Origin of the sequence: Mesorhizobium sp. NBSH29, assembly GCF_015500055.1 — a bacterium.
GTDB lineage: Bacteria > Pseudomonadota > Alphaproteobacteria > Rhizobiales > Rhizobiaceae > Neomesorhizobium.
The window spans coordinates 3051867-3510236 of record NZ_CP045492.1 but is presented as its reverse complement, the minus strand read 5'-3'; the positions used below and the strand labels follow the sequence as shown (position 1 = coordinate 3510236).

Genomic DNA, 458370 nt, shown 5'->3' with positions numbered 1-458370 from the left:
ACGCTTTATGTGACGTCGTTCACCAAGATTACTGTGCCCGGTTTGCGGATAGGCTACCTTTTGGCACCCGACCGCTACGCGGCAGCGGTAGCCAATCGGCATCTCGTGTCGAACTGGATGGCAACGCCGATGGTGGCCGAGATTGCCAGCAAATGGGTGGTCGATGGCACCGCGATGGAACTGGTGCGCTGGCAGCGTTCGGCGCTGCGGCGGCGGCAGGAAATCGCTGCCGAAGTGCTCGACGGGATCGATTATCGTGCCCACCGCGACGGGTTGCATCTCTGGCTCCAACTGCCTGGCAACCGGGCAGAAGAGACTTTTGTCGCCCAGGCGCATTTGCGCGGTGTAGCGATTGCGCCCGGCACATCTTTCCGGGTTTCTGAGGAACAATGGCATCCGTCGGTCCGCATTTCGCTGGGGTCGACAACGGAGGCGGAGCTTCGCACCGGGCTGGGAGTGGTTGCCAAGCTGCTGCTCGGTGACCCTGAGCATCTGTTGCTTGCAATCTAGGCGTCAATTGCCCTGATTTTAACTTCAATTAGAAATATTGTCATGATATTATTTTAGCAATTGACATGATTTGAAGGTTTCCCCATCGTTAGGGACAGATCGCTCCCCAACGGAGATCCCTTTGTCCGCGCCCATCATCAAGATCGATTCCATTTCCAAGAGCTTCGGCACCTTCAAGGTGCTGGACGGGTTGTCGATGCAGGTTATGGCGCGCGAGAAGCTGGCGCTGATCGGTCCTTCGGGTTCCGGCAAGACGACAATCCTGCGGATCCTGATGACGCTTGAGCGGATCGATGACGGCCACATCCAGATCGACGGCGAGCAGCTTTATCACATGGAGAGGAACGGTCAGCTGCTGGCGGCCGACGAGCGCCATCTGACGCGGATGCGCCAGAAGATCGGCATGGTGTTTCAGCTGTTTAACCTGTTTCCGCACAAGAGCGTTATCGACAATGTGACACTGGCACCGATGCTGACGCAAGGCACGCCGCGCCCGGCTGCCGAGAAGCGGGCAATGGAACTGCTCGACATGGTCGGCATGGCCGACAAGGCCAAGGCGATGCCGGCGCAGCTTTCGGGCGGCCAGAAGCAGCGGGTGGCGATTGCACGGGCGTTAGCGCTGCAGCCGAAAATCATGCTGTTCGACGAGGTTACCTCGGCGCTTGATCCCGAACTGGTCGAGGAAGTTCTGAACGTCTTGTGGCGGCTCTGCGAGGAGACAGACATGACTATGCTGCTGGTTACGCATGAGATGGGTTTTGCCCATGATTTTGCTGACCGCATCCTGTTTTTCGACCGCGGCAAGATCGTGGAGGAAGGCAAGCCGGACGAGATTTTCAAAAACCCCAAGCAGGAGCGTACGCAAAGCTTCCTGAAGAAGATCATCGCGGCCGGACATCGTGTCTGACCGTCTTGCGGAGGCAAAAGCTTCCTCGAACTTAAAAAGAAAACAAGGAGTGGGAACTATGAAGAAACTTGGCATATGGGCTGGCGTCGCCGGCATCACGCTTTCGGCGGTGCTGGCCGCCACCGGCCCGGGCTCTGCTGAAGAAGGCAAGCTGGACGGGTTGAAGAAGCAGGGCTTTGCCCGCGTTGCTATCGCCAATGAGCCGCCATTCACGGCGGTTGCTGCCGACGGCAAGGTTTCGGGTGCAGCGCCTGATGTGGCGCGCGAGATCTTCAAGCGTCTCGGCGTCGAGGACATCGTCGCTTCAATCTCGGAATATGGCGCGATGATTCCCGGCCTTCAGGCAGGTCGCTTTGACGTTGTTACCGCCGGCCTGTTCATGAAGCCGGAACGCTGTGCTGCCGTCGTCTATTCCGAGCCGGTGCTGTGCGATGCCGAGGCAATGCTGGTCAAGAAAGGCAATCCAAAAGGCTTCAAGAGCTATGAGGATGTTGCCAAGGACGACAGCGCCAAAATCGGCGCGCCGGGCGGCGGCACGGAAGAAAAATTGGCGCTCACTGCCGGCGTGCCGCGTGACCGCGTGGTCGTGGTGCCGGATGGCCAAAGCGGCGTGAAGATGCTTCAGGACGGTCGCATCGATGCCTACTCGCTGCCGGTTCTTTCGATCAACGATCTGGTCAAGAAAGCCAATGATCCGAACCTTGAGGTCGTCGCCCCGGTGATGGGTGCGCCAGTCTATTGCGACGGCGCTGCCTTCAAAAAGGGCGATGAAGCGTTGCGCGATGCCTTCGATGTGGAGCTGGCGAAGATGAAGGAATCTGGCGAATTCGCCAAGATCATCGAGCCCTATGGCTTTTCGGCCGCCGCAGCGATTTCTACGTCGCGCGACAAGCTCTGCGCTGCGCAATAGCTTAGTAACGCTGCAGGGTCGCTGCACAATCTTCCTCCCCGCTATGCTGGGGAGGGCTGCAACCTTGCACCCCCGGTGATCGCGTAGGAACAGTTCATTCATGACCGAATGGTCCGGCTATTTTGGCCTGATAATGCAGGGCGCCCTGGTCACCGTGCAACTCACGGTGATGGGGTCGGCGCTAGCCTTGGTGATGGCCTTCATCGCCGGGTTGGGGCGGCTGTCGCGTTTCTTTGCTGTCAGGGCGCTGGCCACCGCCTATATCGAGTTCTTTCGCGGTACATCGATTTTCGTACAATTGTTCTGGGCCTATTTCGTGCTGCCTTTTGTTGGTGTCACGTTGACGCCGCTACAGGCAGGCGTTCTGGCTCTGGGACTGAATGTCGGCGCCTACGGTGCCGAGGTTGTGCGCGGGGCCATCCAGTCGATCGGCCGCGAACAGTATGAGGCGTGTACCGCGCTTAACCTCGGGCGCTGGCACTCGATGCGCCATGTGGTCCTGCCGCAGGCGCTTTTGGTTATGCTTCCGACCTTTGGCAACAACGCTATCGAGCTTTTGAAGGCCACTGCGGTCGTGTCGCTGATCTCGCTTACCGACCTGACCTTCCAGGCGCAGGTGGTTCGGGCGCAGACCGGCAACACGCTGGTGCCCTTCACCACTATCCTGATCCTCTATTTCATGCTCGCAATGCTTATTTCATGGGGTGTTCGTTCGCTTGAACGCCGAATGGCGCGCGGCCTTGACGGAGTGCGCGCCTGATGGAGTGGGATTGGGCGTTTGTCTGGGAGATCATGCCTACCCTGATCGAGGGGGTGAAGATCACCATCCTCGCGACCCTGCTTGGCTCGGTGCTGGCGGCGGTGGTGGGGCTGGGCATCGCACTGGCGCGTCGGTCACCCAACAAGCTTTTGTCGCGCACGGTCGGGTTTGCGGCAGAGTTCATCAGGGGCACGCCGCTTCTTGTGCAGCTCTATTTTATTTTCTACGTGCTGCCAGATTTCGGCATTCTGCTACCGCCGCTGGTTGCTGGTGTCATCGGGGTTGGGCTCCATTACGGCACCTACACAGCGGAAGTTTACCGCGCTGGAATCGACAATGTGCCGCGCGGGCAGTGGGAGGCGGCCAAGGCCTGCAATCTCAGCGCCACGCAAAGCTGGGTCCACATCATCATTCCGCAGGCGATTCCACCGATGATTCCCGCGCTGGCCAACTATTTCATTGCCATGTTCAAGGAAACGCCGCTGCTTTCGGCCATCACCGTCCTGGAACTGATGAACCAGGCCAAAATTGTGGCTAACTCCTCCTATCGTTACATCGAACCGATCACCATGGTCGGCGTATTCTTCCTGACTATCAGCCTGTTTGCTGTCGTTCTCCTGCGCTGGCTGGAGCATCGTTACGGCAAGGTCGAGGTCGAGAGGTAGTACCGCATGAAAACTTTGCCTGAAATCCGGTTGAGACAGGATCGCCCCGCGCTTGACAAGCGCCCGATGGCCAGGCGCATCGGGCTGATCATCCTGGCGACAGACCACACGTCCGAGCCCGATTTCCGACGGATGGTGGCGAGCGAGCGGATCGGCGTCTATGTCGCGCGCATTCCCTATGCCAACCCGACGACGCCAGACAATCTGCGTAAGATGCAGCCGTCGCTTGCAGCCGCAGCCGCGCTGATCCTGCCCGACGAACCGCTGGATGCGATCTGCTATTCCTGCACTTCGGCTTCAGTGGCCATCGGCGATGATGCAATCGAAGCGGCCATCCAATCCGGCAAGCCCGGGGTGCCTGTCGTCACACCGCCTGCCGCAGCGGTGCGCGGGCTGCGCGCGTTTGGTGCCAGGCGGATCAGTATCCTGACGCCCTACACGGTCGATACCAGCCGGCCGATGGCAGAGTATTTTATTGAGCGCGGGTTCGAGATCGCCAGCTTCACCTGCCTCGGATTTGAGGATGACCGGGAGATGGCGCGGATTACACCTGCGGCGCTGGTCGACCTGGCGCGCGAGGTGACCGACGATCAGGCGGATGCGTTGTTTGTCTCGTGCACGGCGCTGCGGTCTGCACTCGGCGTTGCCGACATGGAAAACGCCATCGGCAAGCCGGTCATCACCAGCAATCAGGCAACCGCCTGGACTTGTCTCAGGCTTTGCGGCGATGAGGCTTCCTATTCCGAATTGGGCCGTCTGATGACGCTGCCACTGGGCGTGTGATGGACGGTAATGGCGTTGGTTGAAATCCATCATATCCGCGCGGCTCGCGACCGCATTGCAGGCAAGATCGAGCAAACTGCGATGGAGCTTTCGACGAGTCTTTCCAGCCGCTTGGATACTCCTGTTTATCTTAAGCTTGAGCATAGGCAGATCACCGGCAGCTTCAAGCTGCGCGGCGCATCGAATGCTGTTTCCTTGCTCGATGCGGCCCAGAAGGCGCGTGGTGTGGTTGCTGCATCAACGGGCAATCACGGTCGGGCGCTTGCCTATGCAGCAAAGCTTGAAGGCATCCGCGCAATCATTTGCATGTCGCGGCTGGTGCCGGAAAACAAGCTGCTCGAAATCCGCAACCTGGGAGCCGATGTACGCATCATCGGCAACAGCCAGGATGATGCGCAGCGTGAGGTGGACCGGCTGGTGGCGGAGGAGGGCATGGTGATGCTGCCGCCTTTCGATCATGCAGATATCATCGCCGGGCAGGGCACGCTTGGGCTCGAGATTATTGAGCAGGTGCCCGATGCAGCCTGTGTGCTGGTGCCGCTTTCAGGCGGTGGTCTGGCGACGGGCGTAGCTGCGGCGGTCAAAGGCGTCAGCCCGGATGCAAAAGTAATCGGTGTGTCGATGACACGCGGTGCGGCAATGAAAGCGAGCCTTGATGCGGGCCGTCCGGTTCTGGTTGAAGAATTGGAAACGCTGGCGGATTCGCTGGGTGGCGGCATCGGCCTTGAGAACCGTTTTACCTTTGCCCTTTGCCGCGACCTTCTTGACGGAGTCGTGCTCCTTTCGGAGGACGAAATCGCGGCTGGCATTTCCCATGCCTATCGCGAGGAGCGCGAGATTGTCGAGGGGGCGGGTGCGGTCGGTATTGCCGCGCTGCTTGCGGCCAGGATCAAGCCAATAGGGCCAACGGTTCTGATCCTGTCAGGCCGCAACATTGATATGGGGCTGCACAGCCGGATCGTTTGTGCCGATCAGGAGCGTGCCGCATGAGCCGGATGACCATTCTGACCGAAGCCGATCTGCGCGCGGTGGTCTCGCTCGATCTCGATGCTGTCGCATGCGTGGAAAATGCCTTTCGCGCGCTCGCAACGTTGCCGGTGGCCATGCCGCCGATCCTGCGGCTCGATATTCCTGAGCATCGCGGCGAGGTAGACGTCAAGACAGCCTATGTTCCGGGTATTGATTGCTTGGCGATCAAGATCAGCCCGGGCTTTTTCGACAACCCCAAGCTCGGCCTGCCCAGCGTCAACGGCATGATGGTGCTTCTTTCGGCTCACACCGGTCTGGTCGAGGCGTTGTTGCTCGACAACGGTTATCTGACGGATATCCGTACGGCTGCCGCTGGTGCGGTAGCGGCCAAACATCTTGCGCGCTCAGACAGTTCGATCGCTGCAATCTTCGGCGCTGGTGTTCAGGCCTGCCTGCAGCTTGAAGGACTGATGCTGGTGCGGCCCATCCGCGAAGCCCGAATCTGGGCGCGCGATGCGGTCAGGGCGGAAGCCGCAGCCAGCGTGCTGCGCGACCGGCTCGGCATCATGGTGCGCGCCGAGGCTGATGCAGCAAAAGCGGTTGCGGGCGCCGATATCATCGTTACGACCACGCCCGCCATCAAACCGTTGATTGAGGCTGGATTTTTGAGTGCGGGCCAACACATCACCGCCATGGGCTCGGACGCTGAACACAAGAATGAAATCGCACCAGCGGTGCTTGCCATGGCTGATCTCTATGTTGCCGACCGCGCCAGCCAGACGCGGGTACTGGGCGAATTGCATCACGCGATAGCGGCAGGGGCCATGTCTGCCGATGGCGCGGTCACCGAACTGGGACACGTCATCACCGGCCAAACGTTCGGCCGGCGCGCTGCCAGTGACATCACGCTTGCCGATCTTACCGGCACTGGCGTGCAAGATACGGCGATTGCGACGCTTGCCCGCGACCGGGCGCTGACAGTCGGCGCTGGAACTCAATTCGAAACCTGACAGATGGCCATGCGGCCCAATGAGCGAGGATCAAAAAAATGATGCCGAACCTGAAATTTTCCCGTGAGGAATATGCCGAACGGCTGGCCAAAACAAGGCATGCGATGGAGGCCAAGGGGGTCGACCTCCTGATCATCAGCGATCCGTCCAACATGGCCTGGCTGACTGGCTATGATGGATGGTCCTTCTATGTACATCAGGCAGTCATCGTCCCGCCCTCGGGCGAGCCGGTATGGTATGGTCGCGGGCAGGATGCCAACGGCGCCAAGCGCACCGCCTATCTCGCGCATGAAAACATCGTCGGCTACGCCGACCAATATGTGCAGTCGACAGAGCGCCACCCGATGGACTTCTTGTCGAACGTGCTGGCGGAGCGTGGCTGGGATAAGCTCACCATGGGCGTGGAGATGGACAATTACTATTTCTCTGCAGCCGCCTTCGCGGCGCTGCAAAAGCACCTGCCCAATGCCCGCTTTGTCGATGTCACGGCGCTCGTCAACTGGCAGCGCGCAATCAAGAGCCCAACCGAGATTGGATATATGCGCAATGCTGCCCGTATCGTTGAGGCAATGCACCAGCGCATCGTCGACAAGATAGAAGTGGGCATGCGTAAATGCGATCTGGTTGCCGAGATCTATGATGCCGGCACGCGTGGCGTCGATGGCATTGGCGGCGACTATCCGGCCATCGTACCGCTGTTGCCATCTGGCGCTGATGCGTCGGCCCCACATTTGACCTGGGACGACCAACCGATGAAGCGGGGCGAGGGCACCTTCTTCGAGATTGCAGGCTGCTACAACCGCTATCACTGCCCGCTGTCACGCACCGTCTTTCTGGGTAAGCCAACGCAGGAATTCCTGGATGCCGAAAAGGCTACTCTCGAGGGCATGGAGGCGGGTCTGGAAGCGGCAAAGCCGGGCAATACATGCGAGGACATCGCCAATGCTTTCTTCGGGGTGCTCAAGCGCTATGGCATCGTCAAAGACAACCGCACCGGCTATTCGATCGGGCTCAGCTATCCGCCGGACTGGGGTGAGCGCACGATGAGCCTGCGCCCCGGCGACCGCACTGAACTCAAACCCGGCATGACGTTCCACTTCATGACCGGCCTATGGCTGGAGACGATGGGATTGGAAATCACTGAGTCCATCCTCATCACCGGAACTGGCGTCGAGTGTCTGGCCAATGTGCCGCGCAAGCTATTCGTCAAGGACTGAGCCGATGTCCAGCCAGCGTCCATCACCGATCACGCCGACCGTCGATTTTGACCGCGACGGAACCCAGCACGGATTTTTGCGACTGCCCTACAGCCGGGATGATTCTGCCTGGGGCTCGGTGATGGTTCCGATCTGCGTGATCCGCAATGGCAGCGGGCCGACCGCGCTTTTGACCGGCGGCAATCACGGCGATGAATATGAGGGGCCGCTGGCGCTTTATGATCTCGCGCGTACGCTTGACGTGGAAGATGTCGGCGGCACGGTCATCATCGTGCCGGCGATGAACTATCCTGCGTTTCGCGCCGGTACGCGCACCTCTCCGATTGACCGGGGCAATCTCAACCGCAGTTTCCCCGGCCGCCCGGACGGCACGGTCACCGAAAAGATCGCTGACTTCTTCCAGCGCGACTTGTTACCGCGCTGCGACATCGCGCTCGATTTCCATTCGGGCGGCAGGACGCTCGATTTCGTGCCCTTTGCCGCCGCCCATATCCGGCCCGACAAGGCGCTTGAAGCTCAGGGTTTTGCGGCGGTCGAGGCGTTTTCGGCGCCGTGGTCGATGAAGATGCTGGAGATCGACGCGGTCGGGATGTACGACACCGCCGCCGAGGATATGGGCAAGCTGTTTGTCACCACCGAGCTGGGCGGCGGCGGCACGTCGCGCGCCGATACGGTGCGGATCGCGCGGCGCGGCGTCCTTAACGTGCTGCGCTACACGGGCGTCGTGGCAGGCGCTGTCGATGCCTTGCCGACACGATGGCTCGACATGCCATCAGGCGACTGTTTTTCTTTTGCTGAAGATGACGGAATGATTGAAACTATGGTCGATCTTGGCGACAGCGTCGAAAAGGGGGACATCGTCGCCCGCGTCCATTCAGTCGGGCGCACCGGCACTGCACCGCAAGAGATCAGGGCCAAGTTGTCAGGCCTCTTGGCCGCACGACATTTTCCAGGCCTGGTCAAGGCAGGCGACTGCGCTGCGGTGGTGGCGGTTGTTGTTAACTAGGCATTCCTCATAGTTTTCCCGCGCACAAAACGGGATAAGCGCCGCGAACAATTTTCACTGCGTCGCCAAGGTGGAGTTTTGTCGAATCGCAAAGAAAAATAACTCTTGAGCTTCCAGCCACTAGAAGCTTATCCTCTACCCAAACCCACTAGGAGACAGGTGATGAACATCGGAACCGCCTCGGAAAAATCCGGCCTGCCGCCCAAAACGATTCGCTATTACGAGGAGATCGGCTTGTTAAAGGCGGACCGGGCAGGGAATGGATACCGCGATTATTCGATATCGGACGTGCATCGGCTGCGTTTTTTGCAGCGGTCACGCAGCCTTGGATTTTCGGTTGAGGAGTGCCGCCAGCTCCTGTCGCTCTATGGCGACAAGGAAAGGGAAAGCGCGGACGTAAAGGCCATGGCACAAACGAAGCTGGCAGAAATCGACCGCAAGATCGGCGATCTCGTGAGCCTGCGCGACTTGCTGAGCCACCTCGTCCAAAATTGCCACGGTGACGAGCGCCCGGATTGCCCCATCATCGATGGCCTTGCGGGAAGCGCCGGGGTTCAATGAGGCTTCTGATCGCTTTCGTATTCCTGTCGACCTTGTGTGCTGCCGTATTCGCGGCCTCCCACATCCCCGCCAACGGTATTGTCGGGAAACGCCAGAATGCGATGAAACAAATGGCCCGGGCCGTCAAAACGATCGCGGATATGTTCGAAGGCAGGTTGGTTTACGACGCAGCGGAGTTCAAGTCCGCCGCCGAAACCGTCCGCCGTCAATCTGGAGAAACCCTAGTCAAGGGGTTCCCCGCTGGTTCGCTTGGAGACCCTTCCGACGCAAAGGCCGACATCGACACATCCCGTGCCGAATTCATCGCGCTTGCTAAACATCTCGAAAAGTTCGCTTCGGCCCTGTCCGTCGCTGCCGACAGCGCCCCGGACGGCATAACAAAAAGCATGAGGATGGGGCCAGGGATGATGATGGACGGCAGTATCCTTGGAAAAAAGCGAGCGGCCAAGTCTGTGGCTGATGTTTCCACGCTTCCGGCCGAACACGTCTTTCACCTGATGCTGCAGGACTGCGCAAGCTGCCACGCCAGGTTTCGCAACAAGGCGAAGTAAGATATTTGTGAAGCCGTAATCGATCCTGATATCATTCGCGTCCTGAATGCCACGGGTAAATCTGGAGATGACAAGATGAGACAGTTCGTGGGCATGATAACCGCGAGCCTGATCGTGGGCTTGGTGATTGCAACCGGTTCGGCGGTTGGAGGCGAGGCTGTCTCCGTCTCCCGGATCAAGGAACAAACCCACATTCACGGACTGGCAGTCGACAGACAGGATACAGAAAAGCTTCTGATTGCCACACACCATGGACTGTTCCGGACCGGACCGGACGGGAAGGCGGAGCTCATCTCGCCGGTGCAGGACTTCATGGGATTCACCCCGGACCCATCCGATCCAAGCTCGCTATATGCCAGCGGCCACCCTGCAGGCGGCGGCAACCTTGGCTTTATCGCTTCCACCGACAACGGCGTTACCTGGCATCAGATTTCGCCGGGAGCAAACGGGCCTGTCGATTTCCACCAAATGACTGTTGGTGCCGTAAATCCGAAGGTTGTCTACGGCGCCTATGGCGCGCTCCAGATCAGCCGGGACGCGGGAAAGACATGGTCGGTCGTGGGTCCCCTGCCGGAAAAGCTGATCGATCTCGCGGTATCGGCAAAGAACGCCGACACGATTTTCGCCGCCACGGAAGCAGGTCTATCCATCAGTCGCGACGGAGGCCAAAGCTGGGAGACGGTGATCAATGGCACGCCGGTCAGTCTCGTCGAGGTGGCGGCCGATGGTTCTGTATATGCCTTTGTGCTGGGACGTGGCCTTGTCCGATCTGCGGAACCGGAAATGGATTTCAAGACAATCTCCGATGCATGGGGCGATCGTATCCTGCTGCATCTTGCGGTCGACCCCTCCGATAAGAACAGAATGTTCGCTGCTACACATCAAGGCGACATCCTCGCCAGCGTCGACGGCGGAGCCAAATGGGATGAACTCGGCCGCTGACAACCGGCTTGAGCCTGCAACGTTCCAGCAGTACGGCACTGGTGATCCACACCGGCTAGACCGCCGCGTCAGCATTGGCTAGCACAACGTTATGTCCGCTCTCGCCGCCTTCTTTGTACGTCCTGCTCCGCACGTAGCGCCGGAGCTCATTGGCGCCACGCTGATGGTCAACGGGGTTGGCGGTGTCATTGTCGAGACGGAGGCTTACCAGTCGGATGATCCGGCTGCGCACTCCTTTCGCGGTCCGACGCCGCGCAACAAGGCAATGTTCGGGCCGCCGGCGCACGCCTATGTCTACCGTTCCTACGGTATCCACTGGTGCCTCAATTTTGTCTGCATGCCGGGCAGCGCAGTGCTGATCCGTGCGGTGGCGCCGACAGTCGGGCTGGAGGATATGGTGGCGCGGCGCGGTTCGGCGGCACCCCGCGCCCTTTGTTCGGGGCCGGGGCGGCTGACACAGGCAATGGGCGTTGACCTTTCCATGGATGGCGCGCCGTTGGATGCGCCGCCCTTTGCGCTCACCCTAGCCGTCGACACAAAACCGCTGCTCACCGGTCCACGTATTGGCATCAGCAAGGCGGTCGAGTTGCCATGGCGGTTCGGGCTGGCGGGATCAGAATTTCTCTCGCGTCGGTTTTGATCCTGGGTTGCTAAAAAAGAAAAAAGAATGGCACGTCGGTTCAGGCGGTTTGCAACGTCCTTGTAGAACAATGGCAGTGCAACCGTGCCTGCCCGGGTTTCCGCAAGAGGGGTTTTCAACATGCATCAGGACCATTCCTATCGCTGGGTGATTGTGTTTGCCGGCGGACTAATGGGCTGCGTGGCGATCGGATCGATGTTTTCTCTGGCGATTTTCATGAAGCCGATGGTCGAGGATACGGGCTGGTCGCATGCCGGCATCGCCAGCGCAATGACGCTCAACTTTCTGGTCATGGGGATTGCCGGCTTTTTCTGGGGACCACTGGCTTTTTATCGCGTCCGCCTTGATAGGCATCGGTGCTGCGGCCATCGCGCTTGCTTTCCCGCCGTTCCCGCGTGAACGCGCGGCACTGCAGGCGATGTGAGGGGCGGCGTGCAGCGCGCTGGTTACTGCGCCGTCCAGCCGCCGTCGACGGAGAGCGTGGTGCCGGTCATCTGTTTTGCCGCATCGGAGCAGAGGAAGACGGCAACGCCGGCAACTTCTTCAACGGTGACGAATTCCTTGGTCGGCTGGGCGGCCAGAAGCACGTCGTGCTTAACCTGTTCCTCGGTCATGTTGCGCGCCTTCATCGTGTCGGGTATCTGGCGTTCGACCAGCGGTGTCCAGACATAGCCCGGCGCGATCGCGTTGACGGTGACGCCAAAGGTGGCTGCTTCAAGCGCCACGGTCTTGGTCAGGCCGGTCATGCCATGCTTGGCTGCCACATAGGCCGATTTGAACGGCGAGGCGACCAGCGCATGCGCCGATGAAGTATTGATGATGCGGCCCCAGCCGCGCTCCTTCATGCCGGGCAGCGCCGCTTTGATGGAATAGAAAGCGGCCATCAGGTTGATGCGGATGATGGCTTCCCACTTGTCGTCGGGAAAGCTTTCAATCGGCGAGACGTGCTGGATGCCGGCATTGTTGACCAGTACATCGACGCTGCCAAATGCCTGCTCGGCCTCGACAACCATGGCGGTCACTTCTTCGCCATTCATCATGTTGGCATCGGAAAATCGGCATTTTACGCCGAATTCGGTTTCAATAGCCCGGCGCTCGGCTTCCATTTCCTCTGGCGTGCTCAGACCGTTCAGGGTGATGTTGGCACCCTCGGCTGCGAAGGCGCGCGCGATGGCCAGCCCGATGCCGCTGGTGGAGCCGGTGACGACTGCGTTCTTGGAGGACAGGATACCCATTGCAATCTCGCGCAGGTTGGAAGACCCGGTCCTTTTGCAGCGCACACTATCATCGTGTCAAATCCCAGGACCGCGGCATTGCAATCCTGCGACGGCCGATTGTCCTTGCCTCAGTGGTCGCGGGCGAGGCACCAGGGCGGTTCCCCGCCGCCGACGTCAGCCCGCTTGCGCCACCGGCGTGCGGTTGCCGTTCAGCCATTGCCATGTGGCAACAATCACGACAGCACTCAGCCCGATCAGAGTGGTATAAAGCTCAGGTGCCACCAGCAGCATCGCCGCGAGAATGAGGATGGTGCGCCCGATCCAGCCAATATGTCCGAACATCCAGGCAGAAAACGCTGCCGACAAAGCGGTAATGCCAACCACGGTTCCGCCGGTGGCCAGCACAAAGCTTGCCCACGAAAAGTCCTTCACTACCAGGAGCATGGAGGGGGAGAACACGAATACGAAGGGTACCAGGATCTTGCCGATGCCGAGCCTGAAGGCGGTGTTGCCGGCCTTGAACGGGTTGGCATTGGCGATGCCTGCCGCTGCGTAGGCAGCGAGTGCTACGGGTGGCGTGATGTCGGCCAGCACGCCGTAGTAGAAGACGAAGAAATGCGCCACCAGCGGCTCGACGCCGAGCAGCACCAGAATGGGTGCAGCGACCGTGACCATGATCAGATAGTTGGCTGTGGTCGGGATGCCGCAGCCCATGAGGATGCAGACCAGAGCGGTCAGGATCAGCGTGAACAGCAGCGTCAGATTGGCCATCGACATTACGTCGAAGGGAATGAAGGGCTGGATCGACGAAGCCCAGGTGGCGGCTGTCGATGTGACGATATAGGAGACCTTGAAGCTGACTCCGGTCAGCGTCACCACACCAATGACGATACCCACTGTTGCAGCCGCCGCGCCGACGGCGAGCGCATATTTGGCGCCGGTGACGAAGGCATCGAAAATGTCACGCGGCATCAGCCGGTTGCGCGGGTTCAAAACGCCGATCACCATGCAGGCGGTGATGCCCCAGAAAGCTGCCAGATAGGGCGTGTTACCGTTGAGCAGCACGGCGATCAGGATGAACAAGGGTGCCAGTACCGGCCAGTCCTGCTTCAACACCTGCCAGGCTTTGGGCAGCTCTTCGGGGCTCAGGCCGCGCAGGCCCTGACGCTTAGCTTCGAAATGCACCTGCATCAGAACGCCGAAAAAGTGCATCGAGGCCGGCACCATCGCGGCCAGCAGAATGTCGGTATAGGGAATGCCCAGAAACTCGACCATCAGGAAGGCGGCGGCGCCCATCACTGGCGGGGTGATCTGGCCGCCGGTGCTGGCAGCGGCCTCGACGGCGGCTGCGAAATGGCGTGGATAGCCGATACGCACCATAGCCGGGATCGTCAGCGAACCGGTGGTGACCGTATTGGCAATCGAGGAACCAGAGATCGAGCCGAGCAGTGCAGAAGACAGCACCGAGACCTTGGCTGGTCCGCCCGAATAACGGCCGGCGACTGCCGATGCAAGGTCGATAAACAGTTTACCTAGCCCCATCCGGGTGGCGAGCACACCGAACAGGACGAAATGGAACACGTAGGTCGCGACGACGCCGACCGGCAGGCCGTAAATGCCCTGGCTGGTCAAATAGAGATGGTTGACCACGGTCGGCCAGCTGGCGCCCGGATGAACCAGCAGTCCCGGCGCATGGCGACCAAAGACGGCGTAGACCATGACTAGAATAGCAATGATCGGCAGCGGCCAGCCCATAGAGCGGCGCGTCGCTTCAAGCAGCACGACAATCATGACCGTGCCCATTACCACATCGATGGCCAGCGGATTGCCGATGCGGAACGCCAGGTCGTGGAAGACATAAGGAACGTAGAGGGCCGCGGCGGCGGCGGCGATGGCAAAAATCCAGTCGGGCAGAGGGATGCCGCCCGGTCGCCAAAGGCTTGATTTGTAAAGCTTGCTCTGGCCTGAAGGAGTCGCAGCAAAGACGAGGAAGATCAACGCCAGCACGAAGGCCATGTGGACGCCGCGATGGGTGACCTCGCGCAGCAGGCCGAAGCCTGCGGTGTAATAGTGAAAAAGCGACAGCGAAAACAGAAGGATGGCGGTAAGCCAAGCGGTTGCAGGCTGCAGCGGCCGGAAACGCACCTCCGGATCGAACTTCTCCTCGAGCGCTTTGATCTGCTCGACGCTTTTTCCGGTGGTGTCCTGGCTCATGTCCTTATCGTCCCCAAAAACACAAAAGACCGGGCACTAGGCGCCCGGCCTTTCTGGTATCCGCGAGCGGACTACTTCAGTTCGCCGGCTTCCTTATAGAAGCGCTCTGCACCCGGATGCAGCGGAATGCCAATGCCGTCAAGTGCGGTCTCGAGCGTAATTGACTTGCCTTTTGCATGGCCAGCATCGAGCAGCGCGCGCGAGTTCTTGTTCCACAGCGCCTTGGTGATTTCGTAGACGAGATCATCCTTCTGGTCGGCGCTGGTGATCCACTGTGCGCCAACGCTCACCGTTTCGGTGTCGGCGTCAACGCCCTTGTAGGTGCCGGCCGGAACGACATGTTTGGAGAAGAACTTGTACTTGCCCAGCATGTCTGAAGCTTCGGGGCCAGCAACCGGTACAAGCGTGATTGCAAGTGAGGTGGCCAGTTCAGTGATGGCGCCGGCCGGGTAGCCGCCAACGAAGAAGAAGGCATCCATATTTCCGTCGCGCATCAGGTCCGCTGCCTGGTTAGGTTTTAGGAATTCTGCTTCGACATCGCTTTCCGAGAGGCCGTAGGCTTCAAGGATCAGTCGGGCATCGACCAGGGTGCCGGAACCCGGCTCGTCGAGTGACACTTTTTTGCCCTTCAGATCGGCCACCGACTTGATGCCGGCGTCCGCACGGGCCACGAGATGGATCGATTCGGGATAAAGATTGGCGATGGCGCGAACCTTTTCCACAGCGCCCTTTTCAGCAAAAATGCCGGTGCCGCTGTGGGCCCAGAAGGCGACGTCGGACTGCGAGAAGCCGGATTCGAGCGAGCCGCCGGCAATGCCGTTGACATTGGCGACCGATCCGTTGGAGGCAACAGCTGTTGCGACCAGACCCGGCGCACCGCAGCTGCCGCCTTCATCGCAGGCACGCGAGCCGGGCGGGTTGGAAATCGCGTTGGCTATCAGGCCGCCGATCGGAAAATAGGTTCCGGCGGTGCCCCCGGTGGCGATGCGGAAGAACTGCATGTCCTGTGCGCTCGAAATGCCGACGGCGAGCGCGCCGACCAGTGCTGCGGCAGCGCCAATGCGCGCCAGTTTCTGAAAAATCATACTTTTTGCCTCCGTGACGTCGTTGTGAACCGATATCCAACCGCATCACCGGGAGAGAGTCCACCCCGCACTCTGGTAGTCCAGCGCGATTGATAGGGCCAGTGCCAGTGACAGCACCATCGTTCTCCCCCAGTTCGTGGCGACGAGAACCTTAGAACCGGAGATTGGCGCCGGCGCGCTTGAGCAGCCCGTAGAAGATTGCGGTAGCACCGATGCCAATCAGCATGGCGATCAGGAACCCGCTGGCGGCATGAGCGAGCGGCAGTCCGCCGGTGTTCATGCCGAAAATACCTGCAATGAGGGTGCCGGGCAAAAGGAGGGCGCTGATCAACGCCAGGGCGCGCAGGCTGCGGTTGGATTCATCGGCGAGTTCGGCGGCCACCTCTTCCTGCAGGAGACGGGCGCGGTCGTTTACCGTCACGACCTCCTGATCGAGACGGTTCAGCCTTAGGGCAATTCTTTCGAGTGCCTGATGGCCATTTTTGCCCAGCGCCCAACCGGCGCGATCCTCTTCCTTGAAGAGCTCGGCCAGCGCGCCGATGGGCCGGTGCAGCGACACGGCAAGGCGGCGCACATCCTTGAGGTTAGCGCGTTCATCGCTCAGGCGCTCAGTCACCAGATGATCCTCGACCTCGTCCAGCACTATTGTCGCGGTGGCGAGCCGCTGGCCGGTGTTTCGACAAAAGGCTGCCACAATGATTTCCAGCAACCCAAAGGCGTTGGTGGGTGGGGTGCTCGCGCCTTTTGCGACTGCCGTGTGGACTTCTTCCACCGCCTGCAACGGGTGCCGCCGCCCGGTGACCAGCAAATGCTCCGACACTGAGAAATGCAGCCGTCCTATTCTGGTCGACTGGCGCGCCAGCTCTCCATGCAGATCGGCCATCACCCCATGTACGACACCGTCTTCATGGGCCAGCGCCAGGCTTGAAACGTGACCTTCAAAGACCATTCGCGCGCACGGTGGAAGCGCACAGATTTTGTTGATCCAGCCTGGCGTGCGCTGGTCGAGCAGATCGACATGCAGCCACACCCAGCCATGTTGCGCTGCGAGCGCATCCGGGATTGCGCTGGCAGCCAAGCTTTCGGCACGGCTGCTGTCCGGATGAAGCCGGTAGGCAAAGACAAGACCCGGCGCCTGGTTGGCGGCGGCAAGCAATGGCAGGTGCGAGATGTCTTGCATGGAAACCGTGCGCAGGGTTGAGGGTCGAAAAGCTTAGACGACGATAGGAAATCTAGATGAAGATGATGTGACGCGGCGCAATCAGTGTGCTTATGCGAACCGACCCGCCACATGCGCCTTGGCGCTTGCAATCGCGTCGGTCAGGTCGCGACCGCCGGCGAGATTGGCTGCAATGGCGCTCGCCAGCATGCAGCCGGTGCCGCGCATGGTTTTATCGTGCCGCGCGGCGGTGAAAGGCAGGGGCGATTGGCCGGAGCGGAAAAGGATATCGATGGCGCGGGTGCCGATCGCATGGCCACCCTTGACGAGGACTGCCGGGGCAGCGGCAAGCAGGATTGCGGCCTGGTGTTGGACAAGCGCGGGAACATCGGGGAGGTGTTCGGATGTGGCGGGGGCGTCGATCGTCCCCCACTCCGTCAGTCTACGCGCGCCACCTCTCCCCAGATCGACGGGGGAGAGGAAGGACATTGCGCCAACCTCCCCGTTATGCCTCGCCCCTACGCAGTGGGGGAGAGGTGGCACCGCGAAGCGGTGCCGAAGTGGGGGCTCCTGGCCAGCCGCTGCCGCCCCGACAATCGCTTCCGCCAAAAGCGTTAGTTCCGGCAGGTTGGGTGTTACCACTGTGCATTTTGGCATCAGATCCGCGCACAGAGCCGCCACCCCATCCACGGCCAGCAGGGCGCTGCCGGAAGTCGTCACCAGAACCGGATCGAGCACGGCAGGCACATGAGGATTGTCCGCGAGCACGCGGGCTAGCGCAGCCACGTTCTCGCCGTTGCCCAGCATGCCGATCTTGATCGCGCGCACCCGGTTGGAGGCCAGAGCCGCGCGTATCTGCGCTTCCACCAGATCGGCAGGCGTGAGGTCGACACGCGCCACACCCTCATGCGTTTGCACGGTCAGCGCCGTGACGGCGAGGCAGGCGCGCACGCCATGCTGCGCCAGCGTTTCGATGTCGCGCGCAATGCCCGCGCCGCCGGAGGAATCCGAGCCAGCGACTACCAGTACGAAAGGTCCGTTTTCGGGCATGATCAGCGTCGGTGCTCTGCGGCGAGCGCCAGCCATTGTCGCGTGCGCGCTTCCGGGTTGGCGTTGAGCGTGATGTCAGTGACCACCGCAGCACTGTCGGCGCCGGCTTCCAGCACGCCCTGCGCGCGCTCCGGCGTCAGCCCGCCAATGGCGACGAGCGGGATTTTTCTGCCGATACGTAATTTCCATTCACCGATCCGGTCGAGGCCCTGGGGGTCCCATTTCAATTGCTTCAGGATGGTCGGGTAGATGGGGCCAAGCGCTATATAGTCCGGCGCAGCTGCCAGCGCGGCGTCCAGTTCGGCATGGTCATGCGTGCTGATGCCGAGTTGCAGGCCGGCGTTTCTGATCGCACCGAGATCGGCACCCGCGAGGTCCTCCTGGCCCAGATGCACTGCCGTACATTTTTCCTCGATGGCGAGCTGCCAGTAATCATTGATAAACAGCTGGCAGCCATAGGCGGCACAGATGATGCGGGCGCGGCGGATCTCAAAGCGCAGTGCATCTTGCTCCATATCCTTGATGCGTAATTGTACGAGTTTGACCCCAAGCGGCACGAGCCGTTCCAGCCAGTTGGCGCTGTCGACGATGAGGTAAAACGGGTCGAGCCTCATGAGAACATTGCCCGACCGATAATTGGTGTAGATGGCACTGCCATGTCGCGCGGTTCCAGAATGCCGGCGCCTGCCGCCGCATGTCCGGCGCGGATGGCAGCGGCAAAGGCGCCGGCCATCGCTACCGGATCACCGGCGCGCGCGACGGCGGAGTTGAGCAGCACTGCGTCATAACCAAGTTCCATCACGCAAGCCGCATGTGACGGGCGGCCAAGTCCGGCATCCACTACCAGCGGCGTAACGGGAAAATGCCCGCGCATGGAACGCAGCCCATGCAGGTTGAGCGGCCCGAGCGCTGAGCCGATGGGCGCGCACCAGGGCATCAGCACGCCGCAACCGGCTTCCAGCAGCCGTTCGGCGACGCCCAGATCCTCAGTGGTATAGGGAAAGACCTTGAAGCCATCGGCACACAATGCGCGCGCGGCGTCCACCAACGCGAAAACATCGGGCTGCAGGGTGTCGTGATTGCCGATCACTTCGAGCTTGATCCAGTCGGTGCCAAATACCTCGCGCGCCATGTTGGCGGTGGTAATGGCTTCGCGCGCAGTATGGCAGCCGGCTGTGTTGGGCAGGAGTTTTACGCCGAGCTCGCGCACCAGCTCAAAGAAACGCCCGCCCGATTTGCCGCCCATTGTTTCGCGGCGCAGCGAGACAGTCAGCAGCGACGGTTTTGCCGCCCGCACCGCGTCAGCCAAGATGGTCGGCGAGGGATATTGCGCGGTACCGAGGAAGAGCCGAGAAGCCAGCGTCTCGCCATAGATTTCCAGCATGTTCACCCTCCCTGCCTCGGCGACAGGATCTCGATCCGGTCGCCGTCCTCAAGCCGACATGCGGCCCGCACGTCCGTCGGCACCAGGATGCCATTTCTAGCAGTGGCCAGCCACGCACCTTCAAACTCCAGCTCCGCCAGTAGAGCCGCAAGCGTGGTGGCACTGGCAGTGGTTTGATTTCCATTGACGATGATGTTCATGCTGCTTTCTCCTGTCGTGCACCTGTGACAAGCTGAGCCACGCGCTGCGCCATTGCAGGAGCCAGCAGAAAACCGTGGCGGTAGAGGCCGTTGAGGGCGAATTCGCTGCCTGCCTGCGTTACGCGCGGAAGATTGTCGGGGTAGGCGGGGCGCACGCCGGCGCCGGTTTCCAGAAGTTCGGCTTCAGCAAAGGCCGGGTGCAACGCATAGGTGGCGTTGAGTAATTCCATCACTGAGCGTGCGGTGGCTGGGCCATCATGATCGGTCTCGATCATGGTCGCGCCCACCATGAAGCAATGGTCGGCGCGTGGCACGATATAGAGCGGAAAGCGCGGGTGGAGCAGCCGCACGGGCCGCGACAGGCAGATATCGCGTGCGCGCAGTATCAGCATTTCTCCGCGTACGCCGCGCAGCAGTTTATCGGCGGCGGTGCGGGCCATCCCGGTGCAATCGATGATATGGTCAAAGTTTTGATTGTCCGGCTCGATATCATGAAATGTCACTCCCGCATCGGCGCAACGCTGCCTGAGTTCCGAAAGCGCCAGACGTGGATCGAGATGCGCCTCGCGGTGAAACAAAAGCCCGCAGGAAAACCGACCCTCAAGCGCCGGTTCCAGTGCCGCGATGCGTTCGGCATCGCATCGCTCGAAGCCTTCAGTGCGGGCGGCGAAGCGGTCCAGTTCGGCCCGGTCGCGGGCTGGGGTCACCACCAGCGTGCCGGTGGTGCAGACATGGCCAGGCAGCGTGGCTTGCCACCATCCGATCGCGCCTCCGGCCAGCGCAACGAGGTCGTGACCAGCACTCTCACTCTCGCAGTAGGGCGCCAGCATGCCGCCGGCAAACCACGAAGCACAGTGGCCGCCGGGCTTTGCCACCAGGCTCACCTCAATGCCGCGCGCAGTGAGTTCCCAAGCCGTTGCGAGGCCGGCAACGCCGGCACCGCGGATCAGCGCTTTCATGCCTTGTCACCGCCTGCTAGCGCCTTCAGCTCTGCCGGCTGCATATAGAGATCGCCGCCAGTTCTGAATTTTTGCGCCATGGCTTCCATCCCTTCCTTCTGTGCTTCGGCGCGGATTTCGTGTGAAATTTTCATCGAGCAGAATTTCGGGCCGCACATGGAGCAGAAATGCGCTGTCTTGTGCGCTTCCTTTGGCAGCGTCTCGTCATGATAGGAACGCGCTGTTTCGGGATCGAGCGACAGGTTGAACTGGTCTTCCCAGCGGAACTCGAAACGCGCGCGCGACAGTGCATCATCACGCAGACGCGCGGCCGGGTGCCCTTTGGCGAGATCGGCTGCATGGGCTGCAATCTTGTAGGTGATGACGCCTATTTTCACATCATTGCGGTCGGGCAGGCCGAGATGCTCTTTCGGCGTCACATAACAAAGCATCGCCGTACCGAACCAGCCGATCATGGCCGCGCCAATGCCGCTCGTAATGTGGTCGTAGCCCGGCGCGATGTCTGTCGTGAGGGGCCCCAAAGTGTAAAATGGGGCCTCGCCACAGACGGCGAGCTGTTTGTCCATGTTTTCCTTGATCTTGTGCATCGGCACATGGCCGGGGCCTTCGATCATCACTTGGCAGTCTTTTGCCCAAGCGATCTGTGTCAGTTCGCCCAGTGTTTCCAGTTCCGCAAACTGCGCGGCGTCATTGGCATCGGCAAGCGATCCGGGCCGCAGGCCATCGCCGAGCGAAAACGACACATCATAGGCACGGGCAATGTCGCAAATTTCATCGAAATGCTCGTAGAGGAAGCTCTCTCTATGGTGATGCAAGCACCATTTCGCCATGATCGAGCCACCGCGTGAGACAATGCCGGTGACCCGGTTCACAGTCAGCGGAATGTAATGCAGCCGCACGCCTGCATGGATGGTGAAATAATCGACGCCCTGTTCGGCCTGCTCGATCAGCGTGTCGCGGTAGACCTCCCAATTGAGGTCTTCGGCAATGCCATTGACTTTTTCCAGCGCCTGATAGAGCGGTACGGTGCCAATCGGTACCGGTGAATTGCGGATGATCCATTCGCGAATATTGTGGATGTTGCGGCCGGTTGAGAGGTCCATGACCGTATCTGCGCCCCAGCGGGTCGCCCAGACCATCTTTTCCACTTCCTCGGCCATGGATGAGGTGACGGCTGAATTGCCGATATTGGCGTTTATCTTGACCAGGAAATTGCGACCGATAATCATCGGCTCGCTTTCGGGGTGGTTGATGTTGGCCGGAATGATGGCTCGGCCGCGCGCGATTTCCTCACGCACGAATTCGGCCGTCACGAAATCAGGAATTGCTGCACCAAAGCTTTCGCCATCGCGTGTCGCCGCATTCCTGGCCTCCTCGCGGCCAAGGTTTTCGCGGATCGCGACAAATTCCATTTCTGGCGTGATGATACCGGCGCGGGCATAGGCAATCTGCGTCACCGCCTTGCCGCCTGTGGCTTTCAAAGGCTGGTGGGTCAAAGGAAAATAGGGTGTCAGCCTGTCGCCTGAGACAAAGCCATTGTCAGCCGGAGCAATGGCGCGGCCCGCATAGGTTTCGACGTCAGCACGCTTCTTGATCCAGTCTTCGCGTGGGCGGGGCAATCCGTGTTCGATGCCCAGCAATGTTGCGGGCTCGGTATAGGGGCCTGATGCATCATAAACGATGACAGGCGGTTCGCCGGCGGTGGGGTGCACCGAAATTTCGCGCATGGGAACGCGAATATCAGGGTGAATTATTCCCGGTCTGTAGACTTTACGGGAAGCTGGCAAAGGGCCAGTGGTAACTTTCGGGGCAACAGCATCCATGGGTATGAGCCTCCTCTGCTCGCAATCGCAAATGGAGACCCAGTTCCGCAGCCGTGAGAAGGAAAGCGCTGATTGTAGCGCAACGGAAACCCGTTGCATGTCGAGCCAGATAGCCCGCGCCAGCGCTTGCACCGTCCCTACGCCAGTATGAACTGGATCAGGTTCAACGGGTCACTGCGCTGCGAAAGCGAGCAGAATCTCAGCCCCTTGTCGGGACCCCCCTGGTGAATACGTGAGAGTTGCGCCCTATAGGGATGCTTTGTCAAGCCGGCAGGTGCCGGCGCGTTATCAGCGCGCGGGCATGTGTTCGGCGAATTGTGTTTGCTGTCGCAATCCCGTTGCCACCACCGAGACCCGGAACTTCCCCTCCAGCGCGCTGTCGAAGATGGAGCCGACGATGATGTCGGCGTCGTCGTCCACTTCTTCGCGGATGCGGGTGGCTGCTTCGTCTACTTCGAAGAGGGTCATGTCCTTACCGCCAGAGATCGAGATCAGGACGCCCTTGGCGCCCATCATCGAGGCTTCGTCGAGAAGTGGGTTGGCGATTGCGGCTTCTGCAGCTTTTTTGGCGCGGCCTTCGCCGGATGCTTCGCCGGTGCCCATCATGGCGCGGCCCATGTCGCGCATGACGGATTTGACGTCGGCGAAATCGAGGTTGATCAGGCCTTCCTTGACGATCAGATCGGTGATGCAGCCGACGCCTGAGTAGAGCACGCGGTCAGCCATGGCGAAAGCATCAGCAAAGGTGGTCTTTGCGTCGGCAATGCGGAACAGGTTCTGGTTGGGGATAACGATGACTGTGTCTGCGCATTCGCGCAGGCGTTCAACGCCTTCCTCGGCAGCGCGCATGCGGCGTGTGCCTTCGAAGGTGAAGGGTTTTGTCACCACAGCAACGGTCAGGATACCTGCCTTGCGGGCGGCTGCAGCCACAATCGGGGCAGCACCCGTGCCGGTGCCGCCGCCCATGCCGGCGGTGACGAAGCACATATGGGTGCCGGCCAGGTGGTCCATGATCTCGTCGATGGATTCTTCTGCGGCTGCGCGGCCAATCTCGGGCAGTGAGCCGGCGCCGAGGCCTTGTGTCACATTGGAGCCCAGTTGAATAAGGCGCGTCGCCTTGGACATGGTCAGCGCCTGCGCATCGGTGTTGGCAACAATGAATTCGGTGCCCTGCAAGCCCTCCGTGATCATGTTGTTGACGGCATTGCCGCCACCGCCGCCAACGCCGATCACGGCAATTTTTGGCTTCATCTCTGAGATATCTGGCCGTGTGGGAGCGGTCATATCCGTTTCTCTTTCGTTGGCGGGTGACCCGCAGCATAGCATAACAGCCGCCCGGCGAATCGCCGGATGGGATTTGCCCGAAAGAATCAGGTTGCGGGACGGGAAGCAAGGTTTGGGGGTGCGGTGAATGGTGAATAGAATGGTGAATGGTGAAATGGAATGAGGGTTGACGTGTCGATATCAACTCCGACCATTCACCATTCACCATTCACCATTCACCGCACAGCTATTCGCTTTGCCGGAAATTCCGCACCCGCTCGAACATCACCGCGAAGATGATTGCACCACCGATGAAGGCGCCCTGCCAGAAGGCGTTGATGCCGAGCAGGCCAAGGCTGTTGCGGATGATCTCGATCAAGGCTGCGCCTACCAGAGCGCCAAAGGCGGTACCAATGCCGCCGGCCAGATTGGCGCCTCCGATGACGGCCGCGGCAATCACCTGCAATTCCATGCCCGCGCCGATATTGGTGGTGACGGCACCCAGCCAGCCGGTCTGGATGATGCCGGCAATCCCGGCTGACAGTGCCGAGATCATATAGACGGCGACCTTGATTGGGCGCACTGGCACTCCGGTCAGTGTAGCGGCGTGCTCATTGCCGCCGATGGCATAGATGTGGCGACCGAATTTCGTCCAGCGCAGCACGAAGCCGGTGATCAGCGCCAGTACCACCATGTAGATCACCGGATTGGCAATGCCGAAAAACCAGGCGCCGCCGCCCAGCGCCAGAAGTTGTGTATGGTCCGGCCCGAACTCAAACACCACCGTGTTGTTGGACGCTACCATGGCCAGGCTGCGGGCAATCGACAACATGCCAAGCGTCACCACAAAGGGCGGGAAGCCGAGATAGGCGATCAGAATACCGTTGAAAGCTCCGACGATCAGCGCGGTGATCAGGGCAGCCGCGATGCCGATCTCGATCGAATAGCCGGCATGCATCACCACCGCCAAAATCATCGAACAGAGGCACAGTACCGAGCCGACCGACAGGTCGATGCCGCCGGTGATGATCACCATCGTCATGCCGAGCGCCACGATGGCGACGAAGGTGACATTGCGGGTGATGTTGTAGAGATTTTTCGCGGTTGCGAAAGAGTCTGTCGCAACGGAGAGGAAGAGGCAGGCGGCAAGGATGGCGATCACCACCCAGAAGGTCTGGCTGCCGACAACGCCGGAAAGCCAGCTCTGCTGCTTGCGGTCGATGGTCTGTTGCAGCGTGACGGTCATGGGCGGTTGTTCCTGGTTAGAGAGTGCCGACATGATCACACCCGCTCGATTGCGCCGGTGATGAGGCCAGTGACCTCCTCCGGTGAGGTTTGCGCCACCTTGCGGTCGGCCACTTTCTTGCCGCGACGCAGTACGATGACGCGGTCGGCGACGGTGAAGACATCGGGCATACGGTGGCTGATTAGCACTATGGCGATGCCCTGGTCGCGCAGCAGGCGGATGAGGTTCAACACCTCGGCGACCTGGCGCACCGAGATCGCGGCGGTCGGCTCGTCCATTAGCACAATTTTTGCGTCGGCCAGTCTGGTACGGGCAATCGCCACCGCCTGGCGCTGGCCGCCCGACATTTGCTTGACCAGATCGCGCGGCCGGGTCTCCGACTTCAGTTCCTGGAATAGTTCGCCGGCGCGGCGATACATGGCGGCATAATCGAGCACCTTGAACGGGCCAAACCCCATCTTCATCTCGCGGCCGAGGAAGACATTGGCGGCAGCCGTCAGATTGTTGCACAGCGCCAAATCCTGATGGACAATTTCGATGCCGTGCTGGCGCGCCTCGACCGGCTTGTGCAGCACCAGCTCCTTGCCATCCATTTTCATCGAGCCTTCGCTGGGGCGGAAGTTACCGGCGATCATTTTCACCAGCGTCGATTTTCCGGCGCCGTTGTCACCCATCAGTCCGACGACTTCGCCCGGCTCTATCGCCAGCGAAACCCCGCTCAGCGCATGGATGGCACCGAAATGCTTGGAAATGTTGATCAGTTCAAGAACTGCCACCTGTGGGTGCCTCCCGCTCCATCCGACGCCAGGGGCTGCCCGCGTTTCGCGGCCCCCCCCGATGCGCTCCTCCCAGAGACGCCTGCGCATTAAGACAAACCCGTGGACCAGCGTCAATAAAGTAAGCTTCAAAAATCTGTTTTGTCAGACAAATACTTGACGGGAAAACTTCTGGGCTATTAGGTAGGGGAGAGAGTGCTGTGCGGGTGCGTGCGGCATGTCATGTTGCCTGCGATAGCATGCGCCGTGCGACATTCATGAGCTTTCCGGCTGGGCATGAGCAGGTGTTCGCTGCTCCTGTCGGGCCGGTCTGGTGGTGGGCACGGTCCGTGGCTGCCTGTTCAACGGGAGGACTGAATGAGGAAAGTTGCATTGTTGTTGGCCACGGCGGCCCTGGCATTCGGTGCCGGACCCGCACTGGCAAAAAAGCAGCTGGTTATTGTGGTGAAGGGTCTGGACAATCCATTCTTCGAAGCGATCAACCAAGGCTGCCAGAAATGGAACAAGGAAAACGCCGATTCCGAGTATGAATGTTTCTATACCGGACCGGCCTCGACTTCGGACGAAGCTGGCGAGGCACAGATTGTGCAGGATATGCTGGGCAAGGCAGACACAGTCGCCATGGCCATCTCGCCATCCAACGCCAAACTGATCGCGCAGACGATCAAGACGGCAAACGCAACCGTGCCCATCATGACGCTCGATGCTGACCTTGCCGTGGAAGATTCCGGCCTGCGCAAGACTTATCTTGGCACCGACAATTATCTGATGGGCTTCAAGATCGGTGAATACATCAAGGCCAAGAAGCCCGATGGCGGCACGGTGTGCACCATTCAGGGCAATCCGGGAGCAGACAACATCCTGCGCCGCGCTCAGGGAACCCGTGATGCCCTGAGCGGACAGAAGGACATCAAGGAGTTGAAAGGCGAAGGCGGCTGGACCGAGGTTGCCGGTTGCCCGGTATTCACGAATGATGACGGCGCCAAGGGCGTGCAGGCCATGACCGATATATTGGCCGCAAACCCCGACCTTGACGCATTTGCTATCGAAGGTGGCTGGCCGCTGTTTGGCGCACCACAGCCATACCGCGACCTGTTCAAGCCATTGGCGGACCGTATTGCCAGTGGCGACTTCGTTGTCTCGGCTGCCGATACAATCGGCGACGAAGTGGCGATCGCCAAGGAAGGTCTTGTCACCGCGCTCGTTGGCCAGCGGCCGTTCGAGATGGGGTATAAAGCTCCATCGGTGATGATCGACCTGGTGGAAGGCAAGCCGGTCGAAGATCCTGTTTTTACCGGACTTGACGAATGCACCAAGGATACGGTTGATACCTGCATCCAGAAATAATCGGAAGGGGCGCGCAGCGCGGCTGCGCGCCCCTTCTCAACAATGACGAGGCCGGAATGACAAAGCGAGGAGGAGCGTGAAGACGCCTCTCGGGCTGCAGGAAACCGCGCAGGCGATCGAGCGCAGCAAGGACCTGAAAACATTTCGCGCCACCGGCATCAGCGTGCATGCTTCGCTTGCCAACGAGATCGGCCTGAGAATCGTGCGTGGCGATTATCCGCCCGGCACCATCCTGCCCAATGAAGCCAAGTGGTCGGAGACCTTCGATGTCAGCCGCTCTGCGGTGCGCGAGGCAATCAAAATGCTGATGGCCAAAAGCCTTTTGGCATCGCGGCCAAAAATCGGCAGCTGGGTCGAGCCGCGCGAGCGCTGGAACCTGCTCGATCGTGACGTTCTTTCCTGGTATGCCATGTCGCCCGACCGCGCCGGCTTTCTGCGTACCGTGCAGGAGTTTCGCCATATCATCGAGCCGGAGGCGACCGCGCTTGCCGCCATGCGTCGCAGCTCCGCGCAGATGGAGGAGATTAGTCAGCATTGCCGCGACATGAAGAACGCGCAGTCGTTGATCGAGCGGACACATGCCGATACGCGTTTTCACCTCACCATCCTGCAGGCTTCGGGCAATGATCTTTTGATGCCGCTCGGCGCCTTGATTTCCTCGGCGCTGGAGCACCTGTTTTCGTTCACCAGCCGTGATGAAGTGGGACTGGGGAATGCTCAGAAGCTGCATGAAAACATCGAACGCAACATTCGTTTGCAAAAGCCGGAGGCGGCGAGGATGGCGGTGCGCAAGCTGCTCGCCAATACAGACAAGATCATCGGTTGAACGATTTGGGCAGGCCAGACGTTGCGGGTGACGCCGGGGTTCGGTTGTGAACCGCGATCAAGCAAACAGGCAAAGGCCCATGAAGCAGTTTCGCATCGCGACCATTCCCGGAGACGGTATCGGCAAGGAGGTTGTCGCCGCAGGTGTCGAGGTTCTGCAGTCGGTGGCGCGGCGCGATGGCGGATTTGCGCTTGTCTTTGATCTCTTCGACTGGGGCTCGGATTACTACAGGGCGCATGGCGTCATGATGCCAGCGGACGGGCTGGCGCAGATCAAAAGTCATGATGCCATCCTGTTTGGTGCGGTAGGTGCGCCTGATGTTCCCGACCACGTCACGCTGTGGGGGCTGAGGCTTGCCATCTGCCAGTCGTTTGACCAATACGCTAATGTGCGCCCGACCCGTGTATTGCCAGGCATCAGCAGCCCATTGAAAAATGTCGGTGAAGGTGATCTCGACTGGGTTATCGTGCGCGAGAATTCGGAAGGCGAATATGCCGGGCAGGGCGGTCGCACCCATCGCGGAATGGCCGACGAAGTGGCAACTGAGGTTGCTATTTTCACGCGCAGCGGTGTGACGCGGATCATGCGCTTTGCCTTCGCTCTAGCGCAGTCGCGCCCGCGCAAAAAGCTGACTGTTGTGACCAAATCCAATGCGCAGCGCCATGGCATGGTGCTGTGGGACGAGATCGCCGCCGAGATGGCCGCCGAGTTTCCAGATGTGACGCATGACAAGATGCTGGTCGATGCGATGACTGTGCGCATGACCCTGCAGCCGCCCTCGCTTGATACCATTGTCGCGACCAATCTCCATGCCGATATTCTTTCAGATCTCGCAGCCGCGCTTGCCGGCTCGATCGGTATCGCGCCGACTGCCAACCTCAATCCGGAGGGAGCATTCCCGTCGATGTTCGAACCGATCCATGGTTCGGCCTTCGATATCACGGGCAAGGGCATCGCTAATCCGGTGGGAACGTTCTGGAGCGCCAGCATGATGCTTGCGCATCTGGGCGAGGGCCAGGCTGCGGACCGGCTGATGCGCGCCATTGAGCGAGTGACGCGCGACAGCACCTTTCACACGCCCGACCTCGGCGGCAGCGCCACGACCCGAAGCGTAACCGACGCGGTTCTGACAGCCATCGACGGTGCCAACGACTAAGACCTTGAAACATCAGGAGACCAATGCAATGGGTAAGAGAATCATGTTCACCGGCGGCAGCGGCAAGGCCGGGCGCCATGTCGTTCAGTACCTGGTCGACCAGGGCCACCAAGTGCTCAACCTCGACACCAAACCGCTAGACAATCCGAAGGTGCGCACGCTGATCACAGACATCACCGACAGCGGGCAGGTTTTTAATGCTCTGTCGAGCTATATGGGGCTGCATGAATTCGACCCGTCGCTGCGCCCGCAACCAGTCGATGCGGTGGTGCACTACGCCGCCGTGCCGCGCATTATGATCACGCCCGACAACGAGCTTTTCCGCGTCAATACGATGGGCACCTACAATGTCATCGAGGCAGCGGTGAAGCTTGGGATCAAGAAGATCGTCATTGCGTCGAGCGAAACGACCTATGGCCTGGTGTTCGCCAACGAGCCGCGAAACCCGGCCTATCTACCGCTTGACGAAGAGTACGATGTCGACCCGATGGATAGCTATGCGCTGTCGAAAGTGGTCAACGAGAAGACCGCGCGCGCCTTTGCGCTGCGCAGCGGTTTTGACATCTATGCGCTGAGGATCGGCAATGTCATCGAGCCGCATGAATATGAGACGATGGTGCCCAAGTGGAAAGCCGATCCGGAATTTCGCAAGCGTATCACCTGGAGCTATGTCGACGCGCGCGACCTAGGCCAGATCACCGATCTTGCGCTGAAGATGGATGGCCTCGGCTTCCAGGTCTTCAATGCAGCCAATGACGATACATCCTCAGACCTGCCCAGCCGCGACCTGATCGAGCGGTTTTATCCGGGAGTGCCAGTGAAGGGGGAACTCGGCGAATTCGAAGGGCTCTACTCGAACCGCAAAATTCGCGACGTGCTGGGGTTCAAGTCGCAGCACGGCTGGCGGGGGTAGGCTGGTCAGTTCTTCCCTACGCCAGTCAGGCAAATAAGGGTTACGAGTTTTCCTGAGTCAGATGCTGTATCGGCGACAAGCATTGCCCTGATAGCCCGCGCCCACAGCTTGGTGCGTTTGCTACATAAGGCCGCGAAAGTGGGAAGAGGTGCCGAACGTAGCGGGCGGAGAGGGGGTTAATGGTCTTACGCCAGCAGCGCTGGACGTTTTTCGACGCAATGACGCCTACATCGCAGCAGGTACGCTAGTTTCCCTCTCCCCATGCTCCACTTGAAGTTTCAATAATTGACGCCGAGCCATTCCCAGCTGGACATGCCCCCCGCCCATGCGAAAGCTACGCCCAAAAAAACTCACTCCAATTGAAGTCTGCATAGCAGCGAATAGTGGTCCCAACCCGCCCAGACTCAAGAAAATCAAAGCGACACCGTTCAGATATGACGCCCTCAACTTAATTGTTGCGGGTTCCTACGTCAGCCATTTCGCTATCTCTTGGACGCGCATTCTGAGGTCTGAGGTACGTTTAACCATAGCTGCGGCGCGTTGCCACTGTCAGTTTTCTCGCCTCGAATTGACTTTTGTCAGCGTCAGTGAATAATGTCGAGTACGGGGAGAAAAATATGGCCCTCAAGGCCTCCGAACAGATCATTCACAAAGCGGCGTGGCTTTATTACACGCATGGTCTGCGCCAGGACGAGGTGGCGCGGCAGCTCAATATTTCGCGGGCTTCGGTGGCGATGTATCTTCGCAAGGCGCGTGAGACGGGCATCGTCAATATCTCCACTTCTACGCAATTGTTCAGCTCGGATGTGCTGGCCCGCCAGGTCGAGGATTCCTACGGGCTGTCGGCTGTATGGGTGGTCAAGCAGGAACGGGCGGCGGGTGATCCGGTAGCCGAGGTGCCGGCGGTGGCGGCCAGCGTTTTTGTCGACATGGTGGGGCGAGGCCAGCGCGTCGGTATCGCCTGGGGCCGCACCGTCTATGCCATTGCCGATGTCATGGCCTTTGCCGATCTGCAGGATGTCACCGTTGTGCAGCTATGCGGCAATCTTGGCGCGCCCTATTCCTACCGGCCCGACCAGTGCACGATGGAGATCGCTCGTCGGCTTAATGCCAAGGGATTGAATTTTTACGCACCGCTGGTGCTGACCACCGAGGCGTTGGCACGCGACCTTCGCAACGAACCGGTGATCCGCGAGCAGTTGGCTAGCGTCGCCGGCTGCGATCTGGCGCTGTTTTCGGTCGGCACGGTCGATGAGGACAGCCACGTGGTGAAATGCGGGGCGTTGTCGCCGGCCGACATCCACATGCTGCGCGGGCAGGGGGCTGCCGGCGTCATTGCCGGGTTGATGATCGACGCCAGGGGCGAACTGCTCGACTGCAGCTACAACCGCCGCGCCATTTCGGCTGATCTTGGCTCGCTGCGCGCCATTCCGCGCCGGCTGATGGTGGTGCAGGAAGATGCCAAGCTCGACCCGCTATGCGCCGCACTTGCTGGCGGGCTGTGCACCCATCTGGTGATCACTCAGGCGCTGGCCGAAGGGCTGGTCGAAGCAGCCGCGCGGAAGCCCCAAAGCTCTGCGCCTCCGAGCCAGCCCTGAACGGACCGGGTTTCCAACTCGCATCTCTCGAAAACCGCAAAAAACTCTGGACGCTTGCCTCATGAAAAATCTCTGGAACGATCAAGACGCCGAAGCCATGGTGGCACACTATGCCGAAAAGGGAGTTAATCGCGATCTGGCGCTGCGCGTCTACACCACGCGACTGCTTGGCGGCGAGCCACGGCTGGTGCTGCATGGCGGCGGCAACACCTCGTGCAAGAGCACTGTGACCGATCTTCTCGGCGACGTATGGGAGGTTCTGTGCGTCAAGGGCAGCGGCTGGGACATGGCGGTGATCGAGCCCGCCGGCCTACCGGCGGTAAAACTCGCGACGCTTTTAAAGGCGCGCAACCTCGGTGCGCTGGAAGATGAGGACATGGTGGCGCTACAGCGCGCCAATTTGATCGACCCATCCTCGCCCAACCCGTCGGTGGAAACGCTTTTGCATGCATTCCTGCCGCACAAATTTGTCGATCACACCCACTCCACCGCCATTCTTGCCATCGTCGACCAAGGCGATGAGAGCGAGGCGCTGTCGAAGAAGGTGTTCGGCGCGAAGATGGGCTTTGTGCACTACATCAAGCCAGGTTTTGACCTCGCCAAAGCGGCTGCAGATGTCTACGATTCTGATCCGACGGTGGACGGTCTCATACTGGACAAGCATGGCATCTTCACCTTTGCCGAGGACGCCAAAACAGCCTACGACCTGATGATCCACTACGTCACCATGGCCGAGGATTATGTAGCCCAGCACGGCAAGTACCCGTTGGCGCCGGCATCAGTCTCCGTCACCCCGGTCAAGCCGAACGATATCGCGTCGATGCTGCGCGGCGCTGTAGCTGTGAACAAGGGCGAGGGCCGTTTCGATCGCATGGTCAGTGACTTCCGTACCTCTGACGCGATCCTCGAATTCGTCAATGCTGCAGCGCTTGCGGATTTTGCCGCCGGCGGTGTCTCGACGCCGGATTTGTCGATCCGCATCAAGACCGGCCCGATGGTACTGCCGGCACCGGACGCGGCAAAGCTCGGCGACTACAAACAAGAGATCGTCAAGCAGGTCACCAGATATGCCGCCGAATACCAGGCCTATTTCGAAACCAACGACACGCTGGATGACGTCAGCCGCACCATGCTAGACCCAATGCCGCGCCTGTCGCTGGTGCCGGGGCTTGGCATTTTCGGTCATGGCCGCACGCTGAAAGACGCAAAGATAGCGTCCGATGTCGGCGAGATGTGGATGGAGGCGGTCAAGGGCGCAGCCGCCATCGGAACCTTCCGCCCGCTGGCAAAGTCCGACCTTTTTCCGCTCGAATACTGGTCGCTGGAACAGGCGAAACTCGCCTCCAACAAGCCCAAGGCGCTGACCGGACAGGTCATGCTGGTCACCGGCGGCGCCGGTGCCATAGGTGCTGCAACTGCAAAGGCTTTTGCCCGCGAAGGTGCGCATGTGGTGGTGTTTGATATCGACGCAGGCAAGGCGGCGGCGACAGCGAAAGCCGCCGGCAACAATTCCATCGGCGTCTGCGGCGACATCACCAATCCTACTGATGTGCGTGCCGCCTTTGATGCGGCGGTGGCAGCCTTTGGCGGCGTCGATATCGTCGTCTCCAATGCGGGTGCGGCCTGGGAAGGGGCCATCGGCACACTCGACGATGCAATTTTGCGCAAGAGCTTCGAGCTCAACTTTTTTGCCCACCAGTCGGTCGCGCAAAATGCCGTGCGCATTTTCCGCGAGCAGGGCACCGGCGGTGTGCTTCTGTTCAACGCCTCCAAGCAGGCGGTAAACCCCGGTGCAAAGTTCGGCGCCTATGGCCTGCCCAAGGCGGCAACGCTGTTTTTGTCGCGCCAATATGCGCTCGAATACGGCCCCGAGGGCATCCGCTCAAACGCCGTCAATGCCGATCGTATCCGCTCTGGTCTGTTGACCGACGCGATGATCGCCAGCCGTTCGGGCGCCCGCGGCGTTTCGGAAAAGGACTATATGTCAGGCAATCTTCTTGGCCAGGAAGTCACCGCCGAAGACGTCGCCCAAGCATTTCTGCACCAGACGCTGGCAGAGCGGACAACCGCCGATGTGACGACGGTCGACGGCGGCAATATCGCGGCGGCGCTCAGGTAGGGCGACCGAATGATCAGGGAGCGTCGGGGACCAGTTTTGCGGCGCTTTCCTGTGCGTGCTTGCGGTGGCTGATTGTTGCGAGCAGCAGTGCCAGAAAAATGCCGCCGGCCGCAGCTATAAAGGTTATCGTGAATGCGTCTGCGACGGCCTGCGGCGGAGCTGTGGTGATCTGAGCTGGTGCCATTGTCGCAGCGAACAGCATCGGCATCATCGAGGCACCTGCCATGAAACCGAGATTACGCGACAAGCCGAGCAGCCCGGACACCAGACCACGTTGGTCAGCGGCGGTTGAGGCCATGACAACCGTATTGTTGGCTGCCAGAAACAGCTGGAAACCGGGGGTCAGTAGGATAAGCGCCACCACATAGCCGGCAGTGCCAAAAAGTCTTGGAAACATGGCCAGGCAGATCAGGCCGACGAACGTGAGCGCAAGGCCAGCCAATACAATGCGACGCGCGCCGAAACGATCCGTCAGTCGCCCTGCCGGCACGCCGGCAAGCGCTGACATGGCTGGCCCCACGGCCATGACAAGTCCGACCTGCCAATCGTAGAGGTTCAGGCCGAAGGACAGGAAGAATGGGCCCACGGCGAGCGTCGACATCATGACCGTGGCGACAAGCACGCTGAGGCCGAGCGGTATCGTTGCCGCCGCACCGCGCAGCATCGCCATGGGCACCAAAGGCGATGCCGTCCGGGTCTCCACAATGACGAGGCAGGCAAGTGTGGCCGCCGAAAACAGCAACAGCAGGCCGGCGCTCCAGCCCGCACTGCCACCGGATGTTGCCAATGCCAGTGAGGTCAGGCACAGCGCCAGAAGCAGAGCGCCGGGCCAATCCATGGAAGGAGACTTTTGTCGGTCGCGGTCCGGATCTGGCGGGACTGTACACACAGCGAGGCACAAGACGACAGCACCGAGACCCGCCAGCGGAATGAAGGTTGCGCGCCAGCCTATGGCCGCAATGATGAACCCGCCAACGGACGGGCCAAGCGAAGTGCCGATGGCAGACATTGTGGCGAGCAGCCCCATGGCCGATCCTAAACGGTTTTTTGCCACGGCACCACGCGCCATGGAAACCGGCAGCGCGATCAGGATGGCCCCGCCTATGCCTTGCAGTATGCGGCTGGCAATCAGCGCCATCAGGGTGGGAGACGCTGCCGAAAGTACCGAGGCGAGGGTGAATATGGCCAGACCCGCCACCAGCGTGCGCTTATGTCCGAACAGATCACCAAGCCGCCCTGCAATCACGATGGTGACTGTCACCGAGACCAAATAGCCGAGAACAACCCACTGCACTGCAGAGACAGACGCGGAGAAGCCGGTGGCGAGGGAGGGGAGAGCCACTGAAACGACGCTGATGCCCAGCGATGCAAGCACTGTAGCTGCCGCCAGCGTGGCTAATACGGGTGGTCTGCGGATCGTTCGGCGGAGCGTGATCATGCGGGTACCTCTTGTCGTCAGGTTCAGTCGAGGCTACGTTGCCACTTCAAGCCAACTTGAGGTCAAGATGAATCTTCTCGATATCGGAGTTCTGGCGGAAAAAAGCGGCGTGCCGGCATCGACGCTGCGCTATTATGAAGAGATCGGGCTGATTGAATCGCTTGGCCGACATGGGCTGCGCCGCCAGTTCGGCTTTGAAGCGCTGACCCAACTGGCGTTGATATCGCTTGGCAAAACGGCCGGCTTTTCGCTTGAAGAAATCAAGAGCGCCTTTGGCAAGCATGGCGCACCCGCGCTGCCGCGCGCCGCGCTACTTCAGAGGGCCGACGCAATCGCGGTCCAGATACGCCAGCTGAAAACGCTGCACGATGCTCTTGTTCATGTTGCCGAGTGCCCGGCGCCGTCACATATGGAATGCCCGAAATTCAGGCGGCTGCTCAGCCTTGCGCCTCACCCGCGTGATCATCAGAAACGGCGGCGCACGCCGGGATCGTGATGGGCTACACGTTCGCGAATCGCGGCCCCCATTCTGGTCGATATTTGGCTGGATACAGCGCGAAGACCGCACAGAGGCTAATCCATTCCTGCCTTGATCAACCCCTCCCGCAGGTGCTCCTGATCGGCTTTCTCGGAATAATGAACGGCCGCAAGAAAGGTCTCGGTATTGAAGGTGGGGTCAGCGACGCGGATGGCGGCGACATGCGCATCGGCTGCTGTCTGGTCACCCAGGCAGGCGTGGCAGATTGCAACGAACGTCCGTGAGATCACATCCATGGTGGGGAGGCTCATGAAGGCCTTGATCGCCAGGGCGTAATCCTTGGCAGTGAAATGCGCCTTGCCAAGATGGCTCCAGAAGCGCGGGGGATGGTGCGGGTTCAACCGCATCGCCTTTTCGATCCATTTGACGCCCTCTGCGGGGACACCCAGCCAGGTGAACAACTCGCCCATCTGGACCACGACCAGATCGTAATTCGGATTGAGGGCCAGCGCGCGCTCCTGATGGTATCGCGCGCGTTCAAACTCCGTGCGCATGATGTGGACGGCGGCCAGGATGCGGTGCACGTCGGCGTCGTTGTCGTCGAGGTTCAGGGCCCGTTCCAAATCCGCTTCAACGATTGCGAATGTTTCTTCCTTTTCATCACACCACCCATAGCCCCATGCCTGTCCCATGATGCAGCCGCGCCAGGCATAGGCGTGCGCATATTCTGGGTCCAGCGTTATAGCCTGGCAGATCAGGTTCTGGGCTTTCGCATTGTCCTCCCGGTTGCTGCGGTGATGTAGCACCTTGGCCACCAGCACGCATTCATATGCGGCAAGGCTCGCTGGCTTCTTTCGGGATAATTGATCATTCTGTGCTGCTTCCAGACGTCCCGGCAGTGTCGCAACGATGGCCGACGTCATTTCGTCCTGCAGCGCGAAGATATCATCGAGCTTGCGGTCGTAGCGCTCGGCCCAGATGTGGGTATCGCTGGATGTATCGATCAGCTGCACCGTCACGCGCAAGCGATCGCCAGATTTGCGGACGCTTCCTTCAACGATGTACTGGGCGCCGAGTTTTTTAGCCACGTCAGTGATGCTAACGGCCTGGCCCTTGTAGACGAAGGTCGAGTTGCGGGAGATGACGAACAGTTCGTGGCGGCGGCTGAGTTCGGTCAGGATGTCCTCGGTCAGACCGTCGACAAAAAATTCCTGCTCGGCGTCACCGCTCATATTGGTGAACGGCAGGACCGCAATGGTCGGCTTTGCCACTGACTGTATCTGCGTCGCGCCGCCCGCTGGTGCGACTGCGCGTGCCAGCTCGTCGATGACAGCACGGTATACTTTAAGTGGCCGGCTAATGTTCTTCAGCTGTTTTTCGCCCAGATCATCGAAGTCGATTTCGACGCGCCCGCTCACCTGATCATGCACCGATGCAGTCACGCAGATGCCACCGCTTTCTGCCAGTTGTTCAATGCGCACGGCAATGTTCACGCCATCGCCAAAAATGTCGTCGTCCTCGATGATGATGTCACCCAAATTGATACCGATACGAAACTGGATGCGGGACTCTTCAGGGACGTCGGAATTGCGCCGCCGCATCCGACGCTGAACCTCGACCGCGCAGTTGACAGCGTCGACGACGCTTTGAAACTCCACCAGCATGCCATCGCCCGTGGTCTTGATGATCCTGCCGTTGTTCTTGGCGATGGTGGGGTCGATCAGTTCTATGCGGTGGGCCCTCAGGCGCGCGAGGATACCCTGCTCGTCGCGTTCCATCAGTCGACTGTAGCCAACCATGTCGGCGGCCAGAACAGCTGCCAGCCTGCGATTCGTGCGTTCACCGTCGAACAGAACCGGGAACATATCGTATGATATCCCTTTGTTTAGTTCGTGCTGATAAACATTATGCGCCTGCTGGGCAGTGATGACCAGCGGCTTTCAAGAGCGGGGCGTTTGGCTCGATCGCCGTCGTGGTGCGCCGACGCAGCCTTGGGGACGGCCTCATGAAAGCGACAAAACAAAAAAAATGCCCGGCAGCGATGCCGGGCCTCAATTTGATCGGTGGTCTTCTTCTTATTTGTTCGGGTTCGGCATCCAGGCGGGCATGACGACGTCAGCATGGGCGAACTGCGGCAGCTTCGCCGAAAGGTCTTCCATGTTCTTGATGTCGTTGTCGTTCAGCTCTTTCTGGGTGATCAGGGTTGGCGGCACGATGACGCTCTTGCCCGGATCCTCACCGGCGATCATCATGGCCAGTGCGCGAACCGAAACCTGACCGACAACGGCCGGGTTGGTAGCGGCGGTTGCGGCCCAGGCGCTGTTTGGCTCGCGCATGGCAGCGATGTCAGAGGTCGAGATGTCGGCCGAATAGATCTTTACGCTTTCCGACATGCCGGCTTCGTCGACGGCGATCTTCACGCCCTTGGCGAATTCGTCATAGGGAGCAAACATCACGGTGATGTCGGGGTTGGCGGTGATTACCGAGCGGGCCTGGTTGGCGACCGAGTTGGCAATCGGATTATCCAGCGTGCCGAACATCGCCTTTTCCTCGATGCCGGCATACTTCTTCTTGAACCCGACCCAGGTCTCGTTCCGGCGGTCGAGCGGGGCGATGCCCGCGACATAGACGTAGCCTGCCTTCCAGCTTTCGCCATTGTCCTTGATCGCCTGTTCGAGTGCCAAGCGGGCAAGATCGCGGTCGGACTGTTCGATCTGCGGAATCTTGTCGTTCTCGACATTGACGTCGAAGGCGACGACCTTGATGCCGGCGTCTACCGCGCGCTGGGCGGCTTCCTTCATGCTTTCGGTCAAGCCGTGCTGGATGATGATGCCGTTGACGCCAAGCGCGATTGCCTGATCGACCATGTCGGCCTGAAGTGCGGCGTCCTGGCGGCTGTCGAGCACGCGCAGATCAACACCGAGTGCCTTGGCCTGGCTTTCCACGCCCGAGAGATAAGCCTGGAAGAAGTCGCCGGTGGACAGATAGCGCACCAGCGCAATCTTCACATTGCCAGGATTGTCGAGCGGGGCGGGTGCTGTCTGCGCAAAGGCGGGAACCTGCATCAGCGCGGTGGCACCGATCAGGCCTGCGGCCCATCTGCCGAGGGTTCTGCGGGTCATTGTCATAGTCGTATTTCCTCCACTTGTTGATATTTTTTGTACTTAACGGCGGCCGGTGTTCGATAGGGCAAAGGTGAACACCAGCGCGACGACGAGAACGATGCCCTTGACGAAATCCTGCGTGTAATAGGGCGCGTTCATCATGGTGAGGCCCTGCAGCAGGATGCCGACAAACAGCGCTCCCACGGCAGTGCCGAATGCATTGGGCTTGGCAGCGCCCAGAACGGCAAAGCCGATCAGGGCTGCGGCTACCGCATCGAGAAGAAGGTTGTTGCCAGACGCGATGTCGCCGCGTCCGAGCCGGGCGGCCAGCAGAATGCCGCCGATCGAGGCAAAAATGCCTGAAATCACATAGGCCCAAATCTTGTATGCCTTGACCGGCGCGCCAGCGAGCTCTGCGGCCCGTTCATTGGAACCGACGGCATACATCATGCGGCCAAAACGGGTGTATTCGAGGAAGAACCAAATCACCAGCGCCAGCACCAGAAGAACCACGACCGAGACAGGAATGAGATTTGGGATAAAGAAATCAAAGCGGTGGCGGCCAAGCGACAGGAAAGCAGGGCTGAACGTGCCGGACGCGACAGTACCGTCGGGCATGGTCATGCCGGTGGCAATCGAACGTCCCTCCGTCGGGATACGCTGCAGGCCGATCAGCAGGAACATCATGCCAAGCGTAGCCAGAAGGTCGGGCACGCGCATATAGACTATCAGGAAACCGTTGATCAGGCCGACGATGATCCCGATCAGAAGGCAGGCCAGCACGGCCACCAGCGCATTTTGTTCCAGCACTACCATCACATAGGCAGACGCCATCATGGCTGTGGTGGCGACGGAGCCGATGGACAGGTCAAAACCGCCAACCACGAGCGTAGCTGTGACGCCGAGCGCCAGAACGCCGGTGATGGCCACGGACTGGAAGATAAAGACGGCACTTTGGGGCGAGGCAAATCCATCGGCAAAGGCGGTGAAATAGGCTACCAGCCCGGACAGCAGCAAAAGAAAGCCGTAGCGCACGGCGAAGTCACGCAATGTCATGCTTGGTCCGATATCCCGTTGTTGGCCAGCGCTCATGCCGCACCCTTGAGGAGCTGTCCGGCGATCTGCGACAGAAGGCGATCCATGTCGAGCGCGCCGTCATTTTTGTGTTCGCCCACCAGCGTGTGTTCCGACATCACCAGAATGCGGTCGGCAGTTTCCAGTGCCTCGTCGAGTTCGGTGACGAAGATCAGCGTCGCGCGGCCTGCAGCACTGGCGCGCAGTTTGGTGGCGATGTCGCGTCGTGCCGCAATGTCGACGCCCTGGAACGGTTCGTCGAGTACGAACAACCGCGCCGGCTCAGCCATCCAGCGGGCCACCATCACCTTTTGCTGGTTACCGCCCGAGAGCGTTGACATCTCGTCCCGCTCGCTGCGGCTGACGATGGCAAGATCATTGATTTGCTGGCGAGCGCGTGCCTTTTCCGCACTACGCTGCGTGACAGCCAGGCGCGAGATGGAGCGCAAAAAGGGCAGGCTGATATTTTCGTAGATGTTGAAATCGGGCACAATGCCATTGTCGGCGCGGTCCTTGGCGACCAGGAATACGCCGTTGCGGATGGCTTCGCGCGTCGAGGGCGGGGCATAGGGGTTTCCGTCCAGCACCATGGTACCGGACGCTGGTCTGCGCACGCCAAACAGTGTTTCGGCCAGAGCCGTCTTGCCGACGCCTACCAGCCCGGTGATGGCCACGACCTCGCCCTCACCGAGAGTGAGAGAAAGAGGTTTTGCATTGGCCTTGAGGCGCAGACCGTCGGCGGCAAACACCGTTTTTCCGGTGGCGCGTGCTGCCACCTGGCCCAAGCTCACCGTGCGCCCAAGCATGGCATTGACCGCGCCTTCATAGTCGAGCGGCGGCTGGTCGAAGGTGGCCGCGATGGCGCCATCGCGCAGCGAAACGATGCGGTCGGCCAGCCGGCGGATATCCGACATGCGGTGCGAGATATAGAGAATGGCGACGCCATCGGCCTTCAACCGATCGAGCAAAGCAAACAGCCGGTCGGCTTCAGCGCTAGAAAGCGAAGAGGTCGGTTCGTCGAGCACCAGCACTTTGGGCTCATGCGCCATGGCGCGCGCAATCGCCACCATCTGGCGGTCGGCCAGCGACAGGTCGGATATCTGGGCGCCCAGATCAAGGCTCAGCCCCATGCGGGCGGCCACTTCGGCGGCCTGCCTGCGCACGCGGCGCGGATTGAAGAATGTCGCCGCGCCAGATCCATTGAGCCGGTCGAGCGTCAGGTTGGTTGCCACGTCGAGCGCTGCAACCACGCCGTCATTGATGTTCTGATGGACAGTAACCACGCCGGCGCTGATCGCTTCGGCGGGCTTGTGGGGGGCGAAGCGGCTCCCATCCAGCGTCATCTGCCCGGCATCCAGCCGGTAGACGCCGCACATGGCCTTGACCAGCGTCGACTTGCCGGCCCCATTAGCACCCATCAGCACGGTGATCTGGCCCGCATGTAGGTCGAGATCGACGCCGCGCAGCACCTCGATCAAGCCAAAGGATTTCCTCAGGCCCGCGATGCGAAACACAGCTTCCTCACCCATGCATGCTGTCCTCCCTATCAGGATGCTATGGAGCGTTTCGGCAAATGTCAACTTGATTGACATTTGCCAGAACGGGGGCTAGGCCTTGCGATGAGCAGGGCCGGGATCGACCTGTTCAACTCGGGAGGGACAAGAGGGTCCAATGGCTGACAAACCGTCATTTGAAGCACTTTCCGCCGAAACTTTGCCGCTGCGGCTGGGGCGCACCGATGCGCTGACCGCGCGTATCGGCAGTGACACAGCATCCTGGAAAGTCCGCGAGGTTGGGGACGGCAACCTCAACCTTGTCTTCATCGTCGACGGTCCAGACGGTTCGGCCATAGTCAAGCAGGCGCTGCCCTATGTGCGCCTCGTCGGCGACAGTTGGCCGCTACCGCTCAAACGCTCCTTCTTCGAATATCATGCGCTCACCCGCCAGCGCGCGCGGGCTGGCAACATCGTTCCGGAAATCTTTCATTTCGATGAGGGGCAGGCGCTCATCATCATGGAGTTTCTCACCCCGCACATTATCCTGCGCCGCGCGCTGATCGAGGGCAGGCGGCCGAAAAACATCGGTCGGGATCTCGGGCTGTTTCTGGCAACCACCCTGTTTCGCGGTTCTGACTTGTCTATGGGTGCGCGCGCCCGCAAGGAAGACATGGCGCTGTTTGCCGACAATGCCGAGCTTTGCGACATCACCGAGAACCTGGTTTTCACCGACCCCTATTTTGATGCGGCGATGAACCGGCATACCTCGCCGCAGCTTGACGGGATTGTTGCCACACTGCGCGCAGACCGCAACCTCAAGGTTGAGGCTCAGCGCCTGAAGCACATCTTCGCCAGCTCAGCCGAAACGCTGCTGCATGGCGATCTCCACACCGGCTCCATCATGGTGACTGATGACGAGACCCGTGTCATCGATCCTGAGTTCGCCTTCTACGGCCCTATGGCGTTTGATGTCGGCATGCTGCTCGCCAATTTCTGGATGGCCTTTTTTGCGCAAGCCGGACACGAAAAGGCGGGCGACCGCTCAGTGCTGCGCGATGAATTGCTCGACACCGTAACGGAAATCTGGGCCGTCTTCCGCACCGAGTTTTCGCGCCTTTGGCACAGCGAGCGCACCGGCATGCTCTATGACCGTCGCCTGTTCGAAGATCAGGGCGATGCTCTGGGAAGCGCCCAGGCGCTCGACTGCCTGCTTCACCAGATCTATGTCGACATGTTGGGCTTTGCCGGCATCGAGATCCACCGCCGCATTCTCGGGCTGGCTCACAATGCCGATTTTGAGGACATCGCGGACGAGAATCTGCGCGCCCGCTGCGAAGCACGCGCGCTGAAGTTCGGTCGCCATCTGGCTGTCAACCGGAACCGGCTGGTCAGTCTTCAGGAAATCCACACTCTTGCCGTACGGCTGGAAAGGGACGAAATCTCGTGAACGTTGGGGACCGCCATTTTCGCACCATCTGGCTGGCCGATGATGGCCGCTCAGTCGACCTGATCGACCAGCGCTGGCTGCCGCACGATTTTCGCATTGTCTCCGTCGGCAGCATCGATGGAATTGCCACTGCCATTCGGGACATGTGGGTGCGCGGCGCACCGCTGATCGGCGTCACCGCCGCCTATGGGATGGCGATCCAGACTGTCACCGACGCATCGGACGTGGCGTTGCGCGCTGCATGGGAGACACTCCACGAAACGCGACCCACCGCGATCAATCTGCGCTGGGCGCTCAACGCCATGATGGAGACGCTGCTTCCCCTGCCGGTCGACCAGCGCCGCGCCGCCGCCTATCAGCGTGCTGCCGAAATTGCCGACGAGGATGTCAAACTGAACCGCAACATCGGCAAGCACGGGCTCGAAATCATCAAGCGCATCGCCGCAACCAAGAAGCTAGGCGAGCCGGTGAACATCCTTACCCATTGTAATGCCGGCTGGCTTGCTACCGTCGATTACGGCACCGCCACCGCGCCCATTTATCTGGCCGCACAAGCCGGCATTGCGGTCCACGTCTATGTCGACGAGACCCGTCCGCGCAACCAGGGTGCCCAGCTCACCGCCTGGGAGATGGCGGGCCACGGCGTACCGCACACGCTGATCGTCGACAATGCCGGCGGCCATCTCATGCAGCGTGGCGCTATCGACATGGTCATTGTCGGCACCGACCGCACCACCGCCAACGGCGATGTCTGCAACAAGATCGGTACCTATCTGAAAGCACTCGCCGCGCACGACAATGGCGTTCCTTTTTATGTCGGCCTGCCATCGCCCACCATCGACTGGACCGTCCATGACGGCCTGACCGAAATCCCGATCGAAGAACGCTCGGGCGATGAAGTCTCGCTCGTTTGGGGCAAGACCGCCTCCGGCGAGATCACACAAGTGCGGATTTCGCCGGATAGCTCACCGGCCGCCAATCCTGCTTTTGACGTGACGCCAGCCCGGTTGGTAACCGGGCTGATCACCGAGCGGGGCGTGGCCGAAGCTTCGGCAGCGGGATTGCTGGCGCTGTTTCCGGAGCGGGGGTAGGGCTGTCTAGCGCAAGCCCTACCGCAACGCTTCGTCAGCAGCCGCTCGGATCGCAGCAATGTTGGCGCGGTAGCTGTTGATCGTACCGCCCTTGAACACCGCTGAACCAGCGACCAGTACATTGGCGCCGGCGGCGACGACCAATGGCGCGGTCTCGGGCGTCACGCCGCCATCGATCTCGATGTCGATCGGCCGTGCGCCGATCATCGCCTTGATGCGGCGCACCTTGTCGACCATGGCGGGGATAAAGGCCTGCCCACCAAAACCGGGATTGACGGTCATCACCAATACCAGGTCGAGCCGGTCCAGAACATATTCGATGACCGATTCCGGCGTCGATGGATTGAGCGATACACCGGCCTTTTTGCCGAGGTCTTTTATCGCCTGAAGCGAACGGTCGAGATGCGGTCCGGCCTCCGCATGGACGGTGATAATGTCACAGCCGGCGTCCGCGAATGCCGCAAGATACTGGTCCGTAGGTGAGATCATCAGATGGCAATCAAACACCTTGTCGGTGCGGTTGCGGATCGATTTAATTAAAGCCGGCCCGAAGGTGATGTTGGGAACGAAATGCCCATCCATCACATCGAGATGGATCCAGTCTGCCCCCGCGGCTACGACGGCCTCGACCTCGTCGCCGACCTTGGAGAAATCGGATGCCAGGATCGATGGGGCGATCAGTGTCTTCATCATCTGCATCATGCGGTTTGGTCCCGATTTTTGCCCTCCAATGCCGCACCAGGGCCAAACCGTCAAATGATCAGGTTCAACCGAGCCAAAAATTCTGTATGAAAACGGCAAAGACATGCTGCGGGGGTAAAGAATGACCAAAATGCTGGCCTGCGTGAGCGAGGCCCAGGGGGCACAAGCGGCGCTTGAGGCCGGTGCCGACAGGATCGAATTGCGCGCCGCGGACCATTTTGCCGCGCTGCCTCTCGATATCGTGCGCCAAACCTCGGGTCTGATCGCAGGGCGCGCTGAAACAGCATGCGCCTGCGGCGCGCCCGAGATGGCACCTGATACGGTGGCCAACGCCGCTCGCGCTCTGGGCGAAGCCGGCGCGACGAGCATCGCCGTCGGCTTTTTCGCCAGCGCTAACCGCGCCGCGCTGACAAAATCGCTTGCGTCGCTCGCCACGGACACCCCGCTCACCGCAGTTCTTTTCGCAGATCGGTCGCCCGATATGGAAGGCCTCGACGCCATAGCCACAGCCGGTTTTCGCGCTGTCGCACTGGATTTGTCCAGTACCGACAAAGGCCGAGTGATGGACTATTATTCCCCGGTGCAGATCGGCGAATTTTTTGCCCGCGCCAAGGCTCTAGGGCTGCAGGTCGGCGTCAGCGGTGGACTGGAAGCGCCCGACGTGTCGCGGCTGCTGCATTTTGCCCCGGATTTCCTTGGCTTCCACCTCGACTTCGCGACCATGCGCTCTCTCGTTCCGACCAATGGTCAACCCGTCTCTGCAAAACACAGTACGTCGGGCACCGATAAGATTTTTGTCCGTGACTTTGTTCTGCCCGTTCAGATCGGCGCCTACAGTTTTGAGCGTGGCCGCACCCAGCAAGTACGGTTCGACGTCGTCGCCGAGATAGAACGTGACGGGCAAAAGCCTGAGGACATGCGCCATGTCGTGTCCTACGATCTTATCATGGACGGCATCCGCGCCATCGTCGAAAGCGGCCATGTCCAGCTCAGCGAGGCGCTGGCCGAAGCAATCGCCGACCGCGTGCTGGCACACCCGCGGGTGGTGCGCGTGATGGTGAGAGTAGAAAAGCTGGAGCTTGGCGCCGGCGGTGTCGGCGTCGAAATTGAACGCGGCGCGGCGCGCCAGAACTGATGGAGGACACATGACAGAGCGCAAGAAAGAGCGAATATACACTGAGGGCGAAATCGCTATGAGGTTGAAAACCCTGCCCGACTGGAGCTTTGCCGACGGTCATATCTGTCGGACCTATGCGACCCGGGGCTGGAAGGCGACGCTGATGGTGGTCAATACAATCGGCCATCTCGCCGAAGCTGCCTGGCACCATCCCGACCTTGCCCTCAGCTATGGCAGCGTCACTGTCAAACTGATGAACCACGACGCCGAAGGCATCACCGACAAAGATTTCGAACTCGCCGGAAAGATCGAGGATGTTGTGACGTGGCAACCAGGCGCGGAGGAAGCGAGTGCACTGACTGGGCCTCCGGAGAATAAGCGGATACTAATCAAAATTTCACAGCCCTAGTTGCCACCGAGTACGCCCTAGGGTTGATAAATTATATAAAATTAATTCTTCTATATAGATCGTTTTCATAATAACTAATCAGATGATTTTCTTAATGAGTGGTTATTATGACACCCTTAAGTTGGAATTTTTGGACAGTGTATCGCCGATATCGACTGCAATAATATTGGATGGCTTTTCGCCGTTCTATCAGGCGCTATCATTGGCAAGGCCTCGTGGAAGTGGGGCATTCATTGGGCGTCCAGGGAGCAGATAAGCGGAAATTATATGCCGGTATACTCATAAGTATATTTTATAATATATTTTAATTTCTTAGAGGGTTCTGTATTAATGAATGCACCTGGCAGCCACGGCATCGGATATAATGGAAATCTGTTCGATGGCTCCGGCTATTACCATTTGGGTAACGGCTTCCGAGCTTACAATCCTGCGTTGATGCGATTTCATAGCCCTGATTCCTTGAGCCCCTTTGGTAAGGGTGGCTTAAACGCCTACGCCTATTGCATGGATGACCCAGTTAACCGGGTGGACCCGAGCGGCGGAGTTCCAATTTTTTCCGCCGTTTTTAAAGCTTTAAATAGGTTAGCCGGAAGTCTCATCGGCCGTTCTGTTGCCCCCTCTCTCGCCCGTCGGGGGTCTACACTCTCGACGAGTTCTGTCGCGTCAGGAGGAGAGATCTATCCACATGTTGGCTTAACCTCTCCCAACAATACGCGTACTACCGAGTTTATCGCCGTGAGAAGAATCGAGGCATATCATGCTGATTTTAAACGCATTCATCCCACCAGTGAGAGCGGAAGGCAACCGTCCTCGCTGTCCACGCTATCTGCCAGAAAAATTGTTCAAAAGGATATACGACAGCTAGAAGAGCTCGCTTTGGATCCGAGAGTTCGCAGAGATATCATAATCGAGCATACGAGGAACTTCCTGGAAAAATTCGATCAAAGCAATCAGCAGACGATGATCATTAGAAGAGCTGTTGTTGGTCGAGATCAGAGTTTTCGCAGGACGGCGTTTCTGCCCGAACTCAAGGAGATAATCGACGATGTCAGAAGGCCTGGCGTCAGGGGAGCTGTTTCAAATAGTCGATGAGCTTGCTCTCCTCGTCCACCTTCAGTCCCATTGACGCTTCCAGGCCCGCAGTGTGGCAGCTAAAAGTGTATCAACGGGGACACTATGGCCGATTCCATCTTTTTGACCGCCGGCACCGCGACCGCTGAAATTGCCATTGCCGGCGCCGAGCCGGTGGCCTGGTCTGCCGCCGGCATGGATCTTATGTGGCTGCCAGACCCAGCGCTGTGGCATCAGGTCAACCCGATCCTGTTTCCCATTGTCGGACGGGCCCATCACGGCCTGCTCCATGTGGACAACACAGCCTATCCGATGCCGATCCACGGTTTTGCCAATGGAAAATCGTTTCGCCCGTTGGAGGTGACCGCCGACACGGCCCGGCTGGTGCTGGCCGACGATAGCGAGACATATGAAAACTTCCCCTTCGCCTTTGAGCTTGAGGTGTTTTACCGGCTGACGGTCGATTCGCTCGACACTCATTTCACAGTCCGCAATCCCGACGCAGAAAAGCCATTGCCTTATGCGCTGGGCACCCATCCGGGATTTCGCTGGCCTTTTGCGGGCGACAGCCGCCAGGGCTTTCGCATCATGTTTGACAAGGCCGAAAAAGGCGATGTTCCGGCAGTCACGCCAGACGGTCTGTTCTCCCGCACAATGCGGCGCGCGGTGCCGTTCGAGGGCACGGAGCTTGCCGTCTCCGATGCGCTGTTTGCACATGAGGCGTTGTGCTTCTTCAATGCCGAGAGCCAATCCTTCCGCTTTGTAGGGCCAGACGGCACGTCAATCGCGATAGAAGTCGAAAACTTTCCCCACCTCGCCATTTGGAGCCTGCCCGGGGCACCCTTCGTGTGCTTGGAGGCATGGACCGGCCATGGCGACCCGGAAGGCTTTGACGGCGACATTTTTGAGAAGCCATCCATGCTGGTGCTGGCACCGGGCGAAGAAGCGCGACACCGGGTCAGGATGGTAGTGGGGTAGCGTCCGGCACCGTTTACGCCGCGTGTTGGCTCTCATCCAATGGCGCTGCAGCCACAGTCGGTACCCTGATCCCCGCATCGGCCACAATCGCGCGGGCCATGTCGTCGGCGACGACAGCGGGTGACAGGCCGGATCTTTCCGACACATCGAAAATCTGCGCCAGCCGCTCGGGAATCTTCCGCACCCGCATTTCCACAGCTGCAGCACTTTCCTGCAGGTTTTCGGCTACGACGTTGATGATGCCGCCAGCATTCACAAGATAGTCGGGAGCGTAGAGAATGCCGCGCTCAGCCAGGCGTTTTGCGTCTTGCGGGGTCGCAAGCTGGTTGTTGGCGCCGCCGCAAATGATTTTTGTGTTGAACCTGGCAATCGAGGCTTCGTTCAGCACGGCGCCCAGCGCGCAAGGCGCCAACACATCGGCCTCCACCGAAAGCAAAGCCTCAGGCGCAACAACCTGCGCTCCGAACAGTTCAGTACATTTTTCGGTGCGCGTCATTGCACCGTCAGCGACTATTAGCTTTGCGCCGGCCTCATGCAACAGGCGCGCCAGTCCCATGCCGACATTGCCGACACCCTGAATCGCAACCGTGCGGCCTTCGAGCGTCGTGCCCAGTATCCGCTCCACGGCGTGCTGCATGGAGAGAAAAATACCGAGCGCGGTCCATGGCGAGGGGTCACCACCAGCCGCTGCGCCATCTGACGGGAGGCCGGCGACGTGACGGGTCATAGTGCGCACCGCCTGCATGTCCGACACCGTGGTACCCACATCCTCGGCGGTAAGGTAGCTGCCGCCCAGGCTGTCTACAGCGCGGCCATAGGCGGCAAAAAGTGCGGTGCGGTCGAACTCGTCGCTTGGGCGCATGATCACTGCCTTGCCGCCACCGAAGGGCAGGCCTGCCAGCGCGTTCTTGTAGGTCATGCCGGCGGCCAGACGCAGGGCATCGCGCGTGGCGCTCTCGCGGTCATCATAGGGCCAGAAGCGGGTGCCGCCGGCTGCCGGCCCAAGGGCGGTTGAATGAACGACGATGATGGCGCGCAGACCGGTTTGTGGGTCGTTGAAAAAGCTCAGCTTCTCGGGCGGTAGTGTGGTGGAAAATGCGGCCGTCATTCAATCCTCCCAGATCAGACCTGCCATATGGTACGCTTGGGTTTGAAAAAAATTCTGCCTATTATATTGCTTTGTTGCAAAATATAAGAATAGATATACCCGTATTCTGAAAAATCAGGTCTGATTTATGCAACAAGAGCTCGACCCTCTGGACCGCCGCATTCTGCAGGCTCTGCAGGAGGATGCCTCGCGTTCCACAGCCGAGATCGCGGAAATGGTGGGCATGTCGCAGTCGCCCTGCTGGCGGCGCATCCAGCGCCTTAAGGATGAAGGTTTCATCCGCAGCCAGGTAGCAATTGTCGACCGCCGCAAGGTCGGGCTCAATGCGCAGGTTTTCGTGCTGGTAAAACTCACCATGCATGGCCGCCAGAATCTCGATGAATTCTCGGACCAAATCCGCGCCTTTGACGAGGTGCTGGAGTGTCATGTCCTGATGGGCGGATATGATTTCCTTATCAGGGTAGTTGCTGCCGATATCGATGCCTATCATACTTTTTTCTTCGACAAGCTCAGCCGTCTTCCTGGTGTGCAGGAGGTGAATTCGGTGATTTCTCTGTCGGAGATCAAATCCACAACGGCACTGCCGCTCTAACTCTTGGTTTCTATGCAATTCCAGACGGAAAGCCGCATCGAACTTTCACCGGAATTGCTCTGGCTGGCACACATGCTTTGGGAGGAGCTTGCTTGAACATGAACCCGGACTGGTGTTGTCTGCCCTGGCGGCAGACCCTGCAGCAGGGGCTTCTGCTGACATATCTGAACGCCGGAAGGGCAGGCGCATGAGCGACAATACTCCGCTGAAATTCCACGTCCCCGAGCCTGCCGTGCGGCCGGGCGACAAGCCAGATTTTTCCAACGTCCCGATCCCCAAGGCAGGCTCTGTGCGCCGTCCCGACGTGGATGCTGACCCTGAATCGATCCGTGATCTTGCTTATTCCATCATCCGGGTTCTGAACCGCGATGGCGAGGCGGTCGGACCCTGGGCCGGCACGCTCACCGATGAAGAACTGGTGGAAGGTTTGCGTCACATGATGACGCTGCGCACTTTCGATGCGCGCATGCAGTTGGCGCAGCGCCAGGGCAAGATTTCCTTCTACATGCAGCATATGGGCGAGGAAGCGGTCAGTTGCGCCTTCCGCAAGGCGCTGTTGCCCGGCGACATGAACTTTCCGACCTATCGGCAGGCCGGTCTTTTGATCGCCGATGACTATCCGATGGCTGAGATGATGAACCTCAATTATGCCAATGAGCTGGACCCGCTCAAGGGCCGCCAGCTGCCGGTGCTCTATTCGTCCAAGGAGCATGGATTTTTCACCATCTCCGGCAATCTGGCGACGCAGTTCGTGCAGGCTGTCGGCTGGGCGATGGCGTCTGCCATCAAGGGCAACACGAAGATTGCCGCCGGCTGGATCGGCGACGGCTCGACTGCCGAAAGCGACTTTCACGCGGCGCTGGTGTTTGCCTCCACCTACAAGGCGCCTGTGGTGTTGAATATCGTCAACAACCAGTGGGCCATTTCCACCTTCCAGGGCATTGCGCGTGGCGGGTCGGGTACCTTTGCGGCGCGTGGGCTTGGCTTCGGCGTGCCGTCGCTCAGGGTCGACGGCAATGATTACCTGGCGGTTCATGCAGTCGCCAAATGGGCGGTCGAGCGGGCGCGCAAAAACCTCGGACCAACGCTGATCGAGCATGTGACCTACCGGGTCGGTGCCCACTCCACCTCTGACGATCCGTCTGCCTACAGGCCCAAGACCGAATCTGAAGTCTGGCCGCTTGGCGACCCGGTCATGCGGCTGAAAACCCATCTCATATTGCGCGGTCTTTGGTCGGAAGAGCGCCATAAGCAGGCCGAGGCCGAGGCGCTGGACATGGTGATCGCTGCCCAGAAGGAAGCCGAAAAGCACGGCACGCTGCATAATGGCGGAAAACCGTCGGTGCGCGATATGTTTGAAGGCGTCTATGAAGAAATGCCGCCGCATCTGAAGCGGCAACGCCAGAAGGCGGGGGTCTGAACCATGCCCAGAATGACCATGATCGAGGCTGTTCGCGACGCCATGGACGTCAAGATGGGGCTGGACGAGGATGTCGTCGTGTTCGGCGAGGATGTCGGCTATTTTGGCGGAGTCTTTCGCTGCACCCACGGGCTGCAGCAAAAATATGGAAAAAACCGCTGCTTTGATGCGCCGATCAGCGAGCTTGGCATTGTCGGTACCGCCATCGGCATGGCGGCCTATGGTTTAAAGCCCTGCGTGGAAATCCAGTTCGCGGATTATGTCTATCCAGCCTATGACCAGATCGTGTCGGAGGCTGCGCGGCTGCGCTATCGCTCCAATGGCGGGTTCACCTGTCCGATCGTCATCCGCATGCCTTCGGGCGGCGGCATTTATGGCGGCCAGACCCACAGCCAGAGCCCCGAGGCTCTATTTACCCATGTGGCAGGCCTGAAAGTCGTGGTGCCGTCCAATCCCTATGATGCCAAGGGGTTATTGATCTCGTCCATCGAAGATCCCGATCCGGTGATTTTCCTGGAGCCCAAGCGGCTCTACAACGGCCCGTTCGACGGACATCACGACCGGCCCGTCACCCCTTGGTCCAAACACCCATTGGGCGAGGTGCCGGCAGGCCACTTTACAGTGCCGCTGGGCGAGGCGATCATTCGCCGGCCCGGTTCGGCGCTTACTATCCTGGCCTATGGAACCATGGTTTATGTGGCGCAGGCAGCGGTCGAGGAAACCGGCATCGACGCCGAGATCATCGATCTGCGCACGCTGTTGCCGCTCGATCTCGATACAATTCTGGCATCGGTCAGAAAGACCGGGCGCTGCGTGGTGGTGCATGAAGCAACGCTGACATCGGGCTTCGGTGCAGAGCTTGCCGCGCTTGTGCAGGAGCATTGCTTCTATCATCTGGAAGCACCGGTGGCGCGGGTCACCGGCTGGGATACGCCCTATCCGCATGCGCAGGAATGGGCTTACTTCCCCGGGCCAGACCGTGTCGGTCGGGCGCTTCTTGAAACGATGGAAGGCTAACGCGGTGGGCGAACATACAATCAAGATGCCGGATGTCGGCGAGGGCGTGGCCGAGGCTGAGCTGGTCGAATGGCAGGTGAAGATCGGCGACCTGATCCGCGAGGATACAGTTCTGGCCGCCGTCATGACCGACAAGGCGACGGTGGAAATTCCCTCGCCGGTGGATGGCGAGATTATCTGGCTGGGCGGCGAGATCGGCGATGTCATTGCTGTCGGCTCGCCACTGATCAAGCTGAAGGTCGCCGGCGATGCCGCTGCTAAGGCCGAACCGGCCTCGGCAAAAACTTCCGCTCCGGCCAAGGCTGAAGATAAGTCTGAAAAGAAGGCTGAAGCGCCTGCCAGTCCTGCACCCAAACCGGCACCGGCGGCGGTGGCGGCACAGCCTGCTTCTTCAGCCAAACCGGCGCTGCGCTCAGCCCTTGGCGCGCCCCGCCCGCAGGGCGAAAAGCCGCTTGCTGCGCCTGCGGTGCGGCATGAAGCGCGCGAGGCCGGAGTTGATCTGCGCCAGGTGCCGGGTACCGGCCCGGCCGGTCGCATCACGCATGATGATATCGCTGCCTTTATCGCGCGCGGTCCGCAGCCCGGTCGCGGCAGCGGGTTGCAGCCCGACAATACGGTCAACGAGATCAAGGTTATTGGCCTGAGGCGCAAAATCGCCGAGCGGATGGCGGTCTCTGCGTCGCGTGTCGCCCACATCACCTATGTCGAGGAAGTGGATGTTACCGCGCTAGAGGAATTGCGCGCTGCGCTCAACAAGGACAAGCGCACCAACCGGCCAAGGCTGACGCTTTTGCCCTTCATCATGCGTGCTATGGTCAAGGCGATTGCCGAACAGCCGGCGATGAATGCGCGGTATGATGATGATGCGGGCGTCATCCACCAATATGGTGGTGTGCATATCGGCATTGCTGCGCAGACTGCTACTGGTCTTGTTGTGCCGGTAGTGCGCCATGCCGAGGCGCGCGACCTCTGGGATTGCGCCTCCGAGGTGAACCGGCTGGGAGATGCGGCCAAGGCCGGCACGGCCAGCCGCGAGGAGCTTTCGGGCTCGACCATCAGCATTACTTCGCTTGGCGCCATGGGCGGTGTCGTTACAACACCAATGGTCAACTATCCGGAAGTCGCCATTGTCGGCGTCAACAAGATGATGGTGCGCCCGGTGTGGGATGGGACGCAGTTCATCCCGCGCAAGATGATGAACCTGTCGTCCAGTTTTGACCACCGACTGATCGACGGTTGGGATGCGGCGATCTTTATCCAGCGGATCAAGTCGCTAATTGAAACGCCTGCCCTGATTTTCATTGAAGGTTGAGCTGATGAAAGAGATTTCCTGCAAGCTGCTGGTGATCGGGGCCGGGCCGGGCGGCTATATCTGTGCTATCCGCGCAGGGCAGCTGGGCGTCGACACGGTGATCGTCGAACAACGCAAGGTCGGCGGTACATGCCTCAACATCGGCTGCATCCCTTCCAAGGCGCTGATCCATGCGGCGGAAGAGTTCGAGCGGGCGAAGCTGATGGCATCGGGCAAGAGCCCGCTGGGGATCTCGCTGACATCGCCTGAACTTGATCTTGCCAAGACAATCGGCTGGAAGGACGGCATTGTCGGACGGCTGACGAATGGCGTCGCCGGTCTGTTGAAGAAGGCCGGCGTGAAAACCGTGCTTGGCACTGCTAAATTTCGCGACGGAAAGACCATTGAGGTCGAGACAGAGACCGGGCTTCAGGTCATCCGCGCCGAGAATGTGGTGATCGCTACAGGCTCGGCAGCAGTCGCACTGCCCTCGCTGCCCTTCGGCGGTGCGGTGATTTCATCGACAGAAGCGCTGGCGCTTTCCGAAGTGCCGAACAAACTCGCGGTTGTCGGCGGCGGGTACATCGGGCTGGAGCTTGGCATTGCCTTTGCAAAGATGGGCGCCGAGGTCACCGTGGTGGAAGCGGCCGAGCGCATCCTGCCGCTTTACGATGCCGAACTGACGCGACACGTCGCCAAGCGGATGACTGAGCTGGGCATGACCGTTTTGACCGGCGCCAAGGCCAAAGGTTTTGACGAGAAATCGGGTTCTCTTTCGGTAGAGACAGGCGAGGGCGGCGAGAAGAAGATCAAGGCTGACACAGTGCTGGTCACTGTTGGTCGCCGTCCTGTCACCGACGGTTTCGGTATCGACGAGATCGCGCTCGATATGGCTGGGCGGTTCATCCACATCGACGACCAGTGCCGCACCTCGATGCGCGGCATCTTTGCCATTGGCGACGTCACCGGAGAACCCATGCTGGCTCACCGCGCCATGGCGCAGGGCGAGATGGTTGCCGAGATCGTCGCCGGTCACAAACGCGCTTTCGACAAGGCGGCAATCGCTGCAGTCTGCTTTACCGATCCAGAAATCGTCTCGGTCGGACTATCGCCTGAGGAGGCGCGCCAGACGGGCCGCGAGGTCAAGATCGGCCAGTTCCCGTTCAGCGCCAATGGCCGAGCGATGACCATGCTGGGAGAGCAGGGTTTTGTGCGTGTCGTGGCGCGGGCTGACAATTATCTGGTGCTCGGCATCCAGGCGGTCGGGCAGGGGGTGTCAGAACTGTCGGCGGCTTTTGCGCTCGCTCTCGAGATGGGCGCGCGGCTGGAAGATATTGCCGGGACTATCCACGCCCATCCGACCCAGAGTGAAGCGTTCCAGGAAGCGGCATTGAAAGCGATGGGACGCGCCTTGCACATCTGATCCCGACGAGGGGTCTATCGCCCCAAACAAGGGTCCCATCGCGCCAAACCGGGACAACGGACTTAAAACGGCCCCGTTCGCCGCAGAATCGCGCCAAACAGAGAATGTTTGGCATCAAACTTCGTCGAATAGGCCGCCCTCGCGTGAGGAATTGCGGCTGATCGAAGCTTCCTCCTCGTCGTCGGGGAGCGCCTCGTCGCTCTCCTGATAGGGGTTGTCGTCGGCATCAATTGCCTCTTCTGCCTCCTCTTCCTCGATCTCTTCGACGCGGGTCGAAACGTCTTCATTTTCAACGTCGAGGGAGACTTCTTCGGTCAGTTTCTCAACGTCCTGGGTGTTTTCGGGGTCGCGTTCGCGGTTGTCGTTCATGGCTCATTCCTTTCATGTTGTGAGCACAACGGATGAACCGGGAACGGGTTGCTGGCGTGATCGAATTCTGCTGCTGGCGCAGCCGCAGGCATTTGAAAAGTTTAGGCTTTATGCCGTGAGGCAATATCGGAGGACGGCGCCGGAATGGCTGAAGGACAGCACGTGGAAGGCGGTTTCAGTGACATTGACGGCCGCTATGCCTGGACCCGGCTCGCCATTTCCGTCGCGCTGTCGACCATTGGCGGCGTTGGTATGTGGGCGGTTGTCGTGGTGATGCCATCGGTGCAGGCTGAGTTCGGTGCCGACCGCGCCGGCGCTTCCTTTGCCTATACCGCAACGATGTTGGGATTTGCGCTCGGCAACGTTGCTCTGGGCCGCGCGATAGACCGAAACGGTTTCCTCATTCCGGCGCTCATCTCCGCCGCAGTTCTTGGAGCCGGCTTCATTCTCGCGGCGCTTTCGACGTCGATTTTGATGTTCTCGCTGGTGCAAGGGATCCTCATCGGGGTTGGTTCTTCAGCGACGTTTGGACCTCTGATTGCCGAAATATCTCAATGGTTTAATCGTCGACGCGGAATAGCGGTGGCGACAGCTGCATCAGGGAATTATCTGGCCGGAGCGCTGTGGCCGTTGGCCATGCCACCAGTCATTTTAAGCGAAGGCTGGCGCTTTACCTATGTCGGCATCGGCATCATTTGCATCGCCACCATGCTGCCGCTCATCCTGTTGCTCAGACGTCGCCCACCTCTTGCCGCTTTTGCCGCAACCGGCTCGAAAGCAATTCTCACCCATCCGATAGGAATGCCGCCCGGCGTCCTGCAAGGGCTGCTGATCGTGGCGGGTGTTAGTTGTTGCGTCGCCATGTCTATGCCGCAGGTGCATATCGTCGCCTATTGCGTCGATCTCGGCTACGGCATGGCGCGCGGGGCGGAAATGCTGATGCTAATGCTGGCCGCCGGCATCGTGAGCCGGTTGGCGTCGGGGTTCCTGGCCGACCGGATCGGCGGCATTCGCACATTACTCATAGGCTCTGTACTGCAAGGTCTTGCGCTGCTTCTGTTTATTCCGTTTGACGGACTGGTATCGCTCTATGCGGTGTCGCTGGTGTTTGGTCTGTCACAGGGCGGCATCGTCCCCTGCTACGCGATCATCGTGCGCGAATATATGCCGGCGGCAGAGGCCAGCCAGCGTGTCGGTATGGTGATCATGGCAACCGTCATGGGTATGGCGCTGGGTGGTTTTCTGTCGGGCTGGATCTACGATCTCACGGGCTCCTACGCGATGGCGTTTTTCAACGGTATCTGCTGGAACCTGCTCAACATCTTGATCATGCTGTTTCTGCTTATGCGCTCAAGACGCGCTCTGGCTGTGCACAGTGAGCCCCGCGCTGCCATCTAAGGCACTGAGTCCGATGCGTCATGCAAGGTTTTGATTTTACGATATATATCATTCCACGAAGATGCTTACGCTGGCGGCGCGGCCGGCGGCATCTACAACCGTGAGGGTGGAATAGCCGGCGCCATCGGGCTGCCAAGTTGCGGTGCGGGTGCGATGCAGACCGGCGATTGCCTTACCGTTTGCCAGCCAGCGGAACGGTGCCCGGCCGCCCTGCAGTTTCATGGCTAGAGGCGCTGCCGTGCCTTCGGCAAGATCGATGTGGGCTCCGGCGGGCGGGAAAATTATCTGCGGCGGGGGTTCGGAAGGTGCGTTGGGAGCCGCGGTCAACCCGTCAGCACCAGGTGCAAAGCGAGCAAGTGTTACCGGCAAGTCGGCACGTCTGGCACGGATGGCACCGGCAGGCGGGCGCCGCATCGGCTGGAGCGCAAGGCCGGAGCGGGCGAAGGCCTCGAACAGGATCGGAGCCGCTGCGACATAGCCCGCGAGGCCGGCAACCGCGCCGCCATCGGCGCGCCCGACCCACACGCCCAACACATGGCGACCGTCGAAGCCGATCGACCAAGCGTCTCGGTAGCCATAGCTGGTGCCGGTCTTGTAGGCGATTCCGCGCTGAGTGGCGCCATGCGGTGGTTTGACCCCTGACAGAATGTCGGCGATTTGCCACGCTGCCTGTGGCTCGAGAACGTCAGTGCTTGCAGTGGAGGGCTCGATCAATTCTGTGCCGTCGCGCAACAAATGCGCGCGGCCGCCATCGGCGAGACCAGTGTAAAGCTGCACCAGATCGCGGAGGCTGAGGCCAACGCCGCCGAGCCCGATCGCCAGACCAGGCGATTCTCCGGGTGGCAGTTGTGGCATCACACCGGCGCGGCGAAAGCGGGCAGCAAGCCGGGCCGGGCCGACCGCGTCTAGCAGCGTGATGGCCGGCACATTGAGCGACATCTGCAATGCCTGACGAACGGAGACATCGCCTTGATATCGCATGTCAAAATTGCGTGGACGGTAACCGGAAAAATCAGAGGGCCGATCTTCAACAAGCGTCTCCTGCGCTACCAGACCCTGCTCCATTGCCAACCCGTAAATGAAGGGCTTCAGGGTTGATCCTGGCGAGCGGACGATACGCGTCATATCGATCCATCCGGCGCGGCCTGTGCTGAAGAAATCGGCTGATCCGACTGATCCGAGAATTTCACCGGTGCGGGCGTCTGCCATCACCATTGCGACTGACAATTTTGGCCCCAGGCGCGTGGCGGCGTTCAGCGCGACTGCTTCCAAGCCGCTCTGCACAGGACGGCTGATGGTCAGCCGGTGGGCCGTTGCGGAGGGCGCGTTGCGTAGGGCAGTCTCTGCCAGGTGGGGGGCGTAAGCGGGTAGCGCCAGACGCCTCTCAGGGATGGCTTCGGCGGCAGCACGTGCTGCCTCACGTTCGCTCAAAAGACCAGCACTCACCATGCGGTTCAGCACGCGATCGCGTGCGGCCCTCGCTCCTTCGACATTCCGGTCCGGGCGACGGCGCTCAGGTAGCTGGGGCAGCGCTACGAGCAGAGCGGTTTCGGACACGCTGAGCCGCTTCGGTTCTTTGCCGAAATAGGCGAGAGCGGCGGCGCGTACCCCTTCGAGGTTGCCGCCATAGGGTGCAAGCGTCAGGTAGCGCGTCAGTATTTCGTCCTTGGTAAGACGGCGTTCAAGCTGGAGCGCGCGAAAGATCTGGCGAAATTTTGCTCCAAGCGAGCGGGCGTCTCGCGGTTCCATCAGTCGGGCAAGCTGCATGGAAACTGTCGAGCCGCCTGAGACGATGCGGCCGTTGGAAACAAGCTGCCAGCCGGCGCGCAGGATAGCGAAGGCATCAACGCCTCGGTGCTGACGAAACCGTTTGTCCTCGTAGGTAATCAACATTTCTATCAGCTTTGGGTCGACAGAAGCGAGGTCGGTCCGCAGCCTCCAGCGCCCTTGAGGCGTGGCAAAGGCGCGGAGCAACAGCCCGTCGCGGTCGAGCACCTCGGTGGACGCTTCGAGCCGCGCGGGCAAAGGAGGCGGAAAGGCACGGTCAGCCCATAAAAACCCCGCCGTAGCCAGAATCGCGCCAACCGTGAGGGAGATCGTGGCGGTGGCCGTTATGCGAAGCATTCTGCGGCTCACGGAGCCTTGACCTCCATCATGCCGGTTGCTGTGCGGGCGGAAAATTGTGGCCGGTACATGTCTTCAACTGTGGCTGCCGGATGCGTGTAGACGCCAGGTGTCACCGCGCGCACGACATAAGCCATCGTTGCGATACGCTCGTCGCCCTGCACCCGATCAAAGGCTGCGACGAAACGGTCATCTCGGAACTCGAGATGGGCTGCTTCAGTTGGCGGAAGCCAGTCAAAACTAGACAGTTCGGCGCTTGATACCAGCCCCGGATTGTCGATCTCGAAACCAGCTGGAAGAAGATCGGTCACCAGCACACGCGATGGCCAGTTGTTGTTCTCGACGATCTTCAGAACGACCACGTAGCGCTGGTTCTGCGTGACCTCGGTCACGTTGGCCTCGGTGCCGTCGAGATTGTAGTAGGCGCGCACGATACTGAAGCCGTCGCCGCCAGCGGACAATGGTTGAACAGGAAAGGCTACGGCGGTCACTACGGCATCCACTGGGGTAGCGCTGCGGTTCACAACTGTGATCGGAGTTGTTTGGAGCGCTTCACCAGTGACGCGTTCGGCGTAATTTCCAGTGCGTATTGTTCCATTAATCTCGAGGCTTAGTGCTGAACTATCCTTGATGCCGCGTGCTGCAAGCAGCATCCATGCTTCGTCTTGGGTCGTGGTGAAGCGCGCTGTTCTGCGGGCGCCGCTGACAAATTCCACCATCGCTGGCATGGCCGCAGGCAACGGCTTGCTTTCGGCTGCGAGAGCCAGCATGGCAGCGCCGTCGCGCAGCGGCGATGCATAGTCACCACGGGCGTAATTGAAGACCGGGCTTGTTTGCGCCAACCGCAGGGCCGCCGCAAACGTTGCGTCGGCTCGCTGGTTATCGCCGTAAAGAGCGAGACCTGCCGCAAGCTGAGCTACTGCCATCGGGCTCGTAAATTCGTGCAGCTGTGTGTCAGAATAATAGCGCAGGTCACCGATGGAGGCCTTCTTGTTGCGGGCGAGGACATAGAGCGCATAGGCAATTTCGTTGCCGCGACCGGCGATGTCGATGTCGTAGCCCAAAGTGTTTTGCAAATTGTCGAGGGCCTGTACCATGGCTGCCGTCGGTACATCATATGACTGTTCGCGAGCGCGGGTCAGGAAGTCGGTGACGTAGGAGTCCAGCCACAGGTCACCTGATCCCGGCGACCACAGGCCAAAGCTGCCGGCCGAGGATTGGAAGTTCAGAACCTTGTAAATGGCATCCTGCACACGTTTATGCAGGTTGATGTTATCTCCATTCAGCCCCGCGGCGCGTGACAGTTCGCTGACGTAGAGGAGCGGCAGGGCCCGGCTGGCTGTCTGTTCGGCACAGCCATACGGATAGCGATCAAGCGTCATCAGAAGCGACGGGATGTCGAATGCGGCTGAGGGAGAAACACCGACGCTGACCGACGCCCCATCGAGCAGGCTCGCTGCCAGAAGCTCGCGATCGACCGACAATGTCCCGCCGTTTGCTGCAAGGCTCACGACCTGGCGGGTCGTGACAGGGAGTGTTCCCGGGCGAATGGGAAGCGAAAGCGCCTGCGTTACCGTCATGCCATCTGCGTGCGTGAGAGCAACCTCAATGGTGCCGGAACCGGTGCCGGATGCCTGCAAGGGCACGAACACTGTATGTCGCGCGCCGGCGGCAAGCGTGACTTTATCCGGTACGCTTTGGCCTGTGGCCAACAGATTACCATTGGTGGCGAGAGTAAGTGCATAATCGCCTGCAGGACCATCGGTGTTGGCGATATCAAGGCGCAAATGCGCGGTATCACCCGGCGCGAGGAAGCGTGGCAGGCCGGCAATCACGACCACCGGGTCTCGCACGATCACGTCTGCCGTGGCATGGCCGACCGCTTCTCTGCTCCAAGCAACGCTCATCACGCGCACGGTACCGTTGAACTGCGGCAGGTCGAAATCGATCGTTGCCTTGCCCTCGGCGTCAAGCTTGACGGGGCCCGCGAAGAAGGACACCAGCGTCTCGGTCGGAGGGCTGCCCTGAGCGCTCATCTCGGCGCCATCACCGCCGGTGCGGATTTTACCCAATGCACCCAGCGAGCCGTCGATCAGGAGGCCATAGAGGTCCCGCATTTCCAGCCCTAGCTGGCGCTGGCCGAAGAACCATTTCTCAGGATCGGGGGGCGTGTAGCTGGTGAGATTCAAGATTCCGACATCCACTGCGGCGAGCATGACATAGGTATCGCCTGTAGCGCCGGTTACACTAACCGGGATCGACAGCGTCTGGCGCGGGAGCGTCTTTTCCGGCAGATCGAGCGAGACTGAAAGCTTTTTGCTCTCAGGATCGATGGTCATCCATTTGACGCCGATGGCACGGGCCGGCATGCGCGTTTCCTCTGCATCACCGGGCCGGAAGAGCGTTGCTGTAATATAGGCACCCGCACCCCAATCGGCGCCGACCGGAATGTCGATGGTGGCGCCCTCATTAGAAATGCTGGCCGTTTGGGTGGCCAGAAGCCTGTCTGAGCCGATAGCGATCAGAAGTTCGCCGGAAAAATGCGGAGATATTTTCAGGTGTGCGGTCTCACCGACGTGGTATGTCTCTTTGTCGAGCGCAATCTCAAGGCCGTCGGGTGTTTCCGTCGACGTGGCTTCGACATACCAGCCTGCATCGAACTCGACGCTTGTTGCTGGTCCACCGGCCTCAGAAGATTCTACAGTCAGGCGGTAGCGGCCCCAGTCCACGGAAGCTGCAATGTCTGCGGTCGTATCAGCTTTTATGTCGATAACGCCGTTGGCCACGGCCTCTGTCGAGGTGACCGGTTCATAGCTCCAAGCGTTGCTGTTGCGATACCATTGATAATTGCGTTGGACCTTTACCAGCGACCAGGCAAGCTTCTCCATCGACGTGCGGCTGCCCGATGGATCGATTGCTATCACCTTGAAGGCAGCGTGGCCTCCTTGAGGTACCTGGCCGCTTTCGAATTGCGGATCGAGGCCGATCATTGGGCCGGATGGGCGGACTTCGATATCGATCTTGCGCTCGACTGCGCGGCCCGAGCCTTCGCGCATGCGCACCGCTACCTCTGCGTTGAGCAGTCTTGTGGTCGAGGGAACTTGGGTGAGGCTCACCGGAAAGGTTGCCTTGCCGTCGTCGCCGATATCTGGAAGTTGTTCGAGTGGTATGCGGGTGGCTTCACCATCTCCCTCGTCTGTAAGGCCAAAGGCATAACCCTTGAAGCGGTCCCATTGGGTGACAGTTGAGATGTTGACCTCGCCCTCTAACGATAGGCCAGCGGCAGGGGCACCATAGAGGAAGCGACCGTCGACGGTGACGTCGGCGGTTTCCGCAGTTGCAATTTCCCGCTTGTCGCTCGACAGGTCGAATTCGATGCGGTCCGGGACAAAATCTTCGACAAGGAAACTCACTTCGCTCGCCGCCGTCTGCTTGGGGTCGGTGTGGACGGCCACACGCCAGGTGCCGCGCATTGCATTGGCAGCCAGCGGCAGGTCAACTGTGTGGCCTCCGAGGGCTGCGCCATCGCTCATCATCCGACGTTCCTCAACGCCATCCGGGCGATAAAAGATGAAGGTGAGCGGCAACGACTCGATCGCTTGAGCTGAGGCATCGCGGGCGAGGGCTGCGACGTGAACGGTCTCGTTGACGCGGTAGATGCCTCGCTCAGTATAAGCATAAACATCCAACGCGCCGGGCGCAGGGCGACCTTCGACGCCGCGATCGGTCAGATCAAAGCCTGAGCGGGTCATGTCGAGGAAGACGAAATCGGCCTCGCCGTTGCGGGCTAGAACGGCTGCCGGTACTTGTCCCCCACTGCCGCGTGTGAGGCCTGGGGTAAAGGTTGCGCGGCCTTCGGCGTCCGTGGTTGCCGTGCCCAGAATTTCGTTGTTCTTGGCAAGCAAGGTCAGTTCCACGCCGGCAATGGCTTTTGCGCTTGCCAGCGAGCGGACAAAGACGTTGAGACCGTCCTGGCCAGTATAGGTGGCCAGCCCGAGATCTGAAACGACAAGCCATTGGGTGGCCCGGGTTTCCCAGGAACTGCGGTTGTCGACAAGTGGCTCGGCAGTGAGCACGTAAACTCCGGGCCTGCGCTGCGGCAGCGCTTCGTCAATGGGAAAGCTGGTGGTGACCTCCCTGTTCAGCTCTTTGGCGACGGCCAGTTCACCCTCCCAGACAGGCTCGCCCATTTCGTCGGAGATCGTCTGTACGTCATAATTGTCGAGCTGACGCAGGAATTGGGAACCGGAGATGAGCTGCGCCAATGCGCGGTCGCCCACGCGGAAGAGTTTTATCGCTGTTGCATCCATATTGATGGTAACGACTGGTATTCCACGCCGCGCCTTTGAAGGCAGCACGAAAGCATCGCCCGTAAAGCGGACCGCCGGGGCGCGGTCTCGGACATAGATGCTGAGTTGCAAGGGGGCAGCCAGAACTTCGCCGATGGCGGCCGGCAGGCCGACGCGGAACGCGATGCTGTAACGCTCGCCGTGCTCCAGTCCCTCGACGCAGATCTGCCGGTCCTTGGCAGAAACGCCTTTCGCTGCCCGACCATCGACAGTGACAAACTGGGCATAGTCGGTGCCGGTTTTTACGAGTTCTTCGGAGAATTGTGCACAGACGCGAGGGCTATCAATGTCCGCGTCGACTGAGTGATCGACAATACGGAAACCTTTTCGCGCCTTGAGGTCACTGTATTGGGCGATAATTCTGGGAGAATTCTCAAGCGCCAGACTTGCCTCATAGGATGACAGGGCTAGACGGGTGAACTCACGGCGGTCGAGCGCCTTGGCAAGCAGCCCGAGAGCCTCGGCGCGGACACCAGTGGTACGGGACGCCTGATATCCGATAAAGGCCGCGGATGTGGCTGTCCGCTTCAAGGTCGCGGTTTCCTCACTGTTGCTGGGTTGAACGTCGAACGAAGCATTGGCAAGTTCAAGCCAAAGTCCGCCATCGTCGGGCGCGATCGCTACTGCTGCTCCAAATTTGTCCACTGCGGTGCGTGGATCGTTTGAAAGGGAAGCGAACGTGCCTTCCTCGACCAGCTGGGCGAGGCCGTTCTCCTGCGTGGCTAGCCCAAATGCCTGCGTGCGAAACTGCGTTGCTTCATCGGCAACCCAAGCTGGCAGGAATGTCAGTTCCGGTGGTGCGCCGATGTCCGGATCACCGTTTGGCGTCACCAACTTGCCTGCTACCGCGCCGGGGAATAGTTTGAGCTGGTTGAAGTCGGATTTGAGGAAGCACCATTTCGCGTTCGTGTTGTAGGTAAAGGCACGACAGGCAGGATCGCGAAGACAAGCCGCCTTGCACTGTTCAAGCGATAAATCCTGTTCCGTGCGGAGGTCAAATCCGAAATAGTCGCTGCCATCTGTGGTAACGATCGTTCGCAATCCCTCGGCGGCTAACGCGGGATGATGGAGCGCAAAAAGTGCGACAAAAAATAGTGTAAATGACCGAACTGCGCGCAATGACATGTCGTCCTCCGAGACGCTGCTGTCGTCCGCTGACAATGAGCTAACTTTGGGGCAAGCTTGTCAATATGGGCAGCATGGAATGCTATGCTTTCAAGCTCTTTTCCGGACTCTTTTGATGCCCAATCTGAAGATAAATACAGTATATTTCCGAATCGATGATTGTGGTGCGAAGGTCCTATTTTAAATCTTACCGTGCACGGGAAGCCTTTGCGCGCGGGTTGGAGAATTTTTTTCTGCAATTTTTGATTGTGGAAAAGATTTGGCGGAATCCAGCGCGCAGTAGCGATTTTGCGTCAATGCTGTCGCTATTACGCAGACCGCCATCGTATCAAAGTTGCACATTCAACGCCGTATTGAGCATCCCGTCCGCTTTGACATCGCGGACCGGATGCTCAATGCTAATCGGCGGAAAGCCAAAATAATGGGAGTTACACCATGAACTTATTCAAGAGTAACGGGGATCGAGTCCCCGATCATATTTTGCGCATGGCTGAAGACGCCAAAGCGGGTGGCGTGGATCGCCGCGAGTTTCTTGCAATGGCCTCGGTGTTCGGCGCCTCGACAGCTATGGCTTACGGTATGCTCGGTCTTGCCGCGCCGACTGAAGCGCTGGCACAGGAGCCCAAGAAGGGCGGCGTGCTGAAAGTAGCGATGTTTATCAAGGATCCGAAAGATCCGCGCACCGCTGACTGGTCCGAGATCGCCAATGCAGAACGCCAGACGCTGGAGCCGCTGGTTAAGTACACTAAAGATTACACGTTCAAGCCCTATCTGCTCGAGAGCTGGGACGTAAACGACGACGCCACCGAATACACGCTGCATTTGCGTCCGGGCGTTACCTGGACGAACGGCGATGCCTTCACCGCTGACGATGTGATCTTCAACTTCACCCGCTGGTGTGACAAGAGCGCGGAAGGCAATTCAATGCCAGGCCGTATGGGCACGTTGGTTGATGAGGCTACCGGCAAGCTGAAGGAAGGCGCAATCACCAAGGTCGATGATATGACCGTCAAGCTAACGCTCACCAAGTCGGACATCGCGTTGATCCCGAACCTTTGCGATTATCCGGCATTGGTCGTGCACCGCTCGTTCGACGAGACTGGTGCGAACTTCGTGAAAAACCCGATCGGCACCGGACCCTTCGAGTTGGTTTCCTATGATGTCGGCCAGAAGGTCGTTTACAAACGCCGTACTGACGGCAAATGGTGGGATGGCGAGGCCTATCTCGATGGCGTCGAGTTCATCGATTATGGCACCGATCCATCAGCCATGGTTTCGGCGTTCGAATCCGGCGAAGTGCACACCAACCACGAGACCTCGGCGGACTATGTGTCGATCCTTGAAGGTGTTGGCGCCACGACGTCAGAAGTTGTCACAGCTTCAACCATCGTTGCCCGTACCAATGTTGCCAACAAACCATACGAAGACCAGAAGGTGCGCAACGCGCTGCAGCTTGCGGTGGACAACTCGGTGGTTCTGCAACTCGGCTACGGCAATGCCGGTACGACAGCTGAAAACCATCACGTCTGCCCTATTCATCCCGAATATGCAGAGCTGCCGAAGATTGCTCGTGATCCGGAGAAGGCCAAGGCGCTGATGGCAGAAGCCGGTCAAGCCGATTTCGAGCATGAACTCATCACAGTCGATGAGGATTGGCACAAGAACACCGGCGATGCCATCGCAGCGCAGTTGCGCGACGCAGGAATCAAGGTGAAGCGTACAGTATTGCCGGGCTCCACGTTCTGGAATGACTGGACGAAATATCCCTACTCGATGACCAACTGGAACATGCGTCCCCTCGGCATCCAGGTTCTCGCCATTGCATATCGTACCGGCGAAGCGTGGAATGAGGCAGCGTATTCCAATCCAGACTTCGATGCCAAGGTGGGCGAAGCGCTTTCGATATCCGATCCTGAAAAGCGCAAAACCCTGATGGCCGACATCGAGAAGATGCTTCAGGATTCAGGCATCCTGATCCAGCCTTACTGGCGCAAGCTCTACAACAGCTCGATGCCTTCCGTGAAAAACCACGGGATGCACCCGACATTCGAGCATGATTACGGAAAAGTCTGGCTCGACGCCTGATCTCATCGGCATCGGCGGGAGGGGCGTTTAGCCCCTTCCGCATTGATACGGGTTGCCGGGATTAGCTCCCGGACGCTACCCCAACCCGCATGGCAGGGGGCGCAATGCTAGCTTTCATTACCCGACGACTGGGGACCATGGCGTTGACCATGCTGTGCCTAACGATGGTCGTGTTCTTCATGATCAACCTTGAGCCCAATCTCAAGAAGCTGGCGATCAGCCAGCTCGACATGCGCAGTCCGGCCGAGCAAATCGAAAGCTGGCTGGTCAAGAATGGCTATCGACAGAATTTCTTTGTGCGCTACGGCCAGTGGCTTGGTGTCGTGCAAAAACAGCCGAATGTGGACCCTGCCACCGGTGCTTTAGTGCAGCGGTTCAGCTTTTGTGATGAACCGGCAAAACCTTATTATGGCGGCATCCTGCAGGGGGATTTCGGATGTTCGACCAAGTTCAAGACCAAGGTTGGGCACAAGCTATTTCCGGCGCTCAGCGCGACCGGGATTTTGATGTTTTGGGTAATGATCACTATGGTGCCGATCTCTCTCCTGATCGGCATCCTGGCCGGAATGCGAGAGGGTTCGCGAACCGACCGCGTACTCTCGGTCGCATCCATCACCACTACCGCGACGCCCGAATATGTTTCAGGCATCATTTTCACCGTAATATTTGCCACATGGCTTGGATGGCTCAATGGTTCAGCGGCAAGCGCCACCAGCCAAGGGATCAGCTTCTCCAACTTTACGCTGCCGGTAATGACCATGGCCGTCTACGGCATCGGCTACATCGCACGTATGACGCGCGCCTCGATGGTGGAGGTGATGACGCAGCAATATATTCGCACCGCACGGTTAAAGGGGCTGAATTTCGGCAGTGTTGTCGTCAAGCACGCTTTGCGAAACGCGCTCATCGCGCCGTTCACCGTCATCATGCTGCAGTTTCCATGGCTGCTTACAGGTGTGGTGATTGTCGAGACGATGTTCCGATATCAGGGCTTCGGCTACACGCTGGTGGAAGCGGCCGGAAACAACGACATCGACCTGTTGCTCGGATGCTCGTTGGTTTCGGTTTTCGTGGTGCTTTCCACCCAGCTCATTTCAGACGTAGGATATGCGTATCTCAATCCGCGCATCAGGGTTCAGTAGGGGGAATACCGGATGCAACTCGAATTTGTCGGGCCGTTTCAGATTTTCCTGGGCGTGCTTATCCGGTTCTGGCCGGTGTGGATCTGTCTTGCCATCGTTCTCGGTGCGAGCGTTACCTACAAGAAGAAGCTTGGGCTCTACGGGCAACTGTTCGACAGCGGGGTCGGTATCGCGGGTGTGACCCTTTGCCTGTTCTGGCTTTTCACCGCGATCTTTGCCGGAACTATCTCGCCTTTTAATCCGCTCGGTCAGATAGCAATCATGAAGGACGCTTTGCCCGGGGCCGTCGAGCCGGGCTCGCAACAGCTCTATCTTTTTGGCGGCGACAAACTCTCTCGCGACGTGTTCAGCCGCATGGTGTTTGGCTCTAAGATTGTGCTGATCATTGCGCCGGCGGCAACCGCTTTTGCGCTGATGGTAGGCATTACGCTTGGGCTTCCAGCCGGCTATTACGGCGGGCGTATCGACAGTTTTCTGTCTTTTCTTGCAAATCTGGTTCTGGCGTTCCCGGTAATCCTGCTGTTCTACCTGCTGGTGACGCCGGGCATCATGGATACGCCAATTCCCTACACTTTGGCGGGGATTTTCTTCCTATTTCCAATCATCTTTTTTTCAGCGCTCTTCTTCACACGTTACAAAAACAGACCTAACCGGCTTTACCCGCTTCTGGGGACCACTCTTCTGATCGGTGGCTGGGTGTATGCCGGGCTGGTTTTCAATGCCGATCCGCTCGGCTTTATCGCCATTACGCCCAATCAGCTCAACATTTTTGTGGCGGTGGTGTTTGCTTCAAGCCCGGGTGTGTTCCGGATCGTGCGCGGGCTGGTGATGGATATCAAGACGAGGGATTATGTAGCGGCAGCGCAGACCCGTGGGGAAACGCCCTGGTATATAATGCTGTGGGAGATCCTTCCCAATGCGCGCGGCCCGCTTATTGTGGATGCCTGTTTGCGCATTGGCTACACTACCATCCTGCTTGGCACTCTCGGCTATTTTGGTCTCGGGCTTGCGCCTGAAAGCCCGGACTGGGGGACCGCCATCAAGGATGCCAGCCGTCTGCTGCGCTCCTTCATCCATCCAGCGCTGCCACCGACAGTGGCACTCATGTCGTTTGTGCTCGGCCTCAATCTTCTGGCTGATGCGCTGCGCGAACAGTCTATGAAAGACTAAAACCAAAGGCGATCTGATGAACGAAGCCGTGAAAGCCACGCACATCGAAGCCGGCGCACAACCCATTCTGGAGATTGAGAACCTCTCGATTTCCTTCTTCACGCGCAAGGGCGAGATCCCCGCAGTGATGGATTTTTCCTGTTCGGTAATGCCGGGCGAGGCGATGGGAATTGTGGGTGAGTCCGGCTGCGGTAAGTCAACGGTGTCGCTCGGGATCATGCGAGATCTCTCCAATGTCGGTAAGATCGTCGGCGGGCGCATCAAGTTCCAGGGCAAGGACATGGGTGACCTGTCTGAAGAGGAACTGCGCGCCATCCGTGGCAACAAGATTGCAATGATCTATCAGGAACCGATGGCCAGCCTGAACCCGGCGCTGAAGATCGGCCAACAACTGATGGAAGTGCCGCTGATCCACGAGAAAGTTTCCAAGGAGGAAGCCTACAAACGCTCGCTGGAGATGGTACGCTCGGTACGGCTGCCAGACCCTGAACGGATGATGCGGTCCTATCCGCACCAGCTTTCCGGTGGTCAGCAACAGCGGATCGTCATTGCAATGGCGTTGCTTTCGAAGCCTGCCTTGCTGCTGCTCGATGAGCCGACAACGGCGCTAGACGTGACAGTTGAAGCCGGTATCGTCGAACTCGTGAAGGGGCTTGGCAAAGAGTTCGGTACTTCGATGATTTTCGTGTCGCACAATCTCGGGTTGATACTCGAGACATGCGACCGCATCACTGTGATGTATTCCGGCGAGGCGGTCGAGACGGGTTCGGTCAAGGACGTATTCGATCGGATGCGCCACCCCTATACGCAGGGATTGTTCCGTTCCATCCCGTTGCCGGGTGCTGACAAGAACTCGCGGCCCCTGATTTCTATACCAGGGCAATTGCCTCTGCCACATGAGCGGCCAAAGGGTTGCAATTTCGGGCCACGCTGCCAGCACTTTGTTGCCGGCTTGTGTGACGCGGGCGAGATACCGATGATCCCGGTTCCGGGCCATGAAAATCACCAGAGCCGTTGTGTACGCTTTGAGGAGATTGATTGGGAAGCGCTGCCACCAGGAGCGACGGAAAGGAAGGCGCCGCTCAAGCCTGGCAAAACTGTGCTGAAGGTCGACGATCTGCGCAAATATTACAAGGTTTCGGCAAACGAGATTTTTGGCGGTCGCGAAGGGCGCGTGGTTAAAGCCAACGAGACCATCAGTTTTGAGGCGCGCGAGTCCGAGACGGTTGCCATTGTGGGAGAATCCGGCTGCGGGAAATCGACGTTGGCCAAGGTGTTGCTCGGACTGGAGACCGCATCATCCGGGCAGGTGACACTGGATGGGTCTGAAATCCAGTCTACAGCCATCGAAAACCGCGATGTGAACACAGTTTCGTCGATCCAGATGGTTTTCCAAAACCCATTCGACACGCTGAACCCCAGCCACTCGGTCGGCTCGCAGATTATTCGCACGCTGGAAAAATTCAAGGTTGGGAACTCGGTGGCCGAGCGGCAGCAGAAGATGCTGGAATTGCTTGATCTAGTGAAGCTGCCGCGGGCGTTTGCGACACGCAAACCGCGCCAGCTTTCGGGTGGTCAGAAACAACGCATCGGCGTGGCTCGCGCGTTCGCCGGGCATGCCAAGGTAGTGGTGGCCGACGAACCGGTCTCTGCGCTTGATGTCTCAGTTCAGGCGGCGGTGACCGAACTGCTGATGGATATCCAGCGCGAATCCAAGATGACGATGCTGTTCATCAGCCATGACCTTTCGATCGTGCGCTATATCGCGGACCGGGTGGTGGTGATGTATCTGGGCTATATTGTCGAACAGGGGACGACCGACCAAATTTTTGCACCGCCCTATCATCCCTATACCGAGGCGCTGCTTTCTGCGATCCCGATTGCGGACACGAGTGTGATCAAGAAGCATATCGTGCTGGAAGGTGATATTCCGTCAGCCATGAACCCGCCCAGCGGGTGCCCCTTCCAGACCCGCTGTCGGTGGAAGAAGTTTGTGCCCGACAATCTGTGCGAGACACAGGTTCCACCGCTGAAGGAGCTTGGCGGCGGCCACCAGAGCCTGTGCTGGCTCAGCGACGAGCAATTGGCTGCTATGGAGCCGGTGATCTCGTTTGCCGATCCCAAAGGTGGATCGGATCTGGTGCCGGAGGACGCTCGCTAGTCGCGATTCATGGAACCCTTTTGATCGCCGATGGTTGCCTTCTTTCAGCAATCTGGATGCAGAAGGAAAAGCCCGTGAGCAATGATGACCGCGACAGACTTTACGAGATAATCGACGATGTTAGCATCGCGATGCTTACCACCCTCGAGAAAGATGGTTCGCTGCACACGCGGCCGATGGCAAACCAGAAAGCCGACAAGCACGGCGCGATCTGGTTCTTCACTGAGAAGAACGGAACGGTCGCCAAGAATGTTGAGAACAACGCGAAACTCAGCCTTGGCTATGCTGGCAGCGGCGCTTACGCAGTAGTGGCCGGCAAAGGGCGCATGGTCGAAGACAAGGCGATGATCGAGCGGCTGTGGAGCGAAGCGGTTTTAGCCTGGTTCCCGGAAGGCAAGGATGACCCCAATCTGGCTTTGTTGCGCGTTGACCCGGATCTCGGCGAGTATTGGTCATTCCCTTCTGCACCGGTTAGCCGCGTGGTTGGGTATGTGAAGGCAAAACTCACCGGGGAAAAGGCCGACGATATGGGCGTCAACAAGAGCATGTCGCTCTAAATCACTTGCGCCCGCAACTTTGCATCTGGGTTTGATAATTCCGGGCCATCTCATCGGTGGCGCGGGCATATTTCTTCAGGCTTGCAGGCCAGCTGCGCTTGAAGCCGCCCCATCCCAGATAATAGGCTCCGTAAAGGCGATAGGTATCGGTGGCGGCGACGCCGTGATTGCGCACTGTCTTGGCGTGGTACCAGCCAACAAAGTCAACCGCGTCGGCGAAATTGGTGCGGCGGGCGGCAAAACTGCCAGTCTCGCGTTGATATTGCGACCAGGTACCGTTTAGCGCCTGCGAATAGCCAAGAGCTGTCGACTGGTGTTTCCAGGGGATGAAGCCAAGAAGTTTCGTGCGCGGGGGCCGGGCGTTGGACTTGAACCCCGATTCCTTGCGCACCGTTGCCATGAGAACATGGACTGGAATTCCATGTTTTCGTTCGGCACGCTTGGCAGCGCTGTACCAATTGTTGAGAAAGCCATCCCGCTGGTCAAAAACGGAGCAGACATTGTTTATGCGGCTCGGTGGCGTGGCGCACGCGGCCAAACCGAGCAGAAGGGAAATTGTTAAAACTCGACTAAAAACTGAACTGAACATTCCTGCGATATAGCGGCTAAGAGTCAAAAGACTCTTTCTCTCGCTGTTAATCTCTGTGGCGCAATTGTGCACATTGAGATGATACCGTGGGTCGCGCAGAGCGGTGACCTGCTATCGATGGAAGTCACCTTGTGATACAGAATCCGATATTTCTGGCAGGCCGCTGAATTGATGACACATTTCGCAGCTGACGCTCATCCGTTCATCCGGGCCAATCTTACTCTGACGCCGATCCGCGGCGTACCGGAGGTGTCGATTTACACCGCGCATCCGGGCAGCGGGCTGGCACGGCTGGGTGGTGATGCCGCGCCGTATTGGGCTTACCCTTGGGCAGGGGGCGCAGCACTTGCTCGCCATGTTCTGGACAACCCAAAGGGTGTTGAGCGCAGGCGCGTGCTTGATCTTGGGGCGGGATCTGGGATGGTGGGTATCGCGGCAATGAAAGCCGGGGCGCATTCAGTTCTGGCAGCTGAGATCGATCCACTGGGACGTGCAGCCCTTGGCCTCAATGCCGCGGCCAATGGCGTTACCGTATCGGTAGCTGAACATGATGTGCTTGAGGGACCACTGCCCGATGTCCATACCGTGCTGGGCGGTGATGTCTTTTACAGTCGCGCGGTTGCAGGTCGTGTGTCGCGGTTTTTGGAACTGTGCGTGGACAGCGGTATCACGGTTCTGGTCGGCGATCCCGGGCGCGCACCGCTGCCGCTCAAGCGCCTTGTTCCACTGGCGGAATATGCTGTTCCCGATTTTGGCGATGGTGCCTCTGCACCCTTGCGAAAGGGTACAGTTTTCGGCTGGACGGCACAGCGGACCCGCAAAATTTGACCGATTGATAAAAAATTCAGCTGTGCTAGCGTTGGTTAAAATGAAAGCAATGGGGGATTTTGGATGGCCGAAGGTCAGTTCAAGCAAGGTATAGCGGAAGCGCGCCTTCCTGCGGCGCAATATGCACAAAATTTCTCCGACCTGCACCCGCCGCTTGATGCGCATGAGGCGCTGGTGGAAAGCGACCGCTGCTATTTTTGCTACGATGCGCCCTGCATGCAAGCCTGTCCGACATCCATCGACATACCACTGTTCATCCGTCAGATTTCAACGGGCAATCCGATTGGTTCGGCCAAAACGATTTTTGACCAGAACATTCTGGGCGGCATGTGCGCCCGGGTCTGCCCCACCGAGACGCTGTGCGAGGAAGTATGCGTTCGCGAGATAGCCGAGGGCAAGCCGGTGCAGATCGGCCGTCTGCAGCGCTATTCAACCGATATTGCAATGGTGCAGCACAAACAGTTTTACGACCGTGCGGCGGAGACCGGCAAAAAGGTTGCGGTGGTGGGTGCGGGGCCGGCAGGACTTGCAGCAGCACATAGACTGGCGCGTTACGGGCACGCTGTGACGGTCTTTGAGGCGCGTGAAAAGTCCGGTGGACTGAACGAATATGGAATCGCGGCCTATAAGGCGACTGACGCGTTTGCGCAGGCGGAAGTGGACTATGTCACTGCCATCGGCGGGATCGCCATCGTCAACAACAAGGCGCTTGGGCGCGACTATCAGTTGTCGGAACTGACGACATCCTATCACGCGGTGTTTCTAGGCATGGGCCTGTCTGGCGTGAACGCGCTGCGGGCCGAAGGCGAGGATGCGGTCGGCGTGGACAATGCGGTCGGATTCATTGCCGAACTGCGCCAGGCAGACGATCTGTCGCAATTGCCGATAGGGCGGCGTGTGGTCGTCATTGGCGGCGGCATGACTGCCATCGATGCCGGCGTTCAGGCAAAGCTTCTGGGCGCGGAAGAAGTTACGATCTGCTATCGGCGGGGCAAGGAAGCGATGAATGCCTCCTGCTTCGAGCAGTACCTGGCCGCAGCAAAAGGTGTCAGCATCCGTCATTGGCTACAGCCGAGGCGGGTGATCGTTGAGGGTGGTCGAGCAGCCGGAATTGAGCTCGAATATACCGCTGAGACGGAAGGCAGGTTGGCCGGCACCGGCGAAACGCTAACGATTGCTGCCGACCAGATATTCAGGGCCATTGGCCAGAACTTTGAGCCTGCGGCACTCGACGGCAGCGGGGCTTTGGTCGCGATGGAGGGCGGACGTATCCGCGTTGATGGCGAAGGAAAAACGTCTCTGGCTAACGTGTGGGCCGGCGGCGACTGTATTTTCGGCGGCGATGATCTGACCGTGTCAGCCGTCGCGCAGGGGCGGGATGCTGCCGAGAGCATGCATCGAACTCTGGTTGGATAAGGCTGCGGCACGAACCCATAAATTGTCACGCGCCTAGGAGAACGACCCATGGCAGACATTCGCAACGATTTCGTTGGCATCAAATCGCCGAACCCATTCTGGCTTGCTTCGGCGCCGCCGACGGACAAGGCCTATAACGTCGTCAGGGCCTTCAAGGCCGGCTGGGGCGGTGTCGTTTGGAAGACGCTTGGCGAGGAGGGTCCGCCGGTAGTCAACGTCAACGGCCCGCGCTATGGTGCAATCTGGGGCGCAGACCGGCGGCTTCTCGGGCTCAACAATATCGAGCTGATCACCGACCGCGACCTCTACCAAAACCTCGTCGAAATCAAACAGGTGAAGAAGGACTGGCCTGACCGGGCCATTGTCGTTTCGCTGATGGTGCCCTGCGAGGAACAGGCGTGGAAGGCTATTTTGCCTTTGGTTGAAGAAACGGCCGCCGATGGCATTGAGCTCAATTTCGGCTGTCCGCACGGCATGAGCGAACGCGGTATGGGCGCTGCCGTTGGCCAGGTGCCCGAATACATCGAGATGGTGGTGCGCTGGTGTAAGGCCAATACCCGCATGCCGGTGATCACCAAGCTGACGCCGAACATTGCTGATATCCGCAAACCCGCGAGGGCAGCGATGTCGGGGGGCACGGATGCCGTCTCCCTGATCAACACAATCAACTCGATCACTGCTGTCAATCTGGATACCTTCTCGCCCGAACCGTCGATCGACGGCAAGGGAAGCCATGGCGGCTATTGCGGTCCCGCGGTGAAGCCTATCGCGCTCAATATGGTGGCCGAGATAGCGCGCGATCCTGAAACACGTGGCCTGCCGATCTCAGGCATTGGTGGCATTACCACTTGGCGGGATGCGGCTGAATTTATGGCGCTCGGCGCTGGCAATGTTCAGGTGTGCACCGCAGCCATGACCTATGGCTTCAAGATCGTCGAGGAGATGATCGAGGGGCTGAAGAATTGGATGGACGCCAAGGGTCATGGCACGCTTGCCGATGTGGTAGGCCGCGCGACGCCCAATGTTACGGACTGGCAGTATCTCAACCTCAATTACATCGCCAAGGCCCAAATCGACCAGGATCTGTGCATCAAATGCGGGCGCTGCCACATTGCATGTGAGGATACCTCGCATCAGGCGATTACCAGCATGGTCGATGGAAAGCGCCATTTCGAGGTGATCGAGGCGGAATGCGTTGGCTGCAATCTCTGCGTGAATGTGTGCCCGGTGGAAAACTGCATCACCATGGAGCCGCTGGCAGCCGGAGCGATGGATGAGCGGACCGGCCAAACAGTGTCGCCCGTCTACGCCAACTGGACGCAGCACCCCAACAATCCAATGGCGCGGCCGGCTGCAGAATAGGCTTCCTGGATGATTACATTCTGCTTGCGCTGGGTCACCGCGCGGGCAGGCGCGTTTTGCTTGCTCGCCAAGATTGCGAGGAAATAGACCGCCCCGATCAAGCGGAGGAAACCATGATGGAAAAAGTACAGGGTATTGGCGGATTTTTCTTCCGCTCCACTCGTCCATCTGGGCTGGCCAAATGGTATTTTGATCATCTCGGCGTCGACCCCGTCCCCGCAGATTACTGCATGAAGGTGTGGGAGCAGGAGGCGGGACCGACCGTGTTTGCACCATTCCCCGATAACAGCAATTATTTCGGCAATGCCACGCAGCAATGGATGATCAATTTTCGCGTGGGCAATCTTGATGCGATAGTCACCCAAGCTGCGATCCGCTGAAATTACGGTGGAGGTGGATGCGTAGATCTATCCCAACGGGCGGTTTGCAAGATTGGCCGATCCCGTGGGCAACCCGGTGCAATTGTGGGAACCGGCCTATGCTACCTTGGCATCAAACCGTTCATGAACAGGCTTTCCAGAAAGCGGGCGGCATCCTCGAAGCGACCATCGCTTCCGCGGTCGGGGCCGAGGACGGCGCGGACCTGGGTGTCGAAATCGGCGTAGTGCTGGGTGGTTGCCCATATCGAGAAGATCAGATGATGGGGATCGGTTTGGGTGATTTTCCCTGTGCGCATCCAGCCGCGGATGATCGACGCTTTTTCGTCGACCAGAGTTTTCAGTTCGCCCTCGATCAAGGGCATAATGCGCGGAGCGCCTTGCAGAATCTCGTTGGCAAACAGGCGGCTTTCGCGCGGGTAGTCGCGCGCCATCTCGAGTTTGCGGCGGATGTAGCTGCGTAGCTCGGTCATGGGATCTCCCACATCGTCGAGTTCACGCAACGGCGCAAGCCAAGTGTCAAGAAGGCGTTGCATCAGCGCCTCATGGATGTCTTCTTTGCGGCGAAAATAGTAGAGGAGATTGGGCTTGGACATGCCTGCCGCATCGGCAATCTGGTCGATGGTGGCACCCCGGAACCCGTTTGCAGAAAAGATTTCCAGCGCCGCTTCAAGTATGATGTAGCGCTTTTCGCTCTGGATACGGGTGCGGGGTCGCGCAGGAGTGTCCATGTTCATCGCCACCCGTTGAATTTACTGGGAGAGGCCTTGATCTGGACCAATTGTCTGGACCAGTTTTTGTTCGCCTGTGGAAGGCGCTTTTCATGCGTCATTTCCCCTACAATTCCCTTGACCGTCCAACTGGCGGTGTTAACGTTTGTCCAACCGGTCAAAAATTTGCGTAGCACGATTGTGCGCCAAAGACCAAGCGTTGGCCGCACCATAAAAAGATGCAAGGGGAAGCTTGGTTATGTCAAACAGATTGAAAGTTACGCCAAACGATCTATCCGCTTTCTGGATGCCGTTTACTGCAAACCGGCAATTCAAAAAGTCGCCGCGTATGTTCGTGGCCGCCAAGGATATGCATTATACGACGACGGATGGGCGGAAGGTGCTCGACGGCACAGCCGGCCTCTGGTGTGTCAATGCGGGGCATTGCAGACCAAAAATCACCGAGGCAATCCACGCCCAAGCTTCCGAGCTCGATTACGCCCCGGCGTTCCAGATGGGGCACCCGATTGCGTTCGAATTTGCCAACCGGCTGGTCGACATGGCACCCGACGGGTTTGACCATGTGGTTTTCACCAACTCTGGTTCGGAATCCGTCGATACTGCACTCAAGATCGCACTCGCCTTTCAGCGCGTACGCGGCGAGGGTTCGCGCTTCCGGTTGATCGGACGCGAGCGCGGTTATCACGGCGTGAATTTCGGCGGTATTTCTGTGGGCGGCATTGTTTCGAACCGTAAGATGTTTGGCACGCTTTTGACCGGTGTCGATCATATGCCGCATACGCACGATATCGCCAAGAATGCTTTTACCCGCGGCGAGCCCGAGCTTGGCGGCGACCTGGCGACAGAGCTGGAGCGCATCGTCACGCTGCATGATGCTTCAACTATTGCGGCTGTTATTGTGGAGCCGGTCGCCGGTTCCACTGGTGTTCTGATTCCGCCAAAGGGCTATCTGACGAAGCTGCGTGAGATATGCACGAAGCATGGCATATTGCTTATTTTTGACGAGGTGATAACAGGTTTTGGCCGGTTGGGAACGCCGTTTGCAGCCGATTACTTTGGCGTAACGCCAGATATCATGGTGACTGCGAAAGGGGTCACGAACGGTGTCATTCCCATGGGCGCGGTTTTTGTTAAGAAAGAAATTCACGACGCCTTCATGACCGGGCCTGAGCACCTGATCGAGTTCATGCATGGATATACGTATTCCGGAAATCCGATCGCCTGCGCTGCCGGTATCGCCACGCTTGATACCTACAAGGAAGAGGGGCTTTTGACCCGCGGCGCAGAGCTTTCACCTTATTGGGAAGATGCGCTGCATTCGTTGAAGGGAGAGCCACATGTCATCGATGTCCGCAACATTGGTCTTGTCGGTGCGATCGAGCTTGAGCCGGTTGCCGGCGAGCCGACGAAAAGGGCGTTTTCTGCGTTTGTAAAAGCGTTCGATCGCGGCGCATTGATACGGACGACAGGTGATATTATTGCGCTGTCGCCGCCGCTGATCATCTCCAAGGGGCAGATCGACGAACTGATCGACCATGTGCGCGCCGTGCTTCGGGCGGTGGATTGATCAATGGCCCGGCCGCAAGCATCGGGCGAGGTGATGATCGATGATGCCAGGGTTCGGGTGACGCGATGGGACTTTGAGCCTGGTGCGGAAACCGGCTGGCATCGGCATGGCATGGACTATGTGGTGATGACGGTGACACCCTGCGCCTTCTTGCTCGAGGAGCCGGGAGGGGCAAGCCGGAAGGTGGAGCTTGAAGCCGGCATCGCATATCGACGCGAGACAGGCGTAGAACATAATGTCGTCAATGGCGGGTTGGCGCCGATGGCGTTCATCGAAGTTGAACTGAAGGAATGAGCATGGCAGCACCCGGGGAAAATCTGCGCATCAATGCCGACCGGCTATGGGACAGCCTGATGGAAATGGCGCAGATCGGCCCCGGAGTTGCCGGCGGCAACAATCGCCAGACGCTGACCGATGTTGATAGCGAGGGCCGGCACCTGTTCAAGCGATGGTGCGAGGAGGCGGGGCTGGCAATGGGCGTTGACCAGATGGGCACCATGTTTGCCCGGCGTGAGGGAAGCGATCCTGAGGCACTACCGGTCTATGTCGGTTCGCATCTCGATACGCAGCCGACGGGCGGAAAATATGATGGCGTGCTTGGCGTTCTGGGCGGGCTGGAAATTATTCGTTCGCTCAACGATCTCGATATCAAAACCAAACATCCGATCGTGGTGACCAACTGGACGAATGAAGAAGGGACGCGCTTTGCGCCGGCGATGCTGGCGTCGGGCGTTTTTGCCGGCGTTCACGAACAGGAGTGGGCCTATCAGCGCAAGGATGCCGCAGGCAAAACCTTCGGCGAGGAACTTGAGCGTATCGGGTGGAAGGGCGAGGAGCAGGTCGGCTCGCGCAAGATGCACGCCTTCTTTGAGCTGCATATCGAACAGGGGCCCATACTCGAGGATGAGTGTATCGATATCGGCGTGGTCACCCACGGCCAAGGGCTGAAATGGCTGGAGGTAACGCTGACCGGCAAGGAGAGCCACACAGGTTCGACCCCGATGCCTAAGCGCCGCAATGCAGGGCTTGGTATGGCCCGGGTCATCGAGCTCGTCCACGAGATTGCGATGGATTACCAGCCGGAAGCGGTAGGCGCGGTCGGCCATATGGAAGCCCATCCGAACTCCCGCAACATCATCGCCGGACGCACAGTATTCACCGTCGACATCCGCTCGCCCAACAAGGCGGTGCTGGATGAGATGGACGAGCGTATTCGTGCCGGTATCGAGACTGTGTGTGAGGCGCTCGATATTTCGTTCGGTATCGAACTGGTCGGACATTTTGATCCGGTCACGTTCGATGAGGGCTGCGTCAGAGCGGTGCGCGAGGCAGCTGAGCGGCTTGGTTATTCGCATCGCGACATCGTCTCAGGGGCAGGCCACGACGCGTGCTGGATAAACCGCGTGGCGCCAACCGCCATGGTGATGTGCCCTTGCATCGACGGCCTCTCGCACAATGAGGCGGAAGAAATTTTCAAGGATTGGGCGGCTGCAGGTGCAGACGTCCTGTTTCACGCGGTGGTGGAAACGGCAGGGATCGTGGATTAGCCAAACATCATTGCCAAACGACGCTCGTCAGAAGCGCGAAGAGCAGAGGGAACTGGATATATGTCAAAAGTCATCAAGAACGGGACAGTCGTCACTGCCGACCGTACGTGGAAGGCCGATGTTCTGATCGAAGGCGGCAAAGTTTTGGCCATCGGCCAAGACCTTGTGGGCGACGAAGCGTTTGATGCGATCGGCTGCTACGTGATGCCAGGCGGGATCGACCCTCACACGCATCTGGAAATGCCGTTCATGGGCACGTATTCGGCCGATGATTTTGAAAGCGGTACGCGCGCCGCCCTTTCTGGCGGCACCACGATGGTGGTGGATTTCTGCTTGCCGGCCCCGCAGCAATCCCTGCTGGAAGCGCTGACGATGTGGGACAACAAGACTTCCAAGGCGGCCTGTGACTATTCGTTCCACATGGCGATCACCTGGTGGAATGAACAGGTGTTCAACGAGATGGCCGAGGTGGTTGACCGCGGCATCACCTCGTTCAAGCATTTCATGGCCTACAAAGGCGCGTTAATGGTGGATGACGACGAGATGTATTCGTCATTCCAGCGCTGCGCGGAGCTTGGTGCTCTGCCGCTGGTGCATGCCGAGAACGGTGACGTGGTAGCGCAGTTGTCGCAAAAGCTGCTCGCGGCCGGAAACAATGGACCCGAGGCGCATGCCTATTCCCGTCCTCCCGAAGTGGAGGGCGAGGCCACTAACCGCGCTATCATGATCGCCGATATGGCGGGCTCCCCACTTTATGTTGTGCACACGTCCTGCGAGCAGGCGCACGAGGCTATCCGCCGAGCGCGGCAAAAGGGCATGCGTGTCTATGGCGAGCCGCTGGTACAGCATCTGGTTCTCGATGAGACGGAATATTTCAACACCGATTGGGATCACGCAGCACGACGGGTGATGAGCCCGCCTTTCCGCAACAAGCAGCATCAAGATTCCCTGTGGGCGGGGTTGCAGGCCGGATCTCTCCAGGTGGTGGCGACGGATCATTGCGCCTTTACCACCAAGCAGAAACGCAATGGTGTCGGCGACTTTACCAAGATCCCCAACGGCACCGGTGGCCTCGAGGACCGGATGCCGGTGCTTTGGACGTATGGCGTGAACACGGGACGGCTGACCATGAATGAGTTCGTTGCCGTGACGTCGACCAACATTGCCAAGATACTCAACATGTACCCGCAAAAGGGCGCGATCGTGGAAGGAGCCGACGCCGATATCGTGGTGTGGGATCCGAAGCGGAAAAAGAAGATTACTGCAAAGGGCCAGCAATCAGCGATCGACTACAATGTTTTCGAAGGTATCGAGGTGATGGGCGTGCCGCGCTTCGTCTTCACACGGGGCGAACTGGCCGTGCGGGACGGTGATGTTCAGGCGACGCCCGGACACGGAAAATTCGTGGCGCGCGAGCCGAACGGGGTTATCAATCAGGCGCTTTCAACCTGGAAGGAAATCACCGCGCCGCGCCGGATCGAGCGTAGCGGCATTCCGGCAAGCGGGGTTTGAGTGGACTTTCGGATTGCGCTCTCGCTTGTCGCCTCTCTTGCCTTGCCCGCGAGTGCGCAACCGCTGATGCTCGACGGCGTTTGGGGCAACGAAGCAGGCTGCGTGTTCGCGAGAGGGGGCAACAGAAGCGACGACAGCCGTGTGGTGCTGAAGGCCGGCGGTTTCGAGACCTATGCGACGCTGTGCGAGTGGGTACAGGTTGCGAACGCACCAGACGGAACGCAGGTTGTAACCGGACTATGTGCCCACGAGGGTGAGGATTTTCGAACAGCGGACGTCTATATCGTCGAGCGCGACGTGGCTGACCCGTCAACGGTCAGAATTCGAAGCCGAAGCGGCGAACTTTTGGGCGAGGTCCACAAATGTCCGTGACGGTCGTACAAGCGAGCAAGCTAGGCCTGACGTTTGAGACCGGAGACGGCCCGGTTCAGGCGCTATCGGATGTCGACCTCATCATTGGCAAAGGCGAGTTCGTGTCCTTCATTGGTCCTTCAGGTTGTGGCAAGACAACGTTTTTGCGCGTCATCGCCGATCTTGAGCAGCCGACGAGCGGGACGATCTCGGTCAATGGGTTGACGCCGCAGGAGGCGCGCGAAAATCGCGCCTATGGCTATGTGTTCCAGGCGGCGGCGCTGTTTCCGTGGCGCACGATCGAACGCAATGTCGGGTTGCCGCTCGAGATCATGGGGTTGTCAAAGGCTGAGCAGCGCGAGAGGGTGCAGCGCACGCTCGAACTGGTCAATCTTTCGGGTTTCGAGAAAAAATATCCGTGGCAGCTTTCCGGCGGCATGCAGCAGCGGGCCTCGATTGCGCGGGCGCTGGCGTTTGATGCCGATCTTCTGTTGATGGACGAGCCGTTCGGCGCACTCGATGAGATCGTGCGCGACCATCTCAATGAGCAGTTGCTCGAACTGTGGAAGCGGACCGGCAAGACGGTCTGCTTTGTCACCCATTCGATCCCCGAGGCGGTTTATCTGTCGACCCGCATCGTGGTGATGTCGCCGCGGCCGGGCCGGGTCACCGATGTGATCGAATCCACGCTGCCGCGCGAACGCCCGCTCGATATCCGCGAGAGCCCGGAATTCCTCGCCATCGCAGCACGGGTGCGCGAGGGCCTACGGGCAGGACAAAGCTATGAGGATTGAGGTGTTTCATCCTCCTCTTCCTCGCCCCCGTGAAGCGAGGGAGAGGTGGCCCGCGAAGCGGATCGGAGGGGGGGCTGGCACGGGCGTTTTTGAGAGGATTACCCCGTTCAGCTTCGCTGCGCTCGGCACATCTCCCCGTCTTGCCGGGCGAGGAAAGAACGGGTGTGCGGGATGATTTCGCTGCGCGACACGCTGATTCCTGTTGCTACGATCCTCGCCGCGCTGGTCGTCGTCTGGTATGCAGCCTCGGTCTGGATGAATGCGCCTTTTCAGCGGGATCTCGACAGACGCTCCGGCGAGACACCGGGTTTTTCGGAGTTCATCGGCAAGACGCTGTCGCAGCCCAAACCGACTTTACCGGCACCGCATCAGGTGGGGCAAAATTTCTTTGAGAACACGGTGCTGCGCAAGGTGACCAGCCAACGCAGCCTTGTCTATCACGGTTGGGTGACGCTTTCGACGACGCTGCTCGGCTTTGCCATGGGGACTGCGCTCGGCATCGCGCTTGCGGTGGGCATTGTCCATATCAGCGCGCTCGATCGCAGCCTGATGCCTTGGATTATTGTTTCGCAGACCATTCCGATCATCGCGCTGGCGCCGATGGTGATCCTGATTTTTGGACCGCTCAACACACCCGCGATTGTCACCAAGGCGATCATCTCGACCTATCTGGCATTCTTCCCGGTGGCGGTGGGCATGGTGAAGGGCTTGCGCTCGCCCGAGCTCACGCATCTTGATCTCATGCACACCTATCATGCCAGCCAGTACCAGACTTTTTGGAAGCTGAGGGTGCCCGCATCGCTGCCATTTCTGTTTGCCTCCATGAAAGTGGCGGTGGCGGCGAGTCTGGTGGGCGCCATCGTGGCCGAACTGCCGACCGGGGCGGTAGCGGGGATAGGTGCAAAGCTGTTAATCAGCTCGTACCATTCGCAGTCGATTGAAATCTGGGCCGCGCTCGTTGCCGGGTCGATCGTGGCTCTGGTGCTGGTCGGGCTTGTGGGTGCGGTAGGAGCGCTGGCGACGCGTTATCTAGGAGGGCGTCCCGTATGATGGCGATGTTCCGGTGCGTTTCCTGGCAGGCTGCGATTGCACTGGTGCTGGCAGTGCTCGCTGCGACGATGCTGCCGCTCTCGATCGGCGCGGGGTTCGGGGCCGGGCGGACCGGCGCAGTGTTGGCTTTGACGATCCTGGCAGCGCTGGTTTCCGCTCTTGCATCGCAACGAATGACACAGATCATCGCTTTGCTTGCTGGTGCGCATGGCGTGGCCTGGTTGCTCCTCTCAAGCATTTCCGGCCATGAGGGTAGTGCGTCCTTTGGCTATTTCGCGCTGCTCATGGCGGCCTGGCTGCTGGCCTGGCGCATGGTTGTGCTGCTGAGCGCTGTCAGGCCTGCTTCAACAATTGCAACGCTACTGGTGCGCCTCGCCATCCCGCTTGCTTTCGGCGTCTGGATTTTGATCCTGTGGGAGGGATTGGTGCGCGGGCTCGGGGTCTCGCAGATCATTTTGCCGGCTCCGAGCGCCATTGGCATGCGTATGGGTGATGCTGCGCCGGTGCTGGCGGCGGATATGTACCAGACCATCGTGAAGTCGGCGCTGACGGGCTATGTGCTCGGCTGCTCGGCTGGTTTTCTGGTCGCAATCCTTGCCGACCGATTTTCGTTTTTCAGGCGCGGCATGTTGCCGATAGGTTCGATGATGTCGGCGTTGCCCATCGTGGGCGTGGCGCCGATCATGGTGACATGGTTCGGGCCTGATTGGCCGTCCAAGGCCGGCGTCGTGGTGGTAATGACGTTTTTTCCAATGCTGGTGAACACGGTCTCCGGCCTCGCCGCTTCGAGCGCTATGGAACGGGACCTCATGCGCACCTATGCTTCGGGCTACGGGCAGACGTTGCTAAAGCTCAGGTTGCCAGCAGCAGCGCCCTTCATCTTCAATGCACTTAAGATAAACTCCACGCTGGCACTTATCGGGGCCATCGTGGCCGAGTTTTTCACCACACCGGTGGTGGGTATGGGCTTTCGTATCTCCACAGAAATCGGCCTGCTCAGGGTCGACATGGCGTGGGCTGAAATTGCCGTTGCGGCAGTTGCCGGTTCGGTCTTGTATGGTGTCATCGCGCTCATCGAGCGAGGTGTCACATTCTGGCATCCGTCCGTCCGTGGTGGAGGGACGCAATGACGAAGACAACAAAAAGGGGAATGACAATGATGAAGGCACTTACACTCTCACTGCTTGCCGGCGCGATGACACTCGCGGCTGGGCAGGCCATGGCTGCAGAAAAGGTGACATTGCAGCTCAAGTGGGTCACGCAGGCGCAGTTTGCCGGCTATTACGTGGCCAAGGACAAGGGATTTTACGAGGAGGAGGGGCTCGATGTGGAAATCAAGCCGGGCGGACCCGACATCGCGCCAGAACAGGTGATCGCCGGCGGCGGTGCAGACGTAATCGTTGACTGGATGGGCGGAGCATTGGCGGCGCGCGAAAAGGGTGTAAGCCTCGTCAATATCGCACAGCCCTTTAAGAAGGCTGGGATGGAATTGGTCTGCCCAAAAGACGGGCCTGTGAAAACCGAAGCCGACTTTAAGGGCAAGACACTCGGCGTCTGGTTCTTCGGCAATGAGTATCCGTTCTATGCCTGGATGAACAAGCTTGGCATGTCTACCGATGGAGGCGCAGATGGCGTGACCGTTCTGAAGCAGAGCTTTGATGTTCAGCCGCTGATCCAGAAGCAGGCCGATTGCATATCGGTCATGACCTACAATGAATATTGGCAGTTGATCGATGCCGGCTTCAAAGCTGAAGACCTGACCGTGTTCAACTATTCGGAGATGGGCAACGACCTTCTCGAGGACGGCATTTACGCCATGGAAGACAAGCTCAAGGACCCGGCCTACGAAGAAAAGATGGTCAAGTTCGTGCGCGCTTCGATGAAGGGCTGGAAATATGCCGTCGACAATTCGGATGAGGCGGCCGGCATTGTCATGGACAATGGCGGCCAGGACGAGAACCACCAGAAGCGCATGATGGGCGAAGTGGCCAAGCTGATTGACAACGCCGATGGCAAACTGGTGGAAGCCGCTTATGAGCGGACCGCCAAGGCGCTGCTTGACCAAAAGATCATCACCAAGGCACCCACAGGTGCCTGGACGTCATCGATCACCGACAAGGCTGTGCAGTAGTCAGCACACATAGCATCAACAGGGCGCTCTCTCCGGTCGGAAAGAGCGCCCTTCCTTATAGTGCGTTCATCGTCAGCAGCTCATAGCCCGCGACTTGTTCGCCGTCCTGATTGTCGATGCGGACCTGCCAGCGCACTTCGCCATAGTCTTCATTGCGCGGGGTTTTGGCCATCGCGGTCAGTTCCACACAGATGCTGTCACCCGGCGAGACGGGTTTCATGAAGCGCAATCCATCAAGGCCGGAATTGGCAAGCACCGGACCGGGTGCCGGATCGACGAACAGGCCGGCGGCAAAGGCGATGAGCAGATAGCCATGGGCGACGCGGCCGGGGAAGAACGGGTTGGCGCGGGCTGCTTCCTCGTCCATATGCGCGTAGAACGTATCGCCGGTGAAGTTGGCGAAATGCGCGATGTCTTCCAGGGTGATCTGGCGCGAGGCGGTTTTGAGCGTGTGGCCGATTTCCAGTTCTGAAAAGCTTAAACGGAATGGGTGGCGGGCTTCAGTGCTTGTCTTGGCACCGGCCACATAGCGGCCAGTTACGCCGGCAATAATGTCTGGGCTGCCTTGAATGGCGGTGCGCTGCATATAGTGCAGCACGCCGCGAATGCCGCCCATTTCTTCGCCGCCACCGGCGCGGCCGGGGCCGCCATGGATCATGTGCGGCAGGGGCGAGCCGTGGCCGGTTGCTTCCTTGCCGGTGTCGCGGTTGGCGAAATAGAGGCGGCCATGCCATGCGCCGGCTTCAAGCACCGCCTGGCGGGCGACTTTGGGATCATGCGTGAAAATGGAGGCAACCAACGAGCCTTCGCCGCGATTGGCAAGGGCGAGCGCATGGTCGAGATCGCGGTAGCCCATGACGGTCGAGACAGGGCCAAAGGCTTCGACCGAGTGCACGTCATCTGCGCCATCAGGCTCGGCGCAATCAAACAGCATGGGCGGTACGAAAGCGCCAAGCGTGGCATCGGCATTGTTGAGCGCAAAATTTTGCGGATCACCAAAGACGCGGCGCGCCTGTCGGCCAATGATCTCAGCCTTCTCAAGCACATCGCGGCGCTGGGCCTGACTGGCGAGCGCGCCCATGCGGGTCGCCTCGTTGCGCGGGTCGCCAATGGTGGTTTTTTCCAGCCGTGCAATGAGCGCATCAATAACCGCCTGCTTGTGGGCATCCGGTACGATGATGCGCCGGATGGCGGTGCATTTCTGCCCGGCCTTGGCGGTGATTTCGCGGTGAACTTCACGCAGGAAAATATCAAATTCGGGCGTATCAGGTGCCGCATCGGGGCCAAGGATCGTGGCGTTGAGCGAATCCTGCTCGGCAATGAAACGGACCGAGTTTTCTGCAATGCGCGGATTGGCCCGCAGCATGGCGGCGGTTGTGGCAGAGCCGGTAAAGGAAACGATGTCTTGCGCGGTTAGCCGCTCCAGAAGATCGCCGGTCGGGCCGGCGATGAACTGCACAGAACCCTGCGGCAACAAGCCGGATTCCACGATCATGCGGAAGCAGGCCTGCGCGACCCAGGCGGTTGAAGAGGCCGGTTTGATGATGGCGGGCACACCGGCCAGAAAGGCGGGTGCCAGCTTTTCCAACATGCCCCAGACGGGAAAGTTGAACGCGTTGATGTGGATGGCTACCCCGCGCAGCGAGGTGGCGACATGCTGGCCGACAAAACTGCCGCTGCGCGACAATTGTTCGAGCGCGCCTTCGGTCAACAAAACATCATCGGGCAGTTCGCGCCTGCCTTTTGAGGCGTAGACGAACAGGGTGGCGATGCCGCCATCAATGTCGATCATCGCATCAGATTTGGTGGTGCCGGTATCATAGGAGAGTTCGTAAAGCGGCTCGCGGCGCTCATTGAGATAGGTCGCCAATGCTTTCAGTATGCGGGCACGGTCGTGGAAAGTGAGTGCGCGCAGAGCGCTGCCGCCAACGTTTCTGGCATGGTCTGACATTGCCGAAAAATCGAGACCCGATGACCCGATGCGGGCAATAGCCTCGCCGGTGACAGCGCTTTTAAGCTCGGAAATCGTGCCGGCGGGCGCAACCCATTTTCCGGCGGCAAAACTATCGAGAGTAATGAGGCTCATGGGGCAACCTTTGCCGGCAGGGCAGAAAAACCGCGAAAGCGCACGCGGCCTGTGCGCTGCGGGCTGCCAATGATGGTGAAATTTGGGAAACGTTCTAAAAAGCGGGAGACGGCAATGCGGCCTTCCATGCGCGCAAGCGAAAAGCCGACACAGAGATGCGGGCCGCCGGCAAAGGCCAGATGCTTGTTGGGTTTGCGCGACAGGTCGAGCGTATCAGGGTTGGTGAACTGGCGCCGATCGCGGTTGGCAGCTCCGATGCACAGATGAATGCGCGTGCCGGCCTTGATTGTCTGCCCATCAAATTCAGCGTCTTCAACTGCCATGCGGTTGCCCAGCTGGTTGGGGCTCTGGAAACGCAGAAACTCATCAACAGCACTGTCGATAAGGGCCGGGTTCTGTATCAGTCGTGCTTTTTCATCCGGCCACTCGGCCAACTCATAGATCGCATTGCCAATCAGGTTTGTGGTTGTCTCATGGCCGGCATTGAGGATGAAGATGCAGTTTTGCAGAAGCTCCGTCTCGGTGAGCAGCTCGCCATCATTGCCATTGATCAGGCGCGTCAGAACATCCGTCTGCGGATCGCCGGGATTGGCTTTGCGCTTGGCGGCAAGTTCACCCAGATAGGCCTTGAAGGCGATGACGGCATCATTGCCCTTTTGCAATTGTTCAGGGGTCAGAACCGGTTCCAGCGCGCCCAAAATGGCCAGCGACCAGTCGCGCAAGGGGCCGCGCTCCTCATGCGGCATGTCAAACAGATTGCCAATGATTTCGATCGGTATGGCGGAGGCGAAATCCTCGACCAGATCGACATCGCCCTTGGCAGCCAGATTGTCGAGCAGATGATCCACCAGCGTGACCAGACCCGGCTCCATCGCCGCCAAAGCGCGCGGTGTCATGGCACCGACCATGATTTTGCGCACGCGGGTGTGCAGCGGTGGATCATTAAAAACGAGGCTGGTCGTATGGTGTTCATAGAGCGGGCTTTTGCCGAATTTCGGAAGAAACTCGACCGTCTTGTCAGATGAGAAGCCCTTTGTGTCACGGTAGACACGGTCGAGATCTGCAAAGCGCGACAGCATCACCGAGCCATCGCTAAAGCGCTTGATGGGCGCATGCTCCAGAAGCGCGTGATAGACTGGAAAAGGGTCTTGCGCGAAATCCGGCGACAGGGCCGTAATCTCGAAATCGCGGGCGCGTTGAACGGGGTCTGTCATACTGTCCTCGGGCGATTGTCGATAATGCGCTGGGCCTTGCCCTGGCTGCGCGCCACCTGGTCTGGTTCGGTCACATCCACCACGACGGTGACACCAACCACATCCTTGATACGCTCGCACAGAGCGCGGCCACACATAGCGCGGGCATCAGCACTGGCATGGGCAGCATCTGCCTCGACATGAACGGTCATGCAATCCATGCGGCCCTCGCGCCATAGCTCGATCTGGAAATGCGGGGCGAGGCCTTTGACGGCCAGTATCTGTTCCTCGATCTGGGTCGGGAAGACATTGACCCCGCGCAGGATCATCATATCATCCGAGCGGCCGGTGATCTTTTCCATGCGGCGCATGGAACGTGCGGTGCCGGGCAAAAGGCGCGTCAGATCGCGGGTGCGGTAGCGGATAATGGGCAGTGCTTCCTTGGTCAGCGAGGTGAAAACCAGTTCGCCCATTTGACCATCGGCCACCGGTTCGCCGCTGATCGGGTCGATGATTTCGGGATAGAAATGGTCTTCCCAAATGTGCAGGCCATCCTTGGTTTCCACGCACTCATTGGCGACACCTGGCCCCATGACTTCCGAGAGGCCGTAAATATCGACCGCGTGCATGTCGAACGCCTGTTCGATTTCGGCGCGCATGGCGTTGGTCCACGGCTCTGCGCCAAAAATGCCAAGCTGAAGTGGGCTTTCGCGCGGGTCGCGGCCCTGTGCGCGGTATTCATCCAGAATGGAAAGCATGTAAGAAGGCGTGACCATGATGGTGCTTGCGCCAAAATCCTCAATCAGCGTGACCTGCCGCGTTGTCATGCCGCCAGATGCCGGCACGACTGTGCAGCCTAGCCGCTCCGCCCCATAATGCGCGCCAAGCCCGCCGGTGAAGAGGCCGTAGCCATAGGCGATGTGGACGATATCGCCGGGCCTTGTGCCGGCCGCACGCATGGAGCGCGCCATGCAATCGGCCCATGTGTCGAGATCGCTCTGCGTATAGCCGACGACCGTGGGTTTGCCGGTGGTGCCGGACGAGGCATGAACGCGCAGGACTTTTTCGCGCGGAACAGCAAACATGCCGAAGGGATAATTGTCGCGCAAATCCGTTTTGACGGTGAAGGGAAAGCGGCGCAAATCTGCCAGAGATTTCAAATCATCGGGGTGCACGCCTGCCGCATCAAAGCTTTTGCGGTAATGCGGCACATTTTCATAGGCGTGATTGAGCGACCATTTCATGCGTTGCAATTGCAAAGCTGCAATCTCGTCACGCGAGGCAATTTCGATCGGGTCAAGGTCTTGGGCGCGCGGCGTCAGATCCTTCATACGGTTCCTCCCTGTGCAGCATCTTCAAAATGCACGCCCTTGATGATGCGTGATGCGCCGCGAAACTCCGCAATTTTGCGGCCCTCCTGATCGCGTATTGTCACGTCGTAAAGTCCCGAGCGCCCACTGCGCGAGATCTCGGATGCGGTTGCTCTCAACAGGTCGCCAAGCTTGGCGGGCGCCAGATAAGTAATCGTATTGTGCTGCGCTACCGCGCATTGATTGTAGGAATTGCAGGCAAAGGCAAAAGCAGAATCGGCCAGCGTGAAGATAAACCCGCCATGGCATATGCCGTGGCCATTGGTGTGGTGGGGCGCTACCGTCATGGACATTCTGGCCGTGCCGGGGCCAACAGCATCCAGCACCGCGCCCAGCCATTTGGTGGCGGCATCCTTCTCCCACATCGCCTTCGCGCTTTGTTGCGCGATCTCCTCCGGCGTCATGTTTTATCCCTCCGGGCTTACCTAGCTTGCATCAAAATCCAGCACCAGCCTGTTGCTGGTCGGGCGTGCCTGACAGGCCAGCGTGAAGCCGGCTTCTGTCTCCCATTTTTCCAGCGAATAATTGACCGCCATTTCGGCAGACCCTTCCATTACGCGGCAGCGGCAGGTGCAGCACATGCCGCCAGCGCAGGAGAATGGCAGGTCTATGCCGGCAGAATTTGCGGCATCAAGGATGGAGTTTTGCGCATCGCCCATGGTGAAGTTACGGCGCACGCCATCCAGAACGACTTCGATTTCTGCCCCCTGTTCAACGGCTTGCTGCACGGCTTTTGAGGGCGCGCGGCGCAAGGCGGGTTCGCCTGTCGGGGTAAAACGCTCAAAACGGATTTTTGTCTCGTCAATGCCAAGGCTGCGCAAGGTGGCGGACACATCGTCGATCATTTCGCCTGGACCGCACAGAAATATGCCATCTGCGGCAGCAGGATCAATCAGCCCTTTTTGCGCCATTGCGGCAATGCGCGCGCCGTCTATACGGCCATTGAGCAGATCGACATCCTGCTTCTCGCGCGACAGGACATGGACAAGTGTGAAGCGGCCAAGATGGCGGTCTTTCAGATCCTGCAAATCTTCGCGGAACATAATGTTTTCAGTGGCGCGGTTGCCATAGATCAGCGTGACCGAATTGCGCCCATTGCGGGCCAGCACGCTGGCGGCAATGGCAAGCATGGGGGTGATGCCGGACCCTGCGGCGATGAGCAGGAAATCCTGCGTCTCACCAGCACCCAGCCGCGGCGTGAAACGACCTTCCGGCGGCATGACGCGCAGCCGGTCGCCAATGGCCAAACGGTCATTGACGAAGCAGGAAAAGCGGCCATCATCGACCTTCTTGATGCCGACTTTCAGCAAGGTGTCGTCAGGTGTTGAGCAGATGGAATAAGAGCGCCGGATCTCCTCGCCATCAACACTTGCGGCCAGTGTGAGATATTGGCCGGGATTGAAAGCGAAGGCGGCTTTCAAATCATCAGGAATGGCAAAGCCGAGTATGGCGCTGTCTGATGTCTGACGCTCAATTTGTTCGACGGTGAGATCGTGGAAGCGTGGGCTCATGGGACGCGCCTCAGATACATTTGAAATAATCGAAGGGTTCAGCGCATTTCAGGCAGCGATACAGCGCCTTACATGCGGTGGAACCGAATTCGGAAATACGCGCGGTTTCTGATGCGCCGCATTGCGGGCATTCCACCAGCGTTTCGCCAAACAGAGCACGCACGGAATTCGAGGCCTTAGCAGGCGGTGCAATGCCATAGGCTTTCAGCTTTTGGCGGCCCTCATCGGTAATCCAGTCCGTGGTCCATGCCGGTGCCATCTGGCGCTCGATGCGCGGTTCAAAACCCGCCTCGCGCAAGGCCATTTCAACGGCAAGCTCAATGGCCAGAACGGCGGGGCAACCGGAATAAGTGGGCGTTATTCTGGCAACAGCAATGCCGTCGATCATTTCAACCGAACGCAAGATGCCCAGATCCTCGACCGTTAAAGCCGGGATTTCAGGATCTGGAACGCTGGCTGCAATGCGGTAGGCGCGCATTGCCATGAAATCGGGCTGCACCCGTGCGGCGGCGCTCACCATTCTGCGCCCGGATATGCGCGCTGCATATATTGCAGCTCGGTCAGCAGAAAGCCCATATGTTCGCCGTGCTGGCCGGTGCGACCGCCGGTATGTGCAAAGGGTGCGGCAGGCGCGTCGAGAAGCGCTTGCGAAAACACGCTTTGCAGCGTGTGCTCAAATTGAGGGCGCAGACTTTGCGGATCAGGCGCGACGCCTTCAGCGATCATTGCATCCAGCACCGCGTCACGCTCGAAAAGTTCTTCGACATAGGGTGCCAGAATTTCTGCGGCTGCCTTGAGGCGGGCTGCACTTTCTGGCGTGCCATCGCCCAGCCGGATAACCCATTCGCCAGTGTGGCGAATGTGATAGGCGACTTCCTTTTCGGCCTTGGCGGCAATGGCTGCAAGCGTTGCATCATGGCTTTTGGCAAGGGCTGCCCAGAGCGGTTGCATGAAGGCCGCAAAATAGAACTGGCGCAGCATTGTGTGGGCAAAATCGCCATTCGGGCGCTCGACCATCAGGCAGTTGAGATATTCGCGTTCGCGACGCAAAAACGCCAGATCATCTTCGCTGCGGCCCGTGCCTTCCAGCTCTGCCGCATAGGCATAAAGCGTGCGCGCATGGCCGATAAGATCCAGCGCCATATTGGGCATGGCCAGATCTTCCTCCAGCATCGGGGCATGGCCGCACCATTCGGATAGCCGGTGGCCGAGAATAAGATTGTCGTCGGCCAAGCGCAGCAGGAAGGTGATCTTTGCGTCAGCCATCACATATGCCCCACTTCGTCGGGGATGTCGTAAAAGGTGGGGTGGCGATAGACCTTGGAGAGAGAAGGCTCGAAATTCTCTTCCTTCTGGCCGGGGTCGGATGCGGTGATGGCGGCAGATGGCACCACCCAGATGGAAGTGCCTTCGCCGCGCCTTGTATAGACATCACGCGCGGCATTCAGCGCCATCACTTCATCTGCGGCATGAACAGAGCCGCAATGCTTATGGGCCAAGCCATTGCGCGGACGGATAAAGACTTCCCAGAGCGGAATAAGGTTTTCAGTCATGTGATTTACTCCGCAGCGATGCGGGCGGCCTCGGTGCGCGCCCGGCGTTTTTCGGCGTAAGCAAGCGCTGCTTCGCGCACCCATTTGCCGTCATCCCACGCCTTGCGGCGGGCTTCGATACGTTCGCGGTTCATCGGTCCGCCGCCCTTGACGACTTTCCAGAATTCGTCCCAGTCAATCGCGCCGAAATCATAGACGCCCTTGTCCGCATTCCACTTCAGGTCCGGGTCGGGCAGGGTCAGGCCGATCAATTCTGCCTGCGGCACGGTCGCATCCACGAATTTCTGGCGCAGCTCATCATTGGTGAAGCGCTTGATTTTCCACTTCATGGATTGGTCGCCATGCTGGCTGTCACCATCGGGCGGGCCAAACATCATCAGCGAAGGCCACCACCAGCGGTTCAGCGCATCCTGCGCCATGTCCTTCTGGTCTGGGGTGCCGCGCGCCAGCGTCATCATGATCTCGTATCCCTGGCGCTGGTGGAAGCTTTCTTCCTTGCACACCCGCACCATTGCGCGGGCATAGGGACCGTAGGAACAGCGGCAGAGCGGGATCTGGTTCATGATGGCCGCACCATCGACAAGCCAGCCGACCGCGCCAATATCGGCCCATGTCAGGGTCGGGTAATTGAAAATGGAGGAGTATTTCGCCTTGCCGGCCAACAGCTCCTCGGTCATCTGCTCACGCGACACACCGAGCGTTTCAGCCGCCGAATAAAGGTACAGCCCGTGGCCGCCTTCATCCTGCACCTTGGCCAGAAGCGCTGCCTTGCGACGCAGTGAGGGGGCGCGGGTGATCCAGTTTCCTTCCGGCAACATGCCGACAATTTCAGAATGGGCGTGCTGGCCAATCTGGCGGATCAGCGTGCGGCGATAGCCTTCCGGCATCGGATCATTCGGCTCGATTTTTTCTTCGGCATCAATGCGTGCCTGAAACGCAGCAAGAAAGGCTTCATCCTCGCTGGTTTCGGTTTTTGCGCCGATAAGGCCCTGGCTGTACATCGCGCGTCCTCCCTGACTTCATGATGCTGGCATGTGCCGATTTTCAATCTGTAACAAAAAATGCGAAGCTGGGCAATGTTTTGTAACATAAATATATGGAATGTGGATGCCCAGCGCCTCGTGGTTCGACAGGCGCTATGCGATGCCGCCAAAGCGGGCGTTGAATTTTTGGGGTGATTGAAGGGCGGGCAGACCGGCATTGTTGATCCAGTGTTCGCTGGCCACGGACAGATTGGCATAGATTGCTCGGGTTATTTGGCGGGCCTGTTGCCCCGGCCAGTTGTTGGGTAAAAGAGCTTCTGGCAGGCCGGGATCGTGCAACACGATGCGCCGCCAATCATGAATGAGGAGAATGCGCGCGGTAAGCGCATCAAGGCCCAAAAGAGGTGCGTGCTGTAACGCATCGTGAAATGGTTTCATCGACGCATTGAAGCCGGCATAGGCTTGTGCTGTTTCTTCAAGGTTCCAAAAAGCGGCGACGTTTTTTGGAAGGTTTTCAGTTTGGCTGTTCATCACCAGCATTGTGTCTAACGGACTGCCGGAGAGGGATGGCTGTGCGCTTTGCGGGCGCAGAAAAGTGCCCGTGTTACATTCTACAAATCCAAGCCGCTCCATTTCTGCTTTTTGAGGGGCAGTCAGATTTTGGCCGGGCGGGGTGATTGCCACTGACCAATATCCATCCCAAGCTGGTGGGCTGGCTGCATAAATGCGCTGTGTGGCGAGGTCGAAGGCGTGTCTGCCATGCTGGTCCAGCGCATAGAGGCTGTTGCGGCCTTCTTTTTCGCGGCGTACCCAGCGGTCTGCGGCAAGGCGCGACATGGCGGTGCGCAGCGCACCGGGCTCAATGCCCATATGGCCCGTGATTTCTTGCAGCGTGGCGAGCGGCACCTGCCCACCGCGCGGCACGATGGCATCGCCGAAAATGGTGATGACCAATGACCAGACCCGCAGCCGCCCGCGCTCATGCAGGCGTTGGGTAAGCCTTGACAGTGCAAGGGTGGGAGATTGCGTCACCGCGTCTCGCATATGTGGGTTAGCGTGGCGCTCTTGATTATTTCGCCAGTCATGTTGGGCCGCCTCTATGTGATTGTCAGCTTTTACAGCAGTTTAAGCCGCCGTCAAAACTGTCTTGAGGGGACAGGAATGATCTGGCGCCAAGCATTTCCACTGGCTGTAAGCGCGCATTTGGCGGCAGATGGCAGGATAATAGGCCATTTCTATTGTGGATAAAAAATATCCACGATAAGGATTGCTCACGATAGGAGTTCGATATGAAGTTGAGTGAGGGGGTTGAGGCGGCGATCCATGCGGCGCTGACGCTTGCGGGGTTGGAGAGGGAGGCGACCATGCCGGCTTCAGCGTTGGCCGGGCAGTTTGGGCAATCGCCGAGCTATCTTCTGAAGCATCTCAACGCATTAACGGTTGCGGGCATTTTGCAATCACTGCCGGGGCCGGCTGGTGGTTACCGGCTGGCGCGGCTGCCGGAAGCGATTTCACTTCTGGATATTGTGCTTGCGGTGGAGGGGCCACGACCGGCGTTTCGCTGCGCTGAAATTCGTCAGCGTGGACCTGCGGCACTTCCAGTCTCGGTGTTTGCCAAACCCTGCGTGATCAATGCTGCAATGCTGCGGGCCGAAAAGGCGTATCGCGCCGCGTTGGCGCACGAGACGTTGGACGGATTGATGGACGCCCATACGGTCCAAACCGATCCGCGTGCGGTGGCGGCTGGCTGTGCCTTTGTCCTGCAGAACCAGCGTGCGCAGAAAAAATCCAAAACTGTTTGAAAGGGTGACTTTTCACGACAGCCATTCAACGGCACGGCACAGACTGTGTGAGGCCAATGCTAATAATTACAGGAAATCAAAGCGATGCTAGCCAATTTTGCCAATGAGATTCAATTTGTGGGGCGGCTTCTTTTAGGCGGTGCCTTTGTCGTTGCGGGTTCACGGAATGCCATGAACGCTGGTTTTTTGACGGGGCTGATGGCAGCAAAGAATGTACCCATGCCGCGCACCGCATTGTGGGTTGGTATATTTTTTCAGCTGCTGGGCGCGATAGGGCTGGTGTTTGGCCCCTACACGATGTGGGCGGGGCTGGCCTTGATCCTATTCATCATCACGGCCACGGTGATATTCCACAATTTTTACGGCCTGCAGGGGCCGGAGCGGGTAGCTGAGATCAATGCCGTGATTTCCAACACAGCGCTTGTGGGCGGACTTTTGGTGATTGTTGCCACTGCTATGTGATGCAATATTTGACCCGGCTTCCGTCTCTGCGGATGCCGGGTCTGCAGGTGCCTTGGGGCGCGCCGCTTTTAGCGCTTCTCCCTTATGTCAGTCAGCGTGCGGGTGGGGGTGATGGCCTCTGGGTCGAGGCGGATTTCGATGATGGATGGCTTGCCGCTTTTGCGGGCGCGTTCAAAGGCGGGGGCGAATTCTTCGGTGGTTTCCACCGTTTCACCGTGGCCGCCATAGGCGCGGGCAAGGGCTGCGAAGTCCGGGTTTTTGAGGTCCGTGGCGACGACACGGCCTGGATAATCCCGCTCCTGATGCATTCGGATTGTGCCATAGGTGCCGTTATTGACGAGGATCACAATGATCGGCAGATCATATTGCACGGCAGTGGCGAATTCCTGGCCGTTCATCATGAAGCAGCCATCGCCGGCGAAGGCGATGACTTCGCGCTCTGGAAACAGGGCCTTGGCGGCCACAGCGCCCGGCGTGCCATAGCCCATCGAGCCAGATGTGGGGGCGGCCTGCGTGGCGAATTTGCGGAAGCGATGGAAGCGGTGCACCCATGTGGCATAATTGCCTGCGCCATTGGTGAGAATGGCATCTTCTGGAAGGACTTCTTCCAGATGTTCCATGATCGGGCCCATTTGCACGGCACCGGGGCCGGTGCGCGGCGGGGTTGACCATGCGCGGTAGGAAGCGTGCAGGCGCTCGGTCTCATCCGCCCAATCTGGAATGGCGGCAGGGGTGAGCTTGGCGAATGCCTTGCTGAAGGCTTCCGGCGAAGCGTTGATGGCAAGTTCCGGGCGGTAGACGCGGCCAAGTTCGCCTGCATCTGCATGGACATGCACAAGGGTCTGGTCGGGATAGGGGCTCTTCATCAATGTATAGTCCGACGACGGCATTTCACCCATGCGCCCGCCAATCAGCAGCACCAGATCTGCCTGCTTTATATAGGCAGCGAGTGTTGGGTTGGGGCCGATGCCGACATCGCCAGCATAGCACGGGTGGAGATGGTCAAACAGCATCTGCCGGCGGAAAGAACAGCCAACCGGCAGGGCCCATGCTTCCGTTGCCTTTTCGATGCGCGATTTTGCATCTGCGCTCCAGCGTGAGCCGCCGAGAATGACAAAGGGGCGTTTTGCGCCGGCCAGCAATTCGGCAAGGCGGTGCATTTCATGTTCACCGGGCGTGGTTTCGACTTGTGTGTAGGGCAGGGCTTCCGGTGCTTCCACCATATCCACCAGCATGTCTTCAGGCAGCGATATGATGACAGGGCCGGGGCGGCCCGAGGTGGCGATTGCGAAGGCGCGGGTGACGAGTTCCGGTATGCGCTTGGCATCGTCGATTTCGACCACCCATTTGGCCATCGAACCGAAGAAGGCCTTATAATCTACCTCCTGAAACGCTTCGCGCTCCTTGGCGTGGCCGGCAACCTGACCGATGAACATGATCAGCGGTGTGGAATCCTGCATGGCGATGTGGATGCCGGCAGAGGCATTGGTTGCGCCGGGGCCACGGGTGACAAAGCAAATGCCGGGCTGGCCGGTGAGGCGACCATGGCTGTCGGCCATCATCGCTGCGCCGCCTTCCTGACGGCAGACAATGGTGCGGATCTGGTTCGAATCATGCAGTGCATCAAGCACGGCAAGGTAGGATTCGCCCGGCACGCAATAGATGCGGTCAACGCCATTTGCTTCGAGTGCGTCAACAATCAGTTTGCCGCCAGATTTTTTCACTTTTTCTGCTCCAGTTCGGATAGGACTTCTTCGGTATGTTCGCCCAATCGCGGCGAGGGGCGCTCATATACCGCCGGCGTTTTCGACATAATGATGGGCGAGCGCACCGAAGGGAGGGCGTTTCCATGGCCGTCATCGAGGTCCATGCGCATGTCGCGAGCGATTGTTTGCGGATCGTTGAACATTTCCCCAATAGTGTTGATGGGGCTTGCCGGTACACTTAGTTTTTCCAGATCGGTCAGAAGCGTGGCCTTGTCGTACTCGGCCAGGCGCGCGACGATGATTTCGCGCAGTTTTGTCCGATTGGTCACGCGGGCTGAATTGGTAGCGAAGTTGGGATCGCCGGGAAGTTCGTTCAGATCTACAACATGGCAGAAGCGCTGGAACTGGCCGTCGTTGCCGATGGCAAGAATGATGTGGCCGTCGCTCACGGGCACAACCTCATAGGGGGCAATGTTCATATGGGCGTTACCCATCTGGATCGGTGAATTGCCCGACACCAGGTAATTGAGGTTCTGGTTTCCAAGCACCGAAACCTGCGAGTCAAACAATGCCATGTCGATATGCTGGCCTTCACCGGTCGCTTCCGCATGACGCAAGGCAGCTTGAATGGCGATGGTCGAATATAGGCCTGTGAAGATGTCGGAGACAGCTATACCTGCCTTTTGCGGTTCCTCGCCAGGCGCGCCGGTGATCGACATCATGCCGGACATCGCCTGGATGATGAAATCATAACCAGCTCGCGGCGCGTAAGGTCCGGTCTGACCAAAACCGGTGATGGAGCAATAGACAAGGCGCGGATTGTCGGCTTTCAGGCTGTCATAATCGAGGCCGTATTTCTTTAGTCCGCCAAACTTGAAGTTCTCGATCAACACATCAGCAGTAGCGATGAGTTTTTTGAGGGTAGCAGCGCCTTCTTCCGTGGCAAAGTCGATCAGCACCGATCGTTTGCCTCGGTTGCAGGAGTGATAATAGGCAGCCGAAAGGTTCTCACCGTCCTTGTCGAACACGAAGGGTGGTCCCCAGCGGCGTGTATCATCGCCATAGGGGCTTTCGACCTTGATGACATCAGCGCCTAGGTCTGCAAGCAACTGTCCCGCCCAAGGGCCGGCCAGAATGCGGGCAAGTTCGATGACACGGATACCTTTAAGCGGAGGATTGGACATTTTATTTCGCACCGGTTCTGGCGTTGGCTTAAAACGTGCCTAGCAAATCCGCCATGGCACTGTCACGCTGCTTGCATCGGGCCACAGGTTAAAGGCTTGCAAACAGGCCCAAAGGCGCGCGCCCTATGCACCCACCTGCCGGCCAGCCCATTCGATGAAATCACGGGTGACAACGTCCCGGTTCACCTCGTTGAGAGACTCGTGACGGGTCGACGGGTAAATGGTTGAATTCATTTCTGAAAAGCCCATTTCCGAAAGTCGATTGGCAAGCCTTTTCACTGCCTTGCCGTGAAAGGTAGCAGGGTCATCGCCACCGCCGACCAGATGGAAAGGGAAGGTTTTTCGAACCTGGCTAAAATCGATATCGTCAGCGCCTGCGAAGATGAAGTCGAAAAGGTCGCGCCAGAGCGAGACAGAGGCATTCCATCCGCAGAGAGGGTCGGAGATATATTTTTGGACTTCAGCTGCGTCATGGGAGAGCCAGTCGAACGGTGTTGTGTGGTTGGGGATTTTGCGCGCCCAGTCCTGAAAAGTGAGCTTGGGCATCAGCCGAGATGGTACATCCGAGCCGAGCCGGAATCGTTCCCAGGCAAGGATAGCAAGAGCTGCGCGACCGGCCAGGCCTGCGGTGAAATTGGCGTTCCAGATTGCCGCAGCGTGAAGGCGGCTGGAATGCTTCAGCACGTAATTCAGCGCGATCAGGCCTCCCATCGAATGGCCGAAGATAATAACGGGAAGGCCGGGGTTTTCTTCAGCGATGAGATCGTGGACTGCCTCTACATCGGCTATCACTTTGGACATGCCATCCTGCGCGGCAAACCTCCGTTGGGGTGCGTCCGGGGCTTTGGTTCGACCGTGCCCGCGATGGTCGTGCGCGTAGACGTGGAAGCCGGCGCTGGTCAACGCATCTGTGAAGCGCGCGTAGCGGGCAGCGTGCTCTGCGAGGCCATGGTTGATCTGCACCACACCGCGCGCTGTGCCTGCTGCACGGCTTGTGTAGAGGCAAAGGTTCGCGCCCGTGGGTGATGGGTAGGCCCGGTGCGTGTCGAATGGCATTCTTGGTCCGCTTCTTGCGCACAGAGTGTGGGATGGCGTCCTAGGCGTCAAGCGCGTGTCTTGTGGCGCGGCACATGCGCCGTCTCGCCAAAACGCATTGCCGTTGGCGCGGCCTTCGCTTACATAACGGCCAACCCTCCTTCAAACATTGACGGGATAAGCGCGCGTGGCACGCCAATTCATCTATCATATGACCGGTCTCAACAAGGCCTATGGCACCAAGAAGGTGCTGGAAAACGTACATCTGTCCTTCTATCCGGATGCCAAGATCGGCATTTTGGGGCCGAACGGCTCGGGTAAATCCACGATCCTCAAGATCATGGCTGGCCTCGACAAGGAATGGAGCGGCGAAGCCTGGCTAGCTGATGGCGCGACCGTCGGCTATCTGGCGCAGGAGCCTGACCTTGACGAAACCAAGACGGTTTTCGAAAACGTCATGGACGGCGTGTCCAAGAAAACAGCCATCATCGAGCGCTATAATGAGCTGATGATGAACTATTCTGACGAGACGGCTGATGAATCGGCCCAGCTTCAGGATGAAATGGACCGGCTGAACCTTTGGGATCTCGAACAGCAGGTCGAGATGGCAATGGAGGCACTTGCGTGCCCGCCCAAGGATTCGGAAGTGACCAAGCTTTCGGGTGGTGAGCGCCGCCGTGTGGCCCTGTGCCAGCTTTTGCTGCGCCAGCCTGATTTGCTGCTGCTCGATGAGCCAACCAACCATTTGGACGCTGAGACGACCGGCTGGCTGGAAAAGCATCTGCGCGCCTATCCCGGTGCCGTGATGCTGATTACCCATGATCGCTACTTCCTTGACAATGTCACAGGCTGGATTCTTGAGCTCGATCGTGGTCGCAGCATTCCTTACGAGGGCAATTACACCGCCTATCTGGAAGCCAAGGCCAAGCGCCTGAAGCAGGAAGGCCGCGAGGACGATTCGCGCCAGCGTGCCATCAGCCGCGAACGCGACTGGATTCAATCCAGCCCGAAAGCACGGCAGACCAAATCCAAGGCGCGTATTCAGGCGTTTGAGGATCTTCTGGATGCAGCTGACAAGCGCCGCCCAAGTGACACGCAGATCGTCATTCCGCATGGCGAACGGCTTGGCAATGTCGTTATCGAAGTAGAACAGTTGACCAAGGGATATGGCGACCGCGTTCTGATTGAAAACCTTGATTTCAAACTGCCACCAGGTGGCATTGTCGGTATTATCGGGCCGAATGGTGCGGGTAAAACCACGCTGTTTCGCATGATCACCGGTCAGGAAACGCCCGATGGTGGGTCTCTTCGTGTCGGTGAGACAGTCAAGCTTGGCTATGTTGACCAGAGCCGCGACCAGCTCGACCCCAGCAAGACCGTGTGGGAAGAAATTTCAGGCGGTGCGGAAATTGTGAAGCTTGGCAAGCATGAAGCCAATACGCGCGCTTATTGCTCGTCTTTCAACTTCCGTGGCGGCGACCAGCAGCAGAAGGTTGGCAATCTGTCAGGTGGTCAACGCAACCGTGTTCACTTGGCCAAGATGCTGAAGACCGGTGGCAATGTGCTGCTCCTCGATGAGCCGACCAACGATCTGGATACCGAAACACTGGCAGCGCTTGAAGATGCGCTGGAAAGCTTCGCCGGTTGCGCCGTTATCATCTCCCATGATCGTATGTTCCTCGATCGGTTGGCGACGCATATTCTGGCCTTTGAAGGCGATAGCCATGTGGAATGGTTTGAGGGCAACTTCCAAGACTATGAAGCAGACAAGATTCGCCGTCTGGGTGCCGATGCAATCAACCCGCATCGCATGACATATAAAAGGCTTACGCGGTAGAGTACACGCGTCCCGCCTTTGCTGCACTGCATCAAGACCTTTGCAACCGGGAATAAAACGGCCTAAACCCGCTTGGTGGAACGGGCCTTGGCGAGTCCGTGGTGCTGCGCGCTTGATAGCGCAGCAGGCAGCAGGGCAGCATGAACATGAAGCGTGTCATCATCAGCGGGGTTGCCGTTGAAATTCCGCAAGCCTCCATCACCAATGACGAACTGGTTGAGAGCTTCAATCTGTGGGTGGATGCGGAAAATCCGCGACGGGCTGAGCAGGGGCTCGAACCGCTGGCGAAATCCGATGCGGCCTTCATCGAATACGCGTCTGGCGTCAAAAATCGCCATGTCATCGAGCGCGAGGGTATTCTAGACCCGACCCGGATGTCGCCACGCATTCCCGTGCGTCCGGACGATGTGATTTCGGTAGAAGCAGAATTCGGAGTTGCCTCGGCAAAGAAAGCGCTGGATCACGCCGGACTGCGACCCGGCGATATCGATCTGGTGATCTGCGCGGCGTCGCACCATCAGCGCCCATATCCAGCCATTGCCATCGAAATGCAGCATGCGCTCGGCACAAAAGGCGCTGGCTTCGACATGGGACTCGGCTGTTCTTCTGCCGCTGCAGGGCTACATGTGGCAGCGGCGTTGGTGCGTGCTGGCGCGCACCGCCGGGTGTTGGTGGTGACGCCGGAAATCATCACCGGCCATCTCAATTTCCGCGATCGACAGACGCATTTCATCTTTGGCGATGCTTCCACGACTATGGTTGTTGAAGCACTGGAAGAGGGAGAGACGCGGGCCGGCCGTTTCGAAGTGCTGGACACACGCAGCTGGACGCAATTCTCCAACAATATCCGCACCAATCTGGGCTACCTGTCGCGCAACGCGCAAGAGGATCCGTACATGATCGACATGGACGGTAATATGATCCGCCAGGTCGGCAACAAGGTGTTTAAGGAAGTCACGGTAGCCGGCCACCGCTTCATCGTTGATTTTTTGGGCGAGCACGGGCTGAGACCTGACGACATCCGGCGTTTCTGGTTGCATCAAGCCAATGCACGGATGAATGCGATGATCCTGAAGCTTTCTTTCGGACGCGAGATCGGCCATGACCGCGCACCCATGGTGCTGGAGCGATTGGGCAACACGGCTGCCGCTGGTGCCATCGTTGCGCTGTCGGAAAACCACGCCGACATGAAGGCCGGCGATTTTGGGCTACTCTGCGCTTTCGGTGCCGGTTATTCCATTGGCGGTGCGCTTCTCAAAATGATGTGACGTGCACGATCCATCGGCGCGGCTGATACGGCGTTCAGCCGATTTCAATGGCTTTTCATTCTGGAAATGGCATGTTCGGCAACCATCTATGGAAGTGAAGCATGCTCGATCTCTTTGCGAAGGACACTGTAATCCATCCGGGCAGAAAGCTTGCTGCCACGGTAGCCGGAGTGTTCCTTGCTTCAGGCGATGACTTTGTCACTCAACCGGTTGAAAGTTTGTCGCTCAGCTTCGAGGGGATTTCCGGGGACTTTCATGGTGGTTACACGCGTCGCTCGGGTGGGCGCGAGCCGTGGTATCCGCGCGGCACCGAGATGCGCAATGAGCGCCAGCTTTCCATCGTTGCGGCGGACGAGCTTGAAGCGGTAGCGGATCGCATGGGAATTGCGAAAATTATGCCGGAATGGATAGGTGCGAATCTCGTTCTGGAGGGAGTTGCAAATCTGTCGATGTTGCCGGCTGGCTCCCTGCTGTTCTTCAAGGATGGCGTGACGTTAAAAGTGGACGCGCAGAATGGTCCCTGCCGCTTGTCCGGCCGGTCTATTGCCGAACATGCCGGCATGGCCGACATCGAACTTGGATCGCTGCTGTTTCCAAAGGCTGCCAAGCGCCTGCGCGGCCTCGTCGCGTGGGTGGAAAAACCGGGCACCATCCGCGACGGCGAAGCGGTTTCCGTCAAAGTGCCGGAGCAGTGGATTTACCGTCCTTAGCGGGCGCCGCTGCTATTCCTCGTCTTCGTCAGGATCAAGCAGCCGGGTGGCCCGCCATCTGGTCAGCGTCCGGTTAATTTCGCCTACAACGAAAAAGCGGGCCGAGTCGCGATCGTAGCCTTCGCCCAAAAGGGACTCATACTGGCTGTGTTGATGGCGCACATGGGCAATGGTCGCCAGCCAAACCGCAATGCCCGGCGGCAGTGTCTTCATGTGTTTGGCACTGGCGTCGGTACGAATACATTCTGTGTCAGAATAGGGCGCCATGGGTAAAAGGGCCGTTAGCGCCTTAGCGATAGCACGCTTCCGCCCAGTATTGGCGATCATGAGGTTGGCGCCGACGATGCGGACGTTCCGAAATCAGGGCTTGCGCCTGCGGCATTTTGTTGTTCGGAAGCGACATGCCTCTTGCACGCCATATCCGCATCACATAAAGATATGTTTATATCTGCTGGAGACATTCGATGGCACTTTACCCACACGCGACGCTCGACACCATGGTTGATACCCTAAAGGCTGCCGCCGAATCCAGTCGGCTGCGTATTCTGGCGCTTCTGTCGCGGGGGGATCTTACGGTCTCTGACCTCACAGAAATTCTGAACCAGTCGCAGCCTCGTGTGTCGCGTCACCTCAAACTGTTGCTGGAGGCCGGGCTTATCGGGCGCTACCAAGAGGGATCGTGGGCATATTTCCGGCTGTCCGATGCGGACACAGAGCGCGATTTTGTCAACGGGCTGGTCTCGCGCGTCCACCTCAGCGACCCACAGGTAGAGCGCGATCTGGAGCGGCTTTCAGCGGTAAAGCGCCGCCGGCAGGAGCGTGCGCGCGAATATTTTAGTGCCAATGCCACGAGTTGGGATCAGATCAGGTCGTTGCACGTTTCTGACTCAGCCGTTGAAGCCGCGCTTAAGCGCTTGGTCGGCAAGAAACCTTTCCAGACCATGTTGGACCTTGGTACTGGAACGGGACGTCTGCTGGAGCTTTTTGCGCCGCTCTACCGTCGTGGTGTGGGCATTGATCTCTCACGTGAGATGCTGACGGTGGCTCGTGCCAATCTCGACCGGGCTGGAATCGCCAATGCACAGGTGCGCCAGGGCGATATTTATGCGCCGCCGGTGGAGCGCGACACCTACGATCTGGTGACGATGCATCAGGTACTGCACTATCTTGACGATCCGCAGCTTGCGGTTGGGGAGGCAGCACGGTTGCTGCGTCCTTCGGGCCGTTTGGTCATTGTCGACTTCGCGCCGCACGGGCTCGAGTTCCTGCGCGACGAGCATGCCCATCTCAGGCTGGGCTTTTCCGACCGGCAGGTGAGCGAATGGTTTGCAGATGCCGGGCTGGAGCTTGAGGCGAGCGAAGAATTCGAGCCGCGCAACTCGACTGGCGCAAAGCTCACAGTAAAATTGTGGATCGCTCGCGACCAGCGCTTGCTGATTGCTGATCCTTCTCCCGCCTCACCATTTTTGAGAGAAACCGCGTGATGACACAGCTTTCCCGCCGCTCCGATATAGGTGATAAAATACAGGTTTCGTTCGAATTCTTCCCGCCGAAATCCGACGAAATGGAAGCGCGGTTGTGGGAAACGGTGACCCGGCTGGAGCCGCTTAGCCCCAGCTTTGTCTCAGTTACCTCCGGCGCCGGTGGGTCGACGCGGGAACGCACGGCGCGCACTGTCGGTCGCATACTCAAGGAAACATCTCTGGTGCCGGCCGCGCATCTAACCTGCGTGGACGCATCGCGTGGAACCGTCGACCAGGTGATCGGAGAATTTGCCGCGATGGGTGTGTCGCGCTTCGTTGCGTTACGGGGTGATCCTGCCGAGGGAGTTGGTGCAAGATACTGTCCGCATCCAGAAGGCTATGCCAATGGCGCCGAGCTCTGCGGGGCGCTTCGTGAGGCTGGTGAATTCGATGTTTCCGTTTCGGCGTATCCTGAGAAGCATCCCGAAAGCCCGGACTTTGCGACCGATATCGACATGCTGAAACGCAAGGTCGACAATGGCGCGACGAGGGCTATCACGCAGTTCTTTTTCGACAACGATCTTTACGAACGGTATGTCGAACGGGTGCGGCGCGCGGGGATTTACATCCCGATTGTTCCAGGTGTGTTGCCGGTGCACAACTTCACTCAGGTCGCCAATTTTTCAGCGCGCGCCGGAGCGCACATTCCAGGCTGGGTTGCTGAACGGTTCGAGGGCCTTGCAAAGGACCCGCAGACCCATGCGCTGGTTGCTGCAGCCGTCGCGGCTGAACAGGTCATGGATCTCGTCGAGCGCGGCGTGGGCGACTTTCATTTCTACACAATGAACCGGGCTGATCTTGCTTACGCGATTTGCCACATGATCGGCATTCGCCCGTCAACGACGCAGGGCAGCATAGCCGGCGAAGCGTCTGCTGCGGCCTGACATGAAGAAGGCCGGGCATGCCCGGCCTTCTGAATTTTTTGTGATCTCAGCTGAGCTGCGGTCTTTCCGCCTAGGCTCAGGGAAGAACGCCCATGATAAGGGCTGCGATGAATGCAAAAGCTGCGCATATCATCAACGCGTTGATTGGCCGTGTCAGTCCCATGGCATAGCCTCCTCGAGTGCGCATCAAGCCCTGAATCTAGGATCATTTCGGCAACACGCAAGAAGAAATTGTGTTGCGATGCGGCGCGAATGTGAAAAATCCGACCTATTTACGGCGCTTAAGTGTTGGTTTCGCAGCGGAAATCGGTTGCCAATCGGCTGTGGATAATAGTCGATCGCGTGGTCTCATCCCGCTAATGCAGCCCGACTGAGAGGCAGCACCCGAACCGTCGATGACCACCAGGCCAACACCAATCAATGCCATGCTTGCCGACTCAAAGAGTGAAGGCGTTCGCCGAGAAAGACAGCGCCCCTGAAGGATGGCACTGACCCGGACCACCAGCATGATCACTAAGCATTGGTGGCGCCAGCGGAGGCCAGGATACGAAAACAAAGGATATAGGCAAGGGCGGTCGATATCAGTGATAGTGCTGCAACCGCTTCCCCAATTGGTAAGCGAGCGAATTGAAGTTCGGTCGGAGCCACGACTGGCACCATCATCAAGATTGAGGCGGTTAACTGCCTGGTCGAGGCGACCACGGCATCCACACCTCGAAAACGCTTGGCCGCCTCTGCCCGATTGGCATAAGGAAGCCGTCAATTTGAGTGCCACCCGTTTCAGTACGGAGGAAGTGGTGAAACCGGTATTCACCGTTCGCGTTCATGTTATACGGTTCGGCGCGCAGCGAGGTTAGTCCATGCAACGATTCGACAATGCCACCGACGCAGCGCTGGCGCTTCGTCCCGACGAGCCTGTCTATTGCTTCCGGCCGGAGGTGCTGAAGGAAGATTGCCGGCAGTTCATGGGCATGTTTCCGGGCAAGACCGCCTATGCAGTGAAGACCAATGGCGAGTTGCTGGTTTTGCGCGCGCTTGCTGAGGCTGGTGTGACGGCATTCGATGTGGCGTCTCCGGCCGAATTTGCGGCGGTGCGGGAAGTCGCGCCAGATGCGGAGATGCTTTATATGCACCCGGTCAAAGCGCAATCTGATATCAGGCTGGCGCTGGAGACCTATGGCATTCGCGTGATTGCGATTGATCATGAGGACGAGATCACCAAGCTGACGCGGGTGGTGCGCGCGCTTGATATTGACCCGGGTTCGATGACGGTTTTCGTGCGTATCCAGACCAAGGGGTCTGCCGCTTACGAGCTTTCCAAGAAATTTGGGGCGGCCCCTGCACATGCGGTGGATCTTGCAAAGCGGTTGAACCGGACCGGCTACAAGGTCGGCATTGCATTCCATGTCGGCAGCCAGATCGAAGACCCTGATACCTATGAGCGGGCGCTGGCCTCTGCGGACTGGATACGCAACCGGCTTTCCATGCCATTGGCTGGACTTGATGTTGGCGGCGGGTTTCCGGCTGAATATGGCTATGACCCCAACCGTAAGAAGCCGCAAATGCCTTCCATCGAGGAGATCATGTCGCGGCTGAGGGGTGACATCAAGGAATATCAATTCGACGATATGCCGCTTGTGGCCGAGCCTGGACGGGTGATTGTTGCCAAGGCGTTTTCGCTGATTGTGCGGGTGCTTCTGCGCAAGGGCCGCCGTCTCTACATCAATGATGGGATCTGGGCATCCTTGTCGGATTCCTGGACAGGCAAGATCACGCTGCCGGCGCGGTTTATTCCTGATCCCGCCATCCGCACGCGCAATGGCGAGGAAAAAAACATTGTGCCATTCAAAGTGTGCGGTGCGACCTGTGACAGCGTGGATATTCTTTCACGGCCGTTCTGGCTGCCTGAAACGGTAGATACGGGCGATTGGATCGAGATCGGCCATATTGGCGCATACTCGCTGTCGCTGCGCACGCGGTTTAATGGATTTTATCCCGACACATTTGTGGAAGTGACCACACCCTTCAGCGAAGGCAAAGCCCCTGAGGGCTTTGCCAGTTTGGAAACGATGGCTGATTGAGGGTGGCGCTAGTCTCAACCTGTTTAAAGATTGGATAAAAGCGCCGGGGTTGGCCAGCCGTCAACCGGGAGGCCGAGGCGGTCTTGTTCGGTGCGGACGGCTTCGCGGGTGCCGACGCCGAGGATGCCGTCGATCTTGCCGACATCGTAGCCTCTTGCCTGTAGCTTGGTTTGCAGGAGCTTCATGGGTTCAAGGTCGAGGCCGGGTTCTGGGTTGCGCTTGTCGAAGGCTGGTTCACCCGCGATGCGGGCGGCCAGATGTGCGGCCGTGAGCGTGTAGATGAGCGACTGGTTCCACTCCAGATAGACATCATAATTGTGGTAGCTGAGGAAGGCCGGGCCCTTGTGGCCCATTGGCAGGACAAGACCGGCGTTCAGGCCGCTATCGGCTAGTTTCTTGCCATTGCGGTCTGTCACACCCCATTTTGACCATTGCGATACGGGAAGCTTTTTGGAGCGACCGGTTTCGTGCCAGGGGAGTTTATTGGGGATGCGCACTTCCTGAAGCCAAGGCTCGCCCGACTTCCAGCCTTTTGACTGGATTTTGCGGGCGGTGGTCAAAAGAGCATCGGGGGCGCTGTTGCGAACGTCGATGATGCCGTCGCCATCACCATCCACGCCAAGCGCCAGCACGTCGCTGGGGAGCATCTGGGTCTGGCCAACTTCGCCGGCCCAAGCGCCAGTGGCGTCTGCGGGCAGATCACCATGATCAATCAATTGCAGCATGGGCAGAACCTGGGGGCGGAAAAGTTCTGGGCGGCGGCAATCATGGGCGAGGGTAACGAGGGCTGAAAGGCTTGGAAAATCACCCTGGAAGGTGCCAAAGTCGCTCTCCAACGCCCAGAAGGCGGCCAGAACCGGGCCGGGTACGCCGAATTCGCTTTCAGCGCGGGAAAAGACGCGGGAGAGTTCATTCAGTTTTTCACGGCCCTTGTTCACGCGCTGCTGACTGATGAGCTTGCCGGAGAATTCATTGAAGGTTTGCGAGAAAAAGGATTGCGAGCGGTCGCGCTGGAGCACGCGCTCTTGCAGCGTTGAACCGGCAAGGGCATTGAGGCCGCGCTGCCCAATACCCGCTTGGCGGGCTTCTTCGGCGATGATGCTTTTCCAGCTGGCGAAATCTCCCCCACATTGCTGCGCCAAAGCTGGCGTTGCGGTTGAGAGGGTGAGTGCCAATGCCAAAAGACGCAAAGTCATGGTTTAATCCTAGCCTGATCCAGCATCGGCGCCGTGCCGATAAGAACGTGAAAATGTCAGTCGCTGATATTGTGTGCCCTTGGACGATGCCTGTGTCCAAAAGCAGGCATTGCGTCTTTTAAAGCGTATTTGTCTTCAACCATTTTTGCCACGCCGTTTGGGAGCCGTTGAATACATTAATGTCTGCATTGCCCTTGATGCCGGGCACGACGCCTGTGCCCGTATACTGCCAGAACGAGAACGGGTGGCTGCCATAGCGTGTTGTTGGATGGCCTGCGACAGAGCGCAGCCAATATTCATAACCGGTGAAGGTGGACAGTTCATTGTCTGCAAAGAAATCCACCGAGGTGTAGATGACAGGCTTCTTGCCATAGTGCTTTTCGACGATGCGCAGGAAGGTTGCCATCTCGCTGCGAACTGTTGCTGGCGGTGGGCGAAGCTTACAGGAAGGGGATTCAGGGTTCCATTCCATGTCGAGCACGGGTGGAAGCGAACCACGCTCGCGCGGGACATTGGCGATGAACCATGCCGCCTGTTCGGATGCTGGACGGCAGAAATAATAGAAATGATAGGCAGCGCGCGGAATGCCGGCCGCGCGGGTGCCGCGCCAATGGGTGTCGAACAGATCATCAACACGGTCGCCGCCTTCCGTGGCTTTGATAAAGGCGAAGGAAATGCCGCTGGCCCGTGCCTTCGACCAGTCAACCGAGGTCTGGTATTTTGAGACATCTGTGCCATGCACGGCATAGCGCCATGGCTTCTCATTGGTCCAATCATGTGGATCATTGTCGTTGAAGCGGGGATAGGCGACGATGCCGCGCGTTGAAACAGTGACATCGGTGCGGCTGGAGACGGGCGCGAGATCATCAACGCTGGTACAGGCGCCAAGAAGACTCAAGAGAACGAAGGCCGCGACACGGCGCATGGTAACTTTCCCCCCAACCTGGGCTCCGGACTCTGCTAGCATAACATTCCTTGTTGGCGCGTGCGACTGCAGCAGCAGTGCCGCCCTTTTTGCGGTCAATAAGACGTCGATATCAGTGATGGGTCAACATGGTTGATTTTGTATTTAAGGCGCAGCCTTGACATGCGCGATCTGTGAAATGGACGAGGAAGATGCGGTTTTTCGGCAAAATTGTTTTGGGTGTTGCGGCCATTATTGCGCTTGGCGTGGCAGCGCTGGCGGGGTGGCTTTATATGCAGCCGCCTGCATTGATCCGTGTCGGATCAGGCTATGCGGCCAAGATAGTGTGTTCCAATTTCTTCTTGGCCGATCGTCAGCCCGATGAGGTTCTGCGGGCGGATGTGCAGGCGCCTGGACATTGGCTGCTTGGGTATATGTCTGTTGAAGTGGATGCGGCGCAAAAGACGGCGACGGCCGGACTACTTGGCGTATTTGGCAAAAGCGTTGCAGTGGCGCGCGAGGGACTGGGCTGCGCAGTTGTGCCTGATGGCGACATTGCGCGCGCAAGTGCTATGGGTCTGCCGGTTCGCGACGTCAAAGTTTCAGATGCGTTGTGGCCAGAGGGCGCGCTGGTGCAGCCATCACAGGCACCCGAAATAACCGAAATACTCAATGATGAGGCGATGATGGGCCAGGGCATGCGCGCGGTGACCGTGGTGCATAATGGCCGCATCATTGGTGAGCGTTATGCCAATGGCTTTGCGCCTGACACGCCCTTGCTTGGCTGGTCGATGAGCAAGACCGTCAATGCGGCGATTATCGGCACGCTGATCCGCGATGGCAAATTGGCGCTCGACCAGAAAAGCCTGTTTGCGCAATGGGCGGGGGATCCACGCAAGGATATCAGCGTTGCTGATCTTATGGCCATGTCCAGCGGTCTGGAGTTCAATGAGGATTATGGCGACGTGACCGATGTGACGCGGATGCTGTATCTCGAGCCGGATATGGCTGGGTTTGCTGCGTCAAAGCCACTTGCTCATCCTGTCGGGTCGGTGTGGAGCTATTCGAGCGGGACAAGCAATCTGTTGTCGCGTGTGTGGCAAGGGGCCATTGGCGATGCGGATGCCGCACTTGCACTGCCGCGCGCGGCGCTGTTTGAGCCGCTGGGCATGACCAGTGCCGTTCTGGAGACTGATGCGCGCGGAACGCTGGCAGGCTCTTCCTATGTTTATGCAAGCGCGCATGATTGGGCGCGTTTCGGGCAGTTTCTGCTTGATGGCGGAGTGTGGGAGGGCAAGCAGATCCTGCCTGCGGGTTTCGTGGACTGGATGCGCGAGCCCGCGCCAGCCTCACAGGGAGAATATGGTCGTGGTCAGCTTTGGCTGCATGGTTCGGATTCAGGGGCCGCGCCCGGAGAAAATCCGGATCACGGGTTTGATCTGCCTGCCGATACGTTTTGGCTGCTCGGCCATGATGGCCAGTCAGTGGCGATCATTCCCTCCAAGAAGCTCGTGGTGGTTCGTATGGGGCTTACGCCTTCGAACCTTCAATACAGGGCGCAAGGCTTGGTATCTGCTTTGGCGAAAGCTGTAGAATAGTTTTAGCGTTTTCGGACAATCGCGTGCACGGCGTAACCGCGATAAAGCGTTTCAAATGAAAGGCTTGCGTGGTGTGTCTGGCAGGCTGATTCAAGTGCTTGATGCAGTGAGTCACGCGGGGCGACGTGGAATTTTTCAAGCCATGCGCGCAAAGCTGATCGAAACCAATTGGGCAGCTTTTCCTGGCTGCCAAAATCTACAATGTGCAACGAGCCGCCGGGCTTCAACGCGTCAAGCGCGGCGGTTATTGCCTGCTCCCAGCCGGGTATCATTGATAATGAATAGGAGATGAAAATGCGGTCGAGGCTGTCTTGCGCAAAGAGGCGCTTGGGGTTGAATGCGGTGGCATCGCCCTGTGCAAGTTCAACGCCACACAGGCCTTCGCGCGCGAGCGCACTGCAAGCGGTGGCGAGCATCGCGTTGGAAATATCGAGACCGTAAAAGCGGGCGGAAGGGTAGCTGCGGGCTGCCAGAATGAGATTGCGGCCTGTGCCGCAGCCAAGCTCCAGAACCGTGTCGCCATCCTTCGCGTCGAGCCCTGCAATCATGCGGTCGCGGCCAAGCAGATAATATTTGCGCGTCAGATCATAGAAGTGCCGTTGATGGCGGTAGACGCCATCCATCAATGCAGCATGGCCTGAACGATTTTCGACGGTGCTCATGAAGTTCTCTTCACATAAAGGTGGAAGCCGCCATAGATGGCCGAGCGGTCGCGTGCGGAGTAATCCAGCGATTGTTCATCGCGATATTCCCACTGGTTCAGCAGTGCCGGGGAGACGCGGCCGGGCAAAAGGCTGGGCTCTGCTGCGGTGCGGAAGATGACGCGCGCGCCGGGTGCTGCGGTGCGGGTGATTTCGGTCCACAAAGCGTTGAGCTGCGTATCGTTCATCCAATCCTGCGCATCCAAAAGTATATAGCGATCCACACTGGTTGCAGGCTTGGTGGCGAGAAGATCTGTGAAATTGGCGTGATGGATTGAGACGCGCTCGGCATTTTTGCGCAGGAGCGCGTGATTTTCGGGCTCTAGATAAGCGGGCAACTTTGCCTCGCCGGGCTGCGGGTAGCGCCGTGCAAAAGCCTGCCAAGCGAAATAATTGTCTCTGAGCGGGAAGTGGCAGGCCAATTTTTCGACGCGCACGGAGAGGACTTGCGCCATGGTGCCATCGCCGGAGGTGATGAGGCTGTCATATTGCGCTGGTGGAATGCCAAGGCCGAAAAGCGACGCCTTCTTGGACGTTGCCCAACGTAGCATTTTGCGGTCGAACAAAGGCGCCAGATATTCTTCGAAGAAGTGGCGCTGGTCGCGCAATGTGCGCGCTTCCATGATGCGGGCCGGATCAACACCGTACATTTTTGAAACGCGATGGCCTGTGGCGATGAAGAAGCCGAGCAGGCCGGTGCGGTAAAAGTTCTTTTCGAAGACGCTTATGCGCCGCTTGCCCCGCCAGTTGCGGCTTTCCCAGTAATTGCGGGTGGCGGGATCAAGGCCGGGCGCGATGAAACGATCATAGGCAACGGTGTTTTGTGCATCGCCATTGCCACCAAAGAAGCGAAACAGATCGGTGTGCGATGGCAGATTGCGCATGGCCGAGAGCTTCATGCGGTTCAGTGCAATGTGGGCTGTGTTCAAATCAACCGCGTCAATGCTGGCTGGAGATCGGGTGAGATAGGCCAGAGCGTTGCAGCCGCCCGAGGCGATGGTGACGATGCGGTGACCTTCGGACAGCTCCATTGCCTCCATATCGATATCAGGATCTTCCCAGATCTGCGGATAGACAAGGCCGGAAAATAGCAACGCAAACAGCCTCTCCGAAATGCCGGCCTTCGACAAAGCACGGTTTTGATACACCGCATTGGCGATCTTTTTTGTGCGTGAAAAACCGAGTTCCGAAGAAAGGTCGGTCATGGCTGGCGATTCCCCGTTTCCATATGAGGAAGCGGGTAACGTAGCGCCATGACAAGCGGGTGACAGTTGGTTGACGAAAGAGCTATAGGCGCCGTTACTCCTTCACGGCGCCTGTCATCGACGAGACGTAGTGCTCGACAAAGAAGGAATAGAGGATGACCACCGGTAGCGAGCCAATCAACGCGCCGGCCATCAGGGCCCCCCATTCATAGACATCCGAGCGTACAAGCTCTGTCAGAACGCCGACTGGGACAGTCTTGTTTTCGGACGACTGGATGAAGGTGAGCGCATAGATGAACTCGTTCCAAGACAAAGTGAAAGCGAAGATGCCGGCGGAGATGAGACCCGGCACGGAAAGAGGCAATACGATCTTGGTCAAGATTTGCCAGCGGGTGGCGCCGTCAATCAAAGCGCACTCTTCCAGCTCGAAGGGAATCGAGCGGAAATAGCCCATCAAAAGCCAGGTGCAGAAGGGTATGAGAAAGGTTGGATAGGTGAGAATGAGCGCGAACGATGTGTCGTAGAGACCCAGCTTGAAGACCATCACGGACAGGGGAATGAACAGGATAGAGGGTGGGACCAAATAGGCGAGGAAGATCGCCAGACCTACCTGACGCGAGCCCGAGAAGCGCAGCCTTTCGATTGCGTAGGCTGCAAAAACGCTTGCAGTCAGGGACAGGAAGGTCGCTGCGGTGGAGATGATGACTGTGTTGAGCAGCCAGCCGGGATATGAGGTTTCAAACAGAAGATATTTGATGTGTTCGAGGGTGGGTTTCGCCACCCAGAACGGGCTGTACTGATCGTAATTTGTCATTTCATTATTGGGCTTAACGGCCGTGATCGCCATCCAATAGAATGGAAAGAGCAGCACGAACACGAAGATGGCCAGCGGAATGTAGACGGTGACGACGCGGCGCGGCAGGCTTTGCAGATAGCCCATGCCGCCATCATCGCCTTCGGTGCGTTTTTCGGGTGCGGTGACAGCCATGTCAATCTCCTCCGCCCTGCTGCCATTTGCGCCTTTGCAGGCCAAAATAGCTGAATAAAATTGCCGATAGAAGGAAAGGGATCATCGCCACAGCGATTGCAGCACCTTCGCCCAACTGGCCGCCAGAAATGCCGCGCTGGAATGACAGCGTGGCCATCAGGTGGGTAGCGTTCACCGGTCCGCCGCGGGTCAGCACATAGATGAGCTGGAAGTCCGTGAAAGTGAACAATACTGAGAAGGTCATCGTGATGGCGATGATCGGTGTTAAAAGCGGCAGCGTGACATAGCGGAATAATTGCCAGCGTGATGCGCCATCCAGCGTCGCAGCCTCGTAGAGCGATTGCGGAATGGTTTGCAGGCCAGCCAAAAGCGTTATGGCGACGAATGGAATGCCGCGCCACACATTGGCTGCGATGACAGATGCACGCGCATTTTCAGGATCGCCCAAAAAATTGATGCGGTTTTCGATGAGGCCCATCTGCTGCAGCGCCCAAGACAGGATCGAAAACTGCGCATCATATATCCACCAGAAGGCAATGGCCGACAGCACGGTTGGCACCACCCATGGCAAAAGCACGATGGCGCGAAAAAAGGATTTGAAGGGGAGGTTCTCGTTAAGGATCAATGCCAGCCAGAGGCCGAGCGCGAATTTAAGGATCGAAGCGCTGACAGTGTAGAGGAGCGTATTGAAGACGGAGAGCCAGAAGACCGCATCATCCCATAGATAGCCGTAATTTTCGAGACCGATGAACACACCTGGACGCCCGATGCGGGTGTCGGTGAAGCCCAGCCAAACGCCCAAGCCAAGCGGATAGGTGAGAAAAACCAGCAGGATGATGGCAGCTGGCAGCATGAAGCCGCCGCCGAGAAAATTGCGGTTCTCGGTCAGCGTTGCCCATGTTGACGGGCGGTTCGATGGTGCCGTGATGGGGGCCATGGGCTGGCTCCTGCTGGAGTTGCCTAAATATCAGGAAGACCGGGCGGAACGGAGTCCGCCCGGGTTTTCGTTAGACGCGGTAGTATCGGTTTGCGCGCTTTTCGGCTTCTTCCATGGCCTCTTGCGGGGTTGCCTGTCCTGTTACGGCCTTAGCGTACATGTCCACGAGGACATAGTCGGCCATGGTCGCTGCGGATGCATAGCCGAGAGGTCCGGCAAAGCCGTTGGGGCGCAGGTTCTCCGAAGCCTTTGCGTAGGGCGCATTATTCGGATCAGCTGTCCATACAGGATTGTTGTCATAGGCCTTGAGCGTCTGGCAGCAATAACCCGCAGACTTGGTAATCCACTCCTGCATCTGCGCTTCCTCGAACATGAATTGCAGGTAGGCTTTTGCCGCATTGGGATACGGCGTGTAGTCGAAAATAACAGCTGAGGTAACCTGGTAGAGCTCGACCGCCTTGCCCACCGGACCGATGGGCAGGTTGGTGGTGCGGATGTCTTTCGCGATCTCGGTCAGCTTGGGATCATTGTCCTTGTTGATCTTGGCTGTGTTGTAAGCCGAGATGCCGTTGGCAATGACGCCCAGTTCGCCGGCCAGGAAGGCGCGGTTGTTGTTGACGTCGAGCCAGCTTTCGGTACCCGGAATGAACGTCTTGTAGAGTTCCTGCGCATATTCGATGGATTTGAGCGTTTCAGGGCTGTTGATGCTGACCTTGCCTGCCTCGTCGACCATCTGGCCGCCATGGCTCCACAAAAGCCAGTGGGCGTAATTGTTGCCGTCGCCGACGCCGTGTCCATGGGTGAAACCGGCTGAATGGCCTTTTCCTTGCAATGCCTTGCATAGCGCGAGGAAGCCTTCTGTGTCCTTCGGGAATTCTTCGAAGCCGGCTTCCTTGACCCAGCTTTCCCGGTACACGATCGCATTGCCGATAGTGGCCAGCGGCAAACCGACGAATTTTCCGTCGCGCGTGGCGTAGCTCTTCGGACCCTCATGCCAGCCGCCATATTTGCCACCGAGATATTCGCCAAGCTCGGTCACATCGTGCAGCTTGTCAGGATATTGATGGGGATCATCGAACCAGACGAGCATGAGATCAGGACCCGAGCCAACATTTGCAGCGACAGCTGCCTTGGGACGGATGTCTTCCCAGCTTTCCTTATCGACGCGGACTTCTACTCCGGTGGCTTCAGTGAAGCGCTTGGTATTGGCGAGCCACTGGTTCTCATCCCCTTGCACGAAGGGTGACCAGCGCAAGAGGCGCAACTTGGCGCCTTCTTCTGGCGTATATTTCAGCTCGCTTTGTGCATAGGCGGGAGTGCCGAGATAGCGGCCTCCAAGGGTGCCCACCGCGGCTGCGGCTGCTGTGGTGCGGATCAGGTCTCGTCTGGTAAATTTCATGGTATTCCTCCCTGTTGAAATGAACTCCAAACCGACTGCGTGCTCCTCCTACAGCCGCTTGCCTGTTTTGCCGTCGAAGAGGTGCAAAAGAGCAGGATCGACGGAAAGATTGACACGTTCGCCGGGTCTAAATGCGTGGCGCTCGCGGAAATTTGCGACAATATCGTCCCCGCCTTCAGTGCGGGCGATGATCTGGATTTCAGAGCCTGTGGGCTCGACCACAGCGATTTTCGCTGCAAAGCCGTCGGGGGAAAGCCGGATATGTTCAGGGCGCATTCCGACAACGACATTCTGGCCCGCACTTGTTGCGACGCGGCCGTCCAGCGGCACGGAAATGCCGCCAGCTCCCTTGAATGCCGCGCTTCCGTCGGTGGCAATCGTGCCACGCAGCAGGTTCATCGACGGCGAGCCGATGAAGGCGGCGACAAACAAATTGTCAGGGCGGTCGTAGAGTTCGAGCGGCGGGCCAACCTGCTCGACGATGCCGTCATGCATGACGACGATTTTGTCGGCCATCGTCATGGCTTCGATCTGGTCATGGGTGACATAAATCGTGGTTGTCTTAAGCCTCTGGTGCAGTTCCTTGATCTCGGCGCGCATCTGAACACGCAGCTTGGCGTCGAGGTTGGAAAGCGGTTCGTCGAACAGAAAGACTTGTGGATCGCGGACAATGGCACGGCCCATGGCCACGCGCTGGCGCTGGCCCCCTGAGAGTTGGCGCGGATAGCGCTCAAGCAGTGGCGTAAGGCCTAGAATTTCGGCGGCACGCTGTACGCGTTCAGAGCTTTCGGCAAGGGGCGCATTTTTCAATTTCATAGAAAATGCCATGTTTTCGGCGACCGTCATATGCGGATAGAGCGCATAGTTTTGGAACACCATGGCGATGTCGCGCTCCTTTGGAGCGACATTGTTGACGACGCGGTTAGCAATGGAGATTTCGCCGCCCGAAATGCTCTCGAGCCCGGCGATCATGCGCAACAGCGTCGATTTCCCACAGCCCGATGGGCCGACTAGGGTTACGAACTCGCCATCCTCAATGTCGATGTCGACGCCGTGTAGAATTTCTACCGAGCCGAACGACTTGTAGACATCGCGAATTGCGACAGACGCCATCGGATTCCTCCCGGACGTGTGAGTGACGACGCCCTTGCAGGAATGCGCCTCAAAGTTACGTGACTCTGGCTCCTCCCAGCATCACGTAACGGAAGGTAGCGTTCAGGAAATCATGTGTAAAGCGCTTGTGCGCGCATTGCAGCTTCAGGCGGATGCCTTGGCACCACAGGCAGATGCAAATTCCTTATTGATAATATATCTGTTATATAATAATACTGCTAACTATGGATCAGTATGAACTTGATAATGCGTTTTCTGCACTCTCTGACCCAACCCGGCGGGCGATCCTTGCTAGGTTGGCGCTCGGCGAGGCAACGGTAATGGAACTGGCAGAGCCTTTTTCCATGTCACAGCCAGCCGTGTCACGGCATCTTAAAGTGCTGGAAGGCGCAGGGCTTATTGCGCGGCGGGTGGAGGGCACGAAGCGTCCTTGTCGGCTGGTGCCGGAGGCTGTGCGCAAGATTGATCAATGGCTCGATATGCTGCGCGACGCGATGAGCCAGAATTACAACCGGCTGGATGATGTGCTGGCCGACATGGAAAATAAGTAGAGAGGAAATCAATGTCCAAGCTTGTTTTGAAGACAGAGGGCGACACGCATGTGGTTGCCACCCGCCGTTTTGCGGCTTCACCAGAGATGGTGTTTCGCGCGCATACCGAACCAAAGCTTATCCAGAAGTGGATGCTTGGCCCGGATGGGTGGAAAATGCCAGTGTGCATCATTGAGCCAAGGGCGGGCGGTGCGATACGCTATGAGTGGACCGACGGGCAGGGCGGCGGGTTTCATCTTACAGGCACGTTTATAGCTGTTGAGCCGTTTAGCCGCCTTGTGCATGTCGAGCGGATGCATCTGCCTGACCCGACACCCGACAATCATGTGGAGACAACATTTGTGCCTGATGGCGATGGCACGCTGATGACGATGCGCATGACCTTGCCCGATGAAGCCACGCGCACAGCGATGCTGGCAAGCGGTATGGAACATGGCATGGAGGCCAGCTATGCGCGGCTTGATGGGCTGCACGCTTAAGTCAGCGGTTGGTGAGCCTGTCGAACCACGAGGCGCTTGGCATTAAGCCTGCCTGCTGTGTGCATCCTCAAAACAAAAGGGCGTCGCGAATGTACGACGCCCTTTGTTCAGGTGATGTCCTCGTCTTACGCCTTCCCAAACCCACCTGCGGTTGGGGTGGTGACAATCACCGCTTCACCGGCTTTTAGCACTGTCTGGTCGCAGGCTTTCAGGGTTTCGACTTCTCCGCTCAGGCGGCGCACTTTGGTGGAGCCGACTTCGCCGTCACTGCCGCCATTCAGGCCCTTTGGGGGGCGGTTGCGGTGCGAGGAGAGGATGGCGCATTCCATTGTTTCGAGGAAGCGCATGGTGCGGCGCGTGCCGTTGCCGGCGTTCCATTTTCCCTTGCCGCCGGAATTTTCGCGGATGTGGAAATCTTCCAGCAGTACGGGGAAACGCAGTTCCAGAATTTCCGGGTCGGTGAGGCGCGAATTGGTCATGTGAGTGTGCACGCCCGATGTGCCGCCAAAGCCGCGACCATTATTCATCTGGCCGGCGGGTGAGCCGGAGCAGATGGTTTCGTAATATTGATATTCATTGTTGCCGAAGGTCAGATTGTTCATCGTGCCCTGGGCATTGGCGAGCGCGCCCATTGCGCCGAACATGGCGTTGGTGACGTGCTGGGAGGTTTCCACATTGCCTGCAACAACTGCCGCTGGATAGGAAGGCCGCAACATGCAGCCATCTGGAATGATGATGTTGATGGGGCGCAGGCAACCCGCATTCATGGGGATATTGTCTTCGACCATGACGCGGAACGCATAGAGCACGGCGGCGCGGGCCACAGGCTCTGGTGCGTTGAAGTTGTTTTTCATCACAGGCGAGGTGCCGGTGAAATCAACCGTCGCTTCACGCTTCTGGCGATCAACGCTGATTTTGACCTTTATCGTCTGGCCGGTGTCAGTCGGGTATTCATATTCCGACACATCGGGCAGGCGCTCCAGCACGCGGCGCACGCTTTCAGCGGCATTGTCCTGGACATGGCCCATATAGGCGTTGACGACATCAAGGCCGAAATGGACGACCATTTTGCGCAGTTCAGCCACGCCTTTTTCGTTGGCCGCAATCTGGGCTTTCAAATCGGCGATATTCTGGTGCGGGTTGCGGGCCGGATAGGCATGGTCGGTCAACAGATGCTCAAGCTCTGCTTCACGGAAATGACCGCGCTCGATGATGCGGAAATTGTCGAAGAGCACGCCTTCTTCATCCACTGTGGTGGCAAGTGGGGTCATGGAGCCGGGCGCTGTGCCGCCAACATCGGCATGGTGGCCGCGTGAGGCTGCATAGAACAGGATCTTTTCGCCGGCATCATCGAATACGGGCGTGACCACCGTAATGTCGGGCAGATGCGTGCCGCCATTATAGGGGGCGTTGAGTGCGAACACATCGCCGGGGTGGATGTCGCCTTCATTGAGGCGGATGATCGTCTCAACGGAGCGATCCATCGAGCCTAGGTGAACGGGCATATGTGGGGCGTTGGCAACCAGCGCACCATCCTTGTCGAAGACGGCGCAGGAGAAATCGAGCCGCTCCTTAATGTTGACCGAATAGGCGGTGTTCTGAAGCGTGACGCCCATCTGTTCGGCGATCGACATGAAGAGGTTGTTGAAGACCTCCAGCATGACAGGATCTGCTGCGGTGCCGAGAGCCGCCTGACGGCGCTTCTTCTCGACGCGGCGCATCAACACGTGGTCTTTCGAGGTGATCTCGGCCTGCCAGCCGGGTTCGACCACGATGGTCTGGTGGCGCTCGATGATGAGTGCCGGGCCGGAGACCTTGTGGCCGGGCTTCATGGTTTCGCGGCGGAAGGTGCCGGCTTCATGCCACGCGCCCTCACAATAGAGCTTTCGCGTCTGGCCTGAAACAGGCGAGGCGGTGTCCAGCTCTGCATCGCTTTCCAAGCGGCCACGGTCGCGGCTGTCGGCACCTTCAACACCGACGGCTTCGATGACCATCGGCTTGTTGTCGTAGATGAAACCGAACTGCGCCTTGTGGGCCGCTTCGAAATCTGTGCGTACGCGGGCAATGTCGCTGCCCTCCAGATTGACCGGAATGGAGGTGTCGGTGCCATCATAGCGGATCTGCAGGACAGGGCGGCAAGCCACGTCGCTTTCAACAATGCCTTGCTCAGCCAATTCGCCAAGCACAGCCTTGCGCAGATCTGCGATCATCGCATCCATGGCGCCGACAGAGGCATCTGAGAGCGGCAGCATCAGCGCCTGCTGGCGCGAGGCAAAGACCGATGACAGGCCGATACCATAGGCCGACAGCAGGCCGGAGAAGGGGTGAATAAGCACAGCTTCCATGCCCAGCGCATCGGCTACGAGGCAGGCGTGCTGACCGCCCGCACCGCCAAAGCAGTTGAGCAGATATTCGGTGACATCATAGCCGCGCTGGACCGAGATCTTCTTGATCGCATTGGCCATGTTTTCCACCGCGATGGTGACAAAGCCTTCCGCGACTGATTCCGGGCTGCGGCCATCACCGATCTCGGCAGCCATGGCCGAAAAGCGCTTGTGCACGGCGTCGGTGTCGAGCGGTTGGTCCTGGTTGGGACCGAAGATCGAGGGGAAGAAATCAGGCTGCAATTTGCCCAGCATGACGTTTGCATCCGTCACGGCGAGGGGGCCGCCACGGCGGTAGCAGGCCGGGCCGGGGTTTGCGCCAGCTGAGTCTGGACCAGCCTGAAAGCGTCCGGCCTCAAAATGCAGGATCGAGCCGCCACCGGCAGCAACCGTGTGAATGCGCATCATTGGCGCGCGCACGCGCACGCCAGCAACTTCGGTGTCGAACGCACGTTCATATTCACCGTCAAAATGGGCAACGTCGGTGGAGGTTCCGCCCATATCAAAGCCGATGACTTTTTCGAAGCCTGCCAGTTTTGCTGTCTCGACCATGCCGACAACGCCGCCGGCAGGGCCGGAAAGAAGGGCATCCTTGCCCTGGAACTTTTCGGCAGCGGTGAGGCCGCCGGACGACATCATGAACATCAGGCGCGGGGCGTTTTCGTCGGTTGAGACACCGGCATCTATGCCAAGCTCTCCGGCGACGCGGGCGACATAACGCGCGAGAATGGGGGAGAGATAGGCATCGACAACGGCGGTGTCGCCGCGGCCAACCAGTTTTACCAATGGGGAAACTTCGTGGCTGACGGAAACCTGTGCAAAGCCGGTTTTACGGCAAAGGGCTGCTGCGGCCTGCTCGTGCTCAGGATATTTCCAGGCGTGCATGAAGACGATGGCGACAGCATCAATGCCGTCTTTCTTTGCAGCTTCGATGGCTTCGCGTGAGGCTTCGAGATCAAGTTCGGTCTCAAGCGTGCCGTCGGCGCGCACACGCTCCTCAACCTCGATGACGCGCTCATAAAGCTGCTCGGGGAGGATGATTTCCTTGGCGAAAATATCTGGACGCGCCTGATAGGCGATGCGTAGCGCATCGCGGAAGCCCTTGGTGATGAGAAGCGCCACGCGGTCGCCCTTGCGCTCCAAAAGCGCATTGGTGGCAACGGTGGTGCCCATCTTGATGTCGCCGATAAGGCCGGCTGCAATGGGGGCGCCTGCTTCAAGCCCGAGCAGATCGCGAATGCCCTGAATGGCGGCGTCCTTATAGGCCTCGGGGTTTTCCGACAGGAGTTTGCGCGGATGCAGGTTGCCATCCGGCGCCCTGCCTATAATGTCGGTAAATGTGCCGCCACGATCAATCCAGAAATCCCATTTATTGGCAGCCATTTTGTCGTCCTCCCATTGGATGTGCAAAACTTATTGACGATTTATAGATAAACTGTCAACGTCGATTTGACCGTAGGTAAGGCGTGCTGCGGATCAAAAATCAAGGGAACCACGCCACTCAGAAGGGGAGAATGATGAGCCATTATGCTTCAATAACGGCAGGGGCGCTGGCCGCTGGCCTATTCGCAACCGGCACCGGTTTCGCCGCATCCTGGGACATGCCCACACCCTATCCGGACGGAAATTTTCATACCAAAAACATCACCGAATTTGCAGCTGACATTGCGAAAAAGACCAGTGACAGCCTCAAGATCACCGTTCATTCGAACCAGTCGCTGATCAAGCATCCAGATATCAAGACATCGGTGCGCGATGGCATTGTTCCCATTGGCGAGACGCTGGTTTCACGCCTTGAGAATGAAAGCCCGATCTTTGGCGTGGATTCGGTGCCATTTTTGGCTTCCAGCTATGAGCTTTCCAAGAAGCTCTATGATGCGCAGCGCCCTTATCTGGAAAAGCTTCTGGCTGATCAGGGTTTGCAGCTTCTGTTTTCGGTGCCTTGGCCGCCCCAGGGCATTTATGTGAAGAAGGAAATCAATGCGATTTCTGATCTCGAAGGCCTGAAATTCCGCGCCTATAATGTTGGCACAGAACGTGTTGCCAGCTTGGCGAAGATGGTTCCAACGCAGATTGAAGCCTCCGACGTGCCGACCGCTTTCGCGACAGGCCGGGTTGAAGCAATGATCACGTCACCTTCGACTGGTGCTGATTCCAAGGCATGGGATTTCGTTACCCATTACTATGACACGCAGGCTTGGTTGCCGCGTAATATGGTGATCGTCAACAAGGCTGCTTTCGACAAGCTGAGCGACGCTGAAAAGGCTGCTGTGACAGAGGCTGCTGCAGCCGCTGAAACGCGTGGCTGGGAAATGTCCAAGGTGGAAACTGAGGAAAAGACAAAGATCCTCAAAGACAATGGCGTGGCAATCGTGACACCTTCTGACGAGCTAAAGGCTGGATTCGGCGAAATCGGTGCAACGATTACCGATGAATGGAAAGCCAAGGCTGGTGCCGATGGCGAAGCGCTGCTCGAAACTTTCCGCAAGTAATCTTGGCTGGAAGTGCCGGGCGACAGAAGTTGCCCGGCAATGCAACCGCCAGGAGGCCTTATGCGAAACACGCTTGATACAATTTACCGCCTCTCGGGTGGTGCGGCTGCAGTTTCCCTTTTTTGTATTTTCGCGCTGGTCTGTATGCAGGTGGGCGCGCGTCTTCTTGATGGGGTCATGCGTTTTCTGGGCATGACGCCGTTGGGGCTGATCGTGCCTTCTATTGCGGAAATTTCCGGGTTCCTTCTGGCTTCGGCCAGTTTTCTGGCGCTTGCCTATACGCTTTCTATCGGCAGCCATATTCGTGTCGGGCTGTTTGTCGAGCGTTTGGCGTCTGGGCCACGGCGCATCGTGGAGGGGCTTGTCGGGCTGCTTGCAACCGGAATCGCGATCTATGCATGTGTTGCGATGGGCGGGTTGGCATTCAAGAGCTGGACTTACAATGATGTGTCATTCGGCTTCGTGCCGGTGCCACTATGGTTGCCGCAAGCGGTGATGACGCTTGGTCTGGCGATCCTTGCAATCGCAATTGTTGATCTTACGGTGCGCAATTGGCGAACGGGCAATTTTACCAAATATGAGACGGAAGCTTGATTATGGGGATTTTTGAGCTCTCCGCGCTTCTTGTCATTGTCTTGCTGGGCGCATTGGCGCTCGGGCTATGGGTGGCGTTTTCGCTTAGTCTGGTTGCGCTGGTTGCGCTGGCAACAACGTCGATCCCGACCGGCCAGGTTCTGGCGACGTCGTTCTGGAGCGCATCAACTTCATGGGATTTGACGGCGCTGCCGATGTTTATCTGGATGGGTGAAATTCTGTTCCGGTCACGGCTGTCGCAGGACATGTTTACCGGTATTTCGCCGTTTGTACGGCGACTGCCTGGGCGATTGGCGCATGTGAATGTGCTGGGCTGCGCGGTGTTTGCGGCAGTGTCTGGTTCTTCTGCTGCCACCACTGCGACAATCGGCAAGATCTCGCTGCCTGAACTGCAAAAGCGCGGCTATGATGACCGGCTGGCGATTGGCAGCTTGGCCGGGTCGGGCACGCTTGGTCTGCTAATTCCGCCTTCGATCATACTTATTGTCTATGGCGCGGCGGTGGAGGAATCCATTGCGCGCCTGTTCGTGGCGGGCATTATACCCGGCCTCATGCTTGCGGCTCTGTTTATGGGCTATGTCATGGTGTGGGCAGCGCTGAACCCCGACAAGATGCCAGCGCGTGAAGAGCGGGTGCCGCTGCGTGAAAAAATGCATGCTGCGCGCAGCCTGTTGCCTGTCGGATTGCTGATTGCTGGTGTCATCGGCTCTATATATGGAGGCTTTGCATCCCCCACTGAAGCGGCTGTTGTTGGCGTGGCGCTCAGCCTCGTTCTGGCGCGCGCGCAAGGTGCGTTAAGCGTTGCGACCTTCCGCGAAGGTCTGATGGCGGCGACTGCAACCTCCTGCATGATTGCTTTCATTCTGGCAGGCGCTGCTGTCTTGACCACGGCGATGGGTTTTGTCGGCTTGCCGCGCCAATTGGCCGAATGGATTGGCGGGCTAGGATTGCCGCCCATGGCGCTTTTGGCGGCGTTGACGCTGTTGTTTGTGGCGCTGGGCTGCTTTCTGGACGGGATCTCGATGATTGTGCTGACAACGGCGGTCATCATGCCATTGGTTTCAGCGGCTGGTTTTGATCTGGTCTGGTTTGGCATTTATCTCGTCATTGTTGTGGAAATGGCGCAGATCACGCCACCCGTGGGCTTCAACCTGTTCGTGATCCAAGGGCTGACGGGACGCAATCTTTTCGATATTGCACGCGCTACTATGCCCTATTTCCTTCTTCTGCTTGTCATGGTTGTGCTGCTGGCACTATTTCCCGATATCGCATTGTGGTTGCCGCGGACGATGTTTGCTGCTGCTTGAGGAGAGTTGACATGGGCGACGGATCGCCATTCGGGCCAATCGTCTCTTCGGCGCATCTTGCCGATGGCGCGTTGCCATCTCTGTCGGAACTTGAGTTCGGCATGATCCTGGCCGGTCACGCTTTCGAGCGCTGGATGGTCCGGTGCATGACGGCTGCGGGAGAGCCGGGGCTGGCACCAATGGATGTGCTGGTGCTTCACTTTACAACCCATCGTGGGCGGGGAAAAAGGCTGTCCGACCTTTGCATGGTGCTCGGGGTGGAAGACACCCATGTTGTCAATTACGCAATCAAGAAGCTCGAAAAGCGCGGGTTGGTGATGACGACACGGCAGGGCAAGGAAAAGTTGATTGGCGCCACTACCAAAGGTGTCGCCACCTGCATGCGCTACCGCGAGATTCGCGAGACCGTCTTGGTAGAATCCGTACGTGGGGTCGGTTTAGATCCCAAGGCGACCTCCCAGGTTGCCGCCACGCTGCGCGCGCTGTCGGGCCACTACGACCAGGCGGCCCGTACCGCGGCCTCGCTCTAGAGCGGCGGTATGCTGGCGCCTTTGACGCTGATCGCCCAGCACGGGAAGCTGGTGCTGATCCTTGGTTTAATCGCTGGGGTGGCGCTGCCGGACGTGGCGCTGGCCATGCGGCCTTGGATCGGGATGATGGTGGCCGGGCTGTTGTTTCTGGCTGCGTTGCGGGTCGGGCCACGTGATGCGGTTGGGGCGCTTGGCGATGTTGGGCTGTCGCTTTCGCTGGTCGCGTTGTTTCAACTAGCCTTGCCGACTGCTGCCATACTGATGTTTGGCGCTATGGGCGGAACGGGTTGGCCTGTCGCCATCTTTCTGGTGCTGATGCTGGCAGCATCTCCGGTGTCGGGAAGCCCAAACCTGACGATCATGTGCGGAGGAGATCCAGCTCCGGCGCTGCGCCAGTTGGTGGTGGGGACGGCGCTGCTCCCATTCACGGTTATTCCGGTTTTCTGGTTGACGCCGGCATTTGGCGACCCGAGGGCGGTTTTGGGCGCTGCCGGTTCGCTAATGCTTTTGATTGCAGGAGCAGCGGGGTTGGCATTCCTCATTCGTGGATGGCTCTTGCCGCGGCCCTCCGATGAAGTTTTGCGTGCCGTCGATGGCGCCGCAGCATTGGCGATGGGGGTTGTCGTCATAGGGCTGATGTCGGCTGTGGGACCTGAGTTGCGCGCCGACCCGATGCGGGTGTTGCTGGTGCTGGGACTCGTTTCTGCGGTGAATTTCTTTCTGCAGGCTACAAGTGCTGTTGCAGCCCTCGCGGTGAGCGATCGCGCACCGGCAACGGCCATCGGCATCGTGGCCGGCAATCGCAACATCGCGCTCTTTCTCACAGTGCTGCCATCTGAGATCGTCGATCCGTTGCTGCTTCTGATCGGGTGCTACCAGATCCCGATGTATGTGACTCCGGCGGTCATGGGCAGATTCTATACGCGTAGCCGGCGAAGCTTGGGCAGCCGATAAAAGTTCGACCCTGTAGCTTAACCTTTTGTTTGGGCCACTCGCATGAATTGCACAAAACTGAAAAACAACTGATATGTTGCGATTCGGTGGAGGGCGAAGCATACGAGGGAATGTCATGACCAAACTGCTTTTCGCCGCACTTGCAGCCTATTCTCTTCTGGCGCTCGCCGCTTGCGACGACGCTTCCAAGAAAGTTGAAGCGCCACCGGTAACCGAACAGCCGGCAACTACAACGACTACGACCACGGTCGCGCCGAAAGCAGTGGTTATCGAGCCTAAAGTTGAGGAACGTGCCCCGATCGCGGCGACCGATCCCGCTGCGATGGCGCGGGATGGTCTGGAAGCGCTAAAATCACAGGCTGCTACGATGAATGAAGCTCAGAAGGGCCAAGCCGTGATTGATGCGCGCATGGCTGCCGAAAACGCGGCGAAAACGGGTGGCCAGAGTGATGCGTTGATCCGCCAGGCGGGTGAGGCCGCCGAAATGGCTGCCAAGCAGGCTCTCGGCGTACAATAGAGTTTCCTCGGGTTGCAGCGTCGGTTGCCGGCGCTGCGACACTCCCATATCAAACCTTGGAATCGGAGATGAGCCCATGTCAGGCTGCTGTCTTGCCGAAGGATTGTTCGTATACTGTGCCACCCCACCACCGGGCAGGTCGCCATCCTCATGGATTATCGCTAAGACGTCAGCCATGTCGATTTGGGACCGTATAGGCGATTTTATCGCTCGCATGTCAGCGTCAGCGCGCGGCGGTGCGCTTGATATTTCCGAGGCGCTGAAGACGGCCTTTGCAGGTGATCCGGAGTTGCGGCGACGGGTTGCCTTTTCCGTCGCGATGATCGCGCTTTCGGCGAAGATGGCCAAGGCCGATGGCGTCGTCACTCAGGACGAGATACGGGCTTTTCAGGAAATCTTCCAGATACCGCATGAGGAAACGCGCAATGTCGCGCGTCTCTACAATCTGGCGCAGGCCGACGTTGCGGGATTTGAATCCTATGCCGCGCGCATGGCTGCCCTTTGTGGGTCAGGTCGCGAAAATTGTGGGATACTGGAAGATATTCTCGACGGTCTGTTCCACATCGCCAAGGCGGATGGGGTCCTGCATGAACGCGAGGGCGCATTTCTGCGCCGCATCGCCGAAATTTTTCGCGTCAGCGAGGCGCATTACCAATTTATCCGCGCGCGACACCTGGATCTTGGCGAGGCCGATCCGTTTGCGGTACTGGGCATCGGGCACGATCTGCCATTCGAGGAGGTCAAAAAACACTATCGCAAGCTCGTTGCAAGCAACCATCCCGACCGGCTGATCGCGCGCGGCCTTCCACAGGAATTCATCGCTATTGCCACCAATCGATTGGCCGCCATCAACTCGGCCTATGAAATGATCGAAAAAGGAGCCCGAGCATGACCTTTGAACCAGATCACAACGGAGTTTCCATTCATCCGTCGCCAAATATCGGCGCACGTCGCGCGGGTGCGGTGATCGACATTCTGGTGATGCACTATACTGGAATGGAGACCGGGGATGCGGCGCTGGAATTGCTGGCGGACCCCGGTAGCCAGGTTTCGGCGCATTATGTTGTCCATGTCGATGGCAATATCGTGCAGATGGTTCCCGAGTCAGCGCGGGCGTGGCATGCGGGCAAAGGGTCCTGGCGCGGAAATACTGATGTGAACACAACGTCCATCGGTATCGAAGTCGTCAATCCAGGTCACTACCTCCTCGATTATCCGGACTTTCCCGCGGGCCAGATCGATGCGGTTATGAGTCTATGCCGGGGAATTCTTGGTCGACATCGTATATCGCCGCGCAATGTTATCGCTCATTCAGACCTAGCACCGGGACGAAAAGTGGATCCCGGCGAAAAATTTCCGTGGGACGTTTTGGCGAAAGCCGGGATCGGCCAATGGGTTGATCCAGCAGTACTTGACGGAGGTCCGGCCGAGGCAGATGGCACGGCTAAGGGTGTAAGTGCGAAGCAAGTTCAGGAAATGCTCGCGGAGTATGGCTATGGCATTGGATTAACAGGTGTATTCGATAGTCAAATGAAGACGGTTGTACGTGAATTCCAGCGCCATTTCCGAAGAGACAGGGTAGATGGAGTTGCCGATTGGTCGACTGTTGATACGCTCACTCGGCTGCTCGCTTCCGCACCGGAACGGGTCTCTTAAGTAGCTTTGCCACGATCTTAAAATTACCGCGTGTAACTCAAAGTGAGTTGCCGCGCCTTTCTTGGCCCAAAGTCAGGCGTCACATGGCCTCTCGTGCAGATGTCGGGCAGCCTTAGGCGTGCTCGTTGTCCAAGAAAAACCGTCTCCGGAAAATATCGGGGACCGATCATGAGACCTGAATTAGATGATGAAACTGACTTTAGCGGCGGCGGCCTTCGCTGCCGGCATGATGACTTTTGGCGTACACGCCAAAGAAGCACCAAAAGACGCAGCAAAAACTGCCACTTGCCCTTATCTGTTCGGCTGCGATTCCAAGGTGAAGGCAGCAGACAAGAAGACCGGCAAGAAAGCGGTAGCCAACGCACAGAAGAAAACGAGCAGCGTTTCCCAGAAGCCTAAACCCGCGCTTAAGGCAAAGGCGCGCAAAACTGTGACAAGCAAGTCCGCGAAGGCAGCAGCGAAGCCGGCCTCCAATGCTGCCAAAGTGCGCAAAAATGGCAAGTCAAAAGCGGTTGTCTCCAAAGCCCGTAGAGGCGCCAAGGTAGCAACTAAGGGGAGCCGGGGGGCTGGCAAACAGTATTCCGAGATCGTTTCACGCTACGCTTCTTCGTATGGCGTTCCAGCATCTCTCGCTCACGCGGTGATCAAAGTCGAGAGTTCCTACCGCGCGGATGCGCGTGGCGCGGCGGGTGAGATCGGCCTGATGCAGATCAAGCCTGCTACTGCCCGCATGTTGGGTTACAGTGGTTCGGTGAGTGGTCTGTTTAACCCCGAAACCAACATCAAATTTGGCGTTAAATATCTAGCGCAGGCCCACAAACTTAGCGGGGGAACCACCTGCGGTACCATACTGAAGTACAATGCCGGCCATGGTGCGAAACGCATGAATCCGATTTCTGCGGCTTATTGCTCCAAGGTGAAGCAACAGCTCAACAGGTAAAACGGTGCCATGATGGATCTCTGCGAAGCGGGACTGGAATGCGAATTCCGGTTCCGCTTCGCGTTGAATAGGTCTTTGCTTTTATTTTGATTGCATTTTGTAGGCTGAGCACCTTTATACGCGGCTGTCAGCTGGCCGGGCGGCCGCACCAGTAAATGCCGAAAGGCTGCGGGTGAGGAAAGTCCGGGCTCCATGGAAACACGGTGCCGGTTAATTGCCGGCGGGGGCGACCCCAGGGAAAGTGCCACAGAAAGCAAACCGCCCACCGGACTTTCGGGTTCGGTGAGGTAAGGGTGAAAGGGTGGGGTAAGAGCCCACCGCGCGACTGGTAACAGGAGCGGCACGGTAAACCCCACCGGGAGCAAAACCGAATAGGGATGGAACGAAGGGCAACCTTCAGGGCCGTTTCCGGTCTTCCGTCCGGGTTGGTTGCGTGAGGCCGATAGCAATATTGGTCCAAGATGAATGGCCGCCACGTTCTGACGCTTGCGTCAGGGCCATACAAAACCCGGCTTACAGGCCAGCTGGCAATTTCTCTATCTGACCACGACCGATAATTTTGTGACTTAGCCTGTGATCACAGGCTCCATCCGTTGACTTGGATGAAAGGCAAGATGTAACATTCATGAATCGCGGGATACAAATGTTCCGTGAGGAGGAATGGGTCGTGGGGGACCCCTGGGGAGGAATTCATGGACAATCTGTTGTCCGGCCTAAAAGCGGCCGTTGACGCGATGGGACCGACAGTCCTGTTGCCAATCGTTATCTTTATCATTGCGCTGGTACTTGGAGCGAAAGCCGGACGGGCGTTTCGCGCCGCCGTCACCATCGGTGTTGCGTTCATCGGCATTAGGCCGTGTGGACGAATTTGATCAAGCATAGGCCTGCTGCGAAGCTTACGATTGAGCGGAAATTTCGTGCTGTCTTTTCGCATCGCAGGGCGACGCGTTTGAAGCGCTTGAGCCGCCCGAAGCCTTGTTCGATACGGGCGCGCGCCTTGTAGAGCGTCTGGGCGAAGAAGGCTGGCCTGTTTTTCTCGTTGGCCTTGTGAGGGATCACCGGGGCGATGCCGCGTGTCCGCGCGGCTGCACGATTGGCCTTGCTGGAATAGCCTTTGTCGCCCAGCGCGGCACGTGGGGTGATGTCCGGCCCTATGTCGAGCAGGGTCTCAAAGCGGGTTGTGTCGGCAACTTGGCCACCGGTCAGATCGAACGCAATGATGTCGCCCGAATTGTCCGCCTTGGCGTGGATTTTCGTTGTGAACCCGCCGCGCGAGCGGCCGAGCGCCTGGCCTTGCTGCCCCCCTTTGCGCCCGCTGCCGAGACATGGGCGCGCACAATGGTGGAATCGAACATCTGGATCAGATGGGCCGATGCGCTCATCTCGGCCAACGTGTCGAAGAAGGCTTCGAACACGCCGGCTTTGCTCAGCCGGTCAAAGCGCTTCCACACTGAGTTCCAGTGGCCAAAGCGTTCCGGCAGCGCACGCCAGCGCACATTCTCCACCGTGAAGAAGTGCATGGCTTCCAGAAAAAGCCGGTCGTCCGCAGCCTTGCGGCCTCGCCGTGGCAGGCAAGCGCGGAAAACCTCCAGCGTGTTCGCCCAATCCGTTTCCGTCATCCTCGTGGACATCGCCGACCTCCAAATCAGTCGACAATCCATGAATCAGACTGGATTGGTCAGCGGAACCCCAAAAGCTATACCTGAGTCAATTCGTCCACACGGCCTAATCTCGTGCTGGGACTGATGTTGACGTCAATTGGTGAGGTCGCGCAGGCGATTGTCACCAACACAGGCATTCAGCGGGACATTGTTGATGTCGGCTGGCCTTCGGCAGCGGCTATCGCATTCGGATCGTCTGTAGGCTTGTGGGTCATTCCCATTGCTATCGCGGTCAATATTGCGCTGTTGCTGCTGCGGCTGACGCGCACGCTCAATGTCGACGTTTGGAATTTCTGGCACTTCGCCTTCATCGGCTCGCTTGCGGTCGCGGCGACGAACAGCCTGGTTTACGGGCTTGTTGTAGCAGCCCTGATGGTTGCGCTGTCACTTCTGTTTGCCGATTGGTCGGCACGCGCAGTGCAGAAATTCTATGGCATTCCAGGAATTTCCGTGCCGCATCTGGCGTCGGCGCAAATTCTCCCGATTGCCATCGTGCTGAACTGGATCATGGACCGTATTCCGGGCATCAACAAGATCGAGATCGACACCGAAACGCTTGAACGGCGGTTCGGTGTGTTTGGCGAACCCGTGATACTTGGGTTGGTCATAGGTCTCGTACTCGGTCTGATTGCCTTCTACAATGTCGGTGATTTTGGCATGGTGCTTACGAAAGTGCTGCAGACCGGCATCACTCTGGCCGCCGTCATGCTTTTGCTGCCACGCATGGTGAAGATCCTCATGGAGGGACTATTGCCGGTTTCCGAGGCTGCACAGGAGTTTGTGCGCAAGCGCACCGGTGACCGCGAACTGCTGGTTGGCCTGGACTCGGCCATTCTGATTGGCCACCCGGCAGCGATTTCGTCCTCGCTGATCCTAGTTCCTATCGCCATCATCCTGTCGATCATCCTGCCTGGTAACCGGGTCATCCTGTTTGCCGATCTTGCGGTCATTCCGTTCATTGTCGCGATGACGGCACCGCTGCTGAAAGGAAATGTCTTTCGAATGGTGGTGGTTGGAACGATCACGCTCGCCGTTGGCTTTTATGTCGCCAATGCTCTGGCGCCGCTGTTTACCGCTGCCGCCCAGTCCTCTGGGTTCCAGATGCCGGCCAATGCTGTACAGATCACCAGTGTCGTCGACGGCTTCCTTTGGATCCCCTTCGTCGTCATCTCTCTGATCAAGAGTCTTGGGGCGATCGGGCTCGTCGTGCTGGCTGCGATCATCGCTGCTGCCTTCTGGGCTTATCGCCGCAACACATTGGCATGGGAGCGGGCTGCCGGGGCTGAGGACGACACCGACGATCAGCGTGCTTAGGAGCGGATGAATGGCGAAAGCCTTGATGCAATTTCTCGACCCCGAGGCGATCTGCCTCGGGGTCGAGGCTATTGACGACAGCGCCGTCATCCGACTTCTGGGCAACAGGTTGCTCGATCTCGGCTATGTCAAAGAGAGTTTTACAGAAGCAGTTCTGGCCCGTGAGGCATCGATGCCTACTGGGCTGCCCCTTGGAACCGAACACAATGTTGCTGTGCCACACACCGATCCCGTGCATGTCATAAAACCGGGTCTGGCGCTTGCAACGCTTGCCACACCGGTGTCGTTCTCAAACATGGAAGATCCCGACGATAAGCTTCAAGTCGGCGTGGTCATTGTCATGGCACTCAACGACAAGGATCGGCAAATCGATATGCTTCAAGAGATTATCGGCGCCATCCAGACTCCGGGCGTTCTCGCTGCGTTGCGCAATGCGCGTTCGATTGAAGACGTGGCGCTGGTGCTGGGTTAAGCTCAGTCTATATTTTACGGAGAAGAAAATGGCTCAACAGAAAACTGTGCTTTTTGCCTGCGGTACAGGAATTGCCACCTCTACCGTTGTTTCTCACGCTGTGCAGGAGGCCATGCGCGAGCGCGGCATTCGGTTTGAGGCGCGTCAATGCAAGGCAACCGAAGTGCTGGGCCAAGTGGCCGATGTCGACCTGATCGTGTCGACGACCCAGTTACCAAAGGATCTTGGGAAGCCGGCAATCGTCACGCTGGCGTTTCTGACTGGGATCGGCAAGGCTGATGTGCTCGACAAGATAGAGGCGGTGCTCCGCGGCTGAGGCAGCGGTAACTTATCCTTTGGCCGGGGGTTGCAAAACTATCGCGCCGCGCCACATGAAATGTGGTGCTGTCAGAGGGACAAATGATGACGAAACTTTTTTTCACCCTGATTTTTGGCGCCGGGCTGACAATTCTCGCCGGCTGCCAGACAACAGGCATGAAATCAGAATTTAGCCCCAAATATTGCAAGGACCGGCCGTTCGACGCAGGAATCTGCGACCAGCGTACCGACTTTCGGCTGTTCGACTATGTCGTCGGCGAGCGTTGAACCTCTACTGGCTCTCACCCGCATCACACAAATCGGTCGCCTTTAGGAACCCATCTACCTGACAGGCTATTGATTTTGCGCGCTCCTGCAGTGGCTAACGCTTCATTAGGCTTAATGCACCATAAAGGATTGTTGGCTGGCGGTCCGCGTTGAGGCGTGGATTCAACGGTCGTGTTAAGCCTGTTCCCGTTGACGCCCATTTTGACCCATGATATCCCATAAGCCTATTCAGAACTTCGTTTTCGTTTCGGGTGGTGCGTTCACCGGGTCGGCAGTTGTCGATGTGGTTGAGTGGCTGCGCTTTGGCCAGCGTGACGGCACGGTGAATGCGCGGTCGGGGCCTCGCTTTGGCACAAAATGCATAGGGGTGGCGGCGCAAGCGGTCGCAGCAGATCATGGACCGATTTCTGTCAAATGCGGTGAACCGGATCGATGCCAAGGGGCGCGTCTCCGTGCCAGCGCATTTTCGTCAGGTTGTCCAGAAGCGCGGTTATTCGGAATTCTACGCGTTGCGGGCGCTGGACATTCCGGCGCTGGACGTCGGTGGGCTCGATTTGCTCGACCGCTACGAACAGCGGATTTCGCAGGAAGACCCGTTTCTCCAGACAGCCGACGACATGTCGTTTTTCATTCATGGAGATGGTGCGTTTCTGAAGCTCGATCAGGATGGGCGGATTACGGTGACCGATTTCCTGCGCGACCATACCGGTATTACCAACGAAATCGCCTTTGTGGGGCGTGGCAATTTTTTCCAGATATGGGAGCCGGAGCGATTGAAGACCTATGGAGCCGAAGCACGGGCACGGCTGCTCGAGGTCCGGCAGGCGGCAATGGCACGGCGCGGCGTAGTGCCGGAGTGATGACTGAACACGTGGCCATTGCCCCCCACATTCCGGTTATGCTGCCCGAGGTTCTGGAAGCATTGCGACCGCTTGATGGGCGAACAATAGTTGACGGGACATTTGGGGCAGGGGGTTATACGCGCGCCCTTCTTGCTGAGGGTGCACGCGTCATTGCCATCGATCGGGACCCCGATGCGATTGCGGCGGGTAGAACGCTGGAGTTAGAAGCCGGCGGCAGTTTGCGCCTGGTGCATGCACCTTTCTCGAAGCTTGATGACTATGCCGAGGGTGCTGATGGAGTGGTGCTCGACATTGGTGTTTCCTCCATGCAAATCGACCAGGCTGAGCGCGGCTTTTCGTTTCGTGCAGATGGACCGCTGGATATGCGTATGGGTCAAAGCGGGACCACCGCTGCCGATGTGATCAATCGGTTCAAGGCGAGTGACCTGACCCGCATTTTTGGGTTTCTGGGTGAGGAGCGGCAGGCTGGCCGGATTGGTCGCATGATCGAAAAGCGTGCGGCCGAAAGGCCGTTTGAACGTACACGCGACCTTGCGGAGGCGATTGAGGCACTGGTTGGCCGCAATCCGAAGATCAAGATCCATCCGGCAACGCGTGCGTTTCAGGCGCTGCGTATTTTCGTCAACGATGAGTTGGGTCAGCTCGCGGCCGCCCTGTTTGCTGCCGAACGCACGCTCAAGCCTGGCGGCAGGCTTGCGGTGGTGACTTTTCATTCACTCGAGGATCGCATCGTCAAGCGGTTCCTTGCAGATCGCTCCGGGACAACAGGCGGCTCACGTCATATGCCTGAGGTTACCGTGCAGCGCGCGACGTTTGAAAAACCGGCGAAGGCGCGGCCCGCATCTGAGGCTGAAGCGGAGCGCAATCCGCGCTCCCGTTCGGCCAAGCTGAGGGTTGCGACCCGTACGGACGAACCACCACGCACCGCCGACGCGTCAATTTTTGGGTTCCCGAAGCTGCCAGATATTCAGCAGCCGGGAGAGAGGTAAAAAATGTTGTTCCGTTCAAGCGACATGGTTCTGATCGCGGTCATGGTTTCGGTCGCGGCCTTCACCTACAAAATCAAGCATGAGGCGGAAGCGCGCCGTGACGAGGTGCGCAAGATCGAAGCACAGATTAAGCTTGAGCAGGAGACGATCACAATCCTCAAGGCCGATTGGAGTCTGCTGACACAGCCTTCGCGGCTGCAGCGGCTGGCCGGGGTTTATGAGGGTCAGCTCCACCTCAAACCCGTTGAGGCCAAGCAGTTTGTTGGCTTTGACCAATTGCCGCAACGTCAGCTGACCATAGAAGACCTTACCGGTCCACACGCCGTGGACGCAGACCCGACGACCACGGCAGGAGTAAAACCATGATCGGTCGCTGGCGCAATAAGGTGGTGCAGCAATCAGCCGACGCTTCGATCGTGGTTGATGGCGCCCGCAAAGGCGGCGGACGCGCTCGCACCCGAGTGCTGATGACCATGACCGCGTTTTTTAGTTTCTACGCAGCGATTGGCGGAAGACTCGTCTATCTCGGCCTACAGGACCCTGAAGCATTCAATGGTCCCGTCAGCCGGGTCACCGCGTCACGGCCCGATATCGTCGACCGCAATGGTGATGTGCTGGCAACAGATATCAAGACGGCTTCGCTGTTTGCTGAGCCGCGCCGTATTGTGGATGCGGATGAAGCGATTGAAAAGATCGCGACGGTGCTGCCTGATCTCGACTTTGAGCAGACCTATAACAAACTGAAGAGTGGAGCAGGTTTTGTGTGGCTCAAGCGTCAACTGTCGCCGCGCCAGCAAAATGACATCATGGCTCTGGGCATTCCCGGAATCGGCTTCCGTACCGAGAAGCGACGCTTCTATCCCGGCGGACCGACAGCTTCGCACATTCTTGGGTTGGTCAATATCGACAATCAGGGCATTGCTGGTATAGAAAAATATATCGACGAACAGGGCTTGGCCGACCTCCAGGCGTCAGGTCTGGCAGTTGCAGCTGATCTGAAGCCGTTCCAACTATCGCTCGATAATCGCGTTCAGCACATCGTGCGTGATGAACTGGTGCAGGCAATGGAAAAGTACCGCGCCATTGCCGCAGGTGCGGTTGTGCTCAACGCCAAGACTGGTGAAGTGGTCGCGATGGCTTCTCTGCCAGATTTTGATCCCAACAATCCCTACAATGCGCTCGAAAAAGACAGGCTGAACCGGATGTCAGCGGGTACCTATGAAATGGGTTCCACCATCAAGAGCTTCACCACCGCGATGGCACTGGATTCTGGCAAGGTGAATATGAACAGCACCTTCGATGCACGCAATCCGATCCGCATCGGACGCCAGACGATCAACGATTTCCACGGAAAGCGGCGGATTTTGACGGTTCCGGAAGTCTTTATCTATTCCTCCAATATCGGCTCAGCCGGGGAGGCTGATGTCGTTGGAATCGAAGGACATCGCGAATTCCTTCACCGTATAGGTTTGCTGGAGCGCATGGAGACGGAGTTGCCAGAGGTTGCACGCCCAAGCGAGCCAAAAGTCTGGAAGAAGGTCCATTCGATCACGATCTCCTTTGGTCACGGTATGGCGACAACCCCGCTCCAGACAGCGGTCGGTGCGGCGGCGCTGATGAATGGCGGCAAACTGTTGCCGCCAACATTCCTTCCCCGCACGGAGGCCGAGGCGGGTGGCGTCGGTCATCAGGTGATCAAGTCCAAAACCAGCGCGGATATGCGCTATCTCTATCGCCTTAATGCCGAAAAAGGCTCAGGCAAACGCGCTGAGGTCCCGGGCTATCGGGTTGGCGGGAAGACCGGAACTGCTGAAAAAGTGGTAAACGGGCGTTATTCCAAGGATGTCCGGTTCAACGCATTTCTTGCAGCATTTCCAATGGACGACCCGCAATATATCGTGCTTGCCATCGTCGACGAACCGAAGCCGGAAAAACCCGGGATGGCCGCGACCTCCGGTCTCAATGCTGCGCCCATTGTTGCTAATATAATCCGCCGTTCTGCTGCTCTTCTTGGCGTCAAGCCTGATTTCGGTCATGAAACAACGGCAACTCTTGCATCCTACGAATCAACTGCGCCGGTGGCTGCAGACGATTGAGACAGCCACGAAACGACTGGAATTCGATGAAACTCGGGGATTTTTCGGAAGTACTGCCGGTCGAACGCGAAGAACTCGGCTCAGTTGCAGTTTCTGCTATTGCGTCGGATTCGCGACAGGTGACCGAGGGAACACTATTTTTTGCCCTGCCGGGAAGCCGTGCTGACGGGGCAACCTATGCAGCCGCTGCCGTACAACGTGGTGCTGTCGCCATAGTTGCCGCCAAAGGTGCATTGCGCGAGGCTTTGTCCATCCCGGTAATAGAAGTGGATGATCCACGCCGCGCGCTGGCCTTGAGTGCAGCCCGGTTTTTCGGAAGTCAGCCCAAGTCCATGGTGGCGGTAACGGGCACAAGCGGCAAAACATCGGTCGCTGCCTTTACGCGACAGATCTGGGAATGGGCAGGAAGCCCTGCCGCCAGTATTGGGACAACCGGCGTCATGGCGCCGGGTCGCAATGAATACGGGTCGTTGACAACACCGGATCCTATTGCGCTTCACCGCCTGCTCGCTGAACTTGCCGAGGAAGGCGTGAGCCACGCGGCGATGGAAGCGTCCAGCCATGGGCTCGACCAGAGACGCCTGGATGGTGTGAAGCTTGCCGCAGGCGGATTTACCAATCTTGGCCGCGACCACATGGATTACCATCCAACAATCGAGCACTACCACGCCTCGAAGCTACGCCTGTTCGACACGCTTCTTGAAAAGGGCGCGCCGGCGGTTATCTTTGCCGATGATCCGTGGTCGGAACCGACCATCGAAGCCGCTAAAGACGCAGGCCTGAATGTAATGACAGTGGGCCGAAAAGGCTCATTTCTGCGGCTCAAGCGGGTTGAACATGAGCGGTTCCGCCAGCGCGCCGAAATCGAAGCTGAAGGGTTGATCCATGAGATTGTCCTGCCGCTCGCCGGAGATTTCCAAATTTACAATGCGCTTGTGGCCGCAGGTCTGGCTATTGCCACGGGCGTACCGGTAACGACTGCGCTGGTGGCCCTCGAAAAGCTGAAAGGTGCTTCCGGGCGGTTGGAGCTCGTCGGTTCGACAGCCCAGGGCGCGCCTGTTTACGTTGATTACGCCCACAAGCCGGACGCGCTCGAAAATGTGCTGACATCAGTTCGGCCCTTCACGACGGGTCGCGTGATCGTTGTGTTTGGCTGCGGCGGAGACCGCGATCGCGGCAAACGTCCGATCATGGGCGAGATTGCGGTGCGACTTGCGGATGTCGTGATCGTAACGGACGACAATCCGCGCAGCGAGGATCCCACGGATGTACGCGCAGCCATCATTGCGGCCGCACCGGGCGCTATCGAGATTGGCGACCGCCGAGAGGCGATCCGACATGCGGTCTCTCTCCTTCATCCAGGCGACACGTTGATTGTTGCCGGCAAGGGGCATGAAGAAGGCCAGACGATTGGCGCTGAGACGCTGCCTTTTTCGGATCACTACGAAGTGCGGTTGGCGCTTGAGGAACTTTCGTGATGAGCGCCCTTTGGAGTGCAAACGAGCTTGTCGCGGCAACCGGCGGAAGGCCGTTCGGCCCGGCTGGACCAAACGTTACCGGTATCTCCATCGACACGCGGACTCTGAAGCCGGGCGACGCCTTCTTTGCCATCAAGGGTGACCAATTCGATGGCCATGACTACGCCACCGCTGCGATCAAGGCGGGGGCATCGCTGTTGGTCGTGGCCGAGGGTAAACTGCCTGCGCTCGGCCGGCTGAAAGCGTCGATGATTGTCGTTTCAGATGTGCTGGAAGCGCTGGGCCGTGCTGGTGCAGCAGCACGCGCGCGCACCCGCGCCAAGGTGATCGCGGTCACAGGTTCGGCCGGAAAGACCATCACCAAGGAAGCTCTGCGTCATGTCCTGTCGTCCGTAGGCACTGTGCACGCGGCGGACAAATCCTTTAACAATCACTGGGGCGTGCCGCTGACACTGGCGCGGACACCACAGGATTGCGACTTTGCAATTTTCGAGATTGGCATGAACCATCCGGGCGAGATTCGCCCGCTGGTGAAGCTTGTGCGTCCGCATATCGCCATCATAACTCTGATCGCAGAGGCGCATCTCGGCTTTTTTGACAGCCTCGACGAGATCGCTCGTGCGAAGGCAGAGATTTTCGAAGGAATCGAGCCGGACGGATACGCCATTCTCAACCGCGACGATCCGCGAACGCGCCTGCTTGGCAAGCTCGCACGGGAGGCGAATGTGCCGCATGTGGTCGGGTTTGGTGAGAACCCGAAGGCGCATTTCAAGCTTATCGATTGCAACCTAAGCGGAGATAGCTCCGCCATTACCGCCAAGATCGGTGGGCGGGAGGTTCGCGCCATTATCGGGGCACCGGGTCGGCACGTGGTACAAAACACGCTTGCCGTGTTGGGCGCCGCCTATCTGGCCGGCGCAAACCTCGACAAAGTGGCGACCGCGCTGGCAACATTGTCCGCCGAAAAGGGCCGGGGCAAACGCCACTTGCTGCCTCATTCCGAAGGCGTCGTTGCGTTGATCGACGAGAGTTACAACGCCAATCCGACCTCTGTGCGCGCTGCCCTGAATTTGCTCGGCAGCACGCCGGTCAACGGGTCAGGCCGGCGGATCGCCGTTTTGGGCGATATGCTTGAACTGGGTACTCAGTCAGCAAAGTTGCACGCAGCGATTGCCGGCGACATCGCGTCCGCTGGGGTCGATATGGTATATCTAGCTGGACCCGAGATGGGAGCCTTGGCAGGCGCGTTGCCTGAAGGCTTTCCGGTCGTGCATCGCCAGACAACCGCCGAACTGTCCGGCTTGCTCACGGCTGAGGTTCGACCTGGTGACGCGATTATGCTCAAATCATCCCTGCGGATGGGTTTTGCTAGGCTTGTTGATGCTTTGATCGATCATTTTCCGGCGCAGGCCACACCATCGAAGCGCGTTTAGCGCGCAGCCGGGGGATTTAAGATGTTTATGTTTCTTGTTGATTTTGCTGACCATATCTCAGCGTTCAACGTCTTCCGTTATATCACATTTCGTACCGGCGGTGCGCTTATCACCTCGGCGCTGATCGTATTCTTGTTCGGGCCGATGATTATCGATTCACTGCGCATCCGACAGGGACGTGGCCAGCCAATCCGCGCTGACGGGCCGCAGACGCATTTCAAAAAGGCCGGTACACCGACCATGGGCGGGCTGATGATGCTGTGCGGCATCATTGGCGCGTCATTGTTGTGGGCCAATCTGTCGAGCGTTTATGTCTGGGTCGTGTTGATCGTGACACTCAGCTTTGGCCTGATTGGATTTTACGACGACTACCTGAAGGTGACGAAACAGTCCCACCTCGGCGTATCGGGCAAGGCGCGGCTGGCAGTTGAGTTCCTTGTCGCAAGCATTGCCGCTTATTTGATCATGCGCGCCGGCCAGGCACCTTTTTCGTCATCATTGACCTTTCCCTTCGTCAAGGACTTCCTTGTCAATCTCGGCTGGTTCTTTATCCCGTTTGCAGCGTTTGTCATCGTTGGTGCTGGCAACGCCGTCAATCTTACCGATGGTCTTGATGGGCTTGCGATCGTGCCGATCATGGTCGCTGCTGCTTCGTTCGGGGTGATCGCCTACCTTTCGGGAAACGCGTTGTTTGCCGAATATCTGCAGATCCATTTTGTACCCGGAACTGGCGAATTGGCCGTCATCCTGGGTTCCGTTATCGGGGCGGGTTTAGGATTCCTCTGGTTCAATGCGCCGCCTGCGGCCATATTCATGGGTGATACTGGTTCGCTGGCGCTGGGTGGCCTGATAGGCAGCATCGCGGTGGCAACCAAGCATGAGATCGTCATGGGAATCATTGGTGGGCTGTTTGTCGTAGAAGCCTTATCCGTGATCATCCAGGTCGGTGTGTTCAAGATGACAGGCAAGCGCGTTTTCCTGATGGCGCCGATACATCATCACTTCGAAAAACTGGGCTGGACCGAGAGCCAGGTGGTGATCCGCTTCTGGATCATTGCGGTCATTCTGGCGCTGGTTGGCCTGTCCAGTCTCAAGTTGCGCTAGGTGGAGGATGATTGCAGCGCGAGCATTTAGCGAAAAGAAGGTAGCGCTCTTTGGGCTTGGCGGCTCGGGGCAAGCAACAGCGCTTGCCCTCAAAGAGGGTGGCGCGGTTGTGACCGCTTGGGATGATAATCCCGCCAGCGTCGCTACAGCGGTCGAACGCGGCATTCCGGTTACCGATCTCAGGACCATCGATTGGAGCGCTCAAGCGTCTTTTGTCATTTCGCCCGGCGTGCCGCTGACCCACCCAAAACCGCACTGGACGGTCGATCTTGCGCACAACGCGGGAGTGGAAATCATTGGTGACATCGAGCTTTTTGCGCGCGAACGCCAGTGTGTTGCGCCGACTGCGCCGTTGATCGCCATCACAGGGACAAACGGCAAATCCACCACCACCGCCCTTACGGCTCACATTCTTGCTAGTTCTGGACGCGATACACAGATGGGCGGAAATATCGGTCGCGCGGTGATGACACTGAACGCTCCGCAGCCCAAACGACACTATGTAATCGAATGTTCGTCCTACCAGATCGACATTGCGCCCTCGATCAATCCTACTGCGGGTATCCTCCTCAACCTGACCCCTGACCATCTCGACCGTCACGGCACCATGCAGCACTATGCTTCGATTAAGGAACGAATGGTGGCCAACAGTGACACCGCCATCATAGGCATTGATGATGTGTTCTGCGCGCAGATCGCTGACCGGCTGGAGCGAGCGGGCAAGCGCGTCATCCGCATTTCCAAGCGGCTCCCTTTGAAGGACGGAATGTTTGCTGACGGACTTGTGCTCATGCAGGCGGATCACAACCGTTTCGTCCGCGTCGCCACGCTGGAAGGTATCGGCTCCCTGCGCGGCCAGCACAATGCGCAAAACGCGCTTGCCGCCGTTGCCGCCTGTCTGGAGGTCGGTTTGAGCGCAAACGAGATCCAGTCAGGGCTTGATAGCTTTCCGGGTCTTGCGCACCGCATGGAGCAGATTGCGAACAAGGATCATGTTCTTTACGTCAACGATTCCAAAGCGACCAATGCCGATGCGGCAGCGCCCGCGCTCTCGAGCTTCGGGCGGATCTACTGGATTGCTGGCGGCCTTCCAAAAGAGGGTGGCATCGAACCATTGCGCAGCTATTTTCCGCGTGTTGCCAAAGCCTATCTTATTGGGGAGGCCGCGCCAGCGTTTGCAGCGACGCTCGGCGAAACGATCCCTTATGAAATTTCCGGCACACTCGATGCTGCGGTCGCCCATGCGGCAGCCGATGCTGCGTTGGATGGAAGCGGTGAGGCGGTAGTTTTGCTATCCCCGGCTTGCGCAAGCTTCGATCAGTACAAGAATTTCGAGGTGCGGGGAGACGCTTTCCGGGCCGCAGTGAATGCAATCGACGGCGTTAAACCGGTCGGAGGGACACAAATATGATCAGCCGTGTCGACAAGAGCCCTGTTGCCAAATGGTGGTGGACGATCGATCGGTGGTTTCTGGCAGCGTTCCTGTCGCTGATGGGTCTTGGCATCGTCCTGTCATTCGCGGCCAGTCCAGCGGTTGCCCAACGCATTGGAGTCGACAGCTTTCATTTCGCTACCCGACAAATCGTTTTCACAGTCCCGGCGCTGATCGTGATGCTGGCGGTATCATTTCTACATGCCCGCGAAATACGGCGGCTTTCGCTTTTCATCCTGTGTGGTTCTCTTTTTCTTATGGTTCTGGCGCTCTATATCGGCGTCGAGGTCAAGGGCGCTCGCCGCTGGGTGTCATTCTTTGGGGTCTCAATCCAGCCTTCGGAATTTCTAAAACCATCGTTCGTCATTGTCTGTGCCTGGCTGTTTGCCGAGCACCGCCGTCAGCCAGACATTCCTGGCAATCTCTTCGCTATGATCCTTCTCGGTATTGTGGTGGCGCTGCTGGTTTCGCAGCCGGATCTCGGCCAGACCATGCTGGTGCTCGGCACCTGGGGCGCGATGTTTTTTATGGCTGGCATGCCGTGGTTTTGGATTTTGGCGCTGGGGGCGGTGGGTGCTGCCGGTGCGGTGGGCGCCTACACGATATTCCCCCATGTGGCCGGACGTATTGACCGGTTCGTTACGGGCGAGGGCGATACCTTTCAGGTAGACATGGGCCGCGACGCGGTTATCAATGGCGGCTGGTTCGGGGTGGGTCCGGGCGAGGGGACCGTCAAGCGTTTGATCCCCGACAGTCATGCCGATTTCGTCTTTGCAGTCGCGGCAGAGGAATTCGGGATTGTGTTATGTTTTGCCATTATGCTGCTCTTTGCATTCATCGTGCTGCGTGGTCTCAACATCGCGTTGAAGGAGCAGGACGATTTCACCCGATACGGCGTTGCAGGGCTGGTTATCGTGTTCGGCTTTCAATCGATCATCAATATGGGCGTGAACCTGCAATTGATGCCGGCCAAGGGGATGACACTGCCATTCATTTCCTACGGTGGCTCGTCACTGATCGCGATTGCCATCTCTATGGGAATGGTCCTGGCGCTGACGCGCAAGCGGCCTGAGCGCCGAAAGCTTCCAGGCGTCATGAGTTTTGCCCAGCGTGCGGTCGCTGCCGAGTAAATATGGCAAAGCGCACCATCCTGCTTGCTGCCGGAGGCACCGGTGGCCATCTCTTTCCGGCCGAGGCGTTGGCGCACGAACTCATTGCGCGTGGCTGGGCTGTACATCTGGCGACCGACAGCCGCGCAGAGCGTTTTGCTGTGAATTTTCCAGGCGCTGTTATCCATCCGATATCGGCGGCGACTATCGGCTCGCGCAATCCGCTTGCGATGGCAAAGGCATTTTGGACGATCTGGAAGGGCGTGCGTCAGTCTTCCGCCCTCATCCGTCGCGAACTGCCTGCCGCTGTTGTTGGCTTCGGCGGTTATCCAACCTTGCCACCGCTTTATGCCGCCACGCGGCGCGGTGTACCGACACTGGTTCACGAGCAGAACGCTGTGATGGGCCGTGCCAACAAGGCGCTGGCGCGACGAGTCAGTGCGATTGCCGGAGGCTTTTTGCGTGTTTCCGGTCCATATGCAGACAAGATCGTGCTCACCGGAAACCCGGTGCGTCCTTCGGTTATCGATGCAGCCAAAACTGCTTTCCATCCTCCATTGGCCGATAGGCCATTTCATTTGCTGGTATTTGGCGGGAGCCAGGGTGCGCAGTTTTTTTCAGATGCTCTGCCGCCGGCTATTGCGAGTCTTTCGAAAGAGATGCGGGCACGCCTTCGGGTAACGCAGCAGGCGCGTCCAGATGATGAGCAGCAGGTGCGTGACGCTTATGCGGCGCTCGGCGTGACTGCCGAAGTGTCTGCATTTTTTGGCGATATGGCTGAGCGAATTGCCAATTCACACTTGGTGATCTCACGTTCGGGCGCCTCGACGGTGTCGGAGATCGCGGTGATCGGGAGGCCTGCGCTTCTTGTGCCCTATCCACATGCCCTCGACCATGATCAGGCTGCAAACGCCGCGCAACTGGCCGAGTGTGGTGGGGTTGAACTGCATCCGCAATCCACGCTCACTCCCGAGCGTCTCGCAATGCTGATCAGCGGGCTGATGGCAGATCCTGACCGGCTCGCAGCGATGGCAGCGGCGTCGAAATCGGCGGGCAAGGCAGGCGCCACACAGTTGCTCGCTGACCTGACAGAGGCTATTGCGTCTGGAAAAACCGTATCAGAATTCAGGAAGGATGCGAGCCCATGAAGATGCCGCAGACGATTGGCCTTGTGCATTTCATCGGCATTGGCGGTATTGGCATGAGCGGTATTGCCGAAGTGCTGCACAATCTCGGTTACAAGGTTCAGGGTTCAGACCAGTCTGAAAGTGCGAATGTGCAGCGGCTGCGTGACAAAGGTATCGAGTGCTTTGTAGGTCACAAGGCCGAAAATCTTGGTGACGCGGAAGTTGTGGTGGTCTCGACGGCCATCAAGAAAACCAATCCCGAATATGTCGCCGCCAAGGAAAAGGTGCTGCCTATTGTGCGGCGCGCGGAAATGTTGGCCGAGCTGATGCGGTTTCGCCAGGCTGTTGCTATTGGCGGCACCCATGGCAAGACAACGACCACCTCCATGGTGGCCGCACTGCTTGATGCCGGTGGGCTCGACCCGACAGTCATTAATGGCGGCATCATCAACGCCTATGGCACCAATGCACGCATGGGCGAGGGCGAGTGGATGGTGGTAGAGGCAGATGAAAGCGATGGCACTTTCCTCAAGCTTCCCGCAGAGATCGCAGTCATCACCAATATCGACCCGGAGCATCTCGACCACTATGGCTCCTTCGATAAGGTTCGCGAAGCCTTTCGGCAGTTTGTCGAGAACGTGCCGTTTTATGGTTTTGGAGTGATGTGCACGGACCATCCTGAGGTGCAGGCGCTGGTTTCGCGCATCGAGGATCGCCGGGTCATTACTTATGGCGAGAATGCGCAGGCGGATGTGCAGTTTTCGAATATTCGAACGCAAGGGGCAGCCTCACTGTTTGATGTGGCAATCCGCGAGCGGAAGACCGGCGACGAAATCAGGATATTTGATTTGCGACTGCCGATGCCTGGCCGGCACAATGTGTCGAATGCCACCGCTGCTATTGCTGTTGCCCACGAACTTGGCATGAGTGGTGAGGATATTAAGAAAGGGTTATCGTCCTTTGGTGGTGTCAAACGGCGGTTCACGCCAACGGGCACCTGGAACGGCGTCCAAATTTTTGATGACTACGGACATCACCCCGTCGAAATCAAGGCGGTGCTGAGGGCAGCGCGAGAATCGACCGCTGGGCGTGTCATCGCAATAGCTCAACCGCATCGTTTTACCCGACTGCATGATCTATTTGATGACTTCTCCGCATGCTTCAACGATGCCGATACAGTGATGATTGCGCCGGTCTACACCGCTGGTGAAGAACCTATCGAGGGCGTCACATCGGAGGTTCTCGCAGAACGTATCCGCGCCGGCGGGCACCGTGACGCCCGCTACATCGACGGCCCGGATGCTATTGCACCAGCCATTCGTGATCTCGCCAAGTCAGGCGATTTCGTCGTGTTCCTCGGTGCTGGCACGATCACCCAATGGGCCTATGCACTGCCAAAGGATCTTGGCGGGGAGCCGGCATGACGCGCGGCGCAAAACTACTCGCTTCTCTCGGGGGCAGCCTTGCGGGGCTGCGCGGAAAAATCGTGCCCGATGCCGAAATGGAAAAGATCACATGGTTTAGGGCAGGTGGTACAGCCGATGTGTTGTTCCAGCCGGCTGATGAAGACGACCTCGCAGCATTCCTGAAAGCGGTGCCCGACGACATCCCGCTTACCGTTGTCGGTATTGGTTCCAACCTTCTCGTGCGAGAGGGTGGAATCTCCGGTTTTGTGGTGCGCCTTTCAGCCAAAGGATTTGGTGAAGCGCAGGCAGTCTCGCCAACACAGATACGCGCCGGTGCTGCAACGCCTGACAAGCGGGTCGCAGCGACTGCGCTGGAGGCCGGCATTGGTGGCTTCCACTTTTACCACGGCATTCCAGGTGGCATCGGCGGTGCGCTGCGGATGAATGCGGGGGCAAACGGCGTCGAGACGCGCGAACGTGTCCTCGAGGTGCGCGCGCTAGATCGAAAAGGCAACCTGCACACGTTAACCAACGCCGATATGGGCTACGACTACCGCCATTCGGCGGCCGCACCTGACCTTATTTTCACGTCAGCTTTGCTTGAGGGGTTTGCTGAGGACAAAGAATCCATCAAAGCGGCGATGGATGCGGTTCAGAATCACCGCGAAACTGTGCAGCCAATCCGCGAAAAGACGGGTGGATCAACCTTCAAGAATCCTGAAGGTTCGTCTGCCTGGAAAGAAATTGATAAGGCCGGTTGTCGCGGATTGATGATCGGCGGGGCGCAGATGTCGCCGATGCACTGCAATTTCATGATCAATACCGGTACCGCAACCGGTTATGAGCTTGAATATCTCGGCGAGACGGTGCGGGCACGCGTCCTCGAAAAGTCCGGTATCCGCCTGCATTGGGAAATCAAGCGCATAGGCGCCTTCAAGCCAGAGCGCGCCGTCGAAGAATTTCTGGGGCAGTTGCTCTAGCAAAGCGAAATATTTTTGAATTCTGTTGCTTCAGCGAGGCTGAAACCATGTGGCCGCAGAGTCATGCATCTTCTTAAAATCAAAAAGTGAATCAACCTTGCCTGTCAGCCCTTGTCAGGGAATCAACTCTCTGATTCTTTAGGATATCAGCGTTTCCTGATTTGAGTCGCATTTGTGTCCACGGTGTTCGGTCTGGGGGTCGACCGGCCGGAGGACTCGGACTCGTTTGACGGAAGACTGCATGGACGTGCTGAGAGGATATGGGGAAGATGACCAAGAAACACGTAGCGGTCTTGTTTGGCGGGTTCTCGTCAGAGCGGCCGGTTTCGCTGTCGTCAGGAAATTCCTGTGCAGATGCTTTGGAGGCGGAGGGCTACCGGGTTACTCGGGTCGATGTTGATCGCAACATTGGCCAGGTATTAGCCGAGTTGAAGCCGGATGTGGTTTTTAACGCGCTGCACGGCCCCTTTGGCGAGGATGGTACGGTGCAGGGTATCCTAGAATACCTTGGTCTCCCATATACACATTCGGGTGTGCTTTCCTCAGCGCTTGCGATGAACAAGCAGCAAGCCAAGAGAGTCGCTAAATCGGTTGGTATTCCTGTTGCCGAAGCAAAAGTGATGAGCCGCTTCGATATTGGTAGCAAGCATCCCCTGAAGCCGCCTTATGTGGTCAAGCCTGTTGCCGAAGGTTCGAGCTTCGGTGTGGTGATGGTTAAGGAGGATCAGGCGCATCCGCCGCAAATCATAGGCTCTGATGCGTGGCGCTACGGAGATGTCGTGATGGTCGAGCGTTATGTTTATGGCCGTGAGTTCACCTGCGCAGTGATGGGCGATGTGGCTCTTGGCATCGCTGAGATCATCCCAGTTGGTCATGCATTCTACGATTATGATTCAAAATACGTTGCGGGGGGCTCAAAACACGAATGCCCGGCAAAAATTTCACCAAATATTTACCAAAAAATACAGACACTAGCACTTAAGGCGCACCAAGCTATGGGCTGTCGGGGGGTCTCCCGATCTGACTTCCGCTACGACGACCGCCATTCTGAAAATGGCGAGATTATCTGGCTCGAAGTCAATACGCAGCCCGGCATGACGCCGACATCGTTGGTCCCTGAGATTGCGATGGCGGCGGGACATTCGTTTGGTGCGCTGTTGAGCTGGATGGTGGAGGACGCTTCTTGTTTGCGTTGAGGTTTGGACAGGTCAGCACAAAGAGTGGCGCCAGGCAGCTTCCTGCCTGGCTGTCGGACGGATTTGTGCTGCCGCGCTGGTTGCGCAAGCCTGCCCGTGCTCTGTCGCGTGCCTATGAGGGCGATTATGCCGTGCCGCCGTTTGCGGCGACCGGATTATCGGCGCTCTGCATAGGTGCGTTTTCGATCTATGGCGCATTCCTCGGCGGACACATGCCGCAAGTGATTCAGGCGGTTGCCGCGCGCACCGGGTTTGCAGTCGACCAGGTTCGGATCGTTGGACATCGCCAGACTTCGGAAATCGATGTGTTGCAGGAGCTGGGGCTGGATGGTTGGACCTCGCTAATCGGGTTTGATGCCGAGCACGCACGTCAGCGCGTGGCAACCTTGCCCTGGGTGCAGACGGCCGCGATCCGCAAAGTTTATCCCGACGAAATTGAAATCAGCATCGACGAGCGCAGACCGTTCGCCGTCTGGCAGCATGGCAGCGAACTCGTCGTCATCGAAGAGAATGGCAATGTGATTGCACCCTTTGCTTCTTCACGCGATGCTGAATTGCCATTGGTTATCGGCCTTGGTGCTTCGGAAGACGCCGCCGGATTTGTCAAGCTGATGCAGGGCTATCCAGCGCTTGCGTCCCGGTCGCGTGGGTATATCCGCGTTGGCGAGCGACGCTGGGACGTCAGGCTTGACAACGGCGTGACAATCAAACTGCCTGAGCGCGGCGAACGCGAGGCTATCGAACAGATACTGGCCATGGACGAGCAGGACGCCGTCTTGTCGAGCGATATCGTGGCAATCGACATGCGCTTTGATGACCGGCTCGTTGTTCAACTGACACCAGAGGCCCTTGAGCGTCGCAATGCGTCGCTTGATAGCAAGGGCAAGCCCAAAAAGACGGAGCGGCGCATATGAGCTGGCTCGGGGTTGGCGGCGATGCAGCCGCGCGGCGCTCCGGCATCGTCACCGTGCTTGATGTTGGGTCGAGCAAGGTGTGCTGCATCGTGGCACGCATGAAACCTGCCGAGCCAAGCCAGCAGCTGCGTGGACGCACCCACAAGGCGCAGGTAATCGGTATTGGCCACCAGAAATCCCAAGGAGTCAAATCCGGTGTGATCGTAGATCTCGATCGTGCCGAACAGGCAATCAGGCTGGCGGTCGACGCGGCCGAACGGATGGCCGGGCTGACGGTGGACTCGCTGATTGTCAACATCAGTGCCGGGCGCCTGAAAAGCGAGAATTTTTGTGCGACCGTCAATCTTGGTGGGCACGAAGCCGACGAGGCAGATATCAGACGCGTGTTGGGTGCCGGGGCTAAACAAGCGCTGAAAGCTGAACGCGAAGTTGTTCACTCCCTTCCAACCGGCTACTCTCTTGATGCCGAGCGCGGCGTGCGTGATCCGCGCGGGATGGTCGGCGACATGCTTGGCGTCGACATGCATGTGCTGACTGGTGATGCGGCACCGCTGCGTAACCTCGAGCTTTGCATCAACCGCTCGCATCTTTCGGTCGAGCGCATGGTGGCGACGCCTTATGCCAGCGGGCTTGCAGCTCTTGTTGATGATGAACTGGAGATGGGCGCAGCCTGCATCGACATGGGTGGCGGTACCACCACCATATCGGTTTTTGCCGATGGCAAGTTTGCTTATGCCGATGCCATTGCGGTGGGCGGCAATCATGTGACGCTCGATCTGGCCAAGGGTCTCTCGACGCGGCTGGACGATGCCGAGCGCCTGAAAGTTATGCATGGATCGGCGCTGCCCGGTAGCGCTGACGACCGCGATGTCGTCTCGATCCAACCGATGGGCACTGATGATGGCGAAGTGGCGATGCAGATCCCGCGCTCGGTGATGACGCGCATTATCCGCGCCCGTATCGAGGAAACACTGGAGTTGCTGCGCGACCGGCTGAACCAGTCTGGCTATGGCAATGCGGTCGGCAAGCGGGTCGTTTTGACAGGTGGTGCCAGTCAGTTGGCGGGTCTACCCGAAGCCGCGCGGCGTATTCTTGGGCGCAATGTGCGCATTGGACGCCCGTTGGGTGTCGGCGGCTTGCCAGAAGCTGCCAAGGGGCCAGCGTTTGCGACGTCGGTCGGGCTATTGATTTACCCCCAGGTTGCCGGGCTGGAGAACATCCAGGCGCGTGGCGGAATGCGCATGAAGATGACTGGTACCGGTGGCACGTTCCATCGGATGGGCCAGTGGTTGCGTGACAGTTTCTAGTACCAGTTCGGGGAAATCCCCCAAGACATACGCCGCGGGGCGAGGCGGCAGGAAAGGCAAAGGACCAGGACAATGACGATCAATCTGCAAAAGCCGGACATTACCGAGCTCAAGCCGCGGATCACCGTATTTGGTGTCGGCGGCGGCGGCGGCAACGCTGTCAACAACATGATCACGGCGGGTTTGCGTGGTGTCGAGTTTGTCGTTGCCAATACCGACGCGCAGGCGCTAACGATTTCGAAGGCTGAACGTCTCATACAGCTTGGCGCGCACGTCACAGAAGGCCTGGGTGCCGGGTCGCAGCCGGAAGTCGGCCGTGCAGCTGCTGAAGAATGTATCGATGAAATCATCGACCACCTGTCGAACACCCATATGTGCTTCGTAACTGCGGGCATGGGCGGAGGCACCGGCACCGGTGCGGCTCCGGTGGTTGCGCGTGCGGCCCGTGAAAAGGGCATTTTGACGGTTGGTGTTGTGACCAAGCCGTTCCACTTCGAAGGCCAGCGCCGGATGAAGACGGCGGACCTCGGTATCGAGGAGCTGCAGAAGAACGTTGATACGCTGATCGTCATTCCGAACCAGAATCTGTTCCGCATTGCTAATGACAAGACCACCTTTGCTGATGCCTTCGCGATGGCCGACCAGGTGCTCTATTCCGGCGTTGCCTGCATCACCGACCTGATGGTCAAGGAAGGTCTGATCAATCTTGACTTCGCCGACGTTCGTTCGGTGATGCGCGAGATGGGCAAAGCCATGATGGGGACTGGCGAGGCGTCCGGAGAGGGTCGTGCAATGGCCGCTGCCGAGGCTGCGATTGCCAATCCGCTGCTCGACGAAACTTCGATGAAGGGCGCGCGCGGCCTGTTGATTTCTATCACCGGCGGTCGCGACCTGACACTGTTCGAAGTTGACGAAGCGGCAACGCGTATTCGCGAGGAAGTCGACCAGGAAGCCAACATCATTCTGGGCGCCACCTTCGATGAAAATCTTGAAGGCGTTATCCGCGTGTCGGTTGTTGCTACCGGCATCGACAAATCGGCGCTGGAAATGTCTGCTTCGCCGCTGACCATTCGTCCCGCCGCAAAGCAGCCACAGACCCAGCCACAACCGGCGCCTCGAGCTGTAGAGATACGCTCGGCACCAGAGCCTATCCGTCCGATTCGCGCCGCCGATCCAGTTGCCGATGCCATTCGCGCCGCAGAGCATAACGCAGCCGAATTGGCACAAGCGCGTCCGGCAGCGCAGCCGGTCGACGACGGCTTCCGTCCACAAAGCAAGCTGTTCCAGCCGGTGCCCGGTGCGGAACCGGTACAGCAGGTACCGCAAATGCGGGAACCAGCGCCGCAAATGCGTGAACCGCAGCTCGCTCCCGTTGCACGGATGCCGCGCGTCGAGGAGTTTCAGCAGGTCGTCAAGGCTGAACTGGAAGCAGTTCACCGCCCTGTCACGAACCATGAGGACCGTGGTCCGATGGGTCTGCTCAAGCGCCTGACCAATGGCCTGGCTTCGCGCCGTGAAGAAGAACCCGCACGTCTGCAGCCAGCACAGCCGCGTGAGCCAAAACTGCGCCAGCCGGCACCGGAAGCGCGCCGCGTCGCCACGCAGGACCCGCAGCTCTATGCTCCGCGTCGCGGCCAGCTCGACGATCAGGGACGGATCACGCCGCAGCCCAGGGCGGTGCAGGAGGACGATCAGCTGGAGATTCCGGCATTCCTTCGCCGGCAGGCCAACTGATCCGTTAACGGTTCGTAACATTCTTTAACAGGCGGGAGTTCCAACTCCCGCCTGCTTTCACTTTAAATGCAGTCGTTTCAAAGGCTTGTTCGTGCGAATAGTTCAAACGCAGGTGATTTCACGGGTTAAAAAACCGTGATTTGGAGACTCGCCCGGTCCCGCCTATCTTCGCGCCAGCTAATTTCGTCCTGAGCGGTTCTCCGTGAGACGAGAACGCGACTGTGGGCAGGCAGCATAGCGGCCATTCAAGGTGCCGTATGGGGATTATTTTGCACGATTACCAAACGACCATTAAATCGCGTTTCAGCCTGTCGGGCATTGGCGTTCACAGTGGTAAACCCGTGAGCGTGCATTTTAATCCGGCGGATGCTGATACGGGGATTGTGTTCCATTGCCTCAGTGTTGATGGTCCGGACAATGAAATTCCGGCGCTAGTTTCCGAAGTTGGTGGTACCGATCTGAGTACTATTCTTGGCGATCCTTCCAAACACCATGTCGCCACCGTGGAACATCTCATGGCTACGGTGTTTGCGCTTGGGATCGACAATGTTGCAATTGACATTGATGGATCGGAGGTTCCCATCCTCGACGGCAGCGCGGCGATGTTCGTAGCGGCTTTCGATCAGGCGGGCATTGACGTTTTGGCATCGAAGCGCCGGTTTATCCGGATCGTAAAGCCAGTCAGGGTGGAGAATGGCGCATCCTGGGCTGAGTTTCGGCCTTATGATGGTACGCGCTTCGAGGTGGAAATCGATTTCGAGAGCCCGGCCATTGGGCGCCAGTCATTTGCGGGCGAACTGAGCGCCGATCTGTTTCGCAATGAGATTTGCCGGGCGCGCACCTTTGGCTTCATGAAAGACGTGGAACGGCTGTGGGCTGCAGGTTATGCGCTTGGTTCCTCGCTCGAGAATTCGCTGGTCATCGGCGATGATCACCGCATTATCAATATGGACGGTCTGCGCTACCCGGATGAATTCGTGCGCCACAAGACGCTTGATGCCATGGGCGATCTGGCGCTTGCCGGGGCACGCTTTATCGGATGCTTCCGGTCGTATCGAGGCGGCCACCGGTTGAATGCCTCGGCATTGCGAGCTGTGCTTTGCGATACCGCGAACTTCGAGATTGTTGAGACGACCCGGAGCAGGCGGGGCAGGGCTGCGGAGATGACCGCTATAGGTATGCCTACCTACGCGCCCTGGATGATCTGATTCGAAGCCTTTTCAGGTAGTTGTCCCTCCTTCGAGCGAAGAGCGTGGGAATGTGACCATCGGACCCGTTAAAGGTGAAGGCGGTGTCGTTGCGCCACAAAAATGCGCCATTGAGGCGGCATAGCGTTGCCGATGACGGGCAGTTGTGATTAATGGCTCGCCCAAGCCTTCCTTTTCTACGACGCCAGAAGGGCGAACATTGATCATGTTTTTTGTACGAGCAGCGCAGTCGGCGCGACGGTCCGGGATCGCCTTGGCACTTCTTCCGGTTATCGGTGCGCCTCTACTCCTTTCGGCATGTGCATCGGATCAGGATGTAGATCTCGCGACCTATGTTGAGCAGACGGATCCTGCGGACGTGCTCTACAATCAGGGCCTGGCAAACATGAACGCTGGGCGGCTTGGCGAGGCCAGCAAGAAGTTTAAATCGATCGACCGGCAGCACCCCTATTCGGAATATGGTCGCAAGGCGCTAGTGATGGGTGCCTTCGCCGATTACAGGCAGGGCAATTACGACGACGCCATCAACGCCGGCAAGCGCTACGTCCAGCTTTACCCGACCGATTCTGACGCTGCGTATGCGCAGTATATTGTTGGGCTGAGCTATTTCCGGCAGATCCGCGATGTGACGCAGGATCAGAAAGAATCGCGCCGAGCCATTGAGGCAATGCAGGAAGTGGTCGAGCGCTGGCCCGATTCCTCCTATGTCGAGGATGCCAAAGCCAAAATAAGGTTTGCCCGCGACCAGTTGGCCGGCAAGGAGATGCAGATCGGCCGCTACTATCTGGAACGACGCGAATATATCGCTTCGGTGAAACGGTTCCGCTATGTGGTGGAGAACTATTCCAACACACGCCATGTCGAGGAGGCGCTTTCGCGCCTGACGGAAGCCTATTATGCGATGGGGTTGACCTCAGAAGCGCAGACGGCAGCAGCAGTGCTTGGGCATAATTATCCAGACAGCCAATGGTACAAGGATTCCTACAAGCTCCTACAGACCGGTGGGCTTGAGCCGCGCGACAACTCCGGCTCGTGGATTTCCAAGGCCGGGAAGCTGATCACCGGCGCCTGATGTAGGCATCAATGCTTTCCCAACTGTCGATCCGCGATATTGTACTGATCGAACGGCTGGACATCAATTTTTCCGCCGGGCTCTCGGTGCTGACCGGCGAAACGGGTGCCGGCAAATCGATCCTGCTGGATGCCCTGTCGCTGGCGCTTGGCGCGCGCGGCGACGCGTCGCTGGTACGCCATGGCGCCAGCCAAGGGCAGGTGACGGCGGTGTTCGACGTTCCTGGCAGTCACGCCGTGCGTGTTATTTTGCGCGACAACGCGATCGACGATGATGGCGATGTCATTTTGAGGCGCGTGCAGACGACTGACGGACGCACCCGGGTTTTCGTCAACGATCAGCCGACCAGCGTGGCACTAATGCGTGAGATCGGGCGCGCGTTAGTGGAAATCCATGGACAGCATGATGACCGCGCGTTGGTCGACGCGGCCGCGCATCGCGACCTTCTGGACGCCTTCGGCGGCCATGGCGGAGACGTGCGGGCTACTGCTGAGGCATGGAAGATCTATCGAAGCGCGGATCAGGAACTGGCGCGCCACAAAGCCCGCGTCGAGGCTGCCGCGCGAGAGGCAGATTTTTTGCGCGCTTCTGTTGCCGAGCTTTCGCATCTTGACCCGCAGCCAGGCGAGGAAACCGAGCTTTCCGAGCAGCGCTCTACTATGATGAGGGCGGAAAAAGTCGCCGCCGATATTCAGGACGCGCAAGATATCCTCTCCGGCCCCAATGCACCGTCGCCGCTATTGGCGAGCCTTTTGCGCCGCCTTCAACGCAAGGCTAGCGAAGCGCCGGGCTTTCTTGAGGATGTGGTGAAGTCGCTTGACGATGCTCTTGTGTCGCTAGATGCCGCGCAATCGGGTGTCGAGGCGGCCCTGAGGGCGACTGAATTCGATCCGCGGAAGCTGGAGAGTTCGGAAGAGCGATTGTTTGCGCTGCGCGCTGCTGGACGCAAGCATTCGGTAAGCGTCGATGATCTGGCTGAGCTGCGTGACAAGATGGCAGCGGATCTGGCCGACCTCGATGCGGGGGAGGAACGCCTCCTGGCACTGGAAAAGCAAGCGGTGGCGGCGCGTGCGACCTATGATGCAGCAGCCGCAGCCCTCTCGGAAGAACGCAAGACCGCGTCTTTTCACCTGCAGCGCGCGGTGATGGCCGAATTGCCGGCGCTCAAACTTGAGCGAGCCGAGTTCATCGTTGAGCTCACCAGCGAATGGCAAAACCGCACGCAGCACGGGATTGATGAAGTCGAATACTGGGTTCGTACCAATCCCGGGACGCGAGCGGGTCCGATGATGAAGGTCGCGTCGGGCGGTGAGCTTTCGCGTTTTCTGCTCGCGCTCAAAGTGGCGCTAGCTGATCGCGGCTCGGCGCCAACGCTGGTGTTTGACGAGATAGATACCGGTGTTGGTGGTGCGGTTGCGGATGCCATCGGGCAACGGCTGGCTCGGCTGTCGGAAGGCGTTCAGGTTCTATCAGTAACACATGCGCCACAGGTGGCCGCCCGCGCGCATACGCATTACCTTATCTCCAAAACGGGTTGCGCTGAAAGTGTCTCGACCGGCATTGCCGCGATGGACCGCAGCGCCCGTCAGGAGGAAATAGCACGGATGTTGGCTGGCGCTACGATTACAGACGAAGCGCGCGCGGCAGCCGAGCGGTTGCTGGCTGAAAACGCGCACGCGTCGTGATGTGCTTTGCAGCCGATTTATTCTAGCCTGTCAAAAATGCGGATATGCCGACCATGCCCTCCCGTTCCTCCAAGCCTGTTGACAAACTGACAACTGATGAGGCGCAGGCTTCGCTAGCTGAACTTGCGGCTGAGATCGTCGCGCATGATCGCCGCTACCATAGCGAAGACAAGCCAATCATCAGCGATGGTGACTACGATGCGTTACGGGTCCGCAACGCCGAGATCGAGGCAAAGTTTCCCGAGTTAGTACGGGCGGACTCGCCCTCGCGTTCGGTGGGCGCCGCGCCGTCGGGCACGTTCAGCCAAGTTCAGCACGCAAAGCCGATGCTGTCGCTCGACAATGCGTTTGCCGATGCGGACGTCGCCGATTTTGTCGCAAGCGTGCGTCGTTTCCTCGCCTGGCCTGCTGACCAGCCGCTGGTCTTTACGGCGGAACCAAAGATCGACGGGTTGTCGATGTCGTTGCGGTACGAGAACCGCAAGCTGGTGACAGCGGCCACGCGGGGAGATGGCTCGACCGGCGAAAATGTCACCGCTAACATCCGCACCATCGGCGAGATACCCGAACGCCTGCCAGACGATGCGCCAGACATCGTGGAGGTACGCGGTGAGGTTTACATGCGCCGCGATGATTTTTTTGCGCTCAACCAGCGCATGGCAGAAACCGGACAGAATTTCGCCAATCCGCGCAATTCTGCTGCCGGCAGCCTTCGCCAGAAAGATTCCGCGGTCACCAAGTCGCGGCCGCTGAAATTCTTTGCCTATGCCTGGGGTGAAACGAGTGAACCGCTTGGTGAGACCCAATTTGATGTGGTTCAGCTTTTTCGGCGATGGGGCTTTCCGGTCAATGAGCACATGGTGCGCTGTACGACGGTGGCTGAGATCCTGACACATTATCACGCAATCGACGCAGAGCGGGCGGCGTTGCCCTACGATATCGATGGTGCGGTCTATAAGGTTGACCAGCTTGGACTGCAGGAGCGGCTGGGCTTTCGCGCGCGCAGCCCACGCTGGGCGATAGCCCATAAGTTCGCTGCCGAGAAAGCGATCACGACATTGAACGGGATCGATATTCAGGTGGGTCGCACAGGTGCGCTAACGCCTGTCGCGAGACTGGAACCTGTGACCGTTGGCGGCGTGGTTGTTACAAACGCCACCCTCCATAACGAAGACTACATCAAGGGCCTCGGCAATAAGGGAGAACCGATCCGCGCCGAGGGGCATGATATCCGTATCGGGGATAAGGTGATTATACAGCGGGCAGGTGATGTCATCCCGCAAATTCTCGATGTCGTGATGGAAAAACGACCAGCCGATGCTGAACCCTATCGCTTCCCTAACCGGTGTCCGGTCTGTGACAGCCATGCTGTACGCGAGGAGGGTGAGGCAGTCCGCCGCTGCACTGGCGGCCTGGTCTGCCCGGCGCAGGCAGTCGAGCGGATCCGCCATTTTGTGTCGCGTAATGCGCTCGATATTGAAGGGTTGGGCGAGAAACAGATCGAGTTCTTTTTCCGCCATGACAATCCGGCGCTGAGGATACGCACACCTGCGGATATATTTACTTTGCAGACGCGCCAGTCGGGATCTCTGACGAAGCTGGAACATATTGACGGGTTTGGTGCAGTCTCGGTGCGAAAGTTGTTCGCGGCCATTGATGACCGCCGTCAGGTGCAGTTTTCCCGCTTTCTCTTCGCGCTCGGTATCCGCCACATCGGTGAAACCATTGCCAGACGTCTGGCCCGCCATTTTCTCTCCTTCGCGGCCATGCGAAAGGTGAGCCAAGATGCGAGAATGCCGGTTAGCAAAAGCGATCCGGGCAATAGTGCCTGGCAGGAGATTGTCGGTATCAACGGTATCGGCGCGATCGTTGCCGAAGCGCTAGTCGATTTCTTTGTCGAGGGACACAATAGCGACGCGCTTGACGCGCTATTGGCTGAGGTAACGCCTGTGGACGAAGAACCGGTTGCCGCAGTGTCGTCGCCGGTGGCGGGAAAAACGGTGGTCTTTACCGGCTCACTCGAAAAAATGTCACGCGACGAGGCCAAGGCTATGGCCGAGCGGCTGGGTGCCAAGGTTGCCGGTTCGGTATCGAAAAAGACCGATCTGGTGGTCGCCGGGCCAGGTGCCGGTTCCAAGATGAAACAGGCGAGCGATCTGGGCATTGAGGTGATCGATGAGGAACAATGGTTTGAACTCGTCGGGCAGGGGAGGTGAGTGCTGAACGTTTCGATCACTTCCGCTGACGCACCGCTCAATTCAATTCACATGACAGCATCAGCGCTACTTTCTAAGAACCAGTGGTTCAAGGAGATCGAATGTCTGTCCAATCCGAGTTTGAAGATACGCGCAATATCTGGCTGAGTGACTTCCGATCAGGAATGCGGGGATGTTTGCCGCTGATCGTCGCCGTCCTTCCCTTCGGCTTTCTGTTCGGTGCGTTGGCGGTAGCCAATGGATTCAGTGTTTTCGAAGCAACTTTGATGAGCGGTGCCATCTATGGAGGCGCCAGCCAGATGGTGGGGATTGAATTGTTCGGCCAAAAGATCGCGCCGTGGGTGGTGGTGCTTTCCATTTTTGCCGTCAATTTCCGCCATGTGCTTTACTCGGCAGCGCTCGGGCGCAAAATCAAGAGTTGGACGCTAGCACAGCAGGCGGTGGCATTTTTTCTGCTAACTGACCCGCAATATGCACAATCGGAGCGTCGAGACGAGTTAGGTCTACTGACCTTCGCCTGGTATCTCGGCTTTGGCTTGCCTGTATGGCTCGCATGGGTTGCTGAAGCGTGGATTGGCGCCCATTTCGCGCGGCTGGTTCCTGACCCCAACTCGCTTGGACTTGGTTTCCTCCTGCCGATCTATTTCCTCGGTCTGGTAATGGGATTTCGCAAGCGGCCATTCTGGCTGCCGGTGGTCCTCGCAAGCGCGGTCGCATCGATCCTTGCGTACCAGTTCGTCGGTTCTCCCTGGCATGTGTCGATCGGCGCAGCCGCTGGCGTGTTTTTGGCTGCGTTCGCCGCGCCTGTTAAGTCTGTGGGGGAAACACAGCTATGAGCACGGTTCTATGGATCACTATTGCAGGAGCGGTCGTTACGTATCTGGCGCGGATAGGCGGGCATCTGGTGCTCTCGCGGTTCGAGCGCATACATCCGCGCGTCGAGGCGGGCCTTGATGCGGTGCCTGCTGCCGTGTTGACGACCTTGGTGGCACCGGCCGTGCTGTCGGGCAACCCGGTAGGATTGACTGCGCTCCTTGTCGCCGGACTGGTGGCGCTGCGCTTTGGTCTCATGACGATGTTTCTCGCCGGCGTTGCCGTTCTGATCGCCGGGCGATATCTTTTTTAATGATCAGAGCGGCGCTGTCGCCGCTTCCAGCCAGGCCAGTTCCGCCCCGCCCAGCATCGGCGTGATCTCATCGGCCACGCGGGCATGATAATCGTTCAACCAGGCGCGTTCCTCTTCGTTGATAAGAACGGTCACGATCAACCGTCTGTCGATCGGCACCAGTGTCAGCGTCTCGAACCGGTGCATGGCGATGTCGCCGCCCCCAATTAACTCGGCCGGCGTCACAACGATCAGGTTTTCGAGGCGGATACCGTATTCACCCTCTTTGTAGTAGCCGGGCTCGTTGGACAGGATCATGCCCTCGAGAAGCTTCTCGGTTCCGGTTTTTGCAATGCGCTGGGGTCCCTCATGGACTGATAGATAGGATCCCACCCCATGGCCGGTTCCATGGGCAAAATCGCAGCCTGATTTCCAATGTGCGACGCGGGCAAAGGCATCGATATCCATGCCGCGGGTGCCTGCAGGAAAGCGCAGGGTCGAGATGGCGATCAGGCCCTTTAGCACCATGGTAAAACGTTGGCGCATCTCATCGCTGGGGCGGCCTACTGCCATGGTACGGGTGATATCGGTGGTTCCGTCCTGATATTGCGCGCCAGAATCGAGCAGAAACAGCGTGCCATCCTCGATCTTCCGATTGGTTTGTTGCGAAACGCGATAATGCATGATCGCGCCGTTTGGTCCGGCGCCGGCGATGGTGTCGAAGGAGACGTCACGTAACGGCATTTGCGCTTCTTCACCAACCGAGGCGCGGCTCTTCTCCAGTCGGGTTACCACCGAAATCTCGTCAAGCGAGCCGGCAGGCTGTTGGTCCAACCAGGCGAGTAGTTTGATCACGGCCACCGCGTCGCGGCGGTGGGCTGATCGGGCACCGGCAAGTTCGGCGTTGTTCTTGGTGGCGCGGGGCAGGCGGGCTGGATCAGTCGCGGAAACAACTGTTCCCCCGTTATCTTCTACCACCATGCGCAGGCGCTCGGCCGCAAGTGCGGGGTCTAGGGCCACGCGCCCGCCCGCCTTCGCAATCGCCACAAGTGCGTCGTCGAGCTCCGAAGGTGCGTGGAGGTCGGCCAATTGAGTCAGATAGGCTTCGGTCTCACGTCCAAGCTTGCGCTTGTCCATAAACAGGCGGTGCAATCCTTCAGCGGCGAGGATAGCAAAGCCAAGTGCCAGGGGCGTGTGCGGCACGTCGTTACCACGAATGTTGAAGGCCCAAGCGATGGATGACGGGTCAGTGATAACGGCATGGGTCGCGCCATCGAGGGTGATGGACGAGGCAAGCTGTACCAACTTGTCCTTGGCCAGTTGGCCTGCCAGCGCGTTGGGATGGATTGCCACGGGAGCAAGCGGAGGGCTGGGCTGGTTTGTCCATAAAATGTCGATCGGATTGCGTTCCAGCGCAACCAACGTCGCACCGACTTTCTCGCAGGCCTCTCTTAGCGCCTTCACATCACCGACCGTGTGCAGCCATGGGTCAAAACCGATGCGAGCACCCTTGCCAAGATTTTCGCTGATCCAGGCCGCTGGCGGATTGTCGATCAGGCTTTCAACGGAAAACAGCCGCATGTCCACTTCGCTGCGCACCTGCAACTGGTAGCGGCCATCGACAAAAATGAGAGCGCGCTCGCGCATAATCAGGGCAGCCCCGGCAGAGCCGGTGAAACCGGTGAGCCAACGCAGCCGCTCTGATCGGGCGGCGACGTATTCACCCTGATGCTCGTCGGAGCGGGGCACGAGGAAGCCATCCAGGCCGTTCTCGGTCAGCCAAACGCGCAAGTCAGCCACCCGGCGTGGGCCGGCGTCCGCATCGCTTTTCACGTCAAAGGTCTGAAACATTAGTGCTTTTCCTTATGGCGCGACGATTCTCAAGCGCTGCGACGGTACAGCATAGTTCGGGAAACCGAAACGGGCTCTATGGGCCAGAATGAGTTGAATCAATGCGCCATTTTTATGCTGCAGTGCAAAATGAGATGGGTGCCATGCAACATCGAGACTGGTTGAATAGGTCAGCACCCCTTACCTTCATGGCTGTGGAGGACATCGCAATTTCCACCGGAGAGATGCAATGGCTACCAAAGTTCGTGGATTTTTCGCAGGCGCCTTTCAGGCGTTCGTCACATCGCGTGAAAAGCAGGCGCAGCGTTACGTTAACGGCGCTCTTCTGATGCTCGACGATGAGACGCTGAAGGCCAATGGCTACAGCCGCTCGGAGCTCAGCAAACGACCCAACGCCTATCTGATCTAAGTTTTGCGTTAGTTTAGCGTGTCGAAAGGCAGCCTTCGTGGGCTGCCTTTTTTGTTTCAGCGCTTCAGATGCAGCGTCACCCAGCCCTCGCGGGCAAGCGTGGCCACATGCCTGAATTTCTGGCCGTTGTAGGCAGCCAGCACAGCGTTGCGCTGTCGCTCAAGAATACCCGACAGGATCAGTGATCCACCTGGGGTGAGATAGGTTGCCATCTCGGGGGCCAGCCGCATTAGCGGACGGGCCAGGATGTTTGCCACGATCATGTCAAATGGCGCCCATTTTGCAAAAACCGGGTGGTGGAAGCCGGTCGCGGTTTTCGTCTCTACGAAAGCGCCCGCATGGTTCAGCCGGACGTTGGCCACCGCTACTTTTGTCGCCACGGGGTCGATGTCGGTGGCAAGCACTGGGATGCGCGCCATCTTGGCCAACCCGATAGCCAGTACGGCGCTGCCAGTGCCCAGATCAAGCGCATTTCGGGGACGTTCGCGCCCCGCTACGCGCCAGATCATGTCGAGGCAGCCCGACGTGGTGCCGTGGTGACCGGTACCGAAGGCAAGCCCAGCTTCGATTTCGATGGGAAGGTCACCAATGCGCCGCTTGGCACGGTCATGTGAGCCATGGACGAAAAAGCGACCGGCGCGTACTGGTTTCAACCCCTCCAGTGAGGCTGCAACCCAGTCTGTGTCGGGCAATTTCTCGCGGGTAAGCGGGTCTGACAGGATCGTATCGCCCAAAATCCTGGTGATACGATCTTCAACGACATCAAGGTTGCCATCAGCATAGAGCTCGACCTCATCGATATCGGCTTCCTCGTTGATCTCACGGATAGCGAGCGGAAAACCGTCGTCTTCAAATTCGGTCTCCAACAAGACAAAGAGGCGCGTCGCATCGGCGCGTGAGGCGCGGCAGTAGAAACGGGTCTGAGTCGTGTCAGTCATTGCGATGCGCCCGTCAGTTTTTCGTATTCAGCCGCTTCAGCTTGGCGATCGCGTTGTCGGGGTTTTCGCCATAGGCGATGGTACCGGCAAAATCACCTCCGTTGCCCAGCAATAGGACTGAGGCGGTGTGATCCATTGTGTAATCCTCACCCTCAAGCGGAATCTTCTTGGAATAGATGCCAAAAGATTTAGCCATCGCTGCGACTTTTTCAGGGTCGCCGGTAATGCCGGTGATGCGGTTGGAAACGTTGGAGACGTAGTTTTTCATGAGGTCTACAGTATCGCGCTCAGGGTCGACGGTGACAAAATAGGCGCGAATATTCTTGCCGTCATTGCCCAGCGTTTTGAGCCAACCGTCGAGTTCGAAAAGCGTCGTCGGACAAATCTCGGGACAATGTGTGAAGCCGAAAAACAGCGCTGTCGGCTGGCTGCGGAACGCTGCTTCAGTAATCTTTTCGCCGCTCTGGTCCACCAGTTCAAACGGCGCACCGTAAGGCTGCCCTTTGCCGTGGGTCTGGCTGTACCACTGGTAGGTCAAAAACCCGATGCCGGCCGCCATGAGAACAATTATGCCGATAAGAATGGAGCGCATCATGGGAAAATCCGGTGTTGAAACGGAAAGGGGCAGTGCTCGTCTAAAAGCACCAGGACAGGCCAGTCTCGGCCATGCTGAGAAACATCGCTGCGCCGTTTTCAATCCAAGCGGCGAACACGACGCCGGTTGCCGCGCCCAACGTTAGAAGGGTTACTGCAAGGAGGGCGGCGCGGGATCCAATGGGTTGCGACGTTTTCATTCTGCTCACAATAGCGCGTTTGGCCGGCGCTGGGGAAGACGCGATGTTGCCGCGCCTCGTTCATATTCGAGGCCTGCGCTTGCATATCAAACACACTGCCCCATTTGAGCCGGAACGAATTCTTTTCGCCCAGGAGACCTCCCATGTTCCGACTTTATGCATTCGCCACCTGTACGCTTCTAGCAGCGGCCTCAATAGTGGTGCCCGCCGCTGCCGAACGGGTTGGTGAAGTCGGCGTTGACTGGTTTGGCAACGACATCATCGTTGAGGCTGTTAAGGACCCGGAGGTGGAGGGCGTGACCTGCCATCTCTCCTATTTTGAGCGCGGAGTGATCGACCGTTTGCAGAAGGGTAACTGGTTCGAGGATCCGTCCAATACCGCGATTTCCTGCCAGCAGACTGGGCCTATCAAGATCGGTGAAATCGATCTTGGGGAAGGCGGAGAGGAAGTTTTTAAGCAGGGCATCAGCCTGTTCTGGAAAAAGCAGGTGGTGAACCGCATTTATGACAAAGCCAACAATACGCTGGTCTACCTGTCGCACTCGCGCCAAGTGCAGGACGGTTCGGCCAAGATGGCTATCTCCACAGTGCCGCTTTACGGCCAGCAGGTCGAATGGGTAAGTGGCAAACCTGAATAGGTTGTGTCGCCTGCAGCCGCTTGCCCGGCTGGTGCTTGCGGCGTAAAGCGCGACGATGGATGAAAATCTTCGCTTCACTGCGCCAGCGCCGCGCATCCACCCGACAGCGGAGCTGAAAGGCTGCCAGCTTGGGCGCTATACGGCAATTGGCGAGCGTGTGGTGCTGCGCGAGGTGGTTGTTGGCGATTTTTCCTATTTCGAGCGCCATGCTGAGGCGATCTACTCGACAATAGGTAAGTTTTGTTCAATCGCGTCCAATACGCGGATCAATGCGCTGGAACATCCAATTGAACGCGTTTCAGGGCACAAGCTCACCTATCGTCCTAATGAATATTTCCGCTACCTCGGTGTTGATCAGGAGTTTCGGGCGCGTCGGCGTGGCAAACAGGTTTGCATTGGACACGATGTCTGGATTGGCCATGGCGCCGTGGTGATGCCAGGAATTCGCATCGGCAACGGTGCGGTAATCGGCGCCAACTCGGTGGTAACGCGCGATGTGGGTGCCTATGAGATTGTTGCTGGTGTGCCGACGAAGAAACTGCGCTTGCGGTTTGCGCCAGAGATTGTTGCACGCCTTCAAGTGCTGCAATGGTGGGATTGGTCGCTCGACATGCTGTTTAAAGCTATTCCGGACATGCAAAAGCTGCCGATTGAAGTTTTTCTCGACAGTTGGGAAGGAAAAATGAAGACCCTTCCGCCAGAGGGGTGACACGGGCGGAAGGGCCTGGGACCGCAGCTTGGGCTGTGGGCCGGAAAGGGGTGGTTGCCGGCAAGAGGGACATTATCCGAGAGGTCGAAACAATGCGCGAAGATCGACTTCAATTGCTGGTTGCGCTGGGCTGAACTGGCCTGCGGAACCGAAAGCGTCTTTGGTGATTATGGGTGAACGGTCGTATCGGGACTTCACGCATGTTCGAAAAATTCTTCACATCGGTTGCCAATAAGGTTTCCCGCGCCACGGGACGGCCGATGGCCTTTATCGTCTGCGTGGTGATCATCGTGATTTGGGCTATCAGCGGCCCAGTATTTGGCTTTTCGGACACCTGGCAGCTAATCATCAACACCGGCACGACCATCATAACTTTCCTGATGGTATTTCTGATTCAGAACACGCAGAATCGAGACGGGGCCGCGATTCAGACCAAGGTCGACGAATTGCTGCGGGTTAGCCGTGGAGACAATCTGTTTATTGGCATCGAGCATCTGACCGAGAGCGAAGTAGAGACGTTTCGGGCTAAATGCGAAACTGCGGCTCAGGACGCTGACGCACGAAAAGAAGGTCGCGCCAAGACAGCGAAGACCGGAAAGGCGAATGGCCGAAAAATCGCCCCGAAACGGAAAACTGCGGTCAAACGAAAGACAGCCGCAAAGGCGTGAGCGCGGAGGTTCGGCTCACGCCTTTTTCAAGAACTCGGTTTTTAATACAAGGCCCTTTACCTTGTCGGTGCGGCCCTCGATCTGGCCCTCGTTTCCGGTCAGGTGGATGCCGCGAATGACCGTTCCCCGCTTGAGCACGGTCGATGAGCCTCTTAGTTTCAGGTCCTTGATAATATGAACAGTGTCCCCATCGGCGAGCAGGGTTCCGTTTGAATCTCTGACGTCCATGAAAAGTCCTTTTGCGCTAATTGGCGTGCGAAAATGAGTTAGCTAATCAAGCGAAAAACGCCTTCAGGCAGGAATAACAAATCCGTCCAGCACCTTCTTCTGGCCGGCCTTGTCAAAATTGATTGTCAGTTTGTTTCCCTCGACTGACGACACATTTCCATTGCCGAATTTCTGGTGAAAGACGCGGTCGCCAACCGTGAAGGCTGATGGGCTGTCGGATACGGATTTGGCGACGAGTTCGCCATCGATCATGCGGCCTTTCACCGAGCCGCGGCCGGCGCCATAGCCTGAATCGGCTTCGCCATAGCCGATTCGCTCGACCGCGTGGCCGGAGCGCGTGCCCCAGTTGCGGTCCGTCGCTTCGGTGCGATTTTGCTGGGCCCGCTGCCAGCCCGGCGTGGAATAGGTGTTGGAAAAAGACTTATCGGTGTCGGCCCCGACATTGTCGAAGCGTGATGCGCCGTAAGGATTCTGACGCCCCGCCCGGCCAGAAGAATATGAGCCGCCATATCCGCCGTAGGAATTGTTGCTTTCAGAAACCTCGACATGCGCTTCGGGCAGTTCATCGAGGAAACGCGACGGTATCGTCGATTGCCAAAGGCCATGGATACGCCGGTTCGAGACGAACCAGAGGTGCAGATTTTTCTTGGCGCGGGTCAGGCCGACATAAGCGAGACGGCGCTCTTCCTCGAGCCCCGAGCGACCGCCTTCATCCAGCGCGCGCTGATGGGGAAACAGGCCTTCCTCCCATCCCGGCAAGAATACGGTCTCGAACTCGAGTCCTTTTGCCGAGTGCAGCGTCATGATGTTGACGGCGTCGAGCTCAGCGTTCTGCTCGGCGTCCATCACCAACGCGATATGTTCGAGGAAGGAGCGCAGGCTCTCATATTCCTCCATCGAGCGTAGGAGCTCTTTGAGGTTCTCCAGCCGCCCTGGCGCTTCGGCCGAGCGGTCGTTCTTCCACATATCGGTGTAGCCGCTTTCTTCCAGGATTGTTTCGGCAAGCTCGGTGTGGGGTGTAGTTTCAAGTGCTTTTTGCCACCGCTCGAAATTGGCAACCACCTGGCGCAGTGCGGCGCGCGGTTTTGGCTTCATCTCGTCGCTTTCGGCAAGCGCGGTAGCTGCTTCCAGCATCGGCACGCGCATAGAGCGAGCGGTGTTGTGGATCTGGCGAATCGTGGCTTCGCCCAGCCCGCGCTTGGGCACATTGACGATGCGCTCGAAGGCAAGATCATCCGCACTCTGCGCCACGACGCGGAAGAAGGCGAGTGCATCGCGAATTTCCAACCGTTCGTAAAAGCGCGGGCCACCGATCACGCGGTAGTTCAGACCAAGCGTCACAAAGCGATCTTCAAATTCGCGCATCTGGAAAGACGCGCGCACCAGAATTGCCATGTCATTGAGTTTGTGGCCGCGGCGCTCGGCAGCCTCAATTTCCTCGCCGACGGCGCGGGCTTCTTCCTCGGAATCCCAAGCTGCGTGGACATGCACCTTGTTGTCATCGTCAGCGGCAAGTTCTGTGAACAGGGTTTTGCCGAACCGGCCCTCATTGTGGGCGATCAGATGTGAGGCAGCGCCCAGAATATGTGCGGTCGACCGGTAATTGCGCTCAAGGCGAATGATCGCGGCGCCAGGGAAATCCTTGTCGAAGCGCAGAATATTGTCCACCTCCGCACCGCGCCAGCCATAGATCGACTGGTCGTCATCGCCGACGCAACAGATGTTGACTTGGTGTTGGCTCACGGGCCGTCCCGCCGCCTGCGGCGGCTGGCCCTCCGCGGGGGCGGCTTGGCCGGCCGACGTCCGGTTAGGCTTGCGTTCATCGGCCGTAACGTCACGGCTGCTTTCGGAGGCTTTGGGTCGCTGCGACAGAAGCCGCAGCCACATATATTGGGCGGTGTTGGTGTCCTGATATTCGTCGACAAGGATGTATTTGAACCGGCGGTGATATTCGGCCAGCACGTCGTGGTGTTTACGGAGGATACGGATCGGGTGGCATAGAAGATCGCCGAAGTCGCAGGCGTTCAGCGTCAGGAGCCTGTCCTGATAGGCGCGGTAGAGTTCGCGACCTTTGCCGTTGGCGAAAGCACGCGCGTCGCCTTCGGGGATTTCGTCAGGGCCGAGCCCCTTGTTCTTCCAGCCATCTACCATGTTGGCAAAGGTGCGGGGTGCCCAGCGCTTGTCGTCCAAGCCTTCGGCTTGGATCAGTTGCTTGATAAGACGGATGACATCGTCTGTGTCGAGGATGGTAAAGCTCGACTTCAGGCCGGCAAGCTCGGCGTGACGTCGTAAAAGTTTGACGCCAATCGAGTGGAACGTACCGAGCCAGGGCATGCCCTCGACCGCTTCACCAACCAGTACGCCGATGCGGCTCTTCATCTCTCGAGCAGCTTTGTTGGTAAATGTGACCGCCAAAATCTGACTCGGATAGGCGCGGCCCGTCGCTAGGATGTGGGCGATGCGGGTGGTGAGCACACGCGTCTTGCCGGTGCCCGCGCCGGCCAGCACCAGAACCGGGCCCTCTGTGGTTTCCACGGCAAGTCGCTGCTCGGGATTCAACCCTTTGAGATAGTCTGGCGGACCACCCTGGCGCGCGGCCATTGCACGCGCAGCAATGCCGCCGCCGGACGAGGCAGGGGCGGGGGATTGGCGCGGCGTGGAAGCCGTCTCGCCGAAAAACGGCATATCGTCGTCGGGAAAGCCTGACATCAGACGGGAATGTAGTGATTCGCATCTGAAAGACCAGAAAAAGCGGTGTGTAAATCACGAACGGCTGCAATGTACTACGATGTTCGCGCACAGACTGTGTTGCCCTTGCCGGTTGCGGCCCTAAGTGATCGCTTATCAATCAATCAAGACAACGTTTGACAGCTTCGATTGGTGGTCCGAAGCTGCCACCCGCGAGATTCGCCCGATTTTTTGAAGGGCGGTGATTTTCAATCGTTGAAGGCAGCCTCCACGGGCGTGGGGCAGCTCTAAAGGAGATGGATCATGGCAGTCGCACTCACTGCGTTGGTATTTGTCGTTTTCGGTCTGGCGCTTGGCGGCGGCGGCGCTTGGCTCATCGTGCTCGGCGGCAGTTGGTACTACGCGATTGCCGGGCTCGCTTTTCTTTTGACCGCCATTCTACTTTTCCAGCGACGATCCCTGGCGTTGTGGGTCTATGTCGCTCTTCTCGTCGGAACTCTGTTATGGGCACTTTCGGAAGTCGGACTGGACTGGTGGGCGCTCGGCGCGCGTGGCGGGATTGTCGTGCTGGGAGGGCTTTGGCTGCTCACCCCGTGGGTGCGTCGGCGCCTTGATGACGCTAGCGGTATGGCCGGACTTGGCCTGGCCCTTGGAGTGATCGCAGCAATCGTGGTCGCCGGCATTTCGATGACCGGTGACCCCTACGATGTTGCGGGCAGACTGCCTACCGAAAAAATCGCCGCCAATGCCGATCTGGGCGGCGAAGTGCCGGACGGCGAATGGCACTTTTATGGCCGCACTCCCTATGGCCAGCGTTACTCACCGCTGGATGAGATTACACCAGAGAATGTTTCGAAGCTTGAACTAGCCTGGACTTACCAGACCGGCGATGTGAAGCTGCCAACCGATGTGACCGAGACCACCTATCAGGTGACGCCGCTGAAAATCGGCAATTCACTTTATCTGTGCACGCCACACAATCTGGCCATTGTGATCGATGCGACGACGGGCAAAGAGCGCTGGCGTTTCGATCCGAATGTCGGGGTTCAGACACAGCGCCAGCATCAGACATGTCGCGGCGTCGCTTACTATCAAAGCAAGAGCGCGGCTGCCGGCCTGTCCTGCGCCAAGCGGGTCTATCTGCCGACCTCTGATGCACGGCTGATCGGGCTAGACGCGGACACCGGGAAGGAATGCCCTACTTTTGGCACGGCCGGAACGGTCGATCTCAACGCCAACATGCCCTACACGCCGGCAGGCTACTATTACTCCACCTCAGCGCCGCTGATCGCGGGCGGACTGATTATTGTCGGCGGTGCGGTCAACGACAATTTTTCCAACCAATCACCCTCGGGTGTTATCCGCGCTTACGATGCGGAGACGGGTGCTTTGGTGTGGAATTGGGATTCGGGCAATCCCGAGCGGACAACGCCGCTTGGTCCAGACGAAACCTATTCGGCCAACTCTCCCAATATGTGGTCCACGCCAAGTGCCGATGAAAAACTTGGGCTGCTCTACGTTCCACTCGGCAACCAGACGCCGGATCAGCTTGGCATCGACCGTAGCGAAAACGTGGAGATTTTTTCGTCTTCCATTACGGCTCTGGATCTTCGGACCGGGCAAATGCGCTGGGTGCGCCAGACCGTGCACCATGATCTTTGGGATATGGACGTGCCGGCACAGCCGAGTCTCGTCGACATTACAACTGCTAATGGCCTGGTTCCGGCGCTGGTGGGACCCACCAAGCAGGGCGACATCTATGTGCTTGATCGGCGCAGTGGTGAGCCGATCATTCCAGTCAGCGAAGTGCCGGCGCCCGGCGGCGCAATTCCGGAGGACTTTACTGCTCCGACCCAGCCGATCTCGGACCTGACATTCTCGCCACCACCGCTGAAGAGCAAGGACATGTGGGGCATCACGCTGTTTGATCAGCTTGCCTGCCGCATCGCGTTTCACAGACTGCGCTACGAGGGCCGCTACACCCCGCCGTCGTTGGAAGGAACGCTGGTCTACCCCGGGAATTTTGGCGTGTTCAACTGGGGTAGTGTGGCCGTTGATCCGGTGCGGCAGGTAATGTTTGGCATGCCAACCTATCTGGCGTTTACGTCACGACTGGTTCCCCGTGATCAGGTTCCGCCGCCAAACGACGCCAAAGCAAGCGAACAAGGGCTCAACCGAAATGAAGGTTCGCCTTACGCGGTGTTCATGGGGCCATTCCTTTCGCCGCTAGGTGTTCCCTGCCAGCAGCCTCCATGGGGGTATGTTGCGGGTGCGGATCTGCGCACTGGCAAGATCGCCTATAAACATCGTAACGGCACCATCTATGACATGACGCCGCTGCCCCTTCCGCTGAAGGTCGGCGTGCCGGGGATCGGTGGGCCGATCATCACCGCGGGTGGGGTCGCCTTCCTGGCGGCAACGGTTGATGACTATCTACGCGCCTATGATGTAACCAGCGGGACGCAGCTCTGGCAAACTCGGCTGCCTGCCGGCGGCCAGTCGACACCAATGACCTACACGGTGGAAGATGGACGGCAATTCGTGGTGATGGTCGCGGGGGGGCATGGGTCGGTTGGCACTAAGCCTGGCGACTACGTGCTGGCTTATACTCTGCCCAAATAGCGGAGCACATAAATCTTGAATGACGTATGATTTGACGCTATATTCTGTCAAACTATGCGTCTTCAGGAGAATGCAATGGCTCTCGTTGAATATTCCGACAAGGGGTTTTTTGCTCCGCGAAAGATCGCCGAAATGTTGCGTACCACCAGCGAGGAGGTGGCGCGCACCGTTGGACTTGGCAAGGACGCAGTTCAGCGGAAGGACCGGGTACAATCGGACAAGACACAGCGACGCCTGCGGGAAATGGTCGAGGTTCTCAACAAGGTCGAACCGCGCTTTGGATCCAATCTGATGGCCTATGCGTGGTATCGGTCTGAGCCGCTGGCCGGTTTTTCCGGCCAGACTGCAATGCAACTGGTGCGTAGTGGGCGTGGTGACGAGGTGCTCGACTATATCGATGCGGTGGACGCGGGTATCCACAGCTGACCGTGGCAGGCATTCGCTACAAGGGTTTTTTATATCGCGCGCTCAATCCGCTTTTTGCGTTTGAGCCATTATCGGGCAAAGGGGCGGCGCTGTATGGCGGGCGCTTCAATCCAAAGGGTATGCCAGCGCTTTATGGTACTTTGTCGGTGATGACGGCTTTGCGGGAAGCCAATCAGGTCGGAAGTCTGCAGCCAACGACATTGGTCAGCTATGATGCTGACATCCATGCTGTCTTCGACGCCCGCGATCAGCAGGCGTTGGCTGAACGCGCGATGGACATGATGGCGCTCTCCCGGGCAGACTGGCGCGACCAGATGCAAGCGCGCGGAGAGGCAGACACCCAAATGTTTGCGCGCCGGCTGATTGCGGAGAGATACACGGCAATGCTGGTTCCAAGCTTTGCCGTGGGAGCAGGCTCCGATGATCTCAACATGGTGCTCTGGACGTGGGGCCGGGCGGATGCCCGGCTCGCAGTCATTGACGATGAGCGCCGCCTCTCGCGTTGAGATCTTCTCGTTTGGCCCAGGCCTTGCCGATCACCGCTCGCCAGCGGATCAGATCAAAAGGGATTGGATCATTGTTGTTTGCAACATCAAGAATCTCATTGTTGAGGTTCTTGAGAGTTCTCCAGAAATCATAATCTGTAATGGTCTGGTCGAACGCCAGCTCTTCTGACGTTTGATGAATGTCTAGTCTCATTATTCTGGTCCGGTCGCTAGTTGATTCGGCCCACTCCATGCGGGCATCTTTTAAGGATGCCCTGGTTGTGATCAATGACACCTTGTGTCTCATGCACGGCCAAGGGCTGTTAAGGTTAACAGGGGGTTAACCGGCTTCAGGAGGACGGCTTGCGTTTTATGCCGATCGAACGTCCGGCCCGCTCAGGGGTTGGCAGGTTTGCGTGCGTCTGCGCCATCTGCGCGACTTTTTCGGCAACGTCGTTCGGGAAGGGCGCTACTTTTGGGCCTTCCATATCGATATGCAGCGTTAGCGATTCAGATGTTGCGGCGAGCCAGCCGTCAGAGTGGCGGATCTCCTGATAGGCATGCAAACGCTTCTCGTCGTGGTCTAGCAGCTGAAACGTCCCGGTCACTGTGTGGCCCAGATGAAGTTCGCGGACGTAGCAGACGTGGATCTCGGCGGTGTAGACCGTGAGCCTGCGGGACTTTACATAGTCCGGGCCCATGCCCATCAGTTCGAACGCCTCGTCGGAGCATCGGTCGAACAGCACGTTGTAATAGGCCATGTTGAGATGGCCGTTATAGTCGATCCAGTCCTTTTGGATATCCATCGGCCGGGAGACGAAGGGCGTGGTCGAAATCATGCGGGTTCCTTGGCGGCTGGGTTGGATCGGAATTCCTGTGCGCCACCACACTGGACAATGTGGATGGATCAAGCACATTACCGAAGCATAAAGTGACAAGCCGCCGCAAGGCTGGTCCATAGGCGGAGGAAAGTATGGCTCTGAGCGACCTGAAACCTGTTGAGCGCAACGAGAGCGGTATTGCCACAGTGCTCGGAGTTTTGAAGCAGCAGCTTGGCGAGCGGTTCCAGACAGGTCGGGCAATCCGCGACCAGCATGCCCATACCACAACCTATATTCCCACCCAGGCGCCGGATGGTGTCGCCTTTGTGCAGTCTAGTGAGGAAGTGCAGCAGGTCGTTCGCGCTTGCTCAGCACATCAGGTTCCGTTAGTGGCGTTCGGAACTGGAACGTCGCTCGAAGGGCATGTCAACGCGCCGGCTGGTGGGATTTCCATCGACATGATGGGCATGGACAAGGTTCTCGCCGTCAACCCGGAGGACCTCGATTGCACCATCGAGCCCGGTGTGACGCGCGAAGCGCTGAATACCCATCTGCGTGATACTGGCCTGTTTTTTCCCATCGACCCCGGAGCCAATGCGAGCCTCGGCGGTATGGCGGCGACGCGCGCTTCGGGCACCAATGCGGTGCGCTATGGCACCATGCGCGAAAATGTTCTCTCGCTTTCGGCCGTGATGGCGGATGGAAGGCTTATCCGCACGGCGCGGCGCGCCAAGAAAACTTCGGCAGGCTACGACCTGACCCGGTTGCTAGTCGGCTCCGAGGGGACCCTTGGCATCATCACCGGACTTACACTCAAGCTTTACGGCATACCCCAGGCAATCTCGGGTGGGGTATGCCCTTTTCCCAGTGTCGAGGCTGCCTGCAACGCTGTAATCGCGACCATCCAGATGGGCATTCCGGTGGCCAGGATCGAATTGGTCAATGCCTTGCAGATGCGCGCAATGAAAAATTACTCGAAGCTCGACTATCCCGAGACGCCCTGCCTGTTCGTAGAGTTCCACGGCACCGAAGCGGGCGTGAGGGAACAGGCCGAGAGTTTTGGCGAGATCGCTGCGGAGTTTGCGGGCGGACCATTCCAGTGGACCAGTGTTGCCGAAGAGCGGACGAAATTGTGGAAGGCGCGCCACGATGCCTATTGGGCGTCGCTGACCCTGCGGCCGGGCGCCAAGGGGCTTTCGACGGACGTATGCGTACCGATTTCCCGGCTGGCCGAATGCATTGCCGAAACCGAGGCGGATATTGCGGACATGGGACTGATTGCGCCGATTGTTGGCCATGTCGGCGACGGTAATTTCCATACACTGGTGCTGATTGATACCGACAGCAAGGATGAGATTGCGCGCGCCGAAGAATTTGTTGCGCGTCTTAATTTGCGGGCCATCGGCATGGATGGCACCTGCACCGGTGAACACGGTATCGGCCAGGGCAAGATTGCATTCCTTGACAGCGAACTCGGCGACAGCGTCGACTTCATGCGCACCATTAAGAAGGCGCTCGACCCGCTCAATATTCTGAATCCGGGCAAAATTTTGCCGAGCAGAGCCCTGTCGTGAGGCGCAGAGAAGTGCGGCTTTCGTGAAAACGCTGTTCCTCGATGGTGATAAGTTTAACGATATTGCCTCTTTTTACGATGAGGTAAATCGCGTTTTCATGTCCAATGAAGACTGGTTGATCAGTGTAAGCCTCGATGCGCTGAATGATCTGCTTTATAGCGGGCATGGAGCGATCACGAGTAAGGAGCGTATCAGGCTAGTATGGAGCAAATTTGAGAAGAGCAGAGCCGATCTCGGGCACGATGCCACACAGCGCTTCTACATTGAAAAACTGAAGCAACCCGAACGCTACGATCCCGATCGGATCAAGGGCGATCTCAGGGCATTGGAAGCCGGAACCGGCGCAATTTATTTTGACTTTGTTGTGGAGATCATCGGCGATCATGCAAATATCGAGATGGTCGCCGACTAGACGTGCCACTTTCTCGACATGCTGATCAGACTACATTAGTCATCCCTTGACCGTTGGGAACTGGAGAAGGCGCTGGCGCGGGTTTTCGTCATTGTCGGTGGACTGCTTGTTCTGGTGCTATCTGCAGCGCTGGTTGGGCCGCATTTTGTCGACTGGACCTCATATCGCGCTCAGTTCGAGCGTGAGTCGAGTGCGCTGCTGGGGCGGCGCGTTACGGTCGAGGGCGGCGTCACGGCGCGGCTTCTGCCGTTTCCCTCGCTGACCTTTTCCGATGTGGTGGTGGATGGCGCCAGCGAAAGCGAGCCCTCGGTTACAGCTGAAACATTTTCCATGGATGCCGAACTGGCACCCTTTCTACGCGGCGAGGTACTAATCTTTGATATGCGGCTGGTGCGGCCGCGGGTCGTGGTCAACATTGCTGAAGATGGAACGGTGGATTGGACGACTCGGCCGAGTTCACCGTTCAGCGCCTCCCAGATTTCGCTCGAAAAACTCACCATCACCGAAGGCGCGGTGGTGCTGACTGACGGTGCGAGCAAGCGGGTTTTCGAGCTGAACGATGTCAATGCGGTCGCCTCGGCGCGGTCATTCGCCGGGCCATGGCGGGCAGACGGAACGCTCAACGCCGACGGCATCCGGACAGCAGTTTCCATCGCCACCGGCAAGCCGGGAGACGACGGAAAATTGCGGCTCAAGCTCAAACTCGATCCGTTGTCGCTGCCGGTGTCGATAGAGGCGGACGGCGATCTGAGCCTCGATGAGAACCGCGGGATGGTCTATGGAGGTACGTTCAGGCTTGCCGCTGGAGACAATGGTGACACGCGCTTGCGCAGTAGTGACGGGGAAACGTTTCGCGTTGCCGAAGATGGTCGCACCAGGACCAACGTTGCCCCGAACCGGATGAGCGGGACATTCGCGATCGACCACACTCGGCTGGCGGTGGAAGAATTCCGTTTCGAAACAGGGCCGCTTGACGATCCGTACACCGCCGAGGGCAGGGCGTTCATCGATATTGGTGCCGAACCGCGCTTTTCCATCGAGGCCAATGGGGCGCAGGTGCGGTTTGCTGATGTGCAAGACCAGAACAACGGGCTGCGGCTCGGGGTTCGCATGGCCGCTCTCCAGGCTCTCTTGGCAAATGTTCCGAGACCGGCAATTCCGGGCACCGTTTCGGTGAACCTGCCAGCGTTGGTGGCGGGCGATACGACCATCCGCGACATCACCCTTTCTGCCGAGCCAACGCCGCAGGGTTGGAAGGTCGCCTCTATTGCCGCCACCCTGCCAGGGCGCACACGCCTGGAGGGCGAAGGGCTGCTTTCCACAGGCGATGCATTCGGCTTCACAGGTTCGCTGCTTCTGGCTGTGGCTCAACCGTCAGGCTTTGCGGCATGGCTCACGCCTGACGTCGACGAGGCCATTCGGCGGATGCCAGCGGCCGGATTTCGTGCACAGGTAGCGCTGACCCCGGAGCGGCAGCGCTTCAGCGATCTGGAGCTGGTTTTGGGGCAGGCCAAATTCCGGGGTGAAATTGACAGTCAACAGCCGCGTGACGCGCTACCGTTTCTGCGCGCCCGTCTTGAAGGGGGAGCACTTGACGTTGACGGATTGGCGGCGATGGCCGCGCTTTTCATCAGCGAAAAGGGGGCCAACCGGCTTGCTGGGCGCGATTTTGACCTTGATCTCAAGGCTGGCCCCATTTCAGCCTTCGGGCTCACAGCCGAGAGCATCGACACAGCATTGCGCATGCGGCAGGGGACCCTTGAAATCGATCGGTTATCGGTTGGGGGGCTGGAAGGAGCAACGCTAAACGTAACGGCTAGTGTCAAAGGCTTTCCGCAAAATCCGGAAGGCAACGCAGACGTTTCCGTTTTGGCCGCCGATCTGGCACCGCTCCTCGCCGTGGTTGCGGATCGTTATCCCGACAGTTTCGTTGCACCCGCGCTGGCGCAGCGCGCGGCGATGTATCCCGGGCTGTTTGAAGATACCCGGCTGAAAGTCGTTGCCAGTGTCGCATCCAACGGCGATGGCACTCATGGAGTGGCGCTCAGCGCCAGTGGCAACACAGGGGGCAGCGTGGTGACTTTGACCGCGTCCGGGAATGGACTGCCAAGCGCGCCCGGAAAGGCCAAAGTATCGCTTTCCTATTCGGCAACCAACAACAATGCCGAGGCTTTGCTCGCGCTTTACGGGATTCCGGCGCTGCCTCTGGGCATGATCGGCAGTGGCGAAATGACCGTGTCCGCGATGGGCACGCCGCGCGGCGGAATGGAGACTACCGCAACGCTGAACGGCGCGGATATGAAAGCTGACTTCTCCGGCACTGTTACGGCCAGCAACACGGCGGTGACAGCAACGGGTCCGGTAAACATCAAGGCGGCTGACATCGAGCCGTGGCTTATGACAGCTGGCGTTGGTCTGCCTGGAATGGGGATGGGTCTGCCGGTAGCGCTGTCTGCGACTGCGGATTTCGGGCGTGGCAGCCTGGTATTTTCAGACCTGACAGGAACCGTGGCCGGGATTGAGGCCAGCGGATCGATCACAACTGAGATCAAGCGCGACCTGCCGCATCTTACCGGAACTCTCAAGCTTGGAGCACTCGATTTCGGTGCGCCGGTGGCAATGGTGCTTGGGTCAGCATCGCTCGAAGGTGGCGACGTGTGGCCAAAAACCCCATTCCAGCAAAGGTCGTCGTTGCCTTTCACCGCAGAAATGGATCTTGAAGCGGCAAGCGTTCTGGCCGGGCCGTTCGGCGATGCTGCAAACGCGCATGGGAAGTTGCGCCTCGACCTTGAGGGGTTGCGAGTGTCCGAACTGTCCGCCGAATTTGCCGGTGGCGTGGTCGGCGGATTCGGCGAGTTGAAAAATACGAATGGAACCGGGCTGCTTTCGGCGCAGCTCAAGCTGGATGGTGTGGACGTCGGGCAATTGCTTCCGCAGACAGGGCTCGCGGCTCGCGCCACAATCACGTCTGTAGTTTCGGCAAGTGGCAAATCAGTGGAAGGCATGGTCGCTGCTCTCTCGGGCTCAGGAACGGTATCGACAGAAAGGCTAGTGATTGCCAGGGTGAACCCCGATGCCATAACCCCGCTTCTGGCCGCTGCCGATGCCGCAGGTCGCGAGATCGATGCCGATCGAACCGCAGATTTCGCGCCGGAGATCATTTTGTCGGGTGAGTTTGACACAGGTCGCGCAGACCTGGCGTTCACCATTGCAGGTGGTGTGTTGCGTGCGCCGCCGCTGGTGCTGCGAAGCCGGGATGCAACGCTAAACGCAAATTTGCGCGCAGATTTTAATCTCGGTGCGATCACAGCGGACGGGACGATTGCCTACGATCCGGGCGATGAGAAACTTGTTGGCTCCGATCCCGTTGTTCTGTTTGTTGTCGAAGGGCCGACCGCTGAACTAGAAAAACAGCTGAAAACAGATCCTTTGGCACAGTTTTTAACGCAACGTGCCCTTGAAAAAGAGCAGGCCCGCGTTGAGGCGATGCAGGCCATCCTCCTGGAAAAGCAGAGGCTGCGGCGCGAGGTACGCTATTTTGCTGCGCTGGAAGATGCACGCGAGCGTGCGATTGCTGAAGCCAACCGCAAAGCAGAGGAAGAGGCTCGCCGCCAGGCAGATGAAGAGGCTCGCTTCAAAGCCGAGGAGGCAGCAAAAAAAGCTGCCGAAGCCGAGGCGCTGCGCAAGGCAGCCGATGCGGCAATGGCCGCAAAGAAGGCTGCAGATGCCGAAACCGCCGCCAGGAAGGCCAGCGAAGCAGACGCCGCTAAAAAGGCAGCAGAGGCATTTAAACGTGATGAGGCCGAACGGGCGCAGCGGGAGGCCGAGCGCGTCGCTCCAACGCCGGCACCCGAACGCGCCATTCCCAAGCCTACTGATGGCGCCGCCGACAAGCCATCAACTCCGTTCCTGTTAGACAATATTCTAAGATCGCTGACCAAATAAGTTCGCGCGTCAGCGCTGTTTTGCCCACTCAAGAACAAAAAGCCGTAGCGATGACGAGAGGTTAGCCTCGCGCGGGCGCGCCGCGTCGACTTCTGCGATGAGTGCGGCAAGGGTCACGTGGCGCTTATCGGCAATGACGACAAGATCATCGTGGAACTGCTTTTCCAACGAAAAAGAGGTTCGATGGCCGCGGATCGAGACTGAGTGCTTGCGCACCAGGCTCATCGTCCGCCGCGCCCGCTATCGGCCTTGTTCCGCTCTATCCGATGGGAGTCGAGACGCGTGCGCGCGGCGTCAGCGGTCTGGGTATCGCGTTGTTTTTCTGCCTTGGTGCGGCCATGCAGCGCGCGGTTTTGTTCGGCCGCCTGATCCTTTGCGCCGCGCGCTTTTAGTTTGCGCAACTGACGAAGGTTGACGATTTCAGCCACTTCTATTTCTTGCGGAAAGCGTCGAGCGATACCACATCGGCACCCTTGGCGGGCGCTTCATCGCCGTCTTCGGGCTCGGGCGCGACCTTTTTTGCGTCGGATTTGCGTCGTTCCGGCTTGGTGCCGGCAGCTGATTTTGAAACGATTGCCGGCTTGGCCGGCGTATTCTCATCCACCACTGCAGCGGTTTCTTCCTGCCTGACCTGGAATTCCAGCTCAAAATTGGCGGACGGATCGTAGAAGCCAACGACAGCCGAGAAGGGGATTTCCAGCTTCTCGGGCACATCGGAAAATGAGAGGCCTATCTCGAACCCTGTTTCGGTGACCTTGAGGTCCCAATACTGGAATTGCACGACAATAGTCATCTGCTCGGGATATCGCTCGCGCAGGCGGCTCGACACACGCACACCCGGTGCGCCGGTCATGAATGTGATGAAGAAATGATGGTTGCCAGGTAGGCCAGTGCGAGCGACCTCCGCCAGCACCTTGCGCATGACGCCGCGCAAAGCTTCCTGGGCAAGGATATCGTAACGGATGTGGTCTTCAGCCATGGCTGGTGGCGGCCTCGTGAATCGAAGCCTTACGTGTAATCAAGCTTGCAGGCTGCGTAAACCGCCTAGTAGCGTGTTCCGGGTCTGGCGTGTCGTCTCAAACCGCGTTCTGGGTCGCCGCGGGTAGGGCGACTACCTCGCGTTTGCCGAAAGCCTGAAGAAACATGACGACAGCGCCTTCGGCAGCGTCTTTAAGCTGGTCATGAGAGAGTTGCTCTCCGAGTAGCATCGGCAATTGCAGATCGGCATGGATAAGCGCGAGAAATTGCCGGGCAGCTCGATCCGGATCGCTTATTTCCAGATGGCCTGAAAAGGCCAGCCGTGCAAAGCGAGCGGCGAGCGCTGACCAGATCCTGGCGGGGCCCTCTTGCTTCCAGTGTTCGAAAAGCTGGGGATGGCGTGCGCCCTCTGTCTGGATCAGTCGGCGCAGGAATTTCCCGTCACGGTCACATAGGCAGCTCTCGTTCAGGCGCATGGCAAAAGCAATCAGGTCAGCACGTAGGTCGACCGGATGGTCCGGGAATGTGCCTAAGACCGCAAAAGTTCGGGCATTGCAGCGTGATGTGATCTCGTTTACCACCGCTGCGAGCAGGTTTTCCTTGTCGCCGTGATGGTTGTATACGGTTTGGCGCGAAACACCCGCCTCGGCTGCTATCAGGTCGATGTTGGCGCCAGCAAACCCTTCCATGCAAAAGACATGGGCTGCAGCATCCAATATGCCTTCGCGCTTGCCTGAATGGGTGCGCTGGGTCTGGTCAAAACGAGGTCTTGAAATTTCTCTCATATAAAAAAGAAGATAGTGGCGCTTGACGAATTAGACAAGTCTGTCTAATTTTTTGGATGAGATGCCAAGGCGAGTCTTTTTTGGGAGGTGCGCTTGCCTCGGTAGTACACAGATAGGCGCCCGGCGTGGCGCACCATCCGAAAGATCAGATTATGACATCCCGCTACCTCCACCTGGCCCTTGTGCTCGGTCTGTTGTCGGCCATTGGCCCGTTTGCCATCGATATGTACCTGCCTGCACTGCCGACGATTGGTGCAGATCTCAATGCGGCGGAGTTTCCGGTGCAGATGAGCCTGTTGGTGTTTTTCCTATCTATGGGGCTTGGACAGATCGTCATCGGGCCGCTTTCCGATATGTTCGGGCGCAAGCCGCCTCTTTATTTCGGCCTTGCCGTGTTCGCGGTAGGCAGCGTGGGTGCAGCGCTTGCGCCCACTGTAGAGTGGCTGATCGCTTTCCGCTTCCTCCAAGGCATAGGGGCCTGCCCGGGCATGGTGGTGCCGCGAGCCATTGTGCGCGATCTGCATACTGGTAATGAGGCTGCGCGGTTGATGTCGATGTTGATGCTGGTATTTTCGATCTCTCCGATCCTTGCGCCGCTTACCGGGAGCGTCATTATCGACGCCTATGGCTGGCGCGCGGTGTTCTGGGTGGTAACTATTGCAGCGGCGATTGCCGCTGTGCTTCTGGCCACTTCGTTGAAGGAAACCCGGCCTGTAGCGCTGCGCGTCAACAGTTCGCTTGGAGCGACGATGGCCGGCTATCGCTTTTTGTTGAAGGATAAGAACTTTCTCGGGCTGGTGCTGATTGGCGGGTTCGGTATTTCGAGCTTCTTCGTCTATCTGTCGAATTCCTCTTTCATCCTGATCGACCATTATGGCGTGACGCCATCAGTCTACAGCCTGTATTTCTCCGTGAATGCGGTGGCGTTTTTCGCTATGTCGCAGATGACTGGGATGCTGGCTGACCGTTTCGGGCTGCGCCGCGTGGTGCGATCGGCGGTGACGGGTTATGCGACCATCATGATAATCCTTCTCGCAGTCATGGTCTCCGGGTTCCAGTCGCTGACCGTGCTGGCCGTCCTGCTTTTCTTCGGCTACGGTTTTCTTGGCCTAGTCATTCCCACCACGTCCGTTCTGGCGATGGAAGATCACGGCGAAATCGCCGGCACGGCATCTGCCTTGATGGGCACGTTGCATTTTGCCGCCGGCATTGCCGCGATGACCATTTCGGGCCTCTTTTTCACGGGAAAGCCACTGCCCATGGTGATCGCAATCGCTACATGTGCAGTCATTGCATTCGCTTTGACACAACTGACGCTCGGGAGATCGCGGGACGTGGCCGAAGCTGCAGAGTAGATTTTTCCACAAAGTCTTCAGAGAAGGCCTTTCGCGAAAACGCGGGAGGCCTTTTTTTGTGTGCGGAGAGATACAAGAGAAGTGGAGGCTTCTGTTGCCAGGTGCCTCCGAACCCCGCCTAGAAGTGCGAACCACTAGGGCTTGAATTGAAGCTATCGCACCGCATTAAGCGGCGAGACGTGCTTCCGCATAGTTGTCATTTGCAACTACAAGTTTAGCCCGATAACGGTGGTACAATGCCGAGCAAAAGTCCGATCTTTACACCCTCGTCGATCCTATTTCGCCCCCAGCAACAACGGTCCGGTCAGGACCGATCTTGGTGGAGGCGCCGGGTACCGCCCCCGGGTCCGAAAAGCTTATTACATCGGCAGTTTATCGCCATAGTCAGCAAGCTGACGAACCGAATATAGGGATGGAATGCGGAAATTGGAAGGGCGAATTGTTAACCGAGCAGGATGCCTGCGGTTGTAGCCGGGCTTGACTTAGAGACACTCAGCCTTGAAGTTCCCGCTGGTGAGGAGCCCCGGAGAATCATTGAGGCTTCTCAAGGCGCTGCGGTGTCACCGCTTTTTACATATATTTTTCGAGGGGAATACCATGGCCGACTATTTTGCAGACGTGAAGAAATACGATTCCGGTGCCGACGCCGATGTGGTCGCCAAAATCGTCAAGCATCTTGGCATTGCGCTACGAAACCGCGACTCTTCGCTGGTGTCGTGCAGCGATCCTAAGGAATTGGCGCGCGTACGCGATAGCTGGGCTGGCAAGAAGCTCGGAGTAGATGCCGGCAAAGCCGATCCGGTGATCGAAAGGGTCTGCAAGGAAATGTCGGGAGACAACACCAAGAGCCGGGTGACTTTCTATTATCTTGTGGCAAAACATCTCGGCTTGCTCGGCTCGCTTTAAGCCGCTCGTCATAACCCGGCGGTGCGTTTTTGAGTGAACGCCCGCTGGCACGGCGGTTATGAATTTAGCAGTCGTGTTGCACTGCAGGCGCCTTGAACTTTCCCAAAAGCTGGGAAGAGTGGTTGCCGTCTCTGGCTCTGCCGGAAGCACTCTTCTAAGGTCAGCGCTGAACGAATCGGCCCGGAGCCCATGCGCCAGTATCTTGATCTTCTTTCCCATGTTCTCGAATACGGCACCGACCGGGGCGACCGCACCGGAACCGGCACGCGTTCTGTTTTCGGGTACCAAATGCGATTTAACCTGTCTGACGGTTTTCCCGTCACTACCACAAAGAAGCTGCACCTGAAGTCGATTGTCCATGAATTGCTGTGGTTCCTGGCCGGCGACACAAACATCAAGTATTTGAAAGACCATGGCGTCTCGATCTGGGATGAATGGGCTGACGAGAACGGCGATCTTGGTCCGGTCTATGGCAAACAGTGGCGCTCTTGGCCGTCGCGTGATGGCGGCGAGATCGACCAGATTTCCAATCTTTTGAATCAGTTGCACAAGAATCCTCTCTCTCGCCGATTGATCGTTTCAGCCTGGAATCCGGCGGAGGTGGAGGCCATGGCGCTGCCACCCTGTCACTGTCTGTTCCAGTTTTACGTCGCCGATGGTCGCCTCTCGTGCCAGCTCTATCAGCGCTCCGCTGACATTTTCTTGGGTGTGCCGTTCAACATCGCCTCCTATGCGCTTCTGACGATGATGGTGGCGCAGGTGACAGGGCTAGAGCCAGGAGATTTCGTGCATACGCTGGGGGATGCGCATCTCTATTCAAACCATTTCGAGCAGGCGCGTGAACAGCTGTCGCGCACGCCAAAGGCGCTCCCGACGCTTTGGATCAACCCGGATGTCGAGGATCTGTTTGCATTTAGGTTCGACGATTTCCGGATGGAGAACTATGTCGCCGACGCGACCATCCGGGCTCCGATCGCGGTATGAAAATCGCGATCTATGTGGCGATTGCCGAGGATGGCGTGATCGGCAAGGATGGCGGGATGCCTTGGCGGCTGTCTAGCGATCTCAAACGCTTCAAGGCCGATACGATGGGCAAGTCGATTGTCATGGGCCGCAAGACCTGGGAAAGCTTCCCTAAAAGGCCGCTGCCTGGGCGCACCAACATTGTCATCACCCGCAACCGTGATTTCTCGGAAGATGGCGCGGAAATCGTCGGTTCCCTTGATGATGCACTCACCCTGGCTCGAGCCCGCGGGCGCTGTATGCCTAGCGCCGATGAAATCTGCATCATCGGTGGGGGCGAGATCTACCGGCAGGCACTCCCGCTCGCAGACGTACTTCATGTCACGCACGTTGTAGCCGATGTCGACGGCGATACGCGGTTCCCACCCATTGACCCTGATATCTGGACGGTTGTGAGCTCTCAGTCGTATCCTGCTACTGAAAAAGATACGCATGAGACGCATTACACAATCTACGCGCGTAAAGATTGCGTGCACTAAACTTGGGCATATTGTCGCCTGTTCCGCAGGGAAACCGGTCAAATCTGCCTACGATGCGTTGAAAGCAGTGTGCGCCGCTCTTATAGAGGTAGCATCAGAAGCGCTTGTCGAGGCATATGCTCGGCGTGTGCGTGAGACGAAAGGAATTTTATGCCCTGGAATAATCAGAGCGGTGGCGGTGGCGGTGGTGGCCCATGGGGCGCCGGCGGCGGCGGCAATGGCGGCGGACCCTGGGGGCAGGGGCCACGGGGTCCGGGAGGTCCACAAGGATCACCGCCCGATCTTGAAGATCTCATCCGCCGCGGCCAGGACCGGCTGAAGCGCGCGCTTCCCGGTGGCGGGGGCGGTGGGGTCAACCCGGCGATGCTGGCGCTTATCGGCGTTGTGCTTGCGGTATTTTGGGTTTTCCAGGCCGTCTATACGGTTCAGCCAGATGAGCTTGCGGTTGAGTTGCGCTTCGGTAAGCCGAAGGAAGAGCTTTCGCAGCCGGGGCTGCATTTCCACTTCTGGCCGATCGAGACTGTCGAAAAGGCAAATACCGCAGAAAAGCTGGTCAATATCGGCGGTGGCACACGCGACGCCAATTCAAGCGGGCTGATGCTCTCGGGTGACCAGAACATCGTCAACGTGCAGTTTTCGGTGGCTTACCAAGTCAGCGACCCGCAGGCTTACCTCTTCAACGTTGCCGGTGCCGACGACATGCTGCGGCAGGTCGCCGAAAGCGCGATGCGTGAAGCTGTCGGCAAACGCCCGGCACAGGATATTTTCCGTGATGACCGTCAGGGCATTGCCGACGCCGTACGTGGTATCATCCAGAACTCGCTTGATGAGTATGGATCGGGCCTTTCGGTGAACGCGATTTCCATCGAGGATGCTTCGCCGCCGCGCGAAGTGGCGGATGCGTTTTCTGAAGTGCAACGCGCTGAGCAGGACGAAGACAAATTCGTAGAGGACGCCAACCGCTATTCCAACAAGCAGCTTGGCCAGGCGCGCGGTAACGCCGCGCAGATCCGCGAAGAAGCGGCTGCCTACAAGAGCCGGGTGGTTCAGGAAGCAGAAGGTGAGGCACAGCGTTTCATCTCGGTCTATGACGAATACGCCAAGGCTCCGGATGTGACCCGGAACCGACTTTTCATCGAAACGATGGAAAAGGTGCTCAAGGGTTCCAACAAGGTGATCATGGAGCAGGGCAGCGGCCAGGGTGTCGTGCCATACCTGCCGCTGAATGAATTGCAGAAGCGTGCGCCCGCCGCCGCCCCAAGCGGAGGAACAAATTAATGGCAAACCGCCTTCCCATCTTCGCGGTCATAGCGGCCGTAATCCTGATGCTGCTTTATTCGGCTATCTTTGTGGTCAACGCGAAGCAGCAGGCCATTGTCCTGCGCTTCGGTGAGATCGTCGACGTGAAGACCGAGCCTGGCATCTATTTCAAGGCACCGTTCGGCTTTCTGGATGCCGACAATGTGCAAATGATTGACAAGCGTGTCCTGCGTTTCGACCTTGACGATATCCGCGTGCAGGTCTCGGGCGGCAAGTTCTATGATGTGGATGCATTTATGGCGTACCGCATTTCCGATGCTCGCCGTTTCCGTCAGGCCGTCTCGGGCGATATCAGCCTTGCCGAGGCGCGGCTCCGTACCCGTTTTGATGCAGCGCTGCGCCGTGTCTACGGTCTGCGTGGTTTTGAATCGGCACTGTCAGAAGAGCGTGCGTCGATGATGCGCGAGGTGCGTGACCAGTTGCGCCCGGATGCAACCTCGCTCGGTCTCGAGATAGAGGATGTGCGTATTCGCCGTACCGACCTGACGCAGGATGTTTCACAGCAAACGTTCGAGCGTATGAGTGCGGAGCGTCTTGCCGAGGCCGAGAGGCTACGCGCCCGCGGTCGTGAAGCAGCACAGCGTATCCAGGCACGTGCTGACCGCGAAGTCGTGGAAACTGTTGCCGAAGCACGCAAGGAATCCGAAATCCTTCGCGGTGAGGGTGAAGCCGAGCGCAACGCCGCGTTCGCCAATGCTTTCCAGCGCGACCCGGAATTCTTTGAGTTCTATCGCTCGATGAACGCCTATACCGAGGCATTGCAGGACACGGGCACGACGATGGTTCTGTCGCCGGATTCGGAGTTCTTCCGGTTCTTCCGGAGCGCCAAAGGCGGTGCTGCTCCGACACCAACTCCGGCTACCGCGCAATAGTCGCGGGTGAGTGACTTTCTGGTTGCAGCAGGTCTGGTCCTCGTTTTCGAGGGCCTGATCTATTGCGGCTTTCCCGGAGTTGCCAAGCGCCTGGCCGCCGACGTGACCACAACGCCCGAGCAGGCGTTGCGTGTTGGCGGTCTGGTTGCAATCGTGCTTGGGGTGGGCGTGGTGTGGCTGGTGCGTAGATAGTGTTTTTTGTTTGCAGCGCATAGCCAGCGCCGCAAACAGGCCCTATTTGTTGCCAACATGGCACATGTCGCTCAGGCGGCGCGTGCGCAACGCTGACCATTGCCGGAGGCTTCTTCCCATGAACCTGCTTTTTATCCGTTCTGGCATGGTCGAGCTGCTTCGCTCGACGACCTGCTCACTTGTGCTTGCAGGCCTTGCCGTTAGCATGTCACCGCAGCCGTCATTGGCGCAGACCGCCGCGCCGGCAAAGCCTCCAGCTGTCACCCTGCCATCGGCGGGACCTGCATCGGTTGCCGATTTGGCAGCTGGCCTACTGGATTCGGTGGTGAACATTTCCACGTCGCAGACCATAAAGGGTGGCGAGGGGCCTGGCGCAGTGCCGATGCCGCAACTGCCTGAAGGCTCGCCGTTCCAGGACTTCTTTGATGATTTCTTCAAGGACAAGGGTGGTCAAGGCGAAGGCGGGGGTAACGGCGGTTCGCAAAAGGTCCAGTCGCTGGGATCGGGGTTTGTCGTCGACGCTGAAAAGGGCATCGTGATCACCAACAATCACGTGATTGCCGATGCCGACGAAATCGAAATTAATTTTGCCGATGGCGGCAAGCTGAAGGCCGAACTCGTCGGCAAGGACACAAAGACTGATATCGCCGTTTTGAAAGTCGATCCGACGAAGCGCAAGCTCAAGGCGGTGAAATTCGGTGATTCCAATGCCATGCGTATCGGCGATTGGGTGATGGCAATCGGCAACCCATTCGGGCTCGGTGGCACCGTTACCGTTGGTATCATTTCGGCCCGCAACCGCGACATCAATTCCGGTCCTTACGATGATTTCATTCAGACTGATGCAGCGATCAACCGTGGCAATTCCGGCGGACCATTGTTCAACATGCATGGCGAGGTCGTCGGCATAAACACCGCGATTATCTCGCCATCCGGCGGCTCGATTGGAATAGGCTTCTCTATTCCCTCACAACTTGCGGCTGGCGTGGTCGACCAACTCTCCGAATTTGGCGAGACGCGGCGGGGATGGCTGGGCGTGCGCATTCAGCCGGTGACAGATGAAATTGCCGAAAGCCTCGGCATGGCCACCGCCAAAGGTGCGCTGGTGGCCGGCGTCATCAAGGGCGGGCCGGTTGACAACGGATCGGTTCAGGCGGGCGACGTTATCATCAAATTCGATGGAAAAGATGTAAAGGATGTGCGTGATTTACCGCGCGTTGTTGCGGAGAGCCCGGTCGGAAAGGCTGTTGATGTAATGATCGTGCGCAAAGGCGAGGAAAAGACGGTCAAGGTCACACTAGGCCGGCTCGAGGACGGCGAAAAGACGATGGCCGATAGCGAAGGCGCCAAGCTTGATGACGGCACAGCGCCGGATGAGCAGGGCGCAGTTTCGACAGCGAACGTGCTGGGCATGACGATTGCCGAACTTGATGATGCTGCACGCAAGCAGTTCGGCATCTCCGATGATGTGTCGGGTGTGGTCGTGACGGAAGTTGCCAAGGATTCGCCAGCCGCCGAGCGCGGCATTCAAGCCGGTGAGGTCATTACAGAAATTGCCCAAGAATCGGTTGCCTCGCCGAAGGATGTGATGGACCAAATTGGCAAGGCAAAGGAGCAGGGGCGCAAGAATGCGCTGTTGATGCTGGCGTCGAAAACAGGTGAGTTGCGATTTCTAACGCTACGCATGGACTGAGTCCGCAAAGATATGCAGGTTATTGGATTACAACGATAATTTTTTCGGTACGAAGACGCCGGTTGGTTAGGCGATGAACTCTGAGTGGCGATAGCCCTGCAGATAGAGCAGTGCTGTCAGGTCGCCGTGATCAATGCGTGCCCTTGCTTCACAGGCGACGAAAGGCTTGGCGTGCAGTGCCACGCCCATCCCGGCCAAATGAATCATGTCGAGATCATTAGCCCCGTCACCGACGGCTATAGCGTCACCGACGTTTAATCCGTGATCGGCGGCAATGGCATGAAGAGCAGTGGCCTTTGCAACGCGATCGAGGATCGGTTCGGTGACGCTTCCCTCGAACCTTCCGTTGGCCTCCACCAAATGATTGGCGCGGTTCTCGTCGAACCCAAGCATTGCAGCAATCGGTGCGGCGAACACATCGAAGCCACCGGAAACCAGTGCTGTCCATGCGCCATGTTTGCGCATGGTTCCGACGAGTTCGCGGCCACCTGAGCGCAACTTTATCCGGGTGGCTAGGATGCGGCTCACCACCGTCGCATCCAACCCCTTGAGCAACGCAACGCGCTGCCGCAGTGCCGGCTCGAATTCGATCTCACCATTCATTGACCGCCGGGTGATTTCTGCGACCTCACCCTTGATGCCGACCTCGTCGGCCAGTTCGTCGATACACTCCTGCTCGATCATGGTGGAATCCATATCGGCGATGAGGATTTTTTTCCGACGAGTCGCTGCTTGCTGCACCACGATGTCGACGGGCAGGTCGCCGATTGCGGCCCGCAAAGCGGTCTCGGTCGCGTGTGGTTCGGCATTGGCGGGAAGCTGAAGGTCACACGCAACATTTTCTGCCAGCCAGTCGATTGCGCTTGCGCCTGTGGCGATGGCCGCTTTATGCGCAAGGTCAGGCAAGACCATACGGTCAGCCGGATGGGATATAAGCGTTGCGATGAGCGACATGGCAAAATCCGCGGAAGGCGAGCCCGAAGGGCTGGTGAAAGACGCGATCCTGATAGCCGGACCAACTGCCAGCGGCAAGTCAGCGCTGGCATTGGCTATCGCCCGGTTGACGGGCGGTACCATTATCAACACCGATTCTATGCAGGTTTACGGCATTCTCAATGTATTGTCGGCGAGGCCGGGGCCGGCTGAATTGCTGGCCGCGCCGCATCATCTTTATGGTCATATTGATCCGGGTGAACTCTATTCCACCGGACGCTGGGTAGCCGATGTCAGGCGGTTGCGTGGCGAAGGCGTCTTTGACGCGAACCGCCCGATCTTCGTGGGCGGCACTGGGCTTTATTTCCGAGCGCTTGCAGGCGGCCTTTCGGAGATGCCCGAAATCCCTAATACAATCCGCGATCGATGGCGCTACCGACTGACCGAAGAGGGGCCTGGAAAGCTCTACCAGATTCTGATGAGCGAGGACTCAAGGGCTGCGATGACGCTGAGCGCGGGTGACAGCCAGCGCGTTTTGCGTGCGCTCGAAGTGCTGCAGGCCTCAGGCCGTTCCATCTTGGACTGGCAGGCCGAAAAGGGGCTCCCTCTGGTTGATCACACAACAGCTCGATGTCTTGTCCTTGAACCGGATAGGGCGGTGTTGACTGAGAGGATTAACGCGCGTTTTGATCGGATGCTGGATGCTGGCGGGTTGGCGGAAGTGGAAGCTCTGACGGCACTAAATCTTGATCCGGCATTGCCTGCGATGAAGGCTATTGGTGTGCGTGAGCTGCAATCTGCAATTGCGGGGGCTATGCCCTTCGATGAGGCAATCGAGCGTGGGAAAATTTCGACCAGACAATATGCCAAGCGCCAGTCGACATGGTTTCGGAACCAATTGGGGCCGGATTGGACTAGGATCGCGTCAAACGGGCCTATAAACGCACCAAAATTGGCAGCGAATTTTTTCAGTTGAAATTGCAAGATTTTAGACACCAAGCTCGTGCGCAGGTTGCTGCAATTAACTTCGCGTAAGGTGTGAGCGTGGCATAAACAAGTCACATTGTACGGCGGGTCCTTATGCGTTTCCATAAATCGGAATCAGCGTTTTTCGTGTTTATCTCCGTGATTTTCGCGGCGGGGGCATTGATTATGCATTCCTATGGGGTGCTGCACGAATTGCGAAGCTTCGCTGCGCAAATCAACGTCATCGAAAAGGCGACCTATCTTTCCCGGCTACTATTTGCATGTGGAGTTCTGATTGCTACCGCATTGTTTTTCGGAGTATTTTTCATCTATCCACTGCTGAGGACGCAGGTGAAGGAAGAAGGCAAGCTGCGGGCAATGACCGAATCGCTCAGTGCCCGGTCAGAGACATTTGAGCAGGCCGCGCTGACTGACGCTCTGACGGGCATGCAGAACCGGCGGTATTTCGACGATGCATTGCGGGAATACATCGAGGAGTTTCGCCGCATCGACAAGCCGATCGGCCTGATGATTCTCGACCTCGACCACTTTAAGCAGGTCAACGATACGCATGGACATGATGTCGGTGATGAGGTGCTGAGAGCCGTGGCAAGCTGCCTACGAGACATGACGCGCTATCATGACGTTGTAGCGCGTCTTGGCGGCGAGGAATTCGCCGTGGTGGCGCCCAATATGGACGAGGACATGTTGATGAAGCTTGCCGAGCGAATTCGCAAGGCGATTGCTAGCATGGCCGTTCTTACGGGCAATGTACGTTTGAAGATCACCACAAGCGTTGGTCTTGCCGTATGGGACCAGCGGGAGGATGCCGATGAATTTTACCGGCGTGCCGACAGGCGTCTGTATCAGGCAAAACGCCTCGGTCGTAACCGCGTCTGCGCCTGACCTTTTATTACTTAGAAAACATTAATCCGAGTTGATCAACCAAGCCGACGCGTGTTGATTGCTGCGCTTGCTCCAAGGCGATGACGCGCACCATTGGGGCGCGTTCACCGGGTGGAAATCGAGATCACGGATCGAATTTCATCGATCGTTGCGGCGCCCTGACATCATTTCGCCAAACCCCGGCTTGCGATAGGTTGCCTCGCCAGCTTGTGAGACCGGGCTTACCAATTCGCCGATGCCCACCGTCTGCGGTTGCGGTCGGGGCACGTTGCGCAACCGCTCGACAATACCCGCCAGATCAATGTCGTCGCCATCACCGATACTGCTACCGGAGTCGACTTTCTGGACACCGGGAATTTGTGACTGCGGCAGCCTCTCGAATTTCAGCCGCATGGTTGTTGCAACGCCTTCGCCAAACGCGATTGCCTCGCGTTGGCCCATAGACGACAGGAACGACAGCGTAGACGCCGACGAATCGGCGATGGCCGAGCGAATGATCGCCTGGTCCTGATGGTTAGACAGGCGCATGGAAAAGATAGTCGAACATTGCGACAGGATTGTCGGATCAAGTTCGCCAGGTCGCTGGGTAACAACGCCAAGATAGCAGCCATATTTGCGTCCTTCTTTGGCGATGCGCGAAAGCGCGTGGCGCGTTGGCGCAAAACCAAGGCGCGAATCTGCGGGCATGTAGCGATGGGCTTCCTCACAAAGAACGAGGAGCTTGAGTTTGCCGTTGCTCCACAGTGCAAGATCGAAAGCCAGCCGCGCAAGAACCGAGCAGACCGCGTTCACCACCTCGGATGGCAGCCCTGCCATTTCAAAACAGGTGATCGGGCGGCCATGATGTGGCACACGGAAAATTTTGCCAACCGTCTCGTGGATGGTGTCCTCGATCAGCCGCGAGTTGAACATGAAGCGGTAGCGAGGATCAGCAAGCACGGCTTCGAGGCGTGTCTTGAGTGACCGGCAGGTTGGGCGGTCACCCTTTGAGTCAAGCAGGCCCATCCGTTCGTCGATCTGCTTGATAAGATCGGCCATCCGGTAGGGGACAGGCGTGTCTGCCGTAACGGAATCGCCACCACGACGCAGTTGCTGATTGGCGTTCGGGTTCCGGTAAAGGTTTTTGGCCAGCGGAATGAGGTCGCGCAGCATGTCGACTTCCTCAGCCACCGTTTCACGGCCCCGAAACAGGACTTCTGCAAATTCCTCCAGCCGGAACATCCAGAACGGAAGGTCGAGCGAGGCTGTGTCGATTCGCACACAATGGTCCGGAAAGGCGGTGGAGAACTCATTGTGCGGGTCAAGTATCAGTACCCGCAGATCCGGTTGCGATTCGATCGCCTTGCGCAGCAGCAGCGAGACGGCGGTCGACTTGCCTACGCCAGTTGTCCCGACCACAGCGAAATGGCGGGTCAGAGTGTCTTCAATGGCGATATTCGCGTGGATAGTTTCATCCTGCGACAGCTGCCCGATGGTAACCGCGGGCCGGCCTGCCAGATCGTAGACGGCGGCAAGGTCGCGGGAGCGAATGCGATGAGAAACAGCGCCAACGTAGGGGTAAGTCGTGATACCTCGGTCAAATACGGGCTTGCCGGTAATTCGGTCATCGCGTACTTCGCCGACCAGCTCGACGCTCACCTCAATCGGGTTTCGGCCATCTTCGCACCAGATGGAGTCGGGCTTACTGACTTCATAGACCAGACCGACGGTGCGGGCTTCCGGCAAGCTGATGGAAACCAGCTTACCGACAGTCCACATGCCGGTGACGATCCCATCTGCGGTGTCGGCAAATGCAGCTATGCGGGCTCTCGCGCCGTCGCATTGAACCACGTGGCCGAGAATACGGCTGTCGTTCTGCGCGGCATCGCGACGCTCCTGCAAAGTCTCTTCTCCGCGGCCGGCTTCACGCTCGACATACATTCTTACTTCCCCAGTTCCCCGAGGTGATCCTATGCGGCGCATATTAAGGCGGCGTATTGCAGCATGGTTGAGCGGAAGTTAACGGCTCGCCAATCTGATCTTGGCAAAACGCAAAGATCTGATATTTTAGCGAAATGTCCAACATAGAAGAAGTGGCCACTGGAATCGCGGAACGAGTGCGGCAATTGCGGAGCCTGCGTGGTTGGGCTCTGGCGGAACTGGCAGATCGATCCGGCGTGTCGCGTGCCATGCTGAGCGCTATTGAGCGCGGTGAGACAAGCCCGACGGCAGTGCTTCTGGTCAAGATCGCGACTGCCTTCGAGATGACGCTGTCCTCCCTGATTGCGCAGGCCGAAGGCAACGGCGGGGAGTTGGTCGGCGCAGACGCCCAGCCGCGTTGGTACGATCCGAAAACCGGTTATATCCGGCGACATGTCTCGCCGCCAACCGACATGCCGCTGGAACTGGTGCAGGTGGAGTTGCCGGCGGGCAAATCCGTAAGCCTGCCAGCTTCCTCCTATCTCTTTATCCGCCAGCAAATATGGCTGATGTCAGGATTACTCGACTTCACTGAGGGCACGAATGTCCATCACATGCATGAGGGTGACTGCCTGGCACTTGGTTCTCCATCCGACACTGTGTTTCACGCGCCGGGTCCGGACCCCGCGGTCTATCTTGTGGCGTTGGTAAAGGGTCTTCGATGAGCACTATTGAAATCAGGCCGGTTCAGATCTCGGCAGAAAATCTGGATATGCTGACGCGCATGCTGGTTGATGTGGTGGCGCTGGGTGGTTCGGTTAGCTTCATGCACCCGTTAGCCAATAAAGACGCGGCAGAATTCTGGGAAAAATGGCTGCAGGCTGCCGCACGCGATGAGAGCGTGGTGCTCGGCGCCTTTGACGGCCCGGTGCTGGTGTCCACCGTGACGCTGCTGCTCGATATGGCACCTAACCAGCCGCACCGGGCCGAGATTGCCAAGATGATGACACTTGCCGAATATCGGGGCAGGGGCATTGCCAAACGCCTGATGGTTGAAGCGGAAAGGATTGCGCGCGGTCGGGCGCGAATGCTTCTGGTGCTTGATACTGCAGCGGATGAAGGGGCGGCCGGCCTGTATGAAAAACTAGGCTTCACGCTTGCAGGAGAGATCCCTGATTTTGCCCTGAAACCGCATGGTGGGCTCAGCGGGACGCTCATTTATTGGAAGCGCCTTACAAGCATATAAACTTGTGCGCCAAAGCCAGTTGACGACCGGAAATGTCCGCACTAATGTCGCCGGCATGACGCAAAAACTCATTCTCGTGGTAGGAAGGCGTGTGGGCAAGGCGGTGTAACCGCCGGGCGGAAGCTCCCATGCGCAAGACACAGGCTCCCTCGGGGGCCTTTTTTATTGCCTGCAACTCGAATTTGACGACAAGAACCGCCGGACGGCGACAACAACGGAACAGACCGATGAGCAACCGACAGGATAATACCGGGCCGCGCGAGATGAGCGGCGCGGAGATGGTGGTGCAGGCGCTTAAAGACAATGGTGTACTACACCTCTTCGGCTATCCTGGCGGTGCGGTGCTGCCGATCTATGACGAGATTTTCCAGCAGGACGCGGTCCAACACATTCTGGTGCGGCACGAGCAGGGGGCCGGCCACGCTGCAGAGGGTTATGCGCGTTCAACCGGCAAGCCAGGCGTTATGCTGGTCACATCCGGCCCCGGCGCCACCAATGCCGTGACCCCACTCCAGGACGCCCTGATGGATTCGATTCCGCTGGTCTGCCTCACTGGTCAGGTGCCGACGCCACTGATCGGCTCCGATGCCTTTCAGGAATGCGATACGGTTGGCATCACGCGACCCTGCACCAAGCACAACTGGCTGGTGAAGGATGTCAACGAACTGGCGGCGATCATCCATGAGGCGTTTCATGTCGCCACGACCGGCAGACCAGGGCCGGTCGTCGTCGACATTCCGAAAGACGTACAGTTTGCCAAGGGCATTTACACGCCGCCGCCATCTCAAGGTCGCGCAAGCTACCAGCCGAAAGTTCAGGGCGACCTGGAAAAGATCAAGGCAGCAGTTTCTTTGATGGCGAGTGCCAAGCAACCGATTATTTATTCAGGCGGCGGCGTCATAAATGCGGGACCGGAAGCCAGCCATTTGCTGCGCGAATTGGTTGAACTCACCGGCTTTCCGATCACCTCCACTTTGATGGGACTCGGGGCCTATCCCGCCAGTGGAAAGAACTGGATGGGGATGCTGGGCATGCACGGTACCTATGAGGCCAATATGGCGATGCATGATTGCGACGTCATGCTGTGCGTCGGTGCCCGCTTTGACGACCGCATCACGGGCCGCCTTAACGCATTCTCGCCGAACTCTAAAAAGATCCATATCGATATCGACGCCTCTTCGATCAACAAGAATGTTCATACCGAAGTGCCAATCATCGGTGATTGCGGGCGCGTTCTGGAAGATATGGTCAGGTTATGGCGCGCGACGGCCAAAACCGACAAGAAGGCGCTGCATCCATGGTGGGAGCAGATTGAAAAGTGGCGCGCGCGGGATTCGCTTGCTTACAAGAGCAACGCCGATGTCATCATGCCGCAATTTGCCATTCAGCGGCTCTATGAGGCGTCTAAGGCTCACGATACCTATATCACCACCGAAGTCGGTCAGCACCAGATGTGGGCGGCCCAGCACTTTGGTTTTGAGGCACCCAACCGCTGGATGACGTCTGGTGGGCTCGGCACCATGGGCTATGGTCTGCCTGCGGCTCTGGGAGTGCAGATTGCGCATCCGAACGCGCTAGTAATCGACATTGCCGGCGATGCGTCCGTGCAGATGACCATGCAGGAGATGTCGACAGCGGTGCAATACAATGCGCCGATCAAGATTTTCATCCTCAACAACCAGTATATGGGCATGGTGCGCCAGTGGCAGCAATTGCTGCATGGCAACCGGCTGTCGCACTCCTACACCGAGGCGATGCCCGATTTCGTCAAGCTGGCCGAGGCCTATGGCGGCCATGGCATCCGCTGCGAGAAGCCCGGCGATCTTGACGATGCAATCGCCGAAATGATCGCGGTGAAGAAGCCGGTGCTCTTCGATTGCCGCGTCGCCAATCTTGCCAATTGCTTCCCGATGATCCCTTCGGGCAAGGCGCATAACGAGATGCTGTTGCCGGATGAGGCCACCGATGAAGCTGTCGCCAACGCCATCGACGCCAAGGGCCGGGAACTGGTTTAGGAACAATTACCTCAAAAGATCGGTAGCAACATGAGCGCACATCTTCAGCCGACCGGTTCGGCATATTTCATCGCCAAGGAAACGGCTCTGCCGGAAAATCACACCCTGTCGGTTCTGGTCGACAACGAACCGGGGGTTCTGGCGCGGGTGATCGGGCTGTTTTCGGGACGCGGCTACAATATTGAGAGCCTCACGGTTTCGGAAACCGAACACGAAAAACACCTCTCACGCATCACCATCGTGACGCGCGGCACGCCGCATGTGCTGGAGCAGATCAAGCATCAACTGGAGCGCATCGTGCCCGTTCACCGTGTGGTCGACCTCTCTGTTCGGGCAGCCGAACTCGGACAGGAGCGTCCGCTGGCGCGCGAGCTGGCTTTGGTCAAGGTAGCGGGTACCGGCGAGACCCGCGTCGAGGCGCTGCGGCTGGCAGACGCGTTCCGCGCGAGCGTGATAGACGCCAATACCGAGCATTTCATCTTTGAAATTACAGGCAAGGTGTCAAAGATCGAGCAGTTCATCGCGATCATGAAGCCACTGGGGCTTGTGGAAGTATGCCGCACTGGGGTGGCCGCACTGAACCGCGGTCCGCAGGGGATGTAATGGCGGCTCGCGGTGGCAGATTTGTCACCGCGACAAGTTCGGTTAGGACTTTTCGATAGGGCAGGTTTATTGACCTATCGAGCGCCGCGTTAATCTGCCTTTTGTGGTCTCAAACCGGCTTGCACGAGAGGCTCCATGAGCGCTGACACGTTCCTTGCTTTGCTAGTTTACGCGTTCGTTTCGTCGATTACGCCGGGGCCCAACAATTTCATGTTGCTCGCGTCAGGTGTGAACTTCGGGTTTGTGCGCACCATTCCTCATATGCTGGGCATTGCCAGCGGTTTTTTCAGCCTCCTGCTGGGGGTTGGCCTCGGGCTCGGCACGCTCTTGCTGGCTTTCCCACAGTTGCATCTCGCCCTGAAAATTGGCGGAGGAGCTTATCTTCTCTATCTGGCCTGGAAGATAGCCACGTCGCGTACGCTCGGGCGCGCGGGCGATGTTGGTGCGCACCCTATGACATTTGTTCAGGCTGCGGCCTTTCAGTGGATCAATCCGAAAGCCTGGGTCATGGCTGTCAGCGCGATAGCTATCTACACGAATGCTCAACAGCCCTTCCTGTCTGTGATGTTGATTTCATCCGCCTTTGCGTTGGTCAATTTCCCAAGCGTCTCGGTGTGGGCCGGGTTCGGTATGGCGCTGCGCGGCTTCCTAGCCGACCCTGTGCGGCTGAAATGGTTCAACATCGCCATGGGAATTCTGTTGGCTGCCACGCTTTGGCCGATGCTGGCCTAAGCTGGCGAGGGCGACTGCGGCTTGCCGCTAACCTGGGCAGGTTCTAATCTTCGCTTATGATGCACGATCATCACGACCACGACAACGAGCTCGACCCGATGACCGCACGGGTGAGGGCTCTGGAAACGATACTGACCCAGAAAGGCCTGATCAATTCTGCTGCTATTGATGCGATAGTCGATACCTATGAGACCAAGGTCGGCCCGCGCAATGGTGCACGCGTGGTTGCGAGGAGTTGGGTGGACAGCACTTTTGCCGACTGGCTGAGCAACGACGCGACGGCCGCCATCGCCGCGTTGGGATACAGCGGCCGGCAGGGCGAGCATATGCAAGCGGTGTTCAATACGAAGGACACGCACAATATCGTCGTTTGCACCCTTTGCTCATGCTATCCTTGGTCGGTGCTTGGGCTGCCTCCGGTCTGGTATAAATCGCCACCCTACCGGGCCAAGGCGGTGATCGATCCGCGCGGCGTGCTTGGCGACTTTGGCGTTGTACTGCCGAAAAAAATGGCGATCCGCGTTTGGGATTCTACTGCTGAGTTGCGCTACCTCGTCGTGCCGCGGCGACCTCCCGGCACTGATGGCTGGAATGAGGAGCGGCTCGCCGACCTCGTTACCCGTGATGCGATGATCGGAACGGGGCTTGCGCTGGCCCCGGAGGCGGCGTGAACGGCCCGCACGATCTTGGTGGACAGATGGGGTTTGGACCTGTTGCTCCGGAAATCAACGAGCCCTATTTTCACGCCGATTGGGAAAAACGGGCACTCGGTGTGACCATCGCAGCCGGTGCAATGGGGGCGTGGACGATTGATGAAAGCCGCCACGCACGCGAATGCCTGCATCCGGCTGACTATTATAGCTCGAGCTACTACGAGATCTGGATCAAGGCGCTGGAAGCTCTTTTGCTGCGGCATGGATTTGTGTCTACTGATGACTTTGATGCCGGGGCTGCAATGACGCCCGCGGCTACGCCCAAACGTGTGCTTGAAGCTGCCAATGTCGCAGCCATGCTGGCGCGCGGCGCGCCTTGCGACAGGCTGATCGACGCGTCGCCGAAATTTAGCGCAGGTGACATGGTTCGGACGCTCAACTTCAACCCGGAAGGTCACACGAGGCTGCCGCGCTATGCGCGCGGCAAGATCGGCAAGGTGGACGCCGTGCGCCAGAGTTTTGTACTTCCTGATACCAACGCACATGGCCGCGGAGAAATGCCGCAACACGTCTATACGGTCGTGTTTGACGCGGAAACGATATGGGGTGAAGGCGCCGATCCGATGTTGAGCGTTTCCATTGATGCATGGGAGACCTACCTTGAGCGCGCCTGAAGAGCTCTTGCCCGGTGGGCGCGCTTTTGAAGAGCCTTGGCAGGCCGAGGCATTTGCGCTGGTGATTGCCTTGTACGAACGGGGCGTTTTCTCATGGGGCGAATGGGCTGAGACGCTTTCGGCGAAACTGCACGCCAAAGATGTGCTTGACGATGGCAGCGACTATTACCAGCACTGGCTCGGAGCGCTGGAGGCGTTGCTGGTGCAAAAGGGGGTGGTGCAGCCGCCTGAAATTAACCTGCTTGCCGCCGCCTGGCAGCGTGCCGCGCAAGCGACCCCGCACGGCAAGCCTATTCTGCTCGAGAACGATCCGGGTTCTTGATGCAGGCAGGTTTGGGTGATTAACCAGCCAGGCTGGCGGCGATCAGTCTATCGGCATTTTTTGCAACAGACCCCGCTGGTCCCCCAGCACGAAAAAGCTGACCGCTGATGTAAGCGCCTTCGATCAGAAGCAACAACCCGTCTCCCAGCGTGTCGGAATCCCCAGCGCCCATGGCTGATGCCATGGCGCGCAGGCGGCGGCGGAGTTCAATCTTATTATTTTCAGACACGAGGCGTGCCGGATTGTCAGGCTCGACATATTCGACAGCAGCGTTGGTCATACCGCAGCCGCGATAATCCGGAGCCACTGCACGGATGCCGACGCGGGTCAAGAAAGCCGCGATTTGACGGCGAGGGTGACCTGGATGCGCCTCGACCGCAGCATTGAAGTTGGCCCAGAACTCTTCCTCGTATTGTCGCAGATACGAGGCTGCCAGTTCGTCCTTGGAGGGAAAGGTGCGGTAGAGGCTGGGTTTTGTGACGCCGGCCCGCCGGACAATTTCATCAACACCAATGGCGCGGATGCCCTTCCGGTAAAAAAGGTCGCGGGCCACCTTCAAGATGCGATCTGCGGCGCGCGGAGAGGCTTTCATCGCCTGTTCTGGACCAGTGGATTTCGCTGATGTCATGGCAGGGGCTCTTGACAATGTTACTGACCGGTACGTACCTAGATCGCACCTTGCGGCATCGCCGTAAATTCAGATCTGATTTTCAACGGGATTCCGGTTCGCCGCGATCTCATTAAGATACGGACCGGTCGGTTACATGACAAGTGCAATTGTTCGCCCGCGTGGCCAGCGCTACGCTTTCGTGGTGGTTGGCATCATATTCATCTGCTTGCTGATTGCAGCCGGGCTACGATCCTCGATGGCGGTGATGATGCAGCCTTTGGAAGATGCCTTTGGCTGGCGGCGCGACACCATTTCGCTTGCGGCAGCCATCGGCATTTTCATCTACGGGCTGGTCGGGCCGTTTGCTGCCGCATTGATGGAGCGCATCGGGCTCCGGCGCACCCTGCTTGCCGCACTGGTCATCATGTCCGCATCCACTGCGCTTAGCTTGTTGATGACAAAGCCGTGGCACTTGATCGCCACGTGGGGTGTCTTGTCAGGTATAGGCTCGGGGGCCGTCGCCACGGTGCTCGGCGCGACTGTGGTCAACCGCTGGTTCAAAACCAACCGCGGGCTGATGATGGGGCTGATTTCGGCCAGTGCCGCGACGGGTCTTCTGGTGTTTTTGCCGCTGCTTGCATGGCTGGCGGGGCAGGGCGGGTGGAAGCCTGTCGCCATTGCCGTGTCAATCGCTTGTGCTGCACTATTTCCGCTTGTCTGGTTGCTGGTGCCGGAGCGGCCTTCGTCGGTTGGCCTTTATCGCTATGGCGCTGATGGACCGGAACCCCAGGCGTCTGCAGTGCCCGGCAACTTTCTGACAGTGACGCTGACGACGCTCGCGACTGCCGCCCGCACACGTGTGTTCTGGTATCTCTTTGCGACGTTTTTCATCTGCGGCTTCACAACCAATGGGCTGGTCGGAACGCATCTGATTTCGTTTTGCGGCGATATGGGCATAGCGGAAGTTCAGGCGGCGGGACTTTTGGCTTTGATGGGTGTTTTCGATCTCGTCGGGACGACGCTTTCAGGCTGGCTGACTGACCGCTACGATCCGCGCAAGCTGTTGGGAGTTTATTACGCGATCCGCGGAGTTGCGCTCATCTATTTGCCGCTTTCGGGGTTTTCGGCACTTAGCCTGACTCTGTTTGCGGTGCTCTACGGCCTTGACTGGCTGGCAACTATCCCGCCAACGCTCAGGCTTTCCAACGAGGCGTTCGGCGACCGCAGCGGACCGCTGGTGTTCGGCTGGATCGTTGCCGGTCACCAATTGGGCGCGGCGATGGCGGCGTTCTTTGGCGGCGTCATGCGAGAGATGCAGGGAAATTACGAACTGGCCTTCCAGATCGCCGGGATGACTGCAATTGCCGCCGGCGCGCTGTCTATGCTGATTGGGCCGACAAGCACGCCACACCGGCTGTTTCGTGATGCACAGCCTGCGTGAGTTGGGTTGATGCGAGCTTGCCCTGACACGTCGAATCCTGTCACTGGTTCGGAATGGAGCTTTCGCCACAACAGGACAATGCGCTGCAGGCGGTGGCCCGCTGGCTAAAGGCCGGCGCGCCGCAGGTTTTTCGGCTGTTCGGCTATGCGGGAACCGGCAAGACAACGCTTGCCAAGTATTTTGCCGAGCATGTTGACGGGCAGGTCCAGTTTGCCGCTTTCACCGGCAAGGCTGCGCAGGTTCTGCGCTCTAAAGGCGCTATCAACGCGCGTACCATCCATTCGCTAATCTACCGGCCGCGCGGCGAGGAAAGTGTCGCCGACGAGATCACCGGTAAGACATCGATGTCGCCGACATTCTCACTCAACCGGCAGAGCCCTATATCGCGCGCCAAACTGGTGATCATCGATGAATGCTCGATGGTGGACGAACAACTGGGCCGCGACCTGTTGACGTTTGGTACGCCCATTCTCGTGCTTGGCGATCCGGCGCAGCTGCCGCCGATTTCGGGCGGTGGGTTTTTTACCGAACACGAGCCCGATTTTTTGCTGACCGAAATTCATCGCCAGGCGCGTGACAATCCAATTCTGCGGCTGGCGCTCGATGTGCGGGAGGGGCGCGAGTTTATGCGTGGCGATTTCGGCACCGCGCAGGTGATCGGCAAGGAGGACGTCACGCAGGAGCTTGTGCTCAAGGCAGACCAGGTTCTGGTCGGCACCAATCGGACGCGGCGGCGCTACAATATGCGGTTGCGGGAGCTGAAAGGGTTTTCCGCGGACTATCCACAAGCCGGCGACAAGCTCGTGTGCCTTCGCAATGATCCCTCCAAGGGCTTGCTCAACGGCTCGCTGTGGAAAGTGATGACAGCGTCGCGCGAAACGGTCAAACCTGGCATCAACCTGTTGGTCTCGCCCGAAGAAGACGATCCCGATCGCGGGGTGGCAAAAATCAAGCTGATGAAGGCGGCATTCGAGGCGCCCGACGCTGATATTCCCTGGCAGCAGAAGAAGCGCTTTGACGATTTCGACTATGGCTATGCGCTGACCGTACACAAGGCACAGGGCTCGCAGTGGAACGATATCGTCCTTTTCGACGAAAGCTGGGCGTTCAAAGATACGCGCCAGCGCTGGCTCTATACGGCGATTACCCGGGCTGCGGAGCGACTGACCATCGTGCGCTGACTTCATTGCCGATCACGGCATCACCTCAAACAACAGCGCCGTGGCGTCGTCCGACACCTTGAAACGCGGATAGCGCTGGCCGTCAGGGTCTTCTGACTTTTCAATCGTGCGCAATTGCGCCATCAGCGCCTTCAGACCGCATGTATGGGCCGCTTCGACCAGTCCTTTGGGATCATATCGGTTATAAAGGTCGCAGAGCGCGGCAAAACCGTCGGTGCACAACAATCCGATAGCAGGCAGTTTTGCTGGCAGTTGTTCGCAGACGAGATGTTTTGCTGCTGCAGGCTCCGTGCCAAGGGTCCAGACGCTTCCGCCCTCGCTGTTGTAGCAGCCTCTGTGGCGGCGCAGCTCGTCGCGCACGGTGGGGTCGTTGGCAAGCGACTGTATCGCGGCAAGCCCGCCTGCATGAGCGATTGCCTTGCGGGCATTCTCGCTTTCGCGGGCCTGGCTACCCTTCAACGCGGTTGTCTCGATCATACGACCTTGCACATCCGCAAGAAACAGCCGGCAATCTCCAAGGCCATAGGTTACGAGCCCTCCGCTCTCCACCCTCACCAGCTGAAAACTGGCGACGGGCAGGTTCCAGGCGGCAATGGGCAAGCCACCTCCCGTCTCGTGTATTACGGTCGCAGCCTGCTTGTTCAACGTGCGCACCAAATCGGCCATGGCGCGAGCTGGAGTGATTTTCTGCTCGAAAAAGGTTTTGGCCAGGCGTGCCAGCCATGCCGCATCGGAACCCTCAAGGCCGACAATGGGCTTGGTGCCGAGTCCGGTCGCGCCATCGATGACGAAGGCAGAGCAGCGGTTGCCACCTGCAGCGTCTTCGTTGACGCGCTGCGGATCTCCGGCCTCCGAAACCATATCGATAATGCGCAGAAATGGTGAGGCGTTCATTTGGGGAATCGAATCTTCATGAGGGCCTTTTGGATGCCTCCTGTGTCGGCCATGTGACCGGCGCCCTATCCCAATGCGAAGGATTCGCGGCTTCTGTCAAAGATGTGAACGCTAATATACGTTCTATCTAGAGCAGCAGCGGCGCGCTGGAACAACAAACAAGGCTGGCCGTTCCAGGTAAATCGACTATACCTGCCTCAGCTAAAAGTTTTTCCTCAGGACCCATTTCATGCCCGCAAGATTGTCGGTCAATCTCAACGCAGTCGCCATGCTCCGCAATCGGCGCGACCTGCCTTGGCCAAGCGTTGAGGGGTTGGGGCGGGTGGCGCTTACCGCGGGTGCGCACGGGCTGACTGTCCATCCGCGTCCTGATGAGCGCCATACGCGGATGAGCGACCTGCCGGTGTTGCGTGCACTGATCGACGATGAGTTTCCTGGTGCGGAGTTTAACATCGAGGGCTATCCGACCGCCGAATTTCTGGAACTTGTGGAAAAGATCGAGCCAGAACAGGTTACGCTAGTGCCTGATGACCCATCGCAGGCAACTTCAGACCATGGCTGGGATTTTGTCGCACATCGCGACTTTCTGGCGCGAACCGTGCAGCGTTTGAAGAAAAACGGCTTTCGCGTTTCGCTATTTGCAGATGCTGATCCCGCTGGCGTCGCAGCTGCGGCGGCGACGGGTGCTGACCGGATCGAACTGTACACGGGACCTTACGGCTCCTGTCACGATGATTCAGCTAGCGGTTCCAACGAATTGGAAAGGTTAGGGAAAACCGCCGAGGCTGCATTTTCTGCCGGGCTCGAGGTCAACGCAGGCCATGATCTGACTGTTGCTAACCTGCCGGCGCTCATGCGACGTCTGCCACGACTTGCCGAGGTCTCGATCGGCCACGGGTTGACAGCGGACGCGCTGGAATATGGGATGGCGGGCGCCGTCGGAAGATTTTTGAAAGCAAGCGGGTGGTGATCCGCTCCGGGTCCCCTAAGTAACAACACCATTGCTTTTGCACTGCAACAGGACTATCGCAGCCCGCCAGTTCCGGATGGAGTAGCTATCAATGGCATATGCCAAAGCGGGCGGGCGCGCCGAACCAGGCGCGCAACCGGTCGACCATGATGCGCCACGCCGCCAGAAGATGCCCATACTCATGCTCGGTGCGCTGGGCGTGGTGTTTGGCGATATCGGCACCAGTCCCATCTACGCATTTCGCGAGGCACTCCACGCCTCATCGGGCGCAGGGCTTGCAACGCGCGAGGACGTGCTCGGCGTGTTGTCGCTGATAGTCTGGGCGCTGACGGTCATCGTCACGGTTAAATATGTGATCTTCGTTCTGCGCGCCGACAATCGGGGTGAGGGCGGCACGCTGTCCCTCATGGCGCTCGCAAGGAGCGCCTATCCGCGCGCCTCCGGTGCCATCCTGGCCATTGGAATTTGCGGCGCGGCGCTGTTTTTCGGTGACGCCATCATCACGCCCGCCATCTCGGTGCTTTCGGCAGTGGAGGGACTCAATGTCGTTACGCCGGCGTTTGCGCCTTATGTCGTGCCGATTACGCTGGTGATCCTGGCCGTGCTCTTTTCGGTGCAGCGGTTTGGCACCGGACGGGTCGCCAATGTCTTCGGCCCGATCACCGCGGTATGGTTTCTGGCGATCGGTGGAGCCGGGCTGTACCACATCTCCGATGACCCGAGTGTGCTGCTGGCAGTCAATCCCTACTACGCGGTGGCTTATCTCACCACGCAGCATGAGGTAGCTTTCATCACGGTCGGCGCGGTATTTCTGGCGGTGACGGGTGCAGAGGCGCTTTATGTCGATCTCGGACACTTTGGCCGTCGCCCGATCGTGGCGGCATGGCTGGCGATCGTATTTCCAAGCCTTTTGCTCAACTATTTTGGCCAAGGGGCCTTCGTCATGGCGCGGGGCGGCACGCCTCGCAACCCGTTCTTTGAAATGCTGCCTGAATGGTCGCTTTTGCCGATGGTCATTCTGGCAACTGCCGCAACCGTGATTGCCAGCCAAGCGGTGATCTCGGGTGCATATTCGCTGACGCGGCAGGCGGTACAGCTTTCGATCTTGCCGCGCTTCGAGATCCAGCACACGTCGGAAATGCAGTCAGGTCAGATCTACATGCCGCGCGTGAACATGCTTCTTGCCATTGGTGTGATGGTGCTGGTTATCAGTTTTGGAGAATCCTCGGCGCTTGCGTCAGCTTACGGCATTTCGGTGACAGGTGAGATGCTGGTGACAACTATCTTGTTGTTTGTGGTCATGCGCTGGCGCTGGAAGTGGACGCTTGCTGCTGCGTTGGCGCTGGCTATTCTGTTCGGCATCATCGACACCGGCTTCTTCCTCGCTAATGCGGTCAAGATCGCCGACGGGGGCTGGGTGTCAATCGGCGTTGCGGCAATCATGGCGCTGATCATGGCGACCTGGGTGCGCGGCAGCAGGATGTTGTTTGAAAAGACCCGCAAGAACGAGATCCCGCTCGATTTTCTGACCGAGCAATTGCAGAAGAAGCCTCCGCAGCTGGTGCCGGGTACGGCCGTTTTTCTGACCAGTGATCCCAACAGCGCGCCGACCGCTCTGATGCACAGTCTCAAGCACTACAAAGTGCTGCACGAGCACAATGTCATTCTGTCAGTGGTGACGGCACAGGAGCCCACAGTGCCTGAATCAGAACGGGTGAAGATGGACCCGATAAACGACCTGTTCATGCGGGTGACGATGAATTTCGGCTACATGGAACAGCCGAATATTCCGAAGGCGATGGCCATCTGCCGCAAGCAGGGCTGGAAATTTGATATCATGACGACATCGTTCTTCCTGTCGCGGCGCTCGTTGAAGGCGTCGCCAAATTCCGGCATGCCGTTGTGGCAGGACCGAATGTTCATCGGGCTTGCGCGCACCGCCGCCGACGCGACTGAATATTTCCAGATCCCGACCGGTCGCGTCATCGAGGTCGGTACTCAGGTGACCGTGTAGCAGGTTCCGCTTGGTCAGCCCCTAAAAGCCGCAGGATCAGAAAAATTTGATGCTCGCTGCTTGCATCGACGACAAAGCTGCGGCATAAACCGAACCGTAACGTACGGTACGGTTTTCTGTTGATGGTTTCCGCTTCTTTTACAATGAACCCGGCACCAACGCCGCGGCAGCAGGACGTGCTGGATGCGTCGTTGCAACTGTTGGTGGACAAGGGCGAGGCTCTGACCATGACAGCGGTGGCGCGACGCGCTAGCTGTTCGAAAGAAACTCTCTACAAATGGTTTGGCGACCGCGACGGGCTGCTGACCGCAACTGTGCGATGGCAGGCGCTGAAAGTGCATGTGCCGCCTGTGGAGCGTGCTTCGCTTGACCGGCGCGCGCTGACTGCCAGCCTGGAGCAGTTTGCCATCAACTGGTTGACCGTCATCACCAGTGAGACGTCGATTGCGCTCAACCGAGTGGCCGTGGCGCATGCAGGGTCTGACAAGAAGGGGCTCGGAGCCATTGTTCTCGAGAACGGCCGGCTTGAGATGGGACGCCGGCTGAAGCCTGTGCTCGAAGCGGGGCGCGATGCCGGTTTGCTCGCGTTCGATGATCCTGAGACAGCCTTTCGTACCTTTTTCGGCCTTGTCGGGCGCGATGTTCAGGTGCGCCTGCTGCTTGGGGAACGGCTCGACATGGCGGCTCCTGTTGTCGCCGCAGATGCCGCACGCGCTGCGACACAATTTCTGCAGCTGTATGGGACAGCTCAGCATATCCAAGAACCAGAAAACCACCCAGGAAGGAAAAACCATGCGCGTTTATTATGATCGGGATGCCGACCTCAACCTTATCAAGGGCAAGAAGGTCGCCATTATCGGCTATGGCAGCCAGGGCAGGGCGCATGCGCTCAACCTGAAGGAGTCCGGCGTCAAGGAAATCGCTGTCGGCCTGAAGGCCGGCTCGGCCACCGCCAAGAAGGTGGAAGCTGATGGACTTAAAGTGATGACGGTTGCCGAGGTCGCCAAATGGGCCGACCTGATGATGATGGCGACACCTGACGAATTGCAGGCCGACATCTACAAGGACGAGATCGCGCCAAACATCCGCGACGGTGCGGCAATTGCATTCGCGCATGGCCTCAACGTACATTTCGGACTGATCGAGCCAAAGTCGACTGTCGACGTTGTGATGATCGCGCCAAAGGGCCCTGGCCATACAGTGCGCGGCGAATATCAGAAAGGCGGCGGCGTGCCGTGTCTGGTTGCCGTCAACCAGGACCCATCGGGCAACGCACTTGACCTAGCGCTTTCCTATGCGTGTGGTGTCGGGGGCGGTCGTTCTGGCATCATCGAGACCAATTTCCGTGAAGAATGCGAGACGGATCTGTTCGGCGAGCAGGTCGTTTTGTGCGGCGGTCTGGTCGAACTCATCCGCGCCGGTTTTGAGACGTTGGTCGAGGCCGGTTACGCGCCGGAAATGGCCTATTTCGAATGCCTCCACGAAGTGAAGCTGATCGTCGACCTCATCTATGAAGGCGGCATCGCCAACATGAATTACTCGATCTCCAACACCGCAGAATGGGGCGAATATGTTTCGGGCCCACGCATCATCACTGCCGAGACCAAGGCCGAGATGAAGCGGGTTCTCAACGACATCCAGACCGGCAAGTTCACCTCCGAGTGGATGCAGGAGTACCGCGCCGGCATGTCGCGTTTCAAAGGCATCCGCCGCAACAACGACAGCCACCAGATCGAAGAAGTCGGCGAGAAACTCCGCGGCATGATGCCGTGGATCGCCAAGAACAAGTTGGTGGACAAAGCCAAGAACTGATTCTTTCTCTATTCGGAAAGGCCGGAGCAAACGCTCCGGCTTTTTTCGCTCCATTTAACTAGGTCAGTAGTCCTGACCTAACCATTCAGGATTTGCCTTTATGCTTGCCTGGGAAAAGATTTTCGCCGACCGCTCGACACGGATGCGCGCTTCGGAGATACGCGAGCTTCTGAAGCTGCTTGACCAGCCCGACATTATTTCCTTCGCCGGCGGCATTCCTGATCCGACGCTGTTTCCTGATGCGGCTTTCCGCGAGGCCTACCAAACCATACTCAGTGGGCCGGAAACGGGCGCTGCGCTGCAATATTCGGTCAGCGAAGGATACAAGCCGCTGCGCGAGTGGCTGGTTGGGGAAATGGTGAAGATTGGCGTCGTTTGTGATGTAGACAACATCTTCATCACGTCCGGCTCCCAGCAGGCGCTGGATTATCTGGGCAAGCTGTTTCTGTCCCCCGGCGATACCGCGCTGGTGTCCTGGCCGACCTATCTTGGCGCACTTCAGGCCTTTAACGCCTATGAGCCTGTCTATGACAGGCTGGGTGGAAACCGAACCCCTAAATCCTATCTGGAGGCGGCAGGGAAGGCCGGCAGTCGGGTAAAATTTGCCTACACCTCTGCTGATTTTGCCAATCCAACCGGCAATACCCTTTCGCTTCTTGATCGTGAGAACGTGCTCGGCCTTGCCGATGAACTGGACATTGCTGTTTTGGAAGATGCCGCATACCAATCGCTGCGCTATGATGGTGAAGCCATTGCGCCGATGCTAGCGCTGGATTGCGCGCGCAAGGGCGGGATTGAGAACACGCGAACCATCTATTGTGGCAGCTTTTCCAAAACACTGGCACCCGGACTGCGCGTCGGCTTTGTGTGTGCGGCAAAGCCGGTAATCCATAAACTGGTGTTGATGAAGCAGGCGGCCGACCTACACTCGCCAACGATCAACCAGATGGCGGTCAATCTCGTTGCACGCGGCGGCTTTGACGCTCAGGTGGCCAAGGTCCGTGCCGCCTATGCAAAGCGCCGCGACGCCATGCTGGCGGCGCTAGAGCGTTCCATGCCGGAAGGCACGCAGTGGACAAGGCCGGAAGGTGGCATGTTCATTTTCGTGACGCTGCCTGAGGGAATTGACTGCGCGGAGCTGCTGACGAGTTCCGTTGCCAGCGAGAAGGTGGCCTTCGTGCCTGGCCGCGCCTTCTTTGCCGATGGTTCGGGTTCCAATACATTGAGGCTCAGCTATTCCTGCGCCACTGAAGAGATGATCGGGGATGGGATCGCGCGGCTCGGGCGTTTAGTCGCGAAGCAACTGTCCCGGACAGGCAATCAGACCGCCGGCTGACCCAGGGTCTTCAGCCGTAGTGCCATGCAGGTTTCGGCTCGGTGCCGTCGAATGCGACGCCGACCAAATTACCTTTGCGCCAGCGCACCGAAGCGCGGTAGGCGATGCCGTCAATCGGAACATAGAGCAGAAATTGCTGCGGCACCGGACTTTCCGGTGCAACGGTCAGTTCTGCGCCTTCAGCATGCATGTTGCGTATGGTGCAGTTCACTTCTGAATTGTTGATGCCTGTCAAGATGGTGGCGCCCTTCAGTACGCGTTTCCTGCGTTCGCGTGTTGCCCTCGGTTTTGAGAGATCAGTCATGCCTAATTTGCCCAACGCCTTTTCTGACCGATCTACCTCTAGCTGTTTCGCGATAGCGGGTAAACTACGGCACGAGGCTTTCGTGATACGTAGAGCTTGACATGCAGGTATCTACCTGCATAATGAAATTATGAAAATGACGGAATCGGAACAGACAGACAGGGTGTTCAAGGCGCTCGGCGATCCGACCCGAAGGAATCTGCTCGACCGTTTGAGCGAGCGTAACGGGCAGACGCTGGGAGAGCTTTGCGAGCATCTTAGTATGGCCCGACAATCCGCAACCCAGCACCTTGGCATTCTCGAAGACGCCAACCTTTTGAGCACGATTAAAAAGGGCCGCGAAAAGCTGCACTTTATCAATCCGGTACCGCTCTACGAAGTCTATGAACGGTGGATCCGAAAATTCGAGCACCAACGGCTGACCCTGCTGCACGACCTGAAAACCGAGCTCGAAGGAGGGCATAATGACCGCTGAGAAGACCAGTTTTGTCTACGTTACCTATATTGTTTCTACCCCTGAAAAAGTGTTTGAGGCGATTACCCGCCCGGATGTCGCGCGACGGTATTGGGGTCATGAAAATGTATCCGATTGGCGTCCTGGATCGACTTGGGAACATGTGAGAACCAATGAAGATCGGACGGTCGAACTGACGGGCAAGGTCATTGAATTCGCACCACCCTTGCGACTTGTTATGAGTTGGGCATCTGCTTCGCGCAAGGACGAACCGGACGCATATAGCCGGGTGACCTTCAGTATCGAAGAATATGACGAGATGGTGAAGTTGACCGTGACGCATGATGAGCTGGAAGCCGGCGGCGCTATGACGAGCGGCATCCAGGAGGGCTGGCCGATCGTGCTTTCAAGTCTCAAGTCGCTGCTTGAGACAGGGCAGGGAGTTGATGTCTTCGCGAAGCCGAAAGCTGCGTGAGCAGGCCACATAAGGAGCAGTGTTATGTCAAAAACCTACCGTGGCGGGTGCGCTTGTGGAGCTATCCGTTATAAGACCGACAGCGCCCCCATTTTTCAAAATCACTGCCATTGCGGCGACTGTCGCAAGCGCAGCGGTACGGGGCATGGATCCTATTTGACGTTCGCAAAACGCGACGGGGTGACAGTTGCCGGTAAAGCCAAGATATGGAGCGTGACTGGCGACAGTGGCAACGACAAGCTACATGCGTTTTGCCCGACCTGTGGGGCGCCAGTTTACCTGAACTTTGTGGCTATGCCGGAGCTGATCGCGATACACGCAGGAAGTCTGGACAATTCCGGCCAGTTCGAACCTCATGCCGTAACCTACGCCGCTCTGGCGCTCGACTGGGACAAACAAAACCCCCAGCTCACGCATTTTCAACGCATGCCGCAGGAATGAACTTCACAGTAAGAAGAGGCGTCCGGAACGGGCGCCTCTTTTCCATCAGAGTATGGGCTGTGCGCAATCAGCTATAGGGAGACCAGCACTGGCGACGGGTGTGTTGCGTTGGCTTATAGGTGTTGTCCCAAGCGCGATAGGTGCGGTAGCGGCTCTGACACCAGCGGATATGAGCATTCGTAGCCCGGTGGACACGGCGCGCGGGGGCGTAGCGGCGGGGCTCGTAATAGCGATAACTTGGTGCTGAGTAGTTGAAATAGATTCCAGAGCCATAGCTGGGACCATAATAATCCGGACGGTAATGGTGCCGGCGATAGTGGCGCGCCCGATCCCAGCCACGATCGACATGATGTCGGCGCGTCGGCCTTGCTTCGTGGCGGCGCCATTCGCGTGAGCGATCCCAGTCTTCTGCCGGTCGACTGCGATATCCCTCAAACTGAATGCCGGGGCGATAGCAGTTACCACCGCTGCGCATGCAGTCACTAAAGCGGCCATCGCCCTGAACGTGAATCGTCTGGCTGGTTTTGTCAGCCGGATTGAACGTCAGCGAGGCTGGACTGGCAAACGCACCGGCGGTTGCCACGCTCGTGATGGTGAGGGCCATCAGCCCAGTGCGTACGCGGAAAACCAAATGGCAAAGCATTGCACTTCTCCGAAGATCAAAATTGACATGCCCCACGCCGCATTTTGGATCGGTGAACCAGACTGTGCCTTTTTTCCTGAACGGCGGATGAACGAGAATGTTCCTTTCTGCATGTTTTAAACGGGGTTGCCTTCAAGGTAACAGCGGGGCAAAGGTCGAAGTTATGTCGCTGCGCCTTGCCACGTTCAATGTCGAAAACCTGATGAACCGGTTTGATTTTTCCGGATTCCGCAACCAATTGCATCAGGACCGCAGCCTAGCGTTGTTCGAGATCAAGGACGAGGCAGAATATCGCATTCTCGAGCAGGCACGTGCGATCTCTCACACAGACGACACGCGCCAACTCACCGCATTATCTATCGCGGCGGCGAGGGCCGATATTCTATGCCTGCAGGAAGTCGACAATATCCAGGCCTTGAACGCCTTTGAATATGGCTACCTGTTCAAGATGGTCGGGGCGGGCTACCGCCATAAGTATCTGTCCAGCGGCAATGACAGCCGCGGTATCGATGTCGCGATCATGATGCGCGAGGAGACGCAGGATGGTCAACCGATCGAATTCGTTCGGATGACCAGCCACGCCCATTGGACCTATGAGCAGCTGGGCCTTCACACGCCCGAGCTGGAAGCAACCGGCAACAACGCCAATGAGCGCATCTTCCGACGTGATTGTCTTGAGGTTGATCTTAAGATCGGCAGCGTGCCGCTGACGCTTTATCTGGTTCATTTCAAGTCAATGGGATCGCCCCGCAATGGGGTGCCCGGCCGTGAAGCGACTATGCCAATCCGCATTGCCGAGGCGAAAGCCGTGCGCCAGATCCTCGAGGAGCGCTTTGGCAAGGACAAGGCTGCGATGAAGAACTTCGTCATCTGTGGTGATTTCAATGATTACCGGCAGCGCGTGGTCATCGGTGGCGACGCTCATTCCGGATACCGGTTCGAAGTGGCTAATGAGACCTTGTCCTGTCTGGACGTGTTATTGGCCGACGGGTGGTGCGAAAACGTTGTCGAACGGCGGCCCGAGATTGACCGCTGGACGCTCTATCACACGCGCGGACCCCAAGAACGGCACCTTTGCCAACTTGATTATCTTCTGGTCTCTCAAGGTCTTGCGCGGCGCAATTCCAACGCGGTGCCGGATATCATCCGCAACGGACAGCCGTTTCGCACCATCTTTCCGCCCGGCCAGGAGGTTGAGCGCTTTCCACGCACCGGGTGGGACAGACCCAAAGCGTCGGATCATTGTCCGGTTTCCATCACGCTTGATCTGGTCTGAGGTTTCTGACCGGTGGCGTTTGATCTTCCAAAGAAAGTGGTCTTTCCGGTCGAAACTGTCGACGTGAGGCTTGACCCGGGACCTCACCCATTTGAGACAGCGCATGGGGCCGAGATCGACCAGAACTGGCTGCACGAAAAGGCAGCCAATCCGACGATTTTTGACGGTCAGGTGGTACTTCTGGCCGGTCTCGGCCGGAGCGGACGGAGCCTTACCGGGTGTTGCCATGCCATCCGCTTCGCCACTTTTCTTTACTGGCGCCGGAAGAGCGACCATGTTGGCACCGGCCATGCATACGCGCACGCTGCGCTGGTGACGCGGGACAATGCGCTCGTGGCAATTCGCATGGCAAAGACTACCTCCAATCCCGGACAAGTGTATTTCGCCGCCGGCTCGTTTGAACCCGGCGATTTTCATGATGGGCAGGTGGACCTGCACCACAACATGGCGCGTGAGGTGCGCGAGGAAACCGGGATCAATATTAACGGGCTTCGGCGTGACCGACTTGACCATGCCTTTTCCGACAACATCGGCACCGTGCTGTTTCGCCGTTACTATCTGGCTGAAGATGCCGAGACGGTTGCCGCGCGGGTCAGAGCGTTTGTGGCCGGCGATCCGGAACCGGAGATCGAGGAGCCGGTGATCATCCGCCGTCCGGACGATCTTCCTCAGGGATTGAAGGCGCATATGAGCGCTATCATCGATTGGCACTTCCTGGAGTCGCCGCCCTTTCCCTGACGTCGCTTCTGCACTTGTCGATCCACGCGTGTGGACGATTGCGCAGATTAGACAGACCGTGGAGCTTGTCGCTTTTTAGCGGGAGCGTAGAATGACCGGCCGAAACTACCTCGTCTATGATGTCTTCACCGAAACGGTGCTCGCCGGCAATCCACTGGCTATCGTGCTTGATGCCCAAGGCCTCGACACAACGGCCATGCAGAGCATTGCGCGCGAGTTCAATCTGTCTGAAACCGTGTTCGTGCTACCGCCGGAAGAGCCGTCGCACCGCGCGCGAATCCGTATTTTCACGCCGGCGCTGGAACTGCCGTTTGCCGGACATCCGACGGTGGGAACAGCGATTGCGCTTGCCGCACGTGACGGGACCGAGACCTTCGTGCTGGAGGAAAATATAGGGCCAGTTTACTGCACCGTTTCGCAGGGGGATGCCGGCTCATCGGCGATCTTCACCCTCCCGCGTCTGGCGGAGCGTGTATTTTTTGACCCGATGCTGGAAAGAATTGCAGACGCGCTCGGGCTCTCTGTGGGCGACATAGGCTTTGACAACCATCGCCTCGGCGTCTGGTCGGCTGGTGTTCCTTACATGACCGTTCCGGTGCGCGGCTTGGAGGTCGCAGGCAGGGCGCGGATGGATGTCCATGCGTGGCCCAAACTTGCCCCTCACTTCAACGGGATGATCGCAGCGCCTTATGTCTATTGCCGTGAAAGCGTCAACGGCGCGGACTTTCACGCGCGCATGTTCGCTGGTTTTGACGGGATTGAGGAAGATCCGGCAACCGGCTCTGCGGTCGCGGCTTTGACCGGCGCGATCAACACTTATGACCAACTGGCCGAGGGAACGGTGCAGCTTTCTATCGAACAGGGCGTCGAGATGGGACGCCCGTCATGGATCAGACTTGAACTCGATATCGCGGCTGGCAACATCAAGGCGGCACGGATTGGTGGCGGGGCGGTTAGGGTTGCAGCGGGTGTTCTTTTTGCCTGATCCTTAAAGCAGGTAGGCAAAGCGTATAAAACCGTCGATGACGATCCTCGTCAGCCCGGTCTTGGGAGGCGTTCTTGCGAATGGCTTCTGCTGCGCCGCGGGTCATCGTGGGAAACCCGTTTCGAGAGTACGCTGGCGAGCGTTTTGATGCCAGGCAGCGAATGTGGCTCCAATCCACGATACGGATGCCGGCATGCATGGTGCCGGAACGGGCGTTGGCCGGCAGAGTGCAGGCGAGTAAATCCAAGCCCCTGCCGCAAAGCGGCATGCTGCTGCGCTGAAATGCGATAGTGCTGCGACTATCAGCCCAAGCAAATCCCCGCGAATGCAATAGCGCTTCGGGACTCGCAGGTCATATTGTTTATTCTGTTTTTGCGCTGTTCGGTTGGATATTCGCGGCGCAACCATCTTCGGCTGCAGCGCAACAGCGCGCGACGAGACTGAGCAGACAAACGGGAAAAAGATCCCCAGCTTACAACGAGGACGTCCGTAGTATAGAATTCAATCGTTCAACATTTTTAACTGCTGTCGTTCGATCATCGCTTCTAAACCCTTGCGATATCCAGAAGCAACAGGTAACTTAATCGATCGTACCATCAGGAGAAGGTTATAGATATATCTCCTTTTTATTCTCCTTATTTTTGCTCTGATAGACGAATTACGGAATAATCGATCAAATTTATCGATTAGTATTATTTTTTCATGTTCGAGTAATTTTTTCTGTAATATTAGGTCGTCTTTTGCCTGAGATATTGTAGATATCTTATTTTCTGTTTCGTGCGCAAGGTGTTCAAATTTCCCGAAGTGCTTCTTTAGGTCAATAACGTATCTTGAAGCCGATGCAATGACGGCTGAGGTGGTTGCCGGGCCTTCTTCGATCGCCGATTCATAGAGGCTGATCCACCGATTTACCGCAGTCCGGACATCAAGTTCCGAACGCACTCTTTGCGTAACCCGTTCAACATCAGGCCGATTTATGCGTGCGATCTCACTCAACAGCATGTCAACGGTCACGTCTCTCTGATTAAGAAGGCCAAAGCCAAAATTGCCGAGCTTATAGCGGTCAAATTGTTCGTCATCGACCCAGCCAGCCAAGCCATTCGGGTCAGCGAGAACGACAGCGCATCCCATTGCCATGCCCTCTATGGCGCAGCGCCCAAGGCCGAATACCAATCCGTATTGGGAATAAAGTTCTTCGGTGGACGAAACACTGCTTCCCATCCCAAGCCCGAATGCGTCCAAAGAAATATTTTGGGAGCGGCACGCCTCCTCAATGCGCTGATAAACGACACTTCCACGCTGCCAAGAATTTCCGATGATCAACGCTCGACGTAGTGGGGTAGGTCTGGGCTCGAAATATTTAAAGCGTGTCGGGTCGACAAAGTTGCAGATGATCGAGATACGGTTTGACGGCACCCCCGAGGTAACAAAATATTCTCGCGTCAATTCGCTTGTGGCCACAAATTGGCGCACATTTGCCAATGCGAGTGGTCGCTCCTGCCAAGGCGCCCAGCCATGGCAGGCTTGCACCACTGGCACCGTAGGGAAGTGCAAGCCAGCCGCTGCTGCATCCATGTGATGATGGGCATGGATAACATCTGGAGTGTCCGTCAGTTGAGAGAGTTCATCGATCGTTGGAACGCCAATGTTGCGGAGCATGTCTGAAACAAGGCCCAGAGTGCTGCTGTACGCAACCACCTTGTGGCCTCGTTTTTTGAGCTCGAGCGCTATATCAAAAACATAAAGCTCGCTGCCAGCCCTAAGCCCCAATGTATTATTGGTGATGAGAATTCGCACGCAGATCCATCATGTTTCGTCGCGTTCGCGATGCTGACCAGACATATGTTCTCCCTCTCGAGAGAAATCCTTCGTTCAATGTGACCGTATGTCAAGCATTTATCCAGAGGGTTTTTAGTCGATCTGAGCACAGTGATGCGAGGTTCGCGGGTGACCATCTGATTGGCTTAATTAGACAAGCATGTTCAAACCGCTCTGGCCGACAATTGAAAGCCCCTACAACGACCGTTGCAGAACACGTGGGGAACGCTGCGATTGCGGAAAAACCGTACGTGCAACGGGTCAATCCCGCCGCACTGTCCGCGTCCGTTCGAGCGAGTTCTCCGCGATGTCCTTTAAGATTGTGGTGGGTGCGACAGGGATCGAACCTGTGACCCGCTGATTAAGAGTCAGCTGCTCTACCAACTGAGCTACGCACCCACTGTCCGCGCGAGGCGGATGCGGGCATATAGCCATAGGCTCCGGGCGTGTCCAGCCCCAAACCCCGGCTATTGCCAGATCGGAAGAATTTGTTTTCCGGCTATGGTCAACGTGCCCGGGCGGAGCGCGAAAAAGTCAGGCTGCTGTCTCGACAGACACATGGCTAAGGCGGCGTACTTCTTCGTCGTTCAGCAGGCCGCCGGCGCGCAGAAGGCCTGCAAAGCGGCCGTTGCTCAGGGCCAGTTCGCGGAATGCGCCGCTCTCGATGACGCGGCCATTGTCCATGAAAATTATCCGGTCAGCGTCGCGCACTGTCGTGAGGCGGTGGGCGATGATGAACGTGGTGCGGTTTTTGCGCAGCCCGTCTATGGCGTCCTTGACGCGGGCCTCTGTCTCGACGTCGAGCGCGCTGGTAGCCTCGTCAAGCACGAGTATAGGAGCGTCCTTAAGAACAGCGCGGGCAATGGCGATCCGCTGGCGCTCGCCACCGGAGAGTTGGCCGCCGCGCTCGCCCACAACAGTGTTATAGCCGTCGCTTTTGGACAGGATGAAGTCCTGCGCTGCGGCGGCCTTGGCGGCAGCATGCACCTCGTCATAGGTCGCTGTCTCCCGGCCAACGCGAATGTTGTCCTCAATCGAGCGGTTAAACAGACCAGCGTCCTGGAACACGCTGGCAATCGCCTGGCGCAACGATTTGCGGCTGACACTGCGCGTATCAATGCCGTCGATCAGGATGCGGCCCCTGTCGGGATCGTAGACGCGTTGAAGCAGGTTGATCAGCGTGGTCTTGCCGGCACCGGTCGGGCCAACAATAGCGATGGTTTCGCCGGCATTCACCTCGAAGGATATTCCCTGCACGCCATTCCCGCATTTGGGGAAGGTAAAGCCAACGTCCTCAAAGCGGACGCGTCCGCTTACTGCCGGCAGGTCTGGTTGTAAGTCGGGTTCAGTACGCGCCGCATAGGCATCTTCCAACGCGTAGAAATCGGCGAGCTTGGAGCGGGCTTCGAACACCTGGTTGAAGAAGGCGGAAATTTGGTCGAGGCGGCTGATGAGGAGCGTCGCAAAGCCGATGAAGGCAATAATCTGGCCAATCCGGAGTTCACCCTTCGACACCAGCCAGGCACCGATGATCAATACCACCATCATCGATATGGTTGACGACAGGCGGTGTAGTGCAGATGCCAGTGCCCACCAGTCAAGCACAGGATACTGGGCGCGGATCAGCTGTTGGGTGTAGTCTTGCAGCGCCTTCGTCTCGTGCTGGATACGGTTATAGCTCTGCAAGACCGACACGTTCCCGATTGAATCGGAGACGTGGGAAAACACCTGATGGTGGTGGCGTTCGACAGCGGATTGGCCTTCCTTGGTCTTGCGCATGACGACGCGCCCGATCGCTACATAGGCGATGCCAAGGCACAACAACACCGCTGACATTCGAAGATCGAGCGAGATCGCAGTCGGGATCAGCAGGACAAGCGCCACGGCGGTCGACAGATGCTGGCGCATAAATTCCAGCCACAAGCCGAACATAGTTTCGACCGCGCGCAGCAGGGTGTGAAGCGCGTGGGAAGTGCCGCGCTGGTGATGCCAAGACAGTGGCATGGTGATGACGCGTTCAAAAGATTCAGTTAGCACGACTGCACGGCGCTCATGTGCCAACCGGTCAGCACCGCGTGCGACCAGCACGAAGGCGACGATGTTGAAGGCGCCAAGGCCGGCCCACAGTGCCAACATTGGCACAAGGTTGGAGCGCTCGGAAATGGAATCGATGATGCTGCCGAACAAAATGGGCTCGGCGATCGAGATCATGGCAAGAACGACATTTGCCAAGCAGATGAACGCGACTCGCCTTCTTGCGGGAGCAAGATAGCGCAGCGCTTTTATGTAGACTTGTATCAATGACACGATACTTACCCCGCGGACCGACAAAATTGTGCAGTGCGATAGGGGGCAGAATTATCGACTGGCTTTGCAATTTACAATGGTACCGGCAGCCGCATGTGCCCTGTTTTTGGACAAGATTTTACCGTGGCGGTAATGTGTTGTGATCGCGTAACGGACTGACAAATATAGATAAAATGGCGAGACTTTGACGAAACAAAGTCACCCGAGTGGCCAGCGCATTAGGTATCGCAGCGGCGCTGGCGCACTAAGAGTCAAGCAGTCTTGCTTGATGATGGGGATGAAATATTAAAGGTGTCGCCGCTGATCTTTTTCCCGTTGACCTCTATTGAGGTTGTTTTGTTATTCTTCCGGGAGACCTTCACGTTATATTTAGCGCCGTTTTGTTTGATCTTGACAGTATAGCTATCCCAATGGCTTGGCATATGCGGTGTGATCCTCAGGCTGTTGCCTTCTTTGTGGATGCCCAGGATGCCTTCTGTTGCAGCACGGTAGAGCCATCCGGCAGATCCGGTATACCAGGTCCAGCCGCCGCGGCCGCCCTTATCGTCACCTGAATAAATGTCTGCAGCTACGACATAGGGCTCAACCCTGTATTTTTCGGCTGCACTTGCATCTCGGGCATGATTGATCGGGTTGAGCATTTCAAAGCAGCGCCATGCATCGTCGACCCTGCCCATTTCGGCGAGTGCGATGACAAACCATGTCGCCGCATGGGTGTATTGCCCGCCATTTTCACGCACGCCGGCAGGATAGCTCTTGATATAGCCGGGCTCCTTTTCGGTGTTGGCGAAGGGGGGGGTAAACAGCTTCACGATCTGCTGCTCGCTGTCGACAAGAAGTTCCATTGCTGAGTTCATGGCGGTCTGCGACCGGGCAGGGTCGCCTTGGCCGGAAAGAACGCTCCATGACTGCGCGAGAGAATCAATCTGGCACTCGTCTGACAGATGCGAGCCGAGAGGTGAGCCGTCGTCGAAACTCCCACGACGATACCATTCACCGTCCCACGCGTGCGCTTCGAGCGCTTTCTTCAGTGACTTGGCGTGTTTGCGCCAAGCCTTTGCACGGCGGGTATCGCCACGCTTCTCGGCGAGCGGTACACAATCATCCAGCGTTTTGAGCAGGAACCAGCCCAGCCACACGCTTTCGCCGCGCCCTTCACCGCCGACGCGGTTCATGCCGTCATTCCAGTCGCCTCCGAGGATCAGTGGCAGCCCGTCAGGGCTGCTGCGGACTATCGCCAGATCAAGCGCGCGCGCCATATGTTCGTAGAGCGGTGCGGTCTCTTGGGATTGTTTGGGCGTATAGAAAGCGTCGTGTTGGCCAGGTTTTAACGCTTCGCCTTCGATGAACGCCAAGTCTTCATCCAGGATCGAGGTATCCCCGGTGACCTTGATATAATACGCGGTTCCGTATCCGAGCCAGACGACGTCGTCGGAGATAAGAGTGCGCACACCGGCACCGGTGCGTGGCAGCCACCAATGCTGAACGTCGCCTTCCGGAAACTGCCGACCGGCGGCATTGAGTATCTGCGCATGAGCAAGCTTTGGCTCATGCAGCAGCAAGGATAGCGTATCTTGCAACTGGTCACGAAAGCCAAACGCGCCGCTCGCCTGATAGAAGGCTGAGCGCGCGCGGATACGGCAGGTCAGACTCTGATAGGGCAGCCAGTGATTGACAATGGCGTTGAAAGCCGGGTCGGGCGTCTCGACCTGCAATGTATCGAGGAAGCCGCGCCATTCACGGTCGATCTCGACCAGCCGAGAGTCAAAGTCCTTCGCGCTATGGGTCGCGATAAGGGACGAGACTTCTTCGTCCGATGCAGCGTCGCCCAACATCCACAGCATGGTGACTTCGCCACCGGCCGGAATGTCAACATCGCGGGCTAGTGCTGCACAGGGGTCGACGCCTGCATCCACACGGTTGGACAGAGCGGCACCAGCAATCACGGTTTCTGGCATTTGCACGCTGCCTCTGGCGCCGACAAACTCATGCCGGTCGGCCGTGACGCTGTCTGCAGGCTTGTCGCTGGCGAGAAAGGCGACGCGGTCGGCGTAGTCGACGTTGTAGCTGTTGCGCGCCAGAAGCGCCCCGGTCGCCTTGTCCTGTGAGGGGACGATATAAGGTGCGGTGCGGGCACGGTTCGTTCCCAGCACCCATTCTGCATAGGCATAAACGCGCAGCACCTGCGGCACGCGACTCCGATTGCGCAAGACCAGTCGCTGGATCTTGATCGGATCGACCGGGTCGACAACTTGCGTCAACTCCATCGACAGATCACCCCGTTTGGCGCTGAATTTGGAAAAGCCCTGTCCGTGGCGCGCTTCATAGGTGATCGCCGGGTCGTATGCCACTGCAGCAAAGGGCGAGAAGGATGCCCCTGTCTGGCGGTCGTGGATATAGATGGCTTCACCCGGCCGGTTGGTGACCGGATCGTTCGACCACGGGGTGAGCTGGAAGTCACGGCTGTTGCGGCTCCAGCTGAACGATGCGCCTTCGGCCGATGTGTGAAAGCCAAACGCCGTGTTGGCGATGACGTTGATCCACGGCTGAGGGGTGGCACGCGTTTCGCCCAGTTTGACCACATAGTCGCGACCGTCGCGGTCGAAACCGCCAAACCCGTTCCAGAACAACAGGTTTTCTGGATCGACTTTGGCGACGGCGCTGCCGCTTTTGCTGCCAGCAATAGCTGGTTGTTGTTTTGGTACGCTGGCGGATTCCGCCAGAGCAGCAAGGGATGCATCGCGGGTTGCCAATGCGGTGGCCTCGGCGCGTTCCAACTGGTCGAAAATGGTCCCGTTGCGGGTGTGAAAGACGATATGAGCCGCCCCGATCAGGGTGCGGTAGGAGGTGTCGTCCATCAAGTCTCGGCGTACGGCGAAGATATGCTGGCGAGGTCCCAGTTCACGACCGCGCAGGCGACCATTTTCACAGTGGAATTCAATCGCCTGCTGAAGATCCTGTACGTAGGACGACGACTGCTCGTTGAGGATGACCAGATCAGCAAGCAGGCCGCGGGAGCGCATATATTCCTGGAAGCGCAGCGCCTGTGCCACGATCTCCAGATCGGCCTGATCGCCGATGCGCAGGACAAAGATCGGATAATCGCCTGAAATCGACATCGGCCATAGCGTCGATTGCGACCCCATGCCGGCAGCGATCGTATCGGCCTGGGCGCGTACGGATGGGTCGGGATAGAGCAGGTAGCGCGCAAGCTTCTGCACATTGGCGGCCTGGGTGAGGGTGAGGCCGATATGACGGGTCTGAACCTGTGAGGCTGTCCAGGACAGCATTGCCTGACGCGAAAAGGCCTCGCGGTGGTCGAGGCGACTGATGGTGTCATCTACCTCTTCGCGGTTGGCGCCGACGACGGTCCAGAAGGTGAGTGTGACCTTTTTGCGCGATGGCACGCGGATTTTCCGACGGATGGATGCTACTGGATCGAGCACAAAGCCATCGCTGCCCCCGAGCTTCGCACCGGGATCAAATGCCGCTGCACTGGCAATGGTGCGGCCGCGGCCAATGAAGGCGCGGCGGTCCGTTTCGGCTTCCACTTCCCGCCCAAAGCCCGAGCCACCGCTGACAAAATGGCCATACGCGATATCGGGGTCGTTATGGTCACGTTTGCGGCGGGTCGCAAAGATAGCGCGCCGATCCTTTGAAATTTCCGTCTTCACGAACATTTTGGAGAAGGCTGGATGGGCGCTGTCGGTAATTTCGGGTGCGATCGACAGTTCGGCAAACGATGTCACCTCAATGACGCGGTCGGTCGGTCCTTCATTGGAAATCACGATGCGGCGACCTTCGCCGTTGCCTTCGGCGATGACGATGCACTCTACCTCGCTGCGCAGCGTGCCGACTGTTTTTACAAATGTTGCTTTGTCGTCCGCAAAAATCGTCTCCAGAGTTTCGCCCGGCGCTTGTTTGGGCTCGGCGGTTGCTGACCACCAGTCGCCGGTTTCCCTATCTCTGATGAACAGATAGCTGCCGAGCCGGTCTTCCGTCGGGTCCGGGTGCCAGCGCGTGACGGCAAGATCGTTCCAGCGGCTGTAGCCGGATCCGGTCGCCGTCACCATCACGGAGTAGTGTCCGTTAGACATCACGTTGGTGGAGCGCAGCGCCCTGAGAGGGTTGAGGATTATGCGGGTATCTGGGCTGATCTCCGTCACCTCGACTTTGGTGCGCTCGGAGGCTTCCGACTTGATAAGCATCACAGGGATGTCGCGCGGTGCCTTTTCCTGCAACAGCAGTTCTGCGGCCTCGATTACCGGGTCGCTGTGGAAGCGGTCGCGCATGCGGCCTTCAAAAACGGCATTGGCAATCGCCACGATAGACATGCCCTGATGATGGGCCATGTAGTTGTAGACGATGGCGCGGCGGTCGCCATCGGGCACACGCTGCGGCGTGAAATCGACGGCATCATAGTACCCGTAGCGACCGAGCGCACCGATGAGGCGCAGCTGTTGAAGGTTGTCGACAGCCTGACGCGGCATGAATTGTGCCGCCAGCACTGTGGCGTAGGGCGCGATAACCATGTTCTGGGCAAGGCCGCGCTTAAGGCCGAGGCCGGGCACACCGAAGTTGGTGTATTGATACGTCATTTCGCGGTCACGACCGTTGTAGGCCGCTTCCGAAATGCCCCACGGAATGTTCCGCGAGCGCGCATACTGGATCTGACGCTGGATGATGAGATGGTTGGTCTGATTAAGTATCCCGCCCTGCGGTTCCTTCATCACCAGGGGCGGCATCAGATACTCGAACATTGAGCCGGCCCAGGACATCAGAGCGCCGCGGAAACCAATTTCGACCAACGGGCGGCCAAGCCGGAACCAATGCTCGGTCTGGATATCGCCCTTGGCGATGGCAAACAGGCTGGTCAGGCGGGCCTCAGAAGCGAGTAGATCGTAGCAGCTTTCGTCAAGCTGCTGCTCGGTCACCCGGTAGCCAATGGACAGAAGCTTGCGATCTTCCCTCAGCAGGAACGAGAAGTTCATCTCGAAAGCATATTTGCGGGCGCGTTCGCGTAACGCTTCAAGGGTCTTGCGAAAGGCGGCAAGTGTTGGCTGGTCGCTGTGAGAATCCTGCACATGGGCCTCGCAGGTGGCTTCCAGCCGCGCCGCCCAGCCGGCAAGCTCTTCGCTGCGCGGCATGCCGATTTCTGAATGGATGGTGTCTGCAAGTTTTTTCAACTCGGCTGCGATCACGGCGAGGTTGATGGTGCGGATCGAGGCCAGTTCCGGCTCGTTCTTGATGGTTTCCACCGCACGGCGCATGCCGCCAGCACGGTCGCGCAGACGCTTGCGCAAGGGGCGCAACTGACGGCGGTCGTCAGGTACGGAATCGAGGCTTTCCTCAAGGATCGACAGGGTATCCAGCAGTCCGTCAAAATCGCCTTGCAGGTGAACCGCAGGGGATTCAGCCCATTTCTGGCAGGCTGCCGCAACTGCGATCAAATGTCCGGCAAGATTGCCGCTATCGACGCTTGAAATATAAAGCGGCAAAAGCGGCTTCAGCGTTGTCGTTTCATACCAGTTGTAGAGATGGCCGCGGTGCCGTTCCATGCGCTCTATGGTGGCCATGGTAGCGTCGATCCGGCTGATGGCATCGGCAAGGCTGATCCAGCCAAAATCGCGGGCTGAAACCACCGAAAGCAGATAGACGCCGATATTGGTGGGCGAGGTGCGCGGTGCGACGACCGGGACTGGAGTCTCCTGAAAGTTATCGGGCGGCAGCATGTTGTGCTCGGCCGTAACGAAGGTTTCGAAATAGTGCCAGGTACGCCGTGCGATGGAGCGCAGCCGCCAGCGGTCGCTGTCGGCGATTTCCAGCCGGTCCTCGGTTTCGGCGGAGCGGCTGACCAGCCATGCAAAGGCCGGCGAAAGTATCCAGAAGGCTGAAAAGATCAGGCCCAGAAAGAAGCCGGAAGAATCGTTCAGAAGGGAAGGGACCGGCCCAAGAACACCTATCACCACAGCGCCATACATGGTGGCGTAGTGGGAGCCAACGCCAGTGCCGCGGCTCTTGCCCGCCTGCGAGGCAGTTTTCCATTCGAGCAGGTTCTTGCGGCTGATCAGCATACGGTAAAGAGTGCGAACAATTGCATCACCCATCGACCACGCATTGTCGGCGATCAGAACGATTTTCAGCGCTACCTGCGCGGTGCCGAAAGCGATGTCGCGGAACAGCGCGTTGAGATGGCCGCGCACGGTGGTTTCGCGGCTGCTCGGGAGCAACGAATCGACCACGTCGAAGGTGAGGGCGATGAACATGCTGAGGATTAACAACGCCTGCCATTGAACAGCGGCGCTAAATGGCAATAGGCCCCATCCGGCGATGGAAGCCAGCACCCAGGCAATCGGGGTAAGTGAGCGACGCAGATTGTCGACCATCTTCCAGCGCGACAGGGCAGGAACACCTGACCTGGGTTTGAAAATGAACGGTAAAAGCTGCCAGTCGCCGCGAGCCCAGCGATGGTGGCGCGACGCGTCGACTGTGTAGTGGGTTGGATAGTCTTCGACGACCTCGACGTCGGTAACCAAGGCGGAACGTGCCCACGAGCCTTCTAGCAGGTCATGGCTCAGCACCGTGTTTTCGGCGATGCGCCCAGCAAGAGCGGCTTCCATCGCGTCGATATGATAGAGACCTTTGCCGGTGAAAGTTCCATCGCCAAAAACGTCCTGATACAGGTCAGAGACAGCAAACACGTAAGGATCAAGGCCGCGGTTGGCCGAGAACGCGCGCTGAAAGAAGGACGCGTCATCACCGGTGGTCAACGACGCGGTGACGCGCGGCTGCAAGATGCCATAGCCGGCGATTACCCGCCCGCTTTTCGGATCTGTAATCGGGTGGTTGAGCGGGTGTGCGAGCTTGCCCACCAGCCGGGTGACCGCGTCGCGGGTGGTGCGCGTGTCGGCGTCGAGCGTCATCACGTAGACCACATTGTCCGGCAGCGGCGCGTCAAGCGGAAGGAAAGTCGTGTCCGGGTCGCCGCGCAACAGTCGGTTCAACTCATGCAACTTGCCGCGCTTGCGCTCCCATCCCATCCAGCAGCCCTCTGCCTCATTGTAAAGGCGACGCCTGTGCAGCACATGGAAACGTGGTGTCCCATCCATCGGATACAGCGCATTCAGCTTACCAACTTCAGCACGCGCAAAGTCGAGCAATTGCAGGTCTGACGGCTTTTGTTCCACATCGCTGTCGGCCCAGTCTGAGAGCAAGGCAAACCGGACATCGCCCTTGCCGTTGGCCAGGTAGTGAACCTCGAGATTGCGCAAATTCTCTTCTATATCCTCGCGTGACCCGATCAGCGCGGGGACCACGACCAGAGTGCGCTCGCTGCTTGAAAGCCCGGCCTTGTACTCATAGCCAACCAGGCGGGTCGGCTTGAGGAACAAAAGCACCATGGTGTTGAAAAGACCCAGCGTCGCGTCGGCTGCCGGAAGCGCAAATGCGATCAGCATGGCGGTCACGGCAAAGGGTGACAGGTTAAGCGCAAACAGGGCCGCCCCGGTTACCCAGAGGAAGAGAGAAGTCAACAGGAAGCAAGGTACGGCAATGCCGGCCCAACCGGCGTGCTGGAAAGATCGGTTGATGCGGCGGCCAAAGCTCGGGCGATAGCCGATAGCTGTTTCCAGCTCCTCCCGGCGCGGACCCACCAACCAGAAGCCGACGTCATCGGCTGGCCGGGTCTCGATCACGTTGGAGGTGGCATCATTGTCGGTGGCCAGTTTCAGCGCGCGCTCGGTGACGTCATACTCGGGCAGCTTCGACCGACGGGCGAGATCCTCGATGGCGGTACGGTAATGATCGCGCGATTGAAAATCGAGGGCGGCAAAATCCGTGTTTTCGCGCAAGAGTGCATCGACACGGCTGATGCCTTCGAACCATTCGGTCCAGTCAACATCGTTGATCTTGCGCAGTCCGCGGATAATGTTGCCGGTGGTGACGTTTCCATTTGACAGCGTACGGTGTTCGGCAATGATGATCTCTTCGGCATCCGAGCCCGATTTTTCGAGCTCGCTTTCGAGCCAGACCAAAGCCTTACCAGCGTTTTGCGAGCCGTCGCGCAATCGGTAGAGCAATTGCGTGGCAAATGTTGTGTCGCGCGCGAAGGAAGCATAGGAGGCCAGAACGGCTTCGCCTTCATCGTCCGTAGCAGCGGCCAGAACCTGATCGGCAACAGCGTTAGCACTTCCCCGCAGTTCGCGCGCACGGTTGACGCGCAGCGCCAGGCGGCGAAGATTCTCGATCAGCACAAAGCGCAACAGCGAAGGCAGGGCCCATAATTCGCCGATGCGTAGCGGATCGACCGACTGGTATCCTTCTACGACATGGGCGAACATATCGTCCGAAACCATGCTGTCGGCGTGGGCGACGTAAAACCATGCAAGCGCCAGCGCGCGTGGCACCTGTCGGCCACCAATATTGATCGTCGGCAGTTCGGAATAGAAGCGGCGCGGCAGGTCGCGGCGGATCTGGTAGATGGTTTCCTCGACCAGATAGTGGTTGTCCAGCAGCCACTGGGCAGCCGGGGTTATCGGCTCGCCGCGCGACTGGGCTTCATTGGTCAGGCGGTAGACTTCAAGAATTTTTGCAGAGTTTTCGCGATTGCGGGTCTGGAAATCGAAAGTCTCTAGGCCGTGGAATGTATCCAGTTCACCGCGTGCCAGGCTTTCACCGAGCTTTCTGAGTTTATCATCCGGAAGAAAAGTGGATCGAATCGGGAGTTCGGCGTTGGCAGGAAGCGGGTGAATGCCTTTGCCCAGTTTGGAGGGGTCACTTCGGAGATTCATTCAATACCAATCCATCCAACAAAAAGGGTTCCGCATCGTCGCCGACGAGACCCTGTTTAAATCGTTTTGGGCGCCCGTTGGTTGCATCTTATCGTGACGATCATGCAATTTCTGTTTCGCGTCGCAACAAAAGATTGGTGCGACGCAACGGAACCTTTGCACATACAGGGAGTTAATGGAATATCGGGCAGCGTGTGTCTGCTACCCTACTCGCCACATTGCAGGAGTTGTCATGCACCGGAAAGTTCGGAAAGCCATCATCCCTGCCGCCGGCTTTGGCACCCGCATGCTGCCGGCCACGAAAAGCATCCCTAAGGAACTTCTGACCATCGTCGATCGACCAATCCTCGACCATATCGTGGCTGAGGCGTTTGCATCCGGGATCGAACATGTAGTTATTGTCACCGGCCGGATGAAAGGCGCGATCGAAGATCATTTTGATCATGCTTTCGAACTTGACGTCTCACTGCGCAAGAGCGGTAAGAATGCCATCGCCGACCGTCTGGCGGGAGACACGCCCGGCGTGGGTTCCATTTCGTTCATCCGGCAACAGGAAGCCAAGGGGCTTGGCCATGCGATCTGGTCGGCCCGCCACATCATCGGCGACGAACCTTTCGCGGTGCTGTTGCCCGACATGCTGATGGTCTCAGAGAGACCCTGCCTTGACAGCATGATGGAGATCTATCGGGCCCAGGGTGGTAACGTTCTGGCCGTCGAGAGATGCAAGCCGGAAGAGGCGCAAAAATTCGGCATTGTTTCATTCAAGCCCACCGCCAGCGGACCGCTGGTCAATGGGCTGATTGAAAAGCCGAAGCCTGGAACCGCGCCGACCAACTTCTTCATTTCTGGTCGCTACATCTTGCAGCCTGAAGTCTTTGGGCTACTGGAAGACCAGAAGCCGGGTGTCGGTGGTGAAATACAACTGACTGATGCGCTTGTCTCGCTTATGAGAATGCAGGAAATCAGACCGTTCGAATTTGTGGGTGACACATTCGACTGCGGTTCGCCGGTCGGTTTCGTCGCTGCCAATCTGCATATGGCCATGCAGCGCGCTGATATTGCCGAGGCGCTTGGGCCACTGATCGAACGTCTGGCTGATGCTGCCAATCCTGGCCGTGGCACCCGCGCCGCCTAGTCGAGAGCCAATGCCAGCTCAAATAGCGTCGCCCTTGTGCGGCGCTTTTTGTTTGGCAGGAGGTTTTACGGCTGCACGCTTTTCGAGTTGCGCCCAGAACCGCCCCCGTCATGCTGGCGGCGTTGATTCCGCCAAGGAAAGTGGGGCCGCATGGAAAACATCTCAAATAAGGCCGCACGGCGCATTGTGCTGGCGGCTCAAGGGTTTGGCGAACCAGAGCTCGACGGCGACGTGACACGCCGTCACCTGAAAAAGGCGATCGCGCGGCTCGGTCTGTTCCAGATCGATTCCGTCAATGTAATTGTACGGGCTCACTACATGCCGATGTTTTCACGGCTTGGCCCTTATCCACGCGTGCTCATCGATGATGCCGCGGTAGGTCGCAAACGACTGCTGTTTGAATATTGGGCGCATGAAGCCTCATTGCTGCCAGTTGAAACCTATCCCCTGATGCGCTGGCGCATGGAGCGGGCAGCGCAGGGCGACCGGATCTATACCGGGTTGGCGAAATTCGGTCGTGAGCAGGCCTCGTTCATCGAAGACGTTTTTGAGGAGTTACGGAGGCGCGGGCCGGTTGCAGCATCCGATTTCGAAAATGAAAAGGGGGCAGGTGGGTGGTGGGGATGGAGTCATACCAAGACCGCGCTAGAATTTTTGTTCTGGTCGGGGCGCATCACCACCGCGGAGCGTCGGCCAAGCTTCGAGCGCCTATATGACCTGCCCGAGCGGGTGCTGCCCAAGGACGTTCTGGCCATCCCGACACCGGAACCGGCGGAAGCCAAGCGACAGCTTTTGAAGATCGCCGCTCGCTCGCTTGGCGTCGCTACCGCCGGTGACCTCCGCGACTATTTTCGCATGGCGCCCGACGACACCTATCCGCATGTGCAAGAATTGATCGAGGCTGGAGAACTGGTGCCTGTCCGGGTGAAGGGGTGGGCGGATGAGGCCTATATCGCCCCGAATGTGCGGCGACCGCGCAAGATCACGGCGCGGGCCTTGCTTGCGCCCTTCGACCCGCTGATCTGGAGGCGGCCGCGCACCGAGCGGTTGTTCGATTTTCACTATCGAATCGAGATCTATACGCCAGCGGAAAAGCGTCAGTTCGGTTATTATGTGCTGCCGTTTCTGGTCGACGAGGCGTTGGTCGGACGCGTCTGCCTCAAAGCCGACCGTCAGGTTGGAACGCTACGCGTTAACGCAGCCTGGCATGAAAACCATGCGCTACCCGGACCGACCGCGGAAGCGTTGCTGGCCGCGTTGAAAAGCATGGCGGGCTGGCTTAATCTGGCAGCGGTTTCGCTGGAAGCCCATGGGAATCTAGCCCCAGCGCTGCGTGTTGCGGCGGGGGCTGATACAGTTGCGCTGTGATCAACTGAGCCAGTCGGCCAGTTTCGCCTTGCGGATATCAGCGAGCAGCCGCACGAACCCTTCTGACTGATATTCTGCGGTGAGGCGGCCCTTTTCGGCTGTGGCGGCGCTCGCCTCGCCAACCACGCCATGCGGATTGATATCGCTCGCGATCCAGGCAAAGCCATGCGGGCCAGTGGGGCGCAGCAGGTCGAACTCCTGTTCGGCGCGGCTAAAACTTGAGCCGAAGTCCTGCACGGCATCCATGTCGACCAGATCGGGCCGGAAGTGCAGCATCAGCGAGGTTTCGACATCGCCGCCATGGATGCCGAGCCGCAGCTCGCTTTCCGAATAAAGTCCATCGGGATAGCCAAAGCGCTGCCAGCTGGTTTTCACCGACAGCATGGAAAAGAGCACGCGCAATTCGCGCGATACGATGCCCATAATTTCTTCATTGCCGCCGTGGGAATTGAGAAAGACAATTTTGCGCAGGCCAGCCCGCGCGACAGACGCGCCAAGCTCTGTCCACGCGTCGATCAGCGTGGCGGGCGGCACCGTCAGCGTGCCAGGCGCATAAAAATGTTCGTTGGATTTCCCGACGGCCTGGATGGGAAGAAAGCGCACATCGAGATCCTCCGGCAGGCGTGGGAACAGGGTATCAAGCATGCCCGCCATGATCGCCGCGTCGGTCGAGACAGGCAGATGCGGACCGTGCTGCTCAATGGCGGCCAGAGGAATAACGGCTATCGTGGCCTCGGGGTCGAGCTGGGCGAATTCCGTGGCGCGGAAATCACCCCACCATACGCGCTTGTTTGTATCACTTCTTGCCACGATGCATTTTCCGTTGTTTGCGTCCATCATGCCTAGCGTGCCCTGCTTTGCTTGTCATCAGGGGCGGGTTGTCCGGTAAGTTTGTCCGCGCAGGGTGCAGGAATCAGGTTATCGATCTGCCTTGCGGTGAGGAACTGGGGGGATGCTGTTTCATGCGGGTGTTGGTCGTCTTTTGCCATCCGGTGCCGGAAAGCTTTTGCGCTGCCTTACGTGAGGGCGCGATGGCTGCCCTCTCACAGGCCGGACACGCTGTAGAACAGATCGATCTCTACGCGGACAATTTTAACCCGGTTCTCGGTGTGGAGGAGCGTCGGCACTACAATGAGGGTCCGCCTGCCGATCCGGCGCTGAAACCCTATGCCGAGATTCTCGGCCGGGCCGAGGCGCTGGTGTTCATCTACCCCACCTGGTGGTACGGTCTGCCAGCAATGCTTAAAGGTTTTTTTGACCGCGTCTGGGCTGCCGATGTGGCGTTTCGCCTGCCGACTGATGGCGGGCGCATCATCTCGCTGATCGGACATATCAGAAAGATTGCCGTCATCACCACCTGCGGCGCGCCCTGGTGGTTTTCTTTCATTGTGGGCCAGCCTGGGCGCAAGACCATCTTGCGCGGGATGCGGGCACTGTGCGCCCCGCGATGCCAGACGCGCTATCTGGCGCACTATAACATGGACCGGTCGACACCGGAAAGCCGGGAGTCCTACCTGGCAAAGGTGAAAACGACGATGCGGCGCTTTTAGGCTATACTTTCACCCGTTCCGATTTCGGGTCGTACATTGGCATAAGCGATCCTTCAGCGGCAAAACGCTGGCCGGCGATCTCGATCTCATAGCGCGAGGCCAACAGGTCGGCTGGTGTCTCGTCGGGGCAGGGGACGTATCCCAGCCCGATGGCTGCTCCCAGATGGTGGCCGTAATTGCCGCTGGTTATTGTGCCGACTATTTTTCCATCGCGCAGGATCGCTTCGTTGTGAAAGAGGAGCGGCACGGGGTCTTGCAGCCGGAATTGAACCAGCCGGCGGGCCAGACCTTCGTCCTGTCTGCGCAACACTGCGTCGCGGCCAATGAAATCGCCCTTATGTGTTTTCACTACAAAGCCGAGGCCGGCTTCCAGCACATGGTCCTCGTCGGTGATGTCGTGGCCGAAATGGCGAAACGCCTTTTCGATGCGGCAGGAATCCAGCGTGTGCAGGCCGCAGAGTTTCAGCCCAGCCTCCGCGCCGGCTTTCTCCAAGGCCTCGAATACATGGGCGGTCTGGTCTGTCGAGACGTATAGTTCCCAGCCCAGCTCGCCTACATAGGTCACCCGGTGGGCGCGGGCGAGGCCCATGCCGATCTCGATCTCCTGCCACGTGCCAAAGGGAAAGGCGTCGTTCGAAAAGTCGTTCGGGCTGGCTTTGGTGATCACGTCGCGCGCGCGCGGTCCCATCAGGCACAGCACGCTTTCCGCAGCGGTGATGTCTGTGATCACGGCAAAAGATTCGCCCACATGCTTTCTGAGCCAGGCCAGGTCGCGCTGCAGAGTAGCGCCGGGTACCACTAGCAAGAAGCATGTCTGCGAGAGGCGAGAGACGGTAAGGTCGCTTTCTATTCCGCCTCTGGCGTTCAACATCTGGGTGTAGACGATGCGGCCCGCAGGCACATCGATGTCGTTGGCACAGAGGCGCTGCAGGAAGGCGCAAGCATCGCGGCCCTCGACGCGGATTTTTCCAAACGAGGTCATGTCGAACAGGCCGACATTGGTGCGAACGGCCACATGTTCGTTGCGCTGGTTGTCAAACCAGTTCTGGCGCTGCCAGGTATAGCGGTACTCGCGCTCCTGCCCTTCCGTGGCGAACCAGTTGGCGCGCTCCCATCCGGCGACCTCTCCGAATACCGCGCCGCGTGCTTTCAGATGTTCGTGCAAAGGCGAGCGGCGGATATTGCGGGCTGTCTCCATCTGACGGTAGGGGAAATGGTCGGCGTAGAGAAGTCCGAGGGTTTCACTGACGCGCTCCTTCAGGTAGCGGCGGTTCTTCTGGAACGGCTGGGCGCGGCGGATATCAACCTCCCCCAGGTCAAACGGCGGCTCGCCATCATTGATCCATTGCGCCAGCGCCATGCCGGCGCCACCTGACGAGACGATGCCGATCGAATTGTAGCCGGCGGCGACGAAATAGCCGCCAATCTCGGGCGCTTCGCCGAGATAATAGCGGTCGTCGGGGGTAAAACTTTCGGGCCCGTTGAAGAATGTGTGAATGCCGGCGGTGGCCAGCATCGGCATTCGGTTGACCCCCATTTCGAGGATCGGCTCGAAATGATCCATGTCCTCGGGCAACTGGTCAAAGCAAAAATTTTCCGAAATGCCGTCCATGCCCCACGGCTTTGCCACCGGTTCGAAAGCACCCAGCATCATCTTGCCGGCATCTTCCTTGTAGTAAGCGCATTCGTCGGGCACGCGCAGCACGGGCAGCCGGCCAAGCCCGGCAATCGGCTCGGTGACGAGATAAAAGTGCTCGCAGGCGTGCAGCGGCACGGTGACGCCGGACTGGTTGGCCAGTTCGCGCGCCCACATGCCGGCGCAGTTCACCACGATATCGGCTTCGATGGTGCCATCTTCGCCATTGCGTGACCAGGAAACACCGCTGACGTGGCCCCTCTTGGTGTGAACCTTCGTCACCTTGACGTTTTCGGCGATCATTGCGCCGGCCTGCCGGGCGCCCTTGGCGAGAGCCATGGCGATGTTAGCCGGGTCGCATTGACCGTCGAGGGGTAGGTGCACAGCACCCACAACATCGTCAATGTTCAGATGGGGGTACATCTGCTTGACTTCGGCAGGTGAAATCTCGCGTACATCGACATCGAAAGCGCGTGCCAGCGAAGCCTGACGGTAGATCTCGTGCTTTCGCTCTTCGGTCAGAGCGACGGTGATGGAACCGACTTGGCGCATGCCGGTGGCAACGCCAGTCTCGGCTTCAAGTTTGACGTAAAGATCGGCTGAGTATTTGGCCAACCGTGTCATGTTTTGCGAGGCGCGCAGTTGACCGATCAGGCCGGCAGCATGCCAGGTGGTCCCGGAAGTCAGTTGCTTGCGCTCCAGGAGCACGATGTCCTTCCAGCCCAGTTTCGCCAGATGGTAGGCGACGGAACACCCCGAAATACCGCCGCCAATAATGACAGCACGGGCCTTGGCCGGAAGGATTTGGTTCATGCAGACCTGCTTTTCGTGGCGTCGCCGTAGCTCGCGACAAAGCGCTTGAGACGTGACGCGGCTTCTTTCAGGATGTTCTCAGGCTGGGTGAGGCTGATACGGATATGGCCGGCGGCGGCTTCGCCGAAACTTGCCCCCGGCATGACCGCCACTTTTTCGCTTTCCAGAAGCGCCCAAGCGAATTTTTCGCAGTCAGGTTCCACTGCCCTTATATCGAGCATCACATACATGCCGCCTTCTGAGCCGCGCACGATGACATTGTTGAGGCCGTGCATCTCGTCTAGCCACACCGTGCGGCGGGCGGCATAGCGAGCCGCGATTTCGGCGATGCCATAGCCGTTCTCTAGTGCTTCTGTGGCCGCGCGCGAGGCAAAATCGGGCAGGCCGTAGGTGGTGACGAGATTGAGGCTGATCAGCTGGGTGATCAGGTCCTCCGGGCCCGTCAACCAGCCAATACGCCAGCCGGTCATGCCGTGGCTTTTCGACATGGAGTTGATGACGAGCGTGCGCTCGGCCATGCCGGGCAGCGCGCGTGGCGAAATATGCTCGCCGCCGCCCAGTGTCCAATAGACCTCGTCCGACAGCAGCCACAGATCGTGTTCGCGGCAGATTGTGGCCAATCCTTCCAGGCATTTGCGCGAATAGACAGCGCCGGTCGGGTTGTTGGGCGTGTTGATGAGGATCGCCCGTGTGTTGGGCTGCAGGGCGCGCCGGACGGTTTCAGCACGCGGCTGGAACCCATCTTCGGCCGCCGTTTCAACGACAGTGAAGCCGGCGCCTGCTGCGCGGAAAGTGCCTGGGTAGGTGGCATAGTAAGGCGCGATCACAATGGCATGGCCGCCCGGATCAAGCACTGCCTGCACGGCAGCATAGAGCGCTGCCTGTCCGCCCGGTGTGGCGATCACGTTGTTATGAGCGGTCATCACGCCTGTGGCGCGGGTCGAGATTTTGGCCATCGCCTCGCGCAGTTTTGGAATGCCCGGAAGCTGCGTGTAGTGATGATAGCCGCCGCGAACGGCGGTGACGCAGGCTTCCACAGTTTCAGAGGGTGTGTCGAAGTCATGGTCGCCCACCGACAGCATGATGATGGGCTCGCCCGCCTGCTTGCGTGTCATGGCGGCGAAATGTACTTCCCAACCGTCTTTGCCGGACGGAGTAATACCTGAAATGCGTGATGATGGGCGCGGCATGATGTCGGTTCCTGGTTTGAGCCTTACCCTAGCCGCGCAGTCGATGGTTTTCAGGGTCCCACAGAGGTTTGTCCTCTTGAACCACAGCTGGCTTCATTTCGCCGAAAATTTCCACCTCGACTGCCGTTCCGGGCACGGCCAGATCGGCGCGGATCATGCCGAGCGCAATCGATTTGTCCACCCGGTAGCCAAATCCTCCTGACGTCGTCTCGCCCACAATCGTGCCGCCATGCCAGATCGACGACATATAGGGCGCGTCATGGTCGCCCGCGTCTACCACCAGCGTGATGAAGCGCTTGGTCACGCCCCGTTGCTTTTCGCTGAGAAGCGCTGCCTTGCCGAGAAACTCCGGCTTCTCCCATTTAACGAAGCGTTCCAGCCCGCCTTGGAGCACCGTGTAGTCTGTCGACAAATCCTGTTTCCAACCGCGGTAGCCTTTTTCCAGCCGCAGTGCATTCAACGCGAACATGCCGAAGGGTGTTAACCCGTGCATTTTCCCCGCCTGCCAGACCGCGTCGAAAACCGGAGCGGTGTCAGCCGTCTTCGTGTGAATTTCCCAACCGAGTTCGCCGGCAAAAGAGACCCGGACCAGTTGGCACCAGTAGCCGGCAATTATGGCAGACTGGTGGGTCAGCCATGGCGCGGTGAGGTCAGAATCGGTCACTTCCGCTAGTATTTTGCGTGCATTGGGGCCGCAAAGGATCTGGCAGGAGAAATCGTTGGTGACGTTTTTCAACGTGATTTGTGTCTGTTGTGGCAAGTGCTTGAACAGCCAGTCGAGGTCGTGGAGCTCCGCAACAGAGGCGGTGATGAGGAAGAAAAAATTTTCATCCAGCGCCATGATCGACATTTCGGTCACGATGCGGCCCTTCTCATCAGCAAAATAACCAAGGCCGATGCGGCCGGGCTTTGGAACGACGCCGGTGATCAACGTTGTCAGCCAGTCGCGGGCGCCAGCACCCTCGACGCGGATGCGGGCAAATCCGGGCAGGTCGAGAATGCCGGCTGCATCGCGCACGGCAAGGCATTCCTTGCGCACGCGTTTTTCCCATGGGCCGGATCGGGCAAAAGTTTGCGTCGCAGCTTCCGAAGTATCGTCGCCGGGAGCAGCAAACCAGGTGGCGCGCTCCCAGCCGTTATATGCGTTGAACTGCGCGCCGCGTGCTTTCATGCGCTCATGGAGCGGAGATTGCTTGCGGTCCCGACCTGCCGGCCAGGCGTGATGAGGAAAATGGATTGAATATTCGTGTCCGTAGACTTCCTTCCCTTTAGCCACCGCATAGTCTGGCGCTGAAGCAAAGGCCGAAAAACGGCGCGGATCACAGGACCACATGTCCCATTCGGTGGCGCCTTCGGTTATCCATTCCGCCAAAACCTTACCGGCGCCGCCGGCCTGGGCGATGCCGAAAGTGAAGACGCAGGCCTCAAACGCATTAGGCACACCTGGCATCGGACCGATCAGCGGATTGCCGTCCGGTGTATAGGGGATCGGGCCGTTGATCACCTTTGACAGGCCGGCTGTGCCGAGGATCGGCACGCGCGCGATCGCATCGTTCAGGTAGTATTCCAGCCGTTCGAGATCGTCGGGAAAGAGCTGGAACGAAAAATCATCCGGCATCTGATCGTCCGGACTTGCCCAGTGCGCGCGGCAATTGCGCTCATAGGGGCCAAGGTTCATGCCGTTCTTTTCTTGACGCAGGTAATAAGAGGTGTCGACATCGCGCAGCAGCGGCAGTTTTTTGCCCTGTTCGCGCGACCAGGCTGCCAGCTCCGGGATCTCGTCGAACAGAATGTACTGGTGGCTCATCACCATCATCGGGATGTCGCGCCCGAACATGCGACCGACCTCGGCAGCGCGGTAGCCGGCGGCGTTGACGACGATCTCGCAGCGGATCTCGCCCTGTGGCGTGGCCACCACCCATTGATCGCCTTCGCGCGCCACGCCGGTGACAGGGCAGAAGCGAATAATCTTTGCGCCCATGTCACGCGCGCCTTTGGCCAAAGCCTGGGTCAGCTGTGCGGGGTCGATGTCGCCGTCGCTCGGGTCGTAGAGCGCGCCTTGCAGCTCATGTGTTTCGATGAACGGGTAGCGGGCGCGTATGTCGTCGACGCCGACCAACTCCATGGCCATGCCCTGGTAGTGTCCCATGCCGCGCGCGCGATTGAATTCCTGCATGCGCTCTTTCGTGTGGGCAAGACGCAGTGATCCTGTGACGTGGTAGTTCATCGGATAACCGACTTCGTCGCCCAGACCGCGATAGAGCTCGGTCGAATAGCGTTGCAGATTCATCAGTGACCAGGACGACGAGAACGTTGGCACATTGCCAGCCGCGTGCCACGTCGAGCCCGAGGTCAGCTCGTTCTTTTCCAGAAGCACGCAATCGGTCCAGCCTGCCTTGGCAAGGTGATACAGCGCCGAGGCGCCCACCGCGCCGCCGCCGATAATCACCACCCGTGCTGTTGTCGGAAAATCCGCCATGGTTTTCAGTCCGAAATTCCAGTTCAGTAGACCGGTGGGGAGACCACCCAGATGATGATGGCCGGCTCGCTGCCGGGGTTTTTCCAGCGGAACGGCTTTGCTGCGAAACGAAAACTGTCGCCCGCGGCCAGCCGGTGCCAGCTGCCGTCGATCTCGATGTCAAAGCGGCCCGATACCAGGTAGCCGGCTTCCTCGGTCTGGCGCAGTGTGCGCTTCTCCAGCGCGGCGCCGGGCGCGAATTCGGAGCGCAGCACCTCGAAGCTGCCGCCAAGGTCGGGCGACAGAAGTTGTTCGGTCAGCCCGGTGGCGCTGCTGCCCAGTGCTCTGCGGCTGTCCGCGCGCACCACCACCCCGCGTTCAGCCTCGCTCGCCGGCTCATGGCCGAAGAACAGGCTGAGCGGCACGCCGAAAATTCGGGCGAAAGTGCTGAGTTCTGCAATGGACGGAGTTGAAAGGCCGCGCTCGACCTGGCTCATCCAGCCCACTGAGCGGCCTAGCTGCAGCGCCAGTTCGGCCAATGTCAGTCCGCGCACCTTGCGCAGCGCGCGCAGATCATGCGCCAGAAGCGCGTCGCTTCCCGTTGCGTCGCGGGTATTGCTCACTTGCGCGCCGAGGTGCGGAGGCATTGCCTTCTCATGAAAAAATCAACGATAATTTCACGAGACATTAGTTTCTGTCCGATTTCAAGTGCAAACGGTGCTGGACCAAGAATTGCTTGCGGCATCGGGCCGGCTGGTGCAAAGCCAGCAAAACCAAAGCGGCGGGTGGTAATGCCCGTAGGATAAACGGAAGGGCAGTAATGCTGTCACGTGACAAGCAGACTGGCGAGATCGACCGGCAGACCATCGTGGATGAGGCCATCGTGTCGCGCCGGTCGGTGCGCGCTTTCCTGCCCGACCCTGTGGCTGACGAGACCTTGCGCGACATCTTGACGGTCGCAGCGCGGGCGCCATCCGGCACCAACATGCAGCCCTGGCGCACTTATGTAGTCAAGGGTGCGGTAAAGCAGAAAATCACTGACGCGGTTCTGAATTCAGGCGTGCGGGCGGAGAAGGTGGTCTGGGACGAATATGTCTACTACCCAACCCAGTTTTTCGAGCCCTATCTGTCGCGCCGCCGCGCCAACGGGTTCGGTTTATACAGCGCGCTGGGCATCGGTCGGCGCGAGGTTGACCGGATGCGGGCGCAGCATGACCGCAATTTCCTGTTCTTCGATGCGCCGGTGGGCATGATCTTCACCATCGACCGGCGATTGAACCAAGGCTCTTGGATCGACTACGGCATGTTCTTGCAAAACATCATGGTAGCGGCGCGCGGTCGTGGCCTGCATACCTGCCCGCAGGCGGCATTTGCTCCTTATCACCGCCAGATCCGGCCATTGCTCAACATTCCCGACAACGAGATCGTCGTCTGCGGAATGGCCATCGGCCATGAGGACAGATCCAAGCCCGAGAACGGGTTTCACACGGACCGTGCACCGCTCGAGGAATGGGTGACGTTCTGCGAATAGGGTTTTGGCCAGGATGAGCAAGACATGGCTGCTAGTTCACGAAACCTCGTAGCCGACCTCTTCGCTGGCGTGGCACAGCTCGGTCCAAAAGGAGCGGGCGAAGGAGCGGAAGACTGTGAGGTCGAACTGGCTCTGGCCGGTGCGCTGGATCTGCGCGAAAATATCGTGATGTGACGTCGCCCGCCCGGCACCAAGGGGAAACGCCTGGAGTGCAAAATCAATGGCGAAGAATTTTGCCAGCACCCATTCGGCCTTCGCGCCGCTGATGCGCAGCATGGTGCGGCCATGCGAAAGATCGATCACGGTACCAATCTCAGCGGTGATGGCAGCAGAGAGTGACGCTGCCAGACCTTCATTTTGATCCGAAATCAAAAAGCGCCCCGGTGCAATGCCAAATGCGGTTTTGGCGTCGGTCGCCTTTCCACCGCCCGCGCCATCCGGCAGTGCCAGTCCAGTGACTGTCTTGATTGCAGTAATTAGCTTCTTTGCGGTGCCCGGCCAGGCGGCTGCCTCTACGATCGAGCCGGGCTGGAGTTCGCTCAGCGCGACGCCAATACCGGCTTTTGTATTGCCATGGATGCCTGGCTTCCACACCGGCCCCAGCGGGGACAGAACCTCAACCATGCATACGCTTCCCTTCGGGGTCGAAGAAGTGGTGGCTGACAATCTTCACCGGGCCGTAGCGATCGCGCAACGGGTCGGAGGTGAAGGCTCGCCTGCCGTGCAGCTCTTTGCCGCCCTTAACCAGTGCCAGACCGATATGTTTTCCCAAGGCGGGCGAATAGCAGACCGCGGTGATGTGGCCTATGGAATTGCGCGGTTTTTGCGGGTCAGCCTGCTCGACGATATGAGCGCCACCGTTCAGCGGGCGGTTGTCGAGCGCGATGATACCGACGAGGCGCACGCGGTCCTCGCTGGCCAATCCTTCGCGGTCCATCATCATCGCGCCGATGAACGGCTTTTTCTTCGACAGCATCCAGTCAAGATGAAGGTCGCGCGCGGTGGTGCGACCGTCGATCTCCGCACCTGTCACGTGGCCCTTTTCGATGCGCAACGTGCCCAACGCTTCCAGTCCGTAGGGAACGAGGCCAAACGGTGCTCCAGCGCTCATCAACACGTCCCAGATATGAGTGCCGTGGCCGGCACCACAATAGACCTCGAACGCCATTTCTCCCGAGAATGACAGACGGCAGATCATTACTGGCACCTCGGCAATCACGCCATGGACAATACCCATGAAGGGCAGGGCATCATTGTCGACCTTTGCTCCGGTAACGACGGAGGCAAGGATCTCGCGTGCCTTCGGCCCGCCAATGGCGGCGGCGGCCCATTGGTCGGTAACCGAGGTGACATGCACCTTGAGGTCGGGCCAGACGACGTCCAGAAAGTATTCCAGATGCTGCATCACCTTGCCGGCGTTGGCTGTGGTAGTGGTCATCAGGAAGTCGTTGTCGCCGAGCCGCCAGGTGGTGCCATCATCCATGGCGACACCATCCTCGCGCAGCATCAGGCCGTAGCGCGCCTTGCCGACGGCAAGCGTTGAAAACATGTTGGTATAGACGCGGTCGAGAAATGCCGCCGCGTCGGGCCCTTTGACTGCAATCTTGCCGAGTGTCGAGACGTCGACGATGCCGGCGCGCGCACGTGTGGCTTTTGCCTCGCGGACATAGGCCTGCTCGACGGTTTCGCCCGGCGCGCCATAGATCATCGGCCGGTACCACAGACCGACCGTGTACAGGGTTGCGCCGTTTTCGAGGTGCCAGTCATGCATCGGCGTGAGCCGTTCGGGCTTCAGAAGCGAATGGCGCTCGGCGGCCAGGCTGCCGAGCGAGACCGGTGAGAAGGGCGCGCGAAATCGCGTGGTGCCAACATCGGGGATCGGTTTGCCCAGCGCATCGGCCATGATGGCGAGGCCCGGCACATTTGAGGTCTTGCCCTGGTCGGTGGCCATACCCAGCGTCGTGTATCGCTTCAGGTGCTCCACCGAGACAAACCCTTCCTGATGGGCAAGACGCACATCGTCGGCGGTCACGTCATGCTGGTGGTCGACAAAAGCCTTGCCCTCGGCGCGGATCTCGAACACTGCGGCGGGCGTGCAGTCCAGCGGTTCATCCGAGACCATTGGAATGTCCCCGGCGCCGTCGTCCGTAGCTGCATCACGGCCAGCAAGGTCGCCTTCTGCCAGAGCCGCTGCGGTCGAGAACGTGCCATTGAAGGCTCCGGCGCCGACCCAGTTCTGTGTGGGCTCAGGCGGTAGGAAAGCCTGGCGTTCGGCGTCCCATTGCGGTTTGATGCCGGCCTGGCTGGCCAGATTGATGAGGGGCGACCAGCCGCCGGACATGATCAGGCAATCGGCGGCTAGATTGCGCGGATCGCCAGAAAGCGTTCCATTTGCTACTTCAAAACCCTGGACCTTGATACCCGAGAGCGCTTTGCCACCTTCGGTATCAACAACCGCATGGCCGGGCAGAAATTCTCCGCCGGCTTGTTTTGCTGCGGCCCGCGCAGCACCTGAAATGTCGGAGCGGACATCAATGATCGCGCTGATCTCAACGCCTGCATTGCGCAACGCCACGGCTGCGCCATAGGCTGCGTCATTGTTGGTGAAAAGTGCTATCTTATTGCCGGGTATCACGCCGAATTCCTCGGCATAGCGCTGCGCCGCGCTGGCGAGCATAACGCCTGGACGGTCGTTGCCGGGAAACACAAGCGGACGTTCCAGCGCGCCGGTGGCGAGCACTACCTTATCAGACCGGATGGTCCAGTGGCGGTGGCGTGGCTCCCCCTTGCCGGGAGCGGATTTATGGTCGGTGACGCGCTCCAATGCGGCCAGTGTATTGCTATCATAATAGCCCCAGACGCTGGTGCGCGGCAAAACCGTCACGTTCGGTTTTTCTCGAAGAGAATCCACCATGCCGGCCGCCCATTCGGTTGCGGGCCTGCCGTCGATGGTCTCTCCCGACCAGTTGGCCGAGCCACCCAAAGTCCCATCGAGCTCGGCCAGAATAATGCGCTTACCGCTGTCCGCCGCAGCGTTTGCGGCCATCAATCCTGCGGGACCGGAGCCGACCACTAACACGTCGCAGAAGGCATTCATGCGTTCGTAGCGGGCCGGGTCCCTGTCATAACCGGCGCGGCCAAGACCGGCTGCGCGGCGGATAAAGTACTCGCAGAACATCCAGAATCGGGTACCTTTCAACGGCCCGATAACCGGACCCATGAAAGTCTTGTAATAGAATCCGGCGCCGAGCAGTTTTCCGGCCAGTTGGATGACCGCACCTATGTCGAAAGACAGCGACGGAAACCGGTTCTGGCTAAGAGCCGTCAGGCCGTCATAGATTTCCAGCATTGTGGCCGGAATATTAGGCTCGCGGATGGTGCCGGTCAGAACCGTCACCAGCGCGTTGGGCTCGTCGATCCCGGCGGTGAGCGCGCCGCGAGGCCGGTGATATTTGAACGAACGGCCGAAGAAAGTCACGCCATTGGCCAGAAGTGCCGAGGTCAGCGTGTCGCCAGGATGGCCCGTAAAACTCTTGCCGTCGAAGGTGAAGCGGATAGCCCGGCTGCGGTCGATGCGGTTGCCGCTCTGGTCGGGACGGCGCGCGCTCATGCTGCGCTCCCGCGTTTTCCTACCGGCGCAACCGGCTGGCGGACATAGCTGACAGAGGACATGGTGTGTGTCAGCGTCGAACGCGTCACCGCAAGGTGCTGGCGACAGCCGCCCGAATGTTGCCAGATCTCCTGATGGTCACCGGCGGCGTTGATGCGGTCATAGACATAGGCGTTCCATTCGGCCTGATCGGTCGATGCGGGGTCGGGCCGGGTACGGTTTCCATCACCCTGGTAGGTGAATTCGGACAAGTCGCGCGGGCCGCAATAGGGGCAGGGGATCAGCATCTGAAAAACCCGTCAGTGCAGGCGAGGGGTGGAACCCTGGCCCTTTTCGTCGATGAGGATACCGCGGTTGAACCGGTCCAGCGTGTAGCTCGCGTTAATCGCGTGGGGTTGGTCCTTGGCAATCGTATAGGCAAACGACCATCCGGAGGCGGGCGTTGCCTTGAAGCCGCCATAACACCAGCCGCAGTTGAGATACATGCCCGGCAGCGGGCCAGTGGTGATGATCGGCGAGCCGTCCATCGACATGTCCATCACGCCACCCCAGGAGCGCAACAGCCGCACCCGCGCCAGCGCGGGGAACATGGCGCACATTTCGCTCATCACCTCTTCCACGATCGGAAGATTTCCGCGCTGGGCATAGGTGTTGTAGCCGTCGATATCACCGCCGAATACTAGCCCCCCCTTGTCGGATTGAGACATATAGAGATGGCCGGCGCCGAATGTGACGACACAATCGACAAAGGGTTTCAGCGATTCGGAGACGAAGGCCTGCAGCACATGGCTTTCGATAGGCAGGCGGTCGATGCCCGCAAGATTCATTACGCGGCCAGTCGAGCCAGCGACAGCGACAGCCACTTTTTTGGCGCGGATTTCTCCGCGTGTGGTGGTGACGCCGACGATCTGGTCGTCATCACGCAGGAAGCCGGTGACCTCACAGTTTTCGACAATATCAACACCGCGCCTGTCGGCGCCGCGCGCATAGCCCCAGGCGACAGCATCATGGCGGGCGGTCCCGGCCTTGGGCTGCAACAGGCCGCCAACAACTGGGAAGCGGGCGGAGGTCGAGACATCGATACCTGGTACCTTTTTGGCGATCTCGGTCGGCGACAGCCATTCGGCATCGCCGCCGCTATGGCGCATGGCATTGCCGCGTCGAATGTAGTCGTCGGCCTGCGCAGGCGAATGGGCGAGGTTCAAGATACCGCGCTGCGAGAACATGACGTTGTAGTTCAGGTCGTGGGAGAGGTTTTCCCACAGCCGCATCGAATGCTCGTAGAAGCGGATCGATTCGGGGATCAGATAGTTGGAGCGCACGATGGTGGTGTTGCGGCCGACATTGCCCGAACCGACCCAGCCCTTTTCGAGCACGGCAACATTGGTGATGCCGTGTTCTTTGGCCAGGTAATAGGCAGTCGCGAGCCCGTGGCCGCCACCGCCAATAACGATAACGTCATAGCTCGGTTTCGGGTCGGGTTTGCGCCATGCCGGCTGCCAGTCAGGCTTGGCCGAAAACGCGTTTTTGAGCAGCCGTAAGGCCGAATATTCAACCATAAATACCATGATCCATCTTGGGCGTCGTGGCAGACTATAGATCATCGACGAACGCGCAAAGCCAGGATTGCGCCACCGCCTTTCAACTGGCCGACTTCCGCCATTTGCCACAGCGCCTGCTGATCTTTATCAAATGGCCATCGTTTCCCGCCAATTTTCTCCGATGAGCCGTGTTTAACCCATGCTTCCAGCCCTTTTCCGGACCATCGTCGCAGTTCTGCTGATTCTGTTGGCAGCACCTGCCGTTGGGCAGGACGCGATGGGACAGAGCGTGGCCACAAACGTGGTGATCCAGCAGCAGTCGGTGATTGAGGGACTTTCGGCGAAGGTCGATGTGCTCGAAAAGCAGATCGCGGACGAAGCCGACAATGACGCCAAGCTGGTCGACATTAGGCTGCTTCTTGAGGCGGTTGGCCGCGAGGTATTGGCCAGTGGTCAGGCGTTCAGGCCACGCCTTTCGGAAATTAACTCCAGGCTGGATCATTTTGGACCCGTACCTGCCAAGGACCAGCCGCCAGAGCCGGAACTGGTGCAGCAGGAGCGGCAGAAGTTGGTTTCCGAAAAGGCAGAGATCAATGCGGTGCTGGGCATTGCCGAGAACGTCTCAATCCGGATAAACGTACTGGTTACGCGCATAGCCGAGATGCGGCGCGAACTATTCGCCCGCCTTCTGACCAAACGCTATGTTGTGGATTCAAAGCTCGCCCGTGAAGTGATCGATGCGTTTGGCGACGCGACCGATGACCTGTATCGCACTACCGCCTCATGGCTGCGCTTCGTGGTGCAATTTAAGCTCCATTCGATGCTGGCTGCGACATTCTTCGGTGTTTTGGCCGCAGCAGTGTTGCTGATCGGTGGACGGCGTCTTTTCGGGGGCATGTTCGATGCTGACCCCAACGCTGAAGCACCGTCCTATCTAAGCCGGCTATCGCGGGCATTCTGGTCAACGCTGATGCCAACGGCGGCAGTCGCTGCGTTCCTCTCCACGGTCTATTTGCTCTACGATTATTTTAAGGTGCTGCGCGGCGATATCGGCACGATGATGACATCGTTATTCATCGTCATAGGGCTGGTTTTCTTTGTCTACCGACTGGCTAGTGCTGTTCTGTCACCGCGTCGCCCCAGATGGCGCCTGATTGCCGTTGAGACGGGGGCTGCAAGGCTGCTGCTGTGGCTAGTCACGGCTACCGCGTTTTTCACAGGCGTCGATTTCTTTCTGTCCACGGTTTACCAGGTTCTTGGTGCGCCGCTGGCGCTGACGGTCGGCGAAAGCCTGATCACCACGGTGTTGACCGGCTTGCCAATCGTTCTGATCGGTTTCGTCAAACCGTTTGCGGATGAAAACGGCGTCGCAAAGCCTTGGCATCCGCTGCTGCGTTTCGCGCTGTTTTTCCTCGGCGGGCTTACCATTATCGCTGCGCTGCTCGGCTATATCGGGTTTGCGCGTTTCCTTGCCGCACAGATCGTTATTACCGGTGCGGTGCTGGCAACCATGTACATCGGCTTCCTTTCGGCCCGAGCGATTTCGGATGAGGGTGCGTTTGCGCACACCGTGTTTGGTCAGCGCCTGTCGCGCGCCTTTGGGTTGGATGAGACCGCACTCGATCAGGTCGGGCTTATGGTGTCGATCGCCATCAACCTTTTGATCATGGTCATCGGCCTGCCGCTGATCCTGTTCCTTTGGGGATTCCAGCCGGGGGACATCACCGCCTGGATCTATCGATTTGCCACTGAGATCAAGATTGGTTCGGTGTCGTTTTCGTTGACCGGCATTTTGACCGGCATTTTGGTCTTCATCTTCGGTTTTTTCGTCACCCGCTGGTTTCAGGGTTGGCTTGACGGGTCGGTGATGGCGCGGGGTCGGGTCGATGCCGGCGTGCGCAATTCTATCCGCACTGTCATCGGTTATATTGGGCTTGCGCTGGCTGCACTGGTCGGCATTTCGGCTGCAGGCATCGACCTTTCCAATTTGGCTCTAATCGCCGGTGGTCTGTCGCTCGGTATTGGTTTTGGCCTGCAGAATGTCGTTTCGAATTTTGTGTCAGGTCTGATCCTGCTCGCCGAGCGTCCGTTCAAGGCAGGCGACTGGATTGTTGCCGGGCCGGTGACCGGTACCGTTAAAAAGATCAGTGTTCGTGCTACTGAGATTGAAACGTTTCAACGCCAGACTGTCATTCTTCCCAACTCTGAACTGATCAATGCGGCGGTCGGCAACTGGACGCACAAGAACAAACTTGGCCGCATAGAAATCCCGATTGGCGTCGGCTACGGGTCCGACCCACGGAAAGTGCACGCGTTGCTTCTTGAGATTGCGCGCAATCACCCCCTCATTCTGAAAACGCCTGAACCGTTCGTGCTGTTTGCGGCTTTCGGCGCTTCGTCGCTCGATTTCGAGGTGCGCGTTTTTCTGGGCGATGTCACCAATGGTGTGATTGTCCAGAACGACATTCGCTTCGCCATTTTCGAAACCTTCGCAAAGGAAGGGATTGAGATTCCGTTCCCGCAGCATGACCTTAACATCAAGGGCGCAAAGGTCGAAGAACTGTTGCCCAAGAAGGCCAGGGCCGCAGCAAAGGAAACCGCGCCAAGTGCCCCAGAGGCCCAGAGAAAGCGAGAGGCCCAGCGAAAGCGCCGCACCAAGCCCGACCCGGACCAAGCCTGAACGCGTTCAGTTGGCGTTCAGCTTCGCTCCTCTATAAGGTGACATCAAGAAGGCGCAATACGCCCTTTAAGGCAACAGAGGCGGTGGAAAGCCACCGGAAAATGCTATGAAGAAATTTGGTCTCGCTCTTGCCGCGCTGCTGGTTTTCGGCGGTCACGCTTTTGCTGCCAGCGCCGTAAACACGGATGGCGAGGCGCGCACGTTGATCGTCACCGAAAACGGCAGCCAGAGCGAATTGGCGATTGCCGCTGGTGAAACGATCGAGTTCTGCGCCACGGGTTGCTTCGTGACCATGCCCAATGGCGACCGCGAGGCGCTGACGGGTGCCGAGATCATCGAGATCTCCGGCGGGGCCGCCAAAATCAAGTGAGACTGCCCCTTTGACTGCCGTTCGAGGCCGCGCCGAAATGCGCGGCCTTTGCGTCTCAGGCAAGGGTTGGTTAACGATAATGACCAATCCGCGCGCCTGAAGTTCTCAAATCTGTCCCGCCTTAACTCTCCAGCCTGCAATTCGCCGCTATACCGAAAGGTAGGGGCAAAGCGCTGAGGGCGCTGGCGGAAGTATGGCAGGCGGATGGATGGACGCGCGACCGAACAATCAGACAGTACCGCTGGCGGTCGATCTCGACGGGACACTGATCGCCAGTGATCTCTTGTGGGAAGGTGTCTTTCTCCTTCTGCGCCACAATCCGCTCCTGCTTTTCATGATCCCGATTTGGCTCATATCCGGCCCGGCGCGGTTGAAACAGGAAATTGCCGCCCGTGTCGATATCGATCCGGCAGGGCTTCCCTACCGCGCTGAAGTGCTGGGGTGGCTGCGCGAGGAGCATAGCGCCGGTCGCCAGCTCGTTCTTGCCACCGGGACGCCGCTGAAATTTGCCAATGAGATTGCCGCACATCTGGGTATCTTCGATTCCGTGCTCGCAACGGAGGGCACCCATAACCTGACGTCCGGTCGCAAGCGCGCCGCACTCGTGAACGCCTATGGCGACAGCGGCTTCGATTATGTTGGCAACAGCAGACACGACCTTAAGGTCTTTGACGCCGCGCGTCAGTCAATCGTCGTCGCACCAGATAGGCTGGCAGCGCGTTGGCAATCCGCACATGGGGCAAAGCTTATCGAGACGCCCACACCGACCGCCAAGACTGTTGTGAAAATGCTGCGGGTGCATCAGTGGCTTAAAAACGCATTGATTGCGGTCCCGATGATCCTGTCTCACGAGTTTTTCAACACCGGGATGGCACTAGCCTGCATTCTCGCTTTCGTTTCGTTCAGCGCTGCGGCGTCGGCGATCTATATTATCAATGACTTCTTCGACCTGGCGCTCGACCGGGCGCATCCGACTAAGCGTCACCGGCCTTTTGCCAGCGGGCTTCTGTCGATGCGGTTTGGTGTGGTTGTGGCAGGGCTTTTACTTGCGCTCAGCCTTTCGCTCACCGTCTTCCTGCCCATTGAGTTCCTCGGCGTGCTCTGCGCATATCTGGCGATCACCACGGTCTATTCTTTCTCGCTCAAGCGGATGTTGCTGGTGGATGTGCTGACGCTTGCCGGTCTTTATACGATCCGCATTCTGGCTGGCGCGGCGGCAACGGGCGTCGACGTGTCGTTCTGGCTGCTCGCATTTGCCATTTTCTTCTTCCTCTCGCTGGCGCTGGTAAAACGCTATGTAGAGTTGCGCCTGTCGACACTGCCGGCGGGCGAACGGATTGCCGGGCGTGGCTACCGCGCGGAGGATCAGGAGATTGTCGCGCAGGCGGGCCTGGCATCGGCCTTTTCATCAGCGCTGGTTCTGGCGCTTTTCATCCAGAGCGATGCCGTGCGCGAACTCTATACAAAGCCTTGGCTGATCTGGCCGCTTGGACCTATCGTACTCTATCTGACTATGCGAATCTGGATTCTGGCGCGCCGTGACGAGATGAATGACGATCCTGTCGTCTTTATCATCAGCGATTGGCGTAGCCAACTCGTGGTGGCCATAGGCGCTGTGCTGCTTGTCGTTGCGGGCGTTTGAGCGTGCCGCGTTACGAAAGTTTTGGCCGGACAAACCCGCCTGCAGCGCGGGCGGTCCACGCTCCATGGGCGATTGCGCTTCTTGAAGGTGGCAAGGCCGGGGAGGGATCGCTGCTCGCCTATGGCAATGGCCGCTCCTATGGTGACAGTTGCCAGAACAGCCTTGGCGCGGTGATCGACATGCGGTCCATGAACCGCATCATCTCGTTCGATCCGGAAACAGGCATTCTGGAAGCGGAAGCAGGTGTTCTGCTCACAGACATCATCGCCCACGCCGCACCGTACGGGTTTTTCCCATACGTGGTACCGGGCACCCAGTATGTGACGCTGGGCGGCGCGATTGCCAACGATGTGCATGGCAAGAACCATCACCGGCGCGGCACTTTTGGCTGCCATGTTGTGGGATTTTCGCTGCTGCGTTCCGATGGGAGCGTTCATCGCTGTACGCGCGATGCTGAATCTGCTCTGTTTGCCGCTACCATCGGTGGCATGGGAATGACGGGATTGATGCTAGCGGCGTCGATCAGGCTGATGCCGGTAACGTCGCTGGACATCGCCGAGCGTGTCATGCCGTTCCAAAATCTTCAGGAATTTGTTGATCAGGCCGAGGTTGCCGATGCCGAAAACGAATATGCGGTTGCTTGGATCGACCAGCTAGCAACGGGGCTCCATGCCGGGCGCGGTCTTTTGCTGACAGGCAACCATGCCGACGCAGGCGATGCGCGGCACAGGACCACGCGGCTCGGCGTGCCTTTCCAGCCGCCAATCAATATCCTCAATCGGCCTTTTCTCAAGACATTCAACGCGGCATATCGGTGGTCCAAGGGCCGAACGCGCGAGAAGACCAGCGATTATGGCGGCTTCTTCTTTCCGCTCGACGGGGTGCGCGACTGGAACCGGCTCTATGGTCCGCGCGGTCTGTACCAGCATCAATCGGTCGTTCCTGAAGACGCCGCCCGCGTAACGCTACCACTGTTACTCGACGCTGCCATCGCGGCGGGGCAGGGGTCGTTCCTCACCGTGCTGAAGCGTTTCGGTGCCGTCCGGTCGCCCGGTCTGCTGTCGTTCCCACGGCCCGGCTATACGCTGACGCTGGACTTTCCCAACCGTGGCACATCGACAATTAAGCTGCTCGAACGGCTTGACGCAATCACTCTCGATGCCGGTGGGGCGATCAATCCCTACAAGGATGCGCGGCTTGGTGCACAGGCGTTTGCTGCATCATTTCCGAACTGGCGCGAACTCGAGGCGCTGCGCGATCCGGTCTTCATCTCCGACTTCTGGCGTCGCACCGCTTTGCAGCTTAACGGCTATGCGGATCAGGCTGCGGCTGCTGCGGGGTAGATCAGGTTTTATCGGTTCATGGTGAATGAATTACACATCACCAATTCACTAAATTTGTTGCTTCTGTTTCACCAAATATTTTCATCCTTGTACTAGAAGCGACACAGGGGCGGGTGCTTGCATGAAATATCTCTGGTTTATTCTCTTTACGGTTATGACTAACGCTGCGGCGCAGTTGATGCTGAAGCACGGCATGATGTCGCTTGCGCCGCTCTCCTTCGAGGGCACGAACCCGCTTATTAAAGTGCTCCAGATCGTGTTCAGCCCATGGGTGTTTCTGGGACTGTGCACCTTTGTCATCTCGATGGCGTCACATCTTTTCGTGCTGTCGAAGGTGGAGCTTTCTTTTGCCTATCCGTTCCTCAGCCTCGCCTATGTGGCGGTGGCGGTGTTTGCCTATTTCGTTTTTCGCGAAGACCTCAATGTCTGGCGGGTCGCTGGCATCGGCTTCATCTGCCTGGGCACAATCCTGATCGCGCAGGGCGGCAGCGGCCATGAAGTGGTCGAAGATGCCCAGCCAAATGTTCGTACAAGTGAGTTGGTACCATGAGACATGTCATTTTCGGCGGCGACGGCTTTGTCGGTCGCCATCTTGCACCAAAACTGATTGCCGATGGTGAACAGGTGATCGTCGCCGACATCGTCAAGAGCGATCTACCGCACTATGGCAAGGCGAAATTCGTGCACTGCGATGTCACCGATCCAGCGTCAGTTGCGGCTGTTGGAATGAAGAAAACCGATATGGTCTATAATCTGTCGGCTAAAATGCTGTCGCCGCTGCAGGTCCGTGCCAAACGTCACGACTTCTTCTATCCGGTCAACTATCACGGCACTGTCCACATCATTGAGGCCATGGATAAGGTCGGCGCCAGGAAGCTCGTCCATTTTACCACCGATATGATCTATGGGCACACGGTCACGACGCCGATGACCGAGGATCACCCGGTTTCGCCGCTCGGCGAATATGGCCAGTCCAAGCAGGATACTGAAGTGGTGGCGCAGCAATGGCGCGAGCGTGGCATGAACATTACACTGTGCCGCCCGCGTCTCATCATCGGGCCCGGCCGTCTCGGCATTCTGGAGAAACTGTTCAAGCTGATCGACAGGAACCTGCCGGTGCCGATGATCGGATCTGGCAAGAACCCGTATCAGTTCATTTCCGTGTTCGATTGTGCAGAAGCGGCACGTCTTGCCTGGAAGGCCGGCGTGCCTAACGAGGCCTATAATCTCGGCTCGCTCAATCCTCCGCCGGTGAAGAAGCTGTTGGGAGATCTCATAAACCATGCCGGTTCGAAATCGATCCTGATCCCGACGCCGGGATGGGCGGTCAAGCGCACGCTTGACCTGCTGGACCGGATGAACATGCCTTTGATGGACCCCGAGCAATATCTGATCGCCGACGAGGAGTGCGTTCTCGATGTTTCCAAGGGCAAGCGGGATCTCGGCTGGGTGCCGCAATATCGCGATGAGGACATGCTGATCGCTGCATACAAGGAATACCGCGCCAATAAGGATGGTCACGTCGTGGCTGCCGCAAACCACGTTCCGGCCGAATAGGGGATTTTTGAGAGATGACCGTCATGAGCAAGCCTAAAGCTGTCGCCGCGCGCCCGCATGTTGATGCGCCGACGCTGGTTCCCAATGCCATCCGCAAACCCGATTTGTTGAGTGTCGAGGACGCGAAGTCACTCGACGTCGCACGCATGACCGATCTGTTCAAGGCGCATGTGAACCCCGGCCAATTGCACTTCATGAAGCTTCTGGGCTTTCACAAGGTGAAGGTAGAGAGCGCTGAAGGCATGTATTATACAGACCAGAACGGCCGGAAGATTCTCGATTTCTTCGGTGGCTTCGGCTCGCTGGCGTTCGGCCACAACCATCCGCGCATCCTTGCCGCACGGCAGAAATTCCAAGAGGAAAAGCGTCACGAGATCGCGATTGCCTTCATGTCGCAATACGCGACCGCGCTGGCCAAGAACCTGGCCGCCTGCTCGCCGGGGGATCTCGATATGGTGTTCTTGGGCTCTTCGGGCTCTGAAGCAATGGAAGCGGCGATCAAGGTTGCCGAGCGCGCTGCCGGTCCGAAGCGGCCCAAGGTTGTTTATGCCGAAAACTCCTTCCACGGGAAGACCAAGGGGGTTCTCAACATCACCGACGGCCAGCTCTATCGCGGCGAGTTCAAGCTCGCCGGCAATACGGTGCGGGTGCCGTTTGGTGACATTGATGCCATCGAAAGCGCTTTCCGCTCGGACCCCGAAATCGGCGTCATCGTTCTGGAAACTATCCAGGGCGGCGGCGGTATCGTACAGGCACCGACTGAATTCTGGAAGAAGCTGCGCGCGCTGTGCGATCAGTACGGCGTCCTCTGGGTCGCCGATGAGGTTCAGTGCGGCTATGGCCGTTCAGGCCGGTTCTATGCCTTTGAACATCATGATGTCGTGCCAGACGTTACCGCGTTGGCCAAGTCGCTCGGCGCCGGCAAGGCGGCCGTGGGTGCCATGATCGCCAGTCGCGATGTCTACATGAAGGCCTATGGCACGCCGAAGACGGCGATGATCCACGCCATGGCAACCTTTGGTGGTATTGGCGAGGCGTGCGTCACCGCCATCGAGGGGCTAAACACGCTCTATGACGAGCACCTGATTGACAATGCCGCGGTGACTGGGGAATATCTGCTCGATCGGCTGAAGGACGTTCAGGCGAAATATCCAAAAATCATCAAGGATGTGCGTGGCCAGGGCTTTATGGTCGGGCTTGAATTCCATGACTTCAGCCGGACGCTGCCAATGGTGCTGCGCCCCGTCGTCGGCATGCTGGACGACAAGCTCAAGGGTTCCCTGTCGGGTTTTGTCGGTGCCCAGCTCCTGCGCGATCACAATGTGCTCGTGGCGTTCACTGAATACAATCGTAACGTTATACGGCTGGAGCCGCCGCTGATCTGCCAGAAAGAGCATGTCGACCAGTTCATCGATGCCCTGGACAAGCTTTTGGCCCGGGGCATCGTGTCCATCGTCAAGGATTTCGTGAAAAGCCAAGTTAGCTGACACCAATCCGGGGAGGGGACTATGAGGGGATCAAAGCGCTCGATCGTTGATTGGGCTGCCGATACGCGTCTGAGTAAGTGCCTTGCCGCCTGGGTGGCGAGCCGTAGGGTTTTGGACCGGCTCGCGATAAGCCTGCTGGTGGCAACGACGCTTCTTGTCGCTGCCTACAGCTGGCTCCGGCCCGACTACAATTGGGACATGCTGGCCTACGTCGCCACCGCGCTGGAAGACCGTGTCACTGATCCGGTCGAACTGCACGATCGCACTTGGGATGAGATCAGGAAGGGTGCGCTCGAAGGTGATCTTTACCGCCTCCAATACGGTTACCCCTACAACCGGCATCAGTGGGAACATCCGGTCGACTTCCAGTCGCAACTGTCAATGTACCGGGTCAAGGTCGCCTATATCGAACTGCTCAGGGTGATCGAGCCGATTTTCGGGCTCGATCGCGGTGCGATGCTGCTTTCGATTCTGCCGGCTATCGCTTTTGGTGGGCTCTCCCTGTTCTGGCTGTGGCGGGAAAATGCGCTGCAGGGTGCGTTCTTTCTGGTGCCTATGCTGGTGATGGCAGATTATCTGCACATGACAACTGCCGTGACGCCCGACATGCTTGCTGCCGTGATGGCAGTTGGTGCCATCTATCTCTTGTCAAAGGAGCGGGACATTCTTGCCTGCCTGCTACTGTTTGCTGCCGTTCTCGTCCGGCCTGATACGCTGATCCTCACTCTGGCGCTCACCATCACCGCATTCTTGTACGCCTGGCGCAGGTTGCCACTCCTCATCACGTTCATCGCTTCTTTCGTCGTGTGCATGCTCATCGAAAAGCAGGCGGGCCATCCGGGTTGGTGGGCACATTTCTATTTTTCCACGGTCAAGATCCAGAACTCCATGGCGGGTTTCCAACCGGATTTTTCGCTCATGGCCTTTGTGCGAGGTTACATACGCGGAGTAACGGTGGCGCTACTCGACAATCACTGGCCTGTACTGCTCGTATTCGGCGCTGCCACTTGGGGGCTTTTGGTGCGTTTCGGAAAGGGGCAAGTAGGCCGCTACAACGCGCTCGTCTTTGCAATGTTCATTGGAATGCTGGGCAAATTTGCCAGTTTCCCGCTGCCCGATGACCGCTTCTATTTCGTTTTCATAGCTGGCATGTCGACCCTGTTGATTGTCATGTGGAAGCCACGGCTGGATAAAACCGGCGCACGGCTCAAACCCGCCGCGATGTAAGCGCCGTCGCGCGGTCTTTTGACAATGTCGCAAACAGGCTGCGACGGCGGTGCGCCATCGCCTTATAGTCTGCCCGCAATTCGATTCCGGAGTAGCAGGCATGGCAGAGTTTCCGAAACAGGCAAAGGTCGTCATCATCGGCCTTGGCGGCATTGTGGGCGCGTCTATAGCCCACCATCTCATCGAACGCGGCTGGGACGATATTGTTGGCATCGACAAGTCCGGTATTCCCACCGACATCGGCTCGACGGCGCATGCCTCGGATTTCTGCTACACCACCAGTCACGACTTCCTGTCCTGCTGGACGACGCTTTATTCCATCGATTTCTTCGAAAAAATGGGCCATTACGCTCGCGTTGGAGGGTTGGAAGTGGCGCGTGTCGGCGATAACGCGCGCATGGATGAGATCCGCCGCAAGGTGTCGTCTGGAAAAGCGTTCGGTACTCGCGCCCGGCTGATTGAACCGGCCGAGATCAAGGAGAAGTTTCCGCTCATCGAAGAGTCGATGGTGCAGGGAGGGTTGTGGGACCCGGATGCGGGCCTTGTCATTCCGAGGTCGCAGACGGTTGCCGGCAAGCTTGTCGACCAAGCAGAAAAAACCGGCAAGCTCAAGGCTTTTGCAAACACTTCGGCGACATCGCTCATCATTGAGGGCGGACGCATCAGAGGGGTGGTCACCGAGCGCGGGACCATTATGTCTGACTATGTCGTTGTTTGCGCCGGCATCTGGGGCCGGCTGATCGCGGAGATGGCGGGGGAGGATCTTCCCGTCATGCCGATCGACCACCCGCTGACATTTTTCGGTCCCTACAATGAGTTTGCCGGCACCGGCAAGGAGATTGGCTGGCCGCTGATGCGCGACCAGGGCAATTCGGCTTATATGCGCGACACCGGCGATCCGAAAACCGCTGAAGGCGGACAGATCGAGTGGGGCTACTACGAGGAAACCAACCCGCGTCTCTGCCATCCGCGCGAAATTCTTCAGAAGCACGAGGCGCGGCTGTCGCCCTCGCAGCGCGATCTCGACATGGAACAGATCATGGAGCCGCTGGAGCGGGCCATGGAACTGACGCCGATCCTCGGCGAGCTTGGCTACAATGAAAGCCACTCTTTTAACGGGTTGTTACAGGTCACTTCAGATGGCGGGCCTTCTATGGGCGAAAGCCAGAAGGTGCGAGGCCTCTGGTATGCGGTGGCCATCTGGGTCAAGGACGGGCCCGGCATGGGCAAGCTGATCGCCGACTGGATGACGGACGGCCGTACCGAAATCGACCATCATCAAATTGACTATGCCCGGTTTAATCCTCACCAGTTGCAGGAACATGTCATTCACGACCGCTGCACAGAAACGGCGATGAAGGTCTACAATCCGGCCGTCCATCCCCGCGAACCCTTCTCCAAGGCGCGCAACATCCGCCGCTCGCCCTTCTACGAGCGAGAGAAAGAACTTGGCGGCTATTTCATGGAGCTTGGTGGATGGGAGCGGGCACATGGCTACGCTTCCAACGAACATCTTCTGAAGAAATACGCAGACCGTATACCGGTTCGGACAAACGAATGGGACAATCGCCATTTCTGGCGCGTCTCCAATGCCGAGCACCTAGCCATGAGCGAGGATTGCGGGATGGTCAATCTCTCGCATTTCGCCATGATTGATGTCGAGGGGCCCGACCATGTCGCGCTGATGGAGTGGATTTGCGCGGCAAAGATTGGCGGTGACGCCAATATCGGCAAGGGCATCTACACCCACTTCCTCGATGCGGAAGGCATGGTTCGGGCCGATCTGACCGTCATCCGCATGGAAGACCGCTGCCGCGTGGTCGACGGTGCCGATGCCGGGCCGCGCGATTTCCACCTTATGCGCCGTGTGGCGCAGGATAAGGGTTTTAATGTTACAATCACCGATGTCAGCGAGAAATTCGTCACCATCGGTGTCTGGGGTCCACATGCGCGGGAGACCCTGCAAAAGGTGGTTGAAGAACCTGAAACGCTGATGCCGGAAAATTTCCCGTTCGCCGCCATCAAGCCGGTCCGGATCGCCGGCAAGGATATTTCGGCCTTCCGCATCTCCTATGTCGGCGAGCAGGGCTGGGAATTCCACATGCGCTACGAGGACGGGCTGGCCGTTTGGGATGCGCTGCAGGGAGCCGGCATCATGGCGTTCGGCGTCGAGACCTATGCCAATACACGGCGAATGGAGAAGAGCCTCAGGCTGCAAAACGCCGATTTGTTGACCGAATACAATCTGCTCGAGGCAGACCTTGCTCGCCCGAAGGTGAAGGAGGCTGACTTCTGCGGTAAGGAAAAGCATGTGGAATACAGAGAGCGGGCAAACCAGCCCGCCATGCTGTGTACGCTGATGATGACCGACAATCACGACCAAGACGGCGTGGCGCGCTATCCTGTGGGAAACATGCCAGTGCTCGATCCGGATACTGGCGAGACGCTGGTGGATGAACTCGGGCGCCGCTCCTTCACCACTTCGGTGGCGTTCGGGCCGACCATCGGGAAGAACATCGCGCTGGCCTATCTGCCATGGAATTTCTGCCAGGTTGGGCGCAAGCTCGAGGTCGAGTATTTCGCCCAGAAGTTCCCGATCGAGGTGGCGGCTGTAGGCTATAAGCCGCTCTACGATCCGGAGAACCTCAAGCCGCGCAGCTGAGCCGTTCTCCATGCACGCGCTCGGCGCAAAGCCGGGCATGTTGGCTGGACTTGCTCCGAAGGAGTGCAAAAACGTGACTGGACGGGGGCAGATTGCGCTTGTGTGGCGGCGGTTCGGGCGTAGGCTCTGGCCATGTATGCCTTGCGCAATGCAGCACATGCCCTTGGAACGGTGTTAGCCGTTTTCCTGCCAGAGGCATATGGGCAGGCAGCCGGCGCAGTTGATGTCGCGCTGGTGCTGGCTGTGGATGTCTCGCTTTCGATGTCGCCCGGCGAACTCGATATCCAGCGGCAAGGTTATGCCGCTGCACTCACCGATGACAAAGTTTTGCGGGCCATTGCTGATGGCATCAATGGTCGCGTTGCCGTGACCTATTTCGAATGGGCCGGCGCTACCACCCAGCGCGTTATCGTGCCGTGGACAGTGATTGCCAACCGGACGGATGCCGAAGCCGTTGCTGAAAAGCTGTCGGCCATGCCACATGGTAGTGCGCGGCGCACCTCGATCTCTGGCGCGCTGGAATTCGGTGCGGATCTGTTTGCCGAAATTCCGTTTCGCGCGCTAAAGCGGGTGATAGATATTTCCGGTGACGGCCCCAACAATCAGGGCGTGCTGGTCACTGAAATGCGCGACAGGGTGGCCGCGCAGGGTATCACCATCAACGGATTGCCATTGATGACCTCAGGCGGCATGTCCTCGATCTATGATGTTTCTCAACTTGACAAATATTACGCTGACTGCGTCATCGGCGGACTGGGGGCGTTCGTTGTTCCGGTCAATGACTGGTCGCAATTTCCTGAAGCGATCCGACGCAAGCTGGTACTGGAACTGGCTGGAGAAATGCCGATGCCGCCCGTGATCAAGGTGCAATACACTCCGCCTTATGATTGCCTTGCCGGCGAAAAACTTTGGCAACGCCGCGGCTGGACGTTTGATGGCTCTCGGTGAGAGACGCTTGGCGGCTTGGTGTTTCGTTCGAAATAGCGGAGCCAAAGCCTTGGCATCCAACGGTCGCAGCCGATCGAAGCGGTCGACGGCCCAGTCTCCCCATCCAGCTCTCTAGCCACATCTCCTCTTGACTCAAATCTTCCGAAAGGTAAGCTTCTCTAGAAATACCGGCTCTGTCTGCCGGGTGGCAATCGTGCCTCGCTAGTTCCGGCCCTCTGGCCTGGCAACTCGCGGGGCATTTGTGTTTTGGGCATTTGGGTGTGAAGCAAAAGATCGAGGTTGGCGTTCTTTATTCGCGATCGGGCAGTTATCAGCTCGTTTCCGATTCGTGCCTTTCAGGCGCGATGCGCGCGATTGCTGACATTAATGCCGATCCATCTCATCCTCTTGAACTAGCGGTGGTGGCGCGCGATCCGCAAAGCAACGCCGACCGCTACGGTGAAATGTGCGCGCAAATTTTCAGAACCAGCACAGCACGCCATATTTTCGGCTGCGTGACTTCCTGGAGCCGCAAGGAAACCATCCCTGTCCTGGAAAAGGCAGGCGGAATGCTTTGGTATGCCTGTCCCTATGAGGGCTACGAAGCCAATGAGCATGTTGTCTACATGCATGCCTGTCCCAACCAACATCTGGTTCCGCTGCTCGTGCATGTTGCGCCGCAGTTTGGCGCCAACGGGTTCCTTCTCGGCTCAAACTATATCTGGGGTTGGGAAACCAATCGCGTGGCGCGGGACCTAATTGCCGATGCTGGCGGCCAAGTGCTGGGAGAGCGTTATTTGCGTATCGGCGACACCGATGTGTCGCGACTCATCGAAGAAATACGCGCAACGCGTCCGAGCTTCATACTCAACAATCTGATCGGGACTTCGTCCTATGCGTTCCTGTCGGCCTATCGCGACTTGTCGAACGAGGACCCCGCGTTTCGTCCCAAACGGTGTCCCGTCCTGTCCTGTAATCTTACAGAGTGCGAACTGCCGGCGATCGGCGCAGCCGGTAACGGACACCTGTCAGTCGGCCCCTATTTCGCGCCGCGTCCCGCAGCTTTTGGCTCCTCGTTCGAAGCGTCAGCCTATGCCTCGGTGCAGGTTATGGCGGATGTGCTATCGCGTGATCCAGAAGCGGGACCGGCGGAATTTTCAAAGGCCTTTGCTTCCCGCCGCTTTGCTACCGGTCTCGGTCCGATCACCATTGATCCCCGCACCCAACATGCAACATTGCCAGTGGTTATCGGTCGTATTGCAGACGGGGCGTTTGACGTGGTCAGTCGTATGGAGGAGGTTGAGCCTGATCCTTATCTGTCTCGCTATGACCGGGCGGCTGTATTCGGGCGACCCAAGTTAAAGGTCGTGTCATGAGCCGCGCCTCCCGCATTCCCATTCTCGGCGGTGCAACGGCGCTGGTACTGCATCGGCCCCATTTGACGGTGGCGACGCTATCTCGACAGCTTGCTGCCATCGGCCTGATAGTGAGCGATTGCTGGCCCGAACTTCCACCCAACGCTTTTGTCGCAGACTTCGTCTTTTTCGACGTCGATCTCGGCTTCGACCAGCAGTTTCCTTGGCAACCTGGTGAGGCCCCGATGCCGACAATAGCATTGATCGGCTCGGAAGCACCGGGCCGTATCGAGTGGGCTCTGTGGCACAAAGCCGACGCCCAGATGATCAAGCCGGTTGGCAAGGCTGGCGTTTATTCCGCCCTCTTGATCGCCCGCCAGACATTTGAGGCGCGTCGGGCGCAGGCCGCCCAGATCGCCGCCCTGCAAGCGCGAGTGGCCGAGCGGCAAACGATAGTCCGCGCGGTTGCAGTACTGGTGGCGCAAGGGGTCGATGACGAACGCGCCTATCATCAATTGCGGTCACTTGCCATGAACTGGAACGTTGCCATCGAGCAGGCGGCGCAACGTGTTGTTGCCATGGCGGGAGAGGATAGGAATGACCGTGCGAACCGCGTCTGAGGCCGTGGCGGTCTCCCCGATGTCGAGCGCCGTCCGGGCCGGGGTGTGGCGTAAGCTGTTGCAGCGCAAGATCGCGATGGGCGGGATCGTCATCATCTTCATCGTGGTTGCGGGGGCGATCTTTGCACCTTGGCTTTCAGCCTATGATCCGAACGATCAGATGTTTGACGCGTTGACACTCGAAGGTGCACCGCTGCCGCCAAGCGCACAATTCTGGCTCGGCACGGACCTTCTCGGTCGCGATCTCTTCTCCCGCATTCTCTATGGTGCACGCACATCGCTGATCATCGGTGTTGTTGCCAATGGCGCAGCCTTGTTGATTGGCACGCTGGTGGGCGTCACCGCAGGTTATTTCCGCGGCTGGATTGGCGGTGCGCTGATGCGGTTTACCGACTTGATGATGGCTTTTCCGGCGTTGCTTTTGGCGATTTGCCTCGCCGCCGTTTTCCAACCCAGCCTGTGGATCGTTGCGCTGGTGATAGCCCTGGTGAATTGGGTACAGACCGCGCGCATCATCTTCACCGAAACGAGCTCTCTGGCGGAGCGCGAATTCATTGATGCAGAACGCACGATCGGCGCCTCGACGCCGCGCATCCTGTTGCGGCATATCCTGCCGCATCTGCTGCCGACAATCATCGTGTGGGGCACGCTTGGTATCTCCACCACAGTGCTGCTGGAGGCAACGCTGTCCTATCTCGGCATTGGGGTGCAGCCACCGACCGCTTCATGGGGCAATATCATCTTCGAAAACCAGACCTACTTTCAGGCAGCCCCTTGGCTGGTGTTCTTCCCGGGTGCCGCCATTTTGGCGCTGGCACTGGCATTCAATCTGGTCGGCGACGCTTTGCGTGACATTCTCGATCCAACACAGCGGGGCCGCACATGATAGCTTATGTCGCGCGCCGGCTGGTTCAGGCCTTTTTCCTTTTGATAGGCGTCTCTCTCATCACCTTCGTCATTCTATATCTGCTGCCCGCAGATCCGGTTCGACAGATTGCCGGGCGCAGTGCGACGGCGGCGACCGTCGAGAGCATCCGTCAGCAACTGGGGCTCGATCAGCCATTTGTCATTCAATACTGGCGCTATCTCACAAACCTTCTCAGCGGCGATCTTGGGCGCTCTTATCTTCAGCGGTCCGAAGTCAGTGAGCTGATTGCCGCACGGCTACCCGCCAGCCTACTCCTCATGGTCGGGGCTATCAGCTGTGAAGTTATCGTCGGTGTCAGTATGGGGTTGATCGCGGCGGTGCGGCGAGGCGGCGCCACCGACCAAACGCTGATGGTGGCTTCCTTCATTGGCGTTTCTGCACCCCAATTCGTGGTGGGTCTGTTGCTGCTTTACGTTTTTGCAGTCCGGCTCGGATGGTTTCCCATTGGTGGCTACGGCACGTGGCGTCATCTTGTGTTGCCATCGCTGACGCTAGGACTGCTTGGCGCCGGCTGGTACGCGCGCATGATGCGCTCCTCGATGATCGACGTGTTGCGGCAGGATTACATTCGTACTGCCCGGGCAAAAGGGCTTGGCGGTTCCAAGATACTCTTGCGCCATGCCTTGCCCAACGCGGTTCTGCCCGTCATTGCCATGATTGGCATAGACATAGGGCTCTTCATGGGCGGCATCGTGGTTGTCGAGAGCGTCTTCGGCTGGCCGGGTATTGGTCAGCTTGCGTGGCAGGCGATCCAGCGCGTCGACATCCCCATCATCATGGGCGTCACCATTGTATCGGCATGCGCCATCATCCTTGGCAACCTGCTCGCCGATATCGTCACGCCGTTCATCGACCCGCGCATCAAACTTCGCTGACACTCAAACAAAACCAAGAAAGGGAACACTCCAAATGAAACGATATCTTGCCTCAACCGTCGCGGCGTCTGCCTTGGCACTCATGCTGGCCCTGCCGGCTTCCGCCCAGGAGGAAAAGCTCGATCCCAATGCCAAGCCGGGGGGCGAAATCGTCGTCACCTACAAGGATGACGTGGCAACCCTTGACTCGGCCATCGGCTATGACTGGCAAAACTGGTCCATGATCAAAAGCCTCTATGATGGCTTGATGGACTACGAACCCGGCACAACCATCCTGAAGTCCGATCTCGCAGAGAGCTATGAGATTTCACCGGATGGCAAAACGTTCACGTTCAAGCTTCGCAAGGGCGTCAAGTTCCACAATGGCCGCGAAATGACAGCCGACGACGTGAAGTATACGCTCGACCGTGTCACCAATCCAAAGACGCAGAGCCCGGGAGCGGGCTTCTTCGCCTCGATAATGGGCTATGACGATGTCGCAGGCGGCAAGGCTGAGAGCCTGTCCGGGATCACAGTTGTCGACCCATCTACGGTCAAGATCGAGCTATCGCGCCCGGACGCGACGTTCCTCCATGTCATGGCGATCAATTTCAGCCACATCGTCCCGAAAGAAGCTGTTGACCAATTTGGTGCGGATTTCGGCAAGAACCCCGTAGGCACCGGCGCCTATAAAATGGCGGAATGGACGCTTGGCCAGCGTCTCGTTTTCGAACGCAATGCGGACTATTGGCACAAGGGACTGCCTTACCTGGACAAGATCACTTTCGAGATAGGTCAGGAGCCGATAGTCGCTCTGCTGCGCTTGCAGAAGGGCGAGATTGATGTTCCTGGAGATGGCATTCCGCCAGCCAAATTCCAGGAAGTCATGAATGATCCCGAGCAGAAGGCGCGGGTGGTGGTTGGTGGCCAGTTGCACACTGGTTATGTCACGATGAACACCACGATGCCGCCCTTCGATAACGTCAAGGTGCGCCAGGCTGTCAACATGGCGATCAACAAGGATCGCATCGTCCAGCTGATTAACAACCGCGCGGTGCCGGCAAACCAGCCGTTGCCACCCTCCATGCCGGGATACGATACTGCCTACAAAGGCTATGCCTTTGATGTGGAGAAGGCCAAAGCGTTGCTCGCAGAAGCTGGACATCCAGACGGCTTCGAGACTGAGCTATTTGCCATGAACACGGACCCCAATCCGCGTATCGCGCAGGCCATCCAGCAGGATCTTGCGGCCGTGGGCATCAAGGCCGGCATCAAGGCCCTGGCACAGGCCAATGTCATTGCCGCCGGTGGCGACAAGGCCGGAGCTCCCATGATCTGGTCCGGCGGCATGGCTTGGATAGCCGACTTCCCCGATCCTTCAAACTTCTACGGCCCGATCCTGGGTTGCGGCGGTGCGGTACCGGGCGGTTGGAACTGGTCATGGTATTGCAACGCCGACCTCGACAAAAAAGCGGCTGAAGCTGATGCCATCGTCGATCCTGCGAAAGCAGAAGACCGCAGCAAGATGTGGAGCGAAATCTATGGTCAGGTTATGGAAGACGCACCGTGGGCGCCTGTGTTCAACGAGCAGCGTTTTACCATGCGTTCGCCCCGCATGGCGGGTGACGACAAGCTCTATGTCGATCCCGTCCACATCCCGATCAACTATGACTATGTGTATGTGAACGATGTGCAATAACTGCGACTACACCATTCACGGGCGCCATCATCATTTCGGCTGGGACAATTCTTTTGTCCCGGCCGAGAAGGTGGCGCCCGGCGCGACCCTCGAGTTTGAATGCCTGGATTCGTCGGGTGGCCAACTCAAGGCATCCAGCACTGTAGACGATGTGCCTTTGCTTGATTTTGCCACGATCAATCCGGTTACCGGTCCGATCTTTGTCGAAGGGGCAATGCCTGGCGACGCGCTTAAAATCACCATCAACGAATTCAAACCGTCCGGCTTCGGCTGGACCGCCAACATTCCAGGCTTCGGGCTGTTGGCCGACGATTTCAAGGAACCTGCTCTCAACATCTGGAAGTACGATCCGGCGACCTTGAAGCCGGCATTGTTCGGCAAGAATGGCAGGGTTCCGCTCAAGCCTTTCGCCGGAACCATCGGAAATGCCCCCGCAGATCTGGGTTTGCACTCTGTCGTTCCGCCAAGGCGCATGGGCGGCAATCTCGATATCCGCGATCTAGCCGCAGGTACGGTGCTGTATTTGCCTGTCGAAGTTGCAGGGGCGCTGTTTTCCGTTGGAGATACCCACGCCGCGCAAGGAGATGGCGAGGTGTGTGGCACAGCGATTGAAAGCCCCATGAACGTTGTGGTTACCCTAGATCTGGTCAAGGACGCGCGATTGAAAATGCCGCGCTTTACGACGCCAGGTCCAGTTACGAGCCACCTCGACAGAAAGGGTTACGAGGTTACGACAGGCATTGGCACCGATCTCATGGATGGAGCCAGGGCGGCGGTATCCCAAATGGTTGACCTATTGGCCGGTCGCTACAATATGGACGCTGTCGACGCCTATATGCTGTGTTCAGTCTGCGGCGATCTGAGGATCAGCGAGATTGTCGACATGCCAAATTGGGTGGTTTCGTTCTATTTCCCGCGCTGTGTGTTTGAATGACCGCCAAAACGTCGACTGAGCCGGTCCTGACAGTCTCTGACCTTACCGTATCCATTCGCGGGGAGGCGACTGATTCAGCTGTCGTGAGTGATTTTAGTTTCTCCCTGCATCGGGGCGAGACGCTGTGCATCGCCGGTGAGTCCGGGTCGGGCAAGTCGGTCACCTCGCTTGCGATCATGGGTCTGCTGCCGCAACCGGCCGCGCGCATTACCAGCGGATCGATCAGGCTCGGCGACCGCGATCTGACGCATCTGCCGGAGCGGCAAATGCGCGAGATTCGCGGCAACCAAATTGCCATGATTTTCCAGGAGCCGATGACATCGCTCAACCCGGTGCTTACCATCGGGCGGCAGTTGGTAGAGGCGATCGAGACGCATGCCGCACTTTCAGGCACCGCAGCGCGCGCCGTTGCTGTAGAGGCCTTGAAGGCTGTACGCATCCCGGACCCTGAAGCGCGGATGAAGCGATATCCGCATGAACTATCCGGCGGCATGCGCCAGCGCGTCATGATCGCCATGGCGCTGGCGCTCAAGCCAGACGTGCTGATTGCCGACGAACCGACCACGGCCCTCGACGTGACAGTTCAAGGCGAGGTGCTGGAACTGTTGCGCGATCTCCAGGCAACACACGGCACTGCAGTCATCCTCATCACACACGACATGGGCGTTGTGGCCGAGATGGCGGATCGCGTCATCATCATGCGCCATGGCAGAAATATCGAAGAAGGAACGACACGCGATATTTTTGAGCGGCCACAGGCTGAGTATACGCGTGAATTGCTGGCCGCCGTTCCCAAGATGGGAGCCGGTCGGCTGGGTGCGCAGACATCGCCTGTCCTGCCCCGGACGGCAGAAGTGTCACAGGCACTTCACCCCGTTGTCCGCATCCGCGACCTGCATGTTCATTTTGATCTACGTGGCGGCTTTTTTGGCCGCGTCGACCGACGCGTTCACGCGGTGGAAGGCATCGGGTTTGACATCGCTGCACACGAAACGGTGTCGCTTGTGGGAGAATCCGGTTGTGGGAAGTCCACCACGGCGAAGGCGATTGCAGGTCTGGTTCCGTTCGCCGGCGAGATCAGCATCAATGGGCGTAACGTCGTGGGTCTGGATAGAGCAGGGCACCTGGCCATCAAGCGCGATGTCCAGATGATCTTTCAGGATCCCTACGCTTCGCTTGATCCGCGGATGCGCGTGGGCGAATTGGTTGAGGAGCCGCTGCTTGTCCACGGGATCGGCTCGGCTGCAAAACGGAGGGAACAGGCGGCCTATCTGTTTGAACGCGTCGGTTTGTCTGCTGACCAGATGGAGCGCTATCCGCACGAATTCTCCGGAGGGCAGCGCCAGCGCATCTGTATTGCGCGCGCCCTGACATTGAAGCCAAAGCTGATTATTGCCGATGAGAGCGTGTCGGCACTCGATGTTTCGGTGCAGGCGCGTGTGCTCACCCTTCTCAAGGAACTGCAAAAAGAATTTGGTCTCTCCTACCTTTTCATTTCACACGATATGGCCGTGGTGGAAAATATCTCTGACCGGGTGGCAGTGATGTATCTGGGTCAGATTGTCGAGATGGGCACGCGCGACCAGGTTTTTTCCAACCCCCAACACGCCTATACGCGTCGACTGATTGACGCCGTCCCAAACCCAGACCCACGTAATCGCCGGACCGGCTTCACACGGCTCGACGCCGAGATCCCTAGTCCAGTGCACGCTCTCGGTAATCCTCCAGAAAAGCGCGTGCTGAACGATGTGGGCGAGGGGCATCTGGTAGCGGCAGGCTAAGGTATCCAGTCGGCCTAGCGGCTACAAATCTCGAAGCCATCGAAAAGTACCGCCAGGCAGATTTCTGCCTGGCGGTAACGCATCGCTAGTTTTTCACGGTGTCTTCAAGAAAGAACCGGCCGAGAGGATTCTGATAGAAATTCTCGATATTTTTGCGCGACACATTTATGAAGGGGCTGTAGTAAAGATCGATCCAGTTGACATCATCCTTAGCCATTTTCTGGATATCGATGTACATCTGCTCGCGCTTTTCTGAATCCATTTCGATGCGCGCAGCCGATACCAGATCTTTCACTTTGTCGTTCTGATAATGGGTCATGTAGTTGTTGTTGGTATCGTGTCCGAGAACAAAAGTTGTCTTCTGATCGGGATCGAGAATGTCGTTGGTCCAGTAGTTGACGCCAATGTCATAGTCACCTGCCACCAGCATGTCCCACTCCTGGCTTGGGTCGACTTTCTGCAGATTAACGGTCACGCCAGCTTTCGAAAGCTGTTGCTGCAAGAGAACAGCGGTCTGCTCAACGACTTCGTCGCCAGCGCGGACCAGGTAGTTCAACGTCAGGTCTGACGCACCCGCGTCTGCCAGCATCTGCTTGGCTTTTTCGGGATCGTAGGGGCGCTGCAGATTGTCAGCATAATAATAAAGCGCACCCTTAGGGACATAGGAATTGGCGATTTCACCAAGTCCGAACGTCACTGTATCGATTACCGCTTTCTTGTCGATCGCCAGATCCAGCGCCTGGCGGACTTCTTTTTTCGCGAGTGCGCCATTCTTGTGGTTGATCAACAGATGATCTTCACGAGTTGAGGGGTCTAGGTGAACGGTGAGGTTCGGGTCTTTTTGCAGTTCGGCAACCCGGGAGAACGGCACGAAGATTGCGGTGTCGAGTTGACCCGCCTGGACATTCAGCATGCGCGTATTGTCGTCCGGCACCGAAATCCATTCCACGCCGTCGAGGCTGACACGGTCTGCCTGCCAGAAACTGGGGTTTTTCTCCAGGATGACACGGTCGCCGCGCCGCCATTCCTTGACGACAAATGCGCCGGATGACACCGGCTTCTCCGCATGAGCTTCCTGTCCCACTGTCTCAAGTGCCTTCTTCGACAAGACCGAAACGCCTGGAAACGCGAGTGTCGACAAGAACGGAGCAGAGGGTGTCGTGAGCTTAACCGTAAGCGTCCTGGCATCCGTCGCCTCGGCCGTTTCGATCACCTTATACGTGTCGCTCCACAGTGAACCTTTGTCATCTCGCGTTCGCAGCAATGAGTAGGCTGCGTCTTCGGCCGTAAGCGGCGAGCCGTCGGAGAACTTGGCATCGCGCAGCTTCAGAACATAGGTCAGACCATCTTCACTTACTGTCCAGCTTTCGGCCAGGCCCGGCTCAAGTTTGGTCCCTGTCTTGTCGACCCGGATCAGAACATCATAAAGATTAGCGTAGACCCACAGATCTATATTCTGGGCGGTCATGATCGGGTCGAAGGTGGTGGAATCTTCGCGCCGGCCGATTGTCAATACGCCCGCAGCCTCCGCGATGCTGGCTCCCAGCGTGACGCTTGCCATCAACGTGGCAAATCCGATTCTCAACATGTTCTTTCTCATCTCAAGGTTCCCTTTTTGTTGTGGTTATAGTTGGTGCTTCATCGATGCACGGCTTCGGAATGTACGGATTGTCCGCCGAACTGAATTGTCGGTAGGAGTGGCCGGTCGGGATCAATGTGCGGAATGGCGGCTATCAGCGATGCCGTGTAAGCATGCTTCGGTCGCGCGAATACTTCGGCAGAAAAACCTTCCTCGACGATCTCGCCCCGGTACAAGACGATTACGCGCTCGCACAGGTTTCGCACGATCGCCAGGTCATGGGCTATGAAGATCAAAGTCAGCGCCATCTTCTGTTTAAGGTCCCGGAACAGTTCGATGATCTGCGCCTGGATCGTGACATCGAGTGCTGCAACGCATTCATCTGCGATGATCAGCCGGGGGTCTACGGCCAGCGCACGTGCAATGCCGGCGCGCTGGCATTGACCGCCGCTCATGCTTCGCGGTTTGCGGGCTAGAAATTCCCGGTCGAGGCCAACCAGTTCAAGCAACTGCTCACAGCGTTCGCTGATCTGTTCGGTCTGGACCTTACCCTGAACTTTCAGGACCTCGGCCAGCATGTCGCCGATTGTCAGTCTGGGGTTGAGGGCATTGTAGGGATCTTGGAACACCATTGCAGTCTGTTGCCTTAACGTCCGTAGCGCCTCGGGCTGGCTTGCGGTGATATCCTCACCATTGTAGCGAATGCGGCCTGACGATGCAGGCGTGAGCCCCAGCATGGTGCGCGCCAGAGTGCTCTTGCCACTGCCGGATTCGCCGACGATGCCGACGGTTTCGCCCGGCATAACGCGCAAACTGATACCATTTACCGCGCCAACCGATTTGTCCTTCTTGAAAATTCCGCCTTTGGAAAACCGTACAAATAAATCATCGATCTCAAAGATCGGCAGGGTTTTGTCGCCTTGCGTTGCGGCAGCAGCCACACCTTCCGATTGATTATCATCCTCGGGTATTGACGGATGGCTGGCGATCAACTCGGCCGTGTAAACGTGTTGCGGTTTGGTGAGAAGCGACCGCTTCGGTCCCTGCTCGACAAGCTGGCCATTGCGCATCACCGCGATCCGATCGCACACTTGAGCGACAACGCCCAGATCATGGGTGATAAGAATGATGGACAGTCCCCGCTTGTCGCGCATGTCTGCGAGCAGGCGCAGGATTTGTGCCTGGATAGTCACGTCCAGTGCAGTCGTGGGTTCGTCTGCGATAAGGATTTTCGGATTACAGGAAATTGCGGCACCGATCATCGCGCGTTGCCGCATGCCGCCGGAAAATTCATGCGGGAACTTGTCATATTGGGTGGTCGGATCGGGGAACCCGACCAGATCCAGGATCTCCGTAGCTGCTGCGCGCGCCGTTTTCACATCAGTGTTCTGGTGAAAACGGATGCCCTCCGCGATCTGGTCACCAATGCGCATAACGGGATCGAGATGGCTAGTCGGGTTTTGAAAGATCATACCGATCTCGCCGCCGCGCACCCGAAGCATTTCCGCCTCCGACGCGGTTGTAAGTTCCTGTTGTCCAAGTTTGATGGATCCGCCGGTAATATGCAGTTTTTTGGAGGGCAGGAGACCTACAATCGAGCGACAAAGCAGGCTTTTACCTGAACCGCTCTCGCCGACGAGCCCAAGAATTTCGCCTTCACCCAAATCGAGCGAGATGGAATCGAGCAGCCGGTGTGGAGCACCATCAGTGTCTAGATCGAGGGTCAACTCGGTGACTGAGAGCAGGGGGGCGTTCATTCATGAACCCCCAGGAGGTCGCCCAACCCATCTCCAATCAAGCTGAAGGCAAAGGCAAGAACGACGATCGAAAGCCCCGGAAACAAAGTGATCCACCATGCTGTGGTAATGAAAGGTTGGCCTTCCGCCACCATCACCCCCCATTCTGCCAAGGGTGGTTGTACGCCAAGGCCGAGATAGCTGATCGCCGCGCCGTTGAGCAGCACGAGGACGGCGTCCGACATGGCAAATACCAGCGATCCGGCCACCGCATTGGGCAGCAGGTGCCGGAACATGATGCGGGTGCGGCTGAACCCCAGGCTGGTGGCTGCTACGGCATAATCGCTGTTCTTGATCACTAGGATCTGGGCCCTGATAAGCCGCGCATAGGACACCCATCCCACCAGCGCCATGGCGATGTAAAAGCTTGCCAGGCCCGGTCCCAGAATAGCAATGATGGACAGCATCAGGACGAGGAAGGGAAATGCCAGAATGATGTCGACGATGCGCATGAAAATCACATCGACGATCCCACCGAAGAACCCGGCTAGCGTGCCAAGAAGCGTTCCGATTACAAGCGGGAAGATGACGCCGATAACAGCGATCTGCAGGTCGATCCTGGTCCCCCAAATGACCCGGGAGAAAATGTCACGGCCGAAATTATCGGTTCCAAAGGGATGTAGCAGCGAGGGTGGCTGCAGCCGAACCAGTGCATCCTGCGCGATAGGGTCGTATGGGGCGATCCAGGGTGCGGTAATTGCCATAACAAGAAAAAGCGCAAGCAGCGTGGCACCCGCCACCAGTGCGACGCGACGCCCCGCTAAGCGTTGCCACCCGGCAAACTGGGTGAAGACACTGGACGGGCTCATAGCTTTACCCTCGGGTCGAGTGCAACGGTAGCAATATCCGCGAGGAAATTGATCAACACGGTTGCGCAGGCAAGCACCATGGCGATGCCTTGGACAACCATGTAATCGCGCGAAAAAATGGCCCGCACCAGCAGTTGGCCCATGCCGGGAAGCGCGAAGACGGTCTCAATCACCACCGTTCCGCCAATGAGCCAGCCGATGTTGACGGCCAAAAGATTAACGGTGGGAACCAGTGAGTTGGGCACCACATGCCGCCAGAAAACAATGCTTTCTGGCATTCCGCGGGCGCGTGCTGCTGTCGCAACATCAGAACGCAACGCCTCGACCATAGCCGCCCTTAGACTGCGGGCCAGAACTGTCGACAGGGACAGAGCAATCGTTAGGCTGGGCAACACCAGATGTGCCGCCTTTTCCCCAAAAGTATTTCCATATCCGGAAACCGGTAGGACCCCGAGCTTGACGCTGAACAAGATGATCAGCATCAGGCCGAGCCAGAATGGTGGGAAGCCGATGCCGAAGGTGGATGTGACACGGATGAGATGGTCGGCCCATCGCCCTTGGTTGCGCGCGGCAATCGCCGCCATCGGTACCGCGATCAGGATTGATAGCAACACGCTGCAAAGCACCAGCGCCAATGTCGGTTCGATACGGGTGGCAATGAGCTTGAGAACATCGATCTTGTAAAGGATTGAACGCCCCATCTCGCCGTTCCACAGGTTTTTGATGAAGTAGAAATACTGCACCCACATGGGCTCGTTCAGACCGTACTGCTCACGGATACGTTCCAGCGCGTCGGGCGTCGCGCGCGTTCCCAGCAGTACACGCGCCGGGTCACCTGGAATCAATCGTACCAGAACGAAGGTGATCACGCTGATGCCAAAGAGCACAGGCAAAAACTGCAGCGGCCTGAAGAGGACGAACCTATATCGGTGCATTGTTTTCCGGGACCTGCCGTGACCGTGGGTCCATCAAGCGGCCTTGTGGCGCGCGAGGAACGCTTTCAAGATAGGGTAATATGTACCCGGATTTTCGTAGAATGGCATGTGGCTGGCGTTCGCAATGACGTGAAGCTCGGCCTTGGGTATGGCAAGCTTCATTCGAAGCCCGCAGGCGGGGGTCAACTCGTCGTGCTCACCATGCGTGATCAGGACCGGTACCTGAATTTTCGGCAGATCCCCAATACGGTTCCAGTCTTTCAGGTTGCCGGTATAAAGAAACTCATTTGGTCCCTGCATGGTTGTGTAGGGGCCCATGTTCCAGTCGGTGAGCGAGCGAACAACTGGTGCCGGCCATTCGGCCATGCGGCACACGTGGCGATAGTTGAGTATCGTGATCGCTGCCATGTATTCGGGGTGGTCCAGCGTTCCCTGAGCCTCATGCTTTTGCATCATGGCCACCGTTTCCGGTCCGAGCGCAGCGCGCAAACGCTCAAGCTCGATGATGAGATGCGGCATGTCTGCGACAGTATCTTCCAGGATCAGCGTTTGCAGATGTTCCGGGTAAGCCAGCGCATAGTCGATTGCGAGCCATCCTCCCCAGGAATGGCCGAGCATGTGGACCTTTCCAAGTCCGAGAGCTTTTCGAACAGTTTCAGTCTCCTCGACATAGCGGCTGATGGTCCACAGCGCGGCGTCTGTAGGGCGGTCGGAGGCTCCTGTACCAAGTTGGTCGAAAGCCACCACGCGGTACCCTTCGTCCACCATGCAGGAATGAGCCTCCCGCAGATAATCGCAGGGTAGGCCAGGTCCACCGTTAAGGCAAAAGACCGTCTCGCTACCCGCGCCAAAGCTATAGGCAATGATTTTGTGGCCGTTGACATCAACTTCGATGCGTTCGTCGGCTTGAATTTCACGCCACACTGGCAACTCCAACTGCTAAGCACTTGAGCATGCCGGCATATTAACGCACGGTGTTGGCTATGTTAGCTATAAGAAGTGATAGGGTGCCAGTAAGCGACCTTCAGGAGTACGGCCATGATGGAATCAATCGACACCATCAGAGACTGTTTTGCAGGGCAGGAAACTCTGGATGCATGCGTCGATCAGGCCTTCAGCCTTTTGGGCGCGCTGGGCTTTGAAGGGCTCGTCTACGACTACACTCCCGTTCCATTCGATCTCGATGGCTCCATCATGGTTCCGTCGTTGCTGACGTCGCGAAATATGGCTGACGACATGAACGAATATTGGTGCGAGCGGGGCTATGGCAGGATCGATCCGATTCAAAAAGCTGCGGCTCGTACTTCGGTGCCCTTCTTCTGGAAATTTGATAAATCAGCGGATACGCAAATCCGGGAATTCCTCACGGAGGATTCCGAGCCCGTCGTTCACTACATGCGCCAGCGCGATCGTACAAATGGCGTGACGATACCGATCCATTTGCCGGGAGGCGGGTACGCGACCCTCAATGGCATTGGCTTTCGTCGCGAAGTCGAATTTGCCCGGGACGCGCGCCACATGGCGGATTTTGGTTTCCTGGCTCATATCTTTCACGAATGCGCCTTTGAGCACTTCGACCAGTCGGCATTGCGGCCCAACGTTACGCCGCTGACTGAACGGGAACGCGAATGTTTGCGCTTTTCCTCGCACGGTCTTTCGGCCAAAGAAATATCACGGATCATCGACCGTTCAGTCCCGACCGTGGTCATGCATTTGGCCGCGGCGACGCGCAAACTTGGCGCAAAGAACCGCACCCAAGCTGTGGTGCGGGCAACGCATTATCGCATGCTCGACGGTTGAACGACCATTTCACCCTATGATTTTTGATAGGGTGCAGGGTGTTTTAATGCATCCTATGCTGACGGACATCTTCTTTGGTGGGAGGTCCGTGGTGAATATGGTAGAAGGCTTTGTCCCGTTTAGGGACTATCGGACGTGGTACCGCGTCACTGGGTCGCTGGAATCGACAAACAAGCTGCCTCTCATTGTTGTTCATGGTGGCCCTGGCTGTACACATGACTATGTCGAGTCGTTTAAGGCAATCTCGGACCTGGATGGTCGTGCAGTGATACACTACGACCAGTTGGGCAACGGTAAGTCGACCCACCTACCGGATAAGGGGCCGGACTTCTGGACCGTTGCTCTCTTTCTCGAAGAGCTGGATGCTGTGCTGAAGCATCTCGGGATCAGCAAACGCTACGCGCTCCTTGGGCAGTCTTGGGGGGGCATGCTAGGAGCCGAGCATGCTGTGCGCCGACCGACTGGGTTGAAGGCGCTGGTCATCGCAAACTCGCCTGCAAACATGCGTACCTGGGTTGCGGAAGCCAATCGGTTGCGGCGCGAACTGCCGCAAGACGCGCAGGACACACTGACTCGGCATGAAAACGCGGGAACGATCAGCGATCCAGAATATGTGACCGCGTCAAGAGTGTTTTACGACCGGCATGTGTGCCGCGTCGTTCCATGGCCGCCCGAAGTGGCCCGAACCTTCGCCGCAATTGATGAAGACAATACCGTCTATCGCAATATGAACGGCCCGACCGAGTTTCATGTCATCGGAACTTTGAAGGATTGGACCATAGAAGATCGCCTGCATCGCATCGATGTACCCTCCCTGATGATCTCCGGCCGCTTCGACGAAGCAACGCCGCTCGCGGTAAAACCATACGTTTCCCATATCCCGGATGTGCGATGGGTGGTGTTCGAGCACTCCAGCCACATGCCGCATGTCGAGGAAAAGGACCTTTGCATGAGCACCGTGTCCGAGTTCCTTAGCGTCCACGACTGATCGCCCGGTAAGTGAAGGACAAGTGATGAACTGGAAGACCGCCTATCGCTCGTTTTACTACGCCAACGCTGACGAACCGGATGACATTCACCTTGATCCATCGAGCACAGCGCTTCTCGTCATAGATGTTCAAAACACCTATCTCAGCCCGAAGGATACCGCGGAAGAAAACCAACGCTGGAAGCCGTTTTTCGACCGTATGCGTCATACGGTCATTCCTAACATCGCCAATTTAATTGCCGAGTGCCGGCAGCGGAAAGTCGAAGTGATTCACGCGCGCATCGCTTGCAGTACGCGTGACGGAAGAGACCGTTCGCTCAGCCAGAAAAAGCCGGGTTTCAACTATCTGCTGCTGCCCAAGGACAGCACGGAAAGTCAAATTGTCGACGAACTTGCGCCTGGGCCGGATGAGATTACAGTGCTGAAAGCCACTGACAGCGCGCTCACTGGAACAAATCTGCGCCTGGTGCTGCACAATATGGGCATCAAGAATGTCATCTGCGTCGGTATTTTCACGGACCAGTGCGTGTCGTCGACCGTCCGCAGCCTGGCGGATGAGAGCTTTGGCGTTCTGGTTGTCGACGAGTGCTGCGCAGCGGCAGCCATGGATCTGCATGAGCGCGAACTCGATATCATCAACATGATCTATTGCCACGTTGTCAGCCAGTCCGACGTGCTGTCCTTTCTGGACTGACACGCGACGCCACCAATCGTATGGACGCTTATTAGCACCGGGCGGCGACCGCGTTGCCGTGAGAAAACGCGGTCGCCTGAAAGAATCAGGCTGCCAGCAACAGCCTACGGTCCAGACGTTCCTGTTGTGGCGAGCGGGCGTAGAGTTCGCGGTAGCATTTGGAAAAATGGGAGGCCGAGACAAAGCCGCAGGCGACTGCAACCTCCACCACCGGCAACGACGACTGGATGAGCAGATGGCGGGCTCGGTCAAGCCGGATTTCCAGATAATAACGCGCTGGCGAGCGGCCCATCTCGGTGCGGAACAGCCGCTCGATCTGGCGTCTGGACAGGCCTACTCCATCTGCGATCTCGATGAGCGATAGCGGCTCGGAGAGATTTGCTTCCATCAGTTCGATGATGGTCAGCACCTTTGCATTCTGCACGCCAAGCCGGGCGCGTAGAGGCAGGCGCTGGCGGTCGGTGGGGCTCCGCACGCGGTCGGTCAGCATCTGCTCGCAGACGCGGTTGACGAGGTTTTCGTCAAAATCATCGCCCATAAGTTTTAGCATCATGTCCAGCGCGGCGGTGCCACCAGCGCAGGTATATATGTTCTGATCAACTTCGAAGAGATCAGCAAAAACATTGGCCTTGGGGAAGGCTTCCGCAAAGCCTGGCAGGTTTTCCCAGTGGATGGCGCAGCGCTTGTTGGATAACAGGCCGGCCGATGCCAGCAGGTAGGCGCCGGTGCACAGGCCACCGATTGCCACGCCGCGATTATATTCCTCGCGTAGCCAGGCGAAGGTGGACTTGTTGCTGTATTTCTCGACGTTAATGCCGCTGCAAACTACAACCATGGAAGGGCGTTCGGGCCCCGCCATCTTCTTGCGCTCTTCTTCCAGTGAGGTGTTGACGGCGCATTCGACGCCCGTAGAGGCCTGAACCGGCTTTCCGTCGAGGCTGGCCAGCCGCCACTTGTAAGCCTCGTAACCGAGCATTCGGTTCGCAATCCGCAAGGGGTCGACTGCGGTCGCAAACGCAACCATCGTGAAGTCGGGAACGAGATAGAAAACAAGCGATCGCTTGACCGTATGCTTGATGACGTCCACGGAGCCCACCCACGGTAATGTCGCGGACAGAATGTCGCGATCAGCAAAGCGTCATGCGAATTTTAGTTGGAGTCAATGGGGTTTGGCGTGTCGCGGCTAAAATGTTGCGAGACCGCTAATTAGCGCCATTGCGACATCACTAAACACTCCGCCAGCAATCGCTTCGCCGACAGATTTCAGGCGGACTGCTTTGCAGCATGACTCCGTTGGTCAGTTGATCAGGAAACCCAGGCGCGCGGCTGCTGCTGCACCGGTCTGGCCCGGCATCGTGCGGCCCAGGCGCTGGCGCTCAAGCGCGGTTGTGATGTTGCTGTCGCGGCGGCCGAACAAGCGGGTAAACAGTTTCATGACACGTCTCCATGCAGTCAGGTTACACGGGGTGCCTTCGCTAGAAGGAGTGGGGCAGCTCGTTGATCAGTGATATAGTGATATTGTAGCGCCCACAAAGCGGTAAATGCGAAGCGCTTCATATGGAAATGCGACATCGTCGCTTTTGCCAGTTGTTGTAGACAAGTGAAAAAAATATCTATTATACAACGGTTTATTGCTCATGGTTGGCCGCTATGCGCCTGGCTCATATGCGTCATGTTACCAACGCAGGGCGCCACCGTTGGCGCAGAAGTCAAAATGTGTCGCTGACCGGGATCTGGCGCGTAGTGCAGCTTGGTTGCCAGCCGATATCCTTCTGAATCTCGGGCGGCAGAGAACTCACAATGCGCATGGTGCGGGCACGGTCACGGGCTGAGCGCCACTCCGCGGCGAAATCTTTGAAGTTTGAATAGAGGGACATCATGTGCTCCTTCCAAGGTCATTGCTCGGCTAGGTTTCATTCTGATATTGACTATGCGTTAGGTGTGCTGTTCAATCAAACGAATTGAAATCATATGTTCGTTCAGAAAAATTGATAAGCTAAGCCGATGACTGCACCCCTTAATCACCCGCTTCCGCTGCTGGATCTGGATGTTTTGCGCACCTTTGTGGCGATTGCCGAAACCGGCAGTTTCACCACGGCGGCCAACGCGGTGTTTCGTACGCCCTCGGCCGTTTCGATGCAGATCAAGAAGCTGGAGGATATTCTGGGTCGTTCCGTTTTCGCGCGTGACGCCCGTTCCGTTTCGCTCACTACAGATGGCGAGATGCTACTCGGCTATGCGAGGCGCATGCTGGCGGTGAACCGCGAGGCGGTATCGAAATTTATCATCCCCGACATCACTGGTGTAGTACGGCTTGGTTCGCCGGATGATTTTGGCGAGCGGGTGTTGCCCAATGTGTTGAAGCGGTTTGCGCAATCTCATCCTTCCATTGCGGTTGATGTCGTCATCGACCAGAGCAGCAATCTGCGGCGGCGGATGGATGACCGGGCGCTCGACATCACGCTTTTGACGAACTCCACCCGAGCGACAGCTGCCGGCGCCGAAATCCTGTTGACTGAGCCGATCGTCTGGGCCAGCGCCAAGGGCGGTAGCGCATATATGCGCGAGCCACTGCCTGTTTCCGTGTGGGAGGAGGGCTGTTCCTGGCGGGCTTGTGCGCTCGAGGCCCTTGGTCGAGATGGGCGCAACTATCGCATCGCCTATATGAGCGCGCACACTGCCGGCCAGCGGGCCGCCATCATGGCGGATCTTGCGATTGCACCGCTGCCGAAATCCTTCATCACGGGCGACATGGTCGAACTTGGGGCAAAGGACGGATTGCCATCAATCGGTAACTACAGCTTGGCGATGCTGGTCGCGCCCGACGCGCAAGCGCCGGTGAAAGCGGCTGCGGACCACATTCGGGCGACATTCGCAGCATTTAAGAGCAGCGGGAAGTTCTAGCGGGCAGGTCCTCGGGGCGCTGCGCATGCGCGGTGACCACTTCTGGCCACTGTGCATGGACAACTCCCATCAACTCGTTAGTCCCGGCTTCGGCGGGCAGCACGTTCTTCTCGTGAGCGGCGGCGTGGAGTGTTGTCGCTGGATATGCCATCCGCGCTGACGCTCTTGCGCGGCGGCAGGGCTACGGCCGCCGAAAGCTTCGGGAACGGATCAACCTTGTTTGGCAAAGCCATGGCGTCGATGAAGAGCTGCTGGAAATGCGGCTCGAGCGCGGTCTCGATTTTTTCGATCTTGCCGACCTGAGTTTCGATCTCGCGGCGGTGGTCGCGGTTGAGCAGCGCCATCAGCGCCCCGGTGCCGGCCGCATTGCCGATTGCCTTGACCTCCGATAGCTCACAGTCAGGGATCAGCCCCAGAACCATCGCGTATTTAGGATCGATGAAGGAGCCGAACGCGCCGGCGAAGCGGATCGTGTCGACGGTCTCGACGCCCTGCTTTTCCATCAACAGCTTGACGCCGGCATAAAGAGCCGCCTTGGCAAGCTGGATAGCGCGGACATCGTTCTGGGTGACCGTGATGCGGGGTTCACCATCACGCAGCAAATAGGAGAAGGTTCGACCGTTCTGGACAATGCGCGGACTTTTGGCGGATAGCGAGCCGTCAACCACGCCGTCTTCGGAAATAATGCCTGACAGATACATTTCAGCGACCACTTCGATGATCGCAGAGCCGCAGATTCCGGTAACGCCGGTTGCTGCGACAGCCGCATCAAAACCTTCTTCATCCGACCAGACTTCTGAGCCGATGACGCGGTATTTTGGCTCCAGGGTCAACGGATCGATGCGCACGCGTTCAATGGCGCCGGGTGCAGCGCGCTGGCCGCCGGAGATTTCGGCGCCCTCGAAGGCAGGGCCGGTAGGCGAAGATGCGGCAACCACGCGGGTGCGGTTGCCCAGCACGATCTCGGCATTTGTGCCGACATCGACCAAAAGCATCATCTTGTCCTGACGGTATGGGCCTTCCGAAAGGGTTGCGCCGGCTGCATCGGCGCCGACATGGCCGGCGATGCAGGGGAGTAAGTAGACGCGTGCGCCCCGGTTTATATCTAGGTCGATTTCGCTGGCCCAGGTGTGAACCGCACCGGAGACAGCAAGCGCGAAAGGCGCCTGGCCCAACTCGGTCGGGTCGATGCCGAGGAAAAGATGGTGCATGATCGGGTTGCAGACAAATACCGCATCCAAAATGTCGTGACGATCAACGCCCGCTTCCTCGCAGACCTTTTCGGTCAGATCGTTGACCGCTTCGCGCACCGCTTTGGTCATCGCCTCGCGGCCGTCCGGGTTCATCATCACATAGGAGACGCGGCTCATCAGATCCTCGCCGAACCGGATTTGGGGGTTGGATGTCCCCGATGTCGCAAGGATGCGGCCTGACAGCAGCGACACAAGATGCATGGCGATCGTGGTCGAGCCGATATCACAGGCGATGCCATAGGCTTCGTTCTTCAACCCGGGCGATAGTGAAATGATGGTTGGACGCGACGAATTGAGGTCGCGGTGGATGGCGGCGGTAACAGCCCAGTTTCCCTTGCGCAGAATACCTTGCACCTGGGGCATCAGATGCTGCGAGACCAGAAGATCCTTCCAGCCCCAATCCGTTTCCAGCATCACCTTCAAACGGTCTAGGTCCCCCAGCGGCTTGTGCATGTCGGGTTCGTCGACCTCAACATAGCAGAGCTGAACCGCCGGATTGCGCTCGATGACGCGGTCGCTCGCTGCCTTTCGTATCGTCTGCGCGTTTACCACCGTATCCTGAGGTACGTCGATGACGAGGTCGCCCAGAATAGTGGCGGAGCAGGAGAGGCGTCGGCCTTCGATAAGGCTGCGGACCTCGGCGTAGCGCTTTTCCTTGGGTCCGACCGGAGAGATGTGGTCGTTCGACGAGATAATCTTGTGTTTGGCAAAATTGCCTTCCTGCACCACCACCTGGCAACGGCCACAGGTGGCGCGGCCACCACACACGCTCTCGACATAGACGCCGAGCTGGCGCGCCGCATCCAGCACGGGCGTTCCGACGGGAAAACGCCCGCGCTTGCCCGAAGGCATGAACAGGACGAGGGGATCAGACGGATTGACGGGTGCGTTCATGCTAATCTTCTTGCCAGGTAGTGTTAGCCGCGGCCCATACGCGCTTCGCGGCCGCCGCGGCGGCGTCCGCCGGAGGCACCGCCTTCGCCGGGTGCATTAACGGCGACGGGAGCAGGCGCTGCATGTTCGCCGGGCTTGAAGTCCTTATAGGTCTTGATCCAGTTCATGCAGTCCCGGTCAGTGCCGTTTAGGACGTTAGCGGCGCGCACGGCTTCCATTTCCTGCGGGCGCACCGGGTTCATGATGGCGCTGGTCATGCCTGCACCGATCACCATCGGGATGAAGCCGGCGTTGATGCCGTGGCGGTGTGGTAGTCCGAACGAGACGTTGGACAGGCCGCAGGTGGTGTTGACTTTCAGTTCCTCGCGCAGGCGGCGCAGCAGCGCAAACACCTGGCGGCCTGCATCGCCAAGCGCGCCGATCGGCATCACCAGCGGGTCGACGACCACGTCATGGGCGGGAATGCCGAAATCGGCGCAGCGTTCGACGATCTTCTTGGCCACGGCAAAACGCACATCCGGGTCCATCGAGATGCCGGTCTCGTCGTTGGAGATGGCGACGACGGGGACGTTGTATTTCTTGATCAGCGGGAGGATCGCTTCGAGCTTTTCTTCCTCGCCGGTGACCGAATTGACCAGCGGACGGCCCTTGGCGACTTTCAGCGCAGCCTCGATTGCAGCGGTGACCGAACTGTCAATAGACAGCGGAAGATCGACCAGGTTCTGAACGATCTCCAGTGTCTGAACGAGCAAAGCGGGCTCGGTTGCGTTGGGGTCGACGGTGGTGACGCCCGCATTGACGTCTAGCATAGTGGCGCCGCAGGCAGCCTGTTCCAGCGCGTCCCTGATGACGGTTTCGAAATTGCCAGCCATCATTTCAGCCGCAAGTTTTTTGCGCCCGGTCGGATTGATGCGCTCGCCGATGACGCAGAAAGGCTGATCAAAGCCGATGACAATCTCTCGCGACGCGGACGCGACAATGGTACGGGTCATAAATCTCTCCTAAGATATAAAGACATCTTTATATCGTTTTTCGTTTCAAGCAAGCGGCGACCGAGTTTCCAGCTTAGTGGCGGGCCTCGTCCACCATCTCTACCTGGGTCTCAGTGATATCGTCGTGCAGAATGTGCTCAAGCCGTTCGGCCACCAGCAGATCGTCGGCGCGGGGTTCCTTGCGCCAGGGCCGGCGGCCCTTTAGCACGCCTGATTCATGGACGATCTCGGCGACATATTCTTCCTGTCGGTAGGCCATCACATGGATGCCTGAAACGCCTGGGATTTCTTTGACCTCATTGATGATGTCAATGGCAAGCTGCTTGCCTTCCTTCTTCTGGTCCTGTGCGCCTTCCAGACGCTTGATGATCGAGTCCGGAATGTGGATGCCCGGCACGTTCGAGCGTATCCATTTGGCAGTCTTGGCCGAGGCTAGAGGTCCGACACCGCACAGCACGAAGCATTGTTCGGTGTAACCGAGGTCGCGGACCTTTTGCATGTACTCGCGGAACATCGGCACGTCGAAGCAGTACTGGCTCTGGACGAATTGCGCGCCGGCAGCGATTTTCTTGCCAAGCCGGTAGGGCCGGAAATCGTAGGGTGGTGCGAAAGGATTGATCGCGGCACCCAGAAATAGCTGCGGCGGGGTGGTCAGCTTGCGTCCGGACAAAAACTTTCCCTGGTCGCGCATGATGCGGACGGTTTCCAGAAGCGACATGCAGTCGAGGTCGAAGACCGGCTTAGCGCCGGGCTGGTCGCCGGCCTGAACGCCGTCGCCGGTCAGGCACAGCATGTTGGCCACGCCCATGGCCGCGCCACCCAGAACATCGCCCTGGATGGCGATGCGGTTTTTGTCGCGGCAAGCGATCTGCATGATCGGTGCATAGCCCATGCGGGTCAAAAGCGCGCAGATGCCCACCGACGACATGTGGCAGTTGGCGCCGGAGGCATCTACAGCGTTGATGGCATCGACCCAGCCGTCGAACACCTTTGCACGATTGTAGACGTCTTCAGGGTCGGCACTGTCGGGCGGGTTCAGCTCGGTGGTGACGGCAAATTCGCCGCGACGCAAAATGCGCTCCAGCCTGCCACGCGAGGAGTGGCCGGGCAGCGGCTCAAGCGGCAGGTCGATGCCGGCAGGGTTTTCGTCGCGCTGGTGGCCGATCATGGCTGCACACTTTCGGCTTCACGGGCTGCGGCTGCCTGCGCGGTGACGCGCAGCCATGCCGAGGTTTCGCGAAGCGATTGATCGACCGGCTTCTGTATATCGAGAATGCGGTCGCCATGTTGCATCAGGCGTGAGCCCTCCCACGCCTTTACCCAGACGCAAGGCATGTCGGGCTCCACCTCGCAATTGCCGTTGGCCCGGACGCCGCCGCAAGGGCCGTTGCGTAACTGCTTGGGGCAGTTCATCGGGCAGGACATGCCGGTCGAGGACAGAACGCATTGGCCGCACATGCGGCAGTCGAACATGAATCCCTTGACGCTCTTTTCAATGAACTTCACGGGCGCTTCAACGCGGCCATAGCCGATGCCTTTCCACACCGGGTGGAGCAACAGGAACACATCAGCGAACCTTGCGTAGAACCATTCCAGCAATCGGGCATGGCGTACCGCCCACAGGCGCACAGCGAACGAGCGCTGGACCCGCCGCTGCGGCGACATGTCAGCCGGTTTGTAGGCAGACTTCGGTGCCGTTTGCTTGACTATGGTGGCTTGCGTGGTGGTGCCATCCGTCGTTGGAGGCACTGCCTGCGGCAGGTTGCTGGCCGCGCCAGCTGCAGTCGTTGAAGCGGGCGCAGTTTTAGGCATTGTCGGCCTTTCCCCCCGCCTTCACCAAAGCAACGAGCCGTTCGCGGGTGAACGCGCTGTCGATTTCGGCGAGCGCTTTTTCGGCTTCGGCCTCAAGATCCTCGCCAACGGGAGTCGGATCTCCCTTGCGCCATTCGGCCAGGTAAGCGTCCGAGTCGCCCGCGCCGGTGCGCATAGCGGCCATGTCGATCGCCTCGGTGAAACGCAGTGGCAGTTCGCGCTTGGCGTTCTGACGACCCCTTTTGACGATGATCTGGGCTGGAATGTCGCGCCAGTAGACGACGATAAGGTCGGCCATGAAATCGTGCTCCTATGTGTCCGAGCATTGCCGGAACGGCATGCCTACCGCTTGTTATTGGACGACGCGGGCGCATTCAAATGCGACGCTTCAAAAAGAGCGTTGTATTGCAGCTAGAGGCCTGCCGGTCACATATGGAGGAAGTTGGAACTCCACAGGAAGCCTATCAAGGCGGTGGCCGAGCCAAATACGGCCACGATCACCACCAGCGCAACGACGCCGACAATGGCTCCGATCGCCAGCAAAATGCCGTCCCGCTCGATCAAGGCGAGGCTCATCAGACCCGTCGAGAATGCCGGTAGCCAATTGCCGAGCGGGATTGGCAATGTCACGACAATTGCCATGAAGAGGCACAAGAAGCCGACGAAGCGGTCGCCCTGGCGGCGCCAGAAGGGCCAGTAGCGGGGGCGGATCATCTTTTCGAGGCTGACAAGCCGCGGGATCACGCGGTCCATGACCGAGCGAAAGGTTTCCGGCGACAGGGATTTGTCCATGATGAAGCGCGGCAGCCATGCCCGCTTGGAGCCATACATCATCTGCGCCGACACCATCACCAGCGGCAATCCAAGGATAGCCGAGGATGGCGGTGGCAGCGGGATCATGTTGAGGAGGGCAAAGAATACGACAAGGGCGGCAAACGAGCGGTCGCCAAGCTGGTCGCGAATGTAGGAGATCGAGACTGGGCCGTCGGCGTCGCGCGCCATCTGCGCGAACAGCTGCGAAAGACGGCGAGGCCGGCGCCTGACCGGCGGGCCGTCGATCTGGCCGTCCTCGAAACCCCGCATTTCCTGTCTCATTCGTTTCCTGTTCGGCGACCAGCCGTTGGCGTACCGAACTGCATTGTGTGACGAATCCGGTTAACCCTTGATGATCCAGCCTTTAGCCGCGACCTGTGAACAGCGCATGACTGCTTACGTATCTAGCGACGGAACTCCAGGATATCGAGCTTCGATTCGTATCGGGGTGCAGGAAATTCGATTTTCCAGGTGCTCTTGCCGGTCCGCATGGCATAGCCGACCTGGTCGGAGTCCACACCGCTGCCATAGGGTTTTGGGGTATCTCCAGCGACAAAAAAGCTGCCCAGATAGGTGGAGCGCGTATCGCTTTCAGTGAAAAAGCGACCCTTGGTTCGCTGCGAACCGGTCGTTTTTTCCAGGAGCCAGCCCGAGCCATCATCGCTGACACGGCATTTGAACCAGCCATAGATGACCAGTGGACTGATGCCGCCAACCTTGATGGTGCGGCATCGCCAGTTTCCGGAAAGATTGAATTCCTGAAACGCCAGCGGCTTCGCTTCCGTCACGGCGGCGAGCGTCGCAAGATCGGCCTTGCTCGCTCCTGCCTTGGCTTCAGATAATGCCGCGCTGCGGGTTTCATTGAATTTGCCGATGCGGGCTTGATCTTCCTTTGTGATCAGGCTGAGGATGGTGCCCGTCGCATGTGCCGGCAGGGCAATGCCGAGCAATAAGGTCGTGGCAATCAGCGCGGGTCCAAATCTCATTCTTCACTCTCCATTCAGGACACCGCTCATGGTGTGCGATTCAGGCCCTTTGATGGAGATAAAGGGGAACGGGCTGCATGAGCAAGGGCCAACGGCAAATCGCCGTAGCCGGTGGCGCGCCTCTCGTAGGTCAAGCCCAGCAGGCGCGCAGCATCCTCGGCAACCCTGTCGAGTTCGGGATCATCGGTCTGAGCCAGATAGATCAGCCGTTCGTAATTGCCGAAATAGTCATGGATCAGCGCCGGATGCCGGTCCAAGCCAAGCGGCTTCATGAAGAACGCATCAAACTGACGGCAGAGGAAATCGGTCATGTAAAACGACATCATGTCGTCTTCGGCGACCTTCGCATAGGCTTGCATACCCTGATAGAACGCGAAGCAATGCGGGCCCTCCATGCGCTCGACGCCGTGTTTTTCGCACACCCGGTCAAGCAGGCCGCCGGTGCCGCAATCGGCATAACCGACAAAAATGGTCTGAAAACCCTCAACCTTTGCCTTGATGATGGCGGCGTCCATTGCAGGCGCGATGCGGTCGGGATGAAAATGAAAATCGGCCGGCAAGCAGGTCAGTTCCAGATGGTCGAGCTTGAGCTGTGCTTTGGCTGCGAGGATTTCACGCGCAATCATGCCGCAGGCGATGACGAGCACCTGCTCTGGATCTTTAGTTCTGCTTTCTGGTGTCGCAGTCATGGAACCAATCCCGGTTCAATGCGTTTCAGCTGTCTAGATCCCACTATAGGAATGATGGAGGCCACCGTCCAATGTCACGATCACGAGCCCTGACAGCAGTTCTTCTTTGCGCTCTGGCGCTCTCCGCATGTGCCAATACCGTCCGAGGTGTTGGCAAGGACGTTAGACAGACCGGTGAGGCAGTCCAGGAAACCGTCCAATAAAGCGCGGTCCTCTCCGAAAATCGGCCGCTCTTATCGAGCGGCCGTTTTTTTTATGTCTAACGTCCTAAGCTGAAGCTGAAGCGAGCCGATTGTGCTTGCGCTTCATATATTCCTTGGCCGTTTCAACGGCCACGGCGGCGTCACGGCAATAGGCGTCGGCACCCACGGCCTTGCCAAATTCCTCATTGAGCGGCGCGCCGCCAACCAGCACGACGTAGTCGTCGCGAATTCCTTTTTCCTTCATCGTGTCGATAACAACCTTCATGTAGGGCATGGTGGTCGTGAGAAGTGCCGACATCCCGATGATGTCGGGACTGTGTTCCTCGATCGCTGCGAGATATTTTTCGACCGGATTGTTGATGCCAAGGTCGATCACATCAAAGCCGGCACCTTCCATCATCATGCCGACGAGGTTCTTGCCGATGTCGTGGATGTCGCCCTTGACGGTACCGATGACCATCTTGCCCTGCTTGGGCGCGCCTGTCGCAATCAAAAGCGGGCGAAGGATAAACATGCCGGCCTTCATCGCATTGGCTGAAAGCAGCACTTCTGGCACGAACAGGATGCCGTCACGAAAGTCTTCGCCGACGATGCGCATGCCTTCGACCAGCGCTTCAGTCAGGACCTTGTAAGGAGCCCAGCCGCGGCCGAGAAGGATATTGGTACCTTCCTCGATCTCTTCCTTCAAACCATCATAGAGATCGTCGTGCATCTGCTGCACCAGTTCGTCGTCGGAAAGCTCGGAAAGGATGATCTCGTCTTCGGCCATGTCGTCGCTCCTGCTGTTCGCGTCATAGAAGGCCCCGTGACGCGAAACTACGGTTCCTATCTATTCTGTGCGATACCGGTTTCCATAGCTGATTTGCGACTTCCTGCAAAAGGAAAGCGACCGGCGAAATGTGTGATTTGCTTGTCGATTTTGCGACATGCCTTGGCGCTGCCGGGCCGTTTCGGTTATGGGCGGTCACTACGATCCGGCGATAGTGATGCGGGCGCGGCCCTTTTGAGTTAGAACAGGCTAAGGATGAGTTTGATGGAAGACAACCCTCAGGCGGGGCAGGAAGCCTCCAATGCACGGCGCGGGCGTGCTGCGAGCGGCGGGGCAGCGGCCCGACGGGCGGCGCGAACCGGTGGCGGTCCGGGCATTCAGCAGACCTATATCAACCGCAAGATCAACGTCTACGAGGTTCTCGACGAAGAGGGGCTAGCGCTGATCGAGAAGAACGCAGACACGGTACTGGAAGAAATCGGCATTGAGTTTCGCGATGACGCCGAGGCACTTGCGCTGTTCAAGGCAGCAGGGGCGGATATTCGCGGCGAGCGCGTGCACTTTCCGCGCGGGCTACCGCGGTCGCTTCTGAAGACCGCGCCGTCGACCTACACTCAGCATGCTCGTAATCCCGAGCGGTCGGTCGAGATCGGTGGTAAGGCGACCGTGTTTGCGCCGGTCTATGGCCCTCCCTTCGTGCGCGATCTCGACGGAAACCGCCGTTATGCGACCATTGAGGATTTCCGCAATTTCGTGAAGCTGGCCTATATGGCGCCATCGATCCACCATTCGGGTGGAACGGTGTGCGAGCCTGTCGACGTGCCTGTTAACAAGCGGCATCTCGACATGGTCTATGCCCATATTAAATATTCCGACAAGCCGTTTATGGGGTCGGTGACGGCGCCTGAGCGTGCCGAAGACACGGTCGAGATGGCGAAGCTTGTCTTCGGTGCGGACTTTGTCGACCAGAACACGGTGTTAACCAGCCTGATAAACGCCAACTCACCAATGGTGTTTGACGAAACCATGTTGGGCGCGCTGAAGGTCTACGCGCGCAACAACCAGGCCTGCATCGTGACGCCCTTCATTCTTGCTGGCGCGATGAGCCCCGTTACCGTTGCCGGAACGCTCACACAGGTTCTGGCCGAAGTGCTGGCCGGTGCTTCGCTGACACAGCTCATCCGGCCCGGCGCGCCGGTCCTGTTCGGTACCTTTGCATCGTCAATTTCGATGCAGTCGGGTGCGCCGACCTTTGGCACGCCGGAACCATCGTTGGTGTCGTATGGCGCAGCGCAGCTGGCGCGGCGCGTGGGGCTGCCATTTCGTACCGGAGGGTCGCTGTGCGCATCGAAGGTGCCAGATGCGCAGGCCGCTTATGAAAGCGCCAATACGCTTAATTCAACGCTGCTTGCCGGCGCTAATTTCGTGCTGCATTCAGCCGGGTGGCTCGAAGGCGGGCTCGCGTCCTGCTACGAAAAATTCATGATGGACATCGACCAGCTCGGCATGGCGCAGAAGCTTGCCGAGGGTGTTGACCTTTCCGAAAACGGTCAGGCAATGGACGCCATCCGACAAGTCGGACCGGGCAGCCATTATCTCGGCTGCGATCATACCCAGGCAAACTTTCAGTCTGCCTTCTATCGTTCGTCGATCGCTGACAACAATTCCTATGAACAGTGGCTTGCCGAGGGCGAGAAGACCGCCCCACAGCGCGCCAATGATCTGGCGCGGCGCTGGCTGGAGACCTATGAGGCGCCGCCGCTCGACAGTTCCATCGATGAGGCGTTGCAAGACTTCATCGCCCGCAAGAAGGCGTCGATGCCCGACGCCTTCACCTGAAAGGAGCCCGATTCAGGCGGGGCTAAAGTCGCCGACATCATCCATAAGGAAGTCTGGCGCAGCGCATTCCGCAAGCCGGAGGGAAAATGATGCGCGCCGCTGCGCTCGATGCGGTGTCGGAGTCCCTGAATACCAGCGGCATGATCCTCCGCGGCGGGTTCAATTTCGGAACTAACGAGGACGCGCCAGCAGGCCCCAAGGGAAGGCGGGCCGCGTCGGTGCTGCTGGTGGGACAGGCGGGTGCGCCACCTTGGCCACATTTCCAGCGCTGGCGGGCGGGTCAGCCGATTGACCTTGCTGATCCGCTCGATAGCTTTTCCAGGCACGTGATCGGCACGGTGGCGGCAAAAGTTTCAGCGCGTGCGGTATCGCCGTCCGACCGTCCATTCTTGCCATTCCAGAGCTGGGCTATGCGTGCCGAAGGTTTGCATCCGTCACCGCTCGGAATTCTGATGCATCCGAAGTACGGACTTTGGCATGCCTATCGCGGTGCGCTTCTGTTTGATCATGAGATCGCGATTCAAACGCCTCAGGATGTGATTCACCTTTGCGACCTATGTGTCGGAAAACCTTGCATGAAAGCTTGTCCGGTCGATGCGCACACCGGTACCGGGTTCGCCTATCACTCATGCATTGATCACGTCCGAGGCCCTACTGGCGCGCCGTGCCGTGACGGCGGTTGCCTGGATCGGAACGCTTGCCCCCATGGAACGCACTATCGCTATCCTGCAGAGGTCCAAGCATTTCACATGGCAGCTTTTCTGGGCTGAAGCGACAAGAGGTGACCAAGGCAGGCTTTGAAACAAGGGGAGTATCTAGTTAGTGCGCAAAAAGCCCTTATAGATCCAGCCGCGCTGTTTTTTGTAGACGATCTCACACCAGGATTTGCAGCCGACGACGTCAACGCTTGCATTGGCCGGTACGACGCCGATCACCTTGGCTTTGTCGGTGCCGCTGGCGCGCATGTTGACGGCGGTTTTTATGCGGCCGGGGCGAGTGTCTTCGGCCTCGGCAATTGCTGGCTCTTCCACGACTTTGGCAGATGGTTCGGTGGCATCAGAGGCTGGAAGTTCCTTGCGCGGCGCAGCGGTTGGCAGTGGTACAGGAACGTTCGGTGAAATCACTGCGGCGGTTACCACAGTATCTTTATTGTCCGACGTAGCTTGTGCCGGTTCGGCATCGAGCGCCAACAGCATTGAGTCCGTGGCACGTTCAATACGGTTTGCATTCAACGGATTTTTAGCGGCAGGTTCGGAGGTTGTCGTGTCAGTGGCTCCGCTCTGGAACACCGCTGGTGAGGGTGTATTTGCGGGTTCCACGGCCGGCGTACCTTGAATAATCACCGGCTTGGGTGGTGACACCGCCGCAACAATTTCAGTTGGCTCTGCGGGGCTGGTGGCTACCATGGGCTCGGCTTCAGTGCCCGATCCCGCGGTCTTATTCACCACGAAAGCTCCCAGCACGCCAACCGCAAGAAGCACCACGACGCCAAATCCAGCTGCTGCCCGTGGGTCACCAGCCGCATGAAGCGGGCTTTTGACAGTCAGTTGCAGGGGCTGGCTTTCGGGCGCATGCCAACGCTGGTGCCTCCGTTCTGCAGTTGTCTCGATTTTACCGCCGTTTAGGCTCTGCACATGAAACTCCACGCTGTCACATCCCGGCCAAAACATCCCCCAACGCTGGCTGGCGATGTGCTCCTTGCGCGGAAACAACCGGGTTGCCCAGCCGTGTTTCCCTCATGCGCAACTTGGGAGCCGAATATGGCGATGGCGTGACGGTTCGTCATCTCTCCCCTGTATGCAAGGGTTCAGGGGTTGTGTTGTCTTTTGGTGGCAAACTTCGGTTGTATTTTAGCCATTCCGGGAATGAGATTGCAGTTTTTTGTGTGTACAACTTCCGGCAATGCTGTTTTCCAAGGGGACTTATCAATGCTTATCTCAGGCTTAACATCCGGATTGAAGCCGGTCGTCAACGGTTCTGGCGGGGTGATATCTGACATAGTCGGCGGACTGCTGCCAGGCTTGTCCAAGCCGAACGTGCCGCCTGTCTTGCTGCCAACGCTACCGGGCAGTGGCGTTCAGCCAGGCGATGGTGATGTGACTGATCCGGGCGAGGGAACCGGCACTCCACCTGGCGGTTCGACTGGACAGACGGGCAGTTCTACGCCACGGCCTCCGCTCAAACCAGAACCGGCGAACGGCAATGTTGCATTTGCCGACGACGTCGAGCCGGGAAAGGTTGATATCAATCAAGCCCGCGAGGCGGCAATGGCAACATTACGTAAGGAACGATTTCGATTGATGCTGGAAGAGATTGCCAATCCGCGCACTGCCGAGGTTCTCGCCCTGATGCGGCCAGAAAAAACCAGTGAAGGTTTGAAGGCTGCATCTGCCGAATACGCCGAGAATGGCGCATCGCCGGAAGCGGCCAACCGGCCGGCAAAACTTGCTTCGGCCCTTGGCGCCGACAGCAAGTAGGTTTTACACTGGCGACTTTAGACGCGTGACCGGCGCCGCTCGCGGCGTTGGTCGCTGGTCTCGGTGGTGTTTTCGACCGCCTGCTTGTTGCGCAATGGGCCGATACGCTCGACGATATTTTCAATTGTCGGGCGCTGCTGTTTCTCGTGGCTGTCGAGTGCCACCCGCATTGCGGCCAGATGCGTAAACGACGTGCCGCAACAGCCGCCGATGATCTTTGCGCCACTATCGATGGCAAGCCGCACATAATCCGCCATCAATTCCGGTGTTCCAGAATAGTGGATCTCGGTACCGTGGAATTGCGGAATGCCACAATTCCCCTTCACGATCACGGTTGCTTCAGGCTTGGCTTCAGTCATGTCGAGCAGCGAGGCGAGGATATCGGACGCTCCGACACCGCAATTGGCGCCGACACCAATCGGCTTTTGCGCGATGCCGTCGACAACACCGTGAATGTCCTTCGGCAAAAGTCCCATCATCGTGCGGCCAGCTGTGTCGAAGGAGCCGGTGTAGGTGTATGGCAAGCCAACGCGGATCGCTGCTTCTGCCGCGGCACGGATTTCGTCGGGCGCCGACATGGTTTCGATCCAGGCGACTTCTGCGCCGCCGGCCTTCAGGCCCTCGATCTGTTCGGCGAAGGCTTCCACCGCCTCCTCATAGGTCAGCGCGCCAAGCGGCACCAGAAGCTCGCCGGTTGGGCCGACTGAGCCTGCGACGATCACCTTGCGGTCAGCCTTTTTGGCGACCGCGCCGGCGAGCTCTGCGGCGAGCTTGTTCAGTTCATGCACGCGATCCTGCGCGTGGTGCAGTTTCAGCCGATGGCGTGTGCCGCCGAAGGAATTGGTGAGAATGATGTCGGCGCCGGAATCAACGAAATTCTGGTGCAGGGCGGTGATGGTGTCTGGCGCGGTCACATTCAGAAGCTCCGGTGCCTCACCAGCCTCTAGGCCCATAGCAAACAGGTTTGTACCGGTCGCGCCATCGGCGAGCAGCACGCCTTTTTCGGCAATCAGGGCGGCAATCGGGTCGGCAGTCATGAAGCGCGCTTTCAAATAGTGGAACGAGACAAAGATATAAAGAAATCGTTATGTCGCGTCAATCGAAGGCAGGGCCCGTCATAGGGGAGGTCGACAGATCGCGGGCGAAGGCCGCCGCCTCATGGGCGTTGATCTCGGCGGCGCGGATCAGGTTGTCGAAGTGGCGGGTCAGTGTTCGCACCGGTTCGGTAGCATTCAGCACGAGGTACATGCCACCGACATAAATCGCGGCACGTATCGGCCCAAAGATCGTGTAAGGGATCGAGTAGCGCAAGCGGCCGTCGTACAGATAGAGCCGGAAGGTGGGATAAAGGTCGTCAAGCAATTGCGCCATGTGGGCCAGCTGCGCGCGCCGTGCCTCGACCGGGAAGTCCGACCAAACGCCCAATCCGCGCGCGAAAATCTCCAGCGTATGGCGGGGCATGCAGACTTCCATATCCGTCTCAGGGCGGCGGTTGTAATCGATGCGATACTGCGTTTCGCCGGCCTGTGAAGCGCGGCTGCGCTTGGTGATAGCCGCCTCATAGTCGATCAAAGCATCGGTGCGTAACAGGTCTGGAATGCCCGCCGGCACGTAGCGGATCTTCGTGCCGGCGGCCTCTGCATGCCATCTTGCCAGCAGAGTTGCGTCAAAACCGCCATCGCCTTCTTCGATCTCCAGGCTGGCGCGTAGCTCGCCAGTCAGGCCTTCGTCCTGGCTCAGCCCCAAGAGCCAGTCGAGCGAGACCTTGTGTTCAGATGCGATGTTGAGCAGCGTTTCGGCGCGCGGTAGCCGGGTTGAGGCGCCTGCCAGCAGCTGTGACAGTGCCGATCGGTCGATACCGACCGATGCCGCAAAGGCAGACTGGTTGACGCCGGAGCGGGCAACGAGAATTTTGAGACGCTCTCGGAAAAGTGTGGAGAGGTCGCGCTTGTCCATCAGTCTGTCCTCGTCGAACTTGAGCATATTGTTTACTAAGTGCAACAAACGGTGCGTAAGATGCAAACAATAAACATTTTATGCGCATTGTCGCGTTGAATCATATGCCTTCTACTGACAGCATTATGTCAGGAGCTGCTTCGACTCCCCGGTTTGAGGGAACCTTTCATACGCATGCCATCGTCACATGTAAGTGCGCAAAAATCTGTTCGTCCGAAAAAAGCCTTCCTTATTGAATGGCCAACTGTTGCCTTGACCGCTGCATGTTATGGCGTTTGGGCGGCTGCGGGGTTCTGGCTGTGGCCGGTTGCACCGCTTGCAGCGCTTGGTGTCATGGTTTTGTGCGTTGCATTGCATTCTTCGCTTTGTCACGAAGTGCTGCATGGGCATCCCACCCGTAATGCGTTGATCAATGAGGCCTTCGTCTTTTTGCCGATCGGTGTGGTTTGGCCCTATCGTCGTTTCAAAACGCTGCATTTGCGCCATCATGCGGATGAACGGCTGACGGATCCGCTCGACGATCCTGAAAGTTATTACCGGGCTCTGTGGCAGCATGAGGCGTTGCCGCGCTGGATGGTGAGGCTTCTGGCGATCAACAATACGATGGTCGGGCGTTTTTTCCTTGGCCCATGGCTGTCGGTCGCGGGCTTTGTTATTGATGACGCGGGGATGCTGATTAGCAACCGCAGCATTCGCCAAGCTTGGCTATTGCATTTGGCGGGGCTGGTCGTGGTGCTTCCGGTGGTGATTTATGGGTTCGGCATCCCGCTGTGGATCTATGTGCTTGGTCCGGTCTGGTTTGGCCAGTCGATCATTGCTATCCGCACCTTTGCCGAACACCAGTGGTCGGAGCGGCCCGAAGGGCGCACGATCATTGTCGAGCGCACGCCTTTGTCGCTGCTGTTCCTCAACAACAATCTGCATTTCGTTCACCACAAGACCCCGACCACGGCCTGGTATCTGTTGCCGCAGATATTTGCCGCTCGGCGGTCCGAATGGGTTCGTATGAACAATGGCTATGTGTTTTCCAATTATTGGCAGCTGATCAAATGCTATGCATTCCGCGCCAAGGAGCCGGTGGTTCACCCGGTTCTGCGCCGGGCGCCCGAGCCCGGCCGGGCCTTCCAGCCGCGCGTGCGGGCGCGCAATGTCGCCGGCCTCGGCACAGCGCCTGTGCCGGCAAAACCTGCCAAGGAATAGCTCGCTTGCCTTTGGTGGATGTTGTGCCAGACAGGGTGATATGACCTCACTGATTGCCGCCTTGCCGATGTATGACTGGCCCGAAGTTCGCGCCGAAACGGACGCGCAATGGGCACGGCTTCGCGATGCGCTTCGCGACGTCGGCGTCGATGCACCTGACGCACTCACCCGCGATGTTGCCGACCTACAGGCGCTCTGGCGCAATCCACAGCTTCTGCTCTCGCAAACCTGCTGGGGGCCGATGGAGCTTGGTCTTGCCGATCATGTCCAGCTTGTCGGCCAGCCCAGCTATGACGGAATCGAGGGCGGGCAGGGGATTTTCTACTCCAGCGCGCTGGTGATGCGGCGGGGCGAGGGCGCATTGCAGACTCCCACCGGCCAGCCAATCCTGCCGCTTGACCTCATGGCAGGCAAACGCCTCGCCTTCAACAGCCCCGATTCCATGTCGGGCATTATCGGTCTGGCGCGCGATCTCGCCGCCGCTGTAAAAAACCTCGACCTTTTTTCCGCCCGTATCGAAACCGGCGGTCACCGCGCCTCGGTTATCGCCGTGGCCGAAGGTCACGCCGACATCGCAGCCATCGACTGCCGCAGCTGGAGTCTGGCGAAGAAGTTCGAGCCCGCCGCGGCAGGACTGCAGGCGGTAGGCTGGACTGCTGCGCGCAAGGGTCTGCCGTATATTGCCAGCCAGGCCATGTCGGTGGACACGGTTGAAGTCTTGCGCAGCGTTATGGAATCGCAGCTAAATTAGGACAGCGACGCTTGTGGGTAGTGCAACAGCGGCTCATTTGCGAGTGGTCGTCTTGAGGCGAACACGCATTCCTCCCCCTGTCGGGAGCTCGACGTCGAAAGCACCGGTCTTTTTCATCAGATCACTCAGGCTTCGAGAGCCGAACGTCCGAGGATCGAAGTCTGACGTGAAATTGGCGAGCCTGTTACCGACCATGCCAAGCAACACCCAGCCGTCTTCACTATCCATCTCTTCGATAACCTTCCGGATAACAGGCACAGCAGCTCTCGGCGGCATCAGCGGCGTGGTGGCTTCTTGAGGGGCAGCAGCACTGGACGCCTGAGCGGGTAGCAGGTTTTCCGTGTAAATGAACCGGCGGCAGGCCTGGCGGAAGCTCTCGGGCGTCTTCTGCTCGCCAAAGCCGTAGACGTCGATGCCCTGTTCGCGGATTCGCGAAGCAAGTCTTGTGAAGTCGCTATCGGAAGAGACCAGACAGAAGCCGTCGAGCCGACCGGCGTGCAGCAGGTCCATGGCATCGATTACCAGAGTGATATCGGCGGCGTTCTTGCCCTTGATGTAGGCAAACTGTTGTTGGGGAATGATGGCGTGCCTCGACAGCGTGTTTTCCCACGCCTTTGAATGGGGGCTTGAAAAATCACCGTAGATCCGCCGCACGCTGGCTTCGCCGATCTTGGCGATTTCCTCGAACAGGCCATCGGCGATCTTGGCCGAGGCGTTGTCAGCGTCAATCAGGACGGCAAGACGCGGTGAACGTGGTTCGGTAGGCAATTGGTCTTCCTCCAGTGTTTTTGGCGGGTGTCAATCTCAGTTCCGGCACCCTAACACAGAGGCACACTTACCCCCGCATCTTGCCGCCCTCTGGGTCGAAAGGTGGCTGCACATTGATTTTCGCCGGGCAGCGGCGGCCCAGAATTTCGATCTCGAACAGACCGTCGCTTTCGTTCTCGGCAAGGGCTGCTGGCACATAGCCTTGCGCCATCGACTTTTCGACGTAATGCGCATAGCCGCCGGAGGTGACCCAGCCCACCACGCGCCAGTCGCCATCGACGATGCCGCGCACGGCGGAGGAATCGTTTGAAGCGGATGAGAAGGTGACTTCGTTGCCTGAGACATCAAAGCGCGGCGCGCCATAACCATGTGGTTTTTCGACCGTGCCGTAATCGGTGGAGACTTTGGCCCAGATGGGTTCGTCGCCCATCACATCGGCATTGTCGGCCTCGACTATGAACGACACGCGGCGCAGCTTTGGGCCGGCTTCCAGCTCTTTGGCGGCTGCTTCGCGGCCAATGAAGTCGTTCTTTTCCATCTTGACGAAGCGGTCCATGCCACCTTCGAAGGGTCCATAGATAGGGCGGAGTTCGCGGAACCATGTCGGAAAATTTTTTTCCAGCCGCATGGAAAGAAGCGCGCGCATGCCGAAATCGACGATGCCGAACTCTTCGCCAGCCTCTTTGATCGCCTGATAGACAAGCCGCTGATAGGCGGGCGCCATCCACAATTCATAGCCGAGATCACCGGTATAGGTAATGCGGTTGACCATGCAGGGCGCGCCGCCGACTGCCATCTCGCGGAAATCCATGAAGCGGAAGGCGGTTGAGGACACGTCAGTATCAACGAGCTTTTGCAACAGTTTTTGGCTGTTGGGGCCGGCGATGGACAGGCCTACCAGCGTTTGGTCGAAGCGGTGAAGGCGCACTGAGCCATCTTTGGGTAGGTGCTTTTCAAACCAGCGCATATGGTATTTCTGCGCGGCAGATGAGCCCCAGATCATGAATTTTTCAGCGTCTGTTTTTGCTATGGTGAAGTCGCCGATCAGCTTGCCGAATTCATTCAACATCGGGGTCAGTACGATGCGGCCCTGTTTGGGCATGCGGTTCGTCATCAGGCGGTTGAGGAAGTCTTCCGCAGCTGGGCCTGAGACTTCATATTTGGCGAAGTTGGCGATTTCGGTCACGCCGACACTGTTTCGCGTGGCGCGGACTTCATTGCCGACATGCTCGAAATCGTTGGAGCGGTGGAAGGAGACGATATCTTTTGGCTCGGTGCCTTTGGGGGCAAACCAGAGCGGCGTTTCCAGGCCCCAGCTGTCGCCCATCACCGCATTGTTTGCGCGCATTGTGTCGTAAAGCGGGGTGGTCTGTGCGGGGCGGGCGGCCGGGAGTTCCTCGTTGGGGAAGCGGATCGAAAAGCGGCGCGAGTAATTTTCACGCACCTTGGCGTTGGTGTAGCGCAGGCCTGCCCATTCGCCAAAGCGGGTAACATCCATGCCCCATACGTCGAAACCCGGATCGCCGTGCACCATCCAGTTGGACAGCGCCAAACCAACACCGCCGCCTTGGCTGAAGCCCGCCATGACCGCGCAGGCGCACCAGAAATTGGTCAGTCCCTGCACCGGGCCTACCAAAGGATTGCCGTCGGGCGCGAAGGTGAAGGGTCCGTTGATGATCTGCTTGATGCCGGCCTTCTCGATGCCAGGAAAATGGCGGAAGCCGACTTCTAAAGAGGGCGCAATGCGATCCAGATCTGGAGCTAAAAGCTCATGGCCGAAATCCCCCGGTGTGTTGACCGGTGACCAGGGTTTTGCAGCCTTTTCATAGGTGCCGAGCAGCACGCCATTGCGTTCTTGGCGCGTGTAGATCTCGCCTTTGAAGTCGATGACGCCAATCATCTCACGGCCGGTCGATTTGTTGAATTCTTCCACTTCCGGCATTGGCTCGGTCAGAAGATACATGTGTTCCATCGCCAGCAAGGGCAGTTCCACACCCACCATGCGCCCGATCTCACGCGCCCACAGGCCTCCGCAATTGACCACATGTTCGGCGCGAACGGTGCCTTGTTCGGTGACCACATTCCATGTGCCATCGGCATCCTGCGTCAGTTCCTTGACCGGATTGCGCAGAACGATTTCTGCGCCCAGTTTCTTGGCCGCCTTGGCATAGGCGTGGGTGGTGCCGGAAGGATCAAGATGCCCTTCGACCGGGTCCCACATGGCGCCAACGAAATGGCTTTCATCCATAAGCGGGAACATCGCCTTGGCTTCGGAGGGCGTGATCAGTTCCGTTTCCATGCCAAGGTAACGGCCTTTGGCGTGCGACAGGCGCAGGAAATCCATGCGCTCTGGCGTATCGGCCAGCATCACGCCACCTGTCAGATGCAGCCCGCAGGACTGGCCGGAAAGCTCCTCCAGCTCACGGTAGAGCTGCACGGTATAGGCCTGGAGTTTTGCGACATTCGGGTCGCCATTCAGGGTATGGAAGCCGCCCGCTGCATGCCAGGATGAGCCGGAAGTCAGCTCTGATCGCTCGATCAGCATGATGTCCTTCCAGCCCGCTTTGGCCAGATGGAAAAGCACCGAGCAACCCACAACGCCGCCACCAATAACGACCGCTTTAACATTAGTTTTCATGAGGATAGGCCCGTGATGTGAGAATATGATTCAATTTTCTAAATTAGAAATCTGTCGGTGCGCCGCCTTCAGCCGTGCGGCGGGCAACGAAGTCGTTGATTTCTTCGCGAATGGCAGGGTCGATCGCTGGTTCCTCGTAGGTGGCGAGGCGCTCTTTCCAGACGCGGTTGGCGCGGTCGATTGCAGTCGGGCTTCCAGCTTCTGCCCAGCTTTCGAAATTGCGCCAATCTGAAATGATGGGCGAGTAGAATGCTGTCTTGTAACGATCTTGCGTGTGTTGGGTGCCGAAAAAATGGCCGCCAGGACCGACGCTCTCAATCGCATCGAAGCCGAGCGCATCGTCCGATAGATCGAGCGGGGTGAGGAATTCCGCCACCATTTGCAGCATGTCGATATCCAGAATGGTTTTCTCGAAGGAGCAGCGCAAGCCGCCTTCCAGCCAGCCTGCAGCGTGCATCATCAAATTGCCGCCGCCCTGTATTGCGCCCCAAAGCGAGAAGGCGCTTTCATAGGCGGCCTGCGCATCTACGGTGTTGGCCGCGCAGGTATTCGATGTGCGGTAGGGAATGTTGTAGCGCCGCGCCAACTGACCGCCGACAAGCTGGGCTTTCATATATTCAGGTGTGCCGAAAGCTGGCGCGCCGGATTTCATGTCGACATTGGAGGTGAAGCCGCCATAGGCCACTGGCGTGCCTTTTCGAACCATTTGCGCGAAAGCGATGCCTGAGAGTGCTTCGGCATTCTGCTGCACCAGCGCGCCGGCGATGGTGACGGGGGCCATCGCACCGGAAAGCGTGAAGGGTGTAATGACCACCGGCTGGCCCATCGACGCCATCTGGATGATGCCTTCCATCATAGGCACATCCAATTTGAGCGGGGAGTTGGTGTTGATGATGGTGAACACTGAGGGTTCGGCAATCATCTGCTCATGGCTGATGCCGCGGGCGATGCGCGTTAGCTCGATGCCATCGACATTGCGTTCTTTGCCCAGCGAATAGATGTGGAAGACCTTATCGGTCAGGAGTGCAAGATCGCGGATACATTCGAGATGGCGCACGGAGGGGTGAATGTCGATCGGTTCCACAGGATAGCCGCCGGTGCAGTTCAAAATATTGTGCATCTGCGCCAAGCGCAGGAAGTTGCGATAGTCGTTCTGGTTTCCAGGGCGTCGCCCGCCATCCATATCCGAACAATTGGGGGCCGATGCCATCATGGAGATGATGAGGTTGTTGCCACCAAACTCCACATTATGCGCTGGGTTGCGGGCGTGCATGGTGAATTGCGATGGCGCGTGAGACACGAGTTCCAGAAGCATGTCACTATCAAAGCGCACGCGCTCGGTGCCTTCGCGCACGTCGGCGCCGTGTTCCTTCATGATCTGGCGCGCGCCATCATGCAGCACATCGACGCCGATCTCACGCAAGACGCGCAGCGAAGCGCGGTGGATTGATTCCAACTCATCGTCAGACACAAATCTGGTTGGCTGAAGCGGGTTTTTCAATTGCCGGAAAGCAGGCTGGTCAAAAGCTGAGGCACCACCAGCGCGTTTTCCAGCGCGGCCACCGCCGCGCCGTGCGCGGTCTTGCGTGGTTGCGGCGTCGGCCGTGTCTGCAACTGCGGTCATACTTGCCTCTTGATGATCCGAAATCTACCCGCATCATGGACCGGCAGACGCATGATGGTTGCGGATGCGACGACAACAAGCGCGAGGGATGCGACATGGCTGGATATGATGTTGCCGTGGTGGGCCTTGGGGCCATGGGCGCTGCAGCGCTTTATCACCTGGCTCGGCGCGGTGTGCGCGTCATGGGGCTCGAACAGTTTTCGCCCGGCCACGACAAGGGCTCGTCGCATGGCGAAAGCCGGGCCATCCGGCTCGGCTACTCCGAGCATCCCTCGTATGTTCCGCTGGTACGCAGCGCCTTTGAGAACTGGCATTCCCTGGAGCGCGATACGGGTGAAACGGTTCTCGTTAACACTGGAATTCTGGAAGCCGGCGTGCCCGGAAGCCCGATGGTCAAGGGCTCGGTCGATGCTTGCGTCGAACACGGTCTGGCTTTTGAGATGCTGGACGCGACTGAGGTTAGGCGACGTTTCCCGGGCGTGGTACTGCCTTTTGATCACACTGCCATCTGGCAAGGCGAGGGCGGTTTTCTCAAACCCGAACGCGCCAACGCGCTTCATCTCAAGCTGGCAACCGAGGCGGGCGCAGAAGTACGCACCCATACAAAAGTACTGGCGCTCGAACCTGGAAGCGCCAGTGTAAAACTCAGGCTCGGCGATGGCAGCGTGATCGAGACGGGATCGGTGATTGTCGCCGCCGGTGCATGGGCTAGTGATCTGGTGCCTGAGTTAAAGGATCTTCTTTTCATACAGCGGATGGTGTTGTGCTGGTACGAAACGCGTGCACCGGAACTTTTTGGGCTCGGCACGCTGCCCGTCTTTGCTATCGATAGCGGCGAGGACATTGTTTACGGGTTCCCGGATTTCGCCGGTACCGGTTTCAAATGCGCCTCGCATTATGGCAGCGGCGTCCTTGCCCATGCCGATGTCGCCCGCCAGGATGCCGGCCCCGACGATGAAGCGCGCACGCGCCGCTTCATCGAGCGCTATCTGCCGCAAGCCGCCGGCCGGCTCAGGGCGATGAAAACCTGCCTCTACACGATGACGAAGGACGAGGATTTTGTCATCGATCTGCTGCCCTCAGATCCACGCATCGTCGTTGCCTCGCCCTGTTCGGGCCACGGCTACAAATTCGCCAGTGTTATCGGCGCGGTGCTGGCCGATCTGTCGACGACGGGCAACACCGACCATGATATCAGCCGTTTCAGGATGGCACGGTTCAGCACTTGAACTCTGGGCTGCACGGCATAGGATCAACGGCCATGGCACTGTATCCTACAGAGGCATTCAGAATCGACCGTGAGTGCTTTGCAGGCTCTCAGCCTTCCGCGCGCACGCTTCACGCTGAACTGCTGCGCCTTTGCGCGCGCATCGGCTATTCGCCGCCTTCCTCTGTCTGACCGTCGCGCCGGCGCATGCCGCCGGATTGATTCAGGAAAGGGAACCAAGTCCATGACATATCAGAACTATTCGCTGGCGCAGTTGCAAGAGATCGATGCCGCGCATCATCTTCACCCGTTTACCGACCACAAGGAACTTCGGGCGTCTGGGTCGCGCATTATCACCCGCGCCGAGGGCGCCTATATCTATGACAGCGAGGGCACCGCCATTCTTGATGCGATGGCCGGGCTTTGGTGCGTGGCTGTCGGCTATGGCCGCGATGAACTGGCAGATGCCGCCGCTGCGCAAATGAAGGAACTGCCTTATTACAATTCATTCTTTCGTTGCTCGACGCCCAGCCCGGTGCTGCTGGCTAAAAAATTGGCCGAGATTGCGCCCAAAAACATCAATCAGGTTTTCTTTGGTTCGTCAGGGTCGGAGGCAAACGACACGGCGCTGCGGCTGGTCCGCCATTTCTGGGCGCTGGAGGGCAAGCCGGAAAAAAACCGCATCATCTCGCGCACCATGGCCTATCATGGCTCCACCATTGCCGGCACGTCGCTGGGCGGCATGGACGGGATGCACAACCAGCTTTATGGCGCGGTGCCCAACATCGTCCATGTCATGATGCCTTATGCCTTCGAGCTGGCACTGCCTGGCGAGAGCGATCACGATTTTGGATTGAGGGCGGCAAAGGCCATCGAGGATGCCATTGTCGAGGCCGGGCCGGAAAATGTCGCCGCTTTCATCGGTGAACCGATCCAGGGCGCGGGTGGTGTAAAAATCCCGCCTGCCAGCTACTGGCCGGAGGTTCAGCGCATCTGCCGCAAATATGATGTGCTGTTGATGCTCGACGAGGTTATCACCGGTTATGGCCGTACCGGCGCATGGTTTGCCGCTCAGTCGATGGGCATTGAGGCCGATACCATCACCACCGCCAAGGCGCTCACCTCCGGATATCAGCCACTGTCGGCCCTGCTGGTGGGCGACCGGATTGCCGCGACGTTGACCGAAAAAGGCGGTGAGTTTTATCACGGCTACACCTATTCAGGTCATCCGGTGGCCTGTGCGGTGGCGCTGAAAAACCTTGAGATCCTTGAACGTGAAGGTTTGATCGACCGTGTCAAATCCGACACCGGGCCGTATTTTGCCGAACAACTTCTGGCGCGGGTCGCACCGCACGGTCTGGTTGGCGAGGTGCGGACGTTCGGGTTGATGGGCGCAGTCGAGATCGTCAGCGACAAGAAAAGCCGGCAACGCTTTGCCGAACCGGGGTCGGCTGCAGTCATCATCCGTGACCATGCCATTGCCATCGGGTTAATGCTGCGTGCCACCGGCGACACGATGATCATGTCGCCGCCGTTGGTCTGGACCCGGGAGCATATAGATCTGGCTGTCGAGCGGCTGCTTCTGGCACTCGATCTTGCAGAGAACGATCTGCGCGGCTGAAACCACTGTCGCAAGTGACCGACAAAGCCGTGCTACCCTGTGGATTGGAACGTTGTGTTCATCACCACGTTCCACCTGCGGCTAAAGAGGAGTTTTCCATGACCATTCGAAAAAGCCGCAAGGCTTCGCGTGCCGGCTCCGACCTAGCCGCCAACCTGATGCTGGCACCGATGGTGGCTGCCATGCGCCTGCCGCTGATGGCTGCCGACACAAGCGGGATGGGAAAGGAAACGCAGCGCGCCATCCAAGAAAAGAGCGACGCCTTCGCAGAAGGGATCGTGGCGGCCCAGATGTCGCTGATCGACTCGGCGGGCAGTTTCTGGACTGACGCGCTGTCGGGAAAGGTGCCGGCGCTGTGGAGCGGGGAGGCTGTCGAGCGTTCATTGCGTGCCGCGCTTGTGCCTGCCGGCAAGCGCGTAAAAGCGAATTATCGGCGGTTGTCACCGAAGGGGTGAAAGCAGTTCAAACGGCAAAAACCGCGCCCTGAAAGGGAACGCGGCTTTGCCAACCGATACGCATGGCACTTCGCAACAATACTGGCGAAGGATACTGCTCCGGTACGCGAGACCTGATCCGGAGCGGTGGCGGCTTTTGATCGCCGCCATGCATTCGTTTTACCCCGACATCGTTACCGGGCGGTTATCGAGAGCTTAAGCAAACCTAAATTTGCGCGTTTTTCGACCGTCCGCGAACAAAAAAGCTTCGGTAAGCAGCTTACGCAGCGTCACCTCTCAGAAAATTCACGATGCCTGAGAAATCCGTGTCGGCGCCGCCTTGTTCGTTGAACTGGGCGTAAAGTTCTGCGGCATGAGCGCCAAGTGGTGTTGATGCTCCTGCGCTGCGGGCGGCTTCTTGCGACAGGTTCAGGTCTTTCAGCATCAGCGCGCCGGCAAAGCCTGGCTTATAGTTGCGGTTTGCGGGTGATGCCGGGACCGGGCCGGGTACCGGGCAATAGGTTGTTAGCGACCAGCATTGGCCGGAAGCCGTCGAGGCAACATCAAACAGCGCTTGATGTGAAAGGCCGAGTTTTTCGGCCAGCACGAATGCCTCGCTGACCCCGATCATCGAAATGCCGAGGATCATGTTGTTGCAAATCTTTGCTGCTTGACCGGCCCCGACATCACCGCAATGGACGACACGACCTGCCATCGGCTTCAACACCGGCTCGGCCATCGCGAAAGCCTCCACCTTGCCGCCGGCCATGAAGGTGAGCGTGCCCGCACTTGCGCCCCCCGTTCCGCCCGAAACAGGCGCATCGACTGACATCAGGCCGTGCCGTGCGGCAGTCTCATGGGCCTCCCGGGCTGAGTCCACATCAATGGTCGAGCAATCGATCATCAGCACGCCGCTGCCGGCTTTCGGTGCGATCTCATGATAGACGGAGAGCACATGTTTGCCGGCGGGCAACATCGTGATGATGATGGCGGCGCCTTCAATGGCTTTGATTGCGCTTTCAGCCACCGTCACGCCGTTTTCGGTCGCCGTCGCGAGATTGTCGGCCAAAAGATCAAAACCCCGCACTTCATGTCCGGCCTTGACCAGATTGGCGGCCATGGGATTGCCCATATTGCCGAGGCCGATGAAAGCGATTTTTTTGGTCATGAGATTTTCCTCCGGGAAAAAAACGTCAGCGTCCAATCAGGGCGCGAGCGATGATGACGCGCATGATCTCATTGGTGCCCTCCAGAATCTGGTGGACGCGCAGGTCGCGCACCAGTTTTTCGACGCCATAATCGTGCAGATAGCCATAACCGCCATGCACCTGCAGTGCATTGTTGGCGACCGTAAAGCCTGTATCCGTAACAAATCGCTTTGCCATAGCCGACCATTTGCCGGCATCAGGTGCCTTCCGGTCGAGTTTTGCAGCAGCGGTATAAAGCAGCATTCTCGCTGCCTGGAGTTCGGTTTCCATATCAGCCAGCTTGAACTGGAGCGCCTGGAACTGGTCGATGGCCTTGCCGAATGCCTTGCGTTCGCTGGCATAACCAAGCGCCTTGTCGAGCGCCGATTGCGCGCCGCCAAGTGAGCAGGCTGCAATGTTGAGCCTGCCGCCATCGAGCCCTGACATGGCGATGCGAAAGCCAGCACCTTCGCCCGAGAGCATGTTTGCAGCCGGAACCTTGCAATCTTCAAAGATCACCTGGCGGGTGGACTGCATATGCCAGCCCATCTTGTTCTCCAACGGACCGAATGACAGGCCTGGCGCATCCTTTGGGATGACGATGGTGGAAATGCCACCGGCACCGTCGCCGCCGGTGCGCACCATGGTGACGTAGACATCAGAATCGCCCGCGCCGGAGATGAACTGCTTGGTGCCGTTCAAGACATAATCATCACCTGACCGTGTGGCGCGGGTTTTTAGCGCTGCCGCGTCCGACCCTGATCCTGGCTCGGTCAGGCAATAGCTGCCAAGCCACTCCATCGACGTCATTTTGGGCAAAAAGCGCTGGCGCTGCTCTTCATCACCAAATGTGTCGATCATCCAGGCTGTCATGTTGTGGATCGAGATAAAGGACGCGAAGGCCGGGCAGGCCTGCGAAAGCGCCTCGAACACCAGCACGGCATCCAGCCGCCCCAACCCCGAGCCACCAACATCGTCGCGGGTATAAATGCCGCCGAGCCCAAGCGCACCGGTCTCTCGAATCACATCGCCTGGGAAATGGCGCTCAATGTCCCATTGCAGCGCATGCGGGGCGACACGGTCCTCGGCAAAGGCTTTGGCCATGTCCTGGATGGCACGCTGGTCGCTGTTCAGCTCAAACTGCCCGGTGTCATTGTCTACAACGGCGTCCATCGTGTCCTCCATGACGTATTTGACCTATGCGCGCGGCGCAATCTAGACCAATGATGCCGCCGTGCAAGCTAGCGCCCTGTAGAGCGGCTGTGCACCATTTGATGAACGGATGCCAGGTGACTGCAAATTTCGAAGAACTCAGGCACGCCTTTCGCAGCTTTCTGCTGCAGACTCCATCGAGCCCGGTGCGCAGTTTCATGGCCGATATCGACTGGGAAATGAAGGAGCGGCGGTTGCACTCGCGCCCACTGGCTTGCCTGAAACATTTGCCGCGTGCGGTGGACAGCGCAGCCGGATCGGCGCGCGAACTGGCGCAGCGCCTTGCCTGCCAGGCAGCAGCGCTCGCCTGGGGGCAGACTTATACGGCACAGGATTTCGGCCCGGATTTTCTCGACAAGTACGGCTGGACGGAGCTTTTCGGCACGCGCGGCCATTTTCGCAATGATCGCATTGCCGGCGGGTTTCTGCTGTTGGGTCCGGGCGTCGTTTACCCGGATCACCACCATGTCGCGGAGGAGATTTACATTCCGCTGACCGGCGGCACTGAGTGGCGCATGGACGATGGCGATTTTGTTCCACGTGCTGGCGGCGAGGTTATCCACCATCGCTCCAACGCCAACCACGCCATGCGCACTGGCGCAGCGCCGCTTCTGGCGCTCTATCTTTGGCGTGGCGGCGATCTCGCGCAGCGTTCGGTGATCGATGTCGGGCGGGAGGCGGGCTAAGCCATGGCCAAAGCGATCATGCTTCAGGGCACCGGCTCCGATGTCGGCAAGACGATGCTTGTTGCGGGGCTTTGCCGTGCCGCGTTGAGGCGTGGGCTCCGGGTAAAACCATTTAAGCCGCAAAACATGTCTAACAATGCAGCTGTCGCCGATATTCCAGGCGAAACCGGAGGCGGCGAGATCGGGCGGGCGCAGTGGCTGCAGGCGATCGCCTGCGGGGTTGCGCCCTCCATCCATATGAACCCTGTGCTGCTGAAGCCGCAAAGCGAGATCGGTGCGCAAGTAGTGGTTCAGGGGAAGGTCTTTGGCCAGGCCAAGGCGCGCGATTATCAGGCGCTAAAACCGAAACTGATGGATGCGGTGCTCGATTCTTGGGAAAAACTCGGCGCCGATTGCGATCTGGTGATTGTCGAGGGTGCCGGCTCGCCGGCAGAGATCAATTTGCGCAGCCGTGACATTGCCAATATGGGCTTCGCCACGCGCGCCGATGTGCCGGTGGTGCTGGTTGGCGATATCGACCGGGGAGGGGTAATTGCCTCGATTGCAGGCACCCATCTGATCTTGCCGGAAGCCGACCGCGCCATGGTCGTGGGTTATCTCATCAACAAGTTTCGCGGTGATGTCTCGCTGTTTGATGACGGCATATTGGCCATCGATAAGTTCACTGGCTGGCGCTGCTTTGGCGTCGTGCCGTGGCTGAAGGCGGCGGCGATGTTGCCGTCTGAGGATTCGGTGGTGCTGGAACGGCTTGCCGTCGGCGAAAGCCGGGCGCTCAAAGTGGCAGTGCCGATGCTCGGCCGCATCGCCAATTTCGACGATCTCGATCCGCTTAAAGCAGAGCCGCAGGTGGAGGTGGTGTTCGTGCCTCCCGGGAAGCAGCTGCCTGCTGATGCCGGGCTGGTCATCATCCCAGGATCCAAGTCGACCATCTCGGACCTTTTGCAATTTCGCGAAAATGGCTGGGACAGAGACCTTGCCGACCACCGCCGCCGAGGCGGCCACATTGTCGGTCTGTGCGGCGGTTATCAGATGCTCGGGCGCGTGGTTCGCGATCCGCATGGCATCGAGGGGCTGGCCATCGAAGTGCCTGGCCTCGGTCTGCTCGACGTTGATACGGTGATGGAGCGGGAAAAATCCGTACGTAATGTCGCTGCCCATTCGGTCGCCTTCGGCACACCGGTCGAAGGCTACGAGATACATCTTGGCATGACTACCGGCCCGGACTGCCTTCGTCCCGTGGTGCGCTCAGGCGGCGTGGATGACGGAGCCATGTCTGCCGATGGCAAGGTTTTCGGGACCTATCTGCACGGCTACTTTAACGCCGATGCCACCCGCACCCACTTTCTCGAAACCCTCGGCATCACCGGCGGCGGCATCGACTACCGTGCCGAAGTCGAACGCGCGCTGGATGCCATCGCCGAGCAACTGGAACGACATCTCGATTGCGACGCGTTGTTTGCGCTCGCGCGGTAGTTGAGAGGCTATGCTTTGAATCCGCCGCCAAACCAAGCCACGATATTCGGCATGTCTTTTTCAAACCCACCCGGGATGAACACGTTGAACAAACCGGCGCGTTTTTTGCCCGGATTGTCGAAGTCATGGGTTACGCCAGCGGGTATGCGCATAAAGCTGCCGGGCTTGGCGTCATGCCAGGTTTCGCCGACCAGCACGCGCGGGGTGCCGGCTATGACGAAGAAGATCTCGTCGTTGGCATCGTGCCTGTGTGCGCCCGGGCCGGCAGCGCCCGGGTCCAACCACCATTCCGAGACCGAATAGCTGTCACCGGTTTCCACGCCATCGGCCTTGAAAATCGTCTGCATGGCGCCGCAATCATAGTGACTCCCGGCACCCGGTTTGAGGATCATGGGGCGGTTGCGCTCGGCCTTAGCCATCTTTTTCATGCGCTTTTGGATAGTAGGTGCCGAACGACCAGATGTTGCCTTCGGGATCGCGACAGATGAATTCGCGGCTGCCATAATCGCGGTCGGTTGGCGGTTCCTCGATGGTCGCGCCGGCGGCCACTGCGCGGGCATGGACTGCATCGACATTGGCGACCGCGACATAGATCGCCTTGCCACCGGGCTGACCCGGCGAGCCGACGATCTTGCAGAACGCATCGTCGCGGTCCGAGCCCAGCATGATCATGGAAGAGCCGAACGAGAGTTGCGCGTGGTCAACCCGGCCGCCCTCGCCATAGCGGGCGTGCACGATGAATCCGAAGGCCTGCTGCAACCAGTCAATCATCCTTCCAGCGTCCGCATAGCGCATGGTGGGAAAAATCCGCGGTGGTTCGATTGTGGCGTCTGCCATGACAGTGCTCCTGCGTTGTTGGGTGGCAGGCGCATCTAGCCAGACGCAGACGCGCTGGTCTTGAAGAAATGTTACGTGGCGACAGACGCCGTGGCTGTCATGCGATGCGCCCAGGCGCCAGGCGTCTCGCCTGCCAGTTCGCCGAATTCTCGTACGAGATGTGCCTGATCGGCGTAGCCGCAATCGGCGGCTATCTCGGCCCAGCGGCCACCGCGCCCGGCCAGTTCTCTTGCCTTGCCGAAACGGGCTATGCGCGCGACAGTTTTTGGCGAGAGCCCGATCTCATCGCGGAATTTTTCGACCATCAGCCGGCGGCTCCAGCCGATCTCTTCGGCGAGCGTTCCGATCCGCACACGGCCGTAGGTCTCAGTCAATCGAGCGTAGGCCCATTGCGCGGGTGTTTCCGATTGGTCGGAGACTGACAGACGGGCGGTGATAAAGTTTTCCACGAGATCGAACCGGATTTGCCAGTCTGGTTCGTTTGCCAGTTGCTCTCGCAGACGTATCGTCTGTTGTCCAAACAGATCGTCGAGCGGTACCATACTGTCAGCCAGTGCATGCATTGGCAGGCCGAAAAAATCCCGGGCGCCAGCCGGGGAAAAGTTCACCTGCACACATTCGCAGCTGCCGAGGAATCAATGACTACGGGACCTGCATACAGCCCTGCCGCAAAACTCGGCTGGTGGTCCTTCGCGCTTGGCTGGCGACCTAAAGCGATGGAAAAGGGATCGCCCACGCTGATGATGAACGGCACCACCAGCGCCGCCACCTCTATTTGACGGAAATGTCCGTACAGATGTTCGCGGTAGCCGGCGATATCGAGCACGCACCCACGCAGTGCAGCGATGGGTGCACGGCGCAGAATCGTGAATCCGCCCCCAACGATGGGGCCAACTGGTTGCACAGGGGCATCGCTCAAGGTAGCCATCGCCGCATCTTACCGAACGCGGCGATGGCCTCAAGCGGTGTCTACAAGCCTTTCATCAGGCAGCCGGCAGCGAGGACCACATAGGCAATAGCCATGATCCAGAAAGCAGCCAGCGGAATAGCCAAGACGCCGAGGCCTGCTAACAGGCCAATAACGGCAATGACGAGCGAAATGATAAAAATAATCTGCTTCGGCGCATTCAGTTTCATGGTCGACCCTCGCGCGAATGATTCGCAACCGTAACTATACGCTCAAATTCTCAGCAGCGCGCGGAGCGGATGCGCAGGGTCTGACAGCAGTTTGATCGCCAGCGCCACGCAGACGATCACCAGAAGCGGCTTGATCAGCTTTGCACCGCTTTTCATTGCCAGTCCGGCGCCAACCCGGGCTCCGATGAATTGGCACACACCCATCATCAGGCCAATCTTCCAGGAAATGACACTGGCAAAGGCAAAAAAGCCGAGTGCGCCCAGATTGGAAGCGAAGTTCAATAATTTGGTATGGGCGGTCGCTTTCAACACGCCGTAGCCGGCCAGGGAGACGAAGGCGAGCATATAGAAGGATCCGGCCCCTGGGCCGAACATACCATCATAAAATCCGATTGCCGGGACCACCAGCAATCCAAACAGGAAGGGTGAAAGCCGCTCGGTGCGATCAATATCGTCGACATTTGGCTTCAAGGCAAAATACAGCGCAATGGCGACCAGCAGCAAAGGCAACGCAATTTTCAGCGCTTCGCCGGGCAGCACCGTTGCCACCAGCGCGCCAACAACAGAGCCGATCAGTGCAAGGACTGCTGAAGGTAATTGCTTCCTCAGGTCGACATGGCCCTTGGAGGCGTAGGCGATGGTTGCGGACGCCGATCCGAAAACGCCCTGCAACTTGTTTGTGGCTAGAGCCTCTACGGGCGCGAATCCGGTCAGAAGCAGCGCCGGCACGGTGATCAGCCCACCACCGCCGGCGATCGAGTCGACAAAGCCCGCAGCAAAGGCTGCAAGCGCCAGCAGGGTCAGGAGGTCGGTGGATGGGTCTATCATGGCATCGATGCGCGGTGTGGCTGTGGGCAGTCGCTTCGACCACGCAGGGGTCGCTTGCGCAAGGCGCATTTGACGCTACGGTCGGTTGGACTAACAAACAGTGGGGAATTTCTGGTGTTCAAGACGTTGCTTGCCGACCTTCGAGCGGTCATCGAAGGCGATCCGGGTGTGCGCAAGGTGGCCGATGACCCGGCCATATCCGCCGAACTGCTGCTTCTGTTCCGCATGATCCTGGCCGACGGCAAGGTGGAGACGAGCGAGATGGACGTCTTTCGACGCATTTGCCGCGATTCGTTTGGTATTGAAGAGAGCAGTCTTGATGCCGTTATCGAATATCTGCGCGACTTTGGCTACGAGACCAATGGCAAGCAGGCTATTGCCGTGTTTCGTAGCCTCGAGCCGGAGCGCCGCAAAAGTCTGGTCCTTCACATGACCGAAATCGCCAAGGCCGATACCGAATTGGCGGACCAGGAGATCAAAATCCTGAAGCGCGCATTCGAAATGCTGGAGATTGATCCGCAGGAATTGGTGGAACGGTCGGAAGGTTGAACTTAGCCAGAAAGCCGTCTTGCGATGGCCCGGCGCAGATCCGGTGCGGCCGCCACGAGCGCTCGGGCGGCATCGGACTGGGGATTGTCGAGAACTGCTGATGTATCGCCGCGCTCGACGATTTGGCCAGCGTCCATCACCATCACCTGGTCGGTGATGGCGCGCGCCACTGTCAGGTCGTGGGTGATGAACAGGTAGGCGACGCCCAGCCGGCTATTTAGGTCGGCGAAAAGGTCAAGGATCTGGGCACGGATCGAAACATCAAGGGCCGAGACAGGCTCATCGGCCACCACCAGCTTGGGCCGAGTGATGATGGCGCGTGCGATCGACAGGCGCTGGCGCTGGCCGCCGGAAAATTCGTGCGGATATTTTTCCATGTCGCGCGGATCGAGACCTACTTCCGCCAATGCGGCGGCCACGCGGTCGCGTTTTTCGCGCATGGTCGGCTTTTCGTCGAGCAGATGCAGCGGTTCGGCCACCAGCCGTTCGACGCGATGGCGCGGGTTGAACGAGCCATATGGGTCCTGAAACACCACCTGCATGTTGCGTCGGGAGGCGCGCAACTCTGTCTGGTCCTTGCCGATCAGGGTTTGGCCGCGAAAGCGGATATCGCCTTCCGTGGGCCGGTCCAGTGCAAGGATCATGCGGGCAAGGGTGGACTTTCCACATCCCGACGCGCCGACCAGCGCGACCGACTGGCCAGGCACCATGTTAAACGACACGGCATCCACAGCCTTGAAAGGCTTGGCCCGACCAAATAGGCCGGTGCGCCTACCCGGATAGATCCGCGACACACTCTCGAGCGTCAGCAGCGGGGAAGGGGCGGGCTGCCCTGCAACCGGCGCTGCATTTGGCTTCCGTAGCGGCACGTGGGTGGAGGCCTGCGCCAATTGGCGCGTGTAGGGATGGACTTGCGCCAGAAGCGTGCGCGCGGTCTCGCCGGTTTCCATGATCGCGCCGTCGCGCATTACGGCGATGCGGTCAGCCATCGAGGCCACAACCGCCAGATCATGCGAGATCAACAGTAGTCCCATGCGGTTCTCATCGACGAGATCGCGCAGAAGCTCAAGAATCTGCTTTTGCAACACGACGTCTAGCGCCGTGGTCGGCTCGTCGGCGATCAGCAGCTTTGGCTTTAGCGCACAGGCGATGGCGATCACCACGCGCTGGCGCTGACCGCCCGAGAGCTGGTGGGGATAGCTGGAGAGCGGAAATTTATCGTCGGGCAGGCCAACGCGATCAAGGATTTTTCGGGCGCGGGTCTCGGCGTCGGCTCTGGTAGCGCCGGTGTGCAAGCGAATACCTTCAGCGACCTGTTCGCCGATCGTCTTCACCGGGTTCAGCGCTGCCATCGGTTCCTGAAAAACCATGCCGATATCATCGCCGCGCAGCCGGCACATCTGGTCTTCGCTGGCGCCCAGAATGTCGATGCTGTCGAAGCTGATGTGGCCGTTGGCGCGTGCGGCCTGCGGCAGTAGCTGCATCACCGCAAGTGCCGTCATCGATTTGCCGGAGCCGGATTCACCCACCAGCCCCAGCACCTCGCCGCGCTCGATAGTAAGGTCTATACCCTTCAGGATGACAGTGCTGTCAATGGCCAAGGACAGGTTTTCGATCTCGAGCAAGCTCACCGCTGGCGCCTCAGTTTGGGGTCGAGCACATCGCTCAGGCCGTCGCCCAGAAGGTTCAGCGCCAGCACGGTGAAGACGATGGCAAAACCCGGAAAAATCGCCATATAGGGCGCCACCGCCATACGCGTTTGAGCCTCAAACAGCATGCGCCCCCAACTGGGCATCGGTGGCTGGGCGCCAAGGCCCAGATAGGAAAGCCCAGCCTCAGCCAGAATGCCCAGCGCGAACTGGATCGTGCCCTGCACCAGAAGCATGTTGGTGATATTGGGAATGATGTGCTCGACAGTGATCAAGAAATTGCCCTTGCCGGAGGCACGGGCGGCCAGAATGTATTCGCGCGGCCATAGCGACAGCGCGCCGGCGCGGGCAACGCGGGCAAAAACCGGAATGTTAAAAATGCCGATGGCGATGATGGCATTGACCGCGCCTGGGCCAAAGATCGCGGTGATCATCACAGCCGACAAAAGAGCAGGAAAGGCAAATACAAGATCGTTGAAGCGCATCAGGATTTCGTCAACAAAACCGCCGCGTGCGGCTGCCCAGCAGCCGAGCGGCACGCCGATGCCCATGCCAATGCCGACCGCCACCAGCGCCACCGCGATAGAATTGCGGGCGCCGACCATGATCATCGATAGTATATCGCGACCGAAATGATCGGTGCCAAACAGATGCTGCGCGGAAGGCGGCTGCATACGGTCGGCAACGATCAACTTGGTCACATCGTAGGGCGTCCAGACAAACGATATCAGAGCCATCGCAGCGATGATGGCAATGATGACAAAACCGGTGACAAAGGACCGGTTGGCAAAAGCTTTTGCCACGAGGCTGCCAAATGTTTCACTGGCAAGAGTGTCCGTGGTCATCGGGCCACCCTCAGGCGTGGGTCAACGATAGCGTAGGAAAGGTCGACCAGTAGATTGACCGTCACGACTGCCACCACTAGCAGCATCACCACGCTTTCCACCACGATGATGTCGCGCTGGGCGATTGCCTGTAGCACCAGCCTGCCGAGGCCGGGTAAGTAAAACACGTTTTCAATGATGATGGTGCCAGCGAGCAGGAAGGAAAATTGCAGGCCCAAAATGGTCACCACCGGGATCAGAGCATTGCGCAAAGCATGGCGCCATAGCACGCGGCTCCGTGTCAGGCCTTTGGCACGGGCTGTGCGGATATAGTCTTCGCCCAGCACGTCAAGCAGGCCCGAACGGGTCACGCGCGCTAGGATCGCAGCCTGCGGCAGCGCCAGCGCGATGGCCGGCAGCATCAGGGCCTTGAGAGCCGGCCACACACCGGCGTCCCAACCGGGAAAGCCGCCCGCCGGAACCAGCCGCAGCCAGACGGCAAACACATAAATCAACAGCAACGCGAACCAGAAATTCGGCACCGCTACGCCGAATTGCGCTATTCCCATGGCGACGGTGTCAGACGTGCTGCCGCGCCGCGAGGCGGCAAACAGGCCGACCGGAATGGCGATGGCAGTCGATAACGTAAGCGCCATCAAGGCAAGCGGCAGAGAAACGACAACACGCTCCGCCACTAGGTCAATCACCGGAACGGAATAGGTGTAGGATTGACCGAAATCGAGGTGTAGCATGTTTCCAACCCAGTTGAAGTAGCGCACCAGCATGGGCTGATCGAGGCCCATCTCGCTCTGCAGCGCGCGTACAGCATCTTCCGTGGCGTTCATGCCTAGCATCAGCCGGGCAGGGTCTCCGGGCAGGATTTCCAGGACGCCAAACACCACCAGCGAGGCAACGACGAGCGTTGCGAGGCCGATCAAAAGGCGTTTGGCGAGATAGGCGAGCATGAATTCAGCGCCGGCAAACCCTCCCCGGACAGGGGAGGGTTTTATGGCACTATTGCGCCCATTTAACCTTCGTCACGTCATTGGCCTGGATCGGCGAGTTTTCCCACAGACCTTCCAGCTTGGCATCCCAGATGCCGGTCTTGGGCAGTTCAAACAGGAACACTGCCGGAACGTCGGTGGCGAGGATCTTCTGGGCTTCACCCAGAAGCGCATTTCGCTTGGCGTCGTCGTTCTCAACTGCGAGATCGGCGATCACCTTGTTGAAGGCGGGGTTTTCATACTGGAAATAGTAGCCGGAACGGCCGTAAATATCGATGTCATTGGCCTCGGTGTGAGAGACAATGGTGGCGTCGAAATCCTTTTCAGTAAACACCTTGCTCAGCCAGTCTGCCCATTCTACGGGGATGATCTCAAGATCGATTCCGATCTCGCGCAATTGCGAGGCGATGATCTCGCCGCCGTCGCGCGCATAGGCTGGCGGCGGCAGTTTCAGCGTCGCCTTGAAGCCGTTCTCGAGTCCGGCCGCCTTCAAATATTCCTTCGCCTTGGCCACATCGTGCGGATAGGTTTCGGTCAGGTCGATATAGGCCGGACTGGTCGGCGACATATGCGAGCCAATCGGCAATCCGCGGCCTGAGGATGCGCCATCGATGATCGCCTTGCGGTCGATGGCGGAGGCGATTGCCTGGCGCACTTCCAGCTTGTCGAAAGGCGGCTTCTTGTTGTTGAACGACAACAGTGTCTCGCCTTCGGTCGTACCGATGACAACCTTGAGGCGCGGGTCTGCCTCGATTTGCGGTAGCGCGTCACCGACCTGAGCGTTGGGGAAGGCCTGTACGTCACCAGAGAGCAGCGCCGGCACGGCTGAAGCTGCATCAGGGATGATGCGGAACTCGACCTTGTCGAGCGCGACCGGATCACCCCAATAGCCATCAGTCTTCACCAGCTTGATCGAAGAGCCCTTGGCCCAGCTGTCAAACTTGAACGGACCGGTGCCGATAGGCTTTTCCTTGTTGGTGTCTGCACTCTCGGGCGCCACGATCACTGCATCGCCAATTCCCATATTGTAGAGGAACAGGCCCTCTGGATGGCTGAGCGTGATTTTGACGGTGGTGGGATCGATCACTTCGACGGTGTCGATCGCTGCGAATATTTGTTTCTGCGCGTTGGTCGAATCCTCCGCGCGGGCGCGGTTCAGCGAGAATTTCACGTCATCGGCGTTGAAATCACTGCCATCGTGGAATTTTACGCCGCTTCTGAGCTTGAATGTGTAGATTTTTCCGTCATCCGAAGCGGTCCAGCTTTCGGCCAGGCCGGGCATCACTTCGCCCTTCGAGCCAATGCGGGTCAGACCCTCGAACAGATTTGCGTAGACAATTTCATCGATGGCTGCAGCTGCACCGCCGGTCGGATCGAGATGAGGAGGCTCCAGCACTACGCCAACCACCAGGTCCGTGCGAGCGGCAAAGGCGGCGGTGCCAGAGGCCAGCGCAAGCGCCAGTGCAGCGGCAACGGATTTCCAAATTTTCATCGATCTTCTCCCGGTCATGAACCCCGTCGCGATCAAAGCCTGATTTTGGCCGTGAGTAAATCAAGTTTGTTGCAGTGCCGCACAAGACGGGCGGTTTTCTCTAAGCACGGTTGCCGCGCAGCAGGGCATCGAGGCTGATCGCCATCACTTTGGCCGATTCCATCATGTCGGTGATGCCGACCCATTCGTCGGGGCGGTGGGCCAGATCGAGGATGCCCGGACCGTAAGCTATGCAATCATGAAGATGGCCGATGCGCGCTATGTGCTTCTGATCATAAGTGCCAGGCGAAATGACGTAGTCGGGTTCGCGGCCAAAGATTTCGCGGATGCCTTTCGCGATTGCTTCCACCACCGGGGAATCGCGCTCGGTCATAAGGGGCAACACTTCCATCAGGTCGCGAATCGTATAGCGAAATTTCGGGCGCTCTCGGGCGAGGCGATCAAGGATTGCGGTTACCTCGCGCTTCACCTCATCAATATTCTCTTCCAGGAGGAAGCGGCGGTCGATGGTCAGCCGGCACCAGTCCGGTACATTAGGCGAGGGCAGTCCGGGGCGAAAATCCTCTGTCTGGCCGCCATGGACGGAATTGATATTCATGGTCGAGCGGCGCGCCCCTTCCGGCACCACTGGCATGCGTGTCTCCTTGCGGTCGAGCGCGGGAAACAGGTCTTCCTCAAAGGCGTGCATGACCGCGCCCATATGACGAACGGCGCAGTCGCCCAGAAAAGGCATCGAGCCATGCGCGATCTCGCCTTTGGTCTCGATTTCGGCCCACCAGACCCCGCGATGGCCAAGGCATATGCGGTCCTTGTTGAGCGGCTCAGGAATGATGACATGGTCGACGCGCGGTTTTGAGAAATAGCCTTTTGAGGCTAGGTAGGCGACGCCGCCGAAGCCGCCGGACTCCTCATCGACCGTTCCGGAAATCTCGATTGCACCGGGAAAATCGGGATAGACTTCGATAAATGCCTCAACCGCGATGATGGAGGCGGCAAGGCCGCCCTTCATATCGCAGGCACCGCGGCCAAACACCTTGCCATCACGCACCAGTCCGGCAAACGGATCCATGGTCCAGCCTTCGCCGGCTTCCACGACATCAATATGCGAGTTGAAGTGGACTGTGGCGCCCGGCGACCGGCCCTCGAACCGGGCCACCACATTGGTGCGCGGATAGCGGTCGCTGTCGCCCGGCGTTCCTTCGCCGCGAATGAATTCCGTCGAAAAGCCGTGCTTTTTCAGCCGTTTGCCGATGAATTCGGCGCATGGCGTGTAGGCTTCGCCCGGCGGGTTGATGGTCGGGAAGCTGATGAGATCCGAGGTCAGTGTGACGAGGTCGTCGGTTCGGTCTTCGATGGCGCGAGCGAGATTTTCATTCATTTTGTGAATTGAGCAGTGAACCATATCGCTTGGCAAGACGACAGAGTTGTGTCCGCAGCATTGTTGCAAATATGCAACAATCACAACGAAGTGTTTTGCTGGAGAATACGGATGCAGGAAAATCTTAAATTCTTAGTGTAATGTGAAAGCCTGCCACCAAGAAAAAAATGATGATCAGGTATCACGGCAGTTTGGGGGTTTGTACAATGAAGAATTCAGCGTTTAAAATCGCGGCGGTTATTGCATTTCTGTTTGGTGGCTTGGGCCAAAGTATGGCGGCTGAAATCGTCGCGCGAATTGATGTTAGCAGGCAGGTCATGACGGTCAGTCAACAAGGTCGTGTTCTTCACACATGGCCCGTCTCTACGGGACGAAAGGGGTTTTCTACTCCGCGTGGCACCTATCGCCCGACCCGCATGCACAAGATGTGGCATTCGCGCAAATATGACATGTCGCCGATGCCTTATTCGGTGTTCTTTCGCGGCGGCTATGCCATCCATGGTACAGGTTATGTGAAGCAACTGGGGCGTCCCGCCTCGCATGGATGCGTCAGACTGGCTACCGGAAACGCCCAGCGTTTCTATTCGCTGGTCAAGCAAGCCGGCTCGAAAAACACTCGTATTGTGCTTGTGAACTGATCCGCCCGGTCTGTTCGTACATCTGGACTACAGGAGAGCTGGCCGGTGCGTCGTAAATTGACGTTGCTGGCCATTTCTTTTCGTGTGGCGCCCCGATAGGACTTTCGTCAGGGAGCCATGCTGATGAAATTCGACTCGCAGGCCGCGCTTTCGCAGCCGATAGCCGACGAAGTGCGCAAGACCACGTGCTACATGTGTGCGTGCCGATGCGGCATTGATGTGCACATCAAGGATGGCAAAATCCGCTACATTGAGGGTAACCGCGACCATCCTGTGAATAAGGGGGTGCTGTGTGCCAAGGGTTCGGCTGGCATCATGCAGCATTATGCACCGGCACGGCTGCGCGCGCCGCTCAAGCGGGTGGGACCGCGTGGCTCTGGAGAATTTCAAGAAATCTCGTGGGACGAGGCGCTGGAAATGGCCACTGGCTGGCTGGGCAAGGTGCGCGAAGACGATCCCAAGAAGCTTGCTTTCTTCACAGGGCGCGACCAGTCGCAATCGCTCACAGGTTTTTGGGCGCAGCAATTCGGTACGCCCAATTATGCTGCCCATGGCGGCTTTTGCTCGGTCAATATGGCTGCCGCCGGCATTATGACCATTGGTGGTGCGTTCTGGGAGTTCGGTGCGCCCGACTGGGAGCGGACAAAGCTCTTCATCATGTTTGGCGTGGCGGAGGACCATGATTCCAATCCGCTGAAGATCGGTATATCGAAGGTCAAGAAAAACGGTGCGCGGTTTGTTTCGGTCAATCCGGTGCGCACTGGCTATTCGGCTATTGCCGACAACTGGATCGGCATCCGCCCCGGCACCGATGGTTTGTTGATCCTCGCCGTTGTGCACGAACTGCTTAAAGCGCGCAAAATTGATGTCGATTACCTGATGCGCTATTCGAATGCGCCCTGGCTGGTCATTGATGCGCCGGGCAGTGCAGACCATGGGCTTTTCGCGCGCGACGCTGACGGCACGCCGCTTGTGTTCGAAACTGTCACCGAGCGCCCGGTGCCAAGCGGAATGAAAGGTGCGCGGCCAGCGCTTTCTGGCCGCTATGAGTTGGAAGATGGCCGGTATGCGACGCCTTCCTTTGCGCTTCTGGCGGAAAAGTATCTGGACCCCAAATACGCGCCGGAAGCGGTTGCTGGTGAGACGGGTATTTCTGCCGACACCATCCGCGGGCTGGCAAGCGAGATTGCACGCGTTGCCTTTGATGAGGCTATCACCATCGACCAGCCTTGGACCGACATGCATGGCGAGCACCATGAGAGCTATGTTGGCCGGCCCGTGTCTTTCCACGCCATGCGTGGGCTGTCGGCGCATTCGAACGGGTTCCAGACGACACGCGCGCTGCACATGCTGCAGGTTCTGATTGGGGCGGTTGATTGTCCGGGCGGTTTCCGCTTTGAGCCGCCCTATCCCAAGCCCGTCGAGGCGCATCCAACACCGCATGGCCGGGCCGAGCACTTTGGCTCCAACACGCCGCTGTCTGGCCCGCATCTGGGTTTCCCGCGCGGGCCTGAAGATATGCTGATCGACGCGAACGGAAAGCCCTCGCGCATCGACAAGGCATTCTCCTGGGATGCGCCATTCGCCGTGCATGGCGCCATGCACATGGTCATTGCGAACGCCCATGCGGGTGATCCGTACCCGGTTGATGTCCTGTTCCTCTATATGGCCAACATGGCTTGGAACTCGTCGATGAACACGGCTGGCGTCATCAAGATGCTGGAGGACAAGGACCCGGAAACCGGAGACTACCGAATTCCAAAAATCATCTATTCAGATGCCTATGCGTCGGAAATGGTGGCCTATGCCGACCTTGTGCTGCCAGACACGACCTATCTGGAGCGGCATGACTGCATCTCTATGCTTGACCGACCAATTTCCGAGCCGGATGCTGTGCAGGATGCGATCCGCTGGCCGGTGGTGGAGCCGGACCGCGATGTGCGCGGGTTTCAGAGCGTGCTGCTTGATCTTGCGGGGCGGCTGCGCCTCAACGGGTTCGTCGATCATCGCGGACAGGCGCTTTACAAGGATTATGCCGATTACATCGTGCGCCATGAGCGGCGTCCGGGCATTGGGCCACTGGCCGGCTTTCGCGGTGCTGACGGTACGCGCGTGGGCCGGGGTGCTGCCAATCCCGACCAATTGAAGCGCTATATCGAGAACGGTTCTTTCTTCTCGGCGCATATCCCTCTTGAGGCGCAGTTTTTCAAACACGCCAACCGCGATTATCAAGACTTCGCGGTCAAGATGGGCTTTTTCGACAAGCCGCAGCCGGTCACGTTTCAGCTCTATCAAGAGGCATTGCAAAAGTTCCGGCTTTCGGCTGAAGGCGTGCGCGAGCCGGTTGCGCCTGAAACGCATCGCGAGCGGATCGCACAAACCTTTTCGCCACTGCCGGAATGGTATCGCCCGTTCGAAGAAGCAGCGATTGACCGCAATGAGTTTCCATTGCACGCGATTACGCAGCGACCCATGGCGATGTATCATTCATGGGGTTCGATGAATGCCTGGCTGCGTCAGATCCACACCTACAATCCGCTTTACGTTCCGGGTCCGGTCTGTGATCAACATGGGCTAAAGGATGGCGATTGGATCTGGGTCATTTCGCATCATGGCCGTATCAAGGTCGAGGTGGCGCGGAGTGATGCGGTCAACCGCGATACAATCTGGACATGGAACGCCATTGGCAAACGCAAGGGTGCGTGGGCGCTCGATACGGATGCGCCCGAAGCCAAAAAAGGCTTTCTCATGAATCACTTGATCCATGAACTTCTTCCACCAAAGAAGGACGGCATGCGCTGGTCGAATTCTGATCCGATTACCGGGCAGGCGGCTTGGTATGATTTGCGGGTGCGCATTGAGAAGGCTGAGTCTGAGCCGCGTATCAGCCAGCCGCAATTTCCAGCTGTGGCAGAACCGGGAGAGACCGCGCCGCATCCCGACGAATTGCGCTATGGGCAGGAGTGGACGAAATGACATTGCTACCCTCGCTGCCTACGCCGAAGAAACTTGGCCTCGTCATTGATCTGGATGTCTGTGTCGGCTGCCATGCCTGTGTCGTTTCGTGCAAGGAATGGAACACAGGCGGATATGGATCAGCCCTGTCAGACCAGCAGCCATACGGTGCCGAAGTTTCTGGTGCCTGGCTGAACCGCGTCCATGGTTTTGAAGTTCTGCCTGAAGGCGGTGAACTCGTCGGCGAAGCTGGCGATGCGCGCATTGTCCACTTTCCCAAGTCCTGCTTGCATTGTGAGGATGCGCCCTGTGTCACCGTCTGCCCCACAGGTGCGTCCTACAAGCGTGCCGATGATGGCATCGTGCTGGTTGATGAGGATTTGTGCATTGGATGCGGGCTCTGTGCCTGGGCGTGCCCCTATGGCGCCCGCGAGATGGACCTTGCTGCAGGCGTGATGAAAAAGTGCACTCTGTGCGTGGACCGAATTTACAATGATACGTTAGAGCCCATCGACCGCGAACCGTCCTGTGTGCGCACCTGTCCCGCCAATGCCCGCCACTTTGGTGATCTCGCGGATTCGCAGTCTGCCGTTTCGATCATGGTGGCTGAGCGTGGTGGATATGATCTGATGCCAGAGCAGGGCACGCGTCCGGTCAATAAATATCTGCCGCCGCGCCCGCGCACGAGCCTTGCCGCAACCGGGCATGCCTCGGTGCTTGCAGAAAACACCGAGGGCGCCAAAGGCTTTTTCGCCTGGCTCGATGGCGCGCTGGACCGGATCTGAGTTATTTTGACGGTGAACTGAACCATGCATCCAGCTCTTTCCATCATTGCATTTACAACGCTTTCCGGGCTCGGTTACGGGCTTGCGGCCGTGCTCGGCCTCGGCCTGCTTGACCCGCAGGCGCTGGCGACCAAAGCCGCCCATCTTCTGGCGCTGGCTATGATAGGCGGCGGGCTGTTGTCGTCTACGCTGCATCTGGGCAATCCGCAGCGCGCATGGCGGGCATTCTCGCAATGGCGTTCCAGCTGGCTGTCGCGCGAGGGTGTGATGGCGGTGATTACATTCGTACCATTGTTGCTGGCGGCATGGGCAAGCGTGATCGAGGGCCGCTATCTGGCCCCGGCCGGCCTTTTGGGAGCTGTACTTACCGGTGTCACGGTCTATTGCACTGCGATGATCTACGCATCTCTCAAATCCATTGATGCGTGGCACACGAAGCTGACACCAGTCTGCTATTTGCTCTTTGCTGCGTCCGGTGGGTTCTTGCTTGCGTCTTTTTTCGCCATATTGGGCGAAGGTGCGGTGGGAGTGTTGCTTTCCGGTGCGCTTGTTTTCACCATGGCTGCATGGATCGCAAAAATCTGCTGGCGGCGGCGTATGGAGACGCTCGTGCCAACTTCGACTCCGGAATCGGCAACCGGCCTTGGCCATATCGGCACGGTGCGTCTGTTCGAGCGACCGCATATGACCGATAATTACCTGACCCGCGAGATGGGTTTTCGTGTCGCGCGCAAGCACGCCATGAAACTGCGTCGCATTTCTTTGCTGCTGGGTGGTTTGGTGCCGGGAGCTGTGGTTTTCATCCTGCTGATCATCGCGCTGGCTGGCGCTACAGCACATGTTTGGGGGATGGTTGCCATGGGTCTTGCCGTTCTGTCGCATGTGATCGGCATTCTCACCGAGCGCTGGCTGTTCTTTGCGGAAGCCCGCCACGCGGTGATGAATTATTACGGCGGATAATCAGCTTTTGGGTTTGCGTCGTGCCTTCGGCGGCGAAAGCTTCCAACGCTTGTGAAACCACATCCACTGACCGGGGTCCTGGCGTACCCAATCTTCGACGATGTCGGTTAGCTGTTGTGCGGTCGCTGTCACATCAATCTCGCCGCCAGCGTCGCGCGGGAGGTCCAGCTTATCGTCAAGAATCAGGCGGAAGCGGTTGCCGGGCAGGCGGATGCAGCGGGCTGGGTAGACGTCGCAATCATATTGTCGAGCCAGTTTTGGCACCAGCGGGCTGGTTTCGCATTCGCGGCCAAAGAAGTTTGTGCGAATGCCGTGCATGAACTTTTGATCCACGAGCACGCCGATATTGCCCTTTGCTTCCAGAAGGCGTGCCAGTGCCAATGCTGCGCCTGCACGCGAGGGCAATAGCCCACCCATGGTGGAGCTGCGTGTTGAGAAGACATATTTGGCGATATAGGGATTGTTGGGCGGGCGAAACATCGCGGTGACCGCCAGCCCGAAGGTTGCGCCGGCAACCGGCAATAACTCGAAATTGCCGAGATGCGCCGTGAAGATGATATGCGGCCTGTCGGTTTCTGCGGCCAGCCGCTTGAATGTCTCTATGCCGGACACTTCAATGCGGCCCGGAGTTTCAGCTTCCGGGTCGAGATCGAACAATTGGTCAAGGAACACATATTCAACGGCTAGCCGCGCCATGTTGCCCCACATATCGGAGGCGAGTGCTTCAATCTCGGATTCGGGCTTTTCCGGATAGGCATGGCGCAGATTGTCGAGTGCCACACGGTGACGGCCAACCAATGGCCCTACACGGCGCGCCGCACGGTCGGCAAAGTTCAAAGCCCTGTCTGCTGGAAGGAGACGCAGCAGCATGAGTGCGCCAAGCGCAAATTGTGCCACAAGCCAATAGTTCAGCTGCTTCAGCGCACCAAGCACCCGAATGATTATGGGGCGCAGAAGGCTTGGCCTGTGGTCAGCCATCAATTGACGCGCAGGATGATCTTGCCGAACACGTCGCGGCCTTCCATGCGCTTCAAGGCTGTGTCGATACCGGCGAAATCGACTTCCGTGTCGATGACAGGTGAGACAATGCCGGCGGCCATTTTCTGCATGGCGTCGGCCATGTTTTCCATGCGGCAGCCGAAGGAACCCAGAATTTTGAGTTGTTGCTGGAAAAGGTGCATCAGGTTCATCTGCGTTGAAACGCCTGACGTGGAACCGCAGGTGACGAGCCTTCCACCACGCTTCATGCAGAGCATGGAGCCCGCCCAAGTGTCGGCGCCGACATGTTCAAACACGACATCGACGCCCTTCTTTTTCGTAAGCTTGCGCACCACGCCTTCAAAACGATCCACGCGGTAATTGATCACGTGGTCTGCACCCAATGCCTTGGCCCGCTCGATCTTTTCGTCGGAGCCGACTGTGGTGATGACTGTGCACCCCATGCGCTTGGCCAGCTGGATGGCTGCACTGCCAATGCCCGAGCCACCGGCATGGACGAGTACGGTTTCGCCGGGCTGCAGCTTCGCGTTGTCAAACAGCATGTGTTCGACAGTGCCAAAAGTAACAGGTGCGACCGCTGCCGCAACATCGCTGACACCGGGAGGGGCGGGCACCAGCAGACGGGCTGGCAAGTTGATCTTTTCTTGCGCGAAACCGTCGAGATGGAAGCCGTGGACGCCCGACACATGTTCACACAGATTGTCGCGCTTTTCGCGGCAGGGGCGGCAAAGACCGCAGGTGCGCGCGCCATAGATGGAAACCAGCTGGCCGGGCATCAGGCCGACAACGCCAGTGCCCACTGCATCCACTTCGCCGGATGCCTCAGCGCCGATCACCAGCGGCATCTTGCGCTTTGCAAAGGCCATGCCGCGCCAACCCCACACATCAATGTGGTTCAACGCGACCGCCTTGATACGCAAGGTTACCTCGCCATGTGCGGGTGGGGGAGGTGGCGCGAGATCCACGATCTCGAGCTTGCGATCCTCAACGAGTTGCAGTGCGCGCATTTTTATCCCTGAACAGAGCAATTGTCCGGTGGTTAGACCGGTTCCCGCGCCATGACAAGGCAGGCGTTCTGGCCACCAAAACCGAAGGAATTGGACAATACGGTTCGCACGGAAGCTTCGCGCTTCACATTGGGCACCACATCCAGCTCGATTGCGGGGTCGGGATTGTCGTAGTTGATGGTCGGCGGGATGACGCCATGGCGCATGGTCATCAGCGAGAATGCAGCCTCGATCGCGCCCGCGGCAGACAGCGTGTGGCCGATCATCGATTTGTTCGAGGACACAGGAATGGAACGGATGCGCTCACCAAAGACTGTCGAGAGCGAGAGATGCTCCATTTTGTCGTTTTCCGGCGTCGAGGTGCCGTGCGCGTTCACGTAGTCGATCTGGCGGTCCGACAAGCCGGCATCGGCAAGGGCTGCACGCACGGCAGCAATTGCCGGCGAACCATCCGGCTTAGAGCGGGTGCGGTGGAAATCATCGGCGCGCTCGCCGCAGCCGCGCATGATGCCAAGGATTTCGGCGCCGCGAGCCACTGCGCTTTCGAGCGATTCCAGGATCAGCGCACCAGACCCTTCGGCCAGCACAAAGCCGTCCCGATCTTTGGAGAAGGGCTTTGAAGCCTTTGTCGGGTTGTCGTTGCTGGTCGACAGCGCCGACAGGAGCGAAAAGCGGATCAGCGCCTCGGCGGTGGCCGAGCCATCGGCGCCAACGGCAATGGCGCGCTCGCAATCGCCGCGCTGGATGGCTTCGACGCCGAGTTGGATGGCGGTGGCCCCGGATGCGCAGGCTGTCGACAGTGTCACCGGCATGCCCTGCGTGCCAAAGCGATCGGCCAAGCGGTCGGCGATGGCGCCGAACTGCGTGCTTTCAAAAATGGTGCGCTCGGTCAGGCCGCGCCCGACCGAAAGCAACCGTTGCGCGCCGGCAGGCTCGGCGGCTGAATTGTAAAGTGAGAAGCGATCATGCCAATCCATCTCGACAGGTGGCGAGGCAAGGAAGAGCGGGCCGGAAAAATGGCCGTTGGCAAGGCCTGACTCACCCAGCGCTTCGCGGATCGCCGTCTCGGCCAGTTCATAGGTCAGCGCGGCTGCGCCCTTGTCGCTTGAGGCTAGAAAATCGACCGTGCCGGCAATGCGGGTGTTCATATGGTCGATGGGAAAGCGCGTGAGCGGGTGGATGCCCGAACGACCGGCGGTCAGTGCCGTCCAATTGTCCTGTTTACCTACGCCCAGCGAGGTGACGACACCGATGCCGGTGACGGCAACAACCGGGCGGTTGAGATGGTCTGTGGTTTTTGCCATGACCGGCTGTTCCTTAAATGGACTAGGCGCGCGAAACGCGGGCGGCACCCTCGAAGCGATGATACCCGATTGCGGTGGCCAATACTGCCTCTGGCTCGCCCTCGAATGCTGCTTCACCCGTGCTGAACGGCGGGTAGCCGGATTTGTTGAAGATCGCCAGCGCCGCAAGCGCGATGGCGAACGGGAACTGCGCTTCTTTCAAATGGCCGGTCGCAGTGGACACACCGCGCAAGGCGATGTCGCCGACCGAAGCAAGCGCTGCTGCTTCCGCAGCCGTCGCGCTGTGTGCGCCTGAAGCGCCAGATACTGTGAGAAGCCTGCCGTCCGTCCGGCCTGTCGCGCTGACGAGATCGGCGATCGATTGCGCCAGTTTATCGTCGGCACGGCTGGCCCGCGAAGATGCGACAGCGCCTAGCTGCGCATAGGGCTTGCGGTCGCGCTGTTGCGCGTGCTCACGCGATTCCAGCACCAGAAAGGCAGCGCCGGAACCGGTTACGACCCCACCACCTTCAGTGTCGGCGCGGTCCCAGACCGGTTTCCACGGCGCACGATGCAGATAGCCGCCAAGCTCATAGGCCAGTAGCATGTCGAAATGTTCGGTCTGGAAAGCCCCTCCGACCAGCGCATGGGTCGACTGTCCGGCACGGATGCGTGCGGCAGCCGTTTCAACGGCGGCGATGCCGGCCCCTTCCTCGCCCATGAAAGTGCGCGAGGAACCGGTGACCTTGTGGACGATCGAGATGTTGCCGGCCAGCAGATTTGAAAGCTGTGCGAGGAACAGCGTTGGGCGCAGTTCTGTCGAGAGCTTTTCGTTGAGAAGCACGTCGCGGTCGTTGCGAGTGACCGAGGCATCGAGGATGGCCTGGTCGACCGCCTCGTCACGCTCGCCGCCGCCAGCGGCCACAATCATATCCATGGTCGAGCACAGCGCCTCGTCATCCTTGGCGCCGGCATCGGCAAGCGCTAGGCCTGCCGTATAGGTGCCCAACCGCTGCCAGGTTTCCATCTGCCTTTGATCGCCGCGCTTGGCGATCTGCTGGCTCCAGTCGATCTCGGGCAGCGGATGGATGGTGTAGGGCGCGTAACGTTCTGCCTCTGTCACCGGCATCACGCCGGGCCGCGACAGCGCCTGCCAATGTGCGTCGACTCCTTCGCCCAGCGAGGAGACGAGACCGATACCGGTGATGACGACGTCGCGGGGGCTCATTGTTTTCCGATTGTTGCGGTCAAGCCGAGGCCTTGGCCGCCACCAGCGCGTCAATTTTGGCGCAAAGGTTCTTCATGACAAAGTATTCTTCCGTCGAGACGGTACCGTCATTGACCTCCTGGGTCCACTTTTCCAGTGGTACCTTGATGCCGAATTCCTTGTCGATGGCAAATACGATGTCGAGGAAATCGAGGCTGTCGATGCCCAGATCGTCAATCGTGTGGCTTTCCGGCGTGATCTGGTCGACATCGATCTCGCTGGTGTCGGCAATAATATGGGCAACTTTTTCAAAAGTGGTGGACACGGGCGATTCCCTGTTGGGTCAATTCAAATCATGGAGTTGTCGGCTCTCTAATCGTTTTTGCACGGCAGGAAAAGGCCGAAATAGTTTTGGTTGCGTCCGGGGCATCCGCGGAGATCAGGCACTTCCAAGTGGCGTCAATTGAAAATGATGCGCCCCGCCACGCCAAAGCTGCCATCTTCCCTCGCCTTCACGATCACCGCTTCGCCCTCGCGCGGGGTGATGTCGGTCAGCGCGGAGATGGTCTCCAGCTGTGCTACGAGGATCAGGTTTCCGGTGCCCTGATGGCTGCGGATGAGCTCGCTGATCGCGTCGACCCAGGCCATGCGCGCTTCTGCCTCGCTTTCTGGCGGCGGTGGATCGAGCAGATTGGACGTCTCTACCTTGCGGTCGTCGAAGGCGATCTGAGCTGTTTCGTGAGCGATGCAGTGTTGGCTGGCCAGCACGCGGTCCGTGGGTGCTGCGCGCACGTCAAACAACGCGCCGATCTTCCGGGCCTGCTGCTTTCCCCGGTCGTTTAGATTGCGCTGGGTGGAGCACTTGGTGATGTCAAAGTTGGCCGGCTGGCCCGTGCCCGGTGCCATCGCCGCTCGGAGCAGGACGACATGCCCCCCGTCGCGCAACAGCGCCCAGGCGGCGTCGGTGGCATAGGCGGGTGAGATCGTGAGGAGCGCCATCAGCGCTACGGCCAGTCGATAGATTTGCAATGGTCATCCTCCGTCCCGGATATAGGGACTGGAAAGGCGATTGAAAGACAAGCCGTCCCGCCATTCCCGTGTGTGACGCAACGAAAGGGCAATTGCGCTTCTGTGATGTGTTGCATATCAGAGGTTCAATGTCGCCGCTTACCGAAACTGTCCTGTTTGTGTTTGGTCTGATCGCGCTCGGTTATCTTTCAGGGCTGACGGGTTACCTTTCCACGCAGACCGGCGATTCGCTGTCGGCCTTTGCGGTTGGCGTGGCGCTGCCGTTGCTGCTCTTTCGTACGATGATTCATGCCGATTTCCACGGGGCTGCACCCTGGGCGCTGTGGGCGACATATTTCACTTCTGTCATTGTTGCCTGGACAGCCGGGCATCTCGTCATCACGCGCGCATTCGGACGGGATGGGCAGGCGGGAGTCGTGGGCGGCGTGGCGACGTCTTTCTCCAACCTTTTGCTGCTCGGTGCGCCGTTCATGCTCGGTGTGTTCGGGCAGGAGGGTTTTGGCATACTGTCGCTGATCATTGCCATTCATCTGCCCTCAATGATGATGGCCTCGATTATTCTGTTCGAGGTGTTCGGCCGTCACAAGAACGACCCGACGCCGCCATTGACAATGGCACGTGATTTCTTGCGCAGAATAGGCACAAATCCGCTGATCATCGGCGTTTTCTTCGGGCTTGTGTGGCGTTTCAGCGGGTTGTCGCTGCCGCCGCTGGCCACCCGGCTGGTTGATTCGCTGGCCGGCATTGCTGGGCCTTTGGCGCTGTTTGCTATGGGGCTAGGGCTGCGCAAATTCGGCATTTCAGGCCATGTTGCGCCTGCGGCCGTGCTCTCTGCGCTCAAACTGTTCCTGATGCCTGCCGTCGCGCTGTTGATGGCTTGGCTGCTTGGCCTGCCGCCGCTTTCGGCCAAGGTTGCTGTGGCTGCCGCGGCGCTGCCATCTGGAGTAAATTCATATCTGATCGCCACCCAGTTCGGCACCGGGCAAGCGCTGGCTTCCAACCAGATGACGATTGCTACCGTCTTTGCCGTGGTCACAACAGCTTTCTGGCTTATGGTGGTACAGGCGATCTTCGGATAGCGGGGCCCGATAGCGGTTGCCCACGGGGCATGCGGTGCGTTAAGAGCTTGCCCGCAGCGTGCTCGGTCCTAACTGCCTGACGTGCGCCATCAGAAATTCCATCACCAGGCGCCCGTCGTGAGTGCCGCAGGGAGGCAAAAATGCTCCAGAAATCCAGCCCGTTCATGAAACAGGCCAACCTCATCAACGGCGAATGGGTGCAGGCCGATTCCGGCGCCACCCTTGACGTGATCAATCCAGCCAACGGCCAGAAGATCGGCACGGTGCCGAAATCCGGCGCTGCCGAGACACGCCGCGCTATCGAGGCAGCTGACGCGGCCTTCAAGCTGTGGCGCAAGACCTCGGTGCTGGAACGCCACAAGCTTTTGCGCAAGCTGCACGATGCCATCATGGACAACCAGCAAAGCCTGGCTGAACTCCTCACCATGGAGCAGGGCAAGTCGCTGTTCGAGGCCAAGGGCGAAGTTGGCGCTTCGGCTGCCTATGTGCTGTGGTTTGCCGAAGAAGGCCGCCGCACCTATGGCGATGTCGTACCATCGCCGTGGGCCGACCGTCGGATCATGGTCACCAAGGAGCCGGTGGGCGTCATCGCTGCCATCACGCCATGGAATTTTCCCTCCTCGATGCTGGCGCGCAAGATTGCGCCCGCACTTGCTGCTGGCTGCACCGCCGTGGTCAAGCCTGCCGCACAGACACCCTATTCAGGCCTTGCCTGGGGTGCGCTCTGCGAGGAAGTCGGCTTCCCGAAGGGCGCGGTAAACATCGTCACCGGTGCTGCAAGCGAGATCGGCGACGAAATCTGTTCCAACCCGCTGGTGAGGAAAATCACCTTTACGGGTTCAACGGAAGTCGGAAAAATCCTGATCCAGAAGTCGGCTGCGACGGTCAAGAAAGTATCGATGGAGCTCGGCGGCAATGCCCCCTTCATCGTCTTTGACGATGCTGATATCGACCGCGCCGTGCAGGGCGCCATGCTGGCGAAATATCGCAACTCCGGCCAGACCTGCGTGTGCACCAACCGCTTCTTTGTGCAGGCAAAAGTTTATGACAGCTTTGTCGAGAAGCTGGCTGCCGCAACACTCAAGCTGAAGATCGGCTCAGGTATGGACGAAGGCACGGAACAGGGCCCGCTGATCGACGAAAAGGCCGTCGAAAAAGTTGAGGAGTTGATCGAGGACGCACGCGCCAAGGGTGGCAAGATCATCACCGGCGGCAAGCGCCATGCGCTGGGCGGCTCGTTCTATGAGCCGACGGTGATTTCCGAAGCCACGCCCGACATGCGCTTCATGAAGGAAGAGATCTTTGGGCCTGTTGCTCCGGTCTTCCGCTTCGAGACCGAAGAGGAAGTTGTGCAGCTTGCCAATGACACTGAATTTGGTCTCGCCTGCTACTTCTACACGGGCAATCTTGGTCGCGCCTACCGCGTGATGGAAGGCCTGAAATACGGCATGGTCGGCATCAACGAGGGTCTGATCACGACGCCCGAGGCACCATTTGGCGGCGTCAAGGAATCGGGCCTCGGCAAGGAAGGCGGACATCAGGGCATCGAGGATTATCTCGACACCAAATATGTCTGCATCGGCGGCCTCGGCCTCTAGTTTAGGATAAGCGTCATGGGCGGCGACGCGCATCCTTTTGGTACCATGGCGGATGGTGGGGAGGTGCAAATCTTCCCACTGGAAGCCGGAGGGCTATCCGCGCGCATCATGACCTATGGCGCTGCAGTGCAGGATTTGAGGCTCGCCGGCCACGATGCGCCGCTGGTGCTCGGCTTCGATGCGTTCGAAGCCTATCCGATGCATTCGCCCTTTTTCGGGGCGATTGCCGGGCGCTACGCCAACCGTATTGCCAACGGTCGCTTTGCCCTCTCAGGGGTAGACCATCAGGTCGACACCAACGAAAACGGCCGGCATCATCTGCACGGCGGCTCTTGCGGATTTTCTGCAAAAGCGTGGCAGGCAGCCGCTCATGGCCGCGATTTCGTGTCGCTGACGCACCATTCTCCCGATGGGGATATGGGTTTTGCGGGCGCGCTCGACGTCACCTGTACCTACCGGCTTAAAATCCCGGGAACGCTGTCGGTCGAACTGACGGCGACAACGGACCAGCCGACCTTGTGCAACCTGGCCCATCATTCCTATTTCAATCTCGATGATGGGGGCAGCGGCGATGTGCGCGACCACCGGATTTCGATCGCGGCACACGCCTATCTGCCGATTGATGACGACATGATCCCGACTGGCGTGGTGCTGCCGGTTGATGGCACCACGTTTGATTTTCGTACTGCGCGGCCGATCCGCATGGCCGATGCCTGCGGGGCGCAGGTGCTTTACGACCACAATTTCTGCATCGCCGATGCGCGTGGCCCTCTCCGCCCCATGGCACGGCTGGAGGGTGCGCGTTCCGGTGTGACGATGGACGTGTTGTCGACAGAGCCCGGCCTGCAATTCTATGCCGGCCACGGCACTGCCCGCACGGTTCCCGGCCTGGGCGGACGCTCCTACGGTGCCTATGCAGGCCTCTGCCTCGAACCGCAATTCTGGCCAGATTCACCGAACCGCCCATACTTCCCGCAAGCCATCCTCTGGCCCGGTGCGATTTACCGGCAGACGACGGAATACCGGTTTTCGAAACGCTGACTGTTCTCCCCCTGCGGCAGCTGGGGCGGGGGCTACCCATCAAAAGCCTTGCGGATCACCTCGAACGGAGCTAGCGCGCCGCGGACCTGGACGACGGCGCCGGCGACGCGGTGGGCGCGACGGGCGGCCTCTGGGGGCGCCAGGCCGAGCAAGCGGGCAGCAAGGTAGGCACCGTTGAACGAATCACCGGCCCCGGTGGTGTCGAGCGGTATGGCGACATGGGTTGCCGGAACAGAGTCTACTGTTTCGGAATGCGAGACCAGAGCGGGAAGTTCGCCATTTTTGACTATGATCTCGGCCACGCCTGAATTTTCAAGTCGCGTTGCTGTAGTTGCCGGGTCGGCATCGCCATACAGCATTTCCTCGTCCGGAAAGGTTGGCAATGCGATGTCGGTGACCGCCAGCGCTTCGGTGATCGCGGCTTGTGCCGTGGCGGCGTCGGGCCACAACCTTGGGCGATAATTAGGGTCAAAGGCGATGCGGCAGCCTTTTGCGCGGGCAGCCGCAAGGGCGGCCATAAGTGTGGCGCGCGCGGGCGCATCCAGAATTGCCAAAGTGATTCCGGAAAAGTAGACAAGTGACCGATCTGCAAGACTTTTAGCCAGTTGGTCTGGTGCGCTTGCCAGTTGGCGAGCGGCGGCATCCGAGCGCCAATAAGTGAAGGAGCGCTCATGGCCGGTCAGGGTTATGGCGTAAAGGCCGGGGCGGGCGCCGGGGAGTACCGGGCTGTCGGCGATGCCAATCTTATGCTCACTGAAGAACGCAATCTGTTGTTGTGAGAAGGGGTCGTCGCCGAAGGCCGAGACAAAATCGACTTGGTGGCCGGGCAATAGTGCGCGGATGGCCCAGAGCGTGTTGAAGGTATCGCCGGCAAAGCCCAAGCCCCATTGGCCACCCGGTTGGTTCGACAGTTCCAGCATGCATTCGCCGACCGTTGCTATTGCCTGCATTACGCGGGGTCCCTCCCTCATTTTCGTTGAAGCCCTTATACTTTCCCGGGCAAGGTGGCTATGACAATGCGACGCAAACAGGTTCATTTTCACGGGGATCGCAGCATGAAAAACGCCACCAACTGGATCGTAATGCTGGCCGCGCTTGTCATCCTTGTACTGGCGTTTGCCGCGCGTGACATGTTTGCGCCGGCATCGCTGCAGGCGGAACCCGATCTGGCGCGCGAAAAAGCCAGCTTGGCAGGCCTTTATCGTGTCACTATTGCGCCCGAGGCAGAGCCTGTTGCGGTTGGCATGATGCATAGCTGGGTGGTGACCGTCATGGATGAGGGTGGCAAGCCGGTCCCCGATGCATCACTCACGCTCACCGGCGGAATGCCGGCGCATGGCCATGGCCTGCCTACCAGCCCGCAAATGACGGCGGCACTGGGCGAAGGGCGCTACCGCATTGAGGGCGTAAAATTCAACATGGGCGGCGCCTGGATGCTCGATCTGGCTATCGTCGCGCCGCCGGGCGAGGACAGTGTCTCCTTCAACCTGCAGCTCTGATGGTGGCGATGCGCGGTTCTTTTCTCTCTGAGGCAGCGATGCTCTTGGGCCTGGTGCTCGCCGGCTGCGCACCCCAGGAGTTCAGTGAAACGGAGCAAAAAGTCATCTCGTCGTTGAGCCTCGCCAGTCTGCCGCCGCTGCCTGCAGACACGTCCAATCATGTGGCGGACGATCCGGACGCGGCAGCGCTGGGCGCAACCCTGTTTTTCGATCAGCGACTCAGCGGCAACGGTACGGTTTCGTGCTCCACCTGCCACCAGATCGACAACCAGTTTCAGGACAGTGTGGCACTCGGGCGCGGTGTTGGCACCACCAACCGGCGCACCATGCCGCTGGCCGGTGCGGCCTGGTCGCCCTGGCTTTTCTGGGATGGTCGGCGCGACAGTTTGTGGTCCCAAGCGCTGGTGCCGCTGGAAAATCCGGTCGAGCATGGCGGCACCCGCGCCGGCTATGCTCTTTTCATCGCGCGAAACTTTGCCAACCGCTACACATCCGTATTCGGTCCGCTGCCTGATCTGTCGGGCGTACCGGAACACGCCAGCCCGCTTGGCAACCCTGGACAGAGAGACGCATGGCGGGCGATGAGCCCTCGTCAACAGCAGGCTGTCAACAGTGTCTTTGCCAACATCGGCAAGATGATCGCGGCGTTCGAGCGCGAGATCGTGCCGACGGAAACCCGCTTTGACCGCTTTGCCGCAGCCCTCGAGGCCGGCGCAAAACCGTCTGGCGATGCAGCACTCAGCGCTGAAGAAAAGCTTGGTCTCAAGCTGTTCATCGGCAAGGCCCAATGCGCGACCTGCCACAATGGGCCGCGCTTCACCGACGATCACTTTCATAACACCGGCGTGGCAGCGGTAGCCGGCCTGCCGGAGGATCTTGGCCGAGAAACCGGCGTCTCGGAGGTTTTGGCCGACCCGTTTAACTGTACCGGTCCGTTCAGCGATGCCGGCCCGGACGACTGTGGGGAGCTGCGCTTTGCTGTCACATCCGGTGCCGAACTCAGGCGCGCCTACAAAACCCCATCGCTGCGCGGCGCTGCAACGCGCGCGCCCTATATGCATGCCGGACAGATTAAGGCGCTGGAACAGGTAATCGACCACTACGCCGATGCACCTGTCAGCAGCGACGGCGTGTCGGACCTCAACCCGCTGACACTCTCGCTGCGCGAGAGGGAGGCATTGGCGGCATTTTTGAAGGCGCTGAATTAGACTGGGCACAGGAAAGAAAAATGTGAAACGCATCTGGAGGATACTGGCACTGGTTGGGCTGTTGTCTTTTCTCGCCCACACTTCTTGGGCAGCCAACACGCCTTGCAGCGGGAGCAAAGGTGGGGTTGCCCGCTGCCAGGGCAGCACCTTTATCTGCAATGACGGATCAGTGAGCGCGAGCAAGAAACATTGCAGCGGCGGCGGCGAAGCGCGCGGTATTATTGGGCAGGGTGGGTCGGGGATGGCGCCTGCCCGCGCAGGAGATTGCTCCTGCCGTGGAGGGCAATACTGTACCGGGCCGAGAGGCGGCAAATATTGCCTGGCCGACAATGGCCGGAAAAGCTATCTCAAAAAATAAGAAGCAGCTCAGATCCCCGTAGACGCGGCAGTATTACGCCCCGTCGCCTACCTGTCTTTTACCGTTTCCATCGCCACAAAGGTTGAGGTCTGCGCCACATGGGGCAGGGCGGAGATGCGCTCGCCCAAAACGCGGCGGTAGGAGGCGATGTCGCGGGTGCGCACCTTCAACAGATAGTCAAAGCTCGCTGCCATCATGTGGCACTGCTCAATCTCGGGCACGCCCGCTACCGCGCGGTTGAACTCACTCAGCGCCGCCAGGCGGGTATCGGACAGTTTGACCTGGACAAAAGCGACATGGCCTTCGCCCATGCGCTCGCGGTCGATGACGGCGGCGTAGCCGCGGATATAGCCGTCTTTTTCTAGCCGGCGCACGCGCGCCTGTACCGGCGTCTTCGATAGGCCAACCCGGTTTGCCAGCTCAGCCATCGACAAGCGACCATCGCGTTCCAGCGCGGATAAGATGTTCTTGTCTAGGCGGTCCAATTGGACTTCTGTCATCGCTAATATAGTCCAGGATATCTTTGTCTGTCCTCATATTAGGCTATTTGCCTCGCAAAATCTAGTTTTTTAGACCGATTGGTGTAATTGCGCTGTGATACACTCGCGCGCGCCCAGACCATTGCATTCCTTCTCTAGTTGCACAGGAACCGCCATGCCACCCAAGTCCCTTGATCCGATCCGTCGACAGATGCGTGAAAACACGCTGCCTGATGAAGACAAGGCGCTGGCGCGGCTCATTCAGACGGCGGGGCTTTCTGGAACCGAGCGCAAGGCGATTGCGGCGCGCGCCGCAGATCTGGTGCGGGCGGTGCGGGCCTCATCGGAATCTCGGCTGATGGAGGTGTTCCTCTCGGCATACGGTCTTTCCACCAAGGAGGGCGTGGCGCTGATGTGTCTGGCTGAGGCGCTGTTGCGCGTGCCGGATTCCGAGACGATAGACGAGTTGATCCGCGACAAGATCGCGCCGCATGACTGGTCGGCTCATTCCGGTGGCTCGAGCTCGGTCTTCGTCAACGCGTCCACCTGGGCGCTGATGCTGACCGGCAAGGTGCTCGACGATCACGAGAGTGGCATCGAGGGCACGCTGCGCTCGATGGTTCGCCGGCTTGGCGAACCGGTCATTCGCACGGCGGTGGCGGCGGCGATGCGCGAAATGGGCGAACAATTCGTGCTCGGGCGCACCATCGACGAGGCTGTCAAGCGCGGCAAATCCTATATCCAGAAGGGCTATCTGTATTCCTACGACATGCTCGGCGAGGCGGCGCGCACTGAAGCCGACGCGCTGCGCTACCTCAAGGCCTATGCGGATGCCATTGGGGCGTTGAAGAAGTTCTCGACTGGCGATGATATTCGCAAGAACCCGGGCATCTCAGTCAAGCTGTCGGCTATCCACCCCCGCTATGAACTGGCGCAGCGCGAAGCCATGCTGCCGGTGATGAACGAGCGGCTTTATGGCCTGTGTCTGGCCGCGCGCGATGCGCGCATGGGCCTCAACATCGACGCCGAGGAGGCCGACAGGCTGGATCTTTCGCTCGATATCATCGAGGCAGTGCTGTCACGCCCGGAACTGGAGGGATGGGACGGTTTTGGCGTGGTGGTGCAGGCTTATGGGCCTCGCTGCGGCTTTGCCATCGATTGGCTCCATGCGCTGGCCGAAAAACTCGACCGGCGAATCATGGTGCGGCTTGTCAAAGGGGCTTACTGGGACACTGAGATCAAACGGGCGCAGGTGCTCGGGCTGTCGGGTTATCCGGTATTCACCCGCAAGGCCAACACCGACGTTTCTTACATTGCCAACGCACAAAAGCTGCTGGGCATGACCGACCGCATCTATCCGCAGTTTGCAACGCATAATGCTCACACGGTTGCCGCGGTGCTGGCGATGGCAAAGGACCGCGACACGTTTGAGTTCCAGCGCCTGCACGGCATGGGCGAGGCGCTTCACGAGGCCGTGCGCGAGGCCGAAGGGACCCGCTGCCGCATCTATGCGCCGGTCGGCACCCATTCGGATCTTCTCGCCTATCTGGTTCGGCGGCTCCTGGAAAACGGCGCCAATTCCTCCTTCGTTCACCAACTCACCGACGCAAAGGTGGCGCCGGAGGATATCGCGCGCGATCCGTTCGCCATCGTGGAGAGCCAGGGGGTTGCTGCCAACCCCAACATCCCCGCACCCGACGCAATTTTTGGCGCGCGCAAAAACTCGATGGGCTGGGACATCACCGATCCGCTGGTGCTGGCCGAGATTCAGAAGGCGCGAGACGCGTTTTCGAGACCCAATCAATGGACAGCAAAGCCGATGACGCGCGCTGCCGGTTACGGGTCGGTGCGCAAGATCGTCAATCCGGCGCGTCCGGACGATCATGTCGGCACCGTGCACGAGGCTAAGGCGGGACAGGTGCCGGTGGCAGTCAAGGCGGCGCTTGAAGCGCAGATAGCCTGGGCTCAAAAGCCTGCCGCCACGCGGGCAGCGATACTGCTGCGTGCCGCGGATCTTTATGAGGCCCACGCGGTCGAGTTTTTTGCACTTGCAACCCGCGAGGCAGGCAAAACGTTGGCTGACGGCGTTGCCGAGGTGCGTGAGGCTGTCGACTTCCTGCGTTATTACGCAGCCGAGGCAGAAAACACCGACACCACCGCCACGCAGGCGCGGGGCGTCATTGTCTGCATTTCACCGTGGAATTTTCCGCTTGCCATCTTTACCGGCCAGATCGCGGCGGCACTGGTGACCGGCAACAGCGTGATCGCCAAGCCGGCCGAACAGACGCCGCTGATTGCCGCGCGCGCCGTAGCTTTGCTGCGCGAGGCCGGAATTCCCGATGATGTGCTTCAGCTTTTGCCAGGCGATGGCGAAGCGGTCGGCGGTCCTCTGACGGCTGATCCGCGCATTGCCGGCGTTTGCTTTACCGGCTCGACCGAGGTGGCAAAGCTGATCGAAAAGCAGCTCGCCACGACCGCCGCGCCGGACGCCATGTTGATTGCCGAGACCGGTGGGCTTAATGCCATGGTGGTTGATTCCACCGCACTGCCTGAACAGGCGGTGCGCGACATCCTTGCCTCTGCCTTCCAAAGCGCCGGCCAGCGCTGCTCGGCGCTGCGCATCCTCTATGTCCAGAAGGACGTTGAGGAAAAGATGCTGGAAATGCTGACTGGTGCGCTTGAAACACTTACCGTTGGCGATCCGTGGTCGATCGCTACCGATGTCGGCCCCGTCATCGACGCTGATGCGCAGACGGCGATCGATAATTACACCTCGATTCGGTCGTTTCAGGGCAAGCTCATAGCCAAACGCGATGTGCCGGCCGATGGCATCTTTGCCGCGCCCCACATTCTTCGCGTGGTAGGTATCGAGGACATGGACCGCGAGGTGTTTGGTCCCGTTCTGCACGTCGCCACGTTCGAGGCTGATGAGATCGATGATGTCATCGCACGGATCAACAGGAAAGGCTTCGGCCTCACCTTTGGCCTGCATACGCGCATCGAAGCCCGGGTGCAGACGATTGTCGACGGCATCCATACGGGCAATGTCTATGTCAACCGCAACCAGATCGGCGCCGTAGTCGGCGCCCAGCCGTTTGGCGGCGAGGGGCTTTCGGGCACCGGACCAAAGGCTGGCGGGCCACATTATCTACGTCGTTTCCGGCGTACAACGCCTGTTGCAACGCCGGTTGCTGCGGCCAATGCGGTCGCTTCGAGCGTGCTGACTGATCATTTGCCGGAATCCGATCTGGGTGGCTGGCCGAAGCGTGGCGACCGGATCGCGATCTTGAGAAAGCATCTGCGCGGCAAGGGTGCGGCCGCGATCGCCGCCGCTGCAGCTGTTGATTTCGGCCCGTTTGATCTGCCCGGGCCAACGGGCGAAGCGAACACGCTGTGGCTTGTCCCTCGCGGACGCGCGCTGTGTCTCGGTCCTGACAGCAACGCATTGCTGGCTCAGTCAATCCAGGCGCTGGCTGCCGGCAACGCCGTTCTGGCTGTTGCGCCCGGTGCGCCAGCGATCCTCGCTTCGCTCACCGGAAAAGGCCTGCCGATCGCGGCTCTGGACGGGATCGTGGATGATGCTGATCTGAAGGCGCTGGATATTAATGTTGTGGCAAGCGCTGCGGATGAAGCAGTGCAGCGCCGTGTTCGCGCCGCGCTTGCCGGTCGTTCGGGTGCGATTGTCACGTTTGTCGCGGAGGTTCTCTATCCGGCCGCTTACGTGCATGAGCGTGCTGTCTGCGTGGATACGACAGCTGCCGGCGGCAATGCGAGCTTGCTGGCAGCAGTTTGAATGCGGCTCAGGCAGCCGGTCGGCGGTCTGGCAGGAGGTCGATGCCGAGCAGGGCGCGGACATCGGGCCGGGCCTTGACCAGATCGTCTATGGAGTGGCGTTCCAGTACTGCGAAGAAGGCGTTGAGCGCCTCGCGCAGTGCGCTGTTCAATGAGCAGCTGTCGACCAACGGGCATTCGGTGGCATCGTTTTCGAAACATTCGGCCATGGCGAAATTTTCCTCTGTCACCCGAACGATATCAAAGAGAGTGACTTGATCGGCCGGGCGCCCCAGGCGAACACCGCCATTGCGGCCACGTACAGTTTCCACCAGCCCGTGCTCAACCAGAGGCTGAAGGATCTTGAACAGAAACAGTTCGGACACGCTGTAGGAGGCGGCGATTTCAGGAATCCGGCTCAGCTGCCCCGGGTTTGCGGCGCAATACATCATGATGCGGATCGCATAATTCGTCTGGCGTGTCAGTCGCATGTCGAAGTCCCTGGGAAGGCGAGGCTGTAGTTTAGAACTGTTCCAGCGAGCATGGCTAAGTTGAATGCAAAAGTAAACTTTATTGCTGAGACGCAGTGCCTTGTTGGCGGAAATCCCCGACAAAAATCATCGGCCAGCGCTTGCCGGTGATGTAGAATTTTTTCGATTGCGGGTCGCGTGCAATACCGTTCAGCACGTTTTCGGGGCTGTCGGCGATCTGGGCCAGCTCTTCCGCGCTTAACTGGCTGCGCAGGTGTGCCATGTCCGAAACGGCTTCTACGCAGCCGCTTTGGGGGTCGACGCGGATAATCCAGTCGGAGGTAAAGATGTTGCCGTACAGCTTGCCATCGACGTATTCGAGCTCATTCATCCAGACCGGTGAAACGCCCGCGGCGGTTCGTAATTCGATCTCGCGGGTGATTTCAAAGGTTTTGGGGTCGGCAAAGCGCAACTGGCCTTCTCCATCGGTAAACAACAAATGCTCGCCATCGCTCGCAAGGCCCCAGCCAGTGTATGGGTTCGGCATCTGGCGCAACAAATTGCCTTCAAGGTCATACACGAAGACGATATTTTCCTGCCATGTGAGCTGGAACACTTCACCGTTCAGGATCGTCAGGCCTTCACCGAACACCGTGTCGCCGAGATTAGCGAGGGCTGTTACCGTGCCATCCAGGTCGATCATGTTGATGCGCGTGTCGCCCAAGGCTCGACCGGTGCTTTCGTAGAGTTTTCCGTCGTGAAACTCGAGCCCTTGAGTCAGGCCGCGTTCTGAACGGTCGATTTTCTTGTCGACCACGAAATCCAGTTGTTCTGGCACCGGGCATTCCCGCGCTGCCGCAGGAGGGGCGGACAGCGGAAGGGAGAGGACGATGACGAAGGCCGAATGGCATAAGCGCATCAGCGTTTCATGGCACGACTGTGTGGCGGTCGCAACGCATTCGTATCGACAAAAAGAAGTGCGGGTTGGCACTTTACGCATACGTAAACTCTTGTTTTTTGTATTGCAGTGCACAATATTCAGCATGCGGGCCTTTCATGACTCGCGGGGAGGGGTATTTGAAGGAGCGCGCCATGCGCACGGCCCAGCCTTTTACGGGTACTACCCGACAGCTACGCCCGTCTGACCTTCCGCGGTTTCGCGAGCATCTTCTGCGTCTTGACGCTGCGAGCCGTCGCGATCGTTTCAATGGTGTGATCAACGATGCATGTGTCGCGGCCTATGCCGCGCGCTGCTTCGCCGATGGCACCACGGTGATTGGTTATGTCGAAAACGGTCGGGTGCTGGGTGCTGCCGAGCTCCATGAGCGTCCCGACGACAAAATGCCGACCGGCGAGATTGCCTTCAGCGTGGAGCGGGAGCTGCAGCATCGAGGCATCGGCAGTCGCTTGTTCGAACGCCTCATCGTCAACGCGCTCGGGCTGGGGTACATTCGTCTCTTCGTCACCACGCACCGAGACAACAGCGCGATGAAGTCGCTGGCTCGGAAATTTGGCGCCGACATGGTGTTCGAGCAGGGCGAGACTATGGGCATCATCGACCTTGCACCTTTCATCGTGTCCTTCTCGCTGGAATTTGCCACTGCCAAGGCTGCTTCGCTTTCTGACGTGGCGTGATTTCAGCCATTTTTGTTCGTTAGGTGCCGGAGGCGGGGTTTGCCTGCAGGAATGGATTGAACATGGCAGATGTTTCACCCCATGCGCTCGCGCACACGGTAAGCGACGCTGAGAAGCGCAAGGCGCTTGGCCGGATCAAAATGGTCGCCGGGCTGACGCTGGTGCTGTGCCTCGTCGTTCTCGCTATCGGCAAGTCACTTGAGCCACACAATGCGTTTGCCGGCTTTGTCGCCGCCTTTGCAGAGGCAGCAGCTATTGGGGGCATTGCCGACTGGTATGCGGTCGTAGCGCTGTTTCGGCGACCGCTCGGCCTGCCGATCCCGCATACCGCCATCATTCCAGCCAATCAGGCACGCATCGCCGAAAATCTCGGCAGTTTCATCGAAACTAATTTTCTGGCGAGAGAGACGGTTGCCGGAAAGCTGCGCGAGGTCGATTTCGCGCGGCTCGTCGCAGACTGGCTTTCGGAGCGTCGCCGAGCCGATGTGCTGGCCGGTTTTGTGGTGAGGCTGGTGCCGCAGATGCTGGCAGCTGTGGCGCAGCCTGGCTTGCGCGGCCTGGTCGAAAAACAGATCAGCGAACAACTTTCTCGCGTCGAGATTGCGCCGCTCGCTGCCGATCTCTTGTCCACGGTCACAGCCAACCGCGGCCATCAGAAGCTGCTCGACGAGATGACCAAGATCATTGGGCGCATCCTCCAGGATGAGGAGACGCTCAACACTATTCGTCTGAAAATTCGGGACGAGCTGCCGTCGCTGTTCAACCTGTTTCGCGCCGACGCCTATCTGTTGAAGCGTATCGTTGCCTCGGCGGGAACGCTGATGGACGACATTCGCGCCGACAACGACCATCCCATGCGCGCCGAATTCGACCGCTTTGTCGACAATTTCATCACCAAGCTCAGGACCTCACGCGACTATCAGCGGCGTGCCGAAAGGCTGAAGCGCGACCTGCTTGCCGGTCCGCACATGCGGGTTCTGGGCGAGAGCATCTGGGCTGGCCTTGCCGATTTTCTCGAGCGTGATGCGCGGGCTGAAAACTCTGTCTTGCGTGCACATCTGACCGGCATGTTCCAGAGTGCCGGCGCGCAGCTCGCGCAAGACGCCGCACTGAGACGCGAAATGAACGCCGGCTTTGCCATCGCGCTCGCCACTTTCGTCGAAAGCCAGAAGAGCGGCGTCTCATCCTTCATCGCCGACCAGGTCAAGGGCTGGGACCTCGGCCAGCTGACCGACCTCATCGAGCTCAATGTTGGCCGCGACCTCCAATATATCCGCTTCAATGGCATGATCATCGGCGGGCTTGCAGGGCTCGTGTTGCACAGTGTGGAGATGGCGTTTTTCAGGTAGCGCGGTTGGCGGAGGCGCTATTCAATCCATTGGCGTCCTCACTCCGCATCCGGCTGGTTCGCCGGGGCTGAGGTTTGAAACGCCTCCACTTCCAAGCAGGCCGCGTTGATGCGGGCTATTGTCGGGTAGGGGGTCATGTCGACGCCAAAACGCTGGTTGTTGGCGACCTGGGCGACGACACAGATATCAGCCAGGCCCGGCTGTTCGCCATGGCAGAAGGTTCCGGTCTCTGAACTGGATGCCAGAATCTTCTCAAGCGGTTCGAAGGTTTCATTCACCCAATGGCGGAACCAGTTGGTGATGTCGTCGTCGCCGGCGCCGTAAAGTGTGCGCAGCGCTGTCAGGACACGCAGATTGTTCACCGGGTGGATGTCGCAGGCGATCATCTGCGCCAGCATTCTCACCCGCGCGCGGCCCAGCGCATCGGTTGGCAGCAGCGGTGGTTGCGGCGCCACGTCGTCCAGAAATTCGATGATCGCCAACGATTGCGCGATCATCGTGCCATCGGTCCACACCAGCGCCGGCACCAGCCCCTGTGGATTGACCGCCAGATAATTTTGCTCGCGGTGGCTGCCATGGCGCAGATGGTGGGCGACATAGGTGTAATCCAGTCGCTTCATCGCCAGCGCAATCCGCACCCGATAGGAGGTCGATGAGCGGAAATAATTGTGCAGAACGATTTTGTCCTGATGCGCGGTCATGAGCAATCTCCGCTGTCGACTGCAACGTGGCCGATGCAGACGGCACTTCCTGCCACGGCCACCGATGGCAATTTGGGCGGGGCAATCACGACTTTCTGGCTCATCTGTCTCTCGCTCAATTCGAAAAAAATCAATCTGCCGGCCTGTCGCCGATCCAGTAGCGCGGGCCGCTGCCTCTGCTGCTGGCGCGGTCCTGCGGGTTGGTGAGTTTGCAGCGGTCCAGCGACAGGCAGCCGCAGCCGATGCATTCGCCCAAGCCGGCGCGCAGGCGTTGCAGTTCGGCGATCTTCTGGTCTATGCGTGCTGTCCAGGTGGCAGAAAGTTTTTCCCAGTCGCGTCCGCTTGGCGCCCTGTCTGGCGGCAGTTTTGCCAGTTCTGCGGCAATTTCCTCCAGCGACAGCCCGACTTTCTGGGCAAATACGATGAAGGCAACGCGGCGCAATGCTGCCCGCGGGTAACGCCGGTGGCCGGAACGGGCGCGCTCGGAGATCAACAGGCCGCGCTCTTCATAGAAGCGCAGGGCCGACGTTGCGATGCCGCTGCGCCGCGCCACATCGCCGATGGTGAACATGGTGATCATGGCCGCGAAAAGATCACAGCCACCGCTTGACTTCAAGTGCGGTTGAACAGTTACACGCATCATCGCAACCGGCTCCTGCACCGGTTCCAGTTTAACGCTCCCAAGCAGGGAACTGGCGCAGGGGCCGCCCAGGCTTCGTAGCCCGCACTTTTCACGCGGGCTGCGAGGCCGTTGCATTTTGCAAGAGGAGAGATGTTGCCGCGTTCAGTTGCATGCAGCGCGGCGCGTTTGGACCGGAAGAACAGGGATGGGCACCGCTCCTGCGCCCAGCGCATCGGCACGCACGCGCCAGCCTCACCACGCCCGCTCGAAAGCGTCTGGTCATGATGGGTCGAGGCGCGGCAGGTTTTTGGAACAAACCGCAGCGTGGGAAGCGGGGCGCGACAGTCAGCACCGCAGGCAGTAGGGGGTAAAATGGCGCCTTCCAAAGCGCCCCGCCGATGTTTTTTGATCCTTCCGCCTCCAAGTCTGAGGACTCTTATCCCGGCGACATGCCGGAGGTTTCCTTGCCGGCGCAAACGGCATACGGCGCCTAGTCCACGCTTTCTTTCAAAAAGCAGGAACAAGAGGCTCTGGTCGGACTCCCGGCTTCCACAGCCACGTTAGCTGCTTTTCCCGAGCATCGACCTTTCCCCGCAAGCCACCGTCATGACCGGCGTTCCCCGAGAAAGGCTGCGAGGATTATGCTGGCGGCGGAGAGGGGGTGGATAGATTTGGGATATTGGGTTTTTGGTCTGGCAGCGGTTTTCGATTCTGCGCCTTCGATATGGGCTCTTGGCAACCCCTCTCCGTCTTGGGCTTCGCCCAAGCCACCTCTCCCCGCGGGCGGGGCGAGGAAATGGCTAATCGCGAGCGGTATTTCCTCGCCCCCGTGAAATGGGGGAGAGGTGCCGAGCGCAGCGAGGCGGAGAGGGGGTTGGCGCTCGGCGGCGTTGCGAAAGTGCCGATCTTGGCAAACCCCTCTCCGTCTTGGGCTCCGCCCAAGCCACCTCTCCCCGCAAGCGGGGCGAGGAAATGGCTAATCGCGATCGGTATTTCCTCGCCCCCATGAAATGGGGGAGAGGTGCCGAGCGCAGCGAGGCGGAGAGGGGGTGGGCGCTCGGCGGCGTTGCGAAAGTGCCGATCTTGGCAAACCCCTCTCCGTCTTGGGCTCCGCCCAAGCCACCTCTCCCCGCAAGCGGGGCGAGGAAATGGCTAATCGCGATCGGTATTTCCTCGCCCCCATGAAATGGGGGAGAGGTGCCGAGCGCAGCGAGGCGGAGAGGGGGTCACCCACGTGGCGATGCAAACACAAACCGCAGATCATCCGCCACAACGTCCTCATGGAGTCTGCCTTCAAGCGCCGCCAGAATTGTCTCGCACAGGCTTGCCCGGTGCTTCAGTGCGTCGACATTCCAGAAGCGAAGGACAGAAAAGCCTTTGCCGCGCATGAATTCGTCGCGGTTGCGGTCATAGGAGCTTTCTGCGTGCTGGCTGCCATCCAGTTCCACCACCAGCTTCGCGCTGCGGCAGGCGAAGTCGGCGAAATAGGGACCGATGGGCATTTGGCGGACGAATTTGTAGCCGCTGAGCCTTTTGGCTTTCAGCTCATTCCACACCAGCGCTTCGGCCATGTTCTCGCCATGGCGCAGCACGCGGGCGCGAGCGATTTTTGTGGGTGAACGGCGGCTTGGAACCCGTCTTGTCATGCGATTGTTGTAAACGCAAAACCCCTCTCCGTCCTGGGCTTTGCCCAATCCACCTCTCCCCACTTCCGTGGGGCGAGGAAATGGCCAATCGCGAACGCTGTTTCCTCGCCCCCCATGAAATGGGGGAGAGGTGCCGAGCGCAGCGAGGCGGAGAGGGGGTGCTATTTCGGCATCGCTGCGGCGGGGGCAGCTTGGAAACGCTTCGGTTTGTGGGGCGAGTGCAAAACCCCTCTCCGTCTTGGACTTTGCCCAATCCACCTCTCCCCACTTTCGTGGGGCGAGGAAATGGCCAATCGCAAACGCTGTTTCCTCGCCCCCATGGAGATGGGGGAGAGGTGCCGAGCGCAGCGAGGCGGAGAGGGGGTGCTATTTCGGCATCGCTGCGGCGGGGGCAGCTTGGAAACGCTTCGGTTTGTGGAGCGAGTGCAAAACCCCTCTCCGTCCTGGGCTTTGCCCAATCCACCTCTCCCCACTTTCGTGGGGGGAGGAAATGGCCAATCGCGAACGCTGTTTCCTCGCCCCATCCCCATGGAGATGGGGGCGAGTTACCTCGCCCCAATTCCTCAGCTACACCCGCTCGTTGATCCACACGTGTCGCACTTTTCACACGTCCCGTTCCGCACCATCGTAAAGTTCTGGCACTCGGCGCAGGAATTGCCGGTGTAGCCTTGCATAAGCGATTTTACGCGCCGGTCGTTGGCGAGTTTTTTGGCTTCTGCGGCTTCGAGGGCGGCTGTGTCGGTGAAGAGGGCGTTGGCCGAGGCAGCGTTTGCTGCTTCCTCTAAGGCGATTTCTTCTGCCAGTTCCTTGGCCCGTTCCTCATATTCACGCTTGTAGGCAACGGGCTGGTCGGATGCCTTGGGGGCCATCGCCAGCACATTGGAGCCGGAGAAGGCGGGCTGGGTGCGGGCAGAGGATTTCGGGTCGCTGCCGGCGGTCTTGCCGGAGACGACTTTTAGCGTCGAGCCGCGTGTCAGGCCTTTGGAGACAGCGTCGGTCTTGCCCTCCGAAATGCCACGGCCAAGGGCGGTGTTGGAAAAGTCCGACTGGTCGACATGGGCCAGATCATTGCGGTCGAGATAGGAGATCGCCAATTCGCGGAAGATGTAATCGAGAATGGAGGTCGCGCTCTTGATCGCGTCATTGCCCTGCACCATGCCGGCTGGCTCGAACTTGGTGAAGGTGAAGGCGTGCACATATTCTTCCAGCGGCACGCCATATTGCAGTCCGAGCGAAATGGCGATGGCGAAATTGTTGAGCAGGCCGCGCAGCGTGGCGCCTTCCTTGTTCATGTCGATGAAGATCTCGCCAAGGCGGCCATCATCATATTCGCCGGTGCGCAGGAAGATGGTGTTGCCACCGATTTTGGCCTTTTGCGTATAGCCCTTGCGGCGGCCGGGCAGTTTTTCCTGCTCACGCGAGACGCGCTCGATGATGCGCTCGACAATCTTTTCGGTGATCTGCACGGCGCGCTGGGCGGCCGGCATGGCGATCAGTTCTTCCATCGCATCCTCATCATCCTCATCGACAAGCAGTGAGGAGTTGAGCGGCTGCGACAGCTTTGAACCATCGCGGTAAAGCGCATTGGCTTTCAATGCCAGCTTCCACGACAGCATATAGGCCTGCTTGCAATCCTCGACGGTTGCCTCATTTGGCATGTTGATCGTCTTGGAAATAGCACCCGAAATGAAGGGCTGGGCCGCCGCCATCATGCGGATATGGCTTTCCACGGAAAGATAACGCTTGCCGATCTTGCCGCAGGCATTGGCGCAATCGAAGACGGGCAGATGCTCGTCCTTTAGGAAGGGCGCGCCTTCCAGCGTCATCGCTCCGCACACATGCACATTGGCCGCTTCAATGTCTTTCTTGGCAAAGCCAAGGGCCGGCAAAATCTCGAAGCTCGGGTCAGCAAGCTGCGCGTCGGTGAAGCCAAAGGTTTCCTTCACCCAGTCAGCACCCAGCGTCCACTGGTTGAACACGAATTTGATGTCGAAGGCGCTTTTCAGCGCGCCGTTGACCAGCTCGATCTTCTCGTCGGTAAAGCCCTTTGCCTTCAGCGAACCGGGGTTGATGGCCGGCGCCTGGTTCAAATTGCCGTGGCCGACTGCATATGCCTCGATCTCGGCCAACTGGCTTTCGGAATAGCCAAGGGTGCGAAGCGCTTCTGGCACAGCGCGGTTGATGATCTTGAAATAGCCGCCGCCGGCCAGCTTCTTGAACTTTACCAGCGCAAAGTCTGGCTCGATGCCGGTCGTGTCGCAATCCATCACCAGACCAATGGTGCCGGTGGGCGCAATGACGGTTGCCTGCGCATTGCGGTAGCCATGCTTTTCGCCAAGCTCAATGGCGCGGTCCCATGCCTTGCGGGCGTGGTCCACCAAGGCCTGTTCAGGCACATCGCTGGCAACCAGTGGCACAGGGTTTACCGCCAGGCTCTCATAGCCTTCGCTTTCGCCGTAAGCGGCGCGGCGGTGGTTGCGCATCACGCGCAGCATGTTGGCGGCGTTGCGCTCATAATCAGAAAACGCACCAAGTTCGCCCGCCATTTCAGCCGATGTCGCATAGGCAACGCCGGTCATGATGGAGGTGAGCGCTGCACAGATGCCGCGGCCCTCGGTGGAATCATAGGGAATGCCGGAGGTCATCAAAAGCCCGCCAATATTGGCATAGCCAAGGCCGAGCGTGCGGTATTCATAAGACTGTTTGGCAATTTCCTTCGAGGGGAACTGCGCCATCATGACCGAGATTTCGAGCACGATGGTCCACAGGCGCACCGTGTGCTCATAGCGCTCGATGTCGAACAGTCCGCCATCCTTGTGGCGATAGGTCAGCAAATTGATGGAGGCCAGATTGCAGGCCGTGTCGTCGAGGAACATATATTCCGAGCACGGGTTGGAGGCGCGGATAGGGCCTGCCGCTGGCGAGGTGTGCCAGTCATTCATCGTGGTATTGTAGTGCAGGCCCGGATCAGCCGACGCCCAAGCGGCATAGCCAATCTTTTCCCACAGATCGCGCGCCTTCAACGTCTTCATTACCTTGCCGTCCTTGCGGGCGGTCAGGTGCCAGTCGCCATCATTTTCGACAGCGCGCAAGAAGTCGTCCTTCAGCGAAACGGAATTGTTGGAGTTCTGGCCAGACACGGTCAGATAGGCTTCTGAATCCCAATCCGTGTCATAGGTCTTGAACTCAATGTCCGTGTAGCCCTGCTTGGCGAACTGGATGATGCGGTAGATGTAGTTTTCAGGCACCGCATTCTTCTTGGCAGCCTTGATCTCGCGCTTGAGTGCGGGGTTTTTCGCCGGGTCAAAACAATCATCATCGGGGCCGTCGCAATTCACGCAGGCTTTCAACACGGCTGTCATGTGCTGGCGCACAATCTTGGAGCCGGTCACGAGTGCCGCAACCTTCTGCTCTTCCTTCACCTTCCAGTCGATATAAGCTTCGATATCAGGATGGTCGGCGTCCACCACCACCATTTTGGCAGCGCGGCGCGTTGTGCCACCGGATTTGATAGCGCCGGCCGCACGGTCACCGATTTTCAAGAAACTCATCAGACCGGAAGATCTGCCGCCGCCCGAAAGCTTTTCGCCTTCGCCGCGCAGCAGCGAAAAGTTGGAACCGGTGCCCGAACCATATTTGAACAGCCGCGCTTCACGCACCCAAAGGTCCATGATGCCGCCTTCATTGACCAGATCATCCGCCACGCCCTGAATAAAGCAGGCATGGGGCTGCGGGTGCTCGTAGGATGACTTTGATTTGGTCAATTTGCCGGTGAAAGGGTCAACATAAAAATGCCCCTGGCCGGGACCATCAATGCCGTAAGCCCAGTGCAGGCCGGTGTTGAACCATTGCGGGGAGTTCGGCGCAACGCGCTGCGTGGCCAGCATGTAGCAAAGCTCATCGCGGAAAGCGCGCGCATCCTCTTCGCTTTTGAAGTAGCCGCCCTTCCAGCCCCAATAGGTCCATGTGCCAGCCAGGCGGTCAAATACCTGGCGCGCATCGATCTCGGAACCAAAGCGCTCGCCTTCCGGCAGCTTCTCAAGTTCGGCTTCATCCGCCACCGAGCGCCACAGGAAGGAAGGAACGCTGGTTTCCTCAACCTTCCTCAGCCGCGCCGGTACGCCAGCCTTGCGGAAATACTTTTGCGCCAGAACATCGGTGGCCACTTGGCTGAATTGTGCCGGCACTTCAATGTCGGCCAGACGGAACACGATTGAACCATCCGGGTTCTTGATTTCCGAAAGTGCCTTGCGGAACTCGATCTCCGCATAAGCGGATTGGCCGTCTTTTGTGAAGCGCCGTGCGATCTGCATGTGTCCGTCCTCAGTCCCTATATATAGCGCCTTTGCCGTGAGACTCCGAGTCTCTTCGCAAGGCTGCACAATGTCCCGCTTCCGGCCCGTCCCCGCGACGGCCGGCCTACTCGCGCAATCGATTGGGAAATGCCGGAGCAGCGGTGTTGAAACCGGTGCACTCCATGGCCTTCCCGCGCTTTGCGGCCACTCACTCTACCCGTGATGGTGATTTTCTCTCGTGGAGAAATGTCACTCTATCTGGTATTTCATCCTAGCTGTAAACACTAAATATAGCGTTAACAGCTTATTTATCCAGTCCCTGAAACGTTGCGTCTGACGCTATTTTGAACGCAGAAAAACCGTCGTCCACACCAGCATTCAGCCGGACGGGAAGCGCTAGGTCGCACGCATAATCGGGAAAAAGACCGGCCCGGGAAACTCCCCCAGCCACGCCCTCAACAGGAGCGCATGATCCATAAAAGGCGACTCGGCATCAGCCGTCAAGGATTCGTTTGTTTAGCTTTTGTGACCCCAACATCTTGTGTGTCACATATGTGGATAACGGGGAGAACGGCCCGGAGAAATGCTGGATTTCGACTTTTTGCGCGTCGGATACAACGTATCCGAAGAGGTGGGGATTTATCTCCCGGAATGCGCGCAATAAACAGCGAATCGCTTTCTGCAACCCTGACTCACGAAACTTTAAGAGGGATCGTTTACGTAGAGGAAGGGTATGAGGGGTCTGTTCACGATGCCGGTGTCAAACATGCGTTTCAGCACCAGAGCCAGGGTGGCGCTGATCTTTGCCGTGGTTATCCTCGCGGTTGAGACCCTGGTGACCCTCTATTACGCCCAGCTCGGCTGGGGGCGGCTGCGTTCTGAAATGATGATTTCGGGCACGATCACCACCATCGTCTGCCTGCCGGTCGCCACCTATGTGATGAAGCAGTACGAAAAGCTACAGCAGATGGCCGCCGAGCTGGCGCATCTGGCGTCAGTCGACCGGATGACGGACCTGCTCAACCGGCAGACGTTTCTGGAGCGGCTGGACACGCTGGTGACTGGCACCTCACCGACCGCCAGTGCCGGCGTCTTTGCCTATATCGATGCTGATTATTTCAAAGCGCTGAATGACCGCTTCGGCCACGCCATCGGCGACCGAGTTATTGTCTTGCTGGCAACGCAAATAAAGGAAGCAGCGCGCGATGGCGACCTGACCGCCCGGCTCGGCGGCGAGGAGTTCGCGATGTTCATGCGCGGTGCCAATCTGACACGGGCAACCATGGTCGCAGACAGGCTGCGTCGTGACGTTGAACTGTCAGGAATCAGGCTTGGGGTGGTCGGGCTCTCTTTGTCGGTGTCGATCGGGCTTGCCGTCCACAAACCAGGCACCGCAGCACTCGCGACCATGCAGGAAGCTGATCGCAATATGTATGCCGCCAAGGATGGTGGTCGCAATGCGGTTGTATCAGAGCTGCGCCGCAACCGCGTGGCTTAAAGGTGCGCCGGACCGGGACAGGCTTTTGCCCAGTTTTGCACTTTTTCGCGCTAAACTTGGCTCCCGTCGCGCTATTTCAGCCTCGCATCGCGTAGAAAATCAGCGCTGCAAGGCCAGCTGAGGCCGGAACGGTGGTCAGCCAGGCGGTAACGATGGTGGTCACGTGGGCGCGCCTTACCAGTCTGCGGCGAATGATTTCCTGCTGCGATCCTTTTTTGCCACCGGCCTGCGGATCGGGATCCAAGGCAGGCGCCATTCGCTCCGCAGCCCGCCGCGCTGCAGGGCGCGACGCCGACCATTCGCGGTAAAAACCCACTCCGAAAACAGCGCCTACGGCAATGTGCGTGGTGCTGACCGGCATGCCAAACGCCGATGCGCCCATGACAGTGAAGGAGGTTGCCGCTGCAATGCAAAAGGCTCGCAAAGGGTTAAGCTTTGTGATTTCGGCGCCGACCATCCGGATCAGCCGTGGACCAAAAAGCATGAGCCCGACAGAGATGCCAAGCGCCCCAATCAGGATGACCCAGAACGGCACCGAGACGCGCTCGGCGACGGCTCCTGTGTCGGCTGCATGGAAAATGCCGGCGAGTGGTCCAACAGCGTTTGCGACATCGTTTGCGCCGTGGGCAAAAGAGAGCAAAGCTGCTGAAATCAAAAGAGGAATCGTGAACAGAAGTTTTAACGACTGGTTGCGGTTTTCAAGTCCAACCGCCTGGCCTTTGACGATGCCGTGGAAGATTATCCAGGCAGCAACGAAAACGACCAATCCGACAATCAAGAGCTGGACACGGTCAAGATGGAGCAGGTCATGGCCGCTCAGCGTGTTGGCCAAATAGGTGGAAAAAGCGCCAAGCATCGCGGCGATCAAGAGCGGCACCACGCGTATGGCGGACGTTATTTTATCCGTTCGCTCAGTGATGCTTGTTTCGATGAAGACGAGCAGAAGGGCAGCAATAAAACCGCCCAGGAAAGGCGAAAGCATCCAGCTTGCGGTGATCGCACCCATCGACGCCCAGTTGACCGCAGAAAGACCCGCAGCCGCAATACCGGCACCCATCACGCCGCCGACAATCGCATGCGTGGTCGAGACGGGCGCGCGGATATAGGAGGACAGGTGAATCCATAATGCTGAGGCAATCAAAGCTGCAAGCATCACCCTGATGAAGGTGCCGGGATCCGTGATGGCGTCTGGAAAGATGATGCCACTTGCAACAGTTTCAACGACTTGGCCGCCGGCGAGCAGGGCGCCCGCGGTCTCAGCGACCGCTGCCATCACCAATGCGCCGCCCATGGTGATGGCGCGCGCACCGACGGCTGGTCCGACATTGTTGGCGACATCGTTGGCACCGATGTTGAGCGCCATGTAGCCGGCGATCACCGCAGCAGCCACGATGACAGCGGCCCGCGGCTCATCGAACACATAGAGCGAGGCAAAGATCGCGGCCGATGCCAGAAAAAGCAGCGCAAGTCCGGGTGCCACGAGGCGTCGCGACAAAAAGCCGGCGGCCTCCTCGACGCTAGCAAAGCGGTCGAGGTCCTTGTCCAGAACGCGTTTGGGAATCTTGTGGCTGCTGTTTTCGCTCATATTCCTGTCTGCTGCCTTTGGCGCAGATTAGTGCAGGGACAACGCAGTTTCATGTCATCTGCCGGCCACGCCGGGCAGCAGTAGCCCAACGGGGCCTCAAGCCGTAAACTGGTGGGATGCGGCGAAGCGGGTAATCAACTCGCCAAGATCCACTTCAGCTACTGAGCGGGCAGCATCGTCAGGCGAAAACCACTTTCGGGTTCGCTCTTCCTTTTCCGGCCAATTGGTAACAGTCTTGGAAATTTTCATCGGAAAAACAAGCACTTCGCAGCGCTGTTCCATCCCGGTGGCCAGAACCTTGCCGTAGAAATAGCTGCCGAAATGGGTTTGGGCGATGTTGCCCACCAAGCCTGCTTCCTCACCTGCCTCGCGGGCGGCGGTGTCATAAAGCTGCTCGCGCCCTTCCGGCCAGCCTTTTGGCAGCACCCAACGACCGGTGTCGCGGCTGGTGATCATCATGATCTTAGTCTGGCCACTGACACGCTTCCACGGAAGTGCCGCCACCTGCAGCCGACAGGGCTTGCCGCCGAACAGGATGCGGACCCTTTCAGCAATGCGGTTGCGCGTTGTGTGGCTGACCATAATGGCTTTTATCGTTCTCTTTGATTCGTTTGCCGTCTTACAAAACGGGCTTCTTAATCTAGGAGGTTTTCAAGTAAAAACAACGCATTGATTATGCTATTTGCAAACGAAATTGATTAAAATACGGTTTGATGGTGAAAAAATGGAACGCCGAAAACCGGGTTCAACTGGCGAGCTGTCAACCAGCACTTGTAGCTCAAACGGTATCACCCCTTGCTGTGTTCGGCGATGGGTTTTTGATAGGTGAAGCCCATGTCCCATGGGAAATAAATCCAGGTATCCTGGGATACCTCGGTCACAAAAGTGTCGACCAGTGGACGGCCCTTGGGTTTTGCATACACAGCCGCAAAATGCGCCTTGGGCATCATTGCCCGGACAATCGCCGCCGTCTTGCCCGTGTCGGTCAGGTCATCAATGATCAGCACTTCGCTACCCTCATTTTCAAGCAGCGCGGGCGAGACCTCTTTGAGCACTTCCAGCTGACCCTGCTCCACATACTCGTGATAGGAAGCCACACAGACGGTCTCGATCAGCCTGATGCCTAGCTCACGCGAGATGATGGCCGCCGGAACCAATCCGCCGCGGGTGATGCACACGATCGCTTTCCAGTTGCCGTTGACGCTGGCCAGCCGCCAGGCAAGCGCCCGAGCGTCGCGGTGAAACTGGTCCCAGGAGACCGGAAAAGCTTTTTCTGGCAATGACATATAGGCGCACTCCAATGCGCGCTCTCAGGCGCGCGGGCAATCGTGACGGAATGCGTGCGCAATTAGCGGCAAAGGCACTGTTTTGGCAAGGGCGGTTTCGCTCGGGCGTCAGGCGGTTGCCTTCAGCGAAGCCACCATCGCGGTGATTTCTGCAACCGCTGCATCGAGGGCATCTTGCGTGCGGGCGCGGGCGACCAGTTCAGTCCAGAAATTTCCGTCGAGATATTTCGGGTAAGAACCAATGATGGTGTCGGGATGCGCTTTCTGGATCTCTCCGAGCGGGCCGCCGATCACGCCCTCGCCAAAAGGACATTCGACCGTGGCGGAAAGCAGTTTTGTTCCCGTCTTCAGTGTCGGCACGACATTGTCGAGCATAGCCTGAAAAATAGCCGGTACGCCGGCCATCACATGCACATTGCCGATGCGAAAGCCGGGCGCCAAGGAGACAGGGTTGTCGATATGGTCGGCGCCCACCGGCATCCGCGCCATGCGCTTGCGGGCCTCGGTAAACTCGAGATCGCGGTTCATATAGTTCTGCTCCAGCATCCGGTAAGCCTTCGGATCATATTCGCAGGCCACGCCAAAGGCTTTCGAGATAGAATCGGCGGTGATGTCATCATGCGTGGGTCCAATGCCACCGGTGGTGAACACATAGGTGTAGCGCGCACGCAGTGCATTGACCGCGGAGGCGATGTCATTTTCATCGTCCGAAACAATTCGCACTTCCTTGAGGTCGATGCCGATGGCCGCCATGATGTCGGCAAGGTGGCCGATGTTGCGGTCCTTGGTGCGGCCAGACAGAATCTCGTCGCCGATGATGAGCATTGCTGCGGTGACGATTTCTGCGGTCATATCAACTCTCCGGTAAGGCGCTGATCTAACGCGCCGGGCTCACCCCGGCAATGGCTGATCGTCTGGATGAATGATGGGAAGCCGGCGCAGTGCTTCGGCTGCATGGTCGATGAAAGCGCGCACCTTACGCGGCATAAGTGGATCGCCTGAAGAGACAAGCTGAACGGGGTAGGGGGGTGGGGTAAAGTCGTCGAGTACGGTGGCCAACGTGCCGGCAGCGATGTCGTCGGCAGCCTGATAGGAAAGCACGCCAGCAATGCCACGTCCGGCGCGGGCGGCAATGAGCTGCGATTCTACATCGTTGACGAGAAGTCGGGGCGTGAGCCGCACCGATTTTTTTCCGGCAAACCGCCATTCGCGCGGGCCACCCTGGAGCGAATTGAAGATGATCTCATGATGGGCGAGGTCGGCTGGACGCTGCGGTATGCCACGGGCAGCAAGATAGTCCGGGCTGGCAACAACAATATGGCTCAACATACCAACCGTGCGGACGCGCAAAGACGAGTCCGGCAAGGGCCCAATGCGCACCGCAACATCGATCCGCTCCTCCATCAGATCGAGATTGCGATCATGCAGCACCAAGTCGACTTGAATTGACGGATAGGCATCGAGAAAGGTGGAGATCAAAGGTGCGATATAACGGCGGCCAAATTGCACCGGTGCTGTGACGCGCACCAGGCCACTAAGGGGCGTACTCGAATCTCCGGCAAGCGCACCTTCATAATCAATCAGGACCTGACGTGCCTTTTCGGCCAAAGCCATGCCCGCTTCTGTCGCTGACAGGCGTCTTGTGGTGCGCGCCACGAGACGCGCACCGGCGCGTGCCTCCAGTTCGTTTAATGCACGGGTGACCTGTGGCGGTGAACGCCTTAGCCTTCGCGCAGCGGCCACCAAACTGCCGCTGTCGATGATTGCCAGAAAGATGGTCAGTTCGTCGAGACGGTCCATTCAATTCTTCCAGATTATGGAATTCTGATTTCTCTAAATATCAGATTGGCAGCGATTGGGACAAGGATAGACTGCGGGCACCCAAAACGAGAGGATGTTTTCATGAGCCAGTCCGGCATAGTGCTTCACGGCGTAGAATTGTCAGGTCATACGCATCGCGTCCAACTGATGCTGCGTATGCTTGAGTTGCCATTTTCTTTTTCAGAAGCCGGTGCCGATGTGCGCAGCTCCGAGACATTTCGCAAACTCAATCCGATGGGACAGATCCCGGTTCTGGAAGATGGCAATATCGTTTTGCCCGACAGCAACGCCATCATGGTCTATCTGGTCAAGCGCTATGCGCCGGGCAGCCACTGGCTGCCGGATGACGCGGTTGCAGCAGCCAATGTGCAGCGCTGGCTTTCAATTTCGGCTGGCGAGATACGGTTCGGTCCCGGCCTCGCTCGTGTGATGAAAGTGTTTGGGGCAGGGGGCGATATCGACACCTGTCACGCCCTGGCAGCGCGTGTGCTAACGATGATGGAAAGCCATCTGGCAGACCGCATCTGGCTGGCGACGGGCGACGCCACCATCGCTGACCTTGCCTGCTACAGTTACGTGGCGCACGCGCCAGAAGGTGGCATCTCCCTTGAGCCGTATCCCGCGGTACGCGCATGGCTGAAGCGGGTGGAAGCGTTGCCGCACTTCAAAGTGCTGCCGGCTGCGCCGCGCGCTGCGTGATCTCCATGGATCGCGTGTTACCCTATCACGCGGATGAACTCGAGGCGCAGGCGCTGGCTGGCGGCGGATCGGGTGGGGGCGCTATCCGCGGTTTCATGCCCGACCAGCACCGCGAATTCTTTGCGATGCTGCCCTATGTTTTTGCGGCGGCTGCGGATGATGAGGGTTGGCCGCATGCGACCGTGCTGACGGGCGAGCCAGGCTTCATCCGCTCGCCCGACGCAGCAACGTTGGATGTCGGGGCGCTGCCCGGACCAGCCGATCCTTTGCTAGCGGGCTTTGCTGTCGGAAGGCCCATCGGGCTGTTGGGCATCGACCTTGCAACCCGACGCCGGAACCGCGTCAACGGTTTTGTCGAGCGGACCAGCGCCAGCGGGTTTGCGCTTGCGATCAACCAGAGCTTTGGCAATTGCCCAAAATACATTCAGGTGCGCAGCGTTCGGCGTGGTCTTGCTCAGCCGGGCAAGGTTGAGGAACTGGCGGTGCTCGACGCTGATGCGCGGGCGCTGATTGCCGCCTCCGATACGTTTTTCGTCGCCTCGCGCTCGCGCGATGTCGCCGAAGCGCCGGGCGGGCTTGACGTCTCGCATCGTGGTGGCCGACCGGGTTTTGTGGGTGTCGAAGGCGACGTGCTGACCGTGCCGGATTTTTCCGGCAACCGCTATTACAACACGCTGGGCAATCTGCTCGGTGATCCGCGCGCGGGGCTGTTGTTCATCGATTTCGAGCGTGGCGATATGCTGCAGCTGCAGGGCACGGTCGAGATCGACTGGACGGCCAACCCGGCCCTGCGCGGTGCTGAACGGAGCTGGCGCTTTCAGGTTCGGCGCGGCTGGAGACGGCGTGGCGCTTTGGGGCTGCGCTGGAGACTTGTCGAGGCCTCGCCTTTTACGCTTGCCACCGGTTTGTGGGATGCTGATACCGTTTCAGGGTCCACTTTGGCAAGGTAGGGTCGGGCTTACCCATGTGAGCCACATGCACGGCGGCTGCGTTATTGCGGCCACCGCAAAGTGCTGCGATGCGGGTAGAAATGCTGGCGTTTTTTGCGGCTCAGTTCGCAGGCTGTGTCTTGATGCGGTGCCCGTCAGCGTCGAAGAAATGCATCTGGTCCGGCGCGACGCGCAGCCGCAGCATCTCGCCGGCGCGTATCTTGTGCTGGCCGGAAAGAACAGCCAGCAATTCCTGTCCGCTCGGCGTTTTGGTGTGAACCACGGTTTCAGAGCCGAGCGCCTCGACCAGCGTGACTTCGCTCGACACGCCTTCATCGCCCTCGGTGGCGAGCCCGATGTGATGGGGCCTGAGCCCCACTGTGAGGGTGTCGCCGGTGCTTGCGTTGAGACCGTTTACGGTAACAGGGTCCGAACCACCGAGCGCGACCGCCAGACCTCCTGCTTTTCCTTCGGTGACCTTTGCCTGAACCAGGTTCATGCGCGGGGCGCCGATGAAGCCGGCCACGAACAGATTCTGGGGCCGGTTATAGAGATCGAGCGGTGTGCCGACCTGCTCGATCCGGCCAGCCCGCAACACGACGATACGGTCGGCCAGTGTCATCGCCTCGATCTGATCGTGCGTGACGTAAACCATGGTGGTGCCGAGGCGCTCATGCAGGGCGGCAAGCTCAGCGCGGGTGGAGATGCGCAGTTCGGCATCGAGATTGGACAGCGGTTCGTCGAGCAGGAAGGCGGTCGGGTTGCGGACGATGGCACGACCGATGGCCACACGCTGGCGCTGGCCACCTGACAGCTGGCCGGGGCGACGGCCGAGATAATCCGAGATCTCCAGCATACGGGCGGCCTCGCCGATGCGCTTGTCGATCTCGGCGCGGGCCATGCGGGCGTTTTCGAGGCCAAAGGCAAGGTTCTGGCGCACCGTCATGTGCGGGTAGAGCGCATAGGACTGAAACACCATGGCAAGGCCACGATCTGCGGCTGCGACCTTTGTAACGTCCTTGCCGTCGATCTGGATAGTACCGTCGGTTGGCCGGTCGAGGCCGGCGATCAGACGCAGCAGCGTGGACTTGCCACAGCCGGAGGGGCCGACGAAGACGATCAGCTCGCCATCCTCGATGTCGAGATCGATGCCGTGCAGGACTTTTACCTTGCCGAAGGCGCGGGTGATTCCGGAGAGGGTGATGCGGCTCATGACGCTCCTACTTCAGGCCTGATCCGGCAATGCCGGTGGTGATGAAACGCTGCAGGAAGACAAACACCAGCACGACCGGGATCATGGTCACCACCGTCATGGCGAGGATGAAGTGCCATTGCACGTTGAGTTCACCGGCATAGGTGGCGAGCCCCACCTGCAGCGTATAGACCTCCTTGCGCGACAGAACGATCAGTGGCCACAGGAAGTCGTTCCAGCGCCAGACCACCGAAAAGATGGCAAGCACCGCCAGCGCCGGGGCAGTGAGCGGCAACACGATGCGCCAATAAATCTGCCATTCCGACGCCTTGTCCATCCGCGCCGCGTCGAGCAGTTCGTCGGGGATGGTGAGCATGTATTGGCGCAGCATGAAGACGCCGGTCGGTGTGGCGACGGTGGGCAGGATAACGCCCCACAGCGAGTTGAACAGGCCCATTGCCGAGATGACGGAATACAGCGGCACAAGGATCACTGACAGCGGCACCATCAGCGTGGCGACGATGAGGAACATCACCGCCGACCGGCCTGTGAAATTGTATTTTGACAGGGCGAAGGCGGCCATCGAATTGGTGAGCAGCGTGATCAGCGTGGCGACGACGGTGACGAACACCGAATTGCGCAGATAGAGCGGGAAGTCGAAGGCGGTGAACGGCTTTGTATAATTTTCGGTGTCAAAGGAGACGCTGCGCACCGGCGTGCGGTCCTGGATGTTGACCTTGACGATCTCGCCCGGATTTTTCGGATCGACCATCTGGCCCATGATGCCGATGCGGCGCACTTCGGCGAGTACGCGTTCCTCGCCGGTCTCCTTATCGGTGACGCGGTAGAGCGGCAGCGGCTTGTCATACCCTTGGACCACTGTCTCGGCGGTCACATAGGGCAGGATGGAGGGCGGAAACTCGGCTAGTGCGGCCGGTGTCTTGAACGAGGAATTTACCAGCCACAAAGCCGGCCCGAGCATCAGCACAAAGCCGCCGACCAACCAGAAATAGGTGAAGACATCGGTCCAGTGCAAGCCAGTGCCGCCACGTCTGCGAAGCAGAAATTCGAATGCGCGGCTCATCGCTTGTCCTTCGTCTCGTTGCGCCGGGCAAGGCCGAGCTGGAGCAGCGTCAGCACCACAAGCACCGTGCCCATGAGGATAGAGGCGGCCGCCGCCAGGCCCGGATTGCGCAGCAGCGAGGCAAATCCAATCTCGTAGATGTATTGGGTGAGGAACAGCGTGCTGGTGCCCGGGCCGCCGCCGGTCAGCACATAGACCTCGTCGAAAATCTGGACGGAGCGGATGAGAGTCAGCACCAGCACGACCAGCAGGTTGGGTGCCAGAAGCGGCAGTGTGATGCGCCAGAACACGCGCGCCGGGCGCGTGCCATCCATCTCAGCGGCCTCGTAGAGATCCTTGGGGATCGCCTGCAGGCCGGCCAGCAGGATCAGCGCGTAAAAGCCGACATGGGCCCAGACAGAGACGCCGATGGCGGCCGCAAAGGCCCAGTTGCGCTCGACCAGCCAATTGACCGGGTCAAAGCCGAGTTCAAAGATCATGTAGTTGAGCAGTCCCTGCCGTTGCAAGATCCAGCGCCAGATCAGGCCGACGACCACCGGAGACAACAGCACCGGGAAGAAGAAGACTGCGCGCCAGAAGCTGCGGGCCCGCAGGTCGCGATTGAGTACCAGAGCGGTGATCAGCGCAACGCCGATCATCAGCGCGACCTGGAGGACGACAAAGATGGTGGTGTTGCGCACAGCCGTCCAGAACATGTCTTCAGTGCAGCTGCGCGGATCGAGATAATTGGAGCAGTCAAACAGACGCTGATACTGCTCTGCACCCACATAGGTGCGGTCGGACAGGAACAGCGCGCCGCCGCCGGTCATCGAATAGGCGAAGTTGATGACCAGCGGAAAGAGCACAAAAATGCCGAAGATCAGCATATTGGGTGCGAGGAAGAACACCGCCATGCCGTTATAGCCGGTCAGCCTCTGCCAGGCGCGCAGCGGGACGTCGATGATGCGCGCCAGCCAGCTGAAGGGCACTGCCAAAGCAGTGCCCACAGCCGAGGCGAGGGAGGATGTGCCGGCCATGAGGGTATTCGAGCCTATTTCGACGCTTCGGCGACCTTGGCCTTGATGTCCTCATCCATCCGGGCATAGGCTTCGTCGAGCTTGAGTTCGCCTGCCATCACCTGACTGATACGTGTGACAAGAGCGCCGTAATAGGCGGTGCCCCACTTCCACGCCGGCAGTGCTGAAGCGTTGGGTGCGACTTCACCGGCTGCCTTGACGAACGCTTCCAGAGCCGCCTTTACGTTTGGATCATCGGTCTTGAAGTCGATGGGCTTGGACAGCACACCCTTGTGGCCGGGCAGGAACAGCGTGCGCTCGGTGAACTCGCGCACAATGTCTTCCTGGGCAAGGTAATCCATGACCTTGGCAACTTCCTCAGGGTTCTTGGTGTATTTGATCGCGACCAGTGCTGCACCGCCCGGCAGGCCGCTGCAGGCGTCGGTTCCACAGGGCGAGCCGGTGGCGACCCAGTCAAAGGCATCGCCGATCTTGGTCGACAGGTTGGCCACCTGCCAGCTGCCGGAATAGTAATAGGCAAGCTGGGCGTTGATAAAGTCTTCGGCGCCGGCGCGATAGGTTGTGCCTGACGCGGATACCCAGGTCTCCTTGTTCATCCGGCCGTTTTCTGTCCAAGCCACGAGCTTTTCAGCGAATGCTTTGGTGCCGGCGTCGATCGGGGCTGGCAGGCGGTCGGCGCCGATGTAGTTGGCGCCATAGGAAATGTTGGGACCCGAAACGCGGTGGCCCGAACGGTCGATGGCGATGGCCGCGTTGAGCTGCTGGCTGTCCTGCACCTTGCCGGCAGCCTCGACCCAATCATCCCAGGTCGCCTTGTCATCCGGCATATCCACGCCGGCTTGCTCAAACAGCGTCTTATTGGCAAAGCCGCCGGTCAACGTGATCTGCGTCATGAAACCGGGAATGGCGGACGAGCCGTCCGGGCGCATCCAGTCAAAATGGGCGCCGAAATTTTCCTGCCAGTAATCGACGTTGGACAGATGCGGCGTCAGATCGAGCCAATGACCGGCCAGTTCCTTGATGTTGGTGACGCGTGCGATGTCGGGGCCGCGGCCGGCTTCCAGTTCAATCGGCAGCTGCTCCTGAATAACCTTGTAGGCGACATTGTCGAGAACGACATTGATGCCCGGATTGTCCTTCATGAAGCGGTCGAGCAGGTCCTTGATGACCTCACCCTCGACGCCGTCCGAATACCACATCACGCGCACATCGCCGGCTAGCGCCGATGTCGACATCAGCCCCGTTGCCAGAGCCAGCATTATTCCCTTTGAAAATTTCATTCCCGTTCTCCTCCTTGGTGCGGCTCCCGTTGACCGCGTGAATGTTCGGGCTCCTCCCAGGCACCGGAAATCGACCGGCGCCTACAATCAGATCATGAAATCGGCTTCTCCCTCGACTGTCCATTGAGAGGGGTCTACGAGGCGTCCCTCGGCCTCGACGCGGCCGTCAGGGTGAAAGCGAACGACGCCGTATTCGGGATCGTCGATTATCCAGATGGCGCCGTCGCGCTTTAGGGAAAGACCTGCAAAACGGCTGGCAAACGCTTCGAGGTCACCACCGCGGGCTTCTTGGCCAAGGCGTACAATCCATGTTGCCTTGTGGCCGGCGACGCGCAGCTCGTTGCCCGCGGTAGGCCCGCTCTGCACAAGCGTGAGATCGGCGTCCGCTTTCAAAAGCACCTGGCCGCTGTCGGCCTGCGCCAGAGCTACCTGACCAGAAACGCGGCTGGCGTCGAACGCCTCGCGCGGGAACCATGCATGGGTAAAGCCGGGCTGTTCGGGCGCGCAGTCGAATTCGAGAACGGCAAGACCCCGATAGTGATGCAAGCGCGGCAGGGTGCCCGAGCCGCCCCAATAGGATGGACGGCCATAGCCCGAATGGATGGTTTCGCCCGGATGGTTGATCCATATCTGGGCATCCGGGTTCTGGCCAAGCCTCAGATGCAGAACGGTTTCCTGATAGCCCCACTCGTTCCAGCGGTAATGGGCGGCGGTGCCAAGGGCGTAGTCGCGGGTTTTATAATGGTAGAGTTTTGCGATCCGGTCCTGGCCCTGCGCGAACCGCCACTCATGGGCGCCGTCGCGGTCAAACGCGGCGAGTCCGGCCAGATTGTCAGGCACCGCAAGACCGAAATCGCGCAGACAAAGCGCCAACTGTGGTAGCGCGTGGAACCGTTTGCCGAAATTACCGGTGCCCCACAGCATGCGCGCGATGCCCGAAAGTTCAAGCGAGCGTGGTGCGCGAAGCGTGTGCTCATAAGAACGTCCCTGCGCGCCAGTCAGCGCACCATGGTGGGCGGAGCGGGCGACAACCTCGAGAAGCCGAAGGATGGCCTTGCCCGCGCGCAGGCGCACATCGGTATCGGGCGCGAGTGCGTAGAGCGCGGTAAGCCCCTTAAGGTCGATCGGGAAGTAAGGAGCCGAGTTGAACTCGGCCATCTCCCATGCCTCAAAGTGGTCGAGCCAGGCGCGGACGCGCGTCAGGCCGATGGATGACTGGTCGCTGCCCTTGCGGCCCGAGCGCGCAAAGGTCTGGTCGACAAGGAGATGACCGGACAGATAGGCGGCGGTGTGGAACAAGAGTGCGTGGTTTTCCGAGAAATACCATTGCACGTCATTGCCCGGTTCATCCATCCAGTAGCGGTAGCCGAGGATGGCCTGGTCAATGCGGTCGCGCAGGGCAGGCTCGATGGCATCACCATGGCGGGTGCGGCACCACAGAAGCGGCACAAGGATGAAATCGGCGCAGTCGTGGCAATCTTCAACCGCCGGCAAGGCTGCGGCAATCATGGCCTCGGTCTCGGCGCCGGAACGGTCGGTGGCGAGCCGCGCCAGCGCGCGCACGGTGTCGCGCTCGGCGTGGTTCGAAACTTCGTCCAAAGCTTCGGTGATGCGTTCCGCGAGCGAGGAGGGCGCGGTGCCCTGGCGTTCCAAATGGCAGATCTCGACGCCGAAGACGCGGCGTGCCGTGAAACCGGCGTGGGACATAGATACTGCGAAGTGGCGGAAATCGGCTGGCAGAGCGGCGGTGTCGGCAAGAGGAAGACGGGTGGCACCGGCGGCCACTTCGAGCTTGAGCACCAGAGGCGGCTCGATCGACATGAAGTCGCCCTCGACGGTCACCAGTACATCCACCGGGCAGGGCAGCGGTGCGCTTGTCACCAATGCAACTACGCCGCTGCCATAAGCGGTTTTTTCGAAATGCATGGCCTCCATGCTCGCTTCCATGGCGGCGGCAGCTGTGCCGTCGATCGGCAACGGAAGCGCGTGGATGGCGTCCGGGCCTTCCAGATAATCCAGCTGGAAGTAGTAGCGGGCATCACGCTCGGCGAGATCGTCGAACCAGATGGTGATTTCATTGCTCCCGGCGTGGAGCAACACGGTCACATCGGTGGAGGATTCGAGGTTGCGTCCGTAGGGGGCCATCCAGCCTGCTTCGACGCCGTTGACGAAGACGACCGCGCCACCGCACGTGCGCAGCCGCAGCGTGGCTTCGCCGGCATGGGCCGCATCGATGGCGGTCTGGGCCCAGGTGCCGATGGTGGTGGGCCGAAACCAGAAGCCGGAAAGGTCGACGCGCGGCGAGGCAAAGGGCAGCCAGGTGCGGTGGGCCGAGAAGCTGCCGACAGGATCGGGTCGCTTGCCGCGTCGCTCGGCAATGAACCGGGTGCGACACGGATATTCATGCGGAATGAAATTCTTGTGCTTGGTCAGGAAGAAGAACGGGTCCATCTCACCCTGCATGGGCTGGTCGGCCACATCGTAGCGGGCTTCGACGGTCTGACCGAGATGCCAGTAGCTGATCGGCGAGCCGAAGGCCAAAGGACGGCGCAGGACTAGATCGTTCATGGGGTGAACCGCAATGTTCATCGAAGTGTCTCGACCGGCACGGGGGTGACGTCGTTGTATGCTTGGTTTTCACCGGTCATGCCCCAGACAAAAGCGTAGGGCCCGGTGCCGCTGCCCATATGGATCGACCATGCCGGCGAGATGACGCAGTCGCCATTGGCGACCATCAGATGGCGGGTGCTGTCGGGCCGGCCCATCAGGTGGACCACACGGTCCTGATCGTCCATGTCGAAATAGCAGTAAGCCTCCATGCGCCGCTCATGCAGATGGGGCGGCATGGTGTTCCAGACGCTGCCGGGCGCCAGATCGGTGATGCCCATCAAAAGCAGGCAGGAGGGCGCGACTTCAGGATGGATGTACATTTTCAGCCGCCGCTTGTTGGCGCGCTTTTCTTCGCCGAGGTCGAGCGGTTTTGCTTCCTGGCTGGTGATCAGGCGGTGGGGAATGTCGGCGCCGGCGGGCACGGAGTTCATGTAGAAGCGGGCTGGATTCTTGGCGTCGTCGCTGGTGAGGCTGACCGACAGTGCGCCGCGACCGATGTAGAGGATATCGCGGTTGGCCAGTTTGAACGTCTTGCCGTCGACAATGATCGACCCGGCGCCGCCGAGATTGGCAATGCCCATTTCGCGGGCGGTGAAAAAGTGCTCGGTGCCGACATCAGCGCCGTCGCCGAATTCGAGCGGGGTGTCGGTTGGGACTGCGCCTCCGAGGATCATGCGGTCGGTGTGGGTGTAGCAGAATTCGAGAAAGCCCGGCACGAACAGCTGTTCGACCAGAAACTCGGCACGCAGCCGGTCGGTGTCAAATCCTGGAATATCGCCGGGCCCGGCGCCGTAGAGTATTCGCATCAGGCGGCCTCCTCGATCTGGTCTGCGTGGATCATGCCTTCGGTGAGGCACAGGATGGCGAGTGCCTGTCCGTAGCCGGTCGGCTGGATCGGGATGTCGCGGTAAAACTGCAAATCATGGCCCATGCGGGTGCCGTAGGACACGTTGCCGAGAAACCCTTGTGACCCGATATTGGCGCGGACGGCGGCGAGTGCCCGTTGCCCTGCACTGGCGCATTGCTTGGGCCCGATGCCAAGGCGCGCTGCCTTCATCAGGCCGTAGCCGAAGCCGGCGGTGGCTGACATTTCTTCATAGGATTGCGGATCGTCGAGTAGCGTGTGCCAGGCGCCTGATGGGGCCTGGAGCTTCAGCAGTGCCTCAACCTGCGCCTCGAAGACGCCGAGCAGGAAGTCGCGCACCGGCGCATCAATTTCGGCAAGCTCGATCAGGTCGAGAATGCCGACTGTGATCCAGGCGTTGCCGCGCGCCCATAGAGCGCGGGCGAAATTGTGCCGGCCCTCGAAGGTCCAGCCATGGAACCAGAGCCCGGTATGGGGGTCGCCCAGATATCGCGTGTGGACGAGGAATTGGCGCACTGCTTCGTCGACGCAATCGCGCCTTCCGGCAGTCTGTCCGTAGCTGGCAAGGAACAGCGCTGCCATGAACAGCGTGTCGTCCCACAGTTCGTCGTCGTTGATCCTGTCTGAGACATTGTGCTGGAAGCCGCCTTCCGGCGTGCGCGGCATTTTCTGCATCATGCGGTCGGCCCAAGCCGAAAGTGGCGCTTCCCATCGCGTGTCGCGGGTCTCTCGCCACAACAGAGAGAGCGCCAGCATGGGAGCGGTGGTGTTTACATTCATGGGCGGCAGGCCCGCAGACAGGCGGCGCTCATACCAGTCTTCGACGGTGTGGCGCAGGCTGTCGTCGCCGGTATGCTGCCACAGGCGCACCAGGCCGTAGAGGCCGACACCTTGCGGCCATTCCCACGAATCGAAGCTGATATAGTCGCCCGCCGTACCGTCAAGATTGGGCTCGTCATAGCGGCCATCATGGCGCAGGCGCGTCATGCCCTCGACGAGGTGCATGATTTCCAGACGCAGTTTTTCCGACGATGACGGCACGGTTCCTCCCCAGATGTGCAACCTCATGCCTACCGTTCCACACTGCAAAAACTTGCGCAATATGAAAATTTTTTGCATAGATTGGGAAAGGGAGATGCGCGCGCCATGGCAGTTGAGGGCAAACGGGGCAGGCCGAGCAGGCGGGTGCGGCTGGAAGATATTGCGGCGCGCTGCGGCGTTTCGGTCAGCACGGCATCGCGGGCCTTGGCCGGCGGCAAGGGAGTGCGTGGGGAGTTGCGCGAACGTTTGCTGGAGGCGGCCAAGACGCTCAACTATTCGATCCCGGCGTCGGTGATGGGGCGCAAGGTCATCCTTGCTGCCTCGAGCGCCGCCATGGTCGATTATGTGCGCAGCCAGTTCACCTTCTATGTTCTGGAGGGTCTCAACGAGCGCGCGCGCGCCCTCGACGTTGAACTGGTGACGCTGGCGGTGGCAGGACCGGAGGAAGCGCGCGCGCCGATCAATGCCGCGCTCAGCGATCCGGCGACCGTTGGCTGCCTGTTCCTGACCATGGATGATGAGACCGTTCTGTCGCTGGCGAGCGGTTTCGACAAGCCTTTCGTGCTGGTCAACGGCGATGATCCGGCCATGCGCCACTCGAGCGTGACGCCATGCAACCGCTCGGCCGCACATCTGGCGACCGACCACCTGCTTGATATGGGCCATGAGCGGGTTCTGTTTCTGATGCGGCGCGGGCGGCGCACCATCGAGCGGCGTTTCGAGGGGTGGCAGGATGCGCTGCGTGGCCGTGGCATCGATCCCGCAGGCGATCTTGTCCTGGAAGTCTCCGACTGGCTGCCCGAGCTTGCCGCCGAGGCGGTGGCTGCGCGCATCCGTGACAAGGGGCTTGATTTCACCGGCATCGTCGCGGCTGGCGACAGCCTTGCGGTGGGTGCGATGATGGGGGTCGACCGTGCCGGGTTCAGCGTGCCGGGCGATGTCTCGGTGGTCGGCATGGACGACCTGCCGCAGGCCGCATTTGCCAATCCGCCGCTGACCACGATGCATATTCCCATGCGCGAGATCGGGGCGGCGGCGCTGAACCTGCTTCTGGACGACCTGGGTGGAATGGACGTTCCGGCGCGGCGGGTGGAGTTCGCCTGCCACATCGTGCTGCGGCAATCGACGGGACCGGTGAGAGCTTGAAAACGATGTGTGGCAGCCTGCGGAGTTTTCCGAAGGCCTGGTGGGAAGTCGCGTGGCGTCAGCCCGCAAAACCATCGAACCGACCGTAGCCGCCGCGCGAAAAAACCAGCGGCTCGCCGTCACGCAGGGCTGCCTCCACCACACGTGCCACGACGATCAGGTGGTCTCCTCCATCGTGGCCGGCGATGCGTGCACATTCGAAGCGCGACAGGCAGTCTGGCAGCACTGGCACGCCATTTTCACTCCAGGTGAAGTCGAGGCCGGAAAATGCGTCCCCGGCGCGGGCAAAGCGGCGGCTGAGATCGAGCTGGTCGGCATCGAGAATGTGGACAGCAAAGTTCTTGCAGTCGGCAAAGGCGTCGTAGCGACTGGAATTGCGGCCTATCGACCACAGCACGACCGGCGGGTCGAGCGAGACAGCAGAAAAGCTGTTGGCGGTGATGCCGACTGGGCCGTCCTCGGTCGCCGTGGTGACGATGGTGACGCCGGTGGCAAAGCGGCCGAGCGCATCGCGAAAGGTGCGGGTGCTGTCTGGGCCCGGAACGAAGCTCTGCATGGCGGTGGGCTGATCGTTGAAATGGTACATTTTTACCCTGTCTCCGATTAATGCCGCGAGCCTGAGCCGAGCGGAGTTGCCGGCGTTTCCGCCGGCACCCGCCCATAGATTTTTGGCAACGAACAGGTTTTCAGGTGTGGCAGGACGCGGCTGCCAAACGATATGCATTCGTCGAGATGCGGGTAGCCGGAGAAGATGAAGGCGCGGATGCCCATCTTCTGGTACGCCTCGATCTCGGACAGAACCTGATCGGCTGACCCGACCAAAGCGGCGCCGCAGCCCGAGCGGGCGCGGCCAATCCCGGTCCATAGGTGGGGCTCGATAAAGCCATCGGCGTCAGCAACGTCGCGGTTTGTCGCCTGGTGGGAAACGCCGAGCGAGGTCGCGTCCAGCGCCCGGGCGCGGATGGCTCGGCCTTGCTCGTCGTCGAGCTTCGAGACCAGTTCGCGGGCGTATTCGCGGGCTTCCTTTTCGGTGTCACGAACGATCATGTGTACGCGCAGACCGTAGTCGAGCGTGCGGCCATGTGCGGCGGCGCGCTCATGCACCGCCTTCATGCGGCCCGCCAGCGCTTCCTTCGTCTCGGGCCACATCAAATAGACGTCACAATGCTGGCCGCACAGTTCCAGCGCATCGGGAGAGTAGCCGCCGAAGTAGAGCAGTGGGCCGCCATTTTGCTGGTAGGGCTTTGCCGGCTCAGCCGACACGTTGGCGAACCGGTAGACTTCGCCCTGATAATTGATTTCGTCGCACGTCCAGGCCTGCTTGAGGATCTCGACCACCTCGCGCGAACGCTGGTAGCGGAAGGCGCTGTCGGCGGTTTCTCCGGGAAAATCCGACGAGATGATGTTGAGGGTCAGCCGCCCCTTAAGCATATGATCAAGCGTCGCAAGCGTGCGGGCCAGCATGATGGGCTGCATCTCGCCGCAGCGGATTGCAGCCAGCAGATTGATGCGGCTGGTGATGGGTGCGGCGCCGGCGACAAAAGACAGCGTGTCCTGGCCAACCTGATAGGAGGAGGGACACAAGATATTTCCGAACCCTTGCTCCTCGGCGATTTTCAGGATTTCCGAGCAATGTTCCCAACTTGAGCGCAGGACCCCATCCGGGACGCCCAGATAGCGGTAATCGTCGGAGCAGAGCGCGGCGAACCAGGCAATTTCGGCGGCGTCCAGATCGGCGGAGGTTACAGGGACGATGGTCATTTCGTGGGAATTCCTGCACTGCAACTTTATGCTTGAGTATCACCGGATTTGTTGTAGATCAATAGTGTATCAATTTGCACTGAGTCACCTGTGATGGCCCGAACCCTTGCCTTGCCGATGCACCAGCAGGTCTGCGAAATGCTGATCCGCGAGATTGCTGCCGGTCGCCGCGCTGATGGCGAGAAGCTGCCGCCCGAGCGCGAAATGGCGCAATCGCTTGGCATTGCGGTCGGCACGCTGCGCAAGGCGCTGGGTGAGCTCGAGGCCAAGGGACTTCTGGAGCGGGTACAGGGGTCGGGGAACTATGTGCGGCACCGGCCCGAGGTGGACAGTGTCTATGCGCTGTTTCGGCTCGAACTGATCGAGGGAGGCGGCCTGCCGACAGCAAAGGTGATTTCCGTCGCGCGGATGGCAAAGCCGGTCGATCTGCCTGAATTCGGCCAGCACCAGGAAGGGCATCGCATCCGCCGTCTGCGCCATCTGGGCGGCAGACCCGCTGCCGTCGAAGAAATCTGGCTCGATGCCAGCCATGTCGACCAGCTGAGCGCTAAGGACCTGTCGGATTCGCTGTATCTCTACTATCGAAAAGTTCTGCGCCTATGGATAGCGCGGGCGGAAGATCGGCTCGGTGTCGCGACCGTGCCAGGCTGGGCGCCGGACGCGTTCGGGCTTGCTGCCGGGGCATCGGCCGGTTTCATCGAGCGGATCGGCTGGACGCAGGATGGCGCCAGCATCGAATTTTCCCGCACCTGGTTTGACCATACCGTCGCGCGCTATGTCGCGCGGCTTCGATAGGAGAGGGCATGGCCCGGCATATCTCATATGGCGTTATCGGTTGCGGCATGATGGGGCAGGAGCATCTGCGCAATATCGCCCTGTTACCCGACACCAGCATTGCCGCCATTTTCGAGCCAGACGTAATGATGCGTGACGCGGCGCGCCAGCTTGCGCCCCATGCGGTGTTTGTCGACACCGTGGAAGCGCTTCTGGCCGTGCCCGGTCTCGACTGTCTTTTGATCGCCAGCCCCAACCAGTTTCATGTCGACCAGCTGCGCCTCGTTGCCGCGACTCGTCCGCTGCCGGTGCTGGTGGAAAAACCGATCGCGATCAGCGACGCTGGGTTGCACGCGGTGCGGCAGCTCGCCGGCGACTATCCGGCGCCGCTGTGGGTAGCGATGGAATATCGCTACATGCCACCGGTGGCGCGTTTTATTGAACAGGTGGCAGGCGTGACCGGAGGGATCACCATGCTGACCATCCGCGAGCACCGCTATCCGTTCCTGACTAAGGTCAGCGCCTGGAACCGGTTCAACAGCCAATCCGGGGGGACGTTCGTTGAAAAATGCTGCCACTTTTTCGATCTGATGCGGCTGATCCTGAAATCTGAACCGACACGAGTCATGGCATCGGCAGGGCAGGCCGTGAATCATCTGGATGAGGTCCATGGTGGGCGAACGCCTGACATCTGGGACCACGGCTATGTGCTGGTCGATTTTGCCAGCGGTGCGCGCGCCATGCTTGAACTTTGCATGTTTGCTGAAGGCGGTCGTTATCAGGAGGAAATTTCGGCTGTGGGTGCGCAAGGCAAGATCGAGTGCCTCGTGCCCGGACCGACGCGCTTCTGGCCGGTTGACCGGGGGCCGCAACCGACCGCGCAGGTGATTATGAGCCCACGCCCGCCGCATACCGGCAGCGCTCTCGAGATCCCGGTTGACCCAGATCTTCTGGCGGTAGGCGACCACAACGGGTCGACCTTTTACCAACACAAGCGGTTTGTTGCTGCAGTGCGCGGCGAGGGGCCTGTCGAGGTGACTGTGGACGATGGAATCGCCGCAGTGGCCATCGGCATGGCAGCGCAGCGCTCTGCGCGTGAGGGTATCGCCGTCATTTTATGAAACCGAGAGGCGGGCAACGGTTGGCACGACGAATTTTTCACGCTGGACGGGCAATTGTCCCCTATAAGGGCGCAAAGCGATCCAACCGGGGACTAAAATGAGCGAAAACGGTGTGCCGACGAGCATGTTTGGCCAGGTGCAGCCTTATGCGGGCGATCCCATCTTCAAGCTGGTCGATCAATTCCATGCTGACCCGCATCCGGACAAGATCAATCTGTGCATTGGCGTTTTCACCGGCGAGGATGGCAAGATCCCGGTGCTGGATTCGGTGCGGACCGCGCATGAGAGAGTGGGCTTCGGGCAGCGGCCCTATCTGCCGATGGAAGGCGATGCGCGTTTTCGCGACGCCACGCAGCGCCTGGCATTTGGCGAGGACCATCCAGCCCTTGGCGACAAACGCATCGCCACCATGCAGAGCCTTGGTGGCAGCGGAGCCCTTGGCATCGCCGCTGACTTCCTGGCCAAACACGCGCCGGGCCGGACTGTCTATGTCAGCGATCCAACCTGGGAAAACCATCATGGGCTTTTTCAACGTGCCGGTTTTACGACCACCTCCTACCGCTACTGGAATGCCACCGAGCGCGCCCTCGACGTCGCGGGTATGCTCGAGGATTTGAGGGCTGCACCCGAAGGTTCCATCGTGATCATCCAGCCTGTCTGCCACAATCCAACCGGGCTCGATCTCGATGAGGCGTCGCAAAAGGCCGTTTCCGAGGTGGTGCGGGAGCGGCGCCATATCGTCATGTTCGATATGGCGTATCAGGGGTTTGGAACTGGTGTCGATGCGGATGCCGCGTTTGTCAGGCGCCACTCCGCACTCTATCCCGGTTGCTTGGTGGCGACCTCGTTCTCCAAGAACTTTTCGCTTTATGGCGAACGCTGCGGGGCGCTGCACGTGGTGTGCGAGACCGCGAGCGAGGCATCCAATGTGCTGGGACAACTGCGGCTGGCGATTCGGCGCAGCTATTCCTCTCCATCGTTTACGGCGGGCAGCCTGGTCGGTTCTGTGCTCGACGATGCGGCGCTGAACCATCAATGGCGCGGCGAAGTGGATGCCATGCGCGCGCGCCTTGAAGACATGCGGGCAGGGCTTGTCGAACGCATCGAGGCCCAGGCAGGCAATGTCGACGTCTCGTTCCTCAGCCGCCAGCGCGGCATGTTCGCATATACCGGGATCAGGGTCGAAGACATCAGGGCGGTGCGCGAGGATGGCCTTTACCTCCTGGATTCGGGACGCATCTCGGTCGCCGGCTTGACGACCAGGAATCTTGATCGTGTGGCCACCGCACTGGCGCATTGTTTTCGCAGCTCGCCATCCTGAGACGCTTCATGCGGGCCGAATGACCCAAAAACAGTACTTGCCTGAGGGCTTTGGTTCCTTCAGCTGGCTGCATGACAGTGCAGACGCTCGACCTGGTCCGATACGATCTTCGCCCTCTGGAGCTTACTGATTCGGGCTATCTCGCACGATGGCTTTCAGACCCTAAACTTTCAGCGGCGCTGGCGATCCCGGCTCGACCGCACAGCCGCGACGACGCTGCGCGGTACATCCTGTCACTGGGCCAGGGTGCGATGCTGACCAGCGGGATTGTCGAGCGCATGACCGGCCATCTGGTTGCTCTGACGGCCAATTATCATGATCCCCGACACCGCACTGTTCACTACAATCTGGTGATCGGCGAAGCCGGCTCGCGCGGTCCTACGGCGCATGTTGCCATGACGATGCTGGTGTTCGACTGGCTCTTTCAGGATTACGGGATCGAGAAGATTGCTGTCCGCACCCAGGCAACCCGGCGGCGCCTAGCGGAACTCATGGAAGATCTTGGCATCCGCCGCGAAGGTATTCTCGTTGGCGAGACTGTTTCGGCAGATGGTCAGTCGCGGATCGACCAGTTCGCACATGGCATACTGGCTGCCGAATGGCCCAACGCGCGGGCCAACGCCGAAGCCTTCCTGAGGGAGACTGCACGGTGAGCGTCACGTTAACTTCCCAAAATTTCATCCAGCGCAGCATCAGTCCAGCCGATGATCTGCTGCCGCTCCAGCGATGGCTGGCTGACGCCGAACTGATGGCAGCGCTGAACCTTCCGGTACGCCATTTGAAGTTGGAGGATCTGGCTCGTTACGTTGCCGGCTTCGACAACAAATCTTCTTTCATACTGGGTTTCTGCGAGCGCGGGAACGACACGCTTCTGGGGTATCGCCTGATCGAGCTGAATCGCTTTCACCGGCGGGCAAGTATGCATATTCTGATCGCTGAAGAGCGTTATCGCAGCCGACGTGTGACCGACGAGACGTCCGTTGCATTCTACGATTGGATGTTTGGCACGATGGGCGTCAACAAAGTTGTCGGCGAGATTGTCGAGGGAAACCAGAGGGCGATCCGGCGTGCTGAAGCATTCGGATATGTCTACGAGGCGACGTTGCGCCAGGAATTGTTATCAGCCGATCAGTCCCGTTTTTTCAACCAGATGCGGTTCGCTCTTTTTGCAGACAGCTGGCCGCAAGTGCGCAGCGCTGCAGTGGAACGACTGGCGAACCAACTCACCTGATCTCGCAGTGCTTCGATCTTCCCGCAGCGCCGTCCCGTCATAAAAAAACGCCGACGCTTTCGCGCCGGCGTGAGGCAACAGTGCCGCTTACGCGGTCAGAACTTGTAGGTTAGTGACAACGCACCGGCGTGGCTGGTTACATCCTTGCCGAAACTACCGTCATAGCTCAGCTTGGCCGACAGTGCCGCGTTGAAGTCCATGCCCATGCCCAGTCCCAGTCCAAAACGGTCGCGTCCACCAGCCTGAACCGTGGTTGCGAACTCGGCGCCGGCGACGGGGGCAATCACAGCATTGCTGATGTCGCTGTTGCTGCTCAGGCGGCGTTCGTAGCGCAATTCGATCTCCGGGTGGAGCACCAGTGCGCCAACCACATAACGCGTCGCGAAGCGCATGCCGACATCGCCGTAGGATTGGCTGACCGAATCTTCGGCGACCGTCAGGTTGAGGATGCCGGCGCCGGTTTCGGTAAATCCATCGCGTGTGGCGTTTGCCCCACGCAGGCGGGCCACCGGACCGACGCTGGTGCCTTCCGCAAGACCGAAGCGAGGCGCCAGATCATAGAACGCCTCAACATGGCCTGAAAGTGCGTTCCCGTCCGTGTCGCCGAGCGCAACCGCGCCAGAGACATTGCGCCAGAGATTGTAGGAGCCGTTCGAATAGGCCAGGGCACCGGCAAGGTGGAGTGCATCAATCTGATATCCGGCATAGATGCCGACATGTGCGGAATTGATGCGGGCGCCGCCATTGATGACATCGACAGTTGAACGGGTATAGCCGCCGGCCAGGCCGATGACCCCTTTGCCTTCGCCGGACATGCGGTATTCGATGCCGCCTGCAATGCCGCCAACGGTGTTGTCGTAGCCGCGCACGCCGTCCCGTTCGTCAACCGAAGCGTCGAGGCCGAGGGCGCCGACCCAGACAGCAAGTCCGCCGAGCTCCGTTATCGGAGCGGGGGAATGGAAGTCCGCGCCATAGACCCGGTGAACAGCAGGGAAGGTTTCGGACCGTGTCACCGGCGCATCGTAGCCGAGAGGCGTGCCGATGGAAGCCGTGGTTGTTGTTGATCCGCCAGACATCCGTCCGGCCAGCATCTGAGAGAACTGGAGGCTGCTGTCGCCGGCGCCGAAGGCAGCCGCGAGAGCATTCTCCTTGTCGGAGAACCCGGGAGTGCCTGCACCTGGCTGGTTGGGTTGGTTGACAGGCGCCTTGATCAAACCAAGCTTGACCGTGTTACCATCATAGCTGTCGACAAAGTCGATGTCCTGGAGATTGTCGGACAGGCTGGCGAATTTGCCGGTAACGCCGCCTTCGGCTTCGATCACTGTGTAGGTCTGGCTGGCGTAGCTGCCGGGCGTAGCGATGATGTTCATCGTTGCGCCGTCAATCATGGCTGTGCCGCCGACGCTGAGCAGATCGGAATTGCCGGTGTCGTCCACGCGGGTCTCAAAGATCGCGCCTTCCATGAACGTGGCGCTGTCGCGAACCGAAAGCGTTCCGAAGGCGGAAGCATCCGCATTGCCGGGCGCCAGACGTGCGCCTGACAAGATGGTGGCTGAACCGATGGTGCCGGTACCACCGAGTTTTGCGCCAGAGGCGACGTTGAATGCGGTGGATGCCATTTCAGCGTTTGCAAAGAGGTTTCCGCCGAGTACCGAGAAGTTGCCTATTTCGGTGTTGGAGCCTGACAGGAAGAAGGTGCCGCCTTCGCGCTTTTCGAAAATGTCGAACCCGCGGAATTGCTCGGCATCAGAGTAGACGCCGTCACCGTCGAGCAGACTGACATCAAAGGACCCATCGTTTTCGCCGCCGAGAACGAAGGTATCGCGCTTGCCGGTAAGGTCGGGGCCGGCATCTGGATCCGGCTCGCGATCAAACAGAGTGTCGGCATAAACGTCACCCACGATGTTGGCGGTGGCCTCGTAGATGAATGTGTCGGCCCCATCGTTCAACTGGATTGCTGTTGGCCGTGAAGACAGGTCGCGCTCACCTTGAACAGTTCCGGCGATCCGGATTGTTGTATCCAGTGCGACTTGCCCGCCAATGAAAACGGCCTGGCCTGATGCCGCGGTGATACTGCCGCTAGCACCGACGGTGATGTTGGCGCGTTGACGCGCTGGTTCAAGCGGGGGTGCGTCAAACGCAGTCCGGCTTTCCATCAAGTTGCCGCCAACGATATAGATGCCGCGATGGGCCGCAGAGATCTCTCCCTGGACGCTGATGTTGGCGACAAGATCGTCGCCCCCGTTTTCCTGGAACCTCAAGTGGATGGCATCTTGAGCCGAATTGATGCTTCCGGTTTCCGATACGGTGATGGTAGCGCGGTCCCCAACTTCGATGCTGGGACTGGTGAGGAATACCCCATCACCCGGCTTGCCGATGAAAAAGCCGCCTTCGGTGGTAACAGCGCCATCGATCTGCAGGTTCGCATCTGTTCCCGCCCGGATTCCCGACCCCATCGTGGTGATTGATCCCCCTTCGCGCAGCAGGAGATGCAGGCGGTCGCCGGCGCTTACGCCGCTCTTCTTGCCTGAGGTAAACACGTTTCCAAGCTCAAGATCGGCGTCGTCGCCAACCAAAATGACCGGACTCTCCGACTCGCTTACGGATTCAATCCTGCTCTCGTTTGCAGCATGGATGACCGCAAAGTCGCCCAACCGGATCGCGGTCCCCTTGTTCGAAGCGGTGATGCCGCCGTCGCCACTGACGTTAATGGTCATTCCATCGTCAGTGTAATCCTGCGGTGAAAACTCGGTGATCGGCCCGGAACAATTGACGACCTGTCCGACGGGGTCTGCGCATGCCGCCAGGGCCGGGCTGGTCATCGCCATCGGCGCCATCAGTGCGAGCACACCGATTGACGCCCCGCTCAACAATCCGGATTTGAAACGATGCATGACCCACCCATTTTTCGCGGGCGTGTCCCCGCCCGGCATATGCCTTACGTACCGTCAGAGACGGCCGATATCCTCTCCGTACTGGGGAAGCAGGCGGTGGTCTATCAGCGCTAACTGATTATTCTTGGGTTGTTTTCCAGTTCAGGCACCGGCAGTTGCGGGGACCCGAAGCATTGCTCGAATGCAGCATCGATGATCGCCAGCTTCTCAGCCTGGATCAGCAGGAACTGGTGTCGGAACTGGTTGGATATCCAAAGGCGCGAGCGTCCGCGCTGGCCTTCCCAACCCAGGCTTCCGGCAGCCTCCGCCTCCCTGATCTTGCGCGCGGCATGGGTCCGCGACAGGCTGAGCCCCTCGGCGATTCGCGACACCGAGGTGAGACCTGTGATTGCTCGTTCCTGCGTCGCATCTTCTTGCTCAACCGAGGCGATCAACCTTTCCATGATCAGAAAGCCGTTGTTGAGCCACATGAACTGGGAGAAGTCTTGCGTCGGCTCACGAATGGGATGCGAACTCAGGAGGCCTACGGCAATCAGCGGCTGGATTGTTTGCAATCCATCCGGTGCTTGAGCGTACAGTGTCCCACGGTCCGCGCCGTCAAGTGCATCGAGTGTTGCAAGGTGAATGCGCATCCACACATCAATGGCACCGATCGTCACGGGAGTTGGTTCGTAGAGGCGCAGACGGCGGTCTGTGGCAGAAGGACGGGTGCGGATCACCCCGTATTGATGCATCTCAACCAAAAAAGCGGCAGCGGTGTTGGCGCTCGCGACTGAATGGGCCTCCACTTCCTGGGCAAACCGGGCCGGGTTGAGCGCTTCCCGGTCCTCACCGTCCCTGTTGCGCCAGTGGAGCGTCAGCCCGATATGGGCCATCAGCCAGCGCTGCTGCGTGGCAAAGATCGACGCAAGGCGGGGCATGCGCCCATTCACTTCGAGAAAATCTCGCGACTGAGCGGTGATGCGGTCGAGGAAAGCCGGATTGGCTGTCAGGTCGCTTTGGGCAAGGGGCATGTATGGGTGGCACTTCGACTGGTGGAACCAGCACGATAACTGCGACGGGTGGAGGCGTGTTCCCACGCTCCAACCCGACGACTGTTCCGCAAGGTAAGGGCGTGCACCTATAGGGAGGATGCTGTCCGGTGCAAGGGACTATGCCTTGTTGTAAAATCGGGCTGCAACTTTCACGTGGCCAGATTGCGCGATCGAACAACGAGCTTTCCAGTGCCTCCCACAATATCCACCATTTGGCCACGTGTGTCTGGGCACCAAGAGCTTCAAAGAGTTCTACGCATTGTTTGACTTTAAACTCCACACATGCGGCAACTTCGCTGATTTGGGTTCTACCGTCTTCGGGCCCGTGGGACGATTGCTCAGCATATGCGCTGGCGTTTTGCACTTTGACTACCAGCGGCAGCGCCAAGCCCTTGCCCCACGGCACAGATATCTGTGTCTATTCAGTCACATTGCCCACCAATCGCCGATTTTTTCTTAAATTGCAGACTCACTTCGCTACAGGACAATTCCGGTGCAGCGCTGTCCAAGACGCCTTTTTGGCGAAGTGCCATATCTCCCCGACAAATCGAATGTCACGCGTCGAATCGGGGACAGTTTATGCATTGCAACAATTTCAAGGGCCACAATGACTCAGCTTCAATGGGGCTCAAACCTGAATTGACTGCGCCGCGTCGCTTGATGCTATCTATTTCTGTTCTCGCATTTGTGAGCGCTCTGACGCTGCCGAGAGCAGCAATAGCAGCGAGCGTTGGCTGGAATGGTGGGACGTCAAGTGACTGGTTTACTAGTTCAAACTGGACACCCGCGACGATCCCCGGCGGGGCAGACATCGCTTTCGTGGGCACTGTAGCAGTAAATTCTGCAGTTATTAATGCTGGCAATGCCTTCGCCGCGACTACTTATGTCGGGTACCAGACTGGCCTCACAGGCATATTGAATATTTCAAATAACAGCAGTCTGACGAGTAGCAACGGCGTCATATTGGGTTTCAATTCGGGCTCGGCGGGCACTATTACAGTGGATGGCGTTGGCTCATTGCTAAGTAACGGTACAAATACCACTGTTGGCTACGGCGGAAACGGCACTCTCGCCATTCTTAATGGTGCTGTCATTACCAATGTAGCAGGCAATGTTGGCGCGCTTGTCGGTTCTAATGGTGCGGTAATTGTCGATGGCGCAGGGTCCGCGTGGAACAATGCCGGCGACCTAACGATCGGCAATGACGGCGCTGGTGCACTTGCCATTTCGGGTGGCGGCTCTGTTAGCGCATTGCATAGTTGGATCGGGAAAAATGCCGGGTCAGACGGTGATGTCAGCGTTGCGGGAGCTGGTTCAACATGGACAAATACGAACGGCTTGATTATCGGCGATGCAGGAGCTGGCTTACTCGACATTTCTGCTGGCGGCGCGGTCAGTGACACGATCGGCATCCTAGGTGCCACGACCGGTGTTGTTGGAACAGTCAAAGTCAATGGCGCCGGGTCCTCGTGGACAAATAGCGGTGCTCTGAGCGTTGGTCAGTCGGGTAATGGCAATCTTTACGTCGGCAGCGGTGGCGCGGTCAGCAGTAACGGCGCAACTTTCGGTAATGCCACTGGATCTAACGGTTTCGGCCAAGTTGCGGGATTGGGCTCAACATTCACAAATACCGGCGCGTTGGTCGTAGCCAAATATGGCACCAGCACGTTGAACGTGCAAAGTGGAGGTGCTGTTAGTTCCAACACCACGAGTATTGGCGAAAACGCAGGTGGCGTTGGCATTGTCAATGTTAATGGTGCGGGATCCACTTGGACCAGTAGCGCTGACGTTTTTGTGGGTTTTAACGGTTCCGGTACGTTAAATGTCGCCAACTCGGGCGTTGTCACCAGCACCACCGGGGGGCTTTTCGCCGCATACTATTCTGGATCAACGGGCGACATAATTGTTGGTTCTGGCGGTACACTGACGTCGAGTAGTCAAGTCGAAATTGGACATGGCGGCACCGGCAGCTTGACTGTTTCAGGTGGTGGTTCCGTTCAAGACGTCGATGGAATACTTGGCAGTTCCGGAAATGGCGTTGGAACAGCAACTATAACTGGCGCTGGTTCATCTTGGGTCAATTCGGGTGGGCTTACTGTTGGTAATCTCGGCACCGGCTCCCTGAACATCACCAGCGGTGGCGCGGTCAGCAGTAACGGCGCAACTTTCGGTAATGCCACTGGATCTAACGGTTTCGGCCAAGTTGCGGGATTGGGCTCAACATTCACAAATACCGGCGCGTTGGTCGTAGCCAAATATGGCACCAGCACGTTGAACGTGCAAAGTGGAGGTGCTGTTAGTTCCAACACCACGAGTATTGGCGAAAACGCAGGTGGCGTTGGCATTGTCAATGTTAATGGTGCGGGATCCACTTGGACCAGTAGCGCTGACGTTTTTGTGGGTTTTAACGGTTCCGGTACGTTAAATGTCGCCAACTCGGGCGTTGTCACCAGCACCACCGGGGGGCTTTTCGTCGCATACTATTCTGGATCAACGGGCGACATAATTGTTGGTTCTGGCGGTACACTGACGTCGAGTAGTCAAGTCGAAATTGGACATGGCGGCACCGGCAGCTTGACTGTTTCAGGTGGTGGTTCCGTTCAAGACGTCGATGGAATACTTGGCAGTTCCGGAAATGGCGTTGGAACAGCAACTATAACTGGCGCTGGTTCATCTTGGGTCAATTCGGGTGGGCTTACTGTTGGTAATCTCGGCACCGGCTCCCTGAACATCACCAGCGGTGGCGCGGTCAGCAATTTTGACGGCTATTTGGGTCGCGCTGTAGGCTCATCCGGCATGGCGACGATCGATGGAGCGGGGTCCTCTTGGACGAACGCGGGCGATCTCAACGTTGGCAATCAAGGTACTGGAACGCTTAACATCACCAATGGCGGCGCAGTTAGCAATGCGACGGGCATTTTAGCGCAATATAATAACTCAACAGGCACAGTCACAGTTGATGGCGCAGGTTCAACATGGACGAACAGTGGCTATATCTCAATTGGCGAACGCGGAATCGGAACGTTAAGTGTTCTTAACGGCGGTGCGGTCAGCAATAATTTTGCCGTCATGGGTAACAATGCCGGTGCCACTGGTGCGGCGCTAATCGATGGCGCAGGTTCCACTTGGAATATGACCAGTGCCTTAGAGGTCGGCGTGTTTGGAACAGGCACATTGACGGTTAGCAATGGCGGCTCAGTTGTCAGCAATACGTTTGGAGATTTGGGCCTATTCGCGGGGTCAACGGGAACTGCGACGATCGATGGTGCGGGATCCACTTGGACGAATGCGGGCGATCTCAGCGTTGGCAGTCGAGGTGCCGGTACGCTGAACATCACCAGCGGCGGCGCTGTCAGCAATGCGACGGGCGTTTTGGCGCAATATAATAACTCTACAGGCACAGTCACAGTTGATGGCGCAGGTTCAACATGGACGAACAGTGGCAGTATCTCAATTGGCGAACGCGGAATCGGAACGTTAAGTGTTCTTAACGGCGGTGCGGTCAGCAATGATGTTGCTGTCATGGGTAACAATGCCGGTGCCACTGGTGCGGCGCTAATCGATGGCGCAGGTTCCACTTGGAATATGACCAGTGCCTTAGAGGTCGGCGTGCTTGGAACAGGCACATTGACGGTTAGCAATGGCGGCTCAGTTGTCAGCAATACGTTTGGAGATTTGGGCCTATTCGCGGGGTCAACGGGAACTGCGACGATCGATGGTGCGGGATCCACTTGGACGAATGCGGGCGATCTCAGCGTTGGCAGTCGAGGTGCCGGTACGCTGAACATCACCAGCGGTGGCGCGGTCAGCAATTTTGACGGCTATTTGGGTCGCGCTGTAGGCTCATCCGGCATGGCGACGATCGATGGAGCGGGGTCGTATTGGACAAGCTCCCACGATCTTGTGGTCGGCAACGCCGGCGCCGGCACGTTGAACATCACAAATGGCGGCGGCGTGAGCAGCGTTAATGGTCAGATTGGCGGCCTCGCAGGCGGCGTTGGTCATGCAAGCGTTGATGGTGTGGGTTCTACCTGGGACAATGTTTCATTTGCGGTCGGCTATTATGGCACCGGTACGCTGGACATCATCAATGGCGGCAAAGTGACTGCCAGCACGTGGGCTAGCTTGGCTTCTTATGCAGGTGCCAACGGTGTAATGAAGGTTGATGGCGCTGGTTCGAGCTTCACCGGATTGAGTTGGTTTGACGTCGGTGAATATGGTTCCGGGACGCTGGTTATCAGCAATGGCGGTGTGGTCAGCGATACCGATGGGTATGTCGGCGATCTGATTGGCTCAACCGGCACAGCAACGGTTGATGGGGCTGGTTCAATCTGGACAAATAGTGTCGATCTTTATGTCGGCAATTATGATCAGAGCACGGGAACCCTCAATGTTTCCAATGGTGGCACGGTTTCGGCGGTTGGCAATGTAAGGGTTGCCGAACAAGTGGGTTCGACTGGTGTGATCAATATTGGTGGCGCGGCGAGTGCGGCGCCGCTTGCGGCGGGTAATATGACCGCCACTGGTTTGGTGTTTGGAGCGGGCACTGGCACGCTCAATTTCAATCACACCGAAGCTGCATATGACTTTGCATCACCCATTACAGGTGCAGGCAAGATCAATCAGGTGGCGGGTGTCACTCGGCTGACGGGCAACTCGGCTGGTTTTTCCGGATCGACTAATGTCAGCGGTGGACGTTTGGCAGTCAATGGATCGCTGGCTAATTCCAACATCGATGTCATAGGCGGCATTTTGGGCGGCAGCGGGACGGTGGGCGCAGTGACCATCCACTCCGGTGGTACATTTGCACCCGGCAATTCCATCGGCACTTTGACGGTCGCTGGCAATCTGGTTCAGGCCGCAGGCTCAAGTTATGATGTTGAAATAAATATGGCTGGCGCTTCGGATTTGATCGACGTCACCGGGACAGCAACAATTGCTGCCGGCGCAAATTTGAATGTTGTTCGGCTTGATGCTGGGCCTTATGTGCTTGGGACGCAGTATACAATATTGCAAGCAGCAGGCGGCGTGGTGGGAACCTACACCATCCCTGTTAGCCTGCTATCCGGTCTGGAAGCCAGTTATGATGCAACGCATGCATATTTGAATGTGGTTCCAGCCGCTACATTTTCGTCGATTGGTATAACGCCCAATCAGAAAGCGGCGGGTAATGCCGCTGAAGCCTTGGGCGCTGGCAATCCCATTTTTGATGGTATTCTCAATAGCGCCACCGTTGCTGACGTTCAGTTTGCATTCGACCAGATTTCTGGCGAGATCCATGCGTCGGCCCAAACGGCGCTTATCGAAGACAGTAAGTTTTTGCGTGAGGCGGCTATCGACCGGCTACGTGTGGCATTTAGCGATGACGAGGCGGGCCAAGATGATGTTCAAGCCATCTGGGGCCGGGCATATGGTGCATTAGGCCGTGTGGACGAATTGACTCAGGTATAGCTTTTGGGGTTCCGCTGACCAATCCAGTCTGATTCATGGATTGTCGACTGATTTGGAGGTCGGCGATGTCCACGAGGATGACGGAAACGGATTGGGCGAACACGCTGGAGGTTTTCCGCGCTTGCCTGCCACGGCGAGGCCGCAAGGCTGCGGACGACCGGCTTTTTCTGGAAGCCATGCACTTCTTCACGGTGGAGAATGTGCGCTGGCGTGCGCTGCCGGAACGCTTTGGCCACTGGAACTCAGTGTGGAAGCGCTTTGACCGGCTGAGCAAAGCCGGCGTGTTCGAAGCCTTCTTCGACACGTTGGCCGAGATGAGCGCATCGGCCCATCTGATCCAGATGTTCGATTCCACCATTGTGCGCGCCCATGTCTCGGCAGCGGGCGCAAAGGGGGGCAGCAAGGCCAGGCGCTCGGCCGCTCGCGCGGCGGGTTCACAACGAAAATCCACGCCAAGGCGGACAATTCGGGCGACATCATTGCGTTCGATCTGACCGGTGGCCAAGTTGCCGACACAACCCGCTTTGAGACCCTGCTCGACATAGGGCCGGACATCACCCCACGTGCCGCGCTGGGCGACAAAGGCTATTCCAGCAAGGCCAATCGTGCAGCCGCGCGGACACGCGGCATCGCCCCGGTGATCCCTCACAAGGCCAACGAGAAAAACAGGCCAGCCTTCTTCGCCCAGACGCTCTACAAGGCGCGCGCCCGTATCGAACAAGGCTTCGGGCGGCTCAAGCGCTTCAAACGCGTCGCCCTGCGATGCGAAAAGACAGCACGAAATTTCCGCTCAATCGTAAGCTTCGCAGCAGGCCTATGCTTGATCAAATTCGTCCACACGGCCTAGGTCATTGGGGTAGCGACGGCAATGCTGCAAGCATGGCCCGAAATACAGGTGGGCTGTTGATAGGTGCTGATACACTAGTGGGAAATTCAGCGAGGGTCGGTGTCGTGGCTGGCTATGGCCATTCTAACTTTGACGTCGGCGATCGCAATTCTGCTGGTAACAGTGCGGACTACCACTTGGGAATTTACAGTGGCGGAGCGGTCGGTGACTTTTCTGTGCGCACTGGAGTTGCCTATACTTGGCATACAATCTCCACCAACCGTACCGCAGCGTTCCCCGGATTTTCTAACAATTTGGAGTCAGATTACCGGGCCGGCACAACGCAGGCATTTGGTGAACTGGCTTATCGTTTGCAACAGGATGGAATCACATTTGAACCCTTTGCCAATCTTGCCTACGTCAATCTGACTACAGACGGGTTTACAGAGACAGGTGGGCCGGCAGCTTTGTCGAGTTCTGGTGGCACAAATAGCGCGGCGTTCACAACGCTGGGTCTACGGGCGACGACCAAATTTAACTTGCAAAACGGTGTCGAAGCTTCAGCGCATGGCATTGTTGGCTGGCGTCAGTTGATCGGTCAGACAGCGCCAATGTCTACTCACTCATTTGCGGGTGGAACTGACTTTACGATTGCCGGAGTGCCTTTGGCACCCAGTGCCGCTCTGGTGGAAGCCGGGATTGATTTCAGGCTTCAACCATCAACAAATTTAAGTTTCAGATATGGTGGTGAATTCGGCAGCGGTTTCATCGATCAAAGTATCAAGGCAACTCTATCTGTCAAACTCCAATGATCTCGCTCTTCATAGAACACAGCGTATTAAACAAAATGAAAGTCCAGCGATGAACATTCCAAAACGTCTGCTTTTTGGCGTTGGCGCAATAATGACGTTGGCTTTGGGAACCGTGTTTGTTGTCAATGCTGCGACTGGTTTGTCGATCAACCTAACAAATTCGCCCAAAAAGACTGCGCCTATCGGCGCAGCCGCACCATCTACAAAGTTAGCTCAGGCATCAATAACGCCGCCAACGCTGCCAGGAGGTGCCTCGTCCTTGCAGGAATCCTATCAGGATTGGCAAGTTATATGTGCCCAGAAAGTAGAGAAAAATCGCTGCACACTGTCACAACAACAGATTGATACCAAGACTAATCAACGGGTCTTGGCTGTGGAGTTTGAAGCCCACAATGATCAGTTCCAGGGAATTATGGTTCTGCCGTTCGGACTGGCCCTAGCGTCCGGTGTGACGTCAGCGGTTGATGATGAGGTGAGTGGCGCCGCGATTGGGTTCCGCACTTGCTTGCCTGCTGGATGCATCGTGCCCATCAGCTTTGACGCCAGCAGTTTGACGGCGCTCAGAAAAGGCACAAACCTAAAAATAAAAGCGACCAGTGACGGCGGGCAGGAGACTGTATTTACTGTGTCGTTGAAGGGTTTCTCCGCGGCTTACGATCGGCTTTCAGCTCTCGCGCAGTAGAGTTCGAACGATACATGATCTGAGGAAAGGTGGAGCCAACGGGCTCCGCTTTGCTTCGACAAACTAGCCTCACAGAGTATTATTGGGGCTCTCACGCATAATTTGTTGGTGAAGCGCTAACGGGCCGCTGTTGGGGTGCATCCGAAGCGTCGTCTGAATGTGCGGTTGAAATGGGAGATGTCACTGTATCCGCACATAAGCGCTATGTCCCCGATCCTGAATGAAGCTTCTCCAGCCAGCAACACACGTGCGTGTTGCAACCGACGTTCTTGCACGTGTTCGCCAAAACTGAAACCAGTCTCAATCAACAGGGCGTGCACATATCTTGGTGATACGCCAATCGTCATTGCGGCAACTTCTGCGGAAATGGCAGGATCGGTAAAGTGTTGTGAAATATAGCCGAGGACCGCGGCAAGTCGAGCAGAGCGCAATCCGCCGCCTCCATCGGTATAGGAATCTGCGCGCTTCATACCTGCAGCTATGCCAACAAGGTCGATAAACGTGTCGCTGATATGCGTGTTGAGTTGGGCGGTCTCAAATTTTGTGCCCGTAATAAGTTGATGGTAACGCCCGAGCATCACCAGCGCTTCGCTCTCCGGGGCGATTGCTATGCCGGCCTTGTCCTCGGTACCGCGGAATTCCGCGTCTAATGCACCGAACGGAAATATCACATGGTCCCAAGTTGTGATGCCGGCACCGAGCATCTGAAGCGGTTGGCTACTCGAAATCAAAACCGCAGCTCCCGGTTCTAAAACAAACTCGCGACCGCCCTGTGTCCCGGTGATCCGTCCAAGGCCTCTATTGATGAAAAGATTGTGCCCATGACGAGCGTCTTCGCCAATATTCTGGTTTGTGCGTTCAGCCATGTTCACGGTGCTTGACATCTTGCCCAGAACTACCGACCCGGCAGCCAGCGCTGTCAATTCGGCGTGGAAAGGCAAATCTTCTGATATTTTGTAGTTTACGCAGGCAATTTCAGCGTTATGAATTTCGCGCCAGAGATTGAATCGCTCGCGATCTGAGATGTCTCGCGCCATGTTGTCGGACGAAAATACAGTTAATGCAGGCACTTAAGTCCTCGCTAAAGATCAAATAGTCGTTCTTGTATTGCTAAAGTCATCGCAGTTTCTTTTGTAGAGACTTCTATCGCGTAGTCACCACAATAGCGCGTAAATTCTATTCGACTCTGTGATCTAAATGGCGATTGCTCGCTTATCACCCGCCGTCGCGGTGGTGGTGATTTGAGCTCAACACAAGCCGGACGCAGGAAGTCGTGTGCGACCTTCGCATGTAGCGAACCGCTTGCGCTATCAACTCAACAGCCCCCAGAGTTGCAGACACCTTTGTTCCCTAAAATCCCAGATTTGCGGAAGAAATCAAGATTGATGCGGTGAACTAGGCTGTACCCCGTCAGGACCTAAGTCATCATTATGATGTTGTAATTTAGGGAGTGTTTTGGTCTCGTCACGAACAGGAACGATCGAAGATGAGAACGAAGCAAATGAATGCCACGAAGCCCGCTGAGCGGGTTGTAAAGGACGTACGCCGGGCAACCCGTAAGCATTATTCCGCCGGACAAGAGCCGCATTGTTCTGGATGGCTTGTGCGGTGACGTGCGGGAAGCATATTTTCCCTTGCGGCGAACTTGCGCTCTCCAGGTCCCTGCTTAGTACGAACAATTGTTGCCATCCGCACAGTCCTTTCAATCTGGGCAAAATCCGTGCACATAAAGATCAAACGAGGTACAAAACCGTGCAGTTTGGTCAAAATTTGGCGCACTCTGTTCTTGATATGATCTATCTGAAAGATAACATAGAGCATTGAAAAACAAAGAGAAAATATTCGCCATTGCGCCCATGATGGATTGGACGGACAGGCATTGCCGGTTCTTTCATCGCCAGCTGACGCGTAAGGCGCTGCTTTATACGGAGATGGTGGTTGCCGATGCGGTGATCCACGGGTCGCGGGAGCGGCTGTTGGGGTTTGATGCGCAGGAGCATCCGGTGGCGTTGCAATTGGGCGGGTCTGATCCGGCCAAGCTGGTGGAGGCGGCGCGGATTTGTGCTGATTTCGGCTATGACGAGATCAACCTCAATGTCGGCTGTCCGTCGGACCGGGTTCAGTCTGGCACATTTGGCGCGTGTTTGATGAAGCAGCCGGAGCTGGTTGCCGAATGCGTTGCGGCGATGAAGGCGGTGGTGGATGTGCCGGTGACGGTGAAATGCCGGCTTGGTGTGGATGATCAGGACCCAGAACAAGCGCTTGATGCGCTGGCGCAAGCGGTGTGGCGGGCCGGCACGGATGGCCTTTGGGTGCACGCGCGCAAGGCGTGGCTTGCAGGTCTGTCGCCCAAGGAAAATCGCGATATTCCGCCACTTGATTATGGCCGTGTGCAGCGGCTGAAGGCTGCAAACCCGGCGCGCTTTATCGGCATCAATGGCGGCATCCAGACCATTGAGACGGCGCGTGAACAGATTGCGCACGGTCTTGATGGGGTGATGCTGGGGCGCGCTGCCTATCACACACCCGGCGTGCTTTCAGGTGCCGATGCGCTGATTTCCGGCGGTGAAAGCGCGCCGATAGTTTTTGCCGAACTGATTGACACGATGGCTGGCTATGCAGCGCGCCATATCGAAAATGGCGGCAAGCTTGGCCATGTCACCCGCCATATGGTGGGGCTGTTCCACGGCCTGCCCGGCGCGCGGCGCTTTCGGCAGATATTGTCAACCGATGCAACGCGGGCAGGGGCCGGGCCAGAGGTCTTGCGCGATGCGTTTGCGGCGGTTGATTTTGAACAGGCCACCGAGGCTGCGGCCTGAATTTTTGAGCAATGTGAAGCGCGCGTGCACCCCTTTGAGAGGGCTGCACGCGCGCTTGTTATTTAAACGCCGATCTTGCCGCCGCCTTGTTTGGTGATGACGACAACTGCTGGGCGTGGTGGCATGTTGTCTTTGAAATCTGGCCAGCGGGTGGACGGGTCGTTGAAGGTGGAGACGCGGCCGAATTCTGGCCATGCTTCACCATCATCACCTGGATGCTGGATGGCGACGAAGGCGCTTTGGACATCTGGTGCGAACATGGGGCCGCACAGTTCGCCGCCGGCAGGACAGCGGTAGAAGTGTTTGGAGGTTCCGCGGCCTTCGCCTTCCGTTTCCAGTCCCCACAGACCATCGGCACGGCCAGTGTCTTCTGCGCTGTTGCCATCGGTGGAGATCCACAAGCGGCCTTCGGCATCGACGGCGCAATTGTCTGGCATTCCGAACCAGCCATCCTTGGTGGTGGCCGATGAGAAGGTGGCACCGACTTCTGCGATGGAAGGATCACCGCATTTCACGAGGATTTCCCATGTGAAGGTATCGGCGGCATGGTCCTTGTTGGGTGCTGTCATTTCAACAATGTGACCGAACAGGTTTTCAGGGCGCGGATTGGCCTTGTCGACCTGCTCTGGCTTGCGGCGGCTGTTATTGGTCAGCATGACATAGACTTTTCCGGTTTCCGGATTGGCCTCGACATCTTCTGGACGGTCCATCTTGGTCGCGCCGGTGGTGTCTGCGGCAAGCCGCGTGCGGATGAGCACATCGCCTTGGCTGTCAAAACCGTTTTCAGCCGTGAGTTGGCCTTCGCCGTGGATCAGCGGCATCCAGGTGACGGTGCCATCATCATTATATTTGGCAACCGAAAGCGTGCCCTTGTCGAGCAGGTCCATATTGGCCGCACGATCATCCGGGTTGTATTTTCCCTCGGTGACGAAGCGATAGACATAATCGAAGCGCTCATCATCACCGCAATAGACGACGACGCGGCCATCTGTGTTGACCAGCATGGCGGCACCTTCGTGCTTGAAGCGGCCAAGTGCAGTGCGCTTTTTAGGCACTGAGTTTGGATCGGTCGGGTCAATCTCGACAACCCAGCCGAAGCGGTTTGCTTCGTTCGGTTCCTTGATAATGTCGAAACGGTCATGATATTTGGCCCAGGCATATTGTGCGCCCGGTGCGCCGAGGCGCTTGAAATTGGCGTAGTTGGGGTGGGCTTCGCCCATTTCGCCCATGAAATAGCCGTTGAAATTTTCCTCGCAGGAAATCCACGTGCCCCATGGTGTCATGCCGCCCGCGCAATTGTTGATCATGCCCTTGACCTTTGTGCCGGATGGATCGGCATTGGTCTGCATCAGCGCGTGTCCGGCGGCGGGGCCGGTGATTTCCATTTCCGTCTCAGCGGTGATGCGGCGGTTGAGCGGGGAGTCCTTCTTGTAGGTCCATTTGCCGTTTTCGCGCAGAACCTCAACGACGGCACCACCATGGGCCATCATTTCGATTGCCACCAGTTCCGGTGTCATGGCGGCGAAGGCAACTTCCTTGCTTTCCTGACGCGCCATTTCAGGGAACATCAGTTCCTCATTGGTGTATTCATGGTTGACGGCCAAAAGGCCGTGGTCGGACTTGCCGTCTATCGGAAAGAAGCCAAGATAATCATTGTTGTAGCCGAACTGTTTTGCCTGCGCTTCGGCTGTCTGGTTGAGCGGGTCAAATTCAGGTGCGTCGGCAAAAAGCGGGTCGCCCCAACGGATCAGCACATCGGCATCATAACCGGCAGCGACATGGTGATCAGCATCAACGCCGGCGGTGACTTCATCAAACACAAAGCGGGTGGTGCCTTGGGCGTGCGCCTGTTCAGATGCCAGCATGGCAAGCGGACTGACGGTTGCGGTGATGGCGGCGACGGCGAGAGAACCGCGCAGCAAATCGCGGCGCGAGAACCGGCGCGCGATGATTTCACCCATCGTGTCGGCTGTGGAATTGTTGGAGCCGGTGTCCTCGGAGAGTTCGGCGCGGATAGATCGCGTCAGCTTGTCGGTTTCGTGATCGTGGGTCATGGAAGCTCCTGTCCGGTCCTATGGAGCGGGACACTTCGCATGGTCACATTACAGTTCTTTGACGGTCGCTGGAATGAGGTGATGACGGTCCAGCAGATACCGTGCTGGCGCTTTACATCCCCGCATCGCGGCGATAGCGGAGGTCCTTCATCAGAGGAGATCTCGCATGCCGGACATGTCGATGGGTGGAAGCGAGATTGCCATGTTTGTCATGGGCATTGCTGCAGCGGGCGTTGTCGCGGGCTTGCTGGCGGGTGTATTCGGCATTGGCGGTGGAGCCGTCCTGGTGCCTGTTTTCTATCAGGTGTTCGGCCTGCTCGGAGTAGACGAGGCCGTGCGCATGCATCTGTCGGTCGGTTCGTCTTTGGCGATCATCGTCCCAACCTCGATCCGCTCCTTCACCAGCCACAAGGCCCGGGGCGCGGTGGATATGGATCTGCTCAAATCCTTTCTCGTTTCGATCCCGGTAGGCGTGGTTCTGGCAGCCATTGCTACGGCCTCTATTTCAAGCGCTGGCCTGCGCATTGTGTTTACCGTGGTGACCGTTCTGGTGGGTATCAAACTGCTCTTCGGTCGCGACCACTGGCGGCTGGGCAGCGAAATTCCCGGCAATCCGTGGCGGTCGGTCGTCGGAACAGGGATCGGGTTTTTCTCGACCTTGATGGGCATTGGCGGCGGCATCATGAACAATACCTTCATGACGCTCTATGGACGTCCCATGCACCAGGCTGTGGCGACGTCAGCCGGTGTCGGTGTGATGATCGCGGTGCCGGGCGCTGTCGGATACATCATCGCCGGTTGGAATAACACTTTGCTGCCGTTTGCCTCCACCGGTTTCGTCAACTGGGTCGCAGTTGCGCTGGTCATTCCCATAGCGCTTGTCGTCACGCCCTACGGGGTAAGGATCGCGCACGCTTTGTCGAAACGGCAGCTTGAAATCGGCTTCGGGCTTTTTTGTCTGCTGGTCGCATTGCGGTTCTTCGCCAGCCTGATGGGCTGACGCTCGGCGTTAGCAGATTTTGCTTGCCAATAGATAAGTGCAGGCTTATCTATTTGGCATGATTGAACCCCAGATCTGGCGCGCATTGGCCGACCCAACCCGACGCGCGGTGTTTGAAGCACTCGCCAGTGGCGAAAAAACTGTTGGCGAACTGACCGCTGGTTTTGACATCTCGCAGCCCGCAGTCTCGCAGCATCTGGCGGTGTTGAAAGAGGCGCGGCTGGTGAGCGAGCGCCGCCATGGCCGCAACGCGTTTTACACCATTCATCCCGGCGGCCTGCAGCCGCTGGCCGAGTGGATCGACCGGTATCGAACCGACTTCTGGCCGGAGAAGATCGAAAAGCTGAAAACCGTTTTGAAGGGGATGGATCAATGAGCGACGAGAAGCGGGGGGCCGGTGCGTCGGGCGACACTCTGGAATTTGAGGTTGATCTCGCCGAGCCAGCAGAAAAAGTGTGGCGTGCCATCACTCAGCCGGAAATCATGGCCGAATGGCTGGGACGCACGCTTGGGCCCGTGGAGCAGGGCGCGCGGTTCACCCTTTCGGACAAGCAAACCACCATCGATTGCGAGGTGCTGGCGGTCGATGTCGGGCGGTCGGTGCGCTATGCTTGGCATGATGATGCGGGCGTTGCTTCTATTGTCTCCTTTGAACTCCAGCCTGATGCGACCGGTGGCAGTAGACTGCGCATCAGGCACGGCGACTTCAAGCGGACCGAGATGCGGCTATCGGCTGCCAATTCCAATATGGCGATAGCGCATTTGCGCGCCGCATGAACGGGAGAGCTTTTTTGATGAACACTCTTGTACCGATGGTGATCGAACAATCGAGCCGGGGCGAGCGCTCGTTCGACATTTTTTCGCGTCTGCTGCGCGAGCGGATCATTTTTCTCAATGGCGAGATCAACGACACGGTTTCAGCACTCGTGTGCGCTCAGCTGCTGGCGCTGGAATCAGACCATCCGGGCAAGGAAATCGCGCTCTATATCAATTCTCCGGGTGGCATGGTGACCAGCGGCTTCGCCATCTATGACACGATGCAATATATTTCATGTCCGGTCTCGACGGTGTGCATGGGCACAGCGCGCTCAATGGCGTCTTTCCTTTTGATGGCAGGCGAGCCGGGATTGCGGATTGCACTGCCCAACTCCGACGTGGTGCTGCACCAGCCATTGGGTGGGTTTCAGGGGCAGGCGTCCGACATCGAACGCCATGCCGACAATGTGGCCAGAACCAAGCGGCGGATGATTGCACTCTATGCGCACCACTGTGGGCGCGCGCCCGAAGATGTGGAGCGTGTTCTGGACCGCGACTACTTCATGAGTGCCGAGGAAGCGCGTGACTGGGGGATTGTCGACCACATTTTCGAGCGCCGTTCTGCGACGATGCCGCTTGCTCTGGACAGCAGTGCTGCACCGCGGATCGGCGTGTCGTAGCTACGAAATTCCTGATGGACCGCTGCTCACGCGCCGTCAGTCACGCAGGATCATCCGGTCGCCGCGTACGTCATATCCGGAAAGGGTACCAAGGAAATTCATGCCGAGCAGTGACTGTTCGAGCGCGTGGGCCTCAGCGACTAGCACTGGTACGCGGCGCCGGACTATGGAGCCGACTGCGACTTCATCGGCGATGGCACGCGCTGCACGGCCGGTGCCATTGGCGGTGGATACAGAAACGCTGAAGCTTAGCCTGTTTGGATCAATTCCGGCTCGGCGGGCGTCGTTTAGCGTCAACACGGTTGTCGTTGCGCCGGTATCGACCATGAAATCAACCGACGTTGTGTCGACCTTCGCCCGTACCCCAAAATGGCCGCTTGGCAGCTTTTCAAGTTCGACCGTTTGTTTGCCGTTAGAATCCGTCAACGATAGTGGGCTGCCGGGAACAAGACCAACCGTGATTCGGCTTGCGACGTCTTGCAGTTCGTATCGGTATTGATACCCGGCGATGAAAACAAGGATGAGGAGCGCCCGCAGGGCAAGGCTGCGCAGCACTGTGCCGAAGCGTTGCCCGGAAGACAGGATGCCAACCGCAACGAAGGCACTCCACAGTGCAATATAGGCAGTTCGGCCGATCTCCTCGCCGGAGATACCGATGATGTCTGTTCCGGTCAGCATGATTGTCGCCAAAGCTACTGCGGCTATGGCAAATACGAACCAGAACAATGACTTCATGCCGAATCTTCTTGGGACCGTTCCCGCGCCATTCGGCTGCGACGTGTCTCGCGGCGGGGGCGACGCTCAACGGTTTCAAGTCTTGCGGGCAGGGTGGCCATGATGGCGCTGCGCTGGTGGGGGGCCATGCTCATCCAGTCCGAGATTTCGTTGCCCGTGCGTCCGCAGCCGAAACAATAGCCGGTTTTCATATCGATGGAGCATACAAGGATGCAGGGCGATTCGATGGCCGTCATTGCCGTTCCCGGATGGTCTCATCCACATGGTGCACCGCAATTGGCAATGCAAGTTCTTTCGAAACCGGCGCACTATGTCGTGCGTCTGCCATCAAAAACTCAACAGCGGGTGCTTGTCTGCGCATCATTGCGCATTTATGCGCACGGATGGACTTTTTTCACTCACCTTGATTTGGCGGACAGATGACCACCAGCGGCCTTCCATTTGACGATTTTCGCACCTTGCTCGCAGGGGTCGAGGGCCCCGATCAGGGGGCTGCTGCACGGGTGCGCGCGCTCTACGCCGCAACAGGTAAGCCAAAAGGCTCACTTGGCCGTCTAGAAGACATCGCCGAATGGCTGGCTGAGTGGACGGGCAGGGCGCCGCCGGTCATCAACAAGCCGCTGGTGGCCATTTTTGCCGGTAACCATGGCGTGGCCGCCAACAACGTGATTTCACCACGGGCTGCGGCCTCGACCGCGCAGGTGGTGGAGCTCACGGCAGCAGGTGGAGCAGCAATCAACCAGTTCTGCATTGCGTCCAACCTTGGGCTCAAGGTTTTTGACCTAGCGCTTGACCTGCCAACGGCAGACATCACGCAGGATGCGGCGCTTGATGAGAAAAGCTGCGCGGCGACCATGGCTTTCGGGATGGAGGCGGTTGCAGACAATATTGATCTTTTGTGCATCGGCGATCTTGGCGTGGGCAACACGACAGTCGCTGCGGCGTTGTTTGCTGCCTTGTTCGGCGGTTCGGGCGCAGATTGGGTAGGGTCTGGCTCAGGCGCAGACGACCCAATGATGGCACGCAAGGCTGGCGTCGTGGACAAGGCGCTGGCTCTGCATGGATCGCATCTGAAAGATCCGCTTGAGGCGCTGCGGCGAGTCGGCGGGCGCGAATTCGCTGCCATTGCCGGCGCTATCCTTGCGGCGCGGTTGCAAAAAGTGCCGGTGGTGCTGGACGGGTTTGCGTCAACGGCCGCTGCTGCGGTTCTCCATGCGTTGAACCCGCATGCACTCGACCATTGCGTCCTGGCGCATCTTTCTGTCGAGAATGGACACAAGCGGGCGGCAGAGAGGCTGGGTCTGCGCCCGATCCTTGATCTCAAGCTTCACCATGGCGAGGGTACAGGCGCCGCGCTCGCCGCCGGTATCGTAAAGGCTGCGGCATTGTCTCTGTCGGGAATGGCGGCCGCGATACGTTAGCTGGCTCCGGCCGCGCCAACTTGCGGTGCAGATCGGTCACGTCCGTTCATGTGACCGCAAGAATGGCAGACGTCTGTGGCGCCCACAGTTGCACTGCAAGTGTTATCAGGATGCGAAGCGGCGGGCGGGCGGCTGATCCTGCTGGCGATGAATGGCCGGAAGTGATTCCATGACGCGCGAGGCAGGGAATATCGCGATCGCCTCTGTGCCTTCGCGCAGCTTGGAGTGAAGTTCGAACTCGCCGCCATGCATCGCCATCATGCCTTGGACAATGGGCAGCCCGAGGCCGGTACCCTGCTCGGCGCTTTTGATGGCAATCGAGCCCTGCCCAAAGGCTGACAGGACGATTGGGATCTCGTCTTCCGGGATACCTGGGCCGTTGTCCTTGACGGAGATATACTGGCCGCCACCGACCGTCCAACCCACCTTGACGATGATCTCCCCGCCACTACCAGTGAATTTGACTGCGTTCGACAAGAGGTTGAGCGTGATCTGGCGCACAGAACGCTCATCGGCATAGAGGCGTGGCATATCGCTCTCATATTGCTGGACGATGCGGATGTCCTTGTTGCGCGATTTCAACTCCATCAGGCGGCAGCACTCTTCCACCACATAGACGATCGTGACCGGCTCTTCATTCAGCGTATATCGGCCGGCCTCGATGCGCGAGAGATCGAGAATTTCATTGATGACGTCGAGCAGATGCTGACCGGACCCATGGATGTCGCGGGCGTAATCGCGATAGGTGTCGTTTTGCATCGGGCCGAGCACTTCGCTGGCCATGACTTCGGAAAAGCCCAAAATAGCATTCAGTGGCGTGCGCAACTCATGGCTCATGGATGCCAGAAAGCGTGACTTGGCCAAATTGGCCTCCTCGGCGCGGCCGCGGGCTTCGTCCGACATGGATTTCGCGGTTTCGAGCTCGGCAATCAGGCCATCCACTTCGCGCCGAAAAGATAGCAGCATGACTGCGGACCGGTTCATATTACTCGATACGTAAGAAAAGAAGGGCAGAGCCAGAACCAGCAGACCTGCCATCACACTTTGCACCGGCATCCACAGATGGGCGCCCAGCGATGCATAGATGGCCACAGGAAGCGCGAAAGTGACGATCAGCGCGCCGCGCAGCGATGAACTGATGAGGGCGCTGGCGGCGATGGCCAGAAGGAGGACAACGGCCTTGAACACCGGCAGGTAGTCCGGGTCACAGGCGATGCAGCTGAGCGAGGCGAAATAAGCCCAGCCCAGGCCGCTGACAAAGTGGCTCACGAAGAAAATATTACGAACGCGTTTTGACTTGATATCTGACGGATTTTTACGGTCGATATTGCGGGCCACAAATGCCACTGCGGTGTAGCACGTGACAGTGACCAGCGCCCAGATCAGAATGTTGGCTTCCATGCCAAAATAGAGACCGGCACCCGCGATGAGCAGTACTAAGAGTGGTATCGCGGTGGCGCTGCTGACCATTGCGCGCGCATGCAGTTTCAAAAGCTCGCGGTCAAATTCCGGGTTGCCGGCTCTTTGCGAAAGACGGTCGCGCGTTTTGCGGACCGCGCGCGACACCTCGCTGTTGCGATGGGTCTTTCGGCGGTCCACAATAAACTTATCGGCCGTGGTCGATTGCTGGAACGGCATGAACGTTTCTGTTGTGGCGCGTATCGATACAAGCCCAGGTTAGTGGCGAATGATTAAGAGACCCTTTTGCGCATGAGCTCATCCTGGAATGGCAGAGCGCGGACCAACCGGTCGCGCCGGCCACGCAGCCTGTGGCGCCAAATACTTGATTATGGCGTCGCCGCAGCCATTCTGTTCCTTCTGGTGGTGGTTTCAGCACGCGTTGATATTGCCGATACGCGGCAGACTGCTGGGCAGGCCGTAATCAACGACGGCGATTCCCTTACGCTCGGCAAGGAACGGGTGCGTCTGCGCGGCATCGATGCGCCGGAATACAATCAGACCTGCACAAAAGACGGGACATCCTATCTGTGCGGACGGCTTTCGCGTGAGGCGCTGGTGCGGTTGATCGCGCGCCGACCGGTGGTCTGCAAGGGTGGCGACCATGACAGGTACGGGCGCATCCTTGGTCGATGCAGTGCGGGAGATACTGATCTCAATCGTTTGCAGGTGGAAGCGGGCTGGGCTGTCGCTTATGGTGACTATGAGGATGAGGAAAAAGCTGCCCGTGAAGCCAAGCGCGGCCTGTGGGCGGGATCGTTCGACCGTCCGCGGCGGTGGCGCGACAGCCATGGAGCTTTAGTGGAAGGAGAGCACCAGTCGGTGCGATCGCTTTGGGACTGGTTGAAGACATTTGTCGGGTCGTTATGACCGGTGACATGCAGACTAGGAGAATTGGATGAAGCTATTTGATGGTGGCCGGGCTCCCAACCCGCGAAGGGTTCGGGTCTTTCTGGCGGAAAAGGGCATTGAGGTCCCGCTTGTCCCAGTTGATATGGGCACTTTCGGCCACAAGGATGCAGAGCTGACCCAACGCAATCCGCTGCAAAGATTGCCTATTCTGGAGCTTGATGATGGGACGGTGCTGACTGAGTCCGTCGCGATCTGCCGCTACTTTGAAGCGCTTCACCCCGCCCCGCCCATGTTTGGGGAAGGCGCGCTGGGCAGCGCTGTCGTTGAAATGTGGAACCGGCGGATGGAATTGCATCTGTTGATGCCGGTAGCGCAGGCCTTTCGCCATATCCACCCTGCGATGAAAGAATGGGAGGTGCCCCAAATTGCCGAATGGGGCGAGGCCAACAAGCCAAAAGCTTTGGAATTTCTGGCGTTTTTTGACCGCGAACTGGCATCTCGCGAGTTTGCTGCAGGTGACGCATATTCTATCGCTGACATCACCGCCATGATCGCGATCGACTTCATGAAGCCAGCCCGGATCACGCTGCCTGATGGGCTCAGCAATGTCGGGCGTTGGTATTCTGACGTCAAAGCGCGCCCGAGTGCAGACGCTTAGGCTGGGTACACAATCGACGGCGCTGGCCGCACTCACCGATGAAGCGCGGGATTGCCGCATATGCGCGGAGCGCCCGATTGGCCAGCCTTTGCCACATCCGCCTCGACCGGTGGTCGTGGCATCGACGAAAGCGAGAATCCTGATTGCAGGGCAGGCGCCCGGTACCAGGGTTCATGCGTCTGGCATTCCCTTCGACGATGCCTCGGGCGACCGGTTGCGAGACTGGCTGGGCGTTTCGCGCGTGCAATTTTACGACCCGGACGTTTTTGCCATTTTGCCCATGGGATTTTGCTTTCCAGGGCAGGATGCCAAAGGAGGTGACCTGCCGCCGCGGCGCGAATGCGCACCGGCTTGGCGGGCGCGTTTCATGGCGCTGATGCCGCAGATTGATCTTGTGCTGACGATTGGGCTCTACGCGCAGCGCTGGCACCTTGGGACGCTTCGAAAGCCATCGCTGACCGCGACAATTGAGGATTGGCGCGCCATCTATGCGCAAACGACACCGCATTCTATCGTCCTGCCGCATCCTTCATGGCGCAATACTGGGTGGTTGAAACGTCACCCTTGGTTCGAAGATGATCTGCTACCGTTTCTACGCGCGGAAATTGGCGCGCGGGCAGGACAAATCCGGCCGCTTTGATCTATGCAGATTGATCTCCTGTTTAGAATTTCTTTCTTGCAGAGCGCCCCTATCACGGTCATTGTAGTATTCAATTCTACTTGGAGCCGATTATGGACCGCCTTGACCGAAAAATTTTGCGCCTCTTGCAAGAGGATTCCACGCTAGCTGTGGCAGATATCGCCAAGAAGGTAGGTCTGTCGACGACACCGTGCTGGCGGCGCATTCAAAAGCTGGAGGAAGAGGGCGTTGTCATGCGCCGCGTGGCGCTGCTCGACCCGGAAAAGATCAACACCCGTGTCACGGTTTTCGTCTCAATCCGCACGAATTCGCACAGCCATGAGTGGCTGCGGCGCTTTTCAGAGGTTATCCAGGAATTCCCAGAAGTGATTGAATTTTATCGGATGAGCGGCGATGTGGACTACCTGTTGCGCGTGGTCGTGCCGGATATCGCTGCCTATGACGCATTCTACAAGCGGATGATTGCCAAGATTGAAATCCGCGATGTGTCGTCGGCTTTTGCGATGGAGCGGATCAAATACACCACGCAGTTGCCCCTCGACTACTTGGTCTTGGACAAGGAAAGTGGTTCGTCTGCCAGCAATTAGGACGTTGGCCTATTTGCGCTCGAGGCGGGCGAGCAGCGAGGATGTATCCCAGCGCCTGCCGCCCATCGCCTGCACGTCCTTGTAGAACTGGTCGACAAGTGCCGTGACGGGAAGACTTGCACCGTTACGATCAGCTTCCTCGAGGCAGATGCCCAAGTCTTTTCGCATCCAGTCCACGGCGAAGCCGAAATCATATTTGCTGGCATCCATAGTCCTGTGGCGGTTTTCCATCTGCCAGGAGCCGGCAGCTCCCTTGGAGATAACATCGACCACTTTTTCAATGTCCAGGCCGGCCTGCTTGCCGAAATGAATGCCTTCAGCCAGGCCCTGAACCAGGCCGGCGATACAGATCTGGTTGACCATTTTGGTTAGCTGCCCGCTGCCGGCCGGCCCCATGAGGCCAACCATTCGGGCATACGCATCGATGACTGGTTTAGCGCGCTCGAAGGTTTCGGTCTCGCCGCCCACCATCACGGTCAGGATGCCGTTTTCAGCGCCCGCCTGGCCACCGGATACCGGGGCATCCAGGAAACCGAAGCCGCCTTTGGTCGCGGCGACCGCAAGCTCCCGGGCCACCTCAGCGGAGGCCGTCGTGTTGTCGATGAAGATCGCGCCCGTGCTCATTGAAGCGAATGCGCCGTCCTTGCCGATGGTAATCTGGCGCAGATCGTCGTCATTGCCGACGCATGCGAACACAAAGTCCTGGCCTTTTGCAGCCTCTGCTGGCGTGGCAGCGTGCTGCCCGCCATGTTCTTCGACCCATTTTTGAGCCTTTTCAGCCGTGCGGTTGTAAACGGTAAGATCGTGGCCACCCTTGTTTTTCAAGTGTGCAGCCATCGGGTACCCCATCACGCCAAGGCCGAGAAACGCTACTTTTGCCATTTTTTCCTCATCGATGGTTTTTGCGCTACGTTCAGCGCACCAGGTGGCGGGTAATGATGCGCTCGATCCAGTCGATCGTATGCCGCAGCATTTCAACGATCGTCAGATAGAGAATTGCCGCCCAAAGGTAGGTCTGGAAATCGAAGCTGCGCGAATAGGCGCGACGCGTTTCGCCCATCAGGTCGAACACGGTGATGATGGCGACGATGGCCGATCCCTTGATCATCAGGATGATTTCATTGCCGTAAGGACGCAGACCTACAATTAGCGCCTGGGGCAGGATGATCTTTCGGAGAGTGATCCACTTGGACACTCCAAGTGAGGCGGCGCCCTCCCATTGTCCGCGCTCGACGCTCTCGATCGCGCCCCGCAGTATTTCGGCCTGATAGGCGGCAGTGTTGAGCGAAAAGGCGAAGATGGCGCAGTACCAAGCTTCACGGAAAAAGATCCATAGCCCGACAGATTCAAGTGCAGGGCGGAACGACCCGAGGCCGTAATAAATCAGAAATGTCTGCGCCAGAAGCGGGGTGCCGCGAAAGAAGTAAACATAGGCGTAGGCAAGCGCCGCGAGAAATCGGTTGGACGACATGCGGGCATACGCGATCGGTACCGACAGGACGGCACCGATGACTATTGAAATGGACACCAGCGTCAGGGTGACCCCAAGGCCGCTGATATATTGTGGCGCATAGCGCGTGAACAGATCGGGGTTCCAGGCGCGGACCATATAGGCAAGCAGACCGAGGCCGATCAGAAACCAAAGGCCCAGAATAATATGCCCGGCGATGCGCGGGCCGGTCCACTCACGGGCTGGCTCAGGCGGTTTCGTTACGGCTAGACTGGATGCCAGATCACTCATCGCACGGCATCCCGCTTGCCCACCCACCGTTCGATGAAGCCGATGCCGATGGAGGAAATGATCGCCAGCGCCAGATAGATCAGGCACGCGACACCAAAGAACAGGAAGGCATGTTTGGTCACGCGCGCGGCAACGCCAGCCTGACGCACAATGTCGGAAAGGCCGATGGCAGAAACCAATGCTGTGTCTTTCAGCAGGATAAGCCACAGATTGCTGAGACCGGGCAGGGCGATACGTATGAGTTGCGGTAGGATCACCAGCCGCATGGTTTTGGGGCTCGACAGGCCGACAGCCATCGCACCTTCATACTGCCCGCGCGGAATGGCGCGGAAAGCGGACAGGAAAACCTCGCTGGCATAGGATGAAAAAACGAGCCCTAGCGCGATCATGCCGGCGACAAAGCTGCTGATCTCGACTGTAGCGCTGGGATTGAAGAAGTGGATGAGCTGCTGCAAGCCGACCTGCGCCCCAAAGTAAATGAGGAACAGGGTCAGAAGCTCGGGAAGGCCGCGAAAAATGGTGGTGTATATATTTCCCGCAATACGCAAGGAAGGCTCTTCGGCCTTCTTGGCGAGAGCGATCAGAAATCCTGCGAAAAGCCCGAAGGGCAGGGTGCATACCGCCAGCGAGACGGTGACAAAGACCCCGCTCGCAATATCGTCGAGCCAGCCTTCTGGTCCCCAGCTTAAAAGCGTCCAAACGCCTGCCATCGATCCGTTCAAATCCCCACGTACCATATCAAACCCGAAAGGTGCCGGCAGCTCCTCTAGCTGCCGGCACCTTTCAAGACTCAGGAATCAGAACCGTAAACGTCAAACGTAAAGTACTTGTCGTTGATTTCTTTGTATTTTCCGTTAGCACGGATTGCTTTTATAGCGGCCGAGAACTTGTCTGCCAGCTCGGTCTCGCCCTTGCGGACGGCGATGCCGGCGCCGGGGCCGTGGATTTCAACGACCGGCGTAATCGTACCGACGATCTTGCAGCAAGCGCCCTCCGGAGTCTTCAGCCATTCGTCAATGACGGATATGTCGTCATTGGCTGCATCGATTCGGCCAGCGGCCAGATCGAGCTGATATTCCTGGCTTGACGGGTAACCCTTAAGGGTCGAATCGGTGAATGTCTTTTCGGAAAAATTATAGTGCGTGGTCGACGTTGCGACGCCGATGGTCTTGCCGGCCAGATCTTCCTTGGTGATACCCTTGATGGTGGTATCTTTCGGGGCCACGATTGCCGGCGGCGTGTTGTAATATTTCTCCGAGAAGTCGACCTTTAGCTTGCGCTCGTCGGTGATCGACATGGACGCGATGATAGCATCGAATTTGTTTGCCTGAAGCGCCGGAATGATGCCGTCCCAATCCTGCGTGATGAACTCGCACTTGGCTTTCATTTCCTCGCAAAGAGCTTTGGCAATGTCGATGTCGAAGCCTTCGAGTTTGCCGTCGGCGGTCAGATTGTTAAAGGGCGGATAGGCGCCTTCGGTGCCGATCTTCAGGGTTAGATCCTGTGCCTGTGCTGCTCCCAGCGACAGAGCAAATGCGGCCACAGATGCAGCCAGTGTGAAACGCTTCATAATACGCATAATGTTCCTCTCATTTTTGATCCCCGCTCCGGTACAGACCGCACTGGAGCTTGGGGTGACGCGTATGGTGGTCACCCGCTGAACCGATATTCCCATTGTTTTTCAGCAAAATGCAATCGCAAACCACTTCACTGGCCGTTGTCCATGCCGGGTCTGTGGCGACAACGCGTGCGAAATGACATTCAGCGAGCGTTGTTCAGGCCTGTTTGCTGCTCGATGAAATCGGCGATCGTACCGATGTCGTCAAGGTTGAAAGCTGGCACAGTTTCGCCGGTGACCAAATAGTCGGCAGCGATTGCCACAATCGCTGGATCCGTGGCGGACAATGGCGCGCGGTCCTTTGCGTCGCGACGGCGCGCCTCGATTTTGGGATGGGCCTCACGCTTGTAGCCTTCCACAAGCACAATGTCGCAATCACTCATGCGTACCAGGATGTTGTCGAGAGATGGTTCGGCCTCGCCCTCGAGTTCATGCATGAGCGCCCAGCGTCTTCCCGATACGATTGCGACTTCACGTGCGCCGGCCGCGCGATGACGAAAACTGTCGGTGCCCGGTTGGTCGATGTCGAAATGATGGTGTGCGTGTTTGACGGTTGCAACGCTCCAGCCGCGCGCCTTCAATTCAACGACCAGCCGCTCGGTCAGCGTCGTCTTGCCGGAATTTTTCCAGCCGGTGATGCCGAAGATTCGTTTGGTCATTGCTCTTCCAAAAAAGTGTGGGCGAGGAATAAATCGTCGGGCGTGTTGATGTTGAAAAAAGGGTCGGCTTCGTCAGTGCCTGTCGTCGAAAAATCGGCCACAACAAAGCCAGCCATTTCGATAAAGGCCATGACCTTGCGCCTGTCCTGTTGTGCAAGATGATCCCGCAGCGCTCTTTGGAGTGTGAGCGGCCAAAGGCCGATGACAGGATGGATGCGCTCGCGGGACTGGGCAATCGAAATGCGAGTATCGTTAGGCATCAATACCGTGCTGAGTTTCGCGGCCAGATCGCGGGGGATAAAAGGGGTATCACCAGCCACAGTCAGCACGTGGGAAGCCCCTGTTTCGTGTGCCCATTCCATGGCAGCGAGAATTCCTGCCAGCGGACCAGCGAAACCCTCCAGCGGATCGGAGAGAATGGGAAGTCCAAAGGACGCATACCGAGCAGGGTCACCATTGGCATTGATGGCGAGTGGTGTCGCCTGGAGCGCGAGGCGCTCGATGATGTGGGCGATCAGCGAGCGGCCGGCCAGCAGAGCTAATGGTTTATCGGTGCCGCCCATGCGCCTGGAACGACCGCCTGCCAGGATAACCGCCGGGAACTTCTCCGTCATGCAACCTCTCCCACCTCACGTGACACCCGGATCACGTAGAGGGTGGATATCACGCCCATTACGGAAGAAGACAACATCACCCATAACAGCGGGTAAGGGCCGCTTTCGATCGTCAGGAGGGTGGCTGCAACCACGGATAGCGCTGCGCCGCCGCCGATCTGCATCGCACCGCCGAGACCGGAGGCAGAGCCTGCGAGATGAGGCTTTACGCTGACGATACCGGCATTGGCGTTAGGCAGCGTGATGCCATTGCCGACACCTGTGAAGAAAGCCGGGCCGAATAGAGCCAGCGCGTGGTAGAAGCCCGAGGCGAAAAGCCCTATCGCCAGCACCATGCCAGTAGCGGCGATCACATTGCCGATGAGCATCATGCGGTTGATGCCGAGGCGACCTGACATGCGGCCGGAAAACAGGTTCCCCAACATATAGCCGACGGAAATGATGCCGAAATAAAGACCGTATTCAGAAGGTTTGAGGCCAAGAATTTCTGAAGATACAAATGGCCCACCGCCGATAAAGGCGAAAAACGCACCTGAAGTGAATGCGGCAGTCGACACATATCCCCAGAACCGACGGGAGGCGACAAGTTCGGGGTAGGATCGAAACTGACCGGCGAAACTCGACGACGGCGTCTGGTTAGTCTCGCCAAGGTCGAAATAGATAAGGGCGAGCGCGATACATCCGAAGGCCAGCGTGAGCAGGAAGGTCGACTGCCAGCCAAAGTTTTCATCCAGGAAACCGCCGATCATCGGGGCGACCATGGGAACCAGCGCGGTTCCCATGGTGACATAGCCGATCTTGCTGGCCGCCTGATCGGCTGGCACCGTATCGCGCACTACGGCACGCCCGAGCACCATGCCGGCAGCTGAGAAGGCTTGCAGAAGCCGGCATGCAAGCAGCGCCTCAATGGAGGGCGCAAATACTGCCGCTAATGTGCCAACCAGAAAAATGGAGACGCAGACCAGCATGACCGGGCGACGGCCAAAACGGTCTGATGCCGGGCCGATGAACAACTGGAGAACCGCGGTAGCGATCAGATAAAGAGAGACTGCGAGCTGTACGACGGCATAGTCGGTGTGAAAATATCGCGCCATACCCGGCATCGACGGCAAAAATACATTCATCGACATGGCCGCGACTGCAGTTGCGAAAACGAGTGTCAGAATGTGAGGTTCTGTCTTTCGATCCAGAAAAACCGATGCCATGAAAAGTTGCAGCCCCATGCAGTGCACGCTTCAGGATGTCTAGGACAGGTTCGAGTCTGTGTCACGCCGATGCGTTCGCGACCCCAAATTCAGACGCCCTCGGGCGCCATGGGCGAGCGCGTCGCGGTGGCAGCCGGTTTGCGACGGGAGACGATACGTTCGCGATAGAGCGTATAAAGTCCAGAGGCGACCACGATCGCGGCGCCACAGATCATGGCCTGATCCGGCACATCACCGAAGATCAGGAAGCCGAGCAGGATTGCCCAAAGCAGTGAGGTATAGCGGAATGGTGCGATGAAGGAGATTTCTCCCTCGCGCATGCCCATGATGATGAACTGGTAACCGATCACCAGAAGAACGGCGGCGGCCGCAAGTGAGCCCGTCTCGGGAAGGGTCATGGCTGTCCAGCCGCCCATCGGGACCGTGAGCAGCAAACCGGAAACTGCCACTGCGCCGGCGGTGAGGGTGGATACCAGAAGTGTTGGGATTTCGGGAGACAACTGCCTCGTGGCAAGGTCTCTCACCATACACGCCAGCACGCTGCAGAGGACCACCAGCGAATAGACGCTGAACCCCTCAAATCCAGGCCTGACGATAATCATCACGCCCACGAAGCCAACTGCAATGGCCAGCCAGCGCCGCCAGCCGACCCGCTCGGCGAAGATGAGGGCAGCGCCCATGGTGACAGCCAGCGGCAGTGCCTGCAGCACCGCAGAGACATTGGCGAGCGGGAGTTTTGCAAGCGCGATCAGAAACAACACGGTCGCGACAACTTCTGCAGCGACACGAATGGCGACCAGCCTGTTCAGCACCAGTGCCGGCCGCGCAAAAGCGCCACGGTGGGCTGCGATAAGACCGATGAGTAGGGTTGCAAACAATCCACGCACGAGCATCACCTGACCGGTGTTCATATCGCCGGTCATGGTTTTGGTAATTGCGTCGTTTGCGGTGAAGCCAGCCATGGCAATAGCCATGAAGAGCGAGCCGCGAAGGTTTGGTGAAAGAGGCAAGGACATGATTACCGCGCGGGACAGCTACTTCCCCGGATGTAGCATCCGCCTTCAGACCAGCAACCTGTTTTCCAGTGGGCCAGCGTGTCGATGGCCACCAGCCTTATTGCGGCGTGAGCACCTCGGTGCCGTTGCCGTCCTTGCCAGTGATCGTCCACAGGCCGTCCAGCGTGCCGTCCTCCGTCACCTGATAGACCACAAGGCCGACCTCCTCGCCGAGTACATAGGCGGCAGCGAAGGCATCGCCATTGCGCGAGCAGATACCATCTGATGTGGTTCCGCCAGTTTCCCAATGGATCACGCAGGTCGTGTCGCTCGTCAGCACGATTTCGGCCGTGCCTTCGTAGCTGGAGCCGTCAGCATTTGTGCCGGCAACATCATATTTTCCGCCGAAAGAGGCGGCCGCTGCCGGGACGGCCAGCATGCCTGCAAGGAGTAAAGACGAGAGCAACTTGACCATGAGAATCCCTCCATTTGTCAGCGGATGCTAATGGAGGAATTTGCCTTCGTATATGGGGTATTTCAGCCGCCGGTGACGCTCATGTGGCGGGCAACTGCGGGCTTTTTGGAGTTTCGGTCGATGATGAAATCATGACCTTTGGGCTTGCGGCCGATGGCTTCGTCGATGGCGTTCGCCAAGAGTTCATTGCCTTCGGACTGGCGCAGCGGCGCGCGCAGATCTGCGGCATCATCCTGCCCAAGACACATATAGAGCGTGCCGGTGCAGGTAAGGCGCACGCGGTTGCAGCTTTCGCAGAAATTATGGGTCATGGGCGTGATGAAGCCCAGCCGTCCGCCCGTTTCGCTGACCGTAACGTAGCGGGCGGGGCCGCCGGTCTTGAAGGGAATATCGCTCAAAGTGAATTGCTGTTCGAGCTGCGCACGCAAAAGCGACAGCGGCAGATATTGATCGGTGCGGTCTTCGTCGATCTCGCCCATTGGCATGGTTTCGATAATTGTCATATCCATGCCGCGCCCATGCGCCCAACGCATCATTTCGGGCAGTTCATGGTCGTTGAAATCTTTCAGCGCGACAGCGTTGATCTTGATCTGCAAGCCAGCCTTCTGGGCAGCATCAATGCCTTCCATCACTTTTGGCAGATTGCCCCAGCGGGTGATGGCGTGGAATTTATCCGGGTCAAGCGTGTCCATCGACACATTGATGCGCTTGACGCCGCAATCGGCCAGTTCTGCGGCAAAGCGCGACAGTTGCGACCCATTGGTGGTGAGGGTCAGTTCTTCCAGCGCGCCGCTTTTCAGATGGCGTGATATCTGGCGCACAAGATGCATAATGTTTTTGCGCACCAGCGGTTCGCCGCCGGTGAGGCGCAGCTTTTTAACACCCTTTTCGATGAAGACGGTGGTGAGCCGGTCCAGCTCTTCCAGTGACAGCAGATCGCGCTTGGGCAGGAAGGTCATATCTTCTGCCATGCAATAGGTGCAGCGGAAATCACAGCGATCCGTCACCGAAACGCGCAGATAGGAGATTGCGCGTCCGAAGGGATCTATCATGCCGGGGTCTTGAAAATCCATCAGCAGTTCAGTCTTTCAGCATCTTCGCGCACGGTATCCCCGTGCGCGTTCTTTCCAGATGATGTCGCTATGGGCGACACTCAAGCGTGGGCCTGTTCCTTGGTAACATCGCGCTTGCCAACTGCGCAATGTTGCGCCCTTGGTCCAGCACGGTCAATCGCCGCGCTTGGCCTTTTTATAGGCCTGTGCGTCCCTCGACATTTTTCCAAAGGCACGGCCGCGGGCGCGGCGTTGTATCAGGCTTTCATTGTTGAATGTTTCTTCGGCGGCAAGCTTTCGCCAGCGTTCCAGACGGGCCGCGTCCAGCTCACCGCTTTTGAGTGCGGCTTGAACCGCGCAGCCGGGTTCGGTGCCGTGGCTGCAATCGCTGAAACGGCAGTTTTGCGCAAGGTCGAGGATCTGCGAGAAGACTTCCTCAATGCCGGTGCTGGCTTCCGTCAGCTGCAATTCGCGAATGCCGGGCGTATCCAGCAGCCATCCACCGGCGGGCAGGCGGTGCAATTGGCGACCAGTGGTGGTGTGGCGGCCTTTTGCGTCATCTTCGCGGATGCCGCGTGTGGCGGCGACTTCCGCCCCCGTGAGCGTGTTGACCAAGGTGGATTTGCCAACGCCGGAAGAGCCGACAAGCGCGACAGTTTGGCCAAGGCCGCACCATGCCTGCAACTTTGCTGTGTCATCGGGGTTGCGCGCGTCGAGCACTTCGACCAGCAGACCGGGCATCAGGCTGGATGCGGTGCGCTGGAATTCTTGCGGGTCTTCAGCAAGATCTGCCTTGGTCAAAATGACCACGGGTGTGACAGAGGCTTCAAGCGCCAGTGCCAGATAGCGCTCAAGCCGGGCGGGGTTAAAATCCTCATTGCAGGAAGAGACGATAAACAGCGTATCGACATTTGCGCCGATGAGTTGCAGCTTGCGGCCCGTGCCGGCAGCGCGGCGTTTGAACAGGCTTTTGCGCTGCAAAAGTCGCAAGGGCTGAAAGCTCGTTGCGTCGATCATCAGCCAATCGCCGACAGTTGCCACAGCTTCCTCATTTTCAGACTTTTCCCAAAAGGGCAGGATCATCTTGTCAAAGTCGGGGGCGGCAGCTTGTAAGCGGTCACGGTGCACCGCCATGACGCGCACGGGAAATTGCCCGGTGATGTCGAGGTCCAGTTGTGCATTGAAGAAATTGTTCCAGCCGAAATCGGCCAGGGTCGCAATTGGATCGGTCATTGTCTCGTACCAGTCTGGATCGCGCGATGGCGATCAGGTTCGGTCATTCCCCGGCGAACCGGAGCGCTGAAAGATGGCTGGGCGAGCATATGACGACAGGCCGATGCCGATGAAACTTTCCGGCAAATGGGCAAATGCAATCAGAGGGCTTCGCCAGCCCGGCATGCGAGGACCACAATCATAAATGCCTCCCTTGCGGCTGGCGTTGCGAACAGATCGCATTATGCTGCGAACAGAGATCGAAAGTCCAGCCGCGAAAGTGCGCTTTTGCGCTTCCGCTCATGCGGAAAGGGGGGTAACGCGGAAAGCTGCAAACAGAACGGGATGACAATGGCAGCTCCAAAAGAACTTCGCGTCTCGAAAGATCGCAGACTGTTGACTGTGACGTTTCCTGCCCATGCGCCGATTGAATTGTCAGCCGAGCTGCTGCGCGTTGTGTCACCTTCGGCAGAAGTGCAGGGTCACTCGCCTGAACAGCGCGTGACGGTGCCGGGCAAACGCAATGTGACGGTTTCCAAACTCGAACCCGTTGGAAACTATGCCGTGCGCATTGTTTTTGACGATGGCCACGACACCGGCATTTTTACGTGGAGCTATCTTCATACGCTCGGTCATGAGAAAGATCAGCGCTGGCAGGCGTATCTGGACGAGCTGGCTGCAAAGGGTCTGGCTCGCTGACTGTCGCAAGCCTTTCACACATGTCGGCTAAGCAATGTCCGTGACGAACGGGCGAGGGGTGGATCATGTCGCTGATAACCAGTGTAGAGGACCTTGAAGCGCTATACGGTGTTCCGGGCGAAGCTTCCCTGGTGAAAGAGCTCGACCGGATCATCCCCGAGTATGCAGCCTTCATCGAAGCTGCGCCGTTCGCGGCGCTGGCAACGTGCGGACCGGAGGGTCTGGATTGCTCGCCACGTGGCGATCTTGGCGGCTTTGTGCGTATCCATGACGACACCACTCTGATGATGCCGGACCGACGCGGCAACAACCGGGCGGATTCGCTGAAGAACATCATCCGTGATCCGCGTGTTGCGCTGCTGTTTCTGGTGCCGGGTTCAGGCACGACGCTACGCGTTAATGGCAGGGCGCGGATATCCATTGATGCTGAACTTTGTGGTTCCTTCGCGGTCGAGGGAAAGCCTGCCCGGTCGGTCACGATTATCGATGTAGATGCTGTCTATTTCCAGTGCGCACGGGCGATCCACCGATCGGACCTTTGGAACGCGCAAAAGCATGTAGACCCTGCCAGCCTGCCGACACCCGGCCAGATCCTTGCCGTTACCAGCAAGGCAGCCATCGATGGCATAATCTATGACCGCGAATGGCCGGAGCGGGCAAAAAAGTCTATGTGGTAAGGCGAATTAGTCGGCTCTCAGCATGTCTGAGATGCGTGTCATGACTGCGCCCATACGGTCACAGTCATCCGGGCTCGACTGAGACATCACTCGTTCGATCAGCCCGTTATAAACCTCAAGCGCCTGCATCAGCAGCGTCTCGCCATCGCCGGTCAGCATCAGCCGCATAACGCGCTTGTCCTTGGCGTCATTCTCGCGGTTCACCAGCCCGCGCTTTTCGAGCTGCGGCAACAACATGGTGATGTTCGAGCGGCCGACCAGCAGCCGTCGTGCCAGTTCATGCTGCGACATGCCGGGATGACGATAGAGGTTCATTAGCATGTCAAGCTGCGCCAGCTTCAGGTCGAGCGGTTGCAACGCCTTGCCTAGTGCAGTCACCACCGCCTTTTCAGCGCGAACGACAGCGATCCAGTTGCGAAAACGGGGATTGTCCCAAGGGAGCGCTTGTTTTTTGTTCATGCTTGAACTAATATGTTCATGGTTGAACCATTTTTCTTTGGACCTTCATCATGGCATCATTCGTACATCAGGTCATCCGCAGCGTATTCGGAGCCAGCGAGCATGTCGCTCCAAAGCTTGGCGGTCGACTGGCGTTCGAACTGTTTTGCCGAACAGCTAACCCAAATAAGCTATCGCCCGGCGAGCGCAAGGCGATCACCCAGGCAAAACCCTTGATGGAGGAAGGTCGCCGTCATTGCCTGCCTGTGACATCAGGAACAGTCATGGCTTTCGACTTCCGCCCGTTGCCGGGGATTGAGCGGCGGGGCAAGGTACTTGTGGTGCATGGCTGGCGCTCGCGCACCGAACACATGCGATTTCTGATCAAGGGCCTCTGCGATGCTGGCTTTCACGTGACCGCATTGGACCTACCGGGACACGGACACTCAAGCGGACGTAAGCTCAATCTGGTGCTTGCGGTTGAAGCAGTGCGCGCTACGGCAGACTGGCTCGGGCCGTTTGACGCGATCGTCGGTCACTCATTCGGAGGGGCAGTGGCCATCAACGCCGTTGTTGGATCGGTGGCGGGAATCGCGCCGGTTGTGACGGAACGGCTGGTCACGATTGCGTCCCCCAACTCAATGCCGGCATTGTTTGACGACACCGGGCGGCTGCTCAATCTCGGGCCGCGCGCACAGCACGCGATGAATGCGCGGGTTGAACACCTTGCCGGCCGACCGCTTGAGCAATTTGTCTGTAGCGAGCAGTTGAAAAAGATGCCGATCCCGACACTCGTCATCCACGCGCCAGATGATCGCGAGGTGGCGGCCGGAAGCGCCGAGGCGCTCAGCACAGCGGGGCCGCATGTACGGGTTCACTGGACGCCGGGTCTGGGTCACCGCCGCATTTTGGCCGATGCCGATGTCGTTGCCGAAACGGTCAGCTTTGTTGGCGCGGAGAACCGGAGCCTGGCTGCCTGAACTATCAAGACGGTGGTCACCGCGGCGCTTTCGCGGCGCTCATTCACAACTCCTCGAACTCAGTGCCCGAAGTCGAAAATTTCCCCAGTTGGATACCTCCGGAGAGATCAGGGTTTTACGTCTGAGTTTCGTCTAGAGTCTGGATCTCCGCCGTTGCATTCTAGCTAACGTTGCGGTAGCTGCAGAAATGATCCATTGCAACCCTCTGCGCCACCATCTGCTTTTCGTTGTCTTGTTGGCTCTTTCGATGGTTACGTCCGTCGGGTTCGCGCTCAAGCATACTGTCGGGAAGTTTCCTGACGAAATGTCGCATTTTCGCTACGTTGAAGATGTTACAAACTATGGATTGCCAGTCTATGTGGTCCCCCCCGGTTCGAAAATGCACGTGAACCGGCTCAATCATCCGCCACTCTACTACGAGCTGGCCGGCGGGATCGCTTTGCTTTGGGATAATCCTCTGGTCGTGCGCATGCTGAACGTCTTCATTACCGGATTGTCGATGCTCGTGACGTACCGGGCCGCGATCAACGTGGGTCTCAAGACAATCCCTGCTGGTTTCGCTTTGGCTGTACTCGCAAGCTTTCCCATGTTCATGCTGACTGGGGGCGCAATATCAAACGACCCGCTTTCATTCCTGTCGGTTGCCCTGTTTGCTTGGGGCGTGTTGCGCTGGCACCTCGACTTGTCTCACGCAATTCACTTGATGGCACTCGGCGGTTCGATTGCCGCCTTGACGAAAGCCACAGCCGCTGCACAGGTCATTTTCTTGTCAATCTCATACCTTCTCGTCAATTGGCGCACATCCTATGCCCGTTTTCGGACTGTCACGGGATGGGAATGGCTTGTCACGGGACTTGCATTGGCGCTCGTCATAGCGTGGTTTGGCTATGCTTATTTCTGGCTGGGAGGGTTTTATCCAAGATCTGGACCCGGACCAGAGAGCGGGTATGCGAACGCACATCCAGATGCTGTGCGATGGAGCGTTTCTGAGCATTTGGAGAAGTTTTGGAATTCCAATAGAGTGACAACGGAACGCCTTTATGGGCACGGAAAGTTCTTCAACGACCGGGCTCGGGTGCAGAATTTCCAGGCACTGGTCGGGATCTGCGCGGCCTTGATTGTTGCGTCGACGATATGGCCAAAGAACAGGAAGCAATGGGCATTTGTCGTTCCGCAGGTCCTGGCATTTCTGGCGTTTCTTGTGTTATTTTTCACTCAGATACGCGAAATGCATTTGGTTTACGGTTATCCCGGCGCGATGCAAGCGCGATACTGGTTCGGGTTCGTGCCGGTACTGGCCGTAATCGCAGCGATGGGACTGCAGCGGCTGCCAATTGCATTGCAGCTGTGCGCACTTGCGCTTGCTGTCGTGGCGGGAGTTCAGCTTTCAATTGCTGCCTATACGGTCATCTGACGTCGTTCCTGGCCGCAACTGCGAACAGGAACCTTGATATGAGGGTCAGGCGTACGCCCGTGGATGCTCTTTGAGACAGATGTCAGCCATGCGCGGAATGGCCAGTTGTTTAGCCTTGTCTACAACGAGAATGTTGCGCGAGGCGTCCATAGACAAAACAGTCGAGGTGTTTGCCGCCTAAAGTTGGTCATCCACGCGCCAGATGATCACGAGGTGGCGGCCGGAGCGCTCAGGACAGCGGGGCCGCATGTACGGGTTCACTGGACGCCGGGTCTGGGTCACCGCCGCATTTTGGCCGATGCCGATGTCGTTGCTGAAACGGTCAGCTTTGTTGGCGCGGAGAACCGGAGCCTGGCTGCCTGAACATTCAGGATTTCAGATCGCCTGCCGTCAGACCTTCCCAGGCATACATCGCACCCGCGACCGTCTGCATCAGGTGTGCGCCTGATGCGCCATCATTCGCCTGGATCGACATACCGTGCTGCACCGCTTGATAAAATGCCGCGACGGATTTTGCGTCAGCTGTTGCTGGTACGTCGCCCGCCTCGATGCCTTGTGCGATGCGCCTTTCGAGGGCCGCAAGATTTTCGGAACGTCGGCGCCGCAGGTCGGTACACACCAATGTGCTAGAGGGATCTACGTGCAGTGCGCCCAGCGTGACCATGCAGCCTTTGGGTTTGTCAGGTTGTGAGTAGCTTTTTGCCGATTCTGTCAAAAAGCCTACAATCGCCGCGCGCGCGGTCTCACCTTCAAGCAAAGCTGAAAATATGCACGATCCTTCGGAACTCGAGTAAAGTTGTGTCGCCTCGAGGAATAGCGCTTCCTTGCTGCGGAACGCCGCATAGAGGCTCGGCGCGTTGATGCCCATCGCCACCGTCAGGTCGGTGAGCGAGGTTCCTTCATAGCCTTTGGCCCAAAATACCTGCATCGCGCGGTTTAACGCGTCGGCTCGATCAAAGCTGCGGGGGCGACCTCGCATCGAAAAACCTTTCTGTATTAGACGCTACATAAACGGCTTGACGGCCTTCGACAAGTTTGCCACTTATTTATGTATCGATTGATACAAAAATGGAGACTCGCATGACGACAAATGACTTGACCGGCAAGGTCGCGCTGGTAACTGGCGGAAGCCGTGGCATTGGAGCAGCGATCGCGCGGCACCTCGCCCTGCAGGGCGCGCGCGTTGCGATCACCTATGTCCATGGCAAGCAACTGGCTGGGACCGTGGTCACCGAAATCCAGGCGGTAGGTGGCAAGGCGCTTGCCATTAAAGCGGACAACCGAGATGCCGGGTCCGTAACGGCAGCCGTAGAAAAAACAGTCGAGGTATTTGGCCGCCTCGACATTTTGGTCAATAGTGCCGGCATTTGGCGTGCGGCGCCGGTCGACGCGCTCAGCCTGGAGGATTTTGACGACAGCATATCGGTCAATCTCCGGGCTGCCTTCGTGGCGTCACAGGCTGCATCGAAGCATCTGGGCGAGGGCGGGCGGATTATTTCCATTGCCAGCAATCTTGCCGACCGGGTTACGTCGCCCGGGCTCGCGGCGTACTCGGCCAGCAAAGCCGGCCTCGTGGCGCTGACCAAGGCGCTGGCAAGGGATCTCGGACCGCGGGGCATCACGGTCAATGCTGTCAATCCAGGCTCGACGAACACCGACATGAACCCTGCAAACGGTCCTTATTCAGATGGTCAGCGCGCAGCGATGGCCATTCAGCGTTATGGAGAGCCGGGCGATATCGCTTCGCTGGTCGGCTGGCTGGCTGGGCCGCAATCGCGGTTTGTCACCGGTGCCGCCATTACGGCTGATGGGGGAGCAAATGTCTGAGGACACCGCCGCGCTCACAGAGTGCGGCCTCCGGTGACCGGGTCAATTGCCTCCGACCTTCAGCGGCAGCTGGGCCGGAGTTTTTCAGTTTCATCGCAGCTTAACGAAAGGGTATCTACGATTGTCTATGAACGATATTGTTCGCGTATCCGCACCTGTGTCGGTGCGTGTCGGCACAAGGCCTGCTATATGGGACTGACGACGACGACGGAGAGGGTTGGATGAGTCTACCGGTTACCACGATATCGCTGGCGCTTGCGATGGCGATGACACTTGGAACGGGCATCCCCGATGCGCGCGCCGAAGGGCTGTTTAACCGGTTGTTCGGAGGCGGCATTCGCGCGCAACGCAATGACACCCCTGTACGCCGTGATGCCACGCCGCGGAACAATTTCCCGGCCGCACCCAAAAAGCCGACACGTAAGGAAAGCGCGCAGGCAAAGGAGCGTGCAAATTCAACGCAGCAGGCACGACCACGGCAACCTGCGGCGGCTGTCGTCACTATCGATTCGCCTTCCTATTACAATTATCGCCCCGACCCCTTGGTCGCCGTTGATTTTGCGCCGCTGATCAAGCTCGTGTCGCAGTCCGCTTCAGCTACCGGCCTGGCGGGTGAAACTGCTTCGGCGTTGCCAGCACCCATGGGGTTGCGAGCAGCGCTTCCCGGTTTAGAAGGCTTTGCGCTGAACGCCGAAAAGGACATCGGCAAGGCGCTCGTCGTTCATTACAGCGCGCATCCCGATTTCATGTGGATCACCGACAATGCGGTAAACAGCCGTGCCGGGGACGTTTTGCGTGTTCTTGATGGCGCGGCCAGCGAGGGTCTTGACCCTGCAGAATATCGAATTGCAGTTCCATCCGCTGGTGCGGCCACTAACGAGTTTGTGCGTTTCGAAATGGCGCTTTCGGCGCGTGTTCTGCGCTATATCAATGATGCCCAGAACGGTCGCATCAACCCGAACAAGCTGTCGGGTTACCATGACTTTGCAGCCAAGCCGCTGGATATGCAAAGCGCGCTCAGCCGCCTAGCCAGTGGCGAGGGCGTTGAAACCTATCTGGCCTCCTTCCATCCGCAAGGGAGCGAATACCGGATTTTGCGCGATGAGCTGGCCTCGTTAAAGGCTAGCGAGGACAACCAGATTGTTGTCGACCGCGACCTTTTGCTTCGCCCCGGCGAGACAAGTACGGAATTGCCCAAGCTGCTGCACCTTATTGCCGCCGATATGGATGATGCGTTTGGCGGTGCCCACGGCGAGGTTCTGGCGCGGCTTGCCACTAGCGAAGACTATGTCGATGAAATTGTGCCGGTCATCAAGGCAGCGCAAAAGCGCGCCGGGCTGAAGGGCGATGGCGTCATTGGACCGCGTACGGTCGCAGCCCTTGCAGGCACTTCGAAAGCCGACCGGCTGGACAAGGTTAAGGTAGCGCTTGAGCAACTACGATGGCTGCCGCAAACGCTCGGCGAAACGCGCGTGTTCATCAACCAGCCCGCCTATACCGCCGCCTACGTCGAAGACGGCGTTGAAAAACTGTCGATGCGGGTGGTGATCGGCCGCCCGTCCAATCAGACCAGCTTCTTTTATGACGAGATCGAAACAGTGGATTACAACCCATATTGGGGCGTTCCGCAGTCGATCCTGGTGAATGAAATGCTGCCTAGGCTGCGTCGCGATCCGGGCTATCTGGACCGTTCCGGCTACGAAGTGACAGATTCGCGCGGCAAGAAAATCCCCTCATCGGCAATCAACTGGAGCAGTTATGGCTCGAGTATTCCCTATAACGTGCGGCAACAGCCCAGTGAGGCCAATGCGCTGGGCGAGCTGAAGATCTTGTTCCCCAACAAGCACGCCATCTATATGCATGACACGCCGAGCCGCAGCCTTTTCCAACGTGACATGCGCGCCTTCAGCCACGGCTGCGTGCGCCTGCAGCAGCCCCGGGAAATGGCGGCTGCGGTGCTTGGAACTACAGTCGATCATGTTGCGGCCAAGCTGAAGAAGGGCCATTCCTCAGAGCGGGTAGGGCGCAATATCCCCGTCTACGTCGCCTATTTTACGGCATGGCCCGATGCCTCGGGGACGGTTCAGTATTTTGCCGATGTGTATGACCGCGATGCGCATCTTCTCGAAGCAATCCAGAAAGTGGATGCGGTGCGCGAAATGCCTGACGATGCCTTTGAGGCGATGCCCGTCGCGGACTCGTCGGCAACAGTCCAGCGCGTGCGGCTCGACAATGCCGGAACGTCCAGTGTCGCCCCGCAGGCCGATGTAATCATTCCACCAATGGAAAAGCTGCCGGATCTCAATATGCCGACGGGTGAACAGCCGCTGCGCAACCCGTTGTAGCGCCCAAGCTGGAGATGCGCCGTTCTCGTTGCGGCGTGCCAGCGAGCTGTGCAAACACATCCTTGACTTGAGCGTCCATGCTCCCCTATATCGCCGCCTGTTCCAGCCTTTGGCCGGACGGGCGATTAGCTCAGCGGGAGAGCACACCCTTCACACGGGTGGGGTCGCAGGTTCAATCCCTGCATCGCCCACCATTTTCTTTTAATGTTTTCAATAGCATACCTTATCATGTCACTTCACCTTTCTTGAGCCGAAAGGCGAACGCTAGTGAAACATGGTTGCTGAGTCCGTGAGAAATCCGTGGATTTTGTACTTCTTCCTTTTCGGCGTCGGAAGGAGAGCGGGGCAGCCGATACCGAATAATACGCATGTGCAGATCCCGGTCACCGTCAGATGCGAGGTGTTCGCATGGCCATGCGGATGGTCGCGGCATGTGCCTTGTTTCTAGGCTACCTCGTAATGCTTGTCGGGGATTTCAGGGTCTTGGATCAAGCCAGCCCTCAAATCGGTTCTGTAGGCAAACCTCGTTATCTCCAAAGCCTGAACGGCACCGAATACGTCCCTGTACTCCACATGCATGAACACGTAAGCCGAAAATTCGCCGGTGACGATTTTTGCTTGGATACCCTGAAAGTCGACGTAGGTGTTGGCAGCTTGCAGGGTGATCGAACTATTTGGCGGGATGACGCCCGCTTTTCGCGGCATGGCCTGATTTCGCAAGTCGTCGCTGTACTTGCCCTGGACGAACATCGCGGCGAACAGCAACTTGGTGATCGTGGCGGGGCTGTTCCCGCTGTTCTTAACGTTGACGCTGAAATGTGTGGGTTTGCCGGGCACCATTGTGACCTTGGCAAATTCAATGCCGAGATAAGCCCTTGTTTGCGACTTGGCGATGCGCTCGGCACGCTTGCTGCTCAAGACAGTGTAGACCAGCGCCGAAACGGAAATAATAGCGACGATGATCGAAAGGATGATTGTCGGGTCTTTTTGCCATTCGGTGGCTGTCGGGCTCCGCTTCGCGGCGTCAGTGATGCGAACCGAACCTTCCAAATCGGGTTTCTCACTCTGATCGGATGCGGGCTCGCCATTGGCGGCGGGGGAGGGCTGAACTGGGGTATCGATAGCCAAAACTGGAGCCGAAAGGTTCTTGGGTTTGGGATCGGCATTGCCGGGCTCGGCGGGTTTAGTATCTTCATCGGCTGGGCGCTCTTTGGACACCCCTTGGCCTTCCTGGGCGCTTCCTGAAAACGAGAAGACGATCAATCCAAGCACAATTCCCGCGATCCAGTAGCCCCTAAACATTGCAATAAGAATACAGCACCGCATCCCCCTCCGGCTGATCTTCGCGCCGCATAGAAGCAAGTGCAGGCGAGAGAGTCCATCTATCTACGCGCCATGGCGGGGCTCGGCATAATCGGAAACAGTAGCAGCCGGCGCAATTGTCAGCCGGACACCAAGGGCCTTCGCGACACCCAGCAGAGTTGAAAGCTTTGGATCTCCGTTCTCGCTGAGCGCCTTATAGAGCGCTTCGCGGGTGACGCCGGATTCCTTCGCCATGGCCGTCATGCCCCTGGCGCGCGCGACTTCACCGAGCGCCTTCTTGATCAGTACAGGGTCGCCGTCCTCAAACGCTGCCTCGATATAAGCGAAGATGGCTTCTTCGTTGTCGAGGTACTCGGTTACGTCCCACTTGTGGGTTTCGATAGCCATCAATCCAACTCCTTAGCCATCGCAATGGCACTCTTGATATCCTTCTTTTGCGAAGACTTGTCGCCGCCGCAAAGTAGGATGACGACCGTGTTGCCGCGCTTCACGAGGTAGACGCGATAACCCGGACCATAGTCGATACGAAGTTCACCTATCCCGTCAAAGAACCTGGCGTCCCCGAGGTTGCCGAGCTCGACGCGGGCGATCCTGATCTCAATCCGGGCTTGGGCGCGCACGTCCTTGAGAGACTTCAGCCAGTTCGAAAAGACGGTGCTGTGGCGAACTTCGATCATCTCAATTTGTAGCCCGCAGTTCACAATCCGTCAATGGAAGTGTGAACTGTGGATTACAATCGGCCCCTAGTGGCCTTAGCAAGGCAATCGCGAAAGCAGAAGGAGGGCCGCTACGTTTCAGGCAGTCTTGCCAAGCGCACTCGCCATCAGACCCTGCACCAGTTCGACCGTCAATTGATCGAAGTGCGAGATGATCTTTGACGGTTCGAATTCGCGTACATGCCTGTCGGTGTAGCCAAAATCGACCGCAACGACGGGAATGCCAGCTGCTTTTGCAGTATCTATATCGGTGCGCGAATCACCGATCATCACAGCCCGCTCCGCATCGCCTCCAGCCAGTTCGATGGTGTTGATCAAAGCGCGGGGGTCGGGCTTGCGCATGGCGAAGCTGTCCTGGCCGCAGATAGCAGCGAATTGATCAGCGATGCCAAGGGCAGCGAGCAACTGCCGCGCCAGCGCTTCGGTCTTGTTGGTGCAGATGGCAACCAGAAAGCCTGCCTGCTGCAGTTTCTGGATAGCCTTCATTACGCCCGGATAGGGTTTTGAGCCTCCCGGCATGTGGGTGCCGTAATGGTCCAGAAACACAGCGTAGAGCCGGTCATGCTCGTCAGGCGCCAGGGGTTTGCGTTGCGCCGCATAGGCCCGCTCGATCATGACTCGGCCACCATTGCCGACATAGCTGCGGAAGCCGGTCGCATCGGTCATCGCCAGTCCACCGGCCTCAAGACTGTGGTTCAGGCTGGCCAGAAGATCGGGCGCGGTATCAACCAAGGTGCCATCAAGATCGAATACGATGATTGGTTTTTTCATGAATTTGCACCCGGCCCAATTGTCGGGTTGCCGATAAACGGTGAAAGGCAAGCAGGCAAGGGTGATGAAGGTGCGAAACCCTTTGCCCGTTCTGGCAAAAATGGTAGGAGCGGCGACTTCATAAACGGATGGGCAGGAGTTTAATGGACGCCAGGGCGTTGAAAATCGAAGCTGCACGCACCGCGCTCTCTTATGTGGAAAGCGGTATGCGGCTTGGGATCGGTTCGGGGTCTACCGCCGAAGAGTTTGTAAAACTGTTGGCCGAAAAGGTGGCAGGTGGCATGGATGTGATCGGCGTTCCGACCTCAGAGCGCACGGCAGCACTTTGTATGGAACTTGGCGTGCCGCTGACCAGCCTTGATGAGATGCCCCAGTTGGACCTGACCATTGACGGTGCCGATGAAGTGGACCCGGCTTTGGGCCTGATCAAAGGCGGCGGCGGAGCTTTGTTGCGAGAGAAGATCGTCGCAAGTGCGTCGGCTGCCATGGTGGTCATTGCCGACCAGTCCAAATATGTCGAGACACTCGGGCGCTATCCACTTCCCATAGAGGTTAACCGTTTTGGGCTTGAAACGACGCGGTTGGCCATACTCAGGGTCGCCGCAAAGCTAGGATTGCCGGGGGATCTGACATTGAGGATGACGCGGGGCGAAGCTTTTGTTACAGACGGCGGACACTTGATCCTCGATGCATCTTTTGGCCGCATTCCCGATACAAGAGCGCTGTCCGAGGCTCTGCACGCCATTCCCGGCGTCGTGGAACATGGAATGTTTCTGGGGCTGGCGACCACTGCCATTCTGGCCGGCGCCGACGGAATTCAGACCTTGAACGCGACCCGTCAAATAGGAGTTTGATTGACCATGTCTTTTGTACCTCGCGCACGCCGTGCCGTTGTTGGCCTTGCAGCCTTTGCCGGATTGGCGTTGCTGTCGTCCGGTTCTCTTGCTCAGGATGTTTCCGATAGCCACCTCAAGGCGGCGCGGGCTGCTATAGCGGCGATCAATGCCACCGACGCGTATGACGGAATTCTGCCCGAGGCAGCGCAAGCCTTGAAGACCCAGCTGATCCAGAAGAACCCGGATCTGCAGGAGCTCATCGTCAAGACAGTCGACGGGGAGGCTATTGCTATGGCTTCTCGCCGTGCTGACCTGGAAAAGGAAGCGGCACTCGCTTACGCGCGGGTGTTCAATGAAACACAATGCAGCGAAATAGCAGCGTTCTATGAATCTGATACCGGCCTCAAGTTGCTTTCCGACGGGCCGATCGTAACGCGCGAGCTGATCAAGGCTGCCAATATATGGCAAAACGGCGTTGCGCGTGATCTCGCCCAGAACGTAGGTCTTGCGCTTGCGGCGACCCTTAAAGATCTTCCGCCGCTGGAAATCCCTGCGCAGGATGGCAGCCAGGCGACCATGCCGGTAACACCTGAAGGCACGGCACCTGGTACGCAACCCGCCCCAGCCGACGCGCCGGCTGCGGGAACGTCGAACTGACCCGGTTTCAGTTCGGCTGAAACGAACCTCAATGGAATGCAAGCCCGGTCGATCGACCGGGCTTTTCTTTTGTTTGCTGGCCCTCTACCTGTTGCCCGGCATGAAATTCGAAATCACGGGAGTACCCCATGGCCAGCTATGACTACGATCTATTCGTTATCGGTGGCGGCTCGGGCGGGGTGCGGGCGGCGCGTGTTGCTGCTGGACTTGGCAAGCGTGTCGCGATTGCAGAAGAATTCCGTTTTGGCGGCACCTGCGTCATCCGCGGCTGTGTGCCGAAAAAACTTTATGTCTATGCATCGCAATTTCCCGAACATTTTGCCGACGCCGCTGGCTATGGCTGGACGGTTGGCCCGGCCAAATTTGATTGGCGTACACTTGTCGACAACAAGGAGCGCGAAATATCTCGGCTCGAGGGGCTTTATGAAAGTGGGGTGGAAAAGGCCGGCGGCACGACGTTCCATTCGCGCGCTGTTCTGGTCGATGATCACACAGTGCGTATCGAGGCAGACCACCGCACTGTCACTGCAGACCAAATCTTGATTGCCACGGGTGGGCGGCCAAACCCGCATGTTGCTCTGCCCGGTCACGAGCATTGCGTCTTTTCCGACGAAATTTTCGACCTGCCGGAATTGCCAAACTCCATCGTCATAGCCGGCGGTGGCTATATCGCAGTCGAGTTCGCCAATATTTTCCACGGGCTGGGCGTTGAGACGACGCTAGTCTATCGCGGCAAGGAAATACTTCACCATTTCGATCAGGACGTGAGGCGGCTGCTTCATGAAACGATGGAAAAGAAGGGCATTCGGATCCTGTGCCACGAGGTTTTCTCTGCTATTGAAAAACGCGCTGACGGACGGCTTGATGCGCATCTGGGTGACGGTGAAGTACTCGTTGCCGATCAGGTGATGCTGGCGCTCGGACGCATTCCGAACACGGATGAACTCGGCCTCGAGGCTGCTGGTGTCGAGCGCGGCAAGACCGGAGAAGTTTTGGTCGACAAATTCTCGCGCACGAACGTCAAGAATATCTGGGCTATCGGCGATGTGACCAACCGCGTTCAACTGACGCCGGTCGCCATCCATGAAGCGATGTGTTTCATCGATACTGCTTTCCGTGACAAACCAACCAAACCCGACCACCGGACAGTACCAACGGCGGTCTTCTCTCAACCGGAACTAGGAACCGTCGGCCTCACGGAAGAGGTGGCGGCATCAGGCTTTGACGAAATCGAAGTTTACAAGGCAGTCTTCCGGCCGATGCGAAATGTGCTCGCCGGGCGCGACGAGAAGATGCTGATCAAGGTCATCGTGGACAGCAAAACGCGACTGGTTCTGGGTGCACACATTCTGGGACCTGACGCCGGCGAGATGGCGCAGCTTCTGGGAATCGCACTCAAGGCAGGACTGACCAAGGACGATTTTGACCGCACCATGGCTATCCACCCGACAGCTGCAGAAGAGCTGGTGACGATGTACAAGCCCAGCTACGTCGTCAAGAAGGGCGTCCGGCTGGATTAGGGCACAGGGCGCAGGCGGCCGAGCAATCTTTCTTAAGTTGCGGTTGTATAAAGATGAAATCTTAGGTTGCATTAACAAAGAATCATGTTACCTATTGCTCGTCCTGCCGCAGAGGCGGCACCACTCGACTTCCACCGCCTCGTCCGGGTCCGGTGCGGTCAAAAGTGTCGTCAAGTAACAAAAATGGGGGACGGTTGGGCGCGGGGGCCTCGAGTGTCGGTCTCCGCGCCTTTTGTCTTTCCCAACACCGTTCCAGGCCCGCCATCGCATCTGCGGCAAAAGCTGTCTAGAATAGCTTCGCTGCTTGGTGTATGGAGCCGCGACTTCAAATAGTGACAAATGGCCGGCAACAGGGCCGGCTTTGGAAGCGTTGGAATAAAACAATGACGAAATGGTCGCCAGATTCCTGGAGAAGCAAGCCTATAAGCCAGGTTCCGGCCTATCCGGACATGGCGGCTCTGCGTAACACGGAAGCGCAGCTCGCGACGTTTCCACCACTTGTATTTGCAGGCGAGGCGCGCAAGCTGAAGAAGCAGCTCGCAACCGTTTCTGCCGGCGACGCATTTCTTCTTCAGGGCGGCGATTGTGCCGAGAGCTTTGCTGAACATGGCGCGGACAATATTCGCGATTTTTTCCGCGTGTTCCTGCAGATGGCGGTGGTGCTCACCTTTTCCGGCTCGCAGCCGGTGGTAAAGATCGGTCGCGTGGCAGGGCAGTTTGCTAAACCGCGCTCCTCCGATAATGAGACCAAGGAGGGCGTATCGTTGCCCTCCTACCGAGGCGACATCATCAACGGGATCGAGTTCAACGAAAAGGCGCGAATTCCCGATCCTGCGCGTCAGGAAATGGCGTATCGCCAGTCGGCAGCGACGCTGAATCTTTTGCGCGCTTTTGCGCAGGGTGGCTATGCCAGCCTTGAAAACGTGCATCGCTGGATGCTGGGCTTTGTGTCGGACAGCCCGCAGGCCGAAAAATATGAAGCTCTCGCCAATCGTATCACCGATACGATGGATTTCATGCGTGCGATGGGTATCACCTCAGATTCTCACTTCGCACTGCGTGAAACGGATTTCTACACAAGCCATGAGGCCCTATTGCTTGGGTATGAAGAGGCGCTGACACGCGTAGATTCGACCTCTGGAGACTGGTATGCCACGTCTGGCCACATGATCTGGGTTGGCGACCGGACGCGCCAGCCAGACCATGCGCATATCGAGTATTGTCGCGGCATTGAAAATCCGCTCGGGCTCAAATGCGGCCCTTCACTGACACCCGATGGCCTGATCGAACTGATCGATCTTCTCAACCCGCAAAATGAGCCCGGCCGGCTAACCCTGATCGCGCGTTTTGGCGCCGACAAGGTGGGCGATCATCTTCCCAAGCTCGTGCGCGCCGTTGAGAAAGAAGGCCGCAAGGTTGTGTGGTCCTGCGATCCGATGCACGGCAATACGATCACCGCGGCCGGCTATAAGACCCGACCCTTCGACCGCATCCTGAAGGAAGTGCAAGCCTTTTTTGATGTGCATCAGGCTGAAGGTACTCATGCGGGTGGTATCCATGTCGAGATGACTGGCAGCAATGTGACAGAGTGCACGGGTGGCGCGCGCGCTATCCGCGACGAGGAGTTGCAGGATCGCTACCACACCCATTGCGACCCCCGCCTCAATGCCGATCAGGCTGTTGAACTGGCTTTTCTTGTGTCTGAACTGTTGAAGAAGCGTCAGGCCGGGCACACGAAGCATACGCAGGCCGCGGAATAGCGCTGGATGCAGGGGTATTGAAAAGGCGCCGAAAGGCGCCTTTTTGTTGCGTAATGGGTGCGCGCTGCTGCGGATCCCGAACAGCATCATGGGTACGATGGCAAAATCAATCGCGACGGTAAAGCAGCCAGTCTTTGCCAGGCTTGCCACCCTGGCCGGGTGCGAATTTGGTGACCTGATTACGACCGGCCAACTTTGAGCGATACATTGCGCGATCGGCTTTGGCGTAAAGATCATCTGCCCCTTCGGCATCGGCGGCCATGCAGACGCCCATCGAGATCGTAACAGGGCCGTAGCTCTCGCCGGTCTGGAGATTGCCGAATGGCGCATTCTGGATGGCATCGCGGATGCGGTCTGCCATCTCGAAGGTCACGGCCTCACTCGTTCCCTCGACGATCAACGCAAACTCTTCACCTCCAGTACGGGCGACGAATGCGCCCTCGCGCACGCTCGTGCGCATGATCTCAGCAACGATTTGAAGAATTCGGTCACCAACCGGGTGACCGAAGCGGTCGTTGACATCCTTGAAACGGTCGATATCGGCTAGAATGAGCGCATGGAATAGAACGCCAGCCTTGTCATTGTAGATTCTGGCCATGCGCTTGTCGAAGGCGCGGCGGTTCCAGATGTGTGTCAAAGGGTCAGTATCGGCGAGTTTCTTGTATTCTTCGAGCGATGATTTGACAGTTTCGAGTTCCGCGCTCTTGTCACTCAGCGTATTGGCCGCCTTTAAACTACGGTCGATGGTGGAATTGGTTGCTACGGACATCACGCCGGCGATGCGCTGAAGGATGTCCGTCGAAAGATTTTCACGAGATGCAAGCCCGCTCGTCGTCTCGTTCAGCACCTTGCCGTATTTTTCCATGTGACACCGCTCGCTGCGGATAATGGATGCTATATCCTCGAGCCCCCGGGCGATGGTCTCACGGGCAGTTTCTACAATGCCATGTCCGTGATGGTGGGTAAAAAATTTCTGGCCAATCTTGTCGAGCTCGTTTTGCGTCGGGCGCTTGCCAAGCGAGACAAGCTCCAGGCTGAGTTCGTGGTTGGAACCGGAAAGGGCTTCGTAGAAAATTTCGTAGTTGCGTGGGAGGCCGAGCACGCCCATCTGACGCATCGCAACGGCGATGCTGGTCGCGATATCGGTCGCGCGATCTTCAGCTGCGCTGCTTTGCATCCCGTCTCTTGCCCCTTGAGGCTGGTTCCGATGCTCCCAACGATGGGTGAGCCGGAAATGCAGTCTCACTCGTGCATCCTATGCCACAGCGACGCCATGTCCCCCAGATGCGAACCCTGACACAACACTAGCGTGTGCCTCCTAAATCTTAGTTAAAATGCCATGGGTGGCACCGCGTGGTAAAACAGTATTGTTCGCGGACTTTGCTGGCTGTCGCAGCACATGCCATCATGCTGGAAAACCGATTATGGATAGTCGTAATTCCCCAGAAGCGAAGGCATCAAAATATCCTTAGCCAATTCTGTATTTTGCGATTAGTTGCTATCACTCCGACTGGTACGCTGGCGCATTAAAAGTGAGGGTGAGAATGTCTGAGAGCCATGCGGGTTCCTGTCTTTGCGGGGCTGTCCGTTTCAATGTGGATGGCCCGCTGCGCGGTATCCTCTACTGCCATTGCTCGCAATGCCGAAAGCAGACAGGCCACTTCTATGCTGCAACTTCGGTTTCCGAAGCGGACCTTACAGTGAGTGGCGATGAACACATCAGCTGGTATAACGCGTCGGAAATGGCGCGGCGCGGATTTTGCCGGAACTGTGGCTCGGCACTGTTCTGGCAAGAGAACAGCTCCACGGAAATCTCGGTACTTGCCGGTGCTTTTGAGAGACCTAGCGGTCTGAAAGGCGAGGCCCATATCTTTGCTGCCGACAAGGGTGAATATTACAGCATCAATGACGGTCTCCCCGTGTATCCGGGCTCTTCACGCTGACGAAGCTTCTGTCTGGTGCTGCTTAGCTTGACGTAGCAGCGGCGCTGTTCCAGATGCGCGTTCGGTTGGCATAATGCCGGTCATCAGTGGAAAGGACATTGCCTGCATGGCGCGGCTCATCAAAGCATTTCAGAACTCGATGCGTGCGGCGCACTTCCTGATCCGCAGAGAGCGAGCTTTCCAGCAGGAAATTGCGATGCTGGTTCTGGCGCTACCGGCTGGATGGTTCATTGCGACCAGCTGGCGCGGCTATGCGCTGCTCATCGGCTCAATCCTGGTTCTGCTGATGGTCGAGGTTTTGAACACGGGTATCGAAGCGGCGTGCGATGCATTTTCCCGCGAATTTAATGTCGATATCCAACTCGCCAAGGATTGTGGCTCACTTGCGGTTCTGGTGTCGGTCTTGCTCGCCGCCGGGGTCTGGGTAATCGCGATCATAGAACGACTATCGGGTCTGGCGGTTTAAGTCTGATCCGCTACCCGTTCTTCTTCCCCTTACGGAAAAAGTGATGCGCTGCATACCAGGCTGTTGCGGTGATCGCCACCGCGGCCACGAGCGCCACGATCAACCGCTGATGCTCTGCAAGTGCTTCGCCCAAAAGTTTTTCAGCACCCATACCGCCGACATATCCAAGCGAGCCAAACAGGGTTACCCACACAAGCGCCGACAGCGCGTTCAGCACCAGAAATCGAGGTATCGAAATGCCGGACAGTCCGGCTGTTATGGCTGCCACGGTGCGCATCCCATAGGCATAGCGGTTGAAGAAGACGAAACTGTTTGGGTAGGCGTTGACCAGCCTGTGAGCATGGCTGAATCCCGGCTTCTGGCGCATACGTTCCACAAATGCATGGCTGGAGAAGCGCCGGCCGAGAAAAAACAGTGCAGCGTCGCCGATAAAAGCTCCCGAAAAGGCAACGGCAAAGGCCTGCCACGGCACAAAAACTCGCTGGTGGGCAAAGAACCCGCCCAGAATGACCACGCTTTCACCCTCAGCCAGGCATCCGACGAAGATTGCCAGAAGCCCGTACTTGGCGACCAGAAGATGGATAGTATCAGTCATGGTGCTGTCTTTATTCGGAATGTCGCAGGCGCGGCCATGACCGAGTATAGTAAGACAGTGGCCAGCGCTACTGGCCATTGATAGCTAGGTGTGAGGCAAGGATGGGGAGTTTCAAAGACATTCTTACCCACGCTGCGCGGCGCAAAGGAGGCGAGGCGGTGGATTGCCCGTTTCTCGGGCCCTGTCGGTGACAATGAAACGGTGGCAGCGTTGCCCGATGTCCGGATTTTATCGACGATGGCCGAGCGTGATTTGCGCCGGTTTCGTCTGGCGTGTTGTAGAACAGAAATGGCTAGGCTTCGAGAAAGCCTTCCTAGGGTTCGAACCCAAAATTCTGCTCTTTCATGGCGTTTTCGGCGAGAATCATTCGGTTGAACAAACGCGCGCTATAATGGGGGTTGAGTGGCCCAAAGATGGGGTGAATAATCGGGCCAACGATCGGGATTGTCGGGCGGTTTGCGGCGCGCTAAACCGGCTCCATGAAAAAGCCGCTCGACGTCCTTCGTATTGCTGTCGCCCAGCTTAATCCCACTGTCGGCGACATTGCCGCCAATCTCGCCAAAGCGCGGGAGGCGCGGGCGGATGCTGCGCGCCATGGTGCGGATCTGGTGCTGTTCACCGAACTTTTTCTGTGCGGCTACCCGCCTGAAGATCTGGTGCTCAAGCCTGCCTTTCTGAAGGCCTGTGAACGCGCCGCAGAACAATTTGCCAAGGAGACTGCCGATGGTGGGCCGGGCTTTATTCTCGGCACGCCTTTGAAGCGCAAAAGCGGCACGCATAATGCTGTGATCATTGCCGATGGCGGCAAGATTATCGGTGAGCGTTTCAAGATCGACCTTCCCAATTATGGTGAGTTTGACGAGAAGCGCGTTTTCCAGCCCGGACCGGATATGCCGGGGCCGGTCAATTTTCGCGGCGTGCGGCTTGGTATTCCGATCTGCGAAGATATTTGGGGTGAGCTTGGCGTGTGTGAAACGCTCGCCGAATCGGGCGCTGAAATGCTTTTGGTTCCCAATGGCTCGCCCTATTATCGGGGCAAGGTGGATGTGCGCCACCAGGTTGCGATCCGCCAAGTTATTGAGACCGGACTGCCGCTTCTGTTTGCCAACCAGCTTGGTGGGCAGGATGAGTTGGTGTTTGATGGTGCCTCCTTTGCCATTGCTACAGACAAGTCGCTGGCTTTCCAGATGAGCCAGTTTGAGGAGACAGTCGTCGTCACCACCTGGAAGCGTCAGGAAAAGGGCTGGGTCTGCGTTGACGGACCGATGTCTAAGATACCGGAAAAGGAAGAGGCTGATTACCGCGCCTGTGTGCTTGGACTGCGCGATTATGTGAACAAGAACGGTTTCAAGAATGTGGTGCTTGGCCTTTCGGGCGGTATAGATTCTGCGATCTGCGCGGCACTGGCGGTGGATGCGCTGGGTGAAGAGCGCCTGCGCGCCATCATGATGCCCTATACGTACACATCAAAAGACTCGCTCAAGGATGCCGAAGACTGTGCGCGCGCGCTCGGCTGCCGTTATGATATCGTACCGATCTTTGAGCCGGTTGATGGGTTCTCCAAGGCGTTGGAGCCTCTGTTCGAGGGCACAAAGCAGGGCATTACGGAAGAAAATTTGCAGAGCCGCACACGTGGCACCATCCTGATGGCAGTGTCGAACAAGTTTGGCTCGATGGTCGTTACCACCGGCAATAAGAGCGAGATGTCGGTCGGCTATGCGACGCTTTATGGCGACATGAATGGCGGGTTCAACCCGATCAAGGATCTGTACAAGATGCAGGTCTATGCCATGTCGGCATGGCGCAATACCACTGTGCCGCCGGGGGCGCTTGGTCCTTCGGGGATGGTCATTCCGCAAAGCATAATCGACAAGGCACCGTCTGCCGAATTGCGACCGGACCAGACAGATCAGGATTCGCTGCCACCCTATCCGGTGCTCGACGATATTCTGGAATCTCTGGTTGAGAACGAGATGAGCGTCGATGAGATCGTGGCGCGTGGTCATGATATCGAGACCGTGCACCGTATCGAGCATCTTTTGTATATTGCCGAATATAAGCGCCGGCAGGCAGCGCCGGGTGTGAAAATCACGCGTAAGAATTTTGGCCGCGACCGTCGCTACCCGATCACAAACAGATTCCGGGATCGCTCGTAAACTGTTGGAATTGCTAAATTAGTGGTGGTTATATGTATATTTGTTTTCGGCTGGACCAGCTATTCTTTGGCTCCCGTTGATTGCGGCGGTGTAATCTCGGGCTAGAATGCAGACCTCTCTTCCTGGCGCGCCTTGCGATGCCAGAACGCATTGGTCGCTCAAATGTCATTTCTCAATTTTCTGTCCCACAATTCCCGTTGGATTGGCGGTGGGTTTTTGCTCACCTTCTGCTCATCCTTTGGCCAAACATTCTTTATCTCGTTGTCGGCTGGCAATATTCGCGCTGAATATGGGCTCAGCCATGGTGGGTTTGGAACGCTTTACATGGTGGCGACGCTTGGCAGTGCTTTGACCTTGCCGCGGCTTGGGCAGATTGTTGACCGCTACAGTGCGCGGCAGGTGGCGCTAATCATCGTACCGCTTCTCGCGCTGGCGATGGTGGGTATGGCGTTTTCACATCATCTGGCGTTGCTGGCGCTCTCGATCTACATGCTGCGGTTGTTCGGGCAGGGGATGATGACGCACACGGCAATGACGTCTATGGGCCGGTGGTTTGCAGCACAGCGCGGGCGCGCAGTGTCTTTGGTGACGCTCGGCCACAATACGGGAGAGGCAGTGTTTCCGCTCCTCTTCGTGGCGCTGGCGGCAGCTATTGGCTGGCGCAATGCCTGGGTGTTGGCAGCTGCTTTTCTGGTCGTGCTGGCATTGCCGATGATTGCAACGTTAATCGCGCAGGAGCGCACGCCACAAGCAAGCGACCCGCTGCCCCGCGTAGCTTATGTCCGCCAGTGGACACGCGCTGAGGTGATGCGCGATCCGATGTTTTATCTGTTGCTTAGCGGTGTGATGGCGCCGGGCTTCATTGCCACTACGATCCTGTTTCATCAGGTCTATCTGGTCGAGCTCCGGGGCTGGTCGCTGGAGGTTTTTGCGGCAAGCTTCGTGGTCAGTTCGTTGATGACGATTGTTTTCGCGCTGATCTCCGGCCAACTGATTGACCGCTTTTCAGGCGTTGCATTGCTGCCGGGATTTTTGATCCCTCTGGCCAGTGCCTGCATTGTGCTTGGTACATTCGACGGTCAATGGGCAGCCTTCGCATTCATGGCGCTGCTCGGCGTTTCCAACGGGTTTTCTTCGACACTGTTTGGTGCGCTATGGCCAGAGGTCTACGGGGTGAAGCATTTGGGTTCGATCCGCGCCATGACGGTCGCCATTATGGTTTTTGCGACGGCCGTGGGGCCTGGACTGTCTGGGTTCCTGATCGATCAGGGCGTCAATTATCCAGCGCAGATCATCACGATGGGCGTTTACTGCATCGCCGTTTCGCTGGTCATGCTGCAGGTATCCCGGCGGCTACACGCGCGCGCTAGTGCGCTGGCAGCGATTTCATGAGGAGCCGGTCCAGCTATGTTGCTGAAAAGCCGCAGATGGAGCAGCGTCATACGTCGAGGCTGAGGATCCTTCTTGGCTTGGTAGGGCGTATCAGGTAGAAGTTGAAATCCGCAGCTCTTGCGCGGGAGGGTGCACATGACCGAAATCGCTTGCTTTTACAGACGGATTTTCAACGCCTGAACTGGATTTTCTGGCACGCGTGCGGGCCAGTGAAAAATTCGGCGGTAGCATCCGATCTGGCAGCGTGAATTCCTTTTGGGACGCGGATCTGTGCGTCGATATATCGAGTCATTTCTGTTCGTTATCGGCAGTAGTTAATCTCTTTTTCAGGACGGGCGCATTCTGCCCGCAGCACATCATGACCGGTTTTTGGAAAAACCTCCGCGGCGGTGCGTTCCGCAGCGTGTTCAAATACTCTGCCATTCACTGGCGGCGCCAGCCTCTGCGGCTTTTGCTCATTGCAACTGCTGTCTTGCTGTCGACAATGGCAGATGTCCTGACGCCCCTTTACACGGGGCGTTTGATAGATGCTGTCGCATCTGGTTCCGCCAACCAAGCTGTTGCGTGGGATGCAGCGGTCAACGCTTTTCTGGTGATCATCGGTCTCGCAGCCGGCGCCATTGTTATGCGCCATCTGGCCTTTAAGAGCATTATCGAGCTGACGCTGCGAATGATGTGCGACATTGCCAGCGACGCTTTTTATCATGTGCAGCGTTTCTCGACCGACTGGCACGCCAACGCTTTTGCCGGCTCGACCGTGCGTAAAGTCACGCGAGGAATGTGGGCACTTGATCTGCTGAACGACACCTTGCTGGTCGCGCTCTTTCCGTCGCTGATCATGCTGCTTGGCTCGACGCTGCTTCTCGGATGGTATTGGCCACTGATGGGGGCAGTGATCGCGATCGGCTCTCTGATCTATATTGCGCTGACCCTTGTCCTGTCTCTTACCTATGTTGCGCCAGCTGCAAGCCTGGCAAATCGCTGGGACACCAAGCTCGGTGGTGCGCTGGCTGATGCCGTCAGTTGCAATGCAGTGGTCAAAGGTTTTGGTTCTGAGGCGCGAGAGGATGCGCTTCTGGCGAAGGTCGTGCAGAAGTGGCGACATCGTACTGGGCGCACATGGAACCGTGGGACGATCAATGGAACTGCGCAAAACGTAACTTTGCTCGTCTTGCGCGCAGCGGTCATTGGCTGTGCGTTGTATCTATGGTCGCGCGAGCGCGCGAGCGCGGGCGACGTTGCTTTCGTCCTTACCTCCTTCTTTGTCCTGCAGGGGTATCTGCGCGATGTGGGCATGCACGTGCGTAACGTACAGCGAAGCGTCAACGACATGGAAGAGTTGGTTGATATCCAGAATCAACCGCTCGGCATAGCTGATGCGCCAGCTGCTGTTGCGATCCGCATCGGTGAAGGAAAGATCGTGTTCGACGATATCACCTTCCACTACGGTCATCACCATGAGCCGCTTTACAAGGATTTTTCGGTCACCATTCACCCGGGTGAGCGCGTGGGGCTGGTCGGGCATTCCGGTTCCGGCAAGACCACCTTCGTGAAGCTCATTCAGCGCCTTTATGATCTGACAGATGGTGCAATCGCGATCGACGGGCAGAATATCGCCGAGGTAACCCAGGCATCTCTTCGCCAGCAGATCGCGATTGTGCAGCAGGAACCGATCCTGTTCCATCGTTCACTGGCCGAAAACATTGCCTATGCGCGGCCAGGTGCGACCATGGGAGAGATTATGGAAGCAGCAAAGCTTGCTAGCGCGCATGAGTTCATCATGCGTCTGCCAAAAGCCTATGGCACGATGGTTGGGGAACGGGGCGTCAAGCTATCTGGCGGTGAGCGTCAGCGCGTAGCGATTGCGCGCGCCTTCCTGGCCGATGCGCCGGTGCTTATTCTTGACGAGGCAACATCCAGCCTCGATTCTGAGTCTGAGGTGCTCATCCAGCAGGCGATGGAGCGATTGATGGTGGGTCGCACAACACTGGTGATTGCGCACCGGCTTTCCACCGTGCGCTCTCTAGACAGGCTATTGGTGTTCGACCGTGGGAGTATTGTCGAGGAGGGAAGTCACAACTCCCTGATCACGCTCAAGGGCGGCATTTATCGCCGTATGTTCGAGCGGCAGGCGCTGGAACTGACCAAGGGGCTGGTTTAGTGCATGCTAGAAACGCAATCCCGCATACTTCGGGATCGCCCGTAAGGACCTGCAGGAGCACTTGATGACAAATCTGCGAACGTTTCTTGGTGCGCTAATTCTGCTCCAGGGATTGAGTGCCTGCGCTGTCGCCCCAACAATTTCAGAAAAGGAGGCTGCAACTCTTGTTGATCGGTTCTGCACCACCCTCATTTCGGGTGTGGCTCACTATGATCCAAACGGGAATGGTGCCTGGCCACCCAACGATCCCAAGGTTTTTGGCCCGCTCCTAACCACCGAGTTGACGTCCTTTATCGGCGAGGCAGACGCCCTGAATGCAGCCTTTGAGGCGAGCACTAAGGAAAAAGGGCCGCTTGGCGACGGCGTACCGTGGAAAGCATATCAGGACGAGGCATCCACCTGCACTCCCGGAGTGATTTCAGGCTCGGCAGAGAAAGCCGAAGTGGAAATCACCTATAGCTTCGAATTGGCTCCGGATACCGGCTGGACCGATGCACTCGTGCTTGTTCGACATGAGGGCGCGTGGCGCATCGACGACATACGTTTTGAGAAGCCCATCTATGGTTCCGGGCTGAGAACAGTACTGTCGGGGGTTCTCGATCAACTGAAGTAATGAGGTACAGCACGTCTGGGCCTGCACTGCCTTCTCCCAATTTTAAAGGATTGTCTTGCTGACGCGGCGGGATATGCAGACCCTGTCCGCCTTGCCAATGCCTTAAGCTTGGTTTACGCCGCCGCCATGACAGTCACCGTACGTTTCGCGCCTTCTCCGACAGGGCATATTCATATCGGCAATGCGCGCACGGCGCTGTTCAACTGGCTATTTGCACAAAAACACAAGGGCCGTTTCATCCAGCGCTTCGATGATACGGACGTTCAGCGCTCGAAGCAGGAATATGCCGATGCGATCCTCTACGATCTGCACTGGCTGGGGATTTTCCCTGATGCCATCGACTACCAGTCGAAGCGATTTGAGCATTACGATGCAGCGGCAAAGCGGTTAAAGTCTGCCGGTGTCCTTTACCCGTGCTACGAGACGCCAGAAGAACTGGAGCTCAAGCGCAAGATCCTGCTGTCGCGCCGCCTGCCGCCAGTTTATGGCCGCGATGCGCTAAAACTGAATGATGCTGATAAGGCCGCGCACGAGGAAGCCGGACGCAAGCCGCATTGGCGTTTCTTGCTCCCCAATTTCGCCGGTGATCCGTTCGCGCCTACACGTACCGAAGTTCAGTGGAGTGATGTTGTTCGCGGTAGTGAGACTGTAGATCTGGCATCTCTTTCTGACCCGGTCCTGGTGCGCGAGGATGGGACATATCTCTACACACTTCCCTCGGTAGTCGATGATATCGAAATGGGAGTCAGTCACATTATCAGGGGTGATGACCATGTCACCAATACAGGCGTGCAGATCGCGCTTTTCAATGCGCTCGGCGCCGAGCCGCCGGCTTTTGGCCACCACAATCTTCTGACCACGGTTTCAGGCGAGGGACTGTCGAAACGCAGCGGCGCATTGTCGATTGCCGGTCTGCGTGAAGCGGGTATCGAGTCGATGGCGGTTGCCTCGCTTGCGGTCCTGCTTGGCACCTCCGAAAACGTCTCAGCGGTGCCGACTATGCCAGAACTGGCGGAAAGGTTCGAACCCGAAGCGACGTCGAAGTCCGCATCAAAATTCGATCCGGAGGAGCTTGGGGTACTTAACCGAGCACTTCTTCATTCTATGAGATTTGAAGACGCGGCGACCCGGCTTCTTGGGCTCGGAATTTCCGGTGACAAAGCCGAACCATTCTGGATAGCGGTTCGTGGAAATCTTGAGACCTTGGGTGATGCGGCCCATTGGTGGCAAATTGTGCAGAACGGACCAGGTGCCGTGGAGGCGCTGTCGGACGAGGATCGCGTTTTCGTGCGTGAGGCGTTCGATCTGTTGCCGGAAGGTCCATGGGACCACGCGACGTGGAAACTCTGGACCGATCAGGTCAAGGAGAAATCAGGGCGCAAAGGCAAAGGTCTGTTCATGCCGCTCAGGCTGGCACTCACTGGACAGAGCTCAGGCCCCGAGCTCGCAGATCTATTGCCCCTCCTGGATCCGGAAGAAATGTTGGCCCGACGACCCTAACCTTGCGGTCGGCCGCTGGCGGCAGAACGGTTGCCGGCTCTTTCGCTTTGGCGGAATCAATCCCTGCAGACGCTGTCGGATCAATGGCGCCAAGATTCGTGAAACTTCCCTGTGTAGTGGTTTCCGATGTCGTCTCGGAAGCCGCCTCGATGCTGGAAAATCCACCGGCCGGTTGACCGGAAGCCATCACAGCAAAGCTTTTGCCAGGATTGCATTCGCACTGCTCTGGCCTTGCGGCGGAGGTGTTCCTATAGAGAAAGGCTGCAGGCAGTTCTGAATAAGGCTTTTCACCGACCAGTGACATCATTGTCTCGGGCGTCTCTTCAGAGGCTTCCTGATAATAGATCTGCACCTCAGCGCCTGGGCACATCGCCTGGCAATTCTGCTGATCGCGCTTGAACTGGCCTTTGGAAGACGATGGCGAGATGGGGAAGTAATAGCCGTCACAGGTACGTACGCACATGGTGCGGTAGCCGCCGAGCGTCTGAACTGCGGGCTGAGCAACCACGCTGCGCGACGAGCCGGGCGCTTTGACCGTGCGAGCCGTTGGCTTTGTCTTTGTCCTGGGTGTCACCGGCTTCGCTGGCTTCGCCTGTTGTTCAGGCTCCGCGTATCGTGCCTTGCGACGCTGCTCAAACAGCGATGTGCCACGATCAGAACTTTCTGCCAACAGGATAAGGCCGGCGGACGGACGGGTGGTGGAAGTGGCGCTCTCTGCGGGAATTATCTGCTGGCGGGCATCAGCCATGGCGGCGCCCGCATTGAGCAAAACAAGCACAGCCAATGCTGCGGCCTTTAAGGCTGCGTGGCTCACCGGTCTCATTGCCCTCGTCATAGTTCCTCCAGGGTTGCATAAAAAATATTCTATACAACCGAATTCCGCCAGTCATGCATCTGCGGACAAAACGCCATCTGCTGCAACCGGTGTCAACCCTGAAGGGTAAATGCTGCTGGCACTCAAACCGGTTTTTGCGCCTGCTGTGCTGCTTCGACCACAGCTAGGGCGGTCATGTTGACCACACCGCGCGAGGTGACTGAGGGTGTGAGGATATGCGCAGGCTTGGCGGTGCCGAGGAGGATAGGGCCTACATGCAGCGCGTCGGTCATTTCTTTGACTGTGGTTAACGCAATATTAGCCGAATCCAGATTGGGGAAAACCAGTAGATTGGCTTCACCTTGGATTAGCGAATGGGGGTTCACCCGATTGCGCAAATGCTCCGAAAGTGCTGAATCTCCATGCATTTCGCCATCTGCCTGAAGTTTTGGGGCGATCCTGTGGAGGATTTTTGCAGCCTCGCGCATTTTCAGCGCGCTGGTGGATTCGCGCGACCCAAAATTCGAGTGCGATAAAAGCGCAGCCTTGGGTTCAAGTCCGAAGCGACTGATTTCCTCGGCCGCTAAAACCGTCATTTCCGCAATTTCTTCCGCCGACGGATCGACCGAAACATACGTGTCGGTAAAGAACATCACACCGCGCTGCGTGATCAGCATCGACAACGCTGACAGGTTGTGATCCTTCACGCCTTCGCGTGAGCCGATGATCAACTGAACGTTGCGCAGATGACGCTCAAAGCGGCCTTCAAGGCCGCAGATCATCGCATCCGCATCACCGCGTTTGAGAGCAAGTGCGGCGATCACCGTATTGTTGGTGCGTACCAGTGTGCGGGCGGCCTCTGGTGTTACGCCACGGCGCCCGCCCAGCTCGATCAGGAGGTCAACGTAATAGCGGTAGCGCGGGTCATCCTCGGGATTGATCAGTTCGAAATCGACGCCGGGACGGATTTTCAGGCCATGGCGCTTCAGGCGCACGTCAATGACATGGGGGCGGCCAATCAGGATGGGTTTGGCTGTACCTTCTTCCAGCACGACCTGCGCTGCCCGCAGCACGCGCTCATCTTCGCCGTCGGCATAAATGACGCGCTTTGTCGTTGCGGCTTTTGCAGCGGAGAAGACCGGCTTCATTACGAGACCGGACCGGAATACGAAGCGGCTCAGGCGATCAATGTAGGCGGACCAATCCGCAATAGGCCGCTTTGCAACGCCGGTATCGCAGGCAGCGCGCGCAACGGCGGGCGCAATGCGCAGGATCAGGCGGGGATCGAAAGGCGAGGGGATGAGGAAATCCGGGCCAAAGACCGGCGTCTCGCCTGAATAGGCGCGTGCGGCGACATCGGATGGTTCTTCGCGGGCAAGCGCTGCAATGGCGCGCACCGCGGCCATTTTCATCTCTTCATTGATTGCCGTTGCGCCGCAATCGAGCGCGCCCCGGAAAATATAGGGGAAGCAAAGGACGTTGTTCACCTGATTGGGAAAATCTGAACGCCCGGTGCAAATCATCGCATCGGGGCGGGCTGCGCGCGCCAGCTCTGGCATGATCTCAGGAGTGGGGTTTGCCAGTGCCAGGATCAGCGGCTTTTCAGCCATTCCAGCCAGAAGCTCCGGCTTGAGGACGCCTGCTGCCGAGAGGCCCAAAAATACGTCAGCGCCGCCAATTACATCCTCCAATGTGCGGGCATTGGTGTCCTTTACATAGGGGTCTTTCCAGCGATCCATCTCCTCGACGCGGCCCTTATAGGCAACGCCGTGACGATCTGTGACCCAGATATTGTCGCGGGTAGCGCCAAGGGAAACCAGTAGATTGAGGCAGGCAAGGGCTGCTGCACCCGCGCCAGAAGTGACGATCTTGATGTCCTCGATCTTCTTGCCGGCAAACTCCAGCCCATTGAGGACGGCAGCGGCTACTATGATGGCGGTGCCATGTTGGTCATCATGGAAAACAGGAATGGCCATGCGGGCCTTCAACTGTTCCTCAACCTCGAAACACTCTGGTGCTTTGATGTCTTCCAGATTGATGCCGCCGAAAGTGGGCTCAAGCGCCGACACGGTTTCAACCATGCGCTCGATGCCCGGCGCATCAATTTCAATGTCGAAGACGTCGATGCCGGCAAATTTCTTGAACAGTACTGCCTTGCCTTCCATGACAGGCTTGGAGGCGAGCGGACCTATATTGCCCAGACCGAGAACTGCCGACCCGTTGGAAATTACGGCAACGAGATTTGCCCGCGCTGTGTAATCTGCTGCCGCATCCGGGTTGTCGCGAATGGCGAGGCATGGTGCTGCCACGCCCGGCGAATAGGCCAGCGCGAGGTCGCGCTGGTTGCCGAGCGGCTTTGTCGCCTGGATCTCAAGTTTTCCAGGCGTAGGATATTTGTGGAAGAACAGAGCTGCTTCGTCGAGGTCGGAGCGCTCTGTTTCCGTTTTCGCATTGGTCATCGCGTACACCCTCATACCTGCCGTAAGCGCGTTCTAGCACGCGAACATGAAAGCGCGAGAGCCGCCGGTGAAAAAGCTCCTGAAAGCCGCTGCCCTAGAAAGCGCTCACGTAAAGTCCACCATCGATTGGCACGTTCTGTCCGGTCAGATACCCGGCGTGGACGGAGCAATAAAATGCGCAGACCTTGCCGAATTCTTCGGGGGTTCCAAGGCGTTTGGCCGGAATGTTGGCGAGCATCTTGTTCTCGTCCTCGGTCATGGGCACGCCTGCGCGGTCCTGTCCGCGCAGGCGCTCAGTGTCGAGCTTGCCGGGCAGTAGGTTGTTGATTGTCACATTGCGGTCGGCAACGGTGCGGGCGACGCCGGCCAGAAACGAAGTAAGGCCAGCGCGTGCGCCAGACGATAGGTCCAGACCGGCAATCGGAAGATAGACCGACAGCGACGTGATGTTGATGATCCGGCCAAAACCCCGTTCGGCCATGCCCGGCAGCACAGCCTGGATGAGTTCGAGTGGCGTCACCATGTTGTTGGTCACGCCTTCAAGAATCTTGGCGCGATCCAGATCCTTGAAATCGCGCAGCGGCGGGCCGCCATTATTGTTGACCAGGATATCCACGTGTGGGCAAGCGCCGAGAAGCTCCTGCTGGACTTCCGGCCTGGAAACGTCTCCGGCGATCTCGGTCACGTTGACGTTGTAGCGATCCCGAATGCTGGCTGCCGCATTCGCCAGTGCTGCGGCGTCGCGGCCGTTCATGACGATGTTGCACCCGGCTTCAGCAAGTGCCGTGGCGCAGCCTAGCCCCAATCCCTTGCTGGATGCACAGATGATGGCATTCTTACTGGAAATTCCGAGATCCATTGATTTCATTCCTGCTGATTGGCGCGGCGAACCTAGCCCGAGCCGGCCAGTCGCGGCAACTGTCACACGCTTGTTGCATGAATCAAGGCATAGCAGCCGCGTCGCAACCGGTTGGAAATCTTTAATGCCCGGCGAGAAGACAAAGAATTTCCGGACGTTGTTCATTTCGGACATCCACTTGGGCTCGAAGCCGGCCAAGGCGGAATTCCTGATCGACTTTCTGCGCTATCACGAGGCCGAGACCATCTATCTGGTGGGCGACATTGTTGATGGTTGGCGCTTACGCCGGTCATGGCACTGGCCGCAATCACATAATGACGTTGTCCAAAAGCTGCTGCGGCAGGCGCGCAAAGGGACAAAGATCACGTATATCGCTGGCAATCATGACGAGTTTTTGCGCAACTTCCAAGGTACCCATTTCGGCGGCATCGTGGTTGCCGACAGGGCGATCCACGAGAGTGCAGATGGTCGCCGCTTCCTCGTTATCCATGGCGACCAGTTCGATTCCATCGTTCATAATGTGCGCTGGCTCGCCTATCTCGGCGACAAGGCCTATGATTTCGCCATCGTCGTCAACCGCATTGTTGCGCGCTTCCGGCGGCTGTTTGGAATGCCGTACTGGTCGTTTTCTTCCTGGGCCAAGATCAAGGTGAAGCAAGCGGTGAATTTTATTAGCCATTTCCAGGATATCGTCGCGGAGGAAGCGCGCCGGAGCCATGTTGACGGTGTTATCTGCGGGCATATTCATCATGCGGCCATCGAGAAGATCGATGGCATCGACTACATCAACACCGGTGATTGGGTGGAAAGCTGCACAGCTGTGGTGGAGCATTTTGACGGGACTATGGAGATTTTGAGCTGGGCTCAGGTGCTGGAGAATCCGGTTGCCGTTACCCCTGATGGGCGCTTCGTGCCCGTGATCCTCGACAGCGCAGCTGCCAAAGCGGCTTGAAATTCATGCAGAAGGCTTTGACCAGAACTAGCGCCAGTACCGCCATTTTTCGGCGTGAGGCAGAACCGGCGTCGCGGCATGCGGTATCGCGGCTCGGCGTGCTGGGATCGTCCGTGCTTGGTTCAACGGGCGCACGCACCGGTCTGAGCGTACGCCTTGAGTCATCGGTGGGTGCCGTACCTGCCGCACCTATTTGGCTGACGAGAAACCAGACACGCGCAAAGCCGGCGCAACCCAGGACGACCTGGCCCGCTTCCAATGGTGCAGGTTTGCGCGCTGGTCTGTGACAAAGTCGGATTTCTGGCCAACTGGTTTCGCAATTCAGGTCGGCGTGATAACGAGTGTCACTGTTCGCACGCTTTCCGGCCCGCAAAAATGTCACTTCCTCCGCTTACCGCCACCCAACGCGTCAAGCCGCACCTGTTTGAAGGGCGGTTGGCGCTCATATTCTTTGCGGTATTCATTTCGCAGGGCGTCTACCTGCCGTATTTTCCGCTTTGGCTGGAAGCTGGAGGCCTGAGCGCAGGGCAGATCGCTGTGGTGCTTGCGGCACCGATGTTTCTCCGGGTCATCACCACGCCCATCATCTGCGCGCTGGCCGATAAGGCAGGCGACCGCGCCGATGTTCTGATCGGGCTTTGTGCTGGCGCGTTGGCGTTGTCTACGGGTTATTTCCTGCCGGTCAGCTACGGCGTCGTGCTGGGCGTGTCGCTGGCGTTGGCAATAGTGTGGACGCCGCAGTCGCCAATCGGCGATTCGCTGGCGTTGTCGGGGGTACGGCGTTTCGGATCGGATTATTCGCGCATGCGGATCTGGGGATCGGTTGCGTTTCTGCTCGGTAATTTTGGCGGCGGGTTGATCCTCTCTCACACAAGCGAGAGTATCGTGCCGGTGTTGATCTCGCTGGGACTTGCAGGCGGACTTGCTGCATCGTTTCTAGCACCCCGACTGGGGCCGCCGCGCCAGGCTTCGCCGCTGTCGCCGGCTGAACTTCCAGATGTCGCGCCTTCGCTGATGCAGCCCTACTTCCTCTATTTCGTTGCAAGTGCAGGGTTGACGGTTGCAAGCCATGCCTTTCTCTACGCATTTGTTTCCATCTATTGGAAATCGCTTGGTATTTCTGATTCCATGGTGGGCATACTGTGGGCATTTTCGGTAGCGGCGGAAGTCGGCATCTTCATGGTATTTACGCGGCTGTTTGGGCCGGTTCCGGCTACCACCACGCTGATCCTGGCAGCAGTTGCGGCGATCCTGCGTTGGGTTGCCTTTCCGCTTGTGTGGCCAATGGGGGCCGGGATCGCCGGGTTTTTCGCCGTTCAGGCACTGCACGCGCTGACCACAGGCCTTATCCTGCTCAGCATGCAAAAGATGATCGCCGAAACCGTGTCGGAGCAACGCACGGGTGCAGCCCAGGGCGTCAATTTTTTCGCCAGCGGTGTTGGGCTGGCGGTCATCACGCTGCTTTCGGGCCCGCTTTATGAAGCTGTAGGCTCCGACGGCTTTTATGGGATGGCGGTGGTGGCTGCCCTTGGACTTGGCCTCGCCATCATGGCGCGGCGTTCAGCCCCACAGCGCGGTCTCTGGCGCTGACACGAGCGATCCCTCGTAGACCAGTCCCGGCACGCGGTCGCGCGCCAGAAGCAATGGCCCGTCGAGGTCTACGAAATCGGCGCCTTGGGCCAGCAAGATGGCGGGTGCCATGGCCAGCGAGGTTCCCACCATGCAACCTACCATAACTCCAAAACCCAGCTCGCGTGCCCGGTCGCGCAGTTCCAGCGCGGCGGTAAGGCCGCCGGCCTTGTCGAGTTTGATGTTTATCACGTCATAGAGATCGGCAAGGGCTGCGAGCCCGTCAGCGGTGTGCACGCTCTCATCGGCGCAGACCGGAACCGCGCGCACAATGCGTCGAAGGATCATGTCTGCGCCGGCGGGCAGGGGCTGTTCGACAAGCGCTACGCCGAGGGCTGCAGCGGCCGCGAGGTTTGCTTCCACGTTAGCGTCGGTCCAACCCTCATTGGCGTCTAGAATGATACGGCTTTGCGGTGCGGCTTCGACGACAGCGCGGATGCGATCGATATCGCCATCGCCTCCCCCGATTTTAACTTTCAGCAGGGGGCGCTGCGCATTGGCGCGCGCCTGTTCTGCCATCGTCTCAGGTGTTCCAAGCGACAGCGTGAAGGCAGTCGTCAGCGGCTTAGGCTGGCCGGTGCAGACCGTTTCAAAAACCCTGCGGCCAGAAAGCTTTGCTTCAAGGTCCCAAAGCGCGCAATCGACAGCGTTGCGTGCAGCGCCGGCAGCCATGATCCCCAAAAGCTCCTGCCTGTCGATGCCGTGGGCAATGTCCTGCGAGGCGGCCCTTATCTCGGCCTCGACGCTTTCCATCGTTTCGCCATAGCGTTTGTAGGGCACGCATTCACCGCGCCCGATCGCGTCGCGGTCGCGGATCTGACAGGTAATAACCTCCGCCTCGGTCTTGGAACCGCGGGAAATGGTGAAGGTTCCGGCAATGGGAAATCGCTCGGCCTCGACGGAAATGTCACGCGCCATATATATCCATCCCTGGAATCAGCCTGATGTGTCGGTGCAAAGTGACAGACATGGGCCGACAGGGTAAGAGTTTTGCATGCCAAACACCGTCAAGGCTGAGCCGGATCGCGCGCAGGATGCCGCCAATGTTCCCCGTGTCGAGGTCATGGAGACCGAGCACGGACTTGCCTGTACACTTTCGGGCAACTGGACCACGCGCGGCGTGCACCTCGTTGATGGTCCTATGCGGGAACTCGAAGCCCGAGCCGATAGCCGACCCATTTCCCTCGACATTTCAGGCATTGGCAAGATGGACACCGCCGGCGCCTGGTTGATTGAGCGGCTGATTTCTTTCGACGGTAGGGAAATTACTCTCACGGGCGAAAGCAAGGCGGCAAGTGTGCTTCTCGGGGCGGTCGGCGATGCCACGCGCGGCAAGCAAGCGCCGGAACCGCCTGCGCATCGAAGTTTTCTAGTGCGCGTGATGGAAGCGCTTGGCCGTGCAGTTTACGCCGCGCGCGATGACTTCGTTGCTTCGATGTACATTTTAGGGTCGACCATTCGAGGCGCCCAGATGAAGCTCGGACGTGGACATGGGGTCAATATCGCGGCGATAGTGTCGCAGATCGACCGTATGGGTGTTGGTGCCATCCCGGTGGTGGTGCTGATGGCCGCGATTGTCGGGGCAATCGTCGCGCAGCAGGGCGCCTTTCAGCTTCGCTATTTCGGGGCAGAAATATTTGTCGTCGATCTTGTTGGCATCCTGGTGCTACGCGAGATGGGCGTGCTGTTGACCGCCATTATGATAGCTGGGCGCTCCGGCAGTGCCATCACAGCGGAAATCGGCTCTATGAAAATGCGTGAGGAGGTCGATGCGCTAACAGTCATCGGGCTAAACCCGGTTGGCGTGCTGGTGTTTCCGCGCTTGGTGGCGCTGGTCATCGCATTGCCATGCCTGACGATTGCAGCAAACTTTGCCGCAATCGGCGGGGCTATTGCGGTGACGTGGGTCTATTCGGGCATTCCACCAGAGGCGTTTATTGATCGCATGCGGTCCTCCATCGATCTGTCGACGATTCTGGCGGGGCTCATCAAAGCGCCGTTTATGGCCATTATCATAGGAATCATCGGCTCGGTGGAAGGCATGAAGGTGGGCGGCAGTGCAGAGTCGCTCGGCCTGCACGTCACATCTTCAGTGGTGAAATCAATTTTCGTGGTGATTATCGTCGATGGCATGTTCGCGATCTTCTACGCAACGATCAATTTTTAGGGCGCCGGATGGACAACTACCAAGCACAGCAAAACGAGCTGCCGAGTGGCGCCGAGGGCGATAACGAAATCGTTCTTTCGGCACGTGATATAACCGTGGCTTTTGACGACAAAGTAGTGCTCGACAATCTGTCGCTTGATATCTATCGGGGCGAAATTCTTGGGTTTGTGGGGGCGTCGGGTGCCGGCAAGTCAGTATTGCTGCGAACTATTTTGGGGCTCAACAGGAAGCGCGGCGGTACCATCCAGCTGTTTGGGATCGATGTCGATAAGGCCAACGATCTGGAACGCATGCGCATCGATATGCGGCTTGGAGTGCTGTTCCAGCACGGTGCGTTGTTCTCGTCGTTGACGGTGCAGGAGAACGTTCAGGTGCCGATGCGCGAATATCTGGACCTTCCCAAGAAGCTGATGGATGAACTGGCATTGCTCAAGATCGAACTGGTAGGCCTTCCGCGCGACGCAGCCCTCAAATTTCCCTCTGAGCTTTCCGGCGGTATGATCAAGCGCGCAGCACTTGCCCGCGCGTTGGCGCTGGACCCAGACATTGTGTTTCTGGATGAGCCCACTTCAGGACTTGATCCCATTGGCGCAGCTGATTTCGACGAGCTTGTCGCCAAGCTGCGCGACACGATGGGGCTCACCGTCTATATGGTGACCCATGATCTCGACAGCCTATTTTCGGTGTGTGACAGGATTGCCGTACTCGGAAATAAAAAGGTGCTCGTTGAAGGGACAGTTCAAGACATGCTTGCCAGCGAGGAACCGTGGGTTAAATCCTACTTCCGCGGCAAGCGCGCACGGCAGCTCGATATGTCTGCGAGAAACTAGGACGCATGGAAACCAGAGCTAACTACGTTATCGTCGGTATTTTTACTCTGGCTGCCATTCTGGCTGCCTTTGCCTTTGTGTACTGGACCGCGGCAATTGGTGATCGAGGGGAGTCGGTCGAACTGCGCGTGCGCATTCCAGGCTCTGCTTCCGGCCTTAGCCGTGGAAGTGCGGTTTCGTTCAACGGCGTCAAGGTCGGTGATGTGCGCCGCGTCTTTATTGATGTCGACAATCCGACCGTTGCCATCGCCGATACAGTGGTGGACCGGTATACGCCAATTACGCGATCCACACAGGCTGATATTGGTTTGGCCGGTCTCACGGGACAGGCGAATATTGAGCTGAAGGGAACGGATTCCAAGGGGCCGAACATTCTGGCCGAAGCGCAGGAAAATGGCACCGTTGCGGAAATCACTGCCAACCCGTCTGCGGTGACCAATCTATTGCAGACGGCGCAGGATATTTTCAAACGCGCCGACAATGTGTTGAATCAGCTCGAAGGATTTGTTGGTGATGCCCGCGGGCCGCTGACTCAGACTGCTATGAATGCGCAGAAATTTTCTGACGCTTTGGCGAAAAATGCCGATGGTATCGACACTTTCCTGACGAGCGTGACATCGCTTTCGGAGGAACTCGCCGGTGTTTCGGGCAAGCTGGACGGTACGCTGGAGGCGGCAGAAGGACTGCTCAAGTCGGTCGACAGAGAAAAGGTAGCCACCATTGTTGGCAATGTTGAAACTTTTACCAAAAGCCTCAGTGACAGCAGCGATGAAATAACCCGGATCATGGCATCAGCCGATGCGACCCTGCAATCAGTGGATGCGCTTTCGAAGAAGGCCACGGATTCTCTTGCCAAGGTCGACAGTGTGGTCGGTGCGGTTAACCCGGAAGATGTGCGTATTGCTTTGGCCAATATCGCCAAAGCCAGTGAAACAGCCAACCGCGCTGCCAGCGATGTCGCAAAGGTCACCGAAAAATTCGGCAAACGCGCCGACGATATCGACCAGATGGTGGGGGATGCCAAACAATTGGCCCAGCGCCTGAACCAGGCTTCGGTGCGGGTCGATGGTATTTTGGTTAAGGTCGACAATCTGCTTGGGTCTGGCCAGACGGAAGGTCTGATGGCGGATGCAAGCCGCACTCTGAAATCGTTCAAGCAGGTAGCCGATACCTTGAATGGGCGGCTTGGCGTCATAACCGATGGCTTTGCGAAGTTTTCGACGCAAGGGCTCGGTGAGATTGAAGCTTTAGCGCGCGACAGCCGCCGTTCGATCACGCGCATTGAGGAAGCTGTTACCGATCTCAGCCGCAACCCGCAGAAGATACTGAGTGGCGGCGAAGGCGAAGTGCGCCAGTATGACGGGCGGGCACGGCGTTGACTTCATCCACCACGAGCCGCAAGAGATTTATGGCAAAACAGAAACAAGAAGGCTCCGGGGGGCTGAACGCTTTGCATCGCGAGAGGAATTCGGATAGGCGCCGCACCAACAGGTTGTTGGCAGGGGGGCTGGCCTTGTTGGCGCTTGCCGGCTGTGCGGCGTTGCCCGGCGGTGGTCCTGCACCGCTGGATACCTACGATCTTTCCGCACCGGCTCCTTCAACGGGTCGCAGCCGCGCCGGCACGCAGGTGCTGATTGCCGAGCCACTGGCGCTGAAATCGCTCGACGGGCAAAATATCGTGATCCAGCCCAGCGCCGGATCAATCCAGTATCTCAAAGGTGCGCAATGGGCCGACCGGCTGCCAAAGGTCGTGCAGGCGCGGTTAGGCGAGGCGTTCCAGCGCTCGGGCAGCTTCAGCGGCGTCGGGACGCCCGGGCAGGGGCTGGCCATCGATTATCAGGTGATCGCCGAAATTCGTGCATTCCAGATCGATGTCGCGGGCGGCAATCGCGCCGAAGTGGAACTGTTCGTCAAGATACTCAACGACCGCAACGGACAGGTGAAGGCCTCCAAAACGTTTACCGCGACGGCGGCTGTTGGTGGCGGGACAGGCAATGAAGCTTATGTTCGAGCGCTCGATTCCGCGTTCGGCGAAGCTGCCGACGCGATCGTGAGCTGGTCGGTTTCAGTGATGTGAGTTTGGCTGCAGTCGAGATGCAATAAAAAAGGGGGGCTCGCAAATGCGAGCCCCCTTTTCGTTGTTCAGATGTTTCGTCTACCGCAGCCGGCCGCTGGCGTGGGCGAGCATGGTATAGACCTTGCCGGTGTCGGATGTGAGGTAGGTTTGCGACATGATGTTGTCGCGGTCGCCTTGTGTCACGTCCTTCAAGAGGCGGTCAAAGTCCTCACAATAGCGGTCCACTGCCGAACGGAACTCGGCGTCTTCCTGGTATTTGCGGCGGATTTCATCGAAGGTCTGCTGGCCCTTGAGCGTATAGAGGCGACGCGTGAAGACATCGCGTTCGCCGCGGCGATAGCGAGCCCACAATTCCACCGAGGCTTCGTGGTCAATGGCCCGAGCAATGTCGACCGACAGCGAGTTCAGCGATTCCACGACATGGAGTGGTGACCGCGGAGCAGCGGTTGGGCGGGGCGCGTCCACAGGGCGGCCGTCGCGGTCGTCGCGGGAGGCGTTGCTTAAAAGATCGCTCACCCAGCCGACAGGGTGTTGCTGGTTGGTGGCACGCGCGGGTGCCGGTGCCGGCACTGGTGCAGTCTGGGCACGAAGTGCAGGCGCCGCTGGGCGGCGTTCCTGAACTGCCGTCGATTGGGCCGGATGCCGGGCCGGCTCTGGCGCGCGCGGCTGGGGTGCAGGCGCTGGTCGCGATGCTGGGCGCGCCTCCGAAACATCGACGGTACGTCCCGACCGAGCCACTATCTCCGAAAGCTCTTTCAGCGCGTTTATTTGCTCGGAAACGGCGCGGCGAATCGCCGTGGTCGATTCCTTCGCCTCAAGCGGCATGTCGAGCACGCCGCGCTTCAGTTCGGCGCGGGTCTGCTCCAGTTCCTCGCGGATGGAGCCGGCCGTGCGGCGCATCTCGTCGGTGGCAGTGGCAAAGCGCTGCGTAGCCGCTTCCACTACTTCCGAGATCGACGTGCGGATCTGGTCGGTGGATTTGCGGGTACGACCCTCGGCGGTCTCCAGTGAGCGTCCAATGATGTCCTCGAAGGAGCGCATCATCGCCTCAATGTCTTCCGACTTCTTGACCAGACCGACAGCCAGATCTTCCAGCGCGTGTTGACGCCCATCGAGCGTTGAAGCGAGGCCCGATTGCGCCGCGCCGAGCAGTTCGGACGCGCTTGAGAGAAGGTTGGAATGTTCTTCGAAGCGACCGGCAATCGCTGCTACATCCTTTAATGTGTGAGATGAAAGGTCGGTAAGGCGTGTCGCGTTGATGTCGATCAGACGGGCAGAGCTTGCAAAGGTCTGTGCTGCCTTCTCAGTGGTCTTGGCGAAGCTTTGCGTGGTTGAGGTCAGACGCTCGTCGACACCGATCAGGTTTTCAGACGCCGTCTCGATGAGCTGGGCAAGCTGAGCGTTGGAAAGCGACAGTCGGTCGATCAGGCCGTTGACGCTTTCGGCAAGGTTCGATTTGGCGCCCTCGACTGCTGTAAGGGTCTCGGCTGTGCGGCTGGCCAAAGCGTTGACCAAGGCGGCGTTCTCGGATCGCAGCCGTTCGGTCGCCTGTAGGGTCGCGTCCTCCAGGCTGCGCTGCAATTCGCCACCGCTCTCGGCGAAACGGGCGACGAGCGGCTTGGCAGTTTCGTCGAGAATGCGCGATATTTCCGTTGAGCGGCTGGCGAGCATCTCATTCAGCTCACGGGTGTTTTCGCCGATCGAGCGCGCAGCTTCATTGGTGCGCTGGCTGATGTGCTGGCCGACAGCTGCAAAAGTCTCGGCTATCACATTTGCGCGCTGAACCAACTGCTGTTCGCTTTCGGTGACATGCTCGTGCAGTTTCTGACCCATCGCTTCGGCGCTTGCCGCAAGGCGGCCTTCGACGACATCTGCATGACCGGAGATGCGCGCGGCGATCTGCTCGACACCTGCTGCAAGCTTTTCGTCGGCAGCCGAAAAAGTTCCGGCGATGGCATCAACGCGCGAGCCGAGCTCGACCGAGGTTTGATGGGTTCGGGCGATGATGCGCTGTTCGCTCTCGTCGAACACGTTGACGATGTCGGCTGCACGTGCCGTCAGTGCGGAGGCCGTTTCCTCGGCGCGGGCGACGATACGGCTGTCGGCCTCCTCAAAGGTCTTGGCAATGGCATCAACGCGCGAGCCGAGCTCGACCGAGGCCTGATGGGTACGGGCGATGATGCGCTGTTCGCTCTCGTCGAATACGTTGACGATATCAGCGGCGCGTGACGTCAGTGCAGAAGCAGTCTCCTCAGCGCGGGCAACGATACGGCTGTCGGCCTCCTCAAACGTTCTGGCGATCTCGACTGCGCGCGCAGCAAGGGAGACACCAGTCTCATCGATCCGAGCGGTTAGCGTAGCCGCTGTCTCGTCAACACGCGACGCCAGGCGCTGGTCTGCCTGCTCGAAGGTGCGGGTGACATCGGTAACGCGACCGATCAGTGAACCAGCGGAATCCATGGCACGTGCGGCGAGGCGCTCGTCGGCCTCGTCGAATGTTTTGGCGATTTCGGCTGCACGAGCGGCCAGTGTTTCGCCACTCAGTTCAGCGCGGCGGGCAATGCGTTCATCGACAGTTTCAAGCGCCTTGTTGGCTTCCTCTCCCAGCGTGGCGGTGATGCCAAGAACTTTTTCGCGCAACGCGCCAGCTACTGCTCCTGCCGAGCGTTCCAGTACGCCGCGCACATTCTCAATGCCGGCAGCAAGCGCGGTTTCCATTGTCGAGGTGCGTTCCTCAATGACGCCAGTCTGGCGGCGGAAGGCATCCTCGATCTTTTCGATATCCATTGCCAGGGCACCGGAAATGTCTTCGCGACGCTCTGTCAGCGTCTGGACATGCGAGATCACGACACCGTCGATAATCGACCGGCTGTCATTGAGTTTTTCCAGATCGGCTTCGAGCGCGCGGGAAAGGATATCGCGGCCTTCAGCGAGTTTTGTAACTTGTCCAGCAACGATGTTATCGATGCCGGCGCGGCTTTCCTGAAGCTTTTGCAGGTCAGCCTCAAGCGCGCGAGACAGGAGATTGCGCCCCTCTGCAAGTTTTCCAACATGAGAGTTGATGGTTTCGTCAACGTGTGCGCGCGCCTGACTCACCTTCTGCATGTCGCTGGCCAGTGTCTCGGACAGCTTCGCACGGCCTGCATCGAGACGCTCCAACTGGCCACCAAGCTCGGCATCGATCGTTGCGCGCTGCTCGGTAATCTTATGAAGATCGCTGTCCAGGGCGCGTGACAGAATGGTGCGGCCTTCGGACAGTTTTTGCAGGTGTGAGCCGATTGCAAGGTCGATCTCGGCACGTCCATCAGCAAACTTTTCGAGGTCCTCGTGAAGGGCAGCTGCCATGCGCTCGCGCGCTTCGGCAAGCTTTTGCGCCTGATCCTCGACAGCAAGGTCAATGCCCGCGCGGGTGTCGGAAAGCTTTTTGATATCCGCATTGATAGCTTCGCCCAGAATGCCGCGGCTGGCTTCAAGCCGGCTGGCGAAATCGGAAGCGCGACTTTCCAGCATCTTCGACGTCGACATGACGATATCGGCCATGTCGGCGCCGATCTGCGCCTTGCCGATGTCGATCATCTCGGCAAGGTTCTGCTTGCTGTTAGTAAAGGTGTTGGCGATTTCGCGTGTGCGCTCGACCAGGGTTTCATTGATCTGGCGGGCGCGTGCCTCAAGTGCAGAATTAAGCTTTTCCGTGCCGGTATCCAGTGCCTCGGCCCGAGTCTGGAATTCGCCAATAAGGGCTTGGCCTCGTTCGGCGAGCGTTTGCTCAATGTTGTGAAGGCGCGACTGCAGCTCGGTGTTCAATGTCTCCGTAGCGCTGCCCAAAAGTGAAACCATGCCAGTGGCACGCTCGTCCAGCATCTGCGACAGCGAGCGCGTTACATCGTCTGTGCTCTGCGTCAGTGTTGCAATACGGGTGTCAAGCAGGCTGGCAAAGGCTTCGCCCGATGTGGTGATGCGGTTGGAAATCGCATCCATGCGACCATCAATGGAATCATAAATCGACATGCCGCTTTCATTAATGCGGTCGATCAGCGTGCCGCCGGAATCAGTAATGGTCATCGAAAGTTTGGTCGAGGCAGCGAGAATGCTGTCGCGAATCATGTCAGTAGCGCCGCCAAGTTCGTCTCGCAGGGTTTCGTGCGCGCCGGAAATGGATGAGCGGACGCGCTCGGCATGTGTGATCAGCGCATCGCGCTCACTGCCCAACCCGTCGACGAGGTTGCGGATGCGAGATTCGTTTTGCGAGTAGGCACGCTCCAGTTCGTTCACTTCGGTGTGGACGAGCGTTTCCAACTCGACAGCACGGGCCAGAGTACGTTCGATGCCTTCGCCCATGGCTGCCACTTCGCGGCGTACCGCTTGTCCCACCATCATGACGCGGTCCTGCGCCATGGATTCAGGTTCGGCAAAGCGCAAGGCAAGCTCGGTCATCGAGCGCGCTGCCATACGCATTTCCTGCGCGCGGCGCATCATCACTGCAAACGCCCAAAACACGACAATCGGAACCAGCGTGGCGATTCCAAGTACGATGAGGTAAGGCCGCGCGACGAATGCCTGGGTAGTGCGGATCTGCCATACTTCTGGACCGAACAGCAGATGCGCCGTCAGCGCGCCGCCGGCGACCCAGGCTAGCGTCAAAAGCGCCACCATCCAATAAATAGCGGAGGATGAGCGGCGGTTGAGGCCATTCAGGGCCGCGCGAAAATCTTTTTCACTCTGGCGGTCATCGTTAGCAGGCGCAAATGATTGCGGGCGATTGCCATTGGCTTCCGGTTTGTTGCCCTTGCCTGCCGGCGGAACAGGTGTAGCGGGCGCTAGGGTTGGCTTTTCTGCAGGCTTGCGTGCCTCCGGTTTGGGCTCGGATCTGGCAATCTTTTCAGGCGCGGAGGAATATGCCGCCGCAGCTTTGCCGGCGCCATTGCGGCTTTCCTGCGCGAGTTGGCTGGCTGCCTCGGAAATCTGTGTTTCTAGATCTTCGATCGAGGCGGCGATATCAAGATCGCCACCCGTCAAATCAAAATCAAGCGCTTCCTCAAGCTCGCGGGCGACATCATTGTCGAGACTCTGTGTCGTATTCGGTTTTCTAGCCATGCCGCCGTTACCCTGTACAAAAAGACGCTGCCGCACCAAAACTGGTTCCTCTGCGACCGCGCGCTTGGCTTAATATGGTCTCATCGTATCGTAGTGGCACACCCCGGCAAAGGGAACTGCGATGTCTCCACATGTATAAAAGTTTAAACATAGGGTTAATATGCAGGTTACCTGAAGGCCTTTTTGTGGCCGTTTTCCGCGCTCTCTTTAGCAGTTCCGCATTAACCCGTTATCCACAGGATAGGCCTATTTTGATCGAAAATGGGCACTGATTTTTAGGAGCCGGCTCAAAAATGGCAACGCTCGATAAGATCGCGCCGGTGTTGGACAAACCCGGGGGCGAATCATGTGGTGCCGCGCGGGTGAGACCAATCGACATGCATCATCTGGCCCACCAGACCATGGGCGATCGGGCGCTGGAGCAGGAAGTACTGACGCTGTTTGTCAGTCAGGCGCTCAGCGTACGAGATCGGATTCTTCAGGCTTCACGTGATGAGCGGTTTAAACTTGCGCATGCGCTCAAAGGCTCAGCTCGTTCGATTGGCGCTGGCGCGGTGGCAGAATGCGCCTCTTCCATTGAAGCCGATCCGGGCAATAAAGCCGCGCTCAACCGGTTGGGAGCCCTGATCGACGAAGTTCGCGATTTTGTCGCAGCCATCAACCGATAGATGACCGGAACTGCGCATGTGCTGCTGTTGACATGCGCGGCGGACCCATTATGTGCGGGTGACTTTTCGGGCACCGGGACTACCGCATGACCAAAATCACTTACATTGCTTTTGACGGTACGAAATTCGACGTTGAGGCAGAAAATGGCTCGACGGTGATGGAAAACGCGATCCGTAACGCCGTACCTGGCATTGAGGCCGAATGCGGAGGCGCCTGCGCCTGCGCGACCTGCCATGTCTATGTCGACGAGGCGTTTGCCGCCATTGTCGGCCAACCACAGGTGATGGAAGAGGACATGCTCGACTTCGCCTTTGACGTGCGGCCGACATCCCGCCTGTCGTGCCAAATCAAGGTGCGCGATGAACTTGACGGGTTGGTGGTTCAGATTCCCGAGCGGCAGGGCTAATTTTCCTCGCCTGACATATGATGGACAACCGCTTTTGCGCGTTGGCCTGCTGGCCTTGTAGCTGGCGTTCTGAAACACTCAGCGCCGGGAGCCACTTTCTGCCGGGTTATACGCATGAGCATCACCAAAACTGACGTCATCATCATCGGGGCAGGGCCGGTTGGCCTTTTTGCCGTGTTCGAACTCGGTCTATTCGACATGAAGTGCCATCTGATCGATATTCTCGACCGGCCGGGCGGGCAATGCGCCGAGCTTTATCCAGAAAAGCCGATCTATGACATTCCCGCCTGGCCAAAGATTTCAGCGCAAGGGCTGGTCGACCAGTTGATGGAACAAATTGCGCCGTTCAACCCGCAATTCACCTTCAACCGCATGGTTTCGGGTATGGAAAAGCTGGAAGACGGGTCATTTCGCGTCACCACCGATGAAAATGAAGTGTTTGAGGCGAAAATCGTGGTGATTGCCGCTGGCGGCGGATCCTTTCAGCCGAAGCGTCCGCCGATCCCGGGAATTGAAGCCTTTGAGGGCGAGAGCGTGTTCTATTCGGTGCGCCGGATGGAAGAGTTCCGTGGCCATGACCTGCTGATTGTTGGCGGGGGCGATTCGGCGCTTGACTGGACGCTCAACTTGCAGCCGATCGCCAAGAGCGTGACGCTGGTGCATCGCCGTGCCGACTTCCGCGCGGCACCCGATAGCGTCAACAAAATGTATGCCATGCAGGAAATGAAGCATCTCGACTTTCAGGTAGGACAAGTGACCGAGCTGAAAGGCGAAGGCGCGCAGTTGTCGTCGGCGGTCATCAAGGGACCGGATGGCGATGTCGAAATTCCGTGTACGCGCATGCTGCCCTTCTTCGGGCTCACCATGAAGCTTGGGCCGATTTCGGAATGGGGGCTAAACCTCCATGAAAATCTTATACCGGTGGATACAGAAAAATTTGAAACATCGGTGCCCGGTGTTTTCGCCGTGGGGGACATCAACTGGTATCCCGGCAAGCTAAAGCTGATCCTGTCGGGTTTTCATGAGGTCGCATTGATGGCGCAGGCGGCAAAGCGCATCGCCAGCCCGGGCGAACGGATCGTGTTCCAGTACACTACCTCGTCAACGAGCCTGCAAAAGAAGCTGGGAGTGACCTAACCATCTGAATCAGCCGCCGTTGGCTTTCGCCTTGGCCGTTTCGATGCGCTCCATGCGGTAACGCAGCAGACGCACGATGCGGCTCTCAAAGTTGATGCCTTCGACTTTGTCGAATTGCTCCTGCGCCCGGTCATGCGCCGCCAGCACCTTTTCGGAGATCGTCTTGGCCTTGGCGGCCGCTTGTTCGCAGCTCTTCTGGCGGTATATACCCTTCAGTGCGTCTTCCAGCATCCGGGCATGGTTCTTGGCGATCACGATGTGGCTTTCCTCGTGGCGCTTGATGTCAGCAGATAGGGTGTCCCAGATCAGTCGCGTCTCGCCGTCGGAACGGCTGCGCTGACGCCAGCGGGGCAGGATAACCTTGGCCTTCACGCTGACAGACGCCTTGACTATGGTGCAGTGTTTGCCGCTGTCGGAATAGCCGAGCCGCGTGGTAAATTCGACCTGCGTAGCGCCTGGATGCCGGTTGCCAGTGCTCTGCACATGCGGCCCGTGACGGCTCAGCTCCTTTTCGATTTCAGCTAGCGTATTGCCGCCAATCGAAAAGTAGCTGTAAGTCTTATTAAGGCTTGCGGCGCCCGCCGGAATCGATGCGCACAACAGAGCAGTCAGACAAACAGCGTAGGCAACACGTGGTAGCATCAGGATTGAGCCTCAGTTTCCGGGACCATGCACTACCACCTCTCGCCCCACAATTAAAACCACGTAACGCTTGTAAAATACCGCAAAGCTTGCACATTTTGAGATCGCGCCATGCGTGTATGATTCTGTCATGCAAGTTTCAGATTGCACCCTCTGCCGAGTCCATAGTCTTGATGTCTAGGCGATTGGACGGCATGACAGCGCGCGATGTGGGGAGAATTCTGCAATGAAACGCTGGCATCTGGCGCATGGCCGCCATCTGGAGGTTGACGAGAAGGCGTCAGTGATGGGCATCCTGAACGTAACGCCTGACAGCTTTTCCGATGGGGGACA

412 protein-coding genes, 2 tRNA genes, 2 other RNA genes, 5 pseudogenes and 1 riboswitch (2 of these 422 running past the window's edge) are annotated in these 458370 nt (G+C 58.6%); of the genes and pseudogenes, 244 read left to right on the top strand and 177 right to left on the bottom strand.

Annotated features, from left to right (window positions below):
• The 15 genes and pseudogenes from ehuR to GA830_RS17220 form a co-directional block, all read left to right on the top strand.
• Positions 1 to 510: the 3' portion of a MocR-like ectoine utilization transcription factor EhuR gene (gene ehuR / locus GA830_RS17290; RefSeq protein ID WP_195163003.1), read on the top strand. 876 nt of this gene lie to the left of the window's left edge; 510 of the gene's 1386 nt are visible here — the last part of the coding sequence; its start codon lies beyond the left edge, outside the window; its stop codon occupies positions 508 to 510.
• Between the two features lie 121 nt (positions 511 to 631).
• Positions 632 to 1417: an ectoine/hydroxyectoine ABC transporter ATP-binding protein EhuA gene (gene ehuA / locus GA830_RS17285; RefSeq protein ID WP_195163002.1), complete on the top strand. Its 786-nt coding sequence runs from the start codon at positions 632 to 634 to the stop codon at positions 1415 to 1417.
• A 58-nt stretch (positions 1418 to 1475) separates the two neighbouring features.
• Positions 1476 to 2327, top strand: a complete 852-nt coding sequence (ehuB, locus tag GA830_RS17280; RefSeq protein ID WP_195163001.1) for an ectoine/hydroxyectoine ABC transporter substrate-binding protein EhuB — start codon at positions 1476 to 1478, stop codon at positions 2325 to 2327.
• 100 nt (positions 2328 to 2427) lie between these two features.
• The gene (gene ehuC / locus GA830_RS17275) at positions 2428 to 3087 is read left to right on the top strand and encodes an ectoine/hydroxyectoine ABC transporter permease subunit EhuC (protein ID WP_195163000.1); all 660 of its coding nucleotides are present in this window, start codon (positions 2428 to 2430) and stop codon (positions 3085 to 3087) included.
• Positions 3087 to 3752: an ectoine/hydroxyectoine ABC transporter permease subunit EhuD gene (gene ehuD / locus GA830_RS17270; protein WP_195162999.1), complete on the top strand. Its 666-nt coding sequence runs from the start codon at positions 3087 to 3089 to the stop codon at positions 3750 to 3752. Before ehuC ends, ehuD begins: the two co-directional genes overlap by 1 nt.
• Positions 3753 to 3758: 6 nt before the next feature.
• Positions 3759 to 4535, top strand: coding sequence for an ectoine utilization protein EutA (gene eutA, locus GA830_RS17265; RefSeq protein ID WP_195162998.1), 777 nt, complete (start codon positions 3759 to 3761; stop codon positions 4533 to 4535).
• A 9-nt stretch (positions 4536 to 4544) separates the two neighbouring features.
• Positions 4545 to 5525, top strand: coding sequence for a hydroxyectoine utilization dehydratase EutB (gene eutB, locus GA830_RS17260; protein WP_195162997.1), 981 nt, complete (start codon positions 4545 to 4547; stop codon positions 5523 to 5525).
• A complete protein-coding gene (gene eutC, locus GA830_RS17255) occupies positions 5522 to 6514 on the top strand; it encodes an ectoine utilization protein EutC (RefSeq protein WP_195162996.1) in 993 nt (330 codons plus the stop codon). The genes eutB and eutC overlap by 4 nt, the downstream gene beginning before the upstream one ends.
• Positions 6515 to 6552: 38 nt before the next feature.
• Positions 6553 to 7731 (top strand): ectoine hydrolase DoeA, encoded by a 1179-nt coding sequence (doeA, locus tag GA830_RS17250; protein WP_195162995.1) that lies wholly within the window; start codon positions 6553 to 6555, stop codon positions 7729 to 7731.
• A gap of 4 nt (positions 7732 to 7735) precedes the next feature.
• Entirely contained in the window at positions 7736 to 8737 is a 1002-nt protein-coding gene (gene doeB / locus GA830_RS17245) for a N(2)-acetyl-L-2,4-diaminobutanoate deacetylase DoeB (RefSeq protein ID WP_195162994.1), read from the top strand.
• A 162-nt stretch (positions 8738 to 8899) separates the two neighbouring features.
• The gene (cueR, locus tag GA830_RS17240; protein WP_195165021.1) at positions 8900 to 9298 is read left to right on the top strand and encodes a Cu(I)-responsive transcriptional regulator; all 399 of its coding nucleotides are present in this window, start codon (positions 8900 to 8902) and stop codon (positions 9296 to 9298) included.
• Positions 9295 to 9849: a c-type cytochrome gene (locus GA830_RS17235; RefSeq protein ID WP_195162993.1), complete on the top strand. Its 555-nt coding sequence runs from the start codon at positions 9295 to 9297 to the stop codon at positions 9847 to 9849. The genes cueR and GA830_RS17235 overlap by 4 nt, the downstream gene beginning before the upstream one ends.
• A gap of 75 nt (positions 9850 to 9924) precedes the next feature.
• A complete protein-coding gene (locus GA830_RS17230) occupies positions 9925 to 10791 on the top strand; it encodes a F510_1955 family glycosylhydrolase (protein ID WP_195162992.1) in 867 nt (288 codons plus the stop codon).
• A gap of 91 nt (positions 10792 to 10882) precedes the next feature.
• Complete coding sequence (locus GA830_RS17225; RefSeq protein WP_195162991.1) at positions 10883 to 11431, top strand: DNA-3-methyladenine glycosylase; 549 nt, start codon at positions 10883 to 10885, stop codon at positions 11429 to 11431.
• Positions 11432 to 11551: 120 nt separating this feature from the next.
• A pseudogene (locus GA830_RS17220) lies at positions 11552 to 11749 on the top strand (MFS transporter); the annotation flags it as partial.
• A 128-nt stretch (positions 11750 to 11877) separates the two neighbouring features.
• On the opposite strand, the gene GA830_RS17215 reads toward GA830_RS17220, so the two are convergent.
• From GA830_RS17215 to GA830_RS17155, 13 genes are all read right to left on the bottom strand, one after another.
• Positions 11878 to 12666, bottom strand: coding sequence for a 3-hydroxybutyrate dehydrogenase (locus GA830_RS17215; protein ID WP_195162990.1), 789 nt, complete (start codon positions 12664 to 12666; stop codon positions 11878 to 11880).
• A gap of 156 nt (positions 12667 to 12822) precedes the next feature.
• A complete protein-coding gene (locus GA830_RS17210) occupies positions 12823 to 14862 on the bottom strand; it encodes a TRAP transporter permease (protein WP_195162989.1) in 2040 nt (679 codons plus the stop codon).
• A gap of 71 nt (positions 14863 to 14933) precedes the next feature.
• Complete coding sequence (locus GA830_RS17205; RefSeq protein WP_195162988.1) at positions 14934 to 15947, bottom strand: TAXI family TRAP transporter solute-binding subunit; 1014 nt, start codon at positions 15945 to 15947, stop codon at positions 14934 to 14936.
• 151 nt (positions 15948 to 16098) lie between these two features.
• Positions 16099 to 17127 (bottom strand): CorA family divalent cation transporter, encoded by a 1029-nt coding sequence (locus tag GA830_RS17200; RefSeq protein ID WP_195162987.1) that lies wholly within the window; start codon positions 17125 to 17127, stop codon positions 16099 to 16101.
• A gap of 90 nt (positions 17128 to 17217) precedes the next feature.
• Positions 17218 to 18192, bottom strand: coding sequence for a hydroxymethylpyrimidine/phosphomethylpyrimidine kinase (locus tag GA830_RS20035; RefSeq protein ID WP_258045490.1), 975 nt, complete (start codon positions 18190 to 18192; stop codon positions 17218 to 17220).
• Positions 18159 to 18770, bottom strand: a complete 612-nt coding sequence (locus tag GA830_RS17190; RefSeq protein WP_195162986.1) for a thiamine phosphate synthase — start codon at positions 18768 to 18770, stop codon at positions 18159 to 18161. The genes GA830_RS20035 and GA830_RS17190 overlap by 34 nt, the downstream gene beginning before the upstream one ends.
• The gene (locus tag GA830_RS17185) at positions 18767 to 19540 is read right to left on the bottom strand and encodes a thiazole synthase (RefSeq protein WP_195162985.1); all 774 of its coding nucleotides are present in this window, start codon (positions 19538 to 19540) and stop codon (positions 18767 to 18769) included. Before GA830_RS17185 ends, GA830_RS17190 begins: the two co-directional genes overlap by 4 nt.
• A 2-nt stretch (positions 19541 to 19542) precedes the next feature.
• Positions 19543 to 19740: a sulfur carrier protein ThiS gene (gene thiS, locus GA830_RS17180; protein ID WP_195162984.1), complete on the bottom strand. Its 198-nt coding sequence runs from the start codon at positions 19738 to 19740 to the stop codon at positions 19543 to 19545.
• Positions 19737 to 20699, bottom strand: a complete 963-nt coding sequence (thiO, locus tag GA830_RS17175; RefSeq protein WP_195162983.1) for a glycine oxidase ThiO — start codon at positions 20697 to 20699, stop codon at positions 19737 to 19739. Before thiO ends, thiS begins: the two co-directional genes overlap by 4 nt.
• Positions 20696 to 22522 (bottom strand): phosphomethylpyrimidine synthase ThiC, encoded by a 1827-nt coding sequence (gene thiC / locus GA830_RS17170; RefSeq protein ID WP_195162982.1) that lies wholly within the window; start codon positions 22520 to 22522, stop codon positions 20696 to 20698. Before thiC ends, thiO begins: the two co-directional genes overlap by 4 nt.
• A 116-nt stretch (positions 22523 to 22638) precedes the next feature.
• Positions 22639 to 22755: riboswitch (TPP riboswitch) on the bottom strand.
• 55 nt (positions 22756 to 22810) lie between these two features.
• On the bottom strand, positions 22811 to 23806 hold the full coding sequence (ftsZ, locus tag GA830_RS17165; RefSeq protein WP_195162981.1) for a cell division protein FtsZ: 996 nt from the start codon (positions 23804 to 23806) through the stop codon (positions 22811 to 22813).
• 226 nt (positions 23807 to 24032) lie between these two features.
• Positions 24033 to 25031: an ABC transporter permease gene (locus GA830_RS17160; RefSeq protein WP_195162980.1), complete on the bottom strand. Its 999-nt coding sequence runs from the start codon at positions 25029 to 25031 to the stop codon at positions 24033 to 24035.
• A 35-nt stretch (positions 25032 to 25066) separates the two neighbouring features.
• Entirely contained in the window at positions 25067 to 25897 is an 831-nt protein-coding gene (locus GA830_RS17155; RefSeq protein ID WP_195162979.1) for an ATP-binding cassette domain-containing protein, read from the bottom strand.
• Between the two features lie 267 nt (positions 25898 to 26164).
• On the opposite strand from GA830_RS17155, the gene GA830_RS17150 reads away from it, so the two are divergent.
• The 6 genes from GA830_RS17150 to GA830_RS17125 all read left to right on the top strand — a co-directional run bounded on the left by GA830_RS17150 (position 26165) and on the right by GA830_RS17125 (position 33766).
• Positions 26165 to 27154, top strand: coding sequence for a substrate-binding domain-containing protein (locus GA830_RS17150; protein ID WP_195162978.1), 990 nt, complete (start codon positions 26165 to 26167; stop codon positions 27152 to 27154).
• Positions 27155 to 27248: 94 nt separating this feature from the next.
• The gene (locus GA830_RS17145) at positions 27249 to 27980 is read left to right on the top strand and encodes a FadR/GntR family transcriptional regulator (RefSeq protein WP_374939327.1); all 732 of its coding nucleotides are present in this window, start codon (positions 27249 to 27251) and stop codon (positions 27978 to 27980) included.
• Between the two features lie 79 nt (positions 27981 to 28059).
• Positions 28060 to 29136, top strand: a complete 1077-nt coding sequence (locus GA830_RS17140; protein WP_195162976.1) for a tartrate dehydrogenase — start codon at positions 28060 to 28062, stop codon at positions 29134 to 29136.
• 28 nt (positions 29137 to 29164) lie between these two features.
• Positions 29165 to 30049 carry an NAD-dependent epimerase/dehydratase family protein gene (locus GA830_RS17135; RefSeq protein WP_195162975.1) on the top strand — a complete coding sequence of 295 codons (885 nt, stop codon included), beginning with the start codon at positions 29165 to 29167 and terminating at the stop codon, positions 30047 to 30049.
• Positions 30050 to 30666: 617 nt separating this feature from the next.
• Positions 30667 to 31647: a sugar-binding transcriptional regulator gene (locus tag GA830_RS17130; RefSeq protein WP_195162974.1), complete on the top strand. Its 981-nt coding sequence runs from the start codon at positions 30667 to 30669 to the stop codon at positions 31645 to 31647.
• A 61-nt stretch (positions 31648 to 31708) separates the two neighbouring features.
• Positions 31709 to 33766: a bifunctional aldolase/short-chain dehydrogenase gene (locus GA830_RS17125; protein ID WP_195162973.1), complete on the top strand. Its 2058-nt coding sequence runs from the start codon at positions 31709 to 31711 to the stop codon at positions 33764 to 33766.
• Between the two features lie 13 nt (positions 33767 to 33779).
• Here GA830_RS17125 and GA830_RS17120 read toward each other — a convergent pair whose 3' ends face one another.
• On the bottom strand, positions 33780 to 35204 hold the full coding sequence (locus GA830_RS17120) for an MFS transporter (RefSeq protein ID WP_195162972.1): 1425 nt from the start codon (positions 35202 to 35204) through the stop codon (positions 33780 to 33782).
• A 67-nt stretch (positions 35205 to 35271) separates the two neighbouring features.
• Between GA830_RS17120 and GA830_RS17115 the strand changes: the two genes are divergently transcribed.
• Complete coding sequence (locus tag GA830_RS17115) at positions 35272 to 35700, top strand: helix-turn-helix domain-containing protein (protein ID WP_195165019.1); 429 nt, start codon at positions 35272 to 35274, stop codon at positions 35698 to 35700.
• Positions 35701 to 35777: 77 nt separating this feature from the next.
• Here the strand turns inward: GA830_RS17115 and GA830_RS17110 are convergent, their stop codons facing one another.
• The 4 genes from GA830_RS17110 to GA830_RS17095 form a co-directional block, all read right to left on the bottom strand.
• A complete protein-coding gene (locus GA830_RS17110; protein WP_195162971.1) occupies positions 35778 to 37547 on the bottom strand; it encodes an adenylate/guanylate cyclase domain-containing protein in 1770 nt (589 codons plus the stop codon).
• Between the two features lie 210 nt (positions 37548 to 37757).
• Positions 37758 to 38810, bottom strand: coding sequence for a substrate-binding domain-containing protein (locus GA830_RS17105; protein WP_195162970.1), 1053 nt, complete (start codon positions 38808 to 38810; stop codon positions 37758 to 37760).
• A gap of 36 nt (positions 38811 to 38846) precedes the next feature.
• Positions 38847 to 39842: an ABC transporter permease gene (locus GA830_RS17100; RefSeq protein ID WP_195162969.1), complete on the bottom strand. Its 996-nt coding sequence runs from the start codon at positions 39840 to 39842 to the stop codon at positions 38847 to 38849.
• Between the two features lie 32 nt (positions 39843 to 39874).
• Complete coding sequence (locus tag GA830_RS17095; protein ID WP_195162968.1) at positions 39875 to 41389, bottom strand: sugar ABC transporter ATP-binding protein; 1515 nt, start codon at positions 41387 to 41389, stop codon at positions 39875 to 39877.
• A gap of 142 nt (positions 41390 to 41531) precedes the next feature.
• On the opposite strand from GA830_RS17095, the gene mtnK reads away from it, so the two are divergent.
• A complete protein-coding gene (mtnK, locus tag GA830_RS17090; RefSeq protein ID WP_195162967.1) occupies positions 41532 to 42803 on the top strand; it encodes an S-methyl-5-thioribose kinase in 1272 nt (423 codons plus the stop codon).
• Positions 42800 to 43894 carry an S-methyl-5-thioribose-1-phosphate isomerase gene (gene mtnA, locus GA830_RS17085; protein WP_195162966.1) on the top strand — a complete coding sequence of 365 codons (1095 nt, stop codon included), beginning with the start codon at positions 42800 to 42802 and terminating at the stop codon, positions 43892 to 43894. Before mtnK ends, mtnA begins: the two co-directional genes overlap by 4 nt.
• Before the next feature lie 18 nt (positions 43895 to 43912).
• On the opposite strand, the gene rpe is transcribed toward mtnA, so the two are convergent.
• Complete coding sequence (gene rpe, locus GA830_RS17080; RefSeq protein ID WP_195165018.1) at positions 43913 to 44587, bottom strand: ribulose-phosphate 3-epimerase; 675 nt, start codon at positions 44585 to 44587, stop codon at positions 43913 to 43915.
• Positions 44588 to 44717: 130 nt separating this feature from the next.
• On the opposite strand from rpe, the gene GA830_RS17075 reads away from it, so the two are divergent.
• The 4 genes from GA830_RS17075 to GA830_RS17060 all read left to right on the top strand — a co-directional run bounded on the left by GA830_RS17075 (position 44718) and on the right by GA830_RS17060 (position 48171).
• Complete coding sequence (locus GA830_RS17075) at positions 44718 to 45731, top strand: (5-formylfuran-3-yl)methyl phosphate synthase (RefSeq protein WP_195162965.1); 1014 nt, start codon at positions 44718 to 44720, stop codon at positions 45729 to 45731.
• Positions 45732 to 45741: 10 nt separating this feature from the next.
• Positions 45742 to 46122 (top strand): 4a-hydroxytetrahydrobiopterin dehydratase, encoded by a 381-nt coding sequence (locus GA830_RS17070; RefSeq protein WP_195162964.1) that lies wholly within the window; start codon positions 45742 to 45744, stop codon positions 46120 to 46122.
• A 330-nt stretch (positions 46123 to 46452) separates the two neighbouring features.
• Positions 46453 to 47214, top strand: a complete 762-nt coding sequence (locus tag GA830_RS19865) for an RHS repeat-associated core domain-containing protein (RefSeq protein WP_210330838.1) — start codon at positions 46453 to 46455, stop codon at positions 47212 to 47214.
• An 84-nt stretch (positions 47215 to 47298) separates the two neighbouring features.
• A complete protein-coding gene (locus GA830_RS17060; RefSeq protein WP_195162963.1) occupies positions 47299 to 48171 on the top strand; it encodes an aldose epimerase family protein in 873 nt (290 codons plus the stop codon).
• A 13-nt stretch (positions 48172 to 48184) separates the two neighbouring features.
• Here the strand turns inward: GA830_RS17060 and GA830_RS17055 are convergent, their stop codons facing one another.
• Positions 48185 to 49279: a Glu/Leu/Phe/Val dehydrogenase gene (locus GA830_RS17055; protein ID WP_195162962.1), complete on the bottom strand. Its 1095-nt coding sequence runs from the start codon at positions 49277 to 49279 to the stop codon at positions 48185 to 48187.
• Between the two features lie 127 nt (positions 49280 to 49406).
• On the opposite strand from GA830_RS17055, the gene GA830_RS17050 reads away from it, so the two are divergent.
• The 5 genes from GA830_RS17050 (at position 49407) to lpdA (ending at position 55022) form a co-directional block, all read left to right on the top strand.
• Complete coding sequence (locus GA830_RS17050) at positions 49407 to 49871, top strand: Lrp/AsnC family transcriptional regulator (RefSeq protein WP_195162961.1); 465 nt, start codon at positions 49407 to 49409, stop codon at positions 49869 to 49871.
• 187 nt (positions 49872 to 50058) lie between these two features.
• Entirely contained in the window at positions 50059 to 51291 is a 1233-nt protein-coding gene (locus tag GA830_RS17045) for a 3-methyl-2-oxobutanoate dehydrogenase (2-methylpropanoyl-transferring) subunit alpha (protein ID WP_195162960.1), read from the top strand.
• A gap of 3 nt (positions 51292 to 51294) precedes the next feature.
• On the top strand, positions 51295 to 52308 hold the full coding sequence (locus GA830_RS17040; protein ID WP_195162959.1) for an alpha-ketoacid dehydrogenase subunit beta: 1014 nt from the start codon (positions 51295 to 51297) through the stop codon (positions 52306 to 52308).
• A gap of 4 nt (positions 52309 to 52312) precedes the next feature.
• Positions 52313 to 53620, top strand: coding sequence for a dihydrolipoamide acetyltransferase family protein (locus tag GA830_RS17035; protein WP_195162958.1), 1308 nt, complete (start codon positions 52313 to 52315; stop codon positions 53618 to 53620).
• Positions 53621 to 53624: 4 nt separating this feature from the next.
• Entirely contained in the window at positions 53625 to 55022 is a 1398-nt protein-coding gene (gene lpdA, locus GA830_RS17030) for a dihydrolipoyl dehydrogenase (RefSeq protein WP_195162957.1), read from the top strand.
• A gap of 114 nt (positions 55023 to 55136) precedes the next feature.
• Here lpdA and GA830_RS17025 read toward each other — a convergent pair whose 3' ends face one another.
• The gene (locus tag GA830_RS17025) at positions 55137 to 55391 is read right to left on the bottom strand and encodes a hypothetical protein (protein WP_195165041.1); all 255 of its coding nucleotides are present in this window, start codon (positions 55389 to 55391) and stop codon (positions 55137 to 55139) included.
• A gap of 144 nt (positions 55392 to 55535) precedes the next feature.
• Here GA830_RS17025 and GA830_RS17020 point away from each other — a divergent pair, with 144 nt between their 5' ends.
• Positions 55536 to 56789, top strand: coding sequence for an MFS transporter (locus GA830_RS17020; protein ID WP_195162956.1), 1254 nt, complete (start codon positions 55536 to 55538; stop codon positions 56787 to 56789).
• A 48-nt stretch (positions 56790 to 56837) separates the two neighbouring features.
• Here GA830_RS17020 and pbpC read toward each other — a convergent pair whose 3' ends face one another.
• Positions 56838 to 58913 carry a penicillin-binding protein 1C gene (pbpC, locus tag GA830_RS17015; RefSeq protein ID WP_195162955.1) on the bottom strand — a complete coding sequence of 692 codons (2076 nt, stop codon included), beginning with the start codon at positions 58911 to 58913 and terminating at the stop codon, positions 56838 to 56840.
• 8 nt (positions 58914 to 58921) lie between these two features.
• Positions 58922 to 64387, bottom strand: coding sequence for an alpha-2-macroglobulin family protein (locus GA830_RS17010; RefSeq protein ID WP_195162954.1), 5466 nt, complete (start codon positions 64385 to 64387; stop codon positions 58922 to 58924).
• A 435-nt stretch (positions 64388 to 64822) separates the two neighbouring features.
• Between GA830_RS17010 and GA830_RS17005 the strand changes: the two genes are divergently transcribed.
• The 5 genes from GA830_RS17005 (at position 64823) to GA830_RS16985 (ending at position 71502) form a co-directional block, all read left to right on the top strand.
• Positions 64823 to 66472 (top strand): ABC transporter substrate-binding protein, encoded by a 1650-nt coding sequence (locus GA830_RS17005; RefSeq protein ID WP_195162953.1) that lies wholly within the window; start codon positions 64823 to 64825, stop codon positions 66470 to 66472.
• Positions 66473 to 66576: 104 nt separating this feature from the next.
• Positions 66577 to 67614, top strand: a complete 1038-nt coding sequence (locus GA830_RS17000) for an ABC transporter permease (RefSeq protein WP_195162952.1) — start codon at positions 66577 to 66579, stop codon at positions 67612 to 67614.
• Positions 67615 to 67626: 12 nt separating this feature from the next.
• Positions 67627 to 68784 carry an ABC transporter permease gene (locus GA830_RS16995; protein ID WP_195162951.1) on the top strand — a complete coding sequence of 386 codons (1158 nt, stop codon included), beginning with the start codon at positions 67627 to 67629 and terminating at the stop codon, positions 68782 to 68784.
• A gap of 16 nt (positions 68785 to 68800) precedes the next feature.
• Complete coding sequence (locus GA830_RS16990; RefSeq protein ID WP_195162950.1) at positions 68801 to 70945, top strand: dipeptide ABC transporter ATP-binding protein; 2145 nt, start codon at positions 68801 to 68803, stop codon at positions 70943 to 70945.
• A 74-nt stretch (positions 70946 to 71019) separates the two neighbouring features.
• A complete protein-coding gene (locus GA830_RS16985) occupies positions 71020 to 71502 on the top strand; it encodes a pyridoxamine 5'-phosphate oxidase family protein (protein WP_195162949.1) in 483 nt (160 codons plus the stop codon).
• A gap of 1 nt (position 71503) precedes the next feature.
• Here GA830_RS16985 and GA830_RS16980 read toward each other — a convergent pair whose 3' ends face one another.
• A complete protein-coding gene (locus GA830_RS16980) occupies positions 71504 to 72091 on the bottom strand; it encodes a transglycosylase SLT domain-containing protein (protein WP_195165017.1) in 588 nt (195 codons plus the stop codon).
• Positions 72092 to 72262: 171 nt separating this feature from the next.
• Between GA830_RS16980 and GA830_RS16975 the strand changes: the two genes are divergently transcribed.
• From GA830_RS16975 to GA830_RS16960, 4 genes are all read left to right on the top strand, one after another.
• Positions 72263 to 72919, top strand: coding sequence for a class I SAM-dependent methyltransferase (locus tag GA830_RS16975; RefSeq protein ID WP_195162948.1), 657 nt, complete (start codon positions 72263 to 72265; stop codon positions 72917 to 72919).
• A 63-nt stretch (positions 72920 to 72982) separates the two neighbouring features.
• Positions 72983 to 74335, top strand: a complete 1353-nt coding sequence (locus GA830_RS16970; RefSeq protein ID WP_195162947.1) for an NAD(P)-dependent oxidoreductase — start codon at positions 72983 to 72985, stop codon at positions 74333 to 74335.
• Between the two features lie 48 nt (positions 74336 to 74383).
• Complete coding sequence (gene preA / locus GA830_RS16965) at positions 74384 to 75697, top strand: NAD-dependent dihydropyrimidine dehydrogenase subunit PreA (protein WP_195162946.1); 1314 nt, start codon at positions 74384 to 74386, stop codon at positions 75695 to 75697.
• A 113-nt stretch (positions 75698 to 75810) separates the two neighbouring features.
• Entirely contained in the window at positions 75811 to 76077 is a 267-nt protein-coding gene (locus tag GA830_RS16960; protein ID WP_308460456.1) for a hypothetical protein, read from the top strand.
• Positions 76078 to 76178: 101 nt separating this feature from the next.
• Here GA830_RS16960 and GA830_RS16955 read toward each other — a convergent pair whose 3' ends face one another.
• Positions 76179 to 76811 (bottom strand): TetR family transcriptional regulator C-terminal domain-containing protein, encoded by a 633-nt coding sequence (locus GA830_RS16955; protein WP_374939283.1) that lies wholly within the window; start codon positions 76809 to 76811, stop codon positions 76179 to 76181.
• A 232-nt stretch (positions 76812 to 77043) separates the two neighbouring features.
• Here GA830_RS16955 and GA830_RS16950 point away from each other — a divergent pair, with 232 nt between their 5' ends.
• The 9 genes from GA830_RS16950 (at position 77044) to GA830_RS16910 (ending at position 85757) form a co-directional block, all read left to right on the top strand.
• Entirely contained in the window at positions 77044 to 78372 is a 1329-nt protein-coding gene (locus tag GA830_RS16950) for an aspartate aminotransferase family protein (protein WP_195162944.1), read from the top strand.
• Between the two features lie 3 nt (positions 78373 to 78375).
• Complete coding sequence (locus GA830_RS16945; protein WP_195162943.1) at positions 78376 to 78666, top strand: cupin domain-containing protein; 291 nt, start codon at positions 78376 to 78378, stop codon at positions 78664 to 78666.
• A 2-nt stretch (positions 78667 to 78668) separates the two neighbouring features.
• Positions 78669 to 79919 (top strand): Zn-dependent hydrolase, encoded by a 1251-nt coding sequence (locus GA830_RS16940; protein ID WP_195162942.1) that lies wholly within the window; start codon positions 78669 to 78671, stop codon positions 79917 to 79919.
• A 60-nt stretch (positions 79920 to 79979) separates the two neighbouring features.
• Positions 79980 to 81431: a dihydropyrimidinase gene (hydA, locus tag GA830_RS16935; protein WP_195162941.1), complete on the top strand. Its 1452-nt coding sequence runs from the start codon at positions 79980 to 79982 to the stop codon at positions 81429 to 81431.
• The gene (locus tag GA830_RS16930) at positions 81432 to 81803 is read left to right on the top strand and encodes a hypothetical protein (RefSeq protein WP_195162940.1); all 372 of its coding nucleotides are present in this window, start codon (positions 81432 to 81434) and stop codon (positions 81801 to 81803) included.
• Entirely contained in the window at positions 81794 to 82576 is a 783-nt protein-coding gene (locus tag GA830_RS16925; RefSeq protein WP_195162939.1) for an ABC transporter ATP-binding protein, read from the top strand. The genes GA830_RS16930 and GA830_RS16925 overlap by 10 nt, the downstream gene beginning before the upstream one ends.
• 171 nt (positions 82577 to 82747) lie before the next feature.
• On the top strand, positions 82748 to 83626 hold the full coding sequence (locus GA830_RS16920) for an ABC transporter permease (protein WP_195162938.1): 879 nt from the start codon (positions 82748 to 82750) through the stop codon (positions 83624 to 83626).
• Entirely contained in the window at positions 83626 to 84756 is a 1131-nt protein-coding gene (locus GA830_RS16915) for an ABC transporter permease (protein ID WP_374939326.1), read from the top strand. Before GA830_RS16920 ends, GA830_RS16915 begins: the two co-directional genes overlap by 1 nt.
• A gap of 29 nt (positions 84757 to 84785) precedes the next feature.
• Positions 84786 to 85757, top strand: a complete 972-nt coding sequence (locus tag GA830_RS16910) for an ABC transporter substrate-binding protein (protein ID WP_195165015.1) — start codon at positions 84786 to 84788, stop codon at positions 85755 to 85757.
• Between the two features lie 55 nt (positions 85758 to 85812).
• Here GA830_RS16910 and paaZ read toward each other — a convergent pair whose 3' ends face one another.
• The 10 genes from paaZ to GA830_RS16860 form a co-directional block, all read right to left on the bottom strand.
• Positions 85813 to 87843 (bottom strand): phenylacetic acid degradation bifunctional protein PaaZ, encoded by a 2031-nt coding sequence (gene paaZ / locus GA830_RS16905; protein WP_195162937.1) that lies wholly within the window; start codon positions 87841 to 87843, stop codon positions 85813 to 85815.
• Positions 87840 to 89057 (bottom strand): cytochrome P450, encoded by a 1218-nt coding sequence (locus GA830_RS16900; RefSeq protein ID WP_195162936.1) that lies wholly within the window; start codon positions 89055 to 89057, stop codon positions 87840 to 87842. The genes paaZ and GA830_RS16900 overlap by 4 nt, the downstream gene beginning before the upstream one ends.
• Positions 89054 to 90367 carry a phenylacetate--CoA ligase PaaK gene (gene paaK / locus GA830_RS16895; protein ID WP_195162935.1) on the bottom strand — a complete coding sequence of 438 codons (1314 nt, stop codon included), beginning with the start codon at positions 90365 to 90367 and terminating at the stop codon, positions 89054 to 89056. The genes GA830_RS16900 and paaK overlap by 4 nt, the downstream gene beginning before the upstream one ends.
• Positions 90364 to 90810, bottom strand: a complete 447-nt coding sequence (paaI, locus tag GA830_RS16890) for a hydroxyphenylacetyl-CoA thioesterase PaaI (protein WP_195162934.1) — start codon at positions 90808 to 90810, stop codon at positions 90364 to 90366. The genes paaK and paaI overlap by 4 nt, the downstream gene beginning before the upstream one ends.
• Positions 90811 to 90831: 21 nt before the next feature.
• On the bottom strand, positions 90832 to 91917 hold the full coding sequence (gene paaE, locus GA830_RS16885; protein WP_195162933.1) for a 1,2-phenylacetyl-CoA epoxidase subunit PaaE: 1086 nt from the start codon (positions 91915 to 91917) through the stop codon (positions 90832 to 90834).
• Between the two features lie 10 nt (positions 91918 to 91927).
• Positions 91928 to 92437 (bottom strand): 1,2-phenylacetyl-CoA epoxidase subunit PaaD, encoded by a 510-nt coding sequence (gene paaD / locus GA830_RS16880; RefSeq protein WP_195162932.1) that lies wholly within the window; start codon positions 92435 to 92437, stop codon positions 91928 to 91930.
• Positions 92431 to 93183 carry a 1,2-phenylacetyl-CoA epoxidase subunit PaaC gene (gene paaC / locus GA830_RS16875; protein ID WP_195162931.1) on the bottom strand — a complete coding sequence of 251 codons (753 nt, stop codon included), beginning with the start codon at positions 93181 to 93183 and terminating at the stop codon, positions 92431 to 92433. Before paaC ends, paaD begins: the two co-directional genes overlap by 7 nt.
• Complete coding sequence (gene paaB / locus GA830_RS16870) at positions 93183 to 93470, bottom strand: 1,2-phenylacetyl-CoA epoxidase subunit PaaB (protein WP_195162930.1); 288 nt, start codon at positions 93468 to 93470, stop codon at positions 93183 to 93185. The genes paaC and paaB overlap by 1 nt, the downstream gene beginning before the upstream one ends.
• A 5-nt stretch (positions 93471 to 93475) precedes the next feature.
• On the bottom strand, positions 93476 to 94471 hold the full coding sequence (gene paaA, locus GA830_RS16865; RefSeq protein WP_195162929.1) for a 1,2-phenylacetyl-CoA epoxidase subunit PaaA: 996 nt from the start codon (positions 94469 to 94471) through the stop codon (positions 93476 to 93478).
• Positions 94472 to 94606: 135 nt separating this feature from the next.
• The gene (locus tag GA830_RS16860; protein WP_258045487.1) at positions 94607 to 95485 is read right to left on the bottom strand and encodes a PaaX family transcriptional regulator; all 879 of its coding nucleotides are present in this window, start codon (positions 95483 to 95485) and stop codon (positions 94607 to 94609) included.
• A 257-nt stretch (positions 95486 to 95742) separates the two neighbouring features.
• Between GA830_RS16860 and GA830_RS16855 the strand changes: the two genes are divergently transcribed.
• Together GA830_RS16855 and GA830_RS16850 are read left to right on the top strand one after the other, a co-directional pair.
• Positions 95743 to 96255 (top strand): RrF2 family transcriptional regulator, encoded by a 513-nt coding sequence (locus GA830_RS16855; RefSeq protein ID WP_195162927.1) that lies wholly within the window; start codon positions 95743 to 95745, stop codon positions 96253 to 96255.
• Positions 96256 to 96339: 84 nt separating this feature from the next.
• Positions 96340 to 96717 (top strand): DoxX family protein, encoded by a 378-nt coding sequence (locus tag GA830_RS16850; protein ID WP_195162926.1) that lies wholly within the window; start codon positions 96340 to 96342, stop codon positions 96715 to 96717.
• Between the two features lie 68 nt (positions 96718 to 96785).
• Here the strand turns inward: GA830_RS16850 and GA830_RS16845 are convergent, their stop codons facing one another.
• From GA830_RS16845 to GA830_RS16835, 3 genes are all read right to left on the bottom strand, one after another.
• Positions 96786 to 98441, bottom strand: coding sequence for a thiamine pyrophosphate-binding protein (locus GA830_RS16845; RefSeq protein WP_195162925.1), 1656 nt, complete (start codon positions 98439 to 98441; stop codon positions 96786 to 96788).
• The gene (locus tag GA830_RS16840; protein ID WP_195162924.1) at positions 98438 to 99607 is read right to left on the bottom strand and encodes a CaiB/BaiF CoA transferase family protein; all 1170 of its coding nucleotides are present in this window, start codon (positions 99605 to 99607) and stop codon (positions 98438 to 98440) included. The genes GA830_RS16845 and GA830_RS16840 overlap by 4 nt, the downstream gene beginning before the upstream one ends.
• Before the next feature lie 123 nt (positions 99608 to 99730).
• The gene (locus tag GA830_RS16835; protein WP_195162923.1) at positions 99731 to 100663 is read right to left on the bottom strand and encodes an alpha/beta fold hydrolase; all 933 of its coding nucleotides are present in this window, start codon (positions 100661 to 100663) and stop codon (positions 99731 to 99733) included.
• A 166-nt stretch (positions 100664 to 100829) separates the two neighbouring features.
• On the opposite strand from GA830_RS16835, the gene ettA reads away from it, so the two are divergent.
• From ettA to GA830_RS16820, 3 genes are all read left to right on the top strand, one after another.
• The gene (gene ettA, locus GA830_RS16830) at positions 100830 to 102479 is read left to right on the top strand and encodes an energy-dependent translational throttle protein EttA (RefSeq protein ID WP_195162922.1); all 1650 of its coding nucleotides are present in this window, start codon (positions 100830 to 100832) and stop codon (positions 102477 to 102479) included.
• Between the two features lie 146 nt (positions 102480 to 102625).
• Complete coding sequence (locus GA830_RS16825; protein ID WP_195165014.1) at positions 102626 to 103747, top strand: beta-ketoacyl-ACP synthase III; 1122 nt, start codon at positions 102626 to 102628, stop codon at positions 103745 to 103747.
• Between the two features lie 101 nt (positions 103748 to 103848).
• A complete protein-coding gene (locus GA830_RS16820; RefSeq protein ID WP_195162921.1) occupies positions 103849 to 104457 on the top strand; it encodes an MOSC domain-containing protein in 609 nt (202 codons plus the stop codon).
• 12 nt (positions 104458 to 104469) lie between these two features.
• Here GA830_RS16820 and GA830_RS16815 read toward each other — a convergent pair whose 3' ends face one another.
• Positions 104470 to 104784, bottom strand: coding sequence for a DUF2293 domain-containing protein (locus tag GA830_RS16815; protein ID WP_195162920.1), 315 nt, complete (start codon positions 104782 to 104784; stop codon positions 104470 to 104472).
• 137 nt (positions 104785 to 104921) lie between these two features.
• On the opposite strand from GA830_RS16815, the gene GA830_RS16810 reads away from it, so the two are divergent.
• The 3 genes from GA830_RS16810 to GA830_RS16800 all read left to right on the top strand — a co-directional run bounded on the left by GA830_RS16810 (position 104922) and on the right by GA830_RS16800 (position 108945).
• Positions 104922 to 105941, top strand: a complete 1020-nt coding sequence (locus GA830_RS16810; RefSeq protein ID WP_195162919.1) for an ArsR/SmtB family transcription factor — start codon at positions 104922 to 104924, stop codon at positions 105939 to 105941.
• Complete coding sequence (gene metF, locus GA830_RS16805; protein WP_195162918.1) at positions 105941 to 106864, top strand: methylenetetrahydrofolate reductase [NAD(P)H]; 924 nt, start codon at positions 105941 to 105943, stop codon at positions 106862 to 106864. Before GA830_RS16810 ends, metF begins: the two co-directional genes overlap by 1 nt.
• An 860-nt stretch (positions 106865 to 107724) precedes the next feature.
• The gene (locus tag GA830_RS16800) at positions 107725 to 108945 is read left to right on the top strand and encodes an alanine racemase (protein ID WP_195162917.1); all 1221 of its coding nucleotides are present in this window, start codon (positions 107725 to 107727) and stop codon (positions 108943 to 108945) included.
• Between the two features lie 23 nt (positions 108946 to 108968).
• Here GA830_RS16800 and GA830_RS16795 read toward each other — a convergent pair whose 3' ends face one another.
• Together GA830_RS16795 and GA830_RS16790 are read right to left on the bottom strand one after the other, a co-directional pair.
• Positions 108969 to 110141 (bottom strand): lytic murein transglycosylase, encoded by a 1173-nt coding sequence (locus tag GA830_RS16795; RefSeq protein ID WP_195162916.1) that lies wholly within the window; start codon positions 110139 to 110141, stop codon positions 108969 to 108971.
• 118 nt (positions 110142 to 110259) lie between these two features.
• Positions 110260 to 111066, bottom strand: coding sequence for a glycoside hydrolase family 25 protein (locus tag GA830_RS16790; protein WP_195162915.1), 807 nt, complete (start codon positions 111064 to 111066; stop codon positions 110260 to 110262).
• 191 nt (positions 111067 to 111257) lie between these two features.
• Between GA830_RS16790 and GA830_RS16785 the strand changes: the two genes are divergently transcribed.
• Positions 111258 to 112643, top strand: coding sequence for a serine hydrolase domain-containing protein (locus GA830_RS16785; protein WP_195162914.1), 1386 nt, complete (start codon positions 111258 to 111260; stop codon positions 112641 to 112643).
• A 2-nt stretch (positions 112644 to 112645) separates the two neighbouring features.
• On the opposite strand, the gene GA830_RS16780 is transcribed toward GA830_RS16785, so the two are convergent.
• The 6 genes from GA830_RS16780 to GA830_RS16755 all read right to left on the bottom strand — a co-directional run bounded on the left by GA830_RS16780 (position 112646) and on the right by GA830_RS16755 (position 118986).
• Positions 112646 to 113305, bottom strand: a complete 660-nt coding sequence (locus GA830_RS16780) for a class I SAM-dependent methyltransferase (RefSeq protein WP_195162913.1) — start codon at positions 113303 to 113305, stop codon at positions 112646 to 112648.
• Positions 113302 to 114549 (bottom strand): DUF3419 family protein, encoded by a 1248-nt coding sequence (locus GA830_RS16775; protein WP_195162912.1) that lies wholly within the window; start codon positions 114547 to 114549, stop codon positions 113302 to 113304. Before GA830_RS16775 ends, GA830_RS16780 begins: the two co-directional genes overlap by 4 nt.
• Positions 114550 to 114643: 94 nt before the next feature.
• On the bottom strand, positions 114644 to 115537 hold the full coding sequence (locus tag GA830_RS16770) for a carbohydrate ABC transporter permease (protein ID WP_195162911.1): 894 nt from the start codon (positions 115535 to 115537) through the stop codon (positions 114644 to 114646).
• Between the two features lies 1 nt (position 115538).
• Entirely contained in the window at positions 115539 to 116474 is a 936-nt protein-coding gene (locus GA830_RS16765) for a carbohydrate ABC transporter permease (protein WP_195162910.1), read from the bottom strand.
• 70 nt (positions 116475 to 116544) lie between these two features.
• Entirely contained in the window at positions 116545 to 117873 is a 1329-nt protein-coding gene (locus GA830_RS16760) for an ABC transporter substrate-binding protein (protein WP_195162909.1), read from the bottom strand.
• Positions 117874 to 117921: 48 nt separating this feature from the next.
• Positions 117922 to 118986, bottom strand: coding sequence for an ABC transporter ATP-binding protein (locus tag GA830_RS16755; RefSeq protein WP_195162908.1), 1065 nt, complete (start codon positions 118984 to 118986; stop codon positions 117922 to 117924).
• Between the two features lie 224 nt (positions 118987 to 119210).
• Here GA830_RS16755 and GA830_RS16750 point away from each other — a divergent pair, with 224 nt between their 5' ends.
• On the top strand, positions 119211 to 119537 hold the full coding sequence (locus tag GA830_RS16750) for an ArsR/SmtB family transcription factor (protein WP_195162907.1): 327 nt from the start codon (positions 119211 to 119213) through the stop codon (positions 119535 to 119537).
• Between the two features lie 11 nt (positions 119538 to 119548).
• Positions 119549 to 120016, top strand: coding sequence for an SRPBCC domain-containing protein (locus GA830_RS16745; protein ID WP_195162906.1), 468 nt, complete (start codon positions 119549 to 119551; stop codon positions 120014 to 120016).
• Between the two features lie 125 nt (positions 120017 to 120141).
• On the opposite strand, the gene GA830_RS16740 is transcribed toward GA830_RS16745, so the two are convergent.
• Positions 120142 to 123783, bottom strand: a complete 3642-nt coding sequence (locus GA830_RS16740) for a hydantoinase B/oxoprolinase family protein (RefSeq protein ID WP_195162905.1) — start codon at positions 123781 to 123783, stop codon at positions 120142 to 120144.
• A 131-nt stretch (positions 123784 to 123914) separates the two neighbouring features.
• Here GA830_RS16740 and GA830_RS16735 point away from each other — a divergent pair, with 131 nt between their 5' ends.
• The 11 genes and pseudogenes from GA830_RS16735 to GA830_RS16685 all read left to right on the top strand — a co-directional run.
• Positions 123915 to 124892 (top strand): TRAP transporter substrate-binding protein, encoded by a 978-nt coding sequence (locus GA830_RS16735; RefSeq protein ID WP_195162904.1) that lies wholly within the window; start codon positions 123915 to 123917, stop codon positions 124890 to 124892.
• A gap of 60 nt (positions 124893 to 124952) precedes the next feature.
• Positions 124953 to 125486, top strand: a complete 534-nt coding sequence (locus GA830_RS16730) for a TRAP transporter small permease (RefSeq protein ID WP_195162903.1) — start codon at positions 124953 to 124955, stop codon at positions 125484 to 125486.
• A 2-nt stretch (positions 125487 to 125488) separates the two neighbouring features.
• A complete protein-coding gene (locus GA830_RS16725) occupies positions 125489 to 126793 on the top strand; it encodes a TRAP transporter large permease (RefSeq protein WP_195162902.1) in 1305 nt (434 codons plus the stop codon).
• An 11-nt stretch (positions 126794 to 126804) separates the two neighbouring features.
• Complete coding sequence (locus GA830_RS16720) at positions 126805 to 127323, top strand: winged helix DNA-binding protein (RefSeq protein WP_195162901.1); 519 nt, start codon at positions 126805 to 126807, stop codon at positions 127321 to 127323.
• 9 nt (positions 127324 to 127332) lie between these two features.
• A complete protein-coding gene (locus tag GA830_RS16715; protein WP_195162900.1) occupies positions 127333 to 128277 on the top strand; it encodes a hypothetical protein in 945 nt (314 codons plus the stop codon).
• Positions 128278 to 128392: 115 nt separating this feature from the next.
• Positions 128393 to 128794, top strand: a complete 402-nt coding sequence (locus GA830_RS16710; protein ID WP_195162899.1) for a hypothetical protein — start codon at positions 128393 to 128395, stop codon at positions 128792 to 128794.
• 175 nt (positions 128795 to 128969) lie between these two features.
• Positions 128970 to 129686: a J domain-containing protein gene (locus tag GA830_RS16705; protein ID WP_195162898.1), complete on the top strand. Its 717-nt coding sequence runs from the start codon at positions 128970 to 128972 to the stop codon at positions 129684 to 129686.
• Positions 129683 to 130450: an N-acetylmuramoyl-L-alanine amidase gene (locus GA830_RS16700; protein WP_195162897.1), complete on the top strand. Its 768-nt coding sequence runs from the start codon at positions 129683 to 129685 to the stop codon at positions 130448 to 130450. The genes GA830_RS16705 and GA830_RS16700 overlap by 4 nt, the downstream gene beginning before the upstream one ends.
• 184 nt (positions 130451 to 130634) lie before the next feature.
• The gene (locus GA830_RS16695) at positions 130635 to 131390 is read left to right on the top strand and encodes a lytic transglycosylase domain-containing protein (RefSeq protein WP_195162896.1); all 756 of its coding nucleotides are present in this window, start codon (positions 130635 to 130637) and stop codon (positions 131388 to 131390) included.
• 127 nt (positions 131391 to 131517) lie between these two features.
• An RNA gene (gene rnpB, locus GA830_RS16690) (RNase P RNA component class A) lies at positions 131518 to 131922 on the top strand.
• 160 nt (positions 131923 to 132082) lie between these two features.
• A pseudogene (locus GA830_RS16685) lies at positions 132083 to 132241 on the top strand (PTS transporter subunit IIC); the annotation flags it as partial.
• Here the strand turns inward: GA830_RS16685 and GA830_RS20445 are convergent.
• Positions 132240 to 132764: an IS5 family transposase gene (locus tag GA830_RS20445; protein ID WP_195164712.1), complete on the bottom strand. Its 525-nt coding sequence runs from the start codon at positions 132762 to 132764 to the stop codon at positions 132240 to 132242. The pseudogene GA830_RS16685 and the gene GA830_RS20445 overlap by 2 nt on opposite strands.
• Positions 132765 to 132802: 38 nt before the next feature.
• Positions 132803 to 133009, bottom strand: a pseudogene (locus GA830_RS20440) (transposase); the annotation flags it as partial.
• 108 nt (positions 133010 to 133117) lie between these two features.
• On the opposite strand from GA830_RS20440, the pseudogene GA830_RS16675 reads away from it, so the two are divergent.
• The 26 genes and pseudogenes from GA830_RS16675 to GA830_RS16550 all read left to right on the top strand — a co-directional run.
• Positions 133118 to 134365: pseudogene (locus GA830_RS16675) on the top strand (PTS galactitol transporter subunit IIC); the annotation flags it as partial.
• A gap of 10 nt (positions 134366 to 134375) precedes the next feature.
• The gene (locus GA830_RS16670; RefSeq protein WP_195162895.1) at positions 134376 to 134837 is read left to right on the top strand and encodes a PTS sugar transporter subunit IIA; all 462 of its coding nucleotides are present in this window, start codon (positions 134376 to 134378) and stop codon (positions 134835 to 134837) included.
• 28 nt (positions 134838 to 134865) lie between these two features.
• Positions 134866 to 135153 carry a PTS sugar transporter subunit IIB gene (locus GA830_RS16665; protein ID WP_195162894.1) on the top strand — a complete coding sequence of 96 codons (288 nt, stop codon included), beginning with the start codon at positions 134866 to 134868 and terminating at the stop codon, positions 135151 to 135153.
• Positions 135154 to 135236: 83 nt separating this feature from the next.
• Positions 135237 to 135422, top strand: coding sequence for a hypothetical protein (locus GA830_RS16660; RefSeq protein ID WP_195162893.1), 186 nt, complete (start codon positions 135237 to 135239; stop codon positions 135420 to 135422).
• 395 nt (positions 135423 to 135817) lie between these two features.
• Positions 135818 to 136282, top strand: a complete 465-nt coding sequence (mraZ, locus tag GA830_RS16655) for a division/cell wall cluster transcriptional repressor MraZ (protein WP_195162892.1) — start codon at positions 135818 to 135820, stop codon at positions 136280 to 136282.
• A complete protein-coding gene (gene rsmH, locus GA830_RS16650; protein WP_195162891.1) occupies positions 136282 to 137274 on the top strand; it encodes a 16S rRNA (cytosine(1402)-N(4))-methyltransferase RsmH in 993 nt (330 codons plus the stop codon). Before mraZ ends, rsmH begins: the two co-directional genes overlap by 1 nt.
• A gap of 6 nt (positions 137275 to 137280) precedes the next feature.
• Positions 137281 to 137640, top strand: coding sequence for a cell division protein FtsL (gene ftsL / locus GA830_RS16645; protein WP_195165013.1), 360 nt, complete (start codon positions 137281 to 137283; stop codon positions 137638 to 137640).
• A complete protein-coding gene (locus GA830_RS16640) occupies positions 137637 to 139370 on the top strand; it encodes a peptidoglycan D,D-transpeptidase FtsI family protein (protein WP_195162890.1) in 1734 nt (577 codons plus the stop codon). Before ftsL ends, GA830_RS16640 begins: the two co-directional genes overlap by 4 nt.
• Before the next feature lie 26 nt (positions 139371 to 139396).
• Positions 139397 to 140848, top strand: a complete 1452-nt coding sequence (locus GA830_RS16635; protein WP_195162889.1) for a UDP-N-acetylmuramoyl-L-alanyl-D-glutamate--2,6-diaminopimelate ligase — start codon at positions 139397 to 139399, stop codon at positions 140846 to 140848.
• The gene (locus GA830_RS16630) at positions 140848 to 142281 is read left to right on the top strand and encodes a UDP-N-acetylmuramoylalanyl-D-glutamyl-2,6-diaminopimelate--D-alanyl-D-alanine ligase (RefSeq protein WP_195162888.1); all 1434 of its coding nucleotides are present in this window, start codon (positions 140848 to 140850) and stop codon (positions 142279 to 142281) included. Before GA830_RS16635 ends, GA830_RS16630 begins: the two co-directional genes overlap by 1 nt.
• A 21-nt stretch (positions 142282 to 142302) precedes the next feature.
• Positions 142303 to 143385, top strand: a complete 1083-nt coding sequence (gene mraY, locus GA830_RS16625) for a phospho-N-acetylmuramoyl-pentapeptide-transferase (RefSeq protein WP_195162887.1) — start codon at positions 142303 to 142305, stop codon at positions 143383 to 143385.
• Positions 143386 to 143392: 7 nt separating this feature from the next.
• The gene (gene murD, locus GA830_RS16620) at positions 143393 to 144796 is read left to right on the top strand and encodes a UDP-N-acetylmuramoyl-L-alanine--D-glutamate ligase (protein WP_195162886.1); all 1404 of its coding nucleotides are present in this window, start codon (positions 143393 to 143395) and stop codon (positions 144794 to 144796) included.
• Positions 144793 to 145947 (top strand): putative lipid II flippase FtsW, encoded by a 1155-nt coding sequence (gene ftsW / locus GA830_RS16615; protein WP_195162885.1) that lies wholly within the window; start codon positions 144793 to 144795, stop codon positions 145945 to 145947. The genes murD and ftsW overlap by 4 nt, the downstream gene beginning before the upstream one ends.
• 2 nt (positions 145948 to 145949) lie before the next feature.
• Positions 145950 to 147074, top strand: coding sequence for an undecaprenyldiphospho-muramoylpentapeptide beta-N-acetylglucosaminyltransferase (murG, locus tag GA830_RS16610; RefSeq protein WP_195162884.1), 1125 nt, complete (start codon positions 145950 to 145952; stop codon positions 147072 to 147074).
• Positions 147071 to 148477, top strand: coding sequence for a UDP-N-acetylmuramate--L-alanine ligase (gene murC / locus GA830_RS16605; RefSeq protein WP_195162883.1), 1407 nt, complete (start codon positions 147071 to 147073; stop codon positions 148475 to 148477). Before murG ends, murC begins: the two co-directional genes overlap by 4 nt.
• Positions 148474 to 149439, top strand: coding sequence for a UDP-N-acetylmuramate dehydrogenase (gene murB / locus GA830_RS16600; RefSeq protein WP_195162882.1), 966 nt, complete (start codon positions 148474 to 148476; stop codon positions 149437 to 149439). Before murC ends, murB begins: the two co-directional genes overlap by 4 nt.
• A 269-nt stretch (positions 149440 to 149708) precedes the next feature.
• Positions 149709 to 150635 carry a D-alanine--D-alanine ligase gene (locus GA830_RS16595; protein WP_195162881.1) on the top strand — a complete coding sequence of 309 codons (927 nt, stop codon included), beginning with the start codon at positions 149709 to 149711 and terminating at the stop codon, positions 150633 to 150635.
• A complete protein-coding gene (locus GA830_RS16590) occupies positions 150623 to 151549 on the top strand; it encodes a cell division protein FtsQ/DivIB (protein WP_308460455.1) in 927 nt (308 codons plus the stop codon). The genes GA830_RS16595 and GA830_RS16590 overlap by 13 nt, the downstream gene beginning before the upstream one ends.
• On the top strand, positions 151546 to 152856 hold the full coding sequence (ftsA, locus tag GA830_RS16585) for a cell division protein FtsA (RefSeq protein ID WP_195162880.1): 1311 nt from the start codon (positions 151546 to 151548) through the stop codon (positions 152854 to 152856). The genes GA830_RS16590 and ftsA overlap by 4 nt, the downstream gene beginning before the upstream one ends.
• Positions 152857 to 152928: 72 nt before the next feature.
• Positions 152929 to 154590 (top strand): cell division protein FtsZ, encoded by a 1662-nt coding sequence (gene ftsZ, locus GA830_RS16580; RefSeq protein WP_195162879.1) that lies wholly within the window; start codon positions 152929 to 152931, stop codon positions 154588 to 154590.
• A 257-nt stretch (positions 154591 to 154847) separates the two neighbouring features.
• Positions 154848 to 155798: a UDP-3-O-acyl-N-acetylglucosamine deacetylase gene (gene lpxC / locus GA830_RS16575; protein ID WP_195162878.1), complete on the top strand. Its 951-nt coding sequence runs from the start codon at positions 154848 to 154850 to the stop codon at positions 155796 to 155798.
• A gap of 205 nt (positions 155799 to 156003) precedes the next feature.
• Positions 156004 to 156870 carry an outer membrane protein assembly factor BamD gene (locus GA830_RS16570; protein WP_195162877.1) on the top strand — a complete coding sequence of 289 codons (867 nt, stop codon included), beginning with the start codon at positions 156004 to 156006 and terminating at the stop codon, positions 156868 to 156870.
• A gap of 11 nt (positions 156871 to 156881) precedes the next feature.
• Entirely contained in the window at positions 156882 to 158555 is a 1674-nt protein-coding gene (gene recN / locus GA830_RS16565; protein ID WP_195162876.1) for a DNA repair protein RecN, read from the top strand.
• A gap of 53 nt (positions 158556 to 158608) precedes the next feature.
• Complete coding sequence (gene ligA, locus GA830_RS16560) at positions 158609 to 160771, top strand: NAD-dependent DNA ligase LigA (RefSeq protein ID WP_195162875.1); 2163 nt, start codon at positions 158609 to 158611, stop codon at positions 160769 to 160771.
• Positions 160772 to 160872: 101 nt separating this feature from the next.
• Positions 160873 to 161607 carry an AzlC family ABC transporter permease gene (locus GA830_RS16555; protein ID WP_195162874.1) on the top strand — a complete coding sequence of 245 codons (735 nt, stop codon included), beginning with the start codon at positions 160873 to 160875 and terminating at the stop codon, positions 161605 to 161607.
• Positions 161604 to 161897, top strand: coding sequence for an AzlD family protein (locus tag GA830_RS16550; RefSeq protein ID WP_195162873.1), 294 nt, complete (start codon positions 161604 to 161606; stop codon positions 161895 to 161897). Before GA830_RS16555 ends, GA830_RS16550 begins: the two co-directional genes overlap by 4 nt.
• A gap of 3 nt (positions 161898 to 161900) precedes the next feature.
• On the opposite strand, the gene GA830_RS16545 is transcribed toward GA830_RS16550, so the two are convergent.
• Positions 161901 to 163727: an aminopeptidase P family protein gene (locus GA830_RS16545; RefSeq protein ID WP_195162872.1), complete on the bottom strand. Its 1827-nt coding sequence runs from the start codon at positions 163725 to 163727 to the stop codon at positions 161901 to 161903.
• Between the two features lie 229 nt (positions 163728 to 163956).
• On the opposite strand from GA830_RS16545, the gene GA830_RS16540 reads away from it, so the two are divergent.
• Positions 163957 to 164136, top strand: a complete 180-nt coding sequence (locus GA830_RS16540) for a hypothetical protein (protein ID WP_195162871.1) — start codon at positions 163957 to 163959, stop codon at positions 164134 to 164136.
• A gap of 56 nt (positions 164137 to 164192) precedes the next feature.
• On the opposite strand, the gene GA830_RS16535 is transcribed toward GA830_RS16540, so the two are convergent.
• Positions 164193 to 165074 carry a 50S ribosomal protein L11 methyltransferase gene (locus GA830_RS16535; RefSeq protein ID WP_195162870.1) on the bottom strand — a complete coding sequence of 294 codons (882 nt, stop codon included), beginning with the start codon at positions 165072 to 165074 and terminating at the stop codon, positions 164193 to 164195.
• A gap of 13 nt (positions 165075 to 165087) precedes the next feature.
• Complete coding sequence (locus GA830_RS16530; protein ID WP_195162869.1) at positions 165088 to 165669, bottom strand: SCO family protein; 582 nt, start codon at positions 165667 to 165669, stop codon at positions 165088 to 165090.
• A gap of 342 nt (positions 165670 to 166011) precedes the next feature.
• Here GA830_RS16530 and GA830_RS16525 point away from each other — a divergent pair, with 342 nt between their 5' ends.
• From GA830_RS16525 to GA830_RS16515, 3 genes are all read left to right on the top strand, one after another.
• Entirely contained in the window at positions 166012 to 166506 is a 495-nt protein-coding gene (locus tag GA830_RS16525; protein WP_195162868.1) for a CreA family protein, read from the top strand.
• Between the two features lie 55 nt (positions 166507 to 166561).
• Positions 166562 to 167215, top strand: a complete 654-nt coding sequence (locus GA830_RS16520) for a DapH/DapD/GlmU-related protein (protein WP_195162867.1) — start codon at positions 166562 to 166564, stop codon at positions 167213 to 167215.
• A 200-nt stretch (positions 167216 to 167415) separates the two neighbouring features.
• The gene (locus GA830_RS16515; RefSeq protein ID WP_195162866.1) at positions 167416 to 167883 is read left to right on the top strand and encodes a low affinity iron permease family protein; all 468 of its coding nucleotides are present in this window, start codon (positions 167416 to 167418) and stop codon (positions 167881 to 167883) included.
• 15 nt (positions 167884 to 167898) lie between these two features.
• Here the strand turns inward: GA830_RS16515 and GA830_RS16510 are convergent, their stop codons facing one another.
• Both GA830_RS16510 and GA830_RS16505 read right to left on the bottom strand, forming a co-directional pair.
• The gene (locus tag GA830_RS16510) at positions 167899 to 168111 is read right to left on the bottom strand and encodes an alkylphosphonate utilization protein (RefSeq protein WP_195162865.1); all 213 of its coding nucleotides are present in this window, start codon (positions 168109 to 168111) and stop codon (positions 167899 to 167901) included.
• Between the two features lie 63 nt (positions 168112 to 168174).
• Positions 168175 to 170820: an ATP-dependent helicase gene (locus GA830_RS16505; protein ID WP_195162864.1), complete on the bottom strand. Its 2646-nt coding sequence runs from the start codon at positions 170818 to 170820 to the stop codon at positions 168175 to 168177.
• A 282-nt stretch (positions 170821 to 171102) separates the two neighbouring features.
• Between GA830_RS16505 and GA830_RS16500 the strand changes: the two genes are divergently transcribed.
• The 3 genes from GA830_RS16500 to GA830_RS16490 all read left to right on the top strand — a co-directional run bounded on the left by GA830_RS16500 (position 171103) and on the right by GA830_RS16490 (position 174353).
• A complete protein-coding gene (locus tag GA830_RS16500) occupies positions 171103 to 173421 on the top strand; it encodes a glucose/quinate/shikimate family membrane-bound PQQ-dependent dehydrogenase (RefSeq protein WP_195162863.1) in 2319 nt (772 codons plus the stop codon).
• Between the two features lie 75 nt (positions 173422 to 173496).
• A complete protein-coding gene (locus GA830_RS16495) occupies positions 173497 to 173847 on the top strand; it encodes an MbcA/ParS/Xre antitoxin family protein (protein ID WP_195162862.1) in 351 nt (116 codons plus the stop codon).
• Positions 173848 to 173858: 11 nt separating this feature from the next.
• A complete protein-coding gene (locus GA830_RS16490) occupies positions 173859 to 174353 on the top strand; it encodes an RES family NAD+ phosphorylase (protein WP_195165011.1) in 495 nt (164 codons plus the stop codon).
• On the opposite strand, the gene GA830_RS16485 is transcribed toward GA830_RS16490, so the two are convergent.
• The gene (locus GA830_RS16485; protein ID WP_195162861.1) at positions 174322 to 174546 is read right to left on the bottom strand and encodes a hypothetical protein; all 225 of its coding nucleotides are present in this window, start codon (positions 174544 to 174546) and stop codon (positions 174322 to 174324) included. The two genes, GA830_RS16490 and GA830_RS16485, sit on opposite strands and share 32 nt — an antisense overlap.
• A gap of 136 nt (positions 174547 to 174682) precedes the next feature.
• Positions 174683 to 175171: a thioesterase family protein gene (locus GA830_RS16480; protein WP_258045485.1), complete on the bottom strand. Its 489-nt coding sequence runs from the start codon at positions 175169 to 175171 to the stop codon at positions 174683 to 174685.
• Between the two features lie 134 nt (positions 175172 to 175305).
• Here GA830_RS16480 and GA830_RS16475 point away from each other — a divergent pair, with 134 nt between their 5' ends.
• Genes GA830_RS16475 through GA830_RS16465 form a run of 3 tightly spaced genes read left to right on the top strand, consistent with a single transcriptional unit; the run spans position 175306 to position 181084 of the window.
• Positions 175306 to 176727, top strand: coding sequence for an FAD-binding oxidoreductase (locus tag GA830_RS16475; RefSeq protein ID WP_195162860.1), 1422 nt, complete (start codon positions 175306 to 175308; stop codon positions 176725 to 176727).
• A 22-nt stretch (positions 176728 to 176749) separates the two neighbouring features.
• Positions 176750 to 177139, top strand: coding sequence for a barstar family protein (locus tag GA830_RS16470; RefSeq protein WP_195162859.1), 390 nt, complete (start codon positions 176750 to 176752; stop codon positions 177137 to 177139).
• Between the two features lie 60 nt (positions 177140 to 177199).
• Positions 177200 to 181084: an AsmA family protein gene (locus GA830_RS16465; protein WP_308460479.1), complete on the top strand. Its 3885-nt coding sequence runs from the start codon at positions 177200 to 177202 to the stop codon at positions 181082 to 181084.
• Positions 181085 to 181093: 9 nt separating this feature from the next.
• Here GA830_RS16465 and GA830_RS16460 read toward each other — a convergent pair whose 3' ends face one another.
• The 4 genes from GA830_RS16460 to GA830_RS16445 all read right to left on the bottom strand — a co-directional run bounded on the left by GA830_RS16460 (position 181094) and on the right by GA830_RS16445 (position 182847).
• Entirely contained in the window at positions 181094 to 181309 is a 216-nt protein-coding gene (locus GA830_RS16460; protein WP_195162858.1) for a ribbon-helix-helix domain-containing protein, read from the bottom strand.
• A complete protein-coding gene (locus tag GA830_RS16455) occupies positions 181306 to 181512 on the bottom strand; it encodes a DUF4169 family protein (RefSeq protein WP_195162857.1) in 207 nt (68 codons plus the stop codon). The genes GA830_RS16460 and GA830_RS16455 overlap by 4 nt, the downstream gene beginning before the upstream one ends.
• A 2-nt stretch (positions 181513 to 181514) precedes the next feature.
• Positions 181515 to 182063, bottom strand: a complete 549-nt coding sequence (locus GA830_RS16450) for an SspB family protein (protein WP_195162856.1) — start codon at positions 182061 to 182063, stop codon at positions 181515 to 181517.
• A 97-nt stretch (positions 182064 to 182160) separates the two neighbouring features.
• Positions 182161 to 182847 (bottom strand): TetR/AcrR family transcriptional regulator, encoded by a 687-nt coding sequence (locus GA830_RS16445; RefSeq protein ID WP_195162855.1) that lies wholly within the window; start codon positions 182845 to 182847, stop codon positions 182161 to 182163.
• A 152-nt stretch (positions 182848 to 182999) separates the two neighbouring features.
• Between GA830_RS16445 and GA830_RS16440 the strand changes: the two genes are divergently transcribed.
• Positions 183000 to 184202, top strand: a complete 1203-nt coding sequence (locus GA830_RS16440; RefSeq protein ID WP_195162854.1) for a multidrug effflux MFS transporter — start codon at positions 183000 to 183002, stop codon at positions 184200 to 184202.
• A gap of 80 nt (positions 184203 to 184282) precedes the next feature.
• On the opposite strand, the gene ssrA is transcribed toward GA830_RS16440, so the two are convergent.
• Positions 184283 to 184638: a transfer-messenger RNA gene (gene ssrA / locus GA830_RS16435) on the bottom strand.
• A 161-nt stretch (positions 184639 to 184799) separates the two neighbouring features.
• Here ssrA and GA830_RS16430 point away from each other — a divergent pair.
• The 7 genes from GA830_RS16430 (at position 184800) to GA830_RS16400 (ending at position 190687) form a co-directional block, all read left to right on the top strand.
• Complete coding sequence (locus tag GA830_RS16430; protein ID WP_195162853.1) at positions 184800 to 185108, top strand: DUF2853 family protein; 309 nt, start codon at positions 184800 to 184802, stop codon at positions 185106 to 185108.
• Positions 185109 to 185297: 189 nt separating this feature from the next.
• A complete protein-coding gene (locus GA830_RS16425; protein WP_195162852.1) occupies positions 185298 to 186092 on the top strand; it encodes a thymidylate synthase in 795 nt (264 codons plus the stop codon).
• Positions 186089 to 186610, top strand: coding sequence for a dihydrofolate reductase (locus GA830_RS16420; protein ID WP_195162851.1), 522 nt, complete (start codon positions 186089 to 186091; stop codon positions 186608 to 186610). Before GA830_RS16425 ends, GA830_RS16420 begins: the two co-directional genes overlap by 4 nt.
• A gap of 150 nt (positions 186611 to 186760) precedes the next feature.
• Positions 186761 to 187888: an FtsH protease activity modulator HflK gene (gene hflK / locus GA830_RS16415; protein ID WP_195162850.1), complete on the top strand. Its 1128-nt coding sequence runs from the start codon at positions 186761 to 186763 to the stop codon at positions 187886 to 187888.
• The gene (gene hflC / locus GA830_RS16410) at positions 187888 to 188802 is read left to right on the top strand and encodes a protease modulator HflC (protein ID WP_195162849.1); all 915 of its coding nucleotides are present in this window, start codon (positions 187888 to 187890) and stop codon (positions 188800 to 188802) included. The genes hflK and hflC overlap by 1 nt, the downstream gene beginning before the upstream one ends.
• A gap of 6 nt (positions 188803 to 188808) precedes the next feature.
• On the top strand, positions 188809 to 188994 hold the full coding sequence (locus GA830_RS16405; RefSeq protein ID WP_195162848.1) for a DUF2065 domain-containing protein: 186 nt from the start codon (positions 188809 to 188811) through the stop codon (positions 188992 to 188994).
• Between the two features lie 205 nt (positions 188995 to 189199).
• Positions 189200 to 190687 (top strand): DegQ family serine endoprotease, encoded by a 1488-nt coding sequence (locus tag GA830_RS16400; protein WP_195165008.1) that lies wholly within the window; start codon positions 189200 to 189202, stop codon positions 190685 to 190687.
• Between the two features lie 66 nt (positions 190688 to 190753).
• On the opposite strand, the gene serB is transcribed toward GA830_RS16400, so the two are convergent.
• Positions 190754 to 191641, bottom strand: a complete 888-nt coding sequence (gene serB, locus GA830_RS16395; RefSeq protein WP_195162847.1) for a phosphoserine phosphatase SerB — start codon at positions 191639 to 191641, stop codon at positions 190754 to 190756.
• Here serB and miaA point away from each other — a divergent pair.
• Both miaA and GA830_RS16385 read left to right on the top strand, forming a co-directional pair.
• Positions 191631 to 192596, top strand: coding sequence for a tRNA (adenosine(37)-N6)-dimethylallyltransferase MiaA (miaA, locus tag GA830_RS16390; RefSeq protein WP_374939281.1), 966 nt, complete (start codon positions 191631 to 191633; stop codon positions 192594 to 192596). The genes serB and miaA overlap by 11 nt on opposite strands.
• 104 nt (positions 192597 to 192700) lie before the next feature.
• Positions 192701 to 193492, top strand: a complete 792-nt coding sequence (locus GA830_RS16385; RefSeq protein WP_195162846.1) for a GGDEF domain-containing protein — start codon at positions 192701 to 192703, stop codon at positions 193490 to 193492.
• A 138-nt stretch (positions 193493 to 193630) separates the two neighbouring features.
• Here GA830_RS16385 and GA830_RS16380 read toward each other — a convergent pair whose 3' ends face one another.
• Positions 193631 to 195412: an ATP-binding protein gene (locus GA830_RS16380; RefSeq protein ID WP_195162845.1), complete on the bottom strand. Its 1782-nt coding sequence runs from the start codon at positions 195410 to 195412 to the stop codon at positions 193631 to 193633.
• 134 nt (positions 195413 to 195546) lie between these two features.
• Here GA830_RS16380 and GA830_RS16375 point away from each other — a divergent pair, with 134 nt between their 5' ends.
• From GA830_RS16375 to GA830_RS16340, 8 genes are all read left to right on the top strand, one after another.
• Positions 195547 to 196116, top strand: coding sequence for an XRE family transcriptional regulator (locus tag GA830_RS16375; RefSeq protein WP_195162844.1), 570 nt, complete (start codon positions 195547 to 195549; stop codon positions 196114 to 196116).
• On the top strand, positions 196113 to 196637 hold the full coding sequence (locus tag GA830_RS16370; RefSeq protein WP_195162843.1) for a GNAT family N-acetyltransferase: 525 nt from the start codon (positions 196113 to 196115) through the stop codon (positions 196635 to 196637). Before GA830_RS16375 ends, GA830_RS16370 begins: the two co-directional genes overlap by 4 nt.
• Positions 196638 to 196864: 227 nt before the next feature.
• On the top strand, positions 196865 to 198652 hold the full coding sequence (locus GA830_RS16365; protein WP_195162842.1) for an acetolactate synthase 3 large subunit: 1788 nt from the start codon (positions 196865 to 196867) through the stop codon (positions 198650 to 198652).
• Between the two features lie 30 nt (positions 198653 to 198682).
• Complete coding sequence (gene ilvN / locus GA830_RS16360) at positions 198683 to 199255, top strand: acetolactate synthase small subunit (protein WP_195162841.1); 573 nt, start codon at positions 198683 to 198685, stop codon at positions 199253 to 199255.
• Between the two features lie 135 nt (positions 199256 to 199390).
• Entirely contained in the window at positions 199391 to 199987 is a 597-nt protein-coding gene (locus GA830_RS16355; protein ID WP_195162840.1) for a LysE family translocator, read from the top strand.
• 56 nt (positions 199988 to 200043) lie between these two features.
• Positions 200044 to 200658 (top strand): nitrile hydratase subunit alpha, encoded by a 615-nt coding sequence (nthA, locus tag GA830_RS16350; RefSeq protein ID WP_195162839.1) that lies wholly within the window; start codon positions 200044 to 200046, stop codon positions 200656 to 200658.
• Complete coding sequence (nthB, locus tag GA830_RS16345) at positions 200655 to 201314, top strand: nitrile hydratase subunit beta (protein WP_195162838.1); 660 nt, start codon at positions 200655 to 200657, stop codon at positions 201312 to 201314. The genes nthA and nthB overlap by 4 nt, the downstream gene beginning before the upstream one ends.
• The gene (locus tag GA830_RS16340; protein ID WP_195162837.1) at positions 201283 to 201636 is read left to right on the top strand and encodes a nitrile hydratase accessory protein; all 354 of its coding nucleotides are present in this window, start codon (positions 201283 to 201285) and stop codon (positions 201634 to 201636) included. The genes nthB and GA830_RS16340 overlap by 32 nt, the downstream gene beginning before the upstream one ends.
• Positions 201637 to 201655: 19 nt before the next feature.
• Here GA830_RS16340 and GA830_RS16335 read toward each other — a convergent pair whose 3' ends face one another.
• The gene (locus GA830_RS16335; RefSeq protein WP_195162836.1) at positions 201656 to 202264 is read right to left on the bottom strand and encodes a TetR/AcrR family transcriptional regulator; all 609 of its coding nucleotides are present in this window, start codon (positions 202262 to 202264) and stop codon (positions 201656 to 201658) included.
• 136 nt (positions 202265 to 202400) lie between these two features.
• Here GA830_RS16335 and GA830_RS16330 point away from each other — a divergent pair, with 136 nt between their 5' ends.
• Positions 202401 to 203687, top strand: a complete 1287-nt coding sequence (locus GA830_RS16330; RefSeq protein WP_195162835.1) for an MFS transporter — start codon at positions 202401 to 202403, stop codon at positions 203685 to 203687.
• A gap of 53 nt (positions 203688 to 203740) precedes the next feature.
• A complete protein-coding gene (locus GA830_RS16325; RefSeq protein ID WP_195162834.1) occupies positions 203741 to 204868 on the top strand; it encodes an ATP-dependent DNA helicase in 1128 nt (375 codons plus the stop codon).
• 12 nt (positions 204869 to 204880) lie between these two features.
• Here GA830_RS16325 and GA830_RS16320 read toward each other — a convergent pair whose 3' ends face one another.
• The gene (locus GA830_RS16320) at positions 204881 to 205762 is read right to left on the bottom strand and encodes a hypothetical protein (protein ID WP_195162833.1); all 882 of its coding nucleotides are present in this window, start codon (positions 205760 to 205762) and stop codon (positions 204881 to 204883) included.
• Positions 205763 to 205991: 229 nt separating this feature from the next.
• Here GA830_RS16320 and GA830_RS16315 point away from each other — a divergent pair, with 229 nt between their 5' ends.
• From GA830_RS16315 to GA830_RS16295, 5 genes are all read left to right on the top strand, one after another.
• Positions 205992 to 206732 carry a pyridoxine 5'-phosphate synthase gene (locus tag GA830_RS16315; protein ID WP_195162832.1) on the top strand — a complete coding sequence of 247 codons (741 nt, stop codon included), beginning with the start codon at positions 205992 to 205994 and terminating at the stop codon, positions 206730 to 206732.
• Between the two features lie 91 nt (positions 206733 to 206823).
• Positions 206824 to 208746, top strand: a complete 1923-nt coding sequence (locus GA830_RS16310) for a potassium transporter Kup (protein ID WP_195162831.1) — start codon at positions 206824 to 206826, stop codon at positions 208744 to 208746.
• A 143-nt stretch (positions 208747 to 208889) separates the two neighbouring features.
• Positions 208890 to 209555, top strand: a complete 666-nt coding sequence (locus GA830_RS16305; protein ID WP_258045483.1) for a TetR/AcrR family transcriptional regulator — start codon at positions 208890 to 208892, stop codon at positions 209553 to 209555.
• Positions 209539 to 210558, top strand: a complete 1020-nt coding sequence (gene ilvC, locus GA830_RS16300) for a ketol-acid reductoisomerase (protein WP_258045482.1) — start codon at positions 209539 to 209541, stop codon at positions 210556 to 210558. The genes GA830_RS16305 and ilvC overlap by 17 nt, the downstream gene beginning before the upstream one ends.
• Positions 210559 to 210658: 100 nt before the next feature.
• Positions 210659 to 211894, top strand: coding sequence for an aminotransferase-like domain-containing protein (locus tag GA830_RS16295; RefSeq protein ID WP_195162828.1), 1236 nt, complete (start codon positions 210659 to 210661; stop codon positions 211892 to 211894).
• Positions 211895 to 211904: 10 nt separating this feature from the next.
• Here GA830_RS16295 and GA830_RS16290 read toward each other — a convergent pair whose 3' ends face one another.
• On the bottom strand, positions 211905 to 212198 hold the full coding sequence (locus GA830_RS16290) for a PilZ domain-containing protein (protein ID WP_195162827.1): 294 nt from the start codon (positions 212196 to 212198) through the stop codon (positions 211905 to 211907).
• A gap of 136 nt (positions 212199 to 212334) precedes the next feature.
• On the opposite strand from GA830_RS16290, the gene GA830_RS16285 reads away from it, so the two are divergent.
• Genes GA830_RS16285 through GA830_RS16275 form a run of 3 tightly spaced genes read left to right on the top strand, consistent with a single transcriptional unit; the run spans position 212335 to position 213568 of the window.
• Entirely contained in the window at positions 212335 to 212673 is a 339-nt protein-coding gene (locus GA830_RS16285) for an ArsR/SmtB family transcription factor (protein ID WP_195162826.1), read from the top strand.
• Positions 212663 to 213127 carry an SRPBCC family protein gene (locus GA830_RS16280; RefSeq protein WP_195162825.1) on the top strand — a complete coding sequence of 155 codons (465 nt, stop codon included), beginning with the start codon at positions 212663 to 212665 and terminating at the stop codon, positions 213125 to 213127. The genes GA830_RS16285 and GA830_RS16280 overlap by 11 nt, the downstream gene beginning before the upstream one ends.
• Before the next feature lie 24 nt (positions 213128 to 213151).
• Positions 213152 to 213568, top strand: coding sequence for a GFA family protein (locus GA830_RS16275; protein ID WP_195162824.1), 417 nt, complete (start codon positions 213152 to 213154; stop codon positions 213566 to 213568).
• Between the two features lie 67 nt (positions 213569 to 213635).
• Here the strand turns inward: GA830_RS16275 and GA830_RS16270 are convergent, their stop codons facing one another.
• The gene (locus GA830_RS16270; RefSeq protein ID WP_195162823.1) at positions 213636 to 214211 is read right to left on the bottom strand and encodes a BA14K family protein; all 576 of its coding nucleotides are present in this window, start codon (positions 214209 to 214211) and stop codon (positions 213636 to 213638) included.
• 163 nt (positions 214212 to 214374) lie between these two features.
• Between GA830_RS16270 and GA830_RS16265 the strand changes: the two genes are divergently transcribed.
• From GA830_RS16265 to GA830_RS16255, 3 genes are all read left to right on the top strand, one after another.
• Entirely contained in the window at positions 214375 to 215487 is a 1113-nt protein-coding gene (locus GA830_RS16265) for an endonuclease/exonuclease/phosphatase family protein (RefSeq protein ID WP_195162822.1), read from the top strand.
• 12 nt (positions 215488 to 215499) lie between these two features.
• The gene (locus tag GA830_RS16260; RefSeq protein WP_195162821.1) at positions 215500 to 216225 is read left to right on the top strand and encodes an NUDIX hydrolase; all 726 of its coding nucleotides are present in this window, start codon (positions 215500 to 215502) and stop codon (positions 216223 to 216225) included.
• 91 nt (positions 216226 to 216316) lie between these two features.
• Complete coding sequence (locus GA830_RS16255) at positions 216317 to 217210, top strand: PhzF family phenazine biosynthesis protein (protein ID WP_195162820.1); 894 nt, start codon at positions 216317 to 216319, stop codon at positions 217208 to 217210.
• 501 nt (positions 217211 to 217711) lie between these two features.
• On the opposite strand, the gene GA830_RS16250 is transcribed toward GA830_RS16255, so the two are convergent.
• From GA830_RS16250 to GA830_RS16235, 4 genes are all read right to left on the bottom strand, one after another.
• Positions 217712 to 219007 (bottom strand): glycosyltransferase, encoded by a 1296-nt coding sequence (locus GA830_RS16250; RefSeq protein WP_195162819.1) that lies wholly within the window; start codon positions 219005 to 219007, stop codon positions 217712 to 217714.
• A gap of 344 nt (positions 219008 to 219351) precedes the next feature.
• A tRNA-Lys gene (locus GA830_RS16245) sits at positions 219352 to 219427 on the bottom strand.
• Between the two features lie 135 nt (positions 219428 to 219562).
• Positions 219563 to 221335: a glucan ABC transporter ATP-binding protein/ permease gene (locus tag GA830_RS16240; RefSeq protein ID WP_195162818.1), complete on the bottom strand. Its 1773-nt coding sequence runs from the start codon at positions 221333 to 221335 to the stop codon at positions 219563 to 219565.
• Between the two features lie 251 nt (positions 221336 to 221586).
• Positions 221587 to 230124, bottom strand: a complete 8538-nt coding sequence (locus GA830_RS16235) for a GH36-type glycosyl hydrolase domain-containing protein (protein ID WP_195162817.1) — start codon at positions 230122 to 230124, stop codon at positions 221587 to 221589.
• A gap of 232 nt (positions 230125 to 230356) precedes the next feature.
• On the opposite strand from GA830_RS16235, the gene GA830_RS16230 reads away from it, so the two are divergent.
• The gene (locus tag GA830_RS16230) at positions 230357 to 231259 is read left to right on the top strand and encodes a UTP--glucose-1-phosphate uridylyltransferase (protein WP_195162816.1); all 903 of its coding nucleotides are present in this window, start codon (positions 230357 to 230359) and stop codon (positions 231257 to 231259) included.
• A gap of 150 nt (positions 231260 to 231409) precedes the next feature.
• On the top strand, positions 231410 to 232627 hold the full coding sequence (locus tag GA830_RS16225) for a winged helix-turn-helix domain-containing protein (RefSeq protein ID WP_195162815.1): 1218 nt from the start codon (positions 231410 to 231412) through the stop codon (positions 232625 to 232627).
• Here the strand turns inward: GA830_RS16225 and GA830_RS16220 are convergent, their stop codons facing one another.
• A complete protein-coding gene (locus tag GA830_RS16220) occupies positions 232628 to 233437 on the bottom strand; it encodes a creatininase family protein (protein WP_258045481.1) in 810 nt (269 codons plus the stop codon). It lies immediately after the preceding gene.
• A 152-nt stretch (positions 233438 to 233589) separates the two neighbouring features.
• On the opposite strand from GA830_RS16220, the gene GA830_RS16215 reads away from it, so the two are divergent.
• Positions 233590 to 234177, top strand: coding sequence for an NAD(P)H-dependent oxidoreductase (locus GA830_RS16215; RefSeq protein ID WP_195162814.1), 588 nt, complete (start codon positions 233590 to 233592; stop codon positions 234175 to 234177).
• A 1-nt stretch (position 234178) separates the two neighbouring features.
• Here the strand turns inward: GA830_RS16215 and GA830_RS16210 are convergent, their stop codons facing one another.
• Genes GA830_RS16210 through GA830_RS16195 form a run of 4 tightly spaced genes read right to left on the bottom strand, consistent with a single transcriptional unit; the run spans position 234179 to position 240921 of the window.
• Entirely contained in the window at positions 234179 to 236626 is a 2448-nt protein-coding gene (locus tag GA830_RS16210; protein ID WP_195162813.1) for a GcvT family protein, read from the bottom strand.
• On the bottom strand, positions 236623 to 237816 hold the full coding sequence (locus GA830_RS16205) for a pyridoxal phosphate-dependent aminotransferase (RefSeq protein WP_195162812.1): 1194 nt from the start codon (positions 237814 to 237816) through the stop codon (positions 236623 to 236625). The genes GA830_RS16210 and GA830_RS16205 overlap by 4 nt, the downstream gene beginning before the upstream one ends.
• A gap of 28 nt (positions 237817 to 237844) precedes the next feature.
• Positions 237845 to 240295 (bottom strand): GcvT family protein, encoded by a 2451-nt coding sequence (locus tag GA830_RS16200; protein ID WP_195162811.1) that lies wholly within the window; start codon positions 240293 to 240295, stop codon positions 237845 to 237847.
• Positions 240296 to 240318: 23 nt separating this feature from the next.
• Positions 240319 to 240921 carry a helix-turn-helix domain-containing protein gene (locus GA830_RS16195; protein WP_195162810.1) on the bottom strand — a complete coding sequence of 201 codons (603 nt, stop codon included), beginning with the start codon at positions 240919 to 240921 and terminating at the stop codon, positions 240319 to 240321.
• Positions 240922 to 241094: 173 nt separating this feature from the next.
• Between GA830_RS16195 and GA830_RS16190 the strand changes: the two genes are divergently transcribed.
• On the top strand, positions 241095 to 241805 hold the full coding sequence (locus GA830_RS16190) for a nitroreductase (protein WP_195162809.1): 711 nt from the start codon (positions 241095 to 241097) through the stop codon (positions 241803 to 241805).
• A gap of 36 nt (positions 241806 to 241841) precedes the next feature.
• On the opposite strand, the gene soxG is transcribed toward GA830_RS16190, so the two are convergent.
• Genes soxG through GA830_RS16170 form a run of 4 tightly spaced genes read right to left on the bottom strand, consistent with a single transcriptional unit; the run spans position 241842 to position 246974 of the window.
• Positions 241842 to 242429: a sarcosine oxidase subunit gamma family protein gene (gene soxG / locus GA830_RS16185; protein ID WP_195162808.1), complete on the bottom strand. Its 588-nt coding sequence runs from the start codon at positions 242427 to 242429 to the stop codon at positions 241842 to 241844.
• Positions 242422 to 245415: a sarcosine oxidase subunit alpha family protein gene (locus GA830_RS16180; RefSeq protein WP_195162807.1), complete on the bottom strand. Its 2994-nt coding sequence runs from the start codon at positions 245413 to 245415 to the stop codon at positions 242422 to 242424. The genes soxG and GA830_RS16180 overlap by 8 nt, the downstream gene beginning before the upstream one ends.
• Positions 245412 to 245702 (bottom strand): sarcosine oxidase subunit delta family protein, encoded by a 291-nt coding sequence (locus GA830_RS16175; protein WP_195162806.1) that lies wholly within the window; start codon positions 245700 to 245702, stop codon positions 245412 to 245414. The genes GA830_RS16180 and GA830_RS16175 overlap by 4 nt, the downstream gene beginning before the upstream one ends.
• Positions 245703 to 245714: 12 nt before the next feature.
• On the bottom strand, positions 245715 to 246974 hold the full coding sequence (locus GA830_RS16170; RefSeq protein WP_195165005.1) for a sarcosine oxidase subunit beta family protein: 1260 nt from the start codon (positions 246972 to 246974) through the stop codon (positions 245715 to 245717).
• Between the two features lie 181 nt (positions 246975 to 247155).
• Between GA830_RS16170 and GA830_RS16165 the strand changes: the two genes are divergently transcribed.
• From GA830_RS16165 to GA830_RS16085, 17 genes are all read left to right on the top strand, one after another.
• Positions 247156 to 249636: a mechanosensitive ion channel family protein gene (locus GA830_RS16165; protein ID WP_195162805.1), complete on the top strand. Its 2481-nt coding sequence runs from the start codon at positions 247156 to 247158 to the stop codon at positions 249634 to 249636.
• A gap of 106 nt (positions 249637 to 249742) precedes the next feature.
• The gene (locus tag GA830_RS16160; RefSeq protein ID WP_195162804.1) at positions 249743 to 250006 is read left to right on the top strand and encodes a hypothetical protein; all 264 of its coding nucleotides are present in this window, start codon (positions 249743 to 249745) and stop codon (positions 250004 to 250006) included.
• A 208-nt stretch (positions 250007 to 250214) separates the two neighbouring features.
• Complete coding sequence (locus tag GA830_RS16155; protein WP_195162803.1) at positions 250215 to 251648, top strand: UbiA family prenyltransferase; 1434 nt, start codon at positions 250215 to 250217, stop codon at positions 251646 to 251648.
• Positions 251645 to 252991, top strand: coding sequence for an FAD-binding oxidoreductase (locus GA830_RS16150; RefSeq protein ID WP_195162802.1), 1347 nt, complete (start codon positions 251645 to 251647; stop codon positions 252989 to 252991). The genes GA830_RS16155 and GA830_RS16150 overlap by 4 nt, the downstream gene beginning before the upstream one ends.
• Positions 252992 to 253112: 121 nt before the next feature.
• The gene (locus GA830_RS16145; RefSeq protein WP_195162801.1) at positions 253113 to 253541 is read left to right on the top strand and encodes an EamA family transporter; all 429 of its coding nucleotides are present in this window, start codon (positions 253113 to 253115) and stop codon (positions 253539 to 253541) included.
• Positions 253538 to 254548 (top strand): NAD-dependent epimerase/dehydratase family protein, encoded by a 1011-nt coding sequence (locus GA830_RS16140; protein ID WP_195162800.1) that lies wholly within the window; start codon positions 253538 to 253540, stop codon positions 254546 to 254548. The genes GA830_RS16145 and GA830_RS16140 overlap by 4 nt, the downstream gene beginning before the upstream one ends.
• Before the next feature lie 23 nt (positions 254549 to 254571).
• Positions 254572 to 256035, top strand: a complete 1464-nt coding sequence (locus GA830_RS16135; RefSeq protein WP_374939280.1) for an aspartate aminotransferase family protein — start codon at positions 254572 to 254574, stop codon at positions 256033 to 256035.
• A gap of 21 nt (positions 256036 to 256056) precedes the next feature.
• A complete protein-coding gene (locus tag GA830_RS16130; protein WP_195162798.1) occupies positions 256057 to 257262 on the top strand; it encodes a hypothetical protein in 1206 nt (401 codons plus the stop codon).
• Positions 257263 to 257362: 100 nt separating this feature from the next.
• Positions 257363 to 259924: a GcvT family protein gene (locus GA830_RS16125; protein WP_195162797.1), complete on the top strand. Its 2562-nt coding sequence runs from the start codon at positions 257363 to 257365 to the stop codon at positions 259922 to 259924.
• Positions 259925 to 260056: 132 nt separating this feature from the next.
• Positions 260057 to 260872: a DUF1194 domain-containing protein gene (locus GA830_RS16120; protein WP_195162796.1), complete on the top strand. Its 816-nt coding sequence runs from the start codon at positions 260057 to 260059 to the stop codon at positions 260870 to 260872.
• Positions 260873 to 261132: 260 nt separating this feature from the next.
• On the top strand, positions 261133 to 262227 hold the full coding sequence (locus tag GA830_RS16115; protein WP_195162795.1) for a transporter substrate-binding protein: 1095 nt from the start codon (positions 261133 to 261135) through the stop codon (positions 262225 to 262227).
• Positions 262224 to 262826 carry an ANTAR domain-containing response regulator gene (locus GA830_RS16110; RefSeq protein WP_195162794.1) on the top strand — a complete coding sequence of 201 codons (603 nt, stop codon included), beginning with the start codon at positions 262224 to 262226 and terminating at the stop codon, positions 262824 to 262826. The genes GA830_RS16115 and GA830_RS16110 overlap by 4 nt, the downstream gene beginning before the upstream one ends.
• A gap of 19 nt (positions 262827 to 262845) precedes the next feature.
• The gene (locus tag GA830_RS16105) at positions 262846 to 263712 is read left to right on the top strand and encodes an ABC transporter permease (protein ID WP_195165004.1); all 867 of its coding nucleotides are present in this window, start codon (positions 262846 to 262848) and stop codon (positions 263710 to 263712) included.
• Positions 263709 to 264629, top strand: coding sequence for an ABC transporter permease (locus tag GA830_RS16100; protein WP_195162793.1), 921 nt, complete (start codon positions 263709 to 263711; stop codon positions 264627 to 264629). Before GA830_RS16105 ends, GA830_RS16100 begins: the two co-directional genes overlap by 4 nt.
• A gap of 34 nt (positions 264630 to 264663) precedes the next feature.
• Complete coding sequence (locus GA830_RS16095) at positions 264664 to 266307, top strand: ABC transporter substrate-binding protein (RefSeq protein ID WP_195162792.1); 1644 nt, start codon at positions 264664 to 264666, stop codon at positions 266305 to 266307.
• Positions 266297 to 267241: an acetamidase/formamidase family protein gene (locus GA830_RS16090; protein WP_195162791.1), complete on the top strand. Its 945-nt coding sequence runs from the start codon at positions 266297 to 266299 to the stop codon at positions 267239 to 267241. Before GA830_RS16095 ends, GA830_RS16090 begins: the two co-directional genes overlap by 11 nt.
• Complete coding sequence (locus tag GA830_RS16085; RefSeq protein ID WP_195162790.1) at positions 267238 to 269022, top strand: ABC transporter ATP-binding protein; 1785 nt, start codon at positions 267238 to 267240, stop codon at positions 269020 to 269022. Before GA830_RS16090 ends, GA830_RS16085 begins: the two co-directional genes overlap by 4 nt.
• Positions 269023 to 269107: 85 nt before the next feature.
• Here GA830_RS16085 and GA830_RS16080 read toward each other — a convergent pair whose 3' ends face one another.
• From GA830_RS16080 to GA830_RS16060, 5 genes are read right to left on the bottom strand one after another with little or no spacing between them, the layout of a single operon-like run.
• Positions 269108 to 270610 (bottom strand): ABC transporter substrate-binding protein, encoded by a 1503-nt coding sequence (locus GA830_RS16080; protein ID WP_258045480.1) that lies wholly within the window; start codon positions 270608 to 270610, stop codon positions 269108 to 269110.
• Between the two features lie 50 nt (positions 270611 to 270660).
• Positions 270661 to 272358: a dipeptide ABC transporter ATP-binding protein gene (locus tag GA830_RS16075; RefSeq protein ID WP_195162788.1), complete on the bottom strand. Its 1698-nt coding sequence runs from the start codon at positions 272356 to 272358 to the stop codon at positions 270661 to 270663.
• Positions 272355 to 273206, bottom strand: coding sequence for an ABC transporter permease (locus GA830_RS16070; protein ID WP_195162787.1), 852 nt, complete (start codon positions 273204 to 273206; stop codon positions 272355 to 272357). Before GA830_RS16070 ends, GA830_RS16075 begins: the two co-directional genes overlap by 4 nt.
• Positions 273203 to 274141, bottom strand: a complete 939-nt coding sequence (locus tag GA830_RS16065) for an ABC transporter permease (protein WP_195162786.1) — start codon at positions 274139 to 274141, stop codon at positions 273203 to 273205. The genes GA830_RS16070 and GA830_RS16065 overlap by 4 nt, the downstream gene beginning before the upstream one ends.
• 33 nt (positions 274142 to 274174) lie before the next feature.
• On the bottom strand, positions 274175 to 275065 hold the full coding sequence (locus tag GA830_RS16060) for a proline iminopeptidase-family hydrolase (protein WP_195162785.1): 891 nt from the start codon (positions 275063 to 275065) through the stop codon (positions 274175 to 274177).
• Positions 275066 to 275179: 114 nt separating this feature from the next.
• On the opposite strand from GA830_RS16060, the gene GA830_RS16055 reads away from it, so the two are divergent.
• From GA830_RS16055 to GA830_RS16045, 3 genes are all read left to right on the top strand, one after another.
• Positions 275180 to 275941, top strand: coding sequence for a LuxR family transcriptional regulator (locus tag GA830_RS16055; protein WP_195162784.1), 762 nt, complete (start codon positions 275180 to 275182; stop codon positions 275939 to 275941).
• Positions 275942 to 276038: 97 nt separating this feature from the next.
• A complete protein-coding gene (locus GA830_RS16050; RefSeq protein ID WP_195165003.1) occupies positions 276039 to 276929 on the top strand; it encodes a proline iminopeptidase-family hydrolase in 891 nt (296 codons plus the stop codon).
• A 25-nt stretch (positions 276930 to 276954) separates the two neighbouring features.
• Positions 276955 to 277623, top strand: a complete 669-nt coding sequence (locus GA830_RS16045; RefSeq protein WP_195162783.1) for a cysteine hydrolase family protein — start codon at positions 276955 to 276957, stop codon at positions 277621 to 277623.
• 85 nt (positions 277624 to 277708) lie between these two features.
• Here the strand turns inward: GA830_RS16045 and GA830_RS16040 are convergent, their stop codons facing one another.
• From GA830_RS16040 to GA830_RS16030, 3 genes are all read right to left on the bottom strand, one after another.
• Complete coding sequence (locus GA830_RS16040; RefSeq protein ID WP_374939325.1) at positions 277709 to 278647, bottom strand: GlxA family transcriptional regulator; 939 nt, start codon at positions 278645 to 278647, stop codon at positions 277709 to 277711.
• Positions 278648 to 278920: 273 nt separating this feature from the next.
• A complete protein-coding gene (locus GA830_RS16035) occupies positions 278921 to 279058 on the bottom strand; it encodes a hypothetical protein (RefSeq protein ID WP_195162781.1) in 138 nt (45 codons plus the stop codon).
• Between the two features lie 274 nt (positions 279059 to 279332).
• Positions 279333 to 279503, bottom strand: coding sequence for a hypothetical protein (locus tag GA830_RS16030; RefSeq protein ID WP_195165040.1), 171 nt, complete (start codon positions 279501 to 279503; stop codon positions 279333 to 279335).
• 124 nt (positions 279504 to 279627) lie between these two features.
• Between GA830_RS16030 and GA830_RS16025 the strand changes: the two genes are divergently transcribed.
• Positions 279628 to 280527 carry a LysR substrate-binding domain-containing protein gene (locus GA830_RS16025; RefSeq protein ID WP_195162780.1) on the top strand — a complete coding sequence of 300 codons (900 nt, stop codon included), beginning with the start codon at positions 279628 to 279630 and terminating at the stop codon, positions 280525 to 280527.
• Positions 280528 to 280604: 77 nt separating this feature from the next.
• Here the strand turns inward: GA830_RS16025 and GA830_RS16020 are convergent, their stop codons facing one another.
• From GA830_RS16020 to GA830_RS15985, 8 genes are all read right to left on the bottom strand, one after another.
• Positions 280605 to 282674: an ASKHA domain-containing protein gene (locus GA830_RS16020; RefSeq protein ID WP_195162779.1), complete on the bottom strand. Its 2070-nt coding sequence runs from the start codon at positions 282672 to 282674 to the stop codon at positions 280605 to 280607.
• Between the two features lie 23 nt (positions 282675 to 282697).
• The gene (locus tag GA830_RS16015; protein WP_195162778.1) at positions 282698 to 283666 is read right to left on the bottom strand and encodes a methyltetrahydrofolate cobalamin methyltransferase; all 969 of its coding nucleotides are present in this window, start codon (positions 283664 to 283666) and stop codon (positions 282698 to 282700) included.
• A gap of 73 nt (positions 283667 to 283739) precedes the next feature.
• Positions 283740 to 284834 (bottom strand): methylenetetrahydrofolate reductase, encoded by a 1095-nt coding sequence (locus GA830_RS16010; protein WP_195162777.1) that lies wholly within the window; start codon positions 284832 to 284834, stop codon positions 283740 to 283742.
• On the bottom strand, positions 284831 to 285478 hold the full coding sequence (locus tag GA830_RS16005) for a methylenetetrahydrofolate reductase C-terminal domain-containing protein (RefSeq protein WP_195162776.1): 648 nt from the start codon (positions 285476 to 285478) through the stop codon (positions 284831 to 284833). Before GA830_RS16005 ends, GA830_RS16010 begins: the two co-directional genes overlap by 4 nt.
• Positions 285471 to 285776, bottom strand: coding sequence for a virulence factor (locus tag GA830_RS16000; RefSeq protein ID WP_195162775.1), 306 nt, complete (start codon positions 285774 to 285776; stop codon positions 285471 to 285473). Before GA830_RS16000 ends, GA830_RS16005 begins: the two co-directional genes overlap by 8 nt.
• 128 nt (positions 285777 to 285904) lie before the next feature.
• Positions 285905 to 286573, bottom strand: a complete 669-nt coding sequence (locus tag GA830_RS15995; protein ID WP_258045479.1) for an exopolysaccharide biosynthesis protein — start codon at positions 286571 to 286573, stop codon at positions 285905 to 285907.
• Between the two features lie 122 nt (positions 286574 to 286695).
• Positions 286696 to 287277 carry a DUF4893 domain-containing protein gene (locus GA830_RS15990; protein ID WP_195162774.1) on the bottom strand — a complete coding sequence of 194 codons (582 nt, stop codon included), beginning with the start codon at positions 287275 to 287277 and terminating at the stop codon, positions 286696 to 286698.
• A 26-nt stretch (positions 287278 to 287303) separates the two neighbouring features.
• Complete coding sequence (locus GA830_RS15985; protein WP_258045478.1) at positions 287304 to 287966, bottom strand: DUF1638 domain-containing protein; 663 nt, start codon at positions 287964 to 287966, stop codon at positions 287304 to 287306.
• 71 nt (positions 287967 to 288037) lie between these two features.
• Between GA830_RS15985 and GA830_RS20315 the strand changes: the two genes are divergently transcribed.
• Complete coding sequence (locus GA830_RS20315; RefSeq protein WP_195162773.1) at positions 288038 to 288169, top strand: entericidin A/B family lipoprotein; 132 nt, start codon at positions 288038 to 288040, stop codon at positions 288167 to 288169.
• 64 nt (positions 288170 to 288233) lie between these two features.
• Here the strand turns inward: GA830_RS20315 and GA830_RS15975 are convergent, their stop codons facing one another.
• Entirely contained in the window at positions 288234 to 288938 is a 705-nt protein-coding gene (locus GA830_RS15975; RefSeq protein ID WP_195162772.1) for a corrinoid protein, read from the bottom strand.
• A gap of 264 nt (positions 288939 to 289202) precedes the next feature.
• On the opposite strand from GA830_RS15975, the gene GA830_RS15970 reads away from it, so the two are divergent.
• Both GA830_RS15970 and GA830_RS15965 read left to right on the top strand, forming a co-directional pair.
• Positions 289203 to 290777, top strand: a complete 1575-nt coding sequence (locus tag GA830_RS15970; protein WP_195162771.1) for a trimethylamine methyltransferase family protein — start codon at positions 289203 to 289205, stop codon at positions 290775 to 290777.
• An 89-nt stretch (positions 290778 to 290866) separates the two neighbouring features.
• Positions 290867 to 291547: a 4Fe-4S dicluster domain-containing protein gene (locus GA830_RS15965; RefSeq protein ID WP_195165000.1), complete on the top strand. Its 681-nt coding sequence runs from the start codon at positions 290867 to 290869 to the stop codon at positions 291545 to 291547.
• 45 nt (positions 291548 to 291592) lie between these two features.
• Here GA830_RS15965 and GA830_RS15960 read toward each other — a convergent pair whose 3' ends face one another.
• Complete coding sequence (locus GA830_RS15960; protein ID WP_195162770.1) at positions 291593 to 292411, bottom strand: SH3 domain-containing protein; 819 nt, start codon at positions 292409 to 292411, stop codon at positions 291593 to 291595.
• A 294-nt stretch (positions 292412 to 292705) separates the two neighbouring features.
• Here GA830_RS15960 and GA830_RS15955 point away from each other — a divergent pair, with 294 nt between their 5' ends.
• Positions 292706 to 293254 (top strand): hypothetical protein, encoded by a 549-nt coding sequence (locus GA830_RS15955; RefSeq protein ID WP_195162769.1) that lies wholly within the window; start codon positions 292706 to 292708, stop codon positions 293252 to 293254.
• Positions 293255 to 293271: 17 nt separating this feature from the next.
• On the opposite strand, the gene bmt is transcribed toward GA830_RS15955, so the two are convergent.
• Together bmt and GA830_RS15945 are read right to left on the bottom strand one after the other, a co-directional pair.
• Entirely contained in the window at positions 293272 to 294291 is a 1020-nt protein-coding gene (gene bmt / locus GA830_RS15950) for a betaine--homocysteine S-methyltransferase (RefSeq protein WP_195162768.1), read from the bottom strand.
• Positions 294292 to 294349: 58 nt separating this feature from the next.
• Positions 294350 to 295210 (bottom strand): helix-turn-helix domain-containing protein, encoded by an 861-nt coding sequence (locus GA830_RS15945; protein ID WP_195162767.1) that lies wholly within the window; start codon positions 295208 to 295210, stop codon positions 294350 to 294352.
• A gap of 174 nt (positions 295211 to 295384) precedes the next feature.
• Between GA830_RS15945 and GA830_RS15940 the strand changes: the two genes are divergently transcribed.
• Both GA830_RS15940 and GA830_RS15935 read left to right on the top strand, forming a co-directional pair.
• Positions 295385 to 296410 (top strand): fatty acid desaturase, encoded by a 1026-nt coding sequence (locus tag GA830_RS15940; RefSeq protein ID WP_195162766.1) that lies wholly within the window; start codon positions 295385 to 295387, stop codon positions 296408 to 296410.
• Positions 296411 to 296450: 40 nt separating this feature from the next.
• Positions 296451 to 297161: a phosphate/phosphite/phosphonate ABC transporter substrate-binding protein gene (locus GA830_RS15935; RefSeq protein ID WP_195162765.1), complete on the top strand. Its 711-nt coding sequence runs from the start codon at positions 296451 to 296453 to the stop codon at positions 297159 to 297161.
• Between the two features lie 33 nt (positions 297162 to 297194).
• Here the strand turns inward: GA830_RS15935 and GA830_RS15930 are convergent, their stop codons facing one another.
• The 3 genes from GA830_RS15930 to GA830_RS15920 form a co-directional block, all read right to left on the bottom strand.
• Entirely contained in the window at positions 297195 to 297929 is a 735-nt protein-coding gene (locus GA830_RS15930) for an NYN domain-containing protein (RefSeq protein ID WP_195162764.1), read from the bottom strand.
• A 67-nt stretch (positions 297930 to 297996) separates the two neighbouring features.
• Positions 297997 to 300567, bottom strand: coding sequence for a GcvT family protein (locus tag GA830_RS15925; RefSeq protein ID WP_195162763.1), 2571 nt, complete (start codon positions 300565 to 300567; stop codon positions 297997 to 297999).
• A 43-nt stretch (positions 300568 to 300610) separates the two neighbouring features.
• Positions 300611 to 302191, bottom strand: coding sequence for a trimethylamine methyltransferase family protein (locus tag GA830_RS15920; protein ID WP_195162762.1), 1581 nt, complete (start codon positions 302189 to 302191; stop codon positions 300611 to 300613).
• Positions 302192 to 302286: 95 nt separating this feature from the next.
• Here GA830_RS15920 and solA point away from each other — a divergent pair, with 95 nt between their 5' ends.
• The 4 genes from solA (at position 302287) to GA830_RS15900 (ending at position 305474) form a co-directional block, all read left to right on the top strand.
• On the top strand, positions 302287 to 303420 hold the full coding sequence (solA, locus tag GA830_RS15915; RefSeq protein WP_195162761.1) for an N-methyl-L-tryptophan oxidase: 1134 nt from the start codon (positions 302287 to 302289) through the stop codon (positions 303418 to 303420).
• A 32-nt stretch (positions 303421 to 303452) separates the two neighbouring features.
• On the top strand, positions 303453 to 303590 hold the full coding sequence (locus tag GA830_RS15910; protein ID WP_195162760.1) for a hypothetical protein: 138 nt from the start codon (positions 303453 to 303455) through the stop codon (positions 303588 to 303590).
• 52 nt (positions 303591 to 303642) lie between these two features.
• Positions 303643 to 305019 carry an aspartate aminotransferase family protein gene (locus tag GA830_RS15905; RefSeq protein WP_195162759.1) on the top strand — a complete coding sequence of 459 codons (1377 nt, stop codon included), beginning with the start codon at positions 303643 to 303645 and terminating at the stop codon, positions 305017 to 305019.
• A gap of 98 nt (positions 305020 to 305117) precedes the next feature.
• Entirely contained in the window at positions 305118 to 305474 is a 357-nt protein-coding gene (locus GA830_RS15900) for a hypothetical protein (protein WP_195162758.1), read from the top strand.
• 259 nt (positions 305475 to 305733) lie between these two features.
• Here GA830_RS15900 and mmsB read toward each other — a convergent pair whose 3' ends face one another.
• Positions 305734 to 306621 (bottom strand): 3-hydroxyisobutyrate dehydrogenase, encoded by an 888-nt coding sequence (mmsB, locus tag GA830_RS15895; protein ID WP_195162757.1) that lies wholly within the window; start codon positions 306619 to 306621, stop codon positions 305734 to 305736.
• Positions 306622 to 306646: 25 nt separating this feature from the next.
• Positions 306647 to 307813: an isobutyryl-CoA dehydrogenase gene (locus GA830_RS15890; protein ID WP_195162756.1), complete on the bottom strand. Its 1167-nt coding sequence runs from the start codon at positions 307811 to 307813 to the stop codon at positions 306647 to 306649.
• A 116-nt stretch (positions 307814 to 307929) separates the two neighbouring features.
• Here GA830_RS15890 and GA830_RS15885 point away from each other — a divergent pair, with 116 nt between their 5' ends.
• Positions 307930 to 308538 (top strand): dimethylsulfoniopropionate lyase, encoded by a 609-nt coding sequence (locus tag GA830_RS15885; RefSeq protein ID WP_258045477.1) that lies wholly within the window; start codon positions 307930 to 307932, stop codon positions 308536 to 308538.
• Between the two features lie 3 nt (positions 308539 to 308541).
• A complete protein-coding gene (locus GA830_RS15880) occupies positions 308542 to 310011 on the top strand; it encodes a cobyric acid synthase (protein WP_195162754.1) in 1470 nt (489 codons plus the stop codon).
• Positions 310012 to 310019: 8 nt separating this feature from the next.
• Here the strand turns inward: GA830_RS15880 and GA830_RS15875 are convergent, their stop codons facing one another.
• The 6 genes from GA830_RS15875 to GA830_RS15855 form a co-directional block, all read right to left on the bottom strand.
• Entirely contained in the window at positions 310020 to 310439 is a 420-nt protein-coding gene (locus GA830_RS15875) for a cupin domain-containing protein (protein WP_258045476.1), read from the bottom strand.
• A complete protein-coding gene (locus GA830_RS15870) occupies positions 310423 to 310848 on the bottom strand; it encodes a VOC family protein (RefSeq protein ID WP_195162753.1) in 426 nt (141 codons plus the stop codon). Before GA830_RS15870 ends, GA830_RS15875 begins: the two co-directional genes overlap by 17 nt.
• Positions 310849 to 310919: 71 nt before the next feature.
• Positions 310920 to 311456 (bottom strand): helix-turn-helix domain-containing protein, encoded by a 537-nt coding sequence (locus GA830_RS20310; RefSeq protein WP_308460454.1) that lies wholly within the window; start codon positions 311454 to 311456, stop codon positions 310920 to 310922.
• Positions 311453 to 311776: a hypothetical protein gene (locus GA830_RS20305; RefSeq protein ID WP_308460453.1), complete on the bottom strand. Its 324-nt coding sequence runs from the start codon at positions 311774 to 311776 to the stop codon at positions 311453 to 311455. Before GA830_RS20305 ends, GA830_RS20310 begins: the two co-directional genes overlap by 4 nt.
• Before the next feature lie 41 nt (positions 311777 to 311817).
• Positions 311818 to 311985, bottom strand: a complete 168-nt coding sequence (locus GA830_RS15860; RefSeq protein WP_195162752.1) for a hypothetical protein — start codon at positions 311983 to 311985, stop codon at positions 311818 to 311820.
• Between the two features lie 42 nt (positions 311986 to 312027).
• Complete coding sequence (locus tag GA830_RS15855) at positions 312028 to 312813, bottom strand: TSUP family transporter (protein ID WP_195162751.1); 786 nt, start codon at positions 312811 to 312813, stop codon at positions 312028 to 312030.
• A 114-nt stretch (positions 312814 to 312927) separates the two neighbouring features.
• Here GA830_RS15855 and GA830_RS15850 point away from each other — a divergent pair, with 114 nt between their 5' ends.
• On the top strand, positions 312928 to 313362 hold the full coding sequence (locus GA830_RS15850; protein WP_195162750.1) for a TerB family tellurite resistance protein: 435 nt from the start codon (positions 312928 to 312930) through the stop codon (positions 313360 to 313362).
• Between the two features lie 2 nt (positions 313363 to 313364).
• Here the strand turns inward: GA830_RS15850 and GA830_RS15845 are convergent, their stop codons facing one another.
• From GA830_RS15845 to GA830_RS15825, 5 genes are all read right to left on the bottom strand, one after another.
• Positions 313365 to 314993, bottom strand: a complete 1629-nt coding sequence (locus GA830_RS15845) for an ABC transporter ATP-binding protein (protein ID WP_195162749.1) — start codon at positions 314991 to 314993, stop codon at positions 313365 to 313367.
• A complete protein-coding gene (locus tag GA830_RS15840) occupies positions 314990 to 315856 on the bottom strand; it encodes an ABC transporter permease (protein WP_195162748.1) in 867 nt (288 codons plus the stop codon). The genes GA830_RS15845 and GA830_RS15840 overlap by 4 nt, the downstream gene beginning before the upstream one ends.
• Entirely contained in the window at positions 315853 to 316800 is a 948-nt protein-coding gene (locus GA830_RS15835) for an ABC transporter permease (protein WP_195162747.1), read from the bottom strand. Before GA830_RS15835 ends, GA830_RS15840 begins: the two co-directional genes overlap by 4 nt.
• Positions 316801 to 316849: 49 nt before the next feature.
• Positions 316850 to 318331 (bottom strand): ABC transporter substrate-binding protein, encoded by a 1482-nt coding sequence (locus GA830_RS15830; protein ID WP_195162746.1) that lies wholly within the window; start codon positions 318329 to 318331, stop codon positions 316850 to 316852.
• 100 nt (positions 318332 to 318431) lie between these two features.
• Positions 318432 to 319709: an acetylornithine deacetylase/succinyl-diaminopimelate desuccinylase family protein gene (locus tag GA830_RS15825; RefSeq protein WP_195162745.1), complete on the bottom strand. Its 1278-nt coding sequence runs from the start codon at positions 319707 to 319709 to the stop codon at positions 318432 to 318434.
• Positions 319710 to 319915: 206 nt separating this feature from the next.
• On the opposite strand from GA830_RS15825, the gene GA830_RS15820 reads away from it, so the two are divergent.
• The 4 genes from GA830_RS15820 (at position 319916) to GA830_RS15805 (ending at position 325047) form a co-directional block, all read left to right on the top strand.
• A complete protein-coding gene (locus GA830_RS15820) occupies positions 319916 to 320347 on the top strand; it encodes a L,D-transpeptidase (RefSeq protein ID WP_195164998.1) in 432 nt (143 codons plus the stop codon).
• A 123-nt stretch (positions 320348 to 320470) separates the two neighbouring features.
• A complete protein-coding gene (locus GA830_RS15815; RefSeq protein ID WP_195162744.1) occupies positions 320471 to 323323 on the top strand; it encodes a molybdopterin oxidoreductase family protein in 2853 nt (950 codons plus the stop codon).
• Positions 323320 to 324087 carry a 4Fe-4S dicluster domain-containing protein gene (locus GA830_RS15810; RefSeq protein ID WP_195162743.1) on the top strand — a complete coding sequence of 256 codons (768 nt, stop codon included), beginning with the start codon at positions 323320 to 323322 and terminating at the stop codon, positions 324085 to 324087. Before GA830_RS15815 ends, GA830_RS15810 begins: the two co-directional genes overlap by 4 nt.
• 24 nt (positions 324088 to 324111) lie before the next feature.
• The gene (locus tag GA830_RS15805; protein ID WP_195162742.1) at positions 324112 to 325047 is read left to right on the top strand and encodes a dimethyl sulfoxide reductase anchor subunit family protein; all 936 of its coding nucleotides are present in this window, start codon (positions 324112 to 324114) and stop codon (positions 325045 to 325047) included.
• Here GA830_RS15805 and GA830_RS15800 read toward each other — a convergent pair whose 3' ends face one another.
• The 6 genes from GA830_RS15800 to GA830_RS15775 all read right to left on the bottom strand — a co-directional run bounded on the left by GA830_RS15800 (position 325048) and on the right by GA830_RS15775 (position 330572).
• A complete protein-coding gene (locus tag GA830_RS15800; protein ID WP_195162741.1) occupies positions 325048 to 326025 on the bottom strand; it encodes a lipid A biosynthesis lauroyl acyltransferase in 978 nt (325 codons plus the stop codon). It lies immediately after the preceding gene.
• A complete protein-coding gene (locus tag GA830_RS15795; protein ID WP_195162740.1) occupies positions 326025 to 327053 on the bottom strand; it encodes a zinc-binding dehydrogenase in 1029 nt (342 codons plus the stop codon). Before GA830_RS15795 ends, GA830_RS15800 begins: the two co-directional genes overlap by 1 nt.
• Positions 327054 to 327085: 32 nt before the next feature.
• Complete coding sequence (locus GA830_RS15790; protein ID WP_195162739.1) at positions 327086 to 328357, bottom strand: beta-ketoacyl-ACP synthase; 1272 nt, start codon at positions 328355 to 328357, stop codon at positions 327086 to 327088.
• Between the two features lie 22 nt (positions 328358 to 328379).
• A complete protein-coding gene (locus GA830_RS15785; RefSeq protein ID WP_195162738.1) occupies positions 328380 to 329564 on the bottom strand; it encodes a beta-ketoacyl-ACP synthase in 1185 nt (394 codons plus the stop codon).
• 19 nt (positions 329565 to 329583) lie between these two features.
• Complete coding sequence (locus GA830_RS15780) at positions 329584 to 329868, bottom strand: acyl carrier protein (protein ID WP_195162737.1); 285 nt, start codon at positions 329866 to 329868, stop codon at positions 329584 to 329586.
• Positions 329869 to 330002: 134 nt separating this feature from the next.
• Positions 330003 to 330572, bottom strand: a complete 570-nt coding sequence (locus tag GA830_RS15775) for a histidine phosphatase family protein (RefSeq protein ID WP_308460452.1) — start codon at positions 330570 to 330572, stop codon at positions 330003 to 330005.
• A 128-nt stretch (positions 330573 to 330700) separates the two neighbouring features.
• On the opposite strand from GA830_RS15775, the gene GA830_RS15770 reads away from it, so the two are divergent.
• The 3 genes from GA830_RS15770 to GA830_RS15760 all read left to right on the top strand — a co-directional run bounded on the left by GA830_RS15770 (position 330701) and on the right by GA830_RS15760 (position 334290).
• Positions 330701 to 331651: an AEC family transporter gene (locus GA830_RS15770; protein WP_195162736.1), complete on the top strand. Its 951-nt coding sequence runs from the start codon at positions 330701 to 330703 to the stop codon at positions 331649 to 331651.
• Between the two features lie 140 nt (positions 331652 to 331791).
• Positions 331792 to 333249: an NAD-dependent succinate-semialdehyde dehydrogenase gene (locus GA830_RS15765; RefSeq protein WP_195162735.1), complete on the top strand. Its 1458-nt coding sequence runs from the start codon at positions 331792 to 331794 to the stop codon at positions 333247 to 333249.
• A 15-nt stretch (positions 333250 to 333264) separates the two neighbouring features.
• Positions 333265 to 334290, top strand: coding sequence for an aldose epimerase family protein (locus GA830_RS15760; protein WP_195162734.1), 1026 nt, complete (start codon positions 333265 to 333267; stop codon positions 334288 to 334290).
• A gap of 32 nt (positions 334291 to 334322) precedes the next feature.
• On the opposite strand, the gene GA830_RS15755 is transcribed toward GA830_RS15760, so the two are convergent.
• Complete coding sequence (locus GA830_RS15755) at positions 334323 to 335240, bottom strand: sugar kinase (protein ID WP_195162733.1); 918 nt, start codon at positions 335238 to 335240, stop codon at positions 334323 to 334325.
• Between the two features lie 105 nt (positions 335241 to 335345).
• Here GA830_RS15755 and GA830_RS15750 point away from each other — a divergent pair, with 105 nt between their 5' ends.
• Both GA830_RS15750 and GA830_RS15745 read left to right on the top strand, forming a co-directional pair.
• Positions 335346 to 335789, top strand: coding sequence for a FixH family protein (locus tag GA830_RS15750; protein ID WP_258045475.1), 444 nt, complete (start codon positions 335346 to 335348; stop codon positions 335787 to 335789).
• A 38-nt stretch (positions 335790 to 335827) separates the two neighbouring features.
• Complete coding sequence (locus tag GA830_RS15745) at positions 335828 to 336997, top strand: cytochrome-c peroxidase (protein ID WP_258045474.1); 1170 nt, start codon at positions 335828 to 335830, stop codon at positions 336995 to 336997.
• A 405-nt stretch (positions 336998 to 337402) separates the two neighbouring features.
• Here the strand turns inward: GA830_RS15745 and GA830_RS15740 are convergent, their stop codons facing one another.
• Positions 337403 to 337855: an Lrp/AsnC family transcriptional regulator gene (locus GA830_RS15740; protein WP_195162731.1), complete on the bottom strand. Its 453-nt coding sequence runs from the start codon at positions 337853 to 337855 to the stop codon at positions 337403 to 337405.
• 154 nt (positions 337856 to 338009) lie between these two features.
• On the opposite strand from GA830_RS15740, the gene putA reads away from it, so the two are divergent.
• Positions 338010 to 341627, top strand: coding sequence for a bifunctional proline dehydrogenase/L-glutamate gamma-semialdehyde dehydrogenase PutA (gene putA, locus GA830_RS15735; protein ID WP_195162730.1), 3618 nt, complete (start codon positions 338010 to 338012; stop codon positions 341625 to 341627).
• Positions 341628 to 341634: 7 nt separating this feature from the next.
• On the opposite strand, the gene rirA is transcribed toward putA, so the two are convergent.
• On the bottom strand, positions 341635 to 342096 hold the full coding sequence (gene rirA, locus GA830_RS15730; protein ID WP_195162729.1) for an iron-responsive transcriptional regulator RirA: 462 nt from the start codon (positions 342094 to 342096) through the stop codon (positions 341635 to 341637).
• Between the two features lie 79 nt (positions 342097 to 342175).
• Positions 342176 to 343120, bottom strand: coding sequence for a glutaminyl-peptide cyclotransferase (locus tag GA830_RS15725; RefSeq protein WP_195162728.1), 945 nt, complete (start codon positions 343118 to 343120; stop codon positions 342176 to 342178).
• A 47-nt stretch (positions 343121 to 343167) separates the two neighbouring features.
• On the opposite strand from GA830_RS15725, the gene GA830_RS15720 reads away from it, so the two are divergent.
• Positions 343168 to 343710: a GNAT family N-acetyltransferase gene (locus GA830_RS15720; RefSeq protein WP_195162727.1), complete on the top strand. Its 543-nt coding sequence runs from the start codon at positions 343168 to 343170 to the stop codon at positions 343708 to 343710.
• Between the two features lie 62 nt (positions 343711 to 343772).
• Complete coding sequence (locus tag GA830_RS15715; protein WP_195162726.1) at positions 343773 to 345059, top strand: DUF445 domain-containing protein; 1287 nt, start codon at positions 343773 to 343775, stop codon at positions 345057 to 345059.
• 38 nt (positions 345060 to 345097) lie between these two features.
• Here GA830_RS15715 and maiA read toward each other — a convergent pair whose 3' ends face one another.
• The 4 genes from maiA to GA830_RS15695 all read right to left on the bottom strand — a co-directional run bounded on the left by maiA (position 345098) and on the right by GA830_RS15695 (position 352341).
• On the bottom strand, positions 345098 to 345760 hold the full coding sequence (maiA, locus tag GA830_RS15710; protein WP_195162725.1) for a maleylacetoacetate isomerase: 663 nt from the start codon (positions 345758 to 345760) through the stop codon (positions 345098 to 345100).
• Positions 345761 to 345890: 130 nt separating this feature from the next.
• A complete protein-coding gene (soxR, locus tag GA830_RS15705; protein ID WP_374939279.1) occupies positions 345891 to 346403 on the bottom strand; it encodes a redox-sensitive transcriptional activator SoxR in 513 nt (170 codons plus the stop codon).
• A gap of 1205 nt (positions 346404 to 347608) precedes the next feature.
• Positions 347609 to 348028, bottom strand: a complete 420-nt coding sequence (locus tag GA830_RS15700; protein WP_195164994.1) for an endonuclease domain-containing protein — start codon at positions 348026 to 348028, stop codon at positions 347609 to 347611.
• Between the two features lie 563 nt (positions 348029 to 348591).
• Positions 348592 to 352341 (bottom strand): vitamin B12-dependent ribonucleotide reductase, encoded by a 3750-nt coding sequence (locus GA830_RS15695; protein WP_195162724.1) that lies wholly within the window; start codon positions 352339 to 352341, stop codon positions 348592 to 348594.
• A gap of 748 nt (positions 352342 to 353089) precedes the next feature.
• Here GA830_RS15695 and GA830_RS15690 point away from each other — a divergent pair.
• A complete protein-coding gene (locus GA830_RS15690; protein ID WP_195162723.1) occupies positions 353090 to 353821 on the top strand; it encodes a GGDEF domain-containing protein in 732 nt (243 codons plus the stop codon).
• 76 nt (positions 353822 to 353897) lie between these two features.
• Here the strand turns inward: GA830_RS15690 and GA830_RS15685 are convergent, their stop codons facing one another.
• From GA830_RS15685 to GA830_RS15665, 5 genes are all read right to left on the bottom strand, one after another.
• Positions 353898 to 355406 carry an inorganic phosphate transporter gene (locus tag GA830_RS15685; RefSeq protein WP_195162722.1) on the bottom strand — a complete coding sequence of 503 codons (1509 nt, stop codon included), beginning with the start codon at positions 355404 to 355406 and terminating at the stop codon, positions 353898 to 353900.
• A 96-nt stretch (positions 355407 to 355502) separates the two neighbouring features.
• On the bottom strand, positions 355503 to 355991 hold the full coding sequence (locus GA830_RS15680) for an NUDIX hydrolase (protein WP_195164993.1): 489 nt from the start codon (positions 355989 to 355991) through the stop codon (positions 355503 to 355505).
• Positions 355992 to 356194: 203 nt separating this feature from the next.
• Entirely contained in the window at positions 356195 to 356692 is a 498-nt protein-coding gene (gene gpt, locus GA830_RS15675) for a xanthine phosphoribosyltransferase (protein ID WP_195162721.1), read from the bottom strand.
• A 108-nt stretch (positions 356693 to 356800) separates the two neighbouring features.
• Positions 356801 to 357544: a competence/damage-inducible protein A gene (locus GA830_RS15670; RefSeq protein ID WP_195162720.1), complete on the bottom strand. Its 744-nt coding sequence runs from the start codon at positions 357542 to 357544 to the stop codon at positions 356801 to 356803.
• Between the two features lie 39 nt (positions 357545 to 357583).
• Positions 357584 to 358492: a LysR family transcriptional regulator gene (locus tag GA830_RS15665; RefSeq protein ID WP_195162719.1), complete on the bottom strand. Its 909-nt coding sequence runs from the start codon at positions 358490 to 358492 to the stop codon at positions 357584 to 357586.
• 102 nt (positions 358493 to 358594) lie between these two features.
• Here GA830_RS15665 and GA830_RS15660 point away from each other — a divergent pair, with 102 nt between their 5' ends.
• Together GA830_RS15660 and GA830_RS15655 are read left to right on the top strand one after the other, a co-directional pair.
• A complete protein-coding gene (locus GA830_RS15660; protein ID WP_195162718.1) occupies positions 358595 to 359212 on the top strand; it encodes a glutathione S-transferase in 618 nt (205 codons plus the stop codon).
• Complete coding sequence (locus GA830_RS15655) at positions 359146 to 360162, top strand: pyridoxamine 5'-phosphate oxidase family protein (protein ID WP_258045472.1); 1017 nt, start codon at positions 359146 to 359148, stop codon at positions 360160 to 360162. Before GA830_RS15660 ends, GA830_RS15655 begins: the two co-directional genes overlap by 67 nt.
• A gap of 100 nt (positions 360163 to 360262) precedes the next feature.
• Here the strand turns inward: GA830_RS15655 and GA830_RS15650 are convergent, their stop codons facing one another.
• From GA830_RS15650 to bglB, 7 genes are all read right to left on the bottom strand, one after another.
• The gene (locus GA830_RS15650) at positions 360263 to 361354 is read right to left on the bottom strand and encodes an ABC transporter ATP-binding protein (RefSeq protein ID WP_195162717.1); all 1092 of its coding nucleotides are present in this window, start codon (positions 361352 to 361354) and stop codon (positions 360263 to 360265) included.
• A gap of 7 nt (positions 361355 to 361361) precedes the next feature.
• Entirely contained in the window at positions 361362 to 362417 is a 1056-nt protein-coding gene (locus GA830_RS15645; protein ID WP_195162716.1) for a carbohydrate ABC transporter permease, read from the bottom strand.
• On the bottom strand, positions 362414 to 363433 hold the full coding sequence (locus tag GA830_RS15640) for a carbohydrate ABC transporter permease (RefSeq protein ID WP_195162715.1): 1020 nt from the start codon (positions 363431 to 363433) through the stop codon (positions 362414 to 362416). The genes GA830_RS15645 and GA830_RS15640 overlap by 4 nt, the downstream gene beginning before the upstream one ends.
• 14 nt (positions 363434 to 363447) lie before the next feature.
• Entirely contained in the window at positions 363448 to 364713 is a 1266-nt protein-coding gene (locus GA830_RS15635; RefSeq protein WP_195162714.1) for an ABC transporter substrate-binding protein, read from the bottom strand.
• A gap of 87 nt (positions 364714 to 364800) precedes the next feature.
• Positions 364801 to 367281, bottom strand: a complete 2481-nt coding sequence (locus GA830_RS15630; RefSeq protein WP_195162713.1) for a hypothetical protein — start codon at positions 367279 to 367281, stop codon at positions 364801 to 364803.
• Between the two features lie 17 nt (positions 367282 to 367298).
• Positions 367299 to 368129: a 5-dehydro-4-deoxy-D-glucuronate isomerase gene (kduI, locus tag GA830_RS15625; protein WP_195162712.1), complete on the bottom strand. Its 831-nt coding sequence runs from the start codon at positions 368127 to 368129 to the stop codon at positions 367299 to 367301.
• Positions 368129 to 369256, bottom strand: a complete 1128-nt coding sequence (gene bglB, locus GA830_RS15620; RefSeq protein ID WP_195162711.1) for a beta-galactosidase BglB — start codon at positions 369254 to 369256, stop codon at positions 368129 to 368131. Before bglB ends, kduI begins: the two co-directional genes overlap by 1 nt.
• Before the next feature lie 78 nt (positions 369257 to 369334).
• Here bglB and GA830_RS15615 point away from each other — a divergent pair, with 78 nt between their 5' ends.
• Positions 369335 to 370375 (top strand): LacI family DNA-binding transcriptional regulator, encoded by a 1041-nt coding sequence (locus tag GA830_RS15615; RefSeq protein WP_195162710.1) that lies wholly within the window; start codon positions 369335 to 369337, stop codon positions 370373 to 370375.
• A 58-nt stretch (positions 370376 to 370433) separates the two neighbouring features.
• On the opposite strand, the gene GA830_RS15610 is transcribed toward GA830_RS15615, so the two are convergent.
• Both GA830_RS15610 and GA830_RS15605 read right to left on the bottom strand, forming a co-directional pair.
• Positions 370434 to 370961 (bottom strand): flavin reductase family protein, encoded by a 528-nt coding sequence (locus tag GA830_RS15610; protein WP_195162709.1) that lies wholly within the window; start codon positions 370959 to 370961, stop codon positions 370434 to 370436.
• Positions 370962 to 370978: 17 nt separating this feature from the next.
• Entirely contained in the window at positions 370979 to 372136 is a 1158-nt protein-coding gene (locus tag GA830_RS15605; RefSeq protein WP_195162708.1) for an LLM class flavin-dependent oxidoreductase, read from the bottom strand.
• Between the two features lie 93 nt (positions 372137 to 372229).
• Here GA830_RS15605 and GA830_RS15600 point away from each other — a divergent pair, with 93 nt between their 5' ends.
• The 5 genes from GA830_RS15600 to GA830_RS15580 all read left to right on the top strand — a co-directional run bounded on the left by GA830_RS15600 (position 372230) and on the right by GA830_RS15580 (position 376583).
• Positions 372230 to 372931, top strand: coding sequence for a GntR family transcriptional regulator (locus GA830_RS15600; RefSeq protein ID WP_258045471.1), 702 nt, complete (start codon positions 372230 to 372232; stop codon positions 372929 to 372931).
• A gap of 8 nt (positions 372932 to 372939) precedes the next feature.
• Positions 372940 to 374031: a Gfo/Idh/MocA family protein gene (locus GA830_RS15595; protein ID WP_195162707.1), complete on the top strand. Its 1092-nt coding sequence runs from the start codon at positions 372940 to 372942 to the stop codon at positions 374029 to 374031.
• Between the two features lie 97 nt (positions 374032 to 374128).
• The gene (locus tag GA830_RS15590; RefSeq protein WP_258045470.1) at positions 374129 to 375352 is read left to right on the top strand and encodes an amino acid aminotransferase; all 1224 of its coding nucleotides are present in this window, start codon (positions 374129 to 374131) and stop codon (positions 375350 to 375352) included.
• A gap of 71 nt (positions 375353 to 375423) precedes the next feature.
• The gene (locus tag GA830_RS15585) at positions 375424 to 376005 is read left to right on the top strand and encodes a GNAT family N-acetyltransferase (protein WP_195162706.1); all 582 of its coding nucleotides are present in this window, start codon (positions 375424 to 375426) and stop codon (positions 376003 to 376005) included.
• Entirely contained in the window at positions 376002 to 376583 is a 582-nt protein-coding gene (locus tag GA830_RS15580; protein ID WP_195162705.1) for a GNAT family N-acetyltransferase, read from the top strand. The genes GA830_RS15585 and GA830_RS15580 overlap by 4 nt, the downstream gene beginning before the upstream one ends.
• 95 nt (positions 376584 to 376678) lie before the next feature.
• Here the strand turns inward: GA830_RS15580 and GA830_RS15575 are convergent, their stop codons facing one another.
• Positions 376679 to 379477, bottom strand: a complete 2799-nt coding sequence (locus GA830_RS15575) for an autotransporter family protein (RefSeq protein ID WP_195162704.1) — start codon at positions 379475 to 379477, stop codon at positions 376679 to 376681.
• 110 nt (positions 379478 to 379587) lie between these two features.
• The gene (locus tag GA830_RS15570) at positions 379588 to 380352 is read right to left on the bottom strand and encodes a hypothetical protein (RefSeq protein WP_195162703.1); all 765 of its coding nucleotides are present in this window, start codon (positions 380350 to 380352) and stop codon (positions 379588 to 379590) included.
• 738 nt (positions 380353 to 381090) lie between these two features.
• Here GA830_RS15570 and GA830_RS15565 point away from each other — a divergent pair.
• From GA830_RS15565 to GA830_RS15550, 5 genes and pseudogenes are all read left to right on the top strand, one after another.
• Entirely contained in the window at positions 381091 to 385962 is a 4872-nt protein-coding gene (locus GA830_RS15565; protein WP_195162702.1) for a beta strand repeat-containing protein, read from the top strand.
• Positions 385963 to 385997: 35 nt separating this feature from the next.
• A pseudogene (locus GA830_RS20435) lies at positions 385998 to 386246 on the top strand (transposase); the annotation flags it as partial.
• 38 nt (positions 386247 to 386284) lie between these two features.
• Positions 386285 to 386809: an IS5 family transposase gene (locus GA830_RS20430; RefSeq protein WP_195164712.1), complete on the top strand. Its 525-nt coding sequence runs from the start codon at positions 386285 to 386287 to the stop codon at positions 386807 to 386809.
• Positions 386779 to 387600, top strand: a complete 822-nt coding sequence (locus GA830_RS15555) for an autotransporter outer membrane beta-barrel domain-containing protein (protein WP_195162701.1) — start codon at positions 386779 to 386781, stop codon at positions 387598 to 387600. Before GA830_RS20430 ends, GA830_RS15555 begins: the two co-directional genes overlap by 31 nt.
• Positions 387536 to 388282, top strand: a complete 747-nt coding sequence (locus GA830_RS15550) for an invasion associated locus B family protein (protein WP_258045469.1) — start codon at positions 387536 to 387538, stop codon at positions 388280 to 388282. Before GA830_RS15555 ends, GA830_RS15550 begins: the two co-directional genes overlap by 65 nt.
• A gap of 116 nt (positions 388283 to 388398) precedes the next feature.
• Here GA830_RS15550 and GA830_RS15545 read toward each other — a convergent pair whose 3' ends face one another.
• Positions 388399 to 389352 (bottom strand): AraC family transcriptional regulator, encoded by a 954-nt coding sequence (locus GA830_RS15545; RefSeq protein ID WP_195162700.1) that lies wholly within the window; start codon positions 389350 to 389352, stop codon positions 388399 to 388401.
• 750 nt (positions 389353 to 390102) lie between these two features.
• Here GA830_RS15545 and dusA point away from each other — a divergent pair.
• A complete protein-coding gene (gene dusA / locus GA830_RS15540; RefSeq protein ID WP_195162699.1) occupies positions 390103 to 391101 on the top strand; it encodes a tRNA dihydrouridine(20/20a) synthase DusA in 999 nt (332 codons plus the stop codon).
• Positions 391102 to 391163: 62 nt separating this feature from the next.
• On the opposite strand, the gene GA830_RS15535 is transcribed toward dusA, so the two are convergent.
• Complete coding sequence (locus GA830_RS15535) at positions 391164 to 393155, bottom strand: PhoX family protein (RefSeq protein WP_195162698.1); 1992 nt, start codon at positions 393153 to 393155, stop codon at positions 391164 to 391166.
• Between the two features lie 166 nt (positions 393156 to 393321).
• Here GA830_RS15535 and GA830_RS15530 point away from each other — a divergent pair, with 166 nt between their 5' ends.
• The 4 genes from GA830_RS15530 to GA830_RS15515 are packed head-to-tail and all read left to right on the top strand — an operon-like array spanning position 393322 to position 395591.
• A complete protein-coding gene (locus GA830_RS15530) occupies positions 393322 to 394155 on the top strand; it encodes a sulfite exporter TauE/SafE family protein (RefSeq protein WP_195162697.1) in 834 nt (277 codons plus the stop codon).
• Between the two features lie 58 nt (positions 394156 to 394213).
• The gene (locus GA830_RS15525; RefSeq protein WP_195162696.1) at positions 394214 to 394531 is read left to right on the top strand and encodes an ArsR/SmtB family transcription factor; all 318 of its coding nucleotides are present in this window, start codon (positions 394214 to 394216) and stop codon (positions 394529 to 394531) included.
• Positions 394528 to 394932: an SRPBCC family protein gene (locus tag GA830_RS15520; RefSeq protein ID WP_195162695.1), complete on the top strand. Its 405-nt coding sequence runs from the start codon at positions 394528 to 394530 to the stop codon at positions 394930 to 394932. The genes GA830_RS15525 and GA830_RS15520 overlap by 4 nt, the downstream gene beginning before the upstream one ends.
• A gap of 17 nt (positions 394933 to 394949) precedes the next feature.
• Complete coding sequence (locus GA830_RS15515; RefSeq protein WP_374939278.1) at positions 394950 to 395591, top strand: ATP-dependent Clp protease proteolytic subunit; 642 nt, start codon at positions 394950 to 394952, stop codon at positions 395589 to 395591.
• Positions 395592 to 395627: 36 nt separating this feature from the next.
• Here GA830_RS15515 and GA830_RS15510 read toward each other — a convergent pair whose 3' ends face one another.
• A complete protein-coding gene (locus tag GA830_RS15510) occupies positions 395628 to 396326 on the bottom strand; it encodes a TIGR02281 family clan AA aspartic protease (RefSeq protein ID WP_195162693.1) in 699 nt (232 codons plus the stop codon).
• Positions 396323 to 396562, bottom strand: coding sequence for a DUF1289 domain-containing protein (locus GA830_RS15505; protein WP_195162692.1), 240 nt, complete (start codon positions 396560 to 396562; stop codon positions 396323 to 396325). The genes GA830_RS15510 and GA830_RS15505 overlap by 4 nt, the downstream gene beginning before the upstream one ends.
• A 183-nt stretch (positions 396563 to 396745) precedes the next feature.
• On the opposite strand from GA830_RS15505, the gene GA830_RS15500 reads away from it, so the two are divergent.
• On the top strand, positions 396746 to 397747 hold the full coding sequence (locus tag GA830_RS15500) for a nicotinate-nucleotide--dimethylbenzimidazole phosphoribosyltransferase (RefSeq protein WP_195162691.1): 1002 nt from the start codon (positions 396746 to 396748) through the stop codon (positions 397745 to 397747).
• 105 nt (positions 397748 to 397852) lie between these two features.
• Here the strand turns inward: GA830_RS15500 and GA830_RS15495 are convergent, their stop codons facing one another.
• A complete protein-coding gene (locus GA830_RS15495) occupies positions 397853 to 399385 on the bottom strand; it encodes a sensor histidine kinase (RefSeq protein ID WP_195162690.1) in 1533 nt (510 codons plus the stop codon).
• 72 nt (positions 399386 to 399457) lie between these two features.
• On the opposite strand from GA830_RS15495, the gene GA830_RS15490 reads away from it, so the two are divergent.
• The 4 genes from GA830_RS15490 to GA830_RS15475 all read left to right on the top strand — a co-directional run bounded on the left by GA830_RS15490 (position 399458) and on the right by GA830_RS15475 (position 401942).
• Positions 399458 to 400075: a thermonuclease family protein gene (locus GA830_RS15490; RefSeq protein ID WP_195162689.1), complete on the top strand. Its 618-nt coding sequence runs from the start codon at positions 399458 to 399460 to the stop codon at positions 400073 to 400075.
• A gap of 28 nt (positions 400076 to 400103) precedes the next feature.
• Entirely contained in the window at positions 400104 to 400715 is a 612-nt protein-coding gene (locus GA830_RS15485) for a glutathione S-transferase (protein ID WP_195162688.1), read from the top strand.
• The gene (locus tag GA830_RS15480) at positions 400651 to 401355 is read left to right on the top strand and encodes a uracil-DNA glycosylase family protein (protein WP_258045468.1); all 705 of its coding nucleotides are present in this window, start codon (positions 400651 to 400653) and stop codon (positions 401353 to 401355) included. Before GA830_RS15485 ends, GA830_RS15480 begins: the two co-directional genes overlap by 65 nt.
• A gap of 92 nt (positions 401356 to 401447) precedes the next feature.
• Positions 401448 to 401942: an Lrp/AsnC family transcriptional regulator gene (locus GA830_RS15475; protein WP_195162687.1), complete on the top strand. Its 495-nt coding sequence runs from the start codon at positions 401448 to 401450 to the stop codon at positions 401940 to 401942.
• A gap of 9 nt (positions 401943 to 401951) precedes the next feature.
• Here the strand turns inward: GA830_RS15475 and GA830_RS15470 are convergent, their stop codons facing one another.
• The 11 genes from GA830_RS15470 to rsgA form a co-directional block, all read right to left on the bottom strand.
• Entirely contained in the window at positions 401952 to 402839 is an 888-nt protein-coding gene (locus GA830_RS15470) for an NAD(P)-dependent oxidoreductase (RefSeq protein ID WP_258045692.1), read from the bottom strand.
• 16 nt (positions 402840 to 402855) lie between these two features.
• Positions 402856 to 403683 carry an ABC transporter permease gene (locus GA830_RS15465; protein ID WP_195162685.1) on the bottom strand — a complete coding sequence of 276 codons (828 nt, stop codon included), beginning with the start codon at positions 403681 to 403683 and terminating at the stop codon, positions 402856 to 402858.
• Positions 403680 to 404393, bottom strand: coding sequence for an ABC transporter permease (locus GA830_RS15460; RefSeq protein WP_195162684.1), 714 nt, complete (start codon positions 404391 to 404393; stop codon positions 403680 to 403682). The genes GA830_RS15465 and GA830_RS15460 overlap by 4 nt, the downstream gene beginning before the upstream one ends.
• An 80-nt stretch (positions 404394 to 404473) precedes the next feature.
• On the bottom strand, positions 404474 to 405262 hold the full coding sequence (locus GA830_RS15455) for an ABC transporter substrate-binding protein (RefSeq protein WP_195162683.1): 789 nt from the start codon (positions 405260 to 405262) through the stop codon (positions 404474 to 404476).
• A gap of 182 nt (positions 405263 to 405444) precedes the next feature.
• Positions 405445 to 405960, bottom strand: coding sequence for a molybdopterin-guanine dinucleotide biosynthesis protein B (gene mobB, locus GA830_RS15450; protein ID WP_195162682.1), 516 nt, complete (start codon positions 405958 to 405960; stop codon positions 405445 to 405447).
• On the bottom strand, positions 405957 to 406574 hold the full coding sequence (gene mobA / locus GA830_RS15445; RefSeq protein ID WP_195162681.1) for a molybdenum cofactor guanylyltransferase MobA: 618 nt from the start codon (positions 406572 to 406574) through the stop codon (positions 405957 to 405959). Before mobA ends, mobB begins: the two co-directional genes overlap by 4 nt.
• Complete coding sequence (locus GA830_RS15440; protein ID WP_195162680.1) at positions 406571 to 407779, bottom strand: multidrug effflux MFS transporter; 1209 nt, start codon at positions 407777 to 407779, stop codon at positions 406571 to 406573. Before GA830_RS15440 ends, mobA begins: the two co-directional genes overlap by 4 nt.
• Positions 407780 to 407868: 89 nt before the next feature.
• Entirely contained in the window at positions 407869 to 408789 is a 921-nt protein-coding gene (locus GA830_RS15435) for a DMT family transporter (RefSeq protein WP_195164987.1), read from the bottom strand.
• Between the two features lie 103 nt (positions 408790 to 408892).
• Positions 408893 to 409249: a hypothetical protein gene (locus tag GA830_RS15430; RefSeq protein WP_195162679.1), complete on the bottom strand. Its 357-nt coding sequence runs from the start codon at positions 409247 to 409249 to the stop codon at positions 408893 to 408895.
• 62 nt (positions 409250 to 409311) lie between these two features.
• Positions 409312 to 410322: a GTP 3',8-cyclase MoaA gene (gene moaA, locus GA830_RS15425; RefSeq protein WP_258045467.1), complete on the bottom strand. Its 1011-nt coding sequence runs from the start codon at positions 410320 to 410322 to the stop codon at positions 409312 to 409314.
• Between the two features lie 153 nt (positions 410323 to 410475).
• Positions 410476 to 411534, bottom strand: coding sequence for a ribosome small subunit-dependent GTPase A (gene rsgA, locus GA830_RS15420; protein WP_195162678.1), 1059 nt, complete (start codon positions 411532 to 411534; stop codon positions 410476 to 410478).
• A gap of 330 nt (positions 411535 to 411864) precedes the next feature.
• Between rsgA and GA830_RS15415 the strand changes: the two genes are divergently transcribed.
• Together GA830_RS15415 and GA830_RS15410 are read left to right on the top strand one after the other, a co-directional pair.
• Positions 411865 to 412212, top strand: a complete 348-nt coding sequence (locus GA830_RS15415; protein WP_195162677.1) for a gamma-butyrobetaine hydroxylase-like domain-containing protein — start codon at positions 411865 to 411867, stop codon at positions 412210 to 412212.
• A gap of 65 nt (positions 412213 to 412277) precedes the next feature.
• Entirely contained in the window at positions 412278 to 412889 is a 612-nt protein-coding gene (locus GA830_RS15410; RefSeq protein ID WP_195162676.1) for a pyridoxamine 5'-phosphate oxidase family protein, read from the top strand.
• 6 nt (positions 412890 to 412895) lie between these two features.
• Here GA830_RS15410 and GA830_RS15405 read toward each other — a convergent pair whose 3' ends face one another.
• Entirely contained in the window at positions 412896 to 413348 is a 453-nt protein-coding gene (locus GA830_RS15405) for a MarR family winged helix-turn-helix transcriptional regulator (RefSeq protein ID WP_195162675.1), read from the bottom strand.
• Positions 413349 to 413398: 50 nt separating this feature from the next.
• Between GA830_RS15405 and GA830_RS15400 the strand changes: the two genes are divergently transcribed.
• The 3 genes from GA830_RS15400 to GA830_RS20300 all read left to right on the top strand — a co-directional run bounded on the left by GA830_RS15400 (position 413399) and on the right by GA830_RS20300 (position 416084).
• Complete coding sequence (locus tag GA830_RS15400) at positions 413399 to 414307, top strand: alpha/beta fold hydrolase (RefSeq protein WP_195162674.1); 909 nt, start codon at positions 413399 to 413401, stop codon at positions 414305 to 414307.
• Positions 414308 to 414554: 247 nt separating this feature from the next.
• Positions 414555 to 415721, top strand: a complete 1167-nt coding sequence (locus GA830_RS15395) for a hypothetical protein (protein WP_210330837.1) — start codon at positions 414555 to 414557, stop codon at positions 415719 to 415721.
• A 63-nt stretch (positions 415722 to 415784) separates the two neighbouring features.
• Positions 415785 to 416084, top strand: coding sequence for a hypothetical protein (locus GA830_RS20300; protein ID WP_210330836.1), 300 nt, complete (start codon positions 415785 to 415787; stop codon positions 416082 to 416084).
• A gap of 4 nt (positions 416085 to 416088) precedes the next feature.
• On the opposite strand, the gene GA830_RS15390 is transcribed toward GA830_RS20300, so the two are convergent.
• Complete coding sequence (locus GA830_RS15390) at positions 416089 to 416700, bottom strand: TetR/AcrR family transcriptional regulator (protein WP_195162672.1); 612 nt, start codon at positions 416698 to 416700, stop codon at positions 416089 to 416091.
• A gap of 101 nt (positions 416701 to 416801) precedes the next feature.
• On the opposite strand from GA830_RS15390, the gene GA830_RS15385 reads away from it, so the two are divergent.
• The 3 genes from GA830_RS15385 to GA830_RS15375 all read left to right on the top strand — a co-directional run bounded on the left by GA830_RS15385 (position 416802) and on the right by GA830_RS15375 (position 420087).
• Positions 416802 to 417548 (top strand): 3-oxoacyl-ACP reductase family protein, encoded by a 747-nt coding sequence (locus GA830_RS15385; RefSeq protein ID WP_195162671.1) that lies wholly within the window; start codon positions 416802 to 416804, stop codon positions 417546 to 417548.
• Between the two features lie 221 nt (positions 417549 to 417769).
• A complete protein-coding gene (locus GA830_RS15380) occupies positions 417770 to 419893 on the top strand; it encodes a L,D-transpeptidase family protein (protein WP_195162670.1) in 2124 nt (707 codons plus the stop codon).
• A gap of 119 nt (positions 419894 to 420012) precedes the next feature.
• Positions 420013 to 420087 (top strand) — tRNA-Val (locus GA830_RS15375).
• A 250-nt stretch (positions 420088 to 420337) separates the two neighbouring features.
• On the opposite strand, the gene GA830_RS15370 is transcribed toward GA830_RS15375, so the two are convergent.
• The 4 genes from GA830_RS15370 to gph form a co-directional block, all read right to left on the bottom strand.
• Positions 420338 to 421165: a hypothetical protein gene (locus tag GA830_RS15370; RefSeq protein ID WP_195162669.1), complete on the bottom strand. Its 828-nt coding sequence runs from the start codon at positions 421163 to 421165 to the stop codon at positions 420338 to 420340.
• Positions 421166 to 421279: 114 nt separating this feature from the next.
• Positions 421280 to 421603: an addiction module antidote protein gene (locus GA830_RS15365; RefSeq protein ID WP_195162668.1), complete on the bottom strand. Its 324-nt coding sequence runs from the start codon at positions 421601 to 421603 to the stop codon at positions 421280 to 421282.
• Positions 421603 to 421893, bottom strand: a complete 291-nt coding sequence (locus GA830_RS15360; protein WP_195162667.1) for a type II toxin-antitoxin system RelE/ParE family toxin — start codon at positions 421891 to 421893, stop codon at positions 421603 to 421605. The genes GA830_RS15365 and GA830_RS15360 overlap by 1 nt, the downstream gene beginning before the upstream one ends.
• Before the next feature lie 117 nt (positions 421894 to 422010).
• Positions 422011 to 422703, bottom strand: coding sequence for a phosphoglycolate phosphatase (gene gph / locus GA830_RS15355; protein WP_195162666.1), 693 nt, complete (start codon positions 422701 to 422703; stop codon positions 422011 to 422013).
• Between the two features lie 143 nt (positions 422704 to 422846).
• Between gph and rpiA the strand changes: the two genes are divergently transcribed.
• The 4 genes from rpiA to GA830_RS15335 all read left to right on the top strand — a co-directional run bounded on the left by rpiA (position 422847) and on the right by GA830_RS15335 (position 427476).
• Positions 422847 to 423557 (top strand): ribose-5-phosphate isomerase RpiA, encoded by a 711-nt coding sequence (gene rpiA, locus GA830_RS15350; RefSeq protein ID WP_195162665.1) that lies wholly within the window; start codon positions 422847 to 422849, stop codon positions 423555 to 423557.
• 6 nt (positions 423558 to 423563) lie between these two features.
• Positions 423564 to 424196, top strand: coding sequence for a DUF2059 domain-containing protein (locus tag GA830_RS15345; protein ID WP_195162664.1), 633 nt, complete (start codon positions 423564 to 423566; stop codon positions 424194 to 424196).
• 128 nt (positions 424197 to 424324) lie between these two features.
• Positions 424325 to 425716 carry a glutathione-disulfide reductase gene (gene gor / locus GA830_RS15340; RefSeq protein WP_195162663.1) on the top strand — a complete coding sequence of 464 codons (1392 nt, stop codon included), beginning with the start codon at positions 424325 to 424327 and terminating at the stop codon, positions 425714 to 425716.
• 383 nt (positions 425717 to 426099) lie between these two features.
• Positions 426100 to 427476, top strand: a complete 1377-nt coding sequence (locus GA830_RS15335) for a class II 3-deoxy-7-phosphoheptulonate synthase (RefSeq protein WP_195162662.1) — start codon at positions 426100 to 426102, stop codon at positions 427474 to 427476.
• A gap of 106 nt (positions 427477 to 427582) precedes the next feature.
• Here GA830_RS15335 and GA830_RS15330 read toward each other — a convergent pair whose 3' ends face one another.
• The gene (locus GA830_RS15330) at positions 427583 to 428653 is read right to left on the bottom strand and encodes a GGDEF domain-containing protein (protein WP_195162661.1); all 1071 of its coding nucleotides are present in this window, start codon (positions 428651 to 428653) and stop codon (positions 427583 to 427585) included.
• 367 nt (positions 428654 to 429020) lie between these two features.
• On the opposite strand from GA830_RS15330, the gene GA830_RS15325 reads away from it, so the two are divergent.
• Positions 429021 to 429419 (top strand): GFA family protein, encoded by a 399-nt coding sequence (locus GA830_RS15325; protein ID WP_195162660.1) that lies wholly within the window; start codon positions 429021 to 429023, stop codon positions 429417 to 429419.
• 106 nt (positions 429420 to 429525) lie between these two features.
• The gene (locus GA830_RS15320; RefSeq protein ID WP_195162659.1) at positions 429526 to 429885 is read left to right on the top strand and encodes a diacylglycerol kinase; all 360 of its coding nucleotides are present in this window, start codon (positions 429526 to 429528) and stop codon (positions 429883 to 429885) included.
• 10 nt (positions 429886 to 429895) lie between these two features.
• Here the strand turns inward: GA830_RS15320 and GA830_RS15315 are convergent, their stop codons facing one another.
• Positions 429896 to 430480: a DedA family protein gene (locus tag GA830_RS15315; RefSeq protein ID WP_195162658.1), complete on the bottom strand. Its 585-nt coding sequence runs from the start codon at positions 430478 to 430480 to the stop codon at positions 429896 to 429898.
• 479 nt (positions 430481 to 430959) lie between these two features.
• Here GA830_RS15315 and GA830_RS15310 point away from each other — a divergent pair, with 479 nt between their 5' ends.
• The 5 genes from GA830_RS15310 (at position 430960) to gltX (ending at position 438302) form a co-directional block, all read left to right on the top strand.
• Entirely contained in the window at positions 430960 to 432636 is a 1677-nt protein-coding gene (locus tag GA830_RS15310; RefSeq protein ID WP_195162657.1) for an NAD+ synthase, read from the top strand.
• Positions 432637 to 432798: 162 nt separating this feature from the next.
• On the top strand, positions 432799 to 434028 hold the full coding sequence (locus tag GA830_RS15305; RefSeq protein ID WP_195162656.1) for an MFS transporter: 1230 nt from the start codon (positions 432799 to 432801) through the stop codon (positions 434026 to 434028).
• Positions 434029 to 434386: 358 nt separating this feature from the next.
• The gene (locus tag GA830_RS15300) at positions 434387 to 436189 is read left to right on the top strand and encodes an ABC transporter ATP-binding protein (protein WP_195162655.1); all 1803 of its coding nucleotides are present in this window, start codon (positions 434387 to 434389) and stop codon (positions 436187 to 436189) included.
• A 64-nt stretch (positions 436190 to 436253) separates the two neighbouring features.
• Positions 436254 to 436802 carry a hypothetical protein gene (locus tag GA830_RS15295; RefSeq protein ID WP_195162654.1) on the top strand — a complete coding sequence of 183 codons (549 nt, stop codon included), beginning with the start codon at positions 436254 to 436256 and terminating at the stop codon, positions 436800 to 436802.
• A gap of 126 nt (positions 436803 to 436928) precedes the next feature.
• Positions 436929 to 438302: a glutamate--tRNA ligase gene (gene gltX / locus GA830_RS15290; RefSeq protein WP_195162653.1), complete on the top strand. Its 1374-nt coding sequence runs from the start codon at positions 436929 to 436931 to the stop codon at positions 438300 to 438302.
• Here gltX and GA830_RS15285 read toward each other — a convergent pair.
• From GA830_RS15285 to GA830_RS15275, 3 genes are all read right to left on the bottom strand, one after another.
• A complete protein-coding gene (locus tag GA830_RS15285; RefSeq protein WP_195162652.1) occupies positions 438220 to 439137 on the bottom strand; it encodes a DUF2865 domain-containing protein in 918 nt (305 codons plus the stop codon). The genes gltX and GA830_RS15285 overlap by 83 nt on opposite strands.
• A gap of 122 nt (positions 439138 to 439259) precedes the next feature.
• Positions 439260 to 441575, bottom strand: coding sequence for an NADP-dependent malic enzyme (locus tag GA830_RS15280; RefSeq protein ID WP_195162651.1), 2316 nt, complete (start codon positions 441573 to 441575; stop codon positions 439260 to 439262).
• A 94-nt stretch (positions 441576 to 441669) separates the two neighbouring features.
• A complete protein-coding gene (locus GA830_RS15275) occupies positions 441670 to 442434 on the bottom strand; it encodes an SDR family oxidoreductase (protein WP_195162650.1) in 765 nt (254 codons plus the stop codon).
• A gap of 124 nt (positions 442435 to 442558) precedes the next feature.
• On the opposite strand from GA830_RS15275, the gene GA830_RS15270 reads away from it, so the two are divergent.
• Together GA830_RS15270 and GA830_RS15265 are read left to right on the top strand one after the other, a co-directional pair.
• Positions 442559 to 443386, top strand: coding sequence for a UDP-2,3-diacylglucosamine diphosphatase (locus GA830_RS15270; protein ID WP_195162649.1), 828 nt, complete (start codon positions 442559 to 442561; stop codon positions 443384 to 443386).
• A gap of 375 nt (positions 443387 to 443761) precedes the next feature.
• Positions 443762 to 444976: an MFS transporter gene (locus tag GA830_RS15265; RefSeq protein WP_195162648.1), complete on the top strand. Its 1215-nt coding sequence runs from the start codon at positions 443762 to 443764 to the stop codon at positions 444974 to 444976.
• Here GA830_RS15265 and dgcA read toward each other — a convergent pair.
• Positions 444947 to 445933 (bottom strand): N-acetyl-D-Glu racemase DgcA, encoded by a 987-nt coding sequence (dgcA, locus tag GA830_RS15260; RefSeq protein ID WP_195162647.1) that lies wholly within the window; start codon positions 445931 to 445933, stop codon positions 444947 to 444949. The two genes, GA830_RS15265 and dgcA, sit on opposite strands and share 30 nt — an antisense overlap.
• Positions 445934 to 446009: 76 nt before the next feature.
• Here dgcA and GA830_RS15255 point away from each other — a divergent pair, with 76 nt between their 5' ends.
• The 4 genes from GA830_RS15255 (at position 446010) to GA830_RS15240 (ending at position 450089) form a co-directional block, all read left to right on the top strand.
• On the top strand, positions 446010 to 447182 hold the full coding sequence (locus GA830_RS15255; protein WP_195162646.1) for an MlaE family ABC transporter permease: 1173 nt from the start codon (positions 446010 to 446012) through the stop codon (positions 447180 to 447182).
• Between the two features lie 8 nt (positions 447183 to 447190).
• Complete coding sequence (locus tag GA830_RS15250) at positions 447191 to 448012, top strand: ABC transporter ATP-binding protein (protein WP_195162645.1); 822 nt, start codon at positions 447191 to 447193, stop codon at positions 448010 to 448012.
• 5 nt (positions 448013 to 448017) lie between these two features.
• On the top strand, positions 448018 to 449391 hold the full coding sequence (locus GA830_RS15245) for an MlaD family protein (RefSeq protein ID WP_195162644.1): 1374 nt from the start codon (positions 448018 to 448020) through the stop codon (positions 449389 to 449391).
• Positions 449392 to 449525: 134 nt separating this feature from the next.
• Positions 449526 to 450089: an ABC-type transport auxiliary lipoprotein family protein gene (locus GA830_RS15240; RefSeq protein ID WP_308460451.1), complete on the top strand. Its 564-nt coding sequence runs from the start codon at positions 449526 to 449528 to the stop codon at positions 450087 to 450089.
• A 78-nt stretch (positions 450090 to 450167) separates the two neighbouring features.
• Here the strand turns inward: GA830_RS15240 and GA830_RS15235 are convergent, their stop codons facing one another.
• Positions 450168 to 455183: a hypothetical protein gene (locus tag GA830_RS15235; RefSeq protein ID WP_195162642.1), complete on the bottom strand. Its 5016-nt coding sequence runs from the start codon at positions 455181 to 455183 to the stop codon at positions 450168 to 450170.
• A 293-nt stretch (positions 455184 to 455476) separates the two neighbouring features.
• On the opposite strand from GA830_RS15235, the gene GA830_RS15230 reads away from it, so the two are divergent.
• The 3 genes from GA830_RS15230 (at position 455477) to GA830_RS15220 (ending at position 457395) form a co-directional block, all read left to right on the top strand.
• Positions 455477 to 455851 carry an Hpt domain-containing protein gene (locus GA830_RS15230; RefSeq protein ID WP_195162641.1) on the top strand — a complete coding sequence of 125 codons (375 nt, stop codon included), beginning with the start codon at positions 455477 to 455479 and terminating at the stop codon, positions 455849 to 455851.
• 86 nt (positions 455852 to 455937) lie between these two features.
• A complete protein-coding gene (locus GA830_RS15225; protein ID WP_195162640.1) occupies positions 455938 to 456258 on the top strand; it encodes a 2Fe-2S iron-sulfur cluster-binding protein in 321 nt (106 codons plus the stop codon).
• Between the two features lie 114 nt (positions 456259 to 456372).
• Complete coding sequence (locus GA830_RS15220) at positions 456373 to 457395, top strand: NAD(P)/FAD-dependent oxidoreductase (RefSeq protein WP_195162639.1); 1023 nt, start codon at positions 456373 to 456375, stop codon at positions 457393 to 457395.
• A 9-nt stretch (positions 457396 to 457404) separates the two neighbouring features.
• Here the strand turns inward: GA830_RS15220 and GA830_RS15215 are convergent, their stop codons facing one another.
• The gene (locus GA830_RS15215) at positions 457405 to 458037 is read right to left on the bottom strand and encodes a DUF922 domain-containing Zn-dependent protease (RefSeq protein ID WP_195162638.1); all 633 of its coding nucleotides are present in this window, start codon (positions 458035 to 458037) and stop codon (positions 457405 to 457407) included.
• A 226-nt stretch (positions 458038 to 458263) separates the two neighbouring features.
• Between GA830_RS15215 and folP the strand changes: the two genes are divergently transcribed.
• Positions 458264 to 458370 carry the 5' portion of a dihydropteroate synthase gene (gene folP / locus GA830_RS15210; protein WP_195162637.1) on the top strand. Its footprint extends 739 nt past the window's final position, so 107 of the gene's 846 nt are visible here — the first part of the coding sequence; the start codon lies at positions 458264 to 458266; its stop codon lies off the right edge, out of view.

What these genes read in the sequence shown, in the direction of transcription:
- GA830_RS16670 (WP_195162895.1), top strand. Translation starts at nt 134,376, where the DNA reads ATGGCGAAAGCCTTGATGCAATTTCTCGACCCCGAGGCGATCTGCCTC.
- bmt (WP_195162768.1), bottom strand. Translation starts at nt 294,291, where the DNA reads ATGACTGCCGACCCGATTGCCGCCCTGATTGCCGAAAAAGGCGTGCTG.
- ftsA (WP_195162880.1), top strand. Translation starts at nt 151,546, where the DNA reads ATGAGCTGGCTCGGGGTTGGCGGCGATGCAGCCGCGCGGCGCTCCGGC.
- GA830_RS17060 (WP_195162963.1), top strand. Translation starts at nt 47,299, where the DNA reads ATGGCCGATTCCATCTTTTTGACCGCCGGCACCGCGACCGCTGAAATT.
- GA830_RS15605 (WP_195162708.1), bottom strand. Translation starts at nt 372,136, where the DNA reads ATGACCATCGTCCCTGTAACCTCCGCCGATCTGGACGCCGCCGAAATT.
- GA830_RS16785 (WP_195162914.1), top strand. Translation starts at nt 111,258, where the DNA reads ATGCGGTTTTTCGGCAAAATTGTTTTGGGTGTTGCGGCCATTATTGCG.
- rirA (WP_195162729.1), bottom strand. Translation starts at nt 342,096, where the DNA reads ATGCGACTGACACGCCAGACGAATTATGCGATCCGCATCATGATGTAT.
- moaA (WP_258045467.1), bottom strand. Translation starts at nt 410,322, where the DNA reads ATGGATTTTCAAGACCCCGGCATGATAGATCCCTTCGGACGCGCAATC.
- GA830_RS16960 (WP_308460456.1), top strand. Translation starts at nt 75,811, where the DNA reads ATGATGGAAAAAGTACAGGGTATTGGCGGATTTTTCTTCCGCTCCACT.
- GA830_RS15945 (WP_195162767.1), bottom strand. Translation starts at nt 295,210, where the DNA reads ATGGACAAGCGCGACCTCTCCACACTTTTCCGAGAGCGTCTCAAAATT.
- GA830_RS15695 (WP_195162724.1), bottom strand. Translation starts at nt 352,341, where the DNA reads ATGCAGATCGCACGGCGCTTCACAAAAGACGGCCAATCCGCTTATGCG.
- GA830_RS16210 (WP_195162813.1), bottom strand. Translation starts at nt 236,626, where the DNA reads ATGAACCAAATCCTTCCGGCCAAGGCCCGTGCTGTCATTATTGGCGGC.
- GA830_RS15515 (WP_374939278.1), top strand. Translation starts at nt 394,950, where the DNA reads ATGAACACTCTTGTACCGATGGTGATCGAACAATCGAGCCGGGGCGAG.
- paaA (WP_195162929.1), bottom strand. Translation starts at nt 94,471, where the DNA reads ATGTACAGCCAGGGCCTTATCGGCGCAAAAACCGAAACCAGCGAGGAT.
- GA830_RS16665 (WP_195162894.1), top strand. Translation starts at nt 134,866, where the DNA reads ATGGCTCAACAGAAAACTGTGCTTTTTGCCTGCGGTACAGGAATTGCC.
- GA830_RS16355 (WP_195162840.1), top strand. Translation starts at nt 199,391, where the DNA reads ATGAGCGCTGACACGTTCCTTGCTTTGCTAGTTTACGCGTTCGTTTCG.
- GA830_RS16140 (WP_195162800.1), top strand. Translation starts at nt 253,538, where the DNA reads ATGAGACATGTCATTTTCGGCGGCGACGGCTTTGTCGGTCGCCATCTT.
- GA830_RS17075 (WP_195162965.1), top strand. Translation starts at nt 44,718, where the DNA reads ATGACCAAAATGCTGGCCTGCGTGAGCGAGGCCCAGGGGGCACAAGCG.
- GA830_RS16735 (WP_195162904.1), top strand. Translation starts at nt 123,915, where the DNA reads ATGATGAGCCATTATGCTTCAATAACGGCAGGGGCGCTGGCCGCTGGC.
- GA830_RS15975 (WP_195162772.1), bottom strand. Translation starts at nt 288,938, where the DNA reads ATGGCCGAAGACGAGATCATCCTTTCCGAGCTTTCCGACGACGAACTG.
- GA830_RS17040 (WP_195162959.1), top strand. Translation starts at nt 51,295, where the DNA reads ATGCCCAGAATGACCATGATCGAGGCTGTTCGCGACGCCATGGACGTC.
- thiS (WP_195162984.1), bottom strand. Translation starts at nt 19,740, where the DNA reads ATGAACATCATCGTCAATGGAAATCAAACCACTGCCAGTGCCACCACG.
- GA830_RS15265 (WP_195162648.1), top strand. Translation starts at nt 443,762, where the DNA reads ATGTCACTTCCTCCGCTTACCGCCACCCAACGCGTCAAGCCGCACCTG.
- GA830_RS15800 (WP_195162741.1), bottom strand. Translation starts at nt 326,025, where the DNA reads ATGGCTGACCACAGGCCAAGCCTTCTGCGCCCCATAATCATTCGGGTG.
- GA830_RS16025 (WP_195162780.1), top strand. Translation starts at nt 279,628, where the DNA reads ATGACTGCACCCCTTAATCACCCGCTTCCGCTGCTGGATCTGGATGTT.
- GA830_RS15820 (WP_195164998.1), top strand. Translation starts at nt 319,916, where the DNA reads ATGAAGAATTCAGCGTTTAAAATCGCGGCGGTTATTGCATTTCTGTTT.
- GA830_RS20035 (WP_258045490.1), bottom strand. Translation starts at nt 18,192, where the DNA reads ATGGCTGGCGCTCGCCGCAGAGCACCGACGCTGATCATGCCCGAAAAC.
- GA830_RS15615 (WP_195162710.1), top strand. Translation starts at nt 369,335, where the DNA reads ATGGCAGTTGAGGGCAAACGGGGCAGGCCGAGCAGGCGGGTGCGGCTG.
- GA830_RS16835 (WP_195162923.1), bottom strand. Translation starts at nt 100,663, where the DNA reads ATGCCATTCGACACGCACCGGGCCTACCCATCACCCACGGGCGCGAAC.
- GA830_RS15905 (WP_195162759.1), top strand. Translation starts at nt 303,643, where the DNA reads ATGACATATCAGAACTATTCGCTGGCGCAGTTGCAAGAGATCGATGCC.
- GA830_RS17215 (WP_195162990.1), bottom strand. Translation starts at nt 12,666, where the DNA reads ATGGGTATCCTGTCCTCCAAGAACGCAGTCGTCACCGGCTCCACCAGC.
- GA830_RS16205 (WP_195162812.1), bottom strand. Translation starts at nt 237,816, where the DNA reads ATGCCGCGCCCATCATCACGCATTTCAGGTATTACTCCGTCCGGCAAA.
- GA830_RS15700 (WP_195164994.1), bottom strand. Translation starts at nt 348,028, where the DNA reads ATGACAAGACGGGTTCCAAGCCGCCGTTCACCCACAAAAATCGCTCGC.
- GA830_RS16325 (WP_195162834.1), top strand. Translation starts at nt 203,741, where the DNA reads ATGGAGCTTTCGCCACAACAGGACAATGCGCTGCAGGCGGTGGCCCGC.
- GA830_RS16555 (WP_195162874.1), top strand. Translation starts at nt 160,873, where the DNA reads ATGTCTGTCCAATCCGAGTTTGAAGATACGCGCAATATCTGGCTGAGT.
- murB (WP_195162882.1), top strand. Translation starts at nt 148,474, where the DNA reads ATGACGCGCGGCGCAAAACTACTCGCTTCTCTCGGGGGCAGCCTTGCG.
- preA (WP_195162946.1), top strand. Translation starts at nt 74,384, where the DNA reads ATGGCAGACATTCGCAACGATTTCGTTGGCATCAAATCGCCGAACCCA.
- GA830_RS15860 (WP_195162752.1), bottom strand. Translation starts at nt 311,985, where the DNA reads ATGAAACTGAATGCGCCGAAGCAGATTATTTTTATCATTTCGCTCGTC.
- GA830_RS16815 (WP_195162920.1), bottom strand. Translation starts at nt 104,784, where the DNA reads ATGATCGCCAATACTGGGCGGAAGCGTGCTATCGCTAAGGCGCTAACG.
- GA830_RS15430 (WP_195162679.1), bottom strand. Translation starts at nt 409,249, where the DNA reads ATGGTCAAGTTGCTCTCGTCTTTACTCCTTGCAGGCATGCTGGCCGTC.
- GA830_RS15335 (WP_195162662.1), top strand. Translation starts at nt 426,100, where the DNA reads ATGACGAAATGGTCGCCAGATTCCTGGAGAAGCAAGCCTATAAGCCAG.
- dgcA (WP_195162647.1), bottom strand. Translation starts at nt 445,933, where the DNA reads ATGGCGCGTGACATTTCCGTCGAGGCCGAGCGATTTCCCATTGCCGGA.
- GA830_RS15485 (WP_195162688.1), top strand. Translation starts at nt 400,104, where the DNA reads ATGAAGCTATTTGATGGTGGCCGGGCTCCCAACCCGCGAAGGGTTCGG.
- paaB (WP_195162930.1), bottom strand. Translation starts at nt 93,470, where the DNA reads ATGACTGAAAACCTTATTCCGCTCTGGGAAGTCTTTATCCGTCCGCGC.
- GA830_RS16235 (WP_195162817.1), bottom strand. Translation starts at nt 230,124, where the DNA reads ATGAATCTCCGAAGTGACCCCTCCAAACTGGGCAAAGGCATTCACCCG.
- GA830_RS15460 (WP_195162684.1), bottom strand. Translation starts at nt 404,393, where the DNA reads ATGGCAGGCGTTTGGACGCTTTTAAGCTGGGGACCAGAAGGCTGGCTC.
- GA830_RS15315 (WP_195162658.1), bottom strand. Translation starts at nt 430,480, where the DNA reads ATGACTGATACTATCCATCTTCTGGTCGCCAAGTACGGGCTTCTGGCA.
- GA830_RS16505 (WP_195162864.1), bottom strand. Translation starts at nt 170,820, where the DNA reads ATGTCAGGCTTTCCCGACGACGATATGCCGTTTTTCGGCGAGACGGCT.
- GA830_RS17200 (WP_195162987.1), bottom strand. Translation starts at nt 17,127, where the DNA reads ATGCAAGACATCTCGCACCTGCCATTGCTTGCCGCCGCCAACCAGGCG.
- GA830_RS16730 (WP_195162903.1), top strand. Translation starts at nt 124,953, where the DNA reads ATGCGAAACACGCTTGATACAATTTACCGCCTCTCGGGTGGTGCGGCT.
- doeB (WP_195162994.1), top strand. Translation starts at nt 7,736, where the DNA reads ATGTCCAGCCAGCGTCCATCACCGATCACGCCGACCGTCGATTTTGAC.
- GA830_RS15400 (WP_195162674.1), top strand. Translation starts at nt 413,399, where the DNA reads ATGGCATCATTCGTACATCAGGTCATCCGCAGCGTATTCGGAGCCAGC.
- GA830_RS16190 (WP_195162809.1), top strand. Translation starts at nt 241,095, where the DNA reads ATGCTGTCACGTGACAAGCAGACTGGCGAGATCGACCGGCAGACCATC.
- GA830_RS15725 (WP_195162728.1), bottom strand. Translation starts at nt 343,120, where the DNA reads ATGCTGAATATTGTGCACTGCAATACAAAAAACAAGAGTTTACGTATG.
- GA830_RS17210 (WP_195162989.1), bottom strand. Translation starts at nt 14,862, where the DNA reads ATGAGCCAGGACACCACCGGAAAAAGCGTCGAGCAGATCAAAGCGCTC.
- GA830_RS15395 (WP_210330837.1), top strand. Translation starts at nt 414,555, where the DNA reads ATGGTTACGTCCGTCGGGTTCGCGCTCAAGCATACTGTCGGGAAGTTT.
- GA830_RS16305 (WP_258045483.1), top strand. Translation starts at nt 208,890, where the DNA reads ATGAACCCGGCACCAACGCCGCGGCAGCAGGACGTGCTGGATGCGTCG.
- mobB (WP_195162682.1), bottom strand. Translation starts at nt 405,960, where the DNA reads ATGACCAAACGAATCTTCGGCATCACCGGCTGGAAAAATTCCGGCAAG.
- GA830_RS16475 (WP_195162860.1), top strand. Translation starts at nt 175,306, where the DNA reads ATGGCTCTGAGCGACCTGAAACCTGTTGAGCGCAACGAGAGCGGTATT.
- GA830_RS16550 (WP_195162873.1), top strand. Translation starts at nt 161,604, where the DNA reads ATGAGCACGGTTCTATGGATCACTATTGCAGGAGCGGTCGTTACGTAT.
- GA830_RS15640 (WP_195162715.1), bottom strand. Translation starts at nt 363,433, where the DNA reads ATGGCCGGCACATCCTCCCTCGCCTCGGCTGTGGGCACTGCTTTGGCA.
- ftsZ (WP_195162981.1), bottom strand. Translation starts at nt 23,806, where the DNA reads ATGACCGCTCCCACACGGCCAGATATCTCAGAGATGAAGCCAAAAATT.
- GA830_RS15655 (WP_258045472.1), top strand. Translation starts at nt 359,146, where the DNA reads ATGGCTGAAGCGGGTGGAAGCGTTGCCGCACTTCAAAGTGCTGCCGGC.
- GA830_RS16035 (WP_195162781.1), bottom strand. Translation starts at nt 279,058, where the DNA reads ATGAAACTGTTTACCCGCTTGTTCGGCCGCCGCGACAGCAACATCACA.
- murD (WP_195162886.1), top strand. Translation starts at nt 143,393, where the DNA reads ATGATTGCAGCGCGAGCATTTAGCGAAAAGAAGGTAGCGCTCTTTGGG.
- GA830_RS17110 (WP_195162971.1), bottom strand. Translation starts at nt 37,547, where the DNA reads ATGTTCCCGGTTCTGTTCGACGGTGAACGCACGAATCGCAGGCTGGCA.
- GA830_RS16265 (WP_195162822.1), top strand. Translation starts at nt 214,375, where the DNA reads ATGTCGCTGCGCCTTGCCACGTTCAATGTCGAAAACCTGATGAACCGG.
- GA830_RS16315 (WP_195162832.1), top strand. Translation starts at nt 205,992, where the DNA reads ATGCCCGCAAGATTGTCGGTCAATCTCAACGCAGTCGCCATGCTCCGC.
- GA830_RS15235 (WP_195162642.1), bottom strand. Translation starts at nt 455,183, where the DNA reads ATGGCTAGAAAACCGAATACGACACAGAGTCTCGACAATGATGTCGCC.
- kduI (WP_195162712.1), bottom strand. Translation starts at nt 368,129, where the DNA reads ATGCGAATACTCTACGGCGCCGGGCCCGGCGATATTCCAGGATTTGAC.
- GA830_RS15715 (WP_195162726.1), top strand. Translation starts at nt 343,773, where the DNA reads ATGGCAGATGTTTCACCCCATGCGCTCGCGCACACGGTAAGCGACGCT.
- GA830_RS15380 (WP_195162670.1), top strand. Translation starts at nt 417,770, where the DNA reads ATGAGTCTACCGGTTACCACGATATCGCTGGCGCTTGCGATGGCGATG.
- GA830_RS17190 (WP_195162986.1), bottom strand. Translation starts at nt 18,770, where the DNA reads ATGAGGCTCGACCCGTTTTACCTCATCGTCGACAGCGCCAACTGGCTG.
- GA830_RS20315 (WP_195162773.1), top strand. Translation starts at nt 288,038, where the DNA reads ATGTCACGATCACGAGCCCTGACAGCAGTTCTTCTTTGCGCTCTGGCG.
- GA830_RS16445 (WP_195162855.1), bottom strand. Translation starts at nt 182,847, where the DNA reads ATGAGAGAAATTTCAAGACCTCGTTTTGACCAGACCCAGCGCACCCAT.
- putA (WP_195162730.1), top strand. Translation starts at nt 338,010, where the DNA reads ATGCCACCCAAGTCCCTTGATCCGATCCGTCGACAGATGCGTGAAAAC.
- GA830_RS15585 (WP_195162706.1), top strand. Translation starts at nt 375,424, where the DNA reads ATGACAGTGCAGACGCTCGACCTGGTCCGATACGATCTTCGCCCTCTG.
- GA830_RS16050 (WP_195165003.1), top strand. Translation starts at nt 276,039, where the DNA reads ATGGTAGAAGGCTTTGTCCCGTTTAGGGACTATCGGACGTGGTACCGC.
- GA830_RS17140 (WP_195162976.1), top strand. Translation starts at nt 28,060, where the DNA reads ATGAAGCAGTTTCGCATCGCGACCATTCCCGGAGACGGTATCGGCAAG.
- GA830_RS15890 (WP_195162756.1), bottom strand. Translation starts at nt 307,813, where the DNA reads ATGGACGCCGTTGTAGACAATGACACCGGGCAGTTTGAGCTGAACAGC.
- GA830_RS15855 (WP_195162751.1), bottom strand. Translation starts at nt 312,813, where the DNA reads ATGATAGACCCATCCACCGACCTCCTGACCCTGCTGGCGCTTGCAGCC.
- GA830_RS17235 (WP_195162993.1), top strand. Translation starts at nt 9,295, where the DNA reads ATGAGGCTTCTGATCGCTTTCGTATTCCTGTCGACCTTGTGTGCTGCC.
- GA830_RS15245 (WP_195162644.1), top strand. Translation starts at nt 448,018, where the DNA reads ATGGAAACCAGAGCTAACTACGTTATCGTCGGTATTTTTACTCTGGCT.
- GA830_RS16110 (WP_195162794.1), top strand. Translation starts at nt 262,224, where the DNA reads ATGAGCCGCGCCTCCCGCATTCCCATTCTCGGCGGTGCAACGGCGCTG.
- GA830_RS16825 (WP_195165014.1), top strand. Translation starts at nt 102,626, where the DNA reads ATGAAGCGTGTCATCATCAGCGGGGTTGCCGTTGAAATTCCGCAAGCC.
- paaC (WP_195162931.1), bottom strand. Translation starts at nt 93,183, where the DNA reads ATGGCTGACGCAAAGATCACCTTCCTGCTGCGCTTGGCCGACGACAAT.
- GA830_RS16070 (WP_195162787.1), bottom strand. Translation starts at nt 273,206, where the DNA reads ATGAGCCCGTCCAGTGTCTTCACCCAGTTTGCCGGGTGGCAACGCTTA.
- GA830_RS16775 (WP_195162912.1), bottom strand. Translation starts at nt 114,549, where the DNA reads ATGACCGACCTTTCTTCGGAACTCGGTTTTTCACGCACAAAAAAGATC.
- GA830_RS15985 (WP_258045478.1), bottom strand. Translation starts at nt 287,966, where the DNA reads ATGACTGCGACACCAGAAAGCAGAACTAAAGATCCAGAGCAGGTGCTC.
- GA830_RS16700 (WP_195162897.1), top strand. Translation starts at nt 129,683, where the DNA reads ATGACCTTTGAACCAGATCACAACGGAGTTTCCATTCATCCGTCGCCA.
- GA830_RS16990 (WP_195162950.1), top strand. Translation starts at nt 68,801, where the DNA reads ATGAACGAAGCCGTGAAAGCCACGCACATCGAAGCCGGCGCACAACCC.
- GA830_RS15280 (WP_195162651.1), bottom strand. Translation starts at nt 441,575, where the DNA reads ATGACCAATGCGAAAACGGAAACAGAGCGCTCCGACCTCGACGAAGCA.
- GA830_RS15785 (WP_195162738.1), bottom strand. Translation starts at nt 329,564, where the DNA reads ATGAGCCCCCGCGACGTCGTCATCACCGGTATCGGTCTCGTCTCCTCG.
- GA830_RS15900 (WP_195162758.1), top strand. Translation starts at nt 305,118, where the DNA reads ATGACCATTCGAAAAAGCCGCAAGGCTTCGCGTGCCGGCTCCGACCTA.
- gltX (WP_195162653.1), top strand. Translation starts at nt 436,929, where the DNA reads ATGACAGTCACCGTACGTTTCGCGCCTTCTCCGACAGGGCATATTCAT.
- GA830_RS15415 (WP_195162677.1), top strand. Translation starts at nt 411,865, where the DNA reads ATGGCAGCTCCAAAAGAACTTCGCGTCTCGAAAGATCGCAGACTGTTG.
- GA830_RS16180 (WP_195162807.1), bottom strand. Translation starts at nt 245,415, where the DNA reads ATGAGCGCGCGCCGTCCCGACCAGAGCGGCAACCGCATCGACCGCAGC.
- GA830_RS16955 (WP_374939283.1), bottom strand. Translation starts at nt 76,811, where the DNA reads ATGAACATGGACACTCCTGCGCGACCCCGCACCCGTATCCAGAGCGAA.
- GA830_RS15330 (WP_195162661.1), bottom strand. Translation starts at nt 428,653, where the DNA reads ATGCAAAGCAGCGCAGCTGAAGATCGCGCGACCGATATCGCGACCAGC.
- GA830_RS15790 (WP_195162739.1), bottom strand. Translation starts at nt 328,357, where the DNA reads ATGGCAAAAACCACAGACCATCTCAACCGCCCGGTTGTTGCCGTCACC.
- GA830_RS16540 (WP_195162871.1), top strand. Translation starts at nt 163,957, where the DNA reads ATGGCTACCAAAGTTCGTGGATTTTTCGCAGGCGCCTTTCAGGCGTTC.
- ftsZ (WP_195162879.1), top strand. Translation starts at nt 152,929, where the DNA reads ATGACGATCAATCTGCAAAAGCCGGACATTACCGAGCTCAAGCCGCGG.
- GA830_RS15630 (WP_195162713.1), bottom strand. Translation starts at nt 367,281, where the DNA reads ATGAACGATCTAGTCCTGCGCCGTCCTTTGGCCTTCGGCTCGCCGATC.
- GA830_RS15530 (WP_195162697.1), top strand. Translation starts at nt 393,322, where the DNA reads ATGCCGGACATGTCGATGGGTGGAAGCGAGATTGCCATGTTTGTCATG.
- GA830_RS15825 (WP_195162745.1), bottom strand. Translation starts at nt 319,709, where the DNA reads ATGAATGAAAATCTCGCTCGCGCCATCGAAGACCGAACCGACGACCTC.
- GA830_RS15720 (WP_195162727.1), top strand. Translation starts at nt 343,168, where the DNA reads ATGCGCACGGCCCAGCCTTTTACGGGTACTACCCGACAGCTACGCCCG.
- ehuB (WP_195163001.1), top strand. Translation starts at nt 1,476, where the DNA reads ATGAAGAAACTTGGCATATGGGCTGGCGTCGCCGGCATCACGCTTTCG.
- GA830_RS16760 (WP_195162909.1), bottom strand. Translation starts at nt 117,873, where the DNA reads ATGAAATTTACCAGACGAGACCTGATCCGCACCACAGCAGCCGCAGCC.
- GA830_RS15360 (WP_195162667.1), bottom strand. Translation starts at nt 421,893, where the DNA reads ATGATCGAAGTTCGCCACAGCACCGTCTTTTCGAACTGGCTGAAGTCT.
- GA830_RS15660 (WP_195162718.1), top strand. Translation starts at nt 358,595, where the DNA reads ATGAGCCAGTCCGGCATAGTGCTTCACGGCGTAGAATTGTCAGGTCAT.
- GA830_RS16770 (WP_195162911.1), bottom strand. Translation starts at nt 115,537, where the DNA reads ATGGCTGTCACCGCACCCGAAAAACGCACCGAAGGCGATGATGGCGGC.
- GA830_RS15610 (WP_195162709.1), bottom strand. Translation starts at nt 370,961, where the DNA reads ATGTACCATTTCAACGATCAGCCCACCGCCATGCAGAGCTTCGTTCCG.
- ftsW (WP_195162885.1), top strand. Translation starts at nt 144,793, where the DNA reads ATGATCAGCCGTGTCGACAAGAGCCCTGTTGCCAAATGGTGGTGGACG.
- GA830_RS15910 (WP_195162760.1), top strand. Translation starts at nt 303,453, where the DNA reads ATGGCACTGTATCCTACAGAGGCATTCAGAATCGACCGTGAGTGCTTT.
- GA830_RS16280 (WP_195162825.1), top strand. Translation starts at nt 212,663, where the DNA reads ATGACCGCTGAGAAGACCAGTTTTGTCTACGTTACCTATATTGTTTCT.
- GA830_RS17045 (WP_195162960.1), top strand. Translation starts at nt 50,059, where the DNA reads ATGAGCGACAATACTCCGCTGAAATTCCACGTCCCCGAGCCTGCCGTG.
- solA (WP_195162761.1), top strand. Translation starts at nt 302,287, where the DNA reads ATGGCTGGATATGATGTTGCCGTGGTGGGCCTTGGGGCCATGGGCGCT.
- GA830_RS15765 (WP_195162735.1), top strand. Translation starts at nt 331,792, where the DNA reads ATGCTCCAGAAATCCAGCCCGTTCATGAAACAGGCCAACCTCATCAAC.
- GA830_RS16015 (WP_195162778.1), bottom strand. Translation starts at nt 283,666, where the DNA reads ATGACCCGTACCATTGTCGCGTCCGCGTCGCGAGAGATTGTCATCGGC.
- GA830_RS16075 (WP_195162788.1), bottom strand. Translation starts at nt 272,358, where the DNA reads ATGAACGCCCCCCTGCTCTCAGTCACCGAGTTGACCCTCGATCTAGAC.
- GA830_RS15760 (WP_195162734.1), top strand. Translation starts at nt 333,265, where the DNA reads ATGGGCGGCGACGCGCATCCTTTTGGTACCATGGCGGATGGTGGGGAG.
- gpt (WP_195162721.1), bottom strand. Translation starts at nt 356,692, where the DNA reads ATGTCATTGCCAGAAAAAGCTTTTCCGGTCTCCTGGGACCAGTTTCAC.
- serB (WP_195162847.1), bottom strand. Translation starts at nt 191,641, where the DNA reads ATGTCGCTCATCGCAACGCTTATATCCCATCCGGCTGACCGTATGGTC.
- GA830_RS16745 (WP_195162906.1), top strand. Translation starts at nt 119,549, where the DNA reads ATGTCCAAGCTTGTTTTGAAGACAGAGGGCGACACGCATGTGGTTGCC.
- GA830_RS15405 (WP_195162675.1), bottom strand. Translation starts at nt 413,348, where the DNA reads ATGAACAAAAAACAAGCGCTCCCTTGGGACAATCCCCGTTTTCGCAAC.
- GA830_RS15600 (WP_258045471.1), top strand. Translation starts at nt 372,230, where the DNA reads ATGGCCCGAACCCTTGCCTTGCCGATGCACCAGCAGGTCTGCGAAATG.
- GA830_RS16175 (WP_195162806.1), bottom strand. Translation starts at nt 245,702, where the DNA reads ATGCTGATCCCCTGCCCCTATTGCGGCCCGCGCGACTTGTCCGAATTC.
- GA830_RS15965 (WP_195165000.1), top strand. Translation starts at nt 290,867, where the DNA reads ATGCGCGCCGCTGCGCTCGATGCGGTGTCGGAGTCCCTGAATACCAGC.
- GA830_RS15645 (WP_195162716.1), bottom strand. Translation starts at nt 362,417, where the DNA reads ATGAGCCGCGCATTCGAATTTCTGCTTCGCAGACGTGGCGGCACTGGC.
- GA830_RS16380 (WP_195162845.1), bottom strand. Translation starts at nt 195,412, where the DNA reads ATGTATGTCGAGCGTGAAGCCGGCCGCGGAGAAGAGACTTTGCAGGAG.
- GA830_RS16725 (WP_195162902.1), top strand. Translation starts at nt 125,489, where the DNA reads ATGGGGATTTTTGAGCTCTCCGCGCTTCTTGTCATTGTCTTGCTGGGC.
- GA830_RS17020 (WP_195162956.1), top strand. Translation starts at nt 55,536, where the DNA reads ATGGCTGAAGGACAGCACGTGGAAGGCGGTTTCAGTGACATTGACGGC.
- GA830_RS15755 (WP_195162733.1), bottom strand. Translation starts at nt 335,240, where the DNA reads ATGCAGGCAATAGCAACGGTCGGCGAATGCATGCTGGAACTGTCGAAC.
- GA830_RS17055 (WP_195162962.1), bottom strand. Translation starts at nt 49,279, where the DNA reads ATGACGGCCGCATTTTCCACCACACTACCGCCCGAGAAGCTGAGCTTT.
- GA830_RS16800 (WP_195162917.1), top strand. Translation starts at nt 107,725, where the DNA reads ATGCAACGATTCGACAATGCCACCGACGCAGCGCTGGCGCTTCGTCCC.
- GA830_RS17125 (WP_195162973.1), top strand. Translation starts at nt 31,709, where the DNA reads ATGAAAAATCTCTGGAACGATCAAGACGCCGAAGCCATGGTGGCACAC.
- paaK (WP_195162935.1), bottom strand. Translation starts at nt 90,367, where the DNA reads ATGAAGGATCTGACGCCGCGCGCCCAAGACCTTGACCCGATCGAAATT.
- ilvN (WP_195162841.1), top strand. Translation starts at nt 198,683, where the DNA reads ATGAGCGCACATCTTCAGCCGACCGGTTCGGCATATTTCATCGCCAAG.
- GA830_RS16855 (WP_195162927.1), top strand. Translation starts at nt 95,743, where the DNA reads ATGAAGTTGAGTGAGGGGGTTGAGGCGGCGATCCATGCGGCGCTGACG.
- GA830_RS16320 (WP_195162833.1), bottom strand. Translation starts at nt 205,762, where the DNA reads ATGAACGCCTCACCATTTCTGCGCATTATCGATATGGTTTCGGAGGCC.
- GA830_RS16330 (WP_195162835.1), top strand. Translation starts at nt 202,401, where the DNA reads ATGACAAGTGCAATTGTTCGCCCGCGTGGCCAGCGCTACGCTTTCGTG.
- GA830_RS15870 (WP_195162753.1), bottom strand. Translation starts at nt 310,848, where the DNA reads ATGGCAGACGCCACAATCGAACCACCGCGGATTTTTCCCACCATGCGC.
- GA830_RS16510 (WP_195162865.1), bottom strand. Translation starts at nt 168,111, where the DNA reads ATGGACGTCAGAGATTCAAACGGAACCCTGCTCGCCGATGGGGACACT.
- GA830_RS16100 (WP_195162793.1), top strand. Translation starts at nt 263,709, where the DNA reads ATGATAGCTTATGTCGCGCGCCGGCTGGTTCAGGCCTTTTTCCTTTTG.
- GA830_RS16750 (WP_195162907.1), top strand. Translation starts at nt 119,211, where the DNA reads ATGGATCAGTATGAACTTGATAATGCGTTTTCTGCACTCTCTGACCCA.
- GA830_RS17135 (WP_195162975.1), top strand. Translation starts at nt 29,165, where the DNA reads ATGGGTAAGAGAATCATGTTCACCGGCGGCAGCGGCAAGGCCGGGCGC.
- GA830_RS16130 (WP_195162798.1), top strand. Translation starts at nt 256,057, where the DNA reads ATGAGGGGATCAAAGCGCTCGATCGTTGATTGGGCTGCCGATACGCGT.
- GA830_RS16120 (WP_195162796.1), top strand. Translation starts at nt 260,057, where the DNA reads ATGTATGCCTTGCGCAATGCAGCACATGCCCTTGGAACGGTGTTAGCC.
- GA830_RS15455 (WP_195162683.1), bottom strand. Translation starts at nt 405,262, where the DNA reads ATGCGTATTATGAAGCGTTTCACACTGGCTGCATCTGTGGCCGCATTT.
- GA830_RS15920 (WP_195162762.1), bottom strand. Translation starts at nt 302,191, where the DNA reads ATGACCGCAGTTGCAGACACGGCCGACGCCGCAACCACGCAAGACCGC.
- GA830_RS16160 (WP_195162804.1), top strand. Translation starts at nt 249,743, where the DNA reads ATGAAGAAATTTGGTCTCGCTCTTGCCGCGCTGCTGGTTTTCGGCGGT.
- GA830_RS15535 (WP_195162698.1), bottom strand. Translation starts at nt 393,155, where the DNA reads ATGACCCACGATCACGAAACCGACAAGCTGACGCGATCTATCCGCGCC.
- GA830_RS17115 (WP_195165019.1), top strand. Translation starts at nt 35,272, where the DNA reads ATGAATCTTCTCGATATCGGAGTTCTGGCGGAAAAAAGCGGCGTGCCG.
- thiO (WP_195162983.1), bottom strand. Translation starts at nt 20,699, where the DNA reads ATGAAAGCGCTGATCCGCGGTGCCGGCGTTGCCGGCCTCGCAACGGCT.
- GA830_RS17105 (WP_195162970.1), bottom strand. Translation starts at nt 38,810, where the DNA reads ATGACAATGACCCGCAGAACCCTCGGCAGATGGGCCGCAGGCCTGATC.
- GA830_RS16295 (WP_195162828.1), top strand. Translation starts at nt 210,659, where the DNA reads ATGCTTGCCTGGGAAAAGATTTTCGCCGACCGCTCGACACGGATGCGC.
- GA830_RS16695 (WP_195162896.1), top strand. Translation starts at nt 130,635, where the DNA reads ATGATGAAACTGACTTTAGCGGCGGCGGCCTTCGCTGCCGGCATGATG.
- GA830_RS16230 (WP_195162816.1), top strand. Translation starts at nt 230,357, where the DNA reads ATGCACCGGAAAGTTCGGAAAGCCATCATCCCTGCCGCCGGCTTTGGC.
- GA830_RS17185 (WP_195162985.1), bottom strand. Translation starts at nt 19,540, where the DNA reads ATGCTGGAAATCTATGGCGAGACGCTGGCTTCTCGGCTCTTCCTCGGT.
- GA830_RS15635 (WP_195162714.1), bottom strand. Translation starts at nt 364,713, where the DNA reads ATGAAATTTTCAAAGGGAATAATGCTGGCTCTGGCAACGGGGCTGATG.
- GA830_RS16660 (WP_195162893.1), top strand. Translation starts at nt 135,237, where the DNA reads ATGATGACGAAACTTTTTTTCACCCTGATTTTTGGCGCCGGGCTGACA.
- GA830_RS19865 (WP_210330838.1), top strand. Translation starts at nt 46,453, where the DNA reads ATGAATGCACCTGGCAGCCACGGCATCGGATATAATGGAAATCTGTTC.
- pbpC (WP_195162955.1), bottom strand. Translation starts at nt 58,913, where the DNA reads ATGCTTCGCATAACGGCCACCGCCACGATCTCCCTCACGGTTGGCGCG.
- GA830_RS16375 (WP_195162844.1), top strand. Translation starts at nt 195,547, where the DNA reads ATGTCCAACATAGAAGAAGTGGCCACTGGAATCGCGGAACGAGTGCGG.
- murG (WP_195162884.1), top strand. Translation starts at nt 145,950, where the DNA reads ATGGCAAAGCGCACCATCCTGCTTGCTGCCGGAGGCACCGGTGGCCAT.
- GA830_RS16945 (WP_195162943.1), top strand. Translation starts at nt 78,376, where the DNA reads ATGGCCCGGCCGCAAGCATCGGGCGAGGTGATGATCGATGATGCCAGG.
- GA830_RS15830 (WP_195162746.1), bottom strand. Translation starts at nt 318,331, where the DNA reads ATGAAAATTTGGAAATCCGTTGCCGCTGCACTGGCGCTTGCGCTGGCC.
- rpe (WP_195165018.1), bottom strand. Translation starts at nt 44,587, where the DNA reads ATGATGAAGACACTGATCGCCCCATCGATCCTGGCATCCGATTTCTCC.
- ehuD (WP_195162999.1), top strand. Translation starts at nt 3,087, where the DNA reads ATGGAGTGGGATTGGGCGTTTGTCTGGGAGATCATGCCTACCCTGATC.
- GA830_RS15225 (WP_195162640.1), top strand. Translation starts at nt 455,938, where the DNA reads ATGACCAAAATCACTTACATTGCTTTTGACGGTACGAAATTCGACGTT.
- GA830_RS16195 (WP_195162810.1), bottom strand. Translation starts at nt 240,921, where the DNA reads ATGCCTCCGCACCTCGGCGCGCAAGTGAGCAATACCCGCGACGCAACG.
- murC (WP_195162883.1), top strand. Translation starts at nt 147,071, where the DNA reads ATGAAGATGCCGCAGACGATTGGCCTTGTGCATTTCATCGGCATTGGC.
- GA830_RS17155 (WP_195162979.1), bottom strand. Translation starts at nt 25,897, where the DNA reads ATGCGCAGGCGTCTCTGGGAGGAGCGCATCGGGGGGGGCCGCGAAACG.
- GA830_RS15365 (WP_195162668.1), bottom strand. Translation starts at nt 421,603, where the DNA reads ATGGCTATCGAAACCCACAAGTGGGACGTAACCGAGTACCTCGACAAC.
- GA830_RS16425 (WP_195162852.1), top strand. Translation starts at nt 185,298, where the DNA reads ATGCGCCAGTATCTTGATCTTCTTTCCCATGTTCTCGAATACGGCACC.
- hydA (WP_195162941.1), top strand. Translation starts at nt 79,980, where the DNA reads ATGTCAAAAGTCATCAAGAACGGGACAGTCGTCACTGCCGACCGTACG.
- GA830_RS16270 (WP_195162823.1), bottom strand. Translation starts at nt 214,211, where the DNA reads ATGCTTTGCCATTTGGTTTTCCGCGTACGCACTGGGCTGATGGCCCTC.
- ehuC (WP_195163000.1), top strand. Translation starts at nt 2,428, where the DNA reads ATGACCGAATGGTCCGGCTATTTTGGCCTGATAATGCAGGGCGCCCTG.
- GA830_RS16840 (WP_195162924.1), bottom strand. Translation starts at nt 99,607, where the DNA reads ATGTCCAATCCTCCGCTTAAAGGTATCCGTGTCATCGAACTTGCCCGC.
- GA830_RS15500 (WP_195162691.1), top strand. Translation starts at nt 396,746, where the DNA reads ATGACCACCAGCGGCCTTCCATTTGACGATTTTCGCACCTTGCTCGCA.
- GA830_RS20305 (WP_308460453.1), bottom strand. Translation starts at nt 311,776, where the DNA reads ATGGCTACCTTGAGCGATGCCCCTGTGCAACCAGTTGGCCCCATCGTT.
- GA830_RS15935 (WP_195162765.1), top strand. Translation starts at nt 296,451, where the DNA reads ATGACCTCACTGATTGCCGCCTTGCCGATGTATGACTGGCCCGAAGTT.
- GA830_RS15385 (WP_195162671.1), top strand. Translation starts at nt 416,802, where the DNA reads ATGACGACAAATGACTTGACCGGCAAGGTCGCGCTGGTAACTGGCGGA.
- GA830_RS16440 (WP_195162854.1), top strand. Translation starts at nt 183,000, where the DNA reads ATGACATCCCGCTACCTCCACCTGGCCCTTGTGCTCGGTCTGTTGTCG.
- GA830_RS17070 (WP_195162964.1), top strand. Translation starts at nt 45,742, where the DNA reads ATGACAGAGCGCAAGAAAGAGCGAATATACACTGAGGGCGAAATCGCT.
- GA830_RS15685 (WP_195162722.1), bottom strand. Translation starts at nt 355,406, where the DNA reads ATGAGCGAAAACAGCAGCCACAAGATTCCCAAACGCGTTCTGGACAAG.
- rpiA (WP_195162665.1), top strand. Translation starts at nt 422,847, where the DNA reads ATGGACGCCAGGGCGTTGAAAATCGAAGCTGCACGCACCGCGCTCTCT.
- lpdA (WP_195162957.1), top strand. Translation starts at nt 53,625, where the DNA reads ATGAAAGAGATTTCCTGCAAGCTGCTGGTGATCGGGGCCGGGCCGGGC.
- GA830_RS16790 (WP_195162915.1), bottom strand. Translation starts at nt 111,066, where the DNA reads ATGCGCCGTGTCGCGGCCTTCGTTCTCTTGAGTCTTCTTGGCGCCTGT.
- GA830_RS16460 (WP_195162858.1), bottom strand. Translation starts at nt 181,309, where the DNA reads ATGAGCCTGGTGCGCAAGCACTCAGTCTCGATCCGCGGCCATCGAACC.
- GA830_RS16430 (WP_195162853.1), top strand. Translation starts at nt 184,800, where the DNA reads ATGGCCGACTATTTTGCAGACGTGAAGAAATACGATTCCGGTGCCGAC.
- GA830_RS16005 (WP_195162776.1), bottom strand. Translation starts at nt 285,478, where the DNA reads ATGCCTAAAACTGCGCCCGCTTCAACGACTGCAGCTGGCGCGGCCAGC.
- GA830_RS15310 (WP_195162657.1), top strand. Translation starts at nt 430,960, where the DNA reads ATGAAAAAGCCGCTCGACGTCCTTCGTATTGCTGTCGCCCAGCTTAAT.
- metF (WP_195162918.1), top strand. Translation starts at nt 105,941, where the DNA reads ATGACACAGCTTTCCCGCCGCTCCGATATAGGTGATAAAATACAGGTT.
- GA830_RS15495 (WP_195162690.1), bottom strand. Translation starts at nt 399,385, where the DNA reads ATGCCGTTCCAGCAATCGACCACGGCCGATAAGTTTATTGTGGACCGC.
- GA830_RS16520 (WP_195162867.1), top strand. Translation starts at nt 166,562, where the DNA reads ATGGATGAAAATCTTCGCTTCACTGCGCCAGCGCCGCGCATCCACCCG.
- GA830_RS15770 (WP_195162736.1), top strand. Translation starts at nt 330,701, where the DNA reads ATGTCGCCGCTTACCGAAACTGTCCTGTTTGTGTTTGGTCTGATCGCG.
- GA830_RS16765 (WP_195162910.1), bottom strand. Translation starts at nt 116,474, where the DNA reads ATGGCCCCCATCACGGCACCATCGAACCGCCCGTCAACATGGGCAACG.
- paaI (WP_195162934.1), bottom strand. Translation starts at nt 90,810, where the DNA reads ATGACGCCGGAGGAGATCGCGCAACAAAGCGCGAAGGCGATGTGGGAG.
- GA830_RS15255 (WP_195162646.1), top strand. Translation starts at nt 446,010, where the DNA reads ATGCCAAACACCGTCAAGGCTGAGCCGGATCGCGCGCAGGATGCCGCC.
- GA830_RS15305 (WP_195162656.1), top strand. Translation starts at nt 432,799, where the DNA reads ATGTCATTTCTCAATTTTCTGTCCCACAATTCCCGTTGGATTGGCGGT.
- GA830_RS15970 (WP_195162771.1), top strand. Translation starts at nt 289,203, where the DNA reads ATGGAAGACAACCCTCAGGCGGGGCAGGAAGCCTCCAATGCACGGCGC.
- GA830_RS16370 (WP_195162843.1), top strand. Translation starts at nt 196,113, where the DNA reads ATGAGCACTATTGAAATCAGGCCGGTTCAGATCTCGGCAGAAAATCTG.
- GA830_RS15810 (WP_195162743.1), top strand. Translation starts at nt 323,320, where the DNA reads ATGACATTGCTACCCTCGCTGCCTACGCCGAAGAAACTTGGCCTCGTC.
- GA830_RS16010 (WP_195162777.1), bottom strand. Translation starts at nt 284,834, where the DNA reads ATGATCGGCCACCAGCGCGACGAAAACCCTGCCGGCATCGACCTGCCG.
- GA830_RS16200 (WP_195162811.1), bottom strand. Translation starts at nt 240,295, where the DNA reads ATGGCGGATTTTCCGACAACAGCACGGGTGGTGATTATCGGCGGCGGC.
- miaA (WP_374939281.1), top strand. Translation starts at nt 191,631, where the DNA reads ATGAGCGACATGGCAAAATCCGCGGAAGGCGAGCCCGAAGGGCTGGTG.
- GA830_RS16420 (WP_195162851.1), top strand. Translation starts at nt 186,089, where the DNA reads ATGAAAATCGCGATCTATGTGGCGATTGCCGAGGATGGCGTGATCGGC.
- GA830_RS16095 (WP_195162792.1), top strand. Translation starts at nt 264,664, where the DNA reads ATGAAACGATATCTTGCCTCAACCGTCGCGGCGTCTGCCTTGGCACTC.
- GA830_RS16105 (WP_195165004.1), top strand. Translation starts at nt 262,846, where the DNA reads ATGTCGAGCGCCGTCCGGGCCGGGGTGTGGCGTAAGCTGTTGCAGCGC.
- ligA (WP_195162875.1), top strand. Translation starts at nt 158,609, where the DNA reads ATGCCCTCCCGTTCCTCCAAGCCTGTTGACAAACTGACAACTGATGAG.
- GA830_RS16000 (WP_195162775.1), bottom strand. Translation starts at nt 285,776, where the DNA reads ATGGCCGACCTTATCGTCGTCTACTGGCGCGACATTCCAGCCCAGATC.
- GA830_RS16975 (WP_195162948.1), top strand. Translation starts at nt 72,263, where the DNA reads ATGACACATTTCGCAGCTGACGCTCATCCGTTCATCCGGGCCAATCTT.
- GA830_RS16155 (WP_195162803.1), top strand. Translation starts at nt 250,215, where the DNA reads ATGGACGCGCGACCGAACAATCAGACAGTACCGCTGGCGGTCGATCTC.
- GA830_RS16570 (WP_195162877.1), top strand. Translation starts at nt 156,004, where the DNA reads ATGTTTTTTGTACGAGCAGCGCAGTCGGCGCGACGGTCCGGGATCGCC.
- GA830_RS15300 (WP_195162655.1), top strand. Translation starts at nt 434,387, where the DNA reads ATGACCGGTTTTTGGAAAAACCTCCGCGGCGGTGCGTTCCGCAGCGTG.
- GA830_RS16040 (WP_374939325.1), bottom strand. Translation starts at nt 278,647, where the DNA reads ATGGTTGCGTTTGCGACCGCAGTCGACCCCTTGCGGATTGCGAACCGA.
- GA830_RS17050 (WP_195162961.1), top strand. Translation starts at nt 49,407, where the DNA reads ATGCAACAAGAGCTCGACCCTCTGGACCGCCGCATTCTGCAGGCTCTG.
- GA830_RS16915 (WP_374939326.1), top strand. Translation starts at nt 83,626, where the DNA reads ATGGCGATGTTCCGGTGCGTTTCCTGGCAGGCTGCGATTGCACTGGTG.
- soxG (WP_195162808.1), bottom strand. Translation starts at nt 242,429, where the DNA reads ATGGTTGAGGTTCTGTCCCCGCTGGGGCCGGTGTGGAAGCCAGGCATC.
- bglB (WP_195162711.1), bottom strand. Translation starts at nt 369,256, where the DNA reads ATGAGGTTGCACATCTGGGGAGGAACCGTGCCGTCATCGTCGGAAAAA.
- GA830_RS15595 (WP_195162707.1), top strand. Translation starts at nt 372,940, where the DNA reads ATGGCCCGGCATATCTCATATGGCGTTATCGGTTGCGGCATGATGGGG.
- GA830_RS17005 (WP_195162953.1), top strand. Translation starts at nt 64,823, where the DNA reads ATGAACTTATTCAAGAGTAACGGGGATCGAGTCCCCGATCATATTTTG.
- GA830_RS16055 (WP_195162784.1), top strand. Translation starts at nt 275,180, where the DNA reads ATGATGGAATCAATCGACACCATCAGAGACTGTTTTGCAGGGCAGGAA.
- GA830_RS16145 (WP_195162801.1), top strand. Translation starts at nt 253,113, where the DNA reads ATGAAATATCTCTGGTTTATTCTCTTTACGGTTATGACTAACGCTGCG.
- GA830_RS17150 (WP_195162978.1), top strand. Translation starts at nt 26,165, where the DNA reads ATGAGGAAAGTTGCATTGTTGTTGGCCACGGCGGCCCTGGCATTCGGT.
- GA830_RS16940 (WP_195162942.1), top strand. Translation starts at nt 78,669, where the DNA reads ATGGCAGCACCCGGGGAAAATCTGCGCATCAATGCCGACCGGCTATGG.
- GA830_RS15590 (WP_258045470.1), top strand. Translation starts at nt 374,129, where the DNA reads ATGAGCGAAAACGGTGTGCCGACGAGCATGTTTGGCCAGGTGCAGCCT.
- GA830_RS15220 (WP_195162639.1), top strand. Translation starts at nt 456,373, where the DNA reads ATGAGCATCACCAAAACTGACGTCATCATCATCGGGGCAGGGCCGGTT.
- GA830_RS16810 (WP_195162919.1), top strand. Translation starts at nt 104,922, where the DNA reads ATGGCACTTTACCCACACGCGACGCTCGACACCATGGTTGATACCCTA.
- GA830_RS15510 (WP_195162693.1), bottom strand. Translation starts at nt 396,326, where the DNA reads ATGAAGTCATTGTTCTGGTTCGTATTTGCCATAGCCGCAGTAGCTTTG.
- GA830_RS15275 (WP_195162650.1), bottom strand. Translation starts at nt 442,434, where the DNA reads ATGGATCTCGGAATTTCCAGTAAGAATGCCATCATCTGTGCATCCAGC.
- GA830_RS15750 (WP_258045475.1), top strand. Translation starts at nt 335,346, where the DNA reads ATGAAAAACGCCACCAACTGGATCGTAATGCTGGCCGCGCTTGTCATC.
- GA830_RS16635 (WP_195162889.1), top strand. Translation starts at nt 139,397, where the DNA reads ATGAAACTCGGGGATTTTTCGGAAGTACTGCCGGTCGAACGCGAAGAA.
- GA830_RS16925 (WP_195162939.1), top strand. Translation starts at nt 81,794, where the DNA reads ATGTCCGTGACGGTCGTACAAGCGAGCAAGCTAGGCCTGACGTTTGAG.
- GA830_RS17100 (WP_195162969.1), bottom strand. Translation starts at nt 39,842, where the DNA reads ATGACATTGCGTGACTTCGCCGTGCGCTACGGCTTTCTTTTGCTGCTG.
- GA830_RS15505 (WP_195162692.1), bottom strand. Translation starts at nt 396,562, where the DNA reads ATGACGGCCATCGAATCGCCCTGCATCCTTGTATGCTCCATCGATATG.
- GA830_RS16545 (WP_195162872.1), bottom strand. Translation starts at nt 163,727, where the DNA reads ATGTTTCAGACCTTTGACGTGAAAAGCGATGCGGACGCCGGCCCACGC.
- GA830_RS16950 (WP_195162944.1), top strand. Translation starts at nt 77,044, where the DNA reads ATGTCAAACAGATTGAAAGTTACGCCAAACGATCTATCCGCTTTCTGG.
- GA830_RS17130 (WP_195162974.1), top strand. Translation starts at nt 30,667, where the DNA reads ATGGCCCTCAAGGCCTCCGAACAGATCATTCACAAAGCGGCGTGGCTT.
- eutA (WP_195162998.1), top strand. Translation starts at nt 3,759, where the DNA reads ATGAAAACTTTGCCTGAAATCCGGTTGAGACAGGATCGCCCCGCGCTT.
- GA830_RS17225 (WP_195162991.1), top strand. Translation starts at nt 10,883, where the DNA reads ATGTCCGCTCTCGCCGCCTTCTTTGTACGTCCTGCTCCGCACGTAGCG.
- GA830_RS15795 (WP_195162740.1), bottom strand. Translation starts at nt 327,053, where the DNA reads ATGCGCGCACTGCAACTCGTTGAGGATCGCAAGCTCGAGATCGTGGAT.
- ilvC (WP_258045482.1), top strand. Translation starts at nt 209,539, where the DNA reads ATGCGCGTTTATTATGATCGGGATGCCGACCTCAACCTTATCAAGGGC.
- GA830_RS16285 (WP_195162826.1), top strand. Translation starts at nt 212,335, where the DNA reads ATGACGGAATCGGAACAGACAGACAGGGTGTTCAAGGCGCTCGGCGAT.
- nthA (WP_195162839.1), top strand. Translation starts at nt 200,044, where the DNA reads ATGATGCACGATCATCACGACCACGACAACGAGCTCGACCCGATGACC.
- GA830_RS15230 (WP_195162641.1), top strand. Translation starts at nt 455,477, where the DNA reads ATGGCAACGCTCGATAAGATCGCGCCGGTGTTGGACAAACCCGGGGGC.
- GA830_RS17120 (WP_195162972.1), bottom strand. Translation starts at nt 35,204, where the DNA reads ATGATCACGCTCCGCCGAACGATCCGCAGACCACCCGTATTAGCCACG.
- gor (WP_195162663.1), top strand. Translation starts at nt 424,325, where the DNA reads ATGGCCAGCTATGACTACGATCTATTCGTTATCGGTGGCGGCTCGGGC.
- GA830_RS16995 (WP_195162951.1), top strand. Translation starts at nt 67,627, where the DNA reads ATGCAACTCGAATTTGTCGGGCCGTTTCAGATTTTCCTGGGCGTGCTT.
- GA830_RS17025 (WP_195165041.1), bottom strand. Translation starts at nt 55,391, where the DNA reads ATGAACGACAACCGCGAACGCGACCCCGAAAACACCCAGGACGTTGAG.
- GA830_RS15295 (WP_195162654.1), top strand. Translation starts at nt 436,254, where the DNA reads ATGACAAATCTGCGAACGTTTCTTGGTGCGCTAATTCTGCTCCAGGGA.
- GA830_RS16515 (WP_195162866.1), top strand. Translation starts at nt 167,416, where the DNA reads ATGTTCGAAAAATTCTTCACATCGGTTGCCAATAAGGTTTCCCGCGCC.
- GA830_RS15480 (WP_258045468.1), top strand. Translation starts at nt 400,651, where the DNA reads ATGGGCTCAGCAATGTCGGGCGTTGGTATTCTGACGTCAAAGCGCGCC.
- mtnK (WP_195162967.1), top strand. Translation starts at nt 41,532, where the DNA reads ATGGCTGACAAACCGTCATTTGAAGCACTTTCCGCCGAAACTTTGCCG.
- GA830_RS15250 (WP_195162645.1), top strand. Translation starts at nt 447,191, where the DNA reads ATGGACAACTACCAAGCACAGCAAAACGAGCTGCCGAGTGGCGCCGAG.
- GA830_RS16400 (WP_195165008.1), top strand. Translation starts at nt 189,200, where the DNA reads ATGTCACCGCAGCCGTCATTGGCGCAGACCGCCGCGCCGGCAAAGCCT.
- GA830_RS17000 (WP_195162952.1), top strand. Translation starts at nt 66,577, where the DNA reads ATGCTAGCTTTCATTACCCGACGACTGGGGACCATGGCGTTGACCATG.
- GA830_RS16595 (WP_195162881.1), top strand. Translation starts at nt 149,709, where the DNA reads ATGACCAAGAAACACGTAGCGGTCTTGTTTGGCGGGTTCTCGTCAGAG.
- GA830_RS15665 (WP_195162719.1), bottom strand. Translation starts at nt 358,492, where the DNA reads ATGGACCGTCTCGACGAACTGACCATCTTTCTGGCAATCATCGACAGC.
- GA830_RS15650 (WP_195162717.1), bottom strand. Translation starts at nt 361,354, where the DNA reads ATGAGCCGCATCACCCTCTCCGGAATCACCCGCGCCTTCGGCAAGGTA.
- GA830_RS16710 (WP_195162899.1), top strand. Translation starts at nt 128,393, where the DNA reads ATGACCAAACTGCTTTTCGCCGCACTTGCAGCCTATTCTCTTCTGGCG.
- GA830_RS16970 (WP_195162947.1), top strand. Translation starts at nt 72,983, where the DNA reads ATGGCCGAAGGTCAGTTCAAGCAAGGTATAGCGGAAGCGCGCCTTCCT.
- GA830_RS16525 (WP_195162868.1), top strand. Translation starts at nt 166,012, where the DNA reads ATGTTCCGACTTTATGCATTCGCCACCTGTACGCTTCTAGCAGCGGCC.
- GA830_RS15570 (WP_195162703.1), bottom strand. Translation starts at nt 380,352, where the DNA reads ATGGCCCATATCGGGCTGACGCTCCACTGGCGCAACAGGGACGGTGAG.
- GA830_RS16795 (WP_195162916.1), bottom strand. Translation starts at nt 110,141, where the DNA reads ATGACTTTGCGTCTTTTGGCATTGGCACTCACCCTCTCAACCGCAACG.
- GA830_RS16030 (WP_195165040.1), bottom strand. Translation starts at nt 279,503, where the DNA reads ATGATGTCCCTCTATTCAAACTTCAAAGATTTCGCCGCGGAGTGGCGC.
- GA830_RS16535 (WP_195162870.1), bottom strand. Translation starts at nt 165,074, where the DNA reads ATGACTGACACGACTCAGACCCGTTTCTACTGCCGCGCCTCACGCGCC.
- GA830_RS17010 (WP_195162954.1), bottom strand. Translation starts at nt 64,387, where the DNA reads ATGTCATTGCGCGCAGTTCGGTCATTTACACTATTTTTTGTCGCACTT.
- GA830_RS15815 (WP_195162744.1), top strand. Translation starts at nt 320,471, where the DNA reads ATGAAATTCGACTCGCAGGCCGCGCTTTCGCAGCCGATAGCCGACGAA.
- GA830_RS16755 (WP_195162908.1), bottom strand. Translation starts at nt 118,986, where the DNA reads ATGGCGTCTGTCGCAATTCGCGATGTCTACAAGTCGTTCGGCTCGGTA.
- GA830_RS15440 (WP_195162680.1), bottom strand. Translation starts at nt 407,779, where the DNA reads ATGGCATCGGTTTTTCTGGATCGAAAGACAGAACCTCACATTCTGACA.
- GA830_RS16065 (WP_195162786.1), bottom strand. Translation starts at nt 274,141, where the DNA reads ATGCACCGATATAGGTTCGTCCTCTTCAGGCCGCTGCAGTTTTTGCCT.
- GA830_RS16495 (WP_195162862.1), top strand. Translation starts at nt 173,497, where the DNA reads ATGGCTCTCGTTGAATATTCCGACAAGGGGTTTTTTGCTCCGCGAAAG.
- mraY (WP_195162887.1), top strand. Translation starts at nt 142,303, where the DNA reads ATGTTTATGTTTCTTGTTGATTTTGCTGACCATATCTCAGCGTTCAAC.
- GA830_RS15690 (WP_195162723.1), top strand. Translation starts at nt 353,090, where the DNA reads ATGCGTTTCAGCACCAGAGCCAGGGTGGCGCTGATCTTTGCCGTGGTT.
- GA830_RS17095 (WP_195162968.1), bottom strand. Translation starts at nt 41,389, where the DNA reads ATGGGTGAGGAAGCTGTGTTTCGCATCGCGGGCCTGAGGAAATCCTTT.
- GA830_RS16820 (WP_195162921.1), top strand. Translation starts at nt 103,849, where the DNA reads ATGCTCGATCTCTTTGCGAAGGACACTGTAATCCATCCGGGCAGAAAG.
- mraZ (WP_195162892.1), top strand. Translation starts at nt 135,818, where the DNA reads ATGGACCGATTTCTGTCAAATGCGGTGAACCGGATCGATGCCAAGGGG.
- GA830_RS16080 (WP_258045480.1), bottom strand. Translation starts at nt 270,610, where the DNA reads ATGTTGAGAATCGGATTTGCCACGTTGATGGCAAGCGTCACGCTGGGA.
- cueR (WP_195165021.1), top strand. Translation starts at nt 8,900, where the DNA reads ATGAACATCGGAACCGCCTCGGAAAAATCCGGCCTGCCGCCCAAAACG.
- GA830_RS15325 (WP_195162660.1), top strand. Translation starts at nt 429,021, where the DNA reads ATGTCTGAGAGCCATGCGGGTTCCTGTCTTTGCGGGGCTGTCCGTTTC.
- GA830_RS15465 (WP_195162685.1), bottom strand. Translation starts at nt 403,683, where the DNA reads ATGAGTGATCTGGCATCCAGTCTAGCCGTAACGAAACCGCCTGAGCCA.
- GA830_RS17205 (WP_195162988.1), bottom strand. Translation starts at nt 15,947, where the DNA reads ATGATTTTTCAGAAACTGGCGCGCATTGGCGCTGCCGCAGCACTGGTC.
- GA830_RS16780 (WP_195162913.1), bottom strand. Translation starts at nt 113,305, where the DNA reads ATGAGCACCGTCGAAAATCGTTCAGGCCATGCTGCATTGATGGATGGC.
- GA830_RS15990 (WP_195162774.1), bottom strand. Translation starts at nt 287,277, where the DNA reads ATGAGATTTGGACCCGCGCTGATTGCCACGACCTTATTGCTCGGCATT.
- GA830_RS15995 (WP_258045479.1), bottom strand. Translation starts at nt 286,573, where the DNA reads ATGAGACAGGAAATGCGGGGTTTCGAGGACGGCCAGATCGACGGCCCG.
- GA830_RS16165 (WP_195162805.1), top strand. Translation starts at nt 247,156, where the DNA reads ATGCTTCCAGCCCTTTTCCGGACCATCGTCGCAGTTCTGCTGATTCTG.
- GA830_RS16500 (WP_195162863.1), top strand. Translation starts at nt 171,103, where the DNA reads ATGGCAGTCGCACTCACTGCGTTGGTATTTGTCGTTTTCGGTCTGGCG.
- GA830_RS15840 (WP_195162748.1), bottom strand. Translation starts at nt 315,856, where the DNA reads ATGACCACGGACACTCTTGCCAGTGAAACATTTGGCAGCCTCGTGGCA.
- GA830_RS16450 (WP_195162856.1), bottom strand. Translation starts at nt 182,063, where the DNA reads ATGGCTGAAGACCACATCCGTTACGATATCCTTGCCCAGGAAGCTTTG.
- GA830_RS17160 (WP_195162980.1), bottom strand. Translation starts at nt 25,031, where the DNA reads ATGACCGTCACGCTGCAACAGACCATCGACCGCAAGCAGCAGAGCTGG.
- GA830_RS16215 (WP_195162814.1), top strand. Translation starts at nt 233,590, where the DNA reads ATGCGGGTGTTGGTCGTCTTTTGCCATCCGGTGCCGGAAAGCTTTTGC.
- GA830_RS15940 (WP_195162766.1), top strand. Translation starts at nt 295,385, where the DNA reads ATGCCATCGTCACATGTAAGTGCGCAAAAATCTGTTCGTCCGAAAAAA.
- GA830_RS16170 (WP_195165005.1), bottom strand. Translation starts at nt 246,974, where the DNA reads ATGGTTGAATATTCGGCCTTACGGCTGCTCAAAAACGCGTTTTCGGCC.
- GA830_RS15555 (WP_195162701.1), top strand. Translation starts at nt 386,779, where the DNA reads ATGCTTGATCAAATTCGTCCACACGGCCTAGGTCATTGGGGTAGCGAC.
- GA830_RS15955 (WP_195162769.1), top strand. Translation starts at nt 292,706, where the DNA reads ATGCTTATCTCAGGCTTAACATCCGGATTGAAGCCGGTCGTCAACGGT.
- GA830_RS15390 (WP_195162672.1), bottom strand. Translation starts at nt 416,700, where the DNA reads ATGCGAGGTCGCCCCCGCAGCTTTGATCGAGCCGACGCGTTAAACCGC.
- GA830_RS15320 (WP_195162659.1), top strand. Translation starts at nt 429,526, where the DNA reads ATGGCGCGGCTCATCAAAGCATTTCAGAACTCGATGCGTGCGGCGCAC.
- GA830_RS15525 (WP_195162696.1), top strand. Translation starts at nt 394,214, where the DNA reads ATGATTGAACCCCAGATCTGGCGCGCATTGGCCGACCCAACCCGACGC.
- GA830_RS16340 (WP_195162837.1), top strand. Translation starts at nt 201,283, where the DNA reads ATGCATGGGAGACCTACCTTGAGCGCGCCTGAAGAGCTCTTGCCCGGT.
- GA830_RS16740 (WP_195162905.1), bottom strand. Translation starts at nt 123,783, where the DNA reads ATGGCTGCCAATAAATGGGATTTCTGGATTGATCGTGGCGGCACATTT.
- paaD (WP_195162932.1), bottom strand. Translation starts at nt 92,437, where the DNA reads ATGGTGAGCGCCGCCGCACGGGTGCAGCCCGATTTCATGGCAATGCGC.
- mmsB (WP_195162757.1), bottom strand. Translation starts at nt 306,621, where the DNA reads ATGACCAAAAAAATCGCTTTCATCGGCCTCGGCAATATGGGCAATCCC.
- GA830_RS15740 (WP_195162731.1), bottom strand. Translation starts at nt 337,855, where the DNA reads ATGACAGAAGTCCAATTGGACCGCCTAGACAAGAACATCTTATCCGCG.
- GA830_RS15925 (WP_195162763.1), bottom strand. Translation starts at nt 300,567, where the DNA reads ATGAAAACTAATGTTAAAGCGGTCGTTATTGGTGGCGGCGTTGTGGGT.
- GA830_RS15345 (WP_195162664.1), top strand. Translation starts at nt 423,564, where the DNA reads ATGTCTTTTGTACCTCGCGCACGCCGTGCCGTTGTTGGCCTTGCAGCC.
- hflK (WP_195162850.1), top strand. Translation starts at nt 186,761, where the DNA reads ATGCCCTGGAATAATCAGAGCGGTGGCGGTGGCGGTGGTGGCCCATGG.
- GA830_RS15285 (WP_195162652.1), bottom strand. Translation starts at nt 439,137, where the DNA reads ATGACGAGGGCAATGAGACCGGTGAGCCACGCAGCCTTAAAGGCCGCA.
- lpxC (WP_195162878.1), top strand. Translation starts at nt 154,848, where the DNA reads ATGGGGATTATTTTGCACGATTACCAAACGACCATTAAATCGCGTTTC.
- GA830_RS16705 (WP_195162898.1), top strand. Translation starts at nt 128,970, where the DNA reads ATGTCGATTTGGGACCGTATAGGCGATTTTATCGCTCGCATGTCAGCG.
- GA830_RS16530 (WP_195162869.1), bottom strand. Translation starts at nt 165,669, where the DNA reads ATGATGCGCTCCATTCTTATCGGCATAATTGTTCTCATGGCGGCCGGC.
- GA830_RS15520 (WP_195162695.1), top strand. Translation starts at nt 394,528, where the DNA reads ATGAGCGACGAGAAGCGGGGGGCCGGTGCGTCGGGCGACACTCTGGAA.
- GA830_RS16045 (WP_195162783.1), top strand. Translation starts at nt 276,955, where the DNA reads ATGAACTGGAAGACCGCCTATCGCTCGTTTTACTACGCCAACGCTGAC.
- paaZ (WP_195162937.1), bottom strand. Translation starts at nt 87,843, where the DNA reads ATGAGCCTCATTACTCTCGATAGTTTTGCCGCCGGAAAATGGGTTGCG.
- GA830_RS15410 (WP_195162676.1), top strand. Translation starts at nt 412,278, where the DNA reads ATGTCGCTGATAACCAGTGTAGAGGACCTTGAAGCGCTATACGGTGTT.
- GA830_RS15875 (WP_258045476.1), bottom strand. Translation starts at nt 310,439, where the DNA reads ATGAAAAAGATGGCTAAGGCCGAGCGCAACCGCCCCATGATCCTCAAA.
- GA830_RS16365 (WP_195162842.1), top strand. Translation starts at nt 196,865, where the DNA reads ATGAGCAACCGACAGGATAATACCGGGCCGCGCGAGATGAGCGGCGCG.
- doeA (WP_195162995.1), top strand. Translation starts at nt 6,553, where the DNA reads ATGATGCCGAACCTGAAATTTTCCCGTGAGGAATATGCCGAACGGCTG.
- GA830_RS16225 (WP_195162815.1), top strand. Translation starts at nt 231,410, where the DNA reads ATGGAAAACATCTCAAATAAGGCCGCACGGCGCATTGTGCTGGCGGCT.
- GA830_RS15475 (WP_195162687.1), top strand. Translation starts at nt 401,448, where the DNA reads ATGGACCGCCTTGACCGAAAAATTTTGCGCCTCTTGCAAGAGGATTCC.
- GA830_RS16125 (WP_195162797.1), top strand. Translation starts at nt 257,363, where the DNA reads ATGGCAGAGTTTCCGAAACAGGCAAAGGTCGTCATCATCGGCCTTGGC.
- GA830_RS16850 (WP_195162926.1), top strand. Translation starts at nt 96,340, where the DNA reads ATGCTAGCCAATTTTGCCAATGAGATTCAATTTGTGGGGCGGCTTCTT.
- GA830_RS17230 (WP_195162992.1), top strand. Translation starts at nt 9,925, where the DNA reads ATGAGACAGTTCGTGGGCATGATAACCGCGAGCCTGATCGTGGGCTTG.
- GA830_RS16480 (WP_258045485.1), bottom strand. Translation starts at nt 175,171, where the DNA reads ATGATTTCGACCACGCCCTTCGTCTCCCGGCCGATGGATATCCAAAAG.
- eutC (WP_195162996.1), top strand. Translation starts at nt 5,522, where the DNA reads ATGAGCCGGATGACCATTCTGACCGAAGCCGATCTGCGCGCGGTGGTC.
- paaE (WP_195162933.1), bottom strand. Translation starts at nt 91,917, where the DNA reads ATGAGCCCACGCTTCCACGATCTCACCGTCGAACAAATTGAGCGTCAG.
- GA830_RS15565 (WP_195162702.1), top strand. Translation starts at nt 381,091, where the DNA reads ATGCATTGCAACAATTTCAAGGGCCACAATGACTCAGCTTCAATGGGG.
- GA830_RS15575 (WP_195162704.1), bottom strand. Translation starts at nt 379,477, where the DNA reads ATGCATCGTTTCAAATCCGGATTGTTGAGCGGGGCGTCAATCGGTGTG.
- GA830_RS16335 (WP_195162836.1), bottom strand. Translation starts at nt 202,264, where the DNA reads ATGACATCAGCGAAATCCACTGGTCCAGAACAGGCGATGAAAGCCTCT.
- rsgA (WP_195162678.1), bottom strand. Translation starts at nt 411,534, where the DNA reads ATGACCGATCCAATTGCGACCCTGGCCGATTTCGGCTGGAACAATTTC.
- GA830_RS16640 (WP_195162890.1), top strand. Translation starts at nt 137,637, where the DNA reads ATGATCGGTCGCTGGCGCAATAAGGTGGTGCAGCAATCAGCCGACGCT.
- GA830_RS16630 (WP_195162888.1), top strand. Translation starts at nt 140,848, where the DNA reads ATGAGCGCCCTTTGGAGTGCAAACGAGCTTGTCGCGGCAACCGGCGGA.
- GA830_RS15805 (WP_195162742.1), top strand. Translation starts at nt 324,112, where the DNA reads ATGCATCCAGCTCTTTCCATCATTGCATTTACAACGCTTTCCGGGCTC.
- maiA (WP_195162725.1), bottom strand. Translation starts at nt 345,760, where the DNA reads ATGACCGCGCATCAGGACAAAATCGTTCTGCACAATTATTTCCGCTCA.
- GA830_RS15490 (WP_195162689.1), top strand. Translation starts at nt 399,458, where the DNA reads ATGAGCTCATCCTGGAATGGCAGAGCGCGGACCAACCGGTCGCGCCGG.
- GA830_RS16910 (WP_195165015.1), top strand. Translation starts at nt 84,786, where the DNA reads ATGAAGGCACTTACACTCTCACTGCTTGCCGGCGCGATGACACTCGCG.
- recN (WP_195162876.1), top strand. Translation starts at nt 156,882, where the DNA reads ATGCTTTCCCAACTGTCGATCCGCGATATTGTACTGATCGAACGGCTG.
- GA830_RS16020 (WP_195162779.1), bottom strand. Translation starts at nt 282,674, where the DNA reads ATGAACGCACCCGTCAATCCGTCTGATCCCCTCGTCCTGTTCATGCCT.
- GA830_RS16715 (WP_195162900.1), top strand. Translation starts at nt 127,333, where the DNA reads ATGCTGGCGCCTTTGACGCTGATCGCCCAGCACGGGAAGCTGGTGCTG.
- GA830_RS16275 (WP_195162824.1), top strand. Translation starts at nt 213,152, where the DNA reads ATGTCAAAAACCTACCGTGGCGGGTGCGCTTGTGGAGCTATCCGTTAT.
- GA830_RS15270 (WP_195162649.1), top strand. Translation starts at nt 442,559, where the DNA reads ATGCCCGGCGAGAAGACAAAGAATTTCCGGACGTTGTTCATTTCGGAC.
- GA830_RS15215 (WP_195162638.1), bottom strand. Translation starts at nt 458,037, where the DNA reads ATGCTACCACGTGTTGCCTACGCTGTTTGTCTGACTGCTCTGTTGTGC.
- GA830_RS16485 (WP_195162861.1), bottom strand. Translation starts at nt 174,546, where the DNA reads ATGAGACTAGACATTCATCAAACGTCAGAAGAGCTGGCGTTCGACCAG.
- GA830_RS15670 (WP_195162720.1), bottom strand. Translation starts at nt 357,544, where the DNA reads ATGACCGCAGAAATCGTCACCGCAGCAATGCTCATCATCGGCGACGAG.
- GA830_RS20300 (WP_210330836.1), top strand. Translation starts at nt 415,785, where the DNA reads ATGCTCTTTGAGACAGATGTCAGCCATGCGCGGAATGGCCAGTTGTTT.
- GA830_RS15745 (WP_258045474.1), top strand. Translation starts at nt 335,828, where the DNA reads ATGCTCTTGGGCCTGGTGCTCGCCGGCTGCGCACCCCAGGAGTTCAGT.
- GA830_RS16900 (WP_195162936.1), bottom strand. Translation starts at nt 89,057, where the DNA reads ATGACAGACCCCGTTCAACGCGCCCGCGATTTCGAGATTACGGCCCTG.
- GA830_RS16085 (WP_195162790.1), top strand. Translation starts at nt 267,238, where the DNA reads ATGACCGCCAAAACGTCGACTGAGCCGGTCCTGACAGTCTCTGACCTT.
- soxR (WP_374939279.1), bottom strand. Translation starts at nt 346,403, where the DNA reads ATGATGCGTGTAACTGTTCAACCGCACTTGAAGTCAAGCGGTGGCTGT.
- hflC (WP_195162849.1), top strand. Translation starts at nt 187,888, where the DNA reads ATGGCAAACCGCCTTCCCATCTTCGCGGTCATAGCGGCCGTAATCCTG.
- thiC (WP_195162982.1), bottom strand. Translation starts at nt 22,522, where the DNA reads ATGGATGCTGTTGCCCCGAAAGTTACCACTGGCCCTTTGCCAGCTTCC.
- GA830_RS16290 (WP_195162827.1), bottom strand. Translation starts at nt 212,198, where the DNA reads ATGACTGATCTCTCAAAACCGAGGGCAACACGCGAACGCAGGAAACGC.
- GA830_RS15835 (WP_195162747.1), bottom strand. Translation starts at nt 316,800, where the DNA reads ATGCTCGCCTATCTCGCCAAACGCCTTTTGATCGGCCTCGCAACGCTC.
- GA830_RS16090 (WP_195162791.1), top strand. Translation starts at nt 266,297, where the DNA reads ATGTGCAATAACTGCGACTACACCATTCACGGGCGCCATCATCATTTC.
- GA830_RS16720 (WP_195162901.1), top strand. Translation starts at nt 126,805, where the DNA reads ATGGGCGACGGATCGCCATTCGGGCCAATCGTCTCTTCGGCGCATCTT.
- eutB (WP_195162997.1), top strand. Translation starts at nt 4,545, where the DNA reads ATGGCGTTGGTTGAAATCCATCATATCCGCGCGGCTCGCGACCGCATT.
- GA830_RS16255 (WP_195162820.1), top strand. Translation starts at nt 216,317, where the DNA reads ATGACCGGCCGAAACTACCTCGTCTATGATGTCTTCACCGAAACGGTG.
- GA830_RS16920 (WP_195162938.1), top strand. Translation starts at nt 82,748, where the DNA reads ATGATTTCGCTGCGCGACACGCTGATTCCTGTTGCTACGATCCTCGCC.
- mobA (WP_195162681.1), bottom strand. Translation starts at nt 406,574, where the DNA reads ATGACGGAGAAGTTCCCGGCGGTTATCCTGGCAGGCGGTCGTTCCAGG.
- rsmH (WP_195162891.1), top strand. Translation starts at nt 136,282, where the DNA reads ATGACTGAACACGTGGCCATTGCCCCCCACATTCCGGTTATGCTGCCC.
- GA830_RS16135 (WP_374939280.1), top strand. Translation starts at nt 254,572, where the DNA reads ATGAGCAAGCCTAAAGCTGTCGCCGCGCGCCCGCATGTTGATGCGCCG.
- GA830_RS16385 (WP_195162846.1), top strand. Translation starts at nt 192,701, where the DNA reads ATGCGTTTCCATAAATCGGAATCAGCGTTTTTCGTGTTTATCTCCGTG.
- GA830_RS16310 (WP_195162831.1), top strand. Translation starts at nt 206,824, where the DNA reads ATGGCATATGCCAAAGCGGGCGGGCGCGCCGAACCAGGCGCGCAACCG.
- GA830_RS16980 (WP_195165017.1), bottom strand. Translation starts at nt 72,091, where the DNA reads ATGTTCAGTTCAGTTTTTAGTCGAGTTTTAACAATTTCCCTTCTGCTC.
- GA830_RS15880 (WP_195162754.1), top strand. Translation starts at nt 308,542, where the DNA reads ATGGCCAAAGCGATCATGCTTCAGGGCACCGGCTCCGATGTCGGCAAG.
- gph (WP_195162666.1), bottom strand. Translation starts at nt 422,703, where the DNA reads ATGAAAAAACCAATCATCGTATTCGATCTTGATGGCACCTTGGTTGAT.